Here is a 387,565-nt window from a genome sequence, read left to right as displayed (position 1 = left end):
CCTCGATGTCGGTTCGTCACATCCTGGGGCTGGAGAAGGTCCCAAGGGTTCGGCTGTTCGCCGATTAAAGTGGCACGTGAACTGGGTTCAGAACGTCGCAAGACAGTTCGGTCCCTATCTGTGGTGGGCGTTAGTAAATTGCGTGGACATGACCTTAGTACGAGAGGACCGGGTCGTACGTGCCGCTGGTGTATCTGTTGTGCCGCCAGGTGCAATGCAGAGTAGCTACGCACGGCAAGGATAAACGCTGAAAGCATCTAAGCGTGAAACCTTCCACAAGATGAGTTTACTTTTAAGGGTCGTCGCAGACTACGACGTTGATAGGCTACAGGTATAAAGGTGGTAACATCAAAGCCGAGTAGTACTAATTGCCCGTACGCTTTAATTTTTTTTTATAATTACCGTTTTCGTTATTTCCCAATATGTACATTATTAATTTGAAATCTGAAGTTTCAAATTTCAAATTCTTATGGTGCTTTTTCCGGGGGTGTTCACCTCTTCCCATACCGAACAGAGAAGTTAAGCCCCCCATGGCCGATGGTACTGCAATACAATGTGGGAGAGTAGGTAGGTGCCATATTTATTGAGCCCCGCGATTTATCGCGGGGCTTTTTTGTGCCCGTAAATGACAATATGATGATAAATATTTATTTCTTATGCAACGCTTTGGGTTCCCGGATGATCAATCAGGAAACTGAGATATATGAAAAATATTTCACTCATCGCTTTGCTCTTCCTCAGCCTTTCCTGCTCAAAGAAAGACAACCCGGATATGGAGATCAAAGATTTGCCAAAGTCAATCCAAGCCCTGATAGATGAAGCTCAACAGGAATGTCCTGTATGCGGCATTACTGTATTGAGGTATACATACAACAAGAAGGTACTTTATGCAAGTACCTGTAATGGACCAGCTTGCAATTGCATTATGGCTTATTATGACGAGGATGGAGAATTAATAAAATATGAGGAAGGCATATATAAGGATATAAACGAGAAAAAAAATTTGATTAAAGAAATTTATCGTTGCAGCGAATAGTCTGCCAGTAATCTAAGAGAAAGAACGATCAGGCTCAATAATATAAATATGCTATAACCACTCATATTGGTGGACTCCGGGACTCAGGTGACTATCAGCATTTGTAATGTCCCACGGTCACCAATGTCCCGCGAAAAATGCTTGCTGCTTAAACCACTCTTTTATTTTTAATTTTTCACCAACCCGGGGTTACCATTTCCCCCCTTTTATTTTATTTCCCTAATTTCATTAGCAGTTCATATAAAACGGAATCTGGCCAATGAATATACTCTGGTATTACCTCAAACCGCATCGCTGGCTTATTCTACTGGCGCTTTCCTTAGCCGGGGTAGCACAATTACTCACCTTGGTTGATCCTTTGATCTTTGGAAAAATCATTGATGATTACGCTACCAACCCGGGCAGCAAAACCGAAAAGGAATTGGTAAGTGGCGTAACTTTCTGGCTGCTGGTGGCAGTTGCTATCGCGTTGCTGGCACGGCTTGCAAAAACCCTGCAGGATTATGTGATGCGATTTGCAGTACAAAAATTTGGCATGCAGATATTCAACGATGGGTTGAAACAAACCCTTCGCCTTTCCTTCCAGGAATTTGAAGGACAAAGAAGCGGTGAAACGCTTTCCGTACTGCAAAAAGTAAGAACCGATACCGAACGCTTCATCAACGCGTTTATCAATATTCTTTTTTCTTCACTCATTGGCATTGGCTTTTTAATATGGTATGCTGTTACTAAGCACTGGCTGCTGATACCTGTTTTTGTTATTGGCGTAGTGGTATTGGGTGGCCTCACCGGCCTGCTGAGCAAGAAAATAAAAACCCTGCAGCGTTCCATTAACCGCGAAACCAATCAGATGTCGGGTGCTATCACCGAATCGCTGCGTAATATTGAACTGGTTAAAAGCCTCGGGCTTACCTATCCCGAAATAAGAAGGCTGAGAGATCATACTCAAAAAATATTCGACCTGGAAATACAAAAAGTAAAAAAAGTGCGGATGCTCAGTTTTTTGCAAGGCTCGGCGCTCACCTTATTGCGGCAGTCTATTTTGTTTATTTTATTGTGGCTCATCTTCCGGCATGTGCTCACTACAGGTGAACTGATCAGTATGCAATTCATCTCCACTACTATTTTTGGGCCGCTGCAGGACCTGGGTAATATTATTCTTTCGTACCGTGAAGCGGAAGCGTCTATCATGAATTTCGACAGGCTCATGAAAAAGCCGGTAGAAGCCAGGCCGGAGAAGCCGGTTGCCATTGGCCCTTTAGTATCCATGCGCTTTGAACAGGTAGTGTTTCGCCATGCCAGCGCTTCGGTAAATGCTATTGATAATATTTCTTTTGAGCTGAGAAGCGGCGATACTATCGCGTTCGTAGGTCCTTCTGGATCCGGCAAATCTACTTTAGTAAAACTATTGGTGGGTTTGTACCGTCCGGTAAAAGGAGCCGTTTTTTTTAATAATATCCCGGCGGCTCAAATCCGCTATAATGAAATGCGCCGCCAGATTGGATTTGTAACGCAGGACACGCAATTGTTTTTTGGAACCATAAAAGAAAATTTATTATTTGTAAAGCCCGGCGCAACCGATGAAGAAATATTACATGCTTTGCACCAGGCTTCCTGCGATGGTATGCTTGCCCGTTCCGGGAAGGGGCTGGATACGGTTTTAGGCGAAAGCGGTATGAAGTTGTCGGGAGGCGAAAAACAGCGTATAGCCATTGCCAGGGCGTTGTTGCGGCACCCACGGCTGCTGATCTTTGATGAAGCTACTTCGGCGCTGGACTCCCTTACTGAAGAAGCCATTACAGAAACCATTAAATCAATATCCGCGCAAAGAGACCCCATTACAATTTTAATAGCACACAGGCTGTCTACCATTATGCATGCCGATACGATTTATGTGCTGGAAAAGGGCAAAGTTACCGAGTCGGGCAGCCATGATTTTCTGGTAGATAAAAAAGGGCTGTACTATGCCATGTGGCGGCAGCAAATTGGCGAAAGGCGAAGCGAACCAGTAGGAAGGACAGATCATGAAGCGGAAACAGAAGAATAAAAGTGTTGCATTCGCCTACCGAAAGTGGAGCGGGAAGTGAAACAGACTTTCCCCTTTTTTGTTATACTTTGTTTAATTATGGCAGGAGGTGTAATTGCAGGCGGGTACCTGTTTGTTTGACCTGTATCTTCGCCACACTTTTGGGAAAGATCTGCGATATTTTTTCACAACTGTTGCAGGTAAATGCAGTGCTGCAGGCGCATGCCACAACAAAATGGCAGGAATATTGACATCAAACTAAAGCTAATGAACAGGTTATTGTTAACGATAATAGTACTGCTTACGGGTATACAGGGCTATAGCCAGAACAGGTTTACGATAAGCGGAACGATAAGGGTAAAAAAAACAGGGGAAACGGTTATTGGCGCCAGCGTTAGGGTGGGCGATGCCGGAGCTTTTAGTAATGATTATGGATTCTACTCCATTTCGCTGCCTGGGGGAAAGTATACTATAACTATATCGGCAGTAGGTATGCTTGCCTATTCGCGGAATATTACATTGGATAAGCATATCACCCTTAATATAGCGCTGGAAGAGGAGACCAAAACGCTGGATAACATAACCATTACGGCTACCTCAAAAACCCGGAGCCTCAGCAGTCCGCAAATGGGCATTGAAAGACTGAGCACTAAAGAAATAAGGAACATCCCGGTTCTACTTGGCGAAAGGGATGTGCTGAAAACTGTGCAGCTATTGCCCGGTATTAAAGCGGCCGGTGAAGGCAACAGCGGTTTTTTTGTAAGAGGCGGCGCGGCAGATCAAAACCTGATTCTGTTAGATGAAGCTACCGTATACAATGCATCGCACCTGCTGGGCTTTTTCTCCACTTTTAATTCCGATGCCATTAAAGATGTTACTGTTTACAAAGGCGGTATGCCTGCGCAATATGGCGGTAGGTTATCATCGGTGCTGGATATTAAAATGAATGATGGCAACAACCAGAACTATAATGTAAGCGGTGGAATAGGCCTCATATCCGCAAAATTAAATGTGGAAGGTCCTGTACAAAAAGACAAATCTTCTTTTTTAATTACCGGGAGAAGAACATATGCAGATATGTTTTTAAAGCTGTCTAATGATTCTTCATTAAAAAATAATACACTGTATTTTTATGATCTGAACGCCAAGCTCAACTACGATATTGGCGATAAAGACAGGCTATACCTTTCGGGCTATTTTGGAAAAGATGTGCTGGCCGCAGGGCAAACTTTTGGGCTCGATTGGGGTAATGCAACGGGTACCCTGCGCTGGAACCATATTTTCAGCAATAAATTATTTTCCAATACTTCTTTTATTTTCAGCAATTACAATTACAATATTTCTATCCGCAGCGGGGCTAATGAGTTCGATATCTTCTCGCAGATCCGCGATCTGAACCTTAAGCAGGAGTTTCAGTGGTATCTCAATAATAAAAATAATATCCGCTTTGGCTTCAACGCTGTTCATCATACCATACGTCCAGGCGAAGTACGGCCCGCCTCCGATCAGTCGAGCATTAACCTGGCTTTATTGCAAAAAAGATATTCATGGGAAAATGCCCTGTACTTTACCAATACCTGGAAGGCCGCTAACAAGCTTAATCTAACGTATGGACTGCGGCTTACTTCGTTTAGTATACTGGGTGAGGGCGATTTTTATAATGTTAGCCCCGAAGGAAAGGTTACTGATACGCTGAGCTATGCTAAAGGCGCGTTTGTTAAAACCTATATCAACCCTGAACCCCGTGTTGCCGCAAGCTACCAGCTCAATGGCAGCAGCTCGGTAAAAGCGTCTTATGTGCGCAATGTGCAAAACCTTCATCTCATCAGCAACTCCACTACTTCAAGCCCAACAGATAAATGGGTAGCCAGTACCAATATCATCAAGCCGGAAGTGTCTGATCTGTTTGCCATAGGCTATTATAAAAATCTTTGGGATAATAACTATGAGCTTACGGCCGAAACCTATTATAAAACCATGCAAAACCAGATAGATTACCGGGATGGCGCTAATGTGTTCATCAACTCCGATGCCATTGAAACACAGTTGTTGTTTGGGAAAGGAAGAGCCTATGGACTGGAATTTCAATTTAAGAAGAAGGAGGGGAAACTTACCGGCTGGCTAAGCTATACCTTGTCTAAAACAGAAAAAAAGATGAATGGCATCAATAGTAATAAATGGTACAATGCCCGGCAGGACAGAACACATGACCTGGCTTTGGTGGTATCGTATCAGCTCAGCAAAAAATGGACGCTATCGGCCAACTGGATCTATTATACGGGCAACGCGGTAACCTTTCCGGCAGGCAAATACAATGTAAATGATCAAACCTATTTTTATTATACGGAGCGGAATGCTTACAGGATGCCGGCTTATCACCGTTTAGACCTGGGCGCCACCTGGATGCTGAAGCAGCGGAAAAGATTTTCATCGGAACTGAGCTTTAGCCTGTACAACGCTTACGGAAGGGAAAATGCGTACAGCATATCCTTCCGGGAGAGCGAAGATGATCCGGCTAAAACAGAGGCCGTGCAACTGGCATTGTTTAAGTATATACCTTCCGTATCCTATAATTTTAAATTCTGATGTGCATGCGTAATCTTATCCTATTCAGTCTCATTATAACCCTTGCTTTTACATCCTGCGAAAAGGTGATAGATGTGGCCTTAAAGGATTCGGAAAAGCAATATGTAATTGAAGGCGCAGTTACCAACAGGCCGGGCGATTGCACAGTGCGGGTATCAAAAACAAAAAACTTCAGCGATAATAATGACTTTGAAGGGATAGCCAATGCTGCGGTGCTGGTTACCGATAATAACGGTAACACCACTACGCTAACAGAAACAACAACCGGCGTTTACCAGTCGGCTATACTTACTGCCACTACCGGTAACACCTATACGCTGCATGTACAGGTTAACGGGCAAACATTTGCTGCCTCCTGCACGATGCCGGTTATGGTTAATATGGACTCGCTTTATATAGAGGAAGAAAGTTTTTTTGGCAAAAGATTAAAGCTGGCAAATGTACAATACACAGATCCTGTGGGTAAAGGCAATAGTTACCGCTTTATTCAGTATGTAAATGGCGTAAAGGAAAAAAACATATTTATCCGCGATGATGATTATTCCGATGGGAACATCTCTGGTATTACATTATTTACAGCTCCTGATGACAAGAAAGACATTAAAAGCGGTGATACAGTTAAGGTGGAAATGCAATGTATAGCGCCCGCGCTGTTCAGGTATTGGTTTAGTCTCGGTCAGGGCGCTTCAGGAGGCAGCAATTCGGCGTCTCCGGCAAATCCTGTAACAAATATTGAGGGAGGCGCCCTGGGCTATTTTAGCGTTCATACGGTGCAAAGCGAAACGGTTGTGGTTCCGTAGGTGGAAGCTGAAATGGTATATGTTCGGTTGGAGGTTTCAGGGTGTTATGATTTGAAATTTGAGATTTAAAATTTGAGGTGCTATCCCGCTTCTGATTTCGAACTTTCTGCTTCTGATTTGTAATTTCTTTGGTTCTTGTTATTTGGTGTTTTTGGATTCACTTCGGATTTAATTTCATCCTATACAATAATTTTCTTTATATTAGTCCTGCACTAAAATGCCTGCCATGATCAAACTTTCAGAAATTAAAACCGGGGATATTGTTAACGCCCGTTTTGAAGATGTTGTAAATACGGGAACCGTATTAAATATAGATAAGGAAGAAAGGAAAGTATTGGTGGCCCATGGCGACCAGGAATTTTGGTACGGTAACGATCAGCTTAGCGCGGTACCACTCACCCCCGGTATGCTGGAAACGCTTGGCTTCGCCCTTTCATCCGATCCCGCCTTTACTGCGGATGGAATAGCTTATATAAAGGGGCCTTTTATAGTACGTTACCTAAAAAAAGACGGGAATATGTTACTGCTCACCTACCGGGATGAGCACCGGGAAATTAACAATGATTTAGCTGTACACCAGTTCCAGAACCACTACCAGTCCATGACAAATATGCACATTGGATTGCCATAAACCCCGTTTTTTATTAAAATTTATCAGCATATACCGCGTGCATCCGGTAAATTTTCTCTTTTTTTGTTATAATCAACATTATAATCGTATCTTTGCGCACCCAAAAACGGTATGGCAAAACAAACACTTATAAAGCAGGATGGAATCATTTTAGAAGCCTTGTCCAACGCGATGTTCAAGGTAAAATTAGAAAATGGTCACGAAATCCTGGCAACCATTTCTGGTAAAATGAGGATGCACTACATCCGGATTTTACCAGGAGATAAAGTAGGTGTGGAGATGAGTCCGTACGATTTAAGCAGGGGCAGGATTATTTTCAGATATAAATAATATTTATACATAAAACTCAATATAATGAGAGTAAGAGCATCCATAAAAAAGCGTAGCGTTGACTGCAAGATCGTGAGGAGGAAAGGTGTACTGTATGTAATCAACAAAAAAAATCCGCGCTTCAAGCAAAGACAGGGATAAGATAATCTCAAATTTGAAATTTAAAATTTAAAATCTTTATGGCTCGTATTGCCGGTGTTGATTTACCTAAGAACAAAAGGGGAGAAATAGGGTTGACCTATATTTTTGGTATTGGCAGCTCTACCGCAAGGTACATTTTGGAAAAAGCTGGAATAAGCTACGATAAAAAGGTACATGAATGGAATGATGAAGACCTGAATGCCATTCGTAATATCATTACCAATGAATTTAAGGTAGAGGGACAGTTGCGTTCTGAAGTACAAATGAGCATTAAGCGTTTGCTGGATATTGCCTGTTACCGTGGCTTGCGTCACCGAAAGGGATTACCGCTTCGCGGACAGCGCACCCGTACTAACTCGCGTACCCGTAAAGGCAAGCGTAAAACGGTTGCCGGTAAAAAGAAAGCGACCAAGAAGTAATATTATAGAATAATCGCCGGATCCGTATGCTTCACGGGGAGGGATGATTCAACGCATTATTTTAACTATTTAAAGGACTACCTCGTATTATGGCTAAAGCACAGGCAGGCAGCGCAAAAGCTGCTGCAAAAAAAAGAGTGGTAAAAGTAGATGCATACGGTGACGCGCATGTAACTGCAAGTTTCAACAACCTTATCGTTAGCTTAACCAATAAAACCGGACAGGTGATTAGTTGGAGCAGCGCCGGTAAAATGGGTTTTAAAGGATCTAAGAAAAATACACCTTACGCGGCTCAGATGGCTGCTTCGGATGCGGCAAGAGTTGCGGCTGAAGCTGGTTTGAAAAGAGTAGACGTATTTGTAAAAGGACCCGGCTCCGGACGTGAAAGCGCTATCCGCGCTATAGCTAACAGCGGAATTGAAGTAAACATGATCAAAGATGTTACTCCACTGCCTCATAACGGCTGCCGCCCTCCCAAGAAAAGAAGAGTATAAAAACTAAAATTTGAATTTCAAATTTTGAATCTCGAATTTTAAATCAATAACGGGTGTTCGATTGATTTTAGATTTTTAATGATCGCACACCATAAGTAAAAAATCAAAGTATAACAATTATGGCACGTTACACAGGCCCAAAAACAAGAATCTCCCGTATTTTCGGCGAACCCATTCTTGGCAATGGTAAGTATCTTACCAAAAACAGTTTTCCTCCCGGTCAGCATGGCAATTCAAAAAAACGTAAAGCACCCGGAGAATACGCGCTTCAGTTAAAGGAAAAGCAAAAAGCCAAATATACCTATGGCTTGCTGGAGCGGCAGTTCCACAAAACCTTCGAAGAAGCGTCCCGCTTAGGTGGCGTTACCGGTGAAAACCTCATCAAGTTACTTGAGTCCCGCTTAGATAATACCGTATACCGTCTGGGTGTTGCCCCATCGCGTCCTGCAGCAAGACAATTAGTGGCGCACAAGCATGTAACCGTAAACGGCGAAGTGGTTAATATCCCTTCTTACCGGTTGAAAGCAGGCGATGTGGTAAGTCTTAAAGATAAAAGCAGGGCAAATACATCAGTTACCGGCCAGATGCGGGGTAAAAATCCAAAATTCAACTGGTTAGACTGGAATGAAGCGGAGTTAACCGGTACGTTTATCGCTTATCCCGAAAGAGAAAGTGTTCCTGAAAATATTAAGGAACAACTTATCGTGGAATTGTATTCCAAATAATAGTTCCACACTGCTGTTGTGGTGAAGTATAAATAGCGTAGACATCATTATTAAACAGGTACCTGAAATCTGTTCAAAGAACAAGGTATCAAAAACTAAAATTGAAATTTAAATATGGCCATTTTAAATTTCCAAAAGCCGGATAAGATCATTCTGCAAAAAGCAAATGAGTTTGAAGCATCTTTTGAATTCCGCCCGTTAGAGCCGGGTTATGGTGTTACCATTGGTAACGCGCTTCGCAGGGTTTTATTAAACTCCTTAGAAGGGTACGCAATCATTGGTATTTTTATTGAAGGGGCAGAGCATGAGTTTGCTACACTCAAAGGGGTGACTGAAGATGTTACAGAAATTATCCTTAACCTGAAACAGGTTCGGTTTAAAAAAATTCTGGATACAGATATCAGCCTGGAAAAACTTACACTTTCCATTAAAGGAAAAAGCGAGTTTACCGCTGCCACTATAGGAGAAGCTACGGCATCTTTCCAGGTTATGAATCCTGAGTTGCTGATTTGTACGCTGGATCCTTCTTCCAAATTGAATATTGAAATTACAATAGGGAAAGGTCGCGGCTATGTTCCGTCTGAAGATAATAAAGTGAAAGACGCTCCTTTTGGATATATTCCTACCGATTCTATTTTTACTCCCATAAAAAATGTGAAATACGGGATTGAGAATTTCCGTGTGGAACAAAGAACAGACTACGAAAAACTGTTAATGGATGTACAAACCGATGGCACTATTCAGCCCGAAGAAGCAGTAAAACAAGCTTCCCGTATTCTTATCCAGCACCTGATGATCATTACTGACGAAAACATAACGTTCGACAGTAAGGAAGATAAGAAAGAAGATGTGGTAGACGAGCAGGTATTGCAGTTGCGTAAAGTACTCAAAACACCATTGGAAGATCTTGACCTGAGCGTTCGCGCGTTTAACTGCCTGAAAGCCGCCAAGATCAACAGCTTAAGCGAACTGGTGCAGTATGAGCAGGAAGACCTGATGAAATTCCGCAACTTCGGTCAGAAATCACTGGCGGAAATTGAACAGGTGTTAGGCGAAAGAAGCCTTCACTTTGGAATGGACCTGGCGAAATTAGGTTTGGATAAGGATGAATTTTAAGAGTGGTAAGTGATAAGTGGTAAGATAGTTCTTTAATTTTTTATACATTCAACTGCGCGTAATCGCAGGTCCGGCTGTAAATCCCTGACAACGGTACAGCAGGTATTAATAACCATTTGAAATAAAGAAGAAAAGATAGTGTCGGTTGGTTACAACACACGGCATTTTCAAATTTTCAAATTTTCAGATTTTCAAATTAAACAGTCATGCGTCACGGAGACAAGATCAACAACCTCAGCAGAACGGCATCGCACAGAAAAGCGTTGCTGAGCAATTTAGCCATTGCATTAGTTACAAACAAACGTATTGTAACAACGCTGGCAAAGGCAAAAGCCCTCAGAACCTATGTTGAGCCGCTTATTACCAAAACCAAGAAGAACGAAACCAAAGAGCAGATCATGCACAACCATCGTTTGGTGTACAGCTATCTGCAGAATAAAGAAGCGATAAAAGAATTATTTACGGTAATTGCACCCAAGGTTGCCGGCAGACCGGGTGGGTATACCCGCATTATTAAGTTAGGAAGACGTTTGGGAGATAATGCAGAAACAGCGCTGATTGAACTGGTTGACTTTAATGAAATATATACCAAAGGCACTGAAAAAGCAGCATCAACCACTAAAAGAACGCGCAGGGCGGGTGGAAGCAGGAAGAAAACGGAAGCGGAAGCTAAAGCGCCTGACGCCGGACAGGTGCAGCCTGTAGCTGAGGCTAATGTTGAAGAAGTTCCCGGAGCGGATAAAGAAAAGAGCGGGGAATAACACAAGCCATGTTAACGCATTGTAATAGTAAAGCAGGATCACCATAAGATCCTGCTTTTTTTAGGTATACCTTTAATTGTGCAGAAAAAGTTAATTCAAAAATCACAGTATTTCATTTTATTTGCAAAATTTTCTATTGATGTCTGAATCACTTACAAAACCCGCAGTACTTCTTTTAGATGACGGAAATGTTTTTTATGGTAAAGCGTTTGGTAAGATAGGTACTACAACGGGTGAAATTTGTTTTAATACCGGTATGACCGGCTACCAGGAAGTATTTACCGATCCCAGCTATTACGGGCAGGTGGTTATTATGAATACCGCGCATGTTGGAAATTATGGGGTAAAAGCCGCGGATGTAGAAAGTAGTTCCGTGAAAATAAAGGGATTGATCGGCCGTAACTTAGAGGAAAAATACAGTCGCCTGCAGGCGGACAACTCGCTGCAGCAATACCTTGCGGATCAGCAGGTAGTTTCTATATATGGGGTGGATACAAGAGCGCTGGTGGCGCATATCCGTACCTGTGGGGCTATGAATTGTATCATTTCTTCCGAAACAACGGATTTAGCCCTTTTAAAACCCCTGCTTTCGCAAACGCCATCTATGAGCGGGCTGGAACTGGCCTCGGTAGTTTCTACCAAAGAAGTATATGAAACGGGTAACCCGCACTCACGCTACAGGGTAGCCGTATATGATTATGGCGTGAAGAAAAACATCCTCAATTGTCTTACGGAAAGAGGCGCCTACGTAAGGGTTTACCCGGCTAAAACCCCCTTGCAGGAAATAGACGACTTTAATCCTCATGGTTATTTTATGTCTAACGGACCAGGCGATCCCGCTCCAATGGAATATGCCGTTCAAACCATACAGGGGATACTTCAAAAAGAAAAACCCTTGTTTGGCATTTGCCTCGGGCACCAGTTGCTGGCAATGGCAAATGGAATACCTACTTTTAAAATGCATCACGGGCATCGCGGGCTGAATCATCCTGTAAAAAATGTTATTACCGGCCGCAGCGAGATCACTACCCAAAATCATGGATTTGGCATTGACCCCGCAGCGGTAAAAAAATCGCAGACGGTAGAAATAACCCATGTTAATCTTAATGATGATTCTATTGAAGGCATACGCATGAAAAACAAACCCGCGTTTTCTGTTCAGTATCACCCGGAATCAACGCCCGGACCTTATGATAGCCGTTATTTGTTTGATGAGTTTATAGGGATGATGAAGGGATGAGGGGTTAGGTATCAGCTATCAGCTATGATAAGTTATTAACACTATTTCTTATTGTGTACTTGGGAAAAGGAATATACGCATGAAAATAGCGATCATTAACGGGCCTAATTTAAACCTGCTGGGAAAGCGGGAAACCGGTATTTATGGCAATATGCCGTTTGAGGCATACTTTAATGAACTGCAGAAAAAATATCCCGCAGTAAACCTGCATTATTACCAGAGCAACGTGGAAGGTGAACTGGTTAATGAATTACAGCGGTTAGGATACGAATATGATGGCATCATTTTAAATCCTGCCGCATATACGCATACTTCTGTTGCTATTGGCGATGCCATAGCGGCCATTCAAACACCTGTTGTGGAAGTGCATATCTCCAATGTGCATGCCAGGGAAGATTTTCGCAAGCTGTCGCATGTATCGGGAAAATCGGTTGGGAGCATTTTTGGATTAGGTTTGCAGGGATATGAATTGGCGCTGCAATATCTTTTATCCGGGGCTGTGTTAAAAGTGCCGGTATAGAAGATATGCCAGTAAGACTCAAACCTGCCTGCCGGCAGGGACACAAAATCCTGATCTTTAGGTTTTATATTGATATTAATCAGGTAATTTCCTGAAACTGGTCACCGGAACGCTTTTTTTACCTGGCTAACTTTAACCCAACAATTTCCTGTATGGGTCAAAGTGTGATCTCTCCTCTTTTATGCAGCCACTGCGGTGAGAAATGTATTTCCGCGGGTATACTGCTTGATGATAAATCCTTTTGCTGCGAAGGTTGCAAATTGGTGTATGGGATCATTAATCAAAGCGGGTTATGTAACTACTATGATCTCAACAAAATGCCGGGTATTACCCAGCGTATAAAAGTTCGTAAAGATAAATTTTCATTTCTTGATGACGATCGTATAGCGGCCAAACTCATTAGCTTTAAAGATGAGCAACAAACCCATATTACTTTTTATCTGCCCCAGATGCATTGCAGTTCCTGTTTATACCTGCTCGAAAACCTGCGCAGGCTGAACGAAGGAGTGGTATCGTCATCGGTTAACTTTACGCGTAAGGAAGCGGAGATTATTTTTTTGCATAATGAAACATCTCTCCGCAAAGTGGCGGAACTGCTAACCGCTATTGGATACGAACCCTATATCAGTCTCAATAACCTTGCAAAAGCCCCTCCTGCTGTTGATAAAAGTCTGATATATCAATTGGGGATAGCGGGCTTTTGTTTCAGTAATATTATGTTGCTCAGTTTTCCGGAATACCTGGGTGTAGATGCCAGTGAAGAGGGATTGCGTAATATTTTTCGCCGGGCGAATCTGCTCTTATCCCTCCCTGTATTTTTTTATTCGGCATTACCTTTTTACCAGTCATCGTGGAAAAGCCTGAAACACCAATTCCTTAATATAGATGCGCCTATAGCCCTTGCCGTTATCATTACCTTTGTGCGCAGTGTAGCGGAGGTATTATCCGGCACAGGCGGCGGGTATTTTGATTCCATGAGCGGCATTGTTTTTTTTATGCTTGTGGGGCGTGTTTTACAGGATAAAACCTACCGGCAGTTATCTTTTGAAAGAGACTATACTTCTTATTTTCCAATTGCGGTAGCTGTATTAAAAAACAATAAGGAAACGCCGGTATTGCTGCCCGATATAAAAATCAACGATACGCTGCTTATTCATAATGAAGAACTGATCCCGGCCGATGGCATATTAACCCGTGGGAAAGCCTTTATTGACTACAGCTTTGTAACAGGCGAATCACTGCCGGTCCGCAAAGAGATGGGTGAAATGGTATATGCAGGTGGCAGGCAAACTGCCGGCAATATAGAAATACTGACAGTGAAAGCAGTTGCACAAAGCTATCTTACCCGGCTTTGGAACCGTGGCGACAGGCAGGAAGAAAAGGGAAGATCGTTTGTACATGGGGTGAGTAAATATTTCACCCTCGTGGTTTTTACTATTGCCGCTATTGCTGCCGTTTACTGGCAAATGCACGATGCTGCTAAAATATGGCCGGCGGTAACCGCTGTTTTCATCATTGCCTGTCCCTGTGCCCTTTTATTAGCCAATAGTTTTACCAACGGGCATATTTTACGCATATTAGGCCGTAACCGGTTTTACCTGCGCAAAGCCGGTGTTATTGAAGATATTTCGCGGGTTACGCATATTGTGTTTGATAAAACAGGTACGCTTACCGATTCGGGTGAGCAAAAAATAACATACGAAGGAACGACACTGTCTGCTGTCCAAAAATCCTATGTAGCCGCATTAGCGTCCTGCTCCAATCATCCGCTCAGCAAAGCAGTGGCTAAACACCTGGGTGTTAACCGCGATATTGCGGTACAGGGTTTTACAGAAAGGCCCGGTGAAGGAACAGAAGGTTTTGTAAATGATGTTTGGATAAGTATTGGCGCTCAAACCAGCGATTTTCATTCGTCTCAAAAACCCGGAACGGTAGTATACATAAGCATTGAAAATAAAACGGTGGGCTGTTTCCGGTTCAGCAATCATTACCGGCCATTTGTGCCCGCGCTGTTGCAGACCCTTCGGCAGCATTACCCTTTGTCGGTGATCTCCGGCGACAATGCGTTTGAAAAAGACAACCTGCAGCAGTTAGCCGGTGAAAGATCGGTGCTGCTGTTTCACCAAAAGCCTGAGCATAAGCTGGAGTATATCCGTCAGTTGCAGCAAAAGGGCGAAAAAGTGATGATGATAGGAGATGGATTGAATGATGCGGGAGCGTTGCAGCAAAGCGATACAGGTATAGCGGTAAGCGCACAAACCAACAATTTTACACCGGCAAGCGATGGTATTATAGCGGCAGAACAACTTGGTTTGCTGGGCAGCTTTATCCGTTTGTGCCGCATCAACAGAAAAATAGTGATTGCCGGTTTTGTAATGTCCGTTGCATATAATATTATAGGATTATACTTTGCTGTTCAGGGAACCCTGTCTCCGCTGATAGCGGCGATACTGATGCCGTCCAGCGCTTTAAGCATTGTGCTGCTCACTTTCTGGGCAAGCAATATGGCCGCAGTAAAAATGAAGTTGGAGCGATGAGGTGTTAGGTATCAGGTATCAGCCTGACTCTCGTTACTGACTACTGACTACTCACCTCTGTAGTAGTTTGTCTACATGTTTTCGGCTTTTCACTCTACACCCTGGTATTGGATAGTTATTTAATTTTCTGCCCGCGTTAAAGCCCGCGTATTTCTATGCTCAGGATATTAATTGCCGATGATCATGAATTTATCCGTAAAGGACTCAAGCAGATACTTATGGAGGAATTCCCTGCTATATATATAGGTGAGGCGAAAGATACCGGCACATTAACCACCATGGTTTTTTCGGCGCCCTGGGACCTGGTTATATCAGATATTTCCATGCCGGGCGGGGGGGGGCTGGAGGCGCTGAAAAGCATCAAACAGCAATTGCCCGAAATGCCCGTTCTGGTGCTGAGCATTTACCCCGAAGATCAGTTTGCGTTGCGGGTATTGCTTGCCGGCGCTGCAGGTTATCTGAATAAAGATACGGCGCCTGAAACGCTGATAAAAGCAGTAAAAGATATTCTTGCCGGGAAAAAATATATTACGCCGGCCGCCCGGTAAAAAGAAACCGTTCCATTTGCGGAACGGTTTCTTTTTGAAATTCCTGTGTGTAACGATATAAACAGGTTTACTATATCTTTTGATTCATTTAGTACCCGTCATTCTGGATCAATTTATCATTGATCAGAATTTGTGGAGCCGGGATGGGGAGAATGTATTCGGTGGCTTCGTATACATAATCTAAGTTATTAAATGCCACACCACCACTTGCAACAGTAGGATGCGCTTTTTCTTCGGCGCCATGTGCATTCATAAACGCAGCCAGTTCCGCAGGTGTCATCGTTCTGGTTAAATCAAACCAGCGGTGGTTTTCAAATGCCAGTTCCACTCTTCTTTTACCGGTGCATAGCTTTTCTGAACTGTTCGGGTGAAAGGCCGGTTTTTTCTTTGAATAATTTTGAAAAGTAAAAAGCCGATTTGAAGCTTAAGCTAAAAGCTATTTCCTTTACCTGTTTTGAATGATCGGTGAGCAGTATTTTGGCTTTTTCAATTTTCAGTTGCAGCAGGTATTGATGCGGCGCGATGCCGGAGTACGTTTTAAAAGCTTTGCGGAACCACGCGTAACTTACGTTCAGCTCTTCCGCTATTTTTTCTATCGAAATATCATGGTCAATATTCGTTCGGAAAATAATTCTTGCTTTATTAATAATAGATTCGGTAATGTCTTCCGGCTTAAAATTATTTTGTTTGATGAGCGAATGAATTTGTCCCAGCAAATGCAGCACAATACCCGCTACCATTGGCTGGTAGCCTGTTTTTTCATTTTTCGTTTTTTCAATGATCTCCAGCATTAAATGAATGATGCTTTCATGAATACCAACGGGTAAAACCGCTTTGCGCTGATGAAAAAAATGCTGCTGTACAAGGTTTTCCATAATGGGGCCTTTAAAGCCAACCCAGTATTCATCCCACCCTGTTTGCTCATTGGGTTTAAAACGATGCCATTCTCCGGGAAACAGCAATAGTACTGTTCCTGATTTTATAATGCTTTTTTTGCAGCTTGCAGATTCAAAAATGCCTTCGCCTTCCGCAATGTAAATAACCTGGTATTCATCAAACGCGCGGCCTTTGTCCCAGTCAAAATAATGATGGGCAGGGTGCTGTACAGAGGGGTAAATTTCGTTTTTACTGATCCTGTTACAACCGGCATTTAATACATGCAATCCCCAGCTTTCATCTTCATCGCTGGTGGGTAGATATTTGTAATAATTAGTCATAGAGGCAAAAATTTTATATCAGGATGTATATCCGAAATATCAAATTGTGTATCTCTTTCTGTCTTTTTATGGTGCTTTTCGCAGCTGATTTAATTCATGTCACCGCCTTTTATATTCAATACATAGAGACATATTTGCAATGGTAGTAACAGGCGCAAAAATTTTATATCAGGATGCGTATCTGAATTATCAAATTGTGTATCCTGTTTCATCTTTATTCATGATACTTTCATGGCGGTAAACAATGCAATACGAAATAGCGCTGCAATAAAAATGAAATGGCGCATATTAATTTGTATTGAATTAATTAAGTTACTGATTTTATAAATGGTTTAAAAACTTTATTATGCTCAGACATCTATTACATACGGCTGTATTTTTTCTGGCAATAATAATGAGCCCGTTTTATGGTCGTTCGCAAATGATAGGAGATAACGTGCATAACAATACGTTGAAATATTTGCAAAAAGAATTCGCATCTCCCGGTAAAGCATACGGCAGCGCTCCCTTGTGGGTATGGCACACTAAAGTAACCAGAACCATTATTGATTCTATGATGCTGGAATTTAAACGGAATGCATTTGGCGGGGTAATAGTTCATCCCCGTCCGGGATTAATTACGGAATATTTATCGCAAGACTGGTTTAATTTATACCAGTACACTATAAAGAAGGGAAAAGAACTGGGGCTGGATGTGTGGATATATGACGAGAACTCCTATCCTTCAGGGTTTGGCGGTGGAAATGTACCCGACCAGATGCCGGAATCGTATAACCAGGGGCAAATGCTGCATTTAGCAAAATTGGAGGTGTTACCTGCCGATATGAATGATATTTTTATTGCGCTGAAATACGATAACGGGAACTTTACTGACATCAGTTCCCGTTTAAGCCAGGAAAAAGAAAAGCAGGGGAAATATTACCTGTTTACAAAAGCGTTTTATCAGAAACAGGTAAACACGGTTGGCCCTCCGGAATTTCCTTATGTTGATCTTATGGTAAAAGGGGTTACAGAAAAATTCATTGATGTAACCATGAAGGGATATGAAAAGATTGCCGGCAATGAATTTGGAAAAGCAGTACCCGGGTTATTTTCGGATGAGCCCAGTATTCCAACGCAGGGAGCAGGAAATATACGCTGGACGCCCGACCTCTTCAGCAGCTTTAAACAAAAGTGGGGGTATGATCTGCAAACACATCTTCCTTCTCTTTTTGAAGAAGTGGGCGACTGGAAAAAAGTAAGACACAATTACCAGCAAACCCTTTTGCAATTGTTTATTGACCGGTGGTCGAAGCCCATGCATGCTTATACAGAAAAACATAACCTGAAATGGACGGGCCATTACTGGGAGCACGGATGGCCGAACCCCGGCGAAGGCCCTGATAACATGGCCATGTACGCCTGGCATCAGCAACCGGGTATTGATATGTTGTTCAACCAGTTTGATGAAGAAAGCCCTAACGCGCAGTTTGGCAATATTCGTTCTGTAAAAGAATTATCCAGCGTTGCCAATCAACTCAGCAAAAAAAGAACGCTTAGTGAAACATACGGCGGGGGCGGCTGGGAACTTACTTTTAAAGACATGAAGCGGCTGGCCGACTGGCAATATGTACTGGGTGTTAATTTTTTAAACCAGCATCTTTCCATGATGACGCTTACCGGGGCAAGAAAATACGACTATCCCCAAAGCTTTTCCTATCACACACCCTGGTGGCCCTATTACAAATCACTAAATGAATATTTTACCCGCTTGTCTTTTGTAATGTCGCAGGGCAAACAGCAGAACAATATTTTAATTATTGAACCTACCAGTTCCGCGTGGATGTATTCGGGCCCGGGAAAGCAACATGCCGGATTGAGCGCTATCGGCAATCGTTTCCAGCAATTTATAACCACGCTTGAGAAAGCGCAGGCGGAATACGATTTAGGTTCCGAAAACATTATCCGGGATCACGGGAAAACGGAGGGCCGGAAATTTATAGTGGGTGAACGTGGCTACAGCACCGTAGTTATACCGCCGGGAATGGAAAATATAGACAGGAGTACTTATGAATTGCTGAAAGCTTATGCAGCGGCAGGCGGTAAAGTAATATTGTTTGATAAATTACAAAGGCTTGATGGCGCCCAGAAAAATGAGTTACAATATTTTAATGAACCTAATGATCATATCCTGCAGTTTGCCGGTCTGGATCAATCTATCATAGAACAGCAGTTCGGGCAGAGCGGCTTTAAGATCGCTCCAAATGGCGGGGATGCTATTGGAGGCGATTTGTATCACCACCGCAGGTTCATGAACGATGGACAAATACTTTTTCTATCTAACGCCAGTATGGTATCGCCCGCAAAAGGAAGGGTGGATATAAAAGGAAAAGACGCTTTGCTTATGGATCTAACTACAGGTGAGTTGTTAGATTATCCCGAAGAGGAGCGGTTAGATAAAATAGTGGTGAACTTTACTGTTCCGCCGGCCGGCAGTTTGCTATTCTTTATTTCCGGTAAAAAGCAACAGGGGTTAAAAAAATACAGGATCGCGGAAAGCAAATCACTTGTTAAGGGCTCAGGCATTAAAGTGATGCGCCCGGCAGAAAATACACTGATGATTGATTTTTGTGATGTTCAGTTAGGCGATACCCTGTTACAAGATACACATGTTGGTATAGCTTCCAAAGCAGTATTTGCGCATTATGGATTTAACAGGAATCCATGGAACCACCAGGTGCAGTTTAAAGATCACATCATTGCCAGAGATACTTTTCCCGAAGGAAGCGGGTTTACGGCTACTTATCATTTTGTTATTGACAACTCAGCCAACTATAAAAAATTCAGGGCGGTAATAGAACAGGGAAACCTGTGGAAGAAAATAGCAGTGAACGGTAAAACAGTAAAACCGGTTGCAGGTAAGTGGTGGTTAGACAGGTCGTTTGCGGTACTGCAAATAGGGCAATATTTAAAACCAGGTGATAATACTATATCCGTTACAGCAAATCCTATGAGTGTATATGCAGAAATTGAACCCATATACATACTTGGTGATTTTAATTTGCAAACGGCGGATAAAGGATGGCAAATTGTTCCTCCAAAACCCCTGCAGCCGGGAAGCTGGAAGGAACAGGGTTTACCATTGTATGGAATGGGCATCCGGTATGTTAAGGAATTTAACGTAGAAAATAGCGTTAACCAGTTTGAGCTTCAACTGGGAGAATGGGAAGGAACAGTAGCCGCGGTAAAAGTAAATGGCCGGCCTGCAGGTATTATATTTTCGGAACCTAATACACTAAACATTACAAAGTATCTGAAAAAAGGTGCCAACCGGGTAGAGGTTGAGGTAGTTGGCAGTTTGAAAAACCTGTTAGGCCCGCACCATAATTCACCCAGGCCGGGCATGGTTGGTCCGCACCATTGGTGGAATATTACATCGTATCCTCCGGGCAAAGCTTATGATACGTATAATTACGGACTGATGAATGATTTTCAATTGCTGCAATACACAAATAAATAAATGAGTACTACACTTAAAATTGGATTATTTGGAATTGGATTGGAAGCATATTGGGAGCAATTTGAAGGATTAGAGAAGCGGCTTTCAGGTTATGTGGATGTTGTTGCCGGCAGGTTAAAAACGTTTGGAGCCGAAGTGGTTAACCTGGGTTTAATAGATACGCCCGGGAAAGCATTTGATGCAGGACACCGTTTCCGTTCTGAAGATGTTGATCTTATATTTCTATATGTCACCACTTATGCGTTGTCATCTACCGTACTTCCGGTAGTGAAGCGTGCTAAGGTTCCGGTAATTGTACTCAATCTTGCACCCGAAGCGGCTATAGATTATGAATGGTTCAATAAGCTGAATGACCGTACCCGCATGACAGGTGAATGGCTGGCCTATTGTTCAGCATGTCCTGTTCCGGAAATAGCAAGTGTGTTTAAACGCTCCGGTATTCCTTTTTACCAGGTTACCGGCATGTTGCATAATGATCCGGAAGCATGGAAGGAAATTGAAGAATGGATAGCCTCGGCCAAAGTAGCCAATATGATGTACCATAATAACCTGGGCGTTATGGGTAATTATTATAGTGGTATGCTTGATATTTATTCCAACTTCACCTTGCATTGTGCCGTGTTGGGAGGGCATATAGAAATCATAGAAGTAGATGAGCTTTCTTTTATACGCGGGCAGGTGGGAGCGCAGGAAATAAAAGATAAATTAAAAGTATTTGGTGAGGTCTTTGATGTGCAGCCGGATTGTTCGGCGTTTGAACTGGAGCGGGCTGCGCGAACATCAGTTGCGCTTGATCAGTTAGTGAGTAAATACCAGTTGGGCTCCATGGCATATTATCATAAAGGCACCGGTAATCCTCAAAATAAAGACACCATGAGCTCTGTTATCCTGGGCAATTCGCTGCTTACGGCCAATGGCGTTCCGGTAGCGGGAGAATACGAGATCAAAAATGCCCAGGCTATGAAAATAATGGACAGCTTTGAAGCGGGCGGATCATTTACAGAATATTATGCAATGGATTTTAATGATGATGTGGTGCTGATGGGGCACGATGGCCCCGGTCATTTGGCCATTGCGGAAGGAAAAATAAAAGTAAAACCTTTGCAGGTATATCATGGCAAGGTAGGCAACGGGCTTTCTGTTGAAATGACGGTACGCTATGGAGCGGTAACCCTGCTATCGGTTGTGGAAACGATGGATGGAAAATTATTATTTCTTGTTGCAGAGGCCGAATCTGTTCCTGGACCTATATTAGAAATCGGCAATACCAACAGCCGGTACCGGTTTCCTGTTGGCGCCCGGAAATTTGTAGAGCAATGGAACGTGCATGGGCCAGCTCATCATTGCGCGGTAGGTATTGGCCATATCGCGTCAAAAATAAAAAAACTCGGTGAGTTGTTGGGGGTGGAGACGGTACAGGTATGTTGAGGAAGGAGCTATCAGCTGTCAGCAATTGGCCTGGTATGTATGGGCTGTGAATCTTAAAAGAATTTGCCTGAATAGTAGCTGATGGAAGGCACGAAGTTTTGTTACTGTTAAAATATTTTTTTCATTATTGTTCGGAGAAAATCTTTAAAAAACAGGTGAACCTACTTTGGAAGATTGTTTAGCCCCTCTCTGGGCGGAGAGGGGTTGGGTGAGGTAAAACGAGGCCGGATACGACTATGAGTGCTTTCTCCGGACAACAATGATTTTATATACTACAAGAAGTAAACCAATGAACGATTGTAACTATTGCCGAAGCATATTTCAAAACGTCAGATCAGTAGCGGTCTTTGCGCTGATAGCTGTCTTATTGTGGAGCGGCTGTACTAAAAAAACGGCCGCTCCCGCCCAAACGGATATTTCCGGGATGCCTGCGCTTAAGGCCGGTTTCCTACATCCGCCGCAATGGGCCCGGCCCGGAGTGTACTGGTATTTCATGGACGGCAATTTGTCGGAGGAAGGAATGACGAAAGACCTGGAGTCTATGTCTAAAGCGGGTATTGGCAATCTTATATTTCTTGAAGTAAATGTTGGCGTTCCCCGTGGCAAGGTTGATTTTTTGAGCGACCGGTGGCTTGCATTATTTGCACATGCTGAAAAAGAATGCCGCAGGCTGAATATTGCCATGACATTGGGCATAGGCCCCGGATGGTCGGGAAGCGGAGGCCCCTGGGTGGCGCCTGAACAATCTATGCAACACCTGGTATCGTCAAGTATAACTGTATCAGGAAATGAAAATAAAAAAATAGAGCTTCCCATACCTCCTCCAAAAAAGCCTTTCTTTGGAGAGGGCGGGTTTACTCCTGATTTGAAAAAACAATGGCAGGCCTTTTATGAAGATGTTGCTGTGCTGGCATTTCCGCAGCCCGCAGTTGATAATAAAATAAAAGACATTGATGAAAAGGCGCTGTACTATCGTGCGCCTTACTCCTCTGCCGCCGGTGTAAAACCATTTTTAGCTCCTTACAATGATAAGGAAGATGCTGCTGCAGGCGCCGCTGTTTTAAAGGAGAAAATAATAGACCTCACCAATAAATTGCAGCCTGATGGCACATTAGATTGGGAAGTGCCGCAGGGTAACTGGATCATTATGCGGTTCGGTACACGCAACAATGGCGCGGTTACCCGCCCCGCACCTTTTCCCGGCTTAGGGTTTGAAGCGGATAAATTTGATACGGTTGCTTTAAATAATCATCTTGATGCGTATACCGGAAAGATATTCAGAAAAATTGGAAAGCCCGATAAAAGCGCTGCAGGAGGATTAAAATTCCTGCACATGGATAGTTGGGAGATGGGCGCTCAAAACTGGACAAAAAACTTCAGGGCGGAATTTATAAAAAGAAGAGGCTATGACCCGTTGCCTTTTTATCCTGTATACAACGGTGTTATTGTAGAAAGCCGGGAGATCAGCGAAAGATTTTTATGGGACCTGAGGCAAACCGGGCAGGAGCTGGTATTGGAATACCATGCCGGGCAGGTTAAGAAATACAGCCACCGCCATGGATTGGGCTTATCTATAGAGCCGTATGACATGAACCCTACTGCCGATCTTGAACTGGGCGCAGTTGCAGATGTACCGATGTGTGAATTCTGGAGTAAGGATCTTGGCTTTAATACTTCATTCAGTTGTATAGAAGCGGTTTCTATTGCTCACGTAAACGGGCAGGCGCTTGTTCCTGCAGAAGCCTTTACCGCCGAAAAAAATGAAGGATGGAAACAGCACCCCGGTTCCATGAAAGCGCAGGGCGACTGGGCTTTTGCAGCCGGCATCAACCGCTTTGTATATCATACCTTTCAAAGCCAGTCTTTGCCGGATAGCTTACGACCGGGTATGACGATGGGGCCTTATGGTATACATTGGGACAGAAACCAAACCTGGTGGCCGATGGTAGCTGACTATCATCGTTATATTTCACGCTGCCAGTTTATTTTGCAGCAGGGAAGAGCCGTGGCGGATATATTGTACTTGACGCCCGAAGGCGCCCCGCATGTTTTTCGGCCGCCTTCATCGGCGCTTACCGGTGAAGAGCCTGTGCGCGACAGAAGAGGTTATAACTTTGATGGATGTTCTCCGGGGCAATTGCTTACTGCAGGTGTTAAAGATAACCAGGTTGTATTTCCGGGAGGCGCGTCTTATAAAATATTAGTATTGCCGGATGTTGAAACAATGACGCCCCGTTTATTAGAAAAGATCAGAACCCTGGTATACGATGGAGCGATAGTAGTGGGCGCTCCGCCTGTTAAATCGCCGGGCTTAACAGGATACCCGGATTGTGATGAGCAGGTAAAAACATTGTCGCGTACCTTATGGGGCAGCCTGGAAATTCCGCCTAATTACACAGAACGTATATATGGTAAAGGAAAAATAATCTGGGGCGCCGGTATAAGCACAAAATCGGATGGACTTTATCCCTTATATACCATAACAACCCGGTTACTAAAGAATATGAACCTGCCAGAAGACTTTGAATGGGCCGGCGATTTGCGTTACACACACCGTACAGCCCCGGGCTGGGATATTTATTTTGTAGCCAATAAAACGGATGAGCCTTTACAGGCGGATGCTGTATTCAGGTGTGATAGCGGCAGCCCCGAACTTTGGGATCCCGTTACAGGAGAAATGAGAAACCTTTCTGCATTTACACAGGGAAATGGCCAAACCAGTATCCCTTTGCAATTTGAGCCTAACCAAAGTTTTTTTATTGTTTTCAAAAAAGATGAAGCAAGATCTCCTGTTCCGGGTAAAGAGAATTTCCCGGCGGTTAAAAATATAGCAACATTACATACGGCATGGACGGTATCTTTTGATCCCAAATGGGGAGGTCCGGAAAAAATTGTTTTTGATAGGCTGGAAGATTGGACAACCCGTTCCGAGGAAGGAATAAAATATTATTCAGGAATAGCGGTTTACAGTCAGCGCTTCGATCTTTTGGAAACAGGTTCAGAAAGTAAAAAGACACGTACGATGCTTGATCTGGGAGATGTTAAAAACCTGGCGCGGGTGAAGCTTAATGGAAAAGACCTGGGTGTATTGTGGACGGCTCCGTGGCAGGTTGATATTACAGGGGTTGTAAAGCAAAAAGGAAACCTGTTAGAAATAGAAGTAGCTAACTTATGGACAAACCGTTTAATTGGCGATGAGCAGTTACCGGATGATGGAATAAAGAACGGACTATGGCCTGCGTGGTTGCTGCAGGGAACGCCGCGAACAAGTGGCCGGTATACGTTTACCACGTATAAACATTATCAGAAAGATGCGCCATTATTGAAATCAGGACTTATAGGCCCGGTAACCATTAAACAAACAGCGTTTTAATATATCATGCGTACAACAGGATGGAACAGGATATACAGCACCGCCTTAAATAGTATCTTGCTGAGGCGTTTACAAGGGTTGCATATCATGTATAAAAGTGGTTAAATCTATAGCGTCTGTGTTAATCCGTAGTTCATTTTTTTATTTTAGCGCCGTGGTTCGTGTCTTCACGAAACACAGTTGACGTTCATTTTTTAGTGTATTGATAATTTATATAACGATTGTAATATTAGATTTTGATGAGTCAGACAAACACAAAAGTACAATGTAAAGGAACTTTAAAGACAGGGGGATACATTCCAAATTGTCGCCGGCTGGTGGAGACACCGGCCGGGGCGGCCCGCCGTGGGCGGTGTCTTCACCCCTCACATGAAGCAAAGCAATGCGACAATTTGGAATGCACCCAGACCGGTTATTTTAAAGCTGTTGGCATACTGCTTTTACTTTCGGTTATTGTACATCCCGCTTTTGCCAATGAAACGGAAATTGCTGCCGGAACTCCTTATTGGATTTGGGCCTTACTGGGAAGATTACATCCTTTGGTTGTACATTTTCCTATTGGATTATTAGTTGTAGCCTGGTTGATGGAACTGTTGGTTTGGAACAGGAAGTTGAACGATTTTGCCCCCGCTATCAGGCTGCTGATGATTATTGGAACCATTTCATCTGTTATATCGGTTGTGTTTGGACTGCTGCTCATTAACACCGAAGAATATGGCGGGGATATATTGCCCGTTCACCAATGGACGGGAATTGCCACTATGGTGCTGGCGGCTGTTACCACGTATACCTATTTCAAAAAATCGCGGCGCCTGCAAAAGCTGTTCCTTACACTAACGGTGGCCGGCGTAACTGTTGCCGGGCATTATGGCGCGTCCTTAACGCATGGTGAAGATTATTTAACCAGTGTGTTGCCATCTGCCCAACCTGCTAATGCGGTTAATCAGCCCACATTTGTATTGGCCAACCAAACAGGGCCTTTAAATGAAACGCAGATACAGGAATTGAACCTGCAAATACGTACCATTTTTGCGCATAGCTGTACCAATTGTCATGGAGAGGCCAAGCAAAAAGGTGATTTAAGGCTCGATTCAAAAGAAGCCATTTTAAAAGGAGGAGAAGATGGACCTTCGCTTGTACCCGGCAGTCCCGAAACCAGCGAACTGGTAAGAAGAATTAAATTGCCCCGTAATCATAAAGAGGCTATGCCCTCCAAAGGAAAAGGATTGACCCCGCAGGAGATAGCCACTATTGAGTACTGGATAAAACAAGGTGCTCCATGGCCTACCGGCGATTTGAAAAGCATTTTTCGCGTAGCGGCATTAGAACCCCGGATGCCTGAAATTCCTGCTGCAACAGCCGAGCTCGTAAGCCCCGTTGATCTTTTTGTAAACGATTATTTTAAAAAGCATAAAATTGAGTGGAACAAAAAAGTAGATGACCGCACGTATATACGCAGGGTATACTTAGATGTAATTGGTTTAGTGCCCGCAGCGGATACAGTAGACGCTTTTATAAAGGACACCCGCGCCGATAAGCGGGAAGTATTAGTAAACAACCTGCTCAGCCGTAATAACGACTACGCCCAGCACTGGCTTACTTTTTGGAATGACGCGTTGCGCAATGATTATAGCGGTACCGGTTATATAACGGGAGGACGTTACGACATTACCAGTTGGTTATACACTTCCCTGCGTGACAATAAGCCCTATAACAGTTTTGTAAAAGAGCTGATCAGTCCTGATGAAAAATCAAAAGGTTTTATAGCAGGTATTAAATGGCGCGGCACCATTAATTCCAGCCAGCGCACGGAAATGCAGGCGGCGCAAAACGTATCGCAGGTTTTTCTTGGTCTTAATTTAAAATGCGCTTCCTGTCATGATAGTTTTGTGAGCGACTGGAAGCTGGAAGATTCTTACGCGTTTGCCAATGTATTTGCCGAGAGCCCCCTGGAAATTAACCGTTGCGATAAGCCCACGGGTAAAATGGCAGGCACCCGTATACTGTATAAGCAATTGGGAGAAATAGATTCTACCGCTATACCACAGGAGAAATTAAAACAATTGGCCGAGTACCTGGTACAGCCTAAGGATGGAAGATTATACCGCACCCTTGTTAACCGGATGTGGGCGCAACTGATGGGGCGTGGCATTGTAGAGCCTGTGGATGTAATGGACAATGAACCCTGGAGCCAGGACCTGCTGGACTGGCTGGCATCCGACTTTGTGGCAACAGGGTATGATGTAAAAAAACTCATTTATAAAATACTTACTTCCAAAACCTATCAACTGCCATCGGTAGGGATAAAAGAGGCAGAGCTGATTGTTGCCCCCGATTACGTATTTACCGGTATGTTACGCAGACGGCTAACCGCAGAACAGTTTACCGATGCGGTAAGCAAAGCTATTCAGCCGGTTTACGGCGACAGCGCCATTGTGTATAAGCTGTTACCGGGGGATATTAAAACCGAAATTCCCTTTCCGCGGGCATCGCTCGTTAAAAATGATCCTTACCTTACAGCGCTGGGGCGGCCTAACCGCGAAACTGTTTCCACAAGCCGCATATCGCAGGCTAATTTGCTGCAGGCGCTTGAGCTGACGAATGGCGACAGGTTCAATAATGCGGTAACACGCGCCGCGGTGAAGTGGAAGCAGGCGTATCCTGATGCCGGTAAAATGGTAACTGAAATATACAGGAGCACACTGGGAAGACTGCCCGCTTCCGATGAACAGTCGGTTGCGTTGAAGGTGCTGGGCAAAGCACCTACAGAAGCGGCTGTACAGGATTTTTTATGGGCCATGACATTGCACCCGGAATTTCAGTTAATCTATTAGAAAGGTTTGGCAGGTGAGGAGGACAAGTAAAAGAATTTGAGCACTCCATTTAAAATATTCAGATTATGAAAGCAAATTGGAACAGAAGAGAATTTATTAAGAAATCCAGTGCCGCAACGCTTGCTGCACTGGCGGCAGGCGCACCGGTAGCCAGCCTGTTAACCGGGTGTGGAAAAGGAAACAAGATAGCGGCTAATACCAGCGCCGACACCGTAATATTATTATGGTTAGCCGGCGGTATGGCACATACCGAAACTTTTGACCCCAAAAGATATACGCCCTATGAAAATGGGCTGGAAGGAAACCGGGTATTAAGCACATTCGAATCTTTTCCTACCGTGTTAGACGGTATCCGGTTCTCCGATGGGCTGCAGTCTATTGGCAGCGTAATGGATAAGGGTACTTTAATCCGGTCCTACGTAGCTGCCGACATGGGACATATCCTCCACTCCAGGCACCAGTATCACTGGCATACCTGCTATGAACCGCCTCAAACCGTTGCCGCTCCGCATATTGGCGCATGGATTGCCAAAGAATTAGGCCCTAAAAACCAGGTAATCCCTGCCTTTATTGATATCGGGCAACGGATGACCGTTGGCGAATCAGAAGAATTGAAAGCTTTTCATACCGCCGGTTTTCTGGGCAATGAATACGGCCCGTTTTTAATCCCCGATCCCAGCCAGGGACTGGAAAGTGTGCGTCCGCCCGTAGGGATGGATGCCAAACGTTTTGAAAGACGCAACCAGTTGTATAACGACCTGATCAGCAAAAGCGCGATAGGCGACCTGGGAAGCGATTACCAGAAAGAATCCCTTAAGAGATCTATGGAGCAGGCTTATATGCTGCTCAATTCACCCGAGGCAAAAGCCTTTGACCTGAGCTTAGAGCCCAAAGAAGTGTATGATGTGTATAATACAGGCCGTTTTGGACTGGGTTGTTTGCTGGCCAGGCGGCTTACCCAGCAGGGCGCCCGGTTTATTAGCGTTACCACCGAATATGAACCGTTTATGGGGTTTGATACCCACGAGAACGGCCATACACGTATGGTGGGTATGAAGAAGGCGGTAGACGGTCCCATAGCGCAACTGGTAAAAGACTTAGATAAGAGCGGTCATCTTGATCGTACGCTCATCATTGTAGCCAGCGAGTTCAGCAGGGATATGATGGTGGAAGGGCGGCCGGATGCCAAGGTACAGGAACAGGTGAACCAGCCCGATATTTTGAATGACATGAAGTTCTATGGCATGCACCGTCATTTTACGGATGGCTGCTCGATGCTGATGTTTGGAGGTGGTATTAAGAAAGGGTTTGTATATGGCAAAACAGCCGATGAACGTCCGTGTAAAACAATTGAGAATCCCATAAAAATAGAGCAGGTTCACCAAACCATTTACCATGCGCTGGGCATTCCGCCGGATACCAATTATGAAGTAGAGAAAAGGCCTTTTTATACTACGCCCGATGGTGATGGAAAAATAGTAAAGGAATTGCTGATTAAGGCATAGGGCAAGGCTTTTAATGGACGCTTATCAGGGTATGTCATCACAATTTGTGATGACATACCCTGAGTTGCACCCAGGGCTATTCAGTTTAAAAGCCTTCGGCTTTCCCAGCACATCAAAATATTAAATTAACCTGCTGCGCTTCTATCGTAAATAATCATACATTGATTTGCCGCTTTAACCTTTGAACTCTTTCAGGCTATCCGCTGTGAACGTGGAGAAGGGCTTTGGAAGGTATATTTTATTGCCGGGCATTTGCACTTTTGCAGCTCAGTTTTCTTCACTCCTTCATGGTTCAATTTTATCCGGAAGCTGGTATATTTACCCTTCCCGCGCCAGGCAGTGCAAAAAAGATGAAGAGGGGAGATACCGGCAAATATTTTACGGAAATTCAGTAAATTAATGCCGTGCGGTCATCCAAAAAACTTGCAGCGGGTTATAATATGATATCCAACCTGGTGTGGTCTGTTATTCACCTTACACCCGTTACTGTATATTGTTTTACGGAGATGGACAGCGTACTTATTTTTACGAAAGATTTCATTTTATAGTATGGGTGTTTATGCTGGCCGCATCCGTTTATGCCCTCCTGCAATTTGATTACTGGTGGACGCTGACATTTATCATCAGCAATATATTATACAACATCTGCCCCATGTTCCTGCAGCAATATAATCGTATAAGAATTGAAATGCTTATTAAGCGCCGGAATACGTAATTTCAGTAAACAGTAACAGCTATGCAAAGTAAACGCAGGAAATTTTTAAAACTAACCGGGCTTACGGGTCTGGGCATCGCGGGGGGCGGACTGTTGAAAGGTCTTTCTGCGGCAACAAATTTTCCCGCACAGCTTAATCCTCCATCTTTAAATAAGAATATAATGCCTGCTGAAAAAGACGCTTCTTTCGGTAAAACACAACTGAGCGTGATTGGTATGTATGGCGCATGGGCTGCGGGTTTAACGCAGAACCGGTTGCCTGCTTTTTCTTTCCGAAAAAAAGAATGGAAGCATATTGATGAATGGAGAAAAGTTGCCCGGACACGGTTGCGGGAACGGTTAACCATTCCTGTTATTGAAGGGATACCCGCTGTGCAAATAAAAAAACAATATGAATATGATGGCTTGCATATAGAAGAGATAAGCTGGCAATTGCCTTATGGAAGAGCAACCGATGCCATTGTATTGAAGCCGCTGAACCAGAAAGGGCGTTTGCCGGGTATCCTTGCATTTCACGATCATGGGGGCAATAAATATTTCGGCACCCGCAAAATAACCAGAACCGCGGATAAGCGTCACCCGCTGATTGTTGCCCACCAGGAAGCATATTATGAAGGGCTTGCCTGGGCCAATGAAGTAGCTAAAAGAGGGTATGTGGTAATGGTACCGGATGCTTTTCCTTTTGCCAGCCGCAGGGTAATGCTGCAGGATGTGCCTGAACATTTGCGCAGGGAACTAAATGATAATGATCCCGAACGGCCCGAAAACATAGAAGCCTATAACCAATGGGCGGGTGAGCATGAGCATATCATGGCTAAATCGTTATTCAGCGCCGGCACCACCTGGCCCGGTGTTTTTTTTGCGGAAGACCAAAAGGCGCTGGATGTACTGTGCGCCCGGAAGGATGTAGATGCCAGTCGCATTGGCTGTGGCGGTTTATCTGGCGGCGGTATGCGTACGGTATTCATGGGCGGGTTGGATGAGCGGATCAAATGCGCGGTTTGCGTTGGTTTTATGACTACATGGCAAGACTTTTTACTGCACAAGTCATTTACCCATACCTGGATGGCCTATGTGCCCCTGCTGCCCAATGAACTGGATTTTCCGGAAATACTGGGGCTGAGGGCGCCGCTGCCCACGATGGTTTTAAATGACAATGAAGATGAGCTGTATACCCTGCCCGAAATGAAAAGAGCGGATGAAATATTGCAACAGGTGTATAAAAAAGCAGGTGCGCAAGACCGTTATAAATGTACTTATTACCCCGGTTTGCATAAATTTGATAAGCAAATGCAGGGGGATGCTTTTGACTGGTTCGACCGGTGGCTGAAAGGATGAGTGCTATTTCTAAAAGCTTTTCCCCGGTTTGTTTAGAGTTAGGTTTTCATCTATATTTAACAGACTGCATTCAATAAAAATTACTGTTAGAATGAATATAAAAACTTTTAATTCTCCCCGGCAATTAGGCGAAGCGGCCGGTAAAGATGCCGCGGTGCTGATCCGTGAAGCCATTGAAAAGAATGGCAGCGCTCATATTATTCTGGCTACAGGCGCCAGCCAGTTTGAAACCCTTAATCAATTAATCGCAGAGAAAAGTATTGACTGGAGTAAAGTAGTTATGTTTCATCTTGATGAATATATCGGGCTACCGGCAACGCATAATGCCAGCTTCAGAAAATATTTGCAGGAACGGTTTTTAGCTAAGGTACCACCCCTTAAAGCCGCCTATCTTGTAAATGGTGAAACAGAACCGGCGGCCGAATGCGCCCGCCTTGGTGAACTGATTACGAAACACGCCATTGACGTGGCGCTTGTAGGTATTGGCGAGAACGGGCACCTTGCGTTCAATGATCCGCCTGCCGATTTTGAAACGGAGGAACCCTATATTATTGTTGAATTAGATGCGCAGTGCCGCAAGCAGCAAATGGGGGAGGGTTGGTTTCCGTTTGTTGAAGATGTGCCCCGCAAGGCCATCAGCATGTCGGTAAAACAGATATTGAAATCAAAATATATTATTTGTTCCGTTCCCGACGGGCGCAAAGCCACAGCCGTAAAAAATACGGTGGAACACGCGGTAAGCAACCTGTATCCGGCCAGCATATTGCAAACACATCCGGCTTGTACCTGTTACTTAGACAGGATGTCGGCCGCATTTCTTTCCAATAGCAATTAAACCCTTTTAAAGAATCGTTACTACCTGCAATATGAGTACCGCTTTAACCAAAACCGTAGATGTTAGCGCTTTAACCAAACGCGACACCGTTATCTCCATACTGATCATCGGGTTGCTGTTCTTTATTTTCGGGTTCGTTTCGTGGATCAACGCTATTCTGATTCCCTACTTTAAAATAGCCTGTGAGCTCACCAATTTTGTATCTTACTTAGTAGCCTTTGCTTTTTATATTTCCTACTTAGTAATGTCAGTGCCTTCCTCCTTCCTGCTAAAAAAAATAGGATTCAAAAAAGGCATTATGGTAGGTTTTTGGGTGATGGCGGCAGGCGCGTTTATTTTTTTGCCGGCTGCCCTTGCCAGAACCTATGAAATATTTCTCATTGGATTATTTACCATAGGCACGGGGCTTTCCATTTTGCAAACAGCGGCTAATCCTTATATTACGGTGTTAGGTCCAAAAGAACGCGCGGCGCAGCGCATCAGCATTATGGGCATTTGCAATAAAGGTGCGGGCATCCTGGCGCCCCTGTTGTTTGCGGCGGTAATTTTAAAAGCAACCGATACGGAATTGTTCAATGCCATAGGCAGTATGACCGAAGTAGAAAAGAATGCGGCATTGGATGAACTGATCAGGCGGGTAATTGTACCTTATGCCTGTGTGGGTACCGTTTTATTAGGGCTGGGCTTAATGGTGCGGTTTTCCCCGCTTCCCGAAATTAATACCGAAAAGGAAAGCGCCGAACTGGCATCGGCTAACCTGGGTAAAACAAATATTTTTCACTTCCCTCACCTTATCCTCGGCGCCGTGGCTATTTTTTTGCATGTAGGCACGCAGGTGATCGCTATTGATACCATCATCGGCTATGCCAATTCCATGCAGATCAGTTTGCTGGAGGCGAAAGTATTTCCATCGTATACATTGTTTGCTACCATTTGCGGCTATATACTGGGTATTATCTGTATTCCCAAATATGTAAGCCAGGTAACCGTATTAAAGTTGTGTACCCTCATGGGACTATTATTTACCCTCATGATCATTTTCGCTAACGGGCAGGTAAGGTTCCTGGGACACACGGCAGATGTTTCTATATGGTTTATTGTACTGCTGGGGTTAGCCAACTCCATGGTGTGGGCGGGTATATGGCCGCTGGCCTTGGATGGCCTGGGGCGGTTTACCAAGCTGGGCGCTTCTGTACTCATTATGGGTTTATGCGGTAACGCTATACTGCCGCTGTTTTATGGTTCGCTGGCCGATGCCTATGATGTGCGAAGCGCTTACTGGGTACTCTTTCCCTGTTACCTCTACCTTATATTCTATGCTTTTTACGGGCATCGTATAAAAAGGTGGACATTGTAAACCAATTCAAGTGTAGTAACAGATTAAAACCGGAATCATGCAGCGATTGAAAATATACAACGGTAAAATCATAACGCCTTCGGGTATTATGGAAAAAGGTTCAGTATTGATTACGGGAGATACGATTACTGCTGTTAGTGAAAATAATGTGGAAGCCGGTGATGCGGTTGAAATAGATGCCAGAGGATTATATGTTTCGCCCGGATTTATTGATATACATGTGCATGGCGGCGGCGGACACGACTTTATGGATAACAGCGTGGAAGCCTTTCTTGCTATTGCCGAAACACATGCCCGGTATGGCACAACGGCCATGTGGCCCACCAGTCTTACCAGCCACACCGAAGGTATCCTGAAAACAATAGATACCTACGAAGCGGCCAAAGATAAAAATGTAAATGGCGCGCAGTTCCTGGGGCTCCACCTTGAGGGTCCTTATTTTGCCATGAACCAGCGGGGAGCGCAGGATCCGCGTTATATACGCAATCCTGACCCGGAAGAGTATAAAAGAATATTGTCGCATTCCGCCTCCATCAAACGCTGGAGCGCCGCGCCGGAATTAGAAGGGGCTATTGAATTTGGGAGATATATACAAACTATGGGCATACTGCCGGCAATAGCGCATACCGATGCCATATATGAAGAAGCATACGAAGCGTTCAGGGCGGGTTATACGCTGGCAACGCATTTGTATTCTGCCATGTCGGGCGTTACAAGACGTAAAGCTTACCGGTATGCAGGCGTAATAGAAGCCGCTTTCCTCACCGATGATATGGATGTGGAGATTATTGCCGATGGCGTTCACCTGCCGGCGCCCCTGCTGAAGCTGGTATATAAAATTAAAGGTGCTGAACGAACGGCATTAATTACAGACGCCATGCGGGCGGCAGGTATGCCTGAGGGAGAGAGCGTGCTGGGTAACATCAATGATGGTATAAAAGTAATTGTGGAAGACGGCGTGGCCAAGCTGCCAGACCGCAACTCTTTTGCAGGCAGTGTGGCAACGGCCGACCGGCTGGTAAGAACCATGATCAATATGGCGGAGCTGCCGTTGGAAAAAGCCATACAAATGATTACCGCTACACCTGCCCGGATAGCGGGAGTAAGCGATAAAAAAGGATCCCTGGCAGCAGGTAAAGATGCCGATATTGTATTGTTTGATGAAAGCATCCATATTACAATGACCATTGTAAAAGGAAAGATTATCTACCGGCAGGCATAGTGAAAGCAAAGCGCCGGGCATTGGGGATATTAATTTTTTGGTTCTTTTACTTCTATCTATGCTCTTTCGAATTTCGGGTTTTCTTCCTTCGAAATTTAATTTTATAATTACATGAAGGCGAAGGATGATGATATGCATAATTTTTTTTAACTTTCCGTACCGGCGCGAATGTGTATAGCAAGGCGATGGTGTGTGAAATGGGTTCTGTTACCTGCCGCGTTTCACATTCCGTTATATTTAATTTCACCCCCCCTGTAATGAAGAAAATAATTTTTCCCCTGATCTTTTTATTGATCGCTGCCGCTTTTAATTGTAAAAGCGCGGATAATGATATTCCTGAAAAACCTGCCATACGGCCGCCCGTTATCCAAAGCCCTTCCCCTGTAACGCTTTCTCCGGAAGAGAGCATGAAAACCATGCATCTTCCGGAGGGCTACAGGCTTGAACTGGTAGCCGCAGAGCCCATGGTAGAAGAGCCCGTTGCCATAGTATGGGACGGCAACGGAAGAATGTATGTAGCCGAAATGCTGAGTTATATGCAGGACATTGAAGCTACTGGTGAAAACGCGCCTGTGAGCAGGATTGTGCGGTTAGAAGATAGCAACGGCGATGGTAAAATGGATAAGCGAACCGTGTTTATTGACAGCCTGGTTTTGCCCCGGATGATGCTGGCTTTAGACGACAGGCTGATTGTTCAGGAAACCTACTCCTGCAATTTATACACTTACAGAGACTCGGATAACGATGGTATAGCCGACCAGAAAGTGCAGGTATACCACGATGATACGCCCGACACCCGCAACCTCGAACACCAGAAAAGCGGGCTGGTATGGAACCTCGACAACTGGATATATACCACAAGGCAAATCAGGTATAAATGGACAGGCAACCAGTTAAAAATTGACAGCCTTGCGGATGTACCCGGCGGGCAATGGGGTCTCGGCAATGATGATTACGGAAGATTATTTCTTTCTTCTGCCGGCGGCGAAGTGGCGGCGCTGGGCTTTCAGCAAATGCCGGCCTATGGCGAGCTGGATTTTGAGAACGATCAGTATGAAGATGATTTTCATGCACCCTGGCCTATAATAGCTACCCCGGATGTGGAAGGCGGTAAAAAGCGGTTGCGTGAAGACAGTACCTTAAATCATTTTACGGCAAGCTGCGGGCAAACGGTTTTTCGCGGCGACAGGCTTCCGGCGGCTATGCAGGGCGATCTTTTCATTTGTGAACCCGTAGGACGACTGATACGACGCGCCAAAGTGCTGAACAAAGAAGGTTTGCGGGTAGTGAAGAACGCCTACGATAAAGCAGAGTTCCTGGCTTCATCCGATATGAATTTCCGACCCGTTAATATGGCTACCGGCCCGGATGGCTGCTTGTACATTGTAGATATGTACCGGGGCATTATACAGGAGGGAAACTGGACAGGCCCCAAATCCTATCTTCGTCCGCAAATACAGCGCTTTGGACTGGATAAAAATATTGGCAGGGGAAGAATATACAGAGTAGTTCACGAAGCTGTTCCGCCTGATACGCGAAAACCAAATATGCTGAATGCATCGGCAGCGCAATTGGTACAATACCTTTCACATCCCAATGGCTGGTGGCGCGATAATGCGCAAAAATTACTGATCGTTCGTAATGAACAATCCGTTGTTCCGGCATTAAAACAAATGGTGCTGGATGAACCCTCTTTTTGGGATGACCTGATGTTCTGGGAAAATAAGCCTTCACCACTGGGCCGTATACACGCTTTGTGGACGCTGGAAGGATTACATGCTATAGACATGCCCCTTTTGTGGGAAGTGATGAAGGATAAATCACCGGAACTAAGACGCATGGCTGTATGGATCAGTGAAGCTTATATTAAAACGAAAGGCCAGGATATGTATTTGCATTTAACTAAACTGGTCAGCGATCCCGATACGGATGTACGCACGCAACTGGCACAGTCGTTACGCTATAGCACGCCTGAAAAAGCGAAATCAATGCTTGAAGTGATCATTAAATCAGACAGTAACCGTAAAGGCATGGTATACCAGGCTGCGCAAATGACGATGGGGCATCTTACTACAACGCTTCCGGTAGATGTACAAACAGATCATCTGAAGGAAGCAGACAGGGCATTGGTACGGAAGGGAGCCGAAAATTTTAAATCACTTTGTTCTTCCTGTCATGGCGCCGATGGCAAAGGATTACAGTTTGGCGGTTCAGGAATGGTAGCGCCGCCTTTGGCTGGTTCAAAGCGGGTGAATGGCGACCCGGGGAGATTGATCCGGATCGTTTTAAGCGGGCTAACCGGTCCTGTGGATGGAAAAGACTATCCCAGCATTATGCCACCCATGTTAAACAGCGATGATGAATGGCTGGCTGCCGTACTCAGTTATATACGCACCAATCTCGGCAATTCGGCTTCAACCATACAGCCCGCAGATATAAAAAAAGTGCGTGACGTGGTAGGAAGAAGATGGGATCCCTGGACGCTGGAAGAATTGGAAAAAGAAGGGAAATAAAAAAGAAAAAGAATTATAAACGGGTTATGATTCCTTAGCGGGTCTCTGCGAAAACTTTGTATTCCCTTTGCGGTTATATTTTTTATCGCAAAGCACACAAAGCCCGGTGTGCCAATGCAGATACCAGGACATAAGGTTTGGCCGACAGTGATTCGGTACTGTTAACTCATATAACAGGCGCATACTTTATATTTGCTGAAACATAAAATATAGCGATGAAATTCAGCCATTTTTTTGAGCATGTGCATGTTGATGAATTTTCGGCTACACCCAAGTACCTGCAGCTTACCCATTCCATACTGGATGCCATAGAGGCGGGGAAGTTAAAAAAAGATGACCTGGTTCCATCTATCAATGAGCTCAGCTTTGAGCTGGAAATATCAAGAGATACCGCTGAAAAGGGATATAAGCACCTTAAAAAAATGGGCGTCCTCGGCTCGGTTCCGGGCAAAGGGTATTATATTATTAACGATGATATTAAACAAACCCAGCATGTAATGTTGTTGTTTAATAAGCTGAGCGCCCATAAAAAAATCATATACGATGGTTTTGTGGAAACCCTGGGAGAGCATGTGGCTATTGATTTTTACATTTATAATAATGATTTCGCCCTGTTTAAGAAACTGCTGGGTAATGCCAAAGAAGACTATTCGCATTTTGTAATTATTCCTCATTTTATTGAAGGCGGGGAAAACGCGCATGAAATCGTTAATACTATTCCACGGCATAAGCTTATTTTGCTCGATAAAAAGGTTCCCGGTGTAAACGGCGAATATGGCGCGGTATATGAAAATTTTGAGAACGATATTTATAATGCGCTGGAGCAGGCGCTGAAACAGCTGGCTAAATACCATACTATAAAAATCATCTTCCCCGAAAAAAGTTATTATCCCAAAGGAATATTAAAAGGGTTCAACCGCTTTTGCCAGGAATACGCCTTTACACATAAAGTGGTACATGATATTGCAAAAGAGCCCATCAATAGCGGGGAAGTATATATTAACGTTATGGAAGCCGACCTGGTAATACTCATTGAAAGGCTTATTACCATGAAATATAAAATAGGCAAACATATTGGCGTTATTTCCTATAACGAAACGCCGCTCAAAAAAATAATACTGAATGGCATTACTACCATTTCAACAGACTTTCGCCAGATGGGCGTAAAAGCCGCCGAACTCATCCTTGCTTCTTCCAAAGAACATATGGAAGTGCCTTTCAAGCTTACACTGAGGGCGTCTTTGTAATCGGTAAACAGACATCCGGCTTTTTTAATATAACCTACTTCTCATACAGCAAATATTACTTGTTGTGCACAGGTACAAATGCGGTAGTTATTCTTTTTACAAGGTTTTTGAATCTGAGTAATGCGGGTAAATCAACTGCTTTGCAGGTGCCGTCAAAGGCTTCTCCCCGCCGTATAAATTCTTTGGAAAAGGTACTGGATGTCATTCCCCATTTCCCTATGAACTGGTAATAGCCTTTATTTTTTTTTACTCTCTTTACCGACACCGACCCAAAATGATAAACCCTGCTTGCCGCAAGACCCTTAAACAGCCGTATACCCATTTGCCAGAGCTTCATAGAAAAGTCCGGATCGGAATACATGCCGGGCGAAAACTCAATGCTGTAGCCTCCTGCCATGTTCCAGATGCTTCTATGTACGATATTGGGAGACCATGTAGCACCCATCCAGTCCGGCATAGGCAAATGCGCGTACTCGCGGAGTAGCTGCTGCTCATTAAAATCGTTTATCACTGTTCCATAATTTTTAGATATGGAACAATTACTTTGCGGTCCGGGTTCGATTGCGGTTGCCGATAAAAAGAAATAAGGATGACCAATGGCTTCAATTTCCTGCCAGAGCGCCGCATCCCAGCCGGGGCAGGCATACATGTCATCATTCATGTATAATATGTAGTCCGTGCTTGACAATTGGCTACAGGCGTTTAAGGCATAACAAACGCCTATATTCTCTTTACTGTAAGTATAATCTAAATGGGTTTGCTGTTCAATCCATGCTAAGGATCCATCGGTGCCTTCATTGATATGCACAATGATTTGATGCGAATAAGTTGAATTTTTTTGAATGCTGTCAATGCATAATTTTAAATAGGGAAGGTTATTCCATGATGGAATGAGGATGGAAAATAAGCTGTCATTTTTTTCTGTTCTTTTAAAAGACTGAAATGCAATGGAGTTCATCCTTTATTTTATTAAATATAAATAAAGGTAATGGACTGTGTTCTATGATTTCTATTATTATAATTTAAACGTGAAAATATTCCCGATATTAAAATTCGCTTCAATAAGCAAACTGCCCTCATATATCATTGATCTGCTTTAGTGGGTATTTTTTAAATTTAGGTTCCTATATAAAAAGGCTATTATTGGAATATCCAGCAATAGCCTTTTTATACTTTATTAGAGTCTTTTTAAAATCTTACCATAAAGGAGATTGTAGTGTTCCTGTATTGTACCAGGCATTTTGAGATATATCCCCTACTACATGCTGATAGATGGTACCGGTTAAATCCAATGACCACTGAGCGTTGCTTGGCAAAGTGCCGCTGCCATTGAAGTGGGCTAAAGGTATAATATAGTCACTGTTAACCTGAAGGGAGTTATTTTGTTGTATTAAAGGACCAATTGCATAGCCTCCCTGTCCTGGGGTATTTATTGTTGCTTGACCTGAAATATTAACGCTTACGTCTCTAGTTTCCCCTGCCGGCTTCCATTTACCTTTACTGTTTTTCCATTCCATTTTAATATATAAAGAGATGTAGGCATTCCATATATATACTGATGGACTTATCCAATAGCTATCAAAAAATGTACGAATTTCATGTACATACTTTCTTGCTCCCCCGCTAGGAGGATAAACTTGGTTAAACTCATGCTGATGCCTGGCATCTAATCCTCCAGAAGGAGTAATATAGAGTCTCCTCGATCCTGAAAAGTCAGGCTTTTCATCTTTTACTTCAATTACTTTTGACCCGGCTATAGAGAATTTTTCAATTTTTTCTGGAGATAATTTTATTTTTTCTAAGCTGATTTCCTTTTCAATGGGGATGTAATATTTTTTCCCTCCATGATACCATACAATTTCGTCACCAATTCTAACTTCACCTTTGTTATTTAAAATGGCTAAATAGGATGGTGGAAAATAAAAATCTAACAGATCTTTAATTTCTGTTGAAACTTCTTTTCCCTCCTTGGTTGAATAGGTTTCATCCAATGTTTGTTGCAATGAATTAAAGCCAGATGGCAATTTTACATTTTTGTCATAAAGATCACCAGTGTAAGAGTCAAATTCAGCAGGAGTGTTAAATACTAATCTTCCGTTTTTAATGTTAGGAGTTAATGTCTCATTTTCAAAAGAACTTGAGGTTTCCTTTTTGCAGGATGCGACAAGAATTGTGATCAGCAAAATGCCGCAAAAGTATTTTGTTTTCATAAATAAGTGTTTAATGTTATGAATGGTAATAAATGTAAAAAATCTTTTTAAAATATTGAATTTATAGAGAGTTAATTTGTATGTATCGTCAAATATATGCCGTTGTTTATACGTGGTAGTAGTTTTTTTTGTGTAGTTGCTAAGGGTATATTTAGTAAAGAAAAGAAATTGCTTATACTGATGAATATTGACAGCCTGCCTGGCAATTCGGATGCCTTGGTTCGGTGCGCCATGAATTTGAAGACTATTAGTATTAGTTCTTTAAAATGCTGTACAAAAGATGGAGGCAGTTCCTCCGCTATCGGTATGCAGGTAGTAAACGACCTAAAGGTGCTGTATTCAAAAGATATGGTACTGAGTGTTTAGGGAAAAGGGTTCATTAAAGGGTTCAGGTGAGCGTAAAGAAGCTGAACGAAAGTAAACCGGCCGAAGAAGTGTCGAAAAGGCTCCTTGTTATTAAAAGTATTGGTCTCAATGCCCTGGTTCGTATCCGCACAAAACATTAGCAGGGATTAGATGGATGGAGTACAAACCTATAGTTCCCGTGGCGGCAGGCAAAAGAATGAGGATAGCACTATTACGGAAATACCCGTCAGTTTAATGCTGCCGGACATTTTTCTTACAGACAGATAGTCGCACCACAGCCTGTCATTCCGGCTTTGGAGAAATCTATTTTCGCTTTGCTCGTTCATATGAGGTTCTACTTTAGCAATAAAGCCGCTGTATGAGCGGACTTTGCTCCATTGGTGATGCTGATAATAGATCACCTTTCGAATATTGACTATGTACCAATTTTACCGGTATGGATATTACCCGTTATAAAGTTTACCGGAAAAATGATAAATTCGTGTAAAATGACAGGTAATGAATGTGCTTACGATTGATAAGAAAGATTATATTATTATTCCCAAAAAGGAATATGAACATTTGGTGGTAAAGGCTGCCAGTAAAACACCCCCTGCAAAAAAGATTTCTTTGGCACAAGGGAAAAAGCTTGCCTATAAACTCATTGATGAATGGGCAAAAAAAAGTAACCATTACTGTAGCCTGCCTTTAACATAGTAGGCAGATAGTAGCACCGCAGCCTGTCATTCCGACGAAGGAGGAATCTATTTCACTCCGATCATTTTATTACAGTTCTCATTCACAATTCAGATGCTTCGCTCCGCCGCGGCGGCGGGCTCAGCATGACAAGCGGTGGAACAAGGGGGCAGCTTCTGCACTACACGTTCAACCATGAACTGCCATTGGCACTTTGGAGGAATCTATCTTCGCTTTGCTTATAGGATCTACTTTAGCAAAAAGCCGCTGTATAAGCGGCTGTTGCTTCATTAACTGGTGTTATCCGGTAGCTAATGCATGCATTAAAACGACAATGGCACATTAATCTTTACGCTAAAATTCCTCCCCATATTAAATACTCCTTGGCGGCCGGTAACATCGTTTACAGCGGTATACTTCAGCCGGCTTAAATGACTTTGATAAGCGGTATTGGCAAGGTTGCTGCCCGAAACATACACGGAGAACAGCGTTTTTTTATGCTGCACAATATCCGCTCCTATAAACACATTCAGTAAGCTGTAACCCTTTGCAGGCGTTTCTGTATTATAGGCGGTAAACGCCTTGTTTTGCCTGAACGTATTATCTGCCTCTGCAGTTACGGAAAGGTTCCTGATCTTTTTTCCTTTCTGTAAAAATTCAGCTTTTAGCTGGGTGATCAGCCGGGCGGCGGGTATAAAGGGAATATGCTTCACGCCTTCTACCGGCCGGTTAAATTCACCGATTACATACGAGAAGGTATTCTCAAAGTGCAGCCAGTCTAACGGATGGGGGTGAATATCCATATAAAATTCCGCGCCATACAACAGGGCTTTGGCCTGGCTAAATGTAAAAGCGGTAATATCATCGCCATTTACGTGTACTAATGAATCGCCGCCATTAACATTAGAAAGCTTCCTGTAAAAAATAAAATGATCAATGCTATTTATAAAACCGGTTGCGCTTAAAGACAGGTGCGCGGTATTAACCTCCGCCCCTATATCGGCCTGCAGGCTGGTTTCTGATCTTAAGCTTTGATCGCCGTATTCATACCGGTTAGTGCCTTCATGCGTGCCGTTGGAGGCTAACTCGGCTATGCCAGGTGCGCGGAACCCTCTTGCTATATTAAATTTTAGCGTTGTGGTTTTACCAGCTTCATAACTAATGCCGGCGCTGCCCGATACATTGCTGAACGACCTGGTGAAGGGTTCAAACTTTGTTTCATTGTTTTCTGTTAATTTTTTTGAATCAATGCCCCGGTTATCAAACCGTATGCCCCCGCTAATGGTAAAGCGGTTGTAATTGCGTTGCGTGTATACAAAAGCGCCCGCATCAAATAAATGATATTCAGGGATCAGCGCTTCCGCTGCTTTATTGGTATTGCTTTGCTGCATGCCGGTAATACCCACAGCAGTTTTCCATTTGTTGTTATCCGGGAAGTGGTATTGCACATTATAGGTAAAGGTGTTGAGGTTAAAATACAATCCGGGCTCATCCGGCTTCAGCACATCCGCAAACTCTTTTCTTTTATTGTTCTGAAAGCCCAGGTTAACGGAGAGTTTTCCGTTGCCCACGTTAAACCTGTTATCGGCGGCAACTTTAAAGTGCTGAATATGCTGCCGGGGAATACCCGGGTGAATGCCTGAGAAATCGCCGCGTTCTGCTATCCTTGTTTCTGCTATGCCATTGTTATTTATTTCACGAATAAATTTTCCGGTAAGCGCATCACGGCTGCCTTCTATAAGACCCGGCTCCTGGTTAAAGCTGCTTATAATAATATGACTATAGCCCCAGCTTCCGTTGTAACCCATATATCCTCCCATATTCTTTTCGTTAAACTTTGAATTGAATACGTACCCATCGTATTTGTTTTTATAATCCTGCGCTCCTTTAAAAGATCCGTACACATTCCAGTTCAGCCCGTTTTTGTTGCCCGCCAGGTTAGCGCCAAAACCGCGGAGCTTATTATTGGTTTGATAATTGCCAATGATGTTTCCTTTTATCGTTCCTTCCGGGGCAGGCACATTGGTTAAAATATTGATCACACCAGCCATGGCATCGCTTCCGTAAATAAGGGACGCAGGTCCTTTTAATATCTCCACCTTCTGCACGCTGTATTCATCTATTTCAATACCATGCTCATCGCCCCACTGCTGTCCTTCCTGCCGTATGCCATCATTGAGTACTACAACCCGGTTATACCCCAATCCCCTGATAATGGGTTTTGAAATAGAAGGACCGGTGGATACCTGTGCTATACCGGGGTTTTTGCTCAGGGCGTCAATAAGGTTGGTTGCAGTTGCCTGGGTGAGTTCTTTTTTACTGACAATAGTAACCGGTGTGGGCGTTCTTTTAATTTTTGTGGCCGAGGAAACGCCCGTTACCGTTATACCTTCATTTTCCAGAACAGAAGGCAGCAGCGCAAAATTTTTTTGCAAATCCCCCGCAAGCTTCACCTGTTCTGTAATGCTGCTGTATCCAACAAAAGAAATTTCAATAAGGTAGCTGCCGGCTGCAATATTCCGGATCATATATGCCCCGTTTGCATCCGTAATAGCCCCTGTTTTAGCATCGGCTATATATACGGATGCGCCGGCAAGGGGCTCGCCCGTTTGCGCATCGCTTACCCTGCCGGAAACAGAAACCCTGGCTATGCCGCTACGGGTATTTTTTACGGGTTCATGTAACAGTTGCTGCGCTTTTGTAAAACCAGTGCTTAAAAAAAATACAGTTAATAGTATAAGGAATGGCCTGATATAGTAATGTTTCAAAATAATACGCTTAAATAATGAAGAATGTTTCAGTTAACGCCATAAACGACAGCGCACAACTTATCAAAAGGTAATAGCAAAAATGTCTTTGCGTGAATGATGAGGTGTTGTGCTATGCTATTGTTATGGGTAAAGAAGATGGCGGCCGGGATAGTGTATTTACACCGTAAAATGTGGAGGTCCGCGAAGCGCGGTATGTTCCGGTGTGTTGGAATGTATGCCGGCAAAAGCAATATGCCGGAACAGGAAACTGCCGCCGGAACTATATTCCGGAAGCGGGTTGTTGAATAGGAATACCTTTTCTACATGAATGCTGCATGCCCAGCAATGCTCTTTTTTGGTGGCAAGATGTGATTTATGCTGGCATATATCTGTTCCCTGGCTATATGTACTGCAAACAACGGTGTTGCCGTGGTTATGAAAAAACTCAAAGGGAAATTGCGTTGCCGAAAAGCTGATCAGCAACAGCAGGGTAACACAGAAGCGATATGACTGAACTAATTTGAGCAACAGGTATTGGTATGAGCAGGCGAAGGTATAAAAAATGAAACAATGATGCAATTTTTAAGTAGTAATGCTGGTAAGATCAAATCGAATGGGCTGTCAGCAGTCAGTAGTCAGCGATCAGCCATGAGCAATTAGCTGAGAGCTGACAGCCGGTAGCAGCCAATTTAAAAAATAGCTCTTACTACTGGCTGCCGGTTTAAAAATGTGATAAGGATAACCAAATTCATTACGGCGGTTTTTGTAGCTTATTAAAATTCGTGTAGGTTTGCCAATCTTATAAAAGACAGTACTAATATGAATTTCAACAAGGTTAATAACATTACCGGATGGATTGTTTGCATCATTGCCTGTGCCGTATATATTTTAACTGCAGAGGCGGGAGGAAGCCTCTGGGATTGCGGTGAATTTGTGAGCAGTTGTTTTAAGCTGCAGGTACCCCATCCCCCGGGAGCCCCGTTATTTGTGATCATTGGGCGTATTTTTATAGTACTACTCGGCGATAACCCGTTAACCGCAGCCAAAGCTGTGAACATCATGAGCGCTTTAGCCAGCGGCTTTACCATATTATTTCTTTTTTGGACCATCACACATTTTACCCGTAAAATATACCAGAAAGCGCATGCCGCGTTAAACGCTGAAAAGGTTTTTACCATTATGGCTGCCGGCGTAGTAGGTGCATTGGCCTTTACTTTCAGCGATTCCATGTGGTATAGCGCCGTAGAGGGTGAAGTATACGCTTTTTCCTCATTCCTGACTGCGCTGGTGTTCTGGATGATGCTTAAATGGGAGCACAATGCCGATGAACCCGGCGCCGACAGGTGGATTGTGCTGCTGTTTTTTGTTATTGGATTATCCATAGGTATTCACCTGCTTAACCTGCTTACTATTCCCGCCATTGTAATGGTGTATTATTTTCGCCGGTATAAAACTACGCCCTGGGGTATTTTCTGGGCTTTTATAGTAGGCTGCATTATTACAGGGTTTGTACAAAAATTTGTAATTCAATATACCATAACCGGCTCGGGAATATTTGACCGCTGGTTTGTAAACGGACTGGGGTTGCCCTTTTTCTCGGGCTTCACCGCTTATTTTGTGTTGCTGGGATTAGTAATCTTAATAGGCATTCGCGGCGCCGATAAGCTGATTAATAATTTCACCGGTTTTGCTATCTGGCTTTCTGTTTTTATTTTCCTGTTTTCGTTTCCTTACATTACCTCTTTCCTGTCTTTCCTGCTGTTTGTAGCGGGTACGGCTTTAGCGGTATATGCCGCTTATCACAGCAGGGTTAAAATCCTGAATTTCCTTAAGCTGGGTTTGTGGTGTTTTGCCTTTATTCTTATTGGTTACTCCACCTATCTTACTACCATGATCCGCTCCGCGGCCAACCCTTCGGTAGATATGTATAATGTAGATAATCCAATGAGCCTGGTAGGTTATGTTGGCCGTGAGCAGTATGGTGATTTTCCGTTGATATACGGACAAACCTTTGCCGCTGATGTAAAAAGAAATCCTGACGGAACGCCAATGGTTAAAGAAAAAGGTTACCGCTGGCAGAAGGGAGATAAGAAGTATATTAATATCGGTAAAAACTTTGAATATGAGTATGAGGCAGAAGACATGATGTTCCTGCCCCGTATATGGGATGCCAGTAACGACCAGGGACACGCCAATTATTACAGGAGCTGGCTGGGATTGGGCAAAGATGAAAAACCCACCTATGTTGATAATGTCCGGTGGGCGGTGGGCTACCAGATAGGATGGATGTACCTGCGTTATTTTGGATGGAATTTCATTGGCAAGCAAAACGACCTGCAGGGTACCGGCAATGTAAGAGACGGTAATACGATTACGGGTATTTCATTTATTGATAACCTGTTCCTGGGCGACCAGTCTACACTGCCCGACAGCATTAAAGATAATAAGGCGAACAATAAATTATTTGCGTTGCCTTTTATATTGGGTCTTATCGGCTTGTTCTTCCATTACCGTCATCACCGCGAAGATTTTTTGGTGAGCTTTTTATTATTCTTCTTTACAGGTTTTGCCATTGTGTTTTACCTCAATGCGGCCGGTCCGCAGCCGCGTGAACGCGATTATGCCTTTGCGGGTTCTTATTACGCCTTTGCCATATGGATTGGTATTGGTGTAATGATGGTGAAGCAATGGTTCGAAAAAGTAGTGAATGCTAAGCTGGCGGGTTATGCCGCCGCGGTAATATGTACCCTTGCCGTTCCCGTTATCATGGGCTTCCAGGAATGGGATGATCATGACAGGAGCAAAAAGGAATTGGCCCGCGACCTGGCAAAAGACTATCTTGAAAGCTGCGCTCCCAACGCCATACTGTTTACGTTTGGCGATAATGATACCTACCCTTTATGGTATGCACAGGAAGTGGAAGGCATTCGCCGTGACATACGGGTGGTGAATTACAGCCTGCTGGGTATTGACTGGTATATTAACCAGATGCGGTACAAGGTAAACGACAGCGATCCTATAGCCTTATTATGGGGTCCCGAAAAAACGGAAGGCGATAAACGCAATGTGGTATATTTTGAGGCTAAGCCCAATATCCCCCAGAACCAATATGTATATCTTGGAGATGTATTAACTAAAATTATTGGCAGCGATGACCCGGCTTATACCCTAACCTATGGCGCAGATAATATCTTCAATACTTTTCCGGTACGAAAATTCAGTGTGCCGGTAGACAGCGCGCTGGTACGTAATAACGGAACAGTAAATGCGGATGATACCCTGGTAGATGAGTTAAGATTTGATTTGCCGCAGGGTAAAACTGCGCTCATGAAAAATGACCTGGCTGTACTGAATGTAATTGCGGCCAACCACTGGCAACGGCCGATCTACTTCACCGCGCCTTTCAGCGAGTTGGGTTTTTCGCAATATTTAAGGGCAGATGGATTAAGTTATCGTTTAGTACCCGTTCAGCCTAAGCAGGATAATGCCACTAATGTAAACACCGGAGTGGCTTATGAAAATATGATGAAAAAATTCGCCTTCGGCAATGCAAATATCCCGGGCGTATATTTTGATGAAGAGAACCGCCGCCATTTATTAACCATACGCCAGGCTTATGCCAATGCCGCTGAAAGCATGGCCAAAGAAGGCAGAAAGGAAGAAGCGCGGAAATTACTGGAGAAAAGCGATAAAGGCATTAATGTGGTTAACATGCCTTATGCAATGGTAAGCCGTGGCAACCAGCAGAATATTGTAGCTATATCGGTAATGGAGGCCGCTTACGAAGCAGAGTATAAAGAATTAGGCGACAGGGTATTGAAGGATATTAAAAAGGATATTGATCAGCAACTGAAGTACTATGCCGCTTTGGGCGGAATGTCGGTGCAGGAAATGACGCAGCATATGCAGGATCCGGAAGGGTTGAGTGCAAAGCAGCGCACCTTGTACAGCGAAATTGATCAAACCTTCAGGGTACAAAATTATCTTGCCTTTATTGAAGGAAAATATAATATACCCGCCATTAACCCCGAAACGCCCGCTGTAATAAAAACAGACAGCCCCGGAGACAACAAAGATTCTATAAAAAAATAAAGTTATTATCAGGAATTATGCTGGCAGGATTGCAGGATGTGACTTTTGAATTTGGCGCAAGAACCATTGTACGGGATGCTACCTGGCATATACAACCCGGCGAACGGATAGGGCTTATTGGTTATAATGGTACAGGAAAATCAACCTTACTAAAAGTATTGGTGGGCGAATACCTCCCTTCTGCAGGATCAGTAGAAAGAGGGAGAGGCGTTAGTATTGGATACCTGCACCAGGATTTGCTGAGTTTTGATACCAACGAATCCATATTGCAGGTTGCCCTCGGCGCCTTCGAAAAAATATTGTTATTAGAAAAAGAAATTGAGCTGTTAGGAAAGCGGCTTGAAAAAGAGCATGAAGATGAAGCCCTGCTCCACGAATATTCGGATAAGCTGCATGAGCTGGAAATGCTGGGCGGGTATAATATTCATCACCAAACGGAAGAAGTATTGCAGGGCTTAGGCTTTGCCAATAATGATCTGCAAAGACCCTATAAAGCGTTTAGCGGGGGATGGCGTATGCGGGTACTGCTGGCTAAAATGATATTGCAGCAGCCCGACCTGCTGCTGTTAGATGAGCCCACCAACCACCTTGATCTTCCTTCTATTGAATGGCTGGAAAAATATTTGCTGCACTACAAAGGATCAGTAGTAATTGTAAGTCACGATAAATACTTCCTGAACCGCATGGTTACCAAGATCGTGGAATTGTACCAGCAGCAACTGCATTTTTACAATGGCAATTTCGACTTTTATGAAACGGAGAAGGAAATGCGGCTGGAATTGCAGCAGCGGGCTTTTGAAAACCAGAAGGAATATATCCGGCAGCAGGAGAGGTTCATAGAACGCTTCCGCGCCAAAGCCACCAAGGCCGCGGCCGCGCAAAGCGCTATGAAACGGCTTGATAAGTTAGACCGGATAGAAGATGTATCTGTTGACCGTCCTGAAATAAAGATCAACTTCCAGTTAGACAAAGTGCCGGGGAAAATCATTTGCACCTTAAAGCATGTCAGCAAAAATTTTGGCAATATTAAAATCGTTGAAAATACATCCGCTGAAATTAACCGTGGCGATAAAATTGCACTGATAGGCGCTAACGGCAAAGGCAAGTCTACGCTGCTCAGAATGATAGCAGGCACAGAGCCATTTACCGGAGAAAGAATATGGGGGCATAATGTGGAAGAAAGCTTTTATGCCCAGCACCAGTTAGAGGCGCTGAATGTACAGCAAACCATTTTGGAAGAAATGAAAAATTGCGGCAGCCAGAAAACCGAACAGGAGTTGAGAACGCTGCTGGGATGCTTTTTATTTAGCGGCGATGATTCGGATAAAAAAATTAAAGTGCTGAGCGGGGGAGAGAAAGCGAGAGTGGCGCTGGCAAAAACGATGGTAAGTAAAGCCAACTTTTTAATCCTGGATGAACCTACCAATCACCTCGATCTGCTTTCCATTGACCTGCTGATAGAGGCGTTGAACCGTTACCAGGGCAGCCTCATCATGGTAAGCCACGACAGGCATTTTATTTCTAAAGCCGCCAACCGCATATGGGAAATAGATAATTACGAGATCAAAGATTTTGCCGGGGGATACGAAGAATGGATGGAATGGAAAGAAAGAAAAAAAACGGAAGCGGCAAAAACAGGTAGCCCTGTTGTAAAGCAGCGGGAGAAAAAGACGGCACAGGAAGAAAAGAAAGTGATGGAAAAACAGCAATCCTCCCCTCCTGCTAAACAAATAGCAAAAGCGCCGATTGATAAAGAATTAAAAAGAGAATTGCAGAAGCAGCAAAAAAACCTGGAGCAGCTCGAAGAAAAAATTGCCACTTTAACCCGGCAAAAAGCCACATTCGAAGCGCAACTGGCTTCTCCTGATATTTATTCTGATAAGAACAAATTCCTCGCTGCCGAATCCGGCTACCAAAAGAACAGCGAAGCGCTTGCCGCCACCAATAAGGAATACGAGCAAACTTTTGAAAAATTACTGGAGCTGGAGGAGAAGAGTAAATAGTGGTAGTAAAAGTTATAGCCTTAGGGTAGTTTCATTAACCACGTATTTAGATATTTTGTAGAAGCATAATTAACGGTATAGTACTGGCGTTATCCGGATACTTCTTTCCAATTGAATTATGGTTATTACAATAATGTTATATAATGGGCCGTTCATATATTTCTTTCATTTAAACTAATCCTTAAAAATTAAAAATTATGAAAAAAATTTTGTTCGGTTTCTTAATTTGCGGTATTGCTCCCGTTTTAGTTTCAAGTTGCAAAAAGGAAAAGAAATTGGATTGCAATAGTGCAGCTAAAAAGGTAGTAGATGCGGCACAGGTTTATGGAACTAATATTAATCCTGCTAACTGTAAGACTTATAAAGCAGCGCTTCAGGAATATTTTGAAACGGATTGTTTTACCGGTTTGGGTGCAGAGGAAAAAGCTGCTTATCAAAGTATGCTAACCAGCCTTACTTGCGATTAATGAATGATTAAAGCTTACACATTTCTATTTCAATTAGAATGAAATATAAAAAGGGCCAATCGTTGAGATTGGCTTTTTGTTTTGTATCAGACTCTAAGCTACTTTCACTTACCTTGCCTTCCCATTTTAAGGATTCAAATACCAAATCTGAAGGAGGCTGACAGCCATGAGCAGTACAAAGCAGGCGTATTCATCCTGTCGTTAGTAGTTAATCGAGGCTGATACCTGAAAGCTGATACCTGATACCTCTCTCAAACACAATACCCTACCATGTTTGTCGTTAATAGTGTACAACCCCGTTTTGAAAACTAATATCCTGTTTACTCCGTATACCCCTCTGGAAACTTCAGCTTAAAAGCATTTGATCCGACCCTGTCATTTTTAACCCTTAAAAAACAGTGTCTATGAAAAAGTTATTTACTACCCAGCATGCAGAAGAAACACAGGTGTATATTATAGCCTGGGCTTTCTTTTCCACCATGACAGTATTTGCCCTGCTGTTTGTTTAAAACGGCAGGTATTCAAATGATTAAGGCGAAGTAGGTATACTCCGCCTTTAATTGTGTGTAGGAAGGTATGAGGTGGCAGTGGTAGAGTAAGAAGTGCGGTCGGTACGCAACGAAGGAGCGTGAGACCGCAGCATATGGATGATGTGGAAATGTAAGAATTTAAAAATGTGGGAAGTGAGTAGTGAATGTCTTATGCATTATCAACAATCCCCATCATCTTCATTAAAAAAGAAGCATTCTTATTCTTGGCCACTCCGCGTTGCAGCTTGTAATCGAAGTGCAGGGTGTCATGTTCTATAATACTTTCAAAACAATAATTGCTGATCACGCCCTTATACGTGTTTTCGAGTGAGGCTAAGCTAAGATCATGGGTTGCAAAAAGGGTAATGCAGTTGTATCGCAGCAGTTGCTGAATGAACTGTTCGGATCCATGGGTTTTGTCTTCCGAATTGGTGCCACGCAGTATTTCATCAATCAGCACCAATGCACGTTTGTTATTTTGCAGGCGCAGTATAATTTGCTGCAGCCGCTTGAGTTCGGCCATAAAATAGGAGGTATGCTCCTGCAGGGAATCATTAACGCGGATAGAGGTTAATATTTCCATAGGCGTAAAAACAAACTCCCCGGCACAAACCGGCGCCCCGCTTTGCGCCAGGATAAGATTAACGCCCAGCGTTCGCAAAAAAGTAGTTTTTCCCGACATATTCGAGCCGGTAACCAATAACAATTTGTTGCTTTTCCCTGTTTCAAAATCATTCGCCACCCGTTTATCGGCCGCAATAAGCGGATGCGCCATTTGCGTGGTACTGATAAAAATGGCTTCACCCGTATGTACTGAAGGATAGGAGAAATGGGGATGGTTGAAGGCAAAGCCTGCCAGCGTATTCAAACATTCTATATCTCCAACCGCATGCAGCCACTGCAAAAAATTATTTTTGTGCCGCTCTTTCCATTGTTCCAGCGCCAGTATGCACTGCATATCATACAATATGAGGCTGTTCAGAAAAATATTGACCAGCAGGTTCAGCCGCTGATCAAAAGAGGAAGAAAGCTTTGCCAGCCCGCGAATAGCACCATGGGCATTTGACGCTGTTTGCCGTAATTGCTGCAATACAGAAGATGAACCGGTTTCAACCGCTGCAAAAGATTTTAAAATACCGGCATACTGATCAAGGATAGATTGCTTTTTGCTGATAAGCTGGTGCTGGCTGTGAATATATTTTGCATAGCGCGCCGTTATCAGCCATGCGGCTGTTACACCTATAGCTATATATAACATTTCGCCGGTAGTGATGTAGTATAAAAAACAGGGGATATTGTACAGGGGCAGTATCCATCGCAGCGTCTGCAGCCACTTTTTTTTGTGGAGGCTTGTTGCCGGCTGCAGCCATGTTTCAATGCTGTGCAGGTTGCCTTCCGCCTCGGCGTGTAATAAGCCCTGCGCGGTAATAAGCTGCCGCTGACCGGCCTGACCTGAAAGTACCTGAACGGCTTCCTGCCGTTGTGTAATAGCGGCTGTATCTAATAAGGGTTGCGCTAACAATTCTGCTAAATATAATTTACCATGCGATGTAGTGCAACGGTTCAGTAAATGAAACAGGGAGTGGGGGCCAAAAATATCAAGGTCTTCCGTATAATCCTTGCCGTTCGCAAAGATGCTTCCGTCATCCATGCGGTTAGGCTCATTGTTGAGCGCACCCAGCTCATTGTTATTAATAAATAATAATTTTTCGATGAGCGCTTTCCGCTCTTTTAACCGCTGTGCGTACATAACCAGCAGCAGAAATAACGCAAATAGCAGCAGGGTGAGGAACAGTAAGCCCGTTAAGCGTTGTGTAAAGAAAAAATAACCCGATAAACCGAAGGCAACAAAACCCAGTAACCGGAACAGGGCCGATCCCGCTATCTTTCTTTTCAAAGACAGTGTAGCCGCTGTATAAAGCAGTACCTTGTTTTCGTAAAATGATTGCGCAGTCATTGGGCAGACCGCTGATTATATAATATCAAGCGCCTTGGCAAAAAAATAAACAACAAAAGGGAGCGTAACGGTAATAAAGTTTCCGGCAAATGCGTATACCAGGAAAAAAACAACTACGGAAAGCAGGAAAAGCAGCCAGTACAGACCGCGGGATTTTTTATTGGCAGTATCCATATCTGATCATTAATTTGCGGCAAATATAATGAGGATTTATGATAAAGATTCATTTTTACATACGCTTCAATACCCGGTTTGGAGAGTCGTTGCAGCTTTCGGGAAATATTCCGCAGTTAGGCAACCTGGTTGCAGCTGACGCCGTTACCATGAACTACCTGAATGAGGAATATTGGAGCTATGTGCTGGAACTCCATACGCCTCCCGCAGATTTACCCGGTGGTATCCGGTACAAATATCTTTTTAAAGATAAAACCGGGAGCGTTACGGAAGAATGGAATGACGATAAAGTGGTAGATATTAAAAAAACGGCCGCCGGAGAAATACACCTGCAGGATACCTGGAACTTTGCCGGGCAGTACGAAAACGTTTTTTTTACTTCTCCCTTCCGGGATGTGCTGTTGCCCCTTGCCCAATCGCCGGTAAAGCCCGCTCCTTATTATGGTAATACCCATGTTTTTAAAGTAAAAGCGCCGCTGCTGCAGCAAGATGAAGTGATTTGCCTGCTGGGAGGAACTGCGGTATTAGGAGAATGGGATACCGCCAGCCCGGTGCGGATGAGCAGGGAAAATAACTGGTGGACAACAAAAGTCAATCTTTCCGGTGTAGCGTTCCCGGTTGCTTATAAGTATGCTGTTTATCATATTAAAACCAAAGCGTTTGTTCGTTATGAAGATGGCGACAACCGTTTGCTGCATGATAACGCAGATAAAAAAAAGCTAACCGTTTTACATGATGGTTTTGTGCATTTTATACATGCTGCCTGGCGGGGAGCAGGCGTAAACATACCCGTATTCAGCCTGAGAAGCAAAAAAAGCCTCGGTGCGGGGGAGTTTACAGATATCAGGTTGCTGGTTGACTGGGCTAAAAAAACCGGTATGCGTATGATACAACTCTTACCCGTGAATGATACAACGGCTACGCGTACCTGGAAAGACTCTTATCCCTACAATGCTATTTCCGCCTTTGCATTACATCCCTTATACCTTAATGTGGAGATGGTGGCCCGGAAGGAAGACGCGCGGATCATACATGCGCTGGGGAAAAAAAGAGAGCAGTTAAACGACCTGACGGAAATAGATTATGAAGAAGTGATGCGGTATAAATGGGAGATCATTAAAGAACTGTACCAGGCACAAAAAATGGAATTCTTTAAACAGGAAGCATACAGGCAGTTTATGGAAGACAACCGCCATTGGTTAATTCCTTACGCGGCGTACAGTTACCTGCGGGATAAATACAATACATCCAAATACACGGCATGGAAACAGTACAGCAACTACGATAAAAAGGCGGTAGAAAAGTTGTCGGCCGCTTCTCAAAAGCATTTTGACGGGATAGGCATCTATTATTTCATACAGTTCCATCTCCATGTGCAGTTAAAAGAGGCTACCGGTTACGCACATGCGAACGGGGTAATTGTAAAAGGCGATCTGCCTATTGGTGTAAACCGGTATAGCTGCGATGCCTGGATGGAGCCCGAACTGTTTCATATGGATATGCAGGCCGGCGCCCCGCCTGATGACTTTGCGGTAAAGGGGCAAAACTGGGGCTTCCCAACCTATAACTGGGAACGTATGCGGCAGGATGGGTACGAATGGTGGCACAGGCGGTTTAAGCAGATGAGCAATTACTTTGACGCTTTTCGTGTTGATCATGTGCTGGGCTTTTTCAGGATTTGGAGTATTCCCGACCATGCCGTAGAAGGCATAATGGGGCGTTTTGTGCCGGCTATTCCTGTTGCCGCGGCAACATTTTCCGGGAGGGGGATAGTTTTCAACTACAGCCGGTTTTGCGAACCTTATATTACCGATGCGGTATTGTATGAATTACTGGGGGAAAACAGGAACATGGTTAAAGATTTTCTTGAATTACGCCAGGATGGCTCCTATGCGCTTAAGCCCTCCTTTTCAACCCAGCGTAAAGTAGAGGCTTATTTTTCGTCTCTGGAAATAAATGAAGAAAATATATGGCTTCAATCGGCATTGTACGACTTGATTTCCAATGTAATTCTTTTTGAAGAAGAGGGATCGCGGCAACAGCAGTTTCATTTCAGAATAGCCATAGAAAATACCATTTCATTTCGCCACTTAGACAGTTATACGCAGCATCAACTGAAAGTATTGTATATTGACTACTTCTTTCACAGGCAGGAGGAGGTTTGGGCAACGCAGGCCATGCATAAGCTACCTGCGCTCAAAAAATCAACCAATATGCTGGTTTGCGGCGAAGACCTGGGTATGGTGCCGCGTTGTGTACCCGAAATTATGCGGCAACTGGGTATACTAAGTCTTGAAATTCAGCGCATGCCCAAGCAGGAGGGGGCGGAGTTTTTCAATCCCGCTAATGCGCCCCGGTTATCTGTTGTTACGCCATCAACGCACGACATGAGCACCATACGGTCATGGTGGGAAGAGAACAGGGAAGAAACGCAACGTTTTTTCAATAACGAAATGCAGCATCCCGGGCTGGCGCCTTATTATTGTGAGCCGTGGATCAACAAAGCTGTCATTATCCAGCATTTATATTCGCCGGCCATGTGGAGCGTTTTTTTATTGCAGGACCTGATGGGCATTGATGGAAAGATACGAAGAGAGAACCCGGCAGAGGAGCGTATTAATGTGCCGGCTATTCCCCGGTATTACTGGCGCTACCGCATGCATATTACCTTAGAGCAGCTTTTAAAAGAAAACGATTTTAATAACGAACTGATCAGTTATATACATTCAAGCGGCAGGGCAGGTGCGGGATTTTAAATTTATTTAGATTTTCACACAAAGCGCGCAAAGGGGTAACGGGCGCAAAGAAAGATTCGGATCCTGTTTTGAGTTTGAAACCATAAACCATAAACTCCCAAACTTCTTCATATGGCTATCAAAATACAATACCGGCATAATAATTTAAAATTCAGGCACCCCTTCACCATTTCCAAAGGTACAAAAACGCACCAGCCTTCACTGCTGGTGGAGCTGAACTTCAATGGCATTAAAGGCTATGGAGAAGCGCCGGCAATAACCTATTATGATATAACAGTGGAAAAAATGATAGCGGATATTGAGCGAAAAAAACCATTCATCGAAAAATTTTCTTTTACTCACCCCGACCGTTACTGGCATTACCTGCATCACCTTTTTCCGGCTAACCCCTTTCTGGTAGCTGCTTTAGACATTGCCGCCTGGGATATTTACGGCAAATTAAAAAAGCAGCCGCTTTATCAATTGTGGAACACAGCCATTTCTGCGGCGCCAGTAACGGATTATACCATTGGCATAGATTTCATTGAAAAAATGCTGGAGAAGATGGAGGAAAAGCCCTGGCCGGTATATAAAATAAAATTAGGCACCAAAGAAGATATTGCCATCATGGAAGCATTACGCAAACATTCTGATGCAGTGTTCAGGGTGGATGCCAATGCGGGATGGACAGTGGAAGAAGCTTTGGATATATTGCCGGTACTGCAGCAACTGAATGTAGAACTGGTGGAACAGCCTTTAGCTAAGCACAATTGGGAGGGCATGAAATTACTGTATGAACAGTCGCCATTGCCATTGTTCGCTGATGAGAGCTGCGTAGGAGAAGCGGATGTAAAAAAATGCCAGGGCTATTTTCACGGCATTAATATTAAGCTCACCAAATGCAGCGGCATTACACCTGCATTGCGGATGATTGCCGAAGCAAAGCAACTGGGCATGAAGATCATGTTGGGCAGCATGAATGAAAGTACGGCAGGTACTGCGGCTATTGTTCATTTATCGCCACAGGCAGATTATATAGATGCCGATGGCCCTTTGCTGCTGGAGGAAGATATAGCCTTGGGGTTGCATTACGATTTTGGAAAAATAACGCCAACAGAAAATCCGGGGCTGGGGATAGATGTGGGAAATGGGGGAAGTGAAAAGTGAGAGGTGAGAAGGACAGTTCACCACTGCCCACTCACCACTCACCTCTGTTTTACAGTTCCTTAATCTTAATATTTTTCCACCTTACTTTTATGCCGCCGCCATCGTGAATCTGCAGGGCGATAAAACCTTCTCCCTTGCCAATTTTTTCGTCTTTCAGGGTAATCATTTCATGACCGTTCACCCAGGTGGTTACTTCATCGCCCACTACCCTTAAACGGTAGGTGTTCCATTTGCCGTATTTAAGAAACTTATCTTTTTCCGCTTCAGGCTTAATCAGCCAGCCGCGTCCGTACGATTCGTAAATACCGCCGGTATTGCTGCCGGGAGGCGCTACTTCGGCCTGCCAGCCACTGATTTTTACGCCATCAATGGTAGAACGGAAAAAGATGCCGCTGTTTCCTTCCGCTTCCTGTTTGAACTGCAGGGTAAGATCAAAATTCTTATAATTTTTATCGGTAGACAAATAGCCGTAAGCTTTGTCGGGCCCGCTTTCACAAATCAGCTCTCCCTTTTCTACGTACCATTTTTCGGTACCATTGATCGTCCATCCCGAAAGATCTTTGCCGTTAAAAATAGAAACGGCTTTTTGTGCAAATAATGCAGTGCTGAGTATACCCGCAGTCAGCAATAAAAAAATCTTTTTCAAATTAATTTATAATTTATAATGATGAATATAATGCCAAAAATAAATCAATACTTCGTTTATCTCATTCTGTTACTACCGATCATCTCAAATCTGAAATTAGGATTAAGTACGTAAATCGCATATCCTTATAAAAAAGAGCTTACCCTTTACTTTTTATCTCTTTAGTAAAAAGAAGCTCAAGCACGGATGAGGATACAACACATCCGTGCACACGCCATGATTTAGCTGTGGTACTACTGTATTTTCAGCTATTTATCCCTGATAAATATGCAAAGAACTTGTATTATTGTTACCCTATCTATTGTTCCAGCCTGCTATCACTCAACACAAAAAGTTAAGCACTATACGCTTTGCGATTCATCTGGTCTGGATTCTATCTCAAATTTCAAATCTCTACACCAGCATGGTAACCGGGTTCTCTAAGTATTTTTTAAACGTTTGTAAAAATGCGGCGCCTACAGCCCCATCCACACTCCTGTGGTCGCAGCTCAATGTTATTTTCATGATGTTGCTTACCCCAAACCCGTCCCCCTTTTTCACTACGGTTTCTTTGATACGGCCCACAGCCATGATCGCGCTGTCTGGCGGATTGATAATAGCCGTAAACTCATCAATATCCATCATGCCCAGGTTAGAAATGGTAAACGTGTTACCGCTAAACTCGTTGGGTTGTAATTTTTTATTGCGTGCCCTGCCACTCAGTTCTTTGCTTTCCGCGGCAATCTGGCTCAGCGATTTCTGATCTGCAAAACGCACTACCGGCACAATGAGTCCGTCTTCAATGGCCACCGCTATACCCACATGAATGTGATGCCATTGCCGAATGGTTTCGTTCATCCAGCTACTGTTTACCGCCGGGTGCCGGCGCAAAGCCATAGCAGCGGCTTTTACCACCATATCATTAAAGCTAATCTTTACCGGGCTTACTTCATTCATCTGTGTACGGGCAGCCATTGCATTATCCATTACAATTTCCATGGTAAGATAAAAATGCGGCGCAACGAACTTGCTTTCGCTCAGGCGGCGCGCAATTACCTTACGCATCTGGTTCAGGCTAATGTCGGTATATCCTTCTGTTCCGGGGGCGGCTGTAAAAGCAGGCACGGCCACAGCAGCAGGAGCCGTTGCAGCTTTAGCAGCAACGGGTGTATAGTTGTCAATATCTTTTTTAATGATCCTTCCGCCATCGCCGCTGCCCTGTACTAATTTCAGGTCAACACCTTTATCCTTCGCAACTTTTTTGGCTAATGGCGATGCTTTAATTCTCCCGTCTTCACTGGCTTCCGGGGTGGTTATTGCCGCCTGTTGCGGAGTGGCAGCAGTTGCCGGAACCTGCTCCCTGCCGGAAGCGCCGGTGGCCTGCTGCGCATCCCGGGGGCTGCTTAAGGAAGCCACCAGTCCGCTTACATCTGTTCCTTCTTTGCCGATAATGGCAATCACATCATTTACTTTCGCGGCTTCTCCTTCGGGAGTACCCACGTATAATAAAGTGCCATCCGTATAGCCCACCACTTCCATGGTAGCTTTATCGGTTTCCACATCGGCAAGGTTATCATCACTTTTCACCTTGTCGCCCACTTTCTTATTCCATTGCACAATTCTTCCTTCCGTCATGGTATCGCTCAGTAAGGGCATGCGTATAACGGTAACGCCTAACTGCTCGGCAGTTACTGCGGGAACATTTTTTTGGGGAGCTTCGGCCTTAGGCGTGCCATTGGCAGGCGGAACTTTTTCGGGCTGAGGCCCCGCTTCCTTTTGAGGAGCTGTGGCAGCGGCGTCACTCAAGGCGGCTTTATAATCTTCCCCCTCCTTTCCAATCACGGCAATTACTTCTTCTACCTTTACACTTTTTCCTTTCTCAACGCCTATATATAATATGGTGCCCTCGTTATAGCTTTCCAGCTCCATAGTGGCTTTGTCTGTTTCAACTTCGGCCAACAGATCGCCGGGTTTAACTTTATCGCCTACTTTTTTATGCCATTCCACGATCACTCCTTCTGTCATGGTATCGCTCATTCGTGGCATTTTAATAACTTCAGCCATACTATATATGAAATTTAAGTTTAAGATGTGTTTGGAAGGTCGAAATTAAGGCAAAAAGCGCAAATGAAATGAGCTATACTCATTTTTATCATTAACCGTGGTGAAGGCGTAGAGTATTTGTTATAAGCTTTCGGCTATCAGCAAAGTGCTGGCAACTACCGGGAATTTTATAAGTTGCCTGCAATTAGTTTTTAAATGGCATATTTGGTTTTTTGCCACAGATGAGGTCCGGTAATCTATTTCATGCTTTATTACGGTATGAGCAACACCAATCATTGCTATACCCTTTCTTAAATCAAGGTATAAAAGAAAACCAGTCTCCGGATCAGAAGAAAATGCCCCTATCTCAAATCTTCAATAGTCCAACTCTAACTTTAGGCGCTCTTTTAACTCCTTCACCATCGGGTATTGTTCAATCATTTTCAGGTATTGCTCGCGGCTGCTCAATGGCCGCTCCTGCGGTGTGCCGCTGTCTGTGGCTTCCGCTATATGAATGGCATAGGAAAGAGAACGGTTATTGTAAAAAGATTGCAGGTGTTCTATTAAAGTTCCCCGTTCCTGTTCAATAAATTTTTGCTGGATATTGCTTTCCACCACTATCTCAAAACTATGGTTATCCGTTATCCTTAACTGCGCCAGTTTAAAATTGGTAACCGCGGAATGGTTTTTTTGTTCCACCAGTTTATCAATATACCTGCTCCAGGCTTCCTTAAGGTTTTCCCCTGTTAAAGACAGCGTTGTATTATTAGCCTGTGTTTGTTTTTGAGCTATTTGTTTGCGTATTTTAGATAAGGCGCCAAGTGTTGGCGTGGTGGTGGCGGATATTTCTGCCACTGCTGTACCCGTGACCGGTTTGCCGGATTGGGTAACCGGTTGTGCCGCCTTCCGGCTGTATGGCGTTTCTTCCTCTTCTACCAGGCTGCTTTCAATTATTAGTTTGGCATCCATTGCCTGCTGGTTTTTTTTTAAAGCGGCAGCAGTACCCGCGGCAGGAGACTGTTCTGCTATTGCAGGTCTTATATTTTTAAAAGCTACCGGTTTAACTGCATCAGTTGCTTTTTTTTTAATAACGCCGGCTTCATTTACCAGTTCCACAGCCTGGCTCAGGTAGGTAAGTTTAATGAGTGTAAGCTCTGCATGCAGCTTTTTATTCCGCGCTCCTTTATAATTGATCTCCGCTTCATTCAGTATATTCAGCGCGCTGATGAGCCATGCGGGGGATACTTTTTGAGCCGTTGCCACATACCTGTCTTTAAAGCTGTCTACAACCTCCAGCAGTCCCGCTATTTTTTCGTCTCTGCACACCAGCAGGTTCCGTACAAATTCGGCAAAGCCATTCAGTACCAGGTCGCCTTCAAATCCCTTTCTGTTAATGTCATCGTATAACAGCAGGGTAGTGGCCAAATCCTGATCCAGCATGGCTTCTATTAGTTTAAAGTAATAGTCGGCATCTAATATATTCAGGTGTTCTAATGTGTTTTTGTAGCTGAGTTCACCATTGGTAAAACTCACTATTTTATCTAAAATACTGAGCGCGTCCCGCATGCAGCCCTCGCTTTTTTGGGCAATTACCTGCAGCGCGGCTTTATCGGATGTTATTTTTTCTTTATCACATATTTCCTGCAAATGTTCAACGGTATCATTGGGGGTGATTCTTTTAAAGTCGAATATCTGGCAGCGCGATAAAATAGTAGGAAGTATTTTATGTTTTTCGGTGGTAGCTAAAATAAAAATAGCATAGGGTGGGGGCTCTTCTAATGTTTTCAAAAATGCATTAAAAGCCGAGGCGCTCAGCATATGCACCTCATCAATAATGTATACCTTGTATTTTCCGGCCTGCGGAGAAAAGCGCACCTGCTCTGTGAGCGTTCGGATATCATCTACAGAGTTGTTGCTTGCCGCGTCTAATTCATGAATGTTAAGGGAAGCGCCATCATTAAAAGAGGTGCAGGAATCGCAAACATTACAGGCTTCGCCATCTGCCTGCATATTTTCACAGTTAATGGTTTTTGCCAGAATACGGGCGCAGGTGGTTTTACCTACTCCCCTTGGCCCGCAAAACAAAAAAGCATGTGCCAGTTGCTTGTTTTTAATAGCATTCTTTAAGGTGGTGGTAATATGAGACTGGCCCACCACGGTATTAAAAGTTTGCGGGCGGTATTTACGCGCCGATACTATAAAATTATCCATGCCCCTGATTCCGTTTATGCAAATGTAAGGGAATGTAAGAAATGTGAGGGGTAGGGAGAGTGGTAAGTAAGGGGTGAGTGGTGAGTTACAACAAACAACAAATCCAAATGTCTATTTTTCTTTACCTTCAAACCAAAAGATTGTTTCATGCCAAAATATATTCTTGCTTTAGACCAGGGCACTACCAGTTCCCGTGCCATTATATTCAACCATAGCGGTTCGGTTATTTCAGTAGCGCAAAAAGAGTTCAGACAAATATTCCCTCAGCCCGGCTGGGTGGAGCATGATCCCAGTGAAATATGGAGCACACAGTTAGGCGTAGCCGCAGAAGCCATCAGTAAAGCCGGGTTAACAACGGAAAATATAGCCGCCATTGGTATAACCAATCAAAGGGAAACTACCGTTGTATGGGAAAGAGCTACCGGCAGGCCTGTATATAATGCCATAGTATGGCAGGACAGGCGTACCGCGGCTTTTTGCGATGAACTGAAGGCTAAAGGAACCGATAAATTGATTAAAGAAAAAACAGGATTGATCTTAGACGCCTATTTTTCGGCTACCAAAGTAAAATGGATTTTAGATAATGTGGAAGGCGCAAGAGAAAAAGCGGGCAAAGGGGAACTTTGCTTTGGTACCATTGATACCTGGCTGATATGGAACCTCACTAAAGGGCAAATACATGCAACCGATGTGTCTAATGCATCGCGTACCATGCTGCTTAACATTCATACCCTGCAATGGGACGGGGAGTTGGAAAAAATATTTGATGTGCCCGGCAATATGCTTCCCCGGGTAAAAAGCAGCAGCGAAGTATACGGAGAAACGCAGAATATATTAACGGCGCATAAAATACCGATTGCAGGCATAGCCGGCGATCAGCAGTCGGCGCTGTTCGGGCAAATGTGCACACAGCCCGGCATGGTAAAAAACACGTATGGCACAGGATGCTTTATGCTGATGAATACGGGTGAAAAAGCTGTGCCATCACAAAATAATTTACTTACCACTGTAGCCTGGAAGGTAAATGGCATTACCCATTATGCATTGGAAGGGAGTGTGTTTATTGCAGGCGCAGTAGTACAGTGGCTGCGCGATGGTTTGGAGATCATTAAATCTTCCGGGGAGGTGGAACCTCTGGCGTTAAAAGTAACCGGCAGCGATGGCGTGTACGTGGTTCCGGCTTTTGCAGGTCTCGGCGCGCCGCACTGGAACCAGCATGCCAGGGGTACCATTGTGGGCATGACAAGGGGAACCACCTCAGCACATTTAGCCAGGGCAGCTATTGAAAGCATCGCCTATCAAACCATGGATGTGTTGAAAGCAATGGAAGCCGATTCGGGCATTGCCATTAAGGAGTTGCGGGTAGATGGCGGCGCAACCGCTAATAACTTACTCATGCAGTTCCAGAGCGATATGCTGAATACCAAAGTTATTCGCCCGCGCATTATTGAAACTACCGCGTTGGGCGCCGCTTATTTGGCCGGACTGGCTGTAGGGTACTGGAAAAATATGGAAGAAATTCAAAAGCAATGGCAGGTAGACAGGATTTTTGAGCCTGGCATGAAAGAAGAGGAGAGAAGCCAGTTATCAAAAGGGTGGCAAAGAGCGGTGAAAGCCACAAAAGTTTGGGCGGAGGGGGAGTAAGTGTGAGTGGTTAGTAGTGAGTAGTGAGTGTCTTATCCTGGACCTTTGCGTGGGATTTTGAAATAATATCAAAATCAACGTTTTTATTTTTCATCATAATATTTAACCTATGTTTTTACAATTAGCACACACCAAACTTAATGTATTTCATTATTCAAAGTCTTTAGCTTTGGAAAGTTACCGGATAACAAAATTGTTTCCTCAGGAAGAACGGTTTGCTATATCTCAGCAAACAAGAAGAGCCGCATTGTCTGTACACTTGAATATTGCCGAAGGTGCTTCCCGGAAATCAGCGGCTGAAAGAAAAAGATATTTTGAAATAGCAAGAGGATCTGTGATCGAAGTAGACGCTGCCATCGGCATAAGTTTTGAGCTTCACTATGTAGATTTACAGCAATTAAAGCCACTTGAACAATTGATTTTGCAATCTTTTAAAACATTAACAGGATTGATTAACCATGTTTCCTGATCAGTCACCACTCACCACTGACTACTCACTCCCATAAATAACAACAATGCAAAGAGGCGAATTGATTACCAGGCTGGATACGGAAACGGAATGGGATATTATTATCATAGGCGGTGGCGCTACGGGTTTAGGCGCTGCCGCGGATGCTTCCTCGCGGGGGTATAAAACATTATTGCTTGAACGTTTTGATTTTGCCAAAGGCACTTCCAGCAGGGCTACCAAATTAGTGCATGGCGGCGTTCGTTATTTGGCGCAGGGCAATATTAAATTGGTGATGGAAGCGCTGCATGAAAGAGGATTACTGTTAAAAAACGCGCCGCATCTTACCCGCATTCAGCCTTTTATATTACCGGCCTACTCGTGGTGGCAAAAATGGTACTATGGTATTGGGTTAAAGATATATGACCTTATGTCGGGGAAATTAAGCATTGGAAAAACCAGAATGTTATCTTCTAAAACCATATTACAGTATTCACCCGCTGTAGTGCAGACGGGGCTTAGCGGCGGTATATTATACTATGATGGACAGTTTGATGATGCCCGCCTGGCGCTTAACCTTGCACAAACTGCAGTGGAAGCGGGAGGAACAGTATTGAATTATATGGAAGTGTTTGATGTGCGTAAAGAAAACGGAAAGAGCAAAGGCGTATACGCGGAAGATACCCTTACCGGAAAGGAATACGAAATAAAAAGCAAAGCTGTTATTAATGCAACGGGTGTGTTTACAGATGATGTTTTACAGATGGATGATGACATGCAGCACAACATGGTATCTCCCTCACAGGGGATACACCTGGTGGTAGACAAAAAATTCTTTCCCGGCGATTATGCCATGATGATACCTAAAACGGATGATGGCAGGGTATTGTTTGCTGTGCCCTGGCATAATAAAGTAATTATTGGCACTACCGACACACCCGTAGCGGAAGCCTCATTTGAGCCCCGTCCTTTGGAAGCGGAAATTGAGTTTATTTTCAGGAACGTAAATCGTTACCTGAGTTCAGGCATTACAAGAACGGATGTAAAAGCAGTATTTGCGGGCTTACGTCCGCTGGTGAAAGCACCTGGACAAAAAAATACAGCGCTTATGCCGAGAGATCATACCATTATTGTGTCGCAGAGTAACCTGGTTACTATTACCGGTGGTAAATGGACCACCTACCGTAAGATGGCTAAGGTGGCGGTAGATAATGCGCTGTTTGTAGGAAAGCTGGAACGCAGACGCTGTGTAACCGGTTCATTGCATATACATGGCTGGTGCAAAGCGGTGAACAATGCTGATCCTTTGCATTATTATGGAACAGATGCGGAAGAAATAAAGCAACTGGCGGAGCAAAATACAGCATGGGGAGAGCAACTGCACAACGCTTTTCCATATATTAAAGCACAGGTAATTTGGGCGGTGCGCAACGAAATGGCCATGACGGTGGAGGATGTGCTGGCAAGAAGGATAAGAATGCTTTTTTTAGATGCGCATGCAGCCTTGCAAGCCGCTCCCGCAGTAGCAAAGCTGATGGCGGAAGAGATGGGCAGGGATGAAGCCTGGCAGCAGGATCAGCTAAAAGATTTTACTGTATTGGCGGAGGGGTATTTGTTGACAATTTGAGATTTCTGATTTAAAATTTGAAATTGATTGACTATTCATTTCGAATTTTGGACTTCCGGCTTCTGATCTGCCACGGGCGGGTTTTAATTTTACCATTTGAACTTTGTTTGTTTTTTATTATTTGATGCTTGATGCTTTCTCCTTCGGATTTCAAAACTTAGTATTCGGGTTTTATCAAATTTTATTTATTTTCCCTGAATTATTCATAAAAACCAATTGCCTGCATATGTCTCCATTCCTGGCCGAAATTACCGGAACAGCTTTACTGATTATATTAGGTGGCGGCGTGGTTGCCAACGTGGTATTAGATAAAACAAAAGGCAATAACGGGGGATTGATAGCCATAACTTTTGGATGGGCAATAGCGGTGTTTACGGGTGTATACGCCACAGCGGCGGCCAGCGGGGGGCATTTAAATCCCGCCGTAACTATTGGCCTGGCGGTGGAAGGCAGTTTCAACTGGGCGCTGGTACCTTCATATATACTGGCGCAGTTCACAGGGGCTATGCTTGGGGCGGTAATTGTATGGTTGTCCTATCGCCAGCATTTTGATGATACACAGGATGCCAACGCCAAGCTGGCTGTATTTTGTACGGCGCCGGCCATACGCAGTGTAGTGCATAACATCATTACCGAACTGGTGGGCACTTTTGTGCTGGTATTAGGCGCCTTGTTACTGGCAAAGCCGGAAATGAAGCTGGGCGCCTTAGATGCTTTACCCATTGCATTACTGGTACTGGGTATAGGCTTGAGCTTAGGTGGGCCAACAGGTTATGCCATTAACCCCGCACGCGATCTGGGTCCGCGTATTATACATGCTTTACTGCCTATTAAAAATAAACGCGACAGCGACTGGAGCTATGCCTGGGTACCGGTAGTAGGGCCTATTTTGGGTGGCGTGCTGGCAGCGCTGGTTTTTAGATTTGTGCTGAAGTAGGTGCGTGGTGCAAAACAAAAAGTATTTTTCCTTAGGCAAAAAGCTGATCAGCAAAATTCAATATTTTGCTTCTATGCGAATTCCTTAATTGCTGATACGCGATTTATGTAACAGCGCTTCAACTAAAATAAGGTTTTTATGAACTGAAAAGGCAACTAACCAATCATTAAAATAAACGCATCGTAAGTTTAACTGGCTAAAGGTATAATTATTACACAATTTTATAAGGAGGGGATGGTGCAGCCGCTGCTGAAGAAACGTTTCAAACCGGTTTAACCATCTTAAGCCTGCACCCTGAGTATATTGGTAGATTCAATAAAATTAATAAGCTGGATTAACGAACTAAAAGCCTCTCCCGTATAGTTAATCTGCATTATAATTATCGCTGATTATTTTATGTGCGGTTTTCATAGAAACGATCCCACTTTTGCGGCTGTCTTCGATTACTTGCCTTAATGGTTCAGGGGTGAGGGGTTTTCCCGGGAGATGATAATTATGCTCACTTTTATCCGCCAATGATAAATTCAGATTGTTTTCTTTGGCAAACGATAGCAACCTGTTTAAGGTTTCACGATTTGTTTCATCTGATTGCAACAGCATAACTAAAGTTACAAAAAAATGCTAATAATCAGGAGCTGTCTAAAATAATTTAGCATTCGCATCATCTAACTTATTGTTCCAAAAATCGAAGTAAAGCCGCCGGTTAACGAATAAACTTTAACCTCCTCCCGTTATGTATCATCTTTGTATTGTCAAAAGCAATGCTAACCCTTTGAAAACCCTATCATCCACCATCCGCTGAAAGATCACCACCCTTTAGAAAAACCAAATCCTTAGAAAGCAACATCCAGTTCCGTTAAAACCTAATGAGTCCGATATCCTAAAGAAGCTCCAACCGTTCTCCTCATCCTTTGAAAACCCGGACCTGTAAAATGCCGTGAAATCAATATCTTTTTAAAGCCTGGCCATTTCTTTTGTACTAACCTCTCACAAAATTTCAAAATGACTAAGCCGCGTTATATAGCGTGGCTTTTCTTTTTTAAATGTATTTATCCACACCCTTCTTTCCCCATTTTTTAAAATACTCTCCTTTCTAATTGGACAATAATAGCCGGCACCTTACCTTTGCCGCACATTTGACCTAACATACCTTAAAATAATTTAATATATGCCTATCAGGGGTAAAATCAAACAGATCATTGGCGCCGTAATAGACGTGCAATTTAACGGTCAACTGCCCGAAATTTATCATGCCCTGGAATTGAAACGCGAAAATGGTGAAACGCTGGTTCTGGAAGTACAGCAGCACCTTGGTGAAGACAGTGTGCGTACCATTGCCATGGATGGTACCGATGGACTTGTTCGCGGAATGGAAGTAGTGGATACCGGGAAAGCCATTGCTATGCCTGTTGGAGATGATATTAAGGGCCGCCTGTTTAATGTAACCGGCGATGCTATTGACGGGCTTCCGCAGGTAGATAAAACCAACGGCCGTTCTATACATGCCAAACCGCCTGCATTTGAAAACCTGAGTGTAGCTACTGAAGTGTTGTTTACCGGTATTAAGGTAATTGACCTCATTGAGCCTTATGCCAAGGGAGGTAAAATTGGTTTATTTGGTGGCGCCGGTGTGGGTAAAACCGTATTGATCCAGGAACTTATTAATAATATTGCTAAAGGATACGGTGGTATTTCCGTATTTGCAGGTGTGGGTGAACGTACGCGTGAAGGAAATGACCTGTTGCGCGAAATGATCGAAGCCGGCATCATGAATTATGGTGAGGATTTTAAACACAGCATGGAAAATGGCGGATGGGATTTGAGTAAAGTGGATATGGAAGCGCTGAAAGAATCGAAGGCCACTTTCGTATTCGGACAGATGAATGAACCTCCCGGAGCGCGTGCACGTGTGGCTTTAAGCGGATTAACCGTAGCGGAATACTACCGCGATGGCGATGGTAAAGGCCAGGGGAGAGATATTCTTTTCTTTGTAGACAATATCTTCCGCTTTACACAGGCCGGCTCTGAGGTATCTGCACTATTAGGCCGTATGCCTTCTGCCGCCGGTTACCAGCCCACGCTGGCTACCGAAATGGGTATCATGCAGGAACGCATCACTTCTACCAAAAATGGTTCTATCACTTCCGTACAGGCGGTGTATGTGCCTGCGGATGACCTTACCGATCCGGCGCCTGCTACTACCTTCGCGCACCTTGACGCTACTACGGTATTAAGCCGTAAAATAGCCGACCTTGGTATTTACCCCGCGGTAGATCCGTTGGATTCCAGTTCAAGGATTTTATCTGCTAAAATCGTAGGCAACGCACACTATGATTGTGCCAACAGGGTAAAGCTTATTTTACAGCGCTATAAGGAGTTGCAGGATATCATTAATATCCTGGGTATGGATGAACTGAGCGAAGAAGATAAAATGACGGTTTTCCGTGCACGTAAAGTACAGCGTTTCCTGTCGCAGCCATTTCATGTGGCAGAACAGTTTACGGGATTAAAAGGCGTATTTGTAAGCATTGAAGATACAATCCGCGGTTTTAATATGATTATGGATGGTGAGGTAGATGAATATCCCGAAGCGGCCTTTAACCTGGTAGGTACCATAGAAGACGCAATGGAAAAAGGTAAAAAATTAATAGCCGCCGCTAAAGGGTAAGATCAAAATACAAATCAATGGAATTAGAAATATTAACGCCTGAACGCAAATTATTCAGCGGAGAAGTGTATGGTATACAACTGCCCGGCATTAACGGGTCGTTTGAAATATTAAATAAGCACGCTCCGTTAATTAGCGCATTAGGAACCGGTAAAATAAAAGTGCTGAAAGATAAGACGGGCAATTCCGTGCTGTATAATATCAATGGCGGGTTTGCCGAAGTGCTGAATAACAAAGTGGCCGTGCTGGTGGAAGGCGCTGTGGAAATTTGATTGTAGTAAACCTGTTATATTTAACCCGGTAAACACATTTTATTTACCGGGTTCTTTGTTTTATGACCCTCCTGTAGTATCTTAAGGGTATGCCAGAAACACATGAATACTATACCCAACTGGTTTGGACAGGCAATGCCGGTGCTGGCACGGAAAATTATACTTCCTATGCACGCAGCCATGTCATTTCTGTACAAAATAAACCCGCTATACCTGGCTCATCTGATCCGCATTTCCGCGGCGATGGTACCCGGTATAACCCCGAAGAGCTGTTAGTGGCATCCTTATCTTCCTGCCACATGCTGTGGTTTTTACATCTTTGTTCTGCACAGGGTATAATAGTAACCGCTTATGAAGACGAAGCCCGTGGCGTTATGCAGGAAGATGCCGATGGCGGCGGCCGGTTTACAGAAGTGGTGCTGCATCCAAAAGTTTGGGTAAAAGCCGGAAACGGTAACCCCGAAAAAGTAAATGCCCTGCACGCGGCGGCGCATAAAAAATGCTTTATTGCCAATTCCTGTAATTTCCCGGTAAAGCATGAGCCGGTTTGTTATGAAGTAGCGATCAGCAGTCAGCGATCGGCTAAAGTATACTAACGGTGAGCTAACGTCTTCTTTCAAATTTCCCACACTTTCTAAATTTCTCACATTTCCCTTACCTTGCAGGCTTAATTCTGGTATATGTCTGATAAAAAAGCAAACGGCTTAATATTCAATAAGCAAAATTATATGTGGATGGCCATTGGCGCTGTGGTAATCATAGTATCGTTATTGCTGATGGCGGGAGGAAAAAGCCCGGATCCAAAAGTGTTTGATTATAAGGAAGTATACAGTACACGCAGGATTACAGTAGCTCCTATATTGCTGGTGCTTGGATTGGTTATTGAAATGTACGCTATTATGCGCAAGCCCCAGCCTGCCGGAAAGTAAATGTTGAGGCAATAAATCTAATGATATAATGCGATGGTTCTCCCATCGCATTTTTTTAAAAATGAATATTGATAGCGTACTTATTTTAAAACCAATACGTTATTGAGATTGCAACTTCCCCTATTATTTTAGTATCATGAGCATTATACAAGCCATTATTATTGCAATCATTGAAGGTATTACCGAGTTTCTTCCTGTTTCTTCTACCGGGCATATGATCATTGCCAGCTCACTCATGGGCATTTCGGGTAATGATTTTACCAAAATATTTGAAATAGCTATCCAGTTGGGCGCTATTCTTTCCGTGGTAGTACTGTACTGGAAAAAGTTCTTCGATTTCGCCAAATGGCAGTTTTACGTAAAACTGTTCATTGCGGTTATACCGGCGCTGGTGCTGGGCAAGTTCTTTTCTGATAAAATAGACGAGCTACTTGAAAGCCCCACTACTGTTGCCATTGCTTTATTGCTTGGCGGTATTGTCTTATTGTATGTAGACAGGCTGTTTAAAACTCCCGTAATCAACGAGGAAAAGGACATTACTTATGGCAAAGCTTTTATTATTGGCATATGGCAATGTGTGGCAATGATACCTGGCGTAAGCCGCAGTGCTTCCAGCATTATCGGCGGAATGCAGCAAAGGCTTACCCGTACTTTAGCGGCTGAATTTTCCTTTTACCTGGCTGTTCCTACTATGCTTGCCGCAACGGTGTATAAACTTTTTCTTAAAGATTACCCCGCCACTCATGGTGAGATAAAGGGGTATGAAATTGTGTTTGGAAATGCTGCCAACACAACAGCGTTTATTGTTGGTAATGCAGTTGCGTTTATAGTGGCCATATTGGCCATTAAATTTTTCATCGGCTATTTACAAAAGCATGGATTTAAATTGTTCGGCATTTACCGTATTATTGTAGGTGTAATACTGCTGGTAATGATTTATGCAGGTTACCTGAAATAACAGATCCGAAAATTCATTCCATTTTCATGCAAACTGCCGATAAAAAGGTAATTAACGGCTGGGCGATGTACGACTGGGCCAACAGTGTATACAGCCTCGTAATTACTACTACCATTTTCCCGGCCTACTACGTAGGCATTACCAGCATGGGAAACAGTAATGGCAAACATTATGTAAATTTTTTTGGAAAACAGTTTATCAATACCTCTTTACTGGATTATGCGCTGGCGCTGGTGTTTTTAATTGTAGCTGTATCTTCTCCCGTATTGTCTTCCATAGCCGATTACCGGCGTAATAAAAAAGTATACCTGCGCTGGTTTTGCTTTTTGGGCTCGGCAGCCTGCTGCGGATTGTTCTTTTTTACGCCGCAGCGTATTGAACTGGGCGTTATCCTGTTTTCTTTAGCCGCGCTGGGCTACTGGGGAAGCCTTGTATTTTATAATTCCTATTTACCTGATATTGCTGCACCGGAAGACCAGGACCGGATTAGTGCAAAAGGCTATGCATTGGGTTATGCCGGAAGCGTGCTGCTGCAGGTCATTTGTTTTGCTATTATTGTAAAGCCCGCGTGGTTTGGGTTAGATGGGGCCGACAGCACCATTGGGGTACGTATAGCTTTCCTGTTAACAGGTTTATGGTGGTTTGGTTTTGCACAGCTTGCCCTTAAGGTTTTGCCACTTCCCAGTCTTAAAGAGCGGCAGGCAAAAAAAATGTATTTACCAATGGCTTTCATGAACTTTCCATTGTGTTCAAACAGTTAAAACAGTTGCCTGTACTGCGCCGGTTCTTATTATCGTTTTTCTTATACAGCATGGGAGTACAAACTGTAATGCTGGTAGCGGCAGGGTTCAGCAAAAAAGAAATTTTTCCGGAACCGGAAGATGAACCGAAACTGTTATTTACGCTCATTCTTATTCAACTGGTGGCTATTATCGGTGCTATTGTTATGAGCAGGGTTTCAAAGCGCATAGGTAACCTGAAAGTGCTTATTGTTGCTGTAATAATATGGATCGCTATCTGCATCTGGGCTTATTTTATACAAACGCAAATGCAGTTTTACGCCTTAGCGGCTTCTGTAGGGCTGGTTATGGGAGGCATACAATCTATGAGCCGCAGTACCTATTCCAAATTTTTACCCGAAACAAAGGATACCACTTCTTTTTTTAGTTTTTATGATGTTACCGAAAAGATAGCGCTGGTTATCGGGTTGTTTTCGTTTGGCATGCTGGAAGATAGAACAGGGAGCATACGCAATTCCATTATCGCTTTAATTGTATTTTTTGTGCTGGGCCTGCTGGCGTTATTGTATACCAAAGGAGCGGTGAACAGGAAGGGGCTGAGTACCGTACAATAAATCTGTTAAAAAGGCTCTCCATGTGTTTGTTTTATCAGCCGGTCCGCAACGGAGGGGAAAGGCTGCATTAGCCGTATGAAATAATTGGTAAGCCATTCCCTGCCAAACAGCCCCTGTATCCGGCGGCCGGTTTTTAGCCTTTTTTGAAATGTAGTATTCCAGTTAATCTGATATGCCGATTCCATTTCATAGCGGCTTATCTTTCCCTGTAAAAAAGGATGAATCTGCTGAAATGCGATCTTGCTTCCGTGCATCGCCATGCTCATGCCGTTGCCGCAAAGCGGGGCTATCATTCCTGCGGCATCGCCTGTCATAAGCATATGATGCTCCAGTTGTGTTTTTTTATCAAAGCTGATCTGTGCAATCGTCAGGGGCGATGGATATAAAAAAGTGGCTGCTCCGAATAGCTTATCTAAATAGGGGTTACGGCGCAGTATGTTTTGTTCTAACTGTGCAATCACGTTATCGCATTGCTGCAGGTTTTGCGCGGTAGTAAGATAGCAAAGACAATACTTTTCATCTTCTACCTGCGATATGCCGCAATACCCGTTCTTAAAATTGTGAAGGGCTATATGATCCCGGGGGAAGTCTGTTTTAATATGGTATTTAACGGCAATATAGTTATTGAATTTGCCTGGTTTTTTTTGAATAAAACTTCTTTTCAGTTTAACGTCTAAGTTGCTTCGTTTGCCGAATGTGCCACATACCTGTTTGGCCCTGCACATAGCCGTTCCGTATTGCACATGAAAAATAGCATTGCTGAACCATACATTATCCACTTTTGTTTCTTCCTTTATTTCAACTCCCGCGTTTCGGGCCAGTTCGGCCAGGAAAGCGTCTAATTTATAACGGCTGATGCCGAATCCGCCAAGCGGCAGGCGGCGTTTAATGGTTTGTCCGGATGGCGAGGATACCAGCAGGTTATTAATATGAGGCAGGTTCCAGTCGCTTAACGGCACGCCTATTTCTTCAAGAAAGTTCCAGCATTCAAAACTGATGTATTCGCCGCATACTTTGTGAAAAGGATATTTTTCTTTTTCAAACAAAATCACACGGTGCCCTTCTTTTGCCAGTTGAATAGAAAGGCAGAGCCCCGCCAGTCCACCGCCAACAATGGCTGCATCGTATGTATGGGTTGTTGTCATAAATTTGCCGTTATCAGCCAGCGAAAAGCCCATTTCCACTCAATGGAGTAGTTGTGTATGCCTGCCCGCTGCATGATGATTTCCCATTCCTTTTTTTTAAACCCGCGCTGAACCGAAAGCGGGGCGTCATTTTTTACAAGATAGCTGTTTGACAACAATTTGGTGAGTACTTTAATGGAATAATAAGCCAGGGTATTGCGGTGCAGGTCATTAATAAAAAATCCCATGCTGCTGTTGTCCTGCATCCACCGCATCATTAATACCAGGGCGTCATTGCTGAAATGATGACAAAAAAGAGAAGCAAAAATGATGTCGGGCTTTTGATGGATAAAGGATACCTCGCTGTAGCCCGAATGTATCCAGGTATATTTTGTGCCCGCTATTTTTTCTTTTGCATAATTAATACATTCTTTTTTATTGTCAATACCTGTTAAGCAAACGGCAATATTATTTTTGGTACACCACTGCTCAATCGCCAGCAAATTATCGCCGCCGCCACAACCTGCTTCACAAATGCTGAGGGCTTCGTGCTGTTTTTTTGATGCAGACAGTATTGCTTTAATACCCGCGATGGTAATGGCATGGCCGCCCAGCCAGGTATTGATAAAGTTCAGTTCCTTCATATTCTGTTTGATATCTTCAAACGGAATATCATCAGCGTCTAATAATTCTGTTTGGGTTGAGCGTGGCATAAAAAGTATGGATCAATTTATTGCAAAGCTGTTATGCGTTTATTTACCTGTTCGTGCCGGCGTTATACCATCTCTCCCACAAATGTTTCCATAGTGAGCCCCGGGCCAAAGGCTGCGCCTAATATTTTTTGTTTCTTTACGGAATACTTTTGCATCATCTGCTGCAATACAAATAAAATAGTGGGGGATGACATATTTCCGAATTGTTCCAGTATATGATAGCTGTTGTTTAATGCGGCATCATGCAGGTGCAGGCTTTTTGTAACGGTTTCCAGTATACGCTTTCCGCCGGGATGTATACACCAGCCGGTAATATCTTCTTTACGTATTTCCGCAGACTGCAGCGCCCTCATGATCAGCGGTTCAAAATCTTCTGATATAAGTTCGGGAATGTATCCGCTCAACGTCATTAAAAATCCCGAAGAAGATAATTCCCATGCCATATCTTTTTTTCCCCTGGGTATAATTTCCGAGTAAAAATGTTGTAGCTCCAGTCCGGGCAGGGGGTATTGATCATGTGTGATCAGTGCCGCAGCGCAGCCGTCTGCAAACAACATACTGGAAGTAATATTGTCTGTTGTAGCTTCTTTTTGAAAATGCAGGGTGCATAGCTCCGTACATACAATCACTACCCGGGCGGCAGTATCATTTTTACAGATGGCATCCGCTATCTTCAGCGCGTGAATAGCGGCATAGCATCCCATGAAATTTACGGAACTGCGGTAAAGGCTATTCGGCAGGTCCATCAGGTCTATGATCTGCAGGTCGAGCCCGGGAGCGCTCATACCGGTGCAGCTTACGGTAATCAAATGGGTAATCTCTTTTGCCGGTAATATACGGTCTGTGCAATTTCTTATAGCGTCTACCGATAGCGGGGCGGCATGCGCATGATAGAGGGTCATACGCTGCTCCAGCGAAGGAAACGGTTCCAGGTTTTCACTGCGCGGGTAAAACTTCCAATCGCTTGCAGGGCGGCTATAATCGCCGATTACCGAATACCTGTTTTGAATACCGCTCTGATGATACAGAAATTTCATTTTGCGTTGTTCCGCAGCATTGTTCGCGTATACCTGCTGCATAAAATGCAGAATATCTTCCTGCCGGTGTTTATAATGCGGTAAGGCTGTTCCTATGTTAATGATTTTACTCAAGGTGATTAATGATAAAAATAATGATAAAAGCCATGTTGGTGCAGATAGCGGCAATTATGTTCATACGCATGGTATTCGGGTAATCTGCCTGCACATCATGCTGCCACACTTTTCGTGCCCATAATAAAAAGTACAGTACAACCGGCAACATACAGAGGCTGAACAGGTAAAACGCGTTGTTTTGCAATGTATAAAAAAAATAAAACCCCAGAACGAGAAAGGCGATTGTATAAATAATTCCACAGTAAATAAAGGTTCCGCGGTAACCGAGGCGGTAACTGATGGTTTTAACGCCATCTCTCAGGTCTGCGTTGTGCTGGTATATTTGGGTTAGCGGGTAAAACCCTCCAATGAGCAAACTGGCCGCCAGCATGGGTAAAACCGGAACCTGAAGGGTTTTATCCGCACTGCATCCATAGTAAACCAATGCAAATGTAAATGCACCCTGGAACAGGATAACGGTTATATATCCTCCAAAAGCGTATTTTTTTAACCGGATGCCCCTGTAGCTGTATGCTTTGGAAACCAGTATATACAGCAATATGCCCAGGGCAAAGCGCAGGCTTACTAAACAACTCATAACTATTGCAATGCTGTCCATCAGGGCGGTTACGTATAATAGCTGACGCGAAGGTTGCAGTGGCTGTTTAATACCGCCAATACTTTCGGTATCTCTGTCCATATAGCTGTTGTACCCGTTACTGGCAGGGTACACGAGTCCATGCAATATTAAAAAAACAAGTACAGTGGAAAATATATATACTCCGGGTGCCTGGCTCAGTGCAAACCAGTATACCGGCATCAGGAAAAAAGAAAAGTGAAAACGGAGCAGTTGAATAGTAGAGGGTAATAGAAATCGTGTTTTCGTTACCGGCATAAATAAAGCTATAACATGATCGGTTGAATGCTTTGTAATAAAATAGCGCTTGTGTAAGGTAAGTCTTTTTGTGTATATACGTTTTTCCGGGAATGGGGGTTGCGTTACCTTACCCTTTTGGTTTTATGCCTGTTTGTTTTTTAATATCCTTACTGTTACCAGGAGTTGTCCCAGGTGGCGCTGGGTATGTTCTGCCGCATGCATTAATAAACCCAGTACGGTGGATGGTAGTTGAGCACGCCCTACGCCACGAAATGCGGTAAGTGTGGATTCATCCGTACCGCTCAATTGAGCCAGTGCCTTATCTACCTGGAGGTTAAATTGTTCCACCAGTTCAATGGTTTTACAGGATAGGGAAGGCGGCTGTTCTTCCTGCTTCAGGTACTGCAACTGGTCGGCGTTAAGTATTTGATCTTTCGCATAGGTAAGCAACCTGTCTATTACGCCTTTCATGTGCCGGAGGTGAAAGCCCGGCGAAGCAACCCCCGCCGGTTTTTCCCATAGCATGGTTTCCGGGAAGCCTTCCATTAATGCATTTATTTCTTCCCTTGCCTGTAAAAGCGCATGTGCTGCGGGTTGCAGCAGGGCCGGAATATGATCCACCGGCCCACGCAGCCAAACTTCGTATTTTTTTTCTGCCATGATTAATAGATATGATTGAAGATACTGGTAATCTGTGCAACAACAAAGAACAGCAGGTAACAAAAAATCCGCCAACCAGGCAACGCTTTACCGGCGGATATAAAATCCTGTTTCAGGCAATTATACCTGCACGCAGCCATTTATTTTAGAACTGTCTTCTGAATATTCCTGCTTTTTGTTTATCCGTGGCAGATTTGTCTGCCGTATTTAAAAATCTGCTGCGTAACACAGGTGCCGATTGTCTTGCACTTACCTGGTTGGCCGGTATAAGCACATATTGGGTAGTAACAGTAAAAGTATCTGTTGAAGTAATGTTTCCTTCTCCATCATAATGATATTCATAGTCTGTGTGCGATTCCTGTATTTTGAGTGAATTGCTGCTTAATTCAGTAATGGATACAAAGGCATCTTCATCTGCCGGTTCATCATACCACCAGAAAACAAATGTGTTAGACAGGGTAGGATGCCACTTCCAGTTAGCTATTTCTGCGGAATGAAGGGTATCGTCACTGGAAAACTGAACCAGGTATGTGCCGGCGGCGGAAAATAAAATGGTTATTTTATCTGGGGCACCCGGACCTTCTCCATAAACTTCTTCTCCCGATTCTGCCCGGGTTAGATACCAGTTCCTGCACAATAGCCGGGTATTATCTGTTAATGGAATAGTTTCTGCCTTGTTGGCGCTGATAACAATAACAGTGCCATTGGAAGATAATTTGAAATCCATTGCATTGCCGGCAATTTTTATTTCAGACAAATGGCCAAAGCCTGAAAGATCTATAACGGCGCTGTCTGAAACATTGTATTTTCCGGTTAGTACTTCGTTACCGCTCATTACCACAATATAGGTGCTGTCACTTAAAAACTCGATGGAAAGCACCTGGGAAGGTTCCTGTATTTTATGTGAAACGGGTGGGTTGTTTGAATTGTGTTTAAGCCTTGCCACCGCAGGGTGAATTTCCCATTTACCAACTACGGCTTCCTGCAGGGAAACGGATGCGGGCGGTGGCTGGGTGCTGTCTGTATCATCTTTTTTACAGGCAACAAATACTGAAATTCCAAAGAACAGAAGCAGGAGGCGGAAGTTTAATTTGATTTTCATTAGACACGGGTTTATTAAAAATATGCTTTGTTCCTTATGTATTGATTCATGCTAACAGCAAACAATACCCTAAAAATGCAAAGCAGTTATACCGTTTGTAGAACGGATGGCCATCTTCGTAATTGTGAATAGGTAAATGATTTTAGACCAACAGCAGTGTAACACGGATAAGTGCACATCGTACCTGCTGAAGGGTTATCCCAAATCAATAAAGCGGAAACATCATTGCCGTGATTTTTTCCCAGGGGAAAAATACAGCCATACATATCCTGTTACCATGGCTATTACAGAAGCGATCAATACGCCCGACTTGGCAGCGTCCTGTGTGTTTGCATCGTTAAAAGCCAGCATAGTTATAAAAATAGACATGGTAAAGCCAATGCCGGCCAGTATGCCAATGCCCGTAAGTTGTGTCCAGCTTACACCACGGGGCAATTCGCCCCATTTTAGTTTTACCAGTAACCAGCAGGCGGCTGCAATACCCAGCGGCTTCCCAATAAATAAACCGCCTATGATGCCATAGTTTAGTGAGCTGTTGAGCGCCGCTATAAATTCCGGTGGTATAATAATAGCGGTATTGGCCAATGCAAAAAGCGGAAGCATGATAAAGTAAACAGGTGTATGAAGCAGGTGCTCGAATTTTTCTAAGTATTGTAACGGGATGCTTAGGGCGAATAGTACGCCCGCTATGGTAGCATGGATGCCGGAGTTGAAAAAACAATACCACAGCAATATACCCAGCGCGAAATTCCACCAGCCGAATTTAATTTTCCACCGGGGAAGCAAAAATAATATAGCCGCAATACCAATGCCCGGTAACAGGTAGAGCCACTGAATAGCGCCACCATAAAATAAAGCAATTACAAGAATAGCGCCCAGGTCATCTATAATTGCGAGCGCCATTAAAAAGGTTTTTAAGGCAGCCGGCACTTTTTTACCCAGCATAGATGCAATGCCTAATGAAAACGCGATGTCTGTGGCCATGGGTATGCCCCAGCCATGCTGAAAATCGGTTTGCCTGTTGAATAATAAATAAATTGCTGCCGGCGCCAGCATGCCGCCTATGGCGGCAAACAGGGGAAGCAATGATTTTTTGAGAGAAGAAAGTTCGCCAACAAGTAATTCTCTTTTGATTTCCATTCCTACTAAAAAAAAGAAAACAACCATTAGCCCGTCGTTGGTCCAGTGCAGCATGGAATGGGGCAGGTGCAGGCCGGAAGGAGCGTACACAGCAGCATTCCAGAAAGCGATATAATTTTCACCGGTTGGCGTATTGGCTATAATAATGGACAGTACACTGCAGGCAAAAAGTATGACGCCCACAGAACGGCTGTCTCTTACCATACGCTGTAATGGATTAACTATAATTTTTCTCAGGAACGTTTTTGCCATAATGATTTGTATATTTATTCCTTTACTCCGCAGGGGTGGGCGGAGTGATAATTGCTTTATTTTTCAACTGCTCAAATATATTATCATCTGCCGAATCTGCGGGGCTAATATTTATTTTTCGGTATAATAGTAGTGTTAAGGAATTATTTTATACGGAGCATTGATCTGGATAACCAGAGATATTATTGTGCTGAATACGTAAAACATGAAGGGACTTCGCAATCATATAAAAAAAACTACGCCTACTCCAAAGGGTAAGGTAATCGCCACGGTTATTTTGCTTGTTATAGTTGCGGCTGCTGCCCTGGCTATCGTATACTGGAATGCGATAAAAGACCAACTGATCCACGACCAGGTAAAATTAAGGGTGAAGGAAAAAACAGACCGGTTGTATCGTATTCACTACAACAATATGGAGTTAGATGAAGTAAGTGGCAATTTATCCATATCCGATCTTTCCCTGCAATACGATAGTGTAAGGTATTTGAAAATGAAGGAAAAGAAGCTTGCGCCTCCTGTGCTTTTTAAGATTCAAATTCCCTACATATCAGTTACGGGTATACAAACGCCAAAGGCCTTGCTTACAAGTGAAATAACCGGTAGCAAAATACAGATCACCTACCCGGTTATTGAAATATTTTATACACAGGAAGGGAAGGATTCTGCCAGGGCTGTTCCGCCCGGTGAAATATACAAACAAATACTTGGCGGGCTGGAAAAGATCAGGATTGATACCATACTTATTGTGGGGGCCCGGATCACCATGCGTAATATGCGAACAGGGAAGCAGGAGCTTCATCTCATGGGTACACATATGGAGCTTTGGAATGTATCTGTTGACAGCGCTTCCGGCAGAGACAGTTCCCGCATACTTTTTTCAAAACAATTATCCGCTTCCTGTTCCACATTGCTTTGGTCATCTCCCGGTCAGTTGTATACGTATAAAGCTGAAAATATTGTTATGCATTCATCAGACCGGAAGGTTAATGCGGAACGTTTCCGGATTATACCCGCTTTGAGTGAAACAGCTTTTGCTGCAAAAAAAGCCATACAGGCAGACTGGTTTACGGCAGATGTTAAACAAATTACTTTTCACCAGATCAGTTTTCAGCAACTGCTGAAAAAAGAACTGGCAGTTGACAGTATGGTGGTGCAATCCGCCTCATTAAAAATATACAGGGATATGACCATGCCGCCGGATATCAGAAGTAAGATGGGCAGGTACCCGCAGCAGCAATTGGCCCGAATTCCTTTCCCGGTGGGCATAAAAAAAATAGTGCTGAAAAATACGGATGTGGAGTATAAGGAAAAAGGGCGGCTATTGCAGCAAATCGGAAAAATTACGTTTGGAAATATGAATGCTGTAATTACTAATGTTACCAACAATAAAGCGGTGCAGGATAAAGTGATAACAGCCGATATCCGGGCAAAGTTCCTAAACCGGTTTCCTGTTCAAACCCTGTGGACTTTTTATTTGTTTAATACTAATGGGCGATTTGATATCAAAGGTCATCTCGGCACATTGAATGCTGCGGCTTTGAATACAATAACTGAGCCACTGGCAGGTACACGCATAACAGGCGGCTATATCCGCGGCCTTAGCTTTAACTTTAAAGGTAATAATTATGGAATGGATGGTACGGTGAAGCTGTTATATGATGATTTACGCATAGCCCTTTTAAAAAAGGATAAGGAAACCAAAGTTCTGGAAGAAAAGAAACTAAGGAGCTGGGGTGCTAATATGTTTATAAAAAATGCCAACCCATCTAAAAATGAAGCGCCAAGAGTTGCCTATGTGCATTGTAACAGGGAAATCAATCGCTCCATTTTTCATTTATCGTGGAATACGCTTTTAGAGGGCGTAAAAGTAACGGCGCTTGCGGTTAAATAAAAAAAGTGTATAATTGTTAAGTATTAGTAAACTTACTCACGCGCTTCTTATAATCATTACAAGTAGTATAAACAATGCAGGGTGCTATTGCCGATATCAGTATTTTGTTTAACAGGATGGCTGCAACCGGTGATGAATCGGCTTTGTGGGACTTACATAAAGCCTACTTTCACCGGCTCTATCGTTTTGTATATGCACTTACAGGCGTAAAGGAACCGGCAGAAGAGATTGTGAATGACGTATTTTTAGCCCTCTGGCAAAAAAGACACTTATTGTACAATGTGGCTAAACCAGAACTGTATTTGTTTATTTGCGCCAGGAACAAGACATTAAAACAACTGAAAAAGCAAAAGCTATTCACGGAACCACTGAATACATTGCATGATTTTGATTGTGTCCTTCACAGAACGCCTCATGATATTATGATTACAACAGAATTACACCGGCGTATTAATGAAGCTATTGGCGCATTGCCTGCCCGGTGTAAACTTATATTTAGCCTGGTAAAAGAAAACAACCTGAAGTACCGGGAAGTGGCTGAATTGCTTGGACTTTCTGAAAAAACGATTGAGAACCAAATGGGTATTGCTTTAAAAAAACTGAGCCAGTCTATTCCGCTCTCTTTTTCTTCCTGAAAAAATATTTATTATTCTTTGGGGGTAAACGGCCGTTAGCGGCCTCCTTCTTTATATAACAGCACCTGAATAATATGTCCGATTCGAGGATATGGGAATTATTGGCCCGGAAATATAATAATGAAATTTCTGAAGAAGAGCTTTCGGAGCTTGCCCGGCTATTGCAGCAACCGGGCGAGGCGCTGCATTTAAATGAATTACTTGCCGACCTGCAGGCTTTACCACTTCAAAGTATAGCATCGGAAGCCGAAGAAGCCAAAAGCCTTGATGCGTTGCAACTTTTAGTAAAGGTTGATAATACTGCCGTCCTGTTTAAAAGCACTATGGAACTATCGAAACGGGCTAAGCGGAGAAAGGGATTATATGCTGCAGGAGCCACCGCTTTTCTTGTTATGATGGTATTTGCCCGGTTTGCTTTAAATACCGGCAAGCCTCCAACATCCTTAAGTGTTCCCCTTAATGAGGTGGTAACAAGCGGCGGGTCAAAAAGTACTATTCATCTTCCCGATGGTTCGTCTGTTATACTCAATACGGGAAGCAAACTTTCTTATAATAAGGATTTTGGCGTGGGTACGCGTGAGATATACTTAAGCGGGGAAGCTTTTTTTGATATAGCCAAAAATGAAAAAGTGCCTTTAACCGTACATGCGGGCGATGTGGATATAAGCGTAAAAGGAACCGTTTTTAACGTAAAAGCATACCAGGAAGATTCAATGGTGGAGGCTTCGCTTATAAGGGGCGCTATTGAAGTGTTTTCAAAAAGTGACAGGGAAAGGAGAATATTGCTGCGCCCTAATGAAAAAATTATTATCGGAAAAATTGCTCATGTAAGGTCGTCCGAAAAAAACATACCGCTTCCTCCGGAAAAGGAAGAGGTTTTTGTTTTGGGCAAAATCAAAACGAACCCTTCCGACAGCAGTATCAGTGAAATTGCCTGGATACAAAATAAGCTGGCATTTTATAAGGAACCTTTTTCGAGCTTAGCGCAGAAAATGGAAAGCTGGTACAATGTATCTATACAATTTAATGATGAGCGGCTTGAAAAATTCACTTTTACAGGCTCTTTTGAAAAGGAAGACATCATAGAGGCTTTAGATGCGTTAAGACAGATTACGCCTTTTGAATACAGGCTTGAAAACAGGAATGTAATCATTGGCAAAGCAGGCAGGCATTAATAAGCAAACTGTATTATGTTATGGTTAAATGCCTATGGTAAGCGCCGGAAAACTTTGTATTCATGAGCGGATGGGGCACCTTGCATTGTTTTTATAATGACTAAATAAAAATTAATGATTATTAAACAAATAAGTATGTAAAACCAAAAAAGGGAGATGCGCCAACATCTCCCTGCTAAGGAAACGGGAGCACAGACTATGTTCCCTTATTATTCAACTCAACAATTAAAGGTATGCATTTTTCCAAAACTAATTGGGACAGGCAAGGCTTGCTTTATTCCCTGAAATGGAAGTTCATCATGAAGGTTTCTTTCATTATTACTACATTATTAAGTTTACAAATGGCTCTTTTGGCCAACGCGCAAAAAGAGATTTCTCTCTCCGTAAAAAAAGAGTCCTTAAGAAATGTGCTGACGCTTATTGAAAAACATTCTGGCTACCGGTTTTTGTATACCGATGACCCGGTTTTTGAAAACAGCAGGGTTACCCTTAAAGTACAAAAAGCCGCTTTTGAGGAAGTAATGAGCAGGGTACTGGCGGGTACAGGATTAGGCTATACTGTTAATAATAATGAACTGGTGGTGCTGAGCTTCGCGCCTTTTACCAGCCTGGCCGTCATTACCGGAAGAGTAACGGATGAAGAAGGTAACCCATTATCGGGTGTTACGGTGCAGGTAAAAGGTGCCAATACGTCCACTGTAACCAACGCGAATGGTGAGTTCAGCATAGACGCGGGGAGTAATGCTATCCTGGTTTTTTCTTCTGTTGGGTTTACAGCGCGTGAAATTGCCGCCGGCAGTAACGCGGTAACCAATGTTCGGCTCGAAACCGACAAAAAAGGACTGTCGGAAGTGGTGGTAACCGCCCTCGGTATTTCCCGTGAAAAGAAATCGTTGGGTTATTCTACGCAAAAGGTAGATGGCGCCCAGCTCAATGAATCGCCATCATCTAATTTTGTAAATGGTATAGCCGGTAAAGTGGCAGGTGTTCAAATTTCAAGTTCAGGAGCGGTAGGTTCTTCTTCAAAGATGGTCATCAGGGGCGAATCATCATTAAGCATGCAAAATAATCAGCCGCTTTTTGTAATAGATGGTGTTCCTATTGGTAACGATGGGGTGAGCAATACCAATGCCAACGCGGATTATGGCAACAGTGCAGCAGAAGTAAATCCTGCCGATATTGAATCCATGAACGTGCTGAAAGGTCCTGCCGCGGCGGCTTTATACGGCTCGCGTGCGGCCAATGGCGCTATTGTTATTACTACTAAAAAGGGAAGTGCCCGCAAAGGCATGGACGTGAATTTCAATACCTATTATTTTGCCCAGGAAGTAGCATGGCTGCCTAAATTCCAAAACCAGTTTGGACAGGGCAGAGATGGAAATTATGAAGGCTCCAATTTTGGTGCCTCCTGGTCAATTTATCCAGACGGCATTAGGGATTCCTATGATGAAAGCTGGGGACCCCGGTTAGACAATGGAACCCTGGAAAAACAAGTTACTTCACCCACTACCGGTGGTTTCAGAGGAGGTGATGTAGCGATTAACAACCGGGGAGATGTAATTGCAACCCCCTGGGTATCGCAACCCAATAATATTAAAGACTTCTTTAATACAGGCAGTAAATTCTATAACAACCTGGCATTATCGGGCGGTAATGATAAAGGTACTTACAGGCTTTCCCTTTCCTCGTTGAATGATAAAGGCGTAATACCTAACAATAATCTCGACCGCTACCAGGTAAGCTTAAACAGTAGTTATAAACTTACCAGCAAGCTTACTTCTTCCATTAATTTCAATTACATGAAGCAAAAAAGCGATAACCGCCCCGATAACGGGTATGGCCGCAATACCTTCATGTATATTTTTACCTGGATGACAAGGCAGGTAGATATAAACGCCCTGCGCAATTACTGGCAGGCTGGTTATGAAGGTTTAAGGCAGTTCCAGTTCAATTACGGCGAAAATCACAACAACCCCTTCTTCCTGATGTATGAAAATACCAAGGCGCAGGATAAGGACAGGCTGTATGGCAATATTGCATTAGAATATGCCTTTACCGATAAATTGAAATTGAAGGTACGTACCGCCGATGATCTGTATTATGATTTTCGCCCTATGAAATGGGCGGTAAGTAATGCAGATAATCCACTGGGCGGCTACCAGGAAACGCGCATAAAATATGAAGAAAGAAATACAGACCTGTTGTTAACCTATAATAGTGCAGCCGCGGCAGATGATATTGGATATACAATATCAGCCGGGGCTAATCGCTTCGATCAAAACGGGAACAATAATACCGTCACAAATAAAGGACTGGCAGTACCCGGCATATATAATCTCGGTAACACTTCTCAATTGTTAGAAGCGGGCAACAGCATTTACAAAAAAAGGATCAACAGTGTGTATGGTATGGTCAATCTTAATTATAAGGGTCTTGTATATTTAGATTTAACCGCGCGTAACGACTGGTCGAGCACTTTGCCATCCAATAATAATTCCTATTTCTATCCTTCCGTTGGCTTAAATACCAACATCAGGGATATATTAGGTCTTCCTGCTGCTGTTAGCCAGGCGCAACTGAGGTTTAGCTGGGCGCAGATGGGTAACGATGCTCCTCTGTATTCTCTTATAAATACTTATGGTTATGGTTCTCCCTGGGGAAATAACTATTCACTGGTGGGCAACAGCACATTAATGAATGCCAATTTAAAGCCGGAAATATCTTCCACCTATGAAGTAGGGGCTTCGCTTGGTTTTTTTAATAATCGCGTGGCCGTAGATGTTACCTATTACGATATTCGCACGAAGAACCAGGTACTTGGGTTGCCCATGGTTCAAAGCTCCGGTCAATTATTTCGCGTTATTAATGCAGGAGAAATTAAAAATTCAGGTGTTGAAGTAATGTTGTCTGCTACACCGGTAAGTACGCCAGGGGGCTTCAAATGGAACTTTAGCATTAACTGGTCGCATAATGTAGGGAAAGTTATTTCGTTGGATACTGAAGTGGATAAAATTGTTCAGGCTAACCCCGGTGAAGATGCTTCTATACAGGCACGGGTAGGTGAAAAGATGGGCGCTATATGGGGTCCAGGTTATCAAAGAGTTCCGGATGGCCCGCTGAAAGGGCAGGTTATTATAGGAAGTAATGGACGCGCTAAGGCTACTACTGAAGAAATGTATCTTGGAAATGTAAACCCCGATTGGATCGGCGGCTTTTACAACCAGGTTACCTATAAGAATTTTCATCTCAACTTCCTGTTTGCCGGACAGGTTGGCGGTAAATTCATTTCCCGTTTTTACAATAAAGCGGCGGGTTCCGGCCAGTTGATAGAAAGTGCGATGGGCCGCGGAGAGCGGGCGCCCGGTACGGAATACGATGCGCCTTATTATGCCAAAGGTGCGGCGCTTATGCCTGACGGTTCTTACCAGCCTAACTCAACCGGCGATGGCGGCAAATTAGATGCAGGTGTATATGGTACCGATATCCGGAGTATGGTTAAAGGGCAACTGGATCATATTTCCGAAGCGCAATTGTTCAGCACTACCTATTTTAAATTACGTGAGCTGTCTGTAGGGTATAGCCTGCCATACAAGCTGATCAGCAGCACATTTATTAAGAACGCAAAGATTTCCTTAACAGGCAGAAACCTTTTATTATTCAGGCCGGAGAGTAACCATCATTTTGATCCGGAAGTTGCCATAGCTACTACGGGTAATGGACTGGTACCAGGTTTTGAAAACATGAGTGTACCTTCTATGAGGGAAGTGGGCGTTAGTCTTAACCTGAATTTTTAAAACCTCCAAAATTAAAAGTTATGACAAAGTATAAACCAATCATATTTTTAGCCTTCCTTTTCCTGGCGGGCTGTACAAAAGATTTTGAAGAAATCAATACCAATCCCAACTCTCCCGATAAAATTACAAGTCCGGGCGTATTGTTCACTAATGTTATCCGCGGATCTGTTAACGGTAGTTTCGGAAGCTCCTACAGGATGGGCGTTATAGCGGGAGATATGAACTATAATGATTTTAGCGGCAATTTCAGCAACTGGGCGCGGGCTGATGCAAGTGGGCTTTTTTTATGGAATTATTATGACTATATCCGCGATTTAAACGAAGTGATTACAATAGCCGAAGCCGATGGACTGAACAATTATAAAGGTGTGGCGCTGGTATTGCGTTCGTGGATGTTTCAGAACCTTACCGACTTATACGGTCCTATTCCCTTCAGGGAAGCCGCCAATGCTAAATTAAAGGGAATTGCCAGTCCGAAGTATGAGCAGCAGCAGGCGGTGTATGCAGGATTGCTGGCCGACCTGGAAGAAGCCAGTACGCTTTTGGGATCTACAAGTGAAACCGTAATAGGCGATATTATTTTTAACAGTGATGTCAGCAGGTGGAAAAAGTTTTCTACAGGGCTGATGATTCGCTTATTAATGCGGCAATCCAAACAGGTTGATCCTTCAGGTGCTTTAACTAATATCTTAAACAATCCTGTTAAATATCCCTTGTTTACATCAAATGCTGATCAGGCAGCCCTGGATTATATTGCTGACAGCGATGGTAATTCCATGCCATTGTTTACAAGAAGCGCCAGTGATTATGTAACCAGTACCCGTGTTTCTAAAAACCTGGTAGATAATTTGAAATTACTGAACGATCCGCGTTTGCCCGTGTATGCGCTTCCTGCCCAGGTAAGCGTTGTTGGAACAGACCCGGATCCGGCAAATTTTGAATATGTGGGTGGAGTAAACGGAAATGGGCCATTGTCTGATCCCCGGAACTATTCCGCGCCGGGCATGCTTTGGGCACCCCGTTCTTTTGCCCCCGATCTGGCATCAAAAGATGCGGCACAGGGCATTATCTTAACCTATTCAGAGGAACAATTTAACCTGGCAGAAGCCGCAGAAAAAGGATATATACCGGGAGGTTCCACAGCGGCCGCGGATTATTATCTGAATGGTATTAAAGACCAGTTTGCTTATTATGCGGAGAGGGTGGGCAGCAGGTATGCGGCATCTTACCTTAAGCTGAAAGGCGAGGATGTTATCCCCGATAATAGTTATTATACACAGCCAGCCGTTGCCTACAGCGGTACAGCGGAGGAGAAGCTTGAAAAAATTGCACGCCAGAAATGGTTGTCGCTCTATTTTGTAGGCTATGAAGCCTGGTTTGAATGGAGAAGAACAGGTTTTCCTGAAATTGTTATTGGTACGCAGGGACCAGGCTATATTGCCAGGCGGGCATTATATCCTGCAGATGAAACGCGGATAAATGAAGCCAACTACGCGCAAGCGGTACAATGGTTGGGCGCCGATGATTTAAAAACCCGGGTATGGTGGGATAAATAACAAAGCGCCATCAGCAACAGCAAATAAATTAACCCTGAAACCCCTCTAACCTTTTAACACTATTAATTATAGCGGAACGCAAAAGCGTTCCGCTTTTTTAGCCCTTTTTCAGCCGGATACAAAGCAGTATTAACGAAAGCATATCAGTTGTATTAATGTATGTAATGAATAGTTGTTGTAAGCCAAAGCACCGGATTGAACGGTGCTTTGGCTTTTACTGTACTTGCGTAAAGGCAGATTATTTTACACCGCACAGGTATAAATATTCCTGCAGCGTAATTTTGCCATTCATGAGATAAACGTAAAGTATATCAATATCCACTTTCATTTTTTCTAAAGTATTTACCATCTCCCTGTCAAAATACAGGTCTTTGATCATTGTTTCCATGTTGTAATTGTTTTAACATGAAGTACGTTGCTGGGGCGTACCGGAATTTGTGTTTACATTTTCAGCAAAATGTAACATTCATATAAAGGGCAAATCGTATCCGTTAATTGAATAGCGTGCGGCAGGAATCGGGCAGATATAAAGCGAAAGCCATTTCAGAATGGCTTTTTAATTAATTGTGTTGGTTATACACAATTAATTAAAAAGCCATTTCAGAATGGCTTTTTAATTAATTGTGTATAACCAACACAAAGATACCTGTTTTTATCATAAAAAACAGCCTGAATGAAAGGGAACTACGTTAAGAAATCAATAAAATTTTAATAATAATTTATTATATTGTTCATTATAAATATGTTATGCATATTTTAGTATAGTATCTGTCTTCCTTAAATGTTCGTATACTGCCCAAAACCAACAGAAATTGAGCTGAACAATAGGTCGGCATTAATGCAGCCTAATGCAAAGGATATCCGTTTCATGCATTTATTTTAATTCGATCCTTGCCTTTCTGCCAAAAAAACGGGTAATCGAATCCCTGCTGCGGCTTGTGTCCGACAAAGGCCCGGTAACTAAGGTGTATAATTTAAAAGAAGCGGAGTCTTCCGTACTGAGCTTTACATCATAGCCCATTTTTAGCAGTTCCTCATGCCTGCTTAAAGCCCGCTGGCGCTGAGCGGTTTCAATAATTACTTTATAGGTAGTATTACCGTTATTGTTATTGGCGGAAACAGATGAACTGTCTGCTCCTGTTGTTGCAGCAGAATCCTGCACCGCGGCCGGAGAAGGAATTACAGGCTGAATATTTTCCGGTGTATTCTCCTGCCGGTTTTTACCCGCCTGCCATTGTTGAAAAAAATAATACACAATCCATCCTATTATTGCCAGTCCCAGTACCAGGGCAAATAATATCAATAATTTGCGGAGCGCATTGTCTGATGTTTTAGCCGGTTTGGGATAGCCATCCTCGAATGACATATTATCAGGATGATCTTCTCCTTTTAAAGCCCGCTTTTTTGAACTGTTTTCTTCCGGAACAGTAGCCGTCATTACTTCATTGCCCTGGATAAAATCGTAGTTACTGCTGTCGTTCAAAATTAAAGTACCCAGGCCTTCAATATAAAACTGCTTGCTTACATTTAATAGCTGCTTACCGATATTTAAAAAATCCTCCAGGTCCGATGCAGCCAGCGGCCTTATTTTACCGGTACGTTGCGCAATAAAATCAATAAGCCCCTCATCTTCCCCGGTTTTTTTACCGGCAGAAAATTGTATGGTATTTTCGGGGAGTTTGATCTTTCCTTTTTCATTTTCAAATGGATTCTCATAAAAATTATCCAATACAAATTCACCGATGCCCTGTAACTGCATTTTTTTATTTTGGAGCAGGTATTGTCCAAGTAAATGTGCTATCTTCAAAATTCTGGCTGTTTTTAGTAAAGAATGATACCCGGAATCAGGAACACAAGTTACAAAAATATAAAAAGTAACAGGGCATAAGTTTTAACCCCTTATCATATTTTAAGTCAGCAGGCTAAAATGGTAACATGGCTCTTTTTCCGGTCTCACCTATATTTGCAAATCAATTTGTTATTATCATGCTAAGTGAGGAAGAAAAGGCGTTTATTATATATTGGGAGCAAAACAGGGTACGGCAAAAAAGGATGTTCTACCAGTTGCTCGTAGGTCTTCCATTAGGGCTCTTGCTTGCGCTGCCTATACTTGTTAATTATTTGTCGGGATGGGATAAAAGAGCCGTCATGGTAGGCAATACGCAATCTAACCCGCTGGTATTAATTATAGCGGTATTGGCTATAGCCGTTTTTTTTTCCATATTCAACAGGCGCCATAAATGGGAAATGAATGAGCAGCGCTATCTTGAGCTAAAGCAGGCGCAGGAAGCGGATGTTAAAACAAAGTAAGGATGCAACGTTTTCGTAAGTGTTTATATCAATGGGTATAAAGAAAAAAATATATGAGAAAGATCGCCTTTTATGGTTTTGCAGTGTTTGCAGTTTTTGCGTTTGCATCATGTTTAAAAAAGGATTCGGGTTGTCCTTACACCGAATTGAACGTTAAGGCGCCGGATAGCGAGGTGCAAAAGGTTCAACAGTATCTCGAAAGCAAGGGAATAACCGCGCTTAAAGATTCATCCGGTGTATATTATATTGTTGAAGCTGCCGGAGCAGGCAAAGTGGCTGAAGTGTGTTCTGTAATCACCGTGAATTATACCGGCACATTAACCAACGACCAGGTTTTTGACAAAACCAATGGAACGCCGGCAAAGTTCACGCTGGGTGGATTGATTCCCGGCTGGCAAAAAGGACTGAAGCACATTCAAACCGGGGGTAAAATCAAGCTCTTTATTCCTCCCAGCCTGGGGTATGGCGATAAAGATGCCAAAGATGCTAACGGCAATGTGATAATACCGGCAAACTCTGTTATTATATTTTCCTTAGAACTTGTTGGGGTGCAGTAAATAAACAAAAATTTTACTGCAGCGGCTTTGAGGTATTCATATACTTCAAAGCCTTTACCTTTATATAAACACATACCATTGCCCCACGAAGCCATTTCTGTATTTGATATGTTTAAAATAGGCGTTGGCCCGTCCAGTTCCCATACGCTCGGTCCATGGCGGGCCGCGCAACTTTTTACCGCTAAGCTGGCCGCGCAGCAACTATTAAATGAGGTGGTTTCATTGCAGGTGTTGTTATATGGTTCTTTGGCTAAAACGGGTAAAGGGCATGGTACCGATATTGCTGTTCAACTGGGATTGTGTGGTGAGGATCCGGAAACCTTTGCAGTGGAAAATATCAATACCTATATCAATACTATCGCGGTTAATAAAAAAATACGCTTACGGGGGAAGCAGGACCTTGCATTTGACCCTTATACCGATATTGTTTTCCTGGCCAAAGAGTCGCTTCCCTTTCACCCTAATGCCCTCAGGTTTTTAGTAACGCTTACTAACGGAAATGTAATGGAAGAAACCTATTATTCCGTTGGCGGAGGCTTTGTGCAGCAGGAAGGAAAAGAAACGGGAAAAACCAATAGGGTGCAACTGCCTTTTCCTGTCAATACCGCATCAGATCTGTTGCACTGGTGTATGAAAGGGTTAAGCATATACGAGGTGGTAATGGAAAATGAAAATGCCTGGCGGCCGGAAGAAGATACCAGGAAAGGGATTGTACGGCTATACCGGGTAATGCAGGAGTGCGTATATAAAGGTTGTCATGAAGAAGGCGTACTGCCCGGCGGACTACATGTAAAACGCCGTGCCGCCGCGCTGAATAAAAAATTATTGCAGGGCAGAAAGTACCGGGATTATGCCACATGGATAAAGGCTATACAGGAAGGCGGAAACGGGTTTAACTATATTTTAGACTGGGTAAGCTGCTTCGCGCTTGCCGTTAATGAGCAAAACGCTTCATTCGGCCGGGTGGTAACTGCGCCTACTAACGGTGCCGCGGGCGTTGTTCCGGCAGTATTGCTATACTATATTATTTTCTGCAATGGTGATACGGAAGAAAATGTGATCCGGTTTTTATTAACCGCCTCAGAAATAGGAAGCATTTTTAAAAAGGGAGCAACCATCTCCGCGGCAATGGGCGGCTGCCAGGCCGAGATCGGCGTTTCATCGGCAATGGCCGCGGGAGCATTAACAGAAGCGATGGGCGGCACACAAAAGCAGGCGCTCATGGCGGCTGAAATAGCTATGGAGCATCACCTGGGCTTAACCTGCGATCCTATTGCCGGGCTGGTGCAGGTACCCTGCATAGAAAGAAACACCATGGGCGCCATAAAGGCCATCACCGCATCGCAACTGGCTTTGCAAAGCACTCCTGATTTTGCAAAGGTTTCGTTAGACGCCGTAGTAAAAACCATGTGGGATACGGCAGTTGATATGAACAACAAATACAAGGAAACCGCGGAAGGCGGCCTGGCCATTAATATACCTTTGGGTTTGAAAGAATGCTGATTGGGTAATTTGAAAATTTGAAAATGTGAAAATGAGGGCAGTCTGAAAGGTCGGCGGGGTTGCTTTGCTGGTTGAGCAGACCTGACGGATTCGTCACCTGAAAAACCGTTCAAATTCACTATCAATTTGGAAGTAATTTAATCCTGTAGCTTTTAAGCGCTGCGCATCTTTTTCCGCTTCAGCCAGCGGATCGGCAAACCTCCTGTAGCGCCAGGCATTTACTACGCCCACCGCCAGTATAGTATTACGCTTAGCCCATTCCACATCATCACGCGTAATTTCATTACCAAAAAGGTAGTAATGTAAAGGACTATAGCCGGGTTTCAGCATATTTTCCTCCAACTGTTTCCTGGTGCAGCTCAGTTTTATTTTGCCTGTAAAAAAACCGGTTGATTCATCGGTGCCGATCATTAATGCTGCTTTATCCAGCTTATATTTTTTTAATAAAGCAATTACTTTGGAAAACAGAACCGTGTCGTTTCCGCTGATCTTATTATCAATCATTACTGCAATTTTTCCGCTGCAATATTGTAATGCCGCTTCAAATGTCAATACCCTGCTTCCTCCGGTATTGCTTTTTAATTTGCTGATCTCTTTCCAGTTCATATCCGATACCTTCTTATCCACCCCAAAGTACCGTTTAAAATTGGTGTCATGATGAATGATCAATACCCTGTCTTTCGTTAGTCGCAGGTCAATTTCCACCATTGTATAACCGCGTTCAATGGCCGCCTTAAGGGCAGGCAAACTATTTTCCGCTTTGGTACTGTCTACCACGCCGCCGCGGTGGGCAATTAGGAAATAGGTTTGTTGCACCCGGTTTTTATTTTCCTGTGCGTTCAGGGAGGAAACACTGCATAATGAGATGAGAAGACATAAGTGTTTGAAATGCATATTCGGTTGTTTTATGGTAACATGAAAATATGTTTGCCGGAAAAAATTGCAAACGTTTGAAATATTTTGCTGCATGGAAAGAAAAGAATGCTTATTAACTTACATTTTAATGCAGGCATTTTTCATGTAAATGAGATTTTATAATATGATAACATGATACAGAAAATGGCTGAATTGTAATGTTTAGATTTGTTGAAATTACTGTTATTGCAAATACTTTACGCATTAGATATAGACCTCATCCTCAAAATAGTCGTGTCTGACTAAATGAAATTTCACCGGGAAGATTTTCACTTCAAGTTGTTAAAGACATTTATTATCAGCGTGTCATCGTAAAATGATGATATCGCATATACCATTAAGCTGATGAAGAATTATCAGTTATATACTAATGATATGTTGCTGATTCTTCTAAAAGAAGATGATGAACGTGCATTTAGTGAAATATATAACCGCTACTGGAGACTACTTTTTACCATAGCTTTCTCGCGCCTTCGCCATACCTGTCCTGCAGAAGATATTCTTCATGATATTTTTGCCAGTCTCTGGAAAAACCGTAAAAGTGCAGATATACGTTCTCTTGATCATTACCTCTCATCATCAACCCGTTACATGGTATTCAAAGTGATACGTAAAAATGCGCAGGCTCATCAGTATGTTGAATCAAATCAGGGTTTAATTGCAGAATTTGAACTGGAAAATACATTGCATAACAAGTATTTGCTTGAATTTGTTGCAAAAGAAGTTGACGCCTTACCGGAGCGGTGTAAAATGATCTTTAAATACAGCCGCGAAAAAGGCATGACCAATAGAGAAATAGCCTTGGAAATGAACATTACTTCAAAAACGGTTGAAAACCAGATCAATAAAGCCCTTCATCACCTGCGTTTTTCCATGAAGAAGCTGTTGCAGTTTTTGTTTTAGGAAGCATTTGAGGTTTAAAGTTCACACCCTAACCCTTATATCTGCTTTAAAAATTTTTCTCCGGCTGTGGGTGCTGCAGGTTGCTCGTGGCACCATACAAGTACATGAAGCATGTGCCGGGCTATATACAAGCGCTCATTCAAAAGAGTTTGGATGGTTCAATTACACTTCAAGAAAAGGTTGTTCTGGACGAATGGTTCTACACCTTTTCGCCGGAGGACACCACACTGTTTTCAGAAGAAATGGGGAAAGCTGTTAGTGAAAGAGTAAAAAACAGGTTGAATGACTATATCGCTTATGAACGTATAGTCATGAGGTATAAAAGGCAATCAATGCTATTAAAAGTTGCAGTAATGGCTTCCTTTATAAGCGCATCGAGCCTGCTGTTTTATTTTGGCGGTAAAGAAAAAAAACTGCCTGCAGTTGCAGCCGCAGGAGCGGTTAAGGATATTTCACCTGGCGGCACCAGGGCTATGCTCACACTTGGCGATGGCTCAACTATAATTTTAGACAGCAGTTCAAATGGACAATTGGGTGTTCAGGGCAATACAAGAGTGGTAAAGATGGATAACGGCCTGTTGCATTATCAAAAGCAGAAAAGCGCAGCGGATAACAGTGCCATAATATATAATACCATTGCAACACCAAGGGGGGGGCAATACCAGGTAGTGCTGGCTGATGGCTCTGTTGTTTGGCTGAATGCTTCTTCTTCCTTAAAATTTCCTGCCGAATTCAGTGATAGTTTGCGGGAAGTGGAGATAACCGGTGAGGCATACTTTGAAATAGCGCGGAATGCTTCAAAACCTTTCAGGGTAAAAGTGAAAGATATGTATGTGAATGTACTGGGTACCAGTTTTAATATCATGGCTTATGATGACGAAGCAACTGTTAATACTACTTTGCTGAAAGGTTCATTGAAAATAAGCAATGCAGGAAATTCAAAACTGATACACCCCGGGCAGCAGGTTCTGTTAAACAATAAAGGCAGTTTTCAACTGGTTCCTGATGCGGATGTTGAAGGAGCCGTGGCATGGAAGAATGGGAAATTTTCTTTTAGTAGTGCCGATATAAAAACGATTATGCGGCAAATTGAACGCTGGTATAATGTTGATGTTGTGTTTGAACGAAAAGACGACCTCCATTTTACCGGTGAACTTAGCCGGTTTGTGAATGTATCGCAACTGCTGAGAAAACTGGAGCTGACCAATGAAGTTCATTTCCGGATCGAAAAAGGGCGAATAATTGTTCTGCCCTGATCATTATAAAGTTTGTATTGTTCTTAAATTTTAAATTAATGTAAACAAAACTAACAAGGTTATGAATCTATCTTTTATTCCTGCCTGCTCTTCAAACGATAGGCTGCTTCGTACCCTGAGGGTGATGAAGTTTACTGCTTTCCTGATAGTAGCAGTTTGTCTTCGTGTAAATGGGAAGGCTTATTCGCAGCAAATAACCCTTTCCTTAAAAAATGCTCCTATTTCCAAAGTGTTGAAGGAAATTCAGAAGCAATCAAATTACCAGTTCCTGTATCCGGATGAAATATTACGTCTGGATAAGCGTATTGATATTTCGTTGAAGGGTGCCGGCATTCGGGAAGCGCTTGAAAAATACATTACGCCCGAAGGACTTGATTTTGTTTTTGACGATAAAACGATTGTACTTAGAAGAAAAGTTGTTGTGTTGAACAAACCGGTTGAGTCTGAAAAGGCGGCTGATATTACAGGCCGCGTTGTGAATGATAAAGGCGAACCGGTTTCCGGCGCATCTGTAGTAATTAAAGGCGCCAATACAGGAACAAGCTCTGATGCATCGGGCAATTTCAGATTGCAAACTTCACAGCGCAACGTTACGTTGGTAGTTTCTTCAGTGGGCTACGAAACCAAAGAAATAACGGTAAGGGGTAATGACCCCGTAAATATCGTGCTGTCTCCAAAAGAAACTACAGCGGAAGAAATAGTGGTTATTGGTTATGGTACACAAAAAAAGGTGGATGTAACAGGCGCTATTTCTACTATAAAAGCTGATGATGTAAACCAGGGTATCAATCAGTCGGTATCGCATGCTTTACAGGGGCGCGCAGCAGGTGTAACTGTTGTGCAAAATTCGGGTGCGCCTGGTGAAGGCGTTGAAATAAGAGTAAGAGGCTCGGGATCAATCAACGATAACAGCCCTTTATATGTGGTAGATGGGATTATTACAGGTGGTATTGGCGGTTTAAATCCTGCTGATATAGAAAGTATTTCTGTGTTGAAAGACGCGGCATCCGCAGCGATATATGGATCAAGAGGCGCTAACGGCGTTGTTATAGTAACTACTAAAAAAGGCAGGAGAGATCAGAAAACAACAATCTCCTATAATACCAGCCATGGCATACAGCAGGCATGGAGAATGCCTAAAGCCTTAAATGCAGAACAAAGGAACCTGATCCATAAGGAAGCGCTGACCAATGACGGCACACCTTCCACGGATGCTATCTGGGATTATTATAACGAGCCGGATAATGCCGTTACAAGGACCGACTGGTTTAAAGAAGTATTAAAACCTGCTTATATAGCCACTCATGACCTGGCCATCAGGGGAGGTAGCAGCCGGTCTAATTACTCTTTCTCCCTGGGCTACTTAGATGATAATGGTATTGTAATGGGCACCAATTTTAAACGCTACAATATCAGGTTCAACAGCCAGCACGAGCTATTTAAAAACCTTACGTTTGGTGAAAATATTTCTGCTGTAATAACCGACCAGAAAGCCGGTGAATTTCGCGGCGCTTATGATGGTGTATTAAGCTCAGCACTTTTCAACTTTAGAGATATACCTGTGTGGGCAGACAAGGCTAACGGTGTGTATGGTACGCCTTCCGGTGATTTTCCCAATCCGGTGGCATCGCTCAATAACAGGAGTTACCGGAATAAAGGAATAGGATTCGGAGGAAATGCTTACCTGGAATATAAGTTCCTCGATATGTTTACAGTTAAAACTGATTTCGCTTACAATCTCGGTTACGGTAAAAACAAGAACTTCGTTGCTATTGCGCCGGGTGCAGGCAGAGGGTTTAACAAAAAGAATTCATTATCCGAATACTTTGCTACCAATAATACCTGGATATGGAACAATACACTGACTTTTGACAGGAGCTTTGGTGAACACCATGTTTCTGCACTTATAGGGATGTCGTCAGAAGCGGGGTATAATGATTGGACATCAAGCGGAACAGCTAACGATTTCAGTAACCAGGAAAATGCTTTGCGTTACTTCAACAATGCCGGCACATTTCCTGACCATGTAACCGGCAGCGCTGACGATTATTCGCTGGTGGGCTATTTCGGAAGAGTAAGTTATGCCTTCGGAGACAAATATCTGCTGGCAGCCAACATCCGCAGGGACGGCTCCTCAAAGTTTGCGCCTGAATACCGCTGGGGTACTTTCCCCTCCGTTTCCGGTGGCTGGAGAATTTCCAAAGAGAACTTTTTTGAACCGGCTACCAATGTGGTATCTGATCTCAAGATCAGGGCAAGCTGGGGCCAATTGGGTAATGACAAAATACCCAACTATCAATACTACAGCACGGTAAGCAGTGTTGAATCCCCTACTTTAGATGGTGCGATCTATACTTCGGTAGCCCAGAACCGCATGGCCAATACGACCATTAAGTGGGAAGTAACCACGCAAACAGATATCGGTATTGATGCAGGTTTTATGAGTAACAGGTTGCTCGTAAGCGCGGATTATTACCATAAAAAAACAACCGACATTCTGGTAAGGGTACCACTGGTATCATCATACGGCGTGAACACTGCTCCTTTCCAGAATGCAGGTGTAGTATCTAATAAAGGATTTGATTTCAGTGTTACTTACAGGGATGCAGGCGCACACAAGCTGGGCTATGAAATTACCGCCAATGCAGCTACTGTTAAAAACAAGCTCGAGACACTGGGAGTAACCGGGGCCAAACAAATATTCACTTCCGATTATAAAAATACCCAGGTGGGCAGAATAGCGGAAGGTGAAGCCTTAGGGCATTTCTATGTATTGAAGACATTGGGCATTTTCCAATCCCAGGGTGAAGTGGATAGTTACAAAGATAAAAACGGCACTATCATCCAGCCTAATGCAGTAGCAGGTGATCTGAAATTTCAGGACACCAATGGCGATGGCGTGATAAGCGCTGACGATCGTATCAATGCAGGCAACAGTTTCCCTCAATTTACATATTCATTGAATGCCTCTCTTAATTATGGCAAATTTGATATGAATATGATGTGGAGCGGCAGCCAGGGCAATAAAATATTCAACGGTTTAACTATTGGCGGAAAACTGATGCAGGGTGCCAGTTATAATAACAGTGCGGATATATTAGACCGCTGGACGCCGGATCATACCAATACAGATATTCCGAGAGTGTCTATTAAAGACCTGAACAGCAACCACACTTACAGTACTTTCTATATTGAAGACGGAAGTTTTCTGCGCATGAAGTATTTATCCTTCGGATACACATTTAGCAACAATGTGCTCGGACCTAATATTTCAAAGCTGAGGGTATTCCTTACTTTCCAAAACCTGATCACTATCACAAAATATTCCGGATTTGATCCCGAGATCGGTTCAGATGTTAACGTCAATGCCAATATGTATGGTGTTGACAGGGGTGCCTATCCACAGGCTAAAGCATATATCTTAGGCATAAACTTTAATTTTTAATTTTCCCGCTATGAAAAAATATACAGTATATATATTGATGGCATGCCTTTTAAGCGCCTGCTCCAAAGATTTCCTCAATAAGGAACCACATGAGTTTACCGATGCTGTTTTCTGGAAAACAGCGGACCAGGCCGAATCTGCCCTGGGGGGTGTTTATTCCCCGCTGCAGGGAGAAGAAGCGCTGGGCGGCGAAGAATGGTGCGGCATGGAAGCCTTCAGCGATATTGGTTATATGAATGACAACTATTCAGATTTTATTGCAATGACGGAATTCAGGGCCGTACAGAATACAGAAAATGACCTTAGCCTTAACAGTTACAAGGAGTATTACCAGGTAATCAAAAGAGCTAATGATGTGTTGCATAACGTGCCTAATATTGACATGGATCAGACACAGAAAAACCGGATATTGGGAGAGGCAAATTTCCTGCTGGCTTTTGCATATTTCCAGGAAGTGATCAGGTACGGCGGTGTTCCCATCTATGACCCGGCCAACACAGAGTCGGCGCTTACACGCGCTACAGAAGATCAGGTATGGGACGTTATCGAATCGGGTCTGAAAGACGCTACTGCCCAATTGTCTTTTGACCATGAAGAAGGGCGCCCGGGACAGGGAGCAGCCTGGGGTTTGCTGGCAAAAGTATATGCTCATCGCAAAAAGTGGCAGGAATGTAAAGACGCAGCAGAGAAAGTGATCAGCTCCCAAAAACACGCCTTATATCCTGTATACTCCGATTTGTTTACACTTGATCATGATAATGAAAGTGAGATGCTCTGGGTGCTGGGAGCCAGGTATGATTCCTATCCTATTACTCCCATCCTGTATCTGCCTAACAACGTATGGGGTGGAACACAGCCCGACAATAACGAGCCGGTGGGCGAAGGTTGGCGCCTGGTAAGCGCTACCAATGCTTTTTATGATACGTATCAACCGGGAGACAAAAGAAAAAAAGCCACTGTTGCCAGGCGAAATGTAGACAAGGTTACCTATAATGGTATCACTGCTACGCTTATAGCGCCCAACAATCAATCGGATGTTGTTTGTGTAAAATTCATGCAGCCTTATGCGCAAAGCTATACCGGCTGGGCGCCCGGGTTAAATGTACCGGCATTAAGATATGCCGATATACTGCTGTTGCATGCAGAGGCCATTATGAACCTGAACGGTGGCGGGCCTCAAAATAGAACAACCGGTGTTGCAGCTGCCGCAGAATCTTTTAATCTGGTTCATGAAAGAGCGGGCTTAGATCCGATTGCTGCACCAACTTTTAATGATTTGATGTACGAAAGAAAAATGGAATTAGCGTTTGAAGGCGGCGAACGTCATTTTGACCTGGTAAGATGGGGACTGGCAACGGAAGTATACAATAGCTTGCCTGCAGAAGGAACATATAAGCCCAAGCGCACTTTTGTTGCTCCAAAAAACAACCTGTTGCCTTATCCCCAGCAGGAGATTGATAATAGCAATAAGTCTATAGCTCAAAACCCCGGTTATAATTAATTGGATTTTGAGTGTTATTGCGTTTCGGAAAATTAATTGGCCAAATATTAGATGGTGTATGATTATGTATAAGTGCTTTTAATGATGGCATTACAAAAAAGACGGCAGATGATCAACTGATCATCTGCCGTCTTTTTTGTAATCCTTTACCTGCAATTTATTTATTGCGGATACCCGGGGTTTTGAGGTTTCAGGTTCGGGTTGTTCAGCATTTCCTGTACACCCAACGGGAACAGCAGGTGCTTTTCCTGCAAAGGCTGGTTGAAGCTTTTATTGATATGCCCAACAAAGTTGTCGAAGCCATTGGTGGTTTCGTTATATACTTTTCTGAGACGCACCATATCAAACCAGGTAATGCCTTCATAGCAGAACTCATGCCAGTACACTCTCCGGAACGGACTAATGCTATTACATCTTTTATACAGCAAGCGGTTTATGCATAACCCTGTTCAGCAAAGTGCCAATTTCATCAATACTGATATTTACGATATCATTTTCAAGAAGCGTAAAATCATTGTCGGGCACCAGGCAGGTGCCGGTCATTAAAAAACAGCCAGAGGGGAAGTCGGTTTCCCTGAATAAAAATGCAGCCAGTTCGGGGAGCGACCTTTTCATCATGCTGAGTTTGATAGCACCTTCAAATATGGATTGGTTATTGCGGAGAATGTTCATACTGATGGTAGTACCCGTATCAATGGGGTATTCAGGTATATAAAGACAGGGCCCAAGCGCAGCGCTTCTTTCATAGGTTTTGGCCTGCGGCAGGTACAAAGGATTTTCTCCTTCAATGCTGCGTGAACTCATATCGTTTCCTATAGTGTAGGCCTGTATGTTGCCCGCGCTGTTGATAAATAAAGTGAGTTCCGGTTCGGGAACGTTCCAGGTAGAATCCCTGCGGATATACACATCTTCAAAATGCCCGGCAACGCGGTGGGGAAGCGATTTGAAAAACAATTCCGGCCTTTCCGCTTCGTATACTTTATCATAAAAAGTAGCGCCACCCGATTCTTTTGATTCTTCCATACGGGCATCGCGGCTACGCAAATACGTTACACCCGCGGCCCACACTTCCTGGGTTCCTATGGGTGCCAAAAGCGGACGTGTTAAAAAAATCGCTACTTCTTCCTCCGATAGTTTGGAAAACTTAGCCAGGGAATACAGCAGGTAGCCGTAAAGGTTATTTCTGTTGATCAGTGTATCAAAAGCCGCGCCTGATATATAGTATCCGCCATTATGCTCCAGTACAGTTCCATTCTGTGTTTTATACAATTTCATGCAGATAATTTTTAAAGTGTAATACGTATTTCGTGATAAAATAATTCATATCCTATGGCATTTTAGCCTTATCGAGGTCAACCCCAAGGAGGTGCCGCGCAAGCGCTTTTAAGGCTGCATAATCACCTTCAAAGTGGCAGGTAACCTGGCGATAGGTTTGTGTTTCCCCCGGTTGCAGCGGTTTGGCCGCAGAGGAAGATTCCAGTTCGTAAAAAGGTCCCAACTGCGAGCCGTCTTCTAACGGGCCGTCATTATAAGCGTTTACCACATCGCCTTTATAGGGCTGCTTTTGCAGTTCCCATTTAGAGTTTACATAATCGCCGTTCGCCTCAATATCAAAAAAGATAACGGTCAGCATATTTCTTTTAAAATCAAAACTGGCAGCAAGCGGTTTGGCAATAGCGGGCAACAAACCTAATTTGCTGCGGTGCTTTCCATCGCATTTTAATAACAGCGCACTGTCTTGTACAATGAGCCGGCTGGCAGGAATTTGCCCGAAATAATTGTCGGTAATAAAATCTTTAACATCCTTACGGTTGTGAAAAGGAACAATAGTAACCGTTTCGTCAGACGGGGTAAACATGCCCAGCAGCCAGATGGAAAGCAGCCCGGTTTCTTTTTTCCAGGCATTTTCACCCATGTTTTTAATGATGTTCTCTGTTTCATAGGCAACCCATTGCACATTACCGGGAACGTTGGTTTGTAAGCGGCTATTTAGTGCCGTTGCATCTAACAGGTGAATATTCCTGTTGATGAAAATATTAAATTCGGTTCCGCTGTAGTTGGTAACAACGGCCTTTTGCGAAAATTCAACACTGGAGCTGTCCGAATGCGTTACCTGGTAGGCTATCGTATCAATAATGGGGGGTACCTGCCAGTTTTTGATATGGAAGGAGTCGCCCTTTTTAAAATAAAAGGAATACTGCCCGCCTTCCGGTCCAATCCATAATCGCTCTTCCCCGCCAACGGCGTTAAACTGATCCTTAAATTTTCCGGCGGCGATCAGGTCGTAGTTAATCCATCCAGCACTATTGCCCGAATCGCCGCTGGCGCTGCTGGTCATTACGCGCCCCTGGTAATCGGCGGTAAGTAATACCCTCGCGCCATCTTCATTCCATAATTCTATGGTATTATCCAGGTGTTCTTTTAAAAACGCGGCATCATAACCGTAACTGCCTTTTGCATATTCAACTCCTTTTCCGGGTTGGGTTTCAGTACAAGCCATTAATACAAATATTAAAAAGGATACGCCTGACAGAGAAGAAAAGTACTTCCTCATACTATTGCCTTTTAAAAATAAAGGATGTTAAGGTAGTAAAGTTTATAAGAATGGACAGCATTGAAGCAGATTTTTTAACCCGTAGCGATTATTTTTCCTGGCTGCTGCAAGGACAGAAGGATACGGGGTGAGAAGTGAATCGTGAGTGGTGAGACCTGATACCTATCACCTTCCCCTTCCTCACCATTGACGATTTCTTCGCTCTCCCCGTCCCGGGCCCATTTCCCTGTTCTGTTCAGGAGCTTGCTGCCCACCTTTGAACTGCATCAACCGGTAAGAAAAAGTAAGCATGAAGTAACGGGTAAGGCGGTTAACCCTGCTATCTATGATAGCGTTGCCGTTTACCTGCCGGCTGATATTGGTGTTCTGGTTAAAAATATCAAAACCAGATACCCGTATAAAACCATTCTTCTTTTTAAAGATGGTTTTTTCTATAGAAGCATTGAATAAGGTGGGATTGCCATTTACAGCAGATGCCAGCCCGTTATTAATAAGATAATTGATATCGTAACGCAGTATCAGTCCGCCCGGAATATCCATGCGCATATTACTCCTCAATGTCCATGCGGCTGAACTAAGGCGTTCACCATTTTGAGAGAGCGTATATTTTGTGGAATTAAGACTATACGCCCCGCTAAAGTTAAGCTCAAGCCATTCTTTATAATTAAATTCAACATTCAGCCGCTGGGTAGCGATCCAGTTATTACCTGTATTCTTCTTGCTGTCTACCAGTCCAACATCGTGATTATAATTTATATTCCCATTTAAGGAAACAATGTATTTCCTGTTCCGGAAAGGCTGCGAATAATTATAAAATCCGGATAAGCTATAATTACCTTTTACATTCTCCGGCATGCTTAACTGGGCGCCGCTGCTGTCTATCCGCATATTATTATTTACAATCCGGTTATGGATCATGTTTCCCCTCATGCCCACAAACATGGTGCGGCCGCTGGTATAATTAAAATTATTAAAAAACGCGCGGAAATTATGATTGAATGCCGGCCGCAGACCGGGGTTTCCCTGGGTTTGGTATTGCGGGTTAGATACATCCCTCACCGGCTGCAACTGATCAAAAGAAGGCTGCTGGTAGTTGGCGTTATAGTTCATATTTAGCCGCCTGGTTCGCGAAAAATTATAGGAAAGCCTGGCAGAAGGCGCCACGTTTATTCTTCGCTGCGGCGTGTAGACACTGTCTTTCGAAATAGAATAGCCATTAATCTCCATAGGCTGCACGGTTAATCCTACACTGTAATTGTACTTTTTATTAACCGTACGTAAGCTTAATCCCACGCGTTGATTAACAAAAGTATTTTCATACGCGTTGCTGAGACTGTCGTTAAAATGAATGTCGCTGCCAATAGAGTCGCGGTCAAAAGTGCGGCGGTTGTTTTTTGCATAAGCGTTATTATAGGCGTAGCTAATATCGAGGAACCTGTTGCCGGATACCGGCTCTGTATAGGTTGCGCGGATACCGTAATTATGATTGCTGTTACCCTGTGTGATCAACTGGTCGAGATAAGCATCCGAATATCCGCCCGCTTTCATGAATTCCCGTGTAAAGTTGATCCTGTCGTCATCACTTAATGAAGTAGAAGTACCCAACCCTATATTCACGGAAAAGTTCCTTCCCTTTTTTCTGAAGCGATGATTATAATTAATGTCTCCGCTAAAATTGGGCGTTTTTCTGTGAACCGTATCTCCGTTATATCCTTCCTGCGTTTTAAAAATATCATTTTCCCAATAATTAAAATCGCTGTTGCTTCTGTTGCTGGCATACCCGTAAGAAAAGTTGGGACTTACCTTAAGATAATTTAATGAATCGAAATTGTATTCAAAATTCAGATTGGCGCGGTGATTATCATTCAGGTTATCGGAAAGGCTGTTTTTATTGTTGATGAATGAACCGTTGCCAAAGAAGTTTTCCTGCGAAGTATTACGCGAGGTTACCGTGTTGCGGCTGGCAAAACTATAGTTGCCGTAAAAGGATCCTTTTTTGTTATTAAAATCTGTTCTGAAATTCGCTCCAATGGATTTGTTATTGGTAATACCGTTCTGGTCGGCATTAGTATCCGAAGTGCCGCCATCACCGCCTCCGGAGTTACCTCCGCCTCTCCCGCCACCTGCATTACCACCGAAATTAAAGAGGTTCTGATTAATATTATTCAGGTTCCCCAGAACGGATAGCTGTGTACTTTCCCTGAACACATTAGCATTTAAGGTGCCCTGGTAACGGTTATCCGTACCGTATCCGGCAGAAGCACGGCCAAATACGCCCTGGTTCTTATCTTTCTTTAACTGAAGGTTGATGACGATATTGGGGTCGCCATCTTTAATACCCGATGCGGCGGCAAGATCGCCGTAATCATCCACCAACTGCACCTTGTCTATAATTTCCGCCGGTAATTCGCGGGAAGCGGTTTTGGGATCGCCGCCAAAAAAGTCTTTGCCGTTTACTTTAATTTTAGTTATGGTTTTCCCCTGTGCGGTAATATTACCATCCTTATCTACCTCCAGCCCGGGCAGCTTCTTTAAAAGATCCTCCACCGATGAATTGGGTTTTACTTTAAAAGAATCCGCCCTGAACTCAATGGTATCTTCCTTAATAACAACAGGCGGCGGACTGATCACTACTTCCTGCAAAGTTTGAAAAGCGGGCAGCATGGTAATACTGCCGGCGTTAAAATCAGATTTGCCCTCTTCAACATCATATCCGTTGATCACATCCTCCAGCCCCGCATTGGTAACTTTTAATGTAAATTTTTTTGTTATCACATGGGAGAAAACGAATTGCCCGGCTTTGTCTGTTAGTGTTTTTAAAGTGTCTTTACCGGCATCAGGAATAAGCATTACTGTTGCGCCCGGTAAAGCCACATGACTGCTGTCATAAACCTTACCCCTTACCGTACGGTTCGTTTGTGCAATACTTGTTATAGAAAAACTAACCAGGAAAATAAAAAGCAGGATGCCGGGTTTCATTATGGTATTGTAGGGTTATCTGTAATCATTCAGCACAAGCCAGATACGGTCAAAGGTAGTCCCAACCATACTACAATAAAAGGAATAGAGGTTAATAAAGGTTAATGTTTGCTAAACAACGGCGCAGTCTGGCTTGCAGCCGTTACTCCCGGCGGTAGTTCAACCACCTGCAAATTGCGGAAATGGATGAGCGCGCCCTCTGATTCTAAACACAGGTAACCTTTTTTCTGAGAAGCATGTGCAACACCATTTACAAATTTTCCATTTACAGAAAGTTTGATCACGCCATCCACGCACACCACATCATAGGTATTCCATTGGCCCCGGCCTTTACACAGGTTTTCAATAGACTTACTCCGCTCACCACGGGGATTATCAGGAGTAGTGGTTACGCCTCCTACTCCAAAAAGCTCACCATGCACATAGGCGATGGGCGGCGTAACACCATTTTGCTTATTCAGCTTCACCCAGTCTAACTCCAGCATTTGTACCTCAACACCATCGGGCAAACGATTACTACCCGGCCGCGCGCTGCTCCATACAAACACACCCGAATTGCCTCCTGCCTCCATATGCCTCCACTCCACATGCATGATAAAATTCTCAAACTGCCTTTCACTTCTCATTACACCAATAGGCAGCCCCTTACAAACAAGGGTGTCATCTTTTAGCATCCATGTGTCATTTGCTGTATTTACATTTATCCACTTTATGGGAGCGCCCTCCTCATTGGAACCTGAAGTAATAGCATCAAGACGCCTGGCTTTTCCAAATTCCAATGTTATCTTTTGTGCGTAAGCAAAATGGACAATGATCAACAGCACAACAAGGCATAGTTGTGACTTTGTGATTTTTAATATATTTTTCATTTAACTTTATTTGTAAAAATAAAACCTAAGATAGGTAGTCATTCATGTTTATTCGTTATAAACAGCAACATAATTTTAAAAATAAGTAATCCATAAACATCCTGACCAGGAAAAAAAATGAGAGATCTGTCACGCCGTGATTTTTTACGTAAAACCACCTTCGCGGGCTTAGGATTAACTACCGCCGGAGCATTAAGCAGTTTTTATACTTCCGGCCCCAGGATGCGGTTTGGACTGGTTACCTACCAGTGGGGAAGAGACTGGGATTTACCTACCTTACTTACCCATTGTGAAAAAACGGGCTTATGGGGCGTTGAGCTCAGAACCCAGCATGCGCATAAGGTGGAGATTAATCTTTCTGCGGCAGAGCGGGCAGAGGTGAAAAGTCGCTTTGCCAACAGCCCTGTTACCTGTATCGGCTACGGTTCCAATTTTGAATACCACAGCGCCGACCCCGCGGAGCTTCAAAAAAATATAGAACAAACAAAAGCATATCTGCAACTTTGTAAAGATATTGGGGCCACAGGCATAAAAGTAAAGCCCAATAACCTGCCGCCTGCTGTTCCCAAAGAAAAAACCATCGCGCAAATAGCCGCTTCTTTTAATGAAGTAGGAAAATTTGCAAGAAATATCGGGCAATTAGTGCGGGTGGAAGTGCATGGCAACCTCACGCAGGAAATACCTAATATGAAAGCTATTTTTGAACAGGTTACCGAACCCAATGTAAGGATATGCTGGAACTGTAATCCGGAAGATCTGCTGCCGCCGGGGCTGGAAGCCAATTTTAATTCAGTAAAGAAATGGTTTGGTGATACTGTTCATGTACGTGAATTAAATACGAACGAGTATCCCTACCAGCAACTCATGAACCTGTTTACCGGTATGAAATATAACGGATGGATACTTTTAGAAGCCCGTACCGAGCCCAAAGACAGGGTGCTGGCTATGAAAGAACAACTGGCGGTGTTTAAGGAAATGATGGTAAAAGCGGGGGGAAGGTAAAGAGTGCAGGATGCAAGTTTTGGGGTGCAGGGCATACCATTCCAATAAAAAACGATTTGATCATATAAAAAAACAAAACAACCATGCAAAAAAATTACCCGAGAAGGGAGTTTATTAAAAAATCGGCTATGGCCGGTGCAGGTATCGGTATCACGGCTATGGGCTTAAGCGCTAAATCTTACGCCGCCATACCCGGCGCTAATGAGCGGCTTAATTTAGCGGTTATAGGTATTCACGGGCAGGGGCAAACACATATAGACAGGTGGTGCGGACTAAAAGACAACCGTAATATCCGGCTCAAAACACTTTGCGATGCGGATGAACAGTGGTTTGCTTCCAGGGCAAAAACAGTACTCGACAAAACCGGGACCAAGCCACTAACGGAGTGGGATATGCGTAAAGTGTTTGACGACAAGGAAATAGACGCGGTTTCGTTTGCCACTCCCAATCACTGGCATGCCCTGGGCACCATTTGGGCCTGCCAGGCAGGGAAACACGTGTATGTAGAAAAACCCGCATCGCACGATGTATGGGAAGGCCGTAAAATGATTGAAGCCGCCCGCAAATACGACAGGCGCGTTCAGGTAGGATTTCAGAACCGCTCCATCAGCAATGTAATGGAAGCCATGAAATTTCTGCACGATGGCGGTATCGGCGATGTATTTATGGCCAGGGGACTTTGCATTAAACCGCGCGACTCTTTCGGCATAGCCAAAGACAGCGCTCCTCCCGCTACGCTTCATTACGACCGCTGGTTAGGCCCCGTTACTTACCGGCCCTACAATGAGAAGAAGGGACATTATAACTGGCATTGGTTCTGGGATACGGGAAACGGCGATACCGGTAACCAGGGTCCGCACCAGTTTGATATAGCCCGCTGGGGGCTTAATAAAAATGAACATCCGGTTTCCATTTATTCTCATGGCGGCATATATGGTATTGATCCTAAAGAATGCGCGCAGGAAACGCCCAACACCCAAACTTCCATATTCAAATACGAAGACGGAAAGATGCTGGAATTTGAAACCCGCGGCAGGTATTCCAATGGTGAATCAAGTCTTGACATCCGCATTGGCAACATGTTTTATGGCACCGAAGGCTATCTTGAATTAGATGGCGGCACATGGAAAGCATTCCGCAAAAGAGAAGACAAACCTTTTGCCGGTTCGCAAAAAACAGATGCCAAAAAACCGGTTGACCCAAGAACGCCACCAGGAGGCACTGAACATTATGCCAATTTTATTGATGCCATACGCTCAGGCAATAATGACGACCTGCATTGCGATATTAATGAAGGCTTCTTTTCATCATCGCTTCCTTTGTTGGCCAATATTTCTTACCGCCTCAACCGCGATCTGAAATTTATGGGTGGCACCAAAGACAACGAAAAATTTGTAAATGATACGGAAGCGGATGCGCTGCTTACCCGCGTATACCGCCCGCCGTATGTTGTTCCCAGCGAGGTATAGTATAGCTGTTGAGGTGAACGATGCTGTAATTGCATATATTTTTTTAGCCACAGCTTCCCGGATTTTTATACATGGTATACTAATCAGCGAATCTGTGGCAATTTTAATTATATCGGGCAAAGGATTAAAAGTTAAAATATTTGATTGTGCTCTGCCGAAAAATGGAATGGGTAAAAATGATTAAAAGAACAATTGAATGCTTTCCTGTTTTTATATTTATGTGCTTATTTGCGAGCTGCAATTCCGGCAAAAGCACGAATATAAAACCAGCCCCTTTGGATTCGCTTGAACGGAAAGAAATATTAAACAATTCACCTGTGCTGTCGCCTGAAAAATCGCTTGCGGCAATGGAAGTGGAAGAAGGTTTTGAAGTACAACTCGTAGCCGCCGAACCACTCATCAGCACACCCATTGCCCTAACCTTTGATGATAAAGGAAGAATATGGGCGCTGGAAATGGAAGGCTATATGCCCGATACATCAGGAACCGGCGAAGACCGTCCTAATGGTAAGATTGTGATATTAGAAGATAAGAACGGCGATGGCATTGCAGACAACAGGAAAGTATTTATAGATTCATTAGTGTTGCCAAGGGCTTTATGTTTAACAGGAGACGGTATACTGGTAGCATCGCCTCCTAACCTGTGGTATATTGAAATAAAAAATGACCGCCCTGGTAAAAAATTTTTAGTGGATGCGGCATATACTTCCGGCACCAATGTAGAACATGATGCCAACGGCTTAATGAGAGGGATGGATAACTGGATATACAGTGCCAATACTGAAAAACGATACAGGAAGAAAGACGGCCACTGGCTTACTGAATGGACGCGTTTTCGCGGGCAATGGGGAATAACGCAGGATGATTATGGCCGCTTGTTCTACAATAATAACTCACAAAATTTATTAGGCGACTACTTTCTGCCGGCCTCCGGAACGGGTAATATCAACCAGCGCGGCGTGGCAGGATACAATGTAAAAATAGTGGAAAGCAACCGGGTATATCCCGCGCGGCCCACGCCCGGCGTAAACAGGGGTTATATGGAAAATATTCTTGACGACAGTTTACGCTTAGTAAACTTTACCGCTGCCTGCGGTCCTGTTATTTACCGGGGCGGTTTATTTAAAGAAGCGTATCACAACAATGCCTTTGTTGCAGAACCTTCAGCAAACCTTATTAAGAGAAATATACTGGAAGAAGATGGCTACATGGTTAAAGGCAGGCAGGCCTACACCGGGAAGGAATTTCTTACCAGCATTGATGAGCGTTTTCGCCCGGTAAATTTGTATAACGGCCCCGATGGCGCCTTGTATATAACGGATATGTATAGAGGCATTATACAGCATAAGTTGTATTTAACTGATTACCTGAAAAAGGAAATCAGTGAGCGATCCCTTTCACAGCCGCTCAATTGCGGACGTATTTATAAAGTAGTTCCGCAAGGCGCGTTGTTGAAGCCGGTAGTGATGCCCCATGACCCGGTGAAGCTGGCCGCACTCCTGCGGTCGCCCAACGGATGGGTAAGAGATAAAGCGCAGCAAATGCTGGCAGACGGAAAGCTTACAAAAGCCATACCTGTATTGCGTAACAATCTTAAAAAAACGGATAGCCCCTTAACGCTTATTCATTCGCTCTGGACTTTAGAAGGCATGGAAGTTTTGCAGGCCGGCGATGTATTGCCGCTATTGCAAAACAGCAATGATAAGATAAGGGTACAGGCTATTACCGCGCTGCCATCCGTAGTAAACAAAACCAATTACGAACAGTTTGTGCCGGTGCTGCAAGCAATGATAAACAGTAACGACAGCGCCGCCGCCCCTTATATCGCTTTTGGCATAAGGGCTATCGGTTCATTTAATAAATCTATAGCCGATGATATGCTAATGACCCTGGTAAAAACTTACCCAGCTAACCCTTTCGTAAGCGATGCCATTATCAGCAATCTGGAGAACCGTGAGGAAGCTTTTTATCAGAAGCTCGCTCCTTCTTTTACAGATTCCAATCTTGCCATTATACAACAACTCAAAAAAACAATCGCCAATATCAACAGCAAGCCCATCAAAAAAGATACAGCCCTGTTCAGGAAACAATTTCCGGCGGGTATCAGCTTGTTTAACTCCACCTGCCAAACCTGTCATGGCGAAGATGGTAATGGCATTGCTGCATTGGCTCCTCCGCTCAATCATTCAGATTGGGTAACGGGCGACAAGGACAGGCTGATCGCTATTGTATTGTACGGATTAACAGGCCCGGTTAAGGTGAACAAAAAATTATACAAATCACCCGAAATCAGTGGTGATATGCCCGGGCTTGGTCATAATAAAGATATTACAGATGAAACCATTGCACAGGTGCTGAGCTATATCAGGAAGAACTGGAACAACAACGCGTCCTATATAACACGGGATGAGGTATTAAAGATACGGCAGCACTGGAATGAGCGGCAGCAACCTTTTACGGCGGAGGAGTTGAAGAAATGGTAATGTATGCAAGGTTTTTTTTGCTTTTCTCCTTTTCATCTCCACAATTGTCGCCGGTTGGTGAGACACCAACCTGGGCGTCCGCCGTGGGCAGTGCCTCCACTGCCCACATGAAGCAAAGCAAGAGCAATGCAACAATTTGAACTCTTCTCACCGAAGGTAAATGCACCCTTCTCCTTTCATCTCTGACCAGTTAGTACACATAATTACAATTAACTAAGCACCCCATGTATGTACAGGATACTTATTTTGCAACTTTTCCATACCTTTCAGCCGGAAGCAATTTGCGACAAACATTGTAGAACGCATTTATTGTTTTTTTCGTTTAACGATTTTACCTAACATTGCCGCTGCCATGTACCAGCATTTAAAGGATGAGGAATTATTAAGCTTGCTCCGCAACAACGATAAGCGTGCTTTTGCTGAAATATACGATCGCTACTGGGAGCAAATGTCTTTGTATGTGCTCAAAGTAACCCGCTCGCCTGAAGACGCCTGCGATATTGTACAGGATGTATTTGTTTCTATATGGAAAAGAAGGGCTGAGTTAATGATACACGGGGCATTGAAAGCCTATCTTTTAAAGAGCGTTCGCAACCTCTCTATCCGCTACATCGAAAAAAACATCAGTAAGAAAGGGTTTGTAGCCTCTTTATCCTTATACTGGAACAGTTCCGACACCTCCACAACACATGCGCTTGAATTCCGGGAACTTGAATCTAAGCTCACCCGGGTTATAGCTAAACTGCCACCCAAAATGCAGCAGGTGTTTGTATTAAGCAGGCATGAAAATCTTTCTTATAAAGAAATTGCACAACGCCTGGGAATTGCAGAAACCACAGTTAAAAAACAGGTAAATAATGCTTTAAAGATGATAAGGACTGAAGTTAGCGGCACCCATACCATTACTGTTTTTATACCTGCGCTGTTTCTGCAGGCATTGGCAAACAGTATACTAACGCATATATCTTAAATGATATGATATAGGCATACTGCTTAAAGAACAGGCTATTATACCCCTGTAGTTAAATGCCTGCAGTTCCTATTTCGTAAATTATTGCTTTTTTATGATCATCTCCGTAAGCATTTTTTAGTTTTTGAGCAATCTCTGTTTATTGACCACTTAGCCGGCTCATCCAGTTATTACCACCCGGATTTATTTTTTTTCTGTCTACTACCAAAAGCATTTACCCGGAACATATAGGTGTGTTTGGGCGCTATCTATATTAAAACGTAATCAACAATGAATACTGAACAGGCCAGGGAGTTATTAAAGCGATACAGGCTGGGATTGTGCAGTGAAGCTGAAAAGACCACCATTGAAGCATGGCTGGCTTCTTTGGTTGAAAGCAGGCAATGGGAATGGGCTGAAACGGAAAAGGAAGCGTTTAATGAAATGCTGCAAATGCGTATCCGGGAGGAAATTGACGAAACAAATACCACGCCGGCTATTCCGCAGCGGAAATTTCGTTTTTTTCATTTTGCAGCTGCCGCGGCTATCATTTTTATGGTAAGTGCAGGTACCTATACCCTGCTTTTCAGGCATGAGGAAAAGAAAGAAATGCTAATGCATAAGGCTACCCTGCAACCGGGGAATGATGTACAGCCAGGTGAAAATGGCGCTATCCTTACCCTGGCAAACGGTGAGAAGATAGTGTTAGACAGCGCGGGCAACGGAACGCTTGCGATCCAGTCGGATGTAAAAGTGATTAATAGGGGAGGTCAGCTTATATATGATTCTAAAAGCAGCAGTTCAAACGAGGTGGTATACAATACTATTTCCACACCACGGGCAAAACAATTTAAGCTGCAGCTTTCAGATGGAACAAGGGTATGGCTCAATGCGGCATCGTCTATTCGTTATCCGGCAAGGTTTACACAAAACAGCAGAACAGTAGAAATATCAGGAGAAGCATATGTTGAAGTGGCTTCCCTGCAGAACGCTGCTGGAAAAGCAAAGATTCCCTTTGTAGTAAAGATATTATCAGCCACAGGTAACGATGGCGGAACGATAAAAGTAACAGGCACACATTTTAATATCAATGCTTACGAAGACGAGGCCCTGATTAAAACAACATTAATTGAAGGAGGCATACAATTCAAAAAGGGGAATGTTGAAAAAGCCCTGTTACCCGGACAGCAGTCTCAACTGGATAAAAAAGGTATCATCCGCATAGCTGATGGTATTAATGTGGAAACAGAAATAGCATGGAAAAACGGGTATTTCACTTACGACAAAACGGATATTCAAACCGTAATGAAGCAGTTATCGAGGTGGTACGATATTGAAATAGAATATGAAAATGGAAAAATACCCGATGAAAAGTATTGGGGCGATATTCAAAGGGACGCTCCTTTATCAAATGTTTTGAAGGTACTGGAGATCAGCGGCGTAAAGTTTCGGATTGAAGGAAAAAAAGTGATTGTAGTAAGTGGCGGATAAATCCTGTACCTGACCGTTAACTGAACAAGTTGGCATTGCTTAATGTTTTACCCAAATAAAATCAGGAAGTGTTGGTAGCACCTCCTGAAAGAAAAGTTTGGGTAACCCAAAATAAGGCTAATTATTCTCCCCTAAAAGGGGTAGGTATTCTATAACCCAAACTAAAACAAAGTTATGAATTTACGTGTTCTTTGCCGAACCCATTTGACTATGGGGGCTTTTAACTACAAAAGATTGCTTATGCAGGTAAAATTGACGGCAATTATTATTTTAATTGCCTGTGTGCAGGTAAATGCAACAGGATATGCTCAAAATGTTAGTTTTTCAGGTACGAACGTATCGCTGAAGAAAGTGTTTTCAGAAATCAAAAAACAAACAGGTTACACGGTGTTTTGTAACTACAAAATGCTTAAGAATGCAAACCCGGTAACGGTTACAGTAAAAAACGCGCCCTTAGAACAATTGTTATTATTATCGTTGCACAATCAGCAGCTTACTTATTCCATTGTTGGTAAAACAATCGTAATAGAACCTCAAAAAGAGGTGGCTCAAAAAGAAATTATTCCTGAAAAAGTGCTTCCTCCCCCCGTTGAAATTAAAGGAAGGGTTACAGACAAAGCGGGTCACCCTTTGCAGGGGGTATCCATAACCGTTGCCGGGCAACCGGGCGGTACTACAACAGATGCAGATGGCCGGTTTACACTCCATGTACCGGATGGTCAAAATGCCGCGCTTGAAATTACAAGTATAGGATTCGTATCAAAAAAAATAAGTGTTGGAGCACAAAAGGATATAACCATTATACTTGAGCCTGAAGTAACAGGGCTGGATGACATTGTAGTGGTGGGTTACGGAACGCAGAAGAAAACGGACCTCACCGGGTCTGTAGCTTCTGTGAACGGGAAAGACCTTGTAAAATCATCTGCTACCAATGTTACCAATTCACTTGCAGGGCGATTACCAGGCATTACCGCGGTGAATGGCAACGGTAAACCCGGATCGGGATCTCAGATTACAATAAGAGGCACAAGCACATTTGGCGATAATAGCGCTTTAGTAGTTGTTGACGGCATTGTTAGAAGCTTCGAGCAGATTGATCCCAATGAAATTGAAAGTGTTTCCATCTTAAAAGACGCATCGGCTACCGCGGTATACGGATCAAGAGCCGCTAACGGGGTAATACTCGTAACTACAAAAAGAGGCCGTTCAGGAAAACCTACCATATCCTACAATGGCTTCGCGGGAATTCAAAACCCCACGGCCTATCCTAAACTCATGAACGGACTTCAGTACGCCACTACTAAAAACGTAGCCAGGCAAAACATGGGATTACAGCCCGCTTTCAGCGCCCAGGAAATGGAGGACATTCAACAGGGTAAAAAAGCTGAAATAGACTGGTATGATTTAACACTGAATAAAAAAGCTTTTCAAACCAATCAAAACATAAGTGTTAGCGGCGGAACAGAAATGGTTAAATATTTTATGGCCGCCGGCTATTTAGACCAGGAAGGATTATATGATAACTTAAACTATAAAAGATATTCCGTTCGTTCAAACGTTGATGCCAGCATAAATAAAAACCTAACGGTTTCTATAGACCTTGACGCCAGCCGCAGAAACAGTAACGGTAGCTCCTACTCGCCCGAAGCCATCTTCAGTGATATTATGGCGGCTTATCCTTTCGACAGGACCTATAACCCTGATGGCACCATTTTTTATACCCGTGAACAGCACCCGGTGGAAGAAATAAAAACCGGTTATCAAAAAAATGTAACCGATGTGCTGCAAGCCACGCTTTCTTTAAAGCATGAGTTACCTTTTGTTAAAGGCTTATCTGTTTCGGGTAAAGCATCTTTTGGTAAAGAGGGCTTTACTTCTAAATTTTACCAGGTTCCTATTTTGATGAACAGGCAGGATGCGGATGGCAATACCCTTGAAATATATCCGTTTGGCGGGTGGAATGGCAAAACCGCGCTTACCGAAAGCTATAGCGATTATAATACCACTACTTTAAATGCCAGCCTCAATTACCTGGCATCATTTGGAGAACATGATGTAAAAGCGATTGCGCTTTTTGAGCAGTTTGATGCAAAGTCAAAAAACTTTTACGGGTTCAGAACCAACTTCCCGGCAAACGGATTAGATGAGTTACTATATGGCGGACAGGTACAAAAAGATGCGAACGGGAGTTCATTTAACGATGGCAGGCGGAGTTATGTAGCAAGGGTTGACTATGCTTTCAAAAATCGTTACTTATTGGAAGGGTCGTTCAGGAGCGATGGCTCAGTAGCCTTTCCTGCCAGTAAAAAGTATGGATTTTTCCCTGCAGTATCTGCCGGCTGGAAAATATCGGAAGAAGCTTTCTTCAGGAACAGCAGCAGCTTAGACTTCTTTGATAATTTAAAACTCCGGGCATCATACGGGCTGGTAGGGAATGACAGGAATGTATATGCCGGAAGGGTTCCTACATTCCAGTATCAGCAGGTGTACAACCTTTCTTCTACTATTATTTCAGGATCCAACGCCTATGCCAGTGTTAGCCCGGGCATATTGCCTAACCCTATTGTAACATGGGAAAGCGCGTCTATCCTGGATGTAGGATTAGACGGTTCATTCTGGAACAGGATGCTACAGTTTGAAATAGATTATTTCTATAAACGCACTTCCAATATCCTCCTGAGCAGGATCCGTTCCATTCCAGGTACTATTGGCGCCGCGCTACCCGCGGAAAATTATGCAAAAGTTGATAATAAAGGGATTGAACTATCGCTATCGCACCAGAACACTATTGGCGCGGTGAATTACTTTGTAAAAGCCAATGCAAGCTTTGCAAAAAGTAAAGTAATCTTATTGGATGAGCCTGCGAACATTCCTGACTACCTGCTACAAACAGGTCGCCCGCTTGGCTTTATAGTAGGGTACAAGGCTTTAGGTTTTTTCCAATCGGACGAAGAAGTACAAAGTTATTTCCCGCAATTCAACGGCGGGCAAAAAGCCGGGGACGTTAAATATGCTGATATTAACGGCGATAAAAAGATTGATGCGAATGACAGGACTATTATTTCAATGGATAATGGCGTTCCCAAAATTTTGGGAGGATTAATGATCGGGGGCTCATATAAAGGTTTCGACCTGTCTATACTGTTCCAGGGAGCTACCAAAATGAAAAAAATGCTCAACGGCAGGTCTAAAATATTCTTTAACGGAGGCTCTCATAACAATTTTGCTGACCTGCTCGATTACTGGACACCGGAAAATCCTAATGCCAAATATCCCAGGCCATGGGAAAACCAGCATCCCAATAATTCTCTGGAGTCCAGCCTGTATTTACGTGATGCCAGCTATATCAGACTAAAATCAATTGACTTTGGATATACATTCTCCAAAGGTATCAGCAGGAAAATAGGAGCTGAACTTATGCGTGTTTATTTTTCGGGAGCGAACATTTTCTTATTTGACAAAATGAATATGTTCGATCCTGAAGTGGAGAATACAGACGGCGCATATTATCCGCAGCAGCGCACTTTAAACCTGGGCATTAATCTTACTTTTTAAACCTACTACTCATGAAAAAATTAAATATAATAGCATTATTGATTACCGCTTGTTGTATAACCAGTTCCTGCAACAAAGACTTCCTTGACCGGGAATCAAAAACAACAATTGCAGAAGAAAAGATATTTAACGACCCGGCGTTAATACAATTGTTCGTAAATAATATGTACGCTGATGTTCCCTCTTTTGACCATGACCTGTACGATAATATAACAGATGAGTCGAGGAATTTCTGGGGAGGTGCGCCCCGCAACGTGGTGCAGGGTCAATGGTTCGCCGATAACAATCCTATGGATTATTGGGCGTATGCCGCGGTAAGAAAAACGAACATGTTCCTGGCAAAAGTAGATGACTCTGTACTGGAGGGTGAAGAAAAATCTTCTCTGACCGGCCAGGTTAAGTTTTTACGCGCTAAGCTGTATTTTGATATGGTGAAGCGGTATGGGGGGGTACCGATAATAACGGAACCCCAGGGATTGGATGATGATTTGTTTGTAAAACGATCTACAACAGACGAAAGCTTTGCGTTTATCATTAAAGAGATGGAGGAAGCTATTGACCTGTTACCGGAAACCTACGGAGACCGTTCTGTTGATGTGGGAAAGATCAATAAACATGCTGCAAAGGCATTTCTGGGAAGAGTATGGCTGTTTTGGGCAAGTCCGTTATACAATCCCGGCAATAAAACGGAACGCTGGGAAGCCGCGGCAGCCATCAACAAAGAAGTAATTGAAAGTAATGTATACCGCCTGCATGATAATTTCAGAAGAATAATGCTGGATAAGAATAATGAAGAGGAGATTTTCAGTGTACAGTTTCTAAAAACGTTACGCGAACATGGATGGGATTCATGGGCCATGCCCGATTCAAGATCAAGGCAGGATGCTTCACGCCGTTCTCCTGTGCAGGAATTTGTTGATGCTTTTGAAATGAAGAATGGCAAAAGCATTGATGATCCTGCTTCCGGTTATAATGCTGCAGATCCCTATATAAACCGTGATCCCAGGTTTGATGCCACGCTGATCGTTAACGGATCTGTTTTCGGATTCCAGGGAATGCCTGTATATACCTATATTGGCGGCGAAGATGGCATTAATATACCTTATCAAACAGTAACCGGGTATTTAATGCGAAAAGGAACGGATGAAACCAACCAGGACTATTATGGAGGAAGCGGCAGCGATCAGAACTGGATTGAGCTCAGGTTTGCCGAAGTTTTGTTGAATTACGCAGAGGCAAAAAATGAATCCCTCACCGCACCCGACCCGGGTGTATACGAAGCTGTAGAAAAAATTCGGGAAAGAGCAGGGCTAAGTCCTTACCAACTGCCGGCGGGACTTACAAAAGAGCAAATGCGTGATAAAATCAGGCATGAAAGGTATATTGAACTAAGTTTTGAACAAAAAAGATACTGGGATCTCAGAAGATGGAAAACGGCGGTATCGGTACTCAATGGAAAACAATTTGGAGCCATGTACATCACCAAACATGATAACGGCTCTTATACTTATGAAGTAAAACCTGTTGATGGAGTGCCCTGCGTATTCCAGGAAAAAATGTACTTTATGCCCATTCCGCAAAGAGAACTGGAAAAAAATCCTAATCTTGAACAAAACAATGACTGGTAAAATAAGGAATAAAAACTAATAGGAAAGGGAGATGGGTTCACTGCAAATTGTATATACATTTTGCAATATCAGAGGAACTCATTTCCTTTTCTTTTTACTACGATATAAAATGAGCGCTGTGCAAAATCCTGAAAATTAAACTTAACATCATTATGATAAAAAAGCACGAACATCGTTATTCTTACCCCATATGGTTATCCTGTCTTTTTCTTTTATTTTCCTGCTCCACAAAAGTGCGTGTAGTTCACCAACTTAACCCTCAGCCCAACAGCCACATTGTTTTTATAGGAAATACTTTTGCAGAAAGATTGCAGCACTATAATTATTTTGAGCCGTTATTATATGCAGGTTTCCCCGACCGGAATCTTACGGTAAGAAATCTGGGATGGAGTGCGGATGAGATCAATATCCAATCCCGTCCGCTAAACTTCCCTTCCCAGGATGAATACCTGGCAAAGCTGAAAGCGGATATTATTTTTGCCTGCTACGGTTTGAACGAAGCGTTTAAGGGACCCGACAGCCTTGACAGTTTTAAACAACAGCTATCCGCTTACCTGCAGCACATACAACAGCAAAAGTATAATGGCAATACAGCTCCTGAACTTATACTGGTATCTCCCATTGCTCATGAAAAGCTGGGTGGTTTTTTGCCCGACCCGGCAGAACATAATAAAAACCTGGAACTATATACCAATGCCATGCAGGAAGTGGCCAAACAGTTGAACGTTCCTTTCATCAATCTTTTTGAACCAACAAAAAAATTAGAAGCAGGCGCCGACTCCATAACCATTAACGGTATTCATCTTAACGATAAAGGATACAAAGCGGTAAGTGAGCTAATGGCGAAATCATTAGGGCTTCCGGCTTCAGCATGGGAGGCCGGCAACCATTCTGTCAATCTGAAAAAGCTCATTGATCAAAAAAATAAGCAATTCTTCTATTTGTACAGGGCGGTAAACAGCGAATACATTGTGGGCAGGCGCAAGGAACCCTGGGTGCAGCCGCCCGGCGGACCAATCTCCTATCCCGGCGAACTGGCGAAATTAAACAACATGATTACCCGGTTAGACAGTATTGTGTGGGGCCAAAGCAAAACAGATGATGCCGGTCATTTTGTACAAGCGGATAAAATATTAAATGACACCACTCAGTTTACGCCAATAGATAAAGCGGCGCTTACAGCACCATCCACAGACCAGTTTATGTTACCGGAAGGATACGAGATCAATCTCTTTGCTTCCGAAGTTGATTTCTCTATCAGCAATCCTGTAAAAATAACATTCGATCCGCAAGGCAGGCTGTGGGTCGCGGATATGGCTTCCTACCCTCAATACCTGCCTGGGGCACAACCCAATGATAAAATTGTTGTGCTGGAAGATAGCAATGGCGATGGCATAGCAGATAAAGAAACCATTTTTGCGGATAGCCTGTATATGCCCACCAGTATAGAACTGGGCAACGGAGGCGTATATGTATCGCAGCCACCGAATATCTTGTTTTTAAAAGATACAGACGGGGATGGAAAAGCAGATCAGAAAGAAATCATACTGCATGGGTTTGGAACGGAAGACGTACACCATTCCATAGATACCTATACCTGGGGACCAGACGGCGCACTGTACTGGCATACAGGCACCTTTTTACATTCGCAGGTGGAAACACCCTATGGCCCCCGGCGGAGCGACTATGGCGCTACCTGGCGCTTTGAACCGCTTACACAAAAATTAGAACCCTATGTTTCCTATCCCTATGCCAATCCGTGGGGAAACGTATTTACCCGCAATGGCACCCAAATTATAAGCGATGTGTCTACCGGCATGAATTATTTCGCGCCGCCGCTTACGGTAGCCACCAGCTATCCGCTGAAATTAACCGGCATGAAAGATTTTTTAACATCGGCCGTAAAACCCAAAACCTGCGGAACCGAAATCATTTCCAGCAATAACTTTCCCGATGGGGTTCAGGGCAATGTGCTGTTCAACACTTTCATTGGTTTCCAGGGTATCAAACAGCACCGCCTGCACGAAGATGGCAGTGGTATTATAGCGCATGAAACGGCGCCGTTACTGCAATCCACGGATCCCAATTTCCGCCCGGTTGACCTGCAGTTTGGCCCCGATGGCGCCTTGTATGTAGTGGACTGGTATAACCCAATCATTAATCATGGAGAAAGAGCATTACGCGATCCGCTGCGCGATCATACGCATGGGCGGATATGGCGGATTACCTATAAGCATAAAAAAATATCGCCCCCTGTTGATCTTACCAGGCTTTCTATAGAACAATTGCTTGATCAGCTTAAAGCATACGAAGACAGGCTGCGGTACAGAACCCGGACGCAACTCAGGCAACTGCCTGCTGAAACGGTTGTTCCTGCTTTACAAAAGTGGCTCGCTGCACTTGATGTTAACGACAAAGATTATGAGCAGAACAGACTTGAAGGTTTATGGGTATACCAGCAATTCAATTTGCCGAACGAAAAATTGCTGAACGAATTACTGAAAAGCAAAGATCAGCATATAAGAACCGCTGCTACCAGGGTGCTATTTTACCGGAGAGACGCTATAAAAGAGGCAGAAGTTAAACTGATTAGCTTATCGCAGGACAGTTCGGCTAATGTAAGATTACAGGCTATTATATCATTAAGTCATTACAATACGGAAAATGCACTAAACGCTTTGCTGGGAACAACAACATTGCCGGTGGACTATTATATTGATTATGCTTTAAAGCAATCGTTCAGGCACTTACAACCCGTGTGGATGGCTATGTTTAAAAAGGATAAGAACTTTTTGGCCAACGAGCCTGCAAAAGCCGCTTACCTCTTAGGCTCACTTTCTAATGCGAAAGAATTACAGGTTCCCGGCTTTATCACCGATGATCCTGCATGGCCGAAATATGGATACAAAGCGCTTACAGACGATGATTACAACCAGTTAAAGGACGTGATAGCGGTAACTGCTTTCAGAAAAAGCCTCCGGGCTCCTGCTGAAGAAACAAAGACTGCCGGAATTTCCATTCCCGGAAAAACAGTGATCCGTTTAGCCGCGGTACCTGCCAGGATGGCCTTTGATAAAACATCCATCACTATTGCTGCAGGCAGTGAGATTGCACTGATCTTTGAAAATACGGATGGTATGCCGCATAATGTAGTGATCATTAAACCCGGCAGCTCCGAAAAAGTAGGCCACGCGGCCGAAGCCATGGCGGCGCAGAAAGACGGTTATGAAAAAAGCTTCGTGCCCAAAATCCCGGAAGTGCTGTTTGCAACGCCATTAGTGAACAGCGGTAAAAATTTTCGGCTTGATTTTAAAGCACCTGACAAGCCCGGTGAATATCCTTTCATTTGCTCTTTCCCCGGTCACTGGCAAACTATGAAAGGCGTGATAAAAGTGGTGAAATAGACTGTTTACATTTATAGCATTAGTCGTTTAAGCTGTGAGAACTTTAAATAATATAGTGGTTTTGTTTGTACAACTGTTACTTTCAGCTTTGTCGCGGCCATGTATCGTTAATTTATCCATTGCCTTGTGCTATAATACTTAAAAGAGCCGATTTAGATTAGCGGTTTGAACCAGATGCCTGCAATAGACATCCTGTCGGTGAGGTCACAGCACTACAAAAGCTGCATCAGGGAACAAGCACGAAAACGGGCAGTAATCCCTGCCAGCCCCGTCCGAACGGCTCATCCGGACAGGCGGCAGGCTGGGTTTTCGTGTGCCTTTTTTTTTCTTTTTTGGGCAAGCAAAAAAGAAAAAAAAGAAATACGTCTTTTAAATGCTTAGCTTTTAAAATGAACAACACCATCCGTTAACCTTAGCCAGGGTTATAGCAGATTTATCACGGATAAAAAATGATGATAACCATTTCTTTCTTAAGTTTAAAGAAATTTTCATCTTCCTTACTTTTAAAATGCTTGTATGAGCCACAATTTCAGCCGGAGAAAATTCATTAAAACGGTAGGCATGGGCGCCGCGGGTTTTGCCATTTTACCTTCATTATACAGTAAAGCCGCGCCCAGCGATAAGCTGCGCATAGCGCATATCGGGCTGGGCGGCATGGGTAACGCTCATATGAAATGGTTTGCCGGTATTCCTGAACTAGATATTGTGGCCCTTTGTGATGTGGATGAGATACACCTGGGCAATACATTAAAAACCCTGCAGGGCCTTCACCCGGATACGAAGGCACAAACCTACGGCGATTTCCGGCATATCCTCGACAGGAAGGATATAGACGCTATTACCTGTGCAACGCCGGACCACTGGCATGCCACCATTGCATCGCTTGCATTCCAGGCAGGAAAGGATGTATACGGCGAGAAGCCGCTTTCGTATGATGCCAGGGAAGGACAGATGATGTTAAAAAACGCCAGCCGTTATAACCGGATTTTCCAGATGGGTAACCAGATCCATGCAGGAGATAATTTTCACCGCGTGGCAGAGATCATTCAATCCGGCGCCATAGGAAAAGTGCACACGGTTCGGTTGTGGAAAACAGGCGCTCCGCCCGATCTCGGCTCGCCATCACCCGAACCCATACCCTCCACGCTCAACTGGGATATGTGGCTCGGCCCCGCTCCTTACACCGATTATATTCCGGCAAAATGTCATTTCACTTACCGCTACTTTTTAGATTATTCCGGCGGTGTGTTTGCCGACTTCTGGTGTCATATAGCCGATATCGCATTCTGGTCTTTACGACCCGGGGGATTAAAAAGCATCAGCGCCAAAGGCGAAGCGCCATCCGGTATAGCAGATGCGCCCAAATGGATAGATGTAGATTATGCATTTGACGGGTTGAACATACACTGGACATCGGAAGCGCCCGATGTACCGGGAGCGGCTAAACGTGGAATAGGCGCTTATTTTGAAGGTGATAAAGGAACACTGATCTGCGATTATGACTCCAGGGAAATCACCATCAATGGCGAAACGGTTACCGACATTCCGGAAATACCGAAAAGCATTCCGCGGTCGCCGGGTCACCAGCAAAACTTCGTAAATGCGGTTAAAGCAAGAACCCAGCCCGAATCGAACCTGGCCTATGCCCGCGAACTAACACTGCCTATGCACCTGGGCCTCATTTCTTACCGCCTTGGCCGGCCGTTGCAATGGAATGCGGCCAAAGAAAAATTCATCGGCGACAAAGCAGCCAACGCATTGCTTTCAAGAAAGCCGAGGAAGAAATGGGATCTGGTGTAAGGGAAAAAGCGGAAGCGGAGCAGTGAGTGAACAGGTGAGTGAGAAAAGAGGGAGGTGAGTGGTGAAATTATCAGTTCATCGTTAGTATGCTTTAGCTGACAGCTCATAGCTGATGGCTGACAACTCAGAGAAGCAAATAAACAGCGTTAATATTTTATTTTACAGCAAAAGTTTCAAAACAGTAAATGCCGGTTTTATTAAAAGAAAATAAAAACACGGAACTAAAAAACTTAAACTGATCAGTAGCAATCAAATAACCAATGCCGCATGGTTGCTTTTTGGCAAAGGGAATATAGGTTACAATGTACATTTGGGCAGGTTCAAAACGCCTACCCATATTATTGATGATAAGATGCTGAATGGCGCGCTGTTTAGAACAGTAGAAGAAATTATGCAATACCTGGTTGCACACATAAAGGTGCATTTGAAATTAAAGGAATACCTACACAAAGGGTAGAGATTTTTGAATATCCTTTGCCTGCTTTACGTGAAATAGCCCTTAACTGCCTTATTCATAGAGATTACCGAAGTCCGATAGACGTTCAGATAAAATTGTTTGATAACGATGTATCGTTTTTCAACCCCTGAAAATTGTTGGGCAACTTGACTTTGGAAGACCTGAAACGCGATAACTACCGGGCATATGCAAGGAATAAACTTATTGCGGAAGCTTTCTATCTTACAGGGGATATAGAAAAATATGGCAGCGGCTTTTTGCGGATACGTGAGGAGATAGCTACTTATCCAACCATGAATCTGATCGTAGCCGAAATTCCGAATGGTTTACATGTAGCTTTATCCTATACCCGGCAAAAGACAGGAACGAATATCCTAAACGTGAGTGAAAACGTGAGTGAAAAGCTCTCGCCCAACCAGCAAAGAATTATCAATGCCATGAAGGATAACAAGAAAATAACCTACACAGAGCTATCAAAGCTTATAGGTATAGCACCAACAAATGTAGCGAGAAATATAAAGAAATTAATGGAGTCTAAAAAAATCACCCGCGTTGGACCTGCAAAGGGAGGGCATTGGGAAGTTGTAGATTGATATAAAGATTCTCTCAGAATGGCCTTGAAATATTAATTAGCTCCCAAACACTGATTTTTTTGGGTAACTTTGATACAGCCCGGTCAGTTACAGCGCCTGTATATTGAATGTAACCAAAATGAACCTGTTAGTCCATATAAGAAACGGTGACGAGTTTGCATTCCGGCAACTCTATGAGGCCTGTAAAGAAAAGGTGCTGAACTACTTCGTAAAAAAGATCAATAGCGGGCATGATGCAGAAGACCTCCTGCAAAACACCTTTCTGCGTTTATGGAAATACAGAAAGTCCTTATCCGATGATTATCTTATAGAGCAGCACCTGTTTCACATAGCCCGAACCGTTCTCATTGACTATATAAGAAAACAAAATAAAGTTCAGCTTATTAAGAAAGCCGCTGCTGAAATACCTCAATCCGCCCTTCCGCAGGAAACATTTTTAGAAAGTAAAGCCCTTGAGGGTATTCTGAAGAAAATGCCTGAGTTACGGAGAAAAGTGTTCATACTTCATAAAATGGAAGGCTATTCTTATAAAGAAATTGCACATAAATTATCCGTTGATGTAAAAGCAATTGATAACAATATCTCCCGTGCATTAAAACAAATCCGTAAAGCGCTGCTCCTGCTTTTTATTTATTTTTTTTAAAGTGAGGAGTTTTTCACTTCCCTGCGTATATCTTCTGTATACACCCAACTGAAATGGAAATTACGCATCAGTTAATTGAATCTTTTTTCAATCACACCTGTACTTCTGAAGAAGCCGCTGCCGTAGCCAGGTATCTTATCAGTAACCCTGACATAGCGGAGAAATATATTTCTGCTGATGAATGGGATGCTATCTCTGACACATCTTCCCGTACCCCGGAGTTTTGGGAAAAACAATGGAAAGCAATCGAAATAAAAAGAACAAAAACAAAACGGATTATGCTTACCATTACCCGGTATGCTGCCGCCGCAATCATCATCTTTATGATAGGCGCGGGAATACATCATTTCTATTTAAACCAGCCTGCAAACCATATAGTCCATAACCAGGAAAAGGTAAAAGATGAGTTGCAGATCGTAGAAAATAAATGGCAAACGATACAGGTAGTATCCTTACCCGATGGCTCGGAAGTGGAGTTAATGCCGGCATCCACGCTGTCCTACCATAAGAATTTTGTTCTGAATAAAAGAGAAATTACGTTAAAAGGAGAAGCTGTTTTCCAGGTGGCCAAAGACTCATTGCATCCCTTTATTGTTTATAGTGGCAATATCAGCACTACCGCATTAGGTACAAAATTCAGGGTGGTGTGTACGAATACGGACGGCGATGCCAGGGTTTATCTCTATGAAGGAAAAGTAGTTATCCAGTCATTACATAAAAATAAAATTCAAAAAACATATTTATTGCCCGGTGATGCGCTGAGCTATAACAGCAGCAAGGGTATTGTTCAGGTTGAACACGGGCAGCAAACAGCCAAAACGCCATTGCACACAAAACAGAAAGGAACGGGTACCGGAAATCATGATGATGCTTCGGCGTCAGATCAGCACAGATTGCAGCAAAGCATTTCGGTGAACGTTCCGAGGTGGTACAAATTTGACAAAGAATCGCTATCCAATGTATTTGACCAGCTCGCAGACATCTACAATGCGAAGATAACATACGGGAAAGCAGGATTGGAAAACAAGTACTTTATCGGAAGGTTTGATGATACAAAGTCGCTGCCTGATATTTTGAAAACCATTGCTGAAATAAATGACCTGACAGTAGAACGCATAAGCGCATCCCATTATATTATCAAAAAGAAATAAAAATCTATTCCATTGCCATTTAAAATCTATAGTATGATGCAAAAAATATTTTTATCCCTAAAGTCAATTCTGCTTTTTGCATTTTTTAGTTTAATCATTGAAAATGTAACAGGGCAGAATATCAACAAAGTAACCGGGCTTGTTAACAATGTTCAGGGAATAGCTATACCGGATGTTTCGGTAACCTTAAAGAATATTACCACCGGCTTCTCTGCCGGTACGGTTACAGACGCTTCCGGCAAATTTTATTTTAATAATGTACCACAGGGTGGACCCTATAGCTTTGAAGTAAGTGTTGTAGGATATGAAACCGAAACCTTATCGGGATATACCATCAAAAGCGGAGATGAACTTTCTCTTCTTTTTACAATGAAGTCATCACTGATCAACTTAAAAGAAGTAGTTGTGGTAGGCTATACCTCAAAGCGCAGGGAAGAAATGACAAGTGCTGTTACAACCATTTCATCAGACAAGCTGAAAGATGTAACTACCAATGACGTTGGTACCATGTTGCAGGGAAAAGTTGCCGGACTGCAGGTGGTAACCAGTTCAGGAGCGCCTGGCGCCGCCTCAGAAATCAGGCTCCGCGGCATTTCTTCTATTAATGCCTCTCAGGATCCTTTATATGTTGTGGATGGTATTATTGGAGGCAGTTTTGATCCGAATGATGTGGAGACCATTTCCGTATTGAAAGATGCCGGTGCAACTGCTATGTATGGATCACAGGCAAACGGAGGCGTTATTATTGTTACCACCAAGCAGGCGAAGACAGATAAAACGCGATTTGAAATAAGACTATCCAGTGGAATGAGGCAACCGGATTTTGGCAAAATGCAACTGATGAATGGGAGCCAGTTATATGAATACCAGAAAGAATTTTACAGGGACTATATACCCGGCGAGAATGACAATTCCTACAAAATTGATTTGATGAAGTTTTATCGCGAAAGGCCTTTAGCGTTAAGAGATCAGAATTACAGTTGGCCGGATGCCATTTTTAAAAACGCACCCTTGCAGAACTATTATTTTTCCGCAAGCGGAAAAACCAACAAAGCAGATTATTATGTAGGCCTCAGCTATTATAATGAAAAAGGAACTTTCCGGAACAGCAATTTTAACCGGATCAATTTGCGTGCAAATTCAAAGTACAGGTTTTCCGGCAAAATTTCTCTTACCAATAATATTAATATTAGCGCATCAAAAGGAAAGAGCTATGATTATATGGATGTTTATTACGCCTATCTGAATTTACCCTGGGACAATCCGCATGATTCCCTCGGCAGTCCGGTTTATGTAGACGGAGCATCCCCGTTTAAATGGTGGTCAAGAGATAAGATCAATCCGCTGCATACTATTGACCATTCTAATTATCCGTATCGTGGATTAGATGTAAGCTATGATATGGTTTTTGACTGGAAGCTCACAGACTGGCTCACCTTTTCAAGCTCAAACCGGCTCGGAGGCAATACTTCACGCAGCACACGGTATATTGACAGGTACGCGGCAGGAACCTATCACGACCAGGGCTATCTGAATGAGCAGGCCTTCTGGGGCTATGGTGTAGTGAGCAACAATTTATTAAGGTTCAATCATACTTTCGGTTACAATCATAAGATAAGCGGGGTGGCTGGCTACGCATGGGAAGGAGGCTGGAACGAAACGATGGGAGCAGAAGGAAAAGGCTTGCCTCCCGGTTTAAAGGTTTTGGATGTGCTTTCCGGCAACCTGCTGGTTAACGGAGCTAATTCCGAACAATATATCAGCTCTGTTATTTCACAGGTTAATTACAGTTATGCCGACCGTTATTTTTTGTCGGCATCCTATCGTGTTGACGGATCATCCGCATTTCCGAAAAGCAAAAGGTTCGGTTCTTTTCCTGCAATATCGGCAGGCTGGCTGCTAAGCAATGAAGCGTTCATGGAAAATACAGCCGCCATCAACCTGCTCAAACTGCGTGGAAGCTGGGGAATAACCGGAACACAGGATATCGGCGCATCCAGGTACCTTGGCCTGTATGCATTAAATTACCAGTATAATGGAAACAGCGCGGCAATACCCTATCAATCTCCCAGTCCTGATTTATCATGGGAGGCAAAACATCAGTTAAACGCAGGATTAGATATCGGTCTCTTTAAGCGCATTGATCTTACTGTAGATGTATATCAGAATACTACTAAAAACCTGCTTTTACAAGTTCCTCAACCGCTTTCTGTTGGCTTTGAATACAAATGGGATAACGTAGGGGAGATCATCAATAAAGGCGTTGAAGTTTCACTGAACACAAGGAATATCACTACGAAAAACTTTGAATGGAATACCACTTTTAATTACAGCATGAACAGCAACAAGCTGAGGAATTTACCAACGCAATTAGTTAAAACAGGATCCTGGGCCATTTCTCAGATCTACAGAAATGATGGTAACCTGTATGAATTTTACATGCCGAAATGGCTGGGCGTTGATCCCAATACCGGTTCTCCTTTGTGGGAAATAATCAACAGGGATGCAGACGGAAAAATTATCGGCACGGAAGCTACAAACGATTTGAACAAAGCAACCATGCAGGAAGTGGGCTCTGCATTGCCCAAATACATGGGCAGTATCACCAGTTCCTGGCGGTATAAAAATTTCACGCTGAGTGTAAACGCATACTATCTTGGAGGCAACAAAGTGTATAGTAATAATCTGCGCTTTGTGATGAACGATGGGCATGAGCCTTATTATAATCAAATTGTGTTGCCCGGTGATTATGCTATTTGGGGTAAGCCGGGTGATATAGCATCAAATCCAAGTCCGCAAAATTCGGCAAACTCCAATCTTACGTCAAGCCGGTTTTTAAAAAACGGCAGCTTCTTCTCTGTCAGAAATATCAACCTGTCTTATGAGCTTCCGAAACATATAATCCAACATATTAAAATGGAGGGCGTTGTTATTTCTTTGAGTGCCGACAATGTTTATACATTTACCGGTTTCCTCGGGCAAGACCCACAGACAACCATTGTTTCGGCTGACTACTCCACACCCGGCGTTTCAGATTTTAAATATCCGAACAACAGGCAATATATGTTGAACTTAAATTTCAGATTTTAATTTTTGAAAATATTAAAACTTTAGAAATGAAGCACATCATCTTATATATATCCATTCTTACAGCAATGGTTTTAACGGGCTGCATAAAAGAAGTTCCCACCAGCAATGCTATTACCGATGACAATATTGTTACTTCCCTTGAAAACCTGAAATCTGCAGTAAACGGAGGCTATTCGCTGTTTAAAGATCATCTTCCTTTTAACGGCCAGGCCGATGATAACCTGATGTATCTGCGGCAATATTTTCAAATGTCCGATTTTGCAAGCGATGACATTGTGTGCGGGCAGGTTACTGAAGATCCCTTATTCAACAGCTTCACTTACGGACATACCCCCTTGCAAACTAATTCCAGGTATTTCTGGTATGTTTCCTACAAAATGGTCAGCGGTATGAATACGGTAATAGCGGCTATGGAAAATCAAAGCAATATTGATGCTGCCTCCGCACAACTTTTGGGAGAATGTTATTTCCTACGTGCCCTTGCGCATTTTAACCTTGCAAAATTTTATGCGCTTCCCTATACCGTCAATCCGGATGAACCGGGTATTATCTTAAGGCAGTCCATTGACGATCCCTCGCAAAAAGCAAGATCAACCATTAAGGAGGTATACAACGCGGTTATTGGGGACGCAAAAAAAGGCGCTGAGCTGATGAACCAGCCGAGAGGAAATACTTATGCATCAAAGGAAGCCGCTTATGCGCTGCTCTCCAGGGTGTATCTGTATGAAGGAAACAGCGACAGCACAATATTCTATTCAAATGAAGTCATCAATTCAGGAAGATATGCTTTGGAAACAGCAGATAGCTACCCTCATTTATTTGCGAACGCAAAAACAGCCGCTGAAACTATTTTTTGTATAGCGTTTACAGATAAAGAAGACTATGGAAAATTCGGTTCCATAGCTTCCATGATTTATTCTGATGGCAATTCAGGCTGGGGTGAAGAGTTTGCTTCCGAATCATTACGAAAGGTGATGGAAGAACATGCGGAGGATGTGCGGAACAGCTATATTGTTCCTTTAGAAGATGGCAACGGGGATATCCAAAAACTGAATGGCATTGACATTTATTATATTACCAAATTTTCCTTCCAGGATGGCAGCCCCACACTCAGTTCTCCCATTATGTTCCGCCTGGCAGAAATGTACCTGAATCGTGCAGAAGCCTATGCCCAAAAAAATGATATTACCAATGCATTGAAAGACATTGATGAAATACGTAAAAACAGGGGGCTGGAAGCTTCTTTGTACAACGGAACGGTACCGGCGGGTATGACCTTATTAGAAACCGTGTTGAAAGAAAGGCGTATGGAACTCGCTTTTGAGGGCCACCGGACTTTTGATCTGTTCCGAAATAAACTGAACCTGAACAGAACGTATTGGGGATACCATATACCCGGATTAAAGGAAACGGACATTAATCCTTCCGAAGAACCGGTCAATTATCAAAATACCCTTATAACCTGGCAGGATCCTAAAATCATATATTTCATTCCTGTTGATGAAATTGAAACCAATAAATTATGTATTCAAAATCCATAATCTGAAAATTTTAAATTATGCAAAACATAATAAAAATAAAAGGACTCATCATTGCCATAGCTGTTCTGATCCTGGCATCCTGTAAAAAAAATGATGCAGACCCACGACCGGAAATTGATGTCATTTTTACGACTGTCATTGACGATTACACGGTTAGTTTTGATAACCAGACTAAGGGTGGCGTATCCTACAAATGGGAGTTTGGCGATGGCGCAACATCAACAGAAGCAAGTCCTGTGCACACCTACGCAGGCAAAGGAAAATATGTTCCTACATTATACGTAACAACCGCTTCCGGAAATAGGATAGAAGGATCAACCGTTCTGCGAATTTCCAAATCTTCCCCGGTTAAGCTGGATGACGATTCTTTTGATGACTGGAACGATGTAACCAAATATGGCTTTACTTCCTCAGCCCCATCTAATAGCGTGCGCGCTGCTAAATTCGATTATGATGGATCTTCCATCTATTTCTATTTTGAAATGACACGCACTTTAAGCGATAATGACGTGTTTGATTTTTATATGGATACGGATGACAATCCCGCTACCGGTTACGATTTATCGGGCAGTTTTCCGGGAGCAGGCGTTGACGTATTGATGGAAGGACAGATACTGGGCGGAGCAGACGCCTGGGCAGATATTCTATACCATGCAGGACCGGGAAATGGGTGGAGCTGGGATGGACAATCCATTACAGAAGCGTATGCGTTAGGCACAGCAAAAAAAGAAGGAATACTTACAAAAGTTGAAGGAAAGTTTGACAGAACAAAACTGAAGGGAATGACGGGTAAGGCCATCAGGTTCGGAATTATTTTAACAAAAAATGACTGGAGTGCATCCGTGGGATATATCCCCGATAATGGCAGCCCCGCTATCAGAATTGATATGACGGAATAGGAATTATTGATTGTCTCATTCCATTCAACTATTATGGAAAATATTCTCCGAAGATCCCATCGTTTAATCTTACCTGCGTGTATAATCAGCGTCACTATTTGTTTTAGCAGGTGCGATAAAGTGGAGACACCGGTTTATTACCAATATCCGCCGGCAGATACAGTAGTGTACAAAGAGAGTACAGAAGACTTTCCCAATCCGGAACGGGGGTTTTATACCTATTCTGAAACGAGCGCTGATAATTATCAGTCACTTGCTGTAAATGAATTGAAGCAACAACGTGAGCTGCAACAGGCAGGTGATGGCAATTATAAAATATACAGTACGCTTACTTTCCGGTATTTTATTTTAAAAGGGTTTACCAATAAACCGCTGTCGGCCGAACTATTGGAAAAAATTAAAAATGATTTTTCGATTGCCCGGAATGCAGGGGTGAAATTGATCCCAAGATTTGTATACAGCAGCGCTACCCGGGCAGGCAATTGCCCCGAAGGCTTTGTTTGCCCTCCATACGGCGATGCGCCAAAGGAAATGGTGTTGAATCACATCAGCCAGTTAAAACCTGTTCTGCAGGAAAATGCCGATGTAATAGCTGTTTTGCAAATGGGCCTTATAGGCATTTGGGGCGAAAATTATTACACCGATTTTTTTGGTGATGCCTCTTCTAACGGGCAGGGCAAACTGCTGGACGAGAACTGGAGGAACCGTTCTGAAGTGTTAAAAGCACTGCTGGACGCATTGCCTGCCGACAGGATGGTGCAGATACGCTACCCGCAGTTTAAGCAAAGGTTTGTATATGGGGTTAATGCGCCAACAGATGCTGAACCGCTGTCTGAATCTGAAGCATTTTCAGAAACAAATAAAGCCAGGATCGGACTTCACAACGACTGTTTCATTTCCGGCCCCGATGATATAGGCACTTATGCAGATTACGGCAATTCATCTTCAGACAGAACCGGCGCTACTGCTTCGTTAAGATCTTTTAGTGAAAAAGACAACCGGTATGTGGCGGTAGGCGGAGAAACATGCGATGATGCTTACAGTCCGGAAAACAATTGCGAAAATGCCGGTATAATACAAACAGAACTGAACCGGATGCATTACAGCTATTTGAATTCCGCTTATAACAACCAGGTAAATAATCTTTGGGTAAGTGGGGGCTGTATGGAGGATATAAAGAAGAACCTGGGTTACCGGTTTGTTCTTATCAATTCAATATTTCCTGAAGAACCGGTAAAAGCGGGAATGCAGTTGCCAGTAATCATCAATTTAAGGAATGTTGGCTATGCTTCACCCTTTAATCCCCGAACAGCAAAGCTTGTCTTCAAAAAAGGCGCTGAAGAATTTGTATATGACCTGGGATCTAATGTTCAAAAATGGTTTACCGGAGATATTAAAATTGCGGAAAGAATTTTAACAGATAAAAATATGCCGGCCGGTGAATATGATGTATATCTTTATCTGCCCGATACATATCAAAGTATTGGTAACAAACCTGAATATGCTATCCGGCTGGCAAATGATGATGTTTGGGATGGAATATCGGGATATAACAATTTGAAAACAAGCGTAACCATCAACTAACATACCCGGATGATAAAAAATATTTCAGCCAAAAGCAGATCAATTTCCTTTTTAATAACAGCGCTGCTTACCGGCAGCTTCTGTTTCGCACAACAGGAAATTCCTTTGTACACCGGGAAAATCCCCAATGCAACAGGCGCAGCAAATGAAGAAAACAGAAAAGCGAATGAACTGGTAGATTCCCTCACATTTAATGTATCCGTTCCAACGCTTACGGTTTTTCTTCCACCTAAAGATAAAGCGAACGGTACAGCGGTTATTATTTGCCCGGGAGGCGGCTATCACGTGTTGCTTACCAAACGTGAAGGAACCGATGTGGCCCGAACCTTTAATAAACTGGGCGTAACTGCTTTTGTGCTGAAATACCGGCTGCCTGATAATAAAACCATGAAAGATAAATCTATCGGGCCTTTGCAGGATGCACAACGCGCCATTCAACTCGTTCGGCAAAAAGCCGGGCAATGGAATATTGATCCGCAAAAGATCGGTATCATGGGTTTTTCAGCAGGAGGACACCTGGCTTCCACAGCAGGTACGCATTACCGTGAAGCCTTAATTGAAAATACAAAAGGCGTGAGTCTTCGTCCGGACTTCATGCTGCTGATTAACCCGGTAATTAGTTTTACAGATAGTATAGGACATACAGGATCACGAAACAACTTACTGGGAGATGCTCCCACGGAAAAACAAATCTGCCTCTATTCAAATGAATTGCAGGTTGACAAAACTACGCCTCCCTCTTTTTTAGTACATTCCAATGCCGATTCAGTAGTTCCGGTAGCCAACAGCCTTTCTTTCTATTCCGCACTTCAGCATAATGGCGTAACCACCGGACTGCATATTTATGCGAAAGGTGAGCACGGTTTTTTAACCGCTCCCTCCTTTGATGAGTGGTTTGGCAGGTGTATATACTGGATGAAGGAAATGGAACTGATGCCTTAAGTGTAAAGGTTTGAGTAATTTTACAGCAGCGGAGGCAATGGCCTCTTTACAGTCAGGATGATATATATTTATTTCCGGAGCTTTCCGTATAAACGTACAATATATGACCATAGAGCAAATAGAGATAGGCGGGTTGCATTTTGAAGATTACCGGCAATTGCTGGAAGCCATGAAAGCCTCTTACGGCGGCTGGCAGGGCGGCTACTGGAGCCCCGGCGCTATCGAAAGATTGATTGATAAATTTCCAGAAGGCCAGATCGTTATAAAAGTGGACGGCGTGGTGGTGGGATGCGGGTTATCCATTATTGTAGATTATAAAAGATTTGGCGATAATCATACCTACAAACAGATCACGGGTAATTATACCTTCAATACGCATGATCCCAAAGGAGATGTGTTGTATGGCATAGAAATATTCATTCATCCCGATTACCGCGGCCTGCGGCTGGGCAGAAGATTATACGATGCCCGTAAAGATCTTTGCGAAAACCTGAACCTGAGAGCTATCGTGTTTGGCGGAAGACTGCCCGAATACCATGCATACGCGGATACGTTAAGCCCTAAGGAATATATCGCTAAAGTAAAAAGTAAGGAGATATACGACCCCGTGCTGAGCTTCCAGCTCGCCAACGATTTTCATGTGGTAAAGGTATTGCACAACTACCTGCCGGAGGATGAGCAAAGCAAAGAGTTTGCTACCCTGCTGCAATGGTTTAATGTATATTATGTTCCCGACCCCAAACACCTGTTTAATGTAAAAACATTTGTTCGGCTGGGATTAATACAATGGCAGATGCGACCCTATAACGATTTAGATGAATTGTTTCGCCAGGCAGAGTATTTTGTGGATTCCGTTTCCGCGTACAAAAGCGATTTCGCACTGTTCCCGGAACTGTTCAACGGCCCGCTGCTGGCAGGTTTTAATGAAATGCCGGAGGCAGAAGCCATGCGGTCACTGGCGCAATATACGCCGGATATTAAAACCCGTTTCCAGGAGCTGGCCATCCGCTATAATGTAAATATCATTACCGGCAGTCTGCCCAGTATTGAAGGGGAGTCCTTGAAAAATATTGGCTTTCTATGTCACCGTAATGGCGCTGTTGACCAGTACGAAAAAATACATATTACACCCGATGAAGCCAAACACTGGGGAATAAAGGGTGGCAATAGTGTGAAAGTATTTGATACCGATGCCGGCAAAATTGGCATCCTCATATGTTATGATGTAGAATTTCCCGAACTGCCCAGGTTATTGAGCGAAGAAGGCATGCAGATATTATTTGTTCCGTTCCTTACCGATACGCAAAATGCTTATATGCGGGTACGACTGTGTTCGCAGGCACGCGCCATAGAAAATGAGTGTTACGTAGCCATTACCGGTAGTGTGGGCAATCTGCCCAAAGTGGAGAACATGGATATTCAATATTCCCAGGCAGCCGTGTTCACTCCCAGCGATTTCACCTTTCCTTCCAACTGCATTATCAGTGAAGCCACAGCCAATACCGAAATGATACTGATAGCGGGCGTTGACCTGTCTTTATTGGATGAACTGCACAGTTATGGCAGCGTAAGAAATTTGAAAGACAGGCGAAAAGATTTTTATGAGCTGAAGCTGATAGATAATAAAAGAAAAGAATAGCGGGTACCCGGCAGTCTGCTTACAAAATACGGAGGCTTCCTGAAATTTTATTCAGGACCGGGCATCCCCGTTGTAATGCAAATACCCGTCACGTTTGCTATAAAGTCACGCATATGCTTACAATAATAAGAACCAACTCGGACAATAACGACTTTATTGAACTCGTAAAACAGCTTGATGCGGATTTAGCCGAAAGGGACGGGACGGATCATTTATTTTATGCACAGTTCAATACCATTCACAAGATCAAGTACGTAATTATTGCCTACGAAAACGATAAACCAATCGCTTGCGGTGCATTAAAAGCATATAGTTCTGGCAGCATGGAAATAAAACGAATGTACACCTCGCCAGACAGCAGGGGAAAAGGCGTTGCCGGTAAGGTATTGGGTGAATTAGAAATATGGGCAACCGAATTGCACTGTAGAAAGTGCATATTAGAAACAGGAAAAAAACAACCCGAAGCCATCGCGCTGTACCAAAAGAATGGATATAGTATTATCCCAAATTACGGACAATATGAAGGCGTTGAAAACAGTGTATGTTTTGAAAAGGATATCAGCCGAGAGTGAAATGAACAGGTATAATCCCAATATTCACCATCGCAAATCCATTCGCCTGAAAGGATACGATTATTCACAGGCAGGGTTGTATTTCATTACCATTTGCGTGCATAACCGCCAATGTTTGTTTGGGGAAATTGTAAATGATGAAATGATTTTAAATGATTTCGGCAATATTGCGCACCACCATTGGGAAAAATTATCAGAACGGTTTCAAAATTTTGAATTGGATGTTTTTCAAATAATGCCCAATCATATGCACGGAATTATTTTTTTAACCAATCCCGTGGGGGCAGGGTTCACCCCTGCCCCAAACCCCAATAAGGGGGCAACCGAGAGGGTTGCCCCTACGGTTGCCGACATTTTTGGTACATATAAATCATTGGTATCAAACGAATGCCTGGAAATATTCAAACAAAAATTTCCAGGTGATTACATGGGTAAATTATGGCAACGGAATTACCACGACCATATCATTCGTGATGAACAATCCTACCATCGCATTGCGAATTACATCATCAAGAATCCCCAAAATTGGAAAAACGATAAATTCCGGAAATAATAATGAAGGCTGTAATTCTCCTGCGCCAGCACCCCATTAAAAAAAATATCCTGCCCTGATTTCGTGTTGTCCCTTACGGGCTGCGTAATGGCAGCAGAAATCCAGGTGAAGATGCATTAGTCGTTTTTCAAATGACAGGGAACACGCAATCACCTGCAGGCAGGCTTCATGCGCTGTGGACAATTGAAGGATTAGATGAGCTCCGTGCCGGGCATATCATAAAAGCGCTGCATGATACCATAGCAGGCATTCGTGAAAACGCGATCCGCCTGGCTGAACCTTTTCTTACTACAAACCCTGAACTGGCAAACGAATTGTATGCGCTTCAAAACAACGACAATGCCAGGGTTCGCTTTCAATTAGCCTGTACCCCCGGTTATATCAATACAACGGAAACACTCACCGCTATTACCTTAAACAATTATGGCGGACAAAAAACAACCATTGCCCGGCACGATATACAATCGCTGAAAGCACTGGGCATGTCGGCCATGCCGGCCGGGCTGGAAAAGCAGATCACGCCACAGCAAATGTCCAACCTGCTGGCATTTATACAGGAGGCGAAATAAGATGATGGATGAATTGGAGCAATTTGACAGTGCATTAAAGATTTAAACAGCCTGGGGTTAATCGTACGATAAGAGGAAGGTCAATACGGGTAATGATTTGCACTTGAAACAACACCCCGCGGAGGTGTTGAAAACATATGAACTGTAGTTCTATTAAAGGAAATTCACCTGTCTGAAATAACCGCCCATGGCTCCGATTTTGGAATAGTATCTTATGATAACCAAGCAGGCTATGGGTTTCCGTAACAGTTAACTAATTTAGCCCATTCATATCTTAACATTTAACCCCTCAATTTCTACACTGAAAACACCGGGAATTTAATTGTTAATAAAAAAAACCTTATGCTCCAAAAAATTTTCAGGTTACAACCCTTAGTCCTTATGCTGTTATTCTTTTACGGCTGTCACAAAGAAACAAGTTATAGCACCCTTTCCGGGAAAAATGGCAACACCAGTGCCACAATGAAGGCAGGAGACCAAATGCCTCTCCTGATTACAGATGGTGAATGCCCTCCCGTTGTAAAAGAACTTAAAGATGCATCTTCTTATGTGGATCCGTTGACCGGACCTAACCCGGAAGACCTTTATGGCACTATTATGATTACCGATATGGGTAATGCAATTGAAGTTAGGATTGAAGCTAAAACCGGCTATTTCATTGAACGAATCAATGTTTCTTATGGTAGCCTTACTGAAGTTCAAAACGCAACTGCGAACTGGGAGGCATGTTCGGGAACAGGCTTGTTCAACGGCAACTACATATATTCCGATAAAAAGACGACTGAAATTTTTACAATACCTGCTTCGGCCCTTGGCGCAGACGGTTGTATCTGGTTCGCTGCCAATGTGGGTGTATACAGTATAAATAGTATAGTAAGGTGTGCGTATGGTTATCCGGCCGATGCACCGGATGCCAACAATGAATGGAAAGGTGCATTTACATTTTGCAGGTGTGCTCCACCACCTTCTGCCGACTGCGGGCAATTAAGAACGCAAACACCCGGAGGCTGGGGAGCTGTACCTAAGGGTAATAATCCCGGTGCGTATTTGCACTCAAATTTCGCGGCTGCATTTCCTGACGGACTGTACATTGGCTGTTACCCCGGTAACTATTATGTAAAACTAACTTCGGCCCAGGCAGTTACTGATTATTTACCTGCGGGAGGCACCCCGGCGACATTGTCGGCCAATTATACAAACCCATCTGCTAAAGCATTAAAAAATACACTTGTCAGTCATTTAACTGCCCTAACACTAAGCGTTGGTTTCGATAATTACGATCCGGCATTTGGCACTGCAGGAACTGGTCTTGGGAGCATGATAATCACATCCGGTGGCTTTGCCAACCAGCCTGTATCGGCCTTCCTGGAAGAAGCCAATAAGGTATTGGGCGGATGCAGCACCAGCTATACCGTTGAGCAGGTTCTTGAAACCGCTTCTAAAATCAATGAGAATTATACGGATGGAAAGATGGATAATGGATATCTCTCCTGCCCTGAATAATGATAATGATATTAACTGTTTTGCAAAACCCTTCTTGTAAAAAAGAAGGGTTTACTTTTATGCATTCATTTAGTTGTAAGCATCTGAATCCCTGGTAAAATCTTTTGGGTGCATTCCAAATTGTTGCATTACTTTTCTCCATGTGGGCGGTGAAGACACCGCCCACGGCGGGCCGCCCCGGCTGGTGTCCCCACCAGCCGGCGACAATTTGGAATGCATCCAATCTTTTTCATTTTAAAAATAAATGAATAAATTTGATAAGCGTTTCAATCCGTAGCATTCACCCGGTATTCATTTGATATAAAGATTCACGAAGTTCGCGAGGCGACTACTAAATACACTAAGAGGATTCACAATGTTTCGGACCATATTGATAAATTCTCTGAATTTATTTCATCAAAATATAATATCTTTATAATTACAAAAGACAATTCAAAAGAATTAATTGCAAAGTTTTCGCCATACTGCTTTAACTTAGATTTTTGCTGCCAATTATATTTTAAATACCCGATTACGCTCACATTTTTTGGTGAAACAAAATATTCTACAACACAACACTCAATGCAATCTTATGCAAAAAAATCAGATAAAATAATTTTCAACTTAGAGAACTTAGAAAGCTTTAAAAAAACGTTTGAGCTGTGTATAGGCAATATTATCGACAAAAAGAAAAAGCATATGCTTGCTTCTTTAATAAATGTCACATGCTTGCAAACTTTTAATCCAGGGCTAATTTGTTCTACTTACGTAACTATTCTGGAAAGTTTATTTGCAAATGAGAACACGGAAATAACTTATAGAATTGCATTAAGGTTAACAAAATACCTCAAAAAAGATCATGACTTTTTTAAAAGAATAAAAGTTTTTTACCAAAAAAGAAGCACTTATTACCATACTGGGGAAATAAAATTCTCTTACGATGATGAAAAATATTTAAGTGCTTTATCAAGGCAATTAATTATAGATTTTCTTCAAAATCCAGGAAATTTTGATACAGTAAATCTTGACACGTTATTACTTTCATAATTATTTATTTTGGCAACTTAGAACATGCGGTTCCCAAGTGGTGGGAGTATAGCTCAATCGGATAATGGCAAGCAAGTTTCGGCAGACGGATTTCTTACATCCCATTTGTGCAAAGCCGTGGACGTTATCTGCAACATTTTAAAAATTCAATCTAACGCCAGGTAGTAAAAGAATCGTTACTTTCTTCACACATTGACAAAGACTTTGGTCATTTACTCATATCCTTTGCCACTTGCTTTTCTTTAGCTCCTGGTTGCTGGTTAAATATCTTTTCCATTAATGCAAATAATTCGGGGTGCCTGACTTCAAAAAGATCCGGGCGTTTAAAAAAATATTCTGCAGCCACAGCAAAAAATTCCGCCTGGCTGGCAGCGCCATAAATATCAATATCCGAATTACCTGATTTTATATCATGGATGGCCTCGCTCATATATTTGATCCATGGAATGGTATATTGACGCTGTACCAGGGCTTCGGGAATGCCATCGGTTGCGCCATCAGCTTTGTCAAGCAAATGCACAAACTCATGGATGCCGGTATTGTTTTTTTCTCCTTCATTTTGAAAGCCCTGCCGGAGTGCAGGTTTCGATAAGATCATCATCTGTTGGAGGGCGCCTGTGCCAACCATACCAAGGGTATTGCGTTCGTTGCCCGTTGTGGAAAAATCTTCTGTATTAAACCTGTCACCATACAATAACACATCTTTCAAATTATAGTAGCGCCATTTATCAAATCCAAAAACAGGTATTACAGCGCTGCTGGCCACCAGTACTTTGTCCAGGTCTTCCACTTCGGTATTAACCCCATGAATACGGATATATAAAAGAAATTCCTTTACTTTTTTTTCAAATATCGTTTTTTGTTCAGGCGCCAACTCCCGGTAATAAGCTACATGACCTGATAACAGTTGGGGAATATTATCGGGTACTGCAAATACATATCGTTTTCTCTTCCTTATTACAAAGAATAAAGCGATACATAAAGCGAAAAACAAAACAGATGCTATTAACGCCGTCATGGGCCAAAGTTAGGTAGTTGCTTTGCTTCGGCGCTGTAAAAGCATGCTTATTAGCAATACAAAGAATTAAATAGTAAATGACAAGAACCCAATAAATTATAAATGCTAAATCCGAAGTGCTAAATCCGAAATTCGAAGGAAAATCCAACGATAAACCACAAACTAAAAATCCGATGGAGGCTGCCGGCAATCAGCTATGAGCCACAATCAATATTAAAAAGAAGCGTTCATCCCATCGTTAGCAGATACTCAACTGATAGCCGATGGCTGATCGCTGATTGCATAGCATCAAGAAGCCTTCTTAACATAAATGATTGGCTCGCCCAATTGAGCTTCCAGCTTAGCGATAGTTTTAAGCGTAAGATTGTGATTTCCCTTAAGCCATTTATTGATTTCAGAAGGTCGTTTATTCAGCTTCTCTGCCAGGTCTTTCTGTGTGTACCCCTTAGCCTTTATAAGCTCATTTATCCTGATAATAATATCGGTATACTGACGCACAAAAATGCGTAACTCTTCAGGCGTTTCACTTTGTATCTTTTTGGCAACTTTACTTCTCATAAAAAATCTTCGTTTTATAAGATAATTTCCTCATCTCCGTTTGCTGCTAATAGTTTTCGGTTTTTAGAATCAATTATTATTTCTTTATCTCTTATTGCTTCTTCAATTCTTCTGGCAAATTGACACGCTTCAATCCACTTTAGGTTGAGGCCCTTACTTGCCTGGTTTGTTTGGGCTGATTTTATGCCGCCATTAAATAATACAACCAAATCCTTCCGGTTCTTTATCCTTAATGCATACAGCCTTAACGGAAAATTGGGATAAAGAAACATAATGCCTCCTACATTGACTTTTCCTTTATTCGGCAACCCAACCACTTCCTGCTCAAACCTGTTAAATAAAATATCTATTGCTCCATGATCATCACCTATACTATCCAATACAAAACTTAGCAGTTTTTGAACTTCACTTTTCAGCTCAGTAACTGCATCATATTTGGTAAAGAACTTATCGGTTTCATTATGCCTGGCATCTTCCCATCTAACGGTATAAAAGGTACATTTAGCACCTTCATCATCCCATATTTCTAATGCAAAGGTATTCACTTATAAGTTAATTTCCAATTAATAGCTAAATTTCAAAACAGAATTATAAGCCCTTTACTTCGGATCAATAGACCGATAAGCTTTTAATACAGCCAGCTCTCCTTCCCTGCCGGGCTTGCTGATGCTGTGTTCCATGCCCATAAACCCACGGTAACCTTTATTGTAAACATGTTGGAGCACATTAACAAAATTGATTTCCCCCGTGGTAGGTTCATTACGCCCCGGTGTATCGCCAATCTGTATATAAGCGATCTCATCCCAGGCGTAGTCGAGGGTAGGAATGATATTTCCTTCTTCAATCTGCACATGGTAAAAATCAAAAAGCACTTTTACAGAAGGGCTTCCCACCGCTTTTGCCAGTGCATAGGCCTGGGGGATAGTATGCAAAAACATACCGGGATGATTGATCCGGTGGTTCATGCTTTCCATTACCATCACCAAACCGTGCGGCTCGTAAATTTCGGCTATACGTTTCAGTAATTCAATCGCATTGGCCATCTGGAAATCATCGGGAAGTTTGGGATCGGCCATACCCAGCACATTATGAATAAATTTGGTATTCATCCGTTTGGCTACATCCACCGACGCACGAACATCACTCAGCACTTTTTCGCGTAAGGCGGCATCCCTCCCTGCAAAAGTTACGTGCTCAAAAGTATGGGTACCTACAAATTGCCCGAACTCCATACCCAGTTGCTGCATGGTTTTGCTGATGCGCTCCTGTTCCTCCACGCTCCTGTTTTTCAGGAAGGTATTCTCCCATGCCCGGAACCCCTGGTCGTAGCCCCATTTAATCTTATCCACCACATCCTTTCCCGGCAGATTAGAAAAAATATTAAAATCGGGAGAGAACTTCATCCTGAAGGGTGGCTCCGCGAAGCTTTTTTCTTTCGGGGAAACCATTGCCAATGGAGCCTGGGCGGCGGTTAATGCCGCTGCGCCGGTGAGCATTCCATTGATAAATTGACGTCGTTGCATAGTCGAAAATTTAAAGCATTTATATTGATGTGTTCGGGTTTACCGGAACTATTATATTCCAATCATTACCTCAATAACTGCTGATCATTTTCCGGGTCCTGGTCCTGACCCAGAATAAAGGCCATAAGGTCGGCCATTTCCTGGCTGTTTAACAATTGATCAAAGCCCTGTGGCATCAGCGACATATCCAGTATCTCCGTTGACGCAATATCTGCACGTGGAATACGAACAGCAGTTTGAGCAGAAGTAGCAAGAATAATTTCATCGGGGGTTCTTTCTTTGATGATGCCTGTGTGCCCGCCCCCTTTCGTTTTCACCCGATAGCTTTCAAATTCCCTTACAAAACTGGCACTGGGGTACACAATGGCTTCCAAAAGATCGTGTGCCGAGCGGTCGAGCTGAATAGAAGTAAGGTCCGGGCCAAAATGCCCGCCATCGGCTCCAATGGTATGACAGGTTGCACAGGTAGCTTTTCCAAAAAATAATATACGGCCGCGGTCAAGTGAGCCGTTGGGAATATTCTTTTCCAATGCCTCAAGCCGTTTTAAACGATCGGCTCTCACTTCATTCAGTTTCGCCATGAGCTGATCTGTAGCGGGTTTGATTGTGTTAGGATATTGTTCAAAAACCTTTTGAAGATATTCGGGTGTAAAACCGGAGAGGCTTGAAGACCGCGTTAATGCTGAAGCCAATGCATTACCTATTTCAGCAGCATGTTTTCCCTGGAATACAGGAACAAGCCGGGGCAAAATAAAAGCATCTGCTTTAGGAAGAAAATCGGTAGCCAGGTGCAGTAGCTGCTGTTCAGAAAGTTCCCCCTCTGCCAACGTTGAAGCAATCTGCTGACGAACTGCGGCCTCTTTTCCCACCTGCAACTGTTGATACAGGTAATCAAAATTGTGGTTGGTAAACTTTGGCTGTGATTTTAATATAGTAGCAATAGCCTCTACCCTCAGCTCCGTTGAATTTTGTGTATCGTCTGCCACTTGTTGTAACCCGTTGTTCAATGTAGTAATCCCCCGCAAACGGATCAATTGCATAACCTGCGATTTAACTTGTGCGTCCATGCCGCGGGCTAACTGATTTTGAAGCTGGTTCGTCCATGCATCCGGAAATTTTTCAACCTTGCAGGCTTCCATTGAACCGAGGAGGAAAAGCTTATGCGCCGGCGTTGCCGTTGTAAACTGATCCGCTATAAATTGCTGCATACGGATATCGCCACAAAATGAAACCAGTATATTGCTGAAGAGTTGTTCTTCCTCCTTGCTTAACGGAGCACGCTGAAAACGGCTGCTTAAAAACTGTACCATATCAGCCGACCATTCGGGATGATGAGCCGCTACCCATAAGGCGGTATGCTTTAACGATATATTATTGGCGGTAAGAAAAGGTGTGAGTTGCTTTGCCTGCAAAGTAGATGAAGGCATCTGGTCGAGCGCTATAAGCGCTGCTTCCTGCACTCCGGCGGAAGCAGCGGCAAGCCCTGACGCAACCAGCGCCGGTTCATTAATGGAAATGAGCGCATAAATAATGGCATGGCGGATAAACCGGTCTTCTGTATCGCCGGCCGCGGCAAGTAAAGCTTCAACGGCTTTTTTATCTTTGATTTGTCCGAGTGCCGTAGCCGCCTGCCGGCGTACTGCGGGGTCGCTTTTGGCCACCAGTTCCATCAGCTTATCCACTGCCTGAACATCCTTTGCCAGTCCGGCCGCACGTGCCGCGGCTATACGCACCTGTTGGTCTGTATCACTTAATGCAGTTCTCACTGCTGCCATCGCTCCGGGTGTGCCTACCCGGTAAAGTGCAAATACCGCTTTTACTTTTGCTTCTACCGGCTGAGATTGCTGAAGTACAGTTTTAATTGATTCAATAGCAGCATCACCGGCATCTACCAGCCGTTGTACGGCACGATCGCTTACAAAAGCGTTACCGGATGCAAGGTGCTTCACCGCATCGTTGGGCTGAAGGTTTGCCCACTGCACGGCATTGCCATAAGGGTCATCCGCTTTTTTTACTCCGTTGCGGCGTACCCGGTAGATTGATCCTTTTAGTTCGGGTTTGGATACCTGCGATAACGGACATCCCTTGATGAACCACCCACCGGTTTCTACCACGAGTAAACTTCCATCCGCATCTTCCAGCACATCTGTAGGATGAAAATCTTCGTTATCGGACCAAAAAAAAGGTTCATCTTCCGTACGGAAAGACGCGCCTTCCCTGGATAGTTTATGCCTGATAATGCGATGCGTATTGAACTGGGCGCTGAACAGGTTATCTTTAAAATCATCCCCCAGTACGGTATTCCTGTAACGGCCAATGCCTGCCGGCGATACGCGGGAGTATTTACTCACCACCGGCATCAGGTCGCCCGTACGTACCAGCTTATCGCGGTCAATATTGCTATTGGGTTTCGGGTATACGCCGCCTTCCGTCCAGTACACCAATGCATCGCGTTCACCCGCTTTGGGATCCGTAAAATAAGTTTCCGTGCCAATAGGTTCGCCCGCTGCTGTAAAAGTAAGTTCAACGGGGTTATTCATTCCGCCGGCGGATATCCATTCCAATCCTGAGCCGTCCGTACGCACACGCCAGATACGCGCTGTTTCACCTTTCATCCTTTCTCCTTCCTTACTGGTTACATCAAACCCCATAATAGCGCTGGTCATGTACAACCAGCCATCGGGCGCCATAAAAGGACCGATGAGGCTGTTGGCATTTACATTAAGTGTCCACCCGCTTAGCAGCACCTCCCGCTTGTCGGCTACACCATCGCCATCCGTATCAGTAAATTTCAGCAGGTCGGGCGCTGAAGTAGCGTACAAACTTCCTTTATAAAAAACGCCGCCCTGTGGAAATCCAACCTTATCGGCAAAGATGGTGCTCTTATCATATACGCCATCGCCATTGGTATCTTCCAGGAGCTTGATCCTGAACTTTGGATTCTTCAATGCGGAGTCCGTTTTAGCGTATACATTACCGGTAGATTCAAAAACAAAGAGCCTGCCTGTTTCATCTAATGTAGCGAACATAGGATAATCTAAAAGATCGGGCCCTGCCGCTACTTCTACCGTATACCCTTCGGGTACCTGCGGCAGGTTTGCCTGCGTGGCAGATTGCTCTCCGCAAGAGGAACAAAAAAAGACAATTGAAATGAGAGCAACCCAAAACAATTGAGTGCATTTCAAATTGTCGCCGGTTCGTGAAGACACGAACCGGGGCAACCAGACGATTGAAACGAGAGCAACCCCCAATAATTGGATGGACTTCTTGTCGCCGTTTAGTGGAGACTCAAACCTGGGCAGCCGGAGAACCGGAAATGCTTTGCTGAACTGATTATTTTTTTCCATTTTCAAACCTTTAAAATAATAATTTCATTCTTATAATAAAGAGGACGAATACCGCAATATTTACCATGTATATTTTTCATTCGTGCCTGCTGTTTCGTAAAAAAGCAATCAGGTCGGCCATTTGCTGCGGATTGATCTGAGCTCCCAAGCCGGGCATGAGCGACATATTCAGTGCTTTTATAGATTTAATATCCTGGCGATTGATTGTTTTTTCGATGCCCGGGGCGCTGTGTATGGTAATGGCCGCCGAGGTTTCATTCCTGATCATTCCCTGGAGCGTACCACCTTCATTCAATTGCAGTTCCCAAAGATCAAAACCCTGGGCAATAGAAAAATTAGGATCAAGCACATTCACCATAATATCCTTAGCAAGCCAGTTGTGTATGGTTCCCAAATCCGGACCAAACGCTATGCCCGATGCTCCTCTCACCTGATGACAAATAGCGCAGTTCTGCGTATACACTACCTTCCCCTTTGCTTTGTTACCTGGCAATTCCAGCGCTTTCTGATACTCAAGGTTCGTTTTTTGGAAATCATTTTTAGTGAGTAAAGCGCGGGCGCGATTTCTGAGTTTTTCATCTTCATTGCTCATGAGTTGCACCCTGCGGTTCCAGCTAATGCTGGTTGGCGCAACTTGTTTTTTCTCAACAGCATCCAGCAGTAACCGTATCCGTTCTTCATCCTGCATAAAAACAGGCAGCGCCGCATCGCGTATGCCTGGCGTCAGCACATCCCATTGTTGCAGCAGGTAAGTAGAAACGTTAGTGCCGGGCAGTTTAGCTAATATTTTAATGGCCGCAATTTGCACTGATGGCTGTTCCTGCGGAACGATTAATCCTTTTAATATATTACCGTAGGGGGCAGCATCGCTCAAGGCTAAAAAATGAACGGCTTCTTCTCTTCGCTCCTCCTGTAGTTTTTTATTTCCGGCTATGGAAACGGCCTTCACAATTCCGGTTTCAATTGTATTCCCTTTGGTTGCGGTAAGCTTTAATAACTGCAGCGCTGCTTTGCGCACTTCCGCATCAGGATGTTCAAAAAAGCCATTTACCAAAAGGGGCTGCAGGTTTTGTAAAACAGCGCGTGCGGGCTCATTTCGCTTTAATCCCTCACTCAAACCCTTTAGTACCGGTGCCTGCCAGCTTTCTTCTTTTTTAAAACCCGGAGCAATCGCTTTTTGTATCAGCTTACCAATCGCCTCTTGCGCTTTTCCGGCGCCAATCATTGCGGCAAGTCTTTGTGTTAATGAAGCATAAGCCGGAACATCATTCCTGAAAGTGTTCAGCACTTCTTTCAGCAGGGAACCAGCCTGAGAAGCGGATGCAGATAAAGCGGCTACCTGCATCCATTCATCGCTGAGGTTGCTGAATAAAAGTTTTCGTCTTGCTGTGGCTGCTTCTGCTGTATTAATATATCCAAGGGTACACAACAGTTGAAACCGTACTTTGGGATCAGTATCATTTTGCAATAACAACAGCGTAGTCTCTAATTCCGGAGAAGCTGCTAAATGCAACTCTGCCAGTTTAACAGCATTCTCCTGTACTCCTGCAACAGTATCATGTAACGCCTTTTTTATAAGTTCGGAACTTAGTGCACCCATTCCTTCCAGCGTCCATAGTGCATGCAACCTTCCTAATGGAGCATCCCGGTTTTCACTCATCCTCACCAAAGCAGGTATCGCGGTCTTATCCATCCGGTCAACCAATAAACGTTGCGCATTTTGTCTCCACCAAATATTTTTATCATCCAAATAGTCCACCAATTGCCCTGTAGTAGCATCGCCCAATGCAAGGCCTTTTGTCCAGTTTGCGGCTTTTGTACCGGTGGGTGTAATTCTGTAAATACGGCCCATATTATAGCCATCATATAAACCGCCAGCGGCAACCGCTTCATCCGACATCCACTCGGGATGTTCAATAATACGGCGATAATAATCCAACACATACAAAGCACCATCAGGCCCAACATACATATTTACCGGGCGAGACCAGGCATCGGTTGAAGCTAGAAATTCTTTATCGCTACGATGCCGGCCTGCTATAAAACTACTGCCATTGTCTTTTATAATATCCGCATGAATCAGGTTACTTACCGATTCCGCAACAAAAGCCACATTGCCATCAAAGGGCGAAGGAAAAAGCCCGCCAAGGCTCATGGTTATTCCGCTTGATGAAGTAGTTAAACCGATGGGCGTAAATAATTGGCGATCGGGGTTTTTAGTAATCTGAAAGACCTCTGTAGCATCGCCATGATCTGAAATAGATTGGGTGGCGTTTGAAAGCAACAGTTCGGGATTGCGTTTCAAATAAGGCGCCGCTATCATTTCTTCATAAATATGGTTTTGGTTATGCGTTAAAAAATGATGCCCCCACTGATCGAATGTTTGTCCAAACTGGCTTTTTGCAGCAGTCATTTCCAGTTTTTTATGATCGGGCTGAAACCGAACCGTACGTGCTTCGGCATTTTTAGGTAAGCGTGGTTGATCAGGCTGACCAGGAAAATAAATTTCCGTTCCCTGGTCGCCAAATTCAGTTCCATATTTGCGGGTGCCTATTGCTCCAAAATGCGAGAGATAAATCCAGTTATCCAAACCATATACCGGGTTATTTACATTCACATGGGGGTTGGATAAAGAAAACCCGGTTAACAAAGTGTCCCTCAAGTCAGCGCGGCCATCACCATCCGTATCTTCCAAATAAAGTACATTGGGTGCATCGGTTACTATTACGCCACCCTTCCAGCGTTGTATGCCATTAGGGAACATGAGCTGGTCGGCAAATACAATACTCTTATCCATCTTTCCATCACCATCGGTATCCGTCAATAATTTTATTTTGCCTGTTCTACTATTATCTAATGGATAGCCAGGCATCTCCACCACATAGAGGCATCCGTATTCATCTATTTCCATATCTACCGGGCTGGCAATAAGCGGTTCAGCAGCCAACAGTTCAATAGTAAATCCTTCTTCTATTTCAAATGTAGCAAGTGCAGCTTCAGGTTTTATTGCTCCACCGGTATAAGATAGCGGCGAATTGCCACAGGCTTGCAATACGATCACCAACAAAAAGTAAAAACAAATGCAGTAGCTCCAATGCCCGCATAAGCCGGATAATTTTTTCATTCTTTCAAAGCGTTTACGGGTTGTTTTCTTTATTAAGTAAATCCAACATTTCAAATAGCGATTGAGTGATCTTCACTGATGCCTCTGTTTCGAGGTAGCTTGAACGGGCACGCCATGTTTCATAACCACCCAGTTGGTGCTGCGCCGGCGTGGGCAAATAGCCATTGTACCCATTAGCCAATGAAATTGTGAAGGTGGATTTGAAGGGGCTTTTTGCTTTGATCTCCAAACCGGTTTCCGCAAATACTTCACAAGGAATTGCAGTTATGGCCAAATCGCCTATGCGCATGGACTGAAGGAGGAGTGATACCTGGTTTGGATAATCATTGATTAATACCGTTTCACGGGCGTATAGCGCTTCGGTAGTGGTGAGTACGGATTTGTTTACTTTGGAAAGAATTGTTTTAGCGCGGGTAAGTTCCGTTTTATCGGGCTTGCGTACCATCAATTCAATTTGTTTTTGCTTAACGCTTAAAGGAACCCAGTTTTGATACTTTATTTGCTGTGCTACTTTATATACTTCCGCCGCAATAATATTGGCAACTTTTTGCATTTGATGATAGGGAGGGGAAGACACGGAAGATGCAGCACCGAAATTAATATTATTCACATCGCCGCTGGTACCGTTAGACATGATGGCGACAAACTGATTATGCTGTCTATCCGCATTTAGCAACTGTTGCATACGGCCGGCAAACATACCATAATAATCAGCGGATACTTCGCCTTTACCCACGCCGCCCACATAATGCAGGGAATAATTCGCCAGTATAGCAACAGGCGTTCCATCCAAAGCCTGAATGGAAACCACCGAAATACCAGGATCCTTAGGACCGGCGGGTTCAAGCAGGTTGGGATTACCAACACCTGGGTTCATCTTTACCTTATCTGTATTTCCAAAAGGATTGATCAGCGGTTCACCGGGTTTCATTTTCCAGCGGCGGTTAAATACCTGACCGGCTTCGCTGCCCATGCCCCAGCCAATACGTGCCGGCGCCAGGTTATTATGAGCATTTATAACGGCATCGGCTATGCGACTTTCAAGAAAGCGAAGATAATCAGGATCCGGATCGCTTTGAAAAACCGAACAGGCAGTGCCACCGGAATGCGTATGCGTGGCAGAGACCAGCATATGCTCAACGGGAATATGGGTTATACTGCTTGCGCGGCGTTTGGCTTTATCCAATGTTGCCCGTGAAACCATGCAAAGATCAGCTACGGCAATAGCAAGCTGTGTATTCCCATCATCAAGCACTATACAACGTACATGCGTTTCATCGTGAATATGCTGCACGGTTTCATCGCTAAAATTTCCATTGATGGATGTTCCAACCGCAGGGGTAATATTACTGGTTGACGCTCCTGCACGAAATATCCTGCCCGCATCGGTTTGTGCCGATGCCATACCTGGCAGCGTCAGCAACGCGATACCAATAGCAGCAGCGGCAATCCGGATTGTAATTGGGAAGCCGTTTTTAATTTTCAATATTGTCATTTTGCCTCTTTCCAAAGTTCATCAATCAGCGCTAAAGTGTGTTCCACCAATAGCTGCCCCCCTTCCGGGCCAACCGCGCTACTCTGGCAAACCGCGCTGTATCCGCCACCCGTTACCGCCTTGCTTGTTGGCAAATAAGTACCGGGCCCGGCAAGCTGTATCACAAATGTTTGCAGGGCCTTGCTGCGCGCCTGTATGCGGATGCCATAATCGGTAAACAATTCAAACTGGTTGGTACATATAACAGCATCGCCTATGCGTACCACATGTATTTCCGTTTCATATTGCGGATTCGGGTTCGTCTTTTGCCGCTCATAGCGCTTCACCACATCACCAAACCAGGTCATTTTTGCATGCAACTGATCTGCCATTTTAGGGTCTCTATCTATTTGCCGGGCAGCATCATCCCGCACCTGCATTGAATTTTTGGATTCTTCTTCTGTAATAATACGCATAGGCAGTAGCAGCTTTTCAACTTTATGGATTAAAGGAACATTGGTTTGCGCCTCATTTTTTACCGCCTCATAGGTTTTATCAACCGCCCAAACTATACGCCGGGCTATATCTTCCATACGATCCGTATTGCTCAGTTTCCGCATTCTTTCTTCGGCCTTTTTACGGTACATGGGATGTGGCGACTGATCGCCTGCTGCACCTATCCAGCCGAGTACACAAAGACCGGCGCCATATTTTTTTTGTAAGGAAACGCGTACCAGGTGCCAGTAATCCGCGTTTACCGCAGAACGCCCTTCTACTTCCTGCGCAGGGCAGGCTACATTAATACTCATTGCAATAAGCTTCTTACTATTGTTCCAGAAGAAAAGGGTATTGATATCATGATCTTCATAACCTTCGAGACTCATAAATTCGGGCGTATTGGTTTTGCCGTACATAACCGCAGTTCCATCGGCATATACCGCTCTGCGGTTATAAGCAACTGCTGCCCTGTTCTGCCCCCAGGTAACGCTTCCGGCACTACGGTCTTTCCATGCTTTTACGATGGCTTCAGACACCCGCTGTGTAAATAATTGCAAATATTCCGATACCTGTGAAACGCCTTCTTTTGGTATCTTATATTGAAAGGATACTTTATCCGGATCATCTTCCAGTACGGGCGCCGTGTGGGTGTGCGTGGCATTCAGAATAATATTATTCACGTCAAAGCCAGGCAGGCGTTTGCTTACTTCCGCTCTCACCTGTTGTAAATAATCGGCCGGAATAAAAACCAGGTCGCAGGAAACCATGATGGTTGTTCCCAGCGACCGGCTTCCATCCTTTGATTCCAGCACAATAATGTTGGCGGTTAATGGCGTTTCGGCTTTGTTTGCAATACGTAGTTCAAACTGTCCCATTAATGCTACCGGCAGTTTTGGGGTAATATCCGCAGTTGCTTTTCCAATATACAATTCCGTAGCCTGTACACTGAAAATGCATAACAGGCATACAGAAAGTAAAGCGCGTTTTTGAAAAGATACAGCCATCTTATTTTTTGTTTATTGGTTTGGGGTTAATTGATGCCAGCGCTTAAATACATCTTAAGTATATAATAATTTAACACATAGCTAATAACACAAAAATCAATTCGCACCAATACATTTATATGATTATGCATTCATGAAGAAATTCTTTCAACACATAGGCTCATAGACACATAGATAAAAACACAACGCCTATGTGCACCTATGTGGCTATGTGTTTCCCAAAAACCATTTCAACACACAGTACCATTGATATGTAGTAGCCCATAGACAACAATGTGCACCTATGCATCCCGAAATCATTATTTGAATCGTGCTTCTTCGGTAATGCCTTTCCAGGTATCGGTACGAAAGGGCGCGGCAGGTAAGCCTTCCTTATTAAGGAGGTTCGCTTCCATATTGTCATCGGCCCAACCGTAGTGCACAGCTACAGGATCAGTCACCTCATCACTCCAAACCACCACTTTTCCATCACGGATTTCCGCTTTCGCCCAATGAAATATTTTGTCGGCGCCGGCTATTTCAAAACCCTGCAGGTAACCATATTTTCCTGAGGCCATTAACCCGCCACCCGTATTGCTGAAGCTAAGTGCCAGTTTACTGCCTTCCTTTTGCATGGATTGAAATTGAGGCCCCTGTGAAAGCATATTTTGCCCGTATGCTATTTTTAAAGCCTGGAGCGCCAGCCTTTTTCCTACATCCTGCTTGTTGGTGGGATGAATATCTTTTGGGTTACCAATATCATGAATAACGGCCATGCCTGTACGCGGCAACGCCTGCAAGGTGAGTGCCTGTGCTTCGCGTAATTCGGCCCAGCTACTCCCATTTTTGCTATTGCCGTTATTGGCGTTAAAGCTTGCCAACTGCACAAACAAAAAAGGGAATTCCTCCTTCCAGCGGTTACGCCAGTCGCTGATCATGAGCGGAAAGGATTTTCGGTACTGGTAGGCGCGCCCTGCATTGGATTCGCCCTGGTACCAGATGGCGCCCTGCATGGCATACGGAATAATGGGTGCAATCATAGCATTATACAGCAAGGTGCCGGCATCGTTAGGACCGGTAAACTGATTATTATCCGTTGAAGATTCTACCCGAAATTTCCATGTTCCGGCAAGCGATTGTTCATACGCGCCCCTGCTGATCTTTACATCTTCTTGCCTACCGGTAAAACCACCCCGCCCTCCAAAATCTTCAATGCGCACCGCGATGCTGTTTTTTCCCGTGCGCAATTGTGAGGGTTCCAGTACATAGATTCGTCCGGTTGCCGTTTTGCTGGAAGCACCACCCACTTTTACACCGTTTACATAAGTAGCATCCACATCATCAATGGTACCCAGCGATAGTGCCACACTTACACCGGTTAATGAATCAGGTAATATAAATTCGCGGCGAAACCAAACAGCTCCATCAAGATACTGCAGATCCCTGCGGTCGAAATTACCTGGCACTTCAATAGTTTTCCAGTCACTGTCATCAAAAGATACAGATGACCATGATTGCACTTCTCCTGCAGAGGGTAACCCGCCCTGCAGTTCATTAATGGCGTTAGTAAGTCTTGTTTTACGTTTTTCACCAAGTGCATCCATAGATAGCGGCATCGCGTTTACTACATCCGAAAACTCGTTAAAACTTTTCATGGCTTCTTTGCTGATCCATGTTTCTACAATGGTGCCGCCCCATGAAGTATTGATCAATCCAACAGGTATACCTAATTTCTTATAGAGATCCCTGGCAAAGAAATAACCCACTGCCGTAAACTGCCCGGTATTTTCGGGTGTTGCTGCTTTCCATTGCCCTTTCGAAAGATCGTCTTTGGGGGTTAAACTTATTTCTCTCGGCACCTCAAAATGACGGATCATCGGGTAATTGGCAGCACGTATTTCCTCTTCTGCGTTGTCAGATGCACTTACCGTCCATTGCATATTGGATTGACCGGAGCAAATCCATACCTCTCCAATCAATACATCATCGAGCGTAAGCACATTCTTTTTTCCTTTAACTACCAACTGGTAAGGGCCGCCCGCTTCAGCGGCATTCAGCCGAAGGATCCATTTCCCATCTTTGCCCGCTTTTATGGTTTTGGTTTGTTTTGTTATTCCACTGCCGCTTAGTTCAACGGTTACTTTTTCGCCGGCATCGGCCCAGCCCCAAACGGGTATGGGTTTGTGGCGCTGAAGTACCATGTGTGAATCAAAAATTTTGGGTAAGCGAACGTCTGCAATGGCCTGGTTAATACAAAGCAGGCATAAGAAAGAAAGGATCATTCTGAATGGCATAGCAAATAATTGAAGGCTAAAAATTAAAAATACAAATAAAAACAATCCCCATAAGGAGAATACCGGGGTTAAACGATACCTGTTTAAAACGTTTTAAATTGCGGGAGGTGGCATATGGGCCTGTTTCTTTGAAAATTGACCGCTGCCTCAGCACTTTTATCATTTGTTGCAACAAATTATTTATCTTTCCCTGCGAACCCCTATAATTATAAAACGCATACATCATGCAAACAAAAAGAATTTATTCCCTGCTATATTTCTGTATTGTTTTTTTGATTTGTAGTCAGATTTCATCTGCGCAGGAATCTGCATTTATTTGGCCCGAAGGCAAAAAGATGGCAATCAGCTTAAGCTTTGACGATGCCCGTGCAAGCCAGGTAGATACCGGAACGGGTTTATTAGATGCCTATAATGTAAAAGCTACTTTTTATGTGCAGCCTCCCACTGTAAAAAATCGCCTGGAAGGCTGGAAGAAAGCGGCAGCCGGCGGCCATGAGATCGGTAATCATTCTATCAGCCATCCCTGCTCCGGGAATTTTTTGTGGTCGAGGGAAAATGCACTGGAAGATTATACTTTGAAACAGATGCGGGGGCAACTGAAAGCAGCCAACAAGCAGATTGAGGAATTGCTGGGCGTAAAACCAGAGGTTTTTGCATACCCCTGCGGGCAAACATATGTGGGCCGCGGAAAAAATACTCAAAGCTATATCCCCCTGGTAGCCGATATTTTTATCAGTGGCAGGGGTTGGCTGGCAGAAAGTCCGAACGACCCTGCATTTTGCGATATGGCTCAACTCACCGGTATTGAAATGGATGGAAAAGACTTTGAAGATATTTTGCCCCTGATTAAATCAGCACAACAGGCAGGGCAATGGGTGGTACTTGCCGGTCATGAAATGGGGAATAGCGGCCCGCAAACCACGCGACTTGCTATGCTGAAAAAATTGATTGAATATGCACAGGATCCCGCCAATGAAATATGGATCGCACCGGTAGGAACGGTTGCGAAATACGTGAATGAACACAGGAAAGTTGCTGAATATGGTTCTGCTCCTACAATCTCTAAATGATCTTCCCAAAATAAAATAAGCCATTAATTCCAGCAGCCCGCAAGTGGGCTGATTTTAGTATACAATAGTTATTGTACAGAGCAAAGTGCGCCACGAATACACGAATAAGACTTTTCAGTTGGCTATCCATTCGTGCATTTGTGGCATATTAAGGAGTAGTGGCTTTTGTTGTACAGAAACACAGGCTGAAAAGAGGCATTTTCGGAGAGCTTTTATGCTTCATTAACATTTCATACCCCTCCTGTTATCAAATGATACCCCCCGTTAACATTTGCTACTCCTTTTATAAACATATGACTCCCCTTCTTCTGTTGTGCAGTGTATATTTTTGACCTGTTACATTTTCGTACTTAAACCATAAGGTTACGCCACGGAAAAGTATTAAACGATTGAAGACCATGACGACTGCCCGCACTATATTACGGATAACGCCTCTCCTTTATATTGTATTATTACTACTATTTACTTCCTGTACCCGGCATAAAATATTTACGCAAACAAAAGATGGCATAACAGTTAAAATAAAAAATACCACTACCGGTGCGCCCCAATGGATAAGATTACAGGCAGTTTCCCCCAAAATCATACGCGTTACCGCATCTGCAGATGATACATTCACCGCCGCGCAAAGCCTGATGATAGACAGCGGCTATCATACCGCCACGGAATGGACAGCCGAACAAATGGAAAATGAAGCGCTGCTTAAAACCAGCGAACTGGTGGCTTCTGTATCTTTTAATACAGGAGAAGTGATCTTTAAAGACAAGAACGGCAACATTATTTTGCAGGAGAAAACAGGAGGGGGGAAAGAAATCACCCCGGTAAGAATTGATGATAAACCATTATATCGCATCAGTCAGCAATTTGAGTCACCTGCAGGGGAAGCCTTTTATGGCCTGGGACAGCCCCAAACGGGCCACATTAATTATAAGGACGAGGATGTTGATCTCACCCAGTACAATTCTATTGTGGCAGTTCCTTTCTTACTGTCGAGCCGTAATTATGGCTTGTTATGGGATAATTATTCTATTACACATTTTGGAGATGACCGCGAAAAACAACAGGTATCTGCCCTGCTGTTAACCGGTAAAGATGGGCTATCCAAAGGACTAACGGCAACATATAGCAACAGGAAAGACAGCGCTCATATTTATGTGCAGCGGCAGGAAGATAAAATAGATTACAGCTTTCTTCCTTCCCTAAAAAACATGCCTGCAACGTTTCCCATGGAAAAAGGCAAAGTAACCTGGGAAGGATTTATTACACCGGATACTACCGGGGAACACAAATTTTATGTATCGGCATCAGGATATTTGAAAATATGGATAGACGGCTATTTATTATCCGATACCTGGCGTGAAGGATGGAACCCGGGCCCCTCCCAATTCCGTTACCTGCTCCAAAAAGGGCAAAAGCATGCTTTTAAAGCGGAATGGATACCCGAGTCAACGCAGGCGTTTTTTTCCCTGCAATGGCTAAGTCCCACGCCTCCTGCGCTGCATAATAAAATGACCTTATCGTCTGAAGCTGCTGAAAACATTGACTATTATTTTATTTGCGGCGCTAATGCCGATGAAGTGATTGGGGGTTACCGGCAGCTAACAGGTAAGGCTACCCTGCTTCCTGAATGGGCACTGGGTTTCTGGCAAAGCCGTGAACGGTATAAAACGGAGCAGGAAATTGAAAATACAGTAGCCGAATTCAGGAGAAGGAAGATTGGATTAGATAATATAGTATTAGACTGGAGCTACTGGAAGGAAGATGCCTGGGGCAGCCAGCAATTTGACAGGGAACGTTTTCCGGACGCAGCAGGTATGATCGGCAGATTGCATGAACGGTATAATACCCGCTTCATGATTTCCGTTTGGCCTAAATTTTATGAAGGCATTGAAAACTATAAAATTTTTGATAAGCAAAACTGGCTCTATAAGCAAAATATAAAAGATCAGCAGCGCGACTGGATAGGGAAAGGATATATATCTACTTTTTACGATGCTTTTAATCCCACCGCCCGGATGGGCTTCTGGAAACTTTTAGACAGCAGTCTTTTTATTAAAGGCGTTGACGCATGGTGGCTAGATGCTACCGAGCCCGATATTTTGTCGAACGCCACCATTGAAAAGCGGAAGCAACTGATGCAGCCCACCGCGTCCGGATCTTCCACACAATATTTTAATGGCTACCCGTTGCAAAACGCAAAAGGAATTTATGAAGGGCAGCGTTCTTCGCGCCCGAACCAAAGGGTATTCATTCTTACCCGCTCGGCCTATGCAGGTATGCAACGCTATGCCGCTGCCACCTGGAGTGGTGATATAGCGGCACGGTTCGATGAAATGGAACGGCAAATACCTGCGGGCATTAACTTCTCTTTATCAGGCTTACCTTACTGGACAAACGATATTGGCGGTTTTTTCGTGGAAGACAAATACGACAAACCACATCCTGCCGGAAATGCTTTGGAAGAATGGCGTGAATTAAATACACGCTGGTACCAGTTCGGTGCATTTTGTCCACTGTTTCGTTCCCATGGTCAGTACCCGTACCGCGAAATATTTAATATAGCTCCCGATGATCATCCCGCATACAAAAGCATGCTGTATTATAACCAGTTGCGTTACCGCCTCATGCCCTATATCTATTCGGTAGCAGGCAGCACTTATCATAACAACTATACGATGATGCGGGGGTTAATTATGGATTTTGGTACCGATGCCAATGTTAAAAATATAGGCAACCAGTATATGTTCGGACCTTCTTTGCTGGTAAACCCTGTATACACTTACAAAGCCACTTCCCGTTTAGTGTATTTACCCGCGGGGCAGGGCTGGTACGATTTGTATACAGGCGCCTACAGGGCAGGCGGGCAACAAATAACAGCCGTTGCACCCTATGAACGAATGCCGGTATTTGTAAAGGAAGGTTCTATCATACCTTTTGGTCCGCAAATTGAATTCACCGGGGAAAAACCGGCAGATGACATCACGCTATATGTTTACACCGGTAAGGATGGCAGCTTTACCCTGTACGAAGATGAAGCCGTTAATTATAATTACGAAAAAGGAAAGTATAGTAATATCCCCATTACCTATAATGAAGCCAACAAAACATTAACCATCGGCAAAAGAGAAGGTTCTTATAACGGTATGCTGAAGAACAGGCTGTTCAGAATTGTTTGGGTAACCAAAAACAAATCAACAGCACTGGATTTTTCATGGCCGGCGGATACCGCCATAGCCTATAATGGCAACGAACAAACGGTAACAATGAATGGTAAATTTTAAATTTTTTTATAAACCAATAATTGCAAGTATATGAAAAGAATCAAAACGATGAGAAAAGCGAAAGTCCTTATATGGACGGTTTTCTCATTACTACTGCTGATGAACCATGTGCATGCCCAGGAGGGTGCAAGAAAGATCAACGGAAGTGTTAAAGACGATAATGGGAACCCTCTTCCGGGTGTAACCGTGGAGGTGAAGGACACTAAATTGGTTACCGTAACAAACACTTCCGGCGTTTTCACCATCCAGGTGCCGGCTAATGCCAGAACGCTTGTATTAAGTTCCATTGGCATGCTCCGGAAAGAGGTAACCATTAATACCTCCGGTATCATGTCAGTAGTGCTGGAGCCTGTGTCGCAAAACCTGAATGAGGTGGTGGTTATTGGCTATGGAACTGCCAAAAGAACCAATGTAACTTCTTCTATTTCGTCAGTTAGCGCAAAAGACATTAAAGATCTGCCGGTTGCCGGTATTGACCAGGCATTGCAGGGGAAAGTAGCCGGCGTAACGGTTACCAACAACAGCGGTCAGCCGGGAGGAGGCGTATCTATTAAAGTACGTGGCGTTACCACCATTAACAGCAATGACCCTTTGATTGTAATTGATGGCGTTCCCTTTATCAGCAATACCAAATCAAACTCGGGATATGCAGGACTGGGTGGTTCAGACGGGCAAACAGGTAATAGTGTAATGGCCACTTTAAATCCCAACGACATTGAATCCATTGACGTACTGAAAGATGCCTCCGCACAATCTATTTATGGTTCGCAGGCAGCGAACGGGGTAATACTGATCACTACTAAAAAGGGAAAGTCGGGCGAAGGAAAATTAAATTATGATGTATACTACGGGCAATCCAATGTGGTTAAAAAATTAGATGTAATGAACCTGAGGGAGTTTGCGCAGTATCAAAATGAAGTGGCGCCCATTTTAGGGGCTACCCCTACGGAAGAATTTCAGGATCCAACTTTATTAGGAACGGGAACAGACTGGCAGGAAGCCATGTTTAGAACAGGGGAAGTACAAAACCACCAGTTGAGCTTTTCCGGTGGAAAAGACAAAACCAATTATTACCTGTCGTTAAATTATTTTGACCAGTCGGGGATACTGATCGGCTCCGATTTTAAACGTTATTCTACCCGGTTCAGCTTAGATCATCAGTTAAAGAACTGGATAAAGATAGGTGTAAGCGCCAATGCTTCAAGAAGTATACAAAATGTAACATTAGCCGATGCCGCGGAGGGAACTATTTGGTGGGGCGCCATTCAAAATCCTTTGATCCCCGTAAAAAATATTGACGGTACATGGGGTGGTGGCAATACCATTAGCGGTGTAAGATACGGCCAGGACAATCCTATAGCAAGAAGCAATATGCGAGGCAATAAATCTACCAACACGCAGGTGTTTGGGAATATTTATGCAGATATTCAATTCATAGAAGGATTAAACCTGAGAAATGAAATCTCCTACTCATTGGGCATGAACAATAACCTGGCTTACCAGTTAGCCGGCAATGTAGGCACAACAAGTTTACAAAGCCAGCTATTTGACAACAGGGGTAACAACTATTATTACGCTATCAGGAATTACCTGAACTATAATAAATATATAGGCAAACACAGCATAACAGCCACGGCAGGGCACGAAGCTCAATACTCGTATTATGAAGGACTTGCCGGCAAAAGAGTAAATCTGCAAAATAATATTTTGGATATTAATGCAGGCAGCAGCGATAAAACAACCTGGGAACTGAATGGTGGAAAAAGCCAATGGGCCATGGAATCGTATTTTGCAAGAGGTACTTATTCTTTCGATGACCGTTATTCATTATCGGTGAGCTTCAGAACAGACGGATCTTCCAATTTCGGCCCCAACAATAAATGGGGTTATTTCCCGGGCGCTTCCATTGGCTGGACCATCAGCAATGAAGGGTTTGCTGACGGTTTAAGTCCCGCTATTAATTTCCTCAAACTGAGGCTGGGCTACGGCGCTGTGGGCAATCAGAATCTTCCCTCCGGCGCTCAAAACCCTCCCTATACTTCGGCCATTGGTTTCTGGCCCGGTCCTGTTGGCTTTGGAAATTCAAGCTACCTGAACGGTATTGCCAATCCTGATTTAAGCTGGGAATCCGTAGTAACTAAAAATGCGGGTATAGATATTTCATTTTTAAATGGAAGAATTGACGCTACAGTAGACGTGTATAAAAAAACAACTACCGATATGCTGTTGTTCCTTACCGGTCCAAGGCTGATAGGCGTTGGCGATCAGTGGGATGATCTGAAAGCCCCGGTAGGTAACGTAGGACAAATGTCGAATACAGGTGTAGACCTGAGCATTACCAGCACCAATATTAAGACAAATAATTTTTCCTGGAAAACCAACCTGATCTATTCACAGTTTAAAAACAAGCTGGATAAAATGGCCAATTCAACAGCAGGCTTAACCGGGAAAGTGTATTATGATAATTATATCATTTCCTACACTAACCCTGGTTATGCAGTGGGTTCTTACTTTGGACTGGTAACAGACGGGTTGTTCCGTACGCAGCAGGACCTGGATAACAGCCTTCCGCAATTTGGTTATTCGGTAGATGAAAGCCATACCTGGCTGGGTGATATACGGTTTAAGGATGTAAGCGGCGCCGATGGTAAGCCTGACAATGTGATAAATGAAAAAGACATCACTTATATAGGAAGCCCACTTCCCAAATTCACTTATGGATTAACCAATACTTTCCAGTACAAAGATTTTGACGCTACTGTATTTATACAGGGAAGCTATGGTGCTAAAATATTCAATTTCCTGCGGTGGCAGTTAGAAAAAATGGACAATATCTATCATAACCAGCTACGTACCGTAATGGACAGGTATACAGATGCAAATACCGATGGCAAGCTGCCGCGGTTTGTGAGCGGACAGGTTAACAATGTGGCTATGTCTGACCGCTATGTGGAAAACGGTTCTTACCTGCGCATACAAAATATTACGCTGGGGTACAGGATACCTAAGGCACTTACGAACCGTGCTAAAATAAATAATATCAGGCTATACCTGTCTGCACAAAATCTCTGGACATTTTCAAAATACAGCGGGTATGATCCTGAAGTAGGAGCCTTCAATAATAATATCCGGTTAATGAATGTAGATGCGGGTCATTATCCTAATCCGCGTACCATTACGGTGGGTGCTAATATTGAACTGTAACCCGAATTTTAAAGATTAAATTTTTAGAGATGAAAAATAAAAAATTGTATGCCGTATTAGCCATCGTGATAATAACGGCATCGTGTAAAAAAGCATTTATTGAACGTTCGTCCCTTGATGGAACAACGCTGACTAATTATTATAATACAGCCGAAGAAGTGAGAAGTTTAACCAGTACGCTGTATGGACTCCCCTGGTCGGGCTATGAAAACCGCGCTATGGATGTCATTGGCGATGTGATGGCCGGCAATGAATATACCGGTGGGGGAAATGCCGATGATGCGCCATTCTTAAATTTCACCCTTGCTTCTACGGCCGTACGCGTTGCGGATGCCTGGAAAGTGTTTTATAAAATAGGCGGCTGGACAAGCGAGTATATGAAAGCCTTAGAGCAAAAGAAAGCTATGGGTGGTGATGCCTCCTTTATTGATCCGGCTATTGCCGAATGCCATTTTTTTAAAGGAACCGTTTATTTTTTTATTGCACGCATATGGGGTGATGCGCCTATTATCAACAACCCCGGGGAAACCGCTTTAGGCGGGCAATTTAATGTTCCCCGATATTTGAAAAAAGATGTTTTACAATTTGCACTCGAAGAATTAAAGCTGGCCGAAGCAGGTTTACCCGAAACAGATCCTGTTCCCGGAAGGCTGAATAAATATGCAGCCAAAGGCATGATGGCCAAACTATATTTATACCGTAAAGATTATGACAGTGCAAAAACAAAAGCGCTGGAAGTTATCCAATCCAACAAATACGACCTGGTGGAAGATTACGCCGGTATGTTTAATTCCAGCGCTAATAACAATAACAAAGAATCCATTTTTGCCGTACAGCACCAGCTTACGGGTAATCCGTGGGGTTCGGGTAATCAAAAAAATCCGGACAGGGGACCCGGGAATCTCCAAACGGATGAAGCTAATATGTGGGAATTATATCTTCCAACAATGGATATGCGAGAAGCGTATGAAACAGGCGACATCCGCCGCCAGGGCTCTATGATGGAACATGGCTGGAGCAAACCCGCATGGAAACCGCAAAACTCAAATGCTACCTATAATGCATTTATGGCTGGCGGCTATAAATATGACACCACGCAAACCGTAGGTGATGGCGGACAAAAAAATGATACCCGTTCCAATATTGCAAAATACGTTGTAGGCCCCGGCGCTAAATACGGCGGCGAAACAGTATTGGGAATGAATACCGGCATCAACACCATGATACTGCGCTATGCAGATGTATTACTGATCTACGCCGAAGCGGTGCTGGGAGACAACGCATCTACAACCGATACAGAAGCGCTTGCCGCGTTTAACAAAGTACGTGAGCGGGCACATGTGCCTGTTAAATCTTCTATTACCGCAGATGATATATTGCAGGAACGCCGTGTTGAATTCGCTTTTGAAGGCGATTACTGGTTTGATATTCAGCGACAGGGGTTTGCTAAGGCTAAAGCTATTATAAGCGCGCAAAACAGGGGCACAGCCGATTACCCTTCTTACATCACCGCATTCACGGAAAGCATGATGCACCTGCCCATACCCGCTGTAGAAGTGCTGCAGGATCCGGAATTAAGTAAAGATCCTGTACCCTATTATTAAAAAGCATAAAAATACTGATATGAAAAAAATATTTATTCACAAAATCCAGGTACTCGCCGTTATTGTTCTCACCATGGCCTGGACAATGAATGCATGTACAAAAGAAGACATGAAAGATGGCAGTCCGGATATAAAGCCGGGTAACCCGCAATTAGAAAATATTACACCTGCCAGCGGAGCACCAGGCACGCTTTTAACCCTTAAAGGCAGCGGTCTGGGTGATATGCGCAGCATTATCTTCGATAAAAACAGTGCACCTTCTTTGTTTCAGTCAACGCTAAATACGGAAACTGCTATTTTATTCAGGGTGCCGGATACAGCTACAAGAGGTACGCAAAACATTGTACTCACCAATAGCCAGGGCAAATCCTTAACGATCCCTTTTGAAGTAATACCGCTTGCGCTTGTTAATAATGCCTTTCCTGCTGAATTTGAATCCGGCTCTACCATTAAACTTACAGGCAATAATTTTGACCTTGTTACCAAAGTGGTTTTGGAAGGCACTACTGAGGAAGCAACCATCATTTCACAATCATTAAATGAAATGGTTATCCGGATGCCTGCTTCCGAAACAGAAAAAGCAAAGCTGGTTTTAACCACTAGCGGGGGCGACAAAGCCACAGATATCGTGTTTGTGAATGTAGATAAAGCAACGCAGATATTTACCAACGACTTTGTTAACCCGGCGCAAAGCTGGTCATGGGGTGGAACCTACTCAGCTTCTGCTGATGATTTTGTAACCGGAGGAAAAAGCCTGAAAGCAGCATACGATCCCGCAGGAACATGGGGTGGTTTGCAAATAGGCATGGGCTCGGAGCTACCTCTCCCGGCAGGAACCAAATATTTTACTTTTTGGGTTAAGGGAGCTGATGTGGAAAAAAAGGTAAAGCTTGAAATGAAAGGCAATAACTGGGCACTTACCGCACCGGCAAAAACATTAACTATACCGGCCGGTAAATGGACTTACTTTAAAGAAGAAACCGCCACTTTAATCCCTGGAATGAATTCAATAAGCGTTATTCTTTTCCAGATTAACGATGAGGGTAAAACATTGTATTTCGACAATATTATGTTTATTAAATAGTAACAAAATCGTTTGACACTACGCCTGTACAATAAGCAGCGGTAACCCTGAAAAGTTGCCGCTGCTTTATAAAGTATTGCATCATCCTTACAAATGAACGAATGAGTAAAGCCGTTATCATTTTTACTCTCCTGCTGCTCCTTCTTGCAGGCACAGGTATATTTTCCTGCAAAAAAAACAAATCACCTTCCGCCGATCCTGTTCCACCAACCGATACACTGGTAGTGGTTAAACCGGTGACGGATCCGCCTGCCGCTACTACTATGGGATTTTTTTTAGACGACTGGCAGGCTAAAACATTTACAGCACCAGCCTATACAGAAGTTACGCCCGTTACAGCAGTTACGAACAATATTATAACGGTAGACGCATCCGCCGTTATTACCAAAATACCACTTTCTATGTTCGGGCATAACGCCAATACCTGGATGACGCCCATGGTAACGGAGCCGCTGTTCATGAATCATATCACCAGCCTGCACCCGCATATTATTCGCTGGCCCGCTGGCAGCGGTAGCGATGTATACTTCTGGAACCAACCGCAGAACGCATTACCTCCGGATGTTCCTCAGCAGATAATGGATAAAGACGGCGCACTGAAAGATCCCGGGTATTGGTATGGCAAAAGCAACAACAACTGGAGCGCCAACCTCGACCAGTATTACGCCATGCTGCAGCAAAGCGGTAACCAGGGAATGATTACCGTTAATTATGGTTACGCCCGCTATGGAACCAGCAATGATCCCGTTGCGGCTGCTGCTCACCTTGCCGCCGACTGGGTACGCTACGATAACGGCCGTACGCAATACTGGGAAATTGGTAACGAAAATTACGGTGACTGGGAATGGGGGTATCGTATAGACCGCATTAAAAATAAAGACGGGCAGCCTGAATATGTAACCGGTAAATTATACGCGCAGCATTTTAAGGTGTTTGCAGATTCTATGCAAAAAGCCGCAACGGAAATGGGCAAAAAAATTTATATAGGGGCAACATTGGTGGAATCGCCCGCCGAAACATGGCAAACTAATACGGTAAAAACCTGGAACAGCAGCATGCTCCCTGAGTTGGGCGATCAGCACGATTTTTATGTGGTGCACAATTATTTTACAACCTATAACGCCAATTCCAATGCGGCTGAAGTACTGGGTGCAGCATACACCGTTCCTGCTAAAATGATGGATTTTGTATTGCAAACACTGCAAACGACAGGGGCCCCTGTGAAGCCCGTTGCATTAACCGAATGGAATATGTGGGCCAAAAATTCCAAACAGCAGGTGTCCAATACCAGCGGTGTTTTTGCTTTACTGATCATGGGGGAAGCCTTGAAAAATAAATATGGTATGGCAGCCCGCTGGGATCTGCTTAACGGATGGAGCAATGGCGATGATCATGGACTCTTTAGCGATGGCAACGAACCCGGTATTCCAAAATGGACGCCACGCCCTTCGTTCTATTATATGTATTTCTTTCAAAAAATGCTGGGCGACCGGTTCATACCGGTAAGCGTAAAAAATACTACAGCTATTGTACCATACGCATCCACCTATAGTTCCGGGCAGGTAAATATCACTTTGATCAATACCTCCGCCTCGCCGGTGACAACAGAAGTGAAAATAAATAATTTCAATACCGGCCATCGTTTTTACTGGTATAGCTTAGAAGGCAGTAATGACAACGGTGAATTTTCAGGAAAAGTTTTGGTTAACGGAAACGGACCTGAACAGGCTGCAGGCGGACCAGCCGATTATGCGTTGTTAAAAGCCTATTCCGCAACAACATTGAATGGTATTAAAATTACAGTGCCTCCATTAGGCGCGGTATGTATAGTAGCGGATAAAAAATAAAAACGTTTATGAAAATTACAGCGGTATTTCTATTCATTGTATTTATATCGTGGAGCTGCATTTTACAGTCCCAGCCATTAACCGGCATACAGCTTAACCAGGATGGATTTTACACGCATGCATCTAAAATAGCAGTGGTTACAAGCCCCGTTGAATCCAATATGTTCTACCTGTTGTCTGTCAATAAAAAAGATACCTTATATAAAGGGATGCTGTCAGCTCCAGAAACTTCGGCTTACTCTTCCACTACAGCACGCATAGCAGATTTTTCAGCATTCACCACCGCCGGAAAATATGTATTGTTTGTACAGGATGCAGGTATCAGGTTTCGGGTGTCAGGTATCAGGCAATAGGTTGCAGGCACCACGCACTACTCACTGGTTTACTTCCAGCCACCCCTGCAACCTGCAACTTGTTTCTCCCTATGGTTTTTTCACCCAATTCAAATACCTTTGCGGTCATTTTGGAATAACCTGTAAAGAATAACGGGTTGTTGTTCAATTAACTAATTATCAATCAACTACTTAACTTTTTAATATGGCCGGCGCCTTAAAAGAAGTTCGCAACCGGATCAAATCCGTTCAAAGCACGCAGCAAATAACCAAAGCCATGAAAATGGTGAGTGCCGCAAAATTACGCCGCGCCCAGGATGCTATTATTCAGATGCGTCCCTATGCCAAAAAGCTGCAGGAAATGCTCAGTAATATAGTCAGTAATACGGATGGCGATAGCAGCGGGGATCTGGCTGCAGAACGGCCGGTTGAAAAAGTGTTACTGATCGTAATTTCCTCCGACCGCGGTTTATGCGGCGCCTATAATGCCAATGTTATTAAACTTGCCCGTTCAGTAGCGCAGGAAAAATATGCCGCGCAAACGGCTAAAAGTAATATCACTATTTGGCCGGTAGGGAAAAAAGCGTTTGATTTTTTTCAGAGAGAAAGTTTTGCAGTAAATCCCGCTTACAAAGATGTATTACAGCATATTTCATTTGAACATATTCAGCAGGTAGCTCAGGCTGCTATAGAAGCTTTTGCAAAAAAAGAATTTGATGTAGTAGAAGTGATCTATAGCGAATTCAGGAATGCGGCTACACAGCGTTTTACGGTAGAAAGATTTTTGCCTATCCCGAAAGCGGAAAATAAAGACGGCAAAACAACAAAAGCAGATTTTATTTTTGAGCCGGGCAAAGAAATTCTCATTGCGGAACTGATGCCTAAAATATTGAATACCCAGTTGTATAAAGCGGTTCTTGATGCCAATGCCAGCGAACACGGGGCAAGGATGACGGCAATGGATAAGGCCAGTGAAAACGCGAACGAACTGCTGAAAGATCTTCGTATTTCTTATAACCGGGCAAGACAGGCTGCTATTACCACCGAGCTTACCGAAATAGTAAGTGGAGCGGCGGCTTTACAGGGATAGATGGAAATATCACAAATTATATTACATATAGAGGCGCTGATATTTTCCAGCGAAAAGCCACTGACCAGTTTGGAGCTGGTTGAGCTGGTGAATAATGCGCTGGGATTTATTGAAGACCGGGCCACCTTAGACCAGGTAGAAGCAGCCATTGAGGGGATAAGAGAAAAATATGCCACGGAATTTTATCCTTTTGAAGTACGGCAAAGCGGTGGCGGATGGCAATTTCTGACCAAGGGCGGTTTTCATAAAACCATTGCCCAGTTAAATGGTGACAAGTTTTTAAAGCGGTTATCAGCCGCTGCCATGGAAGCCCTGGCCATTATCGCGTATAAGCAGCCCATCACCAAAGGTGAAGTAGAATCTATACGGGGCGTTAATTGCGATTACGTGATACAGAAATTACTGGAAAAAGAATTGGTGGTAATTACAGGCCGGAATGAAGCATTACCCGGAAAGCCTTTGATATATGCCACATCGCGTTCCTTCATGGATTATTTTGGTATTAATTCAGCCGAAGATCTTCCCCGTATAAAGGAAATACTGGCCGACCAGGTGGTAGAGCCTACATTGGTAAATGCCCGTCATTTTGAAGTGGAAGCAGAAAGCAATTTAGTGGTAGCCGAAAATGGAGCGCTGCTGCAGCATGCTACCTTAACAATTGAAGGATCTGGTGAGCCTGCTATAGAAGAGGATGAGTTACCCGCCACTGAAGAGGAAAATAGAGCTAACGAAGATGCGGGATTGAATGATGATGATACGTTAACAAATGACGAGGATACACCCGGAGCCGGATTACCCGAAGACACGCCGGATACTGCAGCTTCCTCCCGTGAAGAAGATGAGGATGAAGAAAGGAATGATCTGCAATAAATAGCATCTGTAAATAGCTTCTGTTTATGGCTTCCGGTTTATTTCTCCTCAAAAATCTTAATTTAGCGCCCTGGTTAGCCAAACATTGTTGAAAATTCGCGCATGTCCTATTCATCCCCAACCTCCTTTCAGTTAAAGCACACTATACAGGCTGTACAGGAAAAAAAACTACAGGAGTTATTACAATACCTTCAGCAAAGGTCTCCCTTTTATAAAGAACTATTCGCTGCACATCATATTAATGTAAAGCAGATCGGGTCAATAGCCGGTATGGCTCATATTCCCACAACAACAAAAGAAGACCTGCAGCAGCGCAATGATGATTTTCTTTGCGTAAGCCGTGATAAAATCATTGAATATACCTCTACCTCGGGTACACTGGGCAGCCCGGTTACCGTTGCGCTAACCGAAAACGACCTGCAGCGCCTGGCATACAATGAGTATGCTTCTTTTGTTTGCGCCGATGGAAAAGCAACCGATGTATACCAGTTGATGCTTACGCTCGACAGGCAATTCATGGCCGGCATGGCCTATTATTCTGGCATCCGCAAATTAGGCGCCGGCATTATACGCGTGGGGCCGGGCGTACCTTCCCTGCAATGGGAAACCATATTCCGGTTACAGCCAACGGCCATCGTGGGTGTTCCTTCCTTTATATTGAAATTAATTCATTATGCCGCGGAACAGGGCATTGATATCAATAGCAGTTCAGTAAAAAAAGCAATTTGCATTGGCGAAAATATAAGGAATACCGATTTTTCATTGAATGTATTAGGTAAAAAAATAACTGAAGCATGGAAAATTAACTTATATTCTACCTATGCGTCCACTGAAATGCAAACCGCGTTTACCGAATGCGGCGCGGGTAAAGGCGGTCATCATAACCCCGAACTGGTAATAGCAGAATTATTAGATGAAAATAACCGGCAGGTGCCTCCGGGTGTGCAGGGCGAGGTAACCATTACCACACTGGGTGTGGAAGCTATGCCGCTGCTGCGCTATAAAACAGGCGATATGTGCATGTTTTTTGAAGAACCCTGTAGTTGTGGAAGAAATACCATCAGGCTGTCTCCTGTTATCGGGCGAAAAAAACAAATGATCAAATTCAAGGGCACAACGCTTTTTGCCCCTGCCTTGTTTGATTTGCTGAATGGAATGGAAGATGTAAAGGATTATGTGGCAGAAGTATATTCCAATGAAATAGGAACAGATGAAGTAATGCTGCACCTGTTGCCGGTACGCTATAGCGAAGCATGCGATCATAAAATACGGGCCTACCTCCAGGCTAAGCTCCGGGTAACACCGCATATTAAATACATTACCGCGGAAGAGATGCAGGGTATGCAATTCCCGGAAGCGGGGAGGAAGGCGGTGAAGTTTATAGACAGGCGGTGAATAAAAATTTGATACATTTACCAATATTTATTTTTTTTGCGGTCGCGAGTACTTTAAAATAATCTTCGGGCAATGATAAATGTAGGTGGCAGAACGCTTTCTTTGGAAGACTTTTCTGAGATCATATGTAATAACGGAAAAATTAATTTAAACAGCCTGGCGCTTGAAAAGATGGAAGCCGGCTTTCATTTTCTCACGCACTTCTCGGATCAGAAGCTTATTTATGGCATCAATACGGGTTTTGGACCCATGGCGCAATACAAGGTAAGCACCGAAAATGTGCTGCAACTCCAGTACAATCTTATCCGCAGCCACAGCTCCGGCAGCGGCAAATACCTTGCTCCGGAACTGGTAAAAGCACTGATGCTGGCCCGGTTGAACAGTTTAATGCAGGGTTATTCCGGCGTGCATACAGATGTAGCCGTAGTACTTAAAGAGCTCATCAATAATAATATTACGCCCTGCATTTTTGAGCATGGCGGTGTGGGCGCCAGTGGCGATCTTATTCAGTTGGCGCACCTGGCATTAGTGCTTATCGGGGAAGGCGAAGTGATTGTAAACGGTGAGCCCCGGCCTACAGCCGAAGTATTAAAACAATTCAACATTACGCCGCTGCGTGTGCATATCAGGGAAGGGCTTGCCATTTTAAACGGCACTTCGGCCATGACGGGCATCGGGCTGCTGAATATTATACAGGCCAAAAAACTATTGCAATACGCGGTCATGCTTTCTGCAATGACCAATGAAGTAGTGGAGGCATACGATGATCACTTTTCATATGAGCTGAATATCGTAAAAAAGCACCGGGGGCAAAACAACGTGGCCGCTATGCTGCGGGATGTATTAAAAGACAGCAAACTCATTCGCAGCCGTTCCGAATATTTGTATAACCCTGATAACATCAGGCATGATGTTTTTGAAGATAAAGTGCAGGAGTACTATTCGCTCCGCTGTGTTACCCAGGTGCTGGGCCCAATTTTAGATACCATTGAGCAGGCGGAAAAAGTGGTAGTGGATGAACTCAATTCGGTAAATGATAACCCGGTAATTGATCACGAAAATCATAATATTTTTCATGGCGGTAATTTTCATGGCGACTATGTATCGCTGGAGATGGATAAGCTGAAAACTGCCGTTACAAAACTGTCTATGCTCTCTGAACGTCAATTGAATTATTTGCTGAACAATAAGCTCAATGAAAAATTCCCGCCCTTTGTAAACCTGGGTGTGCTTGGATTAAATTTCGGCATGCAGGGTATGCAGTTTACCGCTACTTCTACCGTGGCAGAAAATCAAACGCTTTCTTTTCCCATGTATGTGCACAGCATTCCTAATAATAATGATAACCAGGATATTGTAAGCATGGGTTGTAACGCGGCGCTGATGACAAAAAAAGTAATTGAAAACGCTTTTGAAGTGCTTGCCATACAAATGATTACCGTGCTGCAGGCAATTGATTATGCAGAGTGTGCTGAAAAATTATCTCCTGCAACAAAGGAAATGTATACCACGGTCAGAAAAATATTTCCCAAATTCATTGACGATAAACCCCGTTACCGGGAACTGGAACAGGTAATAACTTATTTCCGTCAAAATCCTGTCGTCTTTTTTGAAACGCATCTTACAGAACAGGCTGCAATCCATTAGCCTTTCATTCAAATACAGTATTTTACAACAAATTTATACGGATGAAACGGAGCATGGTAAATTTTCTCACATTGGGTAATACATATGCGAAGTTACTTCCAGCCATTAAAGAATAAAACAGGTACGAATGAAATGTGCATTAGTTACAGGCGGATCAAGAGGTATTGGCAGGGCTATTTGCATAAAGCTGGCGGCTATGGGCTACCATGTGCTTATTAATTATAAAGGTAACCTGGAAGCGGCCGAAATAACGCTTGCATTGCTTCGTGAAAAAGGGGGAAACGGTGAATTACTGCAATTTGATGTGGGCAATAAGGAAGAGGTAACAGGGGCATTGGGCGGATGGATAGCGCAAAATCCGGAAAACAGGATAGAAGTGCTGGTAAACAATGCAGGGGTAAAAGAAGATGTGTTATTGATGTGGATGAAAGACGAGCAGTGGAGCAATGTGATTAACACCAGCCTGAACGGATTTTTTTATGTTACAAAGCTGGTATTGCAGGATATGCTGATGCAGAAATACGGAAGGATTATCAATATCGTTTCATTGTCGGGGCTAAAAGGCTTGCCCGGACAAACCAATTACTCGGCTGCCAAAGGTGGTGTAATTGCGGCAACCAAAGCGCTGGCGCAGGAAGTGGGCAGAAGAAATATTACGGTTAACGCCATAGCGCCGGGATTTATTAAAACCGATATGACGGAAGGATTAGATGAGAAGCAATTGCGCTCTCTGATACCGGTAAGCCGCTTTGGCGAGCCCGAAGAAGTGGCCCATGCGGTAGGCTTTTTCGCATCTGCGGAATCTTCCTATATTACAGGCGAAGTATTATCTATAAACGGGGGAATGTATTCGTAGAAGATTTAAAATTTGAGATGCTGGGAGCTCAAAGCCCAGGGCTGATAGCTAAAAGCTGAACGCCAAATAATAAAAAATGAATAAACGGGTAGTCATAACAGGTATGGGCATTTATTCCTGCATCGGGAAAAATCTTGATGAGGTAAGGGATTCCCTGTATGTTGGCCGTTCGGGAATTATACTGGATCCTGTTCGTAAAGAAATGGGGTACCGTTCCGGCCTCACCGGCTTTGTGGAACGACCCGTATTAAAAGGGTTGTTAGACCGCCGTTCAAGAATAATGCTGCCCGAACAGGGAGAATATGCTTATATGGCTACGCTGCAGGCGCTGGAACAGGCTGGCATTGATGAAGCCTATATCAATGATCATGAAATCGGTATTTTATATGGCAACGACAGTTCGGCAAAACCCGTAATAGACGCCACAGATATTATGCGCGAAAAGAAAGACAACATGCTTATTGGCTCGGCTTCGGTGTTTCAAACACTGAATTCTACCATTACCATGAACCTTTCCACCATCTTTAAACTGAAAGGGGTAAATTTTACCATTAGTGCTGCCTGTGCCAGCGGATCGCATGCTATAGGATTAGGTTACCATTTTATAAAAACCGGTTTGCAGGATTGTATTGTTACCGGCGGAGCACAGGAGATTAATTGTTACTCAATGGCTACTTTTGATGCCTTGTCTGCTTTTTCTGTTCATGAATCGGAGCCGCAAAAGGCATCCCGTCCGTTCGACCGTAGCCGCGATGGGCTGATCCCCAGTGGCGGCGGTGCAACTGTTATCCTCGAAAGCCTGGAGTCTGCCACCAAAAGAGGTGCCACTATTTTGGGAGAAGTGATAGGCTATGGCTTTTCATCTAACGGGGAACATATATCAAATCCTACCGTAACCGGTCCCGTGCGCTCTTTGCAGATGGCGATGAAAGATGCGGGGTTACATGCGGGCGATATAGATTATGTTAATGCGCATGCCACGTCTACGCCGGCAGGCGATGCCAGTGAAGCAAGAGCATTGTATACTGTATACGGGGAGGCTAAGGTTCCGGTAAGTTCTACCAAATCTATGACGGGGCATGAGTGCTGGATGGCAGGAGCCAGCGAAATCGTATATTCCTTATTGATGATGCATTATGGTTTTATAGCACCTAATATCAACTTTGAACATCCTGATGAAGATTCTGTTAAATTGAATATTGTAAAAACTACCACGGAAAAGGATATAAATGTATTTTTGTCGAACTCCTTTGGCTTTGGCGGTACCAACTCGTCGCTGATTGTCAGAAAATGGAGTAAATAGTTGTTTATGAAACAGAATGAAGCAATCATTGAGAAGATCAACCATTTCCTGTCTGATGAATTTGAGGTAGAAAAGGAAAAAATAACTCCTGAGGGAAACGTTAAAGAGGTATTGGAATTAGATAGTCTCGACTATATAGACCTGGTAGTAGTAATAGAAAATAATTTTTCTTTTAAAGTTAAACCCGAAGACTTCACCGGCATTATTACCTTCAGCGATTTCTACAACTATGTTATTTCCCGTGTAAATGCTAAAGAACTGGCATAATGCCACTGTGGCGTGGTAAATCCAGCGGTAACAGGTTAGGCTACAGTATCTTTATCGCTGTGCTGAAAAAGTGCGGACTTCGTCCCGCTTATTTTTTACTGCGTTTAGTGAGCCTGTATTATTTTTTATTGGCATGGAAATCATCCCGCCATATCCTGTATTATTTTCAAAAAAGGCTGGGGTATTCCTTCATGCGGTCAATTGCCGCGTTATATAAAAATTATTACAGCTTCGGACAAAGCCTTATTGATAAAATAGCCATCATGTCGGGCATGGCTAACCGCTTTTCTTTCAATTTTGACGGGGAAGAACACCTGCATCAATTAGTGCATCTTCAAAGAGGCGGATTACTGCTGAGTTCCCATATCGGTAACTGGGAAGCTGCCGGGCATTTGCTGGAGCGCTTAAATACGCGGATTAATGTGGTAATGTTTGACGGGGAGCACCAAAAAATAAAGGATTATCTTACTTCGGTTACCGGTGAGCGTAATGCCCGTATCATCGTCATCAAAAATGATCTCTCCCATATTTACGCCATCAATGAAGCGTTAAAGAACAAGGAACTGGTTTGTATACACGCCGACCGTTTCGTGGAAGGCAACCGAACATTGACTGCTGATTTTCTTGGCAAAGCAGCCCGGTTTCCTGCAGGTCCGTTTGTACTGGCTGCGCAGTTTAAGGTGCCGGTATGTTATGTATTTGCAATGAAAGAAGGCCGTACGCACTATCACTTTTATTCTACAGGTATAAAAACGTATGATTACAGCGATAAAACCGCGGCCATGCATCAAATGCTCAGCGATTTTGCAGTTGAAATGGAAACGAAAGTAAAGCAATACCCTGCACAATGGTATAATTATTACGATTTTTGGGCGAAAGCATAAGGGTAAGCGCGTTAAACAATAATCAGTATTGTTGCCCTAATAGCCTGGTCTTTTGTTAGGATTACGTTTATTGTGGTAACAGGAAAGTACCCTGACGATGTTCTGATTTTCGTTAATGACAAAAAAAAGGGAATATGGAAATTTACGCAGTGTTAAAGCCCTGATATTCTTGTAACGTACCCTAAGAAAAGGGTTAGCTTCCAATGTAGAGTAGGCTTCCTTAAGCGCAGTAATAAAATTTACAGGAACATCTGTACTGTAACGGGCATACTAATCAATCGCATTTTCAATTTCCTTTATTGCCCGGGAAGAGACAATAATTTTATAAACCATACTTTTGGTTGAGGCGGTTGATGGATTCTTCATCAGTTAGATAAGTGTTTTCATCTTCCAGCAGACGTTCATCCAAAACAGCTTTTATGTCTGCCGTAAATTCAAAATCGCCTCCATCTTCCTTTACAATAATAGTGATGGGCTTTGATTTAAAAGCCGCTTTAATAGCATCAAGTAGGTCTGCGCTTACTTCCTGTGCTGACTTTAAGTGATATGTAGTGTACATAATACCTTATTTTGAGGTTTGTAAGTTTTATTTAAAAAAATGTAATTTCAGTTTACTGTAATTGCTAAGGAATGCATATCCTGAAGTTTTCTGTAAAAAAAAGAATACCCCTGGCTATTGCTATTAAAGAATTGTTGCTGTCCGATTGTTGCTGTCCGAAGTCTCTGACTTCGGACCAATATGTTCTTCCGGGACTATGTCCCGCATTATAAATTGCTACAATCTTTATTGCCGGAGACGCTAAGGCGCTATTATAATGCTGGGCGGGGAACGTCCTGAACATCATCAATATAGAATATGGCTTTGCTTAGCTTGTCTTCCTGTAATTCCATATCGCCCAGCCATTCAGTACAATAGCAAATAGTATCATGTAAAAAAATTCTAAACTAATATCGGCGAAGCCGCTCCCTTTTAATACGATCATTCTTACCACTTTAATGAAATGCGTGATGGGCGTAAGGTTGGCAATCATCCTTGCCCAGGCGGGCATACTTTCAACTGAAGTAAATAAGCCGCTCATAAGCATAAAGATCATCATAAAAAAATAGGCGATAAACATAGCCTGTAACTGGTTATCGCTATAGGTAGATATGAGTAATCCAAACCCTAAAAGCGCTACCAGGTACACAGCGGCGAACAAATACAGCACCCCAATATTGCCTTCAGGGAAAATGCCATATACTAACCAGGTTACAACTAATCCTATGCTAAAAACGATCATGGCAATTACCCAGAAGGGAACCAGTTTTCCAACAATGAACGCCCATTTCTTAACCGGCGATACGTTAATCTGTTCAATAGTTCCCGATTCCTTTTCTTTTACAATATTCAATGCCGAAATAAATCCGCCAATGAGGGTAAGCAGCAGCACCAGCACGCCGGGTACAATATAATACTTGTATTCAGCCAGTGGGTTGAACCAGTTAGCGGAGGTAATGTCAATAGCCAGCGGCACTGCTGTTTGTTTTGCGAAACCGGTTATATTGAGTGAAAGACTTTTATTAAAGTCTGCGATAACCGCGTTGAGGTACGCCGCGCCCAAAGCGGCTTTGGTGCCATTGATGCCGTCTACAGAAAGAGAAATCTTTTGCATACCCTCTCTTACCAGGTTACGTTCAAGTCCGGCGGGAATTTCCATTACCAGGTCTGCATTTCCGTTTTCTATATGGCGCAGCGCTTCTTTATAAGAGGGTTCGGTATTTACATAGCGAAAATAGCCGGATGCCCCGATCTTTGAAATGAACTTTTGTGACAGGCTGCTATGATCGTTGTCTACTACCACTACATCAATGTGCTTTACATCAAAGTTCATAGCCAGTGGAATAATAATAAGCTGAATGGTAGGCATAACAAGCATCATAGCCAGAATAGACCTGTCTCTGAATATCTGCAGAAACTCTTTTTGCAGTATGTAACTCAGCACTTTCATGATAGCCGCGTTTTAAAATTTTTCAGCGCTATTGCCAGGAGCAGTGCCGTCATGCCTACCAGTACCAGGGTTTCTTTCCACACATATTCAAACCCGAGTCCTTTGAGCATCACCGCTTTTACGATTAAAAAATACCAGCGGGCGGGTACAATATTGGAGATCACCTGGAATATCCACGGCATATTTTCCAGCGGAAACATAAACCCGGTGAAGATCAGCGTAGGCATCATCATGCCCATCATGGAAAGGAGCAGGGCGGTTTGCTGCGAATTGGTGGTATTGGAAATGAGCAATCCCAGGGAAAGACAGGTAATGATAAAGAGGATGCTTTCTATGTACAGCAGGGAAAGACTTCCCTTTATGGGAACGTTTAATACGTAAACTGATAATAATAGTATTAAGGTAAAAATAGCAATAGACAAAGCAAGAAAAGGGATGGCTTTGGCAATTAATACCATCACCGGCTTAAACGGCGATACCAGCAATATTTCCATGGTACCCAATTCTTTTTCGCGCACTACGGCTACGGAAGTAAGCGCGGTGCAAACGATCATTAATACCAGGGCCAGCACACCGGGTACAAAATTCAGCGAGCCATTCGCGTTTTCATTGTACAGCATCCTGGTTTCGGGAACAATGGAGTAGGGCAAAGCAGGTACAGGACTGATTTGATGCTGGTAATCTGTAATAATAGCCGTTAAATAATTGATGAGTGTTTTAGCGGTATTGGGGTCGGCACCATCGGCAATGATCTGCACCTGCGCCTTGCCGTTATGCAGCAGGTCGCTCCCAAAATGAGGAGGAAAAATAACGGCACATTTCAGTTTGCCCTTTTTAAAAGCCTTTTCAATGTCATTCGTATTAATATTGGCTTCTTTGACCAGGAAATAGCCGGAGGCTTTTATTTTACCGGCAATTTGCCCGGTGTTGATGTCCTGCGCATGGTCCGAAATAATGATTTCCGCGTTCTTTACATCGCTGGTTAAGGCAAAGCCAAACAGCAGTATTTGCGCTACGGGTATACCAAACATAATAAGCAGGGTACGCCGGTCGCGAAACACATGGTAAAACTCTTTTCTGATAAACACCAATAATTGTTTCATGCCTACAGGTATGGTTTAGTCTGCGGATCGCTTAGCGCCGCGGGCTAACTGGTAAAAAACATCATCTATACTGTTTGCACCAAATTGTGCTTTTAATTGCCGGGGTGTATCCAGTGCTTCTATCCTGCCATCCACCATGATGGTTATACGGTTACAGTATTCCGCTTCATCCATATAGTGGGTGGTTACAAAAATGGTGATGCCGGAGGCTGCCGCTTCATAAATCATATCCCAGAACTGCCTGCGGGTAACAGGGTCTACGCCGCCCGTAGGCTCATCCAAAAACACAATTTTGGGTTGATGAAAAATAGCTACCGAAAACGCCAGCTTTTGTTTCCAGCCCAGGGGCAATCCGCCAGTTTTCTTTTTGGCTTCCTGTTGCAGCCCGAGCTTTTCCACCAGTTCATTGCTCCGGCTTTTTATTATTTGATCAGGCACTCCATATACCCCGCCATAAAACCGTATGTTTTCTAATATGGTCAGGTCTTCATACAACGAGAACTTCTGGCTCATGTAGCCAATATTCCGCTTTATCATTTGCTGCTGCCGGTACACATCAAAACCGGCCACGGCGGCTTCGCCGGAGGTGGGAAAAGAAAGTCCGCAAAGCATACGCATGGCGGTGGTTTTGCCCGCGCCGTTAGCTCCCAGGAAGCCAAATATCTCACCTTTATTCACTTCAAAGCTGATATTGTTTACGGCCACAAAATCGCCGAACTTTTTAGTCAGGTTTTTACAAATGATTACCTTTTCTTCCATGTCTGAAAATTATGCTTATACAAAGGATCCCTGTTTTTCGTTTTCATTCATTAATCGTATAAAGCTATCCTCAATGGTGGGCGCCATTATTTTCACTTCTATATTTGTATGGCCCTGTGCCGCTATATGGTTTTTTAACCAGGCAGCGCCCGTTGTATCATCACTTTTCAGGGTAACATGCAGGTATTCGCCAAAAGCGAAGCTGCTCTCCACCTGTTCGCTCTTTCTGAGGTCGCTCAGCAGGGTATAAATATTGTTAGCTTTTACAGCATATAACGGTACGGGGTAAGCGTTCGTAATATTTTGCGGGGTGTTTACACTCATCACCCTGCCATGCTGTATCAGCGCTATTCTTTCACACAAAACCGCCTCGTCCATATAGGGTGTGGAAACCAGTATGGTAATGCCCTGCTGTTTCAGTCTTTTCAGCATCTCCCAAAATTCTCTTCTCGATACGGCGTCCACGCCGGTAGTAGGTTCATCAAGGAAAAGCACTTCCGGTTTATGAATTAAGGCGCAGCATAGTGCCAGCTTTTGCTTCATGCCGCCCGAGAGTTTGCCTGCCCTGCGGTTACTGAAAGGTTTTATTTGTTCATAAATATCTTTAATAAGCGCATAGTTTTCTTCAATGGTGGTACCAAATAAAGTAGCGAAGAAGCTCAGGTTTTCTTTCACCGTTAAATCCTGGTACAAAGAGAACCTGCCGGGCATATAGCCAATGCGTTTGCGTATGGACCGGTAATCTTTTACTACATCAAAACCCTCAACAGATGCGGCTCCTTTATCTGCCAGTAATACCGTGGTGAGGATGCGGAAAACAGATGTTTTGCCGGCGCCATCGGGGCCAATTAAGCCAAACAGCTCACCCTTATTTATTTCGAGCGTTACATCATCCACTGCCGGTACTTGGCCTTTGTTGTAGGTTTTGGTAATATTTTGAAGTGTTACAGATTTCATTTGTTTCATTCAGTTTTGCAGTACAAGGGAGTGACACAACGATGTTGAATAGCCATTCAAAAGCTTGTTCCAGCAACAAATTGTGAATAGGCAATGCCCGCCCTGCCCGAATCTGGTCAGGCGGGCGTCCGGACGGGGTGGATAGTGAATGGTGAGATTCACTATTCACCACTCACTTCTCACGTTTCAACTCTCACGTTTCACGTTCCACACAGCACCAGTGATATATCAAATAACTATTGTCAGTTAAAAAACACTTCGCCATACATGCCGATCTTCAGGTAGCCGTCATTTTTTACACTTATTTTTATGGCGTATACCAAATTGGCTCTTTCTTCTTTTGTTTGTATGGTTTTGGGTGTGAATTCCGATTTATCCGAGATCCATATAATCGTTCCTGGGTACGATTTATATGCTTGTTCTCCCTGGTCTACACGCACCTGAACCTGCTGCCCCGGCTTTATAAGTGGTAGCTGATTGCCGGTTATATACGCTCTTAAAAACAGGGTGTCGGTATTGGCTATTTTGTATAAAGGTTTTCCCAAAATGGCCATTTCTCCTTTTAATGCATAGTTAGTGAGTACGGTACCGGCAACCGGATTAACCACCTGCCCCTTATCAATTTGCGCCTGTAATTGCTGCGCCGCTTTTTCAAGCGGGCCTTTTTCACTGAGTATGCTCCTGTTTTGCGTGGCGGTGTTGGAATGGTAGAGGTTGATCTGTTCCTTTGTTACAGCCATTTGCTTTTGCAATTGGTCAACCTGCGCATTGATATCGTCTAATTGTTTGCGTGGCGCTGCATCTGCTTTTACCAGGTTCTGCGACCGTTCCCTTTCCCGGTGCAGGTTATCCAATTGTATTTGCTGTGCAGCCAGTTGTGTTGCAGCTACTTTAACCTGTTCGGCAGCCGAGCCTGTTTTTTGTTGCAGCGCGGTTATGGAGGCTTCTGTTTGTTCTTTTTGCAGGCGCTGAACCGTCATATCAATCTGTCCTACTATATCTCCTTCTTTTAGCTGATCGCCTTCATGCACCGAAAAGGATAGCAGTTGCCCGTTTTGCTGTGCCGATACCATTACTTCATCTGCTTCAAAATTGCCTGATGCATCGTAGGTGATTTTGTTATTGTTGCAGGAGGCAAGTAGCACCCATGCTGTACATATGATTACATAACGGTTCATAAATTTCAATTTGCGATCAGTTGCCCGATGTGTTTTTAAAATTGTATTGTGCCTGTAATAATTGAATGCGGTGAACAATGCGTAGCTGCCTGGCCAGGTTTTCTTCATTGAGCTTGGCAATATATTCGTGTACGGTTATTACACCATTGTCTAATTGCGCTTTTGCCGACTGTGCCACAGCGGCCCTCAGCTCAATAATGCTGTTGTCCTGTTCAAGCAGGTCGCTGTACTTTTTGATCCCCGCGTTTTCCTGCTTCATGGTAAGCCTTGTGTTGAAAAGAAAAGTTTCCTTATCAATGTCTAAGTATTGCCGGTTTATATGCAGCAGGCTTTTGTTGTTCTTTATGGTATACAGGCTCCCCAGCGACCAGTTTACGCGAAGACCGGCTATCCACCATGCGCCAAATTTGTTTTCAATAATGTTTAAAGTAGGCCGGCCATAAGCGCCCTGTGCAAAAGCGCTAAGCCGTGGTGTGAATGCGGCTTTCAATTCCTTCTCCTGTATGTCGAAGCTCTTTTTCTGCAGATCAAAGTATTTCAATTCCGGCCTGCTAATTCCGGGCGTAACGGGCAATTGTTCGGGTAAAACCAATATGGTGCTTTCATCAACAGGCTGGCCAATCAGCAATGCCAGCATATCCATAAAGGCTTTGCGGTTGGCCCTGAACGTTATAGCTGTCATATCTATATTAATAATCGCGGCTTTTAATTCATCCACATTGCTTCTGAAGCCTGTTCCGTTTACAAACGCGGCATTGGCTTTATCCAGCGCACCCTGTAAATCGGTTTTCCTGATTTCATTTTGCTTTAATTGTTCGTTCATCAGCAGCATGGAAAAATAGATCTGGGTAACGCGGTCTTTCAATGTGTTTAAACTCACTTCAAGGCTTTGTTGCTGAATTTGTTCATTGGCCCGGATCAATGCTCTTTGATGTTTGGTAACGCCGCCGTCATATATAGCCTGACTCAGCTCTGCCTGTATTTTATACTGGTCTTTATCAATGGTGGGAAAAGAAATACCGGGTATGGAAGGCAGGGCATCCGAAAAGCTGATGGTTTGCGATTGATAGGTAGCCTGGCCATTTACGGTAAGCTGGGGAAGATAAAATTTTGAAGCATTTTCAATTGAATACCGGCTGCTTTTGGCAATTAAATCCTGCTTTTTAATGAGTGGATAGTTTTGTCTTGCCATGCTGTAACAGCTATCAATACTAAGCTGCAACGTTTGACTATGCACCGGGGCATAGGGCGCCAGCAGGAGCAGGATGCTGATGAGCGTATTTGGTTTGCGTATCATAGTTTCAGTCGTTTGTTTTGGATAACGGGTAAAACGCTTTTTGTTTTCAGTATCGCTTTCATCCAAACGGGTATCAGTTCCTTTCTTTCCAGCATCATGTCAATGAATGCTTTTTCCTTAAGATTCGCTATGCGTAACAATGCCGGTTTCATTAAAAAAGGAAACAGGCACAATCCCAGGAGACTGACTAAAAAATGGAAAGGATGAATATCCGGCCGCTTTTTAGCTATTTGCTGCAGGAAAACAGACTGGTTGAGGAAGTCAACCTTTTCCGTGAGCTTTATAAAATGTTCAGGATTATTTCTCACCTCGCTTAAAACAAATAGCGGCAGTTCGGGGTTTTCAATGATCAGGTCAATATACTTTGAAGCAATGCTTTCCACTTTGGTTTCAAGCGAAGTGGAGGCATCGTTTAAAACCGGGGCCAGCACTCCAAAATATTTTTCTAATTTTTCTGCCATTACCAGTTCAAAAAGCTTTTGCTTGCTTCTGAAGTAGTAATTGAGCAGGGCCAGGTTAATGCCGGCTTCCCCGGCTATATCCCGCGTACGGGTGGCGGCGTATCCCTTTTGGGTAAACACTTTTCCTGCCGCTTCTTTTATTTTTTCTTCTGTAGACAGGTCGGTAACCGCTTTTCCTTTTCCGCGCATGTTTTGTTATTATTTCACAAAACTAAAAATTAATTGGATTAATTTAAACAAATTATTTAATCAATTGATTAAATACTGATTTCGACCGGGAAAATGCGGGCAGAGAGATGATCCTGTTTTTTGACATTAAACTATAAATCCATACTTTGCAGCGCAGACTTGTATAAGTTTTAAACAGGTAATTTATTGTTATAATGAAAGATATCCTGGCATTCATTCCCCAGCGGCCTCCTTTTGTGATGGTAGATGAACTGGTAGCTGCGGATAGTAATACCGGCACCACCAAATTTAAGGTGAGCGCTGATAATATTTTTACCGTGAACGGAAGGCTTACGGAACCGGCCCTGGTAGAAAATATGGCACAAACAGCCGCTGCCAGAATAGGCTATATTTGCAGCCAAAAAAAGGAACCTGTTCCGGTGGGTTTTATAGGCGCGGTGCAAAACCTGCACGTTATGGCTTTACCTGGGGTAGGTGATGAACTCGAAACTGAAATCGTCATTAAAAACCAGGTATTTGATATTACTGTAATTGCGGGAAAAATAAGTTGCAATGGCGTAGTACTGGCGCAATGCGAAATGAAGATTTTTATTCAGTCAACCAATAAATCTGCAATAGTATGAAACATGTATTTTCATCGAAATGGCTGTTTGCTGCCATACTCCTGCTTATGGGAACCCGGCCGGTTTCCGCGCAAACTTTAAAAGAATTTTTTAATTCTTCAGAGGTTCCGCTTACTTACCTGGGGGTTGATTTCACCCAGTCCAAAGTACTGAACGACATTGCCGCCAATGCTATGGATATAAGAGACAGGCAGTTTGCCGCCATTAACCAGGTAATTGTAAATGAACCTAAAAAATACGATTTTCAGAAAGCGCTTTCAAAGTCCGATGTAACAAATGATGTTAGTTTTGTTAACGCGAAGAATGCTAAAATAGACGCTGAAAAGATTATTGAAAGTAGCGCTGATGAAGTAAGGTTTACCAAAGCTACCATCGAATCTATTGTTAAAGGATATAAGTTTACGGGTAAAAAAGGTATTGGACTGATGTTCATTATGGAAAGTATGAACAAAGCTTCGGCCCAGGCTTCTATGTATGTAACCTTAGTTGATCTTGCTTCAGGCAAAGTGCTGCTTACCGAACGCATGACCGCTAAGGCGGCCGGGTTTGGCTTTAGAAACTATTGGGCCAAAACAATAGCGGAAGTATTAAAAGATATCCAAAAGTCTAAATACAAAGAATGGAAGGCAAACGCTGGCTAAGGATTGGATCACAGTTAGAGGGAAAAAACAAATAATGGAAAAAACCTTATCGGGGAAAATTGAAATTAATGTACGGTTTAATGAAGCTGATCCATTAGGTATAGTATGGCACGGGCATTATATCCGGTATTTTGAAGACGGGCGGGAAGCTTTCGGTAATGAGCATGGGATCGGTTATCTTGATTTTTACAGGCAGGATCTTATCATCCCTATCGTAAGTATTCAATGCGATTTTAAACGGTCGTTAAAATATGGAGAGAAAGTAATAGTGGAAACGATTTATGTACCCTGTGAAGCCGCTAAGCTCAAATTTGAATACAGGTTATTCAATTCCAGCTCCGGCCAATTGGTAGCAACAGGAAGCTCGGTACAGGTTTTTTTGAACAAAGAAACATCCGTATTACAATTAATCAATCCTCCTTTTTTTGAAGCCTGGAAAATGAAGTATGGGCTGACCTGATTTTTAAGAAGCCCATGAAACGCCGTATAAATTTTTTTCACATAGGAGAATGTATAAAGGGTGTTTTATCCGGCAAAAATGTAAAAAATAAATGTGTACGGATGAAACCGGTTTTTATTATTGCAGATAATATTGTATCACCGATAGCGCTAACGGCAAATGAAAACTTTGATTTGCTGAAAGCGGGAGTTTCGGGTATACAGTTACATCATACAACCATTGCTCCCGAACCTTTTTATGCCGCTTTATTTAATGAAGACGCCGGTTTTACGGCTTCCGTAAATAACGCGGATGCCTATACTAAGTTTGAACGGTTGCTCATTACATCCGTTCAGGATGCCTTATCGCTTGCTCCTGTTGATTGTGCCGGCAAAAGAACGGTATTGATCATTTCTTCCACCAAAGGTAATATCAGTCTTATAGAAAAGGAGCCATTCAACGCGGATGTGAAAAGGCGGGTAGGGTTGCCTGCTTCGGCCCGTGCGGTGGCAGATTATTTTCATTTCACAACCAATCCGGTAGTCGTGTCGCACGCCTGCATTTCGGGTTTGGTGGCGCTCATTACGGGTATGCGGCTATTGCAGAGCGGTCGCTTTGATCATGCGGTGGTAGCGGGGGCGGATATCATTACGCAATTCATATTATCGGGCTTCCGGTCTTTTCATGCCATCAGCAATGCGCCCTGTAAGCCTTTTGACGCCCAACGTAACGGCATTACCTTGGGGGAAGCCGCCGCTACCGTGGTGCTTTCTGTAGAAAAGCCGCAAACGAAAAACTATATAAGGCTTTCGGGCGGAGCGGTGAGTAACGATGCCAATCATATTTCCGGGCCTTCCCGCACGGGTGAAGAATTACACTATGCCATAGAAGCCGCTGTGAAGGAAGCGGGTATGGCTAAAAGCGCGATTGATTTTATTTCGGCACATGGAACAGCTACCATATATAATGATGAAATGGAAGCTAAAGCCATCCAGCTTTCGGGATTACAGCAGGTTCCTGTTAACAGTTTGAAAGGATATTACGGTCATACGCTGGGTGCCGCCGGTTTAATTGAAACCGTAGCATCCGCACATTCGTTAAAAGCAAATATGATATTGCCCACGCCCGGATTTGAAACGCCAGGCACCACGGTACCTTTGCATATCAATAAGGTATTGCAAACCGGCATATACGGCGCCTGTTTAAAAACCGCATCGGGATTTGGGGGTTGTAACGCGGCAATCGTGCTGCAAAAGGCTATTTAATTATTTAACCATAAACCATAACCACAGTACATTTTATTACATGAAATTTTTTAAAAAGGATAAGAAAACAGCTTTGGAAGCTAAGGATCTGGCTCAGTTTATTGCATTCGGTCCCGTGGTATTCCAGGTAGCCAGGGTAATGAGAGACAAGGGTATATTAAGCGTTATAGAAGAAAGCGCCTCCGCCGGCATAACGCTTGAAGAAATTAAAACCCGTGTGCAGTTGCCTCATTACGGCGTAAGGGTATTGCTGGAATCGGCATTGGGAATAGGATTGGTTGTGGAAAATGAGGGCAAGTATACTTTAACCCGAACGGGCTACTTTATTTTACACGATCCGCTTACGAAAGTAAATATGGACTTTGTGCACGATGTATGTTACACGGGATTGTTTGATTTGGACAAAAGCATTGAAACCGGCAGGCCCGAAGGACTTAAAACATTCGGTAACTGGCCTACCATTTATGAAGGGCTGTCGCAATTGCCGGCGCATGTGCAGAAAAGCTGGTTTGCCTTCGATCATTTCTTTTCTGATAATGCTTTTCCGGCAGTGATAAAACATGTATATAAAGATGGCATCAAAAATATATTAGACATTGGGGGAAATACCGGCAAATGGGCCATTGCCTCGGCAAACCATGCGCCGGATATACATATTACCATTATGGATTTGCCCGGACAGTTAAATATGGCTAAAAAAAGGATGGAGGAGCTGGGGCTTACTAACCGGGTATCTTTTTATCCAACCAATATTTTAGATGAAAGCCAGCCTTTTCCCAAAGGATTTGATGCAATATGGATGAGCCAGTTTTTAGATTGCTTTTCTGAAGCGGAAATTGTTTCTATCTTAAAGCGCTGCGCCACGGCTATAGATGATGATGGTTATATACTTATCCTGGAAGCGTTCTGGGATACGCAGCGGTTTGAAACTGCGGCTTTTTGCCTGCAGCAAACATCCATCTACTTCACCGCGCTGGCAAACGGCAACAGCCAGATGTATGATTCCAGGGTTTTTAAACAATGTATATATGATGCAGGTTTTGAAATTGCAGAACAAACCGATGGCATAGGGTTGAGCCATAGCTTGCTGAAATGCAGGAAGAAGAAGTGAATTTGAAAATGTGGTAATTTGAAAATGTGGTGGTCGGTACGCAACGAAGGAGTGTAAGACCGCAACATTGTGGATGCGGGAAATGTGAAGGTGTGAAAATGTGATAATTGGCGATTGGCGAAGCCCAGGAGGTTTGCGGAAAGGAATTGCCAGGTGGAAAAGCTGGTATTACGAAGCTTACAGCAACTGATGGCTGATCGCTGACTGCTGATCGCATTTGGATTTTAATTTTTGTATTTTATTTGGTTCTTGTTATTTGTTTTTTGGTTCTTATTTATAATATATTATGCAAACAGAAAAAACAGATGTATTGGTCATTGGCGCAGGTCCTTCGGGAACGGTTGCCGCCTCCATTGTTCACCAGGCAGGGTATAAAGTGCGCATTGTTGAGAAAATGAAATTTCCCCGTTTTGTGATCGGGGAAAGTCTTTTACCCCGCTGTATGGAAGCCCTCGAAGAAGCTAAATTTTTAGATGCGGTGGCAGAAAGAGGCTTCCAGGAAAAGAATGGAGCCAAGTTTGTAAAGAATGGTAAAATATGCGACTACCAGTTTGCCGACCAGTTTACCCAGGGCTGGAAAAAAACCTGGCAGGTGCAGCGTGCCGACTTTGATCATACGCTTGCGCGAACCGTTGAAAAAATGGGCGTGCCTGTTCAGTATGAAACAACGGTAACGCATATTGCATTTAATGATGACGGGAAATCCGTAACTACTGTTGAAAACGCCAATGGCAATAAACAATATATTGAGGCCCGCTTTATTATAGATGGCAGCGGTTACGGGCGGGTGATACCCCGTATGTTCAATATGGAAAAGCCTTCCAACCTGCCGGCAAGAAAAGCCCTGTTTGCGCATACGGTAGATACAAAACGCGCCATGTCTGACGAGCCTAACCGCATTACCATTGTGGTGCACAAAAAATCGGTATGGATATGGATCATTCCTTTCGCCAATGGCATTACCTCTTTGGGTTTTGTGGGATTCCCTGAGTTCTTTGAAGATTTTGAAGGTTCGCCGGAAGAGAAGTTCCGTGCAATGATAGCCACTGAACCGTATTTAAAGGAGCGGTTTAAAGATGTGGAACTGGTGTTTGAACCACGAACATTGCAGTCATGGTCGTCTACAACCGATAAATTTTACGGTAACGGGTTTGTACTTACCGGAAATGTAACAGAGTTTTTGGATCCCGTATTCTCTTCAGGTGTTACGCTGGCTACCGTTTCCAGTCAGCTAGCCGCAAAATTAGTGATCCGTAAACTCCAAGGAGAAGCAGTAGACTGGGATAAGGAGTACATGGATATTATGATGCAGGGCGTAAATACTTTCCGTTCTTATGTAATGGCATGGTATGAAGGAACGCTGGATACCATTTTCTTTGCCGATGACCAGGACCCGCTCATTAAAAGCCAGATTTGTTCCGTTTTAGCGGGTTATGTGTGGGATACCACCAATCCGTATGTAAAAGATCACACTACTGCACTGCACAAGCTGGCCCGGATAATAACCATGCGGGACAGTTTGAAATGAGGGTGAGTGAGAAGTAAGTGGTAGTGAGATATGCAGGCTCATAGCTGATTGCTGACTGATAGCTGACCGCTAATAAAAACAACATTCATATTTTGTCAGATTCACGAACATACATCACTGCTCATTGCTGCATAAGCCATGATGAGGTATATAAAGACGGTATGCTGCTTTTGAAAAATGAAACCAATAGCAGCACAACCGATTTCCTGCTTTCGGCATACAAATATTTTAATGTGGATTATCCCAAATTTTATAAAATGGATAATCTGTGTAAACTCGGGTTTTTAGCCGTAGAACTATTGCTGAAAGAACGGCAAATCGCAGAAGAATACAATCCTGAAAACATTGGTGTCGTATTCAGCAACGCTAATTCCAGCCTTGATGCCGACCTTCATTACTTCGAATCCGTTAAAAACATTCCCAGTCCGGCCCAATTTGTATATACTTTGCCTAATATTGTAATTGGTGAAGTGAGCATCAGGCACCGGTGTAAGGGAGAGAACGCTTTTTTTGTGAGTGACCGCTTTGATGTGGACTTCATGCAGTTTTATGTACAGGACCTGGTAGCGCGCAAACGCGTTAAAGCATGTATAGGCGGTTGGATAGAATGCTTGGGAGAGGCGTATAAAGCTGTGGTTTATTTAGTGGAAAATCGCCCGCAAAAAGGGGTTTTACCATTTGATATAGAGCATATTCATCAAATTTACGAGATAGCTAATGGAGAAATTAATGGCTGATCTGAAACAGCAGATCATAGCGCAACTGAACCTGAAAGATATGAAACCCGGAGATATCGGCGATGATCAGCCGCTTTTTGTGGAAGGGCTGGGACTGGATTCTATTGATGCGCTGGAATTGATTGTATTGCTACAGCAGGAATATAAAATAAAACTTGCCAGTGCGGAAGAAGGTCAGCATGTATTCCGCTCTGTTAGAACAATGGCGCAGTATATTACAGAACATCAGCCCAAAACAGTATAGTGGTATCGTACATGGTTGATTTGAACAGTAAAATCTCAAATTTCAAATCTGAAATATGAGTACCCCCGTTTTTATTGCAGGCGCCGGCGTTATTTCCGCTATAGGACATACTATAGCCGGAAACCTTGCTGCGCTTGAAAATGCGGCTGCCGGTATGGACGAAATGAAGTATCTGCATTCGGCACACCGGCATAAGCTGCCCGTGGCAGAAGTAAAAGCGGGTAATGAAGAGCTGGCGGCAATGGCGGGCATGCCCGCGCATATCAGCCGTATGGCATTGCTTTCTGCTATCGCTGCAAAAGAAGCGCTGCACCATGCTGCTATAGAAAAATTCAGTGAGCTGCGTACGGGTTTTATTTCTGCTAATACGGTAGGCGGAATGGACAAGACAGAAGATTTTTTTTCGGATTTTTTAAGTGATCCGCATAAAGGCAGGTTACGCAATATTGTGTATCACGAATGCGGCGCTGCTACCGAACTGGTGGCCGATCAACTGGGCATAAAAAATTATGTTTCTACCGTCAGTACCGCCTGTTCCTCATCTGCCAACGCCATTTTCTTTGGGGCAAGGCTTATCAGGCAAAATATGCTGGATGTGGTAATTGCCGGCGGAACGGATGCCCTTACCAGGTTTACGCTCAATGGTTTCAATACCCTGATGATTGTAGACCGGCAGTACTGTCAGCCTTTTGATGAAAACCGCAGGGGGTTGAACCTTGGAGAAGGCGCGGGTTATGTAGTACTCGTGTCTGAAAAAGTTGCTGCTACCTTATCGCATCAACCTGTTTGTACATTAAGCGGCTATTGCAATGCCAATGACGCTTATCATCAAACCGCATCCTCTCCCGATGGTACCGGTTCTTACCTGGCCATGAAGGGGGCATTGAAGCAAAGTGGTTTGCAGCCTGGTGAAATGGATTATATAAACCTGCATGGTACCGGCACGCAAAATAATGATATAGCGGAAGGCACAGCCATTAAAATGTTGTTTGAAGGGCACTACCCGCCCATGAGTTCTACCAAATCCTTTACCGGCCATACGCTGGGGGCAAGTGGAGGAATAGAAGCCGTATTTTCTATGCTGGCCATCCAGCACGGATTGATCTATCCCAACCTGCGCCTCGAAACACCCATGAAAGACCTGCCATTTGTGCCGGAAAAACATTTCAGGAAGGGTGTTCCCGTTCGCCATGTGCTTTCCAATTCATTTGGCTTTGGCGGAAATTGTTCATCGCTTATTTTTTCAAAAGTGTAAAATGTATATACAGGCTACGGCAGGCATATCACCCCAATACTCATTTGAGCGGTTACTATCGGAGCCGGCTGTATATACAGGTAACCGGCTCAGTTGTATAGAGCCCGATTATGCCCGGCTCATTGATCCTAAAATGATCAGGCGCATGAGCCGTATTATAAAAATGGGTGTAGCCGCCGCGATAAATTGTTTAAAAGGATCAGCAACGGAAATGCCGGGCGCAATTATTACCGGCACAGCCTATGGTTGCCTGGCCGATACGGAAACTTTTCTTACTAAAATGGCAGAGAACGGGGAAGAATTGCTTACACCTACAGCTTTCATTCAGTCAACCCACAATACCGTGGGGGCGCAAATCGCTTTGCTGCTCAAATGCCATAACTATAACAATACTTTTGTACACCGGGGATTTTCTTTTGAGAGCGCGTTGTTAGATGCAATCACTTTACTAAAAGAGCAGCAGGTGAAAACCGCGCTGGCAGGCGGTATAGATGAGCTCACCGGCACCAGCTATACTTTGCTCAGCCGCTTTGGCCTCTATAAAAGGAATATTGCTGATAACATTTCCTTATACAATAACGAATCAAAAGGAACGATTGCAGGTGAAGGCACTGCCTTTTTTTTATTGGCCGCACAACCTTCCGGCAACGATTATGCGCAGTTAAACGGCGTGCATACTTTTTATAAACCGGAGAACATTGCGGAAATCGAAAAAAATATCCGGTATTTTTTATCTGCCCATACTGTTGGTATGGAAGATATTGACCTGGTTATAACCGGGCATAACGGCAACGTACAGGAAGATGCGGTATATGAACAGCTTGCACAAACCCTATTCCGGGGCAAACCCGGCGCCCGGTTCAAGCATTTGTGCGGTGAATATCCTACCGCAACTGCCTTTGCATTGTGGTTGGCCGCCAACATGGTAAAAACGGCACTTGCACCTTCCTGTGCTTTCATTAATCCTGTTACCATTCAACCCCGGCGCGTTTTAATATACAATCACTATCAAAATACCCATCACGCTTTATACCTCCTGTCTGCATGCTGAACTTTAATACCATCAATATTATTTTTATTACCCTGCTGATCGGTATGATCGGGTATCATTTTTTTCACAGCATCCCGGTATACGCTTTTATTATACTGCTGCTGGCTTATTTATCCTTTCTTTTTTACGGCAGTTATAATGTACGGTCTGGTTTTTACCTGAAAACGATTTCTGCCGCCAATACTACACGCAAAGTAATTGCCATTAGCTTTGATGATGGTCCCCTGCCTTTATATACGCCGCAGATACTCCAGGTTTTAAAAATGCATGGCGTGGAGGCCGCTTTTTTCTGTATTGGCAAACGTATAAAAGAAAATGAGGATTTATTGAAGCAGGTATATGATGAAGGACATGTTATCGGTAATCACAGCTATTCGCACGACCTCTGGTTTGATCTTTTTCCGGCACAAAAAATGTCTAAGGACCTGCAGTTGATGAATGACGCCATGCAAAAAGTTACGGGCGTTAAACCCCGCTTATTCCGGCCGCCTTATGGTGTTACCAATCCCAACCTTAAAAAAGCGATCGAAAAAAATAATTTTATCCCTATAGGATGGACAGTACGTTCAATGGATACCGTGGCAAAAGACGCCCGGAAATTACTGGCAAAAGTTACCGGATCGTTAAAGCCGGGTGCCATCATATTGTTTCATGATACCAGCAAAGTTACGCTGGATATGCTTCCTGCATTTATACAACAAGTGAAGCAAAAGGGCTATGAAATTGTGCGGTTAGACAAATTGCTTAATTTGGAGCCTTATGCGTGAAATGTTTTTGACTGCAATACTATGGATAGCCGCAATGGCTGTAAAGGCACAATACCCCGGGTATAAGCTGCTGGCAGACGCTGCTTCTTTTCATACTCAGTTTACCGCAGCCTCGCAAAAAACAAATACCATTAAAAGCGACTTTGTACAGGAAAAGAACCTGAGCCTGCTGGCGGAAAAAATTGTGTCAAAAGGAAAGTTCTGGTTCAGGAAGGAAAATGCCGTGCGCATGGAATATACACAGCCCTTTCAGTACCTGATGGTCATTAACGGGAGTAATGTGTATATAAAAGACAACCAGAAGGAAAATAAAATATCCACCAAATCCAATAAGCTTTTTCAGCAGATCAATAAAATAATAATAGACTGTGTAAATGGTAAGGCTTTACAGGGGAGTGATTTTAAGGCGCGGATATTTGAGGGCAGTACGGCATACCTGGCGGAGCTTTCACCCGTTGATAAAAACCTGAAAACCTTCTTCAGCCATGTTAATATGATCATTGAGAAAAAAGATTATGCCGTGTCGCGCATTGAAATGCATGAGCCATCGGGCGATGATACCAGCATTAGTTTTATTAACCGTCAATTCAATACACCGCTTGCCGATGCGTTGTTTGCTATACGTTAGTTGCTGGCTGGTATGCGCCGCCTGTTCTTCTGCCTATAAAAAATTGCAGCATACGGAAGCCGGTGCAGGTTGTGTTGCGGCTTTTAAACCTTCCTTTACCCGTGCTTTATACACTGCTCAGGTAAATGTAACCGGTAAGCACCTGAGCGGGTTGCTGCTGATCAAAACTATGCCCGACTGCAGCGTAAGAATGGTTTTCTCCAGCGAAGCCGGCTTTACCTTCTTTGATTTTGAATGGAATAAAGGTGCATTTAAGGTGCATTATATTTTCAGCAAAATGGATAAAAAACCGGTGATCAGAACCCTGCGTAAAGATTTTGAGCTGGTACTGATGCAACACCTTAATGCGCCCGGATCGTACACGTTAAAAGAAGAAGAAGGGTATTACCGCGTATTCCCAAACGGGAAAGATTTTTATTATTACATTACCGATAGCGCCTGTGCTAACCTGCTGCGGATGGAAAGGGGAAGCAGGAGAAAAAAAGTGATGGAAGCTGTAATGCTGGCGGGTAACAGCGGTATGCCGGATAGTATGGGTATTAAACACCACAATTTTAGTTTTGATATAGGTTTAAAACGTTTGTATGATATTGAAAGATGATTTTTATACCATCACGCAATTAACGGAGGAAAATAATACGATACAGGCTACGCTGAAGCTGAACCCGGAGCACCCGATATTTGAAGGGCATTTTCCAGGGCAGCCCGTAGTGCCGGGAGTGTGTATGGTACAGATGATCAAAGAATTACTGGAAACCGTTACGGGCAAAACGATGCTGCTGCAGCAGTCTGATCATATAAAATTTCTTTCCGTAATTGACCCCCGGAATGTCCTGCAGATAACAATCCGCATTATGTATCAGAACAATAATGGCGGAGTTAACGTTACCGGCACAATACTAAGGGAAGATATTATTTGCCTGAAGTTGAAAGGGCATTTTACCATACTATAGCCGGTAGCCTGTTTGCTATAAGTGATAAGCCTCTACCGTTGTTCGGCAAAGAACCGGTGGAAATACGGGATGGTTTCAATGCCCTTATAAAAGTTGAAAATATCAAACTTTTCGTTGGGTGAATGCAGGTTGTCACTGTCTAATCCAAATCCCATAAACACAATTTTAATTCCCAGTTCTTTTTCAAACAGCGAGCATATAGGAATGCTTCCGCCACCACGAACGGGAATGGGTGCTTTGCCAAAAGTAGTTTCAATGGCCCTGGCCGCCGCCCTATAGGCGGGGGAGTCAATAGGAGTCATATAGGGCTCCCCGCCATGATGTTCTGCTGCTTTTACTGTTACGCCCGGGGGCGCAATTTGCTTAAAGTAGTGTAACAGTTTGGCGGTTATATTTGCTGATGACTGGTTGGGAACCAGCCGTGCAGATATTTTTGCATGCGCTTTTGCAGGTAAAACCGTTTTGGCGCCCTCTCCTGTATAACCGCCCCAAATACCGTTTAGCTCCAGTGTGGGGCGGATGCCTGTTCTTTCATTGGTTGTATATCCTTTTTCTCCCCACAATGCACTCACTCCAAGATCTTTTTTATATGCTTCTTCATCAAAAGGGGCTTCAGCCATTAGTTTTCTTTCTTCCGTAGTAGCATTTACTACATCATTGTAAAACCCGGGGATGGTAATATGGTTGTTTTCATCGTGACAGGAAGCGATCATTTTTGCAAGTATGGTAATGGGGTTGGCAACGGCGCCGCCATATACGCCACTGTGCAGATCGCGGTTAGGCCCCGATACCTCTACCTCAATATAGGAAAGCCCGCGAACGCCTATATCTATCGAAGGGTTTTCCATGCTGATCATTGCCGTATCGCTGATAAGAATTACATCGGCACTTAGCAATGCTTTATGCGAAGAAACAAATTTGGCCAAATTAGGAGAACCAATTTCTTCCTCCCCTTCAATGATGAATTTTATATTGGTAAACAGGGTATTGGTTTTAACCAGTGTTTCCAGTGCTTTAATATGCATATAAAACTGACCTTTATCATCGCAGGACCCGCGGGCAAAAACTTTCCCATCCTTAATCACGGGATCAAAAGGTCCGCTGTTCCATAAATCAAGCGGATCCGGGGGCTGCACATCATAATGGCCATATACCAGCACGGTTGGTTTGGCCGGGTCGGTTATTTTTTCTCCATATACTACAGGATGCCCTTCGGTAGAAAATATTTCAGCTTTATCTGCGCCGGCTTCTAATAATCTTTGTTTAACGGCCTCAGCGCAGGTTACCATATCTTTTTTATGGGTGCTGCTGGCGCTTACAGAAGGGATGCGCAACAGGTCCAGTAACTCATTCAAAAAGCGGTCTTTATTTTTTAGCTGGTACTCATTCCATACTTGCATGATCTTTTAATTTCAGGTGAAAACAGGTATAGCGAAATTAGGTGGTTTTTGCATACCCGCCGGGATAAAGTTGAACCGTAAAGCCGGTGTGTTACCAGTTCGGCGTTCAAAAATAATTTCACATTTTTTTTGCCCGTATCATTCTACCTGTGAAATGCATAGCCTTATCTTTGCCATCGTATTGCAAGTCATATATCAGCCTTTGCTGGTCTAACCGTTACAGGAAGGTTCTGGCAAAGGCTGAGCCAATTAAGGGCTATATGGATATTGTTTTTTACGGTGAACATCTCTTTATTGTTGAATATTGTTACAACAAGGTGAATTATATAATGGACTTGTTTTCCATTCATTGCTTTCGGGAGTGATTGTATCAATACCTGTTTTGCTTCCGTGCGGCCTGGCTAATTTGAAATGCGCCTCTTACTTTCGAGTTTTGCGGTTAAAAAGAAATTTAATTTATCTTTATAGCTATTGCATGCCCTAAATTTATTGAGATGATAAGTATCAGGCCATCTTATCAGGAGCTGAATAAAACATACTATTCCGATACCTGCAAGCCACTTGTGGCAGCCTGGAAAAAAGGAAGGGTAACGCTTGAGGCGTGGGCGCGTTCGAGCTACCCGGCAACTTATAAAATGGAAAACGGGGTCTTACCTTGTGTAAGCAGTGTTGGTTATTGGGATGCCACCTTTCAACAGGACTGGGGTTTGAACTGGCACAGAAATGAGGGGATCGAGATCACTTTTCTTGAAACAGGCACCATGCCGTTTTCACTTGCTAATGATCAGTATATTGTTCATCCCAACGAGGTTACCATTACACGGCCCTGGCAACCACATAAGCTGGGTGACCCTTATATCGGGATAGGTAAGCTATATTGGGTTATACTGGATGTAGGCGTACGCTGCCCTCACCAGGAATGGAAATGGCCTCCATGGATAACCCTTACAGCAAAAGACCTTAATGAACTTACAGGGATGTTGCGCCAAAACGAACAACCCATCTGGAAAACCAACCAGGAGATCAGGAAATGCTTTCAAAAAATTGGTAACGTGATTACCTGTGACAAATCGGGAGAAAAAGAGTCCTGGATTGCCATTTATATCAATGAGTTACTGATGCATTTCCTTGAATTTTTCAGGAATGGCCCTTTTCAATGGGACGAGAGTTTAGTGAACAGCAGCAGAACAGTGCAGCTTTTTATCAAGGATCTGCGCAAAAGCTATTTCGAACCCTGGACACTGGAGCACATGGCCGAATACTGTGGACTGAAGGTTACCCGTTTTGTACATTATTTCAGGCAATTGACTAATATGACACCTATGAATTATCTCACGCATGTACGGCTGGAAATGGCAGCGGATATCCTTGTCAGCCAGCATGCCAGGGGTATTAATGAAATTTGTTATGATTGTGGCTTTACAAGCAGTCAGTATTTCTCAACTGTATTCAGGAAGCAATACGGGTGTTCACCCACCGCCTACCGTTATCTTCACTTAAAAAGCTAATCGCTTCTCACTGATCCTCATTTTGTACAAATTTCTTCATTGAAATTAATTGAACAATTATATTTTTTTTTTGAAATAGTATTGTGTTATCCGGATAACGGGGTTAATACTATACGATATATGGAAACAGCTATCAACAAAAGGCGGCTTTTCAATGCATGTAGCCTTGCCCTCGTTGTTACGGCGCTCACTTTTGCTATCAGGGCAAATCTTATGGGTCCATTGGGCGAAGCGTTCGGGCTCACTCCAAAAGCGATCGGGGAAATAGCTTCCGCGGCATTCTGGGGATTTACGGCCGCTATGCTTGTCGGCGGGCTTCTATGTGATGTGATAGGATTGGGAAAAATGTATATACTGGCATTCATTGGCCACGTTGCCGGAATTATTCTTACCATTTATGCTACCGGCTACTGGTCACTCTTTGTGTCAACCCTGTTGGTGGGACTGGGAAATGGTTTCGTTGAATCAGCCAGCTATGCAATGGTCAGCAGCATGTATACCACCGACAAAATAAGAAAGATCAACGCGTGGCATATCTGGTTTCCCGCTGGGATAGTGATCGGTGGCGTGCTGGCTTATCTGCTGACATTGCTGGATCTTGGCTGGAAAATGCAGATGGCGGTAATGCTGCCCCCCACAATTGTGTATGGGATCATGTTCCTGAAGCAGCAGTTCCCCAGGTCCGAACGTGTTTCAATGGGCGTTTCAAACAGGGAAATGATCAGGGAGTGCCTGCGGCCACTTTTTATTTTTATGCTGTTTTGCATGTTCCTTACGGCCGCTACGGAACTTGGCACAAATCAATGGATCGTTGAATTGCTCTCTGCAGTTGGCGTGCCTTCCATATTGTTATTGGTTTTCATTAACGGTATCATGACAGTGGGGCGGGCAAATGCGGGGTTTATCCTGCAAAGGCTATCTCCTACAGGGTTGTTGCTTTTCTCTGCTATATTTTCTTTCATTGGGTTATACTGGCTAGGTTCTGCGGAAGGTTATGTTACGTTTGCCGCAGCAGGAGTTTTTGCAATAGGTATTTGCTTTTTCTGGCCCACAATGATCGGGTTCGTATCGGAGAAGCTGCCCAAAACGGGTCCGCTTGGATTGTCCTTAGTGGGCGGTGCAGGGCTGCTGTCAACAGCCCTTGTATTGCCGTATTTTGGCCAGTTGTATGACCACCAGCTCACCTTCATTGCCGCAACGGATAATAGACTATCGCCCGAACAGGTGAAGCTTGCAGCGGGAGCTCGCACCTTACTCTTTATATCTGCGATCCCTGCGGTGCTGATCGTGGCTTTCGGCATGCTGAAAATACGATCCCTGAAAAAGGTGCCATCACTTAAAATATCATCACTAAAAAAATAACAATGGCGAAATTCAGAATTACACTTAACATGGAGTACTGCCGCAGCGCAGACATGGGATTTGAAGCAGGCGTCATGCAGGCGGCAGACCTCGGCTACCGCTACATTGAACCCATGGTGCATACCGGTTGGGAATTGCTGAGCGAGGTAGGATACTTTCATTCATTTTCAATGGAGGAGGATACGTTGCTGATGAAAGAGACCTGTGATCGCTATGGCATTACCGTTAGTAGTCTCAGCGGGCATAGTCCCCTGATGAAGCCCGAAGCTGCGGTTAGCCGCCTTACCCGCGCGATTATCCTTGCCGATACACTGGATGCCCGTTTTGTAAACACTGATGAAATGATAAAACCCGACTGGATGGATGATCATTTCGCACATGAAGTGATGAAATACACGCTCACAAAGGCCAGCCTGGCTGCACAAAGGCACGGGGTATATATTTGTATTGAACCCCATGGTGTTTATACCAGCACTGCAGAAGGCTTAATGCGGATTGTTAACCTGGTAAAATCTCCTTGGATAGGCGTTAACTGGGATACCGGAAACTCGTACCTGGCCGGTATAGAAGACCCCTACAACGGGCTTCAGGTCGTGCGGGATCACGTATATCATATCCATGCCAAAGACATCAGCATGAGCCACGGAGAAAAAGAAAGAGGAAAGGTATTTGGCACTCCTGTTGGTTGCGCGTGTGGCGAAGGCATGGTAAACTGGGATAAGGTTTTTGAGATCATGGAGCCTGTGAACAGGGAAATCTTTCTAAGCGTGGAATGCGGAACGATTGATGAAGCGGAACGGAGCCTGCGTTTTTTAGAAAGCACGCTCGGCAATCTGCTGATCAAATAACCGGATATAAATCATTAATCTACTCAAATAAAACCAAAACCACTACAATGGAAAAATTAACACGTTTTAGCTATTTTTTAGTGCTATGCCTGTTTGCGTGGAGTAGCAGCTATGCACAGAAAAAAACCGTCTCCGGTAAAGTAACGGAGCTTGAAAGTGGAAAACCGATTCCGGGCGTAAACATCATTGTGAAAGGAACGATGGCAGGTGTTGCAACTGGGGCAGCCGGAGAATATACGATCGTTCTCCCGGATGAAGCAGAGGTTTTGATCTTTTCATCTGTTGGCTACACTTCCCAGGAGATAACGATAAACGGGCGGTCGGTAATTGATGTTACTTTAGAGGCATATGTTCAAAGCCTTAAAGAAACAATTGTTGTCGGGTACGGAGTCCAGCGAAGAAGCGAAGTGACCGGGTCGGTCAGCGTGGTTTCGGGAAGGGAATTAGAGGAACACCCCGGTTTTAATGCATTGCAAAGCCTGAGAGGCAAAGTGTCGGGCGTAAAGATATCTACAAATTCAGGCTCTCCAACCGGGAGTAACCGCGTTGTCATTCGCGGGATCGGTACGATCAATGCATCCACAAATCCCCTGTATATAGTAGATGGGGTGGCCCTCGACAATATTGAGACCATGAATCCAAACGACATTCAAAGCGTTGAAGTACTCAAGGATGCTTCGGCAACAGCTATTTATGGTTCAAGAGGCGCCAACGGGGTTATATTGGTAACTACTAAAAGAGGAGGTACCGAAAAAGGGCTGAGACTTGAATATAATGGAGACTTCAGCATAGGGAGATTAGCACGGAAAATAGATGTGATGAACGCTAAGGAGTTTATGGAAGTGCAACGTATCGGTTATGAAAATGCGCCCATTTTCAAAAATTATGCTCCGGGCCAGGAACCGGTAATAGATTTGAGTGACAGGCGGATTTTCGATGCGCAGGGTAACCCGTTATATGATACAGATTGGCAAGAAGAGGCTACAAGAACAGCGCTTACTCACAATCACCAGCTCAGTGTCAGATCCAAAGGTGAGTCCGGTTCTTTCGGCGCTTTCCTGAATTATACTGATGCAGAAGGAATCTATCTAAATTCATGGACAAAGCGTGCAAGTGTTAAATTGGTTTACGATGTATCCCTGGCGAAGTGGCTGTCGTTGGGAACAAATACAACGATAACCAAAACATGGGCAAATAACGTTTCCGAAACAGGTGGCGGTTTTCATGCCTCAAGAGCCATAACTGAAGTGCCCCCGATCTTTCCTGTTAAATGGCCTGAAGGTACATGGTCTAACAGCACGGAGATCTCCGGCTTCACATTCGAAGGACAGCCCAACCCCGTACACCGGCTCCTGGAAGAAGATAACCTGGCCAACGGAACGCGGTTGTTTGGCAACCTGTTTCTCGATTTTAAATTGGCTTCTTATCTTCAGTTCAGATCCCAGGTCGGCATCAATAACTATTTATCAGAGAACCGGTATTATGCGCCTACTGATATGATCACAGTGGGCTTCCCGGATGGCTATGCCAGCATCAGCAATGGGAAACAAACTTACTGGCAGAACGAGAATTATTTTACCTATACCCGCGAGTTTGGGTCGCACCGGTTGAACGGGGTGTTAGGGGCAAGTTGGCAGCAAAACCTTGCCAGCGGGAACGCTATGAGCGCAAGAGGCTTTACCAATGATTTCTTCAATTTTAATAATATAGGTGCGGCTTCAACCCAAAACCCGTCAACATCCTATGCCAATGACTGGTCAATGAACTCTTATTTCAGCCGTGCCACTTATACTTACAAAGACAGGTACACAGCTACTTTTTCGGGAAGAATGGATGGCTCTTCCCGTTTCGGAAAGAACAATAAATACGGCTTTTTCCCATCGGGCGGGGTATCCTGGCTGGTTTCGAATGAAGATTTCATGAGAAATGTGAAAGCTATAGATCACCTTCGGCTGCGCGCATCTTTTGGCGTTACCGGGAATACGGAAATCGGTTTGTATCGTTCGCTGGCAACCATTGGCTCCGGTACAACCCTGATCGGCGGGCAAAGAGTAGCCAGAAGCTTTGCACAACGTCTTCCAAACTCTGATCTTGAATGGGAGAGAACGCGGCAGTTCGATGCAGGTATTGAGTTAACCATGTTTAATCAGGCGTTGTTGCTGGAAGCGGATTACTATAATAAATTAACCTATAATCTGATCCTGGACCGTCCTATACCCACTTCTACAGGTTTTGGTTCGATCACAGACAATATTGGCTCAGTATCCAATAAAGGCATTGACCTTAAATTAACTAGCAGGAATATAAATACTGAAAATTTTACCTGGTCAACTACCCTTAACTTCAATTATAATAAAAACCGGATTGAAAGTCTTGGACTAAACAATGAAGATATTTTTCCCGGTCCGAACTGGGTTGCGGGAAGTCAGACTATTTTACGGGTAGGCGAGCCCGTTAGCTCGTTCTGGGGGTATGAAAGGTCAGGAGTGTGGGGTAGTGATGAGGCAGAAGAGGCGGCTAAGGTTGGCGCCATTCCGGGAGAAGCTAAACGGTCTACCGAGAAAACCATTATCGGGAAAGGAATCCCGGATGTTACCGGAGGACTTTTTAACCGCTTTAATATCGGGCGCTTTGACGCTTTGATAGACCTCCAGGTTTCTTTGGGAGCCGACATCATGCAACAATTTCTTGCAACCGCTGAAGATCGCCAGGGACTCACTAACGGGATCAGCACTCAGCTATACGATGCCTGGACGTCTGATAAGCAGAATACAATGGTTCAACGGATCCGTCACACAGTACTTTCCGGCCAAAACCTTCAGCCCGACACCCGCTGGATTTGCGATGGCTCTTATATCAGAGGCAACCTGTTCTCTGTAGGGTACAACTTTGGTCAAAGAATGCTTGCCACAATGGGATTGAGCCAGCTAAGAGTTAGCCTGAGCCTGGAAAATGCGTTTGTTATCCATTCCAAAGATTTTAAAGGATATGATCCGGAATCCTCAACCTGGCATGGCGATAATTTTGGACAGAATATTTTTTTCTATGAATATCCCAAAGCCCGGACACTCACATTCGGGATAAATGTCCGCTTTAAATAATTAAAACTGAATTAATCATGAAGAAGTATATGTTTATTATAACAGCGTTGTTAATGGTTGGATGCGAGCGGTTCCTGATTGAAGAACCTAAAAGTGAGCAGTCCTTAGATCAGTTTTTTCAGTCGGCCGGAGAAGGCAGGAGTTTTGTAAATACACTTTATAAAAGCGGCGCTACCGGTTTCTACGATCCGGGTGGTTTTACAGGAAGTATTGCAATGATGGGAGGATACATATCAGGGCTGTTTGACAATGAGGCTAAAGGGGAGAGAATTGAGCCGCTCCGCGCACAGAATTTATCATTCAACGCACAAAATATGTCGGAGTATCTGGACAGATGGTGGTCAAGCGCCTATAGCGCTATTGCAACAGCCAATACGGCAATCAAATATATTCCGAATATTCCCGGTATACCCGATGCTGAAAAAAATCAATTACTGGCAGAAGCAAAATTCTTTAGAGCATTTAATTATTTTTTTCTGGTAAAAAATTTTGGCGGAGTTCCTCTTGTAACAGAACCCTATTTTAATACTGAAGGCATTTATGTGGATCGTGCACAGATAGTTGAAGTGTACAACCTTATTGTTGAGGATTTAGAATGGGCTGTTAACCAGGACAATCTTTCAAACAATAATTTTGTAACAAATAATTTTAGAATTACGAAAGGCGCTGCCTCTGCTTTGTTGGCCGATGTATACTTACAAATGTCTGGCTACCCTTTACATGCAGAAAGCAACTATGCCAAAGCTGCAGCAATAACAAAATCAATTATTAATAGCGGTAGCTATCAGCTCATCCAAAATGGGGCTTTACCGGAAAAAAGCGCCTATAATGTAATGCGCACTTCAGATAAGGAAAGTGAATATGTTTTTTCTATCGAGTTTGACCCGGTAATATATGGCGTTTCGAGCCCGAGCGTATCCCTCCCGGGCAGTATAAGGCCCCCCGGTTTAAAATATTCCCGAACCTATAATGCATACAGGCCAACCGATCAATATATTGCGTTATATGATGAAACGAAGGATCTGAGAGTTCAAAATCAGCAACTATTTTTTAAATCAGTTGATGTACGGGGGGAACACTTTGAATTTGGTGAATACGCTCCATATTTATTTTATGATACAGTTGCGCTGTATGAAACTGCCAGGGGTGGACAAGACATGCGGGTATACCGTTATGCGGAAGTGCTGCTGATCGCGGCAGAAGCAATTGCATTCACTGAAGGCGTTACCCAGGAAGCTGTAAAATATCTGGCAGATGTAAGAGCCAGGGCATATTGGAATACAAGCAGGAATGAAATTGAAAGCACATTATCAGGCCTGACAAAAGATGAATTCATTAAAGAAGTATGGAAAGAACGGTATCGCGAGTTGGCGCTGGATTATCGCATATGGTCCGACATTCAACGTACACGTTTATACCCGGTTGGAAGCGCTGGAGGAAATATTAATTTTGTTAACGTTGTGGGACATACCAATCCATGGGGGGCTACCTATAAGGAACATCATCTCCTTTATCCCATCTCTGATAACGAGATGCAACGGAACCCCAAACTTGAGCAGAATCCGGGTTATTGATTAACGAAATATTTGACAAAATGAAAACCAACTATTTGTTCAATATAATTATCTTTTCCTGCTCTCTCATCCTGACGTTACACGCACAGGCTCAGCCCGCATACCAGGAGATAGGAATGACAGATAAAACAGCCTTTGCAGATAATGCTCCCGATTGGAAGATTGCGGGCGATATATGGTACAACCCGTTCAGAAACAAATTGAAGGAGGAAGCGGGAACAGGCATATTGCTTAATATTTCATCCGGCAACAACCAGGCTCCACTTATTACGAAGATGGAGCACGGGAATATGCTGCTTGAATTTGACTTTATGCTTGCTCCGCATGCTTCAGTAACCGTTTATTTACAGGGAAGATACGGGATACGCCTGACAGATAGCTGGACCAACAAAAATTCCATTGCACAAGCCTGTGGAACGATTCTCAATGAGAATTTGAAATCAAATGCTGGTGAAATTCAGCATGCCCTGAATATCTCTCCCCGTTCAAATGTAGCAAGAGCGCCCGGATTGTGGCAACACCTGCGTGCGGTTTTTCAGGCGCCGCAATTTGATGCAAACGGGAATAAAAAATCAAATGCACGTTTATTACAGGTTGCTCTGAACGATGTTCTTATCCATGAAGGTATAATACTTCCTTATATTGCTTCCGATGCACCATTTAAAAGTGAAAGCAAAACAGGCCCGCTCGTTTTTTCAACAGGTAACCGCATGGCGTTCAAAAACATTCATTATGCTTTTTTCGAAGACCGCGAAATAGAGAAGGTGCTGATGCCTGTACCTGTACCCATAAATGGCAAAGTTCCGCTGGTCGTTACCCCGGTTAACAAAACCATTATACAACGATGCTTTTTAGGTGAAAAAGACAGGAAGATGACCGTTTGTGCCGTTATTGGAGAACCGGGGCAAATCCACTATGGCATTAATTTGGAACAGGGTTCTATTATCCGTTTGTGGAAAGGAGATTTTATTGATGCCACAACGATGTGGGAAAGCCGTGGAGAAATTCAACTGGCACGTCCCCTGGGCAGTGTGATCAGCCTTCCTTCCCAACCTTTGTTTGCACAACTCGCAAACGGCCAGGCGCCCTGGCCGCAATTGATGCAACAGGAGTATAAGCTCAAAGGATATTTTTTGGACAAACAGGGGCGCCCAGTTTTTAACTATACTTTCAATGGATTGCAGATCAGCGACCGAACAGTTCCTTCGGATGATAACCGGATTTTAACCAGAACGCTGCAATTCGGCAATAATGCAGCAGGGAACGACCTGTGTATCCGGCTTGCAGCAGGTGATAAAATTGAGAAGCTTGAAGACGGCTTGTATGCCATCAACAATAAAAGCTACTACCTGCGTCTCGATGGTAACAAACAGCGTGGCGCTATTCTTAGGAACATCAATGGAAGAGAAGAATTATTAATTCCCGCAAGCGCTTTAAGTGCGCAGGGTTTAACGTGGTCATACATCTGGTAAATTAAATAGGTTATGAAAACAAATCAGAAAATCTGTTTAAACATATTGGTGCTTTTTGTTCTGCAAATTACGGCTGCTTCGATACTGAAAGCTCAACACAATAATCATGCTCCGATGCCAGCCGGAAGGCCTCAGACAGAAAATGATTTTTACAAACTACAAACCATCCGGCCTCCGGAGGGTGTATTGCTTGAAGTAGGCGGAATGGCAATGCTTCCCGATGGCCGCCTGGCTGTTTGTACAAGAAGAGGTGAGATATGGCTGGTGGAAAATCCATCTGGAGGCAGGCCGTGGTTTAAACTATTTGCATCCGGCTTGCATGAGCCGCTTGGATTGGCATGGAAAGACGGAGCGCTGTATACCGCCCAGAGATCAGAGCTTACACGGGTTGTTGACGTTGACGGGGATGACCGGGCAGACAGCTTTGAAACGGTATGTACCTGGCCGCTGACGGGTAACTATTGCGAATACAATCATGGGCCGGTTATTGGTAAGGATGGTTATTTCTATATCAATCTGAATCTTGCCGATAATGGCATGTCGAACAGGGAGCCTTTTTTTGGTGAAATGGGAAGTCATTCTGATTGGCGTGGCTGGATGATAAGGGTAAGCCCAGATGGTAAATTAGAGCCTTATGCGGCCGGGCTGCGTTCCCCGGCAGGGATAGGGAAAAATGCCGATGGTGATATTTTCTATGCCGAAAACCAGGGAGGTTGGGTTGGTACCGGTTACATTTCTTATGTGAGGAAAGGTGATTTCTTCGGTCACCCTTCCAGCCTTAAATCTGCAGACAAGCCGGGTTCAACCGTGCATCTGAAACCTTCAGATATTCCCACCAACGAACCTATGTTACATCAGGCAGTCCAAAAAATACCCGGCATGAAGCTTCCTTCTGTGCGATTCCCGCATGGCATCTTAGGGATATCCAACTCCAGTATCATTGCCGATAGTTCCGGGGCCTTCGGGTCTTTTTTTAAAGACCAGGTATTTGTTGGTGATGAGGGGCATCCGAAAATTTTACGCGTGTTCCTTGAAAAAATCAACGGGGAGTACCAGGGCGTTGTATTCCCTTTCAGGGAAGGATTTATGTCTGGCATCCTTCGAACCGAATGGGGATTGGATAAATCTCTTTATGTGGGTATGTCTGACAGAGGATGGAATTCCACAGGCCCCGAACGTTGGGGGCTGCAGCGCCTAATTTGGACCGGAGAAACGCCTTTTGAAATAAGATCTGTCAAAGCTATGCCCGATGGCTTCGTACTGGAATTTACCTTACCTGTAAAGAGAGAAACGGCTGAAAACCCGGATAGTTACGAAATTTCAGGGTTTGATTATCTCTACCATATGGCCTATGGCAGTGAAGTGCAGGATAAAAAGGACTGCCCCATTAAGGCGGTTAAAGTTGCACCGGACGGGCTTTCTGCCCGGCTTGTGCTGGATGGATTAAGAGAAGGTTATATCCATGAGATAAAATGTGCCGGTATCCTGTCTGAAAAAGGATCAGCCTTGCTGCACAATTTCGGATACTACAGCCTGAATAGTATTCCCAAAGGAGCCGGGCTGGATATCAAACAGGATGGTGTAATCCTTATTCCTGAAAAAAAGGCAGCTACCGCTGATAGCAGTATTGTAGAAAAAGCTGGTGCTCCCAGGGGAGGAATAGCGCCGGCCAAACATATTACAAAAATGCCGCCATCCTGGAGAAATGGCCCTGACCGCACCTTAACATTAGGTACAGAGCCCGGGTTGAAATTTGATGTTGAACAGTTTACGGTAAGACCGGGCGAAAAAATCAGGCTTGTTTTTAATAATAATGACGACATGCAGCACAACTGGCTATTGGTTTCCCCGGGCACCGCAGATGAAATTGGAAAGGCGGCGTTAGACCTGGGGCTAAAAGGCGTTAATATGCAGTATGTCCCGGTATCCGGCAAGGTGCTGTATCACACCAGCCTGCTACAACCCCGCAGCAAGGAAGCCATTTATTTTACGGCGCCTGAAAAAGAAGGAAAATATCCTTATATCTGTACTTATCCCGGTCACTATCTGGTTATGCGGGGCATCTTGAATGTAAAAAAGTAGCTATGAAAATAATATATACCGCTTTAGCGGGACTGGCAATTATCATCTTGTTAAGCAGTCGCTTTGCAGCAACCCGCACAGTAACGGATAACGTAAGATGGAGCAGGGACGATCAGCACATCGCTCTTTTACGGAATGATAAGATATTGTGGCAACTGAATTTCAACCCTGCGGAAGACAAACCCTACTTCCACCCCCTGCGAACCCCATCAGGACAGGATATCGCACTTAAAAGACCTGCTGATCATCCCTGGCACAGGGGGCTATGGTTTTCCTGGAAAAAGATAAATGGTATCAATTACTGGGAAGAAGATGTAAAGGCAGGTGTTTCCGAAGGGCGTAGCCTCATCAAAAATGTCAGCAGCAAATTGTATAAGGACTTTTCTGCCAGGATAACAATAGATATTATTTACCAAGACAACAACGGGCCAACGATTGAAGAACGAAGAGTGCTGCATATCAGTTCCCCACTCGGTTCTGAAGGATATGCTATTACGTGGGATCAGTCTTTTACTGCCCTGAAAAAAGTGGAGCTTGATCTTGAAAAACCGGCTAAACATGGCGGAGTGAAATGGGGCGGATACGCCGGCTTGTCGTTACGAGGTGCCGCCACGCTCAGGAAACCTCTTTTCCGCGCATCCAACGGCTGGAATAATACTGAAGATACTACCGGTTATGGTGAGAAAGCGACCTGGATGGATGTAACAGCTTCAACTGCTGATGAGCCGGGGCATTTAGTTGGGATAACCATTTTTGATTACCCGGACAATCCAAGGTATCCCTCTCCCTGGTATATTTGGTATGCCGCGGATCAACATCTGTTCTTTACGCCATCTATATTGTTCGATGGACCACTGTTCCTGCATAAGGGGGAAAAACTGCATTTAAAATATCAAACTTATATTCACGATGGGAAGCCATCTGTTGAGCAGATTGACCAAATGTCACAGGCATTTCATTAGGCATTCCGGTGTTTCTTTATGCGGGCAATGAGGTGTTTGAGCGCTTAAATAAGAGCATATAAACCTGTACATTTTTAAGCAAGTCATATATCAGCCTTTGCTGGTCTAACCGTTACAGGAAGGTTCTGGCAAAGGCTGAGCCAATTAAACCCTGTACTACTATTTTTTTTTGCGGAAAGGCAGGAATGCTGCAGAAAGAATGATATATATGAGCGCTAAACCTATCAGTAAAAACTTCATTGCGGCCATGGTAGTGGTCACTGCCGAGGTAAAAGCAGTGGCAGAAAAATGAACGGAAAAGCTCATGGCAATATTTTCTATCACATCAAAAACCATTGCCAGCAAACTTCCGAAAGCCAGCAATACGCCTAATCTTTGCGCCCAGCCTGGTTGATAATGAACAGCAAAATATCCGCATGTTGAATAAAGAAAAAGTCCGTAAAAAGGAATAAGCAAAAAATCCAGCAGCATATTAACCCGGAATGTGCTCCGCGGTGCAGCTTCCCATGCATTTACTATGGATTGAGTGTGCAATGCGTTATGGCTGAACTCCAGTGAAAGGATGCCTGAAGGAGATAGTGGTGTAATGAGCTGCCTTCCCTGTAATTGAAGCAGCAGTAAGAAAAAGACGGTTCCGGCAAAAAAAAAGCCAATGATTTTCCAGTTCGTCATATGTTGTTTTACTAAAATAACAGCCAGGTAAATAAAGGTAAGCCAAAATCAATTCCCGGCTTTTGCGCTTTTCATTTTTTTAAGAAGCAAACCCAAGGTTTTGAAAAAGCGGTAATAAAACTCTTTATTGAATAGCTGCGAATCATGCATGGCCTTATAGGTGAAAAAGATACCTACGGGAAGCAATACCATCGTAGAGAGCCACATGCCGGAAAAAGCGGAAGTAATATCTTCTCTCACAAACTTTTCGCCAAACATATTAAGAAGGTGAAAAATTAAAAAGAAAATAACGGCTATTACCAAAGGCATACCCATTCCTCCTTTGCGGATAATAGAACCCAGCGGCGCGCCTATTAAAAAAAGAACAACACAGGCAAAAGACAGTGAAAACTTTCTGTGCCATTCAATAAGGTGAAAGCGGAGGTCTTTTTGTTTCATCCGCGCTTCTTCCGCTATAATGTCGAGGCTGTTTTTCTGGCTGCTTATCCTGTCAATAGCGCGGGTAATTACAGAACGCCTGGCTGAATCGGGAAGTAACAGGGCGTATCCGATGCCCTCAGGTGGCTGGAGGGCCAATACTACGCTGCTTTTTTGAGGATTATACTGAGGCTTTTTGGGCGCCAGCGGCTTGTTCGATTGGCGGATATGGATAGCTGAGGCCGAAACCTTTTCTGTAACAGGATATTCTTTTTCCCGGGGGAGGATTTCCCGTTTCACAAAAGTATAGTTAATGCCCACCTCCCTGTCTGTTTTCTTTTCTATATCGCTGCCGGCTGTTTTCTTTAGTGAATCAATGGTTTTATTCAACTGCCTTATATTAAGCATCCTGAAATTATCTTTAAAAAGACTGTCGGGGGTTTGCATCATTTTAAATGAGCTCAGGTCAAATACCTTTTTATAGTGCTTAAAACCTAACCTTATATAATCTGTGTTCACCGTGTAGGAAGGGCCTCTTTCTTCATAGCGCCACCCGTTCTCTAAATAAAATTCAAGAAATTTTTTATCGGCGCTGATGTTCATTTTGCCCTGTTCGGAAGTAATAATATTATCCTGCAGGCTGTAATTCCTTTCAAAAATGATAACATTATGGATAGTGGTATTGTCCTTGTCTTTTTTTCCGATTTTGATGGTATACCCTTCAAATTCCCTGAAAAATACACCTTCTTTAAGGTTGAAGGCAGGCTTTGCAACCGTTATATCGTACAGCAGGGTTTGAAACTTTAGCTGCGCCACAGGGATGATATAATTGGAGAATGAAAAAGCAACCCCGGAAATAAGGATGGAAATAATAAATAAAGGCCGCATAAAGCGCAGTAGCGGTATGCCGGCTGATTTTATGGCAACGGTTTCAAAACTTTCTCCCAGTTTGCCAAAGGTCATAATAGACGATATCAGAATAGCTAAGGGTAATGCTAATGGCACGGCTGTGGCGGTAACATAGCTGGTTAAACGCAGGATGGTAAAAAAATCAAGTCCTTTCCCTACCAGGTCATCTATATATTTCCAGAAAAATTGCAGTACCAGCACAAACAGGGTGATAAAAAAAGTAACGATAAACGGACCAATAAAGGATTTAATGACAAGCTTATCTAATTTTTTAATCACGGTTTTTACACTTACTGTTTTGTACTGCCATAATTTTAGCCGGTGAATAATGCAAAAATACAGTTTTCGGCAGATGAACTGCGTTGGGTTACAGATGAGCGTATCATTTTAACAAAGAACCGTTTTATTTTTCTTTGCAGCAATGGGAAGAAGCGGAACGAAAATTTTCGAAAAGTTTTTTCAATATCATTAAAGCGCTCGGCCTCCGATAGCCTAAGCTCCTATACGATGAAATAATTCTTTCACCTGGTAATCCCATAGACGGCTTTGATCTGCGACTTCCTTTTTTTCGGCAAAATCCTTGATTACCAGTATGGTTTGATTGGTAACTTCAGACTTCTCTATACTAAACTCAAAGTATTCTTCTTTTGGGGCGTGTGACCAGTGAAAGCGTATAAATTTATTTTCTTCACCTTCCAGCACTTCGGCTTTATCAGTAGAGCCTTCCCAGGTAAAGCTGAAAACCATATCTCTTTCATCAACCTTATCGGCAAACCACTCCTGCAGCCCGGCGGGGGTGGAAAGAAACTCATAGAGTATAGAAGGCGAACACCGAACGGGATATTCTAACGTATATAGCTGTTTTTTACTCATTTGTCATTCTTGTTAAGCGAAACTCATGTTAACCTGCAATAATATAAAAATAATAGTAGCATCAAAGTTTTTTAGGGATTATTTTTTCTTTCAGCAGGTAACAAAACGGTTGTATCGGTTATTTTGAAGAGGAACAGGCTGATCCTCAGGGAATAATATTTTTTTCTGCTATCTGCTATTTGCTTAAATTGCTGAGTAAGTGCAATTTCTTATGGTAGCCAGCGTTTTATAGAAGAATTCATATACTTATGAATTCCAGTAAACCTCTTAAATATTCCTGCATATGAGTATGCGTCAACTCAAAATCACGAAGTCTATTACCAATCGTGAATCGCAGAGTCTTGAAAAATACCTGCAGGAGATCGGCAGGGTAGAGCTGATAGGTCCTGAAGAAGAAGTGAAGCTGGCAGGACTTATTAAGCAGGGAGATCAGAAAGCGCTGGACCGGCTAACCAAAGCCAATTTACGTTTTGTGGTTTCTGTAGCCAAGCAATATCAAAACCAGGGTTTATCACTTCCGGATCTTATTAACGAAGGTAATTTAGGGCTTATCAAGGCCGCACAGCGTTTTGATGAAACAAGAGGATTTAAATTTATATCATATGCGGTATGGTGGATCCGCCAGAGCATCCTGCAGGCATTGGCAGAACAATCCCGTATTGTGCGCCTGCCACTCAATAAGGTGGGGCTTACCAACCGGATTAATAAAGCTTTTCAGCAATTAGAGCAGGAGTATGAGCGGGAGCCCTCCGCGGAAGAACTGGCGGATTTGCTCGACATGGATTCTGATGAAATTGCGGCAACGCTTGGTGTGGCTGCCAGGCATGTAAGCATGGATACGCCTTTGTCGGACGGAGAAGACAGTACGCTGGTTGATGTAATGGTGAATCCTAATGCCGACAGTGTGGATATTAAAATAGCTCATCACGAGTCACTAAAAAAAGAAATTGAAAGGTCCCTGCATACCTTAACAGACCGCCAGCAGGACGTAATACGCTTCTTCTTTGGCATAGGTTTCGATAATCCTATGAGCCTGGAAGACATAGGTGAAAGGTTCAATCTTACCCGCGAAAGAGTACGGCAGATAAAGGATAAGGCCATCACCAAGCTCAGAACAACCTCAAGATGTAAACTCCTAAAAACTTATTTGGGCACATAATTCTACTCATCTTTACTTTGCTTAACTTTGCAATGTTTTCAAAAGTGAACAATTGAATACTGTTCACTTTTTTTATGTGAAAAAATGATTAAATAAGCCATTGTATGTTTGAGTCATTATCCGAACGGTTAGATTCAGCCTTTAAGCAAATAAAAGGCGAAGGAAGGATTAACGAATTGAATATTGCCAACACGGTAAAGGACATACGCCGTGCGCTGGTTGACGCTGATGTAAACTATAAGATAGCCAAAGAGTTTACCGACACGGTAAAAACCAAAGCGCTTGGCGAAAAAGTGCTTACGGCGGTAAGTCCCGGCCAGTTAATGGTTAAAATAGTGAAGGATGAGTTGGCGGAACTGATGGGAGGCTCGGAAAGTGAATTTAACAGTACCGGCAATCCTGCTGTTATTTTGATTGCCGGGTTGCAGGGAAGTGGTAAAACTACCTTCAGCGGCAAGCTGGCACATTATCTTAAAACAAAAAAAGGAAAATCGCCGCTGCTTGTTGCTGCGGATATTTATCGCCCGGCAGCAATTGATCAGTTGAAAATATTAGGTGAGCAGATACAGGTGGATGTGTATAGTGAACCCGAAAATAAGAACGCTGTAGCCATTGCGCAGAATGCGATAAGAGAAGCCCGGAGTAAAAACAAGAATGTAATTATTATAGATACGGCGGGGCGTTTGGCGGTAGATGAGGTGATGATGCAGGAGGTAGAGGATATTAAAAGTGCGGTTAAGCCCCAGGAAATTCTTTTTGTGGTAGATGCCATGACCGGGCAGGATGCGGTGAATACGGCTAAAACGTTTAACGACCGGCTTGATTTTACCGGCGTAGTGCTAACTAAATTAGATGGCGATACCCGTGGTGGCGCCGCGCTTTCTGTTAAATACACTGTTAAAAAACCGATAAAATTTATCAGTAGCGGCGAAAAGCCGGATACGCTGGATGTGTTTTATCCGGAAAGGATGGCGCAGCGTATTTTGGGGATGGGCGATATTACTACTTTGGTAGAAAAGGCCCAGGCGCAGTTTGATGAGGTGCAGGCCGCCAAGCTGCAAAAGAAAATGCGGAAAAACCAGTTTGATTTCCAGGATTTCTTGGACCAGTTGCAGCAAATAAAAAAGATGGGAAATATAAAAGACCTGATGGGAATGATACCCGGAATGGGCAAGGCGGTAAAGGATATTGATGTAAGTGATGATTCTTTTAAAGGCATAGAAGCGATGATTAATTCTATGACGCCTTTTGAAAGGGCCAATCCGGATGTAATAAACCCCGGCAGGCGGGCCCGCATTGCAAAAGGGGCAGGGAAAGATATTACCGAAGTAAGCCAGTTTATGAAACAGTTTGAACAGATGAAACAAATGATGAAAATGATGAATAAGATGCCGGTGGGAAGAATGGGTTTGGGAAAACGTTGATTTTTTGTACTTTTAATTTTTGTAAATAGTTTGCAAGACATATCTTCGCAAACCTTAAGAAAGAAACCATAATCATCACCCATTTAAAATGTTTATTTTTTATGGCTGTTAAAATCAGACTACAACGTCACGGGAGCAAGAAGAGACCCTTCTATTTTATAGTGGTAGCCGATGCCCGTGCGCCAAGGGATGGAAAATTCATCCAAAAGATCGGTACCTACAATCCATTGGGGCAACCTACTGCTGTTCAGTTAGACAGGCAAAAAGCGCTGGACTGGCTGCAAAAAGGGGCTCAGCCAACAGATACGGTTCGCCGCATTTTATCTTACAAGGGCGTATTGTATCTCAAACATTTGCTGCGGGGCGTAAGCCTGGGTTTATTTGATGAAGCAACTGCTATGGGCAAGTTCCAGAAATGGCACGAAGAACATGAAGGCAACATCAGGCAGAAACAGGAAGAAGCTGCAAAAGCAAGAAGGCCGAGAAGACCGGTTGTGCCCAGGAAAACTGAGCAAAAAGAAGAAGAAAGTAACTGATTATAAAGTTGCTTCAACTGAATTAAATTGCCCTGCATCATGCAGGGCTTTTTTATTGAACACTTTGCTATCTTGCGAAAAAAATGAATTTCACGAAATGCCCGAATATTTTAAAATAGGAAAAATTGTTTCGGCGTTTGGCCTGGAAGGTGAAACCATTCTTTTACACAGTCTCGGTAAAAAAACTTCGCTTAAAGGTATAGAAGCCATCTTCATGGAAGATCGCAAAACATCATTTTTGCCTTATTTTGTTCAATCCGCTCGTATAAAAAGCGAAAAGGAAATATACCTTAAACTGGAAGACATCGCTTCCCGCGAGGAAGCGCTGAAAATAGTACAGAAAGAAGTGTGGATGGAAGAAAAGGATTTTAAGCAATTCGCTGCCCGGTCGGCGCCTATTGCTTTGCTGGGCTATCATTTAATACATAAAGGTGAGGACATTGGTGTAATAGCGGAAATAATAGAACAGCCGCACCAGGTGTTATGCAAAATTTTGTTAGAAGGAAAGGAAGTATTAATACCCCTGCATGAACAAACATTACAAAGCGTAGATAATAAAAACAAAAAGGTATTTGTTGATCTGCCGGATGGGTTGCTGGAAATATATAAAAGCAGTTAGTGCTGGGTCAGACGTGAAACGTGAGAAGAGAATCGTGAGAAGTGAGTGTGGCGAATATTGAATGGCGAGCGGTGAATTTACTATTGCCACGTCCGAACGTTGCTCAGCGCGGCCTGAATGGCTCAGCCGGGCAGGCGGGTATTGCCTGTTCATTTCTATCCTCTCACTTTTCACGATAACATACAGACATCATTTGCCTGACTTAACACTATTTCATGAAAATATTCCGGTTACTTTTTCATTTTTAGTATTGGCTTAATAGTTGCAGGTAGATGTGCAGGAATTATTTGCAGGGTAGCAAAAAATGGCACACAGGCTGCGGCTTATTAAGTACAAATAAAACATGAGAAGCAAAAAAAAGCCCGGAAGCATGATTACCTTATTACTGGTTATCGTTGCTATTGTAATATTACATGCGTTGCGTGATCTCAGGGAAAGCGATAACAGGAAACGTTTAATTGATGCAGCATTAACTGAGGGATTGATCAGCTATTAGTTCCCGGCATATTTTTTTTACAATCCCGGGCCCTTCGTAAATAAAACCGGTCCATACCTGTACCAGTGTTGCTCCGGCAGCCAGTTTTTCCGCGGCATCACTACCATTAAATATACCCCCGCTGGCTATAACGGGTATTGTGCCGTTTGTTTGTTGCGTAATTTGTTGCACAATTTGTGTTGAGCGCTGCTGCAGGGGCTTGCCGCTCAGTCCGCCTGTATCTATTGCCTTAACCACTGAAGCCGGTGTACGTAGTGCTTCCCTGCTGATGGTAGTATTGGTGGCTACTATGCCGTCTAACTGTATCTCCTGCGCAAGTTCAATAACATCATTAATTTGCGCATCATTTAAATCGGGTGCAATCTTCAGTAATATCGGTTTGGGATGTGGTTTTGAAATATTGATATTTTGCAGGGTTAGCAGAATTTTCCTGAGTGCGTCTTTTTCCTGCAGCGCTCTTAAGCCGGGGGTATTAGGCGAACTAACGTTCACTACAAAATAATCAACGAAATCAAATAAAGCGGTAAAGCATAGTGCATAATCTTTCCAGGCATCGGCATTGGATGTTAATTTATTTTTACCAATATTGCCGCCTATCATTAACGGTAATGTATTTTTTGCAACAGCCTGCCGGTTTTTCCATTGGCGCAATCTTTCAGCAATAACTGCGGCTCCGTCATTATTAAACCCCATCCTGTTAATAAGCGCCTTGTCCTTCGGCAAACGGAATAATCTTGGCCTATCATTTCCCGGCTGCGCTTTTGGCGTAACCGTTCCAATTTCCACAAATCCGAATCCCAGGCACTCCAATTCCCGTAAATACCTGGCATTTTTATCAAAGCCCGCTCCCAGTCCAACCGGGTTAGCAAAATGGAGTGTAGCATGCCGGGTTTGGAAAACGGTTATTAAGCGGTCGTTTTTTGAAGGCGTAAAATAACTTTTGATCCATTTCCTGATCCAGCTCACGCTACATAACCCCTTTAGTACATTCATAGAAAAATAATGCACCTTTTCGGGTGGAAAAAGAAAAAGGATATTGCGTAATAGTGTATACATAACCGGCGCGAAGTTAATAAAGGAACCGGAGCATAATAAACTTTCTTCATAAACGAAATACAGTTTCTGTACCCGTGTTATACAAAAGAAGGCGTATGCAGCCTGTTGTTAGTAGCTTCTCAACTGATTGATACCTGACTGCTGAAAACTGATACTTCATTTATTATCGGTTGCAATTTTATCGTAGCTGGCCACAATCCCTTTAATAAGAGAGGAGCTGAAGCCCTGGTGTTCCATTTCATTCAGCCCGGCTATGGTACAGCCCTTGGGCGTGGTTACCTTATCTATTTCCTGTTCGGGATGTGTGTTTTTTTGTAACAGCAGTTGCGCGGCGCCTTTTACTGTTTGGGCCGCAATTAAGCTGGCGGTAGCGGCATCGAAGCCGATCTCGATACCGCCCTGTATATTGGCGCGGATATAACGCATGGCATATGCCGTTCCGCAGGCAGCTAATACAGTAGCTGCCTCCATCAGCTTCTCTTCAATTACAACTACCTTGCCCAGTTGCTCAAAGAGTTCTTTTACATAACTGAGCTGATCGCTGGTAATATCTCTCGCGCTTATACAGGTCATGCTTTGCTGTATGGCAACAGCCGTATTGGGCATTGCCCGTACAGTAGATATTTTTTTGTTTAAGATACCGTGAATATGCGCTGTGGATATGCCGGTAATAACGGAAACCAGTACATGCCGGTTCTCATCAAAAAGCGGTTGAACAGCGCTCAGTACATCGTTAACCTGGAAAGGTTTTACGGCTATAATAACAAGGTCGGCAAAACGAAGCGCCTCGGCATTGTCATTACTTACCAGCACACCCTTTTCTTCGAGGTAATGAATGGTGGCAAGGTTTCTTTTTGTAATGAGGATATGTCCGGGCGCAACAAACCCGCTCTGGATCAGTCCTTCCGCAATGGCAGTGCCGAGGTTGCCGCCGCCAATAATGGCTATTTTTTTATTCATTGCTAATAGTAGTTTCCCTTAATTAAATAATGCTTTACATAATCATCAATGCCCGCTTCAAGCGTATAAAAAGCATTGGTATAACCAGCCGTTTTTAATTTGGTCATATTCGCTTCGGTAAAATACTGGTATTTATCGCGAATATCTTCCGGCATATCTATAAAACGAATATCGGGCGGTATGCCCATTCCCGCAAATGTGGCAAGCGCCAGATCATAAAAGCTTCTTGCTTTTCCGGTACCGGCATTATAAATGGCGGAAGCAGGCCGATGCGCCATGAGCCAGTAACAAATATGCAATATGTCTTTTACATACACAAAGTCGCGCAACTGCTCCCCGTCTTTATAATCCGGGCGGTGCGATTTGAATAAGTTGACATAACCATTTTGCTTAACCTGGTTAAAAGCATGAAATATTACACTGGCCATACGCCCTTTATGATATTCATTGGGTCCGTATACATTAAAAAATTTAAGTCCTGCCCAAAAAGGCGGCGCGCTGTGCTGGCGGAGTACCCATTTATCCAGTTCATTTTTAGAAACGCCGTAAGGATTTAAGGGTTCCAGCGCATGTACTATACTATGATCGTCATTGTAGCCCAGCTCGCCACACCCGTACGTGGCTGCAGAGGAGGCGTATACCAGGGGTATTTGATGCAGCATGGCATAATTCCACACATCCTGCGAATATTCGAAGTTTAGCCGCTGGTGTACGGCATAATCAAATTCAGTGGTATCGGTACGGGCGCCTAAGTGAAAGATAAAATCAATCACAGGTTTCGTTTCTTCCAGCCATTCAAAAAAAAGATCTCTTTCTATTTTATGGGAGTACTTTTTATTATGGAGATTATTCAGCTTGTCGCTCCTTTCAAATTCATCCACCAGGATAAGGTTATCAAATCCCTTACTGTTGAGAAAGGATACGAGGCAACTGCCGATAAAACCCGCGGCCCCTGTAATAACGATGCTGTTGCTTTTTGAATCTGTACTGCTCATATAATGATGTTCCCACGTATAGCCGGTGCAAAATAAATGGAATGCAAATGTAGATGAAGAAATTAAAAGACCTGAAATTTTAGTTCTTCACCGGGGTATCCTTCCGCACGGGGAGAATCAAAATCCCTATTACCTTGTTCTATAACACTTAAGGGTACCGATTTGGGTTAACTGGTTGAACCAATGCCCGCAGTAGACTTCCTATTGCTGAAGCCATAGTAGTACAAAAGCTAATTCTATTTTATTTAAACCGCGAGCGAAATGCTTTTTCCAGCGCTTCCCGGTGATCGGGGTGGGCAATACTGATCAGCGCCTTTGCTCTTTGTTTTAAATTCTTGCCAAACAGGTCCACAATTCCAAATTCGGTAACCACCCAATGAACATGCCCGCGTGTAGTAACCACTCCCGCGCCTTCTTTTAAAAAAGGCACAATGCGCGATAGACCTTTTGAGGTAACGGATGGCAGAGCAATAATGGGTTTCCCGTTTTCGGATAAAGAAGCGCCGCGCATGAAGTCCATTTGGCCTCCAATGCCCGAAAACTGGTATGTGCCTATAGAATCGGCGCATACCTGCCCGGTAAGATCAATTTCAATGGCGCTGTTAATAGCCGTTGCCCCGGGATTCTTCCTGATATTGCTGGTGTCATTTACGTAGCTAATGTCCATTACCCTTACAGACGGGTTGTCGTGTACAAAATCATACAGCTTGCGGGTACCCACCATAAATCCTGTAACAGACCGGCCAATATTTAGTTTTTTCCGGCTGTTATTGATAACGCCTTTTTCGAGGAGCGGGATAACGCCATCCGACAACATTTCGGTATGTAAACCCAGGTTTTTATGATTACCGAGGTTTTTTAAAACCTGGTCAGGAATAACGCCAATACCCATTTGTAAACAGGCGCCATCCTCAATTAAAGAGGCCACATGACTGCCGATCTGCTCAACACTGCTGTTCACTTTTTGCGAATAATCTACTTCCGGAAGGCTGCTTTCATCCCATACCAGCGCGTTTATTTTGCTGATGTGCAGGAAACTGTCACCATGAGTACGGGGCATATTGGGATTCACCTGCGCAATTACAGTTTTAGCAGTATCAACAGCCGACCTGGCTATATCAACAGAAGTGCCTAAGCTGCAATAGCCGTGTGCATCGGGAGGAGATACCTGCACTAATGCCACATCAATAGGCAATATGGATTTCCTGAAAAGCTGCGGGATCTCGCTCAAAAATATAGGCACATAGTCGCCATCATGGCTGTTTGCCACGGCACGCGTATTAGCCGAAACAAATAATGAATTAAAAAAGAAACTTTTCCGGTACTCCGGTTTATTGAAATCCACATTTCCCAGGTTGGTAATGCTTACCAATTCTACATTTTTTAATTCCGCATGCCTGTTCTGCATGGCTTCTATTAAGGTAATGGGCGTTGCCGCACTGCCATGTAAAAACACACGGTTACCTGATTGTATACATTGCACCGCTTCTGACGCGGAAACAGATTTCTCGTAATGCTTCATATAGGTTCCGTTTTAGCTTTGCAGAATGGAAGCAAAAGTATTTAAAATAAATCTGATAGCAGCAGGAAGAAAAGGCAATCTTGTAACACGCTATTCGTTCATAAAGCTTGCAGGAATTGCATTTGGTATTTCTTGGCCTTACCTTTGCCGGAATAATGAATGTGGAACTACTTAACCCGCTTGCGGAGGCTTACGCGGAGCAGTTTTCAGGCGCTCAGGATGAGTTGTTGCAGGAAATAGCCGCTTATACTTATGAAACCCACCCGCATGCGCATATGCTTAGCGGAAAACTGCAGGGTCAATTGCTGTGCATGCTCAGCAGCATGGTCAGACCTTCGCGCATTTTGGAGATTGGAACGTTTACAGGATATAGCGCCTTATGTCTTGCAAAAGGCCTAAGTAGTGATGGATTATTGTATACCATTGAGTTACGGGAAGAAGATGCATTGAAAGCGCTGGCCTTTTTTAACAAAAGCACTGTAAAGGATCGTATTAAATTGCAGGTTGGAAATGCGTTGGATATTATTCCCGCATTAAACGAAAGCTGGGATATGGTTTTTATTGATGCGGATAAAGTGAATTACATCAGTTATTATGAGATGGTGCTTCCTCAACTGAAACAGGGAGGCTTTATTGTTGCAGATAATGTGCTGTTTCATGGCCGGGTGCTTGGCAAAAACATAGAAGGGAAGAACGCGAAAGCCATTCACGCGTTTAATACATATGTGAAACAGGACAGCAGGGTGGAGCAGGTATTATTAACCGTTAGAGACGGCTTAATGCTGATTATGAAAAAATAGAATGTCAATCCATGATCAAAAAAGTGAATCTTCTTTTGGTATGCATCATTTTTGTGCATAGCACATTAAAGGCGCAGAACCCCGCTATCATCCGGTATATTAACACGTATAAATTCCTGGCCATCCGGGAAATGCAGCGTACAGGTGTGCCTGCTTCTATTAAGCTGGCGCAGGGCATTTTAGAAACACAGGCCGGGGAAAGCGACCTGGTCAAACGTTCCAACAACCATTTTGGTATTAAATGCAAAACCGGGTGGAGCGGCAATAAAGTATATCACGATGATGATGAAAGCGGAGAGTGTTTCCGGGCCTATGCTTCCGCCGAAGATTCTTACCGGGATCATTCCGATTTTTTAAAAAGAAGCCAGCGCTATGCTTTTCTTTTTCAGCTTGACCCCTCTGATTATAAAGATTGGGCAAAGGGATTGAAAAAGGCCGGTTATGCTACTAACCCGAAATATACGCAGCAGCTTATAAAATATATAGAGGCTTATGATCTTCAATTGTATACACTTGTAGCATTGGGAAAACGTAAAATAGAAGATGAGCCGCCGGTGTATGCTGTTAATAACCAGGTAGCTCCTGTTGTTTCAGCAACAGAGTTGGTTCAGGATAGTGAGGATATGCAATCCGAAGTTCCGGTTAAAGCGCTGCGTTTGCGATATCCCGAAGAAGCATTCAGAATAAATGACACAAGAGTGGTTGTTGCGCTTGCAGGCACCCCGTTGCTTGCTATGGCGGAGCAATATGGCGTTAGGTATAAGCACCTGCTTGAGTTTAATGAGCTTACCGAATCGGATGACATCATCCGGAAAGACCAGTTGATCTTTTTGCAACGAAAAAGACGGCAGGGCGCCAATGCGTTTCATGTTGTGCAAAAAGCGGAAACTTTGTATGATATTGCCCAGGAGGAAGGTATACGGTTAGATCATTTATTAACCTATAACCAACTGCAGGGAAATGAAACGCCCGTGGCAGGGCAGCGGCTTTTTTTGCAAAAGGATGCGGCGCAACACGCGGCAGCCGAAATAAGAAACGATATTACGGGACAGGAGATAGCAAAATTAGAACAAACAGCGCCCGCCGTTAATACATCGGCTCAGTTGCGGTCAGTAAAACATGTTGTTCAGCAAAAAGAAACGCTGTTCAGTATAGCGCGGAAATATGAGGTGGAAGTAGAGCAGCTTCGCGCATGGAACAGGCTGCAGAGCGATGCAATTCGCAGCGGGCAGGAGCTGCTTATTTATAAAAATTGATCCATGACGGCCATACATGTTCATGATAAACAGTTTAAACCTTATATCCTGCAGGAAGAGATTGCCGGAAAAATTCAGGAAATAGCACAGGCTTTAGAAAAGGATTATAGTGGAAAAACGCCCTTGTTTATCGCTATTTTGAACGGCTCTTTCATGTTTGCTTCGGATCTTTTTAAAGTACTGAACATACCTGCGGAAATATGTTTTATTAAGCTGGCTTCCTATAAAGGAACCAGGTCTTCAGGTCATGTAATTACCTCTATAGGACTTGATATTGACTTATTTGGAAGAGATGTGATTATATTAGAAGACATTATTGATACGGGCAAAACCATGAGCCAGTTTTTACCGCAACTGTTGCATCAGCAGCCGGCCTCATTAAAAATATGTACTTTACTGCACAAGCCGGAAGCCACTATTTATCCCACCACTATTGATTACTGCGGGTTTATTATACCCGATAAGTTTGTAGTAGGGTACGGGCTTGATTATGACGGACTGGGCAGGAATTTGAAAGAGATATATCAATTGATAGCATCAGTATAACAACCTGTGGAATAATATCATGTATCCAATATCGTTAGCTATACTAAAACTACTGTAATAACATGCAATGCCATATAAAACAGGTTGCTTTACTTATAGGATGGCTCTGTTTTTATACAACGGTAACTGCCCAGTATTATTTACGCGGGGAAATAAAGGATGGAAAAGATAAGCCGCTCCAAAATGTAAAGATCGTTCTTCATTCTACGGGTTACCTCCATTCCAGCGGCCTCGGTGGGGCTTTTGGCATTCCCAGCGCTGTAAAATCAGACAGTATTGGTCTTTCCCTTGATGGCTATGAACCGCTTTCCTTAAGGGTAAATACTTCCGAATATCAGAAGATAACGATGAAGATGCTGCCTTATACGGCAAGTTTGCAGAAGCACTACCTGCTATCCGTAACTACCAGCCTGCAGGCTTTGTCTGACCGCAAGCTGTCTGTGGCCGATGAAACATACAGTGCCCTGGTGGAAAACGGTTTTATACAAACAGACGGCAATCCGGTTACCGGTATTACGCCCAATGTAAACCGCGCTTCCTACAGCAATATCAGGCGGTTTATTAATATGAACAGCCAGGTGCCTGAAGATGCTGTCCGGATTGAGGAAATGCTGAACTATTTCAATTTTAATTATATGGAACCCGGTGGCGACAGCACCTTTACTGTTCGCTCACAATTGAGTTCCTGCCCGTGGAATAGCCAAAACCAACTGTTGTTTGTGCAGATGGCTTCTAAAAAGCTTAACCTCAACAAAATTCCTCCCAGTAACCTGGTTTTTTTGATAGATGTGTCGGGTTCAATGGATATGCCCAACCGGCTGCCCCTGCTGAAATCGGCTTTTAGAAAATTAGTGGAAAATCTTCGCCCGGTTGATACGGTATCTATTGTGGTATATGGCGGTGTAACCGGCGTGATGCTGCCACCTACCAGCGGCGATAAAAAAGAAAAGATATTACAGGCTATTGAAGACCTTGCCGCAGGTGGGTTTACACCCGGGGAGGCCGGCATACGGCAGGCATACCGGCTGGCACACAACACCTTTATTAAGGATGGCAATAACAGGGTAATACTGGCAACAGATGGCGATTTTAATGTGGGTGTATCAGGAGAGCAGGAACTGGAAAGCCTGATCCTTAAAATGAAGCAGGGAGGTATTTACCTTACCTGCCTGGGCGTAGGAATGGGCAACTACAAGGATTCTAAAATTGAGGCCCTGGCTAAAAAAGGGAATGGCAATTTTGCTTACTTGGATGATGAAAAAGAAGGAGAGAAAGTATTGGTTAAAGAGCTTACCCAAACATTATACGCGGTGGCGGATAATGTGTCGCTGAATGTGCACTTTAATCATGAATCCATAGGCGCCTACCGGTTAATAGGCTTTGATAATAAAAGAACGGCCTTGGAGGATACTACCAGTACATTAGAAGGAGGGGAAATTGGGTCGGGACACTCCATGATAGCGGTTTTTGAGGTAACGCCCGGAAGCAGTCAGGGCAAAAGCCCATCCCCGGCTGCGGAACAGAAACTGGCTACTGTAACAATTAATTACAGTTTGCCGGGGAAAAAAGATGTTTCAAAACAGGTATATGATTGTGTTAATAATTATATACCGTTAGCGCAGTTAGATCATTATTTTAGTTTTGCTACCAGCGTATGTATGTTTGGCGGGTTTCTTCATAGCTCCCCCTATCTAAAAAATGCCACCTGGGATGATGTAATTAACCTGACTAAGGCATCTATGGATACCACCAACCCGTTACATACCGAATTTTTTGATATGGTTGTTAAAGCAAAAAAAATTTACGAGCCTTCTAAAAAAAGAAAAAGACGAAACAGGGATGAGCGGTAGCCGCGCAGCTATTGACTAACCGGGCGGGGCATTTTTACTTTTCAGGCGTTTTTTGTTAACAGGTATTTGGCATCTATCTTTTATGCATAAATTCATATCATCCCTTAGTTTCACTTATATTTGTTTTAAACAATATTCACAGTGATTATGGACGCTATCATACACTTAGATAATATAAGGAAAAGCTACTTCATGGGCAGGCAGGAGTTGCAGGTTTTGAAGCATATTTCGCTCAATATTCAAAAGAACGAATATGTTGCTTTAATGGGTCCTTCCGGCTCAGGAAAAAGTACGCTTATGAATATTCTGGGATGTCTTGATACGCCAACAGGCGGAGATTATTATCTTAACGGTCACCAGGTAAGTAAGATGCTCGATAATGATCTGGCGGAGATTCGTAACAAAGAAATAGGTTTTGTGTTTCAGCAGTTTAATTTGCTGCCGAGGCTTTCTGCTGTAGAAAATGTAGCGCTTCCGCTTATTTATTCAGGAGTGCCTAAAAAACAACGTATGGAAATGGCTATGGCAGTGCTGGAGCAGGTTGACCTGGCAGACAGGAGTCACCACCGTCCCAATGAGCTAAGCGGCGGTCAGTGCCAGCGTGTAGCCATTGCGCGTGCATTGGTCAATAACCCTTCCTTAGTGCTGGCAGATGAACCTACAGGGAACCTGGATTCCAAAACATCATACGAAATCATGAATATTTTTGGCCGGATACAGCAAGCAGGTAATACCATTGTGCTGGTAACGCATGAAGAAGATATTGCGCATTATGCCAAACGGATTGTTCGCCTGAGAGATGGCGTTATTGAAACCGATAAAAGAACATCCGAAGCCACGGTGCCTGCCTGATCTTCAGCTTTTATTTTCTTCGTGCTTAGCGACCCTGTCCGGCAGGTAGGTTTATGACGAAATATTACTTTTAGATAGCTTCATTAATTACGCTTTTGTATGAACTAACTCCTATGTCTTTTAAAATATATACTAAAACAGGCGATAAAGGCACCACCTCCCTTATTGGAGGCACAAAAGTACCCAAGTCGCACACACGTATCGAAGCCTATGGTACGGTAGATGAATTAAATTCCCATATTGGTTTGTGTAAAGATATGCTTACGGATAAGCAGAGCCGTAAGGCATTGCAGCATATACAGGGGCAGTTGTTTTCTATAGGGGCGGCACTTGCCTGCGACCCGGCCAAAGAAACTAAAATGCATATTCCTGATATACAGGAATCCGATATAAGCTTTATGGAACAGGAGATAGACAGGATGGATGCGGTACTTCCGCCGCTTAAAAATTTTATTTTACCCGGAGGGAATAGTACGGTATCTTTTTTGCATATCGCCCGTTGCGTTTGCCGCAGGGCAGAGCGATGCTGTGTGCGTTTGGAAGCTGAAAATGAAAAGCTGGCTCCGCTTATACTCATTTATCTCAACCGCCTGAGCGATTACTTATTCGTTTTAGCCAGGTATGCCGGGCATTTGCTTAAAATAGAAGATATATCCTGGAAGCCGCGGGGGTAAGAGGGTACAAGGTCTCAGGGTGCAGGTTACAGGTCGTAAGTTTCAAGTCGCAGGCACAGGTTTCCGGACAGGTTGAAAATTTGCACCGCATATTTGCTTTCCTTGTAATTTGTAACCTGTACCCCTGCACCTTGTTCCTGATCATATCATTTTTCCATCCTGCATATGCAGCACCCTGTCGCTCATTTTTGCCAGTTCTTCATTATGTGTTACAATCAAAAATGTTTGCTTGCGGGTGTCGCGTAACTGAACAAACAGGCGGTGCAATTCCCTGGCGTTTGTAGAATCTAAGTTGCCCGTGGGTTCATCGGCAAACACAATGTCGGGGTTATTAATAAGGGCGCGGGCAACGGCAACCCGCTGTTGTTCACCACCGGAAAGGGCGGAAGGTTTGTTTTCTATCCGATCCTTTAATCCCAGCGTTTCTAAGAGTTCTTTCGCCCTGGCCTCCGTTTCTTTTTTCTTTTTGCCCCACAACCAGCCTGGTATACATACATTCTCTAAAGCGCTGAACTCGGGCAGCAGGTGGTGAAACTGGAATACAAACCCCATATGCCGGTTGCGGAAAGCCGCCAGTTTTTTGCCGCTAAGTAAATCTACCCGCTGATCCTGTAAGGTAATCTCTCCACTGTCGGCCTTGTCTAAAGTGCCGATAATGTGTAGCAAAGTACTCTTGCCGGCGCCGGAAGAGCCTGCAATACTTACGATTTCGCCCGGTTGTATATCAAGACTTACCCCTTTGAGCACCTGCAGGCTGCCGTAGGACTTGGTAATATTTTTTACAGATAGCATTAACAGTTGGATTATTTAAAAACTGAAAATTAATCATTACAGCAACACTTAACAAAAGGCCGGCAATAAATACCCCTTATAATCGTTCAATTTTGCGCTTTCAGATATGTGAATTTGGAAATTACGTGCTAAACTTTACTTTTGCGGAAAAATTGGCCGTTCCATCTTCCTTTTGGGAAGGTAAAACGCCCAACCTGGAAAAGTAAAGAGATCTGATCATCGCTTAAAAAAAATAATAAATGTTCTGGACACTTGAACTGGCATCCTATCTTGAAGACGCCCCGTGGCCCGCTACCAAAGACGAGTTGATTGATTATACAATCCGCAGTGGCGCGCCTATAGAAGTAATTGAAAACCTGCAGGAACTGGAAGATGAAGGAGAGATATATGAGGGCATAGATGATATATGGCCGGATTACCCATCGCAGGAAGATTTCTTTTTTAATGAAGATGAATATTAAAACTACACGCTGCACATCATATCTGGTGTGATAAGGAATGCAGTTGACAGTGTTTTTCATTTTATACTATACGATTAACCGTTCTTTAAAAGGAGCGGTTTTTTTATTGCCTGGTTAAATTGGGGTACTTATGGCATTAAAATGTACTGAGAACAAAGACGTTATAATTTGACGGGCCGAAGCATATAATGAGCTCCCGATAAATAAGGGTAATTACCGGTTTATTTAGTAAGTTTACGTACCCTAAATACCCTTAACGATGAGTTTTGTAAAAAAGCCTGAAGTGGCTCCACCAGTCCTTGCAGGAACTGGTTACACACAACCGTATTTACCTTTAAAGGATTATGAAGAGCAGATCATTGCCTATTTTTCCGGCAGGTCTTCTAATACCGGGTTTCAATGGGATGCCGAAAAGCTTGAAAAACGTTTTAAAAATGCCTGCAAACAGGTGGAGCGATTTATTTCTTTGCAGGAGAAAGTATAAAGGCTGCGAACGATCATATATGCTGATCATATTGCAGCACGGTAAAATGGGCTTACGCTGCTACTCTTTATCATTTCCTGAAATTTTTTCTTTTACCAGCAAAGAACTGCATCCGGTTTATACGTAAATTGACAAGCAGGCACAGGTGTTTTGTAATGCCACAGTTTAAATTTTTTTATATGAAATGGCAGGGAATATTGAAAGAAAAGCGCAAGGTTGTTATGGTGCTTTTAACGATCCTCGTGCTGGCATTGATCAATAATTTTGTGAGCCGGCAGCAGTATGGCGATCTTACCAATAATATATCTTCCATTTATAAAGACAGGCTTATACCAGCCGGTTATATTTTCAGCATGAGCGATTTGCTTTATCAGAAAAAGATATTACTACAGACCATGCCGGAAGATAACCTGTTAGCACAACTGGATCAGCACAACAGGGAAATGAGCCGTATAATAGAAGCATATGAAGCCACTTATCTTACAAAGGACGAGCAGCGGCAATGGAAAAGTTTCAGGCAGCATTTGCAGCAGTACAATGAAGCAGAAGCTTTGGCTGTTTCCTCCGCCGCATATGCGGATAAGGAACACCTGCACTCCAGTTTCGGCCAGGCGCTTCAGTTACTGAAGCAACTCAATGAAACGCAAACTAATGAAGGGATGCGGCTACAGAATGATTCAAAAGCCATTATTGACAGTACGGTAATGCAGGCTTACCTGGAAGTTTCGCTTCTTTTTATCCTTGGCATTATTGGATTAATGCTGCTGACCAGTTCTGAAAAAACAGTTTATCCTGTTTCGCACAGGTATCTTTATAATTGATCTGTATTAACATCCAAAGCGCACATTACTGCATATTCAACTATGCAGGGGATCCTGGTTAAGAACAACAACCATTATTTTGTATAAATCGGGGTAAACGATCTGCAACTGTGCGGGGCGTTCAAAAAATAGCTCAACGCTTTCTGCCCAAAACTCCTGGAAATTCGTCAACGCATAAGCTGAATAAAAATCATTACCCGGCGCTTTTTCCTGTTCAAATACTTTATACTTCCAATCCAAGTCTTGCCGAAAGATCGGAAGTAAATATATTGGAAGGATCATACTTCGCTTTAATGGCTAACCAGCTTTCATATTGCGGATACATGAGCCGGAAGGTTGTTTTATCAAGCATGGCGTCTTTGCCTAAGTATATTCTTCCGCCGGCCTGTAATACCGCTTCATCTAACCGTTTGGTAAAAGCTTTCAGCTCTTTGGTAACCGGAAAATCAATGGCCAGTGTGTACCCCTTAAACGGGAAGGATAAAATGCCCTGGCCTTCTCCCATTTTCTTAAATACATTCAGAAAAGGCGTGCAGCCGCTGGAAGCTATCATTTCCATAATGTGCCTGAGATGAGTTACACCATTTTCTTCGGGAATCACAAACTGGTATTGAATAAACCCTCTTTTGCCGTAGCCCCTGTTCCAGTTATTGATCATATCTAACGGGAAGAAAAATTTTTCATAATGCACAAATGTTTTTGGAGAATTTTGCACAAAGCCTATTACTTTATTAAGCAGCCTTACCGTTATATTATTTAATGTAAAATCCGGCAAAAAAAACGGAACGCTGAGTTTGGATGCGTTATGAATTTTTAACGGCCCCTTTCTTAATGTTTCGGGCAACGCTTCCAGTGTGGCCGCATCGCCTACCGTTAAAATGCCGCTGCCAAGTTGCCTGCCGGTAGCCAGCGGATCAATCCACGCAACGGAATAATTACAGTGCTTATATTGTTCAAGCGCATCCAGCATTTCATCCAGGTTATCAACTTTAACAGCCTGTTGCCTGAAATAAGTAGTTTCAACTTTCCTTAGCCTGATCTTAGCTGTTAGTATGATGCCCAGTAAGCCAAGCCCCCCGAAATTAGCGATAAACAAATCAGGGTGTTCTTCCCGCGATGCGGTTACTATAGTTCCGTTAGCCAGTAAAATAGTAAAGGAAATAACACAATTAATAAAAGAACCGTCTGCATGATGCGCTTTGCCATGTATGTCATTGGCGATTGCGCCTCCAATGGTTACAAATTTGGTTCCGGGGCAAATCATCGGCATCCAGCCCCTCGGTGCAAATGTGGTAATGATTTCATCGAGGCTGGCACCGGATTCACATTCCAATATACCTTCCTTTTCATCCCACAAAATAAAATGATGCATGCGGGTGCATACACACACTTTTTTATTGGTGTGTATGGCCTGGTCGCCGTAACTTCTTCCCAAACCTCTTGCAATTACCGGTCCGGCCGCTATAATTGCGTTTAACTCCTGCACATCTCCCGGAGTAGTTACATATGAATTGGCTGTTGGATAATTACCCCAGCCTGCTAATGGTTCCTGGTGTACTGTTGCCATATTGTATAAACGATATAAACGAACGGTTTAGTGGATTAAGATCAATGATTTTTGCATGTGCCATCTTTAGTGAATTAACCCGGTTACAATATCCATTACGTTAGTTTGTGTAGGTCCCGTTATCATCAGTCCCCCCGTTTTTTCAAAAAAATGCCAGGCGTCATTGTCATGAAGGTACGCTTCCGGGTTTAGGGAAAGTGCATCCATTTTCACAAAGATATCCGCATCAACTACTGCACCGGCTGCGGTGGTGGGACCATCCGTTCCATCTGTACCTCCCGATAGAATTACAACCCTGTTATTTTTTAGCCATTCTCCATTCTTTAAAGTGCATAAGGCGGCTAAAGCAAATTGCTGGTTGCGTCCGCCTTTACCTGTTCCTTTTATGGTAACGGTTGTTTCGCCACCCCACAAAACACAAACAGGTAAACTGCTCTTTTCATTTTTAAGCCGGTTAATAAAAACTTCAGCCTGCATTTCGGCATCACCGGTAAGCATTGGCGAAACAACGGTTGTTGCATAACCCAGTGCCTGCGCTTTTTTTACAGCCGCTTCCAGCGCTGTTTGATTGGAAGCTACCAGGGCATTATACACTTTGGAAAAAACGGGGCTCCCGGGCTTGGGTGTTTCCGGAATTGTTCCTTCTATTCCGCTATGCAGCCGGTTCCCGGCCGAAACAGGAAGCTTTTCAGAAAGTCCGTATTTTTCTATTATTCGCCAGGCATCTTTAAATGTTGTTGCATCCGGTACGGTTAGTCCGCTGGCAATTACAGAAAAATCATCGCCCGGAACATCGCTTAACAAAAGAGCCACTACCCTGGCCCGGGTGTATGCCATCAGTTGCCCGCCCTTTATAAGTGAAAGATGTTTTCTTACGGTATTTATTTCATCAATAGCCGCGCCACAGTTTAACAGCAATTGCACGGTTTGCTGAATATCTGCCAGGCTGCAGCCGGGGGGAGCATCGGCGAGCAGGGCAGAAGCGCCTCCGCTGATCAGTAAAATAATAGTATCATTTGCTTCAGCTTTTTTAAACAATGCTACAATTGCTTCTGCTCCCAGCAAACTATTGTCATCGGGCACCGGGTGCCCGGCTTCAATAGTTCGGCAATGGGTTAGTGTAAGGGCATGATGGTACTTGGTAACTACAACGCCTGCTGTGATATGGTTGCCTAAAATTTTCTCTGTTTCTAAGGCCATCGCCGATGCCGCCTTTCCCACCGCTGCAATATACAGGTTAGCTGTGCCAGTCAGCAGGAAGCTTTGACCCGCTATTTCTATCCTGTTTTCCTGCAATTGAATGTGTCGCGGAATAAAATGCATGGGCTTTACCGCTTCCACGCCTGCAAGAAATATTTGAATTGCATCCTGTCTCGACATACCCGAAATTAACATTAGTTTTAAATCTGTGATGCTGTACTTTCTCAATCAATTTTATATTACCTTCGGTGTCAATTAGTTGTTTAGCTAACTAATTTAAAATCTCAATTAAAAGCAAGGAAATAACAGGTGTATGAAACGTATCATCAAAAAAGTTGCGGTGTTAGGTTCGGGTGTAATGGGCTCCCGTATTGCGTGCCATTTTGCAGGAACAGGTGTTCCGGTTTTACTGTTAGACATTGCGCCTAAGGAATTAACCGCGGGGGAAAAAGCAAAAGGGTTAACAACCGATCATCCGGCGGTGAAGAACAGAATAGTAAATGATGCGCTTGCGGCAGCCTTACAATCAAATCCATCGCCGGTATATACAAAGAACGCGGTGAAGAAGATTACAACCGGTAATTTTACGGATAACATGAAAGACATTGCCGGCTGCGACTGGGTGATAGAGGTAGTAGTAGAAAGGTTAGACATTAAGCAGGGCGTTTTTGCAGACGTTGAAAAATTCCGTAAGCCCGGAACGCTGATCACTTCCAATACATCGGGTATTCCCATACATCTTATGACGGAAGGCAGGAGTGACGATTTTAAAAAGCATTTTTGTGGTACGCATTTCTTTAATCCTCCCCGCTATCTGCGTTTATTAGAAATTATTCCAACTTCCTATACCGATCAGGCAGTAGTAGATTTTTTAATGGAATACGGCGATCTGTACCTGGGTAAAACTACCGTATTGTGTAAAGATACGCCTGCTTTTATAGCCAACCGGGTTGGGGTATACAGCATAGCATCTGTTTTTAAGCTCGTAGAAAAAATGGGTTTAAGTATTGATGAAGTAGAAGCGCTTACCGGCCCTGTTTTCGGCCGTCCTAAATCGGCAACCTTCCGTACAGCCGATGTAGTGGGTATTGATACATTGGTTAAAGTGGCGCAGGGGGTACATGATAATTGCCCTAACGATGAAGCAAGAGATACTTTTATTATTCCTTCATGGGTAGCGAAGCTGGTAGAAAATAAATGGCTGGGCGATAAAACAGGGCAAGGATTTTTTAAAAAGATAAAGTCAAAGGATGGCAGTTCGGAAATCCAGGTGCTCAATCTGTCAACACTGGAATATGAGCCGCGTAAAAGGCCCAAATTCGCAACCATAGAAACCGCTAAGGCCATAGATGATCTTAAACTGCGAATAAAAGCCCTGTTAGCGGGACAGGATAAGGCAGGAGAATTTTACAGGCAATTTCATTACGGTTTATTTTCTTATATCTCTCATCGCATACCCGAAATTTCTGATGAGGTATATCGTATAGATGATGCTATGAAAGCCGGCTTTGGCTGGGAAATTGGCGCTTTTGAAACCTGGGACGCGCTGGGTGTGGAAAAAACGCTTGAGGCCATGAAAGCCGCCGGTTATACTGTTGCTCCGTGGGTGAACGAGATGCTGGTAAAAGGGAACAATACTTTTTATAAAGTTGAAAAAGGCGTTACCTTATGCTATTCTCCTGCAAGTGGCGCGCATGTTTCAACCGTTGCAGCCGGAACAGAAAGCGCTTTCCTGGTAATGAAAAATTTTGCCGGGCAAACCGTTTGGAAAAACAGTGCGGCTAATGTATACCATTTGGGTGACGATGTGCTGGGGCTGGAATGGAATACTAAAATGGGAACAATAGGAGGAGAGGTGCTGGAAGGTATTCAAAAGGCGATTGCACTGGCTGAAGAAAAATATAAAGGTGTTGTTATTGCTAATGATAGTCAGAATTTTTCTGCGGGCGCTAATGTAGGTATGATCTTTATGTTTGCCGTAGAGCAGGAATATGAGGAGCTGGATATGGCCGTTCGCGCTTTTCAGAATACTATGATGCGTGCCCGCTATTCGAGCATACCGGTAGTGGTAGCGCCACATGCCTTAACCTTAGGCGGCGCCTGTGAGCTGAGCTTACACAGCGATAAAGTTTTACCTGCAGCAGAAAGTTATATAGGATTAGTAGAACTGGGTGTAGGATTAATACCCGGCGGCGGAGGTACTAAGGAATTTGTGCTGCGTGCGGCCGATGAGATGCATGAAGATGAACCGGACACCATTACCTTAAAGAACCGGTTTTTAACGATAGCTACTGCAAAGGTTTCTGCCAGTGCCTTTGAAGCCTTTGACCTGGGCATTTTAAGAAAGGGGCATGATGAAGTGATCATTAACCATGACAGGCGGATTGCCGCTGCCAAAAACAGTGTTATTGAAATATTTGATAACGGCTATATAACGCCTGTTCAGCGAACCGATGTTAGAGTTGCCGGACGTTCGGTGCTTGGGGCTTTATATGCCGGCATTAACGGCATGTGGAGGGCTAACTATGCTACGGATCATGATGTGGTAGTAGCTAAAAAATTAGCTTACGTAATGTGCGGAGGCGATTTAAGCGAACCGGCTTTGGTGAGTGAGCAATATTTGCTTGACCTGGAAAGAGAAGCGTTCCTGAGCCTTTGCGGCGAAAAGAAAACGCTGGAACGTATACAGAGTGTTTTAAAGGGAGGAAAGCCGGTGAGGAATTAATTTGAAAATGTGGAAAATATGGAAATGTGAAAATGAGTGTTCCCTAACGATAAGCTATAAACGATTTTCAGATATACTTCACTCACCACTTACTACTTACCACTGTTATAGACGTCCCCTGAGAAGTATATAGAACATGAATACCAGCAGTAAAATAATGATAGTAGTAACAACCGGAATGATGAGTTCCGGCGGTTTCTTTTTCAATAGTTTTTTTCTGCGTTCCGAGAGTTTCTTAACTAATCTTTTGTTGAGCTCATTTATTACAACGGGAAGGTTACCCTTATCTGTTACCTGTTCCAGCCCTTCTGTCGCATCGTTCTCAAAGTCTGAGTCAATCAGCAGCTTTTCTATCTCGTGCCTTTCTTCCGGCGATAACTTATTTTCAAGGTAGTCTAACAGCTTCTTTTGATCGGTTTCTTTTGAATGGGATAATATGTTTAATAAATCATTGTTCATATTTAATAGTTGCTATGTCAAACTTTATTTTCATTTATTTTCTTCTCCATGCTGATCTTTAAGTTACGTTTTCCGTTTTGAATATAGCTTTTGATCTGCATGGTAGTATAGCCGGTTAACGCTGCTATTTCATTGTAGGATTTTTTTTGCAGGTAAAAAAGCGCGATGCATTGTTTTTGTTCTGTATTAAGCGCTTCCAGCGCCTCATTCAATGCCGAAAAGGTAGCGTCTTTTTGCTGGTGGTGAAAAATGCCGTTGTTTTCATCCGGCTCCGATACCATCAATTTTTCCGTAACCGGCAAAGTACTTTTCCCTCTATCCCTGAGTTGCATAAGGCAATAGTTCCGGGCTACCATATACAGCCAGCTTTTAAAGTAGGTTACGGGATATTTTTGCAGTTCTGCAATGGCCTTCAAAAAAATTTGCTGTACCGCGTCTTTCGCTTCTTCCTCGTGTTTTAAGTACTTCATGCACACGCCGTACAACAATAAGGTATACCGTTGCATGAGTATGCCCAGCCATTCATTATTGCCATCTGCATAATAATGTTCTAAAAGCCCCGCATCTGTTATATCGTTAAACGCTGAAGTTGACACGCCTGCAAAGATAATTTTGTATACAATTTTAGATGCGGTTTATTACTAATTCCATATACTATGGGGGAAACGAATAAAAATTAACAATCGTTCGTATCCCCCTTCACCTGTTGTATAGCTACGCTGTAAAGTTTTCTTTATAAAAGAGAATGGCTTCTTCTATTATTTTGAGTGCTGTTGCTTTGTCCTGGAATTCGTTAACGCTTACCGTTTTATTTTCCAGCTTTTTGTATTCTTCAAAAAACTGCCGCAATTCGCTGAAAAAGTGCTTGGGCATTTCCTCAATATTGTTAATATAATTTACGCCCGGATCATTATTGGCAACAGCAATAATTTTATCGTCCGCATCGCCGCCGTCAATCATCTGCATTACGCCAATTACTTTGGCCTGAACAAGGCACAGGGGCTGTATGCTCAGACTGGAAATCACCAGTATATCCAGTGGGTCTTTATCGCCGCCATAGGTTTGTGGAATAAAGCCATAATTTACAGGATAATAAAAAGAAGAATAAATAACCCTGTCTAATTTCAGTAATCCGCTCGGCTTATCTATTTCGTATTTTTGCCTGGAGCCCTGGGGTATTTCTATTACGGCATTTACAATTCGTGGTGCGTTTTCGCCTGGCGCTACGCCATGCCATGGATGAAGTACAGTGTACATAATAAACTATGGTTTTAGCAGGAAAGATAGCAATAAAACCAAACAGAAAATAGGGTATTTTTTACCGGGCTTACATTGGATGTAACAGGTTGCGCTGTTATACGAACGTATTATTTCACTCCGGTGTCTCCTGTAAAAGTATACTTAAAATCAACCCACCACTCGCCATTTATTTTTACCAGTTTAATCTCGCTGTTTTCTCTTTTAAAAGAATTGGAATAATTAATAATGGTTGTGGAGTCGTTAAGCGATTGGGATTTATTAATGATGATGCTGGCATCTTTATAACTGTCTTTTTCTTGCTGGCTTTCCGCGGCGTATTTCTTTTCAATATTTTCAAATAGCCTTTCGTTGGCTCCATCGGATAGTATAAATACTTTGGCCTTTCGCATATCACCGTCAAGCGCAAAGCGGATAAATTCCCTTCCTGCTTCCAGCGGATCATCCGGCTTTTGGTAATCTTCATTTCCGGTACATCCGGATGACAGGATAAGGCAGGTTATGAAAATGATGATTATACTACGCATGAGGCTGATGATTGTAAGCAAAAGTAAGTATTAAATCAGTCTGTCAGTAACCCGTACTTCCATCTCTTACTTTTACCTTTTTCTTTCCCGAATTCTTTTTTTCCCATTCGGTAACGGCTTTGGGTTTTTCGGCTGTTTTTTCCGATGCAGCCGTAGCAACCGTATTGCCGGTGCCTTTTTCTTTCTGTCCAAAAAAATAGTGCTCCTCTTTGGTAATAAACCCGGTATTAGGATCGTAAAATTTCCAGGCGCCGTGCGCCACTGTAGCTACTTCTAATTTTACAACTTTTGTTTCCCATTTATCCGGAATGGCAGGGTCAGGTACCTGCACGGTATCATAAGGATTTTCAGGATTGGTGGCTCTCCAGCTTTCTTCACGGAGGATATCCCCCATTTTAGTATAATACTGTTGCTTTCCGTCCTTTTCTCCCCATTTATAGTTTTCAATAGCTGTTAAATCACCAACAAGGTTATATTTTCTCCAGGCGCCTTCTTTTTTATCATCAGCAAAATAACCTTCCTCTTCATACCCCTGTTCCCCGCGTAACGCATCTACATGAACTACCCATGGTCCCTGCTTTTTGTTGTTATTATCTATCCGGTTTAGGGTATCTCCTTTAACGGAGATAATAAAATTTTTTAACTGCGCCCGGCTCTGCAGGGAGCTGAATAGCAGTAAGATGATAATGTAGCGCATAAGGCGGTATTTTAAAGATGACCCTCGTACTGCAAAGATATATCCAACAACAATGCCATAGCATACAAAAAAGTTAAGGAAACCGGTACTGGCGTTAAAAAAAATATCATTTGTTACATATCAATGATGCACTGTTTGCGTTAAGAAGTGAAATTTTTAGTCTATGAAGACGAAGTCCGGATTACTTTGGAGCTTGATATTTATATGCACTTTTTTTTCCTGTGCTAAAGAAAAAGTTGCAACTGATCAAACTAAAGAAACCGCTTCGGGCACACAAAAGCCTGATGTGGCTTACAATGTAAATGCGGGTATTATACTTGATCTTGCAAATGAAGTACGTGCCAAAGGTTGTACCTGCGGCGCCACTGTTATGCCTGCTGTTCCTGTATTGGTATGGAATGATCTGCTGGCTAAAGCTGCATATAATCATAGCAATGACATGCAGATGAATAATTATTTTTCACATACCAGTGGTGAGAATACAACGGCAGGAGACAGGATAAAGGCAGTGGGATATAACTGGCGCGCTTATGGCGAAAACATTGCAATGGGGCAAACTACCGAACAAATAGTGCTGAATAGCTGGCTGAACAGTGAAGGGCATTGTAAAAATATTATGAATAAAAATTTTAAGGAAATGGGCATTGGGCGTTCAGGAAATTACTGGACGCAGGTATTTGCTGCAAAGTAACTGGCAGGGCGCTGAGCTTTTTTATAAACAGATAGAAAATTTTTTATATCATTTTCCCGGCGATAGCTGTTGACGGGGCTGTAAATTCATTTTCACTTTTTGATATTGCCAGTGTGGCAACACCGTTACCGATAATATTGGTAACAGCCCGCGCTTCACTCATGAATTTATCTACCGCCAACAAAAAAGCCAGCCCTTCCAATGGAATTTTATGAAGTGCGGTAAGGGTAGATGCCAGTATAATAAACCCGCTTCCTGTTACCCCGGCGGCACCTTTGGAAGTGATCATGAGAATACCTACGATAGAGATCATTTCAATACCTGATAAATGCACATTGTATAACTGTGCCAGAAAAATAACCGCCATGGAGAGATAAATGGAGGTGCCGTCTAAATTGAAAGAGTAACCCGTAGGAACAACCAGCCCCACAACGGGCCTGCTGCATCCCATCTTTTCCAGTTTAACCATCAGCGAAGGCAGGGCCGTTTCGGATGAAGATGTGCCAAGAACAATCAGCAGTTCTTCCTGAATGGTACGCAGGAATTTAAAAATACTTAGTTTGTAATAACGCAGGATAAGCCCTAATACTATAAAAACAAATACCGCCATCGTGCCATACATGGTGAGCATTAATTTACCTAAGGGAATGAGCGTTTTGATGCCGAACTTTCCTACGGTATAGGCCATACCGCCAAAAGCACCCACAGGCGCCAGGTACATTACATACTGTAGCGCTTTAAATACGAGGTTTGTTATTTTCGTTAGCAGTGGTGTAAATTTTTGCTGATGCTTGCTCATACTCAGCAAAATCCCGCAAATAATGGCTGCTATAAGTACCTGCAGCGTAAAATTCTCCCTCAGAAAGTGTATCCAGCTAAAATCAGCGTTACCGCTTTCATACGCAGAAGCGTTTTGTATAGGCAACCCTGTTTTATCAATTTTGCCGGGTTGCACTATATTGGCAAATACAATTCCGATGACCAGGGCGATAGTAGTAACTATTTCAAAATAAATAACAGCTTTTAATCCGATCTTCCCTACTTTTTTCAGGTTGCCCATTCCTGTAATGCCCAGTACAATGGTAAGAAAGATGATGGGGCCGATAAACAGTTTAATCAGTTGAATAAAACCTGTGCCCATCCATTCCGTCTTGATAGCTGTTGCAGGAAAAAAATGGCCTAATAGTATGGCGATAATAATAGCAAGTAAAACCCAAAAAGTGAGATGAGAAAAAATTCGCTTAAGCATTTTGGTCAATTGCATGCCTGTACTATTGAAGCTATAGATAAAGGGTTTAAATGTAATATAAAATAGTATGCGGGGTATGCATTACGAATATTCTTTTACGCGCCGAAGTAGGTGAATAGAATAATGTTTTTATTTGTAGTGAAATAAAATATAGGCAAAATGAAAATTGATATTACAGAACTGAATACCGTTTTTTTTATTGGCGTTGCGGGAACAGGTATGAGTGCGCTGGCACAGTATCTTGCCGGGATGGGAAAACAGGTAGCCGGGTCCGACCGGTATTTTTCAACGGGGGCGCCGGGTGATATTCAAACAAAACTGGAGGCTGCGGGTGTCCGCTGCTTTAAACAGGATGGAGAAGGTATTACAGCGGATACAGACCTTGTTGTAGTGTCAGCCGCGGTTGAAGATACCGTGATGGAAGTGCAAAAAGCAAAACAACTGGGTATCCCTGTTATGAAACGATCGGAATTGCTTGCGCATATTGCCAGAGGCAGAAAAACGATCGCTATTGGAGGAACTTCAGGCAAGAGTACCACCAGCGCTATGTTATTTGAAATTTTAAATTATGCGGGGCTGGAGCCGGGTATCATAAGCGGCGCGGGGTTGGTAAGTCTTATCCGTGAAGGGAAAATAGGTAATGCCGAAACTGGCAAAGGCGATTGGCTGGTGATTGAAGCAGATGAAAGCGATGGTTCCATTGTACAGTATGAAGCGGAAATTGGCGTATTGCTGAATGTGGATAAGGATCACCAGGAAATAGATGCATTGATGGATATTTTTGATGTATTTAAAAGAAATACTAAAGGAAGTTTTGTAGTAAATCATTCACACCCTTTAGCAGCAAGGCTTTCTAAAGATATAGCTGCCGATTTTTCTACAGATGTGCATTCCGGTGCAGGGTATGTTGCTGCCGGCTTTAGTCAGGAGGGGTTAAGCATAAAGTTTTTGATTAATGATGTTCCATTTGTGCTGCATACCGTAGGAAGACATAATATGGAAAATGCATTAGCGGCAGTGGCTGTTGCAGGACTATTGGGAATTGATTTATCAACCGCTGCCACTGCGCTCAAAAAGTATGAGGGTATTTACAGGCGCCACCAGGTTATTGGCAATAAACACGGGGTATGGCTGATAGACGATTATGCGCATAATCCTGCTAAATGCGCTGCATCAATTGCCGCCTGTCAGCCCATTGCACCCAGGGTTATTGCCTGGTTTCAACCGCACGGTTACGGGCCAACACGTTTTTTACGTAATGATTTTGTAAAAGAAATTGCAGGTATTTTGCGCCCGGAGGATGAAATATGGATGAGTGAGATATTTTATGCTGGAGGAACGGCTGTGAAAGATATTTCCGCCAGCGACCTGGTTAATGATTTAAAGGCATTGGGGAAAAACGCTTTTTTTACAGAACGGCGGCAGGATTTTATGAGCGAAGCACGTGCTCATCTTACCGGCAATGCGGTGCTGCTGCTTATGGGTGCAAGGGATCCTTCCCTGGAAAGCTTTGCTCAGGAGGTGTGGAAGGAATTGTAAAAGTTGAAATCAATAATTGGCTCAGGCTGCCGTTCTCATTTTTACATTCCACCATATTCCTTTAAAAAAAGATTGCAGGTGTGTAAATTGTCTTTTAAGTAAAAACTTAATGGCGGCAGCCGGTACCGTTAGCAGCAGGAAAAAGGATAGGAAAGCAGAAAATTGCAAAAGATTGCTGTTCCTGCGCATAAACAGAATGCGGTTTCTTGTGTTATAATATACGTTAATAGCGCTTTTTTCAGAAGGAAGTAACGGTTCTTTATTATAAACAATAGCCTTGGGCTGATATAAAATTTTGTATCCGTTTTTCAGTATGCGTGCGCTTACATCGGAGTCGTCAAAATAAATAAAAAAATTCCTGGGAAGCATACCGGCCTGTTCTATTACACTTTTCCTGATCATCATGGCTCCGCTATAAGCGCCATGGGTATACAGCGGAATATCGTATTGCCCTTTGTCTTCTTTTTTGTGACCAATAATAGTTTTCCTTCCTGTTAGCCTGTTCAGGGCGTTGTACCCTGCATATTGTATCTCATTTTTTTTGTGAAAGGAGCAAATTTTCGGGCAGGTAACGCCCAGAATGTTGTCTGTTAAAAACGGAGCTAAAAGATCATCTAATGTGTTTTCAGTGAGTTCCGTGTGATTGTTAACCAGTAATATAAAATCTCCTTTTGCCTGTTGGATACTCCAGTTTACGCCATTATCAGTATTGGCATCTGCTTTTAAAATGCGTGTATTGGGATAGTTACCGGCAATAATTTGCATGGTAGGGTCTGCGGCAGAACCCATATCGCAAACAAGTATTTCATAATGTTTGTAAAGGAGTTTCCTGGTTGATTCTAAAAACTGGCATGTAATTTCCGTTTGGTTCCAGTTAAGCGTGATAATAGATATGAAGGGCTTCGCTTTTACGAGGATGAATTTTTTTTCCTGCATATTATTTCTCTTTAATTATATAATAAATTATAGGCCCTTCTAAGAGCCTGAGAAATAAAGGATTTAATACAGCTTTTCAAAGTGTAGCGTAAAAGCAGGATGGGATACTAATACTAAACACAGGGATATAGGAAGTATTCAATTGGGGTGTTTATATTAACCGGATAGGCTGCAATAAAAGTAACGAATATAATATTTCAAAATAGCGGTTATTGTGTATGCAAAGCCTGTATATCGTTCTTGGCTTGTGAGGTGTTTGCTAAATATTTGGTTATCATTTTAATAAGCATATCATTTTTAAGCCTTTACTGGATTACGCTCAAAGATTTTATCTTTTGGTATTTAAAATATTCCATTGGTTAATAAACCTGTTGAATGGACGGGTATTTTAAAGAATAGCCTTACTAATCATATTTCATCTTCTTGAAAGTTTTCCACTTTTAGCATTTCTTAACTATTTGGTACAATACTTGCAGTCTTCTTCAAACTTTTATTAACATACTAAATCCAGTTACTATGCGTAAAATCTACTTAAGGTTTCTCCGCAGGAAAGCATTATGCGCCTACTATGAATAATGATTCTTTCATTAGGCGCTTTTAACCGTACATTATTTTTTAAACCTCTTTATTTCCTGAAAAATCATGAACCAGAATCCCAAGAGCAATGGTTTGCTCAACCTGCCATTTCAAAATCCATTTTCTTTTTTCGTTTTACTCATTTCTTTTTTCCTGTTTAGCAGTCAAAGCACTTTTGCACAATATCAAAAAACGCAGAAAGCTGTGAATGCGAAAATTGATTCGTATGTAAATGGCTATTACGAATCATTACCCGTTGATTACGCTTCAAGTACAACAAAAAAATATCCTTTACTTATTTTTATTCATGGTGTTGGAGAGATTGGTGATGGAACTTCTCAACTCAGCTTAGTGTTGAGACATGGTCCTCCCAAACTGCTTAATGCAGGTACATTTCCTGCATCTTTTACTGTTGGGGGCGAGAATTTTTCTTTCATTGTAATCTCTCCCCAGCTTACGGACAATAATTATACTGCATCACCTACAATAATAAATGATATTATTAATTATTGTAAACAGAAATACCGGGTTGATGAACAGCGTATTTATCTTACCGGTTTAAGTATGGGCGGCACAATGACCTGGCGGTTTGGAGGCAATTCTAAAACAAATGCAGATAAAATTGCGGCGAGTTTAGTTGTGTGTGGAGGTATTTCCAATTCCTCGACCACGATATCTAATATTGGGAACTCTAAACTACCTGTTTGGGCTACTGTTAATTCGGGAGACCCGGTGATGTCTGCAACAACGACTACGGCCGCTATTGCTGCAATAAATGCGTTTGTTCCGACTCCGCCAAAGGCTTTGTTAAGTGTCTTTCCGGTGAGTGGACACGATGCGTGGACGAAAACATACGATCCTAATTTTAAGCAGGATGGTTTAAATGTATACGAATGGATGCTTTCTTATAAAAGGGGAACTTCTTCGCAACCTGTTCCGCCTATAGCTAATGCTGGTTTAAGCCAGACAATTACACTGCCAGCGAATAGTGTTACCCTTGATGGCAGCAAATCCGCAGCTTCTTCGGGTACTATTACCAGTTATGCCTGGTCAAAAGTATCCGGTTCTACCGCAACCATTACAAGCCCTGCTTCGGTTAAAACAACCGTTACAGACATGGTTGCCGGTACTTATCAGTTTAAATTAACGGTTAAGGATAGTAATGGGAATTCGGCCAGTGCAACTGTTAGCGTTACTGTAAATGCTGCCGGAGCAGTTACTCCGTTACAGTCCAATGCCGGTGCAAACCAAACCATAACGCTCCCCACCAATAGTGTAATTGTAGATGGGAGCGGTAAATCCACTTATCCATCGGGCAGCACTTTTTTGTGGGTAAAAAAGGATGGGCCTGCAGGTGGTACAATTGCCTCTCCTGCTTCGTTGAAAACAGCTATAACGGGACTGAATACGGCCGGAGATTACCAGTTCCAACTAAGGATAACCGATAAGAACGGGAATGTTTCCGCATCATCTATGCATGTTATTGTAAATCCTGCCCCGGCATCAACAGATATAACAACACTAAAATCTAATGCCGGCGCCAACCAAACCATAACGCTTCCCACTAATAGTGTAACAGTAGATGGGAGTGCTAAATCCACTTATCCTACAGGGAGCACTTTCTTATGGGTAAAAAAGAATGGTCCTGCGGGAGGTACAATTGCATCTGCTACTTCGCTGAAAACAGCTATAACGGGGCTGAATACGGCCGGGGATTACCAGTTCCAACTGAGGATAACCGATAAGAACGGAAATGTTTCTGCGTCATCCATGCATGTTATTGTTAATCCTGCCCCGGGATCGGTAAGTCTAACGGTACTTCATTCGGATGCAGGCAGTGATCAAATCATAACGCTTCCTGTATCGAAGGTTTATCTTGACGGTACCCAATCAACCGGTCCTGAAGGCTGTACGCATATATGGAAGCAATCAGGCGGCCCTGTAATGGCTAAAATACTTTATCCTTATAGCATAAAAACAGATGTAACAGGATTAACCGTTGCGGGAACTTATAAATTCCAGTTGGTAATAACAGATACCAAAGGAGATGTTGCCACATCAACAGTAACCATAACTGTAAATGCCGCTGCAGGCAGTGCACCGCTTCATGCAGATGCCGGCAGTAATCAAACGATAACGCTTCCTGTATCGAAGGTTTATCTTGACGGTACCCAATCAACCGGTCCTGAAGGCTGTACACATATATGGGATCAGGCAGTCGGCCCGGTAACGGCTAAAATACTTTATCCATATAGCATAAAAACAGATGTAACAGGATTAACCATTGCGGGAACTTATAAATTCAGGTTATTAATAACAGATGCTCAAGGGAATGCAGTTAGTTCTTATGTTACCATAACGGTGGAATCTGCCGTATCTGGCAGAACGATGGCAGGTTCGGATGAGAATATCAGGCAGGATCAATCATTACAAGTGGTGGGGCCAGATATTTCATCTGCATCAGCAGAGTTAGAAGTGAAGGTTAATCCTAATCCTGTTCAATCTGATATGACCATACGGATTAATGGAAAACCTAAAGGGAAAACAAGTGTGACCATATACAGCCTAAGCGGACAAATATTATTACAGCAAGAGTTTGTTAAAGACGCTTCAGGTGCTGTAAGTAAAACGTTTAATATATCTAAACTTGCACCTGGTACTTATATCGGACAAATTATTGTGGATAATAAATACAAAAAGACAATAAAAATATTGAAACAATAGCTATCTGCTCCCGGTAATTTAGATCCAAAACTGCCCCGAATAAATTTATTCGGGGCAGTTTCTTTGTGTCGGGTATGTAAACACAGCGGCGGCGTCAGGCAGTCAGAGATTGTAAAGCGATAAAGACTACTAATCCGGTTTAATCGTATAATTTTACTCCGGGTGATATTTATGTTTATTTAATCTGATATATTTTCAGTTCATCATCAGAAACTACCCCTTCTTCTTTATTTAAATTTAACCGGTTTTTATTTTTTCCCTGCCCGATGTCGGAGACTTTTTATCATTGGCCAACTAAATAGCCTTATACGGCTATACGATTGGCATTTCCTTTGGAGTTTATACTAGTGTCAAGTTAACTATACATATTCGGTAGAATATCAATCTTGGTATTACTATGGTTTATATATAGAGTATTTTTTTATAATCCGTATATCCTGCAAAACCATGAAACAAAAAATTAACAGGTACGCTTGTTTACCTAATCTATTACTATGTTTCGTTCTTTTGTTTTTAATTTTAAATTCTGCACTTGCCCAGGTACAAAAACAGACTCCTGTTTATGTCTCTCTTTCCACTATGGTCGGCGGTTATTATGAGTCATTGCCCGTAGACTATACTACAAATCCCGGGAAAAAATATCCCTTACTCATTTTTATTCATGGAAAGGGAGAACTTGGTGATGGTTCTGCATCACAGTTACCAAGAGTACTGGTAAATGGACCAGCCAGGTTACTTAATCAGGGGAAGTTTCCAGGTTCGTTTACAGTAAATGGTCAGAAATTTTCATTTATTGTTATCTCTCCGCAGTTTATTAGCAACAGTTATACTGCTTCTCCGGCCGCTATAAATGATATTATTACTTATTGTGTTCAAAAATACAGAGTTGATGAGGAACGCATTTATATAACGGGCTTGAGTATGGGTGGAGGGTTTACCTGGAAATATATAGGGGCATACCCTGAACGCGTAGCCGCAGCCATACCCGTTTGTGGAAGTGTAACTGCTACAGCGGAAGCTGTTAACAGGATTGCATCCGCAAATCTACCAGTTTGGGCCACACACAATTCCGGGGATCCAACAGTATCCGTGAATGTAACTAAAAAATGGATAAATCTGCTGAATGCACATATACCGCCACCTGATCCCAAGCCAGTTTTAACCATTTTTGATGTAAATAGCCATGATGCATGGTCTAAAACGTATGACCCTAATTTCAGGGAAAACGGGCTGAATGTATATGAGTGGATGCTGTCTTATAAAAAAGGAGGCTCCGTATCATTACCACCTATGGCAAACGCAGGCGTTGATCAAATAATAACATTACCTCTGAACAGCGTAAGTCTCAACGGTACCGAATCTACAGCTCCCGCCGGTACGATTAGTAGCTATGCATGGACAAAAGTATCGGGGCCGTCGAATGGAACTATATCTTCTCCAGATAGCGGCAAAACAACCGTTACTAATCTTTCAGAAGGTACATATCAGTTTCAATTAAAAATTACAGATAATAACGGCGGAACCTCAACCGCTATTGTAACCATAAAGGTTAATCCTGCACCTTTACCGCCTGTAGCCAATGCAGGAGTCGCACAAATTATTACGCTTCCTTTAAGTAGTGTAATACTTGACGGAACAAAATCAACAGCTCCATCGGGCAGCATCACAACTTATCAATGGAGTAAACTTTCGGGACCTGCTCCGGGAACCATAGTAACTGCCACTAACTCATCTACTATGGTAAATGGATTGGTAGAAGGCGTATATCTCTTTCAGTTAAAAATTACAGATAGTAACGGGGGAACTTCAACCGCTATCGTTAGTATTACTGTTAATGCGGCGCCCATACCGCCTATTGCCGATGCAGGTAATGATCAAACAATAGACTTGCCGGCTAACAGTGCTGTTTTAGATGGAAGTAATTCCACGGCGCCGGCAGGAAGCATTATTAACTACGAATGGAGTAAGTTATCCGGGCCATCCAATGAAAATATCATCAACCCATCGGACGTTTCTACAACGGTGAGCGGACTTACAAAAGGAATATATCAGTTTGAATTGAAAGTAACAGATAATAATGGTGTAACCTCCTCCGCAACAATAACGGTTACCGTAAATGCTACGGTAGCTCCTCCCGTTGCTAATGCAGGTAATGCACAAACCATAACGCTTCCAAACAATGTAGTAACCTTGGATGGCAGCACCTCATCTGCACCAGGTGATATAGTCAGCGGCTATGCGTGGCGTAAGGTTTCAGGCCCCCTCAATGAAACAATTATTGATCCGCTTAATGTTACTACCCTTGTTACCGGTCTTATAGAAGGTGTATATAAATTTGAATTAAAAGTAACAAACAGCAAAGGGTTATCTTCTACTGCTGTTATTACCGTCACTGTAAATGCCACGCCGTTACCCCCTGTAGCTAATGCGGGTATTGCTCAAACTATAGCATTACCAGATAATAGTGTAAGCTTAGACGGTAGCGGTTCCACTGCTCCATCGGGCAGCATCAGCAGTTATGAATGGAGTAAACTATCCGGTCCTGCGGGCGAAACGATTGTTTTACCAGGCAATGCTGCTACTACGGTAACAGGTCTTGTGGAAGGCGTATATATCTTTGAGTTGAAAGTAGCCGATAATAACGGGGCTACGTCAATCTCCTCTGTTACCATTACGGTAAAAGCCGCGCTGTTACCCCCTGTAGCGAATGCAGGTAATGCGCAAACTATAGTGTTGCCTAATAATAGTGTAAGCTTAGACGGTAGCGGTTCCACTGCTCCATCGGGCAGTATCAGCAGCTATGAATGGAGCAAGATATCCGGACCTTCAGGAGAGCGCATAACTGCTCCGGACAATGCGGTTACTACAGTTACAGAACTGGCAGAAGGTACATATCAGTTTGAGTTGAAAGTAACAGGTGATAATGGTTTGTCATCAACAAGTATAATAACTGTAACGGTGAGTACCGCTATTATACCTCCTGTAGCTAATGCGGGTGTTGCGCAAACAGTAGCATTGCCAAACAATACAGCAACTTTGGATGGCAGCGCTTCTGCCGCTCCCTCGGGAAGTATTAGTAGTTACAAATGGATTAAAATTTCCGGGCCATCTGGCGGGGATATAGCTGATTCGGAAAATGAAATAACTGATGTTACCGGCCTTACAGCAGGTGTATATAAGTTTCAATTAACAGTAACCGATAATAACGGAGCAACCTCCACCGCTTCGGTTAGCATTACAGTAAAGGCGGCGCCATTACCTCCGGTGGCTTATGCCGGCGTTGCGCAAACCATAACATTGCCAGATAACAGTGTAAGCTTAGACGGTAGCGGTTCTGTCGCTCCATCGGGAACCATCAGCAGTTATGAATGGAGTAAAACATCTGGTCCTTTGGGAGGGGTAATTACTTCGCCGGGCAGTACTGCCACTACAGTAACGGGTCTCGTGGAAGGCGAATATACCTTTGAATTGAAAGTAACCGATAGCAACGGGTCTGCATCAGTTGCCTCTGTTATCGTTACAGTAAAAGCGGCGCCATTACCTCCTGTAGCTAACGCAGGTATTGCTCAAACCATAACATTGCCGGATAATAGTGTAAGCTTGGATGGTAGCGGTTCCACTGCTCCATCGGGCAGTATCAGCAGTTATGAATGGAGTAAGATATCCGGTCCATCGGGCGAAGCGATCACTTCACCGGGCAGCACTGCTACTATAGTAACAGGTCTTGTGGAAGGGGTATATACCTTTGAATTAAAGGTGACTGATAATAACGGAATTACATCAACAGCCTCCGTTATCATTACGGTAAAGGTAGCGCCATTGCCCCCGGTAGCTAATGCAGGCAGTACTCAAACCATAACATTGCCAGATAATAGTGTAAGCTTAGACGGTAGTGGTTCAACTGCACCCTCGGGCAGCATCAGCAGCTATGAATGGAGTAAGATATCCGGTCCATCGGGAGAAGTAATTACTTCGCCGGGCAGCCCTGTTACTACAATAACAGGTTTGGCAGAAGGCGTATATGCCTTTGAATTGAAAGTAACCGATAACAACGGAACTATGTCAACTGCATTGGTTGCCATTACGGTAAAAGCGGCGCCATTACCTCCTGTAGCTAATGCAGGTATTGCTCAAACCATAACATTGCCGGATAATAATATAACCTTAGACGGCAGTGGCTCTTCCGCTTCTACCGGCAATAGCATTGTCAGCTATCGCTGGAGTAAAATTTTCGGGCCGGTGGAAGGTGTTATCGTGGATGCTACTGGTATTAATACAATGGTTACGGGACTTATAGCAGGCGTCTATAAATTTCAATTAGAAGTAACGGATGACAAGGGTGGAAAAGCAACAGCTATTATGACAGTAACAGTAAAAGCTGCTCCGCCACCTCCGGTTGCGGATGCAGGGAACGATCAAACGATAATATTACCTGTTAACAGCACCAGTCTTGATGGGTCTAAATCCATAGCATCCGGTGGCAGCATTACAAATTATGAATGGCGTAAAGTGTCGGGGCCTTCGGGTGGAAATATTATCAATGCTTTCCAGGCTTTATCTTCCATAACCGGACTCCTGGAAGGTAAATATCAATACCGGTTAACTGTTACAGATAACAGAGGATCTGTTGCTACTGCTACAATATTCATTACGGTAAAGGCGGCGCCGCTACCCCCGGTAGCGAATGCAGGTAGTGCGCAAATTATCACATTGCCTGCTAACAGCATTACGTTGAATGGAACGCAATCTTCTGCTCCTGCAGGACAAATAAAAAGTTATGCATGGAGTAAAATAGCAGGTCCTCCAAGTGGCGCGATCAATAATGCCGCCAATGCAGTTACAGCAGTTGACGGGCTTGTTGCCGGTACCTATGTGTTCCAATTGAAGATTATTGACAATAATAGTAATTCGGCCACAGCAAGTGTTACTGTTATTGTAAACCCTGCCCAGGTTGTTCCGCCTGTGGCAGATGCGGGAACCGATATCTCCGTTCAGCTTCCGCTGAGCCATATAACTTTAGATGGAAGCAGATCATACGCGCGGAAAGGTGAAATTGAGAACTATAAATGGGAAAAGGTTTCCGGACCGGGTACTCTTAAAATTTTAAATTCAAATTCGGCTGCTCCGGCAATTCAAAATGTGGACCCGGGTATATACGTATTCAGGTTAACTGTGGAAGATTCCAATGGGTTTATCAATTGGGATGATATTACTATTACAGTAATGGATGAGACAATAATACTGCCTCCTCCGGTAGCTAATGCGGGGGAGACGAGAACAATACCACTAACAGATGGAGAACTGTTTTTAGATGGCGGCTTGTCGTATGCTCAATTCGGGACAATTGAAAAGTATAACTGGATAATGCTATCGGGTCCTTCCGGTGTGAAAATAGACAATGCCGGGTCAGACCTGCCCCTGGTATCCGAACTGATAACGGGCGAGTATGTATTTGAGTTAACGGTTACGGATAATACAGGAAAAACCGATAAGGCAACAGTGAAAATTATTGTAACTAATGCAGGAGGAAGACCGGACCTTTCACCGGTAATAAAGGCCTTCCCGAATCCTGTATATGAAATAGCTTCGATAGAATTACAAGGCCCTGCTAAAGGCAGAACGAGTATAAGTGTATATGATGTGAATGGAAAGAAGGTATTTAAAACAGAGTTTGTTAAAGATGATATCTATGTTAATCACCAGTTGAATATGTCGGGATTCGTAAAAGGAGTTTATTTTATTGAGGTAGTAATAGATTACCAGTACAAATCCGTAATGAAAGTTATTAAATTGTAATCTTATATTGTTTAATTATGTGGTTAGATAGGTTACGGAGCGGCATAAGGGGCTGATGCTCCCTCCGGGCGAACAGCCGCACTAACTAAGTGGAATTGTAATCGGAACGGCCTTGCCTAAAGGGTTTATAGTATGCAAAGGCGGCAAGCGATAACATCGGTTTGTCGCCTTTTGTATCACCATATGCAAATATGGTTTCATATTCTTCAAGCTGAAATAGCGTTTTAATTCTTTTTACTTTTTCTACACCATTGCAATTTTTGCCATCTATTTTTCCTGTAATACTGCCATCTTTTATTTCGAGCTTTGTAGCAATACATTTTATGTGGTTTTGCCCGCACCACCCTTCTATCCAGTTCTCCGCAGAAGCAGTTACTATTACAACCGTTGTGTTATTTTGCTTGTGCTTATTTATTTCCTGTAACGCGTCAGGGCGTATAAGCCGGGGTAGTTTTCTTGTAATAAATTCATCGCATTTTCGCTGGAAGTCCTGCAGGGGGGTATCTTTAAAAAAGAAGGTAAGCACTTTTTCTTTTGTAGCGGCGTTTGAAATGATACGCAGTTTCATTGCTATCAGCCATGGTGACAGCTTAATCAGCCCTACGTACAGCGCCCGTTTACCTTTTTGATATTTAATAATTTCAAATAAGGTATCCTTACAGGTAATGGTGCCGTCAAAATCAAAAAAAGCGATGGCGTTTTTCACAATTTCATTCTTTTAAATACAGGCTCAGGAATTAGCTTAATTATACACATGATCCACCTCCAAAACCATTTTACATACACAATGTTTTTTCTTTTTTGAACCGCATTGTATATGGATTGGGCAACATCGTTTGGCTGTGCCGTTAGTAATTTTGGTAAGTTTAAATGTTCCGTCATTTTGGTGTATACAAAGCCGGGGAGTACGGTTACCACATGCACTCCTTTTTCGTGCAATTTATTTCTGAGTCCTGAAAGATAGGCGGTAAACCCGGCTTTAGCACTTCCGTAGATATAGTTACTTTGCCTTCCCCTTTCCCCTGCCACGGAACTAATGCCAACAATGGAGCCCTGCTTTTTCGATGCATAGTCTTTAGCAACAATGTTTAAAATACTTACAGTTCCTGTATAATTTGTATGTATTGTTTTTAAGGTTTCCTGCTGGTCATCTATAACCGTTTCATTGTCGTTCATATAGCCAAAAACGCATACTGCAATATCGGGTTTAGGGCTTAATGCATCGTAAAAAGGTTTGTGGGAGGCAAAATCAACAGCATCAAACTGGTGGATGCTGCAGTGGATATTATAACGAATGGACAAGTCGGATTGAAGCGGAAGCAATTTTAAGGTATCCCTGGAAGCTAATTGTATTGCAAACTTTCTTTCTGCGAATAATTTTGCTATTGCGATGCCCATATCAGATGTGGCTCCAAGAATTAGAATGGTTGGCATGTGTGTAGTGGTTAAAGGGGTAATGAGTACTCACCAAATTACCGTCAGGGTATCTAAAAATTTAGGATATGAAAAAAGCTGTTTCTCTTCAGGTAAATAAGAAAATAAAAGCTGATCATCCATAGTATAATACATATTTGGATGAAGCGATCCTTGTAAAGAATTTTTGTTGGTGATCCGGCACCGGAATGAACATAAATAATTTGTAAATAACGCATAACACCTGCCATTACAAATAAACTTGTTAAATAGAGCCTGTTGGTTCCCTGTCTCTCTATTACCCTGTCGGATAGTGTATACATAAAATAGGAAACAATCATCACTGCCGATATTAGGGCCAGCAATGTATTTAAAAAGTCCAGTGTATAGCCTTCCATTGCTTTGCGCATGTTTATGCCGGATGAAATGGTGAGTAACACGTCATCCCTTCTTTTTCCGGCGGCCATAAATAAGGCAAGCAGAAAAACCATAATGTTCATCCAAATAGTTACATGTACATCTGCGATTACTCCTCCTGACCTGATCCTTAATGAAAACCCTATAGCAATGATGAATATATCAAGGATGGGAATATTTTTCAATCCGGATGAGTAGGCGATGTTCAAAGAAAAATATATGCCCAGCAATGAAAGAAAGGTATTACCGATTTTATGTGCAATTAAAAATCCGGTGATAAATAAAACAATTGCAATGGCTAAAGCAATTGCTGTCTTTGCTTTGCCAGAGGCGAGGGGGCGATTTTGTTTTAGAGGGTGCCTCCTGTCGCTTTCAATATCAGCATAATCATTGATAATATATATACAGCTTGCTATACAACAAAAAGCAACAAAGCCTTCAAAAACATCAAAAAGTTTCATCAGGTTGAAAACCTCGCCTGAAAAGAAGAGTGGCAGATATAAAAAAAAATTCTTGGCCCAATCTTTTGGACGCAACAGTTTAAGGTAAACCACAAGCTATTAATATTTTATGTAAGCTAAAATATATCTATGAATTCATAAAAATAGTATATTCAATCACTAAATCAACCATTTTAATTACACTATATCCTATAATATAACGTTTGTTACCCAGTTTTAATGCATTACAGGTTTAGTGAATGACCGACTTTAACCAAATTTTTGTTGTATATTTTTAAGATTAACCCTTACTAATGACTTATAAAAAATTTTTACCGATCCTGGAAGTAACCATTATTGTTGGATTGGCAATTTTCCCTATAATGCTAACAATGCCTTACAGGGCTTATGTTTATTTGTCCTGGGAAGGGGCATACCGGTTAAGTGAAGGCCAGTTACCCTTTCGCGATTTTGGATTACCTGTAGGAGGAATGTATTGGGTCGTACCTGCCATTTTCTTTAAAATCTTTGGTGCCCAGGTAATCACCCTGTTAAAAGTCCAGGCCTTTTTAAATATTTTATCGGGATTAGCTTTCCGCTCCATATTGAAAACTGTAGGAGTAAACCCAATAGTATCTGTAACTTCAGTGCTCTTGTATTGCATATCTTATTCTTTCCAGAATTTTTGGCCCTGGTATAATCATTCTGTATTTGTATATGGGTTTATCGCGGTTGCTTTTGTATTGAAGGCTATTCTTAAAGATGATTGGAAACGAGGGTGGGTGTTGCTATTATTAGGTGCGGTATTTACATTCTTTTCATTCTTTACCAAGCAGGATGGAGGAGGGTTAATATTTGTAATATGCGCCTTTTTATTAGTATACAATAGCTATGTTGAAAAGAGATGGCGGCCATTGGCGATATATACCGGCGGTGTTTTCTTATTTATTGCTATTGCAGTGCTTTTTTTCTCCCAATACGACTTCAATTACTGGTTTAACCATGGGCAAAAGCCACATAATGCCAGGATATCTGCCGGAGAAATCATAAAAGGATTTCTTGGTGAATCACAATGGTTAAAATTTTACCTCTTTATTATTGTGTTGCTGGCAATTTCAAAATTCACCAATTGGAAAAATTTCGTCCGGGATAGGAGATATATAATTTTTCTGCTTCTGACTCTTGGAATATTGTGCATGGCAGCTATCATACAAATTACAAGCTATACACCTGCTTTTGGAAACATGTTCTTTCACAGTTTTGCCTTTGCTTTTATTCTGAATGAGCTTGTCACGCGTTTAAATCTAAAAGCCAATGTGAAAATTCTTCTACCTGTATTATTAGGAGGAGTACTGTTGTGGTGGAGTCAATTGCCCTGGGAATATTTGGAGCGAATGTTCTTTAAAGGGGAGAGTCGCGGCAGTATAGTATCGTCAGATGATAACGAGAATGTGGTTACGATGTACAACTTTAAGCTTTCTGAGGAAAATGCAACCGGTGAACAACGTAAATGGGTAAGTTCCGATTTGCATGTTTTAAAAGGAATGAGCATGCCTGCATCTTCTATTGGTGGCATAGAAAGAATATTAAAAATGGACGTAGTGAGGAGGAAAAAGGATATTAAGGTACTTAACATGTCGGAGCTTACATTTTTAGCTGCCGAAATACCTTATTCTCTTGAACGTAATCCTAAAGCTCCTTTGTGGCACCATCTTGGAGTTGGAATGTTTAACGCACAGCTGCGTATGTATGAAGACCGGATCCGTAATAATTATTATGATTTGGTGATATTTGAATATGTCCCCACTTACAATAACCTTTTTCCTTTTGCTGTGCGCGATGCTTTGAAGGCAGATTACCAGCTATCAGATACTTTTGATGCCCCACGTAGCGGATCACGCCCGGGAACCATTGAAGTATATGTAAAGAAGCAATAGGGTAGATGTTTTTTCCTTTTTTACTCATCTTTTTTACTTGCCGTTGCTAACAGATTTATTTCCGTTGCTCCATATCATTGTAACAAACAGCCCTCCAAATTGTTTAACAGAGAAGGATATGAACCGGGCGAAAGAGCTTGTTGGATGAATGGGGTGTGTACAATCGTGTATTAAAGAAGGTGTTTAGCGTAAGGCAAATTATTGTGAAATTAATCTAGTACACTGCGTTTACCCCCGACTTTTTTCCGCTGGTGTATTTTGTGTTTTCTCTGCCGCCTTTTCTAATGATTTTTAAATCCGAAGCCATTCGTATTAACTGTTTTGTTATGAACTATAAACTGCTCAAAGGAGGGCATTTGCCTGACAGGAAATGCCGGGAAATACTGGAACTGTTTTGTGACGATCTTACTGCTACACAGATAGCTGACATCAGCGGGGTAAGCAGGGTAACTGTAAATAATTATTTCAGAATTATCCGTTCTGCCATTGCTTCTTTTTGTGAAGCCGGTTTATATACAGGGCAGCAGTCTCCTGTTTTTAATAACGGCGTAACATGCGGTACGGGTAATAACCCTGCTGCCTTTTATGGGTTCTGCTTAAATAAGGGAAAAGTTTCTACGGACTGGCTTAGAAGTATAAGCCTTACAGCGATAGAGCAATTACATAATGGCCATGGGGCAAAAAATGGAGGATCAGTTACCGGTTTTGAAGCATATCATGCAGTGGCTGATTGCAATAACTGGCATTTATATTGGCTGGATGGAAATAAAGAAGTTTCTTCTATGGTGGTGAATGCGCTACCGGAAATTACAGGTTTTTGGAAGCATACCAAAAGCCGTTTACAAAAGTTCAGAGGCATGAATAAAAATACGTTGTACCTGCATATTAAGGAGTGCGAGTTCCGGTATAATTTCAGGAATGATGATATGCTTATTGCGCTAACTGACATTATTAATGCAAGGCGGCATTCAACGAATAAAGTCAATGAAAATCCTGTTCTGGTATAGAAAATACCATCTGCAATGGCGGAATGGATAGCTATAAGCGCTTGTTGTTATACTATTAAAACTACTCCGGGGATTTTTTTCTATGGTTTAACCTTCAGCTCATTTCCGGATCATTTTAACTAAGTTGAAGGAATAGAAGTTTTCTCATGTTTTGGTAAGCGGGTGATTGTCTAATCACCTGCATTTTTTAAGCGGTGATTTATGCTTTTCTTCAGGAAAATCTTAAAAAGTACTGATAAAACCCCTATTTTTGCTGCCCGAAATAAAGAAGTTGAATAGAATTTTCAATTTTTGCAAGGATCGGGGTTCAACAGTAAATAAAAAATATACAACAGGCGGGGTAGCTCAGGTGGTTAGAGCGTTGGATTCATAACCCAAAGGTCTCGGGTTCAACTCCCGATCCCGCTACTATTTGGGAATTTTCATGAAAAAATTGAGAATTCCCATTTTTATTTAACGCATATTCCTTTGAAAGATTGAAAGTTACGAGAACAAAACCATTGATTTTCCTCGTTAGATATTCGCGATTTTTGGAGTCGTAAAAGATACCCTCGGGGAACACAATTTTTAGAATTCGTTGCTTATTCCAACCAAGCCTATCGAACAGATTATGCAAAAGGGCTTCTCTGATATAAAGCTAATAATTGGCACACAGCCGAAAAGTAGTATCAGGAAATTCCAGATACTCCTATTTCCTGAACAGGATGCCAAACTGTTTTACAAAGTGGTTTTCAGCCGCTGGTTTTTGTGACTGGTTATTATGCTGTTCCTGACCAACCTTTATAAATGGGGTATCCACTACAGCGACAACCAGAAGGAGATCAAGCTGGAGCAGATTGAAAATGACAGGATAAGGAAGTCTTGGAACTACATGTACAACAATAACGGCAAAGAAGTAAAAAGGCTGATGGAAAAGGCTTATATCAATTCAGAAGAAACCGAGAACAAATGATGGAAGAAATATTGCGAATACAGTGTATTCACAACTATAACGGTTGTTAAACTTGTATTTCATAATCGATTAGTCAGGTTTAACCTGACCATGCAACTATGAGAAATAAGTATATCTCTACACAGTCAAATGAACTCCTGTCATATTTTAATGAACAGGACAGATTTTGCTTTGGTTATGTAGAGGCTTTTAAGGCTTTATCTGAATCAAGTGAAAGCGCAGTAAAGGAATTACTAAGCGATATGACCAAAAGGGGGCTTTTAATGCGCTTAAAAGAGGGCGTTTATTATATTATACCCTACGAACAGGATGCTGAAACATTTATGCCTGACTGGCACTTAATACCGGAATTTATTGTAAAAGATGCCCAATATTATATTGGCTACTATTCTGCGTTGCAAATTCATAATCTTATTACGCAGCCATCACTGAAAGAGCAAATTGTAGTTTCCAAGCAACTCAGACCTTCAGTAATTAAGATTAAAAACGTTTCCTTTCAGTTTATATATCATAATCCGGATCACTTCTTTGGTATGAAAAAAATCTGGATTGACAACTTTCATAAAGTACAATGCTAAAGTAGAAGGAGAAGTGCAAAGGCATTTGAAAAAGATGAAATTATGACACAGAAAAGTAATTACTCTAATGTCACTTGTCTCCAACAATTTTACAGGAGCAAAACCAAAAACATCTTTGAGGCACTTATAACGGAACGGTAGGAGCTTTTTACATTATGGGACAGGTTCAGTCGTAATGCCGGAGATGCCTATCAGATGATAAACACCCTGCGAAAATTAGGCGTAGAGCCGCAGACAAATGTTAAAACAGATCAAGGAACTGGAAGATAAGCTATCCTAAAGGTTGAAAAACTAGAAGCCAAACTAAGCGGGCTTTCTCATAATGACATAAACATTAAAGACCTACTTGATAAAGGGATTGACATACTGTTAAAGCTGGATTACATCTATGAAACCGCAGATATAGAAAAGAAACGGGAAGTCATTAGTTCGATATTCCCCGAAAAATTGCATTTTGAAAATAGTTCACTTCGAACTGGCAGGGTAAATGAAGCTGTCAAATTTATTTACATGATAGACAGCAATTTAGACGGAAATAAAAAAGGACAAGCCAAAAATAAATTTGACTTGTCCTGTCAAGTCGGGACGACAAGATTCGAACTTGCGACCCCTAGCACCCCATGCTAGTGCGCTACCGGGCTGCGCTACGTCCCGAACTCTATTAAAGGGTTGCAAAAATAGCTTAAAATTCCAATTTCAAAAAATCAATAAATAGCATTTATCTTCGCTCAACTTTTCACAATGACTATCCTCATTCGCAAAGCCATTATTACGCAGCCCGGTTCTCCATTTAACGGACAGCAAAAGGATATTTTGATTACCGGTGGCATCATCGTTCGCATAGCAGATGATATTACGGAAAAAGCAGATACTATTATTGAACGTGAAGGATTACAGGTTTCACCAGGCTGGGTGGATATATTCGCTCATTTATGCGACCCCGGTTATGAGTTTAAAGAAACCCTGCAAACAGGAGCAAGAGCGGCTGCGGCGGGCGGATATACCCATGTGTTTGTGCTGCCTAACACCAATCCTGTGGTACACAGCAAATCACAGGTAGAATATATTAAAGAAAAAAGCAGATCCTTACCGGTAAACATTCATCCCTTAGGTGCTATTTCTAAAAATGCCGAAGGGAAAGACCTTGCCGAAATGTATGATATGTTCGCCAGCGGCGCCATCGCTTTCAGCGATGGTATTAACGCGGTGCAGTCTGCCGGCGTTTTATTAAAAGCGCTGCAATATGTAAAAGCTTTTGAAGGAGTGCTGATACAGATGCCGCAGGATAAGAGTATTGGGGCACATGGATTAATGAATGAAGGAATTATTTCTACCCGGCTGGGGTTGCCCGGGAAACCGGTTATTGCGGAAGAAATGATGGTGGCCAGGGATATTGAACTGGCAGCGTATACATCATCCAAACTGCATTTTACGGGCATCAGTTCCCAACGATCGGTTGATCATATTAAAAAAGCTAAGGAAAAGGGTTTGCAGGTAAGCTGCTCCGTTACCCCCTATCATCTTTTTTTCAGCGATGAAGACCTGGTGAATTATGATACCAATCTTAAAGTGAATCCTCCCTTGCGCACTCCTGAAAACAGGCAGGCACTTCGTGAAGCCATTAACAACGGCTGGATTGACTGCATAGCAACCCATCATTTTCCGCAGGAATGGGACAGTAAAACCTGTGAGTTTGAATATGCGGGTTATGGCATGATAGGGCTGGAAACGGCTTTTGGCGTGGCCGGCGCTGCAGGTATTAGCGCCGAACGCTGGGTGGAATTGTGCAGCATTAACCCGCGTAATATTTTTGGATTGCCTGCAGCGGCTATACAGGAAGAACAACCTGCAGATATTACATTGTTTCACCCGGATATACCATATCGCTTTGAAGAAAAGCAAATTCAATCAAAGTCTAAAAATTCCCCTTTAATCGGAAAAGAACTTAAAGGAAAGGTAATTGGGATAATTAACGGAGAGAAGGTATTTTTGAACACCTGATTTTTACCCAAAACAATAATTATGGAAAAAAAACGAACAGACGTAGGGCTTACTTACGGACTTATATCCGGATTGGCATCTGTAATTTTTGGCCTGATGCTATATTTGGGAGGTGTAAAATGGTTTGTACATCCCATAGCATATGCCGGGTTTGTAATACCTATAGCAATTGCCGTATTGGCCGGCTTAAAACAAAAAAAGCTTAATGAGGGTTATATTGACTTTGCGGCAACCCTGAAGGTTGTTTTTACCACTTTTGTAATTGGCACGGTTATCAGTACCCTGTTTAATTATGTACTGTTTAATTTTATTGATGTGCCATTCCGAGAAGCGCTAACACAGGAAACGGCAGAAAAAGCGCAGCAGATGATGCAAAAGTTCGGGGCAAACCAGGAGCAGATTGATAAAGCTGCAGAAGATATGATGAAGGGCAACAATTACAGCTTCAGCAAGCAAATGCTTGGCGCTGCATTCTTTTGTATTTTCTGGTTTGTAGTAAGTGTTATTATAGCTGCCATCATTAAAAAGAAAAGGCCGGAATTTCCAGCGGCTGCTCAGTAATACTGTTAATATTTTTGCATGAACATCAGCGTTGTTATTCCATTATTGAATGAAGAGGAGTCGTTGCCTGAACTGTGTGCCTGGATCCAAAGGGTAATGGATGAAAACGGATTGTCGTATGAAATTATTTTGGTGGATGACGGAAGCACGGACCAGTCATGGTGCGTTATTGAGCAGTTATGTACGCTACATTCGTTTATAAAAGGCATTAAATTTCAGCGTAATTATGGCAAAAGCGCGGCGCTTAATGAAGGGTTCAAAGCTGCGCAGGGCGAAGTGGTGATTACGATGGACGCGGATTTGCAGGATAGTCCCAATGAAATACCCGAACTGAGGAAGATGATTGTGGAAGAGGGATATGATATGGTGAGCGGATGGAAGAAAAAAAGGTACGACAGTACGCTCGCTAAAAATATTCCTTCCAAATTTTTTAATGCCGTTACCCGGCGTATGTCTAAAATACCGTTGCACGATTTTAATTGCGGGTTAAAAGCGTATAAAAGAAAAGTAATAAAAAGCATTGAGGTATACGGAGAAATGCATCGCTATATTCCCGTGCTGGCCAAGTGGGCGGGTTTTAAAAGAATTGGTGAAAAAGTAGTGGAACATCGCCCCCGTAAATACGGTGTTACCAAGTTTGGCTGGGAGCGTTTCATTAACGGATTTTTAGATTTGGCTTCTATTATGTTTGTAGGGCGGTTTGGGAAGCGGCCCATGCATTTTTTTGGATTGTGGGGAACCCTGAGCTTTTTTATCGGGCTTTTGTTTAGCGTCTATCTTATCGTCAGCAAATTTGTTGACCCGGAATACGCGTTAACCAACCGTCCTGCCTTTTTTATAGCGCTAACCCTGCTTTTGCTGGGGTCTCAGCTTTTTTTAGCAGGATTTACAGGAGAACTTATTGCCCGTAATTCTGCGGAGCGCAACAGTTACCTGGTAGAAAAAAAACTGGGCGTTTGATCGTATAATATACAGTGCTAATGCAAAGAAAGGTTGTCATCATTGGTCCTGCACATCCTTTGCGGGGAGGGTTAGCTTCATACGATGAACGGCTGGCGAAGGAATTTCAGCAGAATGGGTGGAATGCACACATATACACTTTTTCATTGCAATACCCCGGGTTTCTTTTTCCCGGCACAACGCAGTATTCAACTGAGCCACCGCCAGCCGGGCTGGATATACGTGTACGTATTAATTCCATTAATCCCTTTAACTGGTATAGCGTGGGCCGGGAACTGCAAAAGCTTTCGCCGGATATTATTGTAGTACGGTATTGGCTCCCTTTTATGGGCCCCTGCCTGGGAACAATATTAAGGATCGCTAAAAAAAACAAGCACAGTAAAGTGGTATGTATTGCGGATAATATTATACCGCACGAAAAAAGACCGGGTGATGCTGTTTTTACCCGCTATTTTTTAAAAGCTGTGGACGGGTTTATTACGATGAGCGAAAAAGTACTGGCAGACCTGCGCGTAATTGAAGGTAAAAAGCCCGCCCGCTTTGTTCCTCATCCCTTATATGACAATTTCGGGGATAAGGTTAGCAAAGCGGAAGCGCGCCATAAATTAGGTTTAAACAATAATGAAAGAATAGTATTGTTTTTTGGATTTATCCGAAAATATAAGGGGTTGGATATTTTGCTGGATGCGATGAAAATAGTGAAGGAAAAAGCTGCTGCACAAAAAAAATTACCTGTTAGGCTACTGGTAGCCGGAGAGTTTTATGAAAATGATAAGCCTTACCTGCAGCAAATTAAAGACAATGGTATTGAAGATACCGTGATATTAAAAACAGATTTTGTTCCGGATAGCGAAGTAAAATATTACCTGTGTGCTGCAGATATGGTGATACAGCCCTATCGTAATGCTACCCAAAGTGGTGTAACGCCGCTGGCCTATCATTTTGAAACCCCCATGATTATAACCAATGTAGGCGGGTTAACTGCTATGGTGCCGGATGGTAAAGCCGGTTTGGTTGCGGAACCGGATGCCGGTTCCATAGCTGAAAAAATATTGCAGTTTTATGAAACAGGCGCCAATCATTTTATTCCCGGTTTGCTTGAAGAAAAAAAGAAATATACCTGGGATAATATGGTAAAAGCAATTGAGGAAGTGAGTGGAGATGTGGAAACCTACCTTCCGGCAGGCAGGTATGAAGGCGTGGAAATCAGGAAATGAAGAGAAAGAGATACAGGTTTGTTTGGGAATATTCAGAAAGTGATATGAAGGAATTTACAGTTCCGAGATATACTGTAACGTCCTTCTCCGAAAGGGCAGGGAAGAGCGGTTGAAATGCATTTATGGTCGGACGTGTGTTGTTTATGCCGTTGCCGGATGTTAGGATATTTGCTGAAGGGGATATGGTAGAAAATAGGGCTTGGAATGGCATTTCAGCTCCGTCCCCCTCCACAGCGGGGAAAGAGCCCGCCCGAACGACTTTCAGCCGGGCGGGGGTGAGGCAAAAATTCGGCTTACATTTGTACATAATTTAAGTATTATCAACAATGATCTACAGGAGCAGGGCGCCATTGCGGATTGGTTTAGCCGGGGGAGGAACGGATGTAAGTCCGTATTGCGATTTATACGGAGGCGCTATTCTTAATGCAACGGTTTCGTTATATGCCTATGCTAATATTGAACCGCTGAATGAAGAGATTATTATTCTGGAAGCCGCAGACAGGAAAGAAATATTGCAATATCAATGTAGTAAAGCCCTGCCTGTAAACGGTAAGCTCGATTTATTAAAGGGCGTATATAACCGTATACAGGAAGATTATGGCGTGCCTGCCATTGGTTTCAGGTTGCAAACTTTTGTAGATGCACCCGCTGGTTCCGGGCTGGGTACCTCGTCTACCCTGGTGGTAGCCATTATAGGCGCATTTGCCGAAATGCTGAAACTGCCATTAGGCGAATATGATATTGCACATTACGCTTATCGCATAGAGCGTAAAGACCTGAACCTCGCCGGGGGAAGGCAAGATCAGTATGCGGCCACATTTGGCGGCGTTAACTATATGGAATTTTATGAGGAAGATAAAGTGATCGTTAATCCGTTGCGTATTAAATCTGAATACCTCAGTGAGCTCGAAAATAATTTAGTATTGTTTTATACTGCTTCCAGCAGGGAGTCGGCCACGATCATTAAAGAACAACAAAAAAATGTACAGCAAAAAAATGAAGGTTCTATAGAAGCTATGCACCAGTTAAAGGAACAAAGCAGGATGATGAAGGAAGCTTTGCTGAAAGGAAGGCTGAATGAAATTGGGGAAATATTAGATTTTGGATTTCAGCAAAAACGGAAAATGGCGGCTAATATTTCGAACCATTTTATTGAAGAAATATATGAGGCTGCAAAAAAAGCGGGCGCTTCGGGAGGAAAAATATCAGGAGCAGGCGGCGGCGGATTTATGATATTTTATTGTCCGGGTAATACCCGGCATAAAGTAATTGAAACCCTGCATCAATTTGGAGGAGAAATAAAACAATACACGTTCACTAAAAATGGATTGGGTAGCTGGTCTATATAATTTCCTGTTGTTCCGGCTACACGGTTCCGTTACTTGTTAATAAAACAAAAAATATGCTGAACAAAATAAAAGAAATTGTTGGCGCATCCATAACAGTGAAGCAGCAGGTATTGGCCGATGAAAAGCTATTGCAAACGGTGGAAATCATAACAGATGTAATAACCGGCGCTTTTCAGAATGGTAAAAAAGTATTGTTCTGCGGCAACGGGGGCAGTGCTGCCGATGCGCAGCATTTAGCCGCAGAATTCAGCGGTCGTTTTTATATAGACAGGGATGCTCTTCCCGCGGAGGCCCTGCATGCCAATACGTCTTATCTTACAGCCGTGGCCAACGATTATAGTTACGATGTAATTTATTCGCGCCTGATAAAAGGTTTGGGAAATAAAGGCGATGTGCTGGTGGGTTTATCTACCTCCGGTAATTCCAGGAATATGGTACTGGCCTTTGAGCAGGCTAAAGCCAATGGCATGATTACAGTTGGATTTACGGGAGAAAGTGGCGGTAAAATGAAAGCGCTCAGCGATTACCTGGTTAATGTGCCATCGGCAGATACCCCCCGTATACAGGAATCGCATATTTTGCTGGGGCATATTATTTGCCAGTTGGTAGAGGAAAAATATTTCAGCGGCCGGTAATTCGTTCATTTTATTCTATTCATGAATTATGTCCAGCAGCATTACAGAAGCTATTATTCTTGCCGGCGGATTAGGAACGCGTTTGCGGAGTGCCATTCCCAACCTGCCTAAATGCATGGCTCCCGTAAACGGCATACCGTTCATAGCTTATGTAATTACCCATTTCCGGAAGCAGGGCATCCAGAATTTCATATTCGCCTTAGGATATAAAAGTGAAGCATTTGAATCCTGCCTGCAAACGATGCTTCCGGCAAACAATTACCGGCTTTCCATAGAAAATGAGCCGTTGGGCACGGGAGGCGCCATTCGGTTAGCGTGTTCAAAAGCCGGTGAAAAAGATGTACTGATAGCCAACGGAGATACTTTATTTCGCATTAAAATACAGAATATAAGTACTCTTCACTATCAGCAAAAAGCGCACTGTACCCTGGCGCTAAAGCCTATGAAAGCGTTTAGCCGTTATGGCAGGGTAGAGCTCAATAAAGATCTTTCTGTACAGAGCTTTAAGGAGAAGCAATATTTTGCTGAAGGGCTTATTAATGGAGGCGTTTACGCTTTAAATGTGCCTGCGTTTATGCATAAGCAGTTGCCTGAGAAATTTTCCTTTGAGAAAGATTATCTTGAACGGTTTTATAAAGAAGGAAAAATATTTGGTGTAACCGAGGATGCCTATTTCATTGATATAGGTATACCGGAAGATTATGAAAGAGCCCGGGTTGAATTAAGCCCTCACAGCGGGCAATAAAAAATTATAACAAGGTGAGCTATCTGAAATTTTACACATGATTGACCTTACAACAATTGATAAAAGCTGGACCTTATTCCTGGATCGCGATGGCGTGATCAATGATGAAAAGGTGGGTTCCTATATTACGCGTTGGGAAGATTTCAGGTTTTATGATGGGGTACTGGAGGCGCTGAGCATTTTTTCTAAAAAGTTCGGCCGCATTTTTATTGTTACGAATCAGCGGGGGGTGAGTAAGCGATTAATGACGGAGCAGGATTTAAAAGATATTCATCTCAACATGCTGGGGATAATTGGGTTGAATGGCGGAAGGATAGATAAGATTTATTATTGTATTGATATGGAAGCTGAAAGTTCATACAGGAAACCCAATACCGGAATGGGTTTACAGGCTAAAAAAGATTTTCCTGAAATTGAATTTAACCGTTCCTTAATGATTGGAAATACAATGAATGACATGATATTTGGTAAAAAATTAGGAATGTATACTTTTTTTATATCGTCTAACCGGCCTGCACCCGTGCTGCCAGATGCAACGACTGACGCTGTTTTTCCGTCATTGAAAGGCGTATCTGATCTTATAATGCAATAAAAAATGAGTTGAATTGTTTTTGAATTTATTGTATCTTAAAGCATTTACACCAAGCCTTTACTATTTTAAATACGTATATATTTGCAAACCTAAATTTGTTATAATGAAAAAAAATCTATTTTTTCTGCTATGTATAGTTGCAGCCTGCACCCTGGTTTTATCCTGTAAAAAAGATAAGAATGATAAGCCTGAAGAAAAAGATCCTGACGCGGATTTGCCGGCGCTCACTGCTGAAACGATGCTGGGTTATTATGTTGGTCATTGGGGCCCAGGCACTAATGAGCCAAATATTGATTATGCCTTTAGATTAATGCCCAATTCCGCAATTGTGGTTTACGATCAGAGCGCAGATACGGCTAATGGCAAAAAGGCCTATGGTACATGGGAATATAATGCCAGTACAAAAAAGTTAAAAGCGTACTATCGCTATAATGATGCCGAAGCGAAAGTGATTTCTACATATGGAGATCTCAATCACCGTCGTTTTATCGGAACCTGGGGTCCGAATCAGGACAGTGCGAGGGGTGGAAAATATAATGTAAGGTATACCAGCAACTAATAACATATTTTATCTTAGTCAAAAGGTCGCTTCCAATTTGCGGAAGTGACCTTTTAGTGCCTAAGTTATTCGGTTAATAGGCACCCAATCCTAATAGAAGCTGTCTGAAAATGCTTGCTGTTGCTTATCCACAATAAAAAATACCGCAGATTTTATCTGCGGGCCTGCGGCAAAAAATGCATTACGTCATTTAAAATTAAGTTTAGGCAGCGCTTTAGCTCAGCGAACTGTTCCAGCTAAACTATAATCACATTTCCTGCCAAACTGGCATTTTTTTAATGCCCTTTTGGTTATCTTTGCGTCTTCAAAAGTTCAGAACATATGTTGGATGTGTTAACACAAAAAATACATGATGAGGCAAGGCAGGGAGAAGCATATACCCCCTTTATTAATGATCCTGCTCAATACCATAAAAAATTTTATATAGAAAGCTATGGCTGCCAGATGAATTTCTCGGATAGTGAGATCGTTGCTTCTATTCTGCAAAACGCTGGCTTTGGCGCCACCCGTAATGTGGCCGAAGCGGATTTAGTGTTGCTGAATACCTGTTCTATTCGCGAAAAGGCAGAACAAACGGTACGTAAGCGGCTTACGGAATTCCGGAAAATAAAGCAGGCTAAACCCGGGTTGCTGGTAGGTATACTGGGCTGTATGGCCGAACGGTTAAAATCAAAGCTTCTTGAAGAAGAACACCTGGTAGATTTGGTTGTTGGTCCGGATGCCTACCGGAGTCTGCCGGGCTTGGTAGAAGAAGCCGAAGGAGGCCAAAAAGCGGTAAACGTATTGCTTAGCCGCGAAGAAACCTATGCTGATATTTCACCCGTACGATTAAACAGCAACGGCGTTTCGGGTTTTGTAAGCATTATGCGGGGCTGTAATAACATGTGTACCTTTTGCGTGGTGCCGTTTACCCGCGGAAGAGAAAGAAGCAGGGATGCGTTTTCCATAGTAAGAGAATGCCAGGATCTGTTTGATCGTGGTTATAAGGAAGTAACCTTGCTGGGACAAAATGTAGACAGCTATTATTTTACACCGGAAACCGGGGACAGCAGCTTAGGTAAAGCAACTGTTGTAGTAACTTTTGCGCTCCTTTTAGAAATGGTGGCAAAAATTTCACCCCTGCTCCGCGTTCGGTTTTCTACCTCTCATCCTAAAGATATTACGGATGACGTGCTGCATGTTATAACCCGGTATGAAAATATTTGCAAATACATACATCTTCCTGTGCAAAGCGGCTCATCACGCATATTGCAAATGATGAACCGTACCTATACCCGCGAATGGTATATGGCTAAAATTAACCGTATTCGTGAAATCATCCCCAATTGTGGCATCAGCAGCGATATTATAGCCGGCTTTTGTACGGAAACGGAACAGGATCACCAGGATACCCTGTCGTTAATGGAGTACAGCGGATACGATCTGAGCTATATGTTTTTTTACAGTGAGCGGCCGGGCACGCTGGCACAAAGAAGGTATAAAGATGATGTTCCGGAAGCGGTTAAAAAAAGAAGGTTACAGGAAATTGTGGATTTACAGAACCGGCTGTCTAAAGAGAGCAATAAGAAAGACCAGGGCAAGACTTTTGAAGTATTAATTGAGGGCGACAGTAAGAAAAGTGAGCAGGACTGGATGGGTAGGACTTCACAAAACAAAGTAATCGTTTTTTCCAAAAGCGGTAATGCGTATAAAAAAGGTGATTACGTAAAGGTGAAGGTAACAGACTGTACAAAAGCAACCTTATTGGGGGAGATCATATAAAACAATTGCCAATCCTTTTAACAGCCATATAAAATGGATATACAATCAATAAAAAACAGGTTTGGCATAATAGGTAATTCACCTGCTTTGAGTTATGCCCTGCAGGTAGCGGCGCAGGTAGCCAATACAGACCTTACTGTACTCATTTACGGCGAAAGCGGCGTGGGTAAAGAAGTGTTTTCTCAGATCATTCATGCCCTGTCAACCCGTAAACACAATCCTTTTATAGCGGTAAACTGCGGCGCTATTCCGGAAGGCACTATTGATTCGGAGTTGTTCGGACACGAAAAAGGATCATTTACCGGCGCCGTTGACAGCCGGAAAGGATATTTTGAAACGGTAAACGGGGGAACCATTTTTTTAGATGAAATAGGGGAGATGCCCTTAGGTACGCAGGCCCGTTTATTACGTGTTTTAGAAGCAGGGGAATATATCCGTGTAGGATCATCCAAAGTGCAAAAAACAGATGTAAGGGTAATAGCAGCTACTAACAAAGATTTGCTGGAATACACACACAAGGGAAAATTCAGGCAGGACCTATATTACCGGCTGAATACCGTTCCTATACGCGTACCCGCATTGAAAGACCGCCAGGAAGATACTATTCTTTTATTCAGGAAGTTTGCTGCCGACTTTGCAGAGCGCTATAAAACACCATCTGTACAATTAGATGATGAAGCAAAGGAGTTGTTAATTCGTTATCCCTGGCCCGGGAATGTGAGGGAATTGAAGAATATTGCAGAGCAGATATCGGTGCTTACACAGGATAAATTAGTAACGGCAAGACAGCTACGGCAATTTTTGCCTGAGCATAATACCAACAGGATGCCCGTGCTTGCAGGAAGTAATGGAAGCGTATCACACGCCGAGTTTGCCAATGAAAGAGAGATATTGTATAAGCTTTTCTTTGACATGAAAAAAGATGTTACCGAACTGAAAAAAATGTTTGTGGATATCCTGCAAAATCCCCAGCGGGCCGGTGCCATGGCTGCTTACACCAAAGAAACATTACTGGGTGATTACCAGCAGATAGAAAGAGAAAAAAATGTAACGCCGGCTTTGGTTCAGGCTTCTCAGCCGGTGTTTATCAATAATAATAATGATATTTATGAGCATGAGGAAATAGAAGAGTCGCTTAATATTATGGATAAAGAAAAGGAACTGATCGTTAAGGCGCTTAAAAAACATAAGGGCAAACGAAAAGATGCTTCATCTGATCTGGGTATCAGCGAAAGAACGCTATACCGAAAGCTGAAAGAATACGATATTAATGAATAATGCCATGCTGAAAAGAAGCTTCTTCATAGGGTTTGCCCTGCTATCGGTTCAGGCTACCTGTAACTATACCTTTAAAGATGTAAGCATACCTCCCGAAGTTAAAACGGTAAGCGTAAATTATATCGAAAACAGGGCCAGGTACATCAATCCGCAATTGAGCCCCCAGCTAACCGACAGGCTGCGTCAGAAAATAACAGGACAAACCCGTTTAACCATTATCAACGGCGATGAAGCGCATTATGATATAAGCGGGTATATAACAGATTTTTCAGTAAATACTTCGGGTATTTCGGGAAAGGAAGCATCCAGTAACAACCTGAATGTAACGGTGCATATTATATTTAAAAACCGGCTGGATGAAAAAAAGAATTTTGAAACAGACATTACGAGAAATTTTCCTTTTTCGGCTTCACTCAGTTTTACAGATGCGCAGAACCGCCTGATGGATGATATATTAAAAAATATGTCGGATGATATTTTCAATAAAATATTCTCTAACTGGTAAAGGGTAGTATCTTCATGCCAATGAATCCTGATTTTGATAATCTGCTGCAAAAAATCTTCCGGGCAACCAAGCTGGAGGAGGCAGATGTATTGAGCATGGAGCAACTAACCGGGCAGTATCCTTATTTTGCCCCGCTCCAATACCTGCTGGCAAAAAAATACAGGCAACTCCATTACCCCGAATATAAATCTCAAATTACCAGAACAGCTATTTTCTTCAGTAATCCGCATTGGCTGAATGATTTATTATTGTCTGATCAGGAGGCTCATCTTAAAGATGATATTGAAAATACAGGGGAGCAGCATGTTGTTGAAGAAAGCAGGATCTCCCATGATTTTGAATCACCGCTGCCGGTAGCCCAAACAGGCGAAACACAGCCTTTGAGTGTGCAGGCTCCCGTAGGGCCGGAAGAAGATATTTTAGCTCAGCCTGTACAGAAAGGAGCACCACCGGATGCTTTGTTACAGGGCGAAGATATGGTATCAGCAGACGATGATGCCATGTTGCCTGAACTTTCTGTGCAGCTTGATGAAACCGTTTATTTAGAACCGAATAGTGAGGTTCCGGTGAACGAAAGTGCATTTCAGTATAATGGGGAGAAGATGTTGCCGGAATCGCCAGCGGAAGAAGCGCAGCTTTCTGCCACTCAGCAGGAATTCCCTGTTCAGGAAATAATTCCTGCTGAATTACAGGAAGATATCTATTCAAATATACCCGGATCTTTTCCTGAACATACTGCTGAGCAGGAGTTAGTGCAAGATGCTGAACCCTTACCGGAAAGAACGCTGCCACTGCAACTCATTAAGCCCGGTAGCTTATTGCAGCCGGATGCAGGCAATTTGCCGCTTATACCTATAGAACCCTTATACGCAGTTGATTATTTTGCATCGCAGGGTATAAAACTGGCCAATGAGGAGGGGAAGGATAAGCTAAGTCAGAAATTACGCAGCTTTACAGAATGGCTTAAAACCATGAAACGGATTTATCCTGAAAAGCTGGAGCAGGAGATGGATTCCCGGAACTCCACTGTTATTCAGCATATAGCTGAACACTCCAATGAATTGGAAGATGTGGTAACAGAAGCCATGGCCGAAGTTTATGCCCGGCAGGGACTTAGGAATAAAGCAGCGGAGGTGTACCAGAAATTAAGTTTGCTCAATCCCAATAAAAGAACTTATTTTGCAGCCAGAATTTCCAAATTAAACGAAACCTGATATGACGCTTTTGTTTTTGATATTGATTATTATATGCAGTGTGGTGCTGGGTCTTATCATATTAATTCAAAACCCTAAAGGGGGTGGACTGTCAGGAAGCATTGCGGGCTTCAGTAACCAGTTTATGGGTGTTAAGCAAACCACGGATGTACTGGAAAAAGGTACCTGGATATTCTCGGGCATAATAGGAGTGCTGTGCCTGTTTTCTACCTTTTTTATGGGTTCCGGCGATGGGGATAGCCAGTTTATTAAAGGAATCAATACCAACCAGCAACAGCAGCCAACTTTACCGGCGCCCCAGCCACAACAAACAACACCCCAGGAAACGCCTGCACAACCGCAACCATAATTAATTATTGATAATAACTTTATTATTATTAACCCTGTTGTTTACCGGCAGGGTTTTTTGTTTATTTTCAACTTACTTTTTGAAATCAATAATCCCGGTAAATGATGTTCAGGAAACTGATATTATCCGCTTTAATTGTTGTGCTTGCAGTAATCCTTTTTTTTGCATGGCGGGTAATGGGCAGTAATACTGCTTTTAAACAGGAGAAATACTTTCTGTACATTAAAACCGGGAGCGGTTTTGAAAATGTAATGCAAACCCTCCGGGCAGACAGCGTGATCAAAGACCCGGGTATGTTTTCGTTCATTGCAAAAAAGTTCAGCCTGCCCCAAAAAATAAAAGCCGGTAAATACGAAATAAAAAGCGGGGAGGGTATTTGGAGCATAGTGCAAACGCTTCGCAACGGCAGGCAAACGCCGGTAAACCTTGTTATAACGAAGTTCAGAACTAAGGAAGATTTTGCCCGTTTTGCAGGACAGCGGCTGGAATGCGATTCTCTTGCTGTTATAATGTATCTCAACAGCAATGATTCACTGCAAAGCAAAGGATTAGATACCAGTAATGTAATGACGGCCGTTATACCCAACACCTACAGTTTTTTCTGGAACACCACAGCCGCCGCGTTGTTTAACAGGCTTTACAGCGAAGAAAAAAAATTCTGGAAAGAAGAAAGAGTGCAAAAGGCGCGAAACCTGGGGCTTACGCAGCAGCAGGTATATATTCTGGCATCTGTAATTGAAGAAGAAACCAATAAATATGATGAGATGCCCCTGATGGCAAGCGTATATATTAACCGCCTTAATAAAGGTATGCCCCTTGGCGCGGATCCCACCATAAAGTTCGCCACCCGTAATTTTGACGCTAAAAGAGTAACCCTGAAAATGATCAGTGAAAGTGCGGAGTCGCCATATAATACGTACAAAAACAAAGGGCTGCCACCCGGTCCTATATGTACTCCTTCCATTAAAACAATTGATGCAACGCTTGATGCGGCTTCTACCGGTTATCTTTACTTCTGTGCAAAACCCGACTTTTCCGGCTATCATGCTTTTGCAGCTACAGATACGGAACATTTTAGAAATGCAAGAGCCTATCAAAAAGCATTGGACCGCTTAAAAATAAAATAAGTATCTTATATAGTATGACGAAGCTTGAACGCATTATTATAACATCGCGGCCTGTTGATTTTATAATAACCAGGTCAAAGCAATTGATTTTGCCGGGTTTCCAGGGGTTACCGCTATATGATGTTGTATTGTTTTTACTGAGGCAAATTAAAAAGGAAGGCTTGAATATAAGAGCGGCAGCCATTTCCTTTAACTTATTAATGGCTATACCGCCGTTTCTTATATTTTTATTTACCCTGGTGCCTTACCTGCCCGGGCAACAAAATTTTGTAAATGAATTACTGCGGTTAATACGGGACCTTACACCTAACCGGGATACCTATATATGGGTAAGGGATTTTATAGTGGATTTTACAAAGCCCCGCAGCGGGTTATTATCTATAGGGTTTATTACAGCAGGCTTCTTCGCATCCAATGCCATGCTGGGCATAATGAACTCCTTTAACCGCTCTTTACATGTAATGTACAGGCAAAAAAGAAATTTTTTGCAGAGCAGGGTGGCCGCGCTGAAACTTACCTTTTTTATCGCCACCATATTTATGGCATCCATCCTGTTGCTGATTTCGCAGGGAAGTATATTAAGAAGTGTGTTACACTGGATGAATATAGAAAATGAAACCATACGCTGGTGGATTAGTTCATTGCGCTGGATTGTAATTGTAGCGCTGATTTATTATGCTATCGGGTTGATATATCGTTTTGCGCCGGCCATTCAGCGAAAATGGAATATCAATTCGCCGGGAACGATTCTCGCTACTTTCCTGATTATCATGCTTACTATACTATTCAGTTACTGGGTTAATAATTTTGGAACCTACAACAAAGTATACGGTTCTATAGGCACGGTAATAATACTAATGTCATCGTTCTTCTTTAATTCGCTCATCCTGTTAATGGGTTTTGAATTGAATGTTAGCATCAGCCACCTTAAAATGGCAGCGGAGAGCAGGCAGGGAAAAGAAGAGGGAGAAACCTAGCAATTTAATACTGCCGGAAGCCGCAGAGAAGCTGATGGAAAATCCGGCTGATTTGTTTAATTTGCCTGGTCACCAGTAAATGACCAATTAAACCTGCACTATGCCGTTAATATCTCCATCTTTATTAGCCTGTGATTTTTTAAAGCTGCAGGAAGCATGTGATATGCTGAATGAAAGTGAAGCAGACTGGTTTCATCTTGATATAATGGACGGGCGTTTTGTGCCCAATATCAGCTTTGGTATGCCCTTAGTTGAAAAGATCCGTAAAGCCACCAATAAACCCTGTGATGTGCACTTAATGATTGAAGAGCCGGGCAGGTATGCGGCCGATTTTAAAATAGCGGGTGCGGATCATCTCATTGTTCATTATGAAGCTTGTCCGCACCTGCATCGCAATATTCAGCAAATCAAAGACCTGGGAATGAAAGCGGGCGTAGCTATCAACCCGCATACTCCCGTTCAGTTATTACAGGATATTCTTGCATATACCGATATTGTTTGTGTAATGAGTGTAAACCCCGGTTTTGGCGGACAGGCGTTTATAGCCCACACGTTAACTAAAATACAGTTACTCCGTCAGCGCATTGACCAGTTAAAGCTGCATACGATTATTGAGGTGGATGGAGGAATTACGCTTGAAAATGCCCATGCGGTTATTGAAGCAGGGGCGCACGCGCTGGTGGCCGGCACCACCATTTTTAATGCTTCGGATCCCAAAGAAGTAATACGCCGGTTGAAGCATATATAAATTACTGGTGTTCAATGGTAGATATGCGGCAGCCCGCTGCGTATAATTCCGCTCTCATATTATGGTTTTTTTGATGCAGCGCAGATTATCACTGCTTTCTGTTAGCATAAGGTAATGCTGCTGTAGAAAATAATGAATCCTATAATAATAGCTTTGTGTACCCGTTTAATGTATGATAATTTCATTTTTATCGAATTTAATTTCTACCCCCGTGAAAAAATTTACTTTAATTGAACCCAACACTATGGAGAAGGTTATAGCTATTTGCCAGCAGTATACTCCATTGGATGACACCAGCCAGCAGGCGTTGCAGCGCATTATTACGTTAAAGGAGTATCGCAAAAATGATCATGTGTTTGAGCAGGATCAGTTTTGCGGCGATCTTTTTGTGATTGTAAAAGGCTCTTACCGGCTCTTTCATAAAGCAACACAGAAAGAGCACACCACCTGGCTGGGATATGACGATCATATCATATCTTCTCTCCATTGCTTATTGTTTAATACACCGGCAAAAGAAACCATGCACATCCTGGAAGATTCGGTTATAGGTGTAATACCTTATAATGAATTACTGAGCCTGGGTCGTCAGTATGCCGCAATAGACAAGCTGAACCGCACTATTATGAGCATCTTCATTATGGAGATGCAGGAAAATCTTTTTGCTACCCGTTTTATGGAAGCGGCAGACCGCTACCATTATTTTACGCAAAAACAGCCGGAAGCTTTGCAGCGTATACCGCTAACCTATCTTGCGTCTTTCCTTGGTATTACCAAAGAAAGCCTGAGCAGGATCCGTTCAGGATTCAGAACAAGAGATAACAGCTTTGGATTGAACAATTCTTACCTGCGAACGGCCTCGTAAATAAAATCAGTTAATAATACAGCAAGGGAAATTGGAATTCGTTTCAGTTTCCTTTTTTTATTTACCGTTGCCCGGGTTTTCGCTTATAAAATTTCCTTTGTGGTTTCCGGTCGCCGGTTTTTTTGCGCGGATGCCAGGCGGGTGCTTGTCCAAGAAATTGTGGCAATACCGCTTTTTCTACTTCTTTATCAATTAAGGTTTCAATTGCGGCGAAACTGTTTTGTTCTTTTTCTCCCACTATGGTAAAAGCCATGCCGTCTGCTTCGGCTCTTGCTGTTCGTCCAATGCGGTGCACATAATCCTCCCCGTCACGCGGCACATCGTAATTGATAACAAGATCAATGGTGTCAATATCAATTCCACGGCTTAAAATATCGGTGGCCACCAGTATGGGTATGCGTCCGCTGGTAAAGCTGTTTACCACGTTTTCGCGTTGCGATTGCAGCAGGTCGCTATGCATTTCCTCCACTACAAACCCGTTTTGTTTAAGCATTCGCGTCAGCACTTTTACATTTTGTTTGCGGCTGCAAAAGATCAATACGCTTTTATAAGGCGTTTTGGTTAATAAATACTTTATCAGTGGAAGTTTCTGTTCTTCATACACTACAAAAGCCCGTTGTACAATTTTTTCGGGCGGGCGGGAAATGGCGATATTAATTTCTACCGGGTTAACAAGGATTTGCTGCGCCAGCTTTCTTATTTTGGGAGGCATGGTTGCCGAAAACAATAAGGTTTGACGCTTAGCGGGCAGTTGGGTAATGATCCTGTTAATGTCATCCTGGAAACCCATGTCTAACATACGGTCTGCTTCATCCAATACCAGAAACTGTAATCCTTTTATTGATACATAGCCCATATTAAGATGCGCTATAAAACGGCCGGGCGTACAAATAATAATGTCGGCGCCCATCTGCAGGGCTTTTTTCTCACCAACAAAATTCTGTGCATCGCTGCCGCCATATACCGCTAATGAACTGATAGAGGTGAAATACGTTAAACCTTCCAGGTGCTGTGAAATTTGTATAGCCAGTTCCCGTGTAGGCACAATGATTAATGCCCGTACATCTCCGGCGGTATCTTTTTCCAGCAAGCGGTGAATAATGGGGAGCAGAAACGCGGCTGTTTTGCCGGTACCGGTTTGTGCTGAAGCAATGATATCCCTTCCTGCCAGTATGGGAGGTATAACCTGTTCCTGTACCGGGGTGGCTGTTTCATAATTCGAAGCTTCAATTCCTTCCAGTAGTTCGGGGTGAAAGTTAAATTCTGTAAAGCGCAAGTGATATAAGTATTTTATGTTATTTCAGAAAGACAGGTTCCTTAGGAGGAACAAGTAAAGATAATTGAAAATTGCCAGTGCACCATGAGTAGCTGAATATAGTATCTGCAAAAAATGTAATATTGCATCAATATTACAGGTATGCATTTTTCAATTGATCATAAAAACCATATACCGCTTCATATACAGGCCGAGGAGCTTTTGAGAAAAATCATCCGCAATCCGCAATACGCAAAAGGAAAATTATTACCTAACGAAGTTGAACTTGCCAAACAGCTGGCAATATCCCGAACTACTTTGCGACTGGCTATCAATAAGCTCGTATATGAAGGGTTACTTGTAAGAAAGAAGGGTGTTGGAACCAAGGTGAGCAACAGTATAGTAAGCTCAAAGTCTGTGAACTGGCTAAGTTTTTCCCAGGAAATGGAAGCCCGGAAAATACCCATTAAAAATTTTGAGCTTAACCTTAGCTGGGTTAGACCGGAAGAAACAGTAGCCAACTTTTTTGAGATCAGGACGAATAAAAAGGTATTGAAAATGGAAAGATTGAGGGGGCGCCCCGAAGGTCCTTTTGTTTATTTTGTTTCTTATTTTCATCCCCGCGTTGGGCTTACCGGTAAGGAAGATTTTCAAAGACCGCTTTATGAAATATTAGAAAAAGATCACCTGGTGGTAGCCAGTCTTTCTAAAGAAGAAATTACGGCAATAGCTGCCGATAAATTCATTGCAGGTAAATTGAACCTGGCTCCGGGCGCCCCGGTATTATGCAGAAAAAGATTTGTTTTTGACCAGGGAGAACGCCCTATAGAATATAACCTCGGCTTCTACAGGGCCGATAGCTTCGTTTATACTATTGAGAGCAGGAGATAGTAATAATTAGTGCCTGTTCAAAAACTAATAATACGTACAAATACGATCATAAAAGGCAGTATGGCCACAAAGGTCCGAAGCCACGAAACGTTTCCTTTGTGACCTTGTGACTTTGTGGCAAAAATCAACAACTCACGAAAAATTCTTATTGAGTTAAAAATCCAGTTTCCTTGCTTTGCCTTTGTTATCTGAAATAATTACGGAGGCAATATGCTTATCAATACTCAAAAATCTTGCTGATTGCGACAGAAAGGAAAAACCATAATAACATTCCTGCCTTTGCTTTTTCCCATTTCTGTAAACTATTTCAATACTTACCTCATGCGGTTGCAAAGGAATATTAATAATATCTTTTTTAAGCGTGTACACTTTCAGCGGGGCACGGTTTTGTGCCGCAGCCAGCAGGTATTTGCCATTTGCGCTTCTCAATTTTATTAATGCCTTGCCATTACCCGGAATAAAAATGCCGCTTTCAAGAATAGACTGGGGAATGAAATTTCCTTTACCATCTCCTTTCAGTACCAAGCCATTTAGCGCATCGTAACGGCCTGTTGTAACTTCCGATCCGTAATCATTGGTGTTCATTACTATATCAAGGTTACCATCTCCATCAAAATCATCTGTTATCATACCATTCAGGGCAGATAACTGAGCCATAAAAGGCAGGGGCGTTAAAGTAAATTTACCGTTACCATCATTCCTGCAATAGCTGGAACTGAAGTTATTGGCCCTTAATATTAAGGCGTCTTTTAACTGGTCTTTGGCAAGCAACTGGTCCATTGTAGCACCGGCATACAATTTGAAATTCTGAAACCTTGCTTTTACCGCTGTCATCTGCTTTATGGCATCATCTCTTAAATGCGCCGGAAATTCTTTCTTAGTAAGAGAATCCTGGCTGGCCGGAAGGTATAAAGACAGGAAAGCATCGTAGCTGCTGTTATTATCAAAGTCTTTGGCATACACTGATACCGGGTACTGCGCGGTTGCCTTATAAAATGAATTTCGGCCCAGGTTGCCTGCTATATAATCCATATCGCCATCATTGTCAAAATCGCCCGCTGCAATACTGTTCCACCATCCCATTTCATTAGACAAGCCTGTTTTTGCCGTTACATTTTTAAACGTACCCTTATCATTTTTAAAAAAGGTAAGCGGCATCCATTCGCCTGCCAGCACCAGGTCCGTCCATCCGTCATTATCAAAATCAGTAAACAGGGCATCGCATACCAGTCCAATATGATTTAATTCGCCTGCAACTTCGCTGGTTACATCAGAAAACCGGATATGGCCTTTTTTTGAATCATTCCTGTATATAAAGCTGGATACTGCTTTGGGATAATGCCAGGGTTCTACTCTGCCGGCAATAAAAAGATCAAGGTCTCCATCCTTATCATAATCTGCAACCCTTACACATGATTTGCTTGTAAAATTTTGTGGCAGTGCCAGGGAATCGGTTATAAAATTTCCCTTCCCGTCATTAATAAAAAACTGATCCTGGTAAGCAAATGTATTAGGCTTACTTTCATAGCCGCCCCTGGCTAAGTAAATATCCAGATCACCATCTCCGTCTGCATCAAAAAGAATGGTACCCATATCCTGGTAATGCATATCCCTTATTTCGGTTGGCTGTGTTATTGGCTTTTGTATAAATGAACCATTCTGCTGTTGCAATAAAACCGTTGTTGCAAAAAGGGAATTTCCCCCGGCAACAATATCATCCAGCCCATCGCCATTCACATCTCCGGCAGCCAGTGATGGTCCATATTCAGAAAATTTGTGGGGCAATAATTTTTGAATATTAAAATCAATATAATCCATTTGCGAATGTTTATATGGAATGCCCAGTGATGCTGTAACATCTTTAAATAACGTGTTTGCTGCTATAGCCGGAAGGTGCCAGTCATAATTGTCTTTCGCATTCTTTTTATTCAATTGTAGGGTTTGATCAGCGGTTACATTTTTGATCAGTTCTTTGCTTCCATCGGGCCATTTGATGATCAGTGAGTCTATTATAGTTGTGGTATCAAGCCCAAAATGCGGATTTAATTGAATAGAAGAGAGGTACCCCCTGTAGGGCGTTTGTTCATATGCCTGCTTATTTCCACCATAATAGAGTTCAATCCAGGCGCCCAACCCGTTTAAGTTTAAAGCATCGCCTGCTAATTGCACGGATAAATAATGCTTATTATTTTCCTTTGAACCCATTAATGTATTCTCGTAAACAAAAGCCTCGTCATTGATATTATTGATGATCATATCCAGGTCGCCATCATTATCCAGGTCTGCATATACCCCGCCGTTTGAAAAAGAAACTTTATGTAAGCCCCAGGCGCCCGACACATCACTAAAGCTGCAATTGCCTTTATTCTGAAAAGCATAATTGTGAATTTTTACTTCCGGGATCTGCGCCAGGATGCTGGATTTGGAGGCAATAGGTGTAGGCTCCTGCCGGTAAACGATAAAGTCATGATCTGTTATATCTTTTGGAAAACCATTGGTCACCACAAGGTCGCGGAGACCGTCATTGTCAAAATCAGCAACTAATGGGGTCCAGCTCCAATCCGTTTCTGAAATGCCTGAAAAGAAACCCACATCACTAAAAACCGGGTCGCCAATGGAATCATTTGCATTTACACGTGGACCCAGGTTAACCTGTAATGTGTTTCTTACATACTGGTACTGGTATTTAAAAAAATCGTTGAGCTGAAAGATTTGATAACTCCCGGAATTTAGCATCATTTTTTTACGATAATTATCTTCCGGGCTCATATCCAGTTCTATGATATCCGACAGCCCATCGTTATTGATATCTATAATATCCTGTCCCATTCCGTTTGCAGAAGTGTGTTTAAGATAGGATGCTGCTTTATCTGTAAAAGTGCCGTCATGGTTATTGATGTACAGGAGGTCGTTTGAAATGAAATCATTGGTTACAAAAATATCCTTCCATCCGTCTTTATTAATGTCTGCAATGGTTACACCATGCGCGTAACCTTCTAAAGTAAGTCCTGCTTCTTTGGTGATATTGGTAAAGACAGGATGGCCGGACAGGCTATCCATCGTATTTTTATACAGTCTCCCTGTACTCGGAAAAGATCCGTCTGTAATTTTGGGTTTAAAAACGGAGGGGTTTATGTTTGGGAGGATCTCGTTTACCGCCAGGTACATATCCAGGTCGCCATCGTTATCGTAATCAAAAAAAGCCGCCATGGTAGAATGCGTTGTGTCATCCAATCCATAAGCGGCGGCCAGTTCTTTGAAAAAAGGGAAACCTTTTTTATCAAGGCCCTGGTTAATGTAAAGCAGGTTTTTCCTGTTTTCAGGGTTTTTGTCCATTGACGCGCAAACATACATATCCATCCATCCATCGTTATTAATATCTACAACAGCTATTCCCCTGCACCACCTGCCGTTGCCGCTTACTCCCGCGCTATTTGTAATATCCTCGAACTTTAATTCTCCTTTATTCAAATACAATTTATTGGATACCCTGCTTCCTGTGAAGTAAATATCCTGTAACCCGTCATTATTGAAATCGCCAACGCCAACGCCGCCGCCATTATATATATTCGTTAGGTCAATAGGATTAATAGAATCATTCTCCGCTATCTCATTATTAAAATGAATAGCTGAATGTTCCGGAGAAATTAGCCGGAACAGCGTTGTATGTTGTTTACAGGACAGTGAAAACCATAAAGTAAGAAAAAATAGCACAGTGTAAAGAAGTAATCTCATATAGGTGATTTGGGCATGAACAGTGATAAATAAGTTAATGGCTATCCTGATCCGGCTTTCCACCGGCACATGAAATGCACCCGTACCATGATTTGCAAAACAGTGAAATTCAATTCTTTATTGAATAAACAGCAATACTGTTTTATTACAGGCATGCGCGTGAAATTTAGCGGGTTTAAAAATAGACAAAAAAAAAATGCAAATTCTGATTTTTCTATTATATTTGACTTCGTAAGTACAAATGTATATACATATTGATGTTGTGTTTAGCGCTTTGTTATATACTGCTTAAACGGCTAATTCATTTTCATTATAGCATACACACCTTTAAGAAATCCTGCCGGCTGAATGGAAAACCGGCTTTTTCCCGGAAGACGCCTGTTGTAATACCTCATGTCGCACCAACTGAATAATAAAATAACAGGTTCGGGTATATGGAAAAAATAAACAGTCCTTAGCACTGCAAATGAATCTTACAATAACGACTTGCGTACAGGTGCTGCAACTCCAAAATTGCAGCGCCGGGGTTTACTCTTTATTAATAATTAATTGCTTGTTATGAAATCAAAACTGCTGCCGCGCATTTGGTCCGGAACCATGTGTGCTCTTTGCGGGTTTATTCTTCCTTTTTTTTCCTGTTCTCCATTACTGGCCAATAATACCAATCCGCCGGTGATGCATACGGCAGAGCGCCTTCATCCTGCTGAATATAAAGCTTCCAATTTTCAAAATACCGCCATTACCGGGAAAATAACAGATGAAAACGGGAACGGGATCCCCGGGGCGAATGTGCTGGAAAAGGGAACAAATAATGGTGTCATTTCTGATGCCGATGGAAATTACAGATTAAACGTCAGGAACAGGAGCAGTATACTGGTTGTTTCTTTTGTAGGGTATGCAACCAAAGAAATAAGGATAGGTACCCAGTCAAACATCAATGTACAGTTAGCATCCGTTTCACAAAGTTTGGATGATGTAGTTGTGGTGGGGTATGGTACGCAAAAAAGGTCTGAATTAACCAATGCGGTTGTACAAACTACCGGGGCTGAAATAAAAAAATCTACTAACCTTTCTGTTTCCAATTCTTTAGCCGGCAGGTTACCCGGTTTATATGTATCCCAGCAAAGCGCGTCCCCTGGTTTTGATGATGCGCAGATTCTGGTAAGGGGAGCTAAAACCTACAGGAATACTTCTGCCCTGATCGTAATAGATGGTGTAGCCAACGCAGATCCGGATGGTTTGAACCGGTTGGATCCTAACGATATTGAATCCATCTCCGTACTGAAAGATGCATCAGCGGCTATCTATGGTACACAATCTGCAGGCGGCGTTATACTCGTTACTACCAAACGTGGTAAAGCAGGAAAAGCTGCGTTTGATTTTAGTTCCACATTTGGATGGCAATCGCCTGCGGCAAAAGTAAAATCCGGAGATGTGTTTGAATATATAGATGTATTAAACAAAAGAAGGGAGCTGGAAGGCACTACGCCCGATTTTCCGCAGGAAGTGATTGACGCGTTTAAAAATGGTACAAGAAGGGCGGAAAACTGGTATGCTGCACTGGTTGACCCGCCTGCACCACAAAACAGGCAATCCATCACCATGCGTGGCGGTACCGATAAAATAAGATATTTCGTATCGCTCGGTACAGCCTACCAGGGCGGTATTATGAGGGGAGATAATAAGACTCAGGTGAAGCAGTATAATGTAAGGAGCAATATAGATGTTTCCGTGACCGATAATTTTGAAGTTGGATTTGACCTCTCAGGCCGCGAAAAATATACGGAGCTCCCGCAAAGTGGTCCCGGTGGTGATGTGGGTGCCTTTGCATCCACCAGCCCTTTGCAGGAAGCATATATCGGAGGGGATTACCGGTATCCTGGTGAAGGCTGGTCCCATTTAAATCCTGTGGCAAGATTGGAAAGCCCCGGATATCGCAAATATAAAGGGGATGTGTTAAGCGGAACGTTGCGTTTTAAATGGAATATCCCGTATGTAGAAGGATTAACATTAGATGGATTTTCCTCCCTTGTTAAAGGGTATGAATTTCGCAAAGTATTCAACTATGTGTGGCCGTATTATGAAAGAGACCCCGGTACAGGCGAAATTGTAAAAAAACAATCAAGAACGGTGGAAGATATTGGATTGCGGGAAGACTTTTACCAAAGCCAGAGAATTACCAACAATATCAAACTCTCTTATAATACTGTAATAAACAATGATCATAAAATTGGAATATTTGTAGCGTATGAGCAGATGGATTATAAAGAAGATACTTTGTATTATCAGCGTCTCGGGTATGATTCTCCTTTGATTGACCAGCTTTTTGCGGGTAGTTCTGACCGTAGTAACTGGAATGGTAATGGCATAGGTTCCGAAAATGCGAGACGCAATTACTTTGGCAGAATAAGCTATGAATTCAAAAGCAAATACCTGCTTGGTTTTAGTGCGAGGTATGATGGCTCTACCATTTTCTCGAAAAATAGCCGGTATGGCTTCTTTCCCCAGGCTTCTGCTGCATGGGTGGTGAGCAAAGAGTCCTTTATACCCCAAAATATATTCAGCAACTTTAAAATAAGGGCTTCATGGGGCAAGTTGGGTAATGACAGGGTAAATCCTTTCCAGTATATTGCCAGGTTTGCTTACGCGCCGGGTTGGGTTGTTAATGGTGTAGATGCACGTGGACTTACACAGGTAGTAGAGCCTAATCCTAATATAACCTGGGAAATAACTGAAAGTACAGACCTGGGATTGGAGCTGGGCTTTTTACAAAACAGCTTGACTTTTGAGCTGGATCTGTATAAAAATAAAACATCCAATATCCTGGGCAGACGGCAGGCTTCTATTCCTGATTATACAGGACTTGTATTGCCCGATGAGAATATAGGCAGAATGGATAACCAGGGCTTTGAGTTCCAGGCCGGGTACAGGCATACCGTTGGTAATGTAAACCTGAGATTCAATGGTAATATCGGATATACCGAAAATAAGATCGTTTATTTTGATGAAAAACCACAGGCAGAACCTTACCAGAAACTGGAAGGACAGCCAATCGGTTCCGCGCTTGTGTATAAATCCATCGGTATCTACAGAACTGAAGATGATCTGGATAAATATCCCGGTTATCCTGGTGCAAGCCTGGGTGGATTGATCTTTGCTGATCTCAACAATGATGGTGAAATAACCAGCAATGACGAGTATATGTTTAATACTACTGCTGTTAACACTAACGGTGTTATAAATGTTTATCCTAAATTTCAATTTGGTTTAAATATAGGAGCAGATTATAAAGATTTTGATTTCTCCATGTTATTCGCAGGGCAGAGTGGAGCTAAGTGGCGCCTGAGCAACGGATTTAATTCGGGTGCCGGCGGTAATGGACTGAGGTATGTAGCACTGAATAGTTTTTCATTAGACGATACAAATGCTGAACTTCCCATGATTTCTCCAACCGGTTTCGCGAATTCTAATAGCGATTTCTATTATCACAGTTCTACCTGGCTGCGCTTAAAAACGGCTCAATTGGGATATACGCTTCCCGGAAATCTGATGACAAGATTCAAGATTTCCGCGCTGAGGCTGTATGTATCCGGCGATAATCTTTTCATGGTATTTAATAACCTTAAAAAATATGGTGCAGGAGATCCGGAAACAGCACCCCAAACCGGTAACGGTGGCGTGTATCCTATAATGAGAACGGTAAGTGCGGGTCTTAACATCACTTTTTAATACTTATAGTATGAAATATTCAGGTATAAATAAAATAACTAAAAAAATAGGGGCATTATCGCTGATCTGCTTTGCCACCATTATTTCGTGTAACCGCGACCTGCTGGATAAAAAGCCTTTGGATGCCATATCTGAAGATGCTGTTTTTGGAGATGCCACTTTTTTGCAGAACTACGTATACAATGTGTACAATGGTATAAAACCACCGTGGAGCCCCGGAAGCGGCGGCTATGAGGCATTGACTGACGTGGCTGTTTCTCAGCCGGAAACGCACGATAAAGCTGCGGGCATTCGCGAATATATAGATGGCATCATTACCCCTGATAATATTACCGATCTTACCAACATCTGGAACGAAGAATACGGTTATATCAGGAAAGCAAATATTTTCTTTGAAAAAGTAGAGACTTCTGATATCGCCCCGGCTAAGCTTGATCCAATGAAAGGAGAAGTACATTTTTTGAGGGCATGGATGTACTTTGAGCTAATGCGTACGTATGGCGGCGTTCCACTCATTACAAAAAGCTTTAAGTTAGATGAGGAAAGCTTTGATACACCCAGGAATACTTATGATGAGTGCGTTGCATTTGTATTGAGTGAATGCGATGCGGCTATAAGCTTATTAGATGGCGTACCTGTAAACGAGGGTAAGATCAGCAAAAACGCGGCATTGGCCTTAAAGGCCAGGATGCTGTTGTATGCGGCAAGCCCGTTAAATAACCCTGCCAATGATAAGGCTAAATGGCAGGCGGCCGAAGTGGCAACGAAGGCCGTAATTGATGCGGGTTATACGTTGCATGCATCCACTGCAGACCTGTTTGTAAAGCCATTAAAAAACGATGAAACCATTTTCGGTAAATCGTTTACGCCCGCCACCCGGATACCGGACTGGGGTTATAACTACGATTACTGGCCTTCTGGTTTTGATGCGAGGCAACGTTTGATGCCAACGCAAACTTTTGTCAATATGTTTCAATTAACGAACGGCGAATATCCCTACAAGGCAGACGGTATAACGGTAAATCCGGCTTCAGGGTATGATCCGCAAAAACCGAATCTTAACAGGGATCCGAGGTATTATGCTTCCATTCTTTATCCCGGTGCTGGTCCTGTGTTTATACAGGATGGGTCTAAAACCACACACAGGGTGTATGAATATTGGGAGGATGCAAATCCTAATCCTGATAATGTAGCGCCTTATGCCAACCCTAATAAGGTGGATGCCGAGAACGGGCAAACGCTTTTTGACTTTGGCAGGGATTCCAAAACCTATTGGGTAAAAGGGCTAACGCCATTTCACTGGAGAGTGCAAACGGGTTATACATTCAGGCGGCTGCTTGATTTTGATGGCCCACGTGCCAGTTTTGATTTTAATTATAACCAGGTAACGGTGTTTATGCGTTTAACGGAGTTTTATTTAAACTATGCGGAAATTCAGATTGCATTGGATAACGAACCCCTGGCCCGTGAATACCTCAACAAGATAAGACAAAGAGCGTCTACAAATATGCCGGATATTACCAGTACCGGTGCAGACCTTGTAAGAGATTACAGGAATGAAAGGGCGATAGAATTGCAATTAGAAGATCAGCGTTTCTTTGACCTGATGCGCTGGAAAGCTGCGCCTGGTAATATTGATATTCCGATCAGGGGACTTACCAGTGTTAAAATGGACTGGACCGGTGCGCAGGCAGGAGACCTGTTGGGTAAATTAACCTACACTTATGGCGTGATTCCTGAAGCGGAGGTAAGAAAGCCATGGAAAGGAGATCATTATTACCTGTTTCCTATTCCTAATGATGAAATTAAGAAGAGCAACGGCGCCCTGGTACAAAATCCGGGCTACTAAATTTGATGCTGAAATTTGACTAACAGCATAGACTATAACTTCAATACCGCCATTCTCCTTTTGTGATGGCGGTATTGAAGTTAATTTAGGTTAAATAATATCATTATGAGAAACCTGATTTTTTTATGCCTGTTAACGCTTTCAATAACAGCATATGCAAGGCCAGGGCAAAAACAGGACACATTATGGCGTATTGGCATTGCCGATCATTCGGCATCTGAATTTGCTTTGGCGCCGGATAGGTTCAGAAAATTTATTGAACATGATTTTGGTTTTGAAGATAAATTTTTCCTGGTAGGGCATTCCCGAGAAAAAAATGATTTCCCTTATGTGCTTCCCGGCCCGGTGGATACCTGGGGCGGTACCTGGCCAACTTCCGGTTGGCGCACCAACCAGGTTAATATTTTATTTGGCGTAGAAGATGTACCCGCGAAGGGAACCTATACACTTATTATTGAGCTCGCAGATTATGCAAAGAAATTTCTGCCGCTCATTAAAATATCCGTCAATAATCAATCTGTAAAACAACAACTAACCGCAACGGGGTATGATCTGAGTACACAAAAATCTCCCTCATTAAACGAGCCTTATGTAGATACACTTTCTATAACCGGTAATGTTAAGCAGGCAACACATAAAACGATTGAAATTCCGGTTGAAAGCAGAGTAATAAAAAAAGGAGGCAACTGTATTACTATAGAAGTATTGCAGGGATCCTGGATAATGTTTGATGACATTCGTTTGGAAGGCAATCTGTTAAAGATTGAAAAACCTGGTAATTGTTTTGTGCGAAATGTAAAAGCGGCAAACTATGAATTATTACAGGAAGGGAAAAAAGTACAGCCGCTTTTGGTTAATGTCGAACACCTGCAGGGCCTGCCTGGTTTAAGCGTTGAACTGGATGGACAAACAATATGTAAAGAGCAGTTGGAAAAAGGCAATTATGAATTTGAAGCGCCAATGCCCGCGGTTGAAACAGCACAGCAAAGTAAATACAGGATACTGGCAGATGGAAAGTTAGTGGAAGAAGGTGTAGTGGAACGTTCTGCTCAAAAATTGCAAATGCCGGCCGATTATGTGGATACCCGTATAGGAACCGGTCACTCGCGATGGATGATTGCACCGGGACCGTGGATGCCCTTTAGTATGGTTAAATTAAGTCCGGATAATCAGAATGCAGGATGGCAGGCAGGTTATCAGCCATCATATGAAAGCATCGGCACTTTCAGCCACATACATGAATGGACGATGGGAGGACTGGGTATTTTTGCATCCAATGGCACATTAAAAACAGCCATTGGCGATGAACTGCTGCCTGGTTCAGGCTATAGATCGGCTATTGATAAAAGCACGGAAGAAGCGCCTGTTGGATATTATAAGGTTCAGCTTAAAGACTATGACATTAAAGCAGAACTTACCGCTACTACACGCTGCGGATTGATGCGGTTTACTTTTCCCGCCAACAGGGATAGTTCACGTATTCTTGTGGATTTACACATTCCGTCTGAATATGATTATCAGTTAAGGGAAATAAGTGTTCGCAGGATCAGTGATTACAGGATCGAAGGTTTTGCGCACCAGTTTTCGCCCAATGTTTGGAGTACAGATGCCGATCAGGACTACACGGTTCATTTTGTTTTAGAATTTGATAAACCTTTTCAATCCATCGGTGGGTGGACGAATGACAGTGTTAGTTATGGAGATCATTTCCTTTCGAAAGATATAAAAAATGCAGGCTTTTTCCTTCAGTTTGATGCAAAGGCAAACCCGGTTGTACAAATACGGTCAGGTATTTCATTGGTAAGTATTGACAATGCCGCATTAAATTTAAAAACAGAAATAACAACGCCTTTCGGATGGGATTTTGAAGCTGTAAAACAAAAGCAAGTCAGTGAATGGAACGATATTTTTAACCGGGTAAAGATTACCACAACCAACAGGCAGGAAAAGCTGCGTTTTTACAATGCCATGTACCGGTCAATTTGCAGCCGCAATACCTGGAGCGATATTAATGGACAATGGAAAGGAACAGATGGTAAAATACAGCAATTAAAAAGCCCGGATGATGTGGCTTTGGGCTGTGACGCATTTTGGAATACATTCTGGAACCTGAATCAAATGTGGAATTTAATAACACCCGAGTGGAGTAATCGCTGGGTAAATTCTCAACTCGCCATGTATGATGCGTATGGGCAGTTAGCAAAAGGCCCGGCAGGCATGAATTATATTCCCGTAATGGTGGGGGAACATGAAATACCGATGATGGTTGGCGCTTACCAGATGGGTATACGAAACTTTAATGCTTCAAAACTATTAGAGGCGGCAGTTAATATGCAAACAATACCTGCGAAGAAAATATATACAGGTTTTGCAGGCAACCGCGATTTAACGGAATACATGATACATAAATATGTTCCTTCCGATAAAGGCCGTTTTTCCAATACAATGGAATATGCTTATGACGATTGGACAGTAGGGCAGTTGGCTAGATCATTAGGTAAGACGGAACTGTATAAAAAATTTAACGATCGTGGATCCTGGTGGAAAAACGCTATAGATAAAGATGGGTATTGCCACATGAAATTAAGCGATGGAAAATGGGTACCCGATTTTAATCCTTTTCGTAGCGGAGCCAATGAGGAATATGTTGAGGGCAATGCGTGGCAGCTAACTTTTTTTGTACCCCAGGATGTGCCTGCATTAGTGAATCTTATAGGGAAGCAGAAATTTATTGACAGGTTAGAATGGGGATTTGAAGCAAGCGAACCGTGGCGCTACAATGGAATGAATGACCAGTACTGGGATTACCCGGTGGTGCAGGGAAATCAGCAGTCTATGCATTTTGCATTCCTGTTCAATTGGGCGGGAAAGCCCTGGTCAACACAAAAATGGAGCCGTTCTATTTTGGACCGGTATTATGGATATGGTATTGGAAATGCTTACCTGGGTGATGAAGACCAGGGGCAGATGAGTGCCTGGTTTGTAATGGCCGCGTTGGGGTTGTTTCAGACAGACGGGGGTTGCAATGCGAACCCGGTATATGAAATCGGCAGTCCGCTTTTTGAGAAGGTTGAAATTGACTTAGGTAGCAGGTTTGGCCGGGGCAGCAAGTTTGTAATAGAAGCCAAAGGAGCATCCCGCAGGAATATGTACGTTCAAAGCGCGGTGCTGAACGGAAAGGTATTGAAATCGTTTAAATTCCCTGCTTCTGAATTATTAAAAGGTGGATCTTTAATGCTGCAAATGGGAGCAACGCCTAATAAGCAATGGGGCATTGATAATAAACAACAATAAAAAATGAAAAGAAACTACTTACTGTTGATGTTGCTAATGATCAGCGTAGCAACTTCAGCACAGGAAAACAAGCATATAGACAAGGCATTGGCTGAAAAAATAAAGAACAATGAATATTTTCATTTTGTTAAAGCCAAAGCCCTGGAAGTAATGAAAACCGGCTTTAATGCGGGTGATGGTTACCGTGAGGTTTGGATCAGGGATTACAATACGTTTATTGAACTGGCTGCACAGGTGTATGAGAAAGAAGTACTGAAAGAAAACCTCCTGGTTTTTTTAAGAATGCAGGGAGAAGATGGAAATATTATTGATGGGTTTACCCCGGTTAAAAAAGTGGGCGAAGTTGAATATGACTTTATTTATTCACCGCTGGAACCACGATACGCCGGTCATAAAAATACGGTAGAAACCGACCAGGAGAGTTCACTGGTTCAAAGCATATATAAATATATCCGGTTAACCAACGACCGCACCATACTGGATGAAATGATCGGCAATAAAACGGTTGGCGAGCGACTTGTTTGGTCCATGGAATTTTTAATAAATAAGCGTTTCAACAAACAATACGGGTTAATTATTGGCGCAACTACAGCCGACTGGGGCGATGTGCAGCCGGAACATGGATGGGGCGTTGACCTGGATGAAAATACACATCCCGCTATTGATATTTATGATAACGCCATGTTTATAATAGCATTGAATAATTTAATGGAAATGATTCCTGCAACCAAACAAAAATGGCAGACCATAAAAAACAATATTGCTCAAAACAGCAGGAAATACCTGTGGGATAAAAGCAGACAAAAATTTATCCCGCACATTTATTTAAAAGGTTCTCCTTTTCCAGCAGAATTTAACGAGCAGGAGATTTATTATTTTGGAGGTACTGCTATTGCCATAGAAGCCGGGTTGTTAAGTAAGAAAGAAGTGAAGGTTTCATTAGACGAGATGATCAAAAGGGTGAAACAGGCCGGGGCGCCATCTATTGGGCTCACACTATATCCGCCATATCCAGAAGGTTATTTCGCCAATAAGATCATGAATCCGGAATACAGCTACCAGAACGGTGGTGACTGGACTTGGTTCGGGGGCAGGATGATCCAGCAGTTGATCAAATACGGATTTGTAAAAGAGGCGTATGAACAAATATTGCCAATGGTAAAGCGGGTTAAAGACAACAATGGTTTTTATGAATGGTACTCGGTTGATAACAAACCACGGGGATCAGGAACATTCAGAGGAGAGGCAGGTGTTTTGTATACGGCCATTGTGATGTTCGAAAACTTAAAGTAAGATGCTCAAATAATTAAATCCCCCCGCCCTGGTTCGTGTCTCACGAACCGGAAGTTGGGGTGTCTCACGAACCGGAAGTTGGACGAAACAGGGCTTCTCTCACGAACCGGAATTTCGTACCTTGAGTTTATGGATTATTTTGAAGAACACCGCAAATCCTATATGGAAATAGGAAAGATATATTTCTGGACAGCTACCATTAATAATTGGTATAAGCTATTATCCTGTGATGTAACAAAGGACATTATTACGGGTTCTCTCTCCACTTTATCTGCAAGAAGAAAAATTACAGTATATGCATTTGTGATCATGCCCAACCATATCCATCTTATCTGGCAACTGAATGCATTGAACGGGAAAGAAACCGCCCTGGGCTCTTTTCTAAAATTTACCGCTCATGCGTTTAAAAGTTTCCTTATAGATAACGATCCTTTGTTTTTGCCTTCCTTTTCAGTAAATGCGGCTAATAAAAATTATGAATTTTGGCAGCGGGATTCGTTGGCGTTTGAACTCACACAAAAGAAGACAGTTATTCAGAAGCTACAATACATTCACGACAATCCTTTGGCAGCACACTGGCAATTAACGGATGATCCTGTTAAATACTACTATTCATCAGCAAAATATTATGAAACTGGCATTGATGATTTTGGATTTTTGAATAATATTATGGATATGTTTTGAAGGAGTACCATACGTATTTCAACCGCTTTACTATCGCCCCGGTTCGTGTCTCACGAATTGGAAGTTGGGCTGTTTCGTGCGGACACGAACCAGGGCATCAGGCATCAATTCATTTGAAGCTGGTTCGTGAGACACGAACCAGGGCATCTATTTTTTTATTCCCACAAATATGCGGCCCCGGTGAGCGCGGCGTTTTCTCCCAATAGGGCAGGCGCCAGCATGCAGGAAAGCTTATGCCGGCGAAGCACTTCTTCGCAAAAGGGTTTAAATAAATCCCAGGCTTTGGCAATATTTCCGCCAATGATAATGCGTTCGGGGAAATGATCAAAAAACCGGTCTTTCAATACTTCGCCCAATGTATAACCAAATTCTTCAAACAATTTCCTGGCAGCCCCATCATCATTGGCCATAGAAGCCAGTTCTTTTACCCCGGTAACTTTTTCTTTTTTTCTTTTTGCATATTCTGATACAAACCACCTTGAGCTTAAAAATTCTTCAGCCCTGCTTTCGCGAAAAGGGAAGCACCAGAGATCACCATCGTGAAAAAAACCGTTTTCATACAATGCCGAACCCAATCCTGTTCCCAGCGTAATGCCGGCAACATGATTACAGCCTTGTCCGGCGCCGGCTTTCAATTCGCCTGCCAGGTAAGCGGTGGCATCATTCATCATACGGATGCCGCCGGAGGGTATGCCCAGTTCAGCAGCCAGTAATTCCTTTACATTCAGGCTATACAGGCATTCGTATTTATGCAGGCCGGTAATAAGGCTGATACCCTTTTCATAATCAAAAGGGCCGGGCATGGCAATACCTATACGGTCAACGCTGCTCCCATGTTGTTTGGCACAGGCGGCTATAGTTTCAGCCCATGCGCAGATGATACGCTCTTTATTTTGTAAAGGGTCTATTTCTCCCCGGACGCAGGCGCCTTCAATAATCTGTCCGGTATCTGTATTAACCATACACGCTGTAATATGCGTGCCGCCAATATCAACTCCTATAACCAAATTGTCCATCGCTTTTTGTTGATTTGCATTTAAGGTATACATGCAGGAGGCAGGGCCGCTGTTCCCCATTGTTTGTTGGGTTTATCACCCAACCACAGTTCAAGGATGCCGCCTTTGGTAAAGGTATCATGACTGAACCAGAAATTATTCAGTGTTTGGTCATTCAACTTTGCGGAATGTATATAGCAATTTTGAACACTGTTGTTATAGGCTTTAATTACAAACTTTTCACCCTTATAATATTTTTTATCTAATTGAATAGTTACTTCGTCAAAAACCGGCGAAGTAATCTCATACACCGGCTGCTGCGCCTGGTTACCCATAATATCGAATAAGCCAATTGCCATCAGGGCGCTTACGCCTCCCATTTGTCCCTGGTCTTCATCGTGTCCGCCATAGCCAAGATCGGGTGTTATGCCGCCATATGCCTGCTCTTTCACTTTTCGTACCCAGTATTGTGTAAGCCAGGGTTTTCCGCCATAGCTGAACACATGTGCGTTGGAACATCCCGGCTGGTTGGCATAACTTACGTAGCCGCTGGTGTAGCCATATACGAAGTCATCCGCCTGTGACTCTTTAAATGCATAGTTCAGTTTATTGCAAAAGCTGTCCGATCCTCCCATTTTGGTTACCAGTTTCGGCATAGCGTGCGACACTCCCCATGTTGCCTGCCAGGCATTCGCTTCCACCCAACCATTGCCGCTTAATGGGTCTTTATGAATGAAATCGCCTTTCCTGTTTTTGGGATATAATAATCTTTGTGCTGTATCAAAGCACAATTCCCAGCCTTTGGATCTTTTGTTAAAGAAGGTATAGTCTTTTTTCTTACCCAGCTTAGCCGCCATCTGTGCTAAGCCCCAATCCTGGAAAGCAGCTTCAATGGTGATGCCTGCGTTATCCGGCCACCATCCGTTACGGGTATAAAAATTGATGTCTTCACTGCTGCCGAGCATGCCACCCGGCAGGTGATTCCGCTTCACTACTTCATACGCATGATCCACATTTGTTTTGGTCAATAACCCTTTCATATATGTACTCACGATGAGATTAGAGGCAGGGCAACCCGTCATGATATATGAATAACCGCCACCGGATGGTCCGCGTGGTAACAGGTAACCATTGTTCGCATATTCAATCATAGACGAGGATAGCTCATCCATCATTTCCGGCCATGCCAAACCCCACAATATGTTCAGGTTCCATTGGGTAAGCCACCACGCATCGGAGTTATACATGTTGAACATTGGTTTACCTGAAGCATCTTTGGGAACCGTTTTTATTTTAAAAATAGCATCTGTAAAATTCCCTTCTCTTTTGCCGGTAGTGCGGTCGGGGTAATCGCCCGAAAGGTCATTTATTTTTTGTCTGCCCAGTAATACATGCCATAAGTCGGTATAAAATTTAACTTTCTGATCGCGGCTCCCTCCCTGCACGTCTATACGCCCAAGCCATTGATTCCAGGTATTTTGCGCCTGTGCTTTTACGTTATCGAAATCCCATCCGCTGCATTCCTGCTGCAGGTTATTCCGGGCATTTTCTATTGTGGTATAGGAAAGCCCGATTTTCATTTGCAGCTCATCTCCTTTGTTGAAGTGGTATGCAGCGGCCAGGGTAAGGCTATCGCCGGTTGCGTGATTGATATTTTTTGTTATTTCATTACCCTGCCATGCATCCAGCGATGTAAAGGGCTTATCGAACCGGATAACAAAAAATATGCGTACATCCTTTGGTCCGCCCCAGTATCTTTTTACGGAACTGAAAGATCCTTCTATCGCAGTATCATTGATGCGGCTAATTGTTGCATCAGTCATGGTACTGTTGGACACATGGCCAGACAGATTAATAATGATGCTGCCTGCGGTTTTTTTTGTATAACGAAACCTGTAAAAGTTCACTCTTTCTGTGGCTGTTTGCTCTACCCATATTTTATTATTCTGCAGCATTACACGATGGTAACCGGGCTGCACAATTTCATCATCGTGATTAAACGAAGATTTCCAGCCTTGTTGACCTTCTGCCGGATTTTCACGCGCAGAAGCGGGCATGATCTCTATCCCGGACATCATCCATGCATGAATTTGTTCAAACCCCAGGATTTCTTTTTCGTTGTAATTATAGCCTCCGCCATATTGATTTTTGTTGCGTGTTAAGGGAGCTGAACTGGCCATTCCAAATGGGAGGCTCCCGGTAATAAAAAAGAAATATCTTCCACGGTTGGTTTCTATATAAGGGTCTACCCACGAAACATAATCGGATGCCTGTTCAGGAGAAGGAAATACTTCTATTTCAGAAAAACCTATGTCCCGCCCTGTGGCATCCGTTACCACAAACCTTACCCACTTCACCCTGCGGGCCGCAAAGGGAACAGCAATTCCACTTCCATCAGCAGGTATTTGGTTTACCCATATTACGCTGCTGTCGCTGAATATTAACTTACCCCCTGCTATATTTTCCTGTAATGAAGGACGGTCGTATAATACTATTTTATTAATAAGTTGTGGCTGTTCCCATTCTAATTGTATCCATGGCAGCCGTATATAGCCCCAGTCTGTTGACGCTCCTTCGCATGCCCATTCTCCTTTGCCATCCACGCCTATCCACCTGTCTGCTACATGTTGTGCGGCATATGTTTCACCGGCAATAGTGCTTGCGGTAATTTTTGCCAGCGGAGCTATATTCCCGGTACCGGCATAACTAAAAATTCCGGCACAAGTAATACAATACAATAAAAAAATACGGCAGAATCGTTTCATGTTTACATTTTTAGTATGGGTGATACTGTGAAAATAGAACGGTATTATTTATAGCATATAGCAGCAGTTGTTACTCATATTTCAGTTTTATAAATCGTGGCCGGTATAAGTGCGGCAACTTTTTTATATCCCCGGAAAAGTCAAAGGAGTTGATATTATAGCTGATCAGTAATTCGCCGGGTTTTGAAAGTGCAGGATGCGCCTTGGCGTTGTAAGGAAAAAGATTGGGCGAATCTTTCAAATCATCTTTTACATCATACACGTCTGTAATGGGGCCAAACGGGCCAACAGGGGAGGTTCCAATTCTTACTCCCACATAGGTACCGATCGCGTCTTTTTGAAATACCATCAGGTAACGGCCATCCCTAAGCGGTGTTACGCTCATTTCATTAGACGCACGGTCTGCAATGGATTGAATGGCTTTTATATCGGTTGTCCATGTTTTGCCATCCCAGAATCGCCACGCGTTAAACTGCTCAATAAACTCCGGACGAACCCTTGCCACTATCACTTCTTTATTTTTCCCCCGTACGCCGTATATATACAGGTATCCGCTGGCGTTAGGTACGCCGGCTTTTTTTGTGTTAACCAGTAAGCCGGCGCCAAACGAACCAATGGAGTCAGCATTTTCTCCCTGGAAAAAAGGAATTTCCATTTGTGTTATATGCTTAAACGGAGGTTTTTCACCTGCAGGTATGCGAATGAGCGTATTGCCGGTTTGTTTAAAACCAAATACTGCCTGCCCGGGAATATTTTTGATACGATAGCCGAAAATATAAATATCATTATTCCTTTCGGTATTTACAAACCCATCGCCAAGCCAGTAATATTCGCCCTTTTGTGTAAGCGGTGTTTCAGGTACAAACAGGGATGAGGCATGGCTTTCAATGGCTGTATTCCAGTAAAAATGAATGGCTGTGCTATCCGGGTTACCGCCTGTTAGCAATGCCGCGCTGTTGTTGATCATTGTATAGCCGGTTTCCAGCGAATCATTGATATCTCCCAGCAGGGTATCGCTAAACCATATCAATACACTATCATTATCGGCAGTACCTTCTTTCTCATTACCACTTAAAATAATTGAAAATATTCCATCTCCGCCAAACCAACCGTGATTTCTTTTAAACAATGCTGTCCATTCCGGTGCGGGTACTGCTGTAAATTTAAATTTACCGGGAAGGTTTTTATCCTGTTTCGTTTGTGTAAAACAACCGCAGTGTAAAACGCCTGCAAAAAAAATGGACAGGCTGATAATGGGGAATCTTGGCATGCACATCGTTAATAGTTGATATGTTATTCGGCAAACGTGAAATGATAAGGTGAGATGACAGAGGTGAGACAATAAACGTGAGAGGTAAAAATCAAAGTTTTGGCGTCTTACATCTCTCTTCTCACGTCTCCCGTTTTCCGTTTCACTCCATCCGATCGGTTCAGCCCGGCGGACCCGTCCGACCGGTGTTATCCGGGCGGGCATTAATTATTCACCATTGACTATTCACAATTCACCATCGCTATCCCTTCCTCCATATCTCCTGTATCTGCTCCAGTGTTTTTCCTTTGGTTTCAGGCACAATTTTCCATATAAAAATAAAAGCCATTACAGATGTTACCATATATATCCAGAAAGTATAAGCGCTCCCTATTGATTTCAGCAGCATTGGAAAGGTTTGTGATACCACGTATACCGAGAGCCATAAAAAAAATATAGCTACACCCATTGCCCTGCCACGTATATGATTGGGGAATATTTCTGCTACCACCACAAATGTGAGCGGCCCCAATGAAATAGCAAAAAATGAAATATACAGAAGAATACCTGCAAGTACCCAATATCCGCCTGCAGATTGGGTATAAAATGCTAAGCCAACAATGGCCAGGCAAACCGCCATTCCTGCTGAGCCAATAAGGAGCAATTTTTTGCGCCCAAGTTTGTCTACGTATTTTATGGCTACAATAGTCAGCAGCAAATTGATGCTTCCCACCCAGATGGTTTGCATCAACGCGGAAGAAGAACCGCTTCCTGTAGCCTTAAATATCTCCGGCGCGTAATACATAATCACATTAATGCCGGTGATCTGCGAAAAAACAGATAGCACGATACCGATGAGCAAAGCCGTTCGTAAACCAGGTTGTAGCAGGTCAGAAAAAGGCGCTTGTTTCTCCGTTAATGATTCGCGGATAGAAATGATTTCTTTGTCGGCGTTTGCTCTGCCGTTTACTTTGGCAAGTATAACATCCGCCTCGTTCCACCTGTTTTGTTTTGCCAGCCAGCGCGGACTCTCAGGTACCGGGAGCAGTAAAAAAATAAATATAAGCGAGGGAACCAGGCCGGAGCCAAACATCCACCTCCATCCCGAATCTACATTCCAGGCATTATCATGTAACCCTGCGATACCGGCATTTACAAAATAAATGAGCAATATACCGGTTACAATACCTAACTGGTAAATGGATATAAGCCTGCCCCTGATGGCTGCCGGCGCTATTTCCGAAATATACATGGGCGCCAGGATAGAAGCGATACCAATGCCAATGCCGCCAATGAACCGGAAGAAAATAAAATATTCAATACCCGAGGGAATAAGTATACCAATAGATGAAACAGCGAAAGCAAACCCGGATATCATTAATACTTTTTTCCTGCCCAGTTTGTCACTGAGCATGCCCGCCAGCATGGCGCCTGCCATGCAGCCTATCAGTGCGCAGGACGCCGCCCAGCCCGTCATGGCGGGGGAGAGATTGTATTTTTCCTGTATAAAGCCAATGGCGCCGGCAACTACCGCTGTATCATAGCCGAAGAGCAGCCCGCCAACAGCCGCTACAAAAGTGTACCGGTACACATATTTTAAGCTATAGTTTTCCATACATTAATTGCTATGATAATCATCAAGATTTTCGGTATTTACAAACGCTTTTATCGTACCGCAGGTTGTGCCTGCGCTGTCGCCGTGCGGTTGTATCGTGTATGCGCCAACAGCAGCAGGTACAATAAACGTTTCCGCGTAATGTACAATAAAGGGTTTAAAAGCTCCCGCGGGGCTTTCTACAATCGCTTCCCTGCCTTCTATAAGGTTGAGTATGTTAACAACGCCATGGGTATGGTGATCAACTTTTCCTGTAAACCAATGTCTTCTTGTTTCAATAAAGGAGCCTTCATGAAGCCCGGTTTTTTCTTCAACCCATCCCTCGCCTTCCGCCACCTTATGTATTTGACTGAGTATATTATTTTTGGTCCATTGGGTAGTACGGTTCCATTGAATGGAATGCTGTCCGTGCTTCAATGAAATAGGTCTCGGTTTTCCATCCATGCCAATTCGTCCCCAATCCCATAACTTAAATGTAAAAATGTAAGGTGTAGCGCTTATTTCAAGTACTACACTGTTAGCGCCTGAACAATGAACCGTTCCTGCCGGAATCAACACATGGTCATGTTTGCGGATCGGCCATTTTTCAACATACTTATCCGCATCAAATCCGCTGCCTTTTTCCTGGGCAGCTTCCAGGTCGCTGATCATTTGCTCCGGAATAATTCCTTCTTTGAGTCCAAGATATACAAAAGATCCTTTTCGTGCGTCCATGAAATAGTAACTTTCATCCTGCGTATAACGCATCCCGAATTTTTCGCGGATATATTCCTTTAACGGATGCACCTGCAGGCTCAGGTTTCCGCCATCCATTGTATCAAGAAAATCGAACCTTATGGGAAACTCGGCTCCGAAAGCTTCCCATACTTTAACACCCAAAAGCGATTGCGGCTGAAAAAAAACAAGATTAATGCATGGCGTTTCAAATAGCATGTGATCAAAGCGTATCAGCAGGCTGTTTTCTTCAGGTACGCAATCAAAACCCCATGCAAAATTTTTCTCTGTTCTTTCAAGATCGCATACCTCTTTCAACCACTGCCCTCCCCAGAGCCCGGGTTGAAAGGTGGGTACCACCCTGAACGGCTGATGCGCTATTTCTTTCAGCGCATGCTGTAATGCTGATCCGGGTATCATTTTAGGATCATCAGCATCTGTAGTATCCAGTACATAATCGGCTTCGGGTAATAATTGTTTTTTTAACTTGTCGCATACCCGCCAGTCAACAAAAAAAGCTCTTTTATATTGGTACGAAAATGAACTGTTCAGGTTATCTGACCCCAGGTTGCTCATTTCATTACGCCTGAACCGTAGCTGAATCTCCCAGCGGGGCATATCTGCATACACCAGTATATCAGGGGATGCATGAACAAGCGAAGCTCCTGTTCCATAAATGCATATTATTCCTTCTTTATTATCTTTAATTTCCTGCTTCAGTTGTTCCAACCGTTCGGGACAAAAAAAACTTTTAATATCAAGTGAAGTGATGCGGCCGAAAACGGGATCATCGGTAACATAAGGATATACCAGTTGTTCAATCTGTTCCTTACAAAGCATAGCCTTTTGCACCGGCACAAACCTTATGGCATCACTGGTGTGCTGTTTTAGCCGGTCAGCCAGGTGTTCCGTTAAAACACCGTGGTAGCATTCAATGATGATCACACAGGGTGTATCTTTCTGTTGACTGGTGCGATGCCGGAGTTCGCTGGTAATTTCATTCCAGCCGGAGTACCCGCTATAGCCATGGGCGCTTACTTCAGGAAACTTATCAAAATTGGAGTTATACAATCTTTTTCTTTTAGATGATTCAATAAAGATAAAACGTTAAACTAAAAATGAATTATTCCTGTTCTGAAAAACAGTTACCCGGCATACGGACAACAGCAGTTCGAAAAAAATAACCCGGACATTTAAGGGAAAATGGTAGATTTATGTCTGTATGTACATACATATCAAATGTAAATACTTTTTTAGTTATTCCCAATTTTTTTAATTTTTGGGATCAGCAGACCGTATTCCCTTTACCTTATATGGAGTGGTCTGTTGTTTTGCCGTATTCCGTAACAATGAACCCGTTTTTATATGAAGAAATATCTGAAATATTATACGCTTTTGCTGCTGTGGCCGTGCGGCATATCTGCTCAGCAGTTCCTGAAATATGTTGATCCTGGTATTGGTACGGCACACAGCCGCTGGTTTTTTTATACTCCTGCCGCTGCACCTTATGGAATGGCCAAGCTGGCGCCGTCTACCAACGGGCATTACGGCAATGCTTCCGGGTGGGAGGCGGTAGGATATGATACGAGGCAAAACTCCATTGAAGGGTTTGTGCATTTTCATGAATGGCAGGTGGGAGGTGTTAGCTTTATGCCAACCACCGGAGCATTAAAGGTGAAACCGGGACTGCTGGAAGATCCATCCGGGGGGTATCGCTCGTACTTTAAGAGAGAGAACCAGGTTGCTGAGCCGGGGTATTATAAAGTATTGCTCGATGATTATAATATTACCGCTGAGCTTACTGCCACAAGAAGAGTGGGGTTTCACCGTTATACTTTTCCTGAAAATGCGAAAGCGCACATTATACTGGATATCGGCAATAAACAGGGAGAAAGCGGTGAGGTAACAGATGCGGGTATACAAATGGTTGATAGCACCCATTTTGAAGGCTTTGTGGCCACCTATCCCCAATACCTTCGCCTGTATGATCCCGAAGGGAAGGTAGTCATGTACTTCTATGGAACGGTTAGTAAGAAGCCGGAAAGTATCGGAGCGTTTACGCAAAACAATATTTGGGAAAACACCTTATCTGCCAATGGAAGAGGTGCAGGTCTTTTTTTTAATTACCAAACTGCTGAAAATGAAAGTATAGAAATTAAAGTGGGACTTTCCTATACATCGGTGGCGAATGCAAAAGCGAATTTAAACGCTGAGGCCGCCACACTTTCTTTTGACGAAGCCAGAGTACAAACCCAGGCGGTTTGGCAGCAGGAGTTGAGTAAGATTTCAGTAGAAGGCGATGAGCAAAACAAAATAAAGTTTTATACCGGGTTGTTTCATGCATTGCTGGGCAGGGGTATTGCCAGTGATGTAAATGGCGCCTACCCCATGCATAGGGGGCAGGCAGGTCAGTTGAAATATGTTCATACAACTGAAAAGCCGGAATTTATGAACACGGATGCTATATGGGGAGCTTTTTGGAATATCACACAATTATGGGCACTCGCCTATCCGGAATGGTATAACAATTATGTGAACACGCAACTGCAGATTTACAGGGATAGTGGATGGTTTGGGGATGGTATTGCCAATAGCGAATACGTGTCGGGCGTTGGAACAAATTTTGTTGGACTGGCTATTGCAGGAGCATACCAGGCAGGCATACGGAATTATGATGTGGCATTGGCTTATGAGGCCGTTAAGGCTAACGAACTGAACTGGCAAAACAGGAAAGAAGGATCAGGAAAAATGGATACAAGGGCATTTGTAAAATATGGGTTTGTTCCCTATCTTGAAAAAAACACAACAGATTCAACCGGCTCTCATTTTTCTGCCTCACATACGCTTGAATACAGTTTTAGCGCTTTTGCCGCTGCTCAAATGGCCAAAGCACTGGGCAGGAAAAAAGACTACCAAACGCTTATCAGGTATGCAGATGGCTGGAAGCTTATCTTTAATCCGCAGCATAAACTCATGCAGCCCAAAAAAGCAGATGGTTCTTTTATAGATAAGTTCAACCCCCTTGAAGCATGGAGAGGATTCCAGGAAGGCAATGCCATACAATATACTTTTTATGTGCCGCATAATCCTGCCGCATTAATCAGCGCTATAGTAGAGGAGCAATTCAATAAACGTTTAGACAGTATTTTTCAAACTTCTCAACGATATAGCTTTGGTGGGGGAAAAAAAATAGACGCGTTTGCCGGTGTGCAATCTTTGTACAACCATGGCAACCAACCCTGCCTGCATATAAGCTGGCTCTTTAATTATTCGGGCAGACCCTGGTTAACCCAAAAATGGACAAGACTGATCTGTAATGAGTTTTATGGCACAGAACCCATTCATGGGTATGGCTACGGGCAGGATGAGGACCAGGGGCAATTGGGCTCCTGGTATGTATTGGCTTCCCTGGGATTGTTTGATGTAAAAGGATTTACAGATTTGAAACCCGTTATAGCATTCGGTAGTCCTTTGTTTGAAAAAGCTACGATCACATTAGGTAATAAAAGAACACTGATCATTGAAACGAAAAATAATTCAGCCGGAAACATGTATATACAATCGGCTCAGTTCAATAACAAGCCATTAAATAATTGCTGGTTATACAGGGATGAACTGATGAAAGGCGGGAAGCTGGTATTTACAATGGGAAGCACTCCTAATACGGCATGGGGTACTCAGGTACCCCCTCCGTCAGAACAATAATATGTGAACTTGCATTTTTATAAGCAGGGTAAAATTTCACATCATTTCATTATTCCGTATTATTTGCTGAAACAGGCAGATGCTATAATCATTATGATTTATGTAATATTGTCCTGTTAAACCAGTTAATTTGCGGATGCCTGCTACCAGAATATTATTAGTCGCGTTTTGTATGCTGGTATCTTCTGTGTTACCGGCGCAGCAAAGAACGGCTGTGGTTTCGGGTAAGGTAGTAGATGCGGAGGAAAGGCCGTTAGCTATGGTAACGGTAACTGTTTTAGGCAGGCAAAGCGGGGTATTAACCTCCGATTCGGGTAGCTTCTCAATAAAAGTACCTGCGGCAAAAGCCATAGCGCTTACTTTTTCCTTCACCGGTTTCCATACGGTTCAGCGCAGTTTTTATCTTACCGAAAATGAACAGGAAAAAATTGTAGTTCGCCTGGAAAGCAACTCAAAAGTGCTGCAGGAAGTGATTGTAAAAGACGAGAGAGAAAGAACGGAGACGGGGCTCATACGGCTTAACCCAAAACATGCGCTTACTATTCCTTCTGCTACCGGCGGCGTGGAAAGCCTGATCAAAATATTTGCAGGAAGCAATAATGAGCTTACATCTCAATATACAGTACGGGGTGGCAATTATGACGAAAACCTCGTTTATGTAAATGACTTTGAGATTTTCCGGCCTTACTTAGTGCGCAGCGGGCAGCAGGAAGGCCTGAGTTTTATAAACCCTGAGCTTACGGGGGGTCTTAGTTTTTACAACGGAGGCTTCCAGGCAAAGTATGGCGACAAGATGAGCAGCGTACTTGATATTCAGTATAAGAAACCAAAAAGTTTTGCCGGCTCTGCATATATAGGTTTATTAGAGCAGGGCTTTTATGCAGAAGGTGTTTCCAAAAATAAAAAATTCAGCTACTTAGCGGGTGTACGCAACCGGTCGAACAGGAACCTGCTGAGCGCACAGGAAACAAAAGGTAATTATATTCCATCTTCATCCGATATACAGGCCTTATTTACTTACCAGGTAAACAGTAAATGGCAGTTAGAATTACTGGGTAATTTGTCGGCCACAAAATTCACGCTCATACCCGAAGAAGCAAAGCTTACATCCTCTGTACTTTCTCCTTTGTTTAGCACTAACCTTGGACTTGATATTTATTTTGAAGGGAATGAGCAGGACAGGTATCAGACCCATATGCTTGGGCTAAGCGCGGTACAGCAGGTAAATAAAAAATTGAAATTGAAATGGATGCTGAGCAGGTTCGAAAATAAAGAGCAGGAAGCCTGCGATATTACCGGCGCGTATTTATTTGGGGAAAGAAGTTTTGACAAATCGCAACCCGGTTTTGGATCAATCATTAATCCTTTGGGAGCCGGCGTATTTATAAACCATGCCAGGAATACATTAGCTATTGAAAACTGGAATATATCGCATAAAGGCGAATGGAACAATAAAAAACATTTTGTTCAATGGGGTATAAGTGCGGAAAAAACACTGATCGCTGACCGGTTAAATGAATGGGAAGCGCAGGATTCTGCAGGCTACAACCTTCCTTACCACGCTGATCGGTTGCAGTTGTATAGCGTACGGAAATCAACGACTGATCTTGATGTCAGTAAGCTCTCGGGTTATTTGCAGGATAATATATCGTTTGGCAGTGCATCGCATATTACGGTGCAGGGTGGTATACGGTTTAACTATAATGGGCTGAACAATGAGTTCCTGTTGTCGCCACGTTTACAAATGTCGTGGATGCCCGATACGGATAAAGACTGGGTGTTGAAACTGGCTGCAGGCGCTTATAACCAGCCACCGTTTTACAGGGAGCTGAGAAGATACGATGGTTCCGTAAATACGGCAGTAAAAGCACAACGGAGCTGGCAGGTAGTGGCCGGCGCAGACCATAATTTTCAACTGTGGGAGCGTCCTTCACGAATAACAATAGAAGCCTATTATAAACATTTAACGCATGTTGATCCTTATGATATAGACAATGTGCGTATCCGTTACTTTGGCGATAACAGCGCTAAAGCGTATGCAACCGGCATTGAGATGCGCCTGTTCAGCGAGCTGGTTAAAGACGCGGAAAGCTGGGTTAGCGTGGGATTAATGCGCACGATGGAAAAAATAAACGACTTTCATTATTACCGGTATAAAAATGCGGGCGGTGAATTGATTACCGCGCAAACAGAAGACCAGGTGGTTGCCGACAGTACCCGTTTTGATAAAGGATGGATGCGGCGCCCCACAGACCGGCTGCTCACTTTTGGGATGTTTTTCCAGGATTATTTAAGCACCAACAAAAATTTTAAAGTGCACTTAAATATGATTTACGGAAGCAGTATGCCTTATAATATTCCGGGCAGTGTGCGTTACCGGAACGGGTTAATCATTGATCCGTACATGCGGGTTGATATTGGTTTTAGCGCTTTGTTATTAAGCAGCGGCAGGAGCAGCCGCCGGAGCCACCATCCTTTCCGGAAATTCGATAATATATGGGCAAGCCTTGAAGTATTTAACCTGCTTGACCGTGATAACACTATATCCTACCTGCTCATCAAAGATTTTTCCAATACGGTTTATGCTATTCCTAACCGGTTAACGCCAAGGTTATTTAATTTTAAAATACTGGCAAGGTTTTAAAAAATCTTCATAAATGTGTATAAGTAATTTTGTATTTTATATAGGGGCGAATCCTTACATTTGGATATAATGGGATGGGGCAGTTTATAACGTTTGAACGACTATTTGTGAAAAATAAAAAACACTGAATTGACAGAAGCAATCATTAACCTGGAAACCGTTAACCCTATTGAATTTTTTGGCGTTAACAATGGCAAGCTTGATCTTCTTAAAAAGAAATTCCCGCTTTTAAAAATTCTCAGCCGGGGCACTCAGATTAAACTGAGCGGCGCTCCCGAGCAAATTGAATCTGCCAAAGAAAAGATCGTATTACTTATTCAATATCTTGAACGTAACGGGCATGTAAGTGAAAATTATTTTGAGCAGATATTGGGTGGTGATGATGCCGAAACCGTAGATCATTTTGTAGAGCGGAACAGCAATGATATACTGGTGTTTGGTCCTAATGGTAAAAGCGTAAGAGCCAGAACGCCAAATCAAAAGCGGATGGTAACCGCAACCGATAAAAATGATATTGTATTTGCTATAGGCCCTGCCGGAACGGGTAAAACCTATACGGCTGTGGCATTGGCTGTAAGAGCTTTAAAAAATAAATCGGTGAAGAAAATTATTCTTACCCGGCCGGCAGTTGAAGCGGGAGAAAGCCTGGGTTTTTTGCCGGGTGATCTGAAAGAAAAAATTGATCCTTATCTCCGTCCGTTATACGATGCACTGGATGATATGATACCTGCCGATAAGCTGGGTTATTATATGAGTACCCGTGTAATTGAAATAGCGCCATTAGCGTATATGCGCGGACGCACATTAGACAACGCTTTTATTATTTTGGATGAGGCTCAAAACGCTACCGATCTCCAGATCAAAATGTTTTTGACCCGCATAGGCGCCAATGCAAAAGCCATTATTACAGGCGATATTACACAGGTAGATCTTCCCAAACACCAGCGGAGCGGGCTTGAAAAGGCCACCCGCATATTAAAGAATATTGACGGCATTACGCATATTGAGCTGGATGAAGATGATGTAGTACGCCATCGCCTGGTTAGAGCCATCATTAAGGCCTACGACAGGGATCATGAACGTTTACAAAACCTGAATAAGGAGGGAAACGGGTAAAGTTTAAAATCAGGGCGGCAGACGCCTTTAATTATGCCAGGCAAACAAAACGTAGTCTGTTTATCAATTCTGTTTTTTGTAACAGCAGTTATCAACCTGGTAAGCAGGAAGCAATTGTCTAATTCCTACACCCAAATTCTTCCTTATAACCAGCTATATTACCTCGATGAACAGTTAAGAATTAGTGATATAAAGCAAAAAGGAAGCGATTCCTTACTTATACAGTTTAAAGGAAATGGCATTACCAGGAAAAGCAATCATTTTGAAGTATTTAGAGACTCTGTCCTGGTTGTATCACAGCAAGCAGAAAATTTAACGGTCCGGCCTGACCGCAAGCAAAAAGAGTTTTTTTTGCGTATAAATGATCAGCCCAAAAAGTACCTGGTAAATATAGATTATACGCCTCTGTCGGTTTACCGGCAGGCCGGAAACTCCAGCACCGTTATATATGAGGTAACCAGCCGGGATATACTAATATCGCGTGCTTCATTTAGCCAATTGTCTGATTGGGACGTTTCTTCGTTTTGGAGAGAAAAAATAAAAAATAAAAGTGAACCTGATCGTTACCTGTACGATTCAATGAAAGTATCTCTAACAGACAGTACGCATATAAAAGTATTGAAGATAGCCAGGTATCTTCTTGAAGCTACAAAAGGCAGGTTAGGCATTCCATCAGACTACCTGGCACAACTTTCGCCGGTTCAGCAATTGGAATATATACGATCAGGACATTCTGAATTGTGGTGCGGAAACTACGTTGAGTTGTTTTCTTTTTTCTCTTCTTATGCCGGGATAGCGAACAGAGTCATATCGTGTGGAAGTAATATGGGTAATACAGCGCTTGGGCAGCATTCATTTAATGAAGTTTTTTTACCCGAATGGAATTGCTGGGCTTATGTTGACCTTACAGAAGGAAATGTATTTGTAAGAAAAGGGGATCATTTCTTAAATACACTTGATTTATATGCAGTATTAAAATCGGGAAGTACCGCTAATGACGGTATTACAGCATATCATTTTAATGATGATAGTATAGCATTAATGCCTTTTAGCGAAGTTTCTGCATTTGCCCGCTATTATTTTCATCCCGGGAATTCCTTCCAATTTTTCTATTCAGATTTCTTAAAAAAACAGATCCCCGAAAATACGTTTGCCCGCATAAAAAAGTTTTTTTATTTAAAACCCTATTATGCTACCTATTCGGAGAATATAATACAGGGAAACTACCAGTTTTACCTGCGATTAGTAACTAATTACCTTTTAGTGCTAATGTGCATATTATGGTTTTTTGCAGTAGCGCTGTATATTAAAAAGCGTAAAATGCTATGATTTTATTATCACTTATTAATTCCATATTTCCAGGATTCTTACTTCTATCCTAAAAATAACTCAGTTTTGTTTTGGGCGTTAAAGTAAGCAGGGTTTCATATATCAGTTTAATCGTGTTTTCTATATCATCTTTATGCAACATTTCCACAGTAGTATGCATATAGCGCAGCGGTATAGAAATTAGTACCGAAGGACAGCCGTCATTGGCATATGCAAATGATTCGGTATCTGTGCCGGTACTACGGCTTACCGCACGCAACTGAACGGGTATTTTTTTGTCTTCCGCAACCTTTTGTACCACATCTAATAATTTGTTATGCACTGCAGGGCCATAAGCGAGCGAGGGTCCCTTTCCGCAAGCCACATCTCCTTCAATCATTTTATTGATCATTGGCGTAGTAGTGTCGTGGGTTACATCGGTAATGATCGCCACATCGGGTTTTATCCGGCGGGCTATCATTTCGGCGCCTCTTAACCCAATCTCTTCCTGTACCGCGTTTACGATGTATAAACCAAAGGGAAGTTTTTTCTTGTTTTCCTGCAGCAGCCGGGCTACTTCAGCAATCATAAAGCCGCCTATGCGGTTATCCATAGCCCTGCCAATGTAGTAGCCATACGCCAATTCATCAAACCCTTCTTCGTAAGTGGCCACAGCGCCAATATGAATACCTAAGGCCGCTACTTCTTTTTTGCTTCTGGCACCGCAATCCAGGAACAGGTTATCTACCTTGGGTTGTGTTTCTTTTTCGCCTCCGCCCATACGGGTGTGTATGGCCGGCCATCCAAACACCGCTTTCACCAATCCTTTTTTTCCCTGGATGATAACCCTTTTTCCGGGAGCAATCTGGTGATCCACGCCGCCATTGCGTTTCAGGTAAATGAGCCCGTCATTGGTAATGTAATTTACAAACCAGCTGATCTCGTCTGCATGCGCTTCTATTACCACTTTAAATTTTTCATTAGGGTTTATAACGCCTACTGCTGTGCCGTAGGGGTCAACAAAGTGAGTGTCTATATAAGGCTTAATATAGTTGAGCCATAGCTTTTGCCCGCTGCTTTCAAAGCCGGTTGGCGAAGCATTATTCAAATAATGCTTCAGAAAAAGAAGGGAGTTGTCGTTTACTATAGATTTTTGCTTCGTCTTTGTAGTTTTTGCCATTTTAAATTAAATTGGTTTCAAAAATAATTAAATCCCGAACAACAGGGTTAAAAGTGAAGAAAACATCATTAACCCATCGAGTACAAAATAATACAGGTAATCGGTGAAATGTTTCCTGGCATAATTATATAGGCCCAGTACAATAGCGCCCGGTATTAGTAACAGGATAATGGTAAAGATAGAGAATGATGCTCCATATAATGCAACCGTACTTATTACGAACAGCGCCAGGGAGATCAGGAATACCAGTAATATTTTTTTTTCACTCATCCAGGTAATCATACTTTTAACGCCCTGCACCCGGTCTTCCTCCCTGTCGCGGTAGTCGAATAAAATGCAAATAGCGTATATCAGGCAAAAGCGGCTGATGCAAAAAAGCGTGTGTGCGGTTGTCCAGGTGGCATCGGCCACCAGCACAGGTAATGCCGTGGTAACATACATCCATACAAAAGTGAGAAACAGGGTTTTGCCAATGGCTATTTTAGAAAGCAGGGAAAAATATTTATGCGGAATTTTTGGTGCGCTATATAAAAAAGTAGCAAAAACGCCAATGCTTAGCGGCAGCCAGTGGGCGCTCAGTTGCCAGGCAAAATAAAGGGAGAGCAATAGCGTAACAATATAAATGCCGAGTAACAGCTTGCGGTAGCGGTGGTTCCATGCAATACGGGGAGAAGCTGATGGTACAAGAGGGGTAAGGTACCAGTGAAAATTATAGCTGCATACGGTAGCACAAAAAACAAACAGGTAAAAAACAGTTCTGTTGTACCCTAAAAAGAACAATTGATTGGTTTGCTCTACCATTAATATCGCGCAAAGAGAGATATACAGGTTGGTATTTATGAAAAAGCGAAACAGCGTACGCACGTTTACAGCATTTGCAGGCAAGTTATTGTTTTAGAATAGTAAGAGGTTCCAGTACCAGGGTATCGCTGTGGTTACCGGCAAGATCGGTGATCCAGAATTTAAAAACGGCTTCTTCGGAGGGCTGGTTGTCATTACATCTTTTATCACCGGCATAGTCAGTAGGTAATAATGTTATCACTATTTCCCCTTTTTGATTTGCAGTAGGAGGCAGGTCAGCCGATATCTTAAAATAGCCTGATGTATCCAGGAAATGAGGATCCTTACCCGGGTCAAAGCAGGGAGATAATGAGGACAACTTCTCAACACAAACGGGAACCCCAGCCAGATCGCCCTGAGCATCTGTGTAATCAAAAGTAAAAACTAAGGTAGAACCCGGAGGAACTACCGGACTTGGACTTACCGACTTTAATTTAAGCATAGGTTTATCACTAAACTTATCTTTGCGGCATGAAGCAATAAAAAGGATGATAAAGCATACTGCAAAACTTATTCTCATATACCTGTTCATTAAAACAAATGTAAATATTCCCTTTGAATAAACCTTCATCATATACCGGTAGTGCCGAACGAATATTTGATTTTAACATTTCAGACTTCGATAGGCTGGCTATTGACACCTTCCGTTTTCAGTATAAAAATAACCGTATTTACCGGCAGTTTGCAGATACGTTGGGGATTGATCCCCGCCAGGTTGAAACGCCCGTACAAATCCCCTTCCTCCCGGTTAGTTTTTTTAAAACCCATCGCGTACAATCTACCGCATTTGAGCCTGAGATGGTTTTTGAGAGCAGCGGAACCACCCAAACCATCAATAGCAAACATTATGTGAAAGATATTACTTTATATGCGCAGAGCTTTTTAAAAGGGTTTGCGCAATTTTATGGCGATCCCAAAGACTGGTGTATTATTGGCTTGCTTCCTTCTTACATAGAGCGGCAAAATTCATCGCTGGTAATGATGGTGGATGAGCTGATCAGGCAAAGTGAACATGACAGGAGCGGCTTTTATTTAAATGAATACGATCAGTTGGCCGATAGTTTACAGCAATTAGAACGGCAGCGGCAAAAAACCCTGCTGATAGGCGTAACATTTGCACTGCTTGATTTTGCTGAAAAATATCCTATACCGCTAAAGCATACTATAGTAATGGAAACCGGGGGTATGAAAGGCCGCAAAACGGAAATAACCAGGCAGGAAGTGCATGGCCTGCTAAAAGAAGCATTTCATTTGCCCTGTATCCATTCGGAATATGGTATGACCGAGTTATTATCGCAGTGCTATTCAGCAGGAGATGGTATATTTCGTTCTCCCCAATGGATGAAAGTGCTGCTCCGGAATGAAGACGATCCTTTGGAAATATTAAGCCCGTCTGGTAAAGGAATAAGCGGCGTGGTAAATATTATTGACCTTGCCAATAGGTACTCCTGTTCTTTTATCGCTACAGATGATGCGGGGAAATTATATGCCGATGGCAGCTTTGAAATACTGGGGCGTATAGACAATAGTGATGTCAGGGGATGTAGTTTGATGGCGGTTTGAATAATGTGGAAATGTGGGAATATGAAAATGGAAGCCGTTTCAGATTCGGATTTACGACTTCGGATTTTATGATTTGTGGTTTATTACTTTTGATTGTCATTTCCGCTTCGAATTTCGAAATTCCTGCCTCGGATTCAATATTTGAATCTGTTACGATGTATAGGCTTTATTTGATTTTTGTAATTTGGTTCTTTCAATATCCTACATCCATCAGCCCGGTACAGTCAATTGTTCTTTTCTCTTTATTGCTCTGTATGGCCAGCTCAATAATACGAATGATATTATAGCCATGTTCTGGTTTTTCTTTTACCGGTTGGCCATTTATTATGCTTTCATACAATTCATTATAATAATCCGCATAGCTGCCTTTGTGTGAAGGATATTTTTCCTTTATTATTTTGCCATCTTTTTCAGTATGTATCAGTCCAAAAATTGCTTCCGGCTCCTGCCCCCAATCTTCGCCAACAGGTAACTCCCCGGCCCTGAGCCTGGCTTCCTGCGGATCTTCGCCGTATTTAATAAATGAACCCAAAGTACCCTGTATCATATACCGGGGTCCGGGCTCCCTTACCAGCATGCCTGCATGAAGAATTACTTTGGTAAAGCTGTAGTTGAGCCACAGGTTAAAATAGTCATCCACCTTTGCATGGGGGCGTTGCATCCGTATATCGGCCGTAACAGAAACGGGCATACCAAAGAAATAGAGTGCCTGGTCAATAATGTGTGCGCCAAGGTCGTATAAAATACCACTCCCAGGCAATGGCGCTTCTCTCCATGCCGTTGGGCGAGATTCTATACGGTAGCGATCGTAATGCGCTTCAAACTCATGTATATCACCCAGCAGTTTTTTATCCAGGATTTCCTTCATGGTACGAAAGTCGCTCACATACCTGCGGTTTTGATACACGCTCAGCACTTTCCCTGAATCTGCAGCTATACGTACCAGTTGCCGGGCTTCTTCGGTGGTATTGGTGAACGGCTTTTCCAGCACTACATGCTTGCGGGCCTCCAGTGCCTTTTTTGTATAGGGGAAATGGGTGTCGTTGGGTGTGGTAATTACCACCAGGTCAATGCCAGGATCTGCTACCAGTTCATCTATATCTCTAACTATCTTTACAGACGGATATTTTTCACTTGCCTCATTGCCCTTCCTTTGTAATAGGCTTACCAGTTCGTATTTATCTGTTAGCGCATTAATAAAAGGGAGATGGAATACTTTGGCGGAAACGCCGAACCCAACTACTGCCACGCGTATTTTTTTTTGAGCCATAAAGTACCTGTTTATATTTTTTGTTTTACAAAGCCAAGTGCCAGCTCTAATTGCTGTTTAGGAGTAATGTTGGAATTATCGAGTACTATTGCATCCTCCGCTTTTCGCAAAGGGCTTATTTCGCGGTGCGAATCAATATAATCCCGCATTTCCAGGTTGTTTTTTACTTCTTCAATAGTAATATTGGGGTTTTGTGCATACAGCTCCCGGAAACGCCTTTCAACCCGTATCGCATTATCTGCTGTCATAAATATTTTTAGCTCCGCTTCCGGAAAAACAACGGTGCCAATATCCCTGCCATCCATTACTATTCCTTTTTTTTCTCCCATTTTTCTTTGCTGTGCCACGGCAAATGTTCTTACCGCTTTAATGGTTGCTACTTCGCTTACTTTTTCCGCTATGATCAGATCGCGGATAACATATTCTACATTTTCCCCGTTAAGGTATATTTCAGTTTCCCTGCTTTTTTCATTAGGTCTGAAATCCAGTTCAATATTTTTAAGGGCATCGGTAACCTGTTTTTCTTTTGTCCAGTCTATCATATTCCTTAAAAAATACAGGGTAATGGCGCGGTACATGGCGCCGCTGTCTATATACGCGTAATGGAGTGTTTTGGCCAATTGTTTGGCCAATGTGCTTTTTCCGCAGGAAGACCAGCCATCTATAGTAATAATAATTTTTTTCATTAGTAAAGCAGTGCAAATTATATATACTGCATCAAAAAGAAAAGCAGAAAGGATGGTTTTTAATTTACTGCACAAAAAAATGCCAACCTTTTACAGGCTGGCATTTTATTCCTTTATTAATGTATTAAGCTTCTGATTTTTCTTTCCTGCTTTCTTCCTTTAAGGTAAATTTCAGTAAAGATTTTTCCTTATCCAGGTCGGCAATCAGTATATCGCCTGCTTTTACATGGGTGTTTAGTATTTCTTCCGCCAAAGGATCTTCCAGGTACTTTTGAATAGCCCGGTGCAGCGGACGTGCGCCAAACTGCTGATCGTATCCCTTTTCCGCTATGAAGTTTTTAGCATCTTCGGTAAGTTCTAATGAAAATCCGAGTGTGCTTAAACGTTTCATAACACCCTTCATTAAGATATCAATGATCTGGAAGATATTTTCTTTGGTGAGCGAATTAAAGATCATCACATCATCTATCCTGTTTAAAAATTCAGGACTAAATGTACGTTTCAGCGCTTTTTCAATAACGGCTTTATTATTCTCTTCGGAGTTTAATTGCCGTGCTGCCGTAGCAAAACCAACGCCTTCACCAAAGTCCTTCAATTGACGTGCACCAATATTGGAAGTCATGATGATCAGTGAATTTTTAAAATCCACTTTCCTGCCTAAACCATCTGTTAACTGGCCGTCATCTAATACCTGTAATAAAATATTATAGATGTCGGGATGTGCTTTTTCAATTTCATCCAGCAGCACTACGGAATAAGGTTTGCGGCGTACTTTTTCCGTTAATTGTCCGCCTTCTTCATAACCTACGTATCCCGGAGGCGCGCCAATTAAACGGCTTACGGTAAATTTCTCCATGTATTCACTCATGTCAATACGGATCAGTGCATCGTCCGAGTCGAACATATATCTTGCCAGGGAACGGGCAAGTTCTGTTTTACCTACACCTGTGGGACCAAGGAAAATAAACGTGCCTATGGGTTTCTTAGGATCTTTTAAACCTACACGGTTACGCTGTATGGCCTTTACTACTTTTTGAATAGCCTCATCCTGTCCTACAACTGCACCTGCCAGGTCTTCTGCCATACGGCGGAGCTTGTCTGTTTCTGCCTGTACCATTCTTTTTACGGGAATGCCGGTCATCATGCTCACCACTTCCGCTATGGCTTCTTCATCTATCGGGTAACGTTTGTGCTTGCTTTCTTCTTCCCAATGCGCTTTTGCTTTTTCCAGGTCTTCCTGCAACCTTTTTTCGTTATCGCGCAGTGATGCGGCTTCTTCGAAACGCTGGCTTTTTACTACTTTATTTTTTTCCTGTTTAATGTCTTCTATCTTCTTTTCCAGTTCTACTATTTCGTTCGGAACATTAATATTCTTCAGGTGTACTCTTGCGCCTACTTCATCCATCACATCAATAGCCTTGTCGGGCAGTAACCTGTCGGTAATATAGCGGTCGCTTAGTTTTACACAGGCGTCAATGGCATCCTCCACATACGTTACATTATGGAAATCTTCGTATTTAGATTTAATGTTCTCCAGTATCTGTATGGTTTCCTCCACGCTTGGCGGTTCTACCAGCACCTTTTGGAACCTGCGGTCTAAAGCGCCGTCTTTTTCAATATACATGCGGTATTCATCGAGCGTTGAAGCGCCGATGCACTGCAGTTCTCCGCGGGCAAGTGCAGGCTTAAATATGTTGGAAGCATCTAAGGAACCACTGGCTCCGCCTGCTCCCACTATGGTATGAATTTCATCAATGAAGAGAATAACATCCCTGTTCTTCTCCAGCTCGTTCATGATGGCCTTCATCCTTTCTTCAAACTGTCCGCGGTATTTGGTGCCTGCCACTAACGCAGCCAGGTCCAGCGAAACCACGCGTTTATCAAACAATACCCTGGAAACTTTTCTTTGCACAATGCGCAAAGCCAGTCCTTCCACGATAGCGGTTTTACCTACGCCGGGCTCACCAATGAGAATAGGATTATTTTTTTTGCGGCGCGATAAGATCTGCGATACTCTTTCTATTTCTTCTTCACGGCCAACGATAGGGTCTAAAGTACCCATTTCGGCAAGCCGGGTAATATCACGTCCGAAATTGTCTAATACAGGCGTTTTACTTTTCGTATTTGCCGCCTGGGCCTTCGACTTTTGCTGGTAACTTTTCTTTTCATCATCAAAATCATCATCAGCATCATCGGTATATTCGCTGCGCACGTCATTGCTTTTGACCATACCCAGCTCATTTCTGAAAAGGTCGTAGTCCACGTCAAACTGATTTAAAATTTGTGTAGCAATATTTTCTTTGTTCTTCAAAATAGAAAGCATCAGGTGTTCCGTTTCAACAGTTGGGCTTTTAAGCGCTTTTGCTTCCAGTACAGTAACCCGTATTACTTTCTCTGCCTGCTTGGTTAAGGGAAGGCTGTTAATATTGGCAATGTTTTTTCCTGTTTTGTCTTTTACTGCCAGCTCTACTTCTTTACGCAGTTCATACAAATCAACATTAAGATTCTTGAGTATCTTCACCGCCATATTTTCCCCCTCCCGGATCAATCCCAGTAACAAATGCTCTGTTCCAATGAAATCATTTCCCAACCTCAGTGCTTCTTCCCTGCTGAATGAGATAATTTCTTTTACCTGGGTAGAAAAATTATTATCCATGTAATAGAATTTAAAATAGTGATCGATACAATAATAACTAATAATTTTGACTTCTAATGATCAATAGAACATTGCAGGTGTGTGAATTATTGTGTTAGTGAGCGTTACAGCATATTTATTGTCTTCCAGGACTGGAATGATGCATCCGATAAGGCACACGTTTACTTATTCAGATAAAGACCGAAAAGCGGTAAACTTTACCTGTAAAAAATCAATCTATCAAAAGAACTCAAGAATGAACTTCAAAATAGATACCAAGGAAAAATTTCATGTCATATCGCTTATTGAACCTCAATTCTCTGCTAATATGACATACAAACTACGGGAATTGTTTACTGAAGTTACACAAAATGATGTTAAACATATCATTTTGAATTTGAAAGCTGTTGAAAATATAGAAACAACAACAGCAGAATTCCTTTTAAAAGAGCAGCAGGCGGCCTATGAGGCCGGCCGTTCGTTTGTATTGTGCGAAATACAGCCCCCCGTAAAAGAAGCGCTTCAAAAGCTGGAATTATTCGATTTACTGAATATAACCCCAACCGAAAGCGAGGCATGGGATATTGTGCAGATGGAAGAAATAGAAAGGGAATTGCTGGGAGGGGAAGAAAGCTGGTAATGATTTTACACCGGTTACATATGCTGGTTGAGTATTTAAAGAAATGTACCTGGATTGGGTGGAGGATTATTCCGCATCCATACCTTTAGCGCCTACATATCTTCTCCATTTTTCGATAACGGATTGCATATCGGCGGGTATTTCACTGTCAAAAAGCATTGGCCTGCCTGAAGTGGGATGAATGAATCCTAATGTTTTTGCATGCAGGGCGTGGCGGGGGCAAAGCGCGAAACAATTGTCTACAAACTGCCTGTATTTGGTGAAAACCGTTCCTTTAACGATTCTATCGCCTCCGTAAGTTTCATCGTTAAATAAGGGGTGACCGATATATTTCATATGTACACGGATTTGATGGGTTCGCCCGGTTTCTAAGCGGCATTCTACTATACTTACATAGCCCAAACGTTCCAGTACCCGGTAATGGGTGATGGCTTCTTTGCCATATTCGCCTTCCGGGAAAGCGTCCATCATTTTGCGGTGCCGTTGGTGGCGCCCAACATGAGCTGCAATTGTACCGCTGTCATCCGTAAAGTCGCCCCATACCAGGGCAATATATCTTCTTTGCACGGTATGTTCGGCAAACTGGCCGGACAGGCGCATGGAAGCAGTTTCATTTTTAGCCAGAACCAGTAAGCCTGTAGTGTTTTTATCAATCCGGTGTACCAATCCAAAGCGGGGAAGTTCGGATTCGGACAAATTGGGTTGTTGTTGTTGTAAATACCAGGATATGCCGTTCACTATTGTTCCGGTGTAATTACCGGAGCCGGGATGTACTACCATGCCGGCAGGCTTGTTGAGAATGATGATATCGTTGTCTTCGTACCTGATATCAAGCGGGAGTTGTTCGGGGATGACCTCTGTTAGTTCGGGAGCGGTATCTGTATACATAATAATACGGTCTCCCGGGCGGATTTTGTAGTTGGATTTTACCGGCTGATCATTCACCAGTACAAATCCTTTTTCAATTCCCTGCTGTAATTTGCTTCGGGTGCCGCCTTCCATCCGGTTAATGAGGAATTTATCTATACGAATGGATTCCTGTCCTTTGTCTACGGTAAAAGCCATCCGCTCATAGCGCGATTCGCCATTATCGCCGTCTTCCGGTTCATTTTCCCATTCCGCTTCTTTTTGCATTATCCGCTTATTTTTCGCAAAGATAACAGTTGGCGGGTACAAGGAGCTATTGCAGGTGCTGAGAGCCGGGAATACGAAAGACAGTATTTGAAAGCCGGCTATTGCCTGCGCATTAAGTCAAGGAATTTCCTGTCTAATGTATGTCCATACCAGTCTTCATAGGCTACATCCGTTCTCCCGGAGTTCAGCACGCCAAAATCGCCTATGAAATTCCATATGGCAAAGCCAATATTGCCTGCTTTAAGCACGCTGAGCACATCTGTGAACCAGGCCATAAAAACATCATGGGGTGTTTTGTTCCAGCAGCCACATTCTCCGCAATGTACGCCAACACCCTGCTGTATTAAATCGGTCCAGGGTTTATAATAACTTTCCAGCATGGCTTTACTAAATTGTTTTCCGCCTACTTCTCCCGGCCATTTGGGCTCGGGAAGGTTATTAATGTCTTTGTTGGCCCAGGGTGCTTTGTAATGGGAGATGGCGCCCGGAAAATATCCCCTGCAGCTTTGCCCGATATTGAGGTCCTTAATTTCCGGGATAGGAGTATTGCCTACATTATTGCCATCGGCAATGATAAGGTGTCGGGGATTTTCCTTCCGGATGGCTTCATCGGCGCCTTTGGCCACTTTCCGGTAAACATCGCCGGGTACGGGTCCCGACCGGGAGTGCTGGTCATTCATATCTTCCCTCATGCTGGGCTCATTTACCAGGTCGAAACTTATTTTTTGGGATGATGTGCTTTTATATTTTTTAGCCCACATATTCCAGTGAAAATAAAAAGCCTGCTGCGCCGCTTCATCCTTCCATAAATTATAGGGCTCATGAAATCCGGCGTTAATACAATACCCCGGCGCCCGGTGCAGGTTAAGACTTACATGCATGCCGTATGTATGCGCCATTGCTACCAAAGCGTCTATCCTGTCAACGGCCTCATTACTGATCCTGTACACGTCCTCCGGCGCAATATTTTTGGAGCGGTCTATATTAAGATAATAAGGGTAAGCGATAGGCAAGCGCACAAAATCAAATCCCCAGTCGCGCATCCATTTAAAGTGCTCGGGCAAAGTGGGGTTGCGCGATGGCGCCGGGTTAGGAGAAAAGAAATCAAGTAAATTGAATCCTTTCCAGCGGGGCAGTTTATTGGGCGCGGGCAACTGCCAGGATGAGGCAAGCGACCTGATTTCCGCTAAACTTAATCCGGCAGTAATAAGGCCGGTATTTTTTATAAAATTTTTACGGTTCATATAGCAATGCAATATTCGTTGTGAGGAATGTACATGATCGGGTTTTCTAAGATAAGTAATAAGATCGGTTTAAGCACCCGGGGCTTCCAAATTGTTGCCACCCGGGGCGGTCCGCCGTGGGCGGTGTCTTCACCGCCCACATGAAGCAAAGCAATGCGACAATTTGGGATGCATCCGTTCTAACTGGTCTAAGTTATTGTGTATCGTAACTTCGCTTACTTTAAACCTTTTACTCAGCGCTTCTACAAATACTTCTCCGTTTTGTGCAAGCAAATTCAAAATGTCCCTTCGGCGCCCAACGGTAGTATCTCTTTCTTTTTATTACAGAGCAGTTGCGCCTTGAACAGAAAGATGATTTAAACAGGGCCATGCAAATGCTGACCAAACGGCAAAGAGAAGCATTGTTCCTGAAGTTCTATGCCAACCTCAGCTATACTGAAATAGCGGGTATGATGGCCATCAGCACCGGTTCTATTTACAATCTTATTTCCAAATCGATTGACAGTATGCAGCATGCTTTAGGTAAAGCGTCTTTGCATACTTTTTAATTCAGTGCCGTAATAACCCTGTATTAAAATGGAATATATAGGAATGGATGCAGATGAACTGCTCCGGCTGGGGGCTATACATACGGCAAGGGAAATTAGCCGGCAGCCCGCGGTATGGGAAAAAACAGAAGAAGCGTTCGGCGGTGAACAATCTGCCATTCAGCAATTCCTGGAAGATGCTTTAACCTGTTCTCCTAAAATTATTTTAACCGGTGCAGGCAGCAGCGCCTATATCGGACTTTCGCTCAAAAGCGCTTTTCAGCACAGTATGCAGGCGGAGGCTATCCCTACTACCGATATTGTTACACATCCCGCTGATTATTTTAATGCCGGGCAGCCGGTATTTATCATCTCCTTTTCCGGTCGGGTAATAGCCCCGAAAGTACCGCTGCACTACAGTTAGCCGATGCAATATGCGCAACCTGCTTTCATTTTATCATTACCTGTAATGCCAAAGGCGCTCTTTCGCAGTATGCAACCGCTTCCGGCAAATATGTATTTATACTTCCGGAGGAAGCCAATGATAAAAGTCTGGTTATGACGAGCAGCTATACCGGCATGTTACTGGCAGGCATATTGCTGGCACGTATCCGGGAACCCGCGGCTTGTGCCGCCGCTCTTAAAACAGTTGCCGGTTATGCCAGGAAATGTATTAATTTTCATACCGGCGATATACGGCGGATTGCGGGAACTGGTTTTAAAAGAGCCGTTTTTTGGGGATCGGGATCTTTTTATGGAACAGCTACTGAAGCGCATTTAAAGTTAGAAGGGCTTACAGATGGAAAGGTTATTTGTAAAAGGGATTCCTATCTCTGATCGCGCCATGGCCCAGGAGTTGTAATTGATGAAACTACGATGGTAGTATACCTGTTATCTGCTAATGCGCATGCTTACCGGTATGAAAAAGACCTGGTTGGCTCTATAGGGAACGGTGGGGCGCCTGTGCTGGAAATGGCAATAGCAGAAGTTCCTTTGCAGGAAATGCCCATGCCGTATTCATTTTCATTTTCAGATAGCGGGCAAAAAACAGATGAGCTGTTTTTAACGTTTTGTTATATTTTGCCGGTGCAGCTACTTGGATTTTATAAGTGTATAGAACTGGTCCTTTCGCCTGATATGCCATCTGTTAGCGGCGCTATAACGTGAGTAGTAGAAGGTGTTCATATTTACGGCTACGGTATGTATTAAAGCTTTAAACTACACAGTATGGAGAAACAATTTGACGTATTGGTAGCAGGTGAATTGAATGCAGACCTGATATTGGATACATTAGACTGCTTTCCTGCAATTGGCAAGGAGGTACTGGCCCATAATATGACAGTAACCCTGGGTAGCAGTTCCGCCATTTTTGCCTGCAACCTCCGTACGCTGGGCGCAGGGGTTGCATTTTCGGGTATGCTTGGCCGTGATCATTTCGGCGCTTTCATTATTTCCGAACTTGAAAAAAAGGGTGTGGATACCCGTTATATTACGTGCAGCCCGGAGCATCATACCGGTTCCACGGTGGTATTAAATTTGGGGGAAGTAAGAGCGAATATCACCTACCCGGGAGCCATGCATCACTCTACTATAAACCAAATCAGCGAAGAAGCCATACATTCTTCCAGGCATCTGCATATCAGCTCTGTGTTCCTGCAAAAACGTATGAAAGATGATATTGTGGAATTACTGAAAAAAGCTAAGGATGCCGGACTTACCACGTCTTTAGACCCGCAGTGGGATCCGGATGAGCAATGGGATATGGATACTTCATCCCTGTTACCTTTCGTAGATATATTTATACCTAACGCGGCCGAATTTAAAGCGCTTACCAAAACAAATGACATGGCAGAAGCATTGCGGTATATCAGGCAAATGGATCATGTTATTGTTGTTAAAAACGGAAGGGAAGGCGCTTACCTGCGGGATGGACGTGATTTGCAGTACCAGCCGGCTTTTTTGAATCAAAGCGTTGCCGATTGCATTGGCGCCGGCGATAGCTTTAACGCAGGTTTTATTTACCGCTTTCTGCAGCAGAGATCGTTAAGTGATTGTGTTGAATTCGGATCGCTTATAGGAGCGGTTAATACCACGCAAACGGCTGGCACCGCCGCTTTTGAAAATATTGGAGGTATAAAACAAATTGCCCGGAACTTGTTTAACTATACTTTCTGATGCTGTTCAAAGCCGCATTTTGCAGCACCTGTTTTTAACCTGGTAAATGAAAAACCAGACAATGATTTTCCGAAACTAACTGTTATATATGATGAACTTCTATTCCAAAATTTTCCTGCTGCTTTCAGGCATGTCTGTTGCAATAAGCCCTGTTTGCACCGCCCAGCATCCCGATAGTATTTTATTGAAGAACTACCGCCCCAAATCCATCTATAAAATTCCTGTCACAAAAATTGAAAAGGCAAGGTTCCCGGTAATTGATGTGCATTCGCACAGCTATGCGAAATCGGCAGCCGATATTGAACGCTGGATAGCATTGATGGATAAATATGGCATTGAAAAAACGCTTATCCTCTCTTATGCCACAGGTAAAAAATTTGATTCTGTTTACCAGGTATATTCCAGATACAAAGACCGTTTTGACGTATGGTGCGGATTTGACTATTCGGCAATTAATGAACCGGGCGGAGTGGAAAAAGCGGTAAAAGAATTAGAAAGATGTTTTCGCATGGGCGCCAAAGGTGTAGGCGAATTAGGCGACAAGGGTTTTGGAGAATATTATTCATACCCGGTGCCTTCGGGTATGCATGTAGATGATCCGCGGCTGAAACCTTTGTTTCAAAAATGTGGTGAATTGAAAATGCCCGTTAATATTCATGTGGCCGAACCTATGTGGATGTATGAGCCGATGGATGCTACCAATGATGGGTTGATGAATGCCTATGAGTGGCGGATAGCGCAATATCAATCAAAGAAAAACCTCATTGGACATTCGGCTTTAATACAAACTCTTGAAAACGTAGTGCGTGATAATCCCCGTACCACATTTATTGCCTGTCATTACGCCAACTGCGAGTACGATCTGAGTATTTTAGGAAAACTATTGGATAAATATTCCAATCTCTATGCCGATATCTCCGCACGCTATGCCGAAACAGCACCCATACCACGTTATATGTTCAATTTTTTTGAAAAATACCAGGACAAATTATTATACGGAACCGATATGGGTTTTGACAGCGAAATGTATGAAATGACATTCCGCATCCTTCAAACCGGCGATGAGCATTTTTATTATCATAGCATAACCGGTTATCACTGGCCGCTGCATGGGTTTGGTTTGAGCGATGCGGTTCTAAGAAAAGTATACAAAACAAACGCGTTGAAAATAGTAAAACAGTAATCGCAATCTGCATGAAAATTATTTGTTGTATTGTTTCTATCGTCCTGCTTTTAATGGGTTGCCGGCAACAGCAGCAGCCCTTTACCACCTGGGAAGTTTACCGTGGAGATAAGGGCAGCACGGGCTATTCCGCCCTGAAGCAGATCAATGCTTCCAATCTGGATCATTTGGAAGTGGCATGGACGTATCATACCGGCGATGCCCGTGAAGGCAACCGCTCTGCTATACAATGCAATCCGATTATCGTAAATGGGATGATGTATGTTACATCGCCCCGGTTGAAATTAATGGCATTAGATCCGTTACAGGGTAAACCAATCTGGCAATTTGACCCGTTTGTTAATGAAGAAGCAACAGGTGTAAACCGCGGTGTAACCTATTGGGCGGAAGGCAACGATAAAAGAATATTTTTTTCCGCCGGTACCTATCTCTATGCGTTGAATGCAGATAAGGGGTCATTAATAGTAAGTTTTGGCGATAGCGGCAGGGTAGATTTGCGTGCGGGTTTGGGCCGCGATCCCGCTACACTTGCCGTTTGGGCTACTTCTCCCGGTATTATGTACAATGATCTTTTAATACAGGGCACTGCGTTGGGTGAAGGATATGATGCCGCCCCTGGTTTTGTAAGAGCCTATAATGTTCGCGATGGTAAAATTGCCTGGACTTTTAATACCATACCCCAGCCCGGCGAATTTGGCTATGAAACCTGGGATAAAGCGTCATACAAAGAAGCCGGCGGAACAAATGCATGGGCAGGGATGAGTGTAGATGAAGAAAGCGGAATGGTATTTATTCCGCTCGGTTCCCCCGCATTTGATTTTTACGGTGGTAATCGTAAAGGAGCAAATCTTTTTGGCAACTGCCTTGTTGCACTCAATGCGCAAACTGGGGAACGCAAATGGCATTACCAGTTGGTGCATCACGATTTATGGGATTATGATTTACCGGCGTCTCCCACACTAGTTACTGTAAACAACGGACAAATAAAAACTGATGCGGTTGCGCAGGTAACTAAAATGGGTATGGTTTTTTTGTTTAACCGCTTAACGGGCGAACCCATATTTCCAATAGAAGAGCGGGCAGTTCCCCGGTCGTTCTTACCGGGCGAAGCCACCTGGCCTACGCAGCCTTTTCCTGTAAAACCGGCTCCCTTTGCACAGCAGCATTTTTCTTACAATGATATCACCGATATTTCTGATTCGGCTCATGCTTTTGTTGAGCAAAAAGTAAAAAATGCAAGAATGGGTTCCATCTTTACGCCACCCGATACCAATGGGGTTGTACAGTTTCCGGGAACAAGAGGGGGAGCAGAATGGGGAGGTGCATCCTTTGATCCGGAAACAGGTGTATTGTATATAAATGCAAACGAAATTCCATTGCTCATTAAAATGAAAGCTGTATCGCTTTCGGATAATGCAGGCGCTTCACGCGGAGAAAAAATATATACGCTCAACAATTGTACCATGTGTCATGGTGCAAACCGTGAAGGAACCGCTGTATTCCCTTCCCTTCAGCAACTTTCCAAAAAACTTTCACAGGAGCAGGCAACTGCTATATTAACAACCGGTAAAGGGCAAATGCCGGCCTATCCGAATATTACGGAAGAAGATAAAAAAGCGCTGATTGATTTTTTGTTTGATAAGGAAGAAAAAGCGGTACATATAAAAACAACAACGGATGAAGAGCAGAAGTATCGCTATGTGCATAATGGCTGGACTGTATTAACCGATAAGGAAGGATATCCTGGTGTGAAGCCGCCATGGGGAACGCTGAATGCTATTGATTTGAATAAGGGCGAACTGCTTTGGAAAGTACCATTGGGTGAATATCCGGAGTTAGTTAAAAGAGGAATCCGGGCTACAGGAACACAAAACCTGGGCGGGGCTGTAGTTACAGCGGGCGGGCTGATTATTATTGCGGCTACCTATGATGAAAAGCTCAGGATATTTGACAAGCATACCGGTAAACTGCTATGGGAATATAAACTGCCAGCGGGTGGTTATGCAACCCCTGCAACCTATATGCTCAATGGCAAACAATATATTGTAATAGCGGCAGGAGGTGGAGGTAAGGTAGGGTCGCCATCGGGAGATGCGTATGTTGCCTTCAGGTTAAAAAACTGAATAGGAAACACCGGTATATGCCCCGTTGGTATCTTTCAGATTGCCTGTGAAGATGTTGTGTTAATTCCTCTAAAAATAAAAAACCAGCCTTTGAAGGACCGGTTATTATTCCAGGCGATGCTGTGGGTTAGCGCGTAAATATTTTTACGCTGATTGAGCTGCTTTTTATTACTTTTTGCTTTGTGATCATCTATCCTAATGATTCGATAGTGTAAAGATGTTGCGAATTTACCCTTAGCGGAACTTTATTCGCCGGGGGGATTTGTTTCTCCGTTTTACGGGAACTTTTGCCCGATAAGTGTTTGTGCTTATATTGAAATAGAGACTATTTTGGGGGGTGTATAGAGGTTTCATACGGCAGCGTAGGAGTTTTTTATTTGTTACTCATGCAGATAAACAAATGTTAACCGGCACGATGTGGTTACCTGTTTATGGCAGGTACGCTGGTCGCATAAAAAAACAAAAGCCGGTCGTGTATGACCGGCTATGTTTCAATAATGCTGCGGGTTAGTGCGTAAATATGGTTACCCTCAGTGAGCGGGCGATTTAAGCAACTTCTTTTTTACCTTTTTGCTTCGTTATCATCTATCCTAATGATTCGATAGTGTAAAGATGCTACAGATTTACCCTTACCGGAACTTTATTCGGCAGGCTGGTTTTTAGCTTCGTTTTTTGGCGGTTTTTGCCCGATAAGTAGTATTACTTATGCCGGGGTACATGCTAATGTTTTGAACATAAATGAGTCCCTGCACCTTACACCGCTAAGCCGTTGATAAATGATAAGCATGCACACGCTTTTAGTGTACGGCAATTCTTATTCCTTCGGAATGCGACAGGAATTCAGGTGCATACATACACTGTATGGTAGCCACGCCTGCCGAAAAATTTCCCTGGTGGGTAACAAACAACGGGTATTCAAACACGTAAGTGCCCTTATGCAGCCAACTGAAAAAGAAGTTGGTAGAAGCGTCTTTGGTACTTTCATAATAACCCAGCCCGTCCTGCCATTTGTATTGGCTCAATACATTTACCGGTTCCGTTCCGGCGGCGCGCAGGTCTTTCATATGCACATATTCCATATCCCTGTCTGCCCGCAACTCAATCCTTACTTTTATTTTATCGCCCACCTTTAGTACCGTGCTGCTGTCCACCGGTTGAAGCACCGGCCCTTTATCGCTGTTCTTTTCTATGAACAATTGCTTCTTCAGCTGCAGTGGCATTTTATTTTCTGCCGATGTTGTTATTTTATCTATGTCTTCAAAATATTGCCAGTACACGGCGCCCCAGCTTCCTGTGTTTTGCGGTAATGCGGTTGAGGAAGGAGATACGGTTACCTGTATATTACCCATTGCCGGTTTTATTTCTTCTGCAGCAACCTTGTATTTGAAATACCCTGTACCCGCTTCATCATTTCCCGTTGAAGAGAAATTTTTTGTATCCAGCTTAACGCTTACCTGCGGCTGGCTGCTTAACCAGTTTGTTCCCTGCAGCAATAATGCATAGCAGGCTTCGGCGGTTGATTTGGTATTGCCCCAGTGCTGTGTTTGTTTTTGTTTCAGCAGCCACAGCTTCATATCATTCACCGCTTTTGCATCCTGCGTTATTTCGGTAAAGGCTTCAATAAGCAGGGCTTGTATTTCTACAGGCGCTTCATACCAGTAGTATCCTCCACGGTTGTCTTTCCAGTACATGCCCAGTTGTTCATGCGTAATGGCATTTTCTTTAAGTGAAGCAAGAATGGCTTTGGGTGTGGCTTTGTCATTATCACGGTGCAGGCTCAGCGCAATCATGCCCTGGAAATATTTGCTTTCTTTTACCCAGAATTGTTTTGCCTGCTGCTTATAATAATGGTATGCTTTCAGGGTTTTCTCATCTGCTTTTTTATTTTTAAAGAAACTGCGCATATACAGGTATTGTGTGGCTATACCCGTTAGATTATTCTTTTTAAGATCGGCTTTTTGTTTTACCAGGTTGTCATAATCTTCCTTTATCCTTGCATCGGCATAGCGCAATGCTGCATCAGTCATTTCATTCCATTCAGCAGCACTTTCTTCAGACATGGCATTCAGTTTTTGCAGATGTCCCACACCGGTTATAATATACTGGGTAATATAGCGGTCATCGCTGCCACCTTTAAACCATACAAAACCGCCATTGGAGCTTTGCATCTCCTTCAGCTTATTCAGGTTTGTTGCGGCTTCATTACCCATGCGCATCATGTCGAATAATAAGGCGATGTTTTGTTTTTGCTCAGTTTCACTTTGCGCCTGCAATACCCAGGGTGTTTCCTGCAGCAATATGCTTTTCAGCGCTTCATTTTTTTCGAGTGCCGATACCAGGCTTTTGCTGTTTGCGGAATCGGTACGCCATTTATCATACACTGCTTTTATACGTGGCGCACTGCTGGCAATGAGCGTGGCTAATGTATTGGCGTAATACCGGTTGAAGGTTTGCTCCGAACACTCGTAGGGATATTCAGCCAGGTAGGGTAAAGCCTGAACGGCATACCAGGCGGGGTTTGCGGTATATTCAACCGTTAACGCATAATTTTTTTGGGTTGAAGCGGGTGCATTATCCGACTTCAGCAATTTTTCAAATTTAAATTGCTGGGTACCGCTGCTGCGCATATTCAACGGCAGGGTTTCGGTAATCAGTATCCGGTTACTCAATACCGGCAATATATTTTCTTCACCGTCCGAAAGTGTGGTTCCATTAGCGCGTGGCGAAGAAGTTGCGCTGATGCGATATAATAATGGTGTATTAAAGTTTTCGGGAATGGTAAGCTGAAACAGCAATACTTCACTTTGTTTGGGTGGCAGGGAAAAGTTTTTTACAGGAACAGCGTTATGAAATAAATGGTCAGCCGGCTGGTTAGTTGCCGCATCAATCAGTTCTAATTTAGCAAATCCGTTAATGAGACTGTCGCCTATGTTTACCATTTTAGCGCTGAAAAGCATGCTGTCTTTTTCCCGTACAAAGCGCGGCGCATTGGGTTGTACCATCAGTTCTTTTTGGGTAATGGCTAACTGTTGGGCATACCCTAAAGCCAGTGAAGGGGTATGGGCCAATGTCATTAGCTTCCATTGGGTTAATGCTTCAGGCATGGTAAAGCCAAACGATACATTGCCTGCGCTGTCTGTTTTCAGGCCGGGAAAAAAGAAAGCGGTTTCGTTGAAGTTTTTGCGGGCTGTGATATTGTTATTAAGAGCAGGTGGCGTTTGATCCTCATTAGTTTTTTCTGCGATGTCTCCAATTTCGGCGGAATCCATACCACCTTCGTTCATGGCTACTTTGGACTGTTTTGCAGAAATACCCGCAACTCTGCCGCTCAAATTTCTTCTCACAGTTCCCGCTTCTTCATCTTTTACGATAGATGGTGGAGCAAATTTCACCATTTCTAATTGCGGATAAACTCCCAGATCAATTAACCGGTCGTAATTTTTTGTAAATGATATATACTTGCCTTCAGTATCATTTCGCCCAGTTGATTGTACCTGCATAAAATTTTCTCGGCCGTTCCAGTAGCTGGCTAAACGATATTCCGGCCATATAGCAGGCACAGACCAGTTGTGTGGTTTAAACTGGTCTAATGATGCATCATACATGGCGGCCAGCATTTCCGCAGCCACTTTTTCTCCCTTTGCGCCGCTTACCTTCACTTCCCATTTTTCCTGGCTGCCGGGTTCCATCTTATCTCTGAAAGTAGTAAAACTGATATCGAGTTGTTTGTTAGTCCAGGGTACAGCAATAGTATGATTGTTCGTATAGAAACGGTTGTTTTTTACAAAGAACTGCGATATGCCAAAGCCGCCGCGATCATCTTCCGTTGCTGTAACGCGAAAATCTTTTTTTTCACCATTCAATGTAAAGAACTGGTAAGCGCTTTCGGAATTATTTTGTGCAGCAGCGCTCAGCAGGCGAACATCGTCTTCCATTTCCCGGCCTGTTTGCTGAATCATAAACACATCAGTAGCCGAAGTACCGCTGAGAAAGGAAGCACTTTCCCCCGGCTGTATAGCAATTGGCATGCCTGTACTCCAGGTATATGCCGGTGAGGGCAATGCTTTGGATTTGCTGTCGTACAACTGAACATATTCCATCGCCTTTACTTCAGCCCCATATTTGTCTGTGGCTATCACTTCAATGACGTACCAGCCGCCCCGGGGAAATTTGATATTTGAAATTTGATATTTGAAATTTGAGGCAGTGGTAAGGGAATCGGAATATACTGCCGTTCCTTTTTCCCAGTTGCGGTAATCCGATTCATCTTTATATTCATCGTGCGGAAAGAGCTGAATGAATTCTTTTTCTGTATAGATGAACTGGTCGGGCTTATCCCAGTAGCGGTTGCGGATAAGGCGACCGGGAGATTGTAACAGGTATATTTTTACGTTTGCCTGAACAGGTTCAAACACAGCATTCATGTTTTTACTGCTTATGTTAAAAGTTTTAAAACTATCCAAAGCAAGCGGACCATTTTGCGGCAAAGCAATATCCAGTTGAATGGCTTTATAGCCCACCTGCACAATTTCCGTACTGCTGCGGGTTTCACCGTTGATATCCGTTACATCCGCTTCAACGGTATAGTCAAAAACGGGTTCAAGCGTTTGGCTGATCGTAAGATCAGGAATCGCTTTAAAACGGATACTGAAATTTCCGGCAGTATCGGTGGTTGTAAGGCCATTAGCGATTTCCATCGGGGTTGTATCCGGCATCCCTTTACGGTAATATAGCCAGGGATAAATAAACCTTGTCCGGCGCGATACCCGGTATTTTACTGCAGCTCCGTCAATATTATTTCCGGCATAGGCCTTGGCCGATCCGGTTATGGTAACGGTATCGTTCACCCTGTAACTGTTTTGCGGCTTGTTGATGGCTACTATGAACTTCGGCCGTTTATATTCTTCTACCGAAAAATTTGTGTTGCTTTGGTTGTATTCTTTTACCAGTATAGTAAAGTTACCGGTAAGCACATGTTGTGGTAACTGAAATTGTCCGTGTAGGGAGCCATATTCATTCAGGGTAAGTGAGAGCGAATCCAGCACCTGGCCGTTTACATCCCGGAGATATACTTTTACGGTTTTACCGGTAATGAGTGTGGCTTTGCGGGTGGTTGCATTTTTTGTAATGCCTATACCCTTAAAATATACCGTTTGCCCGGGACGGTAAATGCTTCTGTCGGTAAAAAAATATACCCTTGCATTTTTCTGTTCAAAGTCTTCCGCTGTTGCACTTATATCATTTGCATTATAGCGGGTATACAGGTATTGGTAATCATCCATGAACAGGTAGTCCTTTTGCCAACTCATTTCTAAGCGGGCGTTCCGGTTTTCTTTACCCGTGGTTTTTAATGCAAAGAACCCGTTTTTGTCGGCCGTTAAATTTTCCGCTTTCTGTAATTTATTTTTCCTGTCTGTGTAGTCATATTTAGAAGTCCATACCTGCACCGAAGCGCCAGACAGGGGCTTGCCCGTATTGCGGTGTAAAGCAAAATAGGTATTGCCGTTATTAATGTAACTAATATCCGATACATAAAAGAGCTGTGCTGCCAGCAGGTTTTCAGCGGTGGTAAAATTATTGTTTACGCTTCCCAGCAAAATATATTCTCCGGCGGGCAGTGCGTCAATTTTTATTTCAGCGGAATGATCACGGAAGTCGTTTGTTGCGGGCAGTTCCTGCTGCCATGTACGTAAGGGGGATAAGGCAATAAGTGTATTCCAGTAAGCCGTCTCGTACCGGTTTTCCCACTGTTCTTTAAGCGCCCTGCTTATTGGTATTACCCGGAAATGGCAGGTAAAGAAATTTTTATAGTGTACCAGGGTTCTGAATGCTTCCCCCGGAATATTTACTTTTTCGGTTTGGAGCGTTAAAGATTTACGGAGAATATTATTAAGCAGGTTACTGCAATTGGCGGCGCCTTCTGTTCCGGGAAAATCTTTTATTGTTTTCTCACAAATTTCTTTAGCGGTTTTAAACGCGTATTTCAACTCTTCATTGCCTTTTGCTTCATCATAGCTGCTGCCTTGTTCAAAATAGAATTGCGCAAGCATCCACCATACCTGTGCGGTTACCGGCTGTTTGCCGTATTGTGATGTAAGGTGCACTAAAGCCAGGCGGTATACTTCATCCTTTTCGGGCATTACCGCATGTTGGTAAACGAATTGCAGCCTTCGCAAATCGGCGTCCATCAGCGCATCAGGCGCCGTATCATTGCTGTGAAAAGATAATAGCTGACGGAAAATGAGCAGTGCCTTATAGTGCAGGGAAGAAGAATCATTTGTTTGAAAAGTATGATGAATGAAATCCGCCACCGGGTCAAATGCCGCGGTTTCACTGATCGTAAAAGCATAAGCAGGTTTTGTAATATCTCTTTCATCATTTTCAAAATACTCCAATGCCCGGTGGGCTAACAGATCGTACAGGGCAGGACGAAGTTTCCGGGTATTGCCTTTAATGATAACGGGTTCGTAGGTTTCGAGCCGGGTTTGCTGCAATAATTTTTCATCTTCTATTGAAGCCAGGTAAAGCGCACTTATTTTTTGATGCAGGTCATCCAATGTCCAGGTAGCCACGTCTTCTTTGTGTACATTAGCCGTATGGGTTCTGTTATACAATTTCCAGCGGTTGTTTTGAAGGTATTGCCAGTACATGCCGGCGGCTACCGACTGCAGGATATAACGGACAGGCGGTTGCGTTGTTTGTATCTCTGCTTCTATTTTCCGGAAATTTTCTGCTGCTCCATTTTCTGTTAAAGGAACGTTGAGATGAATTTGATAGATGAGCGCTTTGGTTAATTGCGCATTGTTCTTTTCTTTCTTTGCCCGCTCATATATTTTTTTTACTTCCGTAAGTGCCGATTGAGGCAGTCCTTTTTCGTTAATTAACTGGTCAACTTTTTTCCAGGCATCATCGTAACTCATTTTGGTTTGACTTTTAGCTTGTATGATGAGTAAGACAGATAGTGTACATAACAGCAGGTGTTTCAAAAATTTCATGTTGTAATATTTGAATGATAGTCAAAATTAACGGGTAATATGGAACCCATTAACCTAAGAGATGCCGGGGTAAAAGGAATTGCATAAAAATAAACAAATCAATCCGGAAATGTAAAAAGCAGGTATGCTAAAAGTTTATTGCGGTTTTTGGAATAGCAGCCGGCAACCCGCCGTGGGCGGTGTCCTCATCGCTCACAGAAGCAAACAGAAGAATAATGAGAAACTTTTCACTAAATTTGACCAAATTCTTTAGCAAATTGGCAACGCATCATAAAATTATAAATGGCGATAGCAGGCAAATGATTGAAGTGGCCGACAATTCTGTTCATTTGGCTATTACCTCTCCGCCTTACTGGCAACTGAAAGATTATGGAACGGATAATCAAATTGGTTTTCACGATAGCTACGAGAGCTATATTAATAACCTGAATTTAGTTTGGAAAGAGTGCTACCGTGCCCTTCACAATGGTTGTCGTCTTTGCGTAAATATTGGCGACCAGTTTGCAAGAGCTGTTTATTATGGACGCTATAAGGTAATTCCGATTCGGGAAGAGATTATTAAATTTTGTGAGAATATTGGATTTGACTACATGGGGGCAATTATTTGGCAAAAAGTAACTACATCTAATACTACAGGTGGTGGCGTTCAAATGGGTTCCTATCCCTATCCGAGAAATGGAATTTTGAAATTAGATTATGAATTTATCCTGGTGTTTAAAAAATTAGGGGATGCTCCCAGACCTACAAAAGAACAAAAGGAGCTTTCTAAGATGACTCCATTGGAATGGAATACTTTTTTTGCAGGTCATTGGAATTTTGCGGGAGCAAGACAGAATAATCACATTGCCATGTTCCCGGAAGAATTACCAAGGCGGCTGATTAAAATGTTTTCATTTCCCGGGGAAGTTGTTCTTGATCCGTTCGCTGGTAGTGGAACAACTTCACTGGCGGCTAAAAACCTTGATAGAAATTCAGTTGGTTTTGAAATCAACCCTGAGTTTATTTCCATCATTAAAGAGAAGCTGCAGGTTCATCAAAAAGACATGCTCGATACAACTTATGAATTTATAGAGCAGGAAAGTGTACAGACTGATTTCGCGGAAGAAATTCAAAAGCAGCCCTACATTTTCAAAGATCCTCATATTTTAGATAAAAAAATTGATGTAAAGAAATTGCAATTTGGTTCTAAAATAGACAAAAACAGTTCTAATCAGCGTGAAGAATTATTTACGGTTAAGGAGGTTATTAGCCCGGAAAAAATAAGGCTGAGCAATGATTTAACCATAAAACTTATCGGGATAAAAGAAGATCCTGTAATTAACGGGAAGGCGACTGATTTTTTGATTGAAAAAACAAAGGGGAAAAGGGTTTTTGTGAAGCATGACAACATAAAATACGACAACGAAAACAACCTGCTTTGCTATTTATACTTAGAAAATAAGACTTTTATTAACGCTCATTTGGTCAAAAGTGGTTTAGTGCAGGTTGATAATAATATTGAGTTTAAGTACAAAGAAAAATTCATCAATCTTTTTAAGGAAGCCTTAATTCAATGAGAAGATATTCTAAAGAATTTGGCAGGAAAGAGAAGGTTCTTAATTATGCCACACAAACATATCAACTTTCAAGACCCAATAAAGTGGGTGCTGTAATGGCACTTATACGTGAATGCCAGCCAAAGACGATTGACGAATGGGAACAGTGGTATTTTGCGAATGCCCGCACTGATGGTAAAGTTTCTCTGAAAATTACCAGGGAAAATTTGGAAGAACTAGGCGAGAGGCTTTACGTAAAAATAAAAGAGATTGTAATCCCAGAATGGACGGAAGCCTTTAATCAATTGACCTTGCAGGATTGTGTTGATTATATTATTAACCTGACAATAAACAGAACTTTCGATGGATTTATTCGTGAAAAATCCGTTGTCGAGGATAATCTTGCCAAAGAATTTCCAAAAGTTCGCTTTGAAGAAAGTGACCCGGCACTTGACCATGCCGGAGATATTGATTATTTAGGCTGGGTTGGGGAAAAAGCATTTGGTATTCAAATTAAACCAGTGACTTCACAAGGTAATTTTGGTAACTATTCAGCCACTGAGAGAATGAAAGCAAGCTTTATCAACTTTTCCAAAAAGTTTGGAGGAAATGTATTTGTAGTTTTTAGTGAAAAGGAAAAAATAAAGAATGTTGAGGTGATAGGGCAAATTGCCGCTGAAGTAGCGTTACTTTCCCGATAGATAGCGATAGTTAACCGGACGATTTAAGAATTAGATACTAAATTATAGGATTAGGTGTATAAGTCGAAAACATAGATGTAGCCCCCTTGTTAAAGCTAACTGGTTGTTCATTTCAAAATGATAAGCATTTAAAAGATGTAGTTGTTTGTTTCTTTTTTACTTGCCCAAAAAAGAAACAAAAAAGGCCCACGAAAACCCAGCCTGCCGCCTGTCCGGATGAGCCGTTCGGACGTGGCTGGCAGGGATTACTGCCCGTTTTCGTGCTTGTTCCCTGATGTAGCTTTTGAACTACTGTAGCTTCAACAACAGGAAGTCTATTGCAGGCATCGGTTCCACCGGCTAACCAAAGTCAACTCTTTTGAAGATTACTGAAGCAGGCGATGGACTATTAACGATTAAAGGTAGAGGCAAAGCTGATAGTAACAGCTGTTCAAACAAAATCACTATGTATAAACATCTTCACAACTTAAACGACTAATTCTATTAAATTATTAGAGTGATTCTCTATTGCTCAACTCACCTCCACAATCAAAAACTTCAGGTAATTGGTATTTTCCATACCCGGAACAATGGGATGATCGGCAGACTGCGCCTGGAATGTTACCCTGCGTAATTTTTTACGGGCGTCTTTGGCCGCCATCGCAATAATATTAAGAAACAATTCCGGCTGTACTAAGTTGGTGCAACTCGACGTAACAAGAAATCCGCCGGGTTTGATGAGCTTCATCCCCCGTAAATTAATTTCTTTGTAACCCGCAACAGCTTTTTCAATATTTGCCCGGCTTTTGGTAAAGGAAGGCGGGTCGAGCATTACCACATCGTATTGTTTCCCTTCTTTGGACCAGGTTTTCAACGCGTCAAAAGCATTTATGCAATCGAAGCGGCAAACCTTACTATAGCCATTGAGCTGAGCATTTTTCCGGGCCTGCACGCAGGCATTTTCCGAAATATCCAAACCCAAAACTGATGTGGCGCCATAATGTGCCGCATGAATTTCAAAGGTACCGGTATAGCAAAAAGCACCCAGAACTTCCGCTCCCTTTGCTATGTGCTGTATAGCGCGGCGGTTATCCTGCTGGTCTAAAAAATAGCCTGTTTTTTGCCCGTTGGCAATATCAACATAAAATTGTAATCCATTTTCCTTAATAAGGATATTGGTATCGAATGGGGCGGATAAAAATCCTTTTTGTTGCGGTAACCCTTCCAGTTCCCGAACGGGCACATCATTTCTTTCATACATGCCTTTGGGATTAAAAATTTTTTGCAATGCGTGTACAATAGCGGGCTTCCATACATCAATACCCAAGGCAAGCGTTTGTATAACAAAATAATCATTAAACTTATCAATAATAAGCTGGGGCAAGCCGTCTGCTTCACCAAAAACGAGCCTGCAATTTTCTGTATATCCCAGCCGCTGCCGGTATTGCCATGCTTTTAATAACCGGGTATAAAAAAAATCATCATTTATTATTTCATTCCTGTTCCGGGTTAATAATCGTATAATGATCTGTGATTTAGGATTAATATAGCCTCTGCCTATGAATGTATTGTCGTGCGTAAATACTTCCGCTATTTCTCCCCCGGTACAGTTTTCCCCAATTTCTTTTACTTCATTGCCAAATACCCAGGGATGTCCGCTTTGGATCCTGTTGCCAACTGTTTGCTTTAATTGTACTTTTATCATGCAGCAAAGGTAGACGGGATTTGAAATCTGAAACTTAAAATAGTTAACCCGACAATTTGACTTAAAAACAGGGTTGGCAAACTTGTTGCCGGCTTTAAATGCATTTACACAATACATAAGGACTATGGAAGATTTCAAGAACAGAAACGCTGAAAATCGCGAAAATGCGTCATCCAATGAAACCGAAAATATTAATGAAAGGGCAGATATGACAGATCAAACAAATGTACCTGAGGAACTGGCAGTTGAATTAGAAGGTGTTCAGGCCGAATTGGCAGAGCAGAAAGAAAAATACCTGCGCCTGTATGCCGAATTTGATAATTATAAAAGGAGGAGCGCCCGGGAAAGGGTAGAGTTGATACAAACTGCCGGAAAGGAAGTGATTATCTCGTTATTAGATGTTATAGATGATTGCGACAGGGCCGAAAAGCAGATAGCCGAAAGAGGACACCAGAAGGATGCCGTTCAGGATGGCGTATTATTAATTTTTAATAAGCTCCGGTCAATTTTATCTTCCAAAGGATTGAAGCCTATGGATTGTAAGGGGCAGGACTTTAATCCGGATGAGCATGAAGCGGTAAGCCAGGCGCCGGTAACAGATGAAAAGCTGAAAGGGAAAGTGATAGAAGAAATTGTAAAAGGATACTATCTCAATGATAAGATCATACGTTTTGCCAAAGTGGTAGTAGGGTTATAGTTTTTAGCATATTCAAGTATATGAAAAGAGATTATTACGAAGTATTAGGGGTTTCAAAATCTGCATCGGCCGAAGAGATAAAGAAAGCTTACCGTAAGGTGGCTATGCAGCATCACCCAGACCGCAATGCCGGGGATAAGGCCGCGGAAGAAAAGTTTAAAGAGGCTGCTGAGGCTTATGAAGTATTGAGTGACGCTGATAAAAAATCGCAATACGACCGGTTTGGTCATGCGGGGTTAGGGAATAATGGCAGAGGCGGTTATGGCAATATGAATACGGAAGATATCTTCAGCCAGTTTGGAGATATTTTTGGCGATGATATTTTCGGTAGTTTTTTTGGTGGGGGAAGCAGGGGCGGTGGCGGACGCAGAAGCCACGGTGTGAGAGGCAGTAACCTGAGAGTTAAAATAAAACTAAACTATGAGGAGATTGCCAATGGCGCCACTAAAACGATTAAGGTAAAAAAATATGTTTCCTGTGCTACCTGCAGCGGTACGGGGGCGAAGGATAAAGGCGGTGTACAAACCTGTTCTACCTGTGGTGGAAGCGGGCAGGTGAGAAAGGTAACCAGTACCTTTTTGGGCCAGATGCAAACCGTTACTACCTGCCCGGCGTGTAATGGTGAGGGAACTACTATTACCAGCAAGTGTACCAGTTGCCGCGGTGAAGGAAGGGTATATGGCGAGGAAACAGTAAATATTGATATACCTGCCGGTGTGCAGGAAGGTATGCAGTTAAGCATGAGCGGCAAGGGCAATGCCGGGGAAAGAGGCGGCCCTTCCGGCGATTTAATTATACTCATTGAGGAAGAAAGCCACCAATACCTGCAAAGAGATGGTTTGAACGTTGTATTTGATCTGCATATTTCCTTTACGGATGTTGTTTTTGGTACGCAGGTAGAAGTACCTACTATTGATGGCAAAGCAAAAATTAAAATACCGGCGGGTACGCAAAGCGGCAAAATTTTCCGTTTAAAAGGAAAGGGTTTTCCTGCTATTAATTCGTATGAAAGGGGCGATCAGCTTATTCATATAAATGTGTGGACGCCGCAAAATATTAATGCTGAAGAAAAAGCGGCGCTTGAAAAATTACACGATGCTCCTAATTTTAAACCGCAGCCTGTAAAGGGCGAAAAAAGTTTTTTTGAAAGAGTGAAGGAAATGTTTGGATAGGGAGGTGTGAGGGGTCAGCCATCAGCTTTTAGCCGTCAGCCAAAGTGTACTAACGATGAGCTAACGGCTCTTTTCACTTCTCACTTTTCACCTCTCACCCTGCCCCTTGTTAACCCGCAGATTTCTGTAAAATAATCCTGAAAGTGGTTCCTTTGCCGGCCTCCGAGCTTTTTACAAATAACTGCCCTGTATGATACTGCTGAATGATGCGCCGGGAAAGCGTTAATCCCAATCCCCATCCGCGTTTTTTTGTGGTAAATCCAGGTTTAAATACACTGTTTATATTGGCGGAATTAATTCCCCTGCCTGTATCGTTTACATCTATCTGCACCTGCTCACTGGTTTGCGTAATATCAATGGTAATTACACCTTTCCCTCCCATTGCGTCCAATGCGTTTTTTAAAAGATTTTCAATCACCCAGTCGAACAGGGATGCGGAAATTTTTACAGGAATGGTTTGCGCGTTACCTGCGTTTATAATAAACTGCACTTTTTCGGGTGATCTGCGGCGGATATAGTCTACCATATTGCCAACCTGTGCCAGCAGGTCTTTTTCCTCCAGCTTTGGGGTACTTCCAATTTTGCTGAACCGGTCAGATACTAATTGCAGCCTGTCTACATCTTTAGCCAGTTCCGCGGCCATTTTTTCATTGTAAGGATCTTCTTTCAGCATAGCCACCCAGCCCTGCAGTGAAGTAACAGGCGTTCCCAACTGGTGGGCGGTTTCCTTTGCCATGCCTGCCCATAGCTGGTTTTGAACGGAGCGGTTGCGGGTGGCTATAGCATATAGCGCAAAAAAGATGAATAAGGCAACGATCAGCAATTGTACCAGCGGATAGTACTTCACTTCCTGGAGCAATGCGGAACTGCCGTAGTAGTACAGGTCTTTTTTGCCGTTGAGCGGATCTGTGTAAACGATAGGTTCATGCTGACTTTTGAATTGCCGTATTTTTTGATGAAGATAACCGCTATCCCTATTAACTTTAGCAGAATCGAGATTGATATAATGTATTATGCCACCGGCTTCATTTACCCCTATAATGGGAATATCGTTATTGTTGATAATAATGGCAGAAACCAGCCTCGTATCTGTATCAGGTGGTGAGCTGATCAGGAATTTTTCTGCTTCCACCCAGGTTTCTACTTTCTGTCTTTCATCTGCCGCTATTTTATTGGCAAGATACTGAGAGTAAAAGACGGTGCCTGTTACAATAACAATAGCAATTACCGACAAAGCGGTACGCCAGTTTAAGAAACGGTAAAACATATTTAAAAATAGCGAAACGGTAACAATGCTTCCTTTATTTTTGAAAAAATAATTCTTTACATTGACCTATTATCCAACTGTAGCCGTGGTTATTTTGAACTGGAACGGCAGGAAGTATTTAGAGCAGTTCCTTCCTTCGCTGATGCTTACTACTTATCCGGCAGTACAATTTATTGTGGCTGATAATGGATCAACCGATGATTCCTTAGCCTTCCTGAGCCGGCATTACCCCGGCGTAATACAACTGCGCAGCAATGTGAATGAAGGCTTTGCCAAAGGCTATAATACGGCTTTAAAGCAGGTGGAGGCTTCCTATTACGTATTATTAAATTCCGATGTGGAAGTAACGCCCGGATGGATAGAGCCTGTAATTGAGCTAATGGAGGGGAATGGGGGCATCGGGGCATGTCAGCCTAAAGTACTTTCGTGGCACGATAAAACGATGTTTGAATATGCAGGTGGTGCAGGTGGGTGGATAGATGCCTATGGCTATGCTTTTTGCCGGGGCAGGGTATTTGAGGTATGCGAAAAAGACAGGGGGCAGTATAATGATGCAGCCCCGGTGTTCTGGGCTTCCGGCTGCGCTTTGTTTATACGGCCGGAAGTATATCACGGCTTAAACGGGTTTGATGAATTGTTTTTTGCGCACCAGGAGGAAATTGACCTGTGCTGGCGCATGCAACTGGCAGGCTACCATGTTTACGTATGTCCGTACTCGGTAGTATATCATATGGGCGGAGGCAGTTTGCCCAAAGGCAATCCGCGTAAAGTATATTTAAATTACCGCAACAGCCTTATTATGCTGTTCAGGAATTACGCATTTGCAGAAAAACTGTGGAAAATTCCATTTCGCCTGGTGTTAGATGGAATAAGCGCTGTGCAGCAGGCATCCAGGGGCGATATAGGGTATGTGGTAATAGTATTAAAAGCGCACTTTGCATTTTATAAATGGCTGCTATCGGCCAAAGAAAAAAAATATTTTCCCGTAAAACGGGTTGCTTATCCCCGTGGAATATACAAAGGGAGTGTAGTATGGCAGCATTTTGTAAAAAAGAAGCGGTATTTTACAGAAATTATTGAACGAAAAGGGTGAATGTTAGTGCGTAACCGCTATTTTTGCAGCGTAAATCAATACATATGGAACAGGAAATTACGGTAAACAATAAAAAGGATTTTGCCTGGAGCTGGGTAAAATCATCCAGGTTTTTGTTTTACATGCAAACGGTGGCGCTTATGGCCTTTTTAATTGGCGGCAGTTACGCGTTGTATCAACATCGCTATAAAGGCAAGCCTAATGTAGTGGTGCCGGAAAACACTTTATATACTCCTAAGTATAAATAAGCAGAACAACGCAGAAAAATTTTGCTGTTTAAAAGCAATCCTTAATTTTGCACTCCCTAATCAGTTCTTTAATAAGCGGAAGTAGCTCATTTGGTAGAGCACGACCTTGCCAAGGTCGGGGTGGCCGGTTCGAGCCCGGTCTTCCGCTCAGAATGATTCCATTCGTACAATGCGGGTGGAATTTTTTGTTTAGAACAAAAGCCCTGGTGGTGGAATTGGTAGACACGCAGGACTTAAAATCCTGTGGCCAGCAATGGCCGTAACGGTTCAACTCCGTTCCGGGGCACTCTGAATCAATCAGTTATAAAGGCTCACGAAAGTGAGCCTTTTGTATTTTTAAGGAATTTGCACAAAATTTGCACATGAAATTTTTTCCGAGATGTTAAAGAACTTCTATTTACTAAAATTAATTAATTTAGGACAGACTACTACCAAATAACCTAACAAGACTTTCTTAGTATTCCTCTCATTAAACCAACCTGCCTTCTCATTCGATAAAAAGGAACGGGCTGTTAATTAGAGTCTCAGGTTCAAGTCCTGAAGGGGGAGCTAAACGGGAGTTTTAAAACGACTCAAAAATCGTTAAAACGAGTAAAACCCACGCCATACGCAAGTTTGATGTGGGTTTTGAATTTTCCTGAAGTTTTTAATTCTTCGTAATTCCCACCAACACTTTTACGGTTTCTTTTACGGTTTTTCGGCACATTTTTAATCGGGAAGGCGTATGAACATACCGGTCGTAACACCCGTCATTAACTGGCGTAATGCCGTAAATGTTACAGGAATGTATTCCATTCACCTGCGCATCTACCTGCATCCGCAGCCCAGCCGGTATTACCCTGTAAAAATACCTCAGAAAGTAAGGCTGGAACAGTGGACAGGGAAAGATGGGTGCTGGGTTAAAAATACCCACCCTTTCTCCTTTGAGATCAATAACCGCATCTCTGAAATAAAAACCAAAATTTCGGAGCTGATCAAGCGGTTTTATAACCATGGAAAGCCCATCACCTTTTACACTATTGAGCGCGAAATTTTAAGAAAAGGCGATAAGACCATTTTAAATGACTATTTCCGCAATTACATTGACTACCCACCGGAGAATGTAAACCTCGACCCCGTCACCTGGGAGAAATACGAAGCCTTCCTGATGCATCTCAATAATTTTGAACCTAAAATCCGCTTTGGTGATATAGATGAAACGATGATTGCAAGGATCCGCAATTATCTAAGCGAACAAAAAGGGCGAAAAGGCAAACTGGAAGCATCTACAATTAAGTCTTACTTCGATAAATTCAAAGTCGTCCTGACCTACGCTGCAAAAAAGGAGCACCTGCTCAATGTACAGGATGTGGAACAATACTTTGACGAGATCGCTATAACCATACCCAGAAGGAAAGAGGGACAGCATTTGGAAATAGAAGAAGTTCAAGCCCTCCGCCGGCTGGAATTTGATAAAACAGAAAGAAGTCTTGAACGGGACCGGAACCTGTTTTTATTCCAGGTATACACGGGCTTTTATTACAACGACCTGCAGATACTAAGGAAAACCCAATTATTCCGGGATATTGAGTACGGATATTATATCATCGGTGAAAGAGATAAGAATGGTAAACCTACTACTATACCGTTGTATAAATTTCCATATGCCACTACTATACTGGAAATAGTATTCTGATAAAAATCCTGAAAACGAATTCCTGTTCAGAAAAAGCCTTTTTGTAGAGATTCAGGTGTATAACAGGAATCTGAAACTGCTGGCCCAACGAGCAAAAATAGTACGTCCGCTTTCTAATAAAATCGGCCGCCATACCAATGCCCAGATGTGGATACGCTTCGGGGCGGAACGCCCTGTGCTCTCTAAAATGATGGGACATGAAAAAGAAACAACAACTGAAAATTATTATAAGGTAGGTCTTCGAGAAGTAATAGAAGGAACGAAGTCTGTGGATTTTGCCCGATTCGATATTTAATCATCACTTAAAACTATAATCATGCAAATCATTCAAAGTATTCAAAATCGTATTTATGAAATCAGGGGAGAGAGGGTAATGCTGGATCGTGACTTAGCCCTTCTATACGAAACCGCAACAAAAAGATTAACGGAGGCCATGAAAAGAAATATTAAGAGATTCCCGCCTGATTTTATGTTCCAGTTGACCAAAGCTGAGTGGGAGAGTATAAAGTATCAGCGCGAAGCAGCGGAAAAGAGCGAATCTTCAAGGTCGCAATTTGCGACCTTGAACACAGGCAGGGGACACAATCTTAAATATTTACCATACGCCTTTACCGAACATGGCGTAGCAATGCTAAGCGGTATTTTAAACAGCGACAAAGCTGTTCAGATGAATATCGCCATTATTCGTGCCTTTATCGAAATGAGACGTTTTAATATAATTCATACGGATTGGAAAGAGCAAATTCGGGAATTAAAAGACCGGATCGGTGGACATGATGCGCAACTTTCTCAAATCTACGATGCGCTGGAAAATTTGCTGGATGAGAAAGCTGCTGCAAGGAAATGGGAGGACAGAGATAGAATTGGGTTTGGGAAGTAACAAAGGCGTTCAAAATTAAATCCCCGGGAAAATGGTTGCTTTAAGGTCACATTTTGTGACCTTGAACAGAAGGTGGTTTTATTTGAAGGTTATAAAGATCGAGGTTCTATATGCTTCCGTTGAGGCAAATCTTAAACAATTTGGATAGATATGTTTTGTCAAAAATATACTATCGGCGCTAGAACGTATAGAAGAAACTAAAAAACAGGATAAAGTTGAATCACTCTAGATTAAAAGGTTTGAAAAAAGAAATTGTAGTTCTTTTCGGGAGGAGGATTCGAACCGACCTATTATCTTATTGAAAATCAATCTATTTGCTAATCCAATTTCATTCTACTCACGGAATAACTCAAACATGAATTTTGATGAAAGAACTTACATGTAAATTAATGGAATTAAGTAAATAAAACAAGTTGGATTGAAATAGCATACTCTTGTCCTACCACCGATTTTCTAGCAAATATTGATTATTTTACTCTTTTATCTTCACTAAACCTACTGCGAATGCCTGCTATAAAAGTCATTGACAAGAGCAATCCCTCACATATTGGATTACAGCCAATCCGAGTGCTTCAAGATCTCTTGCCACTTAAACTCGAAAATACCTGCCCTGGATTCATAGAACTTACTCGCGATGCAATAGAAAATAAAAATCTTTATCCTGGATTAATATACCATTATGGAAACAAGAGAGCAGAAAGTCCTTATGTACAATTTTCTGCAATACATATCCACGAAAGTTTTCTATCGTACACTTGGTGTATTTGCTACTGCCTCTATGCCCTGCATACTGAAACTTTTAACGTAAAAAATGGCAAAACCGATGACGCCGCAGATGAAAGTATTAACGAAATTCTGAATTTATTTCGCTACGCTAAATCTCTAATTCATGAATATTCCGAGTGGAATAAAGAAAAATTCCCCAATCCAGAGCTATATGGCGATGAAGAAAAAATGACGATAGAAATCGTCAACAAACTATTCTTTGCCGCAATTAATTACATACTCTGCCATGAATTCGCACACATAGAATGCGAGCATAATACGAAGCACGATTTCGACGACCCAGACTTTAATATCAATGCAGAAATCGAAGCCGACGAAAGAGCTTTACAATTAATGTTATTGGGATGTACTTCAACCACGTTACAAGGCACGTCATTAGGTATTATTTGCGCCGTTTTTAGCTATTTTTTCTTCAGTAAGTACACCGTATCCAGCAATGGAACGCATCCTGACACGGATAATAGATTACATGAAGTATTACTTTATCTTGATCCCGAACCCAATAGCCCAATTTGGGCGTTTGCATATATTGGCTATAGGCTTTGGGATATGGCGTTTAATAAAAATTTTGAAGAACCCGAAACGGCAACCTCAAACAAGGAGTTGTATTTCCACATCTATGAACAGCTTCAAAATGAAAAAAAGACTTTATGAATTTCCATACGCAACGTGGTTTTTACTCACCTTCATACTATAAAATTAAACTGGCAACATCTTATAACATTGCGCCACTAGATAAATTGCCTGTTCAAGTTCAATCTGTATTTTTTCATGAGTACTTTCACTTTCTGCAGGATGTAACTTCTGAATTTGGGTACAGCTCCGGTTGGAATGCATACGATCGAATCAGGCAAATAATCGCTCATTATCAGAAATCTACCGGAGACATTGAATTGCCCCCAGTGGACAACGAACAATTTGAACAAAGTAATTCCAATCTAAATTACTATTTCGCCCAATCCGGCGATATAGGTCCGGCAACTTCGAATAATCAACAGATCAGCGATCCTTTAAGAATAAAAAGCTATAAGGTTACACCTGCACACGACAAATTTAGAGTAGAAGCAAACTCAGGAATAAAATTCATTCAATTAAATCTTCTAAATGATGAAGGAAAGCCCGCTACATATTGGTTTGGTGGAATCGCAATTGTCGAATCTATGACCCACCTTATTCAAAGGAAATATTTTGGCGAAAATGAACATCCTGATCTTCCCTATAAGGCTGCAATCATTTTCGCAAACTTTCTTTCTGAAAAACTCCGGGATAAAGAAGAATTTATTTTTGCCCTGTGTGACCTTTCAATTTGCACGCCGTCCCCTGGTCAGACATTTCTTGAACTGATATTGGAAATTGATTCATGGGAAACTACCAACATTACTACCGAAGAGATTTACAAATTTGGATTACATTATATTAGTAGTAAATGGTGTAATAGTAGTTCAAAAGAGGGGCTGCTTCATCAGTTGAGCCAAATTTTCGGACATGAAATCTTTAATAATGAAAGAGAATGGTTGACACAGGTATTAGAAGCAGGCAATAAATTAAGGCGATCAGAGCCTCAATTTATGCTTGAATTATACAGAAATAGTAGGCCATTCGAAGGTAAGTTTTATGAGGTTTATAAATTGCTTGGTGTTCCTGAGGTATTAAATTCTATTGGTAATCGTTGGTTTGCGGCACCTCCCGTAATGCGTGGTAAACAAGATAGTATACACACGGTATTTTTATCCGCATTTAAACAGCTTCACGATTTATTTTTGTTCGGAAAAAAAGATTGCGCTTTATACGATCATTGCTTTTATTCGGAACCTAAAATGCCTACAGATGATCAGTGCAAGACAGCCCCTTGGCTTAAAGCGAAAGAAAAAGCTATTTGCCCTTTTGGTGCAGTATGGGTAGCTTTCGGGTTACAGAGTAGAAACATAACTTTTCGCAAATAACATATATTTTGCAGCCTCACTCTAAACTAATTTCACGTGAACTATTTGCAGGAATTTATATCGAAGTACCTTAACGGCAAACCGGTCTCTCCGGTTCTTCTTAAAATCATTGATTTCGTTTTAACCCTAAGCCTAACATCTATATTTTTTCAAAAGGTTTACTTCCATTACAGCCTTCTTGATATTACTGACTATAAAGGAGTTTATTATTTTATTTCATCAGGGCAGTTCTTTATTCCCTTAGTACTTTTCTTTTTAACACACTTTTCAATAAACTTTGCATCAGGTTCCTTTTTCAACCTAGCTTCACATTTTATTTCTGCTAAATGGCTAAATAAAGTTCTGACTTACAAACTAAAATCTTCCGACTTTGAGCCACTGATTAAAGTCTCCGAAAATCAAAAGCTGCCCGTCGTTCCAATACAATTAGATAACGATTTTATTTTTAAGACTTACTCTCTTATAAAGAAGTCTAAAACCGAAAGACAATGGCAACAAATTGCTGATAAAATAAGTCGTGACGCCCAAAGTGCCAAATCCGTCCTGAACATAGTTATTAAAGCAATCATTGCTACATTTGTTTATTATAATACTATTCCTTATTTCGGGGCATACCTTTTCTCATTAGTATTAGTCCTGCTGGTTAGCATTCTAATATTACAGTTTATTTGGCATCTTATTTTAGTTAATGCACCGGCTGCGATTAGAAAATTTGATACTGAAATGACAAGGCTACTTAGCGAATCTCAAAGTGCTGATATTCAGTAACCTCACAATTAGTCTTTATATGTTGTCAGTTAAGTGAATTGTAAGTAATTCATTTTTATACTGTTTTATCATTTCTTTAATACCTTCTCTTAGGGGCAGGCATGGCCAGATTGAATAAAATATTAATATTAATATTAATGTGCGTGTACTATAGTCATAATCTTAATCAAAAATTTAATCATCAACCGCCGAAATATCTTGCAGTCTATTTCCTGTTTATTTTTTGAGAAACCAATTTTTAAGGGTGATATCCGTCATGCTAGTTTTTATGTAGTTGCTGTTCATGGCAAAATTGGGATACCGGCTCTTTTAAGTTCTGGCCAAAAAACAAATGGCAGTGGCAACTTGTCTCCGGCAATAAATTTTATCGGTAAAACTTCCGAAGTCAAGATCAGTGACGATACCTTTATCCCGCTCCCTGTACCGATGAAATCACCTAAAACTTTTTTATTGGCCATAATCCAATTGTGCCTATCAAGATGGCGCTGAATTTTTCCTTTTTGACCCTCTCTTCCCAAATATGCGTCTAGCTCGACCTTCATTTCATGCATGTTCCTTGCCTGATGAGTTCTCTTGCATTCTACACTATAGGCCTTTTGATCGGACTCATCAAAAGCCAGCACATCAATGTCCCCCAGATCCGTCTCACACTTTAAGTGTCCGTTTGGCTTCATTTTTACTTCGTAATCCCATACTTTAAAGTTGGTATGTTCCTTTAACCATTTAACGACTTCGTCTCTAAACTCCTTACCCCTTGCTTCTCTGAAGGTGCCCAAAAGGGCTGACACATTCGTGTCTACATACTTTAGTCTACCGTTCAACAATAACCCATGAATTGCTTTACTTGCATCTTCAACGTTTCGCATTCCGTAAATAAAGTAATCTTTCTCATCCGCTATTAATTTTAATAGCGGCCTGCGCCTTATACTGAACTCCCGGTTATATTTCCACGGAAACACGTCCTCATTCTTATATCCATCTGGCGCTTTTAGAAAATCATTCCTTTGATCCAAAATAAGCCATTCAAGTACTTTCAAGTATTCCTCCTTAAAGAATGCCTCAGCCCTCATTTTTCCTATAAGCATATTCCTTTCAATGAATAAAACGGATGCATTATTTTCAATTGCATACTTAATAAGTAAACCACACACCTGAATAGTAGCTGTATAATCAAAGCCGAAATCAGCCTTAAAAGCTTTATTCACAGGTTCCCAATATTCATTTATTTCGCTCACATCAGGTATATTCAGTTTATCTAAAACTTCGTCAAATGTCTCTATATAATAGTCAATGTCTGCACTAGATTTAGCTTCAGAGAATGGCTTTAAAACAGTATCAAAAAAAGATTTTCCTATCTGTATCCGTCCCGACGGAAGCAAGCCGATTATTGGATCGTCCAACTTAAAATGAATGCAATCGCTTACCATTCCAAATGCAAGCACCTCATTCATTACTGCAAGCAAATAATCCATATCAACATATCCTAAGGCATGAGTCCCTTTAGTAGGACATGCTACAAATAGTTCAATAAGAGATTTACAGGCCAATGAAGTAATAACCAGTGAATTTTCATTTTTCAATATTTTTTTTATCACTACTTCCTTGTCGTTGTTACAGTGCAACTGAGCTGGGAGTTTTATTTTGCTAATTTCGCGCCTATGAATAAGACTCTCATTTAGTTCAAGCAATTTTGCGATCAGTATTCGTTGATCAAACTGGTCAGCTTTTTGCCTAATAAATTTTATCAAAGCAGACACAACGTAATTGCAAAATTTAACTTTCTCAGAAGACAATTTTATGCTGGCAGGTAGCACAGACGGGTAGTTTACGATCCTTACAAGATCATCTTGAACCATGTTAATAACAGCCTCCGAAATTAGATGAGGTCTTTTAAGCCATCGATTGTCCAGTCGGAAATCACGACTTGTATCCAGTATCATTATCATTTTCCCAGGCCCAAGAGGAACGATTTCATCCAGCAAGACTTGTGCTTCAGCATGGGACAAATTAAAGTCAGGTATTGCCATACAGGCCTCCATTATTGAGAACATAATCATTCTTTCGCCTCTATTGTTGGATCCCGTTAAATGCCGGAAAATGCCCGGTGGAATGAAAAATTCGATTATTCTGCCTTTGTAGACAAATTCAAATTCGCCCGAAAGATTAGGATCATAGAGATCTTGATACAAATGCTGACCAAATAAAAATGGATCAATAGAGATTTGTATTTCTAAACTCTCAAGGCCTGCTGTTTCGAAGTGGGTATATAGTCTTCTGCTTAATTTTTCAAGCCATGCAGCCACTGTCTCTAATGTCATCTCAAAAAATTGACTGTTCTCTAATTGTTCATTGGCACCAATCAGCCATATAGGTGTAGGAGAACATTCGACTAAGAACCTAGTCCGATCAAACGAGTGAATAGGTAAGTATACACTCTCATAGTCTCTAAAACGTTCGACCGACTCATAAGCCGATTCTGAATTATGAAGGGTAATTGCTCCGTGTACATTCCTCTTTTGCTTTGCAGAGCGATACAGATCGGCACCGGAACCGGGAACTACACTTAACATACTGAATTGAGTGCTGTCATTTAAGTAAAAACTTTCGCCCTTTAATTTGAATATAGCGTATGTATCGATGGATGCTGTGTCAAGTATTTTGGTATTCGCGGCAAATCGTCCGTAAGCTTTTGCATAATTAAAAAGATCAAGGGGCTTCCACTGTTCGGCGTTTGCAAGGTGGATAAATTCATATGCCGAAAAATAAATTACTTGCTCTGTAAATTGCGGCCTAGGGAAGGAATAATAGGCATCCCGCCCAATCTCGCCAGTGACGTATAATACAAGGAAATTGAATCCTCTAAGATCCTCTCTTTTATGTAGTTCCTTTATAGAAGTTTCAAGGTATTCAGGATAAGCCATTGAATCGGGCGCAGGATCAACTCTTGGTCCAAATGTTTGTGGATATATATAAACAAGGTAACAAAGATAATAGTCATCAAATTGAAGAACTTCTTGTTTTATAGGGAGGTTTTTCGGGTTTCTCACTATGCCAATATTTTTGGGTGACCATCCCAACTTCCTGCAGCTCATCAGCACGTCATTAAACAAAACCTGATGATATGCTATTAAAACCTCAAGCTCTTTGTTGTACTTTAGCGCAGATTCAACGATGTACTCATTGATCGCCAACATTTGTGAAGAAATTAAAGCGAAGTAATACTTGTTTTCAAAGAGAACCAATGGCCGGAACAAAAGAGGGTTATCTTCATAATCATCACTTTCAAATCCCAGATCATTGACATCAACAATAAATGACTTCAAGATTTCTTCATTTATTCCATTCCGCCTACATACCTCCTGTACCATCGCCCTGTCAAGCCCGTTTCTATAGAATACTTGAGGCAAGTATAAATTATCAGATGTGCTTTCAACGAAATCATTAGCTTTCAGTTTACACGCATCAAAGATAAGTTTGCCCAGTTCAAGCATAATAGTGATTCCCTGTCGCAATTGTTCTTTAAACTCTTCACTCAAGTCCGTTTTACTTAAAAAAACAGCCTTGCTCATGGTAGCAAATATGTCAACGCTTTTTGTAGAAATTCCCGGCATTACGGTATAATTGCCGCCATGGAATATTATATTCTCAGTAAATAACCCTTCCGGAGGATCTTCCAAGTGTGATTTGGGAAATCCATTTTTGATAATATTAGCTAGAAGTTCCGGTTCTTTCTTTTCCCCCGATCTAAGATTCTTAATTACGTGCTTTGCCATCTGCTCGATTCGCAAGTTCTTGCCGTGATTTTCCGGCATCAGTTGAAGCTCGATTAGCATATCTAAAATGTGTCCCGACTCATATTTTTTTATATAACTAAGAAAGGCTTGATCGGAAATCCTGAAGCTTCTCTGTTCAGGCCAATTAAACATTTGCTCGAATGTAGCATCGGATATTTCCGTTGGTACTTCATTTTTGAGGCAGCAGTGTTTATATTTTTTCCCGCTGCCGCATGGGCAAGGGCTATTTCTACCAATTTTACTCATATCGTTCTGAAATTCGGGTCAACTAAATTCGGCAGTTAAACTCAAAAATATCTGTTCTTTTAATTTTGTTTGTTCCAAATCATTAGGAGTACGGAATTGGCCTCTTAAAAGATTATCTTACTTATAACGTTTTCGTTACCTTGGATTAAAATACGTGCATTTCATCACGCTCTTCATAGAAATAGATTCTCATCAGATTAAATTGGCGCCTTCGCCTCCGACATCGTACCTAAGTTTCACTTGATCATTTATTTAGTTGAAAATCGAATTGCCTTTCAATTCACATAGTCTCATACCCTCCTTTTCGATATAAATCAAATATATTATTGTCAAAATCAGTGGTGACATTTGGATTACCAACTCCTTCGCGCATAAATTCTGAAAAAGACATTATAGTGTTAGAATCAATTTGATCTCCTTTGCTTGAATTAAACTCAACAGTTTTTTGATAAAAACTTACACAATCAAAAAGGTCTAACTCTCTTCTTTCAAACTTGGCTTGATATAAGATCAATGTATCAATGTCCAACAACGTAACCGCCATCACCTTAGAAAAATCCAGCTTACTACTGCCTTTTTGCTTGTTCAGTTCAATATTAAACATTTCATTTACCCAAAAATTGAGGCTATCAGCGTTGTATAAAGAATCGTGAACAACAATTACCGGAAAAATTTCCATTAGAGTAGGATTATAGTCTTCATCAATGACCATTTCTTTTAGTAGTATTCGTTTAATGTTGACGGCGCACTGCATAACTGCTTTACCTAAACGATTTTTTTCTTTAAGTCCTTCCATAATAATATCAAAATCATAAGACAATTTCTCACTTGCTTTCATAAAGAAATCCTTTGATTCAAAAATCATAATAGAATTATTCATGCGTACATAGAAATCGGGCTCTCTTTCTAATCCGGCTTTTTTGAAGGACTTCCCATCCAAACTAACACATGAAGCATAAGAGAAGATTTTTTCCATCGTATCATAAAGTAGTACTTCCTCGGAAAATTCGCTTTTCACTGAACTAAGAAAATTGTATTGAAAAAGTGTTGGGTCCTCAGTATGGTAGGTAGACAATTTGAATACAAGACCATTATAGAGTTTTTTAATAAGGAAAAGATCGAACACAACTCTGTATGAATTAGGCAAGAGTTCCAAAGGACAATCTCGCAAAAATTTATAATCGATAGAATCGGGCGCGTTGGACACTTCAAAAGCTAGCTTTTCGAGGAAAAACTTGGACCGTTTCGAATCCTCAGAGTCATCTATTATAAGACTATTTATGTTTGGAGAGTCGCCTTTTAGTGGTAGTAAAACTGCGCCGCCTAAAGCTTTGAAAAAAACCTGACTTGATTCGCAATTAAAATCCTGAAGAAGCCTTTTCAATAATTTCCTGTATTTTTCATCTGCCTCTAAAAAAGCCAGAAACTTCATTGATTTATGTAGCTGAGTTACTACTATTTTACCGAAGTCTATATTTACTAAATCGCATTGAGGAAATCTTTGAGCTAAAATTTTACGATAATTAATTAAAGTGTTATGCCGTTTAGCAGAATCATCTGCCCTCTTAAAATTTCTTAAAACGTCGTCATTAAATAATAAAAGTAATTTAAAAAGAGGGATCATGAATGACCCCGTTCCATCTTGATTATCTTCTACTATTTCATCATTTCCTACAGTCCATGTGTACATCATCAATAGAGATTCTTCACAAAGAATCGTAAATCTGTTATGTTCGTTTGTATTAACTATCCTTCGCCATTCAGATTCTACAAAAGAATAACCTACACTACCAGTCCAATCTTTATCCTTATAGGTAAACCATTTTTGTAGTAGTTGCAACGTCGGTATTTGAAAGCGTGGTTTACAGTAAGATAACATTAGGCAAGAAAGACTCCGAATATCTTTTTTGCCAACTTGATTTGCATACATCTCCATAGTCGATGGATTGCCATCGCGAAAGAAATCGTTAAAGCCTAACAGCTTTTTCATATGGCAATGGTTTAATTTTAATATTTTATCGTTATATCCTCATGCAATATTTTATTTTTAATTGAAACAAAGAAGGATATTTCAAATTTGTAGGGTGGGTTGGATCGTATTTTAGGAATGAATTACGACTAAACAATTGAAAGTCATCTTTTAATTTGTTAAAAACAGGCAATAAAGTTATTCGTTGTTGGTTCACTTTTTTACTAATTTATTAATCCCCGGCGTATTCACTATTCTGTCCATTTCATCCTCCACAATCGCTTTTGCTTCCCTTTTGATGCGCAGAAAAATCTCCCGGATAACCTTTTCCTCCACCTGCTTTTCAGGCAATGGCCTGTACTTTGCTTCCTCCTTTTCTAATGCCTTAAGATCATGCTGCACCTGTGCATGAATCATCTTATGCGGAATGGGCTGATCGGGATTGTCTGCCACTACTCCCACAACTTCTCCCGCTGACAAAGAAGCTATTGTTGATTGCGGGATAGCATAGTCCAATTGTCTGGACTTATTCAGCGATGTATCACTGCTGTTGAAGGTGAGGCTTTGACGGTCCTGCATGACCTTCCCAAAGCGTTCTGAAAGTTGTTTAGCGCTATCGCCGGAAGATTCCAGAACCGTTTGAAGCCAGAGCCTGTCATTTTCGTAGATTTGAAATGTCGGCAACAGATGATTAATTCGCATATTGGATTCGCTTGTTCGCAGCATTTTTTTTAGTTCTTTTCTTAAGAAGCTTATATGAAAAGCGATACTTGCACCACGTGCCAGTTCCGCCAGGAGGATGTAATAAATTCCATGTCTACGATCCGGTGGAACTTCCGAATTCAGCGTGAGATTTCTGTATGTCATGGTCTCAAAATCATCTGTAGAACCCCTGATGCCTTTAATAACCCAGCTATAGCCAATGCGAATATAATCTCCGAGTTCGTAAAACTTATTATGGTCATAGGATACCGATGATTTTCTCGCTTGCACATTCTCTTCCAGACTTTTTATTCTATCCTCAATAAAAAGATCTGTATCCGGTGCAGATTCCAGACCTTCCTCATATTGTATTTTTAACTCTTTTTCGAAATCAAAGTGGCTTATCAGCTCTTTAAGGTTTTTACTGATAATTATCTTTTTAAATCGTTGTTGTGCCTTTTCTTTTTCAGTCATTGGATGATCTTTTACTCCAATAATAAAATACCTAATTACTGATCATACTTTCTAAGCGGGCCGCTTTCTCAAAGGAAAATTTTAGATATCGGACAAATGATTTTTTAAATAGCAAAGCATGTGAAGCTTTCGCTTTATCAAAAGTTTCACACAATGTTGATGTAGCCATTATCAAACGTTGTGTTCTCTCTTTACTTACCAGCAATATTTGAAGAAATATCCAGTTTTGAAATTGCATAAAATTTTGATAATGTGTGGTGATTACATCGCCAATCAGAATCTTATCGCTGCATGTATCAATATACTGTCTTGCGACCGCACTCCAATCAAAATTCTGCAATAGTTCGGATTTTCGTAAATAGATTATTGTTTTAAATGCTTGCTTTGACCTTGGATCGAATGAGGAATTCGACGCAATCTTTGGGAACGTTCGATGAGTACAATAATTCCTAAGATCCTGGATAAAGCGATGTAATGGATCATTTGAAAATTCGGAGGATAATTTTTTCCTGAAACTGAGATGTATTGACTGGTTTAGAGATAAAATAGTTTCCGACTGTTTCCTGGAATAATCTATAATGAAAAAGACAGATGCCAGGTAATTCATCATCATCCGGATAATTTGTTTTTGCAATCTGAAGCGGAAATCTGTGTTTGAATCCCATAATTTACTTTCAATATTTCCATGGTCGTTAAATTTTAAGACCTTTTTGAAATCTCGAAAATTACTTGTGAGTATTGAAAGAGCGGTTCGGTTCTCCCGGATGATAACAAAAAGGTCATGTTCAGGGCTAGCCATAAAACGATCAAGTTCCGGTAAAGCTGTAAAAACATTTCTCAATTCATAATTTGAAAAATTTGGTATAGTCCGTTCACGCATTGTAACTGATTTGACATCAAATTATAGATTCCTCATCGATAAAGAAAACCATTTGGTATGTGTTACTTTGTAATTTCACCGATTCGCTTCTAAAATCATTAATCCAAAAGAACTGTTCAGTTAAAAGAGGTGGACTGAATACCGAGAACAGTATCGTCATGTTCAGGATTTCTCCTGCTTCTGTTTTAATAGCTCCGGTTTGGTAAGTTCGATTGTCAATTTTAATACAGTATGGTTGTCCATCTTGCACAACAGGCACGATAGTTATTGAATGACGGTTGTGAAGTGCATCAGTCAATATTTTGTTTACCAAGCTTTTTATGTCATTGTTTTCCATTGATGTTATTGTTTAAAATTATTTAATATAACCTATCGATAGACTCAAGAATGTGGTGCGAACTATCTTCAGACAGTTGGGGAACAAGCCTTTAGCGTGACCACAAACGCTATGACAGAAGATGTTTCAAATACTGTAATGCGTTTCTCCGCCATTCCTCATTTTGCTTTTTCAATATTTGCTCAAAAATACTTTCGTATGTGTTTTTAAATAATCCCCAGAAAAGATAAGGATTAATGATCAGGTAGCCTTCAGATTCTAGTATGATCCAAGGTTCGATCGGCTTGTGTGATAAATAGACTCCCCGGGCCTGATAGCCATGATTAAAAGTATTTCTTTGGTACTTGTGTATTACGTCCGAGTATCGTTTAATTGATTTTTTGTCTTCTCTTCCGTGAAGTTTTTCAAATCCTTCATAAATTTTTTTTGAGGGCTTGTATGAAAGATTTTTATCCATAAGCAGATAAACGGGCGTAACAATAAGCTTTGACTGTTCATTATCATTCTCAGCTTTTATTTTCTGCACATCATTAATGATATGCCCCACTGTTTCGATTGCCAGAAAAGTAAGTACAGCCAAAGCAAAGGGACTCCAAATTTTATAACCACCGTCCTCGTTTTTTATAGAAAGTTCATTTACTTGCCGAATGAGCAAGGTGTCAACTCTTGACTTTAAAACTAATAGACTTCTCTGTTCGTCCCTGATTTCCCGAACTTCTTTGTAGTGAATCCCACCGCCTTCCGGTTTTTCTCCAAAGTATGTATTGTCTGGTACTGGCAATTTTAATTATTATGTATATAGCTCTAATTTAACTTTTTTGAACACTTTCACAAAGATCCCAGGTTTTTTATCCCGTTCTGATTTAAACTTCGATCGGCTATTCGGGCGATGGTGGCGCCATTTGCGGAGAACCGCGGTGTCCAGGTAAGCGGGGAAGGCGCCGATGCGGAGAATTCAGCTATGATGATTGGTAAGTCTAAGTAACGGAAGCTGAAGGTCAATTCTCCCAATGCTACAAAGTCTATTCCGCTGTTTGTATTGATAGAGGTCTGATACGACAGAATATGTCATCAAAAACAAAAGATATCTCAGTTGTTGTTATAGCCCTACCGATGGGACAGTTCGGGTAAATATTTTTTGAAATCATTTATGGGACAGGGTTTCAGAGGTCGCTTTTTACAGTTATCCTTTTTAAATGCTTTTGAGACGGCCAACTTTGTAAAAAAAACCATCATGAACTACAAAGAAAGAGACAGGAAAAAAGAAAAAATAAAAATAAGCTTTGGGAAATTGTTTTTACTCGAATGTAAAAATCCCACGGTTTATACCATAGTGATAGTGACATTGATTTTCCTCCTGATCAAATATGCTAAGTGATTTTCATTATAAAGATGTTCCGGCATTTTTAATTGCCTGCAGCAACTTTGTGAATGCATCATTGATTTTTTTATTTGATTTTTAAAGAGTACTCTTCCATATTATATTTCTTTGCCAGTTCTCTTGTGCCACACGACCATGCCATTTGATAAAGACCTACGTTTAAACTTTTTACCGTTTCCCCTTTTCATTATTTTTGAACCATCATGCATTTATGAATACCATAATAAGAACGCTATTTGCAATTCTAACCCTGTCGGTATCTAATGTTTACGAACAGAATATAGAACCATTGGAACTGGCCGGGAAAATATTCAGAAAAGACAGTGCTGTGCGAAATCGCAAAAGGCTGGTATATTTATAAGACTACATAATTGCAAAAGGTAGCAGACAGGTTCATTGTGACCTCAAGCTGTTTTACCTGTTCTTGATATTGCTTAGTAGCTTTGGAAAATTTTCATCAATCTTTCCCGGCCGAACATCTAAACATAGCGAGCTTCGAAGCCTGTTCAAGATCCCGTCCAAATTATTGCGCAGGGCGAGTAGTTTTGACTTCTCGGTATTGAGGTCCCTTGTATCTGTAGGCAACGAGTATTTTGGCTATATCTGTAGAGACGACCTGCTGCTGATTCTCCGTAGCATGACTGTTTGATATAGCAGTTACTATTTCAATAGCGTATATTAGCGTAAATATAACTGCTGATAGTGTTAAGAAAACGAAAGCACAAAATGAAATTATTTATTTCCCATAGTAGTATTGATAAGCCGTTCGTTAGAAAATTAAAGCACGACTTGGAACTAAACTACATTAACACTTGGTTTGATGAAGACGAACTAAATTTTGGTGACAGTTTAGTGGATAAGCTTTCGACTGAATTATTTAATTCGTCTCATTTTTTAATTGTCCTATCGCCCAACTCGGTAAAATCGGACTGGGTAATTTATGAATTAGAAAATGCTTTGAAATTCCTTGAGGAAGAAACTCTAAAAAAAATCATTCCTATTCATTATAGAAAATGTGAAATCCCAAAGGAAATTGAAAGTTTATTAAATATCGACTTAACCAAAGAAACTGTTTATCTAAGAAACGGAAATTTTGAGCTCTATGGAGACACTTATTACAAGAGTTTAGACAAGCTGATAAGAAATTTGAGAAAAGATGATTTTGTTTTAACAGAGGATGACAAAAACGCAATATTAGGCAAAAACGCTATAACCGAGAAAAAAGATGAAAAATTTTCATTTGTTTTCAGGGTTTCTGGCTTCAAAAGCATTTCTAATTTTTTGGCTAACCAAATTTCCGAGAATGTAAAAAGCTCCTATCATAGGCCCATAGAAACTTTTATCCCAATAGTCCTTCCTATTCAGTTAGGAGAGTTTTTTCCAGGTATAAGATTTGGCGACGAAATTAAATTCATAAATAATCATGGCAAATCAAAAATAGGAAACTTTGCAAGATTTAGTCCGAGTAGTACATTAAGCGTTACTAAAGAGATTAGAGAACTTTTCAGTTTGCCTGAAAAGGGAGTGTTTAAAGTGACTATTTCTCAGTTAGATAAAAGCATGAATATAGAGAATGCCGAAGATCAATAAGTGAGTCTAATACATACACTCATATGTTGTTGTTGCAGTTGACTTGATTAGCTTTTCTATGTATAGACGCGTTTCTTGCAACTTCTCACACTTATTTGTTTAAGATAGCATAGGCCCTTTCAATAGTTGTTTGGACTTTTCTAAAGGACAATGGTGTCCAATGTCATTTGATCGTAAGGCATGTGACTTAGGATAAGTGATGCTGAATCTGAATTGTGCTGCATGTACTGAATCTTTTCTTCACAAGCTTTAATAGTATCTTCCAAGTTTTTTTTATTTTCCGAAAGTTCTATTAAAATTTTGTCAAACTTCGTGTTACCAGTGTATACACCCGCTGCAAAAAACCTCCTAATAATGGTAGTCCAACAGACCAGAGTAGTTCGTGTTTTATAATGTAGTATCCGGACTTTTTCCTGGGCTTTTTCTTGCTTGAAATATTTTGCATTTTAAACTATTTGTTGAGGTATTTAGAGCTTTTATGGTGCACAATGTTTCGTTAAAATGGTAACTCATCATTATCAATAATAGCTTCTATTGCTTGCGGCTTTTCTGCAGATGATTGGTTCGGTGCAAGGAAATCACGGAGACCTTTAAGTTTAGCCAGTAATTCATCAAAAGTAATAATCTGCACACTTTTAGAATTACCCCTAAAAAGTTCAAATGATTGCTGTTCGCCTGGAAAGCTCATCGAGTGACCGGCGATCAAAATTCCCTGAACGGAATATGACTGAAGGTCATATTCCCGGCTTTCTACTTTTAGATTATTTATTTCTTTTTGGAATTTAAAAATTTGATCCAGTACCTGATTTATTGCTGCAGTCAATTCGATTGAGGGACCAAAAACACAATCTCTATATTTACCCGTATTTATTAGTTTAGTCGCTGGAGTTTTGATTTCCACTATTGCGGCATTTCCTGTAATGCTATTTTTAACCAAGAAATCTGCAATTTTATTTCCCTTGCCGGAAAGCTTAATACCACCAACGGAAGCCTGTCCTTGCACTTTTACAATGGGAACGCCAAATGCCATATTTAAAATGAATAGGTTTTGATCAAACAGTTTTTGCCAATGGGCTTCGGGAAAGTTTTTACTGAGCATGAGCTCAAATTCGCTTATGAGTTCTTCCAGGGTCACTAATTCAATATCGTTGCGAAGTTTCAGTAATTGCTCCGGCTGTTCAGATATTATTTTCTTGCGGTTTTTAGTGATAACGTCTATTGCTTCAATCTGCTCCTTTTTAGTCGCACCATCCTCCATAAACTTGGTAGACACCCCCATAAGTTTAGCAAGATTGGTATTGTCAGCTTTTGGGTCAGGTTCATATTTACTGTTATTTAGTAATTCAAAAAATATTTCATGAGTAGAGTCTCTTTTCAACTTAAACGATACTCTTTGGGCCTTCTGGGTAATGCTGTCGATGTTCTTGATCATCTTCGTTAAATCTGCAAGTATTATTGTGGCTCTTTTTGCTTTTAAATCTATTGTTGTCAAGCCATTCTTTGTAAGATGTAACGTCTCTATTTCAAAATTTTCCAACATGGACACGATGGGCTTGTAATTTTGTTTAAATCCTAAGCCGTAATTATAATCTTCAACAAATACGGTTGGTAACACAAGTCCCAAAAAGTCTTCTATGTTATCGGCAGTTGGAGTATACGTTTCATAGTACTCTTTAAAGTCAATTGTAATGGTGCTAAGTTTGTTATACTTCGAAGCCATTAAATGCATACCGCGTACATGAAAGGGACGTACAGTAAGTAGCTTTTGTATACTGTCAATCTCGAAAACAGGCGCTTTATATTCCGCCGGATCTTCGCTCATGTGCAAAAGTGCTTCAGCCGGAGGCGTGAAAAATGCTCTATACAGCCCCGGTTTAATCTCTTTAAATTCGATTTCGCCATTTGGCTGCAATGAATTAGCAAAATAAGGCCGGGCCATAAGTAATTATTTTGTTCAAAAATGTCGACATACTGGCGATGATGATATTATTTTTTTTGTACCAGGCTTTTCTATGGCAAATAAACATCGAATTCATGGATGATTATCTTAAATTACACCAATTATTTAACCTTAAAGGAATTTGTATTGCAAACACAAATTCGCATTTACATTACATCTTTAATAGTGTAGTTGAACTAAGTTCGTAGCAATTTTTTGATTTCCAATATAGATTTTGCCTTAGATACATGGTTATTCCTGATATTTCTTTGCCTTGTTTCGGGATGTTAATTAAGAATTTCTAAAATCAACCTCTTATGAGCGAAGAATTCTTTAAAATAGATTTCTCTAGTCTTAGTGTAAAATTTGAGCTTGAACTAAACTACTTCAAAGAATACATTTCTTTTAATTCAGAGCAATTAAACAGGCGCCATGATGAACTACAGAAAATGATGCAAACAGAAGTGTCCGATTTTCCAGAGAATAAAATGATCATTGAGGCGATTTATGCTGAGGAGGCACTTATATTGCCGTCATATTTTTTCCATTCTTCGATAGTAGCTCTATACTCTTTATTGGAGAATAATCTCAACGAGATATGTAATGTTATTATTAAAGAAACTGCATTTGCATTTTCCATATCTGATTTGGGAGACAGAAATATATTAAAAAGGGCAAGAATATTTCTTGATAAGTTAACGAATATAGAGTTTATCAAAATTGATAAATCGTGGATCAAAATTACATCAATACAAAAGTTACGCAATCTGATTGTCCATCAAAACGCAAAAACGAAGGAACTAAAAAATGACATAGCGGACATTATATTTTCCTACGGAACCACGCGCGAAGATATCGATGGCCTTCGATTTTATATTCATAAATCACAACTGTTAGATGAATTCCTTGCAGCTATTGAACAAATGATTAAGGAAATTATTGATCAGCTATCGCGATCAAACTTTCAGCGATTCAATAAAGCGACTCCTACAGATGCTTGGGGCTATGGATTGCCGAATGATCTGCCATTTTGAGGTTCGATACAATAATGACCTTACCTTTGTACACATTGGGTCTTTTTCACAGCATTAAGGGAAACTTTCTTAGCTGCGGATAGAGATGCACCATCGGTTTTTTGAAACCGGTTGTAGAAAATTAAAGTTTATTGAGTATCTTGGTAACGGTGTTTTTCATAGGTTAGCAAAAGCCCCGGGCATTCTTGTCCGGGGCTTACTATTAAATAGTTGTTAGTTATTTATTTTCTTTTGTACGTTTGGTTCGTTCAAAGTTTTCCCGTTCTTTCTCTAATAGCTTCTCAAAAATTTCCATCGTTTTTTCTATAGGAAAATTATTGAACGTTTCGGTATAGGCATTAATGGCAGTTGCCGTTACTCCACAATTTTCATAAAAATTACTGGTATTGTAAAGTACGCGCTCTTCATGAAAACTTTTTAATCCATCTTCGGTTACGCCTAAAGCATTTGCCACATCTTTTATTTTCTCATCATCCATTTGCTCATTCTGTTCCATTTTAGATACTGCTTGCTTGGTAATTCCCAATGCTTCACCCAACTCAGTCTGCGTCATTCCCCTCAGCCTGCGCACCCTTTCAATTTTCCTTCCTATATGAAGCATATTGCTATGATTAATCGCTTCCATTTTATAGTTTTAATTTAAAAATTATGAATTTGAAATCGTGCTATTCTTTATTTCTTAAAAGTTCATTTTTTTCTATTTCGCTTTTCAAAAGTCTTTCGTAAAGTTCAACAATTTTTTCAATAGGATTAAATTGCTGAGCAATTGCGGTAGCGCCTTGTTCGAGTGTATTGTCTCTAAAGTTATTAATGTTATAAACAGCGTTTTCTTCATCAAAAGTCTTAATTAAATCTTCTGACACACCAAGTGATTCCGCTATTTTTTTCAATATATCTTCTTCAATAATCTCCTGTTGCTCCAATTTTGAAATAGTTTGTTGACTCACAGAGATATCTGAGGCGAGTGCGTTTTGTTTAACACCAAGGTATATACGAATCCGTTGTAGATTTTTACCGTGATGTTTTTTACGGGTTTGAAAACCAGTTTCTTCCATGTCATAATTTTAGTCAAATATAGTACAAGTCAACCAAAACTGGTAGAAGTCAATTGGGGAATCTTTGCTTTTAAATTAGCTTTTCAGTTATGTGTGGAACCCAAACACTACATAGAGAAAAGCAGGCTTTCGCTTTTCAGCGTGGCGATGAACAGGCGCTTTCGTACTTTTTCCAGGAATTTTACCCTGCGCTAACCCATTATGCCAATCAATGGCTAAATAACCTGCCACTTGCACAGGACATTGCTTCAGAAGCATTTGTAAAAACCTGGCAAATGCATTTTAAATTCAATAGTTTCGATGGAATAAAGGCGTATTTATACACCATAGTGCGCAGAGATAGTTTCAGAGCCGTTCAAAAGCAAAAGCGCTATCTTCAGCTTGATCCTCCTTCCGCATACGATACACCGGAGAGCAATACCCCTTTCAGTTTCCTGGTTCGGGCAGAGACCTGCCGGTTATTGTATTCTGCGTTACAAAAACTTTCACCGGGCAATAAAAGAGTAATTACGATGTATTACTTAGAGGGGAAAAACACCAGTGAAATTGCGCGGGAACTAAATCTTCATCCTCATACTGTGCAAACCCAAAAACTCAGGGGTATCAAAGCACTTCAAAAAATCCTGCGCCCCGGCTTTTTTGGGGTTTTATGCCTGTTGGGAAAAATTTTCTTTTCAACTTTGTAGGGTATTTCTCCACCTGCATACTTTCTTATAAGAAGCATGCACTAATTTAATAGTATGAATAATAATCCATACAGCCAAATGGATGAGGAGGCTTACAGAGTGGCCTACCTTATTGCCGGCTATATACGCAATACGCTTACAGAAAGCGAACATATTGAGCTGGATGATTGGGTAAATGTGCGTGACGACAATATGAAATTGTTTGAAGATTTAACGGATGAACGAAACGTATCGGCCAACCTCGAATGGATGGATAAGATACAATCAGAAAAAATATTTAAACAACTCCAGCTCGAAGGACGTTTTGAAAAACCTAAAAGAACAATTAAACGATGGGCATGGATGCCGGCAGCCGCCGTTTTTTTAGTAGCGCTGTTCTTTGCCCATCGTTATTTCAAACACCCGGCAGCCGTAAACAATAAGCTGCTGGTGAACCAAATGGTGCCGTTACAACCGGGTGGCAATAATGCAACGCTTACCTTACCTGATGGAACGGTAATTGATTTAAACGCAGCAAAAGAAGGAATAGTGTTAAAAAAAGCAAACGCCCAGGTTTCCAAACCGGTGGAAGGGGAGTTGCTGTACGGAGGGGCTGCTGTGGCAAATGCTGACGTCAGCACGCACATACTTTCTACTCCGGCAGGAGGCCAATACCAGGTAACGCTTCAGGATGGTACAAAGGTTTGGCTGAATGCTGCCAGTACATTGCAGTACCCGGCCTCTTTTACCGGCAAGGAACGTGCCGTGCAACTTACAGGCGAGGCTTATTTTGAAGTATCGCACAACGCAAAACTGCCGTTTAAAGTAACGCTTGCAGACAGCAATACCGTGTCAGTATTGGGAACGCATTTTAATGTGCAGGCTTATTCCGATGAAAAAGAAAAGACAATCACGCTCGTTGAAGGCAGGGTGCTGGTTAAAAGTAAAGAAAAGCAGGCAGCATTAACTCCTGCCATGCAGGCGGTGATAAATGGATCAACGGTTAATACTGCGTCCAATGTTGATATTGAAGCGATCACAGGCTGGAAGGATGGACTTTTTGTTTTTCATGATGCACCCATCGAAAGGATCATGAATCAGGTGGCGAGATGGTACAATGCCAGGGTTATTTACCAGGGTACTGTAAAGCAACAATTCAATGCTACCATACACAGGAGTGAGCCACTGTCCAAATTGCTGCACTTGCTGGAATTAAATGGATATGTAAAATTTAAAACCGAAAATAATATCATCTATGTATCGCCCTGACGGATAAAAACAGGAGAGGGGACCAAACAAAAAACCGGAAGTGTTACGAGCACCTCCGGCGAATGTTTGGGACACCCTAAAAAACAAATGCGCAAACAACTGTATTTAGAAACCCAAACACTGCAAAATTATGCAATTACGGATTTCCCTCAGGAAGTATCTAACCTTACTAACTATGAGGCTCTTCATTTTACTTACGCTCTTTGGTTGCCTGCAGGCTACAGCCAGTAGTTACGGTCAAACCGTTTCCCTCGATCTTCGCAATGAGTCGTTAGAAAAGGCCCTGAAAGAAATAAAAAGACAAACCGGCTATTCCTTTATCTATACAAGAGCGCAGTTAAAGTATGCACTTCCGGTTACCATACAGTTAAAAGATGGAACTGTTAATGAAGCCCTGGATTATTGTTTTCAGAACCAGCCATTGTCTTACACTATTGAAGACAAATATGTAGTTGTGCTTGATAAGTCCGGCAAAAAAGAAACAAAACCCGATCAAACAATAGATATTTCCGGTAAAGTTGCTGATGAAAATGGCAATGCATTGCTTCGAATAACTGTAACTGCTGTTAAATCTAAGAAATCCACTTTTACCAATGAAAAGGGAGAATTCACCTTAAAGGGTGTTTTGGAAAACGACATCCTTGAATTTACTGCTGTGGGTTACGGAAAGGTGGAAATTGCAATTGGTAAAAAAGCATTTCATAATATAACAATGAAGTTGGTAGTGGGATTATTGGACGAAACGGTTATAATGGCATACGGTAAAACAACAAAAAGATTAAATACCGGCAGTATTGGGAAGGTAGACAGCAAGGAAATAACTCAGCAACCGGTAAGCGACCCGCTCGCGACTCTCCACGGTAAGGTGCCGGGGTTGGTGGTAACTCAATCGAGTGGGGTGCCGGGAGGGAGTTTAAAAATCCAGGTTAGGGGACAAAGTTCACTTCGCCAGGGGTCGGAACCACTGATTATAGTAGATGGTGTACCGCTGGCCGCGAATAATCAAGCCATCAACAACCAATTTTCAATCCTCACAACCAGTAATGGGACATCAGGACTTAGTCCTATTGCCAATATCAATCCACTTGATATAGAAAGCATAGAAATACTAAAAGACGCCGATGCAACCGCGATATATGGCAGCAGGGGCGCCAACGGCGTCGTATTAATAACAACAAAAAAGGGAACTGTAGGAAAGATGAGAGTATTTGCGAATTTTTACACGGGATGGAGCAAAGTTCCAGAATTGCCTGAGATGTTGAATACTGCTGAATATATTAAAATGCGCAAAGAAGCGATTGCTAATGATGGCTTTGATCCATCAACTAATCGTTTCGATCCTGGATACGCTCCGGATTTACTTATTTGGGACACCGCCAGAGATAGTAATTTCAGTAAGATGATGCTTGGCAACACCTCGCATACATACAATGGCCATATTGGACTTTCCAGTGGAAGTGAAAATATTCAGCTTTTTTTAAGTGCCGGCTACAACAAAGAAGGCACTGTATTTCCAGGAAATATGGGGATAAACAAAATCTCTTTCACTAACAATATCAGTTATACTGCCGGTGACAAAAAGTTTTCAGCAAGACTGGCTTCAAGTTATTCCAGCGCAAAAAACAATCTTTTTAATACATCCATTTCATCCTTTCTTTCCATTCCTCCCAATGCGCCTCCACTCTATACACCCGATGGAAAATTAAACTGGGAGGAAGGCGGATATTATTTCAACAATCCTTTAGCCTATTTAAAGAGAACATATGATGCCGTATCTGATAATTTGCTCAGCAATCTTCAGGTAGAATACAGACTTTCAAAAGGCATAACCATTCGCAGCAGTTTTGGCTATAATTCGATGCAGGTATCTGAAAAGTCTATAGTCCCCATTTCAGCACGAAGGCCAACTAATAACCCTACCGGCAGCCTGAGCATTTCAAACAATGTTTATAAAAGCTGGATAATTGAACCTCAGGCTGAATATGAAACGCAGCTTGGAAAAGGGAGGTTGGATATCCTTATCGGGTCTACCTTTTTGCAAAACAAGCAAAATGCCCTTTCGGTTGATGCTGAGGGATATAAAAGCGATAATCTCATAAATTCGCTTGGCTCTGCTACATCAACAAATACCTTAAACGTTTTCTCAGATTATAAATATGCCGCGATATTCGGTAGGATAAACTACAATTGGGATCAAAAGTACCTGCTTAACATGACGGGTAGGAGGGATGGCTCCAGCCGGTTTGGGTCACGCAAACGCTTCGCAAATTTTGGAGCCATTGGGGTTGGATGGTTATTCCAGGAAGAAAAATTCATGCAAAAATTATTTCCCTTTATCAGCTACGGCAAAGTACGTACAAGTTATGGACTTACTGGAAATGACCAAATCGGCGATTACAGGTATTTAGATACATGGACAGTGGATTATTACAACTATCAGGGAACTTCTGTCCTTTACCCCACAGCATTATTCAATCCCCTGTATGGCTGGGAAACCAACAGAAAGTTTGAGGCTGCATTGGAACTCGGCTTTTTTAAAGACCGCATTTATTTTTCTTCGATATATTTTAACAATAGGAGCGGCAACCAACTTGTAGATTATACTCTTGCTTTCCAAACTGGCTTCAGCAGTATAATAAGTAATTTCCCGGCACTTGTAGAGAATAAGGGGTATGAGTTTCAGTTTACAGCGACACCCATTAAATCTAAAAAGTTTAACTGGTCTATTTCCGCTAATATCAGTATTCCTTCCAATAAATTGGTCCGCTTCGATGGCTTAAGTTCATCTGGATACTCATCTTCCTATGTTGAAGGAAAGTCGCTGAATCTGATATATAAACTAAATTCTTTGGGTACCAATCCTGCAACGGGTGTTTTCGATTTTGAAGACATTGATAAGAATAATACCATTTCAATTTCTAAAGACTTGACAATAAGCGGAAAAACAGACCCCAGGTATTACGGTGGTATCAGAAATACATTTACGATTAAAAGAATTGAATTGAATTTTTTTGTTGATTTTAAAAAGCAGACAGGTCTTAATTACCTGTATTCAATATATAGTAATTTTTCCGTTCCAGGCTTCCCCATAAACCAGCCAAAATATGTGCTTGACCGTTGGCAACAGCCAGGTGATGTTACAGCAATTCAAAAATTTACTACAATTACTTACAATGAAGCCTATGAGGCTAAGGAACTGCTCAGGTTATCAAACGGTGTTTACAGCGATGCTTCCTTTATGAGGTTAAAAACAGTATCTCTTGCATGGCAGTTGCCAGCAAATATATTCAAGGTTATAAAAACCTATGATTCAAAAATATTCGTATCAGCCCAAAATTTTTTCACCATATCCAGTTACAAGGGTACTGATCCAGAGACACAGGATTACTACGCGTTACCCACTTTAAGAACAATTGCCGTTGGGATTAATTTGAACCTTTAAGTCAACTTAAAATGAAATATATTAAATACCTTATACCATTACTGTTTCTTCTATATGCAAGCTCATCATGCAGGAAATTTATTGAGCCCGCACCACCTATTGACAGGTTAAGTTCTGACGTTGTTTTTAAAGATGTAGAAACTGCAACCTCAGCTGTGATAGGAATGTACGCAAGTATGATGACAACCTCCCCGTTTATAGGATCAGGGGGGGTGACTATATATACAGGATTATGTTCTGATGAACTTTACAATACAAATACTTCGAACGCAACTTTGTCTGAATTTACTAGTAATGCAATTTCACCAGGCAACTCAGTAGTAGTAGCAAACTTTTGGCAGGAAGGATTTAATATAATCTATCATGCTAATGCCTGCATTGAGGGACTTGAGAACAACACCTACCTACCAATACCGGTTAGAAACCAGTTACTTGGTGAAGCGTATTTGAGCAGGGCATTTATTTATTATTATCTCGTTAGCCTTTTTGGAGATATACCATTAATATTAAAAACAGATTACCTGGAAACCCAAAAAGCTACAAGAACGGAATCTGCTTCGGTTTATGGGCAAATTATCACCGATCTAAAAAATGCACAGGCGCTCTTAGGAACCATATATCCCACAAATGAACGGGTTCGACCTAACAAATCGGTTGCCACTGCCTTACTGGCAAGAGTGTATTTAATATTAAGGCAGTGGGAATTGGCAGAAAAGGAATCATCATCCATAATTAACAGCAGCGAATATTCTCTTGAACCTGACCTCAATAATGTGTTCCTGGCTTCAAGTAGCGAGGCTATCTGGCAAATTATGCCTATAGTAGAAGGAGTAAATACTACAGAAGGTTTGACTTTTGTTCCCTCAAGTTGGTCTTCAGGACCACCCAGTTTCTCTTTGACAAGCTATTTTTTAAACTCAATTGAAGCGGATGATTTGAGAAAAAATAGCTGGGTTGCATTGAAAACAGTTGAAGGACAGGATTATTATTATCCATTCAAATATAAGATTGGTGAGTATGGAATGCCAGTTACAGAATATTATATGCTTTTCCGTTTGGCAGAGCAATATCTGATTAGGGCTGAATCTTTTGCCCGCCAGGGAAAAATTGATGAATCAAAGAATGACGTGGATATTATAAGGGCACGTGCAGGCCTGTCGGGTACGGCTGCCCACACTGCGGAAGAATTGGTCACAGCAATAGCTCACGAAAGGCGTATTGAACTTTTTTGCGAATGGGGAGCCCGTTGGTTTGATTTAAAGCGAACAAAAAAATCAACCGATGTACTTTCGCCAATTAAACCAGGATGGCAGCCAACAGATACACTTTACCCAATACCTATAAGGGAAATCAAATACGCCCCATCCCTAACACAAAACCCTGGATACTAAATTATCTCTAATACATTAAACAGATCAACAATGAAATTCTCAATATACCAGGTATACCTGTGTGTACTTGTAGTAACTCTTTGGATGTTATCAATCTCAAGAGCAAGCTCCCAAGGTTTGCAGGTGGATGACCCAATTATTAATCTTGAAGTAAAACGTATCGTTAATTACCCTGTCGAGAGTGCCCGTCTGACAGATTTTGTAGGGAAAAAGGCATTGTTAATTGACTTTTGGTTTGCCGCATGCACTTCCTGTATTGAGAGTTTTCCTAAACTTGATTCGATACAGAAAGAATTTAAAGATGACCTGAATATTTTGCTGGTTACATTTGAAACCAAAGAGAAAACTCTTCGTACATTCAATACCATAGATAAAATAAAGCATGTAAAATTACCTTCGGTAGTTGCCGACACTTTGTTGCATCTGATTTTCCCTCATGCATCTGCTCCGCATGAAATATGGGTTGATAGGCAGGGTAAAATCAAAGCCATTACAGACCATACCTCCATTAATCGTAATAACATCCGATCTCTTATAGCTGGTGAGGAACTTAACTTGCCCGTTAAAAAAGACAATATGGAGTATTCGGTTTTTGATTTGCTTATAAAAAGCCTGGACTTGGATAAAATGCTTAAGTACAATGTAATTTCGTCCCACCAACCTGGCTTGCCTGCTTCTGATGGCATGTATTTGCATCCTGATAATGGTTTTTTAAGAGCGCAGGCTACAAATGTTAATTTTCAGAGCTTATACATCATGGCCTATGACCAATGGGGAAAGGGTTTTAATTACAACAGATTGATTATTGATGGTAGCGTATTAGTGCGCCTAAAGGAAACTGAAGATAAGAGAAATACATTTTGCTATGATAGCTGGTGGCGTGACACTTCCAGAGCCAAAGCATGTTCAGAAATGCAGAATGAGTTGGATCACTTTTTTAATCTCACCAGTTATTTGGAAAATAGAAAAGTACCTTGTCTTGTTCTCAGGAAAACAGGAACCCAAAGAAGATTTATTTCCAACCAAAGTACGGAGAGACAAGGCATTTTTTATGTAAGTGATACACTCTGCTTTGAAAATGTATATTTAAAATATCCTGTTGAAAATGTATTGAACTATGGAAGGTACGCCTGGGCTCCGTCTCAATTTATTGATGAAACTGGGTACGAAGGGAAAGTTAACATCCAGTTGCCCAGAAGTTTTGAAAGTATTGCGCAGGTTAATCGGTTTCTTAAAAATTTTGATCTTGAGGTAACAATTGAAGATAGATGGCTGGACGTAATTATTATTAAGGATAATGCAAAACTATAAACTGTCATTCCTTTTTTAAGTAGGACTATTTTAGCACACCTATTTTTTCTCTTGTTTTAATATAAAGAGGCTGACTTCAAGCTTGAAATCAGCCTCTTTTATGGAAATAATTCTAACGCTGAGGTTGAGGTTTTTTAATATCAGGCAATCTTGTTCCGGCCGGTTGGCCATCTTCTGTCATACTTGTCCAAACCTGGGCACAGACGATTTCATCCGCACCGGGACAATGCGAAGATTTTAATATCGAAACTGATGCAGCGCTGCCTAAAAAAACACCCGATGGGGTAAAGCCATATACAGTAGCCAATGACGCGTTTGGGGAAGATGGCGTAAACGCAAATGTTATTGTCGATACTGCTAACGCTAGTAATGCAAAACGAAATTTTTTCATAAAACGTAATTTTATTTATAAAATGTGCCTACTGTTTTATTCAGGTGTTCGGCTATTCCTGCTTATTGCAATAATATTTTTATTTGTTTTTTATCAACCTATACGGAGTTCCCAAGTCTATCATAATTATCTTCATTCTCAGATTGGTTTGATTTTTTATTGACCTCTGGATGCGGACTACCTCCTAAAGCAATCGGTTTTTTAATGTCAGGTAGTCTTGTTCCGGCCGGTTGGTCATCTTCTGTTTTACTGGTCCAGACCTGCAAACAAAATATCTCATTTGCTCCCGGGCAAAAAGCGGCTTTAAGAATACTAACACTGCTTGCGCTTCCTACGAACACTCCTGTAGCGGTAAATGCATACACAGTAACAAGCGGAGCCTTTTCCGGTTTTGGCGTAAACGCAAAAGTGAAAATTAATACAGCTAACGCCAGCAATGCAAAACGAAACTTTTTCATAATAAAATATTTTTGTTGATTAAATGTGCCTACTGTTTTATACAAGTGTTCGGCTATTCCTGTTTATTGCAATAATATTTTTATTTGATTTTATAACTAACCATGCCCATGCTGCGAAAGCAACCAAAATAACATTTACTATCAAATGCTGTTTCCAGGTTAATGCTTTTATTATCCCTCCACAGTTGCAAGGCAGTTCGCTGGCAAAGAACATAAGGTAGCTAACATATAAGGTGAATGCAACCATCATAATCAAAGAAAAAAATAATCCTGCTTTTCTTGTAGCAGAAAAAACGAGTAAAACAACAATCAATAATTCAACTGCCGGAACAGCAACAGCCATAAAATCTGCGTAGTTCACAAGAACAGGCGATTGCACTAAGGCAATCCTGAATGTGGAGTAATCTATTAGTTTGTTTACGGCGGTATAAGTAAACAGAATGATGAAAATTCCGGAGATAATATCGGCTATTCTGGTATTTTTAAGCAGTAAACTCATGTTGCATTCATTGGCTTGGTAAATTTCCAAAATCATTTGCTCTTTATCAGGGCAATCTGCTATGCAACAGGTATGAAAAGTTTTGCAATCGGGATTATTTTCTACGTAGCTCACCGGGCGTCATGCCAAAATGCTTTCTGAAAGCGGTGATGAAATTTGTTGTTAATGGATAACCTACCAGCGCACCAATTTCTTTAATTGGCCGGTTGGTATTTAATATTAATTCCCTGCTATGCTGCATCTTATGTTCCTGCACCCATTGGGCTATACCGGCATTAAAATATTGATGAAAGCCTCTTTTTAATTTATATTCGTTAAGGGCAACCAGCTTAGATAGCTCTCGGATGGAAGGCGGCTTTTTGGCTATATGTTCTTTTAAGATGTCTTTTGCTTTATGGATTTTGCTTACTTCCCATGGCGTAAAATACAGGTCTGTAGCTTTTCGGTTAAATGAACTTTCTAATATTTGATATAACAATTCCCTAATCTTAAGATCAAAATAAAACTGCCTGGTACTTTCGCTATGCGGGTAATTCAATATCTGGTTAATGATCTCTTTTGAGGTGAATGGAATCCAGAAAGGTTTGCGTGTGATCATCGTAGTGAGACCAGAACCAATAATTGATTTCAGCTCAGGGAAATATGGGGTTAACTCCTGTAATAATTGGGGTGAATAGAACAACGCCAGCATACGAAACTCCTTATGCTCTTCAATTGAGGTGGTACATGCTGTAGGCTGTGTATAGAAACTGGCATATTGATCTTCCCTGATATGAATTTTGGGCTGCCCCTTTAGATTTTTTCGGTTGGAATTTTTCAGCATACTGATATTGTACATGCCTTCAGTATGAATCCAGCCGGTTGTAGACATCCGCTTTAAAAAATTACCCAGGAACAAGCAAATCGAATATCCCTCACCGACTAGTTTTTGCTGCGTTATTTCAGCTAGAGGTGTATGGGTTGAAGAGCAAGTTGCGCCTTTAAGCAGGGGACCTTTAAAAGCAGCCGGCAAACCAGGAAAAAATTCCAAAGTCTTACCACTTTCCAGCGTTAGGGTTAATTGAATGTCCATAGGCTTAAATCATTATCGTTTCGCTCAATTACAATTAATCAAATGCCAAATGAGTAATGCAGGAAGATTACGTGACATAATCAAATTTAATGTTTCTTTTTATATCCATTAAGGGAATTAATGAGCAGGAAACGGATCAGCAGAGCCCAAACGATAGGGGTTTAATTTAACGGTACTCATCGCGTAAAAGGTCAGGATCATTTCAATAAAAAGCGGAAGTATAGCATTTCCCCTGGATAAGATCTCAAAAAAAGTGTTTACAACTCCATGCTTTGTTCTACATCTTTTGCTGCAGGGCGCCAACTGGTAAGGGTTTGTCTTTATTGAAGGCTAATACCAAACATATAAATTGTAATTATTTCATTCGGATTGTAAAAAAAATGTTAAAAACATTATCATATATCAAATTATATTTTTAAGTTTGGATAGATAACCTTAATCCACGCTAATGCCTTGCCGAAAGATGTCATACAAATGGCTATGTCCATGTATTGTGATAACATTACTAAGTATACATTATACCTATGTTAATGCTCAGATACAGGATCATCCTGTTAAAGACACGCTTCCGGCAGTAAAAAATAATCTGGTCTCTGAAAAAATCACCTCACTTAAAAACGCTGTAGGTCATACAAAAGACTCCCTCCGCTCATTTAAAGATTCCATCAGATCGCTACTTAAGTCAACATTTAAAAATCCCAAAAATCACAGCGGCCAAGACAGCCTGAACGCGTTGCTGGATTCCTTTACTGACAGGGATTCGCTTAGCAGGTACTTAGCATCTCATTTGGGATACGATCCCAAAAACATGCATAAAGACAGCCTGGTTAAAAAATTACGTTCCCTCCCGGCGGCGGAACTTAAAAAAAGAGTTAGTGTTTTACAACAAACATTGCGCAGGCCAGACAAAGATGTCATTACAAAAAAATTGACCTCATTTGTCCCGGTTGATCTTGATGGAACTTCAGGCATTGCCCAAATCGGTGGCGGTTATATCAACTACAATTATATGTTCCGTTCGGCTATTGATACACCTTATGTGGAACAGAATATGGGGCAACATCTTGTTCATGCCCAATTAGATGTATCCATTGTGGGTCTGCCTTTCCAGGTAAGTTATTATGGAAGAAAAACCAACTCCGTTTTTCTGCGCGATTACAATGATTTCAGGGTAGCCTTTAATGTGCCATCTTTCCGGAGGCTTAAACAGGATCAATTACGCAGACAGTTGAATAGTCTGACAGAAAAAATACAGCCGCCGGAGCTTACTCAAAATTTAAAAGGCGTTAAAGACAGGATCAAAGCCATAAAGCTTCAATTAAGCTCAACGCAGTTGTTGAACCGGTATTTAAAGGCAAAACAAAACATTGCTTATGCCGGCCGGCTTCCGGACAGTATCGGTGACAAGAATGCTTTGATTGAATCGTCAAAAAATATTGTCAGCGCCTATGAACGGCAACAACAAAGCTTAAGTAAGCTGGAGACAGCCAGGGATTCATTGCAATTTGCGTATCAAACAAATGTAAAAAAGATACAGCAATTGCGGCAGATGGTTAATGGCAATATGTACACAATCCAGGGTGTACAACAGATCAGGGAAGAGCTAAAGGAAGAAGGATTACTGGATAAAAAAACCGATCGAATGCTGAATACAGTATATGCTGTCCGGTCATTTGCGATAGGCAGAACGCTTCCCAATATGAGCAATCTCACAGTTAAAAATTTAAATGTAACCGGAATAAATTTTGAGTACAATGCCGGCAATCTTTATGCGGCAGTTACCGCGGGTAAAATTGATTTCAGATCAAGGGACTTTATGTATGGAAAACCTTCACGCGTTCCGCAACGCGTTTATGCAGCCGCTATTGGTTATGGCGTTAAGGAAGGGAGTCATTTAATAATTACGGGCTATTCGGGAAAAAAGCAAATTATTTCCAATAACGGTTTAGCGGCATCTCCCCTGAGCGGCATGAGCATTGAGGGACAATGGCAGATTGGTCAGTACTTTAGGGTAACAGCCGAAGCGGCCCAATCTACCAGCCCTGTTCACGTATCTGCGCAGGGCGTTACAAAGCAGCAGGGATTTAAGATCAGTGACAACAGCAATAAAGCCTATTCTGTACAGGTCTCGGGTTACCTGCCTTCAACCGGAACGCGGTTTGAAGGGTATTACCAGAAAACAGGGATCAATTTTCAAAACTTCACCAATTACCGGGTAAATGCCAATACAGCCACCTGGAGTATGCGTATAGAGCAACACCTGTGGAAAAGGCAGCTCAGGCTGCTTGCCTCGGCCCGTAAAAATGATTACAGTAATCCTTTTATCATTCAGCAGTACAACAGCAATACCGTGTTTACTTCTTTTTCGGCAACACTGCGTAAAAGAAATCTTCCTTCTTTAACACTCGGGTACATTCCATCCTCACAGTATACTATTGTTGGAAACAGGGTGGCGGAAAGCCGTTACCAGTCATTAAATATCAGTATGGCCCATGCATACAGGATTGGGTTAATGAGGGCCAACGGAACCATTACCTATAACAGGTTTTATAATTCAGGAAGCGATACCGGCTTCGTGTATTACAATGCCAATCATTTTTATACGTGGCATCAATTCGTTTTTCCCTTATTCACCGCTAATATGGGGTATTCCAGAACAGCTAACAAACAGTATGCATTAGATGTTATGGATGGAGGACTTACCATAAACTATACAAAATTTTTTAGTACGGGTGGTGGTGTAAAAATCAATAAATACAACACGTCAGAAGTTAAAACAGGATTATACTACCATTTCCGGTGCAGGTTGCAAAGCATAGGTGATTTTAACCTGTGGTATGAGCGGGGTTATTTGCCCGGAAGCGCGCATTCCTTAATCAAGAACGAATGGTTTACCCTTGGATTTACCAGGTACTTTAATAATACAATTAAGTTATGAGGTTACGCATTGCATCCATTTTACTGTTATCGGGTTTCATTACCCGCGCCCAGGTAATTGTTACTCCGCAACTACAGCGGGTCGGCGTAATTCAAAAGCAACAGTTATGGAATATAACACTTACCAACACTTTAGGGTATGCAGTTACCGGGCATTTAGAAGTAGTATTGGGCGATGCTGTTAACGGGCAGCCGATAATGATTGGCGTAGCCAGGGAGTTAAATGTTTCGCCCGGTGTTACACAAATTAACGCGGCGTTCCTGGAACCGGTTCAGTATACGCAGGTAAATGGAAATTATGTTATTGAACCCGGCCCGAATGGTTTTTTACCGCTTGGCAATTTTTCTATTTGTATTAGTTTTTTCAGGCGGGAACATGATATGGTAAGTCAGGTTGCGGAAGAATGTGATTTTATAGAAGTAGAACCGCTCAGCCCTCCGCAACTGCTGCTGCCGTGGGATGAAGCGCAGGAAACGCAGCTCAATCCCACATTTAGCTGGCTGCCGCCGGCTCCGGCAGGCTTTTTTACCAATTTGCGCTATGATATGGATATGATGGAAATCCTCCCCGGTCAGTCGCCGGCTGATGCCATCCAGCAAAATATTCCATTGCTGCATCAGCCGGAAATGATCGCTACATCGCTTTTGTATCCTGTTTCGGCGCCGGTGTTGCAATATGATAAGCAATATGCCTGGAGGATCACCGCTAAAAGCAACGGAGCGGTGGTTTCACGTACAGACGTTTGGTCTTTTACGCTTAAGCGGAAGGTTGACATACCCAGAATAAGAACCAACAACCTGCCCTATTCCAAATTAGTGAAATCCGATCAGCCTGCTTATTCGCTGCAGGTAGATTTTTTGAAGTTTGAGTATTTCAATGAAGCCGGCGACAGCACGTGGAATATCTCAATGTATGATCTGGATGATAAAAACCTGGATACGATTGCATTTCGGTGGGACACTATTCCGCTGCACCCCGGTCAAAACCTCGTCAATATTGACCTGGGTAATAACCCGGCATTTGCAGATAAACATTTTTACCTGCTGGAGCTCATCAATGGCAGAAATGAAAAATGGCGGCTAAGATTTGAGTTCAGGAGAGAGGAGGGAGTACAGTAGAATTTGAAAATGTGGAAATGAAAATACAGCGGTCGGCACGTGACGAAGGAACGTCAGACCGCGGGGATGTGAGCGTGAGTGGTGAATAGTGAGTGGTGAAAAGTGAAACGTGAAACGTGAGAGAAATTGTGAGTGTATTCACTGATGGCTAATGGCTGATAGCTGATAGCCCGGGAAGTGAAGGAGCGTCAGACCGCGGTTAGCCGGTATCCGTATATGAAACGCTCATATAAGTTTTTACACAAAACCTGTTCTGCAAGCGGCAAATTAAAAATATACGAATGAACTATTTATCGGGGAAAAAACTACAAAAAAAGGTAGCGGCATTGTTGCTTTTGGTAATGTTTATTGAAACCCTGTTGCCTGCTCACACCCTGGCAATGGTGAATTGGAACCAACACTATACTAGCGAAGGCTATGCGTATAAAGCTTTGCCCTATCCCTTTTCCCCTTTGTTCAATCTAACCTACGATTCAGTATCAAAGATGGTGAGGCATGAGGAAAGTAACACAGCAGTTGAACCTGCAGTTGTAAAAAACATGCCGCAACAGAAAGCAGTGCTTAAGAAATCCATGATCGGCGGACCCGGTCAACCCGAAATGAGCAGTTTTAAAAGTGTGAACGCAGATAATATGGTAGACCTGTTTACAGGTGATTTCTCTTATAACATTCCTTTGCTGGATGTAGGCGGTTACCCTGTGAATATTCATTATAACGGCGGGGCTACTATTGACCAGGAAGCCAGTTGGGTGGGACTGGGATGGAACATCAACCCCGGAACCATCAACCGCAGCATGCGCGGGCTTCCGGATGACTTTAACGGTGAGGACAAGATCAGCAGGATACAGCATATTAAAACCAATAAGACAGTGGGTGTAGGTGTAGCCGGCGGATTTGAATTATTTGGTAGTGTGCTGGGGCTCAATTTTAATGTGGGCGTATTTAATAACACTTATAATGGCTGGGGAACGGAGAATGGCATAAACGCAAACCTGAGTGCAGGCAGCGCATCAAAGGGTACACTTACCGCCTCACTTGGATTACAGAATAATTCGCAGTCGGGGTTAAATATTTCGCCGGGACTAAGTTATAGCCTTGCTTCTCAAAACAGCGGGTTACAGGGTACAGCCAGCATAGGCGCCAATTATAATTCGCGCATGGGGCTTACGGGATTGCAGTTTAATGCAGCAGTATCTGCTTCCACCAGTGTGGGATGGCGTGAGAAAAATGATAAAAATGAAATATTAACGCGTTATGAGAATGCTTCCTTAGGAACAACAAGTGTGTTTTCTTCCGGAATATCATTTGCCACTCCCGCTTATACGCCTTCTATTCAAATGCCGCTCACAAGCACCAATTATACCTTTAGCGCCAAATACGGGGGAGAAATTTACGGGGCTTACATCAATGCATCCATTTCGGGCTATGTGAGCAAACAGGAAATAGCATGGGAAGATACGCTTCAATCCCTGCCGGGCTATGGTTACCTGTATTACTCAAAAGCCAATGATCATGCGGAAGCCCTGCTGGACTTTAACCGGGAAAAGGAATCTTATTTCAATTATAAATCCACGCCTCATATTGCTTTGCCGCAATACAATTACGATGTGTATAACATCAGTGGTGAGGGAACAGGCGGTATGTTTCGGCCCTACCGGAGCGAGGCCGGCTATATCAGGGATCATCATTTACAAACCAAAAGCAAAACAGATAACCTTGCATTTAATATCGGCGGCGGAACTTATTTTAAAGGAGGAGTGGATTTTAATGAAACCATTGCTACAACCCGTAACGCGGCATGGAAAAGTGAAATAACTTCAAACATCAGCTTTACCGATGCGGACAGCACTTACCAGCCCGTTTATTTTCGCAATCCCGGTGAAAAAACAAGCAATACGCCAGCCTACTACAATAAGATTGGCGGCGATAGTCTTGTGCGCATCAAGCTGGGCGGCGACATCCGGGATGTAACCGCGGCTAATGCGCTTGTGGCGTACAGCAATAAACGACCGGTAAAAAACATTAGTGTTACCGGACCGCTTTTAAAAGCTGAACGGGATAAAAGAACCCAGGTAATTACTTACAAAAATGCGCATGAAGCAAAGGCTTACGGGCTTGACAGGATCATTCGTTCCTATAAAGAAAATGCTATCCCGATCGGAGCCTGTGCCGATACCATAGTGGATACTATACCAAGAATGGACCCTGAAGTGCGTAAAGCCCATCATTTATCAGAAGTAACCGTTCTTAACGCAGACGGGCGCCGTTATATTTACGGTTTACCTGCCTACAATGCAGCGCAGTGGGATGTAACATTTTCTGTTGAAAAGGAAACCAATACGGAAAATATTGATAAAGGCCTGGCAGCATATGCTGCGGACTCTGATAATACGGCGAAGCTGAACAATAAGGGTAAGGAAAATTTTTTCACTAAAGATATATTACCACCCTATGCGCATTCCTTTTTGCTTACGGGCCTGGTATCGCCCGATTATGTAGATATTACCGAAGACGGCATTACAGACGATGATCTGGGCGATGCTGTAAAATTTAATTACTCCATGATCTATGGCAAGGGTAAAGGCTATTATAAATGGCGCACGCCCAACGATCAAAACAAGGTGAACTATAGTGAAGGGCTTAAAACCTATAGCCGCGATGACAAGGGGACGTATATGTACGGGGAAAAAGAAGTATGGTATCTCAATTCTATTGTTTCCAAAACCATGATCGCTGCCTTTACGATCACCGCTCAAAGAGAAGACAACCTGGGTGTGCTTAATGAAAACGGGGGCATTGATGCCGGCAGGAAATTAAGGCGGCTCGAAAGAATTGATCTGTATTCAAGGGCCGACCTGGTAAAATATGGTGAAAGCGCCAGGCCGGTGAAATCCGTTCATTTTGAATACGACTATTCCCTGTGCAGGAATGCACCCAATAATTCAGGTAATCCTGTTGATAAAAATGGTAATGCTGTTTCGGAAAGTTCCAATGCCAATGTCAATAAAAATAAAGGTAAGCTCACTTTACGCAAGATATGGTTTTCTTATAATGGCAATTATAAGGGCATCAAAAATCCATACACGTTCTCCTACGGAACTGATCATTCGGGACAGGAACAAAACAAGTATAACCCGCAACACAACAGTAAAAATTACGACATGTGGGGTAGCTATAAAGACCCGGCGTTTAACCCCGGCGGATTAAACAATATAGAATATCCCTATGCGGTGCAGAACAGGGATAAAGCCGCCGAATACGCGTCGGCATGGAACCTCACCGATATCAGGCTTCCTTCGGGCGGGTTAATGAAGGTAACCTATGAAGCAGATGATTATGCTTACGTGCAAAACAGGAGAGCGATGCAGTTGTTTTCCATTGCAGGCTTTGGCAGCAGCGAAAGCGATGAGCCCAAACCGTTGACGTATCAAAAGATCGGAGAGGATATGCATGATTATGATTATGTTTTTATTGATGTAAGCCAACCGGTAATTGATAAGGCCGATATCTATCGAAAATACTTAGAAGGCGTAAAAAAGCTCTACTGCAAAATTGCTGTTAATATGCCCAATGACCGGTGGGGATCGGGTGCTGAAGCGGTACCCTGCTATATTGAAGCGGATAATAACCAGTATGGTGTGGTAAGTGGCAACAACCACCGCATATGGATTAAAATGGCAAGGGTAGATAGCAAGCACCCGGTAGCCCTGGCGGCAATACAATTCATGCGGCTTAACCTTACTGCCAAAGCTTACCCCACTTCCGAAATGGGAGATAATATCAATTTAGGCGATGCGGTTACCATGCTGGCGTCATCATTGAATGAGATAAGGAATACGGTGAAGGGCTTTTATGACAACAGCCGTACCAAAAACTGGGGAAGTACGATTGAGCTTTCCCGCTCTTTTATCCGGCTCAATACGCCTTCACATATAAAATACGGCGGCGGGTACCGCGTAAAACGGGTGGAGGTTTTTGACAACTGGAAACAAATGACCAACCAGCGGGAAGCCAGTTATGGCCAGGATTATAGTTATACTACTTCAAAAATCATTGCAAGGGATACTATAGTATCGGGCGTAAGGAAATTAATAAAAGACACCCTGGTAATCAGCAGTGGTGTTGCCTCATACGAACCTTTTATAGGCGGTGAAGAAAACCCTTTCCGCGAGCCCATGGAATACGAGGAAAGGGCATCTGTGCTGGCACCGAAAAATTTCATGTATACCGAAAAGCCGCTGGGAGAGTCTTTCTATCCTTCCGCTATGGTGGGCTATAGCAAAGTAAGGGTAAGAACGATACACACCAAAGCACGGTCGGCTAACGGCTGGCAGGAAACAGAATTTTATACCACTAAGGAGTTTCCCACCCTTGTTGATTTTACACCTTTGGATGGCGACAGTAAAAAACGATACAACCCTACATTAAGAAATTTGCTTAAGCTTAACGCTGTTCAAAATATTACCCTGTCGCAGGGCTTTAAGATAGAGTTGAATGATATGAACGGCAAAATGAAAGCCCAGTCCAATTACAGTGAAAACGATTCGGCCAATGCCATTCAATATACCAGGCATTTTTATAAAGTAGATAATGAGGCTGTTGAGCAAAAACATTTGAACAACAAGGTATGGGTGGTAGATTCATTGAACGGAAAGATCAATACCAGTGGCATTATCGGGCTTGATATTGAGCTCATGAATGATATGCGGGAACAATATTCCTTTACGCATTCTAAAAACCACCAGGCAAATCTTGACCTGATCCCTTTTATATGGTTCCCGCTCCCGGTGATCACCTATTTTCCCATGTTCCAAAAAGAAGAAAACACTTTCCGGTCGGCTGCAACGGTAAAGATCGTTCAGCGCTACGGCATATTAGACAGTATGGTGGTCATAGATAAGGGGAGCATCGTGTCTACCAAAAACCTGGTATTTGACAGTGAAACAGGGGATGTGGTGGTATCGCGTACCAACAACGAATTTAACGATCCCGTATACCAGTTCAATTACCCCGCTTACTGGGCCTACAGCGGTATGGGGCCTGCCTATAAAAACATTGACGCGGTGTTTAAGAATAAAAAGGTGATAAAAGGCAGGATGCTAAATGCGAACGATACACCCTTTGAAGCAGAGCGGTTTTTTGAGAGCGGAGATGAAATATTGCTGGAAAGCTGCAGCTTAATTGAAACCGTAACCCCAAGAACGGGTGACTGTCCTTTATATAGTTTCTCGGGTAAAACAACGGGCTTTCGGATATGGGCCATTGATGCGGCTAAAGGAAAAGAAAATGACAAAGGCCTTTATTTTATTGACGAAAATGGTAAACCCTTTCATGGGTTTATTGAATCCATGCGGATACTCCGCTCCGGCAAACGCAATATGCTGAGCGCCGGCGCGGGCAGCATTGTTTCCCTTGGTAATCCCGTTAAAGAGTGGACAACAGGCAAATACCGGATCGTTATAGACAGCAATGCCAATATTATTCAAACGGCGTCAACAACCTATAAGGATCTGTGGCAGGTAGAAAAAAGCTATTACGTAAAAGACAGCGTGGTGAGGGTATATAGGGATTTTGAACCGCTGATTATTAATCCCCGTGTTTCTTTAATGATGTACGATGTAACAGGAGGTTTGACATTGCGTGGAAAAGAATTTTATTCAAATTCGAAATATGTGGCCGCTAGTCTTGATTTTATGGAAAAAAGCACTTGCCGCCCTTCACGCTCTATTTATACAAAAAGTATACTGCAATTTGATCTTGACCAAATTCCCACGGATGCCATTATTACTTCTGCCAATATTTCCTTTATAGAAAGAATACCAAAAAATTTCTTACCAAGGGTAACGGAAAAAAAGGACTGCCCACTTTCCTCCAATCGCCAAAGCTATGATTGGCAAGCCGCCACGACTTTTTATAAAAACGCATCTGCCGCCTGGATAAAAAAGATTACAACCCCCTTTAATTCAAATACATCATATACAAATATCAAGGGGAATAATGTGACCAAAGTTGCTGTCGATTATAACAATTACGGATCAGTTGATTGTGCCGGCCTCATTCAGGATTACATTTCTGATGATATTGAAAACCGGAATGGATTTGTATTTGAGTTGCAAAAGGAAAGCAGAAGTAATGTAAATATTAGTGAAACCAATTACCTCAGCTTTTGCGCTACTAACGAAGACGGGGTACATGTATTGCCGTGCGGACACTACCCATACCCTTCCTGCAATTGCTCTAAACCCACATTAACTGTATACTACAGAGCCTATGTAGATTCCACCATTAGACTTTGCAAAGAAAACATTTCCGACACCGCTACTAATCCTTACCGCTGGGGCATCCTCGGTAACTGGCGGGCCAACAGGGCCTATACCTGGTATCACGATCGCAGGGAAAGCGACGCGGCTATAACGGATACGGATATACGCACAGAAGGCGTGCTGAAAGACTTTACGCCTTTTTGGAGCTTTACCCCAACAGGTGTTATCAATAGCGCCGATACCACCAAATGGGTATGGAATGCCGCCAGTTCCATTTATAACAAGCGGGGTTTTGAAATAGAAAACTATGATCCCTTAGGAAGATACAATGCCGGCCTGTATGGTTATAACCAGTCGTTGCCAGTGGCTGTAGCGCAAAACAGCCGGTACAGGGAACTGCTTTATGACGGCTTTGAAGATTACAATTTTAAAAATGAAGCCTGCCAGCCGCTTTGCGAAAACGACCGTGAATTTGATTTTGTCAAAGATCAATCGGGTGTAACCATAGACAGCACCCAAAGTCATACCGGCAGGTATAGCGTAAAAGTAAATGCGGGATCAGAATCGTTACTTACCGCAGTGGTTAGCGCCGCGGATACGATATGGCCTGCGGTTTCAGCACAGGTAGATTCGGTGCCGGTATATACCACCCGCGTGATCGGCGCGGGTACAGGGCTGATCGGAAAATACGACCAATCTTCGGACCAATCCGATGACGCCGGGTGTTATAGCAGTGGCGTATCTTCCTACCTGCGCAATGAAACTTCGCTGGATCTGAATTGGGGTATTGCCACCCCTGTGCCCAACCTTTGCGGGCAGGGAGCATACTCCCTGCTGATAACGGGAAAAATTCAGGCCAGGACTACCGACAATTATCGTTTTTACCTCAACGCCAAAGGTGGGATTTGCTTTCTGGTAATAGGGAATTCCAGCTTTATTTTTAGTAATGAGATAGAGGAAACAATAACAGTGCCGCTAATTGAAGGGCAGTTATACCCGGTTTTTATCCACTATTTGCATAGCCCGTACAACTCATCCCGTCTGAAACTTGAATGGTCAGCCACTGCTTCAGGAGTTGAGAAAGGTGTTATCCCGGTAAATTTTCTTTACCCGGCTACCGTAGTTACAGCTCCGCCCCAGTCTTTTGAAAGAGACATTCAAACCTATTGCGTTAACCTGGATAATGTAGCAGGGGAGCATATCATACGCCCCGGGTTTTCGCCTGTGCAAGGTCGAGACATAGTAGTGAGCGCCTGGATGAAAATGGGTGGAGAAGATTGTAACACGGCTGCCGTGCTTACCG

General features: G+C 42.7%; 296 protein-coding genes, 4 tRNA genes, 2 rRNA genes and 1 pseudogene. 204 read left to right on the top strand and 99 right to left on the bottom strand.

Annotated elements, in window-relative coordinates; all coding sequences use genetic code 11:
- The 18 genes from VL121_RS04550 to VL121_RS04465 form a co-directional block, all read left to right on the top strand.
- Nucleotides 1–389, top strand: a 23S ribosomal RNA gene (locus tag VL121_RS04550); the annotation flags it as partial.
- A 79-nt stretch (nucleotides 390–468) separates the two neighbouring features.
- Nucleotides 469–580 (top strand): 5S ribosomal RNA (rrf, locus tag VL121_RS04545).
- A 123-nt stretch (nucleotides 581–703) separates the two neighbouring features.
- Nucleotides 704–1,036 carry a hypothetical protein gene (locus tag VL121_RS04540; RefSeq protein ID WP_325402610.1) on the top strand — a complete coding sequence of 111 codons (333 nt, stop codon included), beginning with the start codon at nucleotides 704–706 and terminating at the stop codon, nucleotides 1,034–1,036.
- Nucleotides 1,037–1,295: 259 nt separating this feature from the next.
- Nucleotides 1,296–3,083 carry an ABC transporter ATP-binding protein gene (locus VL121_RS04535; protein ID WP_325402608.1) on the top strand — a complete coding sequence of 596 codons (1,788 nt, stop codon included), beginning with the start codon at nucleotides 1,296–1,298 and terminating at the stop codon, nucleotides 3,081–3,083.
- A 246-nt stretch (nucleotides 3,084–3,329) separates the two neighbouring features.
- Nucleotides 3,330–5,648, top strand: coding sequence for a TonB-dependent receptor (locus tag VL121_RS04530; RefSeq protein WP_325402606.1), 2,319 nt, complete (start codon nucleotides 3,330–3,332; stop codon nucleotides 5,646–5,648).
- Nucleotides 5,649–5,653: 5 nt separating this feature from the next.
- Nucleotides 5,654–6,448, top strand: coding sequence for a DUF4249 domain-containing protein (locus VL121_RS04525; RefSeq protein ID WP_325402604.1), 795 nt, complete (start codon nucleotides 5,654–5,656; stop codon nucleotides 6,446–6,448).
- Between the two features lie 226 nt (nucleotides 6,449–6,674).
- Nucleotides 6,675–7,079: a hypothetical protein gene (locus VL121_RS04520; protein ID WP_325402602.1), complete on the top strand. Its 405-nt coding sequence runs from the start codon at nucleotides 6,675–6,677 to the stop codon at nucleotides 7,077–7,079.
- A gap of 111 nt (nucleotides 7,080–7,190) precedes the next feature.
- Entirely contained in the window at nucleotides 7,191–7,409 is a 219-nt protein-coding gene (gene infA / locus VL121_RS04515) for a translation initiation factor IF-1 (RefSeq protein ID WP_152269854.1), read from the top strand.
- Between the two features lie 24 nt (nucleotides 7,410–7,433).
- Nucleotides 7,434–7,550 (top strand): 50S ribosomal protein L36, encoded by a 117-nt coding sequence (gene rpmJ / locus VL121_RS04510; protein ID WP_152269853.1) that lies wholly within the window; start codon nucleotides 7,434–7,436, stop codon nucleotides 7,548–7,550.
- 38 nt (nucleotides 7,551–7,588) lie between these two features.
- Nucleotides 7,589–7,969 (top strand): 30S ribosomal protein S13, encoded by a 381-nt coding sequence (gene rpsM / locus VL121_RS04505; RefSeq protein WP_324558934.1) that lies wholly within the window; start codon nucleotides 7,589–7,591, stop codon nucleotides 7,967–7,969.
- An 89-nt stretch (nucleotides 7,970–8,058) separates the two neighbouring features.
- Nucleotides 8,059–8,463, top strand: a complete 405-nt coding sequence (gene rpsK, locus VL121_RS04500) for a 30S ribosomal protein S11 (RefSeq protein ID WP_152269851.1) — start codon at nucleotides 8,059–8,061, stop codon at nucleotides 8,461–8,463.
- 119 nt (nucleotides 8,464–8,582) lie between these two features.
- Entirely contained in the window at nucleotides 8,583–9,188 is a 606-nt protein-coding gene (gene rpsD, locus VL121_RS04495) for a 30S ribosomal protein S4 (protein ID WP_325402597.1), read from the top strand.
- A gap of 114 nt (nucleotides 9,189–9,302) precedes the next feature.
- Nucleotides 9,303–10,304 carry a DNA-directed RNA polymerase subunit alpha gene (locus VL121_RS04490; protein WP_325402595.1) on the top strand — a complete coding sequence of 334 codons (1,002 nt, stop codon included), beginning with the start codon at nucleotides 9,303–9,305 and terminating at the stop codon, nucleotides 10,302–10,304.
- A gap of 206 nt (nucleotides 10,305–10,510) precedes the next feature.
- Nucleotides 10,511–11,065 (top strand): 50S ribosomal protein L17, encoded by a 555-nt coding sequence (gene rplQ / locus VL121_RS04485; RefSeq protein ID WP_349255349.1) that lies wholly within the window; start codon nucleotides 10,511–10,513, stop codon nucleotides 11,063–11,065.
- Between the two features lie 139 nt (nucleotides 11,066–11,204).
- Nucleotides 11,205–12,305 carry a glutamine-hydrolyzing carbamoyl-phosphate synthase small subunit gene (carA, locus tag VL121_RS04480; protein ID WP_325402593.1) on the top strand — a complete coding sequence of 367 codons (1,101 nt, stop codon included), beginning with the start codon at nucleotides 11,205–11,207 and terminating at the stop codon, nucleotides 12,303–12,305.
- Nucleotides 12,306–12,384: 79 nt separating this feature from the next.
- Nucleotides 12,385–12,825 (top strand): type II 3-dehydroquinate dehydratase, encoded by a 441-nt coding sequence (gene aroQ, locus VL121_RS04475; protein WP_325402591.1) that lies wholly within the window; start codon nucleotides 12,385–12,387, stop codon nucleotides 12,823–12,825.
- A gap of 152 nt (nucleotides 12,826–12,977) precedes the next feature.
- Nucleotides 12,978–15,362 (top strand): heavy metal translocating P-type ATPase, encoded by a 2,385-nt coding sequence (locus VL121_RS04470; protein ID WP_325402589.1) that lies wholly within the window; start codon nucleotides 12,978–12,980, stop codon nucleotides 15,360–15,362.
- 155 nt (nucleotides 15,363–15,517) lie between these two features.
- Nucleotides 15,518–15,910, top strand: a complete 393-nt coding sequence (locus VL121_RS04465) for a response regulator (RefSeq protein WP_325402587.1) — start codon at nucleotides 15,518–15,520, stop codon at nucleotides 15,908–15,910.
- An 88-nt stretch (nucleotides 15,911–15,998) separates the two neighbouring features.
- Here the strand turns inward: VL121_RS04465 and VL121_RS04460 are convergent, their stop codons facing one another.
- A complete protein-coding gene (locus VL121_RS04460; RefSeq protein ID WP_325402585.1) occupies nucleotides 15,999–16,238 on the bottom strand; it encodes a RagB/SusD family nutrient uptake outer membrane protein in 240 nt (79 codons plus the stop codon).
- Between the two features lie 7 nt (nucleotides 16,239–16,245).
- A complete protein-coding gene (locus tag VL121_RS04455) occupies nucleotides 16,246–17,127 on the bottom strand; it encodes an AraC family transcriptional regulator (protein ID WP_325402583.1) in 882 nt (293 codons plus the stop codon).
- A gap of 346 nt (nucleotides 17,128–17,473) precedes the next feature.
- Between VL121_RS04455 and VL121_RS04450 the strand changes: the two genes are divergently transcribed.
- From VL121_RS04450 to VL121_RS04395, 12 genes are all read left to right on the top strand, one after another.
- On the top strand, nucleotides 17,474–20,626 hold the full coding sequence (locus VL121_RS04450) for a glycosyl hydrolase (protein ID WP_325402580.1): 3,153 nt from the start codon (nucleotides 17,474–17,476) through the stop codon (nucleotides 20,624–20,626).
- Nucleotides 20,627–22,054 carry an arabinose isomerase gene (locus tag VL121_RS04445; protein ID WP_325402578.1) on the top strand — a complete coding sequence of 476 codons (1,428 nt, stop codon included), beginning with the start codon at nucleotides 20,627–20,629 and terminating at the stop codon, nucleotides 22,052–22,054. It begins immediately after the preceding gene.
- A 289-nt stretch (nucleotides 22,055–22,343) separates the two neighbouring features.
- Entirely contained in the window at nucleotides 22,344–25,427 is a 3,084-nt protein-coding gene (locus tag VL121_RS04440) for a glycosyl hydrolase (RefSeq protein WP_325402576.1), read from the top strand.
- A gap of 392 nt (nucleotides 25,428–25,819) precedes the next feature.
- Nucleotides 25,820–28,261, top strand: coding sequence for a DUF1549 domain-containing protein (locus tag VL121_RS04435; RefSeq protein ID WP_325402573.1), 2,442 nt, complete (start codon nucleotides 25,820–25,822; stop codon nucleotides 28,259–28,261).
- Between the two features lie 65 nt (nucleotides 28,262–28,326).
- The gene (locus VL121_RS04430) at nucleotides 28,327–29,766 is read left to right on the top strand and encodes a DUF1501 domain-containing protein (RefSeq protein ID WP_325402571.1); all 1,440 of its coding nucleotides are present in this window, start codon (nucleotides 28,327–28,329) and stop codon (nucleotides 29,764–29,766) included.
- 457 nt (nucleotides 29,767–30,223) lie between these two features.
- On the top strand, nucleotides 30,224–30,481 hold the full coding sequence (locus VL121_RS04425) for a glycosyl-4,4'-diaponeurosporenoate acyltransferase CrtO family protein (protein ID WP_325402569.1): 258 nt from the start codon (nucleotides 30,224–30,226) through the stop codon (nucleotides 30,479–30,481).
- A gap of 21 nt (nucleotides 30,482–30,502) precedes the next feature.
- Nucleotides 30,503–31,819, top strand: a complete 1,317-nt coding sequence (locus VL121_RS04420) for an alpha/beta hydrolase family protein (protein WP_325402567.1) — start codon at nucleotides 30,503–30,505, stop codon at nucleotides 31,817–31,819.
- A gap of 91 nt (nucleotides 31,820–31,910) precedes the next feature.
- Nucleotides 31,911–32,654, top strand: coding sequence for a glucosamine-6-phosphate deaminase (locus VL121_RS04415; protein WP_325402565.1), 744 nt, complete (start codon nucleotides 31,911–31,913; stop codon nucleotides 32,652–32,654).
- Between the two features lie 31 nt (nucleotides 32,655–32,685).
- Entirely contained in the window at nucleotides 32,686–34,011 is a 1,326-nt protein-coding gene (locus VL121_RS04410; RefSeq protein WP_325402563.1) for a sugar MFS transporter, read from the top strand.
- Nucleotides 34,012–34,048: 37 nt separating this feature from the next.
- On the top strand, nucleotides 34,049–35,233 hold the full coding sequence (gene nagA, locus VL121_RS04405) for an N-acetylglucosamine-6-phosphate deacetylase (RefSeq protein ID WP_325402561.1): 1,185 nt from the start codon (nucleotides 34,049–34,051) through the stop codon (nucleotides 35,231–35,233).
- 257 nt (nucleotides 35,234–35,490) lie between these two features.
- The gene (locus VL121_RS04400) at nucleotides 35,491–37,746 is read left to right on the top strand and encodes a DUF7133 domain-containing protein (RefSeq protein ID WP_325402559.1); all 2,256 of its coding nucleotides are present in this window, start codon (nucleotides 35,491–35,493) and stop codon (nucleotides 37,744–37,746) included.
- A gap of 215 nt (nucleotides 37,747–37,961) precedes the next feature.
- A complete protein-coding gene (locus VL121_RS04395) occupies nucleotides 37,962–38,993 on the top strand; it encodes a GntR family transcriptional regulator (RefSeq protein WP_325402556.1) in 1,032 nt (343 codons plus the stop codon).
- A 55-nt stretch (nucleotides 38,994–39,048) separates the two neighbouring features.
- On the opposite strand, the gene VL121_RS04390 is transcribed toward VL121_RS04395, so the two are convergent.
- Nucleotides 39,049–39,951, bottom strand: coding sequence for a glycosyltransferase family 2 protein (locus VL121_RS04390; RefSeq protein WP_325402554.1), 903 nt, complete (start codon nucleotides 39,949–39,951; stop codon nucleotides 39,049–39,051).
- Nucleotides 39,952–40,189: 238 nt separating this feature from the next.
- Complete coding sequence (locus VL121_RS04385) at nucleotides 40,190–41,203, bottom strand: hypothetical protein (protein ID WP_325402552.1); 1,014 nt, start codon at nucleotides 41,201–41,203, stop codon at nucleotides 40,190–40,192.
- Nucleotides 41,204–41,299: 96 nt separating this feature from the next.
- Between VL121_RS04385 and VL121_RS04380 the strand changes: the two genes are divergently transcribed.
- Together VL121_RS04380 and VL121_RS04375 are read left to right on the top strand one after the other, a co-directional pair.
- Nucleotides 41,300–41,569, top strand: coding sequence for a hypothetical protein (locus tag VL121_RS04380; RefSeq protein WP_325402550.1), 270 nt, complete (start codon nucleotides 41,300–41,302; stop codon nucleotides 41,567–41,569).
- Between the two features lie 498 nt (nucleotides 41,570–42,067).
- Entirely contained in the window at nucleotides 42,068–42,265 is a 198-nt protein-coding gene (locus VL121_RS04375; RefSeq protein WP_325402548.1) for a hypothetical protein, read from the top strand.
- A 302-nt stretch (nucleotides 42,266–42,567) separates the two neighbouring features.
- Here VL121_RS04375 and VL121_RS04370 read toward each other — a convergent pair whose 3' ends face one another.
- Both VL121_RS04370 and VL121_RS04365 read right to left on the bottom strand, forming a co-directional pair.
- The gene (locus VL121_RS04370) at nucleotides 42,568–45,012 is read right to left on the bottom strand and encodes a TonB-dependent receptor (protein ID WP_325402546.1); all 2,445 of its coding nucleotides are present in this window, start codon (nucleotides 45,010–45,012) and stop codon (nucleotides 42,568–42,570) included.
- 159 nt (nucleotides 45,013–45,171) lie between these two features.
- Nucleotides 45,172–45,522 carry a hypothetical protein gene (locus VL121_RS04365; protein WP_325402544.1) on the bottom strand — a complete coding sequence of 117 codons (351 nt, stop codon included), beginning with the start codon at nucleotides 45,520–45,522 and terminating at the stop codon, nucleotides 45,172–45,174.
- 291 nt (nucleotides 45,523–45,813) lie between these two features.
- Here VL121_RS04365 and VL121_RS04360 point away from each other — a divergent pair, with 291 nt between their 5' ends.
- The 3 genes from VL121_RS04360 (at nucleotide 45,814) to VL121_RS04350 (ending at nucleotide 51,556) form a co-directional block, all read left to right on the top strand.
- Complete coding sequence (locus tag VL121_RS04360; RefSeq protein WP_325402542.1) at nucleotides 45,814–49,086, top strand: protein O-mannosyl-transferase family; 3,273 nt, start codon at nucleotides 45,814–45,816, stop codon at nucleotides 49,084–49,086.
- 17 nt (nucleotides 49,087–49,103) lie between these two features.
- Nucleotides 49,104–51,089, top strand: coding sequence for an ABC-F family ATP-binding cassette domain-containing protein (locus VL121_RS04355; protein WP_325402540.1), 1,986 nt, complete (start codon nucleotides 49,104–49,106; stop codon nucleotides 51,087–51,089).
- A gap of 197 nt (nucleotides 51,090–51,286) precedes the next feature.
- Nucleotides 51,287–51,556, top strand: coding sequence for a hypothetical protein (locus VL121_RS04350; protein WP_325402538.1), 270 nt, complete (start codon nucleotides 51,287–51,289; stop codon nucleotides 51,554–51,556).
- Between the two features lie 699 nt (nucleotides 51,557–52,255).
- On the opposite strand, the gene VL121_RS04345 is transcribed toward VL121_RS04350, so the two are convergent.
- A complete protein-coding gene (locus tag VL121_RS04345) occupies nucleotides 52,256–54,043 on the bottom strand; it encodes a MutS-related protein (protein ID WP_325402536.1) in 1,788 nt (595 codons plus the stop codon).
- Between the two features lie 15 nt (nucleotides 54,044–54,058).
- On the bottom strand, nucleotides 54,059–54,217 hold the full coding sequence (locus tag VL121_RS04340; protein ID WP_325402534.1) for a hypothetical protein: 159 nt from the start codon (nucleotides 54,215–54,217) through the stop codon (nucleotides 54,059–54,061).
- Nucleotides 54,218–54,255: 38 nt separating this feature from the next.
- On the opposite strand from VL121_RS04340, the gene VL121_RS04335 reads away from it, so the two are divergent.
- Nucleotides 54,256–56,973 carry a 4-alpha-glucanotransferase gene (locus tag VL121_RS04335; protein WP_325402531.1) on the top strand — a complete coding sequence of 906 codons (2,718 nt, stop codon included), beginning with the start codon at nucleotides 54,256–54,258 and terminating at the stop codon, nucleotides 56,971–56,973.
- Between the two features lie 111 nt (nucleotides 56,974–57,084).
- Nucleotides 57,085–58,119 (top strand): dipeptide epimerase, encoded by a 1,035-nt coding sequence (locus VL121_RS04330; protein ID WP_325402529.1) that lies wholly within the window; start codon nucleotides 57,085–57,087, stop codon nucleotides 58,117–58,119.
- Between the two features lie 49 nt (nucleotides 58,120–58,168).
- On the opposite strand, the gene VL121_RS04325 is transcribed toward VL121_RS04330, so the two are convergent.
- From VL121_RS04325 to VL121_RS04315, 3 genes are all read right to left on the bottom strand, one after another.
- Nucleotides 58,169–58,765, bottom strand: a complete 597-nt coding sequence (locus VL121_RS04325; protein ID WP_325402527.1) for a 3-keto-disaccharide hydrolase — start codon at nucleotides 58,763–58,765, stop codon at nucleotides 58,169–58,171.
- 393 nt (nucleotides 58,766–59,158) lie between these two features.
- Entirely contained in the window at nucleotides 59,159–60,808 is a 1,650-nt protein-coding gene (locus tag VL121_RS04320; protein ID WP_325402525.1) for a pyruvate dehydrogenase complex dihydrolipoamide acetyltransferase, read from the bottom strand.
- A 354-nt stretch (nucleotides 60,809–61,162) separates the two neighbouring features.
- Nucleotides 61,163–62,998, bottom strand: a complete 1,836-nt coding sequence (locus VL121_RS04315) for a DNA polymerase III subunit gamma/tau (RefSeq protein WP_325402523.1) — start codon at nucleotides 62,996–62,998, stop codon at nucleotides 61,163–61,165.
- Nucleotides 62,999–63,145: 147 nt separating this feature from the next.
- Here VL121_RS04315 and glpK point away from each other — a divergent pair, with 147 nt between their 5' ends.
- From glpK to VL121_RS04295, 4 genes are all read left to right on the top strand, one after another.
- Nucleotides 63,146–64,642 carry a glycerol kinase GlpK gene (gene glpK / locus VL121_RS04310; protein ID WP_325402521.1) on the top strand — a complete coding sequence of 499 codons (1,497 nt, stop codon included), beginning with the start codon at nucleotides 63,146–63,148 and terminating at the stop codon, nucleotides 64,640–64,642.
- A gap of 109 nt (nucleotides 64,643–64,751) precedes the next feature.
- Nucleotides 64,752–65,111: a four helix bundle protein gene (locus tag VL121_RS04305; protein ID WP_325402519.1), complete on the top strand. Its 360-nt coding sequence runs from the start codon at nucleotides 64,752–64,754 to the stop codon at nucleotides 65,109–65,111.
- 46 nt (nucleotides 65,112–65,157) lie between these two features.
- On the top strand, nucleotides 65,158–66,717 hold the full coding sequence (locus VL121_RS04300) for a glycerol-3-phosphate dehydrogenase/oxidase (protein ID WP_325402517.1): 1,560 nt from the start codon (nucleotides 65,158–65,160) through the stop codon (nucleotides 66,715–66,717).
- A gap of 226 nt (nucleotides 66,718–66,943) precedes the next feature.
- On the top strand, nucleotides 66,944–67,654 hold the full coding sequence (locus VL121_RS04295; protein WP_325402515.1) for an MIP/aquaporin family protein: 711 nt from the start codon (nucleotides 66,944–66,946) through the stop codon (nucleotides 67,652–67,654).
- Between the two features lie 363 nt (nucleotides 67,655–68,017).
- Here VL121_RS04295 and VL121_RS04290 read toward each other — a convergent pair whose 3' ends face one another.
- Nucleotides 68,018–68,254 (bottom strand): hypothetical protein, encoded by a 237-nt coding sequence (locus VL121_RS04290; protein ID WP_325402513.1) that lies wholly within the window; start codon nucleotides 68,252–68,254, stop codon nucleotides 68,018–68,020.
- A 568-nt stretch (nucleotides 68,255–68,822) separates the two neighbouring features.
- On the opposite strand from VL121_RS04290, the gene atpD reads away from it, so the two are divergent.
- The 6 genes and pseudogenes from atpD to VL121_RS21645 all read left to right on the top strand — a co-directional run bounded on the left by atpD (nucleotide 68,823) and on the right by VL121_RS21645 (nucleotide 73,835).
- Entirely contained in the window at nucleotides 68,823–70,322 is a 1,500-nt protein-coding gene (atpD, locus tag VL121_RS04285) for a F0F1 ATP synthase subunit beta (RefSeq protein WP_325402511.1), read from the top strand.
- A gap of 17 nt (nucleotides 70,323–70,339) precedes the next feature.
- The gene (gene atpC, locus VL121_RS04280) at nucleotides 70,340–70,594 is read left to right on the top strand and encodes an ATP synthase F1 subunit epsilon (protein WP_325402509.1); all 255 of its coding nucleotides are present in this window, start codon (nucleotides 70,340–70,342) and stop codon (nucleotides 70,592–70,594) included.
- Nucleotides 70,595–70,683: 89 nt separating this feature from the next.
- Complete coding sequence (locus VL121_RS04275) at nucleotides 70,684–71,190, top strand: OsmC family protein (RefSeq protein ID WP_325402507.1); 507 nt, start codon at nucleotides 70,684–70,686, stop codon at nucleotides 71,188–71,190.
- 84 nt (nucleotides 71,191–71,274) lie between these two features.
- Nucleotides 71,275–71,523 (top strand): DUF3098 domain-containing protein, encoded by a 249-nt coding sequence (locus VL121_RS04270; protein ID WP_325402505.1) that lies wholly within the window; start codon nucleotides 71,275–71,277, stop codon nucleotides 71,521–71,523.
- Between the two features lie 136 nt (nucleotides 71,524–71,659).
- Nucleotides 71,660–72,481, top strand: coding sequence for an undecaprenyl-diphosphate phosphatase (locus VL121_RS04265; RefSeq protein WP_325402503.1), 822 nt, complete (start codon nucleotides 71,660–71,662; stop codon nucleotides 72,479–72,481).
- Nucleotides 72,482–72,507: 26 nt separating this feature from the next.
- Nucleotides 72,508–73,835 (top strand): annotated as a pseudogene (locus VL121_RS21645) (MFS transporter).
- A gap of 5 nt (nucleotides 73,836–73,840) precedes the next feature.
- Here the strand turns inward: VL121_RS21645 and VL121_RS04250 are convergent.
- The 7 genes from VL121_RS04250 to nhaA form a co-directional block, all read right to left on the bottom strand.
- On the bottom strand, nucleotides 73,841–74,980 hold the full coding sequence (locus VL121_RS04250) for an NAD(P)/FAD-dependent oxidoreductase (RefSeq protein ID WP_325402497.1): 1,140 nt from the start codon (nucleotides 74,978–74,980) through the stop codon (nucleotides 73,841–73,843).
- Nucleotides 74,977–75,672, bottom strand: coding sequence for a methyltransferase domain-containing protein (locus VL121_RS04245; protein ID WP_325402495.1), 696 nt, complete (start codon nucleotides 75,670–75,672; stop codon nucleotides 74,977–74,979). The genes VL121_RS04250 and VL121_RS04245 overlap by 4 nt, the downstream gene beginning before the upstream one ends.
- A gap of 62 nt (nucleotides 75,673–75,734) precedes the next feature.
- A complete protein-coding gene (locus tag VL121_RS04240; protein ID WP_325402493.1) occupies nucleotides 75,735–76,823 on the bottom strand; it encodes a type III polyketide synthase in 1,089 nt (362 codons plus the stop codon).
- Nucleotides 76,816–77,700, bottom strand: a complete 885-nt coding sequence (locus VL121_RS04235) for a UbiA family prenyltransferase (protein ID WP_325402491.1) — start codon at nucleotides 77,698–77,700, stop codon at nucleotides 76,816–76,818. The genes VL121_RS04240 and VL121_RS04235 overlap by 8 nt, the downstream gene beginning before the upstream one ends.
- Before the next feature lie 123 nt (nucleotides 77,701–77,823).
- Entirely contained in the window at nucleotides 77,824–78,342 is a 519-nt protein-coding gene (locus VL121_RS04230; RefSeq protein ID WP_325402489.1) for a DinB family protein, read from the bottom strand.
- A gap of 145 nt (nucleotides 78,343–78,487) precedes the next feature.
- Complete coding sequence (locus tag VL121_RS04225) at nucleotides 78,488–79,444, bottom strand: hypothetical protein (RefSeq protein ID WP_325402487.1); 957 nt, start codon at nucleotides 79,442–79,444, stop codon at nucleotides 78,488–78,490.
- Between the two features lie 222 nt (nucleotides 79,445–79,666).
- The gene (gene nhaA / locus VL121_RS04220; RefSeq protein WP_325402485.1) at nucleotides 79,667–80,836 is read right to left on the bottom strand and encodes a Na+/H+ antiporter NhaA; all 1,170 of its coding nucleotides are present in this window, start codon (nucleotides 80,834–80,836) and stop codon (nucleotides 79,667–79,669) included.
- A 205-nt stretch (nucleotides 80,837–81,041) separates the two neighbouring features.
- Between nhaA and VL121_RS04215 the strand changes: the two genes are divergently transcribed.
- The 5 genes from VL121_RS04215 (at nucleotide 81,042) to VL121_RS04195 (ending at nucleotide 89,887) form a co-directional block, all read left to right on the top strand.
- Complete coding sequence (locus VL121_RS04215; protein ID WP_325402483.1) at nucleotides 81,042–82,727, top strand: hypothetical protein; 1,686 nt, start codon at nucleotides 81,042–81,044, stop codon at nucleotides 82,725–82,727.
- Between the two features lie 74 nt (nucleotides 82,728–82,801).
- Nucleotides 82,802–83,362, top strand: a complete 561-nt coding sequence (locus VL121_RS04210; protein WP_325402481.1) for an RNA polymerase sigma-70 factor — start codon at nucleotides 82,802–82,804, stop codon at nucleotides 83,360–83,362.
- Nucleotides 83,363–83,436: 74 nt separating this feature from the next.
- The gene (locus VL121_RS04205) at nucleotides 83,437–84,537 is read left to right on the top strand and encodes a FecR family protein (protein ID WP_325402479.1); all 1,101 of its coding nucleotides are present in this window, start codon (nucleotides 83,437–83,439) and stop codon (nucleotides 84,535–84,537) included.
- Nucleotides 84,538–84,836: 299 nt separating this feature from the next.
- Complete coding sequence (locus tag VL121_RS04200) at nucleotides 84,837–88,331, top strand: SusC/RagA family TonB-linked outer membrane protein (RefSeq protein ID WP_325402477.1); 3,495 nt, start codon at nucleotides 84,837–84,839, stop codon at nucleotides 88,329–88,331.
- A gap of 20 nt (nucleotides 88,332–88,351) precedes the next feature.
- The gene (locus VL121_RS04195) at nucleotides 88,352–89,887 is read left to right on the top strand and encodes a SusD/RagB family nutrient-binding outer membrane lipoprotein (protein WP_325402475.1); all 1,536 of its coding nucleotides are present in this window, start codon (nucleotides 88,352–88,354) and stop codon (nucleotides 89,885–89,887) included.
- 238 nt (nucleotides 89,888–90,125) lie between these two features.
- On the opposite strand, the gene VL121_RS04190 is transcribed toward VL121_RS04195, so the two are convergent.
- Both VL121_RS04190 and VL121_RS04185 read right to left on the bottom strand, forming a co-directional pair.
- Nucleotides 90,126–90,275: a hypothetical protein gene (locus VL121_RS04190; RefSeq protein ID WP_325402473.1), complete on the bottom strand. Its 150-nt coding sequence runs from the start codon at nucleotides 90,273–90,275 to the stop codon at nucleotides 90,126–90,128.
- A 486-nt stretch (nucleotides 90,276–90,761) separates the two neighbouring features.
- Complete coding sequence (locus VL121_RS04185) at nucleotides 90,762–91,694, bottom strand: hypothetical protein (RefSeq protein ID WP_325402471.1); 933 nt, start codon at nucleotides 91,692–91,694, stop codon at nucleotides 90,762–90,764.
- Between the two features lie 179 nt (nucleotides 91,695–91,873).
- Here VL121_RS04185 and VL121_RS04180 point away from each other — a divergent pair, with 179 nt between their 5' ends.
- The 3 genes from VL121_RS04180 (at nucleotide 91,874) to VL121_RS04170 (ending at nucleotide 94,257) form a co-directional block, all read left to right on the top strand.
- The gene (locus VL121_RS04180; protein WP_325402470.1) at nucleotides 91,874–92,197 is read left to right on the top strand and encodes a hypothetical protein; all 324 of its coding nucleotides are present in this window, start codon (nucleotides 91,874–91,876) and stop codon (nucleotides 92,195–92,197) included.
- 53 nt (nucleotides 92,198–92,250) lie between these two features.
- Nucleotides 92,251–92,754 carry an FKBP-type peptidyl-prolyl cis-trans isomerase gene (locus tag VL121_RS04175; protein ID WP_325402468.1) on the top strand — a complete coding sequence of 168 codons (504 nt, stop codon included), beginning with the start codon at nucleotides 92,251–92,253 and terminating at the stop codon, nucleotides 92,752–92,754.
- A 78-nt stretch (nucleotides 92,755–92,832) separates the two neighbouring features.
- A complete protein-coding gene (locus VL121_RS04170) occupies nucleotides 92,833–94,257 on the top strand; it encodes an L-serine ammonia-lyase (RefSeq protein ID WP_325402466.1) in 1,425 nt (474 codons plus the stop codon).
- 93 nt (nucleotides 94,258–94,350) lie between these two features.
- Here VL121_RS04170 and VL121_RS04165 read toward each other — a convergent pair whose 3' ends face one another.
- Entirely contained in the window at nucleotides 94,351–95,151 is an 801-nt protein-coding gene (locus tag VL121_RS04165) for a glycerophosphodiester phosphodiesterase (protein ID WP_325402464.1), read from the bottom strand.
- A 366-nt stretch (nucleotides 95,152–95,517) separates the two neighbouring features.
- On the opposite strand from VL121_RS04165, the gene VL121_RS04160 reads away from it, so the two are divergent.
- The 4 genes from VL121_RS04160 to VL121_RS04145 all read left to right on the top strand — a co-directional run bounded on the left by VL121_RS04160 (nucleotide 95,518) and on the right by VL121_RS04145 (nucleotide 102,277).
- On the top strand, nucleotides 95,518–96,075 hold the full coding sequence (locus tag VL121_RS04160; RefSeq protein ID WP_325402462.1) for an RNA polymerase sigma factor: 558 nt from the start codon (nucleotides 95,518–95,520) through the stop codon (nucleotides 96,073–96,075).
- 104 nt (nucleotides 96,076–96,179) lie between these two features.
- Nucleotides 96,180–97,331, top strand: a complete 1,152-nt coding sequence (locus VL121_RS04155) for a FecR family protein (protein ID WP_325402460.1) — start codon at nucleotides 96,180–96,182, stop codon at nucleotides 97,329–97,331.
- 61 nt (nucleotides 97,332–97,392) lie between these two features.
- Nucleotides 97,393–100,776, top strand: a complete 3,384-nt coding sequence (locus tag VL121_RS04150) for a TonB-dependent receptor (protein ID WP_325402458.1) — start codon at nucleotides 97,393–97,395, stop codon at nucleotides 100,774–100,776.
- 10 nt (nucleotides 100,777–100,786) lie between these two features.
- Nucleotides 100,787–102,277: a RagB/SusD family nutrient uptake outer membrane protein gene (locus tag VL121_RS04145; RefSeq protein ID WP_325402456.1), complete on the top strand. Its 1,491-nt coding sequence runs from the start codon at nucleotides 100,787–100,789 to the stop codon at nucleotides 102,275–102,277.
- A 161-nt stretch (nucleotides 102,278–102,438) separates the two neighbouring features.
- Here the strand turns inward: VL121_RS04145 and VL121_RS04140 are convergent, their stop codons facing one another.
- The 5 genes from VL121_RS04140 to VL121_RS04120 form a co-directional block, all read right to left on the bottom strand.
- Entirely contained in the window at nucleotides 102,439–102,663 is a 225-nt protein-coding gene (locus VL121_RS04140) for a RagB/SusD family nutrient uptake outer membrane protein (RefSeq protein ID WP_325402612.1), read from the bottom strand.
- Nucleotides 102,664–102,694: 31 nt separating this feature from the next.
- Complete coding sequence (locus VL121_RS04135) at nucleotides 102,695–103,552, bottom strand: fumarylacetoacetate hydrolase family protein (RefSeq protein WP_325402454.1); 858 nt, start codon at nucleotides 103,550–103,552, stop codon at nucleotides 102,695–102,697.
- Between the two features lie 52 nt (nucleotides 103,553–103,604).
- A complete protein-coding gene (locus VL121_RS04130; protein ID WP_325402452.1) occupies nucleotides 103,605–104,831 on the bottom strand; it encodes a DUF6786 family protein in 1,227 nt (408 codons plus the stop codon).
- A 180-nt stretch (nucleotides 104,832–105,011) separates the two neighbouring features.
- Nucleotides 105,012–107,810 (bottom strand): outer membrane beta-barrel protein, encoded by a 2,799-nt coding sequence (locus VL121_RS04125; protein WP_325402450.1) that lies wholly within the window; start codon nucleotides 107,808–107,810, stop codon nucleotides 105,012–105,014.
- A gap of 101 nt (nucleotides 107,811–107,911) precedes the next feature.
- Nucleotides 107,912–108,679 carry a 3-keto-disaccharide hydrolase gene (locus VL121_RS04120; RefSeq protein ID WP_325402448.1) on the bottom strand — a complete coding sequence of 256 codons (768 nt, stop codon included), beginning with the start codon at nucleotides 108,677–108,679 and terminating at the stop codon, nucleotides 107,912–107,914.
- A 117-nt stretch (nucleotides 108,680–108,796) separates the two neighbouring features.
- Between VL121_RS04120 and VL121_RS04115 the strand changes: the two genes are divergently transcribed.
- The 23 genes from VL121_RS04115 to VL121_RS04005 all read left to right on the top strand — a co-directional run bounded on the left by VL121_RS04115 (nucleotide 108,797) and on the right by VL121_RS04005 (nucleotide 143,222).
- Nucleotides 108,797–109,681: a sugar phosphate isomerase/epimerase family protein gene (locus tag VL121_RS04115; RefSeq protein ID WP_325402446.1), complete on the top strand. Its 885-nt coding sequence runs from the start codon at nucleotides 108,797–108,799 to the stop codon at nucleotides 109,679–109,681.
- Nucleotides 109,682–109,764: 83 nt separating this feature from the next.
- Nucleotides 109,765–111,150, top strand: coding sequence for a Gfo/Idh/MocA family protein (locus VL121_RS04110; RefSeq protein ID WP_325402444.1), 1,386 nt, complete (start codon nucleotides 109,765–109,767; stop codon nucleotides 111,148–111,150).
- A gap of 275 nt (nucleotides 111,151–111,425) precedes the next feature.
- Entirely contained in the window at nucleotides 111,426–113,633 is a 2,208-nt protein-coding gene (locus tag VL121_RS04105) for a DUF7133 domain-containing protein (protein ID WP_325402442.1), read from the top strand.
- A 352-nt stretch (nucleotides 113,634–113,985) separates the two neighbouring features.
- Nucleotides 113,986–114,603 carry an RNA polymerase sigma factor gene (locus VL121_RS04100; RefSeq protein ID WP_325402440.1) on the top strand — a complete coding sequence of 206 codons (618 nt, stop codon included), beginning with the start codon at nucleotides 113,986–113,988 and terminating at the stop codon, nucleotides 114,601–114,603.
- A gap of 270 nt (nucleotides 114,604–114,873) precedes the next feature.
- Complete coding sequence (locus VL121_RS04095; protein ID WP_325402438.1) at nucleotides 114,874–116,073, top strand: FecR family protein; 1,200 nt, start codon at nucleotides 114,874–114,876, stop codon at nucleotides 116,071–116,073.
- 174 nt (nucleotides 116,074–116,247) lie between these two features.
- Nucleotides 116,248–119,628 (top strand): SusC/RagA family TonB-linked outer membrane protein, encoded by a 3,381-nt coding sequence (locus VL121_RS04090; protein WP_325402436.1) that lies wholly within the window; start codon nucleotides 116,248–116,250, stop codon nucleotides 119,626–119,628.
- 11 nt (nucleotides 119,629–119,639) lie between these two features.
- Nucleotides 119,640–121,256, top strand: a complete 1,617-nt coding sequence (locus tag VL121_RS04085) for a RagB/SusD family nutrient uptake outer membrane protein (RefSeq protein WP_325402434.1) — start codon at nucleotides 119,640–119,642, stop codon at nucleotides 121,254–121,256.
- 152 nt (nucleotides 121,257–121,408) lie between these two features.
- Nucleotides 121,409–124,660, top strand: a complete 3,252-nt coding sequence (locus VL121_RS04080) for a PVC-type heme-binding CxxCH protein (RefSeq protein ID WP_325402431.1) — start codon at nucleotides 121,409–121,411, stop codon at nucleotides 124,658–124,660.
- 516 nt (nucleotides 124,661–125,176) lie between these two features.
- Complete coding sequence (locus tag VL121_RS04075) at nucleotides 125,177–126,460, top strand: Gfo/Idh/MocA family protein (protein WP_325402429.1); 1,284 nt, start codon at nucleotides 125,177–125,179, stop codon at nucleotides 126,458–126,460.
- Between the two features lie 603 nt (nucleotides 126,461–127,063).
- The gene (locus tag VL121_RS04070; RefSeq protein WP_325402427.1) at nucleotides 127,064–127,510 is read left to right on the top strand and encodes a winged helix-turn-helix transcriptional regulator; all 447 of its coding nucleotides are present in this window, start codon (nucleotides 127,064–127,066) and stop codon (nucleotides 127,508–127,510) included.
- Between the two features lie 118 nt (nucleotides 127,511–127,628).
- The gene (locus tag VL121_RS04065) at nucleotides 127,629–128,153 is read left to right on the top strand and encodes an RNA polymerase sigma factor (RefSeq protein ID WP_325402425.1); all 525 of its coding nucleotides are present in this window, start codon (nucleotides 127,629–127,631) and stop codon (nucleotides 128,151–128,153) included.
- A gap of 53 nt (nucleotides 128,154–128,206) precedes the next feature.
- Nucleotides 128,207–129,304 (top strand): FecR family protein, encoded by a 1,098-nt coding sequence (locus tag VL121_RS04060; protein WP_325402423.1) that lies wholly within the window; start codon nucleotides 128,207–128,209, stop codon nucleotides 129,302–129,304.
- Nucleotides 129,305–129,337: 33 nt separating this feature from the next.
- On the top strand, nucleotides 129,338–132,394 hold the full coding sequence (locus tag VL121_RS04055; protein ID WP_325402421.1) for a SusC/RagA family TonB-linked outer membrane protein: 3,057 nt from the start codon (nucleotides 129,338–129,340) through the stop codon (nucleotides 132,392–132,394).
- A gap of 26 nt (nucleotides 132,395–132,420) precedes the next feature.
- On the top strand, nucleotides 132,421–133,935 hold the full coding sequence (locus VL121_RS04050; protein ID WP_325402419.1) for a RagB/SusD family nutrient uptake outer membrane protein: 1,515 nt from the start codon (nucleotides 132,421–132,423) through the stop codon (nucleotides 133,933–133,935).
- Between the two features lie 17 nt (nucleotides 133,936–133,952).
- A complete protein-coding gene (locus VL121_RS04045) occupies nucleotides 133,953–134,834 on the top strand; it encodes a PKD domain-containing protein (protein WP_325402417.1) in 882 nt (293 codons plus the stop codon).
- Nucleotides 134,835–134,867: 33 nt separating this feature from the next.
- Nucleotides 134,868–136,418 carry a DUF4832 domain-containing protein gene (locus VL121_RS04040; RefSeq protein WP_325402415.1) on the top strand — a complete coding sequence of 517 codons (1,551 nt, stop codon included), beginning with the start codon at nucleotides 134,868–134,870 and terminating at the stop codon, nucleotides 136,416–136,418.
- Between the two features lie 9 nt (nucleotides 136,419–136,427).
- Nucleotides 136,428–137,360, top strand: a complete 933-nt coding sequence (locus VL121_RS04035; protein ID WP_325402413.1) for an alpha/beta hydrolase — start codon at nucleotides 136,428–136,430, stop codon at nucleotides 137,358–137,360.
- Between the two features lie 103 nt (nucleotides 137,361–137,463).
- Nucleotides 137,464–138,999, top strand: coding sequence for a carbon-nitrogen hydrolase family protein (locus VL121_RS04030; RefSeq protein ID WP_325402411.1), 1,536 nt, complete (start codon nucleotides 137,464–137,466; stop codon nucleotides 138,997–138,999).
- A gap of 113 nt (nucleotides 139,000–139,112) precedes the next feature.
- The gene (locus VL121_RS04025) at nucleotides 139,113–139,571 is read left to right on the top strand and encodes a GNAT family N-acetyltransferase (RefSeq protein WP_325402409.1); all 459 of its coding nucleotides are present in this window, start codon (nucleotides 139,113–139,115) and stop codon (nucleotides 139,569–139,571) included.
- Nucleotides 139,546–140,124, top strand: coding sequence for a transposase (locus VL121_RS04020; protein WP_325402407.1), 579 nt, complete (start codon nucleotides 139,546–139,548; stop codon nucleotides 140,122–140,124). Before VL121_RS04025 ends, VL121_RS04020 begins: the two co-directional genes overlap by 26 nt.
- 131 nt (nucleotides 140,125–140,255) lie before the next feature.
- Nucleotides 140,256–140,693, top strand: a complete 438-nt coding sequence (locus tag VL121_RS04015; protein WP_325402405.1) for a hypothetical protein — start codon at nucleotides 140,256–140,258, stop codon at nucleotides 140,691–140,693.
- A 342-nt stretch (nucleotides 140,694–141,035) separates the two neighbouring features.
- Nucleotides 141,036–142,196: a hypothetical protein gene (locus VL121_RS04010; protein ID WP_325402403.1), complete on the top strand. Its 1,161-nt coding sequence runs from the start codon at nucleotides 141,036–141,038 to the stop codon at nucleotides 142,194–142,196.
- A 561-nt stretch (nucleotides 142,197–142,757) separates the two neighbouring features.
- A complete protein-coding gene (locus VL121_RS04005; RefSeq protein ID WP_325402401.1) occupies nucleotides 142,758–143,222 on the top strand; it encodes a hypothetical protein in 465 nt (154 codons plus the stop codon).
- Between the two features lie 208 nt (nucleotides 143,223–143,430).
- Here the strand turns inward: VL121_RS04005 and VL121_RS04000 are convergent, their stop codons facing one another.
- From VL121_RS04000 to VL121_RS03960, 9 genes are all read right to left on the bottom strand, one after another.
- Nucleotides 143,431–144,240, bottom strand: a complete 810-nt coding sequence (locus tag VL121_RS04000) for a M90 family metallopeptidase (RefSeq protein ID WP_325402399.1) — start codon at nucleotides 144,238–144,240, stop codon at nucleotides 143,431–143,433.
- Nucleotides 144,241–144,528: 288 nt separating this feature from the next.
- Nucleotides 144,529–144,798 (bottom strand): helix-turn-helix domain-containing protein, encoded by a 270-nt coding sequence (locus VL121_RS03995; protein WP_325402397.1) that lies wholly within the window; start codon nucleotides 144,796–144,798, stop codon nucleotides 144,529–144,531.
- Nucleotides 144,799–144,812: 14 nt separating this feature from the next.
- Nucleotides 144,813–145,343: a hypothetical protein gene (locus tag VL121_RS03990; RefSeq protein WP_325402395.1), complete on the bottom strand. Its 531-nt coding sequence runs from the start codon at nucleotides 145,341–145,343 to the stop codon at nucleotides 144,813–144,815.
- Between the two features lie 54 nt (nucleotides 145,344–145,397).
- Entirely contained in the window at nucleotides 145,398–146,321 is a 924-nt protein-coding gene (locus tag VL121_RS03985; RefSeq protein ID WP_325402393.1) for a hydroxypyruvate isomerase family protein, read from the bottom strand.
- Between the two features lie 65 nt (nucleotides 146,322–146,386).
- Complete coding sequence (locus VL121_RS03980; protein WP_325402391.1) at nucleotides 146,387–149,668, bottom strand: PVC-type heme-binding CxxCH protein; 3,282 nt, start codon at nucleotides 149,666–149,668, stop codon at nucleotides 146,387–146,389.
- A gap of 76 nt (nucleotides 149,669–149,744) precedes the next feature.
- Nucleotides 149,745–152,792, bottom strand: a complete 3,048-nt coding sequence (locus VL121_RS03975; RefSeq protein WP_325402389.1) for a PVC-type heme-binding CxxCH protein — start codon at nucleotides 152,790–152,792, stop codon at nucleotides 149,745–149,747.
- Between the two features lie 13 nt (nucleotides 152,793–152,805).
- Nucleotides 152,806–154,278, bottom strand: coding sequence for a hypothetical protein (locus VL121_RS03970; RefSeq protein ID WP_325402387.1), 1,473 nt, complete (start codon nucleotides 154,276–154,278; stop codon nucleotides 152,806–152,808).
- Nucleotides 154,279–154,283: 5 nt separating this feature from the next.
- Entirely contained in the window at nucleotides 154,284–155,768 is a 1,485-nt protein-coding gene (locus VL121_RS03965) for a hypothetical protein (RefSeq protein ID WP_325402385.1), read from the bottom strand.
- A 299-nt stretch (nucleotides 155,769–156,067) separates the two neighbouring features.
- Complete coding sequence (locus VL121_RS03960) at nucleotides 156,068–158,041, bottom strand: sialate O-acetylesterase (RefSeq protein WP_325402383.1); 1,974 nt, start codon at nucleotides 158,039–158,041, stop codon at nucleotides 156,068–156,070.
- Between the two features lie 224 nt (nucleotides 158,042–158,265).
- On the opposite strand from VL121_RS03960, the gene VL121_RS03955 reads away from it, so the two are divergent.
- The 15 genes from VL121_RS03955 to VL121_RS03885 all read left to right on the top strand — a co-directional run bounded on the left by VL121_RS03955 (nucleotide 158,266) and on the right by VL121_RS03885 (nucleotide 178,775).
- The gene (locus tag VL121_RS03955) at nucleotides 158,266–159,111 is read left to right on the top strand and encodes a polysaccharide deacetylase family protein (RefSeq protein WP_325402381.1); all 846 of its coding nucleotides are present in this window, start codon (nucleotides 158,266–158,268) and stop codon (nucleotides 159,109–159,111) included.
- Nucleotides 159,112–159,509: 398 nt separating this feature from the next.
- A complete protein-coding gene (locus VL121_RS03950; RefSeq protein WP_325402379.1) occupies nucleotides 159,510–162,392 on the top strand; it encodes a TIM-barrel domain-containing protein in 2,883 nt (960 codons plus the stop codon).
- 30 nt (nucleotides 162,393–162,422) lie between these two features.
- Nucleotides 162,423–165,596: a SusC/RagA family TonB-linked outer membrane protein gene (locus tag VL121_RS03945; protein WP_325402377.1), complete on the top strand. Its 3,174-nt coding sequence runs from the start codon at nucleotides 162,423–162,425 to the stop codon at nucleotides 165,594–165,596.
- 29 nt (nucleotides 165,597–165,625) lie between these two features.
- Nucleotides 165,626–167,200, top strand: a complete 1,575-nt coding sequence (locus VL121_RS03940; RefSeq protein WP_325402375.1) for a RagB/SusD family nutrient uptake outer membrane protein — start codon at nucleotides 165,626–165,628, stop codon at nucleotides 167,198–167,200.
- A 19-nt stretch (nucleotides 167,201–167,219) separates the two neighbouring features.
- Complete coding sequence (locus VL121_RS03935) at nucleotides 167,220–168,284, top strand: IPT/TIG domain-containing protein (protein ID WP_325402373.1); 1,065 nt, start codon at nucleotides 167,220–167,222, stop codon at nucleotides 168,282–168,284.
- A gap of 101 nt (nucleotides 168,285–168,385) precedes the next feature.
- Nucleotides 168,386–170,131, top strand: coding sequence for an alpha-L-arabinofuranosidase (locus VL121_RS03930; protein WP_325402371.1), 1,746 nt, complete (start codon nucleotides 168,386–168,388; stop codon nucleotides 170,129–170,131).
- A gap of 8 nt (nucleotides 170,132–170,139) precedes the next feature.
- Nucleotides 170,140–170,484, top strand: coding sequence for a cellulase N-terminal Ig-like domain-containing protein (locus VL121_RS03925; RefSeq protein WP_325402368.1), 345 nt, complete (start codon nucleotides 170,140–170,142; stop codon nucleotides 170,482–170,484).
- A gap of 184 nt (nucleotides 170,485–170,668) precedes the next feature.
- Nucleotides 170,669–171,553: an ATP synthase F1 subunit gamma gene (gene atpG / locus VL121_RS03920; protein WP_325402366.1), complete on the top strand. Its 885-nt coding sequence runs from the start codon at nucleotides 170,669–170,671 to the stop codon at nucleotides 171,551–171,553.
- Complete coding sequence (gene scpB, locus VL121_RS03915) at nucleotides 171,554–172,423, top strand: SMC-Scp complex subunit ScpB (RefSeq protein WP_325402364.1); 870 nt, start codon at nucleotides 171,554–171,556, stop codon at nucleotides 172,421–172,423. It begins immediately after the preceding gene.
- A gap of 102 nt (nucleotides 172,424–172,525) precedes the next feature.
- Nucleotides 172,526–173,818, top strand: a complete 1,293-nt coding sequence (gene flxY / locus VL121_RS03910; RefSeq protein WP_325402362.1) for a flexirubin biosynthesis putative acyl-CoA ligase FlxY — start codon at nucleotides 172,526–172,528, stop codon at nucleotides 173,816–173,818.
- Between the two features lie 72 nt (nucleotides 173,819–173,890).
- Nucleotides 173,891–175,465, top strand: coding sequence for a flexirubin biosynthesis tyrosine ammonia-lyase FlxA (gene flxA / locus VL121_RS03905; protein WP_325402360.1), 1,575 nt, complete (start codon nucleotides 173,891–173,893; stop codon nucleotides 175,463–175,465).
- A 127-nt stretch (nucleotides 175,466–175,592) separates the two neighbouring features.
- Nucleotides 175,593–176,321: a flexirubin biosynthesis SDR family reductase FlxB gene (gene flxB, locus VL121_RS03900; RefSeq protein WP_325402358.1), complete on the top strand. Its 729-nt coding sequence runs from the start codon at nucleotides 175,593–175,595 to the stop codon at nucleotides 176,319–176,321.
- Nucleotides 176,322–176,397: 76 nt separating this feature from the next.
- Entirely contained in the window at nucleotides 176,398–177,624 is a 1,227-nt protein-coding gene (locus VL121_RS03895) for a beta-ketoacyl-[acyl-carrier-protein] synthase family protein (protein WP_325402356.1), read from the top strand.
- Nucleotides 177,625–177,630: 6 nt separating this feature from the next.
- On the top strand, nucleotides 177,631–177,891 hold the full coding sequence (locus tag VL121_RS03890; protein WP_325402354.1) for a phosphopantetheine-binding protein: 261 nt from the start codon (nucleotides 177,631–177,633) through the stop codon (nucleotides 177,889–177,891).
- Nucleotides 177,891–178,775, top strand: a complete 885-nt coding sequence (locus VL121_RS03885) for an LpxL/LpxP family acyltransferase (RefSeq protein ID WP_325402352.1) — start codon at nucleotides 177,891–177,893, stop codon at nucleotides 178,773–178,775. Before VL121_RS03890 ends, VL121_RS03885 begins: the two co-directional genes overlap by 1 nt.
- 322 nt (nucleotides 178,776–179,097) lie before the next feature.
- Here VL121_RS03885 and VL121_RS03880 read toward each other — a convergent pair whose 3' ends face one another.
- From VL121_RS03880 to VL121_RS03845, 8 genes are all read right to left on the bottom strand, one after another.
- The gene (locus tag VL121_RS03880) at nucleotides 179,098–179,334 is read right to left on the bottom strand and encodes a hypothetical protein (protein WP_325402350.1); all 237 of its coding nucleotides are present in this window, start codon (nucleotides 179,332–179,334) and stop codon (nucleotides 179,098–179,100) included.
- A gap of 307 nt (nucleotides 179,335–179,641) precedes the next feature.
- A complete protein-coding gene (locus VL121_RS03875) occupies nucleotides 179,642–180,763 on the bottom strand; it encodes an ABC transporter permease (RefSeq protein ID WP_325402348.1) in 1,122 nt (373 codons plus the stop codon).
- Nucleotides 180,760–181,866 (bottom strand): ABC transporter permease, encoded by a 1,107-nt coding sequence (locus tag VL121_RS03870; protein ID WP_325402346.1) that lies wholly within the window; start codon nucleotides 181,864–181,866, stop codon nucleotides 180,760–180,762. The genes VL121_RS03875 and VL121_RS03870 overlap by 4 nt, the downstream gene beginning before the upstream one ends.
- Before the next feature lie 15 nt (nucleotides 181,867–181,881).
- Nucleotides 181,882–182,625: an ABC transporter ATP-binding protein gene (locus VL121_RS03865; protein WP_325402344.1), complete on the bottom strand. Its 744-nt coding sequence runs from the start codon at nucleotides 182,623–182,625 to the stop codon at nucleotides 181,882–181,884.
- Nucleotides 182,626–182,640: 15 nt separating this feature from the next.
- A complete protein-coding gene (locus VL121_RS03860; RefSeq protein WP_325402342.1) occupies nucleotides 182,641–183,582 on the bottom strand; it encodes an ABC transporter ATP-binding protein in 942 nt (313 codons plus the stop codon).
- Nucleotides 183,583–183,824: 242 nt separating this feature from the next.
- A complete protein-coding gene (locus VL121_RS03855; RefSeq protein WP_325402340.1) occupies nucleotides 183,825–184,760 on the bottom strand; it encodes an HlyD family secretion protein in 936 nt (311 codons plus the stop codon).
- Nucleotides 184,761–184,776: 16 nt separating this feature from the next.
- Nucleotides 184,777–186,057, bottom strand: a complete 1,281-nt coding sequence (locus VL121_RS03850; protein ID WP_325402338.1) for a TolC family protein — start codon at nucleotides 186,055–186,057, stop codon at nucleotides 184,777–184,779.
- A complete protein-coding gene (locus tag VL121_RS03845) occupies nucleotides 186,054–186,707 on the bottom strand; it encodes a TetR/AcrR family transcriptional regulator (RefSeq protein ID WP_325402336.1) in 654 nt (217 codons plus the stop codon). The genes VL121_RS03850 and VL121_RS03845 overlap by 4 nt, the downstream gene beginning before the upstream one ends.
- Nucleotides 186,708–186,901: 194 nt before the next feature.
- Between VL121_RS03845 and VL121_RS03840 the strand changes: the two genes are divergently transcribed.
- From VL121_RS03840 to VL121_RS03775, 14 genes are all read left to right on the top strand, one after another.
- Nucleotides 186,902–187,330 carry a hotdog family protein gene (locus VL121_RS03840; protein WP_325402334.1) on the top strand — a complete coding sequence of 143 codons (429 nt, stop codon included), beginning with the start codon at nucleotides 186,902–186,904 and terminating at the stop codon, nucleotides 187,328–187,330.
- The gene (locus tag VL121_RS03835) at nucleotides 187,327–187,971 is read left to right on the top strand and encodes a hypothetical protein (RefSeq protein WP_325402332.1); all 645 of its coding nucleotides are present in this window, start codon (nucleotides 187,327–187,329) and stop codon (nucleotides 187,969–187,971) included. Before VL121_RS03840 ends, VL121_RS03835 begins: the two co-directional genes overlap by 4 nt.
- A 34-nt stretch (nucleotides 187,972–188,005) precedes the next feature.
- On the top strand, nucleotides 188,006–188,431 hold the full coding sequence (locus VL121_RS03830) for an acyl-CoA thioesterase (RefSeq protein WP_325402330.1): 426 nt from the start codon (nucleotides 188,006–188,008) through the stop codon (nucleotides 188,429–188,431).
- Between the two features lie 101 nt (nucleotides 188,432–188,532).
- Complete coding sequence (locus VL121_RS03825; RefSeq protein ID WP_325402328.1) at nucleotides 188,533–189,675, top strand: beta-ketoacyl-[acyl-carrier-protein] synthase family protein; 1,143 nt, start codon at nucleotides 188,533–188,535, stop codon at nucleotides 189,673–189,675.
- Nucleotides 189,676–189,715: 40 nt separating this feature from the next.
- Complete coding sequence (locus tag VL121_RS03820) at nucleotides 189,716–190,786, top strand: class I SAM-dependent methyltransferase (protein WP_325402326.1); 1,071 nt, start codon at nucleotides 189,716–189,718, stop codon at nucleotides 190,784–190,786.
- Between the two features lie 286 nt (nucleotides 190,787–191,072).
- Entirely contained in the window at nucleotides 191,073–192,314 is a 1,242-nt protein-coding gene (locus VL121_RS03815) for an NAD(P)/FAD-dependent oxidoreductase (RefSeq protein WP_325402324.1), read from the top strand.
- A gap of 92 nt (nucleotides 192,315–192,406) precedes the next feature.
- Complete coding sequence (locus VL121_RS03810; RefSeq protein WP_325402322.1) at nucleotides 192,407–193,051, top strand: hypothetical protein; 645 nt, start codon at nucleotides 192,407–192,409, stop codon at nucleotides 193,049–193,051.
- A complete protein-coding gene (locus VL121_RS03805) occupies nucleotides 193,032–193,295 on the top strand; it encodes a phosphopantetheine-binding protein (RefSeq protein WP_325402320.1) in 264 nt (87 codons plus the stop codon). The genes VL121_RS03810 and VL121_RS03805 overlap by 20 nt, the downstream gene beginning before the upstream one ends.
- Before the next feature lie 55 nt (nucleotides 193,296–193,350).
- Nucleotides 193,351–194,550 carry a beta-ketoacyl-[acyl-carrier-protein] synthase family protein gene (locus VL121_RS03800; protein WP_325402318.1) on the top strand — a complete coding sequence of 400 codons (1,200 nt, stop codon included), beginning with the start codon at nucleotides 193,351–193,353 and terminating at the stop codon, nucleotides 194,548–194,550.
- A gap of 1 nt (nucleotide 194,551) precedes the next feature.
- Nucleotides 194,552–195,601 (top strand): beta-ketoacyl synthase N-terminal-like domain-containing protein, encoded by a 1,050-nt coding sequence (locus VL121_RS03795; protein WP_325402316.1) that lies wholly within the window; start codon nucleotides 194,552–194,554, stop codon nucleotides 195,599–195,601.
- The gene (locus VL121_RS03790) at nucleotides 195,595–196,368 is read left to right on the top strand and encodes a polysaccharide deacetylase family protein (RefSeq protein ID WP_325402314.1); all 774 of its coding nucleotides are present in this window, start codon (nucleotides 195,595–195,597) and stop codon (nucleotides 196,366–196,368) included. The genes VL121_RS03795 and VL121_RS03790 overlap by 7 nt, the downstream gene beginning before the upstream one ends.
- Complete coding sequence (lolA2, locus tag VL121_RS03785) at nucleotides 196,361–196,996, top strand: flexirubin biosynthesis/transport protein LolA2 (protein WP_325402312.1); 636 nt, start codon at nucleotides 196,361–196,363, stop codon at nucleotides 196,994–196,996. The genes VL121_RS03790 and lolA2 overlap by 8 nt, the downstream gene beginning before the upstream one ends.
- On the top strand, nucleotides 196,974–197,597 hold the full coding sequence (gene lolB2 / locus VL121_RS03780) for a flexirubin biosynthesis protein LolB2 (protein WP_325402310.1): 624 nt from the start codon (nucleotides 196,974–196,976) through the stop codon (nucleotides 197,595–197,597). The genes lolA2 and lolB2 overlap by 23 nt, the downstream gene beginning before the upstream one ends.
- Nucleotides 197,581–197,949 (top strand): ApeI family dehydratase, encoded by a 369-nt coding sequence (locus VL121_RS03775; protein WP_325402308.1) that lies wholly within the window; start codon nucleotides 197,581–197,583, stop codon nucleotides 197,947–197,949. Before lolB2 ends, VL121_RS03775 begins: the two co-directional genes overlap by 17 nt.
- Before the next feature lie 32 nt (nucleotides 197,950–197,981).
- Here VL121_RS03775 and VL121_RS03770 read toward each other — a convergent pair whose 3' ends face one another.
- A complete protein-coding gene (locus VL121_RS03770; protein WP_325402306.1) occupies nucleotides 197,982–199,349 on the bottom strand; it encodes a dipeptidase in 1,368 nt (455 codons plus the stop codon).
- A 494-nt stretch (nucleotides 199,350–199,843) separates the two neighbouring features.
- Here VL121_RS03770 and VL121_RS03765 point away from each other — a divergent pair, with 494 nt between their 5' ends.
- The 8 genes from VL121_RS03765 to VL121_RS03730 all read left to right on the top strand — a co-directional run bounded on the left by VL121_RS03765 (nucleotide 199,844) and on the right by VL121_RS03730 (nucleotide 212,258).
- Nucleotides 199,844–200,857: an AraC family transcriptional regulator gene (locus VL121_RS03765; protein ID WP_325402304.1), complete on the top strand. Its 1,014-nt coding sequence runs from the start codon at nucleotides 199,844–199,846 to the stop codon at nucleotides 200,855–200,857.
- Between the two features lie 120 nt (nucleotides 200,858–200,977).
- The gene (locus VL121_RS03760) at nucleotides 200,978–202,219 is read left to right on the top strand and encodes an MFS transporter (protein WP_325402302.1); all 1,242 of its coding nucleotides are present in this window, start codon (nucleotides 200,978–200,980) and stop codon (nucleotides 202,217–202,219) included.
- Between the two features lie 2 nt (nucleotides 202,220–202,221).
- Nucleotides 202,222–203,067 carry a sugar phosphate isomerase/epimerase family protein gene (locus tag VL121_RS03755; RefSeq protein ID WP_325402300.1) on the top strand — a complete coding sequence of 282 codons (846 nt, stop codon included), beginning with the start codon at nucleotides 202,222–202,224 and terminating at the stop codon, nucleotides 203,065–203,067.
- A gap of 47 nt (nucleotides 203,068–203,114) precedes the next feature.
- A complete protein-coding gene (locus VL121_RS03750) occupies nucleotides 203,115–206,168 on the top strand; it encodes a SusC/RagA family TonB-linked outer membrane protein (protein WP_325402298.1) in 3,054 nt (1,017 codons plus the stop codon).
- A 17-nt stretch (nucleotides 206,169–206,185) separates the two neighbouring features.
- Entirely contained in the window at nucleotides 206,186–207,742 is a 1,557-nt protein-coding gene (locus VL121_RS03745; RefSeq protein ID WP_325402296.1) for a RagB/SusD family nutrient uptake outer membrane protein, read from the top strand.
- A 20-nt stretch (nucleotides 207,743–207,762) separates the two neighbouring features.
- Nucleotides 207,763–209,214 carry a 3-keto-alpha-glucoside-1,2-lyase-like domain-containing protein gene (locus VL121_RS03740; RefSeq protein ID WP_325402294.1) on the top strand — a complete coding sequence of 484 codons (1,452 nt, stop codon included), beginning with the start codon at nucleotides 207,763–207,765 and terminating at the stop codon, nucleotides 209,212–209,214.
- A gap of 114 nt (nucleotides 209,215–209,328) precedes the next feature.
- The gene (locus tag VL121_RS03735) at nucleotides 209,329–211,296 is read left to right on the top strand and encodes a plastocyanin/azurin family copper-binding protein (RefSeq protein WP_325402292.1); all 1,968 of its coding nucleotides are present in this window, start codon (nucleotides 209,329–209,331) and stop codon (nucleotides 211,294–211,296) included.
- 2 nt (nucleotides 211,297–211,298) lie between these two features.
- Nucleotides 211,299–212,258 carry a DUF6807 domain-containing protein gene (locus VL121_RS03730; protein WP_325402290.1) on the top strand — a complete coding sequence of 320 codons (960 nt, stop codon included), beginning with the start codon at nucleotides 211,299–211,301 and terminating at the stop codon, nucleotides 212,256–212,258.
- 159 nt (nucleotides 212,259–212,417) lie between these two features.
- Here VL121_RS03730 and VL121_RS03725 read toward each other — a convergent pair whose 3' ends face one another.
- The 3 genes from VL121_RS03725 to VL121_RS03715 form a co-directional block, all read right to left on the bottom strand.
- A complete protein-coding gene (locus VL121_RS03725; protein WP_325402288.1) occupies nucleotides 212,418–212,930 on the bottom strand; it encodes a hypothetical protein in 513 nt (170 codons plus the stop codon).
- Nucleotides 212,931–212,978: 48 nt separating this feature from the next.
- Entirely contained in the window at nucleotides 212,979–214,535 is a 1,557-nt protein-coding gene (locus VL121_RS03720) for an LptF/LptG family permease (RefSeq protein ID WP_325402286.1), read from the bottom strand.
- Between the two features lie 213 nt (nucleotides 214,536–214,748).
- Nucleotides 214,749–215,129, bottom strand: coding sequence for an START-like domain-containing protein (locus tag VL121_RS03715; RefSeq protein WP_325402284.1), 381 nt, complete (start codon nucleotides 215,127–215,129; stop codon nucleotides 214,749–214,751).
- 289 nt (nucleotides 215,130–215,418) lie between these two features.
- On the opposite strand from VL121_RS03715, the gene VL121_RS03710 reads away from it, so the two are divergent.
- From VL121_RS03710 to VL121_RS03690, 5 genes are all read left to right on the top strand, one after another.
- Nucleotides 215,419–216,288 (top strand): sigma-70 family RNA polymerase sigma factor, encoded by an 870-nt coding sequence (locus tag VL121_RS03710; protein WP_325402282.1) that lies wholly within the window; start codon nucleotides 215,419–215,421, stop codon nucleotides 216,286–216,288.
- Between the two features lie 104 nt (nucleotides 216,289–216,392).
- Nucleotides 216,393–217,712 (top strand): signal recognition particle protein, encoded by a 1,320-nt coding sequence (ffh, locus tag VL121_RS03705; RefSeq protein ID WP_325402280.1) that lies wholly within the window; start codon nucleotides 216,393–216,395, stop codon nucleotides 217,710–217,712.
- A gap of 101 nt (nucleotides 217,713–217,813) precedes the next feature.
- Nucleotides 217,814–218,248, top strand: coding sequence for a 30S ribosomal protein S16 (rpsP, locus tag VL121_RS21810; RefSeq protein WP_324559521.1), 435 nt, complete (start codon nucleotides 217,814–217,816; stop codon nucleotides 218,246–218,248).
- A 97-nt stretch (nucleotides 218,249–218,345) separates the two neighbouring features.
- Nucleotides 218,346–218,867 carry a ribosome maturation factor RimM gene (rimM, locus tag VL121_RS03695; protein WP_325402277.1) on the top strand — a complete coding sequence of 174 codons (522 nt, stop codon included), beginning with the start codon at nucleotides 218,346–218,348 and terminating at the stop codon, nucleotides 218,865–218,867.
- Nucleotides 218,868–219,210: 343 nt separating this feature from the next.
- Nucleotides 219,211–219,363 (top strand): hypothetical protein, encoded by a 153-nt coding sequence (locus tag VL121_RS03690; RefSeq protein WP_325402275.1) that lies wholly within the window; start codon nucleotides 219,211–219,213, stop codon nucleotides 219,361–219,363.
- Here the strand turns inward: VL121_RS03690 and VL121_RS03685 are convergent.
- The 4 genes from VL121_RS03685 to VL121_RS03670 all read right to left on the bottom strand — a co-directional run bounded on the left by VL121_RS03685 (nucleotide 219,337) and on the right by VL121_RS03670 (nucleotide 223,896).
- Entirely contained in the window at nucleotides 219,337–220,419 is a 1,083-nt protein-coding gene (locus VL121_RS03685) for a quinone-dependent dihydroorotate dehydrogenase (RefSeq protein WP_325402273.1), read from the bottom strand. The genes VL121_RS03690 and VL121_RS03685 overlap by 27 nt on opposite strands.
- Nucleotides 220,420–220,575: 156 nt before the next feature.
- Nucleotides 220,576–221,379: a pyrroline-5-carboxylate reductase gene (proC, locus tag VL121_RS03680; RefSeq protein WP_325402271.1), complete on the bottom strand. Its 804-nt coding sequence runs from the start codon at nucleotides 221,377–221,379 to the stop codon at nucleotides 220,576–220,578.
- A gap of 2 nt (nucleotides 221,380–221,381) precedes the next feature.
- Entirely contained in the window at nucleotides 221,382–222,374 is a 993-nt protein-coding gene (gene rfaD / locus VL121_RS03675; protein WP_325402269.1) for an ADP-glyceromanno-heptose 6-epimerase, read from the bottom strand.
- Between the two features lie 241 nt (nucleotides 222,375–222,615).
- A complete protein-coding gene (locus VL121_RS03670; RefSeq protein WP_325402267.1) occupies nucleotides 222,616–223,896 on the bottom strand; it encodes an acetyl-CoA hydrolase/transferase family protein in 1,281 nt (426 codons plus the stop codon).
- Nucleotides 223,897–224,012: 116 nt separating this feature from the next.
- On the opposite strand from VL121_RS03670, the gene VL121_RS03665 reads away from it, so the two are divergent.
- The 6 genes from VL121_RS03665 (at nucleotide 224,013) to VL121_RS03640 (ending at nucleotide 229,874) form a co-directional block, all read left to right on the top strand.
- Nucleotides 224,013–224,696 carry an O-methyltransferase gene (locus VL121_RS03665; protein WP_325402265.1) on the top strand — a complete coding sequence of 228 codons (684 nt, stop codon included), beginning with the start codon at nucleotides 224,013–224,015 and terminating at the stop codon, nucleotides 224,694–224,696.
- An 11-nt stretch (nucleotides 224,697–224,707) separates the two neighbouring features.
- Nucleotides 224,708–225,952 (top strand): glucosaminidase domain-containing protein, encoded by a 1,245-nt coding sequence (locus VL121_RS03660; protein WP_325402263.1) that lies wholly within the window; start codon nucleotides 224,708–224,710, stop codon nucleotides 225,950–225,952.
- A gap of 3 nt (nucleotides 225,953–225,955) precedes the next feature.
- Nucleotides 225,956–226,498 carry a hypoxanthine phosphoribosyltransferase gene (gene hpt / locus VL121_RS03655; RefSeq protein ID WP_325402261.1) on the top strand — a complete coding sequence of 181 codons (543 nt, stop codon included), beginning with the start codon at nucleotides 225,956–225,958 and terminating at the stop codon, nucleotides 226,496–226,498.
- Nucleotides 226,499–226,560: 62 nt separating this feature from the next.
- A complete protein-coding gene (locus VL121_RS03650; RefSeq protein WP_325402259.1) occupies nucleotides 226,561–228,348 on the top strand; it encodes a vWA domain-containing protein in 1,788 nt (595 codons plus the stop codon).
- A gap of 147 nt (nucleotides 228,349–228,495) precedes the next feature.
- Nucleotides 228,496–229,200 (top strand): ABC transporter ATP-binding protein, encoded by a 705-nt coding sequence (locus VL121_RS03645; protein WP_325402257.1) that lies wholly within the window; start codon nucleotides 228,496–228,498, stop codon nucleotides 229,198–229,200.
- A gap of 113 nt (nucleotides 229,201–229,313) precedes the next feature.
- A complete protein-coding gene (locus VL121_RS03640; RefSeq protein ID WP_325402255.1) occupies nucleotides 229,314–229,874 on the top strand; it encodes a cob(I)yrinic acid a,c-diamide adenosyltransferase in 561 nt (186 codons plus the stop codon).
- A 141-nt stretch (nucleotides 229,875–230,015) separates the two neighbouring features.
- Here VL121_RS03640 and VL121_RS03635 read toward each other — a convergent pair whose 3' ends face one another.
- Nucleotides 230,016–230,666 (bottom strand): ABC transporter ATP-binding protein, encoded by a 651-nt coding sequence (locus VL121_RS03635; RefSeq protein ID WP_325402253.1) that lies wholly within the window; start codon nucleotides 230,664–230,666, stop codon nucleotides 230,016–230,018.
- Between the two features lie 239 nt (nucleotides 230,667–230,905).
- Between VL121_RS03635 and VL121_RS03630 the strand changes: the two genes are divergently transcribed.
- The 3 genes from VL121_RS03630 to VL121_RS03620 all read left to right on the top strand — a co-directional run bounded on the left by VL121_RS03630 (nucleotide 230,906) and on the right by VL121_RS03620 (nucleotide 232,432).
- Nucleotides 230,906–231,127, top strand: coding sequence for a DUF2795 domain-containing protein (locus tag VL121_RS03630; protein ID WP_152268726.1), 222 nt, complete (start codon nucleotides 230,906–230,908; stop codon nucleotides 231,125–231,127).
- Between the two features lie 259 nt (nucleotides 231,128–231,386).
- On the top strand, nucleotides 231,387–231,611 hold the full coding sequence (locus VL121_RS03625) for a hypothetical protein (RefSeq protein ID WP_325402249.1): 225 nt from the start codon (nucleotides 231,387–231,389) through the stop codon (nucleotides 231,609–231,611).
- Nucleotides 231,612–231,790: 179 nt separating this feature from the next.
- Nucleotides 231,791–232,432: an MCP four helix bundle domain-containing protein gene (locus VL121_RS03620; RefSeq protein ID WP_325402247.1), complete on the top strand. Its 642-nt coding sequence runs from the start codon at nucleotides 231,791–231,793 to the stop codon at nucleotides 232,430–232,432.
- A gap of 36 nt (nucleotides 232,433–232,468) precedes the next feature.
- On the opposite strand, the gene VL121_RS03615 is transcribed toward VL121_RS03620, so the two are convergent.
- From VL121_RS03615 to VL121_RS03605, 3 genes are all read right to left on the bottom strand, one after another.
- Nucleotides 232,469–232,672 (bottom strand): zinc-dependent peptidase, encoded by a 204-nt coding sequence (locus VL121_RS03615; protein WP_325402245.1) that lies wholly within the window; start codon nucleotides 232,670–232,672, stop codon nucleotides 232,469–232,471.
- Complete coding sequence (locus tag VL121_RS03610) at nucleotides 232,656–233,999, bottom strand: FAD-binding oxidoreductase (protein WP_325402243.1); 1,344 nt, start codon at nucleotides 233,997–233,999, stop codon at nucleotides 232,656–232,658. The genes VL121_RS03615 and VL121_RS03610 overlap by 17 nt, the downstream gene beginning before the upstream one ends.
- A 66-nt stretch (nucleotides 234,000–234,065) precedes the next feature.
- Complete coding sequence (locus tag VL121_RS03605) at nucleotides 234,066–235,379, bottom strand: glycerate kinase type-2 family protein (RefSeq protein WP_325402241.1); 1,314 nt, start codon at nucleotides 235,377–235,379, stop codon at nucleotides 234,066–234,068.
- A gap of 133 nt (nucleotides 235,380–235,512) precedes the next feature.
- Here VL121_RS03605 and VL121_RS03600 point away from each other — a divergent pair, with 133 nt between their 5' ends.
- Nucleotides 235,513–237,924, top strand: a complete 2,412-nt coding sequence (locus tag VL121_RS03600; protein ID WP_325402239.1) for a 3-hydroxyacyl-CoA dehydrogenase/enoyl-CoA hydratase family protein — start codon at nucleotides 235,513–235,515, stop codon at nucleotides 237,922–237,924.
- Between the two features lie 105 nt (nucleotides 237,925–238,029).
- Here the strand turns inward: VL121_RS03600 and VL121_RS03595 are convergent, their stop codons facing one another.
- The 5 genes from VL121_RS03595 to VL121_RS03575 all read right to left on the bottom strand — a co-directional run bounded on the left by VL121_RS03595 (nucleotide 238,030) and on the right by VL121_RS03575 (nucleotide 240,864).
- Nucleotides 238,030–238,383, bottom strand: coding sequence for a hypothetical protein (locus tag VL121_RS03595; RefSeq protein WP_325402237.1), 354 nt, complete (start codon nucleotides 238,381–238,383; stop codon nucleotides 238,030–238,032).
- Nucleotides 238,384–238,400: 17 nt separating this feature from the next.
- Nucleotides 238,401–238,979 carry an RNA polymerase sigma factor gene (locus VL121_RS03590; RefSeq protein WP_325402235.1) on the bottom strand — a complete coding sequence of 193 codons (579 nt, stop codon included), beginning with the start codon at nucleotides 238,977–238,979 and terminating at the stop codon, nucleotides 238,401–238,403.
- A 118-nt stretch (nucleotides 238,980–239,097) separates the two neighbouring features.
- Nucleotides 239,098–239,640: an inorganic diphosphatase gene (locus tag VL121_RS03585; RefSeq protein ID WP_325402233.1), complete on the bottom strand. Its 543-nt coding sequence runs from the start codon at nucleotides 239,638–239,640 to the stop codon at nucleotides 239,098–239,100.
- Nucleotides 239,641–239,750: 110 nt separating this feature from the next.
- Entirely contained in the window at nucleotides 239,751–240,167 is a 417-nt protein-coding gene (locus tag VL121_RS03580; RefSeq protein WP_325402231.1) for a hypothetical protein, read from the bottom strand.
- A gap of 43 nt (nucleotides 240,168–240,210) precedes the next feature.
- On the bottom strand, nucleotides 240,211–240,864 hold the full coding sequence (locus VL121_RS03575; protein WP_325402229.1) for a toxin-antitoxin system YwqK family antitoxin: 654 nt from the start codon (nucleotides 240,862–240,864) through the stop codon (nucleotides 240,211–240,213).
- 163 nt (nucleotides 240,865–241,027) lie between these two features.
- Between VL121_RS03575 and VL121_RS03570 the strand changes: the two genes are divergently transcribed.
- Nucleotides 241,028–241,555 (top strand): CAP domain-containing protein, encoded by a 528-nt coding sequence (locus VL121_RS03570; RefSeq protein ID WP_325402227.1) that lies wholly within the window; start codon nucleotides 241,028–241,030, stop codon nucleotides 241,553–241,555.
- 43 nt (nucleotides 241,556–241,598) lie between these two features.
- Here VL121_RS03570 and VL121_RS03565 read toward each other — a convergent pair whose 3' ends face one another.
- Entirely contained in the window at nucleotides 241,599–242,804 is a 1,206-nt protein-coding gene (locus VL121_RS03565) for a cation:dicarboxylate symporter family transporter (RefSeq protein ID WP_325402225.1), read from the bottom strand.
- Nucleotides 242,805–242,963: 159 nt separating this feature from the next.
- Here VL121_RS03565 and VL121_RS03560 point away from each other — a divergent pair, with 159 nt between their 5' ends.
- Complete coding sequence (locus VL121_RS03560) at nucleotides 242,964–244,343, top strand: Mur ligase domain-containing protein (protein ID WP_325402223.1); 1,380 nt, start codon at nucleotides 242,964–242,966, stop codon at nucleotides 244,341–244,343.
- A 21-nt stretch (nucleotides 244,344–244,364) separates the two neighbouring features.
- On the opposite strand, the gene VL121_RS03555 is transcribed toward VL121_RS03560, so the two are convergent.
- Complete coding sequence (locus VL121_RS03555) at nucleotides 244,365–245,279, bottom strand: glycosyltransferase family 2 protein (RefSeq protein ID WP_325402221.1); 915 nt, start codon at nucleotides 245,277–245,279, stop codon at nucleotides 244,365–244,367.
- A 642-nt stretch (nucleotides 245,280–245,921) separates the two neighbouring features.
- On the opposite strand from VL121_RS03555, the gene VL121_RS03550 reads away from it, so the two are divergent.
- Entirely contained in the window at nucleotides 245,922–248,579 is a 2,658-nt protein-coding gene (locus VL121_RS03550; RefSeq protein WP_325402219.1) for a PKD domain-containing protein, read from the top strand.
- 507 nt (nucleotides 248,580–249,086) lie between these two features.
- On the top strand, nucleotides 249,087–254,375 hold the full coding sequence (locus VL121_RS03545; RefSeq protein ID WP_325402217.1) for a PKD domain-containing protein: 5,289 nt from the start codon (nucleotides 249,087–249,089) through the stop codon (nucleotides 254,373–254,375).
- An 85-nt stretch (nucleotides 254,376–254,460) separates the two neighbouring features.
- Here VL121_RS03545 and VL121_RS03540 read toward each other — a convergent pair whose 3' ends face one another.
- The 3 genes from VL121_RS03540 to VL121_RS03530 are packed head-to-tail and all read right to left on the bottom strand — an operon-like array spanning nucleotide 254,461 to nucleotide 256,759.
- Nucleotides 254,461–255,081, bottom strand: coding sequence for an HAD-IB family hydrolase (locus VL121_RS03540; protein WP_325402215.1), 621 nt, complete (start codon nucleotides 255,079–255,081; stop codon nucleotides 254,461–254,463).
- A complete protein-coding gene (locus VL121_RS03535; protein WP_325402213.1) occupies nucleotides 255,078–255,809 on the bottom strand; it encodes an SDR family oxidoreductase in 732 nt (243 codons plus the stop codon). The genes VL121_RS03540 and VL121_RS03535 overlap by 4 nt, the downstream gene beginning before the upstream one ends.
- A 53-nt stretch (nucleotides 255,810–255,862) precedes the next feature.
- Complete coding sequence (locus tag VL121_RS03530) at nucleotides 255,863–256,759, bottom strand: decaprenyl-phosphate phosphoribosyltransferase (RefSeq protein ID WP_325402211.1); 897 nt, start codon at nucleotides 256,757–256,759, stop codon at nucleotides 255,863–255,865.
- Between the two features lie 200 nt (nucleotides 256,760–256,959).
- On the opposite strand from VL121_RS03530, the gene VL121_RS03525 reads away from it, so the two are divergent.
- The 5 genes from VL121_RS03525 (at nucleotide 256,960) to VL121_RS03505 (ending at nucleotide 261,119) form a co-directional block, all read left to right on the top strand.
- The gene (locus VL121_RS03525) at nucleotides 256,960–258,582 is read left to right on the top strand and encodes a hypothetical protein (protein ID WP_325402209.1); all 1,623 of its coding nucleotides are present in this window, start codon (nucleotides 256,960–256,962) and stop codon (nucleotides 258,580–258,582) included.
- Between the two features lie 326 nt (nucleotides 258,583–258,908).
- On the top strand, nucleotides 258,909–259,589 hold the full coding sequence (locus tag VL121_RS03520; protein ID WP_325402207.1) for a hypothetical protein: 681 nt from the start codon (nucleotides 258,909–258,911) through the stop codon (nucleotides 259,587–259,589).
- 334 nt (nucleotides 259,590–259,923) lie between these two features.
- Nucleotides 259,924–259,997: transfer RNA gene (locus VL121_RS03515), tRNA-Met, on the top strand.
- 352 nt (nucleotides 259,998–260,349) lie between these two features.
- Nucleotides 260,350–260,541 (top strand): hypothetical protein, encoded by a 192-nt coding sequence (locus VL121_RS03510; RefSeq protein WP_325402205.1) that lies wholly within the window; start codon nucleotides 260,350–260,352, stop codon nucleotides 260,539–260,541.
- Between the two features lie 98 nt (nucleotides 260,542–260,639).
- Nucleotides 260,640–261,119, top strand: a complete 480-nt coding sequence (locus tag VL121_RS03505) for a type IV toxin-antitoxin system AbiEi family antitoxin domain-containing protein (protein WP_325402203.1) — start codon at nucleotides 260,640–260,642, stop codon at nucleotides 261,117–261,119.
- Between the two features lie 580 nt (nucleotides 261,120–261,699).
- Here the strand turns inward: VL121_RS03505 and VL121_RS03500 are convergent.
- A tRNA-Pro gene (locus VL121_RS03500) sits at nucleotides 261,700–261,773 on the bottom strand.
- Nucleotides 261,774–261,860: 87 nt separating this feature from the next.
- Here VL121_RS03500 and VL121_RS03495 point away from each other — a divergent pair.
- The 18 genes from VL121_RS03495 (at nucleotide 261,861) to VL121_RS03410 (ending at nucleotide 278,559) form a co-directional block, all read left to right on the top strand.
- Nucleotides 261,861–263,120 carry a dihydroorotase gene (locus VL121_RS03495; RefSeq protein WP_325402201.1) on the top strand — a complete coding sequence of 420 codons (1,260 nt, stop codon included), beginning with the start codon at nucleotides 261,861–261,863 and terminating at the stop codon, nucleotides 263,118–263,120.
- 21 nt (nucleotides 263,121–263,141) lie between these two features.
- Nucleotides 263,142–263,681: a DUF4199 domain-containing protein gene (locus VL121_RS03490; RefSeq protein WP_325402200.1), complete on the top strand. Its 540-nt coding sequence runs from the start codon at nucleotides 263,142–263,144 to the stop codon at nucleotides 263,679–263,681.
- Nucleotides 263,682–263,699: 18 nt separating this feature from the next.
- On the top strand, nucleotides 263,700–264,641 hold the full coding sequence (locus VL121_RS03485) for a glycosyltransferase family 2 protein (RefSeq protein WP_325402198.1): 942 nt from the start codon (nucleotides 263,700–263,702) through the stop codon (nucleotides 264,639–264,641).
- 20 nt (nucleotides 264,642–264,661) lie between these two features.
- On the top strand, nucleotides 264,662–265,858 hold the full coding sequence (locus VL121_RS03480; protein ID WP_325402196.1) for a glycosyltransferase: 1,197 nt from the start codon (nucleotides 264,662–264,664) through the stop codon (nucleotides 265,856–265,858).
- 326 nt (nucleotides 265,859–266,184) lie between these two features.
- Nucleotides 266,185–267,207: a GHMP family kinase ATP-binding protein gene (locus VL121_RS03475; protein WP_325402194.1), complete on the top strand. Its 1,023-nt coding sequence runs from the start codon at nucleotides 266,185–266,187 to the stop codon at nucleotides 267,205–267,207.
- Between the two features lie 53 nt (nucleotides 267,208–267,260).
- On the top strand, nucleotides 267,261–267,842 hold the full coding sequence (locus tag VL121_RS03470; protein WP_325402192.1) for a D-sedoheptulose-7-phosphate isomerase: 582 nt from the start codon (nucleotides 267,261–267,263) through the stop codon (nucleotides 267,840–267,842).
- A gap of 28 nt (nucleotides 267,843–267,870) precedes the next feature.
- Complete coding sequence (locus tag VL121_RS03465) at nucleotides 267,871–268,587, top strand: nucleotidyltransferase family protein (protein ID WP_325402190.1); 717 nt, start codon at nucleotides 267,871–267,873, stop codon at nucleotides 268,585–268,587.
- Nucleotides 268,588–268,624: 37 nt separating this feature from the next.
- Entirely contained in the window at nucleotides 268,625–269,179 is a 555-nt protein-coding gene (locus tag VL121_RS03460) for a D-glycero-alpha-D-manno-heptose-1,7-bisphosphate 7-phosphatase (protein WP_325402188.1), read from the top strand.
- A gap of 103 nt (nucleotides 269,180–269,282) precedes the next feature.
- Entirely contained in the window at nucleotides 269,283–269,738 is a 456-nt protein-coding gene (locus VL121_RS03455; RefSeq protein ID WP_325402186.1) for a hypothetical protein, read from the top strand.
- 321 nt (nucleotides 269,739–270,059) lie between these two features.
- The gene (gene miaB, locus VL121_RS03450; RefSeq protein WP_325402184.1) at nucleotides 270,060–271,499 is read left to right on the top strand and encodes a tRNA (N6-isopentenyl adenosine(37)-C2)-methylthiotransferase MiaB; all 1,440 of its coding nucleotides are present in this window, start codon (nucleotides 270,060–270,062) and stop codon (nucleotides 271,497–271,499) included.
- 33 nt (nucleotides 271,500–271,532) lie between these two features.
- Complete coding sequence (locus tag VL121_RS03445; protein ID WP_325402182.1) at nucleotides 271,533–272,777, top strand: sigma-54 interaction domain-containing protein; 1,245 nt, start codon at nucleotides 271,533–271,535, stop codon at nucleotides 272,775–272,777.
- A 4-nt stretch (nucleotides 272,778–272,781) separates the two neighbouring features.
- Entirely contained in the window at nucleotides 272,782–273,282 is a 501-nt protein-coding gene (lptE, locus tag VL121_RS03440; protein WP_325402180.1) for an LPS assembly lipoprotein LptE, read from the top strand.
- Between the two features lie 20 nt (nucleotides 273,283–273,302).
- A complete protein-coding gene (locus VL121_RS03435) occupies nucleotides 273,303–274,496 on the top strand; it encodes a hypothetical protein (RefSeq protein WP_325402178.1) in 1,194 nt (397 codons plus the stop codon).
- Nucleotide 274,497: 1 nt separating this feature from the next.
- Nucleotides 274,498–274,845: a preprotein translocase subunit SecG gene (gene secG, locus VL121_RS03430; RefSeq protein ID WP_325402176.1), complete on the top strand. Its 348-nt coding sequence runs from the start codon at nucleotides 274,498–274,500 to the stop codon at nucleotides 274,843–274,845.
- Nucleotides 274,846–274,946: 101 nt separating this feature from the next.
- Nucleotides 274,947–275,972, top strand: coding sequence for an endolytic transglycosylase MltG (mltG, locus tag VL121_RS03425; protein ID WP_325402174.1), 1,026 nt, complete (start codon nucleotides 274,947–274,949; stop codon nucleotides 275,970–275,972).
- A gap of 14 nt (nucleotides 275,973–275,986) precedes the next feature.
- Nucleotides 275,987–276,949, top strand: a complete 963-nt coding sequence (locus VL121_RS03420; protein WP_325402172.1) for a YihY/virulence factor BrkB family protein — start codon at nucleotides 275,987–275,989, stop codon at nucleotides 276,947–276,949.
- A 100-nt stretch (nucleotides 276,950–277,049) separates the two neighbouring features.
- On the top strand, nucleotides 277,050–277,697 hold the full coding sequence (gene rpe / locus VL121_RS03415; protein ID WP_325402170.1) for a ribulose-phosphate 3-epimerase: 648 nt from the start codon (nucleotides 277,050–277,052) through the stop codon (nucleotides 277,695–277,697).
- Between the two features lie 211 nt (nucleotides 277,698–277,908).
- Nucleotides 277,909–278,559, top strand: a complete 651-nt coding sequence (locus VL121_RS03410; RefSeq protein ID WP_325402168.1) for a Crp/Fnr family transcriptional regulator — start codon at nucleotides 277,909–277,911, stop codon at nucleotides 278,557–278,559.
- Nucleotides 278,560–278,620: 61 nt separating this feature from the next.
- Here the strand turns inward: VL121_RS03410 and VL121_RS03405 are convergent, their stop codons facing one another.
- The gene (locus tag VL121_RS03405) at nucleotides 278,621–279,835 is read right to left on the bottom strand and encodes a DEAD/DEAH box helicase (RefSeq protein ID WP_325402166.1); all 1,215 of its coding nucleotides are present in this window, start codon (nucleotides 279,833–279,835) and stop codon (nucleotides 278,621–278,623) included.
- A gap of 141 nt (nucleotides 279,836–279,976) precedes the next feature.
- Here VL121_RS03405 and VL121_RS03400 point away from each other — a divergent pair, with 141 nt between their 5' ends.
- Nucleotides 279,977–280,705 (top strand): GntR family transcriptional regulator, encoded by a 729-nt coding sequence (locus VL121_RS03400; RefSeq protein WP_325402164.1) that lies wholly within the window; start codon nucleotides 279,977–279,979, stop codon nucleotides 280,703–280,705.
- Nucleotides 280,706–280,858: 153 nt separating this feature from the next.
- Here the strand turns inward: VL121_RS03400 and VL121_RS03395 are convergent, their stop codons facing one another.
- Nucleotides 280,859–284,440 carry a VCBS repeat-containing protein gene (locus tag VL121_RS03395; RefSeq protein ID WP_325402162.1) on the bottom strand — a complete coding sequence of 1,194 codons (3,582 nt, stop codon included), beginning with the start codon at nucleotides 284,438–284,440 and terminating at the stop codon, nucleotides 280,859–280,861.
- Between the two features lie 558 nt (nucleotides 284,441–284,998).
- On the opposite strand from VL121_RS03395, the gene VL121_RS03390 reads away from it, so the two are divergent.
- The 5 genes from VL121_RS03390 to VL121_RS03370 all read left to right on the top strand — a co-directional run bounded on the left by VL121_RS03390 (nucleotide 284,999) and on the right by VL121_RS03370 (nucleotide 295,289).
- Nucleotides 284,999–288,169, top strand: coding sequence for a SusC/RagA family TonB-linked outer membrane protein (locus tag VL121_RS03390; RefSeq protein WP_325402160.1), 3,171 nt, complete (start codon nucleotides 284,999–285,001; stop codon nucleotides 288,167–288,169).
- Nucleotides 288,170–288,179: 10 nt separating this feature from the next.
- Entirely contained in the window at nucleotides 288,180–290,018 is a 1,839-nt protein-coding gene (locus VL121_RS03385; protein ID WP_325402158.1) for a RagB/SusD family nutrient uptake outer membrane protein, read from the top strand.
- Between the two features lie 105 nt (nucleotides 290,019–290,123).
- Nucleotides 290,124–293,312, top strand: coding sequence for a GH92 family glycosyl hydrolase (locus VL121_RS03380; protein WP_325402156.1), 3,189 nt, complete (start codon nucleotides 290,124–290,126; stop codon nucleotides 293,310–293,312).
- A 3-nt stretch (nucleotides 293,313–293,315) separates the two neighbouring features.
- Nucleotides 293,316–294,605 (top strand): glucosidase family protein, encoded by a 1,290-nt coding sequence (locus tag VL121_RS03375; protein WP_325402154.1) that lies wholly within the window; start codon nucleotides 293,316–293,318, stop codon nucleotides 294,603–294,605.
- A 129-nt stretch (nucleotides 294,606–294,734) separates the two neighbouring features.
- Complete coding sequence (locus VL121_RS03370) at nucleotides 294,735–295,289, top strand: transposase (protein WP_325402152.1); 555 nt, start codon at nucleotides 294,735–294,737, stop codon at nucleotides 295,287–295,289.
- A gap of 155 nt (nucleotides 295,290–295,444) precedes the next feature.
- Here the strand turns inward: VL121_RS03370 and VL121_RS03365 are convergent, their stop codons facing one another.
- The 5 genes from VL121_RS03365 to VL121_RS03345 form a co-directional block, all read right to left on the bottom strand.
- The gene (locus VL121_RS03365; RefSeq protein WP_325402150.1) at nucleotides 295,445–296,365 is read right to left on the bottom strand and encodes an ROK family protein; all 921 of its coding nucleotides are present in this window, start codon (nucleotides 296,363–296,365) and stop codon (nucleotides 295,445–295,447) included.
- A complete protein-coding gene (locus VL121_RS03360; protein ID WP_325402148.1) occupies nucleotides 296,326–299,049 on the bottom strand; it encodes a GH92 family glycosyl hydrolase in 2,724 nt (907 codons plus the stop codon). Before VL121_RS03360 ends, VL121_RS03365 begins: the two co-directional genes overlap by 40 nt.
- 70 nt (nucleotides 299,050–299,119) lie before the next feature.
- Entirely contained in the window at nucleotides 299,120–300,319 is a 1,200-nt protein-coding gene (locus tag VL121_RS03355) for a DUF4185 domain-containing protein (RefSeq protein ID WP_325402146.1), read from the bottom strand.
- A gap of 241 nt (nucleotides 300,320–300,560) precedes the next feature.
- Entirely contained in the window at nucleotides 300,561–301,913 is a 1,353-nt protein-coding gene (locus VL121_RS03350) for a sugar porter family MFS transporter (protein WP_325402144.1), read from the bottom strand.
- Between the two features lie 3 nt (nucleotides 301,914–301,916).
- Complete coding sequence (locus VL121_RS03345; protein ID WP_325402142.1) at nucleotides 301,917–303,698, bottom strand: class I mannose-6-phosphate isomerase; 1,782 nt, start codon at nucleotides 303,696–303,698, stop codon at nucleotides 301,917–301,919.
- Nucleotides 303,699–303,992: 294 nt separating this feature from the next.
- Here VL121_RS03345 and VL121_RS03340 point away from each other — a divergent pair, with 294 nt between their 5' ends.
- The 4 genes from VL121_RS03340 (at nucleotide 303,993) to VL121_RS03325 (ending at nucleotide 311,421) form a co-directional block, all read left to right on the top strand.
- Nucleotides 303,993–306,332: a GH92 family glycosyl hydrolase gene (locus tag VL121_RS03340; RefSeq protein WP_325402140.1), complete on the top strand. Its 2,340-nt coding sequence runs from the start codon at nucleotides 303,993–303,995 to the stop codon at nucleotides 306,330–306,332.
- A gap of 136 nt (nucleotides 306,333–306,468) precedes the next feature.
- Nucleotides 306,469–308,976: a TonB-dependent receptor gene (locus VL121_RS03335; RefSeq protein ID WP_325402138.1), complete on the top strand. Its 2,508-nt coding sequence runs from the start codon at nucleotides 306,469–306,471 to the stop codon at nucleotides 308,974–308,976.
- 129 nt (nucleotides 308,977–309,105) lie between these two features.
- Entirely contained in the window at nucleotides 309,106–310,092 is a 987-nt protein-coding gene (locus tag VL121_RS03330; RefSeq protein ID WP_325402136.1) for a PhoH family protein, read from the top strand.
- 33 nt (nucleotides 310,093–310,125) lie between these two features.
- Nucleotides 310,126–311,421, top strand: a complete 1,296-nt coding sequence (locus VL121_RS03325) for a hypothetical protein (protein WP_325402134.1) — start codon at nucleotides 310,126–310,128, stop codon at nucleotides 311,419–311,421.
- 49 nt (nucleotides 311,422–311,470) lie between these two features.
- Here VL121_RS03325 and VL121_RS03320 read toward each other — a convergent pair whose 3' ends face one another.
- Genes VL121_RS03320 through VL121_RS03310 form a run of 3 tightly spaced genes read right to left on the bottom strand, consistent with a single transcriptional unit; the run spans nucleotide 311,471 to nucleotide 313,940 of the window.
- A complete protein-coding gene (locus VL121_RS03320; RefSeq protein WP_325402132.1) occupies nucleotides 311,471–312,580 on the bottom strand; it encodes a M42 family metallopeptidase in 1,110 nt (369 codons plus the stop codon).
- 27 nt (nucleotides 312,581–312,607) lie between these two features.
- Complete coding sequence (locus VL121_RS03315) at nucleotides 312,608–313,465, bottom strand: UbiA family prenyltransferase (RefSeq protein WP_325402130.1); 858 nt, start codon at nucleotides 313,463–313,465, stop codon at nucleotides 312,608–312,610.
- Nucleotide 313,466: 1 nt separating this feature from the next.
- Complete coding sequence (locus VL121_RS03310) at nucleotides 313,467–313,940, bottom strand: hypothetical protein (RefSeq protein ID WP_325402128.1); 474 nt, start codon at nucleotides 313,938–313,940, stop codon at nucleotides 313,467–313,469.
- A gap of 35 nt (nucleotides 313,941–313,975) precedes the next feature.
- On the opposite strand from VL121_RS03310, the gene VL121_RS03305 reads away from it, so the two are divergent.
- On the top strand, nucleotides 313,976–314,983 hold the full coding sequence (locus VL121_RS03305; protein ID WP_325402126.1) for a LuxE/PaaK family acyltransferase: 1,008 nt from the start codon (nucleotides 313,976–313,978) through the stop codon (nucleotides 314,981–314,983).
- Between the two features lie 193 nt (nucleotides 314,984–315,176).
- Here the strand turns inward: VL121_RS03305 and VL121_RS03300 are convergent, their stop codons facing one another.
- The 3 genes from VL121_RS03300 to VL121_RS03290 all read right to left on the bottom strand — a co-directional run bounded on the left by VL121_RS03300 (nucleotide 315,177) and on the right by VL121_RS03290 (nucleotide 319,595).
- Entirely contained in the window at nucleotides 315,177–316,253 is a 1,077-nt protein-coding gene (locus tag VL121_RS03300; protein WP_325402124.1) for an oxidoreductase, read from the bottom strand.
- An 11-nt stretch (nucleotides 316,254–316,264) separates the two neighbouring features.
- Nucleotides 316,265–316,939, bottom strand: coding sequence for a (d)CMP kinase (gene cmk, locus VL121_RS03295; protein ID WP_325402122.1), 675 nt, complete (start codon nucleotides 316,937–316,939; stop codon nucleotides 316,265–316,267).
- Nucleotides 316,940–317,063: 124 nt separating this feature from the next.
- Nucleotides 317,064–319,595, bottom strand: coding sequence for an ATP-dependent Clp protease ATP-binding subunit (locus tag VL121_RS03290; RefSeq protein ID WP_325402120.1), 2,532 nt, complete (start codon nucleotides 319,593–319,595; stop codon nucleotides 317,064–317,066).
- Between the two features lie 235 nt (nucleotides 319,596–319,830).
- Here VL121_RS03290 and VL121_RS03285 point away from each other — a divergent pair, with 235 nt between their 5' ends.
- Nucleotides 319,831–320,214, top strand: coding sequence for an STAS domain-containing protein (locus tag VL121_RS03285; RefSeq protein ID WP_325402118.1), 384 nt, complete (start codon nucleotides 319,831–319,833; stop codon nucleotides 320,212–320,214).
- 66 nt (nucleotides 320,215–320,280) lie between these two features.
- On the opposite strand, the gene VL121_RS03280 is transcribed toward VL121_RS03285, so the two are convergent.
- The 3 genes from VL121_RS03280 to VL121_RS21640 all read right to left on the bottom strand — a co-directional run bounded on the left by VL121_RS03280 (nucleotide 320,281) and on the right by VL121_RS21640 (nucleotide 322,874).
- The gene (locus tag VL121_RS03280) at nucleotides 320,281–321,348 is read right to left on the bottom strand and encodes an RluA family pseudouridine synthase (RefSeq protein ID WP_325402116.1); all 1,068 of its coding nucleotides are present in this window, start codon (nucleotides 321,346–321,348) and stop codon (nucleotides 320,281–320,283) included.
- Between the two features lie 98 nt (nucleotides 321,349–321,446).
- Nucleotides 321,447–322,592 (bottom strand): glycoside hydrolase family 5 protein, encoded by a 1,146-nt coding sequence (locus VL121_RS03275; protein WP_325402114.1) that lies wholly within the window; start codon nucleotides 322,590–322,592, stop codon nucleotides 321,447–321,449.
- A gap of 129 nt (nucleotides 322,593–322,721) precedes the next feature.
- Complete coding sequence (locus tag VL121_RS21640) at nucleotides 322,722–322,874, bottom strand: DeoR family transcriptional regulator (protein WP_414635398.1); 153 nt, start codon at nucleotides 322,872–322,874, stop codon at nucleotides 322,722–322,724.
- A gap of 50 nt (nucleotides 322,875–322,924) precedes the next feature.
- Here VL121_RS21640 and VL121_RS03270 point away from each other — a divergent pair, with 50 nt between their 5' ends.
- The 7 genes from VL121_RS03270 (at nucleotide 322,925) to VL121_RS03240 (ending at nucleotide 328,600) form a co-directional block, all read left to right on the top strand.
- Nucleotides 322,925–323,140: an RNA polymerase sigma factor gene (locus VL121_RS03270; RefSeq protein WP_325402111.1), complete on the top strand. Its 216-nt coding sequence runs from the start codon at nucleotides 322,925–322,927 to the stop codon at nucleotides 323,138–323,140.
- A gap of 28 nt (nucleotides 323,141–323,168) precedes the next feature.
- On the top strand, nucleotides 323,169–323,543 hold the full coding sequence (locus VL121_RS03265; RefSeq protein WP_325402109.1) for an SIS domain-containing protein: 375 nt from the start codon (nucleotides 323,169–323,171) through the stop codon (nucleotides 323,541–323,543).
- Between the two features lie 134 nt (nucleotides 323,544–323,677).
- On the top strand, nucleotides 323,678–323,956 hold the full coding sequence (locus VL121_RS03260) for a hypothetical protein (RefSeq protein ID WP_325402107.1): 279 nt from the start codon (nucleotides 323,678–323,680) through the stop codon (nucleotides 323,954–323,956).
- Between the two features lie 39 nt (nucleotides 323,957–323,995).
- Complete coding sequence (locus VL121_RS03255) at nucleotides 323,996–324,286, top strand: phosphoheptose isomerase family protein (RefSeq protein WP_325402105.1); 291 nt, start codon at nucleotides 323,996–323,998, stop codon at nucleotides 324,284–324,286.
- Nucleotides 324,287–324,346: 60 nt separating this feature from the next.
- On the top strand, nucleotides 324,347–325,294 hold the full coding sequence (locus VL121_RS03250) for a carbohydrate kinase family protein (protein WP_325402103.1): 948 nt from the start codon (nucleotides 324,347–324,349) through the stop codon (nucleotides 325,292–325,294).
- A gap of 88 nt (nucleotides 325,295–325,382) precedes the next feature.
- Nucleotides 325,383–326,477 carry an amidohydrolase family protein gene (locus tag VL121_RS03245; RefSeq protein WP_325402101.1) on the top strand — a complete coding sequence of 365 codons (1,095 nt, stop codon included), beginning with the start codon at nucleotides 325,383–325,385 and terminating at the stop codon, nucleotides 326,475–326,477.
- 11 nt (nucleotides 326,478–326,488) lie between these two features.
- On the top strand, nucleotides 326,489–328,600 hold the full coding sequence (locus VL121_RS03240; RefSeq protein ID WP_325402099.1) for an outer membrane protein assembly factor BamB family protein: 2,112 nt from the start codon (nucleotides 326,489–326,491) through the stop codon (nucleotides 328,598–328,600).
- Nucleotides 328,601–329,397: 797 nt separating this feature from the next.
- On the opposite strand, the gene VL121_RS03235 is transcribed toward VL121_RS03240, so the two are convergent.
- Nucleotides 329,398–335,595, bottom strand: a complete 6,198-nt coding sequence (locus tag VL121_RS03235) for an alpha-2-macroglobulin family protein (protein ID WP_325402097.1) — start codon at nucleotides 335,593–335,595, stop codon at nucleotides 329,398–329,400.
- Between the two features lie 215 nt (nucleotides 335,596–335,810).
- On the opposite strand from VL121_RS03235, the gene VL121_RS03230 reads away from it, so the two are divergent.
- Both VL121_RS03230 and VL121_RS03225 read left to right on the top strand, forming a co-directional pair.
- A complete protein-coding gene (locus VL121_RS03230; RefSeq protein ID WP_325402095.1) occupies nucleotides 335,811–337,151 on the top strand; it encodes a DNA methyltransferase in 1,341 nt (446 codons plus the stop codon).
- Entirely contained in the window at nucleotides 337,148–337,831 is a 684-nt protein-coding gene (locus VL121_RS03225; RefSeq protein WP_325402093.1) for an MjaI family restriction endonuclease, read from the top strand. Before VL121_RS03230 ends, VL121_RS03225 begins: the two co-directional genes overlap by 4 nt.
- 511 nt (nucleotides 337,832–338,342) lie before the next feature.
- On the opposite strand, the gene VL121_RS03220 is transcribed toward VL121_RS03225, so the two are convergent.
- A complete protein-coding gene (locus VL121_RS03220) occupies nucleotides 338,343–339,515 on the bottom strand; it encodes a class I SAM-dependent rRNA methyltransferase (RefSeq protein ID WP_325402091.1) in 1,173 nt (390 codons plus the stop codon).
- 124 nt (nucleotides 339,516–339,639) lie between these two features.
- Between VL121_RS03220 and VL121_RS03215 the strand changes: the two genes are divergently transcribed.
- Together VL121_RS03215 and dnaJ are read left to right on the top strand one after the other, a co-directional pair.
- A complete protein-coding gene (locus tag VL121_RS03215) occupies nucleotides 339,640–340,212 on the top strand; it encodes a nucleotide exchange factor GrpE (protein WP_325402089.1) in 573 nt (190 codons plus the stop codon).
- Nucleotides 340,213–340,232: 20 nt separating this feature from the next.
- Entirely contained in the window at nucleotides 340,233–341,384 is a 1,152-nt protein-coding gene (gene dnaJ / locus VL121_RS03210) for a molecular chaperone DnaJ (protein WP_325402087.1), read from the top strand.
- 109 nt (nucleotides 341,385–341,493) lie between these two features.
- Here dnaJ and VL121_RS03205 read toward each other — a convergent pair whose 3' ends face one another.
- Nucleotides 341,494–342,651 (bottom strand): sensor histidine kinase, encoded by a 1,158-nt coding sequence (locus tag VL121_RS03205; RefSeq protein WP_325402085.1) that lies wholly within the window; start codon nucleotides 342,649–342,651, stop codon nucleotides 341,494–341,496.
- Between the two features lie 61 nt (nucleotides 342,652–342,712).
- Here VL121_RS03205 and VL121_RS03200 point away from each other — a divergent pair, with 61 nt between their 5' ends.
- The 9 genes from VL121_RS03200 to VL121_RS03160 all read left to right on the top strand — a co-directional run bounded on the left by VL121_RS03200 (nucleotide 342,713) and on the right by VL121_RS03160 (nucleotide 350,044).
- The gene (locus VL121_RS03200) at nucleotides 342,713–343,744 is read left to right on the top strand and encodes a glycosyltransferase family 2 protein (protein ID WP_325402083.1); all 1,032 of its coding nucleotides are present in this window, start codon (nucleotides 342,713–342,715) and stop codon (nucleotides 343,742–343,744) included.
- Nucleotides 343,745–343,788: 44 nt separating this feature from the next.
- Nucleotides 343,789–343,992, top strand: a complete 204-nt coding sequence (locus VL121_RS03195) for a hypothetical protein (protein ID WP_325402081.1) — start codon at nucleotides 343,789–343,791, stop codon at nucleotides 343,990–343,992.
- 75 nt (nucleotides 343,993–344,067) lie between these two features.
- Nucleotides 344,068–344,140: transfer RNA gene (locus VL121_RS03190), tRNA-Gly, on the top strand.
- 52 nt (nucleotides 344,141–344,192) lie between these two features.
- A tRNA-Leu gene (locus VL121_RS03185) sits at nucleotides 344,193–344,278 on the top strand.
- Nucleotides 344,279–344,716: 438 nt separating this feature from the next.
- Nucleotides 344,717–345,667 carry a site-specific integrase gene (locus VL121_RS03180; RefSeq protein WP_325402079.1) on the top strand — a complete coding sequence of 317 codons (951 nt, stop codon included), beginning with the start codon at nucleotides 344,717–344,719 and terminating at the stop codon, nucleotides 345,665–345,667.
- A gap of 316 nt (nucleotides 345,668–345,983) precedes the next feature.
- Nucleotides 345,984–346,547, top strand: coding sequence for an ORF6N domain-containing protein (locus VL121_RS03175; protein ID WP_325402077.1), 564 nt, complete (start codon nucleotides 345,984–345,986; stop codon nucleotides 346,545–346,547).
- Nucleotides 346,548–347,051: 504 nt separating this feature from the next.
- The gene (locus VL121_RS03170; protein WP_325402075.1) at nucleotides 347,052–347,987 is read left to right on the top strand and encodes a phage exclusion protein Lit family protein; all 936 of its coding nucleotides are present in this window, start codon (nucleotides 347,052–347,054) and stop codon (nucleotides 347,985–347,987) included.
- Nucleotides 347,984–349,276 carry a hypothetical protein gene (locus tag VL121_RS03165; RefSeq protein ID WP_325402073.1) on the top strand — a complete coding sequence of 431 codons (1,293 nt, stop codon included), beginning with the start codon at nucleotides 347,984–347,986 and terminating at the stop codon, nucleotides 349,274–349,276. Before VL121_RS03170 ends, VL121_RS03165 begins: the two co-directional genes overlap by 4 nt.
- Nucleotides 349,277–349,312: 36 nt before the next feature.
- Nucleotides 349,313–350,044: a hypothetical protein gene (locus VL121_RS03160; RefSeq protein ID WP_325402071.1), complete on the top strand. Its 732-nt coding sequence runs from the start codon at nucleotides 349,313–349,315 to the stop codon at nucleotides 350,042–350,044.
- A gap of 281 nt (nucleotides 350,045–350,325) precedes the next feature.
- Here VL121_RS03160 and VL121_RS03155 read toward each other — a convergent pair whose 3' ends face one another.
- The 6 genes from VL121_RS03155 to VL121_RS03130 form a co-directional block, all read right to left on the bottom strand.
- On the bottom strand, nucleotides 350,326–354,084 hold the full coding sequence (locus VL121_RS03155) for a YecA family protein (RefSeq protein ID WP_325402069.1): 3,759 nt from the start codon (nucleotides 354,082–354,084) through the stop codon (nucleotides 350,326–350,328).
- Nucleotides 354,085–354,364: 280 nt separating this feature from the next.
- Nucleotides 354,365–356,074: a hypothetical protein gene (locus VL121_RS03150; protein ID WP_325402067.1), complete on the bottom strand. Its 1,710-nt coding sequence runs from the start codon at nucleotides 356,072–356,074 to the stop codon at nucleotides 354,365–354,367.
- Between the two features lie 192 nt (nucleotides 356,075–356,266).
- Entirely contained in the window at nucleotides 356,267–357,229 is a 963-nt protein-coding gene (locus VL121_RS03145) for a hypothetical protein (RefSeq protein ID WP_325402066.1), read from the bottom strand.
- A 31-nt stretch (nucleotides 357,230–357,260) separates the two neighbouring features.
- Nucleotides 357,261–358,109 (bottom strand): hypothetical protein, encoded by an 849-nt coding sequence (locus VL121_RS03140; RefSeq protein WP_325402064.1) that lies wholly within the window; start codon nucleotides 358,107–358,109, stop codon nucleotides 357,261–357,263.
- 16 nt (nucleotides 358,110–358,125) lie between these two features.
- The gene (locus VL121_RS03135; protein WP_325402062.1) at nucleotides 358,126–358,446 is read right to left on the bottom strand and encodes a hypothetical protein; all 321 of its coding nucleotides are present in this window, start codon (nucleotides 358,444–358,446) and stop codon (nucleotides 358,126–358,128) included.
- A 109-nt stretch (nucleotides 358,447–358,555) separates the two neighbouring features.
- Nucleotides 358,556–359,227, bottom strand: a complete 672-nt coding sequence (locus VL121_RS03130; RefSeq protein ID WP_325402060.1) for a hypothetical protein — start codon at nucleotides 359,225–359,227, stop codon at nucleotides 358,556–358,558.
- A gap of 453 nt (nucleotides 359,228–359,680) precedes the next feature.
- On the opposite strand from VL121_RS03130, the gene VL121_RS03125 reads away from it, so the two are divergent.
- Both VL121_RS03125 and VL121_RS03120 read left to right on the top strand, forming a co-directional pair.
- Entirely contained in the window at nucleotides 359,681–359,824 is a 144-nt protein-coding gene (locus tag VL121_RS03125; RefSeq protein WP_325402058.1) for a hypothetical protein, read from the top strand.
- Between the two features lie 729 nt (nucleotides 359,825–360,553).
- The gene (locus VL121_RS03120; protein WP_325402056.1) at nucleotides 360,554–361,417 is read left to right on the top strand and encodes a toll/interleukin-1 receptor domain-containing protein; all 864 of its coding nucleotides are present in this window, start codon (nucleotides 360,554–360,556) and stop codon (nucleotides 361,415–361,417) included.
- Between the two features lie 496 nt (nucleotides 361,418–361,913).
- Here the strand turns inward: VL121_RS03120 and VL121_RS03115 are convergent, their stop codons facing one another.
- Nucleotides 361,914–363,356 (bottom strand): Shedu immune nuclease family protein, encoded by a 1,443-nt coding sequence (locus VL121_RS03115; RefSeq protein WP_325402054.1) that lies wholly within the window; start codon nucleotides 363,354–363,356, stop codon nucleotides 361,914–361,916.
- 317 nt (nucleotides 363,357–363,673) lie between these two features.
- Between VL121_RS03115 and VL121_RS03110 the strand changes: the two genes are divergently transcribed.
- A complete protein-coding gene (locus tag VL121_RS03110; protein ID WP_325402052.1) occupies nucleotides 363,674–364,390 on the top strand; it encodes a hypothetical protein in 717 nt (238 codons plus the stop codon).
- Nucleotides 364,391–364,607: 217 nt separating this feature from the next.
- Here VL121_RS03110 and VL121_RS03105 read toward each other — a convergent pair whose 3' ends face one another.
- Together VL121_RS03105 and VL121_RS03100 are read right to left on the bottom strand one after the other, a co-directional pair.
- On the bottom strand, nucleotides 364,608–365,015 hold the full coding sequence (locus VL121_RS03105; RefSeq protein WP_325402050.1) for a helix-turn-helix domain-containing protein: 408 nt from the start codon (nucleotides 365,013–365,015) through the stop codon (nucleotides 364,608–364,610).
- A gap of 40 nt (nucleotides 365,016–365,055) precedes the next feature.
- Nucleotides 365,056–365,445 (bottom strand): helix-turn-helix domain-containing protein, encoded by a 390-nt coding sequence (locus VL121_RS03100; protein WP_325402048.1) that lies wholly within the window; start codon nucleotides 365,443–365,445, stop codon nucleotides 365,056–365,058.
- 89 nt (nucleotides 365,446–365,534) lie between these two features.
- On the opposite strand from VL121_RS03100, the gene VL121_RS03095 reads away from it, so the two are divergent.
- The 5 genes from VL121_RS03095 to VL121_RS03075 all read left to right on the top strand — a co-directional run bounded on the left by VL121_RS03095 (nucleotide 365,535) and on the right by VL121_RS03075 (nucleotide 373,523).
- Nucleotides 365,535–366,131 carry an RNA polymerase sigma factor gene (locus VL121_RS03095; protein ID WP_325402046.1) on the top strand — a complete coding sequence of 199 codons (597 nt, stop codon included), beginning with the start codon at nucleotides 365,535–365,537 and terminating at the stop codon, nucleotides 366,129–366,131.
- 54 nt (nucleotides 366,132–366,185) lie between these two features.
- Nucleotides 366,186–367,379 (top strand): FecR domain-containing protein, encoded by a 1,194-nt coding sequence (locus tag VL121_RS03090; protein WP_325402044.1) that lies wholly within the window; start codon nucleotides 366,186–366,188, stop codon nucleotides 367,377–367,379.
- A gap of 175 nt (nucleotides 367,380–367,554) precedes the next feature.
- Nucleotides 367,555–370,821, top strand: coding sequence for a SusC/RagA family TonB-linked outer membrane protein (locus VL121_RS03085; protein ID WP_325402042.1), 3,267 nt, complete (start codon nucleotides 367,555–367,557; stop codon nucleotides 370,819–370,821).
- Between the two features lie 11 nt (nucleotides 370,822–370,832).
- The gene (locus tag VL121_RS03080) at nucleotides 370,833–372,212 is read left to right on the top strand and encodes a RagB/SusD family nutrient uptake outer membrane protein (RefSeq protein ID WP_325402040.1); all 1,380 of its coding nucleotides are present in this window, start codon (nucleotides 370,833–370,835) and stop codon (nucleotides 372,210–372,212) included.
- A gap of 30 nt (nucleotides 372,213–372,242) precedes the next feature.
- Complete coding sequence (locus tag VL121_RS03075; RefSeq protein ID WP_325402038.1) at nucleotides 372,243–373,523, top strand: TlpA family protein disulfide reductase; 1,281 nt, start codon at nucleotides 372,243–372,245, stop codon at nucleotides 373,521–373,523.
- A gap of 112 nt (nucleotides 373,524–373,635) precedes the next feature.
- Here the strand turns inward: VL121_RS03075 and VL121_RS03070 are convergent, their stop codons facing one another.
- The 4 genes from VL121_RS03070 to VL121_RS03055 all read right to left on the bottom strand — a co-directional run bounded on the left by VL121_RS03070 (nucleotide 373,636) and on the right by VL121_RS03055 (nucleotide 375,742).
- The gene (locus tag VL121_RS03070; RefSeq protein ID WP_325402036.1) at nucleotides 373,636–373,914 is read right to left on the bottom strand and encodes a hypothetical protein; all 279 of its coding nucleotides are present in this window, start codon (nucleotides 373,912–373,914) and stop codon (nucleotides 373,636–373,638) included.
- Between the two features lie 98 nt (nucleotides 373,915–374,012).
- Nucleotides 374,013–374,372: a hypothetical protein gene (locus VL121_RS03065; protein WP_325402034.1), complete on the bottom strand. Its 360-nt coding sequence runs from the start codon at nucleotides 374,370–374,372 to the stop codon at nucleotides 374,013–374,015.
- Between the two features lie 37 nt (nucleotides 374,373–374,409).
- The gene (locus tag VL121_RS03060; protein WP_325402032.1) at nucleotides 374,410–374,907 is read right to left on the bottom strand and encodes a MauE/DoxX family redox-associated membrane protein; all 498 of its coding nucleotides are present in this window, start codon (nucleotides 374,905–374,907) and stop codon (nucleotides 374,410–374,412) included.
- A gap of 58 nt (nucleotides 374,908–374,965) precedes the next feature.
- The gene (locus VL121_RS03055) at nucleotides 374,966–375,742 is read right to left on the bottom strand and encodes a helix-turn-helix transcriptional regulator (protein ID WP_325402029.1); all 777 of its coding nucleotides are present in this window, start codon (nucleotides 375,740–375,742) and stop codon (nucleotides 374,966–374,968) included.
- Between the two features lie 694 nt (nucleotides 375,743–376,436).
- Here VL121_RS03055 and VL121_RS03050 point away from each other — a divergent pair.
- The 3 genes from VL121_RS03050 to VL121_RS03040 form a co-directional block, all read left to right on the top strand.
- On the top strand, nucleotides 376,437–378,881 hold the full coding sequence (locus VL121_RS03050; RefSeq protein WP_325402027.1) for a hypothetical protein: 2,445 nt from the start codon (nucleotides 376,437–376,439) through the stop codon (nucleotides 378,879–378,881).
- A complete protein-coding gene (locus VL121_RS03045) occupies nucleotides 378,878–379,999 on the top strand; it encodes a hypothetical protein (RefSeq protein ID WP_325402025.1) in 1,122 nt (373 codons plus the stop codon). The genes VL121_RS03050 and VL121_RS03045 overlap by 4 nt, the downstream gene beginning before the upstream one ends.
- Before the next feature lie 281 nt (nucleotides 380,000–380,280).
- Nucleotides 380,281–387,565: DNRLRE domain-containing protein (locus VL121_RS03040; protein WP_325402023.1), on the top strand; the 7,285-nt coding region annotated here is incomplete at its 3' end.

The sequence above is a fragment of the Agriterribacter sp. genome (assembly GCF_035497235.1).
Taxonomy (GTDB): Bacteria; Bacteroidota; Bacteroidia; order Chitinophagales; family Chitinophagaceae; genus Agriterribacter.
Note: the sequence above shows the minus strand (reverse complement) of the source record. Positions and strands in the feature narration are given on the sequence as shown.

Bases quoted from the DNA above. Each gene is read 5' to 3' on its own strand.
- VL121_RS04385 (WP_325402552.1), bottom strand. From the start codon at position 41,203: ATGAAAACAAAATACTTTTGCGGCATTTTGCTGATCACAATTCTTGTC.
- VL121_RS03595 (WP_325402237.1), bottom strand. From the start codon at position 238,383: ATGAACAATGATTTATTAAACATATTATCCCATTCAAAAGAAACCGAT.
- VL121_RS03770 (WP_325402306.1), bottom strand. From the start codon at position 199,349: ATGCAAGTATGGAATGAGTACCAGCTAAAAAATAAAGACCGCTTTTTG.
- VL121_RS04150 (WP_325402458.1), top strand. From the start codon at position 97,393: ATGAATCTATCTTTTATTCCTGCCTGCTCTTCAAACGATAGGCTGCTT.
- VL121_RS04200 (WP_325402477.1), top strand. From the start codon at position 84,837: ATGAAGGTTTCTTTCATTATTACTACATTATTAAGTTTACAAATGGCT.
- VL121_RS03995 (WP_325402397.1), bottom strand. From the start codon at position 144,798: ATGAGAAGTAAAGTTGCCAAAAAGATACAAAGTGAAACGCCTGAAGAG.
- VL121_RS03255 (WP_325402105.1), top strand. From the start codon at position 323,996: ATGGTAGTATACCTGTTATCTGCTAATGCGCATGCTTACCGGTATGAA.
- VL121_RS03340 (WP_325402140.1), top strand. From the start codon at position 303,993: ATGAAGAAATATCTGAAATATTATACGCTTTTGCTGCTGTGGCCGTGC.
- VL121_RS04395 (WP_325402556.1), top strand. From the start codon at position 37,962: ATGAAATTCAGCCATTTTTTTGAGCATGTGCATGTTGATGAATTTTCG.
- glpK (WP_325402521.1), top strand. From the start codon at position 63,146: ATGCCAAAATATATTCTTGCTTTAGACCAGGGCACTACCAGTTCCCGT.
- VL121_RS04245 (WP_325402495.1), bottom strand. From the start codon at position 75,672: ATGCCACGCTCAACCCAAACAGAATTATTAGACGCTGATGATATTCCG.
- rfaD (WP_325402269.1), bottom strand. From the start codon at position 222,374: ATGAGCAGTACAGATTCAAAAAGCAACAGCATCGTTATTACAGGGGCC.
- VL121_RS04355 (WP_325402540.1), top strand. From the start codon at position 49,104: ATGCTGGCAGGATTGCAGGATGTGACTTTTGAATTTGGCGCAAGAACC.
- VL121_RS03845 (WP_325402336.1), bottom strand. From the start codon at position 186,707: ATGCGCGGAAAAGGAAAAGCGGTTACCGACCTGTCTACAGAAGAAAAA.
- VL121_RS03060 (WP_325402032.1), bottom strand. From the start codon at position 374,907: ATGATTTTGGAAATTTACCAAGCCAATGAATGCAACATGAGTTTACTG.
- VL121_RS04430 (WP_325402571.1), top strand. From the start codon at position 28,327: ATGAAAGCAAATTGGAACAGAAGAGAATTTATTAAGAAATCCAGTGCC.
- VL121_RS04375 (WP_325402548.1), top strand. From the start codon at position 42,068: ATGAATGTGCTTACGATTGATAAGAAAGATTATATTATTATTCCCAAA.
- VL121_RS04095 (WP_325402438.1), top strand. From the start codon at position 114,874: ATGAATACTGAACAGGCCAGGGAGTTATTAAAGCGATACAGGCTGGGA.
- atpC (WP_325402509.1), top strand. From the start codon at position 70,340: ATGGAATTAGAAATATTAACGCCTGAACGCAAATTATTCAGCGGAGAA.
- VL121_RS04155 (WP_325402460.1), top strand. From the start codon at position 96,180: ATGAAGCATGTGCCGGGCTATATACAAGCGCTCATTCAAAAGAGTTTG.
- infA (WP_152269854.1), top strand. From the start codon at position 7,191: ATGGCAAAACAAACACTTATAAAGCAGGATGGAATCATTTTAGAAGCC.
- VL121_RS03865 (WP_325402344.1), bottom strand. From the start codon at position 182,625: ATGGAAGAAAAGGTAATCATTTGTAAAAACCTGACTAAAAAGTTCGGC.
- lolB2 (WP_325402310.1), top strand. From the start codon at position 196,974: ATGCGTTGTTTGCTATACGTTAGTTGCTGGCTGGTATGCGCCGCCTGT.
- VL121_RS03820 (WP_325402326.1), top strand. From the start codon at position 189,716: ATGAAATTTTTTAAAAAGGATAAGAAAACAGCTTTGGAAGCTAAGGAT.
- VL121_RS03080 (WP_325402040.1), top strand. From the start codon at position 370,833: ATGAAATATATTAAATACCTTATACCATTACTGTTTCTTCTATATGCA.
- VL121_RS03100 (WP_325402048.1), bottom strand. From the start codon at position 365,445: ATGGAAGAAACTGGTTTTCAAACCCGTAAAAAACATCACGGTAAAAAT.
- VL121_RS04045 (WP_325402417.1), top strand. From the start codon at position 133,953: ATGCAAAACATAATAAAAATAAAAGGACTCATCATTGCCATAGCTGTT.
- VL121_RS03730 (WP_325402290.1), top strand. From the start codon at position 211,299: ATGAAAATAATATATACCGCTTTAGCGGGACTGGCAATTATCATCTTG.
- VL121_RS03965 (WP_325402385.1), bottom strand. From the start codon at position 155,768: ATGGCTGTATCTTTTCAAAAACGCGCTTTACTTTCTGTATGCCTGTTA.
- rpsD (WP_325402597.1), top strand. From the start codon at position 8,583: ATGGCACGTTACACAGGCCCAAAAACAAGAATCTCCCGTATTTTCGGC.
- VL121_RS03935 (WP_325402373.1), top strand. From the start codon at position 167,220: ATGAAAAAAATATTTATTCACAAAATCCAGGTACTCGCCGTTATTGTT.
- VL121_RS04520 (WP_325402602.1), top strand. From the start codon at position 6,675: ATGATCAAACTTTCAGAAATTAAAACCGGGGATATTGTTAACGCCCGT.
- VL121_RS03630 (WP_152268726.1), top strand. From the start codon at position 230,906: ATGTTCTGGACACTTGAACTGGCATCCTATCTTGAAGACGCCCCGTGG.
- VL121_RS03710 (WP_325402282.1), top strand. From the start codon at position 215,419: ATGCGTCAACTCAAAATCACGAAGTCTATTACCAATCGTGAATCGCAG.
- VL121_RS03395 (WP_325402162.1), bottom strand. From the start codon at position 284,440: ATGAGATTACTTCTTTACACTGTGCTATTTTTTCTTACTTTATGGTTT.
- VL121_RS03115 (WP_325402054.1), bottom strand. From the start codon at position 363,356: ATGGCCCGGCCTTATTTTGCTAATTCATTGCAGCCAAATGGCGAAATC.
- VL121_RS03835 (WP_325402332.1), top strand. From the start codon at position 187,327: ATGAAACATGTATTTTCATCGAAATGGCTGTTTGCTGCCATACTCCTG.
- VL121_RS03890 (WP_325402354.1), top strand. From the start codon at position 177,631: ATGAAACAGAATGAAGCAATCATTGAGAAGATCAACCATTTCCTGTCT.
- VL121_RS03390 (WP_325402160.1), top strand. From the start codon at position 284,999: ATGAAATCAAAACTGCTGCCGCGCATTTGGTCCGGAACCATGTGTGCT.
- VL121_RS03310 (WP_325402128.1), bottom strand. From the start codon at position 313,940: ATGAGAATAAGTTTTGCAGTATGCTTTATCATCCTTTTTATTGCTTCA.
- VL121_RS03250 (WP_325402103.1), top strand. From the start codon at position 324,347: ATGGAGAAACAATTTGACGTATTGGTAGCAGGTGAATTGAATGCAGAC.
- VL121_RS04350 (WP_325402538.1), top strand. From the start codon at position 51,287: ATGAAAAAAATTTTGTTCGGTTTCTTAATTTGCGGTATTGCTCCCGTT.
- proC (WP_325402271.1), bottom strand. From the start codon at position 221,379: ATGAATAAAAAAATAGCCATTATTGGCGGCGGCAACCTCGGCACTGCC.
- flxA (WP_325402360.1), top strand. From the start codon at position 173,891: ATGATAAATGTAGGTGGCAGAACGCTTTCTTTGGAAGACTTTTCTGAG.
- lolA2 (WP_325402312.1), top strand. From the start codon at position 196,361: ATGCGTGAAATGTTTTTGACTGCAATACTATGGATAGCCGCAATGGCT.
- VL121_RS03215 (WP_325402089.1), top strand. From the start codon at position 339,640: ATGGAAGATTTCAAGAACAGAAACGCTGAAAATCGCGAAAATGCGTCA.
- VL121_RS03560 (WP_325402223.1), top strand. From the start codon at position 242,964: ATGAAAATTGATATTACAGAACTGAATACCGTTTTTTTTATTGGCGTT.
- VL121_RS03105 (WP_325402050.1), bottom strand. From the start codon at position 365,015: ATGGAAGCGATTAATCATAGCAATATGCTTCATATAGGAAGGAAAATT.
- VL121_RS03575 (WP_325402229.1), bottom strand. From the start codon at position 240,864: ATGCGCTACATTATCATCTTACTGCTATTCAGCTCCCTGCAGAGCCGG.
- VL121_RS03485 (WP_325402198.1), top strand. From the start codon at position 263,700: ATGAACATCAGCGTTGTTATTCCATTATTGAATGAAGAGGAGTCGTTG.
- VL121_RS03070 (WP_325402036.1), bottom strand. From the start codon at position 373,914: ATGAAAAAATTTCGTTTTGCATTACTAGCGTTAGCAGTATCGACAATA.
- VL121_RS04335 (WP_325402531.1), top strand. From the start codon at position 54,256: ATGATAAAGATTCATTTTTACATACGCTTCAATACCCGGTTTGGAGAG.
- carA (WP_325402593.1), top strand. From the start codon at position 11,205: ATGTCTGAATCACTTACAAAACCCGCAGTACTTCTTTTAGATGACGGA.
- VL121_RS03775 (WP_325402308.1), top strand. From the start codon at position 197,581: ATGATATTGAAAGATGATTTTTATACCATCACGCAATTAACGGAGGAA.
- rplQ (WP_349255349.1), top strand. From the start codon at position 10,511: ATGCGTCACGGAGACAAGATCAACAACCTCAGCAGAACGGCATCGCAC.
- VL121_RS03510 (WP_325402205.1), top strand. From the start codon at position 260,350: ATGCTGTTCCTGACCAACCTTTATAAATGGGGTATCCACTACAGCGAC.
- VL121_RS04270 (WP_325402505.1), top strand. From the start codon at position 71,275: ATGTCTGATAAAAAAGCAAACGGCTTAATATTCAATAAGCAAAATTAT.
- VL121_RS04120 (WP_325402448.1), bottom strand. From the start codon at position 108,679: ATGAAAAATATATTAAAAATCACAAAGTCACAACTATGCCTTGTTGTG.
- VL121_RS03805 (WP_325402320.1), top strand. From the start codon at position 193,032: ATGGAGAAATTAATGGCTGATCTGAAACAGCAGATCATAGCGCAACTG.
- VL121_RS04340 (WP_325402534.1), bottom strand. From the start codon at position 54,217: ATGGATACTGCCAATAAAAAATCCCGCGGTCTGTACTGGCTGCTTTTC.
- VL121_RS03465 (WP_325402190.1), top strand. From the start codon at position 267,871: ATGTCCAGCAGCATTACAGAAGCTATTATTCTTGCCGGCGGATTAGGA.
- VL121_RS04305 (WP_325402519.1), top strand. From the start codon at position 64,752: ATGTTTTTACAATTAGCACACACCAAACTTAATGTATTTCATTATTCA.
- VL121_RS04085 (WP_325402434.1), top strand. From the start codon at position 119,640: ATGAAAAAATTAAATATAATAGCATTATTGATTACCGCTTGTTGTATA.
- scpB (WP_325402364.1), top strand. From the start codon at position 171,554: ATGGAAATATCACAAATTATATTACATATAGAGGCGCTGATATTTTCC.
- VL121_RS03975 (WP_325402389.1), bottom strand. From the start codon at position 152,792: ATGAAAAAATTATCCGGCTTATGCGGGCATTGGAGCTACTGCATTTGT.
- VL121_RS03145 (WP_325402066.1), bottom strand. From the start codon at position 357,229: ATGACTGAAAAAGAAAAGGCACAACAACGATTTAAAAAGATAATTATC.
- VL121_RS03055 (WP_325402029.1), bottom strand. From the start codon at position 375,742: ATGTCTACAACCGGCTGGATTCATACTGAAGGCATGTACAATATCAGT.
- VL121_RS03325 (WP_325402134.1), top strand. From the start codon at position 310,126: ATGCCAGGCAAACAAAACGTAGTCTGTTTATCAATTCTGTTTTTTGTA.
- VL121_RS03300 (WP_325402124.1), bottom strand. From the start codon at position 316,253: ATGGCTCAAAAAAAAATACGCGTGGCAGTAGTTGGGTTCGGCGTTTCC.
- VL121_RS04060 (WP_325402423.1), top strand. From the start codon at position 128,207: ATGGAAATTACGCATCAGTTAATTGAATCTTTTTTCAATCACACCTGT.
- VL121_RS03385 (WP_325402158.1), top strand. From the start codon at position 288,180: ATGAAATATTCAGGTATAAATAAAATAACTAAAAAAATAGGGGCATTA.
- VL121_RS03445 (WP_325402182.1), top strand. From the start codon at position 271,533: ATGGATATACAATCAATAAAAAACAGGTTTGGCATAATAGGTAATTCA.
- ffh (WP_325402280.1), top strand. From the start codon at position 216,393: ATGTTTGAGTCATTATCCGAACGGTTAGATTCAGCCTTTAAGCAAATA.
- VL121_RS03125 (WP_325402058.1), top strand. From the start codon at position 359,681: ATGAACTACAAAGAAAGAGACAGGAAAAAAGAAAAAATAAAAATAAGC.
- VL121_RS03350 (WP_325402144.1), bottom strand. From the start codon at position 301,913: ATGGAAAACTATAGCTTAAAATATGTGTACCGGTACACTTTTGTAGCG.
- VL121_RS04320 (WP_325402525.1), bottom strand. From the start codon at position 60,808: ATGGCTGAAGTTATTAAAATGCCACGAATGAGCGATACCATGACAGAA.
- VL121_RS04420 (WP_325402567.1), top strand. From the start codon at position 30,503: ATGCAAAGTAAACGCAGGAAATTTTTAAAACTAACCGGGCTTACGGGT.
- VL121_RS03265 (WP_325402109.1), top strand. From the start codon at position 323,169: ATGGAATATATAGGAATGGATGCAGATGAACTGCTCCGGCTGGGGGCT.
- nhaA (WP_325402485.1), bottom strand. From the start codon at position 80,836: ATGGCAAAAACGTTCCTGAGAAAAATTATAGTTAATCCATTACAGCGT.
- VL121_RS03565 (WP_325402225.1), bottom strand. From the start codon at position 242,804: ATGCTTAAGCGAATTTTTTCTCATCTCACTTTTTGGGTTTTACTTGCT.
- VL121_RS03365 (WP_325402150.1), bottom strand. From the start codon at position 296,365: ATGGGGAACAGCGGCCCTGCCTCCTGCATGTATACCTTAAATGCAAAT.
- VL121_RS04300 (WP_325402517.1), top strand. From the start codon at position 65,158: ATGCAAAGAGGCGAATTGATTACCAGGCTGGATACGGAAACGGAATGG.
- VL121_RS04225 (WP_325402487.1), bottom strand. From the start codon at position 79,444: ATGAAAATCAAATTAAACTTCCGCCTCCTGCTTCTGTTCTTTGGAATT.
- VL121_RS03855 (WP_325402340.1), bottom strand. From the start codon at position 184,760: ATGAACCGTTATGTAATCATATGTACAGCATGGGTGCTACTTGCCTCC.
- VL121_RS03225 (WP_325402093.1), top strand. From the start codon at position 337,148: ATGAGAAGATATTCTAAAGAATTTGGCAGGAAAGAGAAGGTTCTTAAT.
- VL121_RS03120 (WP_325402056.1), top strand. From the start codon at position 360,554: ATGAAATTATTTATTTCCCATAGTAGTATTGATAAGCCGTTCGTTAGA.
- VL121_RS03685 (WP_325402273.1), bottom strand. From the start codon at position 220,419: ATGTATACACTATTACGCAATATCCTTTTTCTTTTTCCACCCGAAAAG.
- VL121_RS03220 (WP_325402091.1), bottom strand. From the start codon at position 339,515: ATGATAAAAGTACAATTAAAGCAAACAGTTGGCAACAGGATCCAAAGC.
- secG (WP_325402176.1), top strand. From the start codon at position 274,498: ATGACGCTTTTGTTTTTGATATTGATTATTATATGCAGTGTGGTGCTG.
- VL121_RS04075 (WP_325402429.1), top strand. From the start codon at position 125,177: ATGAGCCACAATTTCAGCCGGAGAAAATTCATTAAAACGGTAGGCATG.
- VL121_RS03480 (WP_325402196.1), top strand. From the start codon at position 264,662: ATGCAAAGAAAGGTTGTCATCATTGGTCCTGCACATCCTTTGCGGGGA.
- VL121_RS03285 (WP_325402118.1), top strand. From the start codon at position 319,831: ATGAACTTCAAAATAGATACCAAGGAAAAATTTCATGTCATATCGCTT.
- VL121_RS03945 (WP_325402377.1), top strand. From the start codon at position 162,423: ATGAAAAGAATCAAAACGATGAGAAAAGCGAAAGTCCTTATATGGACG.
- VL121_RS04205 (WP_325402479.1), top strand. From the start codon at position 83,437: ATGTCCGATTCGAGGATATGGGAATTATTGGCCCGGAAATATAATAAT.
- VL121_RS03460 (WP_325402188.1), top strand. From the start codon at position 268,625: ATGATTGACCTTACAACAATTGATAAAAGCTGGACCTTATTCCTGGAT.
- VL121_RS03600 (WP_325402239.1), top strand. From the start codon at position 235,513: ATGAAACGTATCATCAAAAAAGTTGCGGTGTTAGGTTCGGGTGTAATG.
- VL121_RS04010 (WP_325402403.1), top strand. From the start codon at position 141,036: ATGCTCCAAAAAATTTTCAGGTTACAACCCTTAGTCCTTATGCTGTTA.
- VL121_RS04540 (WP_325402610.1), top strand. From the start codon at position 704: ATGAAAAATATTTCACTCATCGCTTTGCTCTTCCTCAGCCTTTCCTGC.
- VL121_RS04230 (WP_325402489.1), bottom strand. From the start codon at position 78,342: ATGGCAGAAAAAAAATACGAAGTTTGGCTGCGTGGGCCGGTGGATCAT.
- VL121_RS03950 (WP_325402379.1), top strand. From the start codon at position 159,510: ATGACGACTGCCCGCACTATATTACGGATAACGCCTCTCCTTTATATT.
- VL121_RS04470 (WP_325402589.1), top strand. From the start codon at position 12,978: ATGGGTCAAAGTGTGATCTCTCCTCTTTTATGCAGCCACTGCGGTGAG.
- VL121_RS03360 (WP_325402148.1), bottom strand. From the start codon at position 299,049: ATGAAACGATTCTGCCGTATTTTTTTATTGTATTGTATTACTTGTGCC.
- VL121_RS03555 (WP_325402221.1), bottom strand. From the start codon at position 245,279: ATGCAGGAAAAAAAATTCATCCTCGTAAAAGCGAAGCCCTTCATATCT.
- VL121_RS03475 (WP_325402194.1), top strand. From the start codon at position 266,185: ATGATCTACAGGAGCAGGGCGCCATTGCGGATTGGTTTAGCCGGGGGA.
- VL121_RS03955 (WP_325402381.1), top strand. From the start codon at position 158,266: ATGCAAACAAAAAGAATTTATTCCCTGCTATATTTCTGTATTGTTTTT.
- VL121_RS03230 (WP_325402095.1), top strand. From the start codon at position 335,811: ATGAGAAACTTTTCACTAAATTTGACCAAATTCTTTAGCAAATTGGCA.
- VL121_RS03760 (WP_325402302.1), top strand. From the start codon at position 200,978: ATGGAAACAGCTATCAACAAAAGGCGGCTTTTCAATGCATGTAGCCTT.
- VL121_RS03985 (WP_325402393.1), bottom strand. From the start codon at position 146,321: ATGCAACGACGTCAATTTATCAATGGAATGCTCACCGGCGCAGCGGCA.
- VL121_RS04210 (WP_325402481.1), top strand. From the start codon at position 82,802: ATGCAGGGTGCTATTGCCGATATCAGTATTTTGTTTAACAGGATGGCT.
- VL121_RS03135 (WP_325402062.1), bottom strand. From the start codon at position 358,446: ATGGAAAACAATGACATAAAAAGCTTGGTAAACAAAATATTGACTGAT.
- VL121_RS03045 (WP_325402025.1), top strand. From the start codon at position 378,878: ATGAGGTTACGCATTGCATCCATTTTACTGTTATCGGGTTTCATTACC.
- VL121_RS03875 (WP_325402348.1), bottom strand. From the start codon at position 180,763: ATGAAAGTGCTGAGTTACATACTGCAAAAAGAGTTTCTGCAGATATTC.
- rpsK (WP_152269851.1), top strand. From the start codon at position 8,059: ATGGCTAAAGCACAGGCAGGCAGCGCAAAAGCTGCTGCAAAAAAAAGA.
- VL121_RS04445 (WP_325402578.1), top strand. From the start codon at position 20,627: ATGAGTACTACACTTAAAATTGGATTATTTGGAATTGGATTGGAAGCA.
- VL121_RS04175 (WP_325402468.1), top strand. From the start codon at position 92,251: ATGAGAAAGATCGCCTTTTATGGTTTTGCAGTGTTTGCAGTTTTTGCG.
- rpe (WP_325402170.1), top strand. From the start codon at position 277,050: ATGCCGTTAATATCTCCATCTTTATTAGCCTGTGATTTTTTAAAGCTG.
- VL121_RS04380 (WP_325402550.1), top strand. From the start codon at position 41,300: ATGCCGTTGTTTATACGTGGTAGTAGTTTTTTTTGTGTAGTTGCTAAG.
- VL121_RS04055 (WP_325402421.1), top strand. From the start codon at position 129,338: ATGATGCAAAAAATATTTTTATCCCTAAAGTCAATTCTGCTTTTTGCA.
- aroQ (WP_325402591.1), top strand. From the start codon at position 12,385: ATGAAAATAGCGATCATTAACGGGCCTAATTTAAACCTGCTGGGAAAG.
- VL121_RS04080 (WP_325402431.1), top strand. From the start codon at position 121,409: ATGATAAAAAAGCACGAACATCGTTATTCTTACCCCATATGGTTATCC.
- VL121_RS04135 (WP_325402454.1), bottom strand. From the start codon at position 103,552: ATGAAATTGTATAAAACACAGAATGGAACTGTACTGGAGCATAATGGC.
- VL121_RS04455 (WP_325402583.1), bottom strand. From the start codon at position 17,127: ATGACTAATTATTACAAATATCTACCCACCAGCGATGAAGATGAAAGC.
- VL121_RS03585 (WP_325402233.1), bottom strand. From the start codon at position 239,640: ATGTACACTGTACTTCATCCATGGCATGGCGTAGCGCCAGGCGAAAAC.
- VL121_RS04490 (WP_325402595.1), top strand. From the start codon at position 9,303: ATGGCCATTTTAAATTTCCAAAAGCCGGATAAGATCATTCTGCAAAAA.
- flxY (WP_325402362.1), top strand. From the start codon at position 172,526: ATGTCCTATTCATCCCCAACCTCCTTTCAGTTAAAGCACACTATACAG.
- VL121_RS03180 (WP_325402079.1), top strand. From the start codon at position 344,717: ATGAACATACCGGTCGTAACACCCGTCATTAACTGGCGTAATGCCGTA.
- VL121_RS04125 (WP_325402450.1), bottom strand. From the start codon at position 107,810: ATGAAACCCGGCATCCTGCTTTTTATTTTCCTGGTTAGTTTTTCTATA.
- VL121_RS04525 (WP_325402604.1), top strand. From the start codon at position 5,654: ATGCGTAATCTTATCCTATTCAGTCTCATTATAACCCTTGCTTTTACA.
- VL121_RS03795 (WP_325402316.1), top strand. From the start codon at position 194,552: ATGTATATACAGGCTACGGCAGGCATATCACCCCAATACTCATTTGAG.
- VL121_RS03860 (WP_325402342.1), bottom strand. From the start codon at position 183,582: ATGAAATCTGTAACACTTCAAAATATTACCAAAACCTACAACAAAGGC.
- VL121_RS03175 (WP_325402077.1), top strand. From the start codon at position 345,984: ATGCAAATCATTCAAAGTATTCAAAATCGTATTTATGAAATCAGGGGA.
- VL121_RS03650 (WP_325402259.1), top strand. From the start codon at position 226,561: ATGCAATGCCATATAAAACAGGTTGCTTTACTTATAGGATGGCTCTGT.
- VL121_RS04160 (WP_325402462.1), top strand. From the start codon at position 95,518: ATGAAGAATTATCAGTTATATACTAATGATATGTTGCTGATTCTTCTA.
- VL121_RS04180 (WP_325402470.1), top strand. From the start codon at position 91,874: ATGCTAAGTGAGGAAGAAAAGGCGTTTATTATATATTGGGAGCAAAAC.
- VL121_RS04165 (WP_325402464.1), bottom strand. From the start codon at position 95,151: ATGCATTTCAAACACTTATGTCTTCTCATCTCATTATGCAGTGTTTCC.
- VL121_RS03090 (WP_325402044.1), top strand. From the start codon at position 366,186: ATGAATAATAATCCATACAGCCAAATGGATGAGGAGGCTTACAGAGTG.
- VL121_RS03195 (WP_325402081.1), top strand. From the start codon at position 343,789: ATGGAACAGGAAATTACGGTAAACAATAAAAAGGATTTTGCCTGGAGC.
- VL121_RS04235 (WP_325402491.1), bottom strand. From the start codon at position 77,700: ATGCCGGTAACGAAAACACGATTTCTATTACCCTCTACTATTCAACTG.
- VL121_RS03815 (WP_325402324.1), top strand. From the start codon at position 191,073: ATGCAAACAGAAAAAACAGATGTATTGGTCATTGGCGCAGGTCCTTCG.
- VL121_RS04250 (WP_325402497.1), bottom strand. From the start codon at position 74,980: ATGACAACAACCCATACATACGATGCAGCCATTGTTGGCGGTGGACTG.
- rpmJ (WP_152269853.1), top strand. From the start codon at position 7,434: ATGAGAGTAAGAGCATCCATAAAAAAGCGTAGCGTTGACTGCAAGATC.
- VL121_RS03570 (WP_325402227.1), top strand. From the start codon at position 241,028: ATGAAGACGAAGTCCGGATTACTTTGGAGCTTGATATTTATATGCACT.
- VL121_RS03940 (WP_325402375.1), top strand. From the start codon at position 165,626: ATGAAAAATAAAAAATTGTATGCCGTATTAGCCATCGTGATAATAACG.
- VL121_RS03740 (WP_325402294.1), top strand. From the start codon at position 207,763: ATGAAAACCAACTATTTGTTCAATATAATTATCTTTTCCTGCTCTCTC.
- VL121_RS04030 (WP_325402411.1), top strand. From the start codon at position 137,464: ATGACCATAGAGCAAATAGAGATAGGCGGGTTGCATTTTGAAGATTAC.
- VL121_RS03645 (WP_325402257.1), top strand. From the start codon at position 228,496: ATGGACGCTATCATACACTTAGATAATATAAGGAAAAGCTACTTCATG.
- VL121_RS03275 (WP_325402114.1), bottom strand. From the start codon at position 322,592: ATGAACCGTAAAAATTTTATAAAAAATACCGGCCTTATTACTGCCGGA.
- VL121_RS03170 (WP_325402075.1), top strand. From the start codon at position 347,052: ATGCCTGCTATAAAAGTCATTGACAAGAGCAATCCCTCACATATTGGA.
- VL121_RS03960 (WP_325402383.1), bottom strand. From the start codon at position 158,041: ATGCCATTCAGAATGATCCTTTCTTTCTTATGCCTGCTTTGTATTAAC.
- VL121_RS04115 (WP_325402446.1), top strand. From the start codon at position 108,797: ATGAGAGATCTGTCACGCCGTGATTTTTTACGTAAAACCACCTTCGCG.
- VL121_RS03790 (WP_325402314.1), top strand. From the start codon at position 195,595: ATGCTGAACTTTAATACCATCAATATTATTTTTATTACCCTGCTGATC.
- VL121_RS04535 (WP_325402608.1), top strand. From the start codon at position 1,296: ATGAATATACTCTGGTATTACCTCAAACCGCATCGCTGGCTTATTCTA.
- VL121_RS03280 (WP_325402116.1), bottom strand. From the start codon at position 321,348: ATGCAAAAAGAAGCGGAATGGGAAAATGAACCGGAAGACGGCGATAAT.
- hpt (WP_325402261.1), top strand. From the start codon at position 225,956: ATGACGGCCATACATGTTCATGATAAACAGTTTAAACCTTATATCCTG.
- VL121_RS03065 (WP_325402034.1), bottom strand. From the start codon at position 374,372: ATGAAAAAGTTTCGTTTTGCATTGCTGGCGTTAGCTGTATTAATTTTC.
- VL121_RS03715 (WP_325402284.1), bottom strand. From the start codon at position 215,129: ATGAGTAAAAAACAGCTATATACGTTAGAATATCCCGTTCGGTGTTCG.
- VL121_RS03095 (WP_325402046.1), top strand. From the start codon at position 365,535: ATGTGTGGAACCCAAACACTACATAGAGAAAAGCAGGCTTTCGCTTTT.
- VL121_RS04195 (WP_325402475.1), top strand. From the start codon at position 88,352: ATGACAAAGTATAAACCAATCATATTTTTAGCCTTCCTTTTCCTGGCG.
- VL121_RS03735 (WP_325402292.1), top strand. From the start codon at position 209,329: ATGCCAGCCGGAAGGCCTCAGACAGAAAATGATTTTTACAAACTACAA.
- VL121_RS03435 (WP_325402178.1), top strand. From the start codon at position 273,303: ATGAATCCTGATTTTGATAATCTGCTGCAAAAAATCTTCCGGGCAACC.
- VL121_RS03895 (WP_325402356.1), top strand. From the start codon at position 176,398: ATGAATAAACGGGTAGTCATAACAGGTATGGGCATTTATTCCTGCATC.
- VL121_RS03870 (WP_325402346.1), bottom strand. From the start codon at position 181,866: ATGAAACAATTATTGGTGTTTATCAGAAAAGAGTTTTACCATGTGTTT.
- VL121_RS04360 (WP_325402542.1), top strand. From the start codon at position 45,814: ATGAATTTCAACAAGGTTAATAACATTACCGGATGGATTGTTTGCATC.
- VL121_RS03370 (WP_325402152.1), top strand. From the start codon at position 294,735: ATGGATTATTTTGAAGAACACCGCAAATCCTATATGGAAATAGGAAAG.
- VL121_RS03640 (WP_325402255.1), top strand. From the start codon at position 229,314: ATGTCTTTTAAAATATATACTAAAACAGGCGATAAAGGCACCACCTCC.
- nagA (WP_325402561.1), top strand. From the start codon at position 34,049: ATGCAGCGATTGAAAATATACAACGGTAAAATCATAACGCCTTCGGGT.
- atpD (WP_325402511.1), top strand. From the start codon at position 68,823: ATGCCTATCAGGGGTAAAATCAAACAGATCATTGGCGCCGTAATAGAC.
- VL121_RS03755 (WP_325402300.1), top strand. From the start codon at position 202,222: ATGGCGAAATTCAGAATTACACTTAACATGGAGTACTGCCGCAGCGCA.
- rpsM (WP_324558934.1), top strand. From the start codon at position 7,589: ATGGCTCGTATTGCCGGTGTTGATTTACCTAAGAACAAAAGGGGAGAA.
- VL121_RS04400 (WP_325402559.1), top strand. From the start codon at position 35,491: ATGAAGAAAATAATTTTTCCCCTGATCTTTTTATTGATCGCTGCCGCT.
- VL121_RS03980 (WP_325402391.1), bottom strand. From the start codon at position 149,668: ATGGAAAAAAATAATCAGTTCAGCAAAGCATTTCCGGTTCTCCGGCTG.
- VL121_RS03840 (WP_325402334.1), top strand. From the start codon at position 186,902: ATGAAAGATATCCTGGCATTCATTCCCCAGCGGCCTCCTTTTGTGATG.
- VL121_RS03520 (WP_325402207.1), top strand. From the start codon at position 258,909: ATGAACTATAAACTGCTCAAAGGAGGGCATTTGCCTGACAGGAAATGC.
- VL121_RS03290 (WP_325402120.1), bottom strand. From the start codon at position 319,595: ATGGATAATAATTTTTCTACCCAGGTAAAAGAAATTATCTCATTCAGC.
- VL121_RS03140 (WP_325402064.1), bottom strand. From the start codon at position 358,109: ATGCGTGAACGGACTATACCAAATTTTTCAAATTATGAATTGAGAAAT.
- VL121_RS03690 (WP_325402275.1), top strand. From the start codon at position 219,211: ATGAGAAGCAAAAAAAAGCCCGGAAGCATGATTACCTTATTACTGGTT.
- VL121_RS03765 (WP_325402304.1), top strand. From the start codon at position 199,844: ATGATAAGTATCAGGCCATCTTATCAGGAGCTGAATAAAACATACTAT.
- VL121_RS03830 (WP_325402330.1), top strand. From the start codon at position 188,006: ATGGAAAAAACCTTATCGGGGAAAATTGAAATTAATGTACGGTTTAAT.
- VL121_RS03355 (WP_325402146.1), bottom strand. From the start codon at position 300,319: ATGCCAAGATTCCCCATTATCAGCCTGTCCATTTTTTTTGCAGGCGTT.
- lptE (WP_325402180.1), top strand. From the start codon at position 272,782: ATGCTGAAAAGAAGCTTCTTCATAGGGTTTGCCCTGCTATCGGTTCAG.
- VL121_RS04330 (WP_325402529.1), top strand. From the start codon at position 57,085: ATGGCTATCAAAATACAATACCGGCATAATAATTTAAAATTCAGGCAC.
- VL121_RS03535 (WP_325402213.1), bottom strand. From the start codon at position 255,809: ATGCCAACCATTCTAATTCTTGGAGCCACATCTGATATGGGCATCGCA.
- VL121_RS04530 (WP_325402606.1), top strand. From the start codon at position 3,330: ATGAACAGGTTATTGTTAACGATAATAGTACTGCTTACGGGTATACAG.
- VL121_RS03505 (WP_325402203.1), top strand. From the start codon at position 260,640: ATGAGAAATAAGTATATCTCTACACAGTCAAATGAACTCCTGTCATAT.
- VL121_RS03150 (WP_325402067.1), bottom strand. From the start codon at position 356,074: ATGAAAAAGCTGTTAGGCTTTAACGATTTCTTTCGCGATGGCAATCCA.
- VL121_RS04100 (WP_325402440.1), top strand. From the start codon at position 113,986: ATGTACCAGCATTTAAAGGATGAGGAATTATTAAGCTTGCTCCGCAAC.
- VL121_RS04050 (WP_325402419.1), top strand. From the start codon at position 132,421: ATGAAGCACATCATCTTATATATATCCATTCTTACAGCAATGGTTTTA.
- VL121_RS03455 (WP_325402186.1), top strand. From the start codon at position 269,283: ATGAAAAAAAATCTATTTTTTCTGCTATGTATAGTTGCAGCCTGCACC.
- VL121_RS04190 (WP_325402473.1), bottom strand. From the start codon at position 90,275: ATGGAAACAATGATCAAAGACCTGTATTTTGACAGGGAGATGGTAAAT.
- VL121_RS03885 (WP_325402352.1), top strand. From the start codon at position 177,891: ATGCCACTGTGGCGTGGTAAATCCAGCGGTAACAGGTTAGGCTACAGT.
- VL121_RS03165 (WP_325402073.1), top strand. From the start codon at position 347,984: ATGAATTTCCATACGCAACGTGGTTTTTACTCACCTTCATACTATAAA.
- VL121_RS03260 (WP_325402107.1), top strand. From the start codon at position 323,678: ATGACGAGCAGCTATACCGGCATGTTACTGGCAGGCATATTGCTGGCA.
- VL121_RS03880 (WP_325402350.1), bottom strand. From the start codon at position 179,334: ATGTACACTACATATCACTTAAAGTCAGCACAGGAAGTAAGCGCAGAC.
- VL121_RS03240 (WP_325402099.1), top strand. From the start codon at position 326,489: ATGAAAATTATTTGTTGTATTGTTTCTATCGTCCTGCTTTTAATGGGT.
- VL121_RS03745 (WP_325402296.1), top strand. From the start codon at position 206,186: ATGAAGAAGTATATGTTTATTATAACAGCGTTGTTAATGGTTGGATGC.
- VL121_RS04390 (WP_325402554.1), bottom strand. From the start codon at position 39,951: ATGAACTCCATTGCATTTCAGTCTTTTAAAAGAACAGAAAAAAATGAC.
- VL121_RS03635 (WP_325402253.1), bottom strand. From the start codon at position 230,666: ATGCTATCTGTAAAAAATATTACCAAGTCCTACGGCAGCCTGCAGGTG.
- VL121_RS03610 (WP_325402243.1), bottom strand. From the start codon at position 233,999: ATGGCAACAGTACACCAGGAACCATTAGCAGGCTGGGGTAATTATCCA.
- dnaJ (WP_325402087.1), top strand. From the start codon at position 340,233: ATGAAAAGAGATTATTACGAAGTATTAGGGGTTTCAAAATCTGCATCG.
- VL121_RS03750 (WP_325402298.1), top strand. From the start codon at position 203,115: ATGGAAAAATTAACACGTTTTAGCTATTTTTTAGTGCTATGCCTGTTT.
- VL121_RS04035 (WP_325402413.1), top strand. From the start codon at position 136,428: ATGATAAAAAATATTTCAGCCAAAAGCAGATCAATTTCCTTTTTAATA.
- VL121_RS03380 (WP_325402156.1), top strand. From the start codon at position 290,124: ATGAGAAACCTGATTTTTTTATGCCTGTTAACGCTTTCAATAACAGCA.
- VL121_RS03420 (WP_325402172.1), top strand. From the start codon at position 275,987: ATGACGAAGCTTGAACGCATTATTATAACATCGCGGCCTGTTGATTTT.
- VL121_RS04315 (WP_325402523.1), bottom strand. From the start codon at position 62,998: ATGGATAATTTTATAGTATCGGCGCGTAAATACCGCCCGCAAACTTTT.
- VL121_RS03155 (WP_325402069.1), bottom strand. From the start codon at position 354,084: ATGAGTAAAATTGGTAGAAATAGCCCTTGCCCATGCGGCAGCGGGAAA.
- VL121_RS03490 (WP_325402200.1), top strand. From the start codon at position 263,142: ATGGAAAAAAAACGAACAGACGTAGGGCTTACTTACGGACTTATATCC.
- VL121_RS04415 (WP_325402565.1), top strand. From the start codon at position 31,911: ATGAATATAAAAACTTTTAATTCTCCCCGGCAATTAGGCGAAGCGGCC.
- VL121_RS03320 (WP_325402132.1), bottom strand. From the start codon at position 312,580: ATGGCAAAAACTACAAAGACGAAGCAAAAATCTATAGTAAACGACAAC.
- VL121_RS04025 (WP_325402409.1), top strand. From the start codon at position 139,113: ATGCTTACAATAATAAGAACCAACTCGGACAATAACGACTTTATTGAA.
- VL121_RS04110 (WP_325402444.1), top strand. From the start codon at position 109,765: ATGCAAAAAAATTACCCGAGAAGGGAGTTTATTAAAAAATCGGCTATG.
- VL121_RS04005 (WP_325402401.1), top strand. From the start codon at position 142,758: ATGCAATCTTATGCAAAAAAATCAGATAAAATAATTTTCAACTTAGAG.
- VL121_RS03335 (WP_325402138.1), top strand. From the start codon at position 306,469: ATGCCTGCTACCAGAATATTATTAGTCGCGTTTTGTATGCTGGTATCT.
- VL121_RS03495 (WP_325402201.1), top strand. From the start codon at position 261,861: ATGACTATCCTCATTCGCAAAGCCATTATTACGCAGCCCGGTTCTCCA.
- VL121_RS04450 (WP_325402580.1), top strand. From the start codon at position 17,474: ATGCTCAGACATCTATTACATACGGCTGTATTTTTTCTGGCAATAATA.
- VL121_RS04130 (WP_325402452.1), bottom strand. From the start codon at position 104,831: ATGAGGAAGTACTTTTCTTCTCTGTCAGGCGTATCCTTTTTAATATTT.
- VL121_RS03605 (WP_325402241.1), bottom strand. From the start codon at position 235,379: ATGTCGAGACAGGATGCAATTCAAATATTTCTTGCAGGCGTGGAAGCG.
- VL121_RS04295 (WP_325402515.1), top strand. From the start codon at position 66,944: ATGTCTCCATTCCTGGCCGAAATTACCGGAACAGCTTTACTGATTATA.
- VL121_RS03550 (WP_325402219.1), top strand. From the start codon at position 245,922: ATGAACCAGAATCCCAAGAGCAATGGTTTGCTCAACCTGCCATTTCAA.
- flxB (WP_325402358.1), top strand. From the start codon at position 175,593: ATGAAATGTGCATTAGTTACAGGCGGATCAAGAGGTATTGGCAGGGCT.
- VL121_RS04410 (WP_325402563.1), top strand. From the start codon at position 32,686: ATGAGTACCGCTTTAACCAAAACCGTAGATGTTAGCGCTTTAACCAAA.
- VL121_RS03205 (WP_325402085.1), bottom strand. From the start codon at position 342,651: ATGTTTTACCGTTTCTTAAACTGGCGTACCGCTTTGTCGGTAATTGCT.
- VL121_RS03525 (WP_325402209.1), top strand. From the start codon at position 256,960: ATGACTTATAAAAAATTTTTACCGATCCTGGAAGTAACCATTATTGTT.
- VL121_RS03850 (WP_325402338.1), bottom strand. From the start codon at position 186,057: ATGATACGCAAACCAAATACGCTCATCAGCATCCTGCTCCTGCTGGCG.
- VL121_RS04440 (WP_325402576.1), top strand. From the start codon at position 22,344: ATGAACGATTGTAACTATTGCCGAAGCATATTTCAAAACGTCAGATCA.
- VL121_RS04065 (WP_325402425.1), top strand. From the start codon at position 127,629: ATGAACCTGTTAGTCCATATAAGAAACGGTGACGAGTTTGCATTCCGG.
- VL121_RS03245 (WP_325402101.1), top strand. From the start codon at position 325,383: ATGATGAACTTCTATTCCAAAATTTTCCTGCTGCTTTCAGGCATGTCT.
- VL121_RS03620 (WP_325402247.1), top strand. From the start codon at position 231,791: ATGAAATGGCAGGGAATATTGAAAGAAAAGCGCAAGGTTGTTATGGTG.
- VL121_RS04290 (WP_325402513.1), bottom strand. From the start codon at position 68,254: ATGCTGTTGCAATCAGATGAAACAAATCGTGAAACCTTAAACAGGTTG.
- VL121_RS04145 (WP_325402456.1), top strand. From the start codon at position 100,787: ATGAAAAAATATACAGTATATATATTGATGGCATGCCTTTTAAGCGCC.
- VL121_RS03235 (WP_325402097.1), bottom strand. From the start codon at position 335,595: ATGAAATTTTTGAAACACCTGCTGTTATGTACACTATCTGTCTTACTC.
- VL121_RS04345 (WP_325402536.1), bottom strand. From the start codon at position 54,043: ATGACTGCGCAATCATTTTACGAAAACAAGGTACTGCTTTATACAGCG.
- VL121_RS03725 (WP_325402288.1), bottom strand. From the start codon at position 212,930: ATGACGAACTGGAAAATCATTGGCTTTTTTTTTGCCGGAACCGTCTTT.
- VL121_RS03375 (WP_325402154.1), top strand. From the start codon at position 293,316: ATGAAAAGAAACTACTTACTGTTGATGTTGCTAATGATCAGCGTAGCA.
- VL121_RS04000 (WP_325402399.1), bottom strand. From the start codon at position 144,240: ATGACGGCGTTAATAGCATCTGTTTTGTTTTTCGCTTTATGTATCGCT.
- atpG (WP_325402366.1), top strand. From the start codon at position 170,669: ATGGCCGGCGCCTTAAAAGAAGTTCGCAACCGGATCAAATCCGTTCAA.
- rpsP (WP_324559521.1), top strand. From the start codon at position 217,814: ATGGCTGTTAAAATCAGACTACAACGTCACGGGAGCAAGAAGAGACCC.
- VL121_RS04265 (WP_325402503.1), top strand. From the start codon at position 71,660: ATGAGCATTATACAAGCCATTATTATTGCAATCATTGAAGGTATTACC.
- VL121_RS03930 (WP_325402371.1), top strand. From the start codon at position 168,386: ATGAGTAAAGCCGTTATCATTTTTACTCTCCTGCTGCTCCTTCTTGCA.
- VL121_RS03625 (WP_325402249.1), top strand. From the start codon at position 231,387: ATGAGTTTTGTAAAAAAGCCTGAAGTGGCTCCACCAGTCCTTGCAGGA.
- VL121_RS03580 (WP_325402231.1), bottom strand. From the start codon at position 240,167: ATGCGTAGTATAATCATCATTTTCATAACCTGCCTTATCCTGTCATCC.
- VL121_RS03660 (WP_325402263.1), top strand. From the start codon at position 224,708: ATGATCAAAAAAGTGAATCTTCTTTTGGTATGCATCATTTTTGTGCAT.
- rimM (WP_325402277.1), top strand. From the start codon at position 218,346: ATGCCCGAATATTTTAAAATAGGAAAAATTGTTTCGGCGTTTGGCCTG.
- miaB (WP_325402184.1), top strand. From the start codon at position 270,060: ATGTTGGATGTGTTAACACAAAAAATACATGATGAGGCAAGGCAGGGA.
- VL121_RS03085 (WP_325402042.1), top strand. From the start codon at position 367,555: ATGAGGCTCTTCATTTTACTTACGCTCTTTGGTTGCCTGCAGGCTACA.
- VL121_RS03470 (WP_325402192.1), top strand. From the start codon at position 267,261: ATGCTGAACAAAATAAAAGAAATTGTTGGCGCATCCATAACAGTGAAG.
- VL121_RS03400 (WP_325402164.1), top strand. From the start codon at position 279,977: ATGCATTTTTCAATTGATCATAAAAACCATATACCGCTTCATATACAG.
- VL121_RS03670 (WP_325402267.1), bottom strand. From the start codon at position 223,896: ATGAAGCATTACGAGAAATCTGTTTCCGCGTCAGAAGCGGTGCAATGT.
- VL121_RS03825 (WP_325402328.1), top strand. From the start codon at position 188,533: ATGAAACCGGTTTTTATTATTGCAGATAATATTGTATCACCGATAGCG.
- mltG (WP_325402174.1), top strand. From the start codon at position 274,947: ATGATGTTCAGGAAACTGATATTATCCGCTTTAATTGTTGTGCTTGCA.
- VL121_RS03110 (WP_325402052.1), top strand. From the start codon at position 363,674: ATGAGCGAAGAATTCTTTAAAATAGATTTCTCTAGTCTTAGTGTAAAA.
- cmk (WP_325402122.1), bottom strand. From the start codon at position 316,939: ATGAAAAAAATTATTATTACTATAGATGGCTGGTCTTCCTGCGGAAAA.
- VL121_RS04090 (WP_325402436.1), top strand. From the start codon at position 116,248: ATGAATTTACGTGTTCTTTGCCGAACCCATTTGACTATGGGGGCTTTT.
- VL121_RS03075 (WP_325402038.1), top strand. From the start codon at position 372,243: ATGAAATTCTCAATATACCAGGTATACCTGTGTGTACTTGTAGTAACT.
- VL121_RS03800 (WP_325402318.1), top strand. From the start codon at position 193,351: ATGAGTACCCCCGTTTTTATTGCAGGCGCCGGCGTTATTTCCGCTATA.
- VL121_RS04275 (WP_325402507.1), top strand. From the start codon at position 70,684: ATGCCAGAAACACATGAATACTATACCCAACTGGTTTGGACAGGCAAT.
- VL121_RS04465 (WP_325402587.1), top strand. From the start codon at position 15,518: ATGCTCAGGATATTAATTGCCGATGATCATGAATTTATCCGTAAAGGA.
- VL121_RS03925 (WP_325402368.1), top strand. From the start codon at position 170,140: ATGAAAATTACAGCGGTATTTCTATTCATTGTATTTATATCGTGGAGC.
- VL121_RS04015 (WP_325402405.1), top strand. From the start codon at position 140,256: ATGACAGGGAACACGCAATCACCTGCAGGCAGGCTTCATGCGCTGTGG.
- VL121_RS04215 (WP_325402483.1), top strand. From the start codon at position 81,042: ATGAAGGGACTTCGCAATCATATAAAAAAAACTACGCCTACTCCAAAG.
- VL121_RS04040 (WP_325402415.1), top strand. From the start codon at position 134,868: ATGGAAAATATTCTCCGAAGATCCCATCGTTTAATCTTACCTGCGTGT.